The organism is Niveispirillum irakense DSM 11586, assembly GCF_000429645.1.
GTDB lineage: Bacteria > Pseudomonadota > Alphaproteobacteria > Azospirillales > Azospirillaceae > Niveispirillum > Niveispirillum irakense.
Genome location: NZ_AUCG01000023.1, coordinates 1 through 389,736, shown reverse-complemented (window position 1 = coordinate 389,736; position 389,736 = coordinate 1). Strand labels below are relative to the sequence as shown.

The following is a 389,736-nucleotide window of genomic DNA, read 5'->3' as shown; positions in this document are numbered from 1 at the left end:
GCCGTGCCGCCGCTGGCGGTGACGGCATAGGTGCCGACGCCGCTCGCCTGCGTGGCGCTGGTATTGAAGGTGACACCGGAGACGACACTGGCACTGTCGCCATTGACGAGGCCTGAAACCTCATAGGCGAGGGCAGGATTGTCCTGCCCGTAGGTGCGGCGGCTGTTGTTGACCTGGAGGGTCAAAGCCGCCGGATCGATGGTCAGGATGCCTGCCTGATACTGGATGGTGTAGTTGGCCGCGGTGCCACCGCTGGCGGTGACGGCATAGGTGCCGACGCCGCTGGCTTGTGTGGCGCTGGTATTGAAGGCGACACCGGAAACGACGCTGGCACTGTCACCATTGACGAGGCCTGAGAGGTCATAGGCGAAAGCGGGGTTGGCCTGCCCATAGGTTCGGCGAGTGTTGTTGACCTGGAGGGTCAGGCTTGCCGGATCGATGGAGAGGCTGCCGGCCTGATACTGGATGGTATAGTTGGCCGCCGTGCCGCCGCTGGCGGTGACGGCATAGGTGCCGACGCCGCTGGCCTGTGTGGCGCTGGTATTGAAGGCGACACCGGAGACGACACTGGCACTGTCACCATTGACCAGTCCAGAAACGTCATAGGCGAAAGCGGGGTTAGCCTGCCCATAGGTGCGACGGCTGTTGTTGACCTGGAGGGTCAGGCTTGCCGGATCGATGGTCAGGGTGCCGGCCTGATACTGGATGGTGTAGTTGGCCGCGGTGCCACCGCTGGCGGTGACGGCATAGGTGCCGATGCCGCTGGCTTGTGTAGCGCTGGTATTGAAGGCGACACCGGAGACGACGCTGGCACTGTCGCCATTGACCAGCCCTGAAACCTCATAGGCGAAGGCTGGGTTCGCTTGTCCGTAGGTACGGTTTGCGTTGTTAATCTGGAGGGTCAAGGCCGCCGGATCGATGGAGAGGCTGCCGGCCTGATATTGGATGGTGTAGTTGGCCGCGGTGCCACCGCTGGCGGTGACGGCATAGATACCGACGCCGCTGGCCTGTGTGGCGCCGGTGTTGAAGGCGACACCGGAGACGACACTGGCACTATCACCATTCACCAGCCCGGCAACGTCATAGGTGAAGGTGGGGTTGGCCTGCCCATAGGTTCGGCGAGTGTTGTTGACCTGGATGGTCAAGGCCGCGGGATCGATGGTGAGGCTGCCGGCCTGATATTGGATGGTATAATTAGCCGCGGTGCCGCCGCTGGCGGTAACGGCATAGGTACCGACGCCGCTGGCCTGCGTGGCGTCGGTATTGAAGGTGACACCGGAGACGACGCTGGCGCTGTCACCATTCACCAACCCTGAAATGTCATAGGTGAAGGCTGGGTTCGCTTGTCCATAGGTACGGTTTGCGTTGTTGACCTGGACGGTCAGGGTCGCGGGATCGATGGTCAGACTGCCTGCCTGATACTGGATGGCGTAGTTGGCCGCGGTGCCGCCGCTAGCGGTGATGGCATAGGTGCCGACGCCGCTCGCCTGCGTGGCGCTGGTGAAAGTGACACCGGAAACGACACTGGCACTGTCACCATTCACCAAGCCTGAAATGTCATAGGTGAAAGCGGGATTGGCCTGCCCATAGGTGCGGTTGGTGCTATTGACAATCAGCGTCAGGGTCGCGGGATCTATCGTCAGCGTACCGGCAACAAATTCAAAATCATAACTTTTCGTGGTTGCCAGGCTGCCGGCACTTGTCGTGATGGTGTAGGTGCCGACACCGGGATTTGCGCCGGCACTGCTGGACAGGCTGGCGGTACCCGTGAGGGTGTTTCCTGCTGTATCGCTGCCGACGAAGCCAGTGACGCTGTAAGTATAGCTTGGCGTGGCGCCATATGTGATGCGGATATCGTCCGCTTTCACGGTCAATGTTCCGACAACATTGTAAATAACGATATTGCCCGGTTCCGTAATGCTGGATGGCGGGGTACTGGTGAAATTATAACCGGTCAGGGTGTCATCGACGGTTATTGGTCCCAGATCGCTGCCCCCCTGGGAGCGGGCATAGATCAGGAAGCGGTTATCCGCTAATAGTTCCACATCTCCAGCGATGGAGACATTGCCGCTGCTGGCGAGAACGATGTCGTGCCCGCTGGTAATCAACAGGCCTTCCGCCAGAGACAGGTTGCCGTTTCCAACAATAATCGTCAGGTCGTCGCCGGCCGAAATATTGCTGAAGTCTCCCTCTGTTTTCCCGAGGACGACATCGCCAGCGGAAATCCGGATATCGGCATTTGTGTCGGCATAAAGGCTTGAAATACGCCGGATACTATTGCCTGTCTCTGTTAACAGCACCTCCCCATAGGCGCTGATGCTGAGGTCGCCTGCCGTCAACAGGGCCCCGGTTTCCTGCGCGATATTGTTGCCGCTCAGGGTCAGCTTTCCTGTGGTGCTGACGGTGTGGCGGATGTTGAGATCATCCTGCACTTCCAGGGAAATATTGCCGGTGCTGGTAATGGTCCCGGTTGTTTCCAATCCTGCGCCGCTGCGGACCATGATATTGCCGCTGGCGCCATTGATCGTGAAATCACCCACGATCTCTCCCGGCGCGCTGAGATCCAGGCCACCGGTACCGGAAAGATTGATCGTGGTCGGGGAGGAGAAGACAATCTGCTGGGGGCCGTAGCCTTCCACCCCGTCGCCGGCATATAGGCGAAGGGTGACGTCAGGCTGCATATCGATGCTGCCATCGGCAATATCGCCGATATAAATATTACCTTCAAAAGCGAAATATTCGGCCCGGCCTGCCGTTATGCTCTCAATCGTCTCAACAGATACGCCTTCATCATCGCCGGTCAGAACCGGCAGATCTGCTTCATCATCGATATAAATATTCTGCGGGTCGAGGATGAACAGGCCATTGGTGCCTTTTGGCGCTTCCAGCCAGATGCGGCCGGTCAGATAAAGCCCGCCTTTGGAGGAAACCTCCACCATTCCACCATCGCCGCCCATGGCACCGCCCCGTGCTGTCAGCGTGCCGGTGACGGCGGTATGGGTCTCCGACCAGACGACGACCTTGCCGCCATCACCATTGCCGGTGGCATCGGCGCTGATCAGGCTGGTCTTGTCGATAGCGACCCGGTCGGCATGGGGCATGTCACCGCTGCCGCGTTCATCCCCGCCAAGGCGGATGACACCGCCACCGGCATCGCCATCGGCATTGACGCGCGCGTCGGCCAAGGTGACCTTGCGGCCGGTTACATCAATGGAGCCACCCTTCTGGCCGGTCGCTTGGCCGCTTGCATCCAGGGTGCCGGACAGGCTGATATCGGTCTGTGCATCGCCGGTGATGATGATGCGACCGTCACGCTCTACCGCTGTCTGCGCCTCCACCACACCAGTGCTGTTGATCACACCGGCCATGGCATCGCGCCCGGCGCGGGCGGTCAACAGCACGGTGCCGCCCGCAGCGCGAACGACGCCCCCATTCAGCACCTTGCCGGTGGCTTCACTGTCCAGGGCGAAACGGATAAGCCCGTCGCCAGCCATGTCGATTTCGAAACGATCGCTGCCAGCCAAGGTCACCCGGCCCAGACGGGCCTCAATCAACCCCTCATTGCGCACCACGGCCCCGGCCAGGGCAGCATAGCCCCCATCGGCAACACGGATCACGCCGGCATTGGCGACGATGGCATCGGTCAGGCCCGGTGCCGTGAAGCGGATATTGCTGCCATTCAGTGATGTTTCATCAATGCCACTGGTGGTGGCGAGGAAGCCGGCAGCATTGATGCGGGCATTGGCACCGATGAAGATGCCGGCTTCATTCAGCAGGAATACCTGCCCATTAGCATTCAGATCGCCGTCGAAACGGGTGGCGGCGCCATTCCCCTTGACCCGGTTGACCAGCAGGGACTGCCGATCCGGCTGGATCACATCCACGCGATGGCCGGCATCGGTATCAAAGCTGCGCCAATCCACCAGCGCGCGGTTGCTGGTCTGGTTGATGATGGTGTTGGTGGCACCGGAGGTCACGGAAACGGTGCCTTGGACCACGCTGGCCCCTTCCGGACCGGCGGCGAAAGCCGTCGCGGCCATGGCCAGATGGCTGACACCGCACAGGAGTGCCAGCATGGCAATGGGCCGGCATTGACCGGTTCTGGAATGCGACACCTTCCGCTCCCTCCTGATGGTACAGCCAAGCCTTGCCGGACCGGAACTCTTGTATCCCTATCGGACCTCTTTTTGCGAGCATTTGCGAACTGTTTCCAGTTGGCGGCGCTATGCGGAATGGCGGTCCTGTAACGATTCACTATGGTTGCATGGCAAGGGGCAGGCAAAGTGCAAATCGGGCGTGCAAATGCGCCAAAAGACGTTAAGTTGCGGCCAGGTTGCGGTGCCGTCCCAGGCCCGTGTCCGCTGCTATGCCTTGATCATTACGGATGGTTTTCCCGCCCGTGTCCCGGTCCCGCCCCCTTCTTGCAAGTGCAAGCCGTCGCGCCCTGGCCAGCGCCCCGCTCTGGGTGGCGCTGGTGGCATTGACATCACTGCCGGCCCTGGCGCAAGGCCTGCCACCTGGGGGCCGTTTGCCCGGCGCCGCGGAGCCCGGCCGCGCCCCTTTGCCCCCGCCCTTGGAGGAGAGCCGCCAGCCCCCCACGGCAAAGCTGCAATTTTCCATCCCCACGCAACGGCGCACGGAAACGGCAAAGCCCGGCGGGGAATTGCGCTTCACGCTGCAAAAGATCGTGGTTGAAGGGGCAACGATCGTAGGGCCGGATTTCTATGATCCGCTGATCACCCCCTTGCTGGCGCGTCCGGTCACCTTGTCGGAGGTGGCGGCTTTGGCCGATGCCATCCAGGCCCGCTATGTTGAGTTGGGATATGTGTTGAGCCGCGTCTATGTCCCGGCGCAGGAGATTGCGGATGCCACGATGCGCATCCGTGTGATCGAGGGGCATGTCGACCGTCTCGTGGTGGAAGGGGCAACGAAGGGCGAGCAGGAACGACTGGCCGCCATTACCGCCCCGGCGCTTGCCAGTCGCCCCGCCCATATCGGCACGCTGGAACGGTCCTTGTTGCTGGCATCGGACCTGCCGGGTCTGGATGTGTCCGGTCTGCTGCGTCCGGGTGCCGGGTTCGGGGCGGCCGAACTGGTGGTGACGACGCTGCCCGACCCCTGGGGCGGCAGTGTCGGACTGGGCAACCGAGGCTCGGACTTTGCTGGCCCGTGGAGCGCCTATGCCGATCTTTATGTCAACAACCTGCTGGACCAGCAGGAGCAACTTGGACTGACCCTCTCCGGCACGCCGACAGATGATGAACAGCGCGCGGCCAACCTGCGCTGGCTGCAGCCCTTATTCGCCAACGGGCTGCTACTGTCGACCACCGGCTCATACGCCAAAGGCAAGCCTGGCGCATCGCTGGCGCTTTTTGCCGTACGTACGGAAAGCTGGGCTGTCGGTCAGTCTCTCTCATATCCCCTGGTCCGTTCCCGCGCCGTGAATGTGGCGGTGGAGGGGGGATGGAAAGCCCAGCGATCGGATGTGGAACTGCTTTCCACGCCCTTTACCCGCGATGACTGGCGTACCGTCGATCTGCGCTTGTCGGCATCCCATGCCAATCTGGGCGGGGTTGCGGTACAGGGGGCGCTCGGCGTGGTGCAGGGGCTGGATATTTTCGCTGCCTCCCCCAGGGCCGGGCGCGCCACGTCGCGAACCGACATTGATAGCGCTTTCACCAAACTCACGGCTGATCTGGCGGCCAGTGCGCGGCTGGCGGAAGGGTTGGGCCTGACCGTCAGCGCTGCCGGCCAATATACCAATGACCGGCTGGTTTCCGGCGAGGAATTTGTCCTGGGGGGCACCCGCTTCGGGCGCGGCTATGACAGTGGCGATCTCGCCGGCCCGCGTGGCGTCGGCGCATCGGCTGAGTTGCGCTATACCCGGCCGATCAACAACCCCTATCTCCAGTCCGCCAGCCTCTATGGCTTTACGGATTGGGGGCGGGTCTGGGGCTCGGTGGCGCTGGATGCTGATCTGACAACGATTGGTGCCGGTCTGCGCCTGGGCCTGTTGCGCGGCATCAGTGTGAATGCGGAGCTTGCCGCCCCCCAGGGCGGGCTGGACCTTCCAGGCCTGGAAAATCCCGGTTCCCGCTTCTTCTTCGAACTTTCCGTCCCCTTTTAAACCCGTGGGGTTGTGACCATGCGTATCATCCGTTCCGCCGCCAGCCTTGTTGCCGTTCTGCTGATGGGCACCGCCGCCGTCCAGGCAGCGGAGCTGGTGATTGTCGAATCCTCCAACGCCACGCACCAGCCGGGGCAGGTACTGGACGCCGATGCCGCCCTGACCCTGCCGGCCGGTACCCGGCTGGTGCTGGTCAGTGCTGACGGCAATACCATCACCCTGCAAGGCCCGTTCAATGGCAAGCCGGGTGCTGCGGCGGCTGAAGGTGCTGCGGGCGGTGCGGTGGTGAAATCCCTGGCCTCTCTGGTCACGGCCCGCGATGCCGACACCGCTTCGCTCGGTGCTGTCCGCGCTGCCGGTACGGTCAAGGCGCTGCCGTCGCCCTGGTTGATCGATGTTGCCAATTCCGGCCATGCCTGTCTGGAACCCGGTGTAGCGCCGGTCCTGTGGCGACCGGAAACCGCAGGTGCGGGGGAACTGGCCCTGTCGCCGGCTGACCGTAGCTGGACCGCCAATACCGGCTGGCCGGCTGGCAGTGCCGATCTTGCCCTGCCGGCTGATGTACCCTTCAATGACGGGGAGGCCTATCTGTTTGAAATGGATGGGCAGGCGGCATCGGTTACCCTGCATATGAAGCCGCAGGCCGTGCAGGGCGACCGGATGGTGGCCGCCTGGATGGCAGCTAAAGGGTGCGACCGGCAGGCCCAGGCGCTTTTGGCCAAGAAATAAGCGACGGGCGGAACAGGGGCAATGCGGGACGTTTGGCGCAGATGGGGTGTCATTGCCGGGATCGTGCTGATTGCCACGGTTCTGCCCGTGGCGATGGGGCGCTTCCTGCCTTTTCTGGCCTCGCTGGAAACATGGCTGTCGGATTTCCGCATCGCCACCCTGCTGCCGGGGGATCCGCAGCAGCCGGATATCGTCTTCGTCGCCATTAATGAGGAGACGATCGCCCGCTTCCCCTACCGTTCCCCGGTGGATCGGGCTTTCCTGGCGACCCTGCTGCAATCGCTCCAGGCCAAAGGCGCCAAAGCCATCTTCCTGGACGTGCTGCTGGATACGCCGACGGAGCCGGAGAAGGATGAGGCCCTGCGCACCGTCCTGGCCAGCCTGTCTGTCCCTGTCGTGGTCAGCCATGGTGGGGTGGAGGAGGGGTTGACCCCGGCGCAGGCAGATTTTCTGAATGCGTTCATCCCGCCGGCCCTGCGTGCTGCCGCCAATCTGGACAAGGATCCGTATGACGGCGTCGTGCGTCGCATCTTCACGGCCAAGATCGGGGCGCAGGGCGTGGCATTGCCGGCGATTGCGCCATCGCTGCTGGGAAAGATCGGCCAGCCTTACCAGTTGGAAGAAGGGGTGCCCATCGCCTGGCGGGGGCGGCCGGATGAGGCGACGCCGGCCTTCAGGACCTACGCTGCCCATGTTGTACCCCTGCTGCCGGCCCCCTGGTTCAAGGACAAGATTGTCATTGTCGGTGCCGACCTGTCGGATGTGGATCGCCATGCCACGCCATTCCGCGCCGGCATCGATCCGCGTCAGGCCACCATGCCGGGGGCGCTGATCCACGCCCATATCCTGGCCCAGTTGCTGGAGGGGCGCGCCCCGCCGGCCCAGGGGCTGCCGATCGGGCTGGCCGTGACAGCGCTTGCCGCCCTTGTCGGTGTGGCATTGGGCCGGTGGGAAGTGTCCTTGTGGCTGCGTACCGGCCTGTCGGTGCTGCTGCTGGCGGCTTTGTGGGTGGGGGGGCTGCTGCTGTTCCGCCATGGCGATGTGATGATGCCGCTGATTGCCCCCTCACTGGGGTTGGGGTTGGCATTATGGATGGCCGATCTCTATGCCGGCCGGCAGGAGCGGGAGCAGAAGAAGTTTATCCAGACCGCCTTCACCAAATATCTGTCGCCGGCTCTGCTGGACGATATTTTGAAAGATCCGTCCAAGCTGCAGCTTGATCCCAAGCGCCGCGACCTGTCCTACATCTTCACCGACGTGGCCGGTTTTACGACTATCTCAGAGACGATGGACGCGGTGACCCTGTCCAATGTCATGAACCGGTATCTGGATGGGATGGTGAATATCGTGTTCCGCCATGGTGGCACGGTGGATAAATTTATTGGCGATGCCGTGTTTGCCCTCTTCAACGCGCCGCGCGACCAGCAGGACCATACGCTGCGGGCGGTAAGCTGCGCCCTGGAACTGGATGCCTTCGCCCAATCCTTCCTGAAGGCGGAGGAAGAGGCGGGCAGGCCCTTTGGCATGACCCGCATCGGCGTTCACGCCGGCCCTGCCAGCGTCGGTAATTTTGGTTCTGAAGCACGGTTTGAATATACCGCCCTTGGCGATGCCGTGAACACGGCTGCCCGGCTGGAGGGGCTGAACAAATATTTCGGCACCCGTATCGCCATGAGCGGGGCAGCGGCGATGGCCAGCCCCTCCATCCCGCGTCGCGCGATCGGACGGATCGTGCTGAAGGGGAAGACAGAGCCTATCCCCGTTTTCCAGCCCTTATCAGCAGAACAGGCGGCCAGCCCCTTCATGTCCCGCTATCAGGCGGCTTACGAGGCGATGCGGGCCGGTGATGTGGGTGCGTTGCCCGCGTTCGAGGCGTTGGCCGCCGAGGATAGCGAGGATGGCCCCACCCGTCTGCACCTTTCCCGCCTGCAACGGGGAGAGACAGGCGATATCGTGGTGATGGGCGATAAGTAGCGGGTCAGGGCAGCAGGCCCAGACCGGCCCATTCGGCAGCCGCGCGCCGCAACTCGTCCCGGTTTCCGCCTTTCGCGCACAGCAGGGTCAGCAGCAGGCGGGCCTTGCGGCCCTGCAGGCTGCCGCCATCAATCAAGCCCTTTTCCAGCAGATCGACAGCCGTGCCCTCGCCACGATAAATGCCGGCGGCATCGGTATCACCCTGGCCGCAGCGGCTGACCAGCATCACCGGCTTGATCGCGGCCAGTTCTGCCAGGGGTGTGGCCAGCGCCTGGGGCACATGGCCGGACCCGACCCCTTCCACCACCAGCCCTGCCCAGCGCGGATCAGCAAAAGGCGCAAGCAGCAGCGGATCGGCATCCATGGTCACGGTGACCAGCGCCACTTTCGGCAGGGCATCACCCCCGGTCCAGCCGACCGGCGGGGGCGGCGGCAGGGGACGTTGCAAAAGCCGGACGCGACCGGTGACAACGGTGCCCAGTGGCCCCTGTCCGGCGGAAGCGAAGGCACCAATCCGACCGGCATCGACCTTCCGCACGGCCCGCGCCGCATGCAATTCCCCATTCATGCAGATGACGGGACCAAGGTTCTGACCGGCCAGGGCCCGCACGGCCAATAGCGCATCCCGCAGATTGCCGGGCCCATCGGCACCGGCGGCATCCGCCGTCCGCATGGCCCCGGTCAGCACCAGCGGCAGAGAGGCGGGCAGCAGCAAAGACAGCAGGAAGGCCACTTCCTCCATCGTGTCGGTGCCCTGGACGACAACGAAGCCGGCCATGCCGTCTTCTGCCCGGCGGGTGATTTCCGCGGCCAGGGACAGGATGTCGGGGATGGTCAGGTTCTGGCTGCCAACGGCCCGCCAGGGGACGATGTCCACGGCGCCCGCCCCTTTGATGCCGGCGGCTTCCAGCAGTGCTGTACTTTCAGCCGGCCCATCCTGGCCCGCGATGGACAGGATGGTGCCCCCCAACAGGAAAAGGCCGATCATGTCCCGCTGTGCCACCATTACCCTTATCTCCAGACCCGGAAAGATGATGGGCTATGTGGCTTGGTTTTTTGTCATACACCAGTGCGCATTGAACCCAGGTGATCCGCTTGCCACGCAGTTGACGCCTGTCCTTTCGGATAGGTCGCCCTCTCTATCTGACCGCGAAGCCTGCCTATAGTTTCTCTACTGTCTTATGGACAGGTGTGCGGAGGGACGGGAATGTCGAAGAGGCCCGTGGCCGGGCGATTATTGCTTTTCGCATTCCTTATGACGTTCATATTTCATGCACAGGTGATGGAAAGTTTAGCGGCGGAGCAGGTTTACCGGATCGAGCGGCATAGTTCGCCGGCGGGACTGGTCGTTCGCAACTATTACCTTGATTTGCTGGACATGATCATGCGGGAAACGGAGGCGGAATTTGGCCCCGCCCGTATCGTCCAGCTTCCCTATGAAGTATCGCAGATCCAGCTTCTGACCGACGTGGAGGGGGGGCGCCTGGATATGGCCTGGACCGCCACCAGCATCCGGCGGGAACGGATCGCCAGACCTATCCGCATTCCTCTTGATATGGGCCTGACAGGCCAACGTGCCTTGGTGATTGCCCGTAAGCGGGAGCATGAATTCGCAGCGATACGGTCACTGGCGGACCTGCGCCGCTACACCGCTTGCCAGGGGGAATATTGGCCGGACAATGACATTTTGCGCGCCGCTGGCCTGACGGTCCGGGAGGGGCGCACCATCGACGAGATGTATCCCCTGCTCCGCACGGGCGAATGTGATTACCTGCCCCGCGCGCTGACGGAAATAGACGGGGAAGTGGCACGTCTGGGCGGGGACGATCTGATGGTGTTCGATCAGCTTCTGCTGGTCTACCCCTTGCCCATGTATCTTTTCGTTTCCAATAGCAATGTCTTATTGGCCAAACGGTTGACCTATGGACTTGAGAAACTGGTTGAAAAGGGAGCCATCCGCGCCCTGCTGGAGGAGCATCCCTCCACCCGCGTGATTTTTCCGCTGTCCCGTTATCAGGGCGCAGTGGCTCTCCGTCTCGATAATCCCGATCTGCCGCCCCTGACCCCGGTGGGGGACCGGCGGCTCTGGCTGGATATTGTCCCCTACAAGCCGGATTGAATGATTGAGGTGCGCCTGCCCGGGCCGGGCAGGCGCACCGTACCTGTCAGATGGTTTGCAGGGCGTGGTGGACCTGCTCTTTGCTGCCCTGGCCCAGAAGCTGGTAGGCGCGGATTAGGGCCGCGCGGAACACATCATTGTCGCGCAATGCGGGCGGGAAGACCTGTTCGAACGCCAGGAACAAAGCCACATCGCGTGTGGCATCACTGGACAGATGCCCAGCGGCGGTCAGCAGGGCATCGGCCAGCGGGTCGGTCAGCTTGGTGCCGTCTTGGGCCTTGCGGCGGATGAAATGCATCCAGGCCGCAACCGGCAAGGCCAGCCGGTCTACCGGCGCTCCGGCTGCAAGACGGTCGGTAACCGTGCCGAATAGCCGGAAAGGCAGCTTGGCCGACCCGTCCCAGGCGATCTGCGACAGCAGATGACGGATACCGGGATTGCCGAACCGGGCCAGGATATCCTCGGCATAGCGGTTGAGATCGAAGCCTGCCGCCCCCTTCACCGTGGGCAGGATATCTTCCATGATCAGACGGCGCAGGAAACCGGCCAGCACGGCATCGCCCATGGCATCAGCCACCGTCTCATGCCCGATCAGGGAGCCAAGATAGGCCAGGGTTGAGTGGGGGCCGTTCAGGATCCGCAGCTTGGCCCGGTCAAAGGCGCCGACATCCTGGGTCAGGGTCACGCCAATGGCAGCAAAGTCGGGCCGTTCATTGCAGAACTTGTCCTCGATCACCCATTGGGTGAAGCGTTCACGCTGGATCGGCCAGGCATCCTCCAGCCCGGTTTCCGCTGCCACGCGCTGGCGCAGCGCGTCGTCGGTGGCCGGCGTGATACTGTCCACCATGGTGCAGGGGAAGGCCACTTCCTGTTCGATCCAGCGGGCCAGTGCCGCATCCTGGCGGGCCGCCAGGGCAGCGACGGCGCGACCCAGCTTCACGCCATTATCCACCAGATTATCGCAGGCGATGGGGGTAAAGGGCAGGGTGCCGGCGGCAAAACGACGGCGCAGCCCTTCCACCAGATGGCCGATCAGGCTGACCGGGTTCTGCGGGGCGGCCACATCGCGGACGATATCCGGATGGTCGAAATCCAGCGTGCCATCACCCTTCAGGCAATAGCCCTTTTCTGTCACCGTCATGGTCACAATGCGGGTGGCGGGATCGGCCAGCCGGTTCAGCAGGGCCGGGCGGTCGCCAGCACCGGCCAGCGTCTGCTTGATGGCGCCAATGGTGCGATACCGGGTGGTGCGCTCCAGTTCTGCCAGGATGTAGAGATTATCCTGTGGCGTCAGGGCATCGCGCACGTCAGTGCTGCGCAGGGCGGCGGCACAGATGGCCCAATCGCCACCCAGGGCCAGCGCCTCGTCCATGTAAAACGCCTGATGGGCACGGTGGAAGGCGCCGGGACCGAAATGAACCACGCCAATACCCGCTTTTTCACGGTCATAGCGCAGCCGTTCCAGCGCGGGCGTGGCAAGGTCCAGGGTGGCGGTGGACAGGCGGGGCATTAGAGCGTCACTCCATTTTTCCAGATCGCGATTTCGCGTTGGCCATTTTTCTCGGCGCGGGTGAGGCGTCCCGATGCCGTGTCGATAATCAGATCCCAAAGCGCGTCCGCCGCACCGTCCAGCCCGGCCTCTGTCAAAGCCATTCCGGCATCGAAATCAATCCAGTTTGGCTTTTGGGCTGCCAGCACGCTGTTGGAGGCGATTTTCAGAGTTGGCGCGGGGAAGCCCAGCGGCGTGCCGCGCCCGGTGGTGAACAGGATGATGGTGGCGCCGGCGGCCGTCAGTGCGGTGGAGGATACACCGTCATTGCCGGGCGCTTCCAGCAGGGTCAGCCCCTTGCGTCGGGCCAGCCCACCATAGGGAATCACATCGCAGACAGGTGCCCGCCCGCCCTTCTGCACGGCGCCAAGGGATTTTTCTTCCAGCGTCGTGATACCGCCCGCGATATTGCCGGGTGACGGATTCTCATAAACCGGCTGTTTGTGATCCAGGAAATATTGCTTGAAGCCGTTGACGACATTGACGATGCCATCGAACACCGTCTCATCCATGGCGCGGCGCATCAGCAGTTCTTCCGCGCCAAAAATCTCTGGAATCTCCGTCAGCACGGCGGTGCCGCCGGCCACCGTCACCCGATCCGCCATACGCCCGACCAGGGGATTTGCTGTCAGCCCGCTGAACCCGTCCGACCCGCCGCATTTCAACCCTATGGCCAGATCGGACAGGGGGCAGGGCTCCCGCTGATCCTTCTCGGCGATGGCGACAAGTTCCTCCACCGCTGCCAGCCCGTCCTCCACCTCGTCCGGGGAAGTTTGGGCCGTGAAGGCACGCAGGCGGGACCGGTCGATACCAGGTGTCGTCTCCAGCAGCTTGGAAAGCTGGTTTGATTCGCAGCCCAAGCCCAGGATCAGCACGCCGCCGGCATTGGGATGCTGCGCCAGGGCAGCGATGATGGCGCGGGTGTGCTGAAGATCATCCCCAAGCTGGGAACATCCGAACGGGTGTGGCAGGGCCAGGATACCATCAACCCGGCCCTGGAAACGGCCCTGCGCCAGGGTGGCGATCCGTTCCGCCGTGCGGCTGACGCAGCCGACGGTGCAGAGAATCCAGACCTCATTCCGGGTGCCGACCTTGCCGTTGGCGCGGCGATATCCCAGGAAATGCCGCTGGTCGGCGGGCAGGGCGGCGTGGGCGGGATCAATCCCGGTGGGGCTGTAGCGATAATCCAGCGTGCCGGACAGGCCGGTTGCAACATTGTGGCTGTGGACATGATGTCCTGTGCCAATATCGGCAGTCGCACGGCCGATGGGCCAGCCATATTTCAGCACCGGTTCACCTGCTGCGATGTCGCGCAGGGCCAGCTTATGGCCACGGGGGATCGGTTCCAGCAGGGTAATTTCCCGGCCGCCAATGGCGACCATTTCTCCTGCTTCCAGGGCGCGGACGGCGACGGCCACATCATCGCTGTCATCCACCCGGAAGGCGGGGGGAAGGGAAAGGGCCTGCGGGTCCGGGGGCGACACGCAACTCATCGCTCAATTTTCCTCGTTCCAGGCCGCCGACGCGAAAAAAGACCGTCGACCGGCACGTGCGGGATTGAAACTGACACCGGTTACCAGATAAAAGCAAGAGGAGGCAGCGGCAAGACTGCCATACGATCAGGCGCAGCAAAGCGCCAGCGTCGGTTGAAGCGCATATAAGTGGGAGGATTACGGATGGCCAGGGGCGAAGTGCAACTGCGCGGCATCACGAAAAGCTTCGGTGCGGTCGATGTCATCAAAGGTGTAGACCTGAACATCGCGCCGGGTGAGCTGGTCGTATTTGTCGGCCCGTCCGGTTGTGGGAAATCCACCCTGCTGCGGCTGATTTCCGGGCTGGAGATGCCGACCGGCGGTTCGCTGCATATTGGCGGGCGCGATGTGACGCTGACCCATCCTGCCAAGCGCGGCATCGCCATGGTCTTCCAATCCTATGCCCTTTATCCGCACATGAGTGTGGCGGAGAATATGGGTTTCGGCCTGAAGATTGCCGGGGTGCCCAAGGCTGAAATCCAGGCCAAGGTGGCGGCAGCGGCGGAAATCCTCCAGCTTACCCATCTGCTGGACCGTAAGCCCCGCGCCCTGTCCGGCGGCCAGCGCCAGCGCGTCGCCATTGGCCGCTGTATCGTGCGGCAGCCGGAAGTTTTCCTGTTTGATGAACCGTTGTCCAACTTGGATGCCGCCCTGCGCGGCCAGATGCGGGTGGAGATTGCCCGCCTCCACGCCAAGCTCGACGCCACCATGGTCTATGTCACCCATGATCAGGTGGAGGCGATGACCCTGGCCAGCAAGATCGTGGTCTTGAATGCAGGGAAGATTGAGCAGATCGGCGCACCCATCGAGCTTTACCGCAATCCCGCCAACCTGTTCGTGGCCGGCTTCATCGGTTCGCCATCGATGAATTTCATGAAGGGCAAGGTGGTCGCGACGGATGAGGCGCATGTCGCCGTGCGCCTGGCCGCCGGCACCCTGCGTCTGCCCCGCCGCAATGCCGCCACCGCGCCCGGCAGCAGCGTCACGGTCGGTATCCGGCCAGAACATTTCTCCATCGGGGAGCCGGATAGCGACGATATCGCCTTCTTTGAAGGCGAGGTTGAGCTGGTGGAACGGCTGGGGGGCGAAACCCTGGCCCATCTGCGTGTGCCGGCGCTGGCCGAGGAAGGCCTGACCATCGTGAAGCTGACGGGGGATGCGCCGTTGCGGATTGGCAGCCGCCTGCGGATCGGTGTAAGGCTGTCCCACGCCCATCTGTTCGACGCCGATGGCCGTGCCGTTGGCACGCCGTCGGCCAAGATCGCCGTTGCAGCCTGAAGCGGGGCGATTGCCATGTATGAGAACAAGACCACAGGCTATCTCTATATCGCGCCCTTCCTGCTGGGGTTGGCGACCTTCACCCTGTTTCCGTTCCTGTCCTCTTTCCTGCTCAGTTTTTCCGATTATCAGCTTCAGGACCCGGTAGCGCAGGCCAATTTCACGGGCCTGACCAATTACCGGGAGATGGCAGCCGATGCGACCTTCCATAATTCCTTATGGGTGACGTTCCTTTACGTCTTCGTCACCGTGCCGCTGAAGCTGGCTTTCGCGCTGTTCATCGCCTTTGTGCTGAATTTCAAGCTGCGGGGCATCGGCTTTTTCCGCACCGCCTATTATGTGCCATCCATCCTGGGTGGTTCTGTCGCCATTGCGGTGCTGTGGCGCTATGTCTTTGCCGGTGACGGGCTGATCAATCAGGTTTCCATCTGGCTGGGCGGGGAACCACTGAATTGGCTGGGGGAGCCGGGCTATGCCCTGTTCACCATTGTGCTGCTGCGCTTGTGGCAGTTCGGTTCCGCCATGGTCGTGTTTCTGGCCGGGCTGCAGAACATCCCCACCGATCTTTATGAAGCGGCGACCATCGATGGCGCGTCGAAATGGCGGATCTTCTTCACCATCACCCTGCCGCTGCTGACGCCGGTGATCTTCTTCAACTTCATCATGCAGATCGTCCAGGCATTCCAGGAATTCAACGGTCCTTACATCATCACCGGTGGTGGGCCGCTGAAATCCACCTACCTGCTGCCCCTGATGATCTATGAGGAAGCGTTCAAATATTTCAATGTCGGTTACGCCAGCGCCCTGTCCTGGGCCCTGTTCGTGATCATCGCCATCTTCACTGTCATCGCCTTCACAAGCGCCAAATATTGGGTGTTCTACGGCTCCGAGCGGGGAGATAAGAAATGAGCGCGACCGATTTCTCCGCCACCCCCGCCACCCCCGCCACGCCCCGGCGCGATGTTGCCTGGATGGGCCGGTTCAATGCCAGCCTGCGCTATGGCGTGCTGCTGCTGGTCGGGCTGATCATGCTGTATCCGCTGCTCTGGATGGTGGCGGCCTCCTTCAAGCCCAATCATGAAATTTTCGGCTCCATTGGCCTCTGGCCGCAGGAACCGACGCTGGATGGTGTGATCAGCGGCTGGCGCACAGGCACCGAGTACAGTTTCGCGACATATCTGTTCAACACCTTCGCCTTCATCATCCCCAAGGTGGTGCTGACGGTGATTTCCTCCGTGCTGGTCGCCTATGGCTTTGCCCGGTTCAATATGCCGGGCAAGCGCATCTGGTTCGCTGCCATGATTGGCACCATCCTGCTGCCCAAAAGCGTGCTGCTGATCCCGCAATATCTGATGTTCCGGGAACTGGGCTGGCTGGATACCTATCTGCCACTCTATGTGCCCTGCGCTTTTGCCACGGAAGGCTTCTTCGTCTTCATGATCGTGCAGTTCCTGCGCGGCTTCCCACCGGATATGGAAGAGGCGGCGGTGATCGATGGCTGCAATTCCTTACAGGTGCTGTGGCATGTGGTGGTGCCGGTGATCATGCCGGCAGTAATCTCCGTTGCCCTGTTCCAGTTCATGTGGAGCATGAACGATTTCCTCTATCCCCTTATTTATCTTTCAAGTGTGGAGAAATATCCCGTCGCCCTGGCGTTGAAGATGGCCATTGATGTGACAGAGGCGACGGCCTGGAACCAGGTGCTGGCTATGTCCACCATCGCGCTGGTGCCCTCGCTGGTCGTCTTCTTCCTGGCGCAGCGCTATTTCGTGGACGGCATCACGTCTGGTTCGGTCAAGGGATAAGGGGCAGATCCATGCAACGCCGATCACTGCTGCTGGGCGGGCTGTCGCTGGCTGCCACCGCCATTGCCGCCCCCGCCATCCGGGCCGCCAGCCCGGTCAATCTGCGCATGTCCTGGTGGGGGGGCAATGATGTCCACCGTGCCCAGCTTCAGGCGCTGGAGGCTTTCCAGCGTCGCCACCCCCATATTCGGATCAAGGCGGAATATACCGGCTGGGCCGGGCATCTGGAGCGTTTGACGACGCAGATCGCCGGGGGTACGGCCCCGGATGTCATGCAGATCAACTGGAACTGGCTGCGCCTGTTCTCCCGCCATGGGGATGGCTTCTACGATCTGAACCGGTTGCCGGGTCTGATTGATCTGACCCAGTTTCCCGAAGATGCCATCGCCATGTCGACGGTGGAGGGGCATCTCAACGGGCTGCCCCCGTCCATGACGGCGCGGCTGTTTTATTTCAATGAGACCACTTTTTCCAAGGCCGGGCTGTCCGTGCCGGACAGTTGGGATGCGCTGCTGGCGGCCGGGCCTATCTTCCGTGACCGCTTGGGGCCGGATTATTTCCCGCTGGATGTGAATTTCCAGGATCTGACTGCCATGCTTTATAGCTGGCAGATTCAGCGCCGGCCCGCGCCTTTCATCGACGAAGTGACGCGCGAATTGGGCCCGGACCTGTCCGATCTGACCGCGATGGCTGAATTTTATCAGCAACTGGTGGCCCAGCATGTCATCCCCAGCGCGCGGGAGCGGGCGTCCTACGGCAATGTCCAGCCACAGGAATTGCGGCCCTGGATCAGTGGCCGCTATGCCGGCACCTATCAATGGACCAGCTCGGTCGGCAAGTTCGCCGACACGCTTGAACCGGGGCAGCGCTTGACCCTGGCCCCATATCCTATGCTGCCGGGGGCCAGCGTGGCGGGCCTGCTGTACAAGCCATCCATGATGTTTGCCATCAACCGCGACACGCCGGAGGCGGAGGCGGCGGCCCTGCTGGTCAATTTCATGCTGAATGACCCGGAAGGTGTCGCCATCCTGGGTGCGCGGCGCGGGGTGCCGGCCAGCCGCGCGGCGGAACAGGTGCTGGCGGCCAATGGTGGGCTGGACCCGCTGGCGCTTGCCGGGAAGCGTCAGGTTGAGAGCTTGCCGCGTGCCATTCATCTTTCCGGCTATTTTGAACATGCCCGCGTGCGGGATGGCTTTAATGACATCCTGGAAAAGCAGGGTTATGGGCGCCTGACGCCGGAACAGGCCGGCAAAGCCTTCAACCGGGAAATCAACGCCATCCTGCACCGGGTTATCCGCTGATGATGCCCGAACTGGCCCTGATCGCGGTTGGGCCGCGCAGTGCGACGCTGGAAATGGCCTGTGGCCATCCCTGGCAAGCGCCATGGGACCATCAGGTCATGCTGGACGATGTGCCCATCCTGACCACACGTACCAATGTCTTCACCCTGTCCGGGCTGGAACCGGGGCGTGACTATAAGGTGGCAGTGGAGAGCAATGGCCATCGCCTGTCCCTAAGCATCCGCACCAGGGAGGAGGCAGCGCTGCTGGATGTGCGTGCCTGCGGGGCGGTGGGCGATGGGCGGCACGATGACACCGTGTTCCTTCAGGCGGCCATTCAGGCTTGCCCTGCCGGGGGGACACTGCTGGTGCCGCCGGGCGACTGGTTGACCGGGCCGCTTTTCCTGAAATCGGGTGTCTGTCTTTGGCTGCAGGATGGGGCGCGGCTGCTGGGACATCCGGATATTGCCCGTTGGCCGGTATTGCCAGGCATCCTGACCGATGCTGCGGGTCGGGAGAGCTATCTCGGCAGTTGGGAGGGCACGCCGGCTGATTGCCATGCCGGGCTGATCACCGGCATCGGCGTGCAGGATGTTCATATTTTCGGGTCCGGCATTATCGACGGCAACGCCCGTTTCGACACATGGTGGTCGCGGCCGAAGGCCCCATTCCAGGGATGGCGGCCACGGGCCTTGTTCCTGGTGGACAGCGCCGATATCCAGGTCACCGGTGTGACGGTCTGCAACAGCCCTTCCTGGACGGTGCATCCTTTGTTCAGCCGCCGGTTGACCTTTGCCGACATGAAGGTGGCGGCCCCGGCCGACAGCCCGAATACGGACGGTATCAACCCGGAAAGCTGCCAGGATGTGCGGATTGCCGGGGTGCGGTTTGATACCGGGGATGATTGCATCGCCATCAAGTCAGGGAAAATCTGGATCGCCCAGCGCCGCCCGGTGGCGACGGAACGGCTGACCATTTCCAACTGCCTGATGGAGCAGGGCCATGGCGGCGTGGTCATCGGGTCGGAAATGGCGTCGGGCGTGAAGGCGGTGGAAATCCGCGATTGCCTGTTCCGCGGCACCGACCGGGGCCTGCGCATCAAGACGCGGCGCGGGCGAGGCCGTCTGGCCGTCGTCGATGGTATCCATATGCGCAACATCCGCATGGAAGGGGTGGGCAGCCCCTTTGTCATTAACAGCTTTTATTGGTGCGATCCTGACGGGCGCACCCCCTATGTCGCATCCCGCCAGCCGCTGCCGGTGGATGAAGGTACGCCCACCATCGCCAACATTACGCTGCGTGATATCGAGGCGGTGGAAACCCGCCATTGCGCCGGCCATGTGCTGGGTTTGCCCGAACGGCCGGTGGATGGCCTGACCCTTGCCAATTACCGTGTCCGCTATGCCGCCGACGCCATGCCGGGCTATCCCGACATGGCGGAGGGGATAGAACCGCTCGTGCGGGCCGGATTCCATTTTTCCCATGTGCGCGGCCTGGATCTGGAGGGCGTGGATATCGCCGGCCAGACGGGGGACGCGCTCAGCTTCGACCAGGTGGACCTGATCCCATGAGTGATTTCGATCGTTTCGGCCCGCAGCTTCTGCCCTTCATTCGCCATTACCTGGCGAACTGGCATAATTACAAGCCGGCCTGGAATTACGAGGATGGCTGTATCTGGAAAGGCTGCCTGGATCTGGCAGACAGCACCGGCCGATCCGAATTTTTCGATTTCGTCTATCGCCATGTCTCTCCCCGCGTGGCGGAGGATGGGACGATCAGCGGGTTTGAGATTGTCGAGTATAATATCGACAATGTGAAGTCCGGGAAAATCTTCTTCCCGCTTTATGACCGCACAGGCGAGGAACGCTTCCGCCGGGCCGCTGCGGTACAAATTTCCCAACTCGCCACCCATCCCCGTACCAAGTCCGGCAATTACTGGCACAAGCAGATCTATCCCTGGCAGGTCTGGCTGGACGGGCTTTACATGGCCCAGCCGCTGGTGGTGGCCGATGCGGTGGCGCGCGGCGACCGGGACGCTTTCGCCGATGTCGTGCGCCAGTTCACCACCGTGCGGGAAAAGCTGCGCGATGCCCGCACCGGCCTTTATTACCATGGTTGGGATGAAAGCCGGCAGGAGCGCTGGGCAAACCCTGAAACCGGCTGCTCGCCCAATTTCTGGGGCCGGGCCATGGGCTGGTTCATCATGGCACTGGCGGATTGTGTTGAACAATCGGCCCCCTTTGCCGGCGAGGGCCGTGATGCGCTGATCACCCAGTTCCAGGAAGTGGCCGATGCCTTGATGAAGGTGCGCAGCCCTGGCGGCCTGTGGTGGCAGGTGCTGGATCGCGGTGGCGACGCCGGCAACTATGAGGAAGCCTCTGCCAGCCTGATGATCGCCTACGGGCTGATGCTGGGCGCGCGGCTGGGTGTGTTGACCCCGGAACAGGGCGCTGCGGGTGAGCAGGCGCTGCGGGCCGTGATCGACCGCTTTCTCACGCCCACGGAACTGGGCAGCATCTGTGGTATCGCCGGGCTTGGCAACACGCCCTATCGCGACGGGTCTTATGAATATTACCTGTCGGAAAAGATCACCCCCAACGACCCTAAGGGTGTTGGCGCCCTGATGATGGCGGTGGCGGAGGCGATGCGGCGCTAATCTATATAGAAGACAGGGCAGGGGAGCGGCACGCCCGCTCCCCCTTTTCTTGTTCAGCGCTTCACATCCAGGGCTTCGTCATTCACCAGGCTGACCACATCGGCGACAGAAACCATATTGGCGTCGCCGGGGATGGAATGTTTCAGCACAGAGGCGGCGGTTGCGAAGGTGATGGCGCCATCAGCCGTCATGCCCCGCTCAATCGCGTGGATCAGGCCGGCGGCGAAAGCGTCGCCGCCACCGATCCGGTCCACGATCCCGTTCATCTTGAAGGTGCGGGACAGATGGACCCGATGGTCCCGGGTCACCAGACGCCCAGTCAGTTCCTGGTTGTCCACATCGTGATGGGTGCGGACAGTGCTGGCCATGCGCTGAAGTTTCGGCCAGGTCTTGAAAGCCAGTTCGGCTGCCGCCAGGAACCGTTCCTCTGCTGGGACGGCATGGAAATCCGCACCCAGAATCAGCGCAATGTCCCGTTCATTGCCGAACAACAGATCGGCACAGGCGGCAAGGCGGGAGAAGACGGCGGGTGCATCGCCCCCCCGTTCCTGCCACAGTTTGGCGCGGTAATTACAGTCGAAGGAGACTTTGACGCCGGCCTTGGCGGCGGCCTCCGCCGCGGCAAGAACGGCATCCTCGGCATGTTGGCTGACGGCGGGCGTGATGCCGCCGACATGCAGCCAGTCCGCCCCTTCCAGCAGGGCTGGCCAATCATAGGCATCGGCCGGGGTGGTCGCGAAGGCCGAACCTGCCCGGTCATAGATGATTTCCGCCGGGCGCTGCATTGCGCCGGGGGTCAGGAAATAAAGGCCCATGCGACCGGGACGCATCACAACATGGCGCGCATCGATGCCCTGGTAGCGCAATTGAGCGCGACAGGCCTGGCCCAACGCCTGATCCGGCAGGGTGGTGACCATGGCCGCATCCCAGCCAAAGCGTGCCAGCGACACGGCCACATTGGCTTCAGCCCCGCCAATGGTCACATCCAGCCGGGGGGATTGAAGCAGCATCTCCCGGCCTGGTGCTGTCAGGCGCACCAGCATTTCACCAAAACAGACGATCCGCGTCGTGCTCATTATCAAACCTCCCTGGCCAGCGCCCCCAGGGTCGAACAGGCGCCAGCAAACCCATCCTTGTCCGCATTGGATGGTACCTTGGCAACAGTTTGATACAAAGTTGGATGCAGGGATGCAAAAGACTATTGTCACCGGTGTCAGGCTGGAGCATGATCGCCCCTGTCACCGGTGTCATAAACCGGAGGCGTGCAATGAAGTAAAAATCAAAAACGTCAGGGTGCCGGTCGTCACGGGAAATGGCGGCGTCACACAAACGGGCCAGGGCGTTCTGAAGGGGAAGGAAATATCATGACGTTCGCCGTGGGCAAGTCCCGCAACGCTACCATTGCGTCCAGTGTCTCCGCTATTGGCTTGATGTGCCTCGCGTTGGGGCCTGTTCAGGCCCAGGCGCAGGAAGCGCCGGCAGAATCGCTGGAAGAAATTGTCGTCACCGGCTTCCGCGGCTCCCTGGCCAGCGCCATCAGCCAGAAGCGGAATGAAAACGACATTGTCGATGTTATCAACGCCGAGGATATCGCCGATTTCCCGGATATGAATCTGGCTGAATCGCTGCAACGTATCCCTGGCGTCTCCATTGACCGCGATGGTGGTGAGGGCCGGTCGATCACGGTGCGTGGTTTGTCTTCCCAGTTTACCCGTGTCCGTTTGAACGGGCTGGAGGCGTTGGCGACGACGGGCGGCAAGGATGGGTCGGGCGGCGCCAACCGCGGTCGCGGTTTTGACTTCCAGATTTTTGCTTCCGAACTGTTCAATAGCCTGACGGTGCGCAAGTCGCAGTCGGCCCAGACAGAAGAAGGCTCGCTCGGCGCCACGGTCGATCTCCAGACCGCCCGTCCCTTCGATTACAATAAGTTCGTCCTCGCGGCCTCGGGCTAGGTTGGCTATAACGATCTCTCAAAATCCAAGGATCCACGCGGCACTTTCCTGATTGGCGATACGTTCGCAGATGGCAAGGTCGGCGCTCTCGTCTCGGTCGCTTATGCCAAGACCAACCGGCTGGAGGAAGGGTCCAGCACCGGTCGTTGGGAACGGGGTATCGATACGGTTGGCACCATCAACCAGACGACCGGTCTGGGCAGCGCCACCAGCAACTTCCTGTTCGGCGGTGGCGGTGTCAGCAATTCCCCCGGTAACCGCGCTCTGCCAGTGCAGAATTACTGGCATCCCCGTATTCCGCGCTATGGCCGTCTGGATTATGAGCAGGAGCGGCTGGGCGTCACTTCGGCCGTCCAGTTCCAGCCGTTTGAGACGACCCGCATCGACCTGGATCTGCTTTATGCCAACCTGAAAGGGACGCGTAAGGAAGAATATCTGGAGGCGATTTCCTTCAGCCGTAACACCGGTGCTGGCGGCATGGGCGGCACGACGGTGATCAACCCGGTTTTTGACGATAAGCAGAACCTGATCGCCGGTACGTTCAACGGCGTGGATATCCGCACCGAACAACGCCTGGATGAGCTGGAAACCGAGTTCCTGCAATATTCCGTGGGCCTGAGCCAGGAATTCAGTGACACGTTCCGCTTCAAGGGGGTTGCTGGCTGGTCCTCATCCACCCAGGACAATCCGGTCCAGACGACCCTGTCGTTGGAACGGTACAATGTGAATGGTTATTCCTACGATTTCCGCGACAATAAGAACCTGCCTTCCTTTAATTACGGGTTCGATGTCACCAATCCGGCCAATTATGTGTTCAGCCCCTCCACCCGTCTGGCGCGCAATGGCGCCATTGTGGGGGATCAGTCGCTGATCCGTATGCGACCGAACAAGACGAAGAATGAGTTCCAGACCTATCGTGGTGATTTTGAGTGGGATACCAATGATTGGCTGACGATGAAGGCCGGCGGTATCTACAAGGATTATGATTTCAACACGCAGGAACAGCGCCGCTATGCCACTATCGACCCGTTTGGCAATGGCACGGCGACCCTGACGGAAGCGGCTGTTGCCTTGCCGCCAGGTGTGACCGTGGCGGACATTTCCGAGCTTCTGACCGGGTTCGGTCGCAATCTGGGCATGCCTGCGGGGACACCGACCTCCTGGGTGGTGCCGTCGATCGACAAGCTGGCCAGCGCGCTCGATATTTACTGCAACTGCGTCAATCAGTATGGCGATTTCCGCCTGGATGCGTCCAACCAGCTTGGGCAAAATCGCAGCGCCGGCGAAAAGAGCTATAGCGGCTATGTCCAGGCCGATTTCTCCACCGAGCTGTTCGGCCTGCCGTTCCGTGGCAATGTCGGTGTCCGTCAGGTCAAGACCGAGCTGACCTCCGTTGGTTATGTCGGGACCCGGCAGGTAACGATTGAGCGGGAATATAACAACACGCTGCCGGCCATGAACCTGACCCTGGAACCGGTGGACGATGTGCTTGTCCGCTTTGGTGCCGCCAAGGTGATGTCGCGTCCTGACCTGCCGGTTCTGACGCCGGGTGGTTCGATCAACAATACGGCCCGTACATTGTCCGTCGGCAACCCGTATCTGCAGCCGATCAAGGCGAATACGGTTGATCTCAGCTTTGAATGGTATCCGGAGAAGGAGACGCTGTTCACGGTCGGCCTGTTCTATAAGGACATCAAGACCTACATCCAGCAGATATCCGAAACGGTTTCTTTCGCCAGCACCGGTCTGCCGGATGTGCTGCTGGCCAATGGCAATACGCCCGACACCGTCTTCACGGTCACCCGGGCGGAAAATACCCAGGGCGGTCCGTTGAAGGGCTTTGAAGTCAGCCTGCAGAAACCGTTCACTTTCCTGCCGGCTCCGTTCGACAGTTTCGGCGGTATCGTCAACTTCACCTATGTGACGTCGGATATCGACTATATTGTCGCCAGCCGTCTGGTGACCGAGCCGCTGGTCGGCCTGTCGCCGAAATCCTTCAATGCCACGCTTTATTACGAGGATGACAAGTTCTCGGCCCGCGTATCCGGCTCCTTCCGGGATGCCTACCTGACGCAGATCGCGCCCGGTAACGCGAATGATATCCGCGGCAAGGCCTCGACCTTCAACCTGGACTTCTCCGCCAGCTATGAACTGACGGATCAGATCACCGTATCGTTCGAGGCGATCAACCTGACCGACCAGTTCGATGAGCGCTGGGTTGGTACCAGCGACCGTAAGAATCTGGAAACCTATGAGCATACCGGCCGCCAGTTTTTCCTGGGCGCGCGCTACAAGTATTGATCCGGCGGGGAGGGGGCTTCAGGGCCCCCTCTATTCCCCTTCCGGATATGCTCTCTTAAGGCACTTCTTCTGGATTTTGATGAAGCGGGGGCGATATGCCCTGAGAAGGAGAGGCTCTGAAGGGGAGATTGGTATTTCCTCTGGGAATGCCATGCCCTGTTAAGGGCGGACACTTTCCATACAGCCTTGCGCCTGCTTGTTTTAAAGGGGTCTGATACCGGTTTCCATAAAATTCCAACCGGCGACCCTATCGGGCTGGTACTGTTTTGCATCGATTCTGGCCCTGTGCCGTTGGTCCGATACCTCTCCCCCTTATTTCAATATTGCGCCAAGCCCGCCCACAGTGCAGTTTCCGCAGAGCAAAAGCAGGCTTGCGGCGGGCCGGCATGACGTCGCATCGGATGAAGGAATACGCTTGATGTCGGGAGCAGCCCAGGACAAGACAATCGTGACCGGTGGCATTGCCACGGTGGAGACAGCCGATGGCAAGCAGTATGTCTGGGATCTGAAGCGGCGCCCCACCATCAACGATGTCGCGCGTCTGGCAGAAGTGTCCAAAAAGACCGTGTCCCGTGTCATCAACCAATCCCCCCTGGTGAATGACGAGACGCGGCAGAAAATTGCCAAGGTCATTGCGGATATCGGATACGAACCGGACCCCCAGGCGCGGGGCCTGGCATCCCAGCGCTCTTTCCTGCTCGGGCTGATTTACGATAATCCCAATGCTCAATATATTGTGAATATTCAAAGCGGTGTGCTGGAAGCGTGCCGCAAATCGGGCTTTGAGCTGGTTGTCCATCCCTGTGACCGGGACAGTCCGCATCTGTTGAAGGAAGTCCGACAGTTTGTAGAGCGGCAGAAGCTTGATGGTGTTGTCCTTCTGCCCCCCGTTTCAGAGAATGACGCCCTGGCGGCGATGTTGACCGAAGTGGGATGCCGCTTCATCCGTCTGGCCTGTGTCCCCCTGGACATTGCGGCCAATCTGATTGTCTATGAGGATCATAAGGGCGCGGCTGAGGTTGCCGACCATCTCGCGGAGTTGGGCCATCGGCGCATCGGGTTCATTGCGGGCCCGTCGCAGTACCGCTCCGCGCATGAGCGCCATCGCGGCTTCGCCAATGGCTTGGCCCGCCATGGGCTTTCCCTGTCGCCCGAAATGATGGCGGAAGGGGCCTATACGTTTGAATCCGGTGATGTGTGTGCGGAAAAGCTGTTGAGGCAGGTGCCCCGGCCGACCGCCATTTTCGCCTGTAATGACGAGATGGCTGCTGGCGCTTACAAAGCCGCCTATCGGATGCGGATCGCCATCCCGGAGGAACTGTCCGTTGTCGGGTATGATGATTCCCCGCTGGCATCCCGACTTTCGCCTTCCCTCACCACAGTGCGTTCGCCGATCAGGGATATGGGGCGCATGGCCGGTGAAAGATTGATCCAGCGGATCAGCCAGCCGGATGCCCGGATGCGGGAAGTGGTGATTCAGCCGCACCTGGCGCTGCGCGACAGTACGGCAAAGCCGAAATCCTGACTGTGCGGAAGGTGGAATAGTCATCTCCCTTCTTGTGTGGAAACCGGTGTCACCTTAAGGTCTGGCACTCAATTAAGAGAGATGCAGGGAGATCAAGCCCATGTCGGATGCAGCGAACAGCGCGCACCAAATTGCCAAGACCTTTGTTGATGCCCGCCGCGCGGCACAGAGCCTGCCGGATTATCCGGGTGTCATTCCGGCGCGATTGGCCGATTCGTACGACATCCAGGATATTGCCCGTAGCCTGTGGCCCACGCCGGTGGTGGGCTGGAAGATCGGTATGGTGCCACCGGCTTGGCGGGAGAAACTGGGTGCCATGCGTCTGGCTGGTCCCATTTTCGAAGGCAATGTCTGGTCCTATCAGGGCGAAGCCATTCAACTGCCCGAAATTCCTGACGGTTTCGCTGCTGTTGAGGGTGAGTTTATCGTTCGCTTGGGCGCCGACATGCCGGCGGAAGGGCCGGGGGATGAGGCGGAAGCGCGGTCCCTGATTGGTGCCATCCATGCCGGGATTGAATTGGCGGGCAGTCCGCTTGCCACCATCAATGATCTTGGGCCCACGGTGGTCGTCAGCGATTATGGCAATAATGCCGGGTTGATTGTCGGGCCGGAATTGACCGGTTGGCAGGATGCCGATCCTACTGCATTGGCGGTCGAAACCCTGATTGACGGTATCTCTGTCGGCACGGGTAATTTTGCGTCCATTCCCAGCACCCCCGTGGCGGCACTGGCCTTTTTGGTGAATCATTGTCGCCAGCGGGGCATCGCATTGCCGGCCGGCACGCTGGTGACCACGGGGGCCGTGACCGGCATCCACCGTATCCATGCCGGATCGCGCTCCACCGTCCGCTTTGCCGGTGGTGGGGATATTGATGTTGAAATGGTGGTTGCCCAGCCGGCGGCATAAATGACGGTTCCCTGCCCCGTTCCAGGCCAGGAATGGGGCAGGGGGGATCAGTCGCAGTCACCATTCAGCCAACAATTGATCAATTGGCGCGAAATGCTGTCCGCCGGCGGCAGCCGAAAATCATCGCTCCCTGGGCCGACAGAGCTCAGGTAATCCCGGCTGAACCAGCGCACATCCTCCAATTCATCCATATCCGGGCGAAGATCCTGCGTTGCCGCACGGGCATGGAAACCCAGCATCAGCGAGGAGGGGAAGGGCCAGGGCTGGCTGGAATGGTAGCGGATATCGGTCACCCTGATGCCCGCCTCTTCATAACATTCCCGCGCCACCGTCTCTTCCAGGCTTTCGCCCGGTTCGACAAAGCCGGCCAGGGTGGAATACATGCCCGTTGGGAAGCGGGATTGCCGGCCCAATACGCACCTGTCCCCATCATGCACCAGCATGATGACGGCGGGATCATGCCGGGGAAAATGGCTGATCCCGCAAGTGGGGTTGGTGCAGCGGCGGCTGTGCCCGGCTTCGGCAATGTCGGTGGGTGATCCACAGGAACCACAAAACCGGTGTTTCTCATGCCACAGCATCAGGGCGCGGATATAGGCGTAAAGCCCGCCGATGGACCTTTCCATCAAGCGGGCGACAGCGCGCATCTCCTGGAACCGCCCCAGGGCGGTAATTGCAGGATGGGTCTCCACCGTCTCTATGCTGGAGAAATCCACGGCGAAATAGCTGATCTCACCTTCCACGCCCAGGAAGACGGGGGGCAAAAGGGCCAGATCCCGCCACCAGTCAGCGCCCGGTGACAGGAAGACGGGGACAGGTGCTTCGTCCGGGCCGGCGACCAGATGCTTGCCCCGCCAATAAGGCACCAATCGCGTCGTTCCCCCCGCTGGGGAAAGCCGTTCAGCCAGCCAGTCCGGATTTTTGCGATAATGGGCGGCGCGGTCCAGTCCGCTGCCGGCATAGAAATTCAGCTTCGCCATGATGTGGCGGCCTTATCAGTGGGTATTGGCTGCTGACATACGCCGACCTTGGACAAAGGAAAAGGGGCGCCCACTGGACGCCCCTTCCCGAAAATCACATGACGCTGTCGGACAGGATCAGAAGGTCATGCGGGCCGTGACGCCATAGGTGCGAGGTTCGATCACAAAACCGGTCAGGTTGTTGAAATCGATGGCGCCTTCCAGGCCCTGCTCGTTGGTGATATTGCGCACGAAGGCCGACACGTCGAAGCGGCCACCATCATAGGAATAGCCGACGCGCAGGCCACCCTGCCAACGGGCGTCGGAGCGGAATTCCGCCGACTCGTACAGGAAGAAGTTGGCCGTGCTCTTGAACGACCAGTCGGTGAAGGCATAGACCTCGTCATTCTCGCCCACGGGGATGCCGTAACGGGCGGTGGTGTTGAAGATCCAGCGCGGGGCCTGCGGGAACGGGTTGCCGTTGATGCTGGCCTGACGCGACGTGCCCACAACGCGGATCGGATCCGTCACGCTGCACCCGCCGGAGCAGGCCGGCACGAACAGGTTGGCGTCCTTGATCTCGGTGCGGTTATAGCTGGTGCCGACGGTCAGCAGCAGGTTCTCGACCGGCAGGAATTCCAGATCGGCCTCAAAGCCCTTACCGATGCCCTTGTCGGCATTCAGCAGGGTGTTGTTGTTGCTGACGCCGCCAACGGCGGTGAACTGCTGATCCTTCACTTCATAATAGAAGCCGGTCAGGTTGATACGAGCGCGCTTGCCGAACAGGTCGGACTTCACGCCGGCTTCATAGGACATCACCTTTTCCGAATCGGCGGTGGTGATGTTCACGCTGCGCGGCTGGATCGTGGGGGCGCGGAAGCCGCTGGCAACACGCACAAAACCACGCACTTCTTCGGTGAAGGCATAGTCGGCGGCCAGATCCCAGCTCACCCGCTCGTCGCTGGTCTTGGCACGGGAGACGGAGCCGTTCACCGGCGTACCGCTGGTGTAGGTCACTTCGCGACGGACCAGGGTCTTGTTGTCCTCGGTGTAGCGCAGGCCACCGGTCAGGGTGAGCTGTTCGGTCAGCTCGTAGCTGAGCTGGCCAAACACGGCCCAGGTGTCATTGTCCTGAACGGAATTGGCAACCGTGGTGCGCTTCAGCGAGTCGGTAGAGGCAGCGCCGTAGGACAGATTGGCGAAATCAGCCTTCTCATCAAAATAATAAAGACCGGTCTGCCACTTCAGCGGGCCCTCGTCGCTGGAAGCCAGACGCAGTTCCTGCGTGAACTGGTCGATACCGTTGATCTTGCTGGCCGATTCGACGGAGAAGGGCACGGTGCCGGGGCCACGGCCTGCCACGCCGCCATCCACATCGCCGCGCGAGAAGGCGTCGACATATTCATAGGCGGTGATGGAGGTCAGGGTGAAATTGTCGAATTCGTACTGGGCGTTCAGGTTGGCGCCACGGGAATTCACTTCCTGGTCGTTCTGACCATCGGTGAAAGCGTGGTAGGGCGAGAAGCCGTCCACCAGATCATTGCTGCCCTTCTCGATGATGTTGGCGCGGAAGACGCGGGCCGTACCATCCAGGGAGCGGAAGTGACCGTTCAGGTTGGCGGTGAAGCGCTCGGTCGGGGTGTAGAGGAGCTGCAGGCGAGCCGCCGTATCCTCATACCCTTCCATGGCGTTCTTTTCGCCGGTGAAGTCGTTATCGACATAGCCGTCGCGGCGCTGATGCAGGAAGCTGATGCGCGCGGCCAGCTTGTTGTCGATCAGCGCACCACCGATGGCGCCTTCCGCCTCAATCGCGTTCCAGCGACCATAGGAGACTTGGCCGTAGCCTTCGGTTTCAAAGGTCGGCTTGCGCGAGGTGACGGAGATGATGCCGGCCGGGGTGTTACGGCCAAACAGCGTGCCCTGGGGCCCGCGCAGCACCTCGATCTGCTCCACGTCAAACACCGGGAAACCCTTCATGATCGGGTTTTCCAGCACCACCTCGTCATAGACCAGGCTGACCGGCTGCGAGGCGTTCAGGTCGAAATCGGTATTGCCCAGACCGCGGATATAGAAGCGCGGGAAGGTGCGACCGAAGGAGGATTCGGCGTTCAGCGACGGCACGCGGGCAGACAGGAAGCGGATATCGCCGCCGCCAGCGCCGAAATTGGCGAGCTGGTCGGCGCTGATCGCGGCCACCGACACCGGCACTTCCTGCAAATTCTGAGAGCGCTTCTGCGCCGTGACGATGATTTCGTCCAGCGTGGCGGGCTCGGCCAGGGCGGGGGCGGCCAGCGTCAGAACGGCGGCGGCCGCGCTGGACAGCAGCGTGGCGGTGCGGATGGAACGGTTGGTCATATCGAGTGCTCGGTCCCTGCGGGGGTTCAGGCCCGGCGATACCGGCCGGGATCGGCGCGGAGGCATAGTCCTTTGCACTGCAACATGAAACAATAGTTTCACTCGCCATTGCAGCAAAGTCGTGGGGTGTGATTTACCGGCAACGGTCCAATTTTCCCCTTGCCTTGGGGCCGGCAGACGCCGATATAGGGGGCGGGAGGTTGGCAACGGGCGGGTCCCTCGCCAACCCGGTCAGGTCCGGAAGGAAGCAGCCGTAACGAGTTTCGGCTCGGGTCGTTCGTCCAGCCTCCCACCTCAATCCAAATATAGTCAAAATGTTACGCGGCGTTCTTGCGGTCGTGCTTTTGCGATGGGCATTGCCAATCCGCTATGACATTCGTCTTTCCATCCTGCCTGTAATTGCCCATGGCGTCGGATGGTGGGGGGCACTACATTGTGGCCAGACGCTCTAAGCCCGTTGCCCGAAGATCAGGCCTGTGACCGACGAGACAACATCGACCAGCCCCGCCGCCGGTGCCGCCTATCGTGTGCTGGCGCGCAAATACCGGCCGCAGAACTTTGACGAGCTGGTGGGCCAGGATGCGCTGGTCCGCACGCTGCGCAATGCCATCCAGTCCGGTCGCATCCATCAAGCCTATATGCTCACCGGTGTGCGCGGTGTGGGCAAGACGACGACGGCCCGAATCATCGCCCGTGCGCTGAACTGCATCGGGCCGGACGGGCAGGGCGGGCCGACGATCAGCCCTTGCGGCGTTTGTGAGATGTGCGTTTCCATCGCCGCCGACCGCAATGTCGATGTGATCGAGATGGACGCCGCCAGCAATACCGGCGTCGATAATGTACGCGAGATCATTGAGGGGGTGCGCTATGCCCCCTCGGCTGCACGCTACAAGCTCTACATCATCGACGAAGTGCACATGCTGTCCAAAAGCGCCTTCAACGCCCTGTTGAAGACGTTGGAAGAGCCGCCGCCGCATGTGAAATTCGTCTTCGCCACCACAGAAATCCGCAAGGTTCCGGTTACGGTCCTGTCGCGCTGCCAGCGCTTCGACCTGCGGCGGGTGGATCATGGCACGCTGATCGGCCATTTCACCCGTATCGCCGAGAAAGAACAGGTGCCGGTGGAGGCGGAGGCCATCGCACAGATCGCGCGGGCGGCTGATGGGTCGGTGCGTGACGGGCTGTCGCTGCTGGACCAGGCCATCGCACTGGGCGGCGGGAATGTGACGGTGGCGCAGGTCCGCGACATGCTGGGCCTGGCTGACCGGACCCGCATCGTCGATCTGTTCGAGGCGACATTGTGCGGCAAGCCGGCCGATGCGCTGGAGATATTGGACGATCTGCACAAGCGGGGCGCCGATCCCATCGTCATCATCCAGGATTTGCTGGATTTCACTCATTTCCTGACCCGCGCGCGCGTGGTGTCCGGTACTGCCGACGATCCGTCGATCCCGGAGGAGGAGCGCACGCGCGGGGTGGCCCTGGCCGGCAAGCTGGGCATGCCCGCCCTGGCGCGGGCATGGCAGATTTTGTTGAAGGGGCTGGGAGAGGTGAGCCATGCGCCGGTGCCGATGCAGGCGCTGGAGATGGTCCTGATCCGGCTGTCCTATGCGGCCGACCTGCCCACGCCGGGTGATTTGATCAAGAAAATCAATGAAGCTGGTGGCGTGGAGGCAGCAGCCCGCGCCCTGCACGGCACCGGGCCGGGTGGTGGCAGTGGCGGTTCAGCCATGGCAATGGGCGGCGGGATGGTTCAGGCCGGCCCGAGCAATGGCGCGCCTATGGCGGTGATGAATGGCGGTCGGGCCACCTCTGCCGCGGTGGCGGCGGCACCCGCCCCGATGGCGGTTGCCCAGCCGGTGGCCGCTGTTCTGGAGGATCCCCGCAGCTTCCGTGACGTGGCCGATCTGTTTCTGACCAAGCGGGAAGGGGTGCTGGCCAGCATGTTGCGGTCTGCGGTTCATCTCGTCCGGTTTGAGCCGGGGCAGATTGAACTGCGTCTCTTGTCTTCCGCACCCCAGAATCTGCCCGGCCGCGTCGGCCAGTTGCTGACGGAATGGACGGGCCGCCGCTGGGTGGTGTCTGTATCCGGCGCGCAAGGGGAATCGACACTGGCGGAACAGGACCGGGCAGAGGAACAACGGCTGCTCGCCGAAGCCGCCGCTCACCCCCTGGTACGGGCCATTCTGGAAGCCTTCCCCGGTGCACGTATTGACAATGTGCGCGACCTTTCCGCTGTTCCCATGGCCCCACCGCCCCAGGCCTTGCCCGACATTCCCGAGGCGATGGACGCTTTTGGGGGTGACGAGATGCCCGACAACCCTTATTTCGATGCCCCACCGCCCATGGACGAGGGCGATTATGAAGGAGACTTCTGAGCCATGAAGAATATCGGCCAGATGATGAAGCAGGCCCAGCAGATGCAGGCCAAGATGCAGGAAATGCAGTCCAAGCTGACGGAGCATGAGGCGACCGGTGTGTCCGGTGCCGGCATGGTTCAGGTGACGCTGAACGGCAAAGGCGACCTGCGCGGCATCAAGATCGATAAATCCGTTGTCGATCCGGAGGATGTCGAGGTCCTGGAAGACCTGATCACTGCCGCCTTCAACGACGCCAAGGCCAAGGTCGAGGCTTACATGGCCGAACAGACCAATGCCATGATGGGCGGGATGAAGCTGCCGCCGGGGATGAAGTTCCCGTTCTGACCCTGGCGCCCGTATAGAATATTGATCTGGCCGTCCCGGTTCGCCGGGGCGGCCTTTTCATTGCCGAGCTCATTGTCAAAGACCGTGCGACGGGGCTTTCTTCCCGCTGGAACAATTGCCGAACATCGGCTAGTCTCCGCCCATGATTGGACCTGAAATTGACCGCCTGATCCAGTTGCTGGCCAAGCTGCCCGGTTTGGGGCCGCGTTCGGCGCGCCGCGTGGCCCTGCATCTGATTAAGAGGCGGGATAGTCTGATGGCGCCGCTGGGGGCTGCCCTGGCGGAAGCGGCGGCCGGTATCCGCACCTGTTCGGTCTGTGGCAACCTGGATAGCGCTGACCCCTGCCATATCTGCACCGATGACCGCCGTGACCCGTCCCTGCTGTGCGTGGTGGAAGAGGTGGGCGATCTTTGGGCGCTGGAACGGACCGGCGCGTTCAAAGGTCGCTATCATGTGCTGGGCGGCACCCTGTCAGCGCTGGAAGGGGTGGGGCCGGATGATCTGGCAATCCCCGGTCTTCTGGAGCGGGCAGCGCGGCCAGAGGTTCGGGAAGTGATCCTGGCGCTGAATGCGACGGTTGGTGGCCAGACCACGGCCCATTACATCTCCGACCGGTTGGCTCACTGTGACGTGATCCTGACACGGCTGGCCCATGGGGTGCCTGTGGGCGGCGAACTGGATTATCTGGATGATGGTACGCTGACGGCGGCCTTACGCGCCCGTCGCAACGTCTGATCCGGTGGCATCAATCAAGCAGCAGGCGGCAATCATCTTCCTGCAGCAGGCAATGTTGAAGCATTCCATCCGGGTCGTTTCCATCCAGCCTTAACCCTGGGGGTGGTGGGATGATCCTCAGTGCCCCCATTATCTGGGTTGGGCTCGCCCCCGGCTGGGTCGCGACGGGCAGAAGCAGCCTGTTGAAATGCCGCCATTCCACCCCAGGCGCGACCAGAAAGCCGCGATAGAAGAGGGGGCGGCCACTCTCCAGCGGCTTTCGGAACAGGCTGTTGCGCTTTTCCCGGGCGTCCGGTTTCACCATTTCGTCCAGATAGCGGCCGGTACTGTCCTCGCCGAAAAAATCCCGTAATTTCGATCCGTAGAGACGGCAACGGAAGCGATCACCTTCCTGCGCGTATATGAACATGTACGGCAACAGGATGCGGGGAAGGTCATACGGTTCCAAATCCGCCCGGCAGGGCGTTTCTCCCCTCGTCGCCTGGGCAAGGCACCAGCGCCGCAGCAAGGCGGCCAAAGGGGGATGTCCCATGATCGTGGCAATCGCCACTTTGCCATCCAATCCCGCCAAGCGCTCAGGTCTCCCGTTCCAATAATCGTTGTCAGGGGTACCCGACGATGCAACCGAATTGTTATAACAAGCTGGCTGGACACTGTCCCCGCCGGATCGAATATCCATTGGTGCAGGATAGCGCACCCGCTGCGCAGCCGGTTCCTTTAAGCCATAAAGAAAAAGGAGAAGGGTTTGTCTGATCAGTCAACCGCGATTGCCCTGGACCGGTCTGCGGTCATGCCCTTGCTGGTCATGGCTGGGGCTTCCGGTGTCGGATTACTTGCCCTTTGGGCACTTGGCGGATCGGCAGAGGGGGCATGGCTGCGGATGTGGCGTGATGCTGCCGATCCGGCAAATTACTGGATGCCTCACTTGCTGTTGCGCTCGGTACAGGATCTGACAGCCCTGGGCGGTATCCCCGTCATGCTGTTTTTCTGCCTGCTAGCGGCCGGTCTGCTGGTGGTCATGCACCGATTGGCGCTGGCGGGCTTCCTGTTCGCCTCCGTGTTGGGCGGCATCGCGTTGAACAGTTTTTTAAAGGCGATGATTGACCGGGGGCGCCCGGATGTCGTGCCGCATGCTGTGGAGGTGTTGACCCCCAGTTTCCCCAGCAGCCATGCCATGATGTCCACCATCACTTATCTGACATTGGGATTGATCTGCGCCCGCAATCTGCCGGGTTTGAATGTGCGCCGCTATATCATGACGGTCGCGATGATGGTGCCGCTGATCATTGGCTGCACGCGGGTGGTTTTAGGCGTGCATTGGCCCACAGATATTTTGGCCGGCTGGTGCCTGGGCGCCTTATGGGTCTTATTCTGCTGGGCGGTTGCCGCCCGGATCACGGGTGGGCAGGCCGCTTCTGGCGCCTGATTATTCTGCCGCGATGGCGGGGGCGAGGCTGTCATTGCAGGCCGTGCGATGCACCTCGCCCACCATATCCTTGATAGTGGTGAAGCAGCGACCGCACTGGGGCATCTTCCCGCACGCCTTGAATACGCTGGCGACGCTGGCCGCACCGTTTTCCACGCTGTGGCGGACGGATTTGCAGTTGATCGCGTTGCAGACGCAGACGTACATGACGACCCCGTTTGAGACCCAACCGCCGATCTTCCCGGCGTGGCCCCATAGATACTGCAACTCACTCTCATCCGTAAAGAGTTTTATTCCGATCCGCTATAGGGGCAGGCCGGGGGATGCCCGGCCTGCCCAACTTGGTATCGTACCAGCGGCATGAAATCTTGACCTTTGGTCAATCTTTCCTGCCCCTCATGCGCCGGGCGCTGCCATCCGGCAGCTTGGCTTGCGCCGGACGTGCGGCGCGGCGGCGGTCGCCGCCGTACCAACGGTCAAGAATTTTGACCGTTGATATCAAAGCGTCAGCAATTGCTGGCGGGTGATCCAGAAAACCTCGCCAAAGCTCAGTTCGGTTTCCAGCCACAGGAAGTCCGCGTCCGGATAGGCTTCTTCCAGGGCGGCGCGGCCGGTGCCGACTTCAACCAGCAGTCCGCCATCGTTGGTCAGGTATTTCGGGGCTTCCTTCAGGATACGGTGAACAATATCCATCCCGTCGGCACCGCCGCCGACCAGGGCCATGGTCGGTTCCGCCTGATATTCCGGCGGCAGGTTCTCCATCGCCTCGGCATCGACATAGGGCGGGTTGGAGATGATCAGGTCGTATTTCTTGCCCTTCAGCGGCTTGAACAGGTCGCCATGATACAGCTTCACCCGATCTTCCAGACCGTGGTCGGCGACATTGATCTTCGCCACTTCCAGCGCATCGGGCGACAGGTCAACGGCATCGACTGTGGCCAGCGGGAAGATACTGGCGGCCAGAATGGCCAGACAGCCGGACCCGGTGCAGAGATCCAGCACGGATTCCACGTCCGTTACATCATCCACCAGGGTGAAGTCCTGTTCACCGCCGAACAGCTCGCCAAACAGCAGCTCTCCGATGAAGGAGCGCGGCACGATCACCCTTTCATCAATATAGAAGGGCACGCCCTGGATATAGGTGCGCTTGGTCAGATAGGCGGCCGGCTTGCGGCTGGTGACGCGCAGATTGATGATCTCGGCCAGGGCATGCCGCTCGCCGGGCATCAGGCGGGCGTCGAGATAGGGCTCCAACTGGTCCACCGGCAGCTTCAGCGTTTCCAGGACCAGGAACACGGCCTCGTCATAGGCGGTGACGGCCCCGTGACCATGGACCAGACCGGCCCGGTTGAAGCGACTGACGGCATAGCGGACGAAATCGCGCACGGTTAACAGTTCCACCGCCACGCGGTCGGCGGGGGGCAGGGCCATGTCGCTCATCTGATAACTACTCCCGGTTCTGGGTTCTGTTAGGCACGGATCAAAGGGAAAGGGACTGGTTCAGCCCTGCTGCGGGCCGGCCGGCTGCTGCTGGGTGATGCAATGGATGCCGCCGCCACCGCGCACAATATCCAGGGCCGGCACGGGCACCACTTTACGCTCGGGGAACAGCTTGCGGAAGGTGCGCAAGGCTTCCTCATCCATCGGGTCTTCAAAGAACGGCATTACGATGCCGCCATTGGCCATGTAGAAATTGGTGTAGGAAAGGGTGAGGCGCACGCCATCCTGCTCCTGACGGGCGGGCGTGCGCAGGGTCACCACCTCCAGCGCGTGGCCCGCCGCGTCACGGGCGGCCGCCAGACGGGCGAGATTGTCCTGAAAGACGGGATAGTTCGGGTCGGATTTATCATCCGTCACCATGGTCAGCACCACGCCCGGCTTTACGAAGCAGGCGATCTCGTCAATATGGCCGTCGGTTTCATCCTGCTCATAGCCCTGGCCCAGCCAGATGATTTCCCGAACGCCCAGGTAATCTCGCAGATGGCCTTCAATCTCCGTCCGTGTCAGATGGGGGTTGCGGTTGGGGTTCAGCAGGCATTCCTCCGTCGTCAGCAGCGTGCCTTCACCATCGACATGGAAGGAGCCGCCCTCCATCACCAGGGGCGCGCCATAGCGCTTCAGCCCTTGCTGTTCCAGGATCAGGCGCCCGACTTCGGTATCAAGCTGGAAATCATCGTAATTGCGGCCCCAGGCGTTGAACCCCCAATGCACGCCCGCCACGTCACCGGCATCGTTCACGACGAAGCTGGGGCCATTGTCGCGCACCCAACTGTCGCTCGTGGGCATGGGGACGACATTGACGCCCTTGCCGCAGGCCAGGCTGACCTCCGCCAGCCCGCCATCGGGGCAGAGCATGGTCACCGGCTCGAACTGGGCAATAGCCTTCGCAACCTCGGCATAGGCGGCGCGGGCGGCATCCAGCCCGTTGGGAAAGGTCTCGGCGCGGACCGGCCACGCCATCCAGCAGCGCGCGTGCGGCGCCCATTCCGCGGGCATGCGGAAACCATCGGCAAAGGGTGTGGTCATCGGCCCAGATCCTGTCATGTGACGGCGCACAAAAAACGCCCCGGCGAAGGTAATCGCCGGGGCGTGTTCCTGACAACCATGCCGATGCTAAAACCGCAATCGGCTTATAGGATCTGGGTCAGACTGAAAAATGGAGACTGCTAAAAGAAGCAGGCCCTGTCGCCTCAATCACGGCGATTGGCCGGGGACTTCACAACTGGAGCGGCGAACGGAGAAAAAGCACCGAGCCGCAGCATGGGAAGCAGGAAAAAGAAACGCATGATGGATCCCCATCGTTGTTGCAGATGGGTGTAATATAATTGCTCAGGTGATTTTCCGCCAGCCGGGGGCACTGCCGGGGCAAGCCTGCGCGGCGTGCATGGCTTGTCTTATTACTTTAACGTTTACTCTGTTTTGCGTTTTCAGGGCTCAAGCACCCGGTCGCCGCATGTGGAATCGTTGTGCATCACTGATGGTGAAATAGTCGGTAGGGCCGCCCCCGCGCAGAATCGGATCGGCTTTTACCGTGTCATAAACACCATCCGTCAGCAGCCGCCGGTCGATCCGGACAAACACCACTTCCCCCAGAACCAGCCATGTATCCAGTTCACTGCCATTGGCATTCTGCAGCCGGATCAGTTGGGTGAGACGGCATTCAAAGCTGACCGGGCTTTCGGCCACGCGCGGCGGGGCCACGCGCTGCGATGGGGCTGGCGTTAAGCCGGCAAGGGCGAATTCGTCCACCTCTGACGCGACGACAGCCGCACTTTCATTCATCGCCTCTGCCAGGGAACGGGTCGCCAGATTCCAGACGAACTCCCCAGTCTCCTGGATATTGGCGACGCTGTCCTTCCAGCCCGTACTGGCAAAGCCGATGATGGGGGGGCGGTAGTTGAAGGCGTTGAAAAAGCTGTAAGGGGCCAGATTGCGGATACCGGCCTTGCTCTGGCTGGAAATCCAGCCGATCGGACGCGGGGCGATAATGGCATTCAACGGATCATGGGGCAGCCCATGGCCGGCGGACGGTTCATAGATGTGATCATCGCTCAATTCCCGTCTCCATCCGCGTCGGCCATCAGGCCGGTTCCTACTGTCAGGGCTGCCTGTTCAAGCCGTTTCAGCATCGCCATTAAGGCATCCATCTCCGCAGGCCCGATCCCGGACAGCAACTCTTTTTCCAGGGACAGGGCAACGGGGGCCACTTCTTCATAAAGACGGATGCCTGCTTCTGTCAGCACCAAAAGATGGGACCGTTTGTCCTGGGGATTGTCACGCCGCTCCAGCAGGGCACGGTCACAGAGGGCGATGGCGGCGCGGCTGACCGTTACCTTGTCCATCCGGGTCCGCTGGCCGATGGATTGCTGGGTCTGTGGGCCGTCCTCCGCCAGCACGGCGACCAGCCGCCATTCCGCCACCTTCAGCCCGAAACGCGCTTCATAGGCCGATGCGATCACATCGCTGACCAGATTGGCGGTGACGGACAGCCGGTAGGGGACGAAATCCTCCAGCCGGAGCAGGGGCGGCGGTGATGGCGGCGGTGTCGTCATAAGGCGGGCGCCGGCAGGATTACGGCATGGCAAGGCCCGAAGCCGATGGGGACACGCCCCGGCGCTTCTGCCCGCGCGCTGAGGAACAGCTCGTCCCCATCCTCCAGAAAGCGGCGTTCCTCCCCTGTTGGCAGGGTAATGGCCAGTTTACCGCCTTCGGTAATCTCCAGCAGGCTGCCATATCCCGTGCGCTCAGGCGCTGAAATGGTGCCTGTCCCCAACAGGTCACCCGGATGAAGATCGCAGCCATTGCTGGCATGGTGGGTCAGAAGCTGCGCCACCGTCCAATAAAGGTTGCTTGCCGGCCCCTGGCTGAGCGTGAAGGGGGCCATCCCGGCCTCTCGCATGGCTGCCGACCGGATGGAGACTGTCAGGCCCAGTGCCAGCGCGCCTTTGGCCTGATCCGCCTTGTCCCACAGATAGGGCAGCGGCTGCGGGTCGTCCTGCGGGCGTGGGGTTTGGGCCAGCCGGAACGGGGCCATCGCTTCTGCCGTCACCACCCAGGGGGAAATGGTGGTATGGAAATTCTTGGCCAGGAAGGGCCCCAGCGGCTGATATTCCCATGCTTGCAGGTCGCGGGCCGACCAGTCATTCAACAGACAATAGCCGGCAATATGGTTGGCGGCCTCATGGATGGGGATGGGCTGCCCCAGATCATTGCCGGGGCCGACCCAGATGCCCAGTTCAAGCTCGTAATCCAGGCGGCGGCAGGGGCCGAAATCCGGCACCTCTGCCTGTGGGGGCTTGCGCTGCCCGTTGGGCCGTACCACCGGCACGCCCGATGCGCGGATGGAGGAAGCGCGGCCGTGATAGCCGATGGGCACATGCTTGTAGTTCGGCAACAGCGGATTATCCGGCCGGAACAGGGCGCCAACATTGGTGGCGTGATGGATGCCGGCATAAAAATCGGTGTAATCGCCGATGCGCGCCGGGACATGCAGGGTGCATTCGGTTGCGGCATGCAGGCAGGGGGATACTTCGTCGCGATGGGCCGGATCGGACAGCAGGTCCGACAGCCGGCGGCGCAGCGCCTGACGGTCGGATGCGGGCAGGCCCAGCAGGTCATTCAGCGCCGGCTGGGAAAGCGCAGCGGTGGCCGATTGCGGCAGCAGACCGGCCTCAGCCAGTTGCGCCAGATCCAGGATGAAATCGCCAATCGCCACACCGGGGCGGGGGCCGGAACCGGTTGGGCTGAACAGGCCGAAAGGCAGGTTCTGGATCGGGAATTCGGCATGACCATCAGCCCCCTGCACCCAGCTTCGCCGCGCTGGATCGTGGGTCTCGTCGATGGTGAAGGCGGTCACAGTCGGTTCATTCATGGTCATGCTCATTTCGGCAGCTCCGCCTTGCGGAAATCGGCCCAGCATTCATCATAGTCAAGCTGGACCAGTTCGGTTTCAGTGGCAAAGCGGGTAGGTCGCAGCACGTAACGGCTTTCAAACATGAAGGCCATCGTCTCCGCGATCCGGTGGGGTTTCAGGTCCGCCGCGATGGCCGCATCGTAAGAGGCGCGATCCGGCCCGTGCCCCGCCATGCAATTATGCAGGGAGGCGCCACCGGGGGCAAAGCCGCCAGCCTTGGCATCATAGGCGCCATGGATCAGGCCCATGAACTCGCTCATTACATTGCGATGGAACCAGGGGGGACGGAATGTCTCCTCCGCCACCATCCAGCGCGACGGGAAAATCACGAAATCGCAATTAGCCGTGCCCGGCACCTCGCTGGGGGCGGTCAGCACGGTGAAGATGGAGGGATCGGGATGGTCATAGCTGACCGTATTGATCGTGTTGAACCGGCGCAGATCATAGCGACAGGGTGCCAGATTGCCATGCCAGGCGACGACATCGAACGGTGAATGCGCCAGCGCCATTGACCAGAGTCGGCCCTGGAATTTCTGCACGATCTCAAAGCCCGTATCCTGATCCTCGAACCAGGCGATCGGGGTTTCAAAATCGCGGGGGTTGGCCAAGCCATTGGCGCCGATTGGTCCCAGATCGGGCAGGCGGAAGGGGCTGCCATAATTCTCGCACACATAACCCCGGGCGGCACCGTCCACCAATGCCACGGCAAAGCGCACGCCACGCGGGATCAATGCCACCTGCAAAGGCTCCAGCGGGATAACCCCCATCTCCGTTACAATCCGCAGCCGGCCCTGCTGCGGCACGATCAGCATTTCACCATCCGCACTGTAGAAGGCGCGGTTCTGCATGGACCGTGTGGCGGCATAAAGATGGATGGCGATGCCGCCCATGGTGCCGACATCGCCATTGCCGGCATAGGTCACCAGCCCATCGATGAAATCCACGGGCGTTTCGGGCAGGGGCAGCGGGTCCCATCGCAGCCGGTTGGGCGAAGGAGGCACCTCATCAAACGGGGCCGCCCGGAGCAAGCTGTCCTTGCCATAGGGGGCATAGGGCATATGGCTGGCTGTGGGGCGCATCCGATAGAGCCAGCTTCGGCGATTTTCTGCCCTGGGCGCCGTGAAGGCACTGCCGGAAAGCTGTTCCGCATAAAGGCCGAAAGGCACCTGCTGGGGGGAGTTGCGGCCCACCGGCAGGGCGCCTTTTACCGCCTCTGTCGCGAAATGATTGCCGAAGCCCGGCATCATGCCGGTTGAAGAATCCGTCATGGCGCTTCTCCCATATTACCGCCTCTAGGCTTATTGGTAACAAATGTAACTACCTGGCAAACTGGTGTCAAATGTTACTATCTCGCCGCCATAGGGCGGGGGAAACATGTCATAGCGGTGCCGGATTGCCCCCGATCCGGTGAGCGGTCATGGTCGTGTATCGGTTCCGGTCATGGTCAGCAGTACGATGCGCATCCACATCATCAATCCCGCCAATGACGCGCCCAGCTATCATTCGGCGGAAATTTATGCCGCTGTGGGCGCGCCGGGCCGTACACCGGTGGCTGATCTGGCCATTGCCACCATCGCCGCTTTTGTCCCCCAGGATTGGGAAATCAGCCTGAGCGATGAAGCCATCCTGCCGGTCGATCTGGATAGGGTGGGGGTGGGTGTCGATATCGTCGCTATCACGGGGAAGGTATCGCAACGCAACCGGATGATCGCGCTGGCCGAAGCCGCGCGCCGTCATGGGGCGACGGTGCTGATCGGGGGGCCTTATGCGTCCTTGAATCCGGAGCAGATGCGCCCACACGCCGATATCCTGGTCTGTGGTGAGGTGGAGGAGATTGCCCACGGCCTGTTCACCGATATTGCCGCTGGACAATGGCGCGACAGGTATGAGGGTACGCGCCCCGACCTGCGAACCTCCCCGATCCCGCGCTGGGATCTGTACCCGAACCATGGGGCGACCATGGGCACCCTGCAGACTTCGCGCGGGTGCCCCTTCCAGTGTGATTTCTGCGATGTGATCCAGTATCTGGGCCGCAAACAGCGGCACAAGGATGTTTCACAAGTCATCGCTGAACTGGACGTCCTTTATCACCACGGCTATCGCCAGATATTCCTGGCGGATGATAATTTCACCGTCTACCGTCAGCAGGCCCGCGCCTTGCTGGCAGCCCTTGCGGAATGGCAGCAGGCCCGGCGAAGCGACCCTGTCTACTTCATGACGCAAGTATCCATTGATATCGCCCGCGACAGTGATCTGATGCGCGCCTGTGTGGCCGCCGGATTGAACACGGTTTTCATCGGGGTGGAGACCGTGAACACGGACAGCCTGCGCGAAGCGGGCAAGAAACAGAACCTGCATCAGGATATCCATGCCGCACTCGCCACCATTCTGGGTCATGGCATCGCCGTGCATGCCGGGATCGTGGTGGGGTTCGATGCGGATCAGGCCGATATTTTCGACCGGTTGCGTGGCTTCATTCAGGACTCGCCCATTCCCCTGCTGGCGATTGGCAGTCTGGTTGCCCCGCCGGGCACACCGCTTTACGACCGGTTGCGGGCGGAAGGGCGGCTGGACGGACCGGACTGGAAGAATGCCAACGGCCACACCACCAATATCATCCCCCGGCATATGTCGCGGGTGGAACTGGAGCAGGGGGTGGCCCAGCTCTGTGCCGATGTCTATGCCCCGCGCGCGCTGGAGCAGCGGATCGACAATTTCCTGGCTGCCTATGGCGGGGGCGTGGCGCCGACAGCAGAGCCACAGCCCATGGGCCTGCCGGAAAGCGAAAAGCCGTTGCTGAAATGGCTTTCCGGCCAGGGAATGGCGGAAAAGGCCATGATCATGCGGGTGCTGCGCAAAGCGACGTTCCGTCCCGATGCGCAGGGCCATATCCTGACCTTCCTCAGCCGCTATGCCCAGATCCGCTATATGCTGAAAGCCAACGAAGCCGGGAGCGAAGCGGACTCCGCTGCTGCAGCCTGATCAGGCGGAGCGGCGGACCTGGGACACAAAGGCACCCACGGCCTTCGTCAGGCGATCGGTGCGCTGGCGTAACGTCTCCGACAGGCCGGTCATCCGGTCGGCAGCCTGACCGGTGGAGGTGCCAACCCGCACCACATCGTCGCCCAATTGGGCTGAAACGCGGGTGGCGGCAGCGGCGTTGGAGGCGTGGGAAGCCATTTCCCGGGTGGCGGCATCCTGCTCCGTCATGGCGCTGGCGATGGCGGCATTCACCTGATCCAGATCGGTGATGATCTGGGCGATTTCCTCAATCGCGGCTACGGCTTCATCCGTGCTTTGCCGGATCGCGGCGATCTTATCGCCCACATCCTGGGCTGACCGCGCACTTTGGGCCGCAAGGTTCTTCACCTCATTGGCGACGACGTTGAAGCCCTTGCCAGCCTCCCCGGCGCGGGATGCCTCAATGGTCGCGTTCAGCGCCAGAAGCTGGGTCTGGGAAGCCAGATCGGTGATCGCGCCCAGCACGCTATCAATGCTGCGGGTGGTTTCAGACAGGCTGGCGACAATCCGCTGACTATCCCGTGCCTTCTCTGTCGCGCGGTGGGAGACGGCGGTGGACCGCTCCAATTGCTCACCAATCTCAGAGATGGCGGCGGCAAGCTGCTCTGTGCCTTCCGCCAGCGTATCCACGCTTTCAGACGCGCCCTGGCTTGATTTGCTCACCCCGTCAGCAATTTCGATGCCCTTCTGGGCAAAGCCGCGCAGGGCCTCGGCATCTTCGGATGCCTGCCGCGCGGCGGCGGAAACTTCCACGGCCAACTGGCCGACATCCTGCTCAAGCTGATCGGCGACCTGATTGAGTGCCGTTATCCGCTCTTCACGGGCCTGGACAGCCAGCGCCTCACGCTCCGCCGTTGCCTTTTCAATCGCTTCCCGGGCCTCATGCGCCTCGGCCAGTGCTGCCTCTGCACTATGGAAGGCACGGGACATGGTGGTGGCCAGCGCCAGCAGCAGCCCCGTCTGGAACAGGATCAACCAGCAATGCAGCAGCACGCGCAGCACGTCCACATTGCCGGGAAACAGATAATCGGGGGCGAGGAACGCGGTTGCCAGATGGTGGATTTCCAGCACCACAGCCCCGGCAATCAATGCCCAACGGTCGCAATAGCCGGCAACCACCGCCATCAGCACGTAGAAATAGATATGGATGTCGGAATGCCAGGCCGTGCCCTGGACCGCCACCATCGCAGCCGCCGCGGCCATGGGCAGCAATCCGCCCAGCACGATCCGCTCCAGCGCCTGTCCACGCAGCAGCCAATGTGCCGCCACCCCAGCAAGGAACAATAAGGCCGAAAGTAATGTCGCCGTTCCCTTGAAGTGCCCTGTCAGAACCAGTTCACCCACAGCGATGGCCGGCACCTGGAGCAAGAGCAGCCCCAGGATCAGCAGGGAGGTCATCCGGCGGATATTCGCAAGTTGCATCATCGTGCCACGGTCCTTGAAAGGTCAGTCCGGAAGGGAAACGAAGGCGGAAACGGTGCTGACGCGGGGGTGAAAGGACGAAAAAGGGAAATGCGGGCTGCAATCATGCCGGTTGGAGGGCGCCGGACGATACCACCTTCGTGGTGGCGCCCCTATATCCTATAGAAGGGTTTCGTCCGGGATGATCCATGTCAAGCCAACGCATAATTTTCGCATCTGTTTCGGCTGAAAAAGATGAAGCGGCAATATCAGTATTCCCCCCGCCGGGGTGATGGTGCGGCGACACATCCGGTCATTGGGGGGCGCCATTGGCCAAGGGGCCTGCGCGATAGGCACGGATCTTGGGGTGAGCGGCCAGATGCGCTTCCAGATCTTCACGCCCGGCAAATGGTTCATACCCATAAAGACGGTCCAACCTTTCCACGACGTCGCGGAAGCCGGGGGCGGGCTTGCAATGGTCTGGATGACCTCGCTGGCCTGATACCGTTCAAGCTGGGTCAAGGCGATTTCCCAGAACAGCGGTCGCCACCAGGGATAGGCAAAATCGCATCGCTTCACCACGTCGGCGCTACAATGTTGCACTGACAGAAGGCTGAAGAAATTCATCAATTCATCCAGCTTGTAGCGCTGCAGCCGTTCTTTGGAGAGGTTGCCATCCGTATCGGTCGCTGAGGCGGCGCCATAGGTACGGCTCAACCAGTCTTTAAGACCCTCATCCAAATCCAACTGATCGACCACGAACAGGCGGCTGACGACAAAATCGCGGTACCGCCGGCTGACCATGCAATGGATCAATATCTGGTGGGACGCGCTTTTGACTTCCTGGAAGTAGGGGCTGCAGAATGTCTGGAACATGTCCAGAACCGCCTTGTCGGTGGCGGCCTGCATGGTCCGCTGGTTGGCCTCCGCTGTTTCCCGCAGCTTGTCGGTAGATTCTGCCTGATCGACAAGCTGGAAGATGATCGTTGTCAGCACGCCAACAAAGGCAAGGCCAGCGAACAGCGCGTTCAAGCTGTTGAACGCATCGCCGACAGGTTGCTGCGAAACGGATTTAAGCGGACCGCCCACCGATACGATCCAGGCGACAAACCACAATACCAGCACCACAAAGCATGCTGGCAAAGCGGATTTCACCAGACGCTTCCATTCAACCCGTCGCGACATGCTTTTCTCCATCCTCGAATGGATGACATATATAAATAATAACAATTAGTTATTGAGTTTTCTTTATCTAATTTAAGAGAAATTTATAGTGATGTTCACAAATATGAGCGCCTGATTTCCATATAAGACGACAGAACGATAAGGGAAAATTATCCTATAGATTTTTATTCCTAATCCTGTTCAGCGCATAATGGCATTGAAAAAATAATTGCTTTTTTATCAAAATATTAACCAGAAATTTTACCCCTATTATCAAGGATGTTATTCCGATTTCCAAGCGCTGGCACCGCCTTTGCGGCTCGACCGCATGTGGTATTTGAACCGGTCGGGCCGGTAATGGGCGTGGATCAGTTGGATGGCGCGGCCTGTCTTGTCACGCATTACACGCTCTACCCGCAGCAAGGGCGCGCCGGGGCTCATGCCCAGGGCGGCAGCAATATGGGGCTCCGCCGCGACGGCGGTGATCCATTGCTCTGCTTCATAGGGGGTGGCGCCGGCCTGCTCCAGCAGAAGCAGAATCGGCACGGTTTTCATCGCATCGCGGGGGATCATTGCGGCAATGTCCGTGGGCATATACTGCACCAGATAGCTGAAGGGCTCCCCCGTCAGTTTGCGCAGGCGGACAGCGCGCTGGACCTTGGTACCCGGTTCGATATCCAGCAGGGCGGCAACATTTGACGCTGCTGGCTGATCGGTCATCTCCAGTATCTCGACCTGGGTTTCCAGGCCCATGGTCTTCAGGCTTTCGATCAGATTGTCGAAGCTGCCATGGACCTGCGGCAGTGCCGCTGAGGCGGTAACGACCGTGCCGCGCCCGCGATGGCGCGTCACCAGATCATGGGCTGCCAGCTCATTCAGCGCCCGTTTGACAGTGATGCGGGAAACATCGAACAGTTTCGCCAACTCCTGCTCACCCGGCATGATGGAGTTGGCGGGAAACGCGCCGCTGCGTATTTTTTCTCGCAATACCAGATAGATCTGGTGATAAAGCGGCGTCGGCGCGGAGTGATCCAGTTGGTCCGAGCTTAGTCCCGTTTCGATGGTCGGATGGTCCATGAAACTCCCGTCCCGATTTTGCGGATGTTGCCCTATACCCTTTTTATCAGCGTCTTCGCCCTTTTGTACAAGCGGCCCGTTGTGAGAATTTACGCCAGCTTCGTCTTGGCGAGTGGCAATGACCGGATACGGATGCCCGTTGCCGCGAAGATGGCGTTGGTAACGGCAGGGGCGACGGTGGGCAGGCCCGGCTCTCCCATTCCCCCTATGGGTGCCCCTTCTGTTTCCAGGATATGAACGTCGATCGGCGGGGTTTCCGCCATTGTCAGGGTCGGTTGATCGATGAAGGAGCTTTGATCGACCTTGCCGTCGGTCACGGTGATTTCACCGTGGTAAAGCGCCGAGAGGGCGAAGATCGCGGCACCCTGGACCTGGGCCTCAATCGTTCCCGGATCGACAGCTAAACCCGGATCAACCACCGCGACCAGTTTTTCGATTTTCGCCTTGCCATCTGTTACGCTGACCAGGGCGCTATGGGCCACAAGCGTGCCATAGGATTCCATGAAGGCGATGCCCAGGCCCTGGCCCGGCGGCAGCGCACGGCCCCAGCCGATGGCTTCCGCTGCTTTGTCCAATACCCTGACCGACCGCGGATGATCGGTCAGCAGATCGCGGCGGAAATGATAGGGGTCGTGCCCGCCCGCATAGGCCAGCTCGTCAATGATGCTTTCGACGAAAAAACCGTTCTGCGAATGGCCGACGCCACGCCACATGCCGATGGGGATCGGCGTTGGCTGGTCCACCCAATCCACCGTCAGCGCCGGCAGCTTGTATTGAATATCGTTCAATCCGCCCACGGCCGCAAAATCGGCACGCGGCGGCCCGCTTGGGGCCCGCTGCCACGCCATCAGGGAGGGACCGACGGCGGTCAGGTGCAAGCCTGTTAGCTTCCTTGTCGCGTCCAGGCTGATCCGGGCACGCAACCCCATGCCCGGGCGGTAAAAATCGTGCTGGGTATCTTCCTCGCGTGTCCAGATCAGCTTGACCGGGCGCCCGACGGCTTTGGCGATTTCTGCGGCCTGCACGGCGAAGTCACGGGGCCAGCGCCGGCCGAACCCGCCGCCCAGGAAGGTGCGATGCACGGTCACCTGTTCCGGATTAATGCCCAGCAACTGCCCCACCACGCGCGCCACCATTTGGGGGCCCTGGGTTGGTGCCCATAAGGTGGCGCGGTCCCCGTCCACTTGGGCGACGCAGGTCATCGGCTCCATCGTCATATGGGCCAGAAAGGGGACATCGTAGAAATAGTCCAGCCGATGGGCGGCATCCGCCCAGGCGGTGGCCGTATCGCCCTGTGCCAGCGCCTGGATGGCCGGCCCCTTCACCGCCAGCCCCGGTCGCGTAGCGGCGAGTGCAGCGGTGGAACAGGCGGGATCACGCCCCCCATCAAATTCCACCTCCAGCGCGTCATATCCCTTGCGGGCCGCCCAGAAATTCTCCGCCACGATGGCAAGGCCGGCTTCATAGGGGAAAGGTGTGTCCAGCACCTGTCCGCCGAAGGGCACCACAGCGACCACGCCTGGAATGGCCAGGGCAGGGGCCGGATCGTAATGACGCACGCTGCCGCCGAAAACCGGGCTCATCTTCACGATGGCGGTCAACAGGCCGGGCAGTTTGATATCGCCTGCATAGATGGCGCGACCGCTGACCTTCTCCGCACAATCCTTGGCCGGGGTCGCCTGACCCACCAGTTTTAATTGGTCGCGGGGCTTCAGCGGTGGGTTTTCCGGCAGGGGCAGGGCGGATGCCGCTTTGACCAGCTTTCCAATATTGATCCGTCGGCTGGACTGGGCGTCGACCGCAAACCCATTTTCAATTCGCACCCGGTCCAAAGGGATTTGCCAGTGTGCGGCGGCGGCCTGACGCAGCATTTCCCGCGCCTGGGCCCCCAGCTTGCGCAGCAGCGGGTAATAGCCCCGCACACTGATGGACTGGCCCGTCGTCTGGCCCTTGGTGGCCGGGTTTGCCAGCGCCTGATTCCCGTCGGAATTCACGACCGTGACCTGTGACCAGTCACCGCCTAACTCGTCAATCAGGATCTTAGGCAGAGAGGTGAAGATACCTTGGCCCATTTCTGCCGCTGGTGTGGCAACGGTGATGGCGCCATCTTCGGCGATATCCATCCAGGCAGCGAAAGGCGTGTCTGCATCCGTTGCCTGGCCGGCGGCGCTGGCCAATCCTGCATGGCCTGCAACCAAACCCAGCAGCAGGCTGCCACCGCCGGCAAGGATGGCACGACGGGAAGGGGCGGGGGCGGACCATGTGGCTGCCGATTTGTCTCTTGTCACGAAACCTCCTTCACCCGATACGCCAATCTTGATTGTAAAGGACGACAAAGCACCTTAACCTTCAACCAGCAACCACCTGTCGGGCACGGCCATAACAGGTGTGGAAAGCCTTTATTTCCATCACTTGGGCATCGTCAGCCTGTCATCCATCTCCACCGGGACACCCTTTTCTAAAGGTATCATGTATAATACAACGCGGGCAAACCGGTTGATGCCCTCCCGGATTTCGGGGAACAGTTTATGCGTAGCGCCGGCCGATTGAAGCGATTGGGGATATGAATTGGCTTTGACCACAAAGCAGAAAAAGGGACGTCCGGCCAGCGGTGGCGGGCGGGGGGCCTTGTCCAAGGATGGCAGCAGCCTGCCGGTTTATCACCAGCTTTATGTCGTGCTGCGCCAGCAGATCACCGATGGGGCCTATGGTCCCACCACGCCATTGCCCACGGAAATGGCCCTGTCTGCCCAGTTCAACCTTTCTCGCGTTACGGTGCGCCGGGCGCTGGAGATGCTGGAACGGGAAGGGCTGGTCGTGCGCCGCCAGGGGGTGGGCACCTTCCCGGCCCCCCAGGAAGGGGGAGGTGCCGGCCCCCAGCGCCTGTCTGGCTTGATCGAGAACCTGATCACCATCGGGGTGGAAACGACGGCACAGACCCTGGCCTTCAACCCTGATACGCTGCTGCCTCCCCATGCTGTGGCAGCGTTGAAGCTGCCAGCCGGCAGCCGGGGGGTATGGCTGGAGCGTCTGCGCTCCCACAAGGACAAGCCGGTATCCCTGACAGGGGTCTATCTGGCGCCATCCTATGGCCCGCTTCTGGACGGGCAGATGGCGGATGACAGGCCGGTGGTGCGCATTCTGGAACAGGCCGGCATCATTGCCGTCAGCGCTGAACAGACCATCAGTGCCATCGCCGCCAACGACCATGCGGCGGAAAAGCTGGGTGTGGCGATCGGCTCGCCGGTAATCCGCCTGCGGCGGACCGTGTTTGACCGGGAAGGCAAACCCATCCTGCATCAGCAGAGCCTCTATAATCCCGACCGGTACGAATATTACATGCTGCTGACCCGCGACAACAGCACCGCCCGGCCGCAATGGCGCCATATCGGCTGAAGCCGGGGACGGCTGGGGGGAAAGGCAACCTTTTCCTTTACCCCCCAACATCCTGCACTTGCCTATGCTGTTCCCATCCGCCGCAGGGCCAGCGGGTGGCGGGCCAGGGTGATTGTCTTCTGCCGTGTATAGAAGGCTTCGCAATCCAGGCCGCCTTCCGCACCGACGCCGGATTCCTTCCAGCCGCCGAAGGGGGCCCGCAATTCCCGCATCATCGGTGTGTTGATCCAGACGACGCCGGATTGCAGTTCTTCCTGCGCGCGCAGGGCCAGATAAATATCCTGGGTCCAGACATAGGATACCAGCCCGAAGCGGGTGGCATTGGCGATGCGGAAGGCATCGTCCGGCGTGTCGAACAGCAGAATGGTGGCGAAGGGGCCGAAAATTTCTTCCCGGCAGACGGTGGCGCCGGGATCGTCGGTCAGGGCGACGGTCGGTTCCAGATAGAAGCCCTTGTCGAACCCTGAATGTGCCCTGCCGCCGGCCAGGATCTGCATCCCCTCTCGCCGGGCGGTATCGGCATAAGACAGGATGCGGTCACGATGCGCGCTGGACGCGACCGGCCCCAGTTCCGTCCCGGCATCCAGCGGGCTGCCAATGCGCAGTCGGGCAACGCGTTCCAGGAAGGCCGTGATAAAGCGGTCTGCGATGGAACGCTGCACCAGAATGCGCGACCCGGCCAGACATTGCTGGCCATTATTGGTGAAGATACCCAGCAGGGCGCCATCCACCGCCTGATCGAAATCGGCGCTGTCGAAAATGATATTGGCGGATTTGCCGCCCAATTCCATGGTCGAGGGCTTCAGCATCTGCCCCGCTGCCGACATGATGGCGCGGCCCGTTGTCGTGCCACCGGTGAAGGAGACAAGGTCCACCTCCGGGTGGCGGACCAGGGCATCGCCGGTCACAGCCCCCCGACCGCTGACCAGATTGACAACCCCTTCCGGCAGCCCCGCCCGATGGATCAGTTCCACCAGTTTGTGTACGCCCAGGGGGGCCTGTTCGGATGGTTTGATGATGCAGCTATTGCCGAAGGCGATGGCGCCGGCGATCTTCATCGCCCCCAGGGCGACCGGTGCGTTCCAGGGCGCGATCAGACCGGCCACGCCGACAGGCTGGCGGCGCACCAGGGTCATATGATCGGGGGCCTGATCATAGATCCGGCCAGCGGCCTGCCCGATATAATCAGCAAAGAAGCGGAAATTATGCCCGGCGCGGGCAATATGCCGGGCCTTGGCCTGGCTCAGCGGAATGCCGGTATTCGCCGTCTCGATCGCGGACAGTTCGTCGGATGCGGCATCAATCACATCGGCAATGCGGCGCAGCATGGCTTGCCGCTCTTCCACAGACTTGCCATGCCACCGGCCATCCTCAAAAGCAATGCGGGCGGCCTGGGCGGCGCGATCTACCAGATCGACGCCGGCCTCCGGGATGGCGGCCAGGGTTTCTTCCGTAGCCGGATTGATGACGGGTTGGGCGGGGCCATTGCCAGTTACGGGCTGGCCGGCAATGAAGGCGCTGAAATCGATCGACATGGCGGCTCCGCTTCCCTTACTGGATCTGCGCCGACTTGCGCAGGGCCTCGATCATGGAGGAGCGCAGCAGATAGGCCCGCGCGCTTTCCGGATTGGCGATGATACGCAGCAGATCGTCCAGGATCACGCGCCGCTTGGCGGGATCGCGTTCCTGCATGCGCGACCGGTTGCGGTCGGCCTGGGCCAGCACCTCTGCCTCCGCGATGGGGCGGCGCTGGCGGGTATAGCGGTCCAGCAGGTCCAGCGACGCACCGCGCCAGATTTCCGTAAGGGTGCTGGACAGGTTGAAGGCATCATGCAGCCCGCCATTCATCCCCATGCCGCCGCTGGGGCTGTTGATATGCGCGGCATCGCCGGCCAGCACGACGCGGCCATTGCGGTAATCGCGGGTGATGCGCATATGGACGCGGTAGGCACGGGCCTCCCCGATCTCATATTCCGCATCACGCGGCACGATCTCCTGCATCTTCCGGTCGATATTTTCCGGCAGCAGCGCTTCCTCGATCGGCATGCCGGGATCGGGGTAGAGGCTGCAGCGCCAGCGGTCGGGCAGGCGCAGCAGGCTGAATGTGCCGTCCTTTTTCCAGACATAGTTGACGTTGGACAGGCCCGGCAAGTGGTCTTCAAACCGGAAGCTTGTGGTCGCCAGGATGGTTGTCTCCGGGTAGGTGACACCATCGAATTCCAGGCCGATCAGGCCGCGCACAACGCTGCGCGCGCCATCGGCGCCGACCAGGAACAGGCCGCGCAGCTTCTCTATGCCCGACGGCCCTTCAACCGTCGCGGTGACACCGTCGCCATCCTGCGCCAGATCGGTCAGCCGGGTGGAAAAGCGGATATCGACCAGCGCCTCGCCCTGCAGCCGTTCCAGCAGCAGCACGCACAGGCGCCATTGCTCACATTGCAGGCGATAGGGATGGGCGGTGTCGTCCTTCAGCACAGACAGGTCAAATTCCGCCCGCTCGTGCGTGTCGTGCATACGAATTTGCCACGAAGGGCAGATCCGGCCTTGCGCAATCAGGGGGCTTGCGAAACCATGCTCATCCAGCATGTCCAGCGTGGGCGGATGGAAAGTGGAGGCGCGAAGGTCGCGGGGCAGCTCGGCTTCCTGCTCCATCACAAGGGAAGGGATCCCCTGACGGGACAGGAGATAGGCCGTCATCAGGCCGACCGGCCCGGCACCGACGATAAGGACACGCCGTTCGGATGCTTGCATGGTGAGGGTCGCCGCTTGTTTATGCGCTAATTTGTATCCACTATAAGACAATGCGACGCCCTGACAACCCCTGAATCGACTTTGTTGTATTTATTTTAGTACATTCCAGGCTAGGCTTGTCTGAGGTGTATTAATATTCAATTAAATCAATATGTTGGCGCAAATTTTCGGTAGAATATATTGCTTTTCCGACAAAAGCGCTTGTCTCTGCATTGTCTGGTGATGTACTCATTAAGAGACAATATCGTGCCGTTCCGGCATTGATGCTTCTGCCGCGGGAGAGTCCCCATGTTGCGGCTTCTGATCTGGGCCCGCGACTTCGCGTTCCTGCTGGTCGCCACCATGACGGTGCTGTTCTTTCTGGTCCGGCTTGCCGGTGACCCGGCAATCATGCTGGCGGGGCCGGACGCCACGCCGGCCCAGTTGGATGCGGTGCGCCAAGCCTATGGTTTCGACCGCAGCCTGATCGAGCAATATCTGATCTTCGCCTCGCATATGGTGCGGCTGGATTTTGGCACCTCGCTGGCAGATGGCATGCCGGCGCTGGACAAGGTGCTGGATACGTATCCGGCCAGCCTGTTCCTGGCCGTGATGGCCATGGCGTTGAACCTTGCTGTCTCTATCCCCGTTGGCGCGTGGTTGGGGCAGGAACGGGGCGGGGCCGGGCGTCGGCTGGCACGCGGCTTCATATCGGTGATGCAGGGCTTTCCCGGCTTCGTGCTGGCACTGCTGCTGGTCAACCTCTTCGCCGTGGGGCTGGAATGGTTGCCCTCCGTCGGTTATGCGGGGCCGGCAAGCTGGGTTCTGCCGGTGGTTTCCGTCGCATCTTTCCTGGCGCCCAAGCTGATCCGCGTGGTGGAGGCGAATACTGCCGCGGCCTATCGGTCGCATTATGTACGCACCGCTGTTGCCATCGGGACAGGGCCGCGCACCATCCTTTGGCGGCATGTGATGCCGAACGCACTGCTCGGCGCCACGGCTGTCGTGGGGGCGGAATTTGCCTTCATGGTCACGGGGCTGGTGGTGATCGAGACGATCTTCGCCTGGCCCGGTATCGGCTGGCTGCTGGTGCGCTCCACCCTCAATCTGGATTTTCCCGTCGTGCAGGCGATTGTCTTCATCATCGTCATCGCCGTTTTCCTGACCAATCTGGCGACGGAGGCGGTGCAGATGCGCCTTGACCCCCGCTTGCGTGGCCCCGGTGCGGCGGGGGGTGCCAATGGCTGAGCGTCTTTTCGCCTCCGGCCGGTCCTGGCTGTTCCTGGGTGTGCTGGGCCTGTGCCTTCTGGCGCTGGTGGCCGGGCCGGTGCTGGTGGCCCATGATCCCGCCCTGATCGACCTGTCCAAACGCTTTGCCGCCCCCTTCACGGACGGGCATTGGCTGGGCTGCGACCAGTTGGGGCGGGACATCGCGGCCCGGTTGCTGGCGGGGCTTTACCGGTCGCTGGGAACCGCCCTGGTGGCCACGGCCATCGCCTTTTGCATCGGTACCGCACTGGGCCTGCTGGCGGCGCGCAGCACCTCCCTGCTGGGTGCCTTCATGCGGCAATTGACCAGCTTCACCCAGTCCTTTCCCGTCTTTGTCCTGGCGGTCAGCGTGATCGCCATTGTCGGGTCCAACGGTTTCTGGGCCGTGGTGCTGACGCTGGGGCTGGCCACCTGGCCCGTCTTCGCCCGCGTCGCCTATGCGGAGGGCAGCAGCCTGTTGAAGCGCGAATATGTCCTGGCGGCAGAGATGATGCAGATGGGCACGGCACGGCTGCTGCTGCGCCATGTGCTGCCGGGGCTGATCCCCAGCCTGTCGGTGCTGGTCGTGTTCCATTTCGCCGACATGATCATTGCGGAAAGTGCCTTGTCCTTCCTGGGCATCGGTGCGCCCCTGGGCGCCCCAAGCTGGGGCGGCATGCTGAATGAGAGCCGGGCCTATATGCTGGTCGCCCCCTGGATGTTGCTGGCCCCCGCCGGCGCCATCATCCTTCTGGTGGTCAGCGCCCATCTGTTCGGCCAGAAATTGCGGGATGCCACGGCATGAACGGGCCTGTGAACGACACCCCCATCCTGGCCATCCGGGATTTGCAGATCGATGCCGTACCAGCCGGCGGCGCGCCGCGCCGGTTGGTGGATGGCGTGTCCCTGTCCGTAGCGGCGGGAGAGGTGCTGGGCATTGTCGGCCAGTCCGGGTCGGGCAAATCGCTCTCCGCTTTCGCCGTGGCGCGGTTGCTGCCGGATGGGGTGCGGCTGGCCGGTGGATCGGTGCATCTGGGCGGCCAGCGCATTGACGATCTGGATGAAGGGCGGATGCGGGCCTTGCGCGGCGGGCGCATCGGCTTCGTGTTCCAGGACCCGCTTTCCTCCTTCAACCCGGTGCGGACCATCGGGTCCATCCTGATTGAATCCATCCGCCGGCATCAGCGCCTGGATGCGAAATCCGCCCGCACCCTGGCGGTGGAGATGCTGGCCCGGATGCGGCTGCCGGGGAAGGATGCCTGCGTGGATGCCTATCCGCACCAGCTTTCCGGCGGGCAGCGGCAACGGGCCATGATCGCCCTGGCGCTGGCCAACGGTCCCGACCTTTTGATCGCGGATGAGCCGACAACGGCACTGGACCCGACTATCCAGTTGCAGATCCTGGCCCTGCTGAAGCAGCAGACGGCCGGCCGCGCCAGCATCCTGATCACCCATGATCTCAGTGTGGCAGCGGCCATCTGCAACCGGATCGCCGTGATGCATCAGGGCCGGCTGGTGGAAAGCGGGCCGGCGGCACAGGTGCTGACCGATCCACAGCATGATTATACACGCAGCCTGCTGCGCCATGCCCGGTTGGCACCGGCCGCGACGGGAGAGGCATGATGACGGCACCCCTGCTGACCATCGAAGGGCTGGGCGTGCGCTATGGCACGGGCGCCCAGGCCAAACAGGCTTTGTCCGATTGCAGCCTGGACCTGCATGCCGGTGAAATCCTGGCCGTGGTCGGGGAGTCCGGTTCGGGTAAATCGACCCTGGCCCGCGCCGTGGCCGGGATCGCCCCCGTCAGCCAGGGCCGCATCTGCCTGGATGGGCAGGATCTGGCCAGCCTGAAGGGGGAGGTGCGGCGCCGGGCGCGCCGGTCGATCCAGATGGTGTTCCAGGATCCCGACGCCAGCCTGAACCCGCGCCACACCATCCGCGCCATCCTGTCCGAACCGCTGGAGGTGATCGGCTATGGCGACCGTGCGGCCCGCGCCGCCCGGATCGAGGCGCTGATGGCGCTGGCGCATCTGGACAGCGCCTTGCTGGACCGGCGGCCCTCCGGCCTTTCGGGCGGGCAGAAGCAGCGGATTGCGATTGCCCGCGCCCTGGCAATGGAACCCCGCCTGCTGATCGCGGACGAGGCGCTGTCGGCGCTGGATGTCACCACCCAGGCGGCTGTGGCGTCCCTGTTCATCGAACTGCGCGACCGGCTGGGCTTGGCCATCCTGTTCATTTCCCATGACATGGCCATGGTCCGGCACCTGGCGGATCATGTCTGCGTCATCCGGTCGGGCCGCATCGTGGAAGCAGGTGCTGTCGACATTGTCATGGCACGGCCGACCCACCCCTGTACCAACCTGCTGCTGGCGGCATCGCTGGACCCCAAGGGGGCGCTGGCCGATCCGGACCTGATGACGGCGCTGACCGCGGCGGGGGAAATTGACGAGGACCATCTGGGCCGCCTGCTGGCCGCGCACCGCGCCGGACAGCAGGCCAGCCGCCAAGGAGAGTGACATGATCACCGCACCGCACGCGATGTTGCCCGACCTGACCGCCGAGGATCGCAGCCGGCAGAGCGCCATCGTGGCGCTGCGCCGCTTCCTGAACGCCCAGGTGCGTCCCCGCAATATCAGCCATTATGAAAAGCAGGGCGTGCCGGCTTTCAGCGCCGCCCATGGTCACGCCCCGCAATCGCATGAAGAGGTGGCGGATGCCTTCCGCCTCAGTTCCGGTTACCGGACCTGGAGCGCGATGAACCGGGCAGCACAGGAACTGCTGTGGCAGACGGCAGGGGAACCGATCCTGCGCCATGATGAGACCCTGCGCGAGACATATCGGCGGCTGACGGCGGAGCGGCTGGAGACGGTCGGCGGCGGCCTGTCGCTGGACCCCGGCCTGTCCGGCATCGGTCTGGTGGCCGATATCGACATTCATCTCCAGCCCGGCGGTTATACGCTGGACCGGGGGGAGGCGGATGTGGTGGCCGGCGCGCTGTATGAGATGGGCGGGCGCGTCTTTTCCGTCGGGCAGGGGATCGGGGCCGGGGACAGCAAGGCTGGCGCCGTCATCGCCTTTCTGGCGGAACGGTTCCCCGACCTGAAGCCGCGCCGCATCCTGGATATCGGCTGTTCCGCCGGGGCGGCGGCCTGTGAATATGCGCTGCATTTCCCCGAAGCGGACGTGCATGCCGTGGATATCGGCGCCGGCATGCTGCGCTATGCCCATGCCCGCGCCCTGGCGCTGGGGGCGCGTGTCTTCTTCCATCAGATGGATACGGCGCGGCTGGGCTTTGCCGATGGGGAATTCGATCTCGTCGTGTCCCACAATGTCATGCATGAGATCGATAATGATGTCCGCCGCGCCATGATGCGGGAAAGCCGCCGGCTGCTGGCGGCCGGGGGCGTCGCCCTGCACCAGGATGTGCCCTATCGCTTCCAGGATCTGGACGTGCCGCATCAGGTGGAAAAATCCTGGGATGTGGAATTCAACAACGAACCATTCTGGGTGAAATACGCCACGGCTGACGTGACGGGCGATATGGTGGCAGCCGGCTTCGATGCCGCCACCGTGCGGGAGGAGCGCATCCCCAAACTGCGCGGACCCGGCGCCTGGTATGTCGCTTACGGACAGCAGACCGGCGGGACGCGGGGATGAGGATGCGGCGAACCCTTCTGGCGCTTCCCCTGCTGTTGCTGGCGGCTATTTGCCCGCCGGCCCCCGTGCTGGCGACAGCGATGGCGGCGGAGCCGGCACCGCTGGAACTGCGCATGGCGGTTAATTCCCTTCCGGCCAGCCTGGGCAACCCGTTCCGAGGCAATGGACGGCCGGGGTCGCAGGTCTGGGCCGCCATCTTTGATGCACTGACGGAACTGGATGAACAGGGCCGGTTGCAGCCGGCCCTGGCGACGGCTTGGGAGCCGGTGGGCCCAACCGTCTGGCGCTTTCACCTGCGCGACGATGTCCGCTTCGGTAATGGCCGGGTGTTTGATGGCGATGCCGTCACCGCCGTCATGGAATGGCTGATGTCGCCGGAAGGGCGGCGTTCCGTCATCGGCAATGAGTTGCGCGGCGTGAAGGCCGTGCGCACCATCGATCCGCTGGTGGTGGAGATGGAAACGGCTGAGCCCGACCCCATCCTGCCCAAGCGGATGGCCGCTGTGATGATGGTGGAGCCGGACCTGTGGCGCCAGTTGGGGCCGGACGGTTTCGCCCAACAGCCGGTCGGGACCGGCAGCTTCCTGCTGAAAGGCTGGGATCAGCGGCGGCGGCAGGCCCAGGCCGTGGCCAACCCCTATCGCTGGCGCCCCAGCGCCGTGACGGGCCTGACCTTCATGGAATTGCCCAATGCGGCAGTACGGGCCCAGGCCCTGCTGTCCGGTGATGTCGATATTGCGGGGGTGGAGATCGACGAGTTGGAGCGGTTGAAGCGTAATCGCTTCCCGATCCTGATTTCCCCCTCCATGCAGGTGATGTCCATCGCCTTCCGGGTGGAAGGAGCGGCACCGAACGCGCCGCTACGGGATGTGCGGGTGCGGCAGGCGCTGAATTATGCCATCGACAAGCAGGCTCTGGCTGATGTGCTGCTGGAAGGCCATGCCGCACCGGCAGGACAGCCGGCCCCATCCTTCAGTTTCGGGTATGATCCGGCGCTGGCGCCTTATCCCTATGACCCGGAAAAGGCGCGTGATCTGCTGCGGCAGGCCGGTTTTACCAACGGCTTTCCCCTGAATGCCGAAGTGGTGGTGGATAGTGTGCCGGCCGATACCCTGATCTATCAGGCGGTCGCCCAATATTGGCGGGCGGTGGGGGTTGATCTGACCCTGCAGATCGTCACCTTCCCGCAATATCTCAGGAAATTCCTGACCAATAGCTGGACAGCGGATGCGTTTGGCGCCTCCTGGAACAGCTCCCCTTATAATGATGCGCTGCGGCCGATGGAGGTGTTCTCCTGCCGCCGTCCCAAACCCTTCTTCTGCGACCGCGCGCTGGCCGACCGGCTGGGGCAGGTGGCACAGATCATGGATGACGGGGAACGCCTTGCCGGGATGCAGGCACTGGCGCGCGACTATCAGCAGGCAGCGCCCGCCGCCTTCCTGGTCGATCAGATCGACCTGTTCTCCCATTCCCCCCGTCTTTCCAACATCACCATCCGCAACCGGGTGCCGGATTACCGGACCATCACCCGGGCTGGCGGGACGGACCAGCCGACGGAGTAATCGTTCATGAAACCGGCCGATGCCATTGTGGAACTGTCCAGCCTGGCCCGTGGCACCCGCCCGGCCAGCCTGGATAACAGCGAAACGGAAACGGTGCTGCGCATCGCCATGGCGATGCTGCTGGAATTGTCGGTCGCCAATGACCGGATTGACCGGCTGGAACGGGAAGTGGCCAGCCTGCGCGGCGTGGCTGTCGATACGCTGAAATCCGCCTCCCTTGATGGTGCTGCCATGGCAGAGCGGCAGGCGGCAACCGACGGGCTGATGGCCCGGGTTCTGGCCGGGCTGACGCGCCAGGATGGCCCCCGCGATGAATAAGACCGCAGGGCAGGGACTGGAATATGGTGATGGCGGTGTGCTGGGGGTGCTGACCCCTTCCGGCAACCCGACGGTGGAACCGGAGATGCAGCGCCTGTTAGGCACAAGCGTCACCATGCTGACCACCCGCATGCACAGCACGGACCCATCCCTATTACGCCGGCTGGAAATCTATGCGGAGACCCTCGATCAGAGCCTGGACAGTTTCGGCGGGATCGCCCTGGACGCGGCCTTGTTCGCCTGTACCGGGACATCTTATCTGTTGGGGGCGAAGGCCGAGGCGGATCTGATAAGCGCTTTCAGTCAGCGTGGCGTGCGCCTGCTGACGGCGGCCCATGCGATCCAGGCGGCGGCGGCTGAGGTGGGCGCCCGCCATGTGGTGCTGGTCAACCCCTATCCCGGCATGTTGCGGGAGCGGGCGCTCACCTATTGGCAGGCCGCGGGATTCACGGTTGCCGATGTGGTGGATATCGAAAATCCAACACCCGGCTATCACGCCATCTACACGCTGCGCAGCCGGATCATCGCCGATGCCTTGGCCCGCGCTGCGCAGATACAAGCGGACATGATCTTGATGATGGGGACGGGTATGCCCAGTCTTCCGGCGCTGGCGGAAACGGCGAAGTCGTCTGCATCAAAGAACAAATTGCTTCTCTCATCCAATCTGGCCCTGGCCTGGGCCGGTCTGCGCGCATTACGTACAGATTCGCCTTCTCCCGCCCAATTACTGGAAAGAGCGCTAAAGGATACAAATCAATAAATTGAAAGGAATTTTCCTAAATTTCTCTCTATCCGCGCTTTTCCAGTGTTTGTGCGGGGGAGGCGACGTGCCGAATATATTGTTATATCAATCGAGCATATTTTGTGCTCGAAAGCGCCATAAAGCGGTTGACAAAACTTCCCGCCTCCGCCCATCCTGACCCTCATAATGTATTTAAAAAAATACAAATAGACGCAGGAGGCGGTGACGCCGGTTGCGCCTTTTGGACTGAAGGCTGCACAGCAGGAGGGTTCAAGGATGAACAAGAAAATCATGGCGCGACTGGTATGTTGCGCCCCGCTGGTCGCGCTGCTGGCGCCGGCCGCCCAGGCCCAGGATGACGGCACGTTCCAGCTTGAGGAAATCGTCGTCACGGCCCGTAAAATCACCGAGCGTCTCCAGGATGTGCCGGTGTCGGTTACGGCCATGAACCGTGACGCGCTGGACCGTTTAGGCGTCAAGGATATCGGCCAGCTCAGCAATCTGGTGCCCGGCCTCTCCTATGATCAGGATTTTGGCCGGCGCCTGGATCGCCCGGCCATTCGTGGCCAGTCCTCCATCCTGGGCACACCGAACGCGGCGTCGTTCCTGGATGGCGTGTTCATTCCGGACAGCCTGTTCGGCCCGGAAATGGCCTTTGTGGAGCAGGTGGAAGTCATCAAGGGGCCGCAATCGGCGCTGTATGGCCGTCAGACCTTCTCCGGCGCCATTTCCTACGTCTCGCGCAAGCCGTCGGATGTGATGGAAGGCGAGGTTAAGCTGACCGCCGCCCAGCATGATGAATATAACGCGCTGGCAATGCTGAGCGGTCCGCTGGTGCAGGACAAGCTCGCCTTCCAGCTTGCCGGCAATTACTACACCTATGGCGGTGAGTACCGGAACAATAACCGTGCCGATAGCCGCTATGGCAAGAAGATCGGTGACGAAGAAACCAAGGCGATGACGGGCGCCTTGCTGTTCACGCCCAGCGATAATCTCGACATCACGCTGCGTTATTCCTATGGCAAGAATAATGATGGCCATGATGCCACCGTGCTGCAACGCGCGGCGAAGAATAACTGCTTCCCCAACGCTGCCGGCACCGCGTTTCAATATTATTGCGGCGTCGTCCAGGCCTCGCCTGAGGAAATCAGCCTCAATCTTGATGCCGTTGATGGCGGCGGGCTGATCCGCGAGACCTCCCGTGCCGCCGCGATCATCAACTATCAGGCTGGTGACTATCAGCTTACCTCGATCACCGGCTATACGCATTCGGACGAGGATCGTAAGGCTGATCTGGACTTCCAGCCGATCACCGGTGCCGGTGGTACGCTCCACGCCCGCGACGGCACTTATGTGGAAAGCTACTCGCAGGAATTCCGTGTCAGCGCCGACACGGTTGACGGGTTCCGCTGGCTGGCTGGCGTCTACATGTATGACGAGGATCGGGCGACCGAGCGTTTCATGTATCCGCTGAACCGGCTGCAGGATAATGGCACCAACACGGTGCGTAACTATGCCGGTTACGCCCTGGTTAATTACCAGTTTACCGATGCGCTGCGCGCTGGTGCGGAACTGCGCTACGCCGTGGACAAGCTGGGCCTGAAGGGCGGGGACAATAAGTACGGCCTGTCCAAGACCTTCAAAAGCTGGAATCCCCGCTTCACGGTCGATTATCGCTTCAACCCGGATGTCATGGCCTATGGTGTCGTTGCCCGTGGCAACAAGCCGGGCGGCTTTAATTCCGATGTCCGCTTGACCGGCGATCAGGTTTTCTATGATGAGGAATCCGCCTGGAACTATGAAGTTGGTCTGAAAACCGATTTGCTGGATCGCCGTCTGCGCTTGAACCTGGCGGCTTACTACATTGATTGGAGCAGCCAGCAGCTTACCCAGTCGGCCGTGTTCGGCACCGGTTCCATCTCCTACATCGCCAATGCCGGCTCGCTGGAGGTCAAGGGGATTGAGGTTGAAGCCCAGGCCGCTTTGACGGAATGGTGGAAGATCTCGACCGGCATTTCGGTCAATGATCCGAAATATACCAAGGGTGTCGATGCCGAAGTGGGCCGCCTGACCGGCAATAGCTCGATCAAGGGCAAGATCGCGCCGAATACGCCGAAATACCAGTTCTCCGCCGTGTCGGACTTTAATACGGCCCTGACGGAAGATGTGGATGGCTTCTTCAACGTCACCTACACCTATCGGTCAAAGAAGTATGATCAGGTGGGTAATTTCGCGTCCACCGGCAGCCGTGACCAGTTGGATGCCCGTACCGGCATCAGCTATGGCGACTACCGGGCGACGCTGTTCGTCAAGAACCTGTTCGACAATCTGGACCCGATGGGTGTCATCCGTTACGTCGATTTCGGCGTAGCTGGCAGCCCGCGCGGCTATCAGGTTTCGCTGCCGCGGGGCCGCCAGTTTGGCCTGACGCTGGAAGCGAAGTTCTGATCCTTCTTCAGGGGGCCGCTTGCCACGGCCCCCATCCTTTAGCAGTCATGTTCGCCGCCGGTCCGCCGGCGGCTTTTTTTATGCCGATGCCCGGGGGCTGGTTGGCCGGGCGTCTTCATTCCCCACATCGCGTCCCATCACCTTTTCCAACGTGTTGGGTCGGCCGAAATAATAGCCCTGGAACTGGTTACAGCCCTCCTGGGTCAGCACCACCATCTGACTTTCGGTTTCTACCCCTTCCGCCAGGATCGGGATTTCAAGGCTTTTACCGAGTGCCAGGATGGCCCGCACAAAGGCACGTGCCTGCCGGCTGCGGTCCAGGTCGAAAATGAAACTGCGATCCAGTTTGATCTTGTCGAACGGAAAAGCCCGCAAAGTCTCCAGGGAGGAGAAGCCGGTACCAAAATCATCAATGGCAATCGTGACGCCCAGGTTCTTGATCTGTCGCAGGATGTGGAGAGCCCTTGTCTTATCGCTGATGAAAGCGGATTCCGTGACCTCAAGTTCAAGACGTTCCGGCGACAGGCCGCTTTCCGTCAGGATTTCCTGCACACGGTCGGGGAGGCGACTATTGCTGAGCTGAAGCGGTGATAGATTGACGGCGATCTTCTCTTTCACCGGCCAGTTGGCGGCATCGTTGCAGGCCCGTTCCAACACCCATTCCCCCAACGCGGAAATGGCTCCGCACTCCTCCGCCAGGGGGATGAAAATGTTGGGAGGGATCATGCCCTGCTCCGGATGGTTCCAGCGCAGCAGAACCTCGTACCCCGTAATGGTGCCGGTGATTGCGGCCTGCTGCACCTGGTAATGCAGGAAAAACTGGTTCTCCCGGATACCGGTCCAGATATCTTTGGCCAGCGCACGGCGACCGCGGGCCACCTCATCCATTGAGGCGTCATAGAAGCAGATTTTTTCTTCCAGGTTCTCCTTGGCGCGATACATGGCCATATCGGCGTTGCTCAACAGCTTTTCTGCTTCCGTCGCATCTGTCGGATATATGGCGGCGCCTAAGCTGGCACCCGGCTGCACTTCGACATGATCGAGCTGGACAGTCCCGGTCAGGGCCGTCAGCAGACGCGTGAGAAACTCATCAAGCTCTTCCTTCCGGCGGAAAGGCTTCAGCGCGACGAATTCGTCGCCCCCGAAGCGGCCGATCATCTCGCCCTTCTGCATCCCCGCCCGCATGCGGGACGATAGGGCGCACAGCGCCTCGTCCCCCACGGAATGGCCATGGGTGTCATTGATCTCCTTGAACCGGTCGAGATCAATATTGATGACCGCCACCTTTGTATCCGTGGCATCCGCGGTGCGCATCGCCGCCTCAATTCCTTCCATGAACTGGCGGCGGTTGGGCAGGCCGGTCAGGGCGTCATGTCGCGCCATATGGCTGATACGCTGCTCGGACTGAACGCGGGCCGTTACATCCTCCAGCGTCATCACCCAAGCCCTGCTGTTGGTGGGTGAATAGGTTGTGCGGATGATGCGCCCGGACGGGAGCTGGGTTGTCACCTCGCCAGTGCCGTTGCCGATCAGTGATTTATAGCGTGCGATCCGATCATGCGCGTTGGCGGGGTTGAAAAGACACAGATCTTCCAGCGTTTTGCCATGGAGGTCGATAGTCGGGGCGATGTCCAGCAATTCGCTCAACCGGCGGTTATACATGATAAGTCGGCCATCCTCGCCAAACAGGCACAGGGCATTGGCCATATGTTCCAGGGCAAGCGCCAGATTGTCTGACGTTTTTTTCAACCGTGCTGCGGCGAGCATCTGTTCGGTACAGTCGCGGGTGATCTTGGCAAACCCGATCAGTTGCCCATGTTCATCCTTGATGGCGTCGATGACGACATGCGCCCACATCCGGCTGCCATCTTTGCGCAGCCGCCAGCCTTCCGCCTCGAATTTACCTGTCTCTGTTGCAATGCGTAAATTTTTCTCTGGTATGCTGGCAGCCCGGTCAGCCGGGGTGTAGAAGCAGGAATAATGCTTGCCGATAATTTCCGCAGCACCATACCCTTTGGCCCGCTGGGCACCGGTATTCCAGTTGGTCACATACCCGTCCGGATCCAGCATATAAAGGGCGTAATCGGTAACCCCTTGGACAAGAAGACGGAATTTCTCTTCCCCTGCCGCCGCCGTCGCCTCTGCCTGCATGGCGAAGACGGCTGCCGTCAAGCCGGACAGCAGCAGAGAAAAAGCAACGGCAGCAATGGTGACAACCAGCACCACCGGCGACAAGATGTTCTCTGACATCTCCTCCGTGGGGTCCGGTATGGCGGTTACAGCCCCCATGGCCGTGAAATGCAGGCTGACAATCGATAAGGCGAGCATCAGGCTGGCCACAAAGATGGTAGAGGACCGGCGGTTGGAAATGCTCAGCAGATAAAATGCCGGAAGAGCAAAAAGAATAGAGAAGATGAGCGAGGCGGCAACCAGACCGGTATCCCAGGAAATGCGGCCCGAAAACTCAATCGCATTCATTCCCATGAAATGCATGGATGAAACGCCGGCGCCAAAAATGATCGCCCCGGCCATAGCCCCCAAACGGCCCTGGATATAGGCCGCAAGCGCCAGGGCAGCAGAGGTGGAAAGCATTGCCACGCCCAGCGACCCCAATGTCAGCGGAAGCTGATAGCCAACCGGAATGCCGGGGTCATAGGCAAGCATCGCGACAAAATGAGTGGCCCATATCCCGAAACCGCCAACCCCCCCGCCTGTGACCAGCCAGATCAGCCGTGCCTTTCCTTTCACATCCTGTGCCCGATGCAGCAATTTCAGCGCCACATAGCTGGAAAGGATGCAGAGAATGACGGCCACGCCGACAATCCGCAGGTCATGTTCATAAGCGAGGCATGTCAGTACACGATACATCAGACACCACGGCAGGAGGCTTGGTCGAGGACAGGGTAATATTACAATGGATGTTATCTAGGTATTGTGGGTTATGGCTTTTAGCGTATGTAATTGCTCTGCCGCATAGAGCTTGATGCGGCAATCCCGGTAAATGACGCAAATCTACATGGGTCTTTATAATAGAGTTCCAGCCATGCTGGAAATAGGGTGTGGCGGTCCGATCGTATATGTCTCCCCGGGATCTTCTACCTTGCCAGCGCTGCCCTTGCTGTCGCGAAAATGATGGAAGGCATTTAATCTCCGGAAGGTAAGGCGATAGCGCGCGGAGATTTCTGGCATAATAAATGACAAACCAATTTTATATTATAAGTTACATCGTTATGGGGATTTTCCCTTGTTTCCAAAAATACATAAAGTGTTGCAATTTAATTTCTTGGCAATTCAGGCAATTATAGAAGTCGTTAATTTTTGATTCATTGACATCGTTTAAATCAACCGTTCTCAAGCGGTGGAGAAGAGTGATGCGTGTCAAGAGCCTGTTTGTCCTTTGCCTGTCGGCTGCAGGGGCGATTGCCGTTGGGTTGGCACTAATGCTGGTGGTGCAGCAATTCCACCGCCATGCCGATGCAGCCGATGCCCGGGACCAGGTCTCTGCTTTGACAGCCGTTGCGCGCGTGGTGGAAACGCTGGCCCTGGAACGGGGCACCCTCAATAGCTCCCTTCAGGCGGAAGCATCCCCTGCTGATAAGGTACGGCAGCAAATCAACGCCAATATCGTTGCCACCGATGAGGCGCTGGTACGTACCGCTGAGGCCATGCAATTGGCGGGTACAGACGAAGCGCTGAAACTTTACGTTTCTCTGCGGCAGCGGATAGAGACTGCCAGGGCCCAGGCCCTGCGCCAGTTGGATGTACCGAAAACTGATCGTGATTCCGCCGTCTTGAAGGAATATGCAGGACAGGTGGCAAAGCAGATTGCTGATCTAACCCCCATCCTGGATGGGCTGGAAACGAATGTCTCTCGCCTGAATCCCAATGCTGGTGACTATGTTTCCACGGCTCGTTTGGTCATGGATCTGCGTGCGACGGCTGGTAATCGCGGCGTGGCCATGACCCAGCTTGTCACCAGCGCCAAGCCCGCCGATGCAGCGATGCTGGAAAAGCTGGCCGATCTTTCGGCCCGTGTGGATGAGTTGTGGCGCCGTGTACAGGTACAGGCCCTTCAGGCCGATGACCGCGCCGCCATGGAACAGGCTATCGCACAGGTACGCCAAAGCTATTTCACCAAGGGCGAGGGCCTGTATCGTCAATTGGATCAGGCTGCCCGCGCAGATGGCCAATATGGCGTCGAACTGGGCGCTTTCCGGAGTGAACAAACGGCGTTCCTGCAATCCATCCTGTCAATCCGTGATGCCGCCCTGACCGCCGGGGATCGCTATCTGGTTGGGGAAATGGCGGCGGCGCGCCTGAACCTGATCCTGGAACTGGTTCTGACTTTGGCAATCGCGTTGGCGATATTTGCCCTGGGGGCATTGTTCAATCGCCGGGTCGTTGCCCCGCTGGTGGCGATGACGGCGGTGATCGGCCGGATGGCAGCAGATGACCTGGAGGTCGTGATCGTCGGGGCTGACCGCCCGGATGAGGTGGGCGACATTGCCAGGGGGCTGGATGTCTTCAAAAAAGGTGCGCTTGAACGCCGCCGCCTGGAAGCGGCGGCGGCGGCGGAACGGGTTGTCCAGGAAAAGCGCGTTGCCCGTGTGGATGACCTGATTGCCGGCTTTGAACGTCAGGTGGCGGAAATGCTGACCATCGTGTCCGCGGCTGCAACGGAGCTTGATGGCACGGCCCGGTCCATGTCCGGCGTGGCGGTGGAAACCAGCCGGCAGGTTTCCGCCTCTGCCGCCGCATCGGGGCAGACATCCGCCAATGTGCAGACCGTGGCCGCCGCTGCGGAAGAACTGGCCGCGTCCAGCCAGGATATTGGCCGGCAGGTCAGCGAAAGCGCCCGGATCGCTTCAGAGGCGGTCGGGGAGGTTGGGGGCGCCAGCACGGCTGTGCAGGGGCTGGCCGATGCGGCGCAGCGCATCGGGGAAGTTGTCGGCCTGATCCAGCAGATCGCGGCCCAGACCAACCTGCTGGCATTGAACGCCACCATTGAGGCGGCGCGCGCCGGGGAGGCCGGCAAGGGCTTTGCCGTGGTGGCGTCGGAAGTGAAAAGTCTGGCCAATCAGACGGCCCGTGCGACGGAAGATATCTCCGGTCAGGTTGCGCAAATCCAGTCCGCTACCGGCGGGGTCGTCGGGGCCATGGGCGGCATCGCCCGCACCATTGAGCGGGTCAGCGAGATCGCGACCTCCATCGCCTCCGCTGTGGAAGAGCAAGGCGCCGCAACAGGTGAAATCGCCCGCAACGTGCAGCAGGCGGCCAGCGGTTCGCAGCTTGTTTCCCAAGGGTTGGTGGAAGTCACCAACGCGGCGGAACAGACGGGCGGTGCTGCGGAACAGGTGTTGGGGGCGGCTGCCGAATTGTCCCGTAATGCCGCCTTGCTGCGGCAGGAGATTGAAACCTTCCTGGCCGGCATCCGCGCCGCCTGATCGGGACAGGATTGACGGCGGGAACAGATTTCTGTCTCCCGCCGTCAATCCTGCTCACTTAAGGCGTGGATACGGTCCATCGCGACCCAGGTTTCCCCCGCCGCAGCGCCAGGGGGCGGTTTCTGGAAGGTCCGCATCAACCGGTCCCAATCCTGTACATCCGGATTGTCCGCGTCCCGGACAGCCTTGGCCACGGGATCAAAGCCTGGCCCGACATCCATGATCAGGAACATGCGGGTACCATGCAGCCAGATCTCCAGGGCCCGGATATCGTCCGCCCGCATGGCCTTTACCACGGGTTTGGGCACAGCGCCCGGCCCATGCCAGGCCCGGTAATGGGCGATCAGGCCGGGATCGTCATGCAGATCGACCGTGAAGCACATGCGGCGGAGTTCGGTCATGAAAATCCCCATCTGAGGTTTCTAATTTAATATCTGAGATATCACATTGCGTTTCTGATTTGACAAGACGGGATTTTGCCGTCTTAATCCCTCCCAAAAGCACCAACAAACGGGAGGGTACGCATGGTCGTCCTCTATGGACAGGCCCGGTCCCGCCGCGATATCGCGGCCCATACGGGATCACTCTCGCAATTCGCGGGCGTGCGGCTGATGACATTGGGCGATGGCGTGGAACGCGGCGTGCGCCTGCTGGAATTCCGTACCGGGTCCGGCCTGCGCTTCACTGTGCTGGTGGACCGCGCCATGGATATTGCCGATTGTGAGCATGATGGCCGTAGCGTCGGCTGGCATTCCCCATCCGGTTTCCGCCATCCGGGCTTGCATGATTATGAAGGGGAAGGGGGCCTGGGCTGGTTCCGCTCCTTCTCCGGATTGCTGGTCACCTGCGGGTTGGACCATATCCTGTTCATGGATGAGGATGCGGCCGACCATTATGTCTATGCTCCGCGCCAATCGGTGAAATCCTCCCTGCATGGCCGTATCGGCACCATTCCCGCCCGGCTGACCGGCTATGGTGAGCGCTGGGACGGGGATGAATGCTGGCTGTGGGCTGAAGGAACGGTGCAGCAATCCACCGTGTTCGGGGAAGATCTGCACCTGATCCGCCGGATCGAGGCCAAGGTCGGCAGTGATGAAATCCACCTGCATGACCGGGTGGTCAATCACGGCTTCTACCGCACGCCGCACATGTATTGTTACCACATCAATGTCGGCCATCCCGTCCTGGCGGAAGGGTCGCGTTATGTGGCACCGATCCGCGATGTGGTCTGGGCCTCCCATGCGGGGGACGACTATCGCCGGCAGGGTGTGGGCTATCGCACAATGCCGGCCCCGCAGCGCAATTTTCATGAACAGGTCTGGCAGCATGAGATGGGCGCCGATGATGCCCATCATGTGCCCGTCGCCCTGGTGAATGAGGCCATCGGCTTCGGGTTCGAGGTTGAGACGGACAAGCGCCAGTTCCCCGCGATGTATGAATGGCAGAATTTGCAGCAGGGCCATTACGCGCTGGGGATAGAGCCCTCCACCAATCATGTCTTTGGCAAGCCCTTTGCCAAGCAGCGCGACGAGTTGATCTGGCTGGAGCATGGGGAGGAGCGCCGATATGACAGCATCTTCCGCATCCTGCCCGATGCGGCCGCTGTCGCCGCTTCCATCGCGCGGATCGAGGGTATCTGCCGCCAGCCGGATAGTGATTATCCCAACCCGTCGGGCACCTTCCGACCCATTGTCCGGGAGTGAGCGGCCATGTCGATCCAAGGCAAGAACATTCTTTATACAGGGGCCGCCGGCGGGCTGGGCCTGCCCGCCACGCTGCATTTCCTGCGGGCCGGGGCCACGGTGCTGGCCGTCGATCATGACGCGGGCAAGCTGGCGGCGTTGAGCGCGGCTGCCGACGGTATCAGGGGCGGACGGTTGGTGACGCTTCAGGCCGATCTGTCGGACCTGGAAGGGTTCCGGATGGGTTTGGCCGAACAGGCGGAAGCCTTGGGCGGGTTGGATGTGGTGATCAACAATGCCGCCATCTATCCGTCCAAACCATTCCAGGAATACAGCATCGCCGACCATCAGGCCGTGCAGCGGGTGAATGTGGATGCCGGCATTGTGGCAGTGCAGGTGGCGCTTCCCACCATGCGGGCCCAGGGCTGGGGCCGGATCATCAATATTGCCAGCATCACCTTTTATGGCGGCTGGGCCAACCTGTCGCCCTATGTCGCCTCCAAAGGTGCGCTGGTTGGCCTGACACGGGCCTGGGCGCGGGAATTTGGCGCCCATGGCATCACCGTCAATGCCCTTTCCCCCGGTGCCTTTCCCACCGATGCGGAAAAGATCCATCCCGATCCCGAAGGCTATACCCGCTTCGTGCTGGACCACCAGTCGGTGAAGCGACGCGGCGATCCAGCGGATATCGCAGCCGCTTTGGCTTTCCTGGCATCCGATGCCGCCGGCTTCATCAGCGGTCAGGTGCTGAATGTCGATGGCGGCTGGGTGATGCAGTGAGGAAAGCAATGCTGGGCAGCCACCTTTCCGTCATCCCGGCGAAAGCCGGGACCCAGGATTAAAACACCACGCCTGGATTTCCCCCCATCCATGTAGCTGAAAGGCTGGACCTCTGGCCCCTGGGTCCCGGCTTTCGCCGGGATGACGGGAAAAGCAGAGCCTGCGCCTTACCCCCCAACTCCCCTTGTCCCAGGACCAAACCATCATGGGCATCCTTTCCGGATACCGCGTTCTTGATTGTTCCATCGCCATGGCCGGGCCGTTCGCGGCGCAGCGGTTAGGTGACCTTGGTGCCGATGTCATCAAGGTGGAGCCGACCAGCGGCGAATGGCAGCGCCACGCCTCGGCTGGCGGTGCGCGTGGCAACAAGATCAATGTTTCCTTCCTGTCGTTGAACCGGAATAAACGGTCCCTGGCCGTTGACCTGAAAGCGGCAGAAGGCAAGCAGATCCTGCTGGATCTGGTGAAGACGGCTGATGTCTTTTTGCAGAATTACCGCCCCGGTGTGGCCAAGCGTCTGGGGGTGGATTACGAGACATTATCTGCCATCAACCCGCGCCTGATCTATATCTCCATGTCCGGCTATGGGGAGGATGGGCCTTATGTGAATTATCCGGGCCAGGATCTGCTGTTGCAGGCCATGTCCGGCGCCATGCTGTCGGCCGGCAGCGCCGATCAGCCGCCGCAGCCGGCCGGGCAATATCTGGTGGATGCCATCACCGCCTATACGGCGTTCGAAGGGGTGCTGGCGGCCCTGCTGCACCGGGAGCGCACGGGCGAAGGGCAGTTAGTCCAGGTCAATATGCTGGACGCCATCGCCACCATCCAGATGCAGGAATTGTCTGTCTTCACGGTGGGCAACAAGCCGCAAACCCGATCGGTGGAAGCGCATGCCCATTGCTATATCCGCGCACCCTATGGTGTGTTCAAGACGGCGGACAGTTACATTGTTGTCGCCATGGCCAGCCTGGATAAGCTGGGCCGGCTGATCGAGGAACCGTTCCTGCAGGGGCTGAATGACGAGGCCGATAGCTGGAAATTCCGCGACGAGATTTTCGCCTGCATTCGTATCAAACTGTTATCCCGCAAAAGTGCGGAATGGCTGGAGTTGTTCCGCGCGCAGGATATCTGGTGCGGCCCGGTCTATGGCTATGCCGATCTGGTGGCCGATCCGCAGATCGCCCATAACGGCACCTTCATCACCTACGATCACCCGACCGAAGGTCGTGTGAAGACGCCGGGCTTCCCCATCCGCTTTTCCAAGACGCCGGCCTCCCTGGAACGCGGTGCCCCGCTGGTGGGTGAGCATACGCGCGAGGTGCTGGAAGGGCTGGCGCTGAGCCAGACGGATATCGACCGGCTGCTGGCCGCCGGGGTGGTGGGGGCACCGTGAGCGACATACCCCATTATCAGGGCCTGACCTGGGACCATCCGCGCGGGTATGACGCGCTGGCGGCAGCCGCGGCCTCCCTGGACCCGGCCCGCGACGGGTTGGCCCTGTCCTGGGACAAACATTCCCTGGAAGGGTTCGAGGCCCACCCCGTCGCCGACCTGTGCCGCCGCTATGACCTGATCGTGCTGGACCATCCCCATGTGGGGGAGGCGGTGGCCGGTGACGGGCTGGTGCCGCTGGAGGAACTGTTCGAGGCGGAGGAGATTGCGGCCTGGGGGCAGGATGTCATCGGGCCTTGTCTGGCCAGCTATCGCTATGCCGGTCGCCATTGGGCCTTGCCGCTGGATGCGGCGACCCAGGTGATGGCGTACCGGCCCGACCTGATAGACGGGCCGCCACCGCAAACCTGGGAACAGGTGCTGGAACTGGCCAAAAACCATCCCGTTGCCCTGTCGCTGGCCTGTCCGCATGCCGCCTTGACCTTTCAATCCATCTGTACCGCCCTGGGGGAGCCGCCGGCGGTAGCCAATCCCGATCTGTTCATCGGGCAGGGGGTGGGGAAGGCGGCCCTGGACCTGATGGCCGGGCTGGCAGCGACCAGCCCGGCCCCGGTCGCCGGGCTGAACCCGATCGGCATCCTGGGGTATATGGCCACATATGATGATGTGGCGCTCTGCCCCCTGATCTATGGCTATGTGAACTATACGCGCCCGCTGCCCGGATGCCGGCCTTTACGCTTTGCCGATGCGCCGCGACAGGGGCAGGGCGGGCGGCCAGGATCGACCCTGGGCGGCACCGGCATCGGCATTTCCCGGCGTGCGCCGATCACCCCCGCCTTGCTGGGTCATCTGCGCTGGCTGATGTCGCCACCAGCGCAGGCCGGTTTCATCCCCGATCATGCCGGCCAACCCAGCCTGCGCAGCGCCTGGGCGGATGAAGGTGTGAATGCCGATTGGGGCGATTTCTACTGTGCTACGGCGGCCACGCTGGAAGCGGCCTATATCCGCCCCCGCCATCCCGGTGCCATCGCCTTCCAGACGGCGGCATCTTCCCTGATCCGCGCCGCCCTGGCCGACGGCAGGCCCCATGGCGGGGTGATTGATGACTTGCAGACCCTCTACACCGCGTCCCGCATGCCGGGCATGGAGAGATAGGATGAGCGACGAATTGTTGTTCAGCGTGGACGGCCCCGTTGCCACCATCACGCTGAACCGTCCGCAAAAGCTGAATTCGGTCACCCCGGACATGGCCAAGGCGCTGACGGCGGCGATCAAGGAATGCAATGACAGCAACATTATCCGCGCCGTCATCATCACCGGGGCGGGGGAGCGCGCGTTCTGTTGCGGGTCCGACATCAAGGAGTTGGACAGCTATGCCACGCCCTGGGACTTCCGCAACCGGGCGGATTATTGCGATGCCATTCACCATTGCCTGAAGCCCACCATTGCCGCAATCAATGGCTATGCCTTTGGCGGCGGGCTGGAAACGGCCTTGTCCTGCGATATCCGCATCGCGTCCGCCAATGCACAGTTCGCGGCACCGGAGATCAAGCTGGGCTGGATCGGCGGGGGCGGCATGGCGGCCTTCCTGGCCCATTCCATCGGTATGTCCAATGCTGCCCTGATGATCATGACCGGCGATCCCATCGACGCTGCCAAGGCCCTGAACTGGGGGCTGATCAGCGAGGTGGTGGAGCAGGATGCCCTGCTGGACCGGGCCAGGACCCTGGCCGGCACCATCGCCGCCCGCGCGCCCATCGCGGCGGAAACCGCGAAGCTGAACCTGCGCGCGGCTGTGTCCATGCCGCTGGATAAGGCGATGGAATATGAACGGGATTTGCAGACCATCTGCTTTGCCACCGCAGACGCGGCGGAAGGGCGCGCGGCCTTCAAGGAGAAGCGGGCCCCGGTTTTTCGGCGGGGATAGAGACGTTCATTCTCCACCCGCTCCTGCCGTCACCCCCGCCTGCACTGGGTGACATGGTTGAGGAGCAGCAGAAACACCCCCGAAAGGCCCCCAATGACCCATCTTCTCCCCACCGATCCCGGCGCTCTGCTGTTTGGCCGTATCTTCCGCCCGGATGTCGGCGGCCCGTCACTGGTGGCCGTGCGCGGTGGTCGGCTGGTCGATATCAGCCGCACCTTTCCCACCGCCCGCGACCTGTGCGAACAGGCGGACCCGGCGACCTCCCTGCGCGATGCTGCAGGTGAGGATATCGGTGATCTCGCTGCCATCCATGCCAATAGCGACCCCGCCACCCGGGACATCTCCAAACCCTGGCTGCTTTCCCCCATCGACCTGCAGGCGGTGAAGGCAGCCGGCGTGACCTTCGCCACCTCCCTGCTGGAACGGGTCATTGAGGAGAAGGCGCGCGGCGATGCCGGGGCGGCGGCATCCATCCGGGTCCAGGTGGAAAACCTGGTCGGCAATGATCTGCGTGCCCTGCGTCCCGGCTCCCCCCAGGCGATGGAACTGAAACAGGCGCTGATCAAGGCCGGCGCCTGGAGCCAATATCTGGAGGTCGGCATCGGCCCGGATGCGGAGATTTTCACCAAGGGCCAGCCGCTTTCCACTGTGGGCACAGGCGTGGAGATTGGCGTGCATCCGGCATCGACCTGGAACAATCCGGAGCCGGAACTGGTGCTGGTCATCGCATCCTCCGGTCGTATCATCGGTGCCACGCTGGGTAACGATGTGAATTTGCGCGACGTGGAAGGACGGTCTGCCCTGCTGCTGGGCAAGGCCAAGGATAATAACGCCGCAGCGGCGGTCGGCCCCTTTGTCCGCCTGTTCGATGGCGGTTATGGGCTGGAGGATGTGCGCCGGGCAGAGATCACGCTGCGGGTAGAGGGGGCCGATGGCTATGTGCTGGACGGTCGCTCCTCCCTGTCCCAGATCAGCCGCGACCCGACCGATCTGGCAGCCCAGGCCATCAATGACCACCATGCCTATCCGGATGGGCTGGTGCTGTATCTGGGCACCCTGTTCGCCCCCATCCAGGACCGCGACGAAGTGGGACGCGGCTTCACCCACAAGCCGGGCGACGTGGTGCGCATCGCCTGCCCGGAGCTGGGCACGCTGTCCAACCGCGTGGTGCCGACCGACAAGGTGGAGAAATGGACCATGGGGACAGGCGCGTTGATGCGTAATCTGGCGGCCCGAGGGTTGCTGCGCCCCTGACCATCATTCCCGCGCCGGGGGAATGACGGTAGGAAGGTTTCGTCTGATCACGCAATGGAGGCCCCATGCCGCCGAAAATCCTGCTCACCCGCCGTTGGCCCGTAGCCGTGGAAACTTATCTGCGGCAGCGTTATGACGTCACCGTCGACCCCGCCGACCGGCCGCTGACGGAGGCGGAACTGGTCCAGGCCATGGGCCAATATGATGCCATCTGCCCCACTGTCACCGACCGGATCGGGGCCGCCATCCTGTCCGCTGCTAACCCACGCGTGCGCATATTGGGTAATTATGGCGCGGGGTTTGAGCATATCGACCTGGAAGCGGCAAAAGCCGCCGGCATCATCGTCACCAACACCCCCGATGTGCTGACCGATGCGACCGCCGATCTGGCGATCCTGCTGATGCTGATGGCCAGCCGCCGGGCGGGCGAGGGGGAGCGGGAGTTGCGTGCCGGCCACTGGACCGGCTGGCGGCCAACCCATCTGCTGGGCCAGGGCCTGGCGGGCAAGCGGCTGGGGCTGGTCGGCTTCGGCCGTATCGCCCAGGCCACGGCCGCACGGGCCCGCGCCTTTGGCCTGTCCATCGCCTATTACAGCCGCCGCCGCGCCGATCCGGCCGTGGAAGCGACCCTTGATGCCGTTTATGTCGGCAGCCTGGAGGAACTGGCGGCCACATCGGATGTGCTGTCGCTGCATTGTCCCGGCGGTGCGGCAACGCGGTATCTGGTCAATGCCGGCCTGCTGGCCCGCATGAAACCGACCTCCATCCTGGTGAACACGGCGCGCGGATCGGTGGTGAAGGATGATGATCTGGCCGCCGCGTTGAAGGATGGCATCATCGCCGCCGCCGGGCTGGACGTGTTCGATGGGGAACCCGCCGTGAATCCGGCTCTGATCGGCTTGCCCAACGCCGTGCTGCTGCCGCATCTGGGCAGCGCCACGCTGGAAACCCGTACCGCCATGGGCATGCGCGTGGCCGCCAATCTGGAGCGGTTCTTCGCTGGGGAGGCACCGCATGACCGCGTCGCTTGACCGGGTGGAAGCCCTGTTGCAAGCGGCGATGGCTGCAACATCCAAGCGGCCCTTCGTGCTGGGCATCTGCGGCGCGCAGGGCAGCGGCAAATCCACCCTGTCCGACGGGCTGGCGGCAAGGCTGGTGGCGGCGGGCCTGCGCGTGGCTGTGCTGTCCCTGGATGATCTCTACCTGACAAAGGCGGAGCGGCAGGATCTGGCCCGCACTGTCCATCCGCTGCTGGCGACCCGCGGCGTGCCCGGCACGCATGATGTGGCGCTGGGGCTGGCCGTGCTGGATGGGCTGGCGCAACCGGGGCCGGTATCGCTGCCGCGCTTCGACAAGGCGGTGGATACCAGGGCGACCGAGCCGGCTGTCGTTGAAGGGCCGGTGGATGTGGTTCTGTTTGAGGGCTGGTGCGTGGGGGCCGTGCCGCAGGAGGCGGCGGCCTTGGCCGATCCCGTGAACGATTTGGAACGGACCCGCGATGGGGATGGGCGCTGGCGTTATTATGTCAATGCGGCGCTGGCTGGTGATTACCAGCGTCTGTTCAGCCGGATAGACGCGCTGGTCCTGCTGGCGGCCCCCAATTTCACCATCGTCCGCGACTGGCGGATTGAACAGGAAGAAGGCCTGCGCCGCACGCTGCGGGCGGCAGGCCGGCCCACCGACACGACCATGACCGACGAACAGGTGAGTGGTTTCATCCAGTTCTATGAACGGCTGACCCGCCACATCCTGGCTGAAATGCCTGGCCGGGCAGAATTAACCTTAAATCTTAATGAAAAGCGGCAAGTGCATTGAAAATTTGGGTTTTTATAACCCTGAAAGCACCCAGCCCGCCCCATAATAAACAGGGAGGACGCCCCATGAAACCCACACCCCGGACCCGACCCCCATGGTCGTGCCTGCTATTGGCGGCAAGTCTGCTGCTGACGCCGGTCGGCACAGCGATGGCAGCCGATGCCGTCACTTTCCATGTGGCGCCCGGCGGCGATGATGCCGACCCGGGAACGGCGGCAAAACCCTTCCGCACCCTGGAACGCGCACAGGCCGCTGTACGTAGCGCCAATGGCGACCGGGACGTGACGGTTGAACTGGCCCATGGTACCTATGGGCTGGAAAAGCCGCTGATCTTTGGTGCCGCCGATGGCGGGCAGGATGCGCATAAGGTGGTGTGGAAAGCGGCTGATCGGGCCGCGCCCATGCTGTCTGGCGGCATCCAGGTGACGGGCTGGACCCTGTTCGATGCGGAGAACGGCATCTATGTCGCCGACGTGCCCAAGGGCCTGGACAGCCGCCAGCTCTGGATCGACGGCGTGGCCGCCGACCGGCCGGCGATTGAGATTTATCATCACGATATCGCCTTCAACTCCAAGGGCTTCACCCTGAAGAACCCAAAACTGGCCTGGGTTGCTGATATCAGGCAACCGGGCCGGATGGAGATTGAGGCGACGGGCATCTTCACCGACCGCTATTCCCCGGTGGAGCGGATCGAGGGCCGGGATATCATCCTGAAGCAGCCGGCCTGGGATAATAACAGTTGGGGCTATGACACGCTGAACCGCCCCTTCATGCCGGAACATTCCCGCCTGTTTCTGGTGAATGCGCCGGAATTTTTCGGCAAACGCAGCGAGTGGCATCGCAACCAGAACCAATGGTATATCGACCCGACCGCCGGCAAACTCTATGTGAAGCCTTGGCAGGATGGCGATATCAACCAGATGAGCGTTGTTCTGCCCCGGCTGGAGGTTCTGGTCGCCATTGGCGGCACGCTGGACCAGCCGGTGCGGAACCTGGAATTTCAGGGATTGGGCTTTTCCCATACAAGCTGGATGGGGCCGTCGTTGCCCACCGGCTATGCCAACCAGCAGAGCGGTTCCTACCTGAAAGAGGTCTCGCCCCTCCGCCCGGCGGATGCCTATGAACATTGCGGCTGGGGCTGCCCGGAATTTGAGAGCATGCGCCAGAAATGGCACCAGATCCCTGGTGCGGTGCAGGTCTCGGCCGCGCAGAATATCGTCTTCCGCGGCAATGTCTTCAGCCAGTTGGGCCAGATCGGGCTGGGTATCGGCAATGATGACAATGCCCATCTGACGGGTGTGGGGCTGGCGACTGACGGGGTGCAGGTGCTGCGCAACCGCTTCGCCGTCATTGCCGGCGGGGCGATCATGGCCGGCGGTGTGCGGCTGGATGCCCATCACCCGACCGATGCAAGGCTGGTGAACCGCAATCTCACCATTGCCGACAATATCGTGACCGATGTGGCCCGCGATTATAAGGACAATGCCGCCATCCTGGCGACATACATCGACACGGCTTCCATCCTGCATAACGACATTTCCGACGCCAATTATGATGGCATCGCCATCGGGTGGGGCTGGGGCTACAATGATGCTGGCGGCAATCGCAACTATCGCGAAAATCAGAAAGGCTATCTGCACAATCCGGTGTTCGACGGGCCGACCACGCTGCGCAACATGATGGTTGCGGGCAACCGCATCCATGGCGTGAAGAAATGGTTCTTCGATGGCGGCGCCATCTACAACCTGTCGGCCAATCCCGGCACGGTGATCCGCAACAATCATATTTTCGACATTGCCGACCGTATCGCCATCTATCTGGATGAGGGCAGCAAGCACATTAAGATCGAAGGCAATGTCGTTGAAACAGATGGCTATTGGCTGAACGCCAATACCGTGGGCAAGAATTTCGCCTGGGGGATCACGGCGGATAATGTCGCCACAGGTAATTGGCACAATTCCAACCGTATCGGCGGACGCTGGCGACCGGAAATCGCCATGCGGATTGAGGATACGCATCTGATTGCCGACCGCGACTGGCCAGCAGCAGCACAACGCATCATCGACCAGGCCGGCCCGCGCGCATCGTCACCCTGAGGCTGTTGCCGGAACCATCCAGGCCGGGGGCGGGTTTCTGGCAGGAGTCGCTCACCTGGACTGGGAGATCACGATGCGCCTGACAGGTTCCTGCTATTGCAAGGCGGTGCGCTTCACCGTCACCGCCTATGCACCCGCCCCCTATTTGCGCTGTTACTGTTCAATTTGCCGGAAGACGGCTGGCGGTGGCGGCTTCGCCATCAATCTGGGCGCTAAGGCCGACACGCTGGAGGTGGAGGGGGTGGAACATATCACGATGTTCCATGCCCGGATCGATGGTCAGGAAAGCAGTGGCGAGCGGCGCTTCTGCGCCCGCTGTGGTTCGGCGCTGTGGGTTTTTGACCCGGCATGGCCCGATTATGTCCACCCCTTTGCCAGCGCCATCGACACAGCCCTGCCGGAACCACCTGAAGCAGTCCATATGATGCTGGGATCGAAGGCACCCTGGGTGCGTGTGGACGCCCGTCCGGGGGAGGCATGTCACGACACCTATCCGCCCCAATCCCTGGAGGATTGGCATCGTGCTCATAATTTGTTGGATACTGAATGAAGCGGCTGCGATCCCCGCCGCCGCAGCCCCCGCGCATGCGCAGCACCCGTGCTTGACACAGTTTGATACCAGTTCGCCTTTGTCAGACAGGCTGGCCCGTGCGATTTTGACCGTTAGATGTCAATGCCTGCCAAAGCCATGCAACTGTCCGAAACACCGCATATCTTCCTTGTCGATGATCACCGGGATATCCGGGAGACGTTGAGCCGTTTTCTGGAAAAACATGGAATGCGGGTCACCGCAGCCGAGGACGCGATTGCCGCGCGGCGCCGGCTGCGTGCCTGTGCGGCGGACCTGATCGTGCTGGATGTGATGATGCCGGGGGAGGATGGCCTGTCCCTCTTCCGCCATATCAGGGAGACGATGGACACGCCGGTCATTTTCCTGACTGCCATCGGGGAGCCGACCGATCGGATCGTCGGGCTGGAAATGGGGGCGGATGATTATGTCACCAAGCCTTTCGAGCCGCGTGAATTGCTGGCCCGCATCCGCGCTGTGCTGCGCCGCAGCCACAGCCTGCCGGTCGGCGGCGGCAAACGTCGGGGGGAGGAAAGCCGGCTGGCGTTCGACCGCTGGATACTGGACCTCGCCCGGCGCGAACTGACGGGGGAAGACGGGATCGTTGTCTCCCTTTCCACAGCAGAATTCTCCCTGCTGGAAGCCTTTGTCCGCCACCCCAACATGGTGCTGTCGCGTGAACAGCTTCTGGATCTGACCAAGGGACGGGAGGCGGATGTCTTCGACCGGTCAATTGACAATCAAGTCAGTCGTTTACGTCGCAAAATTGAACCAGATTCTCGCAATCCGAACCTGATCAAGACCGTATGGGGTGGGGGCTATTGCCTGGCTGCCGAGGTCAGGTCGGCATCATGAGTGCCGCGCGGCTTCTTCCCCGGCTGAAAGCAGCCGTCCGGCGCCCCCGCAGCCTGTTCACCCAGATGGTGTTCCTGCTGATTGCCGCGGTGCTGGTGGCGAAATTCGCCAGTTGGACGGCCTCGCTGGATGAAAAGGCCATGGCCGTCCGCCGCACCCATGTGGAGGAGATCATTGCCCGGGTGGCTGCCACCACCCGGGTCCTGTCCAGCCTGCCGGCAGAGAATCGCACCAGTGTACTGGAGGTTATTGGCGGTCGCGATACCCGCTATGTGATCGAGGACAAGCCGTTGGTCCGCATCGGCTACATGCCGACGGACCCGACCGCGCTGGCTGGCCGGGAAAGGCTTGTCAGCCTGCTGAAGCTGCCGGACGAGGCGGTTTTGTTCAAAATGTGGAACAAGTCGGAAAATGCCGAACCCGGCTTGATCCATAACCCATGGGGCGCGCTGAACCCGGTGGAAATCGGGCTGAAATTCTCCATACAACTGCCTGATGGACAATGGTTGAATGTCCTCAACCGACGCATGGTGAAACCCAATGTGTGGAGCGATACGGCCACCTGGTCGGTCATCGCGTCACTGGTTACGGTGGCGCTGGTCGCCTTTTATATTTCGCGTCGCATATCGCGCCCTTTGCGGGCCTTGGCGGACAGCGCCGACCGGTTGGGTCGGGGGGAGGCGGTGCCGCCCCTGCCGTTGAAAAGCGCACCCGAGGAGGTGCAGCGCGCCACCCAGGCCTTCAACGCGATGGGTGAGCGCATCCGCCGTTTTGTCGATGACCGGACCCGGATGCTGGCGGCTGTGTCCCATGACCTGCGCACCCCTATCACCAATCTCCGCCTGCGCGTTGAGTTGCTGGAGGATGGGGAACCCAAGAGCCGGATGCTGGAAACGTTGGATGAGTTGCGCATCACGGTGGAGGCAACGCTGGCCTTCACACGGGAGGAAGGCGGGGAGGAATCGGTAAGGGCCGATCTGTCCACGCTGGTGGAAAGTGTATGCGATGATTTTTCCGATGTAGGCCAGCCCGTTATCTTTTCTCCCGCTCCTCGGCTGCCATTTGTTTGCCGTACCAATAGTTTGCGTCGGGCTGTTCGTAATTTGGTTGAGAATGCGGTGGCTTATGGCGGCGTGGCGCGGGTGCGGTTGAACTGCCTGCCGCAAGAGGTGGAAATCATCGTGTCCGATGATGGGCCGGGTATCCCGGTGCCCGAAATGGAACGGGTGTTTGAGCCATTCGTTCGTCTTGAAGGCTCACGCAACCGCCGGACCGGGGGCGTGGGCCTTGGCCTGTGCATTGCCCGATCCGTGATCCGGGGCCATGGTGGCGATATTCATCTACATAACCGTCCGGGGGGCGGGCTGGACGCCGTGATCAGTCTGCCGGTCCTGTCGGAACCGGGGCGCGATATCCATCCATCGGTCCGCCGCGCCGCATAAAGCCGGCCAGGGCGGGCGAATGGTTTCCAGCCCTGCACAAACGGGTGGCTGGTATCGGGCGGGCAGGGGGCGGCGGTCCTTGCATTGGATGGAAAGCGGAAGTAGGTTCCGCCGCGCATCGGGGGCGCCGTCCCGCTGACGGTTCTCCGCCCTTCCCTCCACCTCCAGGAACGGGTCCCGCGGGATGAAGTCCGCCGTCATCGTCTTTCCCGGCTCCAACTGCGATCGTGATATCGCGGTGGCGCTTGAGCAGGCCTCTGGCCGTAAACCCCACATGGCTTTCCACAAGGACACCGATCTGCCGGATGTCGATGTGATCGCCGTACCGGGCGGCTTCTCCTATGGCGACTATCTGCGCTGTGGCGCCATGGCCGCCCATTCACCCATCATGAAGCTGGTGAAGGAACGCGCCGCCAAGGGCGTGCGCGTTGTCGGCATCTGCAACGGCTTCCAGATCATCACCGAGGCAGGTTTGCTGCCCGGCGCGCTGATCCGCAACAAGTCGCTGAAATATGTCTGCCGCACGGTGGGCCTGACGGTGGAAAGCACCGACAGCGACTTCACGAAGAAGTACGCCAAGGGCCAGGTGATCGGCATTCCGGTCGGTCATGGTGAAGGCAATTACGTCGCCGATGAGGAGACGTTGAAGCGCCTGGAAGGTGAAGGGCTGGTGGCGTTCCGCTATACAGCATTGCCGGGTCAGGCTGCCGATCAGGCCAACCCCAACGGCGCCACCAACAACATTGCCGGCATTTTCAATGCAGAGCGCAATGTGCTGGGCATGATGCCGCATCCCGAACGCGCCTTTGATCCGCTGCATGGCAATACCGATGGCCGTGCCTTCTTCGATAGCCTGGTGGAGAGCCTGTCGTGAGCGCCACGTCCTGGAAAGAACCCGAGGTCACTGAGGCGCTGGCCGCCGAGCATGGCATCAAGGCGGACGAATATGCCCGCCTGCTGGAGATTGTCGGTCGCAAGCCGACTTTCACCGAGCTGGGCATCTATTCGGTGATGTGGTCGGAGCATTGCTCCTACAAGTCGTCCCGCGTCTGGCTGAAGAAGTTCCCGACCACGGCCCCCTGGGTGATCTGCGGTCCGGGCGAAAATGCCGGCGTCATCGATATTGGTGACAATCAGGCTGCCATCTTCAAGATGGAAAGCCATAACCACCCCAGCTACATTGAACCGTTCCAGGGTGCGGCGACGGGGGTGGGCGGCATTCTGCGCGACGTCTTCACCATGGGGGCGCGTCCCATCGCCAACCTGAACGCCCTGCGTTTTGGTGAGCCGTCCCACCCCAAGACCCGCCAGCTGGTCGCCGGCGTGGTGTCGGGTATCGGCCATTATGGCAATTGCGTCGGCGTGCCCACCGTGGGTGGCGAGACCAATTTCCACAAGGCCTATAATGGCAATTGCCTGGTCAATGCCATGACCGTGGGCATCGCCGATCAGGACAAGATTTTCTATTCCAAGGCCGCCGGCATTGGTAACCCCGTCGTCTATGTCGGTTCGAAGACCGGCCGCGACGGTATCCACGGCGCCACCATGTCCTCGGCGGAATTCACCGAGGATAGCGAGGCCAAGCGCCCGACGGTGCAGGTGGGCGACCCGTTCACCGAAAAGCTGCTGATCGAAGCTTGCCTGGAACTGATGAACACCGACGCCATCCAGTCCATTCAGGACATGGGTGCCGCCGGTCTGACGTCTTCGTCGGTCGAAATGGCCGGCAAGGGCGGTCTGGGCATCGAGCTGCATCTGGAAAAGGTGCCGCAGCGCGAAGTGGGCATGACCCCTTACGAGATCATGCTGTCGGAAAGCCAGGAGCGTATGCTCATGGTGCTGAAGCCCGGCAGCGAGGACAAGGCCCGCGCCATTTTCGAAAAGTGGGAGCTGGATTTCGCCGTCATCGGCCATCTGACCGATACCGGCCATTTCGTGCTGAAGATGCACGGCCAGACTTACTGCGATCTGGAACTGGCCCCGCTGTTCGATGCGGCCCCGCTCTATCATCGCCCGACGGAGCCGACGCCGGCGCAGCCGGCCCTGGACCTGGACGAATCTGCCCTGTGGCCGTCCGACCTGTCGTTGGCCGACATCCTGGCCAAGCTGGTTGCTTGCCCCGATCTGGCCTCCAAGCGCTGGATCTGGCAGCAATATGACAGCCAGGTGGGTGCTGATACCCGCTTCCTGTCCGGCCAGTCCGATGCCGCCGTGGTCCGTGTGCATGGCACCAACAAGGCGCTGGCCATGTCGTCTGACGTGACGCCGCGTTACTGCTTCGCCGATCCGGTGCAGGGTGGTCGTCAGGCGGTGGCGGAAAGCTATCGCAACGTGTCCGCCGTGGGCGCGCTGCCGCTGGCCATCACCGACAACATGAATTTCGGCAACCCGGAAAAGCCCCGCATCATGGGCCAGTTCGCCGGCTGCGTGGAAGGTATGGCGGAAGCCTGCCGGGTGCTGGATTATCCCGTCGTTTCCGGCAATGTCTCGCTCTACAACGAGACGAATGGCGAAGGCATTCTGCCGACCCCGACCGTGGGCGGCGTCGGCCTGCTGGCCGATGGCCACAAGGCGGTCGGTCTGGGCTTCAAGAATGATGGTGACGTCATTCTGCTGGTCGGTGAGACCGAGGGCCATCTGGGCCAGAGCCTCTATTTGCGCGAAATCCTGGGCCTGGAAGCCGGCCCCGCCCCGGCGGTGGACCTGGAAGCCGAAAAGCGCCACGGCACCTTCGTGCGTGAGGCCATTCAGGCCGGCCTGATCACCGCGTCGCATGACGTGTCGGATGGCGGCCTGCAGGTGGCGCTCGCCGAAATGGCCATGGCTTCGGGCAAGGGCGCCGATCTGGCCGGGCTGGATGGCTGGCACATTGCCGAGCTGTTTGGCGAGGATCAGGGCCGGTATGTGCTGACGGTGAAGCCGTCGGATGTAGAGGCTGTGGAAACCAAGGCAGCCGAGGCCGGCGTCACCCTGACCCGTATCGGCACCGTGGGTGGCGACAGCTTGACCGCCCCCGGCGGGCACGCCATCTCTGTGGCGGCCCTGGTGGAAGCCAATGAGAGCTGGCTGCCAGCCTATATGGACGGCAAGCTGGGGTAAGTCTATTGCCGGTGGGAAGCGTCTGCCCGATGCGTCCCACCGGTAAATCCCCGTTTTGAGAGAGGAAAAGCCCATGGCGATGCAGGCATCCGAGATCGAGTCCCTGATCCGCGAGGCGTTCCCCGATGCCGTGGTGCGTATCGATGATCTGCGCGGCGATGGCGACCATTACGCCGCCTATGTCGAAACCCCCGCCTTCAAGGGCAAGACCCGTGTTGCCCAGCACCAGATGGTCTACGCAGCCTTGAAAGGCCGGATGGGTGGCGAATTGCACGCGCTGATGCTGACCACATCGGTGCCCAAGGACGCCTGATCAGCACTCCACGATGATCCCCTGTTCCAGAGCGGGGATCGGCGCTATATGTAGCGGGATGTGTCGCACGCCCGGTGGGCGAGACGGCTTTTAGGAAAGTGTGAAAGATGGACCAGACGGTTGCCGAGCGCATCAAGCGCGACCTCGCCGACAATGACGTCGTGCTGTATATGAAGGGGACCCCGGTGTTCCCGCAGTGCGGCTTCTCTGCCGCTGTTGTGCAGGTGTTGAGCCAGTTGGGTGTCAAGTTCAAGGGCATCGACATCCTGGTCGATCCAGCCCTGCGCCAGGGCATCAAGGAATTCACCAACTGGCCGACCATCCCCCAGCTTTATGTGAAGGGTGAGTTCGTCGGCGGTTGCGATATCGTACGCGAAATGTACGAGGCTGGCGAGCTGCAGGATCTCCTGCGCGACAAGGGCGTCGCCTTCCAGGACGCTGCCTGATCCGCTTCAGGTATTGCTCAAGTGAAAAGGCCGTCCCGGATCGGGGCGGCCTTTTTCATTCATGCTTGCCGGCCTTGTCGATCAGGCCGCGACGCGGTGGTCGACCTCGGCGGGTTCACTATTGTCCAGGGCAAACGGGCCGGCGCCGAATGCCACCACCTGCAAGAAGCCGCCAGCCATGGCGATATTTTTCCAGAACATGATCTGCTGGATATAGGCGGCCTGCGCATCGGCCAACGCCCAGTAATTATGGAACAGCACACCGGTCACGACGCTGAACAGAGCCAGGGCCAATGCGGCCAGACGGGCCTGGAACCCCAACAGAACCATCGCTCCGCCGACGACCTCTGTCAGCACCGCGGCACCGAGCAGCAGACCAGAGGGCAGGGCGATGCCGGCGCTGGCGACATAGCCGAGGCTGGCATCCCAGGCTACGATCTTGCCCAGCCCGCTGGTCAGGAAAATGGCTGACAGCATGACCCGGCCGATAACGGGTACGAAGTCGATATATTTGCTGAAGCCGATCATGATTACTCTCCTTTCAGAAAGGGCGGCGCTGTTGGCCGGCCCGTTGTTCGTCTCTGAAAGAAAAATTACTCCCGGCCCCTTCCTGCAACAATCTGCATAAATTAGGACTATTTGTCCCATTTTTCAGGACAATATGAGAGGGGCACAAAAAAGGCCGCATCCCGGAGGATGCGGCCCGATTTGCCAAGCCCGAAGGCCCGATCCTTAGCGGGAGTAGAACTCGACCACCAGGTTCGGTTCCATCTGGGTCGGGTACGGAACGTCCGACAGGCCCGGAGCGCGCAGGAACGTGCCCTTGAAAGCGCCGGTATCGACGGTCACGTAATCCGGGAAGTCACGCTCGCCGGACTGGATGGCTTCCATGATGATGGCGAAGTTCTTGGCCTTGGCCCGCACTTCCACCACGTCATTGTCCTTGACCTGGTAGGAGGGGATGTTCAGGCGCTTGCCATTCACCAGGATGTGACCATGGTTGATGATCTGGCGAGAGGCGAACGGGGTCGGCGCAAACTTCATGCGGTAGACGACGGCGTCCAGACGACGCTCCAGCAACTGGATCAGGTTCTCGCCCGAATCGCCCTTACGACGAACGGCTTCCTGGTACAGCTTGCGGAACTGCTTCTCGCCGATATTGCCGTAATAGCCCTTCAGCTTCTGCTTTGCCATCAGCTGCAGGCCGTAATCGGACGGCTTCTTGCGGCGCTGACCGTGCTGGCCGGGGCCATATTCACGCTTGTTGACCGGGGACTTGGCGCGGCCCCACAGGTTCACGCCCAAGCGGCGATCAATCTTATACTTGGCTTCTTGACGCTTGCTCATAACAAACTCCACAGCACCGCCATGATCGGCGGCTTGTTGTCCCGGTAGTTCCCCGCCCTTTGTCCCACCCGGTTGGAAAAGACAAAAACGGAGACGGGGCGCCGAACAGTCGGCACCCGCCTTCCCAGGAATGGGCGGGGTATAGGGGATAAGGGTGCGCCTGTCAAATAGGCTTCTGTGGGGGCACCGATGCGCCGGGAGGAGGGCGGATTGATAAGGGTCATTGCGGGCAATGATGAAGTGACGCACGCTTCATCATCCAGTCCATTGCCCTGATCGCGACCGCCATGCCTGCACCCCGCCGTTCCGGCCTTGTCATTACCAGCCTTCTAGGCGTCGTCACCACCATCCTTCTTCTTGTCTTTGTCGCCCATGCAGGTGGCGATGCCCGCTTCTTCTATAATCAGGAGGGCTTGATCATCGTCGTGGGCGGCGTGATCTGCGTGGCCTTGTTGGCCTTCAGTTGGGCGGAGATCACGGCTGCCCTCTCCGCCGTCGCCTCCATCTTCCGCCATAATAATGGGGTGGAAGCGGATGTGGCGCATTTGGTGGAAGTGTCCAAACTACTTTATGCCCGGCAGGTCCAGGCAGCGGATGAGAAGGCGCGCAAGGTTTCCAGCCCCTTTTTGCGGCTGGGGCTGCAGATGGTGGTGGATGGCGCGACCCTGGACGATCTGATGAATGTGATGAACTGGCGCATCCAGAAGCTGGTGGAACTGGAGCAGGGGCAATCCCGCTTCTTCCGTGTGCTGGCCTCCTTTGCGCCGGCCTTCGGGCTGCTGGGCACACTGGCCGGGATGGTGGGCATGTTGAAGCAGTTAGGTGCCGGTGATATCGGCCTGATCGGGTCAAGCATGGCGGTGGCCATGCTGGCCACGCTCTACGGCCTGATCCTGGCCAACCTGATGTTCAAGCCCCTGGCGATCAAGCTGGAACAGCGAACGACGGAACGGGTGGCGAACCTGAACCTGCTGCTGGAAGGGATCGTGCTGGCCCATCTTGGCCGCTCCCCATCTGTCATCCAGGATACATTGCAGAGCTATCTTCTGGATGCGCGCGATGAGGTGAGCGGTGAACGGTGATCGCGAACGTCTGACGCCAGACGGCTCCCCCTATCCGCGCCGCCCGCCGCCCAATTGGCGCAACAGCGTACGCCCGTCCGAACATCAGGAAGAATCGGAGGAATGGGTTATCAGTTACATGGATATGGTCACCTTGTTGATGACCGTGTTCCTCGGCATGCTGGCCATTCTTGGTATGGAAGGCCGCTTGTCGGTGGTGGATGACAAGGAACGGGCCGCAACCACGGCGGCCCAGCAGGCGCTGGCCCAGGCGCCGGCCTCGCTGGTCGCGATTCCCGCTACCATACCATCGCTGCTGTCCGCTGGCGCGGATACGTCACCGCCACCGGGTGGAGATGATCAGCCCGATGATAGAGGAAGGGAGAAAACGCTGTCGCCAACAGCGCAGGCGTGGCTGGAAAAGCTTGAAGCGGCGGGCCTGCCCCGCGACGTGGATATCAATGTCTCGGATCAGAAAATTGCCATCGTTGTCCGGGACCGTATCCTGTTCCCCTCCGCATCCGCCACGCTACAGCCGGAAGCGGTTGACCTGCTGCGGCGTCTGGCCCCCAGCCTGCAGGGCCTGCCCGGCTCCATCACGGTGGAAGGGCATAGTGACGATCAGGCCATCAATACCGTGCGCTTCCCATCCAATTGGGAATTGTCTGCCGCACGGGCGGCAGCGGTGGTTCGCGTGCTGCAGGCCCTGGGCCTGCCGGCGCAGCGCATGGCGGCGGCCGGTTATGCCGACAGCCGTCCATTGACGGATGATCCGCTGCACCGGGCGGAAAATCGCCGGGTTGAAATTGTGATTGATACCGATGCAACGACAGCCGGCCGGGCCACCCGCTGAGGGGTGGTCCCGGCCAGGCTGTTCCTTACTGTCCCAGCGCCCGGTCCAGCTCCGCGATGGCGCAGACAATATGATAGAAGCTGCTGGCGGGTGACGGTTCCTCCACCAAGGCCCCGTCGGCCTGCATCCGGTCGAACCAGAGGCCGGGAACCGTCGTATCCAGATACCGAAGCAGGCCGGCCGCACCATCGGCGGCGATGCGCCAATAGTCAGCCTCGCCCGTGATTTCCGCTGCCAGGGCACCGGCCTTGATGCGTTCCGTCTGGGGCCAGAGGCGGGCGCTGTTGTCATGGATGCTGAAATCATCCAGCAGACTGTTGCAGGCGACATTGCGGGCCGGATCAACACCGTGCCGCTCCCCGATCTCCACCAACCGCAGGGCGGCTTTGATCGCACCGGAATGGTTGCGCCGCTGTCCCCAGCGCATCAGCAGCCAAGCCCATTCGAACTGGTGGCCGGGCTCCACGATCCGGCCATCTGTGCCGGCTGCCGGCTGCCATTGCGCATCGAAGAACTCCCGCAGGCCCCCCGATACCGGGTCGATGAAGCGGGTCAATGCCATATCGGCAATCTCATCGACCAGGGCGGCCCAGGCGGGGGCGGTGCCCACCTGTTCCCACGCTTGGGCGGCTTCGAACAGGTGCATGTGCGGGTTGGATTGCTGGCGGTGATCGCCGCCCGGCTCCAGGAAGCCGGCGACCGGGTGGCGCAGCTCTGTATGCAACGCGGCCAGCAATGCCAGGGCCTGCTGCTCGTGCTGTTCCACCACGCCCAGCGCTTCACCCGCCGTCGCCAGTGCCAGCAGCGCAAAGGCCTGATCATAAAGCGTGACATTGTTATCCAGAACCTCGCCACCCGCACTGACCAGGGCGCGGAACAGGCCGTCAGGCCGGCGATAACGGGTCTGATAGAGGTCAAGCCCCAGACGAATGATCTTTTCAGCCGGGCCGTCCCAGCCCATGGAGGCTGCCACTGTGTAGCAATAAATCTGGCGCGGCTGAACGCGGGCACGCCGGGGAGCAGAGACCGGGTTTCCATCCAGTGCCAGCTTCTCGTGGAAGCCACCCTGTTCATGGTCGTAACCCCGATCCCACCAGAGCGGGAAGGCGCTGTTCAGTGCCCAATCCTTCAGGCTGTCGCGAAGGGTGGCGGCGTTCATCTTGGCATCATGCATGGTTTTTCTCCTGCCGCCTGTCATTGCCACAGGCATGCGGCACCGCGCACGCCGGAACTGTCACCCCAGCGTGCAGGAACGATGCGCGCTTCCCACATATCTGAGAAAACATAGGGGCGGATGGCATCGGGCAGACGCTGATACAGTTCCTCCACATTGGAGAGGCCACCGCCCAGCACGAAGACATCCGGATCGAGGATATTACAGATCAGCGCCATGGCACGGCCCAGCCGGTCAATATAGCGGTCCAGTGCTGCGGCTGCGGCGGGCTCACCAGCCCGGGCGCCGGTAATGATGGCACCGCCATCCAGGCTGGCGCCATTGACGGCTGCAAAATCGCGCTGCAGGCCGGTGCCGGAAACCCAGGTTTCCAGGCAGTTGCGCTGGCCACACCAGCATTCCGTTCCGGGTAATTCATCCGGGTTGGGCCAGGGCAGGGGGATATGGCCCCATTCCCCGCCAATGCCGTTCGCCCCTTCCACCAGCTTGCCATCCACGACCAGACCACCACCGCAACCCGTGCCGATGATGATGGCAAAGGCAACCTTGGCGCCGGCAGCGGCGCCATCAACAACTTCGGACAGGGCAAGGCAATTGGCATCATTGGCCATGCGCACATCCCGGCCCAGGGCAGCGGACAGATCCTCGCGGAAAGTGCGGCCATTCAGGTAGGTGGAATTGGCGTTGCGCATCAATCCGCTGCGTGGGGAAATAGACCCCGGAACGCCGATGCCGATCGAGCCCTTTCCGCCCACTTCCTGCTCTACCCGTCCGATCAGGTCGCGCACGCACTCAATGGCGGCATCATAGCTGCCCGGATTGGCCGTTCGGATGCGGGCGAGGAAGTTACCGGCGCTGTCCAGGGCCGCCGCCTCAATCTTGGTTCCACCGAAATCAACACCGATCCTGATCGTCATACCCGCACGCTGAAACCTGAAAGGGAGGACTGCCAGCCAAAGCCGGATTGCGAGCCCACATTACCAACCAGAATGAAATAAGAAAATTGAAATATTTAATCGCACCCCGCGTCGCTTATTCCTCCGCCGTTTTCCTCAATACGCTTTGGGAGGGCAGCAAACGGTGGTTGAAGGGCAGAATGGCGGCCCCCACGGCTGGGGCATCGGCGGCCATGGCTGCCCGCTGTACCGGCGCCATCGTTGGCACCATGCCGGCGAAACCATCCAGCCGCCGGTTCAGCGCGTTGCACAGGGCATCGACAATATCGACCGGCAGCCGTCCCCCCAGGAACACCGCCTCGGGGTTGATCAGGCAACTGATGGCCAGCATGGGATCGATCAGATGATCGGCGGCCTGGTCGATCCATTCCCGGACGATGGCGCGGCCGTCCGCATCTAAACCCGCCAGTTGGTCCGGCCGATCCAGCGGGCAGCCCCGCGCCTGCAGGAAGGCGAACAGGGCAGAGAGGGAGACAGCATCCTGCAAGGTACGGATCGGCCTGTCCGGCGTGGTTGGGCGAATGGGCATAAAGCCGATTTCACCGCTGCGGCCATCGGCGCCGCGGTAATAATGACCATCAATCACCAGCCCCCCGCCAAGCCCCCGGCTGATCAGGATATAAACAAAGCTGGGATGATGCAGCCCATGCCCGAACTGTAATTCCCCCAGCGCTGCGGCTGACGCGTCATTCTCCAGATATACGGGGACAGGCAGCAGCCCCCCAACCAGATCGGCAATATCGGTATTGTTCCAGGCCTCATATCCCGCTGGTTGATTGGGCAGGGAAATCCGGCCCAGATCGTCGGGCAGGGCGACGCCGATGCCGATGACCCGGTCAGCCTTGATATCGCCTTCCGCCAGAATGGCCTCTAGCTCTTTCTGGAAAAATGCCGTGACGGTGCCCGGCAGGGCGAATTGCACCTCATGGGAAGCGCGGGCGCGCACCTGTCCCATGAGATCCAGCACCACCAGGGTAACGTGGTCGCGGTCAATATTCAGCCCGACAGAAAAGCAGCCATCCGGGTTGATCGCCAGCTTCATGGCTGGTTGCCCGCGTTGCCCCGTCAACCGGCCGGCTTCCAGGATCAGCCCGTCTTTCAGCAGCCGTTTGGTGATATTGGCGATGGCCGGTGCCGTCAGCCCCGTGATTTCCGCCAGATCGGCGCGGGTGACGGGGCCGCTGACCCGGATGGCCTGCAAGGTCACCCGCTGATTATGATCCCCCGCCCGTTCCAGATTGGTGCCCGACAGGCTGGCCCCCAGGGAAGGGTGCATGTCGGCAAGACGCGGTGGATTATAGGATTGCATCGCGAAGGTCGATCCTGGACACCGGAGAGTAATTCTTCGATTACAGTGGTAAAGCAATCGGCACAATCATTGTTTTGGTTATTGTTTTCCGCTCTGGCCGCACGGCATCCAGGCTGTGTCCGGCCAGCAGCCACGCCTCTGTGCGCAAAGCTGTATCCGATTGGAAATAATAGTTTAACCCGCCCATCATGACGCTGTAACGCCGTCCCATATCCTGCCGCCCATGGGTGGTGGACGGGAAACATGTCCCCGCCGGTTAAGCAAAAGGGGAATGTTATGGATCGTATCGGGCTGCGCGGATGGCTGCTGGCCGGCATTGCCGGGATCACCGCTATTTTGCAGGCACCCGCCATCCAGGCGCAGGTGGTGCTGGAAGAGATTGTGGTGACGGCCCAGAAGCGGGCCCAGAGCGCACAGGATGTCCCGATCTCCCTCACCGCTTTCAGCGGCGACAAGCTGGTTGATCTGGGTTTGACGGAATTGAGCACCCTGTCGGACTTCGTGCCCGGTCTTCAAATCCAGCTCCAAAGCCCTAATAATCCTGGATATGTGATCCGGGGCATCACCTCGGATAATGGTTCTGCCCAGCAGGAAGCCCGCGTCTCCGTCTTTGTCGATGGCGTTCCCGCCAGCCGGGCGCGCGGCGCCGTGGTGGAGCTTTTCGATATCGAACGGGTGGAAGTGCTGAAGGGGCCGCAGGGCACGCTGTTCGGTCGCGGTGCCCAGATCGGCGCCGTCCATATCATCTCCGCCAAGCCGGAACTGGACCGCATGGGCGGTTCCGGCCGCGTTGCGATCGGTGATTACGGCCAGCAGACCTATGAAGCGGTGGTGAATGCACCGCTGTCCGAAAAGGCCGCCATCCGCCTTGCCGGCATCAGCCGGCAGCGTGATGGATATGTGGAAAATCTGGCACCGGGCACCAAGGAAGACCTGAACGGGATCGGTGTTCAGGCGCTGCGCGGTTCGGTGCTGCTCGAAGGGTCAGAGGATTTCACCCTCACCGGCATCGTCAATTACCAGAAGGATGATTATACCGGCACCTCCTTCAAGAATAACCGTTTTGCCCCTGCCGGCGGGTCGATCAGCCCGTTTGAACCGGCCCAGCTCAACCGTGGCGACGAGCTGGGGGTGGATCGTGAGCTGTTCAACGTCAACCTCACGGCTGAATACCGGCTGTCAGACAGCCTGAACCTGACCGCCATCACCGGTTATCGCAAGTTTGACACCAACGAAGAGTTCGACGCGGACGGCACCCAGGCCTATCTGCTGGAATTCGGGGAACAGGCCCATTCCAAGCAATGGAGCCAGGAACTGCGCCTGAATTATGATGATGGTGACCGGTTCCAGGGCTTTGTCGGTGCCAGCTATTTCCGTGAAAAGGGCTATCAGCTTGTTCCACTGCGCACCAATGAGCGGTCGCTGGCGCTGTTGACCGTTCCGGCGCTGGCGGCCATTGCCGGTCCGCCGATCCTGCCCAATGGTGCGGTCAATCCCGGCGTGGCGGCGCTGCCCAATCCCGCTTTCCCCGGTGGGCTGATGCCGCTGCGCACTTTCGCGGAGGCAGAATTCACCAATTACGGGACCAATACGGCCTACGATGTTTTTGCCGACGGTACCTATAATATCACGCCGGAATTCTCGCTCACCGCCGGCCTGCGCTACACCCATGAAAAGCAGGAATCGGCTTTTGAGCAATGGGTTGATCGTGCCGCGAGCCTTTTGGGCAGCCAGTTTGGCAATGTCGCCCGCAAGGAGCGGGAAGGGGATTTCGACAGTGTGGTCGGTCGCTTCGTCGCCAGCTACAAGCCGGCGGAGAATGCGCTGCTTTATGCCAGCGTGTCGCGTGGTCGTCGCCCGGCCGTGGTACAGGTCACGGCATCGGCGTCCAATACGCTGAAGAACGAGATTGTCTGGAGCTATGAGGCCGGTGGCAAGACCAGCCTGCTGGACGACCGGGTGCAGCTTGAAGGTTCTGCCTTCTATTACGATTACAGCAATTTCCAGACCTCCACCCGGCCCGATGGCTCGCCCATTGCCGTGGTGGTGGATAGTGGCACGGCGACCGCCTATGGCATGGAAGCTGCCGTCAATGTCCAGGCGGCGGACTGGCTCTCCTTCTTCGCTAATTACGGTTACATCCATGCCGAGTTCGATGACACGGACTCCAACGGCAACCCGCAGAACCTGGCCGGCAATACCTTCCGCCTGACGCCCAAGCACAGTGTTTCGCTGGGCGCGCAGTTTGTCCAGCCGCTGGGCGGATCAGGCGTCGACATGTTCCTGACCCCCACCTTCTCCTGGAAATCACGGGTCTATTTTGAGGAAACGAACCTTCCCGCCATCAGCCAGGGCGCCTATGGCACGGCCAATCTCCGCGCCGGCCTGCGCGCGGCGGATGGAAGCTGGACCGTTACCGCCTATGCCCAGAACCTGTTTGATCGGGAATATCTGATCGACGCCGGTAACACTGGCGGCGCTTTCGGCCTGCCCACCTTCATTGCCGGACCGCCGCGCTTCTATGGCGTGGAAGTGTCGGTGCGGTTCTGATCGGGAGAGGCCATCATGTTCGATAATCTGAAAACCAGCACCGATCTGAACCGTCGTTCCTTCCTGGAACGGATGCTTGCGGCGGGCGCCATTGTGGCCACCACGGCCACCACCGGCTTCATCCCCGCCACTGCCATCGCCGCCGCCGGTCGGGGTCGGTTTCATTTCCCGCAAGGGTTGGCGTCTGCTGATCCCCAGCCCGGCGGCATCATGCTTTGGACGCGGGTGGAAGCCCGCGAAAGACAAACACCCGATCAGGTGCGTTTGACCCTGCAAATGGCCGAAACACCGGATTTCACCCGCGTGGTGGTGGAACGCAGCCTGTCCGCCAATGCCGACCGTGACCATACGGTGCGCGTGCTGGTCGATGGGCTGAAGCCGGACTGGACCTATCATTACCGCTTCATCGCGGAGGATGGCAGCGTTGGCACCCTGACGGGTCGCACCCGCACGGCCCCGCTGCCCAATGCCGACCGGCGGGTGAAGCTGGCCTTTGTGTCCTGCCAGAATTTTGAAGATGGGTTCTATGGCGCCTACCGCACGCTGATCCGGCAGGATGAGAAGGCGGCCCCCGGCGACAGGATCGATTTCGTCCTGCATCTGGGGGATCAGATTTACGAGACTGTCGGCTATGGCAATGCAAAGCGCGCTTTGCCCGCCCTGCCGTCCGGTGGTGGTGACACGAAATGGGGGGCCGCCCGCCATGCCTTGAATCTCGCTGATTTCCGGCAGCTTTACCGGGCCTATCTGTCCGATCCGGATTATCGGGAAGCGCGCGCCCGCTTCCCCTTCGTCTCCATCTGGGACGATCACGAATTCGTGAATGATTACTGGCAGACCATCGTCACCTTCACGCCTGAAGGCCGGTCCCTGCCGTCGGGCAAGCTGGCGGCCAATCAGGCATGGTTTGAATATATCCCGGCCCTGTTGACCGGTACGCCGGGCATGGAAGGGGTCGCCCCGGCGGCGAAGGATTTTGCCCCGGCGGAAATCATTGATATCGATGCCCGCAACGCCCCCGTTGATGATGCGTCGTTGTTGCAGGAGCCGAATAATCTGGCGGCCATTGGCTCCATGACGATCTACCGCTCCCTGCGGTTTGGCCGGCATGTTGATCTGGTGCTGACCGATACCCGCTCCTATCGCTCTGACCATGCCATCCCGGATGAGTTGGCCATGGCCATGACGGGGCAGGCGACCTATATGCTGCCCCAATCGCTGGTGGCCCTGATGGATGCCGGACGCACGGCCAATGGTGGCAATCCGCCCGCCATGATCCCGCTGGGTGACAAGCAGATCCCCAACCCGCGCAAAGACCATCCCGCCGGTACCCTGCTGGGCCCGACGCAGAAGGAGTGGCTGAAGCAGACGCTGACCGTCAGCAACGCCACCTGGAAGCTGCTGGCGACATCGGTCCCGTTCCTGCCCATGCGCCTGGATATGGGGGCGATTGACCCGAAAGCGACCACGCTGGTGCTGACGGCCGACGCCTGGGACGGTTTCCCGGCCGAGCGGCGGGAGTTGATGACCTATCTGCGAGACCGGGGTGTGGGCAATGTCGTCAGCCTGTCCGGCGACCATCACCAGAGCTTCGCCGGGTTGATCAATGATGATTATGACGCCCCGTCCCCCACGCCGGTGGCCGTGGAATTCAGCGTCACGGGCATCAGTTCCACGCCGGTTTTCCGTTCCTTCGCGGGGTATCTGAAGCCGGATAGCCCGTTACGGCCGCTGGTGGCCGCCGATGGCGACCGGTTTGGCAAGCCGGGGGAGATGCTGCCCGCTTTCAACCTGACCCTGCGGCACGGCACGCGCGCCGCCATGGCCCTGGCGAAAAGCGGCGATATCGCCACCGCCCTTGCCGCTGACAACCCGCAGCAGAACCGCCATCTGCGTTATGTCGATACGGACAGCAACGGTTATGGCCTGCTGACGGCAGATGGTAATGGTTTGGTTGCCGAACTGGTGACGGTGGAAACAGCCAAGCACCAATATGGCAAGGACGGCGCGCCGATCCGCCGCACCGCGCGCTTCACCGTGGCGCCCTGGGGCCGTCATGCCAAACCGGCCATGGCAGAGCCTGAAATCACGGGTGAAAAGCCTTTCCCGCTCGTCTGATACGCGGGGCAGGGGACTTGACGGCATCGGGCCCTGGCGGCGACCCTTGATGGGTTTCCTCCAGGGCCTGTTTCCCATAGGCGTCCTTCATGTCCGCACCCATTACACCATCATCCCCCACGGTCACGCCGTTGTGGCGGGAATTGCTGCCGAAACTCGTTACCTGTCTGCGGGAAGGTTATGGCCTGTCCGCCCTGCGCCATGATGCGCTGGCGGGTCTGACGGTGGCCATCGTGGCCCTGCCGCTGGCCATGGCCCTGGCGATTGCCAGTGGTACGACGCCGGATAAGGGCCTGATCACGGCGGTGGTGGCCGGCTTTATCATCTCCGCCCTAGGCGGCAGCCGGGTGCAGATTGGCGGACCGACCGGGGCCTTCGTCGTTGTCGTTTTTGATGTCATTGCCCGCCATGGCTATGACGGGTTGCTGCTGGCCACGCTGATGGCAGGTATTATCCTGGTCATTGCCGCCGTCACCCGCATGGGGCAATGGATCAAATATATCCCGGAACCGGTGGTGACCGGTTTCACCGCTGGCATTGCTGTCATTATTTTTTCCAGCCAGATCAAGGATCTGTTGGGCCTATCTATGGCTGATGTGCCTGCGGATTTCTTAGGAAAATGGCCTGCCTTCTGGCAGGCACGGGATACGGTGGGACCGGCGGCCCTGATCGGGCTGGGCGGGCTGGCGCTGATCCTGGCAATCCGGCGTTGGGCGCCCAAGATACCGGCCTTCCTGGTCGCTGTCGTCCTGGCATCGGTGCTGGTACCGCTGACGGGATTGGGGGTGGAAACCATCGGGTCCCGGTTCGGTGGTATCCCGGATCATCTCCCCATGCCGGCCTTTCCCGATGTGTCATTGGAAAAGTTGCGGGTGCTGCTGCCCAGCGCCCTGACCATCGCCTTCCTGGCTGGGGTTGAATCGCTGCTTTCCGCCGTGGTGGCCGATGGCATGACCGGGCGGCGCCACCGCCCCAATGCGGAATTGTTGGCCCAGGGTGTTGCCAATATCGCGTCGCCGCTGTTTGGCGGGCTGCCGGCCACTGGCGCCATTGCTCGCACGGTCACCAATATCCGTTCCGGCGCCCGCAGCCCTGTTTCGGGCATGCTGCATGCGGTTTTCCTGCTGCTGTTCATGCTGGCCTTCAGCGGGCTGGCAGCCTATGTGCCGCTGGCGGTGCTGGCCTCGGTTCTGGTGGTGGTAGCCTGGAACATGAGCGATGCCGGCCGCTTCGCCCATCAGCTTCGCGTCGCGCCGATGGGGGACCGGCTGGTGCTGGTCACCACCTTCCTGCTGACCATCCTGATCGACCTGACCGTGGCGATTGAGGTGGGCGTGGTGCTGGCAGCTCTGCTGTTCATGCACCGCATGTCGGAAACGGTGAGTGTCACGGACGAGGAACCCGATGCCGCTGCCGGCCTGCCGCCGGACACGGTTTTATATCGTATCGACGGACCGATGTTTTTTGGGGCCGCCCGTAAACTTGCCGATGTGCTGGAACGGGCCGGGGGGGCGCCGAAGGTATTGATCCTGGACATGGCGGCGGTGCCCCTGCTGGATGCCACGGGGGCGGAAGCGGTGATGACCGCGATCAACCGTGCCCGCCGGCGCGGCGCCCATATCGTTTTGTCCGGTGTGCAGCGCCAGCCCATGGGCGTGCTGCATGGGCTGGGTATCCGCCATCGGCGGGACCAGGTAACCCTGGCGGCCGATCTGATCCGCGCAAAGAAGACCGCACATGACATTCACCATGGATAGCGACTGTTACGGCCTGCCATATTGACAGGCCGTGCCGCTTCCCGGTCAATGCCGGCTCGCTTTACCGGCCAACAGGTTCAAATGCCCCGTCTTGTGTATCTGTGTGATTGGTTGCCGCCCGATTTTGGCGCCGTTGGCCAATATGCCCTGCTTTCCTGCCGGGAGCGGGCGGCGCAGGGCTATGAGGTGACGTTGGTCGGCCTTACCTCCGGCGACACCCGGCTGGAGGAGGAAAAAATCGGGCAGGGTCTGCTTCGTGTCCTGCGGCTGGCGGCCCCGCCGCTGGACCGGGCCAATCTGGCGCGTCGCCTCATCTGGACTGCGCGGACCAATATGGCGTTGATCCGTGCGGCCTGGTCCTATCTGAAAGCGTCGGACCAGATATTGTTCACCGGGTCGCCGCCCTTCCTTCTGCATTATCTCGTGCCGCTGAACCTTATATTGCAGAAGGAACTGATCTACCGGATCGCGGATTTTCATCCGGAATGTATGATCGCTTCGCGCCGCCAGCCTTCTGCGGCTTTAAATGCCTTCCTGAAACTGACCCTGTGGCTGCGCCGTCGGGTCCAGCGGTTCGAAGCATCGGGGGAGGATCAACGCCGGCTGCTTCAATCTTATGGCATTCCGCCTGAAAATATCGTTCTGAAACGGGATCCGCCGCCGGTCGAACTGACGGGGGCAGAACAGCCTTTGCCGATCCCGGCTGAACTGGCCGGCAAGGTCGTGTTGCTTTATTCCGGTAATTGGGGTGTGGCACATGAAACGGATACGTTCATCAACGCCTATATTCGCCATCACCGCCAGGGCAGCGGGCGGGTTGGCCTATGGCTGAATGCCATCGGTGTCGGCGCCACCCATGTGGAAGAGCGGTTGAAAGCCGAAGGCTTGCCCGTTGTGCGCGGGCAGCCGGTACCGTTTGGCGATCTGGGCCGGTTGCTGGTCACACCCGATGCTCACCTGATCACATTGCGCAACGGTTTCGTCGGCTATGTCATTCCGTCCAAGACCTATGGCTGCATCGCGTCGGGCAAGGCTGTGCTGTATATCGGGTCTGACCAGTCCGATGTCGACCTGATCTGCCGCGACGGCGCAAAGCCGGGCCAGACCTATATCCGCGTACCCGTTGGCGATGTGGACGGGGTTGCGGAAGCTCTGGAAATGCTGGCCGATACCACGCAGGGCACTAACCGGGCTCTATAAGCAGAAAATCTGCCACGCCGATGTTAAAGACCCTTGGCTAAGTCAGTATTGCTGACCTATTATCCCGATAAATATAAGGGGTGCCAGCAGGCGTCCCACAAGGGAGGAAGCAATGGCGGATATCCGTATTGTCGAGGTTGGCCCCCGCGACGGCCTGCAAAATGAACCCGTCATTGTTCCCCTGGCCACCAAGGTGGACCTGGTGGACCGGCTGGCCCGTACTGGCTTGAAGACGGTGGAGGCGGGGGCTTTCGTTTCCCCCAAATGGGTGCCGCAGATGGCCGGCAGTGCAGAATTGCTGACTGAAATTTCACCCGTATCCGGCGTCAGCTATCCGGTACTGGTGCCGAATGAGAAGGGCTTAGATGCCGCCATGGCCGCGGGCGCGCGGGAAATCGCCGTGTTTGGGGCGGCGTCAGAATCTTTCAGTCAGCGCAATATCAATTGCACCATCGCTGAAAGCCTGGACCGGTTCCGCCCGGTTGCGGCGCGGGCCTTGGCAGCGGGCATAAAAGTGCGGGGCTATGTCTCCTGCGTGTTGGGCTGTCCCTATGAGGGGGCGGTGGATGCTGGAAAAGTGGCTGAAATGGCAGCAGCGCTGGTTGAGATCGGGTGTTACGAGATCAGCCTGGGCGATACGATCGGTGTCGGTACGCCGGCCAAAGCGGCGGCCATGCTGCGGCGGGTGGCATTGGATGTGCCAGTTGCCAAACTGGCCCTGCATTTCCACGACACCTATGGTCAGGCCGTCGCCAACATCCTGGCCTGTCTGGACCAGGGCGTAACGGTGATGGACAGCGCCGTCGCTGGACTGGGTGGATGCCCTTATGCCAAGGGCGCCAGCGGCAATGTCGCGACGGAAGAACTGCTTTATCTGTTCGACGGGCTGGGCCTGTCCACCGGCGCGGACCTGGATGAAGTGGCACGGATCGGCGGCTGGATCAGCCAACAACTGGGCCGCGCCAATGGCAGTAAGGCTGGCCGGGCGCGGTTGGCGGTCGTTGGGTGATACTTATAGTTTCCATAAGATAACTTCTCAATCTAAAATCTGTGGGGCGGTGGATTCTATTTTGAAGTGCGACTCTCTTTTATAATCAGATGGTTAGCAATGGAAGCTGCCATGGGAGAGAACTATTCGCACCTAAGTTTGGCGGAACAGCGCGTGATTGACGAGACGTTCCAGGCGTTGATCCCGGTTCGGGAGATCGCAGCGCGGCTTGGCCGGCATCGCGGGACGATCCATCGTCAGATCAACCGCAACTTTTACCATACGCGTTTCCGGGATCGGTTCGGCAACGATTACCAGGGCTATTACTGCATGATGGCCAAAGCGATGGCCGGTCGCTGGCGGCGACGGGGCCGGTTGCGGGCTGGCTGGTCTCCCCAGTAGTAGTCTGGTCGAGGATCAATCCTCCAGGAGACTCTCCCCCATTGCCATCAGGACGGGCGGTCGCCCGTAAGCACTTGGGATAGCAGATACCAATAGATTTTTGACAACAAGCTGACGACCAGCGCGCGATCCTATAATTATAGATTAAAAAATGTTTACTTCGATATAAAAATACCCATTATCAGATGCAACATATTATTTTTAATATTAAATTACAGTTCTTTACATAACTTTACTTTCGCTATGGTCGCTGATATCGCCCATTTTATATGACATTACAGGAATTTTGACCGTGTGTCGGACAACGGCTTAGATGCGCTTGAGTGATTTTCTGTCAAAACCCATCATCCACCCAACTAAACGATCCTAGAAGCTCCAGTGCAGACTGAGGGATCACTACACCTGGATGACAATCCAGGAAGTGCGGAGCTATGGCGGAAACGCAGGACAAGGGCTGCGTTTAAATACAAACGTCAATTTTGGACCGGGAGACAATAATGAATCATGTAAAGCTCAACGGTAAAATGTCTGTTTCCTCACTCGCGCTCATGATCGCGCTTGGGGCAACGATGAGCGGCGCACCGGCCTTCGCCCAGGAGGGTGAAGCCGAGAAAGGTGATACGCTCCAACTGGAGGAAATCATCGTTACGGCGCGTAAGCGCGCTGAGAATATTATGAAGACGCCGGTTTCCGTTACCGCCGTCTCAGCGCAGGAGGTGGAGCAGCGGGGGATTACTTCTGTTCAGAACCTGTCGGAACAAACCCCTGGCTTTAACATCAACAATAATTCCAGTGGTCGTGGCGACCGCTCCTTCCAGCAGTTGATCCTGCGCGGCTTCACGCCGGCCACAACCGACAGCACGCCGGTTGCTACCTTCATCGACGGCGTTCCCGTCTCCTCCCCCACGGCGGTGATGAGCGTGTCCAGCCCGGAACGCATTGAGTTGCTGCGTGGCCCGCAATCGGCGTATTTTGGTCGCAATACTTTCGCCGGCGCTCTCAATGTTGTGAACAAGGAGCCGAGCGGCGAATTCGGCGGCAGCCTCACCACCATGATCGGCACCCGCAACGCCCGTCGCGTTCAAGCCGATCTGGAAGGCCCGATCATTGAGGACAAGCTGTCCTTCCGTATCGCCGGTGACTATAATGCCAAGGACGGCACCTATAAGAACCAGGCCAACCCGTCCATGACCCTGGGTGACCAGTCGTCACGCAACGCCAACCTTCTGTTGGTGGCGACGCCGACGGAAAACCTGACCATCAAGGCCTTCGGCCTCATCTCCCACGACAAGGACGGCCCTGCCGCCTTGGGGCTGATCAGCGCCATTCCTGTCACCGACAGCACGGGTCGCGTCGTTGTGCCCGGACAGTCGAACTGCACCCTTGGCGGTTTCAATCCGTTCATGTGCGGGACGGTCCCGTCCCTGCCCGCCACGACGCCCGCCGGCAACTATAATGTCGACAGCTTCGTGCGCAATGCGCTGGCGGTCACCACCAACCGCCTGATCGACCCGGATGACGGCGTTGACAGCTATGGTCTTGTCCGTGATTACCGCCATGCCCATCTGGTCGTGGATTACGATATTCCGGACACGAACTTCACCATCAGCTCCCTGACCGGTATCAACCACGAGGAATGGGGTTCGCTGTCCGACATTGGCAATTACGACAGCTCCGGCATTGCCAACCCGAATTATACCCCCACCAACGGCCTGCGCTCCTATTTCAGCTCGGCCTATCTGGTGGAGAACATTTCCAAGGATTTTTCCCAGGAACTCCGCACCAGCTACAATGACGGTGAGGCGCTCAGCTTCGTCGCCGGCATGTCCTATCTCAGCGCCAATGGCAAGCGGACCGTTGATACGCTGGACAATATCATCCTGAATGATGAGGTCACCCCGTCCGGCAAAACGGAATCCAAGACCTATGGCGCGTTCTTTGGTGTCACTTACAACATCACGGATAAGCTGACCGCCAGCGTCGAAGGCCGCTACCAGATCGATAAGCTCTACGCTTACATCTCGCCGCTGACCGATATCGTGGTGACCGACAGCACCTTCGTGCCCGCCGGCACCTATGAAGCCGGATCGAAACTGGCAGAGCAGACCTATAAGAACTTCCTGCCCCGTCTGATCGTTCAGTACGATTGGTCGGATAATGTCATGACCTATGCCTCCGTGGCCAAGGGCGTTAACCCGGCGTCGCTGAATTCTGGCGTTGTCACCTATACCGGTCAGACCGCGACCGTCGCCAAGAGCCTGGGGATTGACCTGTTTGTCAGCCCGGAAAAGGTTACGACCTACGAACTGGGTCTGAAAGGCACCGGCATCAATAACCGCCTGCGCTACACTTTTGCGGCCTATTATTCGCAGTGGCGTGATCAGTTGAACCAGGTCATCCAGACTTTCGTGACGGATACCGGTGGTTTCGGCAGCGTGTTCGGTACCATCAATAGCGGCAATTCCGACATGAAGGGCCTGGAGTTCGATGGCTCCTTCCGCTTGACCAACATGGTCACCCTGACGGCTGCCGGTGCGTACAACGACAGCAAGATCAAGGATTATGATGCGCCGCTGGTTACCTTCCTGGTCGGCAGCAGCGACTTCTCTGGTAACGAGTTGCCGTCAACGTCGAAATATTCGGCTGCCGGTGGCATTCTGCTGAACGGCGATCTTGATGTCGGGGGCGATGCTACCTGGTTCGCGCGCCTTGATTATAACTACAAGTCCGGCGTCTGGTCGGATGTGGCCAATGTGGTCAAGACCAAGGAAAGCCATATCTTCAATACCCGCGCCGGTGTCACAGTTGGCGCCGTGTCCGTGGATGTGTTTGCCAACAATCTGTTCGACAGCCGTCGCTACACGTCGGTCAACAATAACATCCTGTTCACAGCGGCCCCCTCCTTCACCTATTCGACGTTGAATGTCGGTCTGCGTGACGGGCGTACCCTGGGTGTCCAGGCCAAGTACAAGTTCTGAGGTTAATTGCATGCCCACAGGGACAAGGCTGTCCCCGTGGGCATGTTCGTTTCCGGCCACGTCACCGCCCTTCAGGAGCGTTCATGCGTCAGCTTTTTTTGCCCGCCCTTCTTGCGGCCATGCCGCTGGTTCTGGCGACCCTGCCCGCACAGGCCGCACAAGCAAAATGCGAGGAACGGACCTTCTTCCAGCCGCCGCTGGAATATCAGTCTGTGGAACATCTGGCCGACGGTCGCGTCACCTTCCGTCTCTGCGCGAAAGATGCCAAGGACGTTATCGTCCTGCCGCAGGAAATGAACAGCGTGCCAACCGGGATGGATGGCAAGCCGCCCGGCCTGCCGATGACCAAGGATGCTGATGATTACTGGTCGGTGACCACCAGCGGTGCGGTTGATCCCGGCGTCTATACCTATGTGTTCAAGGTTGACGGCCTGCGTATCGCGGATCCGCGCGGCACCCGCTTTGCCGAAGCCTTGGGTGGGGTGCAGTCCATCGTGCAATTACCGGGCGATGGCAAATCCAACCAGTTCTATAAGGCTGATGTCCCGCATGGTGTTGTTTCCATGGTGGAATATCCTTCTGCCAGCCTGGGCATCCTGCGCCGCGCCCATGTCTATACCCCACCGGGCTATGAGGCCGGGGGCAAGGATCGTTTCCCGGTCCTTTATCTGGTCCATGGCTATAGCGACAGCGACGATTCCTGGACCATGAAAGGCAATGCCAATTACATCCTGGATAACCTGATCGCGGCGGGTAAGGTCAAGCCGATGATCATCGTCATGCCCTATGGCCACACGCCGGCGCGTGAAGGCGTGCAGGGCATGGAAAATACCGATTTCGGTAATGATCTGCACAAGGATCTGATCCCCTTCATCGACAAGCATTTCCGTACCCAGGCGGCGGCCAAGACCCGGGCCATGGTCGGCCTGTCGATGGGCGGCGCACATACGATCCAGTTCGGCCTGCCCCGGCCGGATGTGTTCGGCTCCATCGGCGTCTTCTCCATCGGCATGTTGTCGGCGGAACAGACGGCGAATTACCGCAAGGTCAATGATGCCAACCTGAAGGCCCGCGCCAAGGCTGGCGGTCTGGTCTTCTACGCCATTGGCAAGGAGGATTTCGTCATGCAGATGGCGCCGCCTTTCCGGCAGCTCCTGTCCGATTACGGGATCCAGTACACCTATGTTGAAAGCGAAGGCGGCCACACCTGGATCAACTGGCGTGCCTATCTGGAACAGATAGCGCCGCTGCTGTTCAACTGACGGTCAGCGCACATCAAGATTAAAGGCACGACCTTCCCCGTAGGCTATCGGGGAAGGTCGTTTTGTTTTCGACTGCTGTAAGGATCACGCGATATGGCCACCGATCTGAATGCCGATTATGCACAAGCCGGTTTCGGCAATCGTCTGGGCTGGGGCAAGCGCCCTGCCCTGCTGATCATCGATTTCGTGAAGGCCTATCTGGAAAAGGATTGCCCGCTCTATGCCGGGGTGGAGCAAGCCCGCGACGATGCGGCCACCCTGCTGCGGGCCGCCCGCGCTGCCGGCATTCCGGTGATCCACACCAATGTCGTCTATACGCCGGGCGGGGTTGATGGCGGCGTCTTCTTTCGCAAGGTCAAGGCGTTGACCTGTTTTGAACGGGACAAATATCCGCAATGGGCTGCCTTTGCCGATGGGCTGGAACCGCAGGAAGGCGAACCCGTCATCTCCAAACAATATGCCAGCGCGTTTTTTGGCACCTCGCTCGCTTCCACCCTGGCCTCCAGCGGCATCGACACACTGTTGATCGCGGGTCTGTCCACGTCCGGCTGTGTCCGCGCCTCGGCGCTGGATGCCTGCCAGCATGGCTTCGTGCCGCTGGTGGTGCGCGAGGCGGTAGGCGACCGGGATGCCCGCGTGCATGAGGCGAACCTGTTCGACCTCAACGCCAAATATGCCGACGTGATTTCGCTGGCAGAGGCGACGACACAGTTGGCCGCCTTGCAAAGCTGACTTTGATCAGCACAGCAGAACAGCAAAAAAGGGCCGGCGGATCGCTCCCCCGGCCCTTTCGTTTGCCCCCCTGCCCGGTCTTTGCCGGACCGGACAGGGGCATCACTTTTACGGCTTGATTGTCTGACGCCCGACACGGGCCTTACCGGTCAACGCCGCGGTCGCGGCGTCGGGGCCGACCGTGACCTCATAACTGCCGCCGCCAATACGCCATTGCCGGGCGCTGGCATCAAAATCCGCCAACAGGCGGCGATCGGCCTTGATGGTCACCGTCTTGCGCTCACCCGGTGCCAGATCCACCTTCTCGAACCCGATCAGGCGTTGCAGCTTCTTGCCATCGGCGCCGGAGAGATAGACCTGCGGCACGTCCTTGCCGGCGACCTTGCCCGTATTCACCACCTCGAAGCTGACGGTCAGCGTGTCGCCACCTTTCACCCGCAGCTTGTCATAGGAAAAGCTGGTGTAGGACAGGCCGTAACCGAAGGGGAACAGGGGCTCCATCCCCAGGGCGGCGTAACGGCGGTAGCCAACATCCGCCCCTTCATCATAGACCACATCGAATTGCTGCTTCTTGGGCAGGCCCCAGCCCGGCAGATCACGGCGCGGATATTGGTCCAGGCTGGTCGGGAAGGTGACCGGCAAATGGCCTGACGGGTTGACCTTGCCGGTCAGCACGTCAGCAATGGACTCACCGCCCTTCTGCCCGCTGTACCAGGCGGAAACGACTGCCCCCACCTTGTCCTTCCACGGCATCAGCACCGGGCCGCCGGTTTGCAGCACGACGATGGCATTGGGGTTCGCTGCCGCCACCGCTTCGATCAGCGCATCCTGGCCCTGGGGCAAGGACAGGTCATAGGCATCCAGCGCTTCCGCCATCCATTGGGTGGCGAAGACGATGGCGATATCGGCATTCTTGGCCGCCGCCGCTGCTTCGGCCGGGTAACGCCCATCCTGGAAGGTGATGGTGGCCTCCGGCAAGGCCGCGCGCAGGGCCTTCAGCGGTGAGGAATTGTGGAAGGTCTGACGGCCCCACATGGCCATCGGGCCATCGCCGCCCACCGGCACCATGCGGGGGTTGCCGCCATGGCTTGTGACCTGGGAGGAACCGGCCCCGGACAGCACGCCAGCATCGGCCTGCCCGCCAATCACCACGATCTTCCGCGCCCCCGCCGCCAGGGGCAGGATGCCCTTGTTGGTCAGCAGCACGATCCCTTCATCCGCCACCTGCTTGGCAATGGCAGCATGGGCATCATTATCAATGGCTGGCTTCACCGGCTTGCCATCGAACAGGCCCGCCGCGAACATCGACCGGAGGATGCGCTGTGACATGTCTGACAAGCGTGCCGCCGGGACGGTACCGGCCAGGGCAGCCTGCTTCAGCGGCTCCCCGAACCAGACCTGTTGATCCAACTGTTCGCCCGACTGCTGGTCCAGACCCTTGACGGCATAATCCATGGCATGGACCGCGCCCCAGTCGGACATGACCCAGCCCTTATAGCCCCAATCGCCCTTCAGCACGCCATTCAGCAAATGGTCATTGCCGCAGGAATAATCGCCATTCACCAGATTATAGGCGCACATGACGGAGCCGGGATTGCCCCGTTCGATCGCGATCTGGAAGGCGAGCAGGTCGCTCTCCCGGTGGGCCGCCTCCTCGATAACGGAATTGGCGTAGAAGCGCCCGGTCTCCTGCCCGTTCAGGCTGAAATGCTTGACGGTGGAGATGATGTTCTGGCCCTGGATGCCGCGGATGCTTTCCCCGCCCAGCACACCCGCCAGCAGCGGATCTTCACCCAGATATTCGAAATTGCGGCCATTGCGCGGATCGCGCGCCAGATTGACGCCACCGGCCAGCAAGACGTTGAAGCCCTTGGCCGCCGCCTCCTTGGCGATCATCGCCCCGCCATCATAAGCCAGCTTGGCGTTAAAGCTGGCCGCCAGGGCCAGGCTGGCCGGCAATGCTGTGGCAGTGTCGCCGGGGCGCACCTCTCCCGGATTGGTCACGCCCAGGCTGGCGTCGGTTTCCTTCAGCGCCGGGATGCCCAGACGCGGCACGCCGGGGATAAAGCCGGCACCACCGACCGACCCTTCCGGGATCGGGGGGCCGCCGGGGAAGGTCAGCGCCATCGGGCCATGCAGCAGGCCGATCCGCTCATCCAGCGTCAGTTCGGCATCCAGCAGGCGGGCGCGCTCATCCGGCGACAAGGCCGGGTTTCGCCACCCTTCCGCCGCCTGGATGGCAAGGGTGGAACAGGCGAGGCTTCCCGCGTAAAGACCAGCGGCAAGCACGGGCTTCAGAACCCGGTTCTTTGTCATGACCAATCCCCTTGAATAATTCGATAGGGCAACTGCGCGTTGGTTGAAGTTTTCAACCTGACAGTCGTAAGAAACCGGCTCCAACGCACAGGGATGACCTGTCCGGCTGGTGGTCAAGTATCAAAGGGCAGTCGGCTATTAATGATCATACAAATCAACGGGAAGCGGGCGTCCATCGCCACACAGCGGATAAACAGTGAAAGGTTTCTGCCATCACGCGTTTCCTTACCCACAATTAGCCCCCAGAACCGCCGGCAAAGGCGATGTCCAGAACATGGGAGCGTTGGGAAATGAAGATTGATAATCTGGCACCCGCACAGCCAGCCACACGCGAATGGTTGAAGCGTACCCGCCATCGTCTGCTGATCAATGGCGAGTGGGTGGCACCGGCCGCCGGCACCTATCTGCCGACCCTCAACCCCGCCACCGGGGAAACCATCGCAGAAATCGCGGCGGCTGATGCCGGCGATGTGGACCGCGCCGTTGCCGCTGCCCGCAAGGCGTTTGACGATGGTGAATGGCGTTCCATGACGCCGGCCCTGCGTGCCCGCCTGCTCTGGCGGATTGCGGACCTGATCGACGCCCATATTGATGAGTTGTCGGAACTGGAAACCCTGGATCAGGGCAAGGCGCTTTATGTTGGCCGTTGGGCGGAAATCCCCATGGCGGCGGAGCAATTCCGTTTCTTCGCGGGGCTTTGCACGAAGGTGGCGGGCGACACGATCCCCTCTTCCATCAATTATCAACCGGCGGGCAAGCGTATCCAGGCCTTCACGACGAAGGAGCCGGTGGGCGTGGTGGCGGCGATCACGCCGTGGAACTCCCCCCTCATCATGCACGCCATGAAGCTGGCCCCGGCGCTGGCCGCTGGCTGCACGGTCGTGCTGAAGCCGGCGGAGGAGACTTCCCTGACGGCTTTGCGTCTGGCGGAACTGATTGTGGAAGCCGGCGTGCCGGCTGGTGTCGTCAATGTCATCACCGGCCTGGGTTCGGTCGCGGGTGCGGCCCTGTCCGCCCATCCGGATGTGGACAAGGTTGCCTTCACCGGCTCCACCGTCACCGGTCGCGCCATCCTGGACGGTGCCAAGGGCAATCTGAAAAAAGTGACGCTGGAACTGGGCGGCAAATCGCCCGTCATCATCATGCCGGATGCTGATCTGGATGCCGCCATCGCCGGTGCCGCCAACGCCATCTTCTTCAATGGTGGGCAGGTCTGTGTCGCGGGTTCCCGCCTTTATGTCCATCGCTCCATCTTCGACAAGGTGGTGCAGGGCGTGGCGGATATTGCCCGCAATATCCGCATGGGCCACGGGCTGGACACGGAAACCCAGATGGGGCCGCTGGTCAGCCGTCGGCAGGCGGATCGGGTAAAAGCCTATATTGACGGGGCCGTGGCTGATGGCGCGACGCTGGTTGCCGGTGGTGGCCAGAAGGGCCCTGCCGGCACCTTTATCGAACCGACGGTCATCACCGGTGCCGATCCGAAATCCCGTATCGTATGCGAGGAAGTGTTCGGTCCCGTCGTTGTCGTCGCCCCGTTTGACGATGTGGCCGAGGTTGTGGCCGCCGCCAATGATACCGAGTTTGGTCTGGCTGCCAGTGTCTGGACCAATGACCTGTCCGCCGCCCATCGTCTGTCCTCGGATATCCGGGCGGGGACTGTGTGGGTCAATTGCCATTCCTTCTGGGATGTCGCCCTGCCGATCGGGGGCTTCAAGGCGTCCGGCTGGGGCCGCGAAAGCGGCGTCGGCGCCATCGAGAATTATCTCGAACTGAAAACCGTCTGCATGGTCGTTTGACCGGCCGGTATTGTACCCTGATCGACAAGGACTGCATTTCCATGGTTCGCACCTACAATACCTGCCGCTCCCTGCTGGTGGCCACCCTGCTGGCCGGCACGGCAACCTCTGCCCTGGCACAAAGCGACAATAGCCTGATGCTGGACGAGATCATCGTCACCGCCCAGCGTCGGGAGCAATCGCTGCAGACAACCGCTGTCGCGGTAACGGCACTGACGCCGGAAGCGTTGGGTGACCTGCAGATCACCACCGCTGAAGACCTTTCCGCCATTGTGCCGGGCCTCACCCTGATGCCCGTAACTGCCAGCCGCTCCACCCTGCAGGTCGGTTTGCGGGGCGGGTCGGAGCAATCCGGCGGCCTCGTCACGTCTGAATCCGCCGTCGCCTTTTATGTGGATGATGTCTATCGCGGTCGCCTTGCCGGTTCCAACCTGGAACTGGCGGATATTGAGCGGATCGAGGTGCTGCGCGGACCGCAGGGCACGCTCTACGGCCGTAATTCCTTCTCTGGTGCGGTGAAGGTTGTCACCCGCACGCCAGGGGAGGATGAATGGGCCGAAGTTTCCGCCGGTATCGGTTCCTATAACCAGTATCAGGCCTCCGCCTCCTTCGGTGGCGACCTGATCGACGACGCGCTGGGTATCTCCCTGTCGGCAATGTTCCGCGACCAGGATGGTTATGTTTATAACGAGGCGCTGGACAAGGATGTGTTCGGCCAGCGCAGCATGGCTTTGCGCGGCAAGCTGCATTTCTACGGTCGCGAAGGGCTGAAGGCGACGCTGACTGTCACCCGCACCACAGATGATAATGACGGCCCCGCCAACCTGATCCCGGTCACCTGGGCCGGCACCTATCCCACCCAGGCCGCAAATGCCGTCTCCACCAAGGACGCCATTCCGCGTGCCGGTTCACGCTATGTCAGCCTGTCCACGACGGACCCGGATGGCTATACCAACCAGACCGCCGTATCCCTGGATATCACGGCAGAATGGGGTGATGTGACGGTCCGGTCCATCTCCGCTTTTGTCGGCACCGATGACGGGTTCACCTTCGACCTGTCGGGGGGTATCCGCGATCCCGGCGGCAGTTACCGGCCCAACGGCCTGGTGCGCGAAGGCGACAGCCAGACCGACCAGTACAGCCAGGAAATCCAGTTCCAGGGTGATGGGCTCGATGGCAAGTTCAACTGGATCACCGGACTGTATTATTTCCGGGAAGAGAATTTCCAGGTGCTGAATGATGTTCTGGTGCTGGGCCCCGGTTTCTCCCTGCCGGTCCTGCCGCAGACCATCGATAGCACCACGGACAGTTACGCAGCCTTCGTCCAGGGCACCTACGCGATTGATGATCGCCTGTCCCTGACCGGTGGCCTGCGCTACACGAAGGACAAGAAGAAGCTGGATGGCACCATCCAGGATTATCTGCCTTTCGCCCCCGGCCCCACCCCGCAACTGGTGCCCGTGGTGCGCCGGCCCAGCTTCAGTTCATGGTCACCGAAAATCGGTGTCGATTATAAGCTGAATGACGATCTGTTTGCTTATGCCACCGTGTCCCGCGGGTTCAAGGCCGGCGGCTTCAACGGTCTGGCCGTGGCCAGCCCGGTGGTGTTTGGCACCGTCTATGATCCGCAGACCGTGTGGGCCTATGAAGGTGGTTTGAAGGCGACGATGCTGCAAGGCCGGTTGCGCGCCAACCTGTCCGTCTTCCGCAATGATCTGTACGATCTGCAGCAGACGGAGCAGGTGGCCGCCGGCTCTTACGCCATCCGCAATATCGGCAATGCACGGGTTGACGGGGCTGAACTGGAATTGACGCTGAAAGCGGCGGAAGGGCTGGATCTTTTCGCCAATCTCAGCGTGATGGACAACACGTACAAATCCAAGAACCCGCTGTCTGACAGTGCGACATCGGGGGCCAAGCACCTGCCGCTGGTGTCCCCCTGGAGCCTGCAGACCGGCTTCACCTATGAAACACCACGTTTCTGGCAGGATCAGGCCCGTCTGCGCCTGTCCGCCAGCTATCAGTACCAGGATGATTATTATTCCACGGTCGCTAATCTGATCAAAACCGACATGGTTGGATTGGTGAACGGCTCCGTGGCCCTGGTCTCCGACAATGATAGCTGGAGCCTGACATTGGCGGGCAAGAACCTGACCAATGAATCCTATTTCACCACTGCCCCCAGCAACAGCGCTATCGCCGTGGCCGAACCCCGGACCTGGACGCTGACCGCCGGCTACAGGTTCTGACCTTCCTTTCCGTGTTCCAAAAACACGTTCGCCGCACCCCATCCCGCTATTGCGGGGTGGGGTTTTTTATGCGCGCTTAAGGGTAAGCCTTTTCCCTACAAGCATATTTACCGTCTTTTACATTGACCCTCCATCTGGTGGACAGACTATTTTATCCTGGACGCTACCCTGCTATCCGCGATCATCATGGGTTGGTAAGGAAATAGTTTGCACGTCAGGAGGCTGGGTATGGAGAAAGTCAAGCCTGTGCGCGCGATGCTTCGCGTCCTGGATGTTCTTCAGGTGCTGAGCAGCCGTTATGGCGGTACCATCTCCGATGTTTCAAATGCCATCGATTTGCCGCGAACCACCACCTATCGGGTGTTGGAAACGCTGTGTTCGGCGGGTTATGTCACCCGTGATGGTGCTGGCGAACGTTACCGGTTGACGGTGCTGGTGCGGAGCCTGTCAGATGGATATGACGACGAGGCCTGGATTGGCGAGGTCGCACAGCCCATCCTTGCCGACCTGGGTCGGAAGATGATCTGGCCGGTTTCCATCAGTACCAACCGCAGCCACATGATGCTGGTTCGCTGCAATACCGATAAGCAAAGCCCCCTTGCGCTGGAGCGCTATAATGCCGGCGTGCAGGTGTCGATCCTGCGCAGCGCCTCCGGTCGCGCCTTTCTGGCCTTCAGCCCACCGCCGCAGCGTTCCGCCTTGTTGGATATTGCGCTGGGGCTGGGTGCCGACATGGAAGGAGCGGGCCGGCAGCGTGACTTGATCGAAAAGACGCTGGAAGGTGTGCGGGCTGGCGGCTATGCCATTGCGCTCCGCCAATATCGCGGCGAGTCAGCGGCAGCGGTGCCGATTTTCAGCGGCACTCATCTGCTGGGGTGTCTGGGCATGCGCTTCATGGACAAAGCCGTCAATGAAAGCACCTTCGTCGTGCAAAGCCTGCCGATCATGCGGGAGGCCGCCCATGCCATCGGTGAAGCGCACAAGGAATGGAAACAGTCCAACGCCCTGGAATTGCCGGTGGATCGTTGGGACTGGACGCTGGAACGGCGCGTGGAGCATTGAGCACCCGATTGCGACTGGAAAGACCGGCATGCGCTGTTCACCATGTTTTTCCGTCGGACCCTCCACTCTGTGGATTTCCCTAAAATCCTCGCCGGGACGGGCCAGGGGATGGGCGTTAATCCCGTCCGGAAAATCAGAGTTTCCCGGAGGTTTGCATGACGGCACAACGTCTTCCCCGCACCCCCAAACGGCTGGATGCTATTCCTGGCCGCAGCGCCCATGATGAGCAAAATCTGGCGATGATCGTCTCTCTGGCGTCGGAGGTGACCATCCTGCGTGCTCGCCTGGATGCCTGCGAGCGGCTGCTGATCGCCGCCAATATCTTCTCCCCCCACGCGGTCGATACCTTCTCCCCCGACCCGGCGGCACAGCAGGCGCGCGAACATATGCGTCTGCACAGCATGAACAAAATCTTCCGCCCCCTGCAGGAGGCGGCCCTGGCCGATCTGGCGGTCCTGTCTCAACCGGCCGATCCGGAGACACAATTATGAGCGGCATTGTCGAAGCCCGCGCGGCCCAAGCCCATTCCATGATCGCCCTGCCGACGCATGATGAGTTGGTGGAACAGCTTTTTGTCCGTGATCTCAAGCTGTTTGTGGCCCAGACGCTGGAGCCGGTGCAGCAGCAGATCGCCACCCGGCTGGAAGCGACCATCCCACCTCAGTCCACGAATGATCCTGTCGCCGCCCTGCGGGGGCAGATGGAGGAAGTGGAAAGCTTCAAGACCTGGCTCAGCTTGAAGCGGGAAACCCAACGCCAGCTTTGGGCGGCGGTTGAGGATTGTGTGGAGCGGCAGGCGGATGAACTGGAGGCTCTGGCCAGGATTGAAAATCCCAAAGGGTCCCTGACCATTGATCCGGATTTCAAGGCGCCCGCCTATATCACCCATGGCGATATCCATCTGATGCCCGGTGGCAATGCCTATGATGATGGCTCCCTTTTACAGGGTGCGGTCATGGATCGGGGCGGTGCCGTTTATATGTTGGGCCGCAATGGCGGGATGCTGAACGATCTGCGTGGCCAGACCGCGATGGCGCATCTGCTGACCATCGCGCCCGACCTGGAACCCGCGCGCATCCTGGATATGGGCTGTGGCATCGGCACCAGCACGGTGCCAGCCGCCCAATGTTTCCCGCAGGCGGAGGTACATGGCATCGATGTCGGCGGTTCCATGCTGCGCTATGCCCATGCCCGGGCTGAGCATCTGGGAGCCGCCATCCATTTTTCCCGCCAGAATGCGGAGAAGACCAGCTTCGCCGACGCTTCGTTCGATGTCGTCTATAGCTGCGCCACGCTGCATGAAACCTCTCCCGAGGCGCTGGTAAACATCCTGGCGGAAAGCCGGCGTTTGCTGCGGCCAGGGGGGATGGCGATCCATCTGGAAGTGCCGCTGCTGCACACGTTCGGGGATCTTTGGCAGGAATTGTCGGCCGAACTGGAGGCCCAGTACAATAATGAACCGAACTGGCGCGGTGCCCTGTCCGTCGATTACGGGCAATTGATGCGAGCCGCCGGTTTCACGGATGTCCGTACCGGCTATCAGGCCACCGCCTTTAACGCCCGCACTGCACCGAAGAAATTTGGTGACACGTCCGACGGCGTCTTCCGCTCCTGGTTCGTCACTTCCGGCAAGGTTTGATCTGATGAAAACGAATCCTATGTCCCGCCGGGGGGCGTCCTTGCTGTTGGCCGGCGCCCTGCTGGCAGCAAGTGCCAGCCTGCCGCTAACAAGCCCGGCCCTGGCGCAGGAAGCCGCGCCGGTAGAGATCAACCTGGCCGAACTGCGGCAGCGTTATGGCGCCGCAGACGACCATTACGCCACCATTCATGGGGTTGAAATCCGCTATCGCGACGAGGGCAAGGGGCCGGTGCTGGTGCTGCTGCACGGGTCCAGCAGCACTTTGAATTCCTGGGACGGGGTGGTCGCACGGCTGAAGGATCATTACCGTATCATCCGCTATGATCACCCCCCTACCGGCCTGTCCGGACCTGTCAGCGATGCGGTGGCGAAAAGCGGCACACCGCCGGAAGCCTTCGTCGCCGGATTGCTGGACAAGCTGGGTGTTGAAAAGGCAGCACTGTTCGGCACCAGCAGCGGCGGCACCCTGGCTTATTATTTTGCCGCGACATATCCGCAGCGCGTTACCAGCCTGATCCTGGCCAATGCACCGGCAAATTCCGTGGCGGAAGCCAAGATACCGACGACGGCGGCCTTAGATGCAGAGGTGGCACGGGCGCAGAAGATCGGCTATCGCGACCGCCGCTATTGGGAAGTCTATCTTCCCTATCTGTATGGTGACGTGAAACGGCTGACCCCGGAAATTATTGATTATTATCATAAAATAAACCTGCGCCCACCAGAGCCGAACCCCCGGGCGCTTTATGCGTTGAGCGCCAATAAAGAGACGACGATGGCGCGGCTGAAGGCGGTGAGGGCACCGGTCCTGATCTTATGGGGCCAGCGTGATGTGGTTCTGCCCCCCGCAGCCGGCACCGCCCTTTTTGATTATCTGGAAAATGCGGAAAGCCGCTCCATCATCCGCATGGACAGTGTTGGGCATTTCCCGGCGCTGGAATCGCCTGAACAAGTGGCCGATCTGGTCCATGCTTATCTGAACCGGGATCACTGATCCCCTTCTCCCCACCGGGAACCGGTATCCATCCGTTATGTCCCCCGGCGCGCAATAGCGTGCCGGAAAGGCAGCGCTTTGTCCGATGCCTCCAGCCCCGGGTGGGAAATGGAAACAATGACCATGCGCAAGACCGCGATGGGGCTATGTGCCCTTCTCCTCCTGCTGGCTGTATCCTTCCTGGCCTGGTTCATACCGGCAAAATTGGGTTGGCTTGCCACTGACCGCGACGCGATGATCGCCCGCTATGCCCAGCCCCCCTCCCGCTTCATTGAAGTGGATGGCGTGCCCATGCATGTACGGGTGGAGGGCCAGGGACCGGCCCTGCTGATGCTGCACGGCACCGGGGTCAATCTGCATGAATGGGACCCGACGGCCGAACGGCTGAAAACGGATTATACCGTGATCCGGGTCGATTGGCCGCCCTATGGGCTGAGTGGCCCGAACCCCAAGGGCTACACGACGGCTGAAGCCGCCCGGTTGGTGGGGCGGGTTCTGGATGAGCTGGCAGTCGATCATGTGGTGGTGATTGCCACGTCCAACGGCTGCAATGTCGGCCTACAGCTCAATATCGACAATCCGGCCCGCATCCGGGCCATGGCCTTTTCCGTATTGCCGCTGATCCGGCCCAGCCAGACCCGAAAGGTCGATTGGCGACTGCGCCAGTTGATCCCGCTCCACAACAAATGGCTGCCGGATTACCATGCACGCTATTTTTATCAATTGGTTCTACAGGATACGGGTCATCATGGCTGGGAGGTGCCCTCTTACATGGTGCAGATGATGTACGACATGGCCAATCTGCCGGGCGCCATCACCAACCAGCAGGCCTATCTGAAATCCAATGTTGATCTTTTCCAGACGATGGATGTCGGCGCCATGGCTGAACATGTGCGCGTGCCTGTGCTGTTGCAGTGGCCGGAAGAGGATACGGTGATCGCACAAGGTGCTGATGCTTCCGTCCAGCGCTTCACCCAGGCCACCAGCATGACATTGATCCGCTATCCCAATGTCGGCCACTGGCCGATGTGGGAAATTCCGGACCAGTTTGCGGCCGATATCCGGACCTTTCTGAAAGGCCTGCCTGAAGAAACGGTCCCCTGAAGCCACTTCCACGCCACCCTCCAGCAGGTGGACAAGGCAAAGCGGAACGGGCAAGCCCGCACCCGCCAAAGATAAGATTTCGCCACAAAACAAATCACCAAGGCGAAAAACAGGGTCAAGGCACAACACCTTAAAAAGGACGGGTATCTCATGAACAGGATAGACTCTGTGGGTGTCATGGCAAATCGTGCGACACCAGATGCATCCGTGGGTATGTGATGGTTGCCAGCATCACAAGTGACACGGCGTCCGGCCCCTCCCCCGCCACCACCGGGTATCCCACTGCCAGGTCAGCATGGTGGACGGTTGCCATCCTGTTCCTGGCGGCGATTGTCTCCATTATTGATCGCGCGATCATCAATATCGTTGTCGATCCGATGCGCCATGATCTGGGGCTGGTTGATCTTCAGATCAGCCTGCTGCAGGGTCTGGCCTTCGGGCTGTTTTATGCAACGGTCGGCATTCCGCTGGGGCTGGTGGCTGACCGTGTTTCCCGCCGGATGCTGGTCACTGTCGGTATCACGGTCTGGAGCCTGGCCACGGTCGGCGGTGGCTTCGCTTCCTCTTTCGGCGAGATGTTCCTGTCGCGGCTGCTGGTCGGGTTGGGCGAAGCTGCATTGGGCCCGGCAGCAGTATCCCTGATCGCGGATCTTTTCCCCCCGCATAAACGGGGCAAACCGCTCAGCCTGTTCCTGACTGGACAGGCGGTCGCAAACGGGCTCGCCATTTCCCTGACCAGTTTTATCATGGCCGCCGCAGCAGAGGGCCGGTTCCAGGGCATTCCTTATCTGGAAAGTGCAGCGCCCTGGCGTGTCGCGTTCATCGGCTGCGGCCTGCTGGGTCTGTTCGTTTCCGTCTTGATGCTGTCGACCCGGGAACCGCCCCGTGGCGGCCAGAATGGTCAGACGGAAACCATTACGCTCGCGGAAAAGATAGGGTTTCTGCGCCGCAATATTGGTGTCTTCGCCCCGCTCTATCTCGGTTTCGCTTTCTGCTTCCTGGCAGCCTATGGCGCTGCTGGCTGGGCGCCGGCCATGCTGACCCGCGCCTTTGAGGCAACGCCGGCCATGATCGGCACCTGGCTTGGTCCCTTCTCCATGGGCTTTTCCATCATGGGGCCGATGATCGGAGGCATCATGATTGATTATTTCGCCCGGCGTTCCGTGACGATGGCGAAGTTCAACATCCTGATCATGGCCCCCTTCATCGCCATCCCTTCCGCCCTGGCGGTACTGGCGGGAGGTCCGGTCTTCGCCATGTTCCTGGTGGCTTCCAGCAGCGCTGTCTTCGCCGTGCTGGGCACCACGACCTTCGCCACGATCCAATCGATCGTACCAGCGGGCATGCGGGGCAGTGCCGTGGCGCTCAGCGGGTTGGTGAACACATTGATCGGCGCCACGCTGGGGCCGATGTTGATCGCGCTTGCCACCGACCACCTGTTCGGCGAACCGGCCATGGTTGGCTATTCGATCATGCTGGTGGTGATCCCCTCGCTGCTTTGCGGTGTCGCCCTGTTCGCCCTGTCCCGCCGGGCCATGCTGCGCCAGCGGCGTGAACAGGGGGAGGCCGCCAGCCTGATGATGGCGACTGAAGGGGCGCGTGTCGGCCCCTACCGATGAGGCATCGCCCCAACCCCGTCCGGACCCTTTCCAGACCAGAGGTTTCAAACCATGGACAACGATAAGACGGTAGTTGCCATTCTTGATCTGCCGGTGGAGCCGGCCACACCGGAGGCCCTGGCCCCCTTCGGTCATATCCTGGGCCGTGCCGCCGGTGCCAAGGCGGTGCCTGTGGATTTCTACAAGGGGCGCGTCACCATGCGTTACCCGGTCGCGTTCACCTGTGAACATCCCGTGGCCGTGCCATTGGCAACTGTGGATCCGCGCCCCATGGAAGTCCGCTATATGGAGCGGCATTTCCAACATACGCAAACTTTCATTCCGCTGGGTGGCAAGCCCTTCATCGCTGTGATGGCGCCGCCGTCGGAAGGCGAGATGCCGGATCTGACGCAGGTGCGTGCTTTCCTGTTCGATGGCAGTGCCGGCTTCGCCCTGCATCTGGGAACATGGCACGAATTTCCTTTTGCGCTGGAGGAAGGTACCGACCTGATCGTGCTGCTCTCCACCCAGACCGGGTACGACCTGCACCAGCGTGATGCGCTGACGGAAGAAGCCAACGGACCGGACCTGGATAAGAAGGATATCCAGCGACGCACCGGAACCTTGATCCGTTTCAGCGTGCCTGACAGCGCCGCAACGAAATAGCTGACGGGATCGCTGGTTCGATGTGGCTCACCAGGGATCTGAAGGGAAAGAGAGATGCAGGCAAGAAAAAATCTGGACCGGGTCAGCCGTTCGGTCGGCAGTCAGCCGGTCATCTTCAAGGACGCGACCACTGATGCATTGACCGGCATGGTGCTGGCGCTGCTGGGCGAGGTGGCGGTATTGCGCGACCGGCTTGATGCCAATGAAAGGCTGTTGGCTGCCCGCGGCCTCCATGGCCCGGCGGACGTGGATGATTACCGTCCCGATGCCGGCGCCAAGAAGTACCGCACGGTCTATCGACACCTGATGTACGACCGGGTGCTGGGGGTTGGGCGCGACAAGCTGCTGCCGGCGGCCCTGAAGGAACAGCGCGATTATGATGGCGTGCTGTCCGACGTGACAACCGACTGATCCTGAAAGCGGAAGGAGCTTGAGAAAATGGCAGAACATTTCGGGCATGCCGTCATGCCCCAGGCCACCCATGATGAACAGGCGATGGAAGATCACTTCCTGGCCATGCGGCTCTGGACGATCCAGAATATCGACCCGCTGGATAAGCGTTTGGTCAATGAGGTGATCGTGCCGGAGATCGAGGCCAGGACCGGCACCAAGCCGAAATCCAGCGCCCAGATGCGGGACGCCCTGGAGGAGGAGCCTTTTCACCAATATTGGCTCTCGCTCAGCTTTTTCTATCAGGATCAGATCTGGCGCAGCCTGGGTGCCAGCATAGACCGGCAATATGCCGATCTGGCCGCCGCGATCGACAGCCAGGCGCAGACGCCACGTGGTTCGCTGACACTGGACCCTACCCTGCCCATCCCGCGCTATATCGAAGCGTTCGACCATCATCGTATGCCCGGCAGCTACCATGTCGATACGGCCGACACGGATTTCCGGGCCGGGGCGTTGTATGATCGGTTTGCTTCCACCTATCTGCGCAACCTGAATGGCGGTTGGCGCAATGATGGGCGGGGCCAGACCCTGGTGGCGCATATCAAGGACTTCCACCCCGATTTCGCGCCAAAACGTATCCTGGATTTGGGCTGTTCGGTGGGGCACAGTACCTGCGCCATTGCCGCAGCCTTCCCCAACGCCGAAATCCACGCCATTGATGTCGGCGCACCGATGCTCCGCTATGGGCATGCGCGGGCGGAAGCGATGGGCCAGACTATCCATTTCAGCCAGCAGAATGCCGAGCGCACCAATTTTGCCGATGGCAGTTTCGACCTGATCACCTCATCCGCGCTGCTGCACGAAACATCGGCCAAGGCCATGCGCAACATCTTCGCCGAATGCCACCGGTTGTTGCGGCCTGGCGGGATCATGGTGCATGTCGAGGTGCCGCCCCGGCAGGAGCATCTGGGCCTGTGGGAGCAGATGCGCTGCGATTTTGAGGCCCATTACAATAACGAGCCCTTCATGGCCGCCCTCAGCCGGGTGGATTATGTGAAAGTCTCCGTCGATGCCGGCTTCAATGCCGGTGATGTGCTGGTCGGCTATCGCAAGGGTGTGGCGCAGGCCCACGCCAATCGCGATGACTTCTTCACCGAGGGTGACCCGGAAGGCCGTACCCTGCTGGGAAGCTGGTACGTGTGTTCCGCTGTGAAACATCCCAGCACCCATTGATTAGGCATCAAGCGGGTGCCGGCGGGCTTCCGTCACCCGCTTGACGCAATCATCCCTGCGATACGGAGATTAAGCAGCCTGTCTTCACGACCAGGCTACAGAGGATTTTTGCGTCGCAACAAAAATATGTCCGGACAAAACTTTTATTATTGGCGATGATTGATGCCTGGGCATCCTTAAGAAAGGGATGCCTCCACCTGACGGACAAGCCTCACCAGATTATTGCGACGCACACCGAAACAGTTAATCGTCAACAAGGTTTCGGCAGCAGTAGAGCGCCAGAAAAACCAAAAGCGATCCGGGTACAGGCATCGCTTACGGCGCGTGCCAGAGACTTTCCAAAAAATAAAATATCTATGCTGAACAGGAGGTTCTTATGAGGACTGGGGCAGTTCACCCTGTTACGGGTTTGGGTATGCGCTTCGGTGCGGTTTCCCTTATTGCCATGACGACTGCACTCTGCCTTGTCGGGGGTGCATCGGGCCAGACAGCCGGCGGGTCGGCTGATGGCGGTGACAGTTTTGTGCTGGAGGAAATCATCGTCACCGCGCGTAAGCGTGCGGAAGACATGCTGAAGACCCCGGTGGCTGTCAGCGTTCTGACCAGCGAGGCGATCGAACAGCGCGGCATCGTATCCGTCGCCGATATCGGCACCTTCTCCCCCGGCGTGAATGTCTCCAACAATCAGGCCGGCCGCAACGACCGTTCCTTCCAGCAGATCATCATTCGCGGCTTCAGCCCGTCTGCCCCTGATGTGGCCACGGTCGCCACTTTTATTGATGGCGTGCCTGTCGCGTCGGCCACGGCGGTCAACAATATCTCTGATCCGGCGCGGATCGAGGTTTTGAAAGGGCCTCAGAGCGCCTATTTCGGCCGCAATACCTTCGCCGGTGCCGTCAATGTGGTGAACAAGGAACCGGGTGACGAGTTTGGCGGCAATGTTACCGGCATGATCGGCACCCGCGATAATTACCGCATCCGTGCCGATGTTGAAGGCCCGATCCTGGGGGATAAGCTGACCTTCCGCGCCAGTGGCAACCGCTTCTCCAAGGATGGTTCTTATAAGAACGGCTTCAATAACAGCGAAACCCTGGGCGACCAGGAAACCACCAGCGGCACCTTGCTGCTGGTCGCCAAGCCCATCGAAGGGTTGACCATCAAGGCCTTCGGCCTGTTGTCGGAAGATGAGGATGGCCCGTCCGCGCAGGGTTTCATCCCCGCCTATACGGTGACGAACGCCAATGGGCAGGTCGTTCTGCAAAGTCAGTCAAACTGCACCCTGACCGGCTCCACCTCCGCTGTGCAGGGGGCGGGACAGGTGCGGATGAATCCGTTCTTCTGCGGTACGGCACCGAAGCTTATCCCCGGCCAAAGCCCGTCGATGACCTCCATTAACGACAGCTATATCAAGAACTTCCTGGCTCAGTCGCGGAACCGCTTCATCTCCCCCTCTGATGGTGTGCAGGGATATGGTCTGGTGCGCCGCTATACCCATGGCCATATCACGGCTGATTACGAAATTCCGGATACCGATTTCACCGTCTCCTATCTGGGTGGCACCAACCATGAGCGCTACAGCGCCCTGGTCGATCTGGATAATTATGGCGATATCTCCATTGCCAATAATGGCTTTGGCTCCGTTCCCGCCGGTGCCCGCAGTTACTTCGATTATCCGTTCCTGGTCGAGCGCAAGAGCAAGGATTATTCCCACGAACTGCGCTTGGGCTATGATGGCGGTGGTGCGCTCCGCTTTATCACCGGCGCCAATTATATGAATGCTGAGACCATCAGCGGCAATGGCGGTGGTAACGGCGCCCTTGGAACGACGGTATTCTTCAACGCCAATGGCAAGACGCGGTCCCGGACGATCAGTGCCTTTTATGGCATTACCTATCAGGTGCTGGACGATCTCAGCTTCAGCGCCGAAGGCCGCTACCAGGTTGACAAGCTTTACGCCTATGCCCAGCCGACCGGCTACACGGCCACGACCAGCGTCTTCCTGCCAGCCGGCTTTTATCCCGGTGGCTCCCTGCTGCTGAGCGAGGATTTCAAGAATTTCATGCCGCGTTTCATCGCGCAGTATGACTTGAACGATGATGTGATGGTCTACGCATCCTATGCCAAGGGTGTGAATCCGGCCCGGTTCAACACCAGCTTCCTGACCGCCACCGCTGCCGCACAGCGCGCTGCCGCGGCCGGTGGCCTGCAGATCGGCATTGAACCGGAAAAGGTGACCAATTACGAAATCGGCATGAAAGGCCGGTTGTTCAACGGCCGTATGCAGTTCGCCCTTGATGGCTATTTCGCCCAGTGGCGCAACCAGATCAACCAAAGCTCTTTCCCGCTGGTCGATCCCGATACCAATGCCGCGCAGATCGTGACCGGCTATATCAATAGCGGCAGCGTCGATATCAAAGGTCTGGAACTGGATGGCAACTACCAGTTACTGGGCAATGTGCGGATGAACTTTGCCGGTGCCATCACCGACACCAAGATCAAGGATTACCGCGCCGCCCAGGTCAGCCAGTTGACCGGTATCTTCGATTTCAGCGGCAAGGAGATGCCGAATACGTCGAAATATTCCGCCAGCGCCGGCCTGCAATATAGCGGCGATTTCGGGGAATCCTTCGATGGGGCATGGTTTGCCCGCGCTGATTACAGCTTCAAATCCGGCGTCTGGTCGAATGCGGCCAATGTGGTGAAAACGCCCGATCTGCATATGGTGAATGTGCGGATGGGCGCCAGCCAGGGGCCGGTATCGATCGATCTGTTCGTCAACAATCTGTTCGATACCCAGCGCTACACCTCGATTAACGACCAGTTCGTCTTCACCAACAATTTTGCTTACACGACCTATCTGTCTGCCCTGGTTGTCGGTCTTCCCGAACGGCGCACCATGGGTTTGCAGATGAAATACAGCTTCTAACGCTCCCGGTCGGGAGGCGGGCGGCTCCCCGTGTTTCAGGGCCGCCCTTCCCTCTCACCTTCTGGCGGGTGGCTTTCCCCTCGGTGGCCATCCGCCCTTTTTCCCTTACCCCGCCTTGTGGCGTGTCAATCCCTGAAGGCAAACCGTCCATGACCGTGCCCATTTTCCGCGCTTATATCGGGGGGCCCGGCCGGCAGATCCATTATCGCCGGGCGGGCCCGGCTGATGGAATCGGGGCAAAACGGCCCCTGGTCCTGTTCCACCAGAACCCCGCCTCCTCCCTTGAATATGAAGGGTTGATGCGGGTGATGGGATACGACCGTCTGGTGATCGCGTTGGACATGCCGGGTTACGGGCAGTCCGACCCGCCCCAGGCGCCGCTTGGCATCAAAGGTTACGCGGAACAACTTGTGCGCACCTTGCCCGACCTGGGCGTGAACGAGGCGATGGGCTGCGATGTCTATGGTTTCCACACCGGCGCTTTGGTGGCGGTTGAAGCGGCCTTGCTGCGCCCCGGCCTGATCCGGCACCTCGCTTTGACCGGGCTGCCCATGCGCGATCCGCAGGAACGGGCGGAACGGTTGCGACAAGCCCAGGAAACTCCCGGCCTTGATGAGGATGGCACGCATATTCTCGCCACAGCCAAGGCCCTTTGGGATTATGTGGTCAAGGTGCGGACAGCCGGGGTTGGCCTTTCCCATGCGGCGCGGGCCTGGTACGACAAGCTGGCAGCGCTTGACCATATGCACTGGGCCTATCTCGGTGTCTGGGGTTTCGAATATGAAAACCGCCTGCCGCTTCTGAACCAGCCAACATTGCTGTTGCAGCCGCACGAGGATATCTGGCGCCAATCCGTCGCAGCGGCGCACCTGATCCCGAACCATCGCATTGTCGAAATGCCGGATTTCAACCGGGACATTTTCGACCTTCCTGATGCCGTTGCAGGCATCGCTGCCCATCTGCGCGACTTTTTTGATCTGCCCGTTTCCAGGAGCCTATGATGAACGCCCCCGCCCACATCACGCCTTCCAGTGATATCCTGCCCATGGCCAGGATATCGCATTCGGTCATGGAACCGGCCTTCCTGGCGTCGGAGGTGGCAAAGCGCTATCCCATCGTGGGGCCGGTCACCGCCTTCCTGCTCTATCGCGGGATGAACGATGTCTATCTGGTTCAGGGATCACAGGAACGGTTTGCCCTGCGCGTCTGGCGGAAGACCTATCGCGGCGTGGACGAGGTCGCTACCGAACTGAATTTCCTGGATTATCTGCGCAGCCAGGGTTTCCCCGCCTCTGCTGGTGTCCGCACCAGGGATGGGGCGCTTTACTTCAAGCTGGATTCCCCGGAAGGGCCGCGCGCCCTGGCCCTTTACGAATGGGCGCCAGGCAAGAAATTCACCGACCAGATGGACATCCCGATGGCGGAGAAGATCGGCGCCCAGTTTGCGCGGATGCATCTGCACGGGCTCGATTATCAGGGTGACCGCCCCTTCGCCATGGATAATGTCGTTCGTTTCAAGGTGACGGTGCCAGCCCTGCTGGACTTCGTATATGACCGGCCGGACGACTTGCGTGACTATGCCATCATCTGTGAAAGGCTGGCGCAGCGCCTGATGGATATAAGGGCAGAGAATGTGCCGATGGGCATCTGCCATTGCGATTTCCATTCCAGCAATGTCCATGTCGACGAAACCGGTCGCATCACCCTGCTGGATTTTGATGGCACGGGTGAAGATTACCTGATGCAAGACGTGAAGAATTTCGTCTGGGGCAACCTGTTCTATGGCTTCTCCCCGGATTACGGCACGGCGTTTGAGCGTGGCTATGAAAGCGTGCGCCCCTTCACCGACGATGAAAAGCGTCATGGCGAATTATTCTTGATGACCAAGGCCTTCCGCCTTCTTGCCGGCATGGCGGAATCCTCTGCCGCCGTCGGGCGTGGCACGCTGCGCTTCCGTAACCTGGATTGGCTGGGCGATTATATCAAGTCGCGCGCCCGTCCACTGGGGCTGCTGTAACGCCCCCGATGCGCCGGAGCTTAGCCTATGGATGACCATGCCGCACTGAAGGCGCATGACGAGGAACTGTTCACCGGGTTGCGGGCGGGCGGGCCGATCAACCTGCCCCGCGCCTATGAAGTCATGGACCGGTTCGGGGTGAATGGTCTGGTACTGGGTGATCCGCTGAACGTGTTCCATCTGTTGGGCTATTGGCCACAGATCGGCATCACCCGGCAGGGGCAGCCACCGACCAGCTTCGCCATCCTGTCCCGCAACCCGGATCTGGCGCCGGCCATCGTCACTTCGCATTTTATCTATTACTACACCTTCGCCGATGGCGGACCCCGGGAGTGGTTGGCCAGTTACCTGTTCCAGGATGCCGGTGATGGGGGGGAGGTCCGGCAGGTTCCCGCCTTTACCGGCTTCTTTGCGGATAAGGGTGCAGCCCCGCTGTCGGGGGTGGAAGTGCGGCGGCAGATTCTAACCGATACCGCCATCGCACAGCGCGCCATTTTCGCCGATGCTGGGGGCGCCCTGGTCCGGGCCTTGCGTGACATGGGCCTGTGGCAAGGCTGTATCGCTTATGATCACGAGATCACGCGGCTGGTCTGCGATCATCATCAACGGCCCGGCCGCCTGACCCCAGCGGACAATCTGCTGCGCTGGATACGGGTGGTGAAATCACCGCTGGAACTGGCATTGATGCGCCGGGGGGCCGAAGCCAATGCCGCGGCCGTCAATGCCGTCATCGGCAAGGTGCGAGCCGGTGCCAGCTACCGCGACCTGCGATCGCTGTTCGCCCAGGAAAGTGCGATACGCGGCAACCGCGCTGTGTTCATGACCATCGACCGCGTCTCCTCCGACTTGCCCGGCGACGACCGGGTACGCGACGGACAATCCCTGTTCTTCGATGGGGTCGGGCATTTTCAGCATTACCATGGTGATTATGCCCGTACCGTCTTTGTCGGAGAGCCGAATCCCGCCGCCCGTCGTGCTGCCCAGGCGGCGGAGGCGGGATGGAAGGCGATCCGCGATCAGTTGCGCCCCGGCCTGCGCTTCTCTGACGTCACCCGCATCGGGATGGAGACATTGCGCAAAACCGGTGCCGCCGGCCTTGTCACGTTCGGCCCTCACAGTGTGGGGCTGATGCACACGGACGAGCCGGGGGAAATGCGGGGCGGGTTCTACGGCAAGAACGATCTGCTGCTGGAGGAGAACATGATCCTCAGCGTCGATTGCCCCTCCTTGGATACCGGTATCGGCGGCTCCGTCCATATCGAGGATCTGGTGGTGATTACCCGCGACGGCGCAGCGCCGATCCACCCCTTGGGCAAACATGTCATCACGATTTGAGGCATCCCCATGTATCTGTCGATCAGCATTGATGTCCCGGATGGGGACAAGAATGGGTTTGCCGGTTTGGTCCGGCAGACCGACCGGATCGAGAAGGCCAAGGCCGATTTCGTCATCCTGGCACGGGAGTTGTCCAAAGGACGACTGGCACCGGGGCGGGTGGAAGCGGTGGTGACACTGCCCTGGATTACCGGCCGGCTGGTCACGCCGGTGGTCGCCGCTGCCATCCCGGCATTGCATTCCGTGCCCTTCCATATCGCGCGCGCCTTATCGGCAGCGGATTTCCTTTCTTCCGGGCGGGCCGCCTGGATGCCACTGCTGGCAGGGGGAGAGCGTTTTGATAACGCCTATGGTGCCGGCTACCGCTTGGCGTCCGCAGAACAGCCGGCGAAGTACGCGGATTTCATCCGCGCCACCCGCGCCCTGTGGGACAGTTGGGACCAGGATGCCCTGATCATCAATCCGGGAAGCGGTGCCTATCTGGATAGTGCCAAGGTGCGCCGTGTCGATTATCGCGGCCCCTATTTCACCACGATGGGACCACTGAACGCGGCCCGTCCCCCGCAGGGTTATCCCCTGCTGCTGCGCGATCTGGATGACCTGCTGCACAGCGGCGTGGCGGCGGATGTGGTGCTGGCCAGCCCCGACCGGCTGGCACAGGCCGACAAGGGTGCAGTGCGGCTGGTCAAGGTGACGGTGGAAACACTGGATGCCAGCCTGGGGCTGGTGCGTGACGGTAAGGCCGACGGACTGCACCTGATGGGGGCGAATGCGCTGGATATGCTGGAATCGCTCCGCAGTTGGGTCGTTCCCCCGCCTTATCTCGGTGCCACCGCGCGTGAGCGTCTGGGCTTGCGCCGTCCTATCAACCCCCATTCGCAGAAGGGTGCCGCCTGATGTCACGCGAGAATGGTAGATTGCATCTCTGGGCTTTTCTGCAGGGTATCGGCTTTTTCCCCGGCGGCTGGCGCGCGCCCGATGCCTCGCCGCGCGCCGTGTTCCAGCGTGAATATTACGAGCATGTCGCGCGGCTGGTCGATGATGCCTGTTTCGATGCCATTGTCTTTGGTGACCAGTTGCAGGGGCGCGATGCCGCTGGCCGTACACCAAGCCGGCTGGCTATCCCGACCCTTGACCCGTTCACCCTGCTGTCGGTGATGGCGGGGGTAACCCGGCATGTCGGGTTGGTTGCCACCGTTTCCACCACCTATAATGAGCCGGCGGAGGTGGCGGCAAAGTTTGCAGCCCTGAACATGGTCAGCCAGGGCCGTGCCGGCTGGAACATCGTCACCACGGTCCATCCCAATTCGCCCTGGAATTTCGGTGCTCCGGACCTGCTGGAAAAATCCCTGCGCTATGACCGGGCCAAGGCTTTCGTAGATGCAGCGGAAGTGTTCTGGCGCGATGCGGCGGGCATGGATGATCCACATCGTCAGGCCGGTCTGCATAACCGCTGGTTCGATATTGACGGCACACTGGATTTCCCCACCGCGCCGCAATACCGGCCCGTACTGGTGCAGGCAGGCCAGTCGCCCGATGGGCGCAATTTCGCCGCGCAAACGGCGGAAGCCATTTTCTGCCCGGCCCCGACGATAGAGGCCGGTCGCGATTATCGTGACGATATCCGTGAACGGGCACGCGGTTTTGGGCGTGATCCGGATGGCATCCTGATCATGCCCGGTCTCGCCTTCATCCTGGGCAGCACGGAGGAGGAGGCACAGCGCAAGCATGCGCTGATGCTGGAACTGGCCGATGACGGGCTGTGTATTGAGTATCTGAGTGAATCCATCGGCTATGATCTGACCCGGCATCCGGCCGAAGGCCCCTTCCCCCTGGAACAGATCTGCGCTGAATGTGAATTCCCGGCCGGCGATGTGCGCCGCATGCTGGCACCAGCAGCCGAGAGCGGGCAGAGCATTGCCGATTTCTGCCGTGCCTATGCCCGCAAACCGCGTGGGCATGCCATCTTCGTCGGCACGCCGGACCAGTTAGCTGACCGGATGGAGACCTGGATTGATGCCGGGGCCTGTGATGGCTTCACCCTGCAGCCCGGATATATGCCGACGGAACTGGAACTGTTCTGCGCCCATGTGGTGCCGCTGCTGCAGGCGCGCGGCCTGCTGCGCCGGCAGTATCAGGGCACGACATTGCGCGATCATCTGGCAGTGGGGGCCGGGGCATGACAAACATGACCATCGACCGCGCCTTTGTGCGCATCGCCGAGGGGCAGGTGCATCTGCGCCAGATCATGGTGGAGAATGCGGCCAAGCCGCCGCTTTTCCTGCTCCATGCCTCGCCCACCTCCTCGCGCTGGATGGAACCGCTGATGCGGGGCATCGCGCCGTCCGGGCGCAACGTGATCGCGCCCGACACGCTGGGCAACGGGGATTCCCCCGTTCCAGCCGTCGCGGACCCGGACATTCCCTATTTTGCCGACAGCATCCTGCGTCTGGCCGATGCCATGGGGATCGGGGAGTTCGATGTCTATGGCAGCCATACCGGCGCCCGCACGGCCTGTGAACTGGCAGCCATGGCACCGGGCCGGGTACGTCATGCGGTTCTGGACGGGATCAAGGAATATGACGAGGAGACGCGCCAGTCGATCCTGGCCCATTACGCGCCCACCAAAGAGCCGGACGATTACGGCGCGCAGTTCCTTTGGGCCTTCCATTTCATCCGTGATCAGGCGCTGTATTTCCCGCATTTCATGCGCGATCCGGAACATCGCCTGCCCGGCCACATGCCGCCGGCCCGCGTGCTGCACGATGCCGCCCTGGATGTGCTGAAGGCATTGGACAGCTACGCCCTGCCCTACCTGGCCGCTTTCCGTTACCGGCCGCTGGAGCGGATGGCGCAGATCACCTGCCCGGTTCTGTTGCTGAAGGCGGAACGCGAACTGGCGGTGCTGAACGCCGCCGTGGATGACGCGGCCGCCCGGCTGAAACAAGGCCATGTCGCCGCCGTCGGGCCGGACCCGGACAGCAAGGCCAAGGCCATCATCGCCTTCCTGGAAGGAACCGGCGCATGAGCAGCAGTGACGCGGGTCATGATCGCCTGCCCTTGAAGGTCTGTCTGGGCTTCGGTGTCGGCACCATCGGCGTGTCGATCATGCTGAATGCCGTCACCGCCTATTTCCCGGCCTATATGTCGACAGTGCTGGGTAAAAGCACGGAACTGGCCGGCTATCTGCTGATGGCCTCCAAGCTCTATGACGCCTTTGCCGATATCGTCATCGGCATGATGAGCGACCGGACCCGCAGCCGCTGGGGCCGCCGCCGGCCTTTCCTGCTGGCGGGTGGATTGGTTTCCGCCCTCTCCTTCCTGATGATCTTCACAGCACCGGAGATGGGGGACACGGCGCTGATGATCTATATGCTGCTGGCATTGATCATCTATTCCACCGGCTATTCCCTGTTCAACGTGCCCTATATGGCGATGCCATCGGAAATGACGGCCTCGCCCTATGAACGGTCGCGCCTGTTGTCCTTCCGGACAATCTTTGTCTCACTAGGGCAGATCCTGGCCATGGCGGGCACGGCGGCACTGATCTCCCGCAGCGGGGGCGGGGCGGAAGGCTATATGGTGATGGGCTGGGTGATCGCGCTGGTGATCGGCACCACCATGATCTTGTCCTTCTTCGGCACGGCCAGGGCGCCGGTGGTGGGCGTGGACCCTGCCCATGTCGCACCGTTGCAGGGCGGTGACTGGAAGACCGTGCTGAAAAACCGGCCCTTCTGCCTGCTGATGGCGGCCAAGGTCTGCCAGTTTCTGGCCTTTGCAAGCCTTGCCACCACCAGCCTGCTTTTCATGCTGAATGTGCTTAATCTCGGCTATGCCGGGCAGGTTCAGCTTGCTCTGGCCCAGAATATTGCCTGTGGTCTGTCCATGCCGGGCTGGCTGTGGATGGAACGGCGGATGGGCAAGCGCAACGCTTATCTGATCGGCATCGCCCTGATGTCCCTGGCAGCGTTGAGCTGGCTGCTGGTCGGCCCTGGCGGCGTCAGTGTGACGGGCCTGATCCTGCGTGGGATCGGTGCCGGCATCGGCGCTGGCGGTATGATCCTGCTATCCATATCCATGCTGGCCGACGCCCTGGCCCATGACCGCCACCTGACAGGCCTGCGTCGCGAAGGGCTGCTGTCCAGCATCATGGCAGTGATCGAGAAGGCGGCCTTCGCTATCGGCGTTGCCCTGGTCGGCATTCTGCTGAACATGGCGCAATATGTACCCACCCGCAACGGGGCGCTGGTTCAACAGCCTGATAGTGCCATCACCGCTCTTTATGCGGGTTATGTATTGATCCCGACACTGCTGTTCCTGTGCAATGCCGGTTTCATCTGGTTCTATACCTTAGGCGGGCGGAGCCCGGCTTTTGCCAAACCGGCGGGGGTGGCGCCTTGATCCCGGCCCTCATTTAGGGACCCTTGGGCGCCATACCTTCACACCCCTAATTCTCCTGCCGCAATGGCGCACAAGGCGGAAGGTTTAACGACTGTCACCTTATCCTTGATCAGATCATAGACTGCCTGCACCATTTCCAGCGGTCGGCAATCATTCCCCCAGGCGTTCACATGGATCAGGTACTGGGCGGGCCCTGGCCCTGTGCCCAGTATCTGGTGCACCACCTGTGTGACATTGCCGCTGAGATTGATGCTAGCCGGAATGATTGCCTTGCCATTGCAAGATAAAGGCGATGTCGTCAGCGGCACCACCCAGGGCGAATAGGATGTGTAAAGGACACCCTTTACCGAAGGTTGCTTCGTATAACCCTGTAGATAAGGTTTGTCGGGGAATTTATTGCCGAAGACCTCAACCAGGTCGATGCCGGCCTCCGCCATGAACTCGTCGGTCTGGGACAGGAACTCCTTGAAGCCTTCGTTGAACGCAATATCCTCAAAGCAATAGCCGATGCCGGACGCGCCACAGATGATTTCATCCTGCGCTGTCATGGTATCGATATAATAATTCCAGACCGTGGGCGCCAGCCGGTACAAGGCGGGGGAAAATGTCCAGCCTAAGGGAATTGCCCCGCGTGACGGGCTGCCCCACCAGGCATCATGGTCGCCCCGGTTCAACAGCCATTGCAGATCATCGCCATCCGACAGGACAAAGGCGACATGGATATCCGTCCTGGCATCTGCGCCTGATGTCGGTTCAGAGGGCGGGCCAGGGATCACCGGCACGGGTATGGGATCAACATCCAGCCCTCCCAGGGTGGACAGGTTGAAGGCCGTTTCGGACGGGATGTGATAGGCCCCATGGGTGGCGATCGACTGAACAAAATTCTTCTTGTCCAGGCAGTTCATCGGGCTACCGCCATAGATGGCGGCCGGCGCATTCAGCAAGGGCAGCAGCATGTTCCGCTGATCGGCGCCATGCATCACCACAGCCCCGTTGGCCACCGCGAAATCGCGGATACCCCAGAGCTGGGAGGGGCTTAATTCAACGGCCATTTCCGGGTTGATGGCGGACCAATATTGCCCCAGGAAATCGCAGAACTGCCAGCCCCGGACATCGGCCACCTGCTCATATCCCAGCCGGTTCATCGGTCCCTGCAACGAAATATCGACGGGTAATGCCTGCAGGATGCCAGCCAGGGAGGTAGCGATATTGACCGATTCAGGATGATTGGCGATGTCGCACAGGATATAGCCCTGGATTTCGGGATAGCGCTCCAGCAGCAGCCAGGGCTCGGGCAGATAATCCCGCGGCAGATCGATATCCTGCAACCACTGATGCGAGGCCATGGGGTAAAAAGGGATATTCTTGAAATTGTCGGCGATGCAGTAAATCGGGTTTGCGCCCAGGCTGGCCAGCCCCTGCAGGCCGGCAAACATCAACCGCTCGGCCGGCGACAAATCAGAGAAAACGGCGTGCGGAATCACATTCAGGGAAGAAAAGGGGATGGTCTTCTCCTGCGTCCCGCTATCGGACGCACCGGACATCAGGGAGCGGGGCCGTAGATTGATAGCCGGGTTCCCCGCCCAGGGGGCGGCCCAGAACTGGCGGCTTTCAATCCGGCGCTTTTGTGCCCTAATCATGGGACCAGAACCGACGGCTTAGCTTCATCATCATCCCCGCTCTCACGCACCGGACAGAAGGGGCGTGGGGCCTGCATGACCCCGTGGGCACAGAACAGACGCCTGTGTGCAGTGCCACTGCCAAGTCTCCCTTCAGCAGGTTTTGTGCCAACCGGGATTTCCTTGGATTTAAAGGAATTGATGTGTCCGCCGGGCCTGGTCATGGGGTGTCCGGACACAGCGGACATGTCGGACACTGTGTCCGGTGTCCACGGCGGACAATTTGTCGAACGCGGCTTGTTTGCGAAAAAGAAAAAGCCGGGCGCTTCCCCCGCGCCCGGCTTTCCATTCCCCCAGTTTTACCGGCGGCTTACGCCGGTATATGGCCTTCACTGTTGGCCAGATACCAGCGGGCCAATTCCTCACGCGTTGGCCACCAGACATCGTCCAGGCTCTTCGCATATTCCAGGAACTCGCGCAGGCCGCGGATACGGTAGGCGCGCCCGGTGACATGGGGGTGCAGGCCCACATTCATCAGCTTGGCGGTTTTCGCCCCTTCCTGGCGCAACACCGACAATTCCTCGATCAAGGTATCGCGGAAAGCATCGGTGGTCAGGTTACGGCGGGTCAGCAGCGTGAAATCATTGATCTCGTTGGAATAGGGCACCGAGAGCAAAGGCCCGTTTTCCGTCTGCAAAGGATAGGGCTGATCATCATTCATGATGTCGCAATAGAACAGGAAGCCCTGTTCAGCCAGGATGCCCGCCGTGTTCAACGTGCCCCGGAGCGATGAAGACAGCCAGCCCACCGGGCGGCGGCCGACATGTCGCTCATACATTTCAATGGAACGCAGGATGACATCGCGTTCCTTCACCGGGTCCTTGGCGAAATTGGTCAGCAGCTCGCCCTGTTCGTAATTATGGGCCAGCAACTCCCAGCCGCGCTCCAGGCAGGCATCGACCATCGCCTTGCGGCGTTCAAACGTGACGGCGTTGGTGGTGCAGCTTGCCTTCACGCCCATTTCATCGAACAGGTCATACAGCCGCCAGATGCCGACGCGCTGGCCATATTCACGCCAGGTGAAATTGGGGAAGTCGGGCGTGTCGCCGGGCAGCACATCGGGCAGGATGGCCGGACCGCCGGCATAGTATGGCTTGTCCGTGTCCTTGGTCAGGTCCCAGGTTTCCAGGTTGAAGGTCAGGATCAGCGCGACCTTCTTGCCATCGGGCCAGCGCAGCGGGCCGCGCTTGGGCATCGGCACATAATCATAGCTCAGCATGGATCAGAATTCCTCCAGCAGGCGGCCGAAGCCGTAGACCTTGTCCTGGATACCGTTGGCGCGCAGGGCGTGCCAATAGGTGGCAGTGTTGATGGCGATGACGGGCTTGCCCAACCACATCTCCGCCGCTGCCGCCAGTTTCACCATCGACAGGTTGGTGCCGACCTGCAGGATGGCATCCACATCGTCGCCATCCAACTGCTTCAGCACCTCGCGCAGCCGGTCGGTACCGACCTGGGCGATGGAAGTCCAGGACGGGCATTGCAGCGGCACGTCGCGCACCGTCTCATACCCATAATCGGACAGGAAATTCCGGACATGCTCGTTCGCCACCGGGTAATAGGGCGACACGAACGCCACCTTCTTCACGCCGCCATAAGCGGCGATGGCAGCAGCCAGCGATTCCGAGCCGGTGGAAAGATAAACCCCGCTGATTTCCCGGATCTGGCGGCGGAACTTGGCCGCCCCTTCCGCACCACCATAGAAAGTGATGGCGGACATGCCCATGACCAGATAATCGGGATTGCAGGTCATGACCGATTTAACGGCATCAACCGTATTGTTGGCGATTTCCTGCGTGCCGGCCAGGAAGCTCTCATTGCTGATCGCCTGGGCGTTGGACACAATGATGCGGCTGTAATGGTTGGTCACGCCCGCCGGACGCATATCGTCGAAATCAGGCTGCACCGTCGTGTTGGTGCTGGGCCCCAGCACGCCGAACAGCTTGCGCCAACCGCGACTGTCCTTGGCTTCGCTCTGCATGGTCTATCCTTCCACGGATGGGAATGGGTCAGTCGATGGCGGCGGCGTCGGCAAGGCTCTGGAACATGGCCTGACGCAGCAGGAACTGGCGGCGCTTTTCCGGATCATTACGGGTGGCCATCAGCTCGTCGCGCCGCTTCTCCTGCGCGCTGGCATGGCCTTCCTTCATCATCTCCATGGTCTGGATCGTCTGCGCCTGCACAAAACTGCGGGCCGCCCCGCTGCGCTGACGGCTGAACTGGTCCAGCGTGCCGTGATCCTCACCCTGCTTGATCACCCGGGTCAGGCGCTGGCAGAGATTATAGGCATCATGGATGCCGCTATTCATGCCGAAGCCGCCCAGCGGGTTGTTCAGATGCGCGCTGTCGCCAACCAACAAGGCACGACCCTCGCGGAAGCGTTGTGCCACCCGCTGGTGCATACGGTAGATGGTGCGATGGTGGGTCTTGATGCCGGTCTTGCCGATCAGACGCTGGAACACCCGGTCGCGATTTTCGTCGGACACAAGCTGCGCATCGGAGGATTCCGGATCGGCCGGCAGCAGGATGCGCCAGACCGACGGCACGCGCAGCAGAACAAGCCACTCCTCCGGATCGGCCACATAATTCACATGGGCCAGATTGGGGAAGTAATCTTCCAGCGGTTCCTCTGTCGACAGGCAGAGGAACTTCTCCGGATAGGTGAAGCCTTCAAACCCGATGCCCGACCATTTGCGCACGGCGGAGTTGGCGCCATCGGCGCCGATCAACCAGTCGGCGCGGACTTTCTCGATCGCATAAGGCGTCTCGAACGCCAGATCGACACCGGTATCATCTTGGTTTACATAAACCAGACGACTGTTGAAGCGTACTTCTGCCTTGGGATGGGCTTCCAGCTTTTCCGCCAGGGCGCGGGCCAGATGATACTGCTCGCACTGCAGGCGATAGGGATAGCGGGTGATATCTGCCAGTTCACCCAGATCAAAATCCACCACCTGCCCCGTGCGGCGGTCGCGATAATGATAGATCGGCGCCTTCAACCCCTTGTCCAGCAGGAAGGGGGTGATTTCCAGTTCGTCCAGCATTTCCAGCGTGGGCGGATGGAACGTGGACGCCCGCAGATCCTGCGCGCAGTCAGCCCCCGCCTCCAGCACCAGCACGTCGATGCCCTGGCGGGCCAGATAATATGCGGCGACCGTGCCAACGGGGCCGGCGCCGGCGATCACCACCTGCGTTCGGATCATGGGTTGAACCTTTCTATTTATATCGGGGATGTCAGTTGGTGACCCGGCGCAGATACGCGATCAGCGCGTCACGGTCGGCCTTGTCGGGGATGCCGACAAAAGCCATGGTCGTGCCGCTGATCAACGATGTCGGGCGCGTCAGCCAGGCATCCATTGTCTCTTCGTTCCACACGACGCTGCTTTCACGCATGGCGTCGGAATATTTGAACTGCTCAACATGCCCGGCCTTCTGCCCCCAGAAGCCGTGCAGGTTTGGACCGACCTTATTGGGCTTGCCGGCTGCCACCTCATGGCAGGTGCGGCATCGCAGGAACAACCGCTCCCCCTTATCGGGTACCGCCTGGGCCATGGCCGCCTGGAAACTACCTGCCAATAGGGTAACCAGCAGGGCCGGAGTGAGGCTGCGGATGGCAAGCTTGGCGAATTTCGTCCCGACGGAAGCCATGGTTGAACTGCTCCAATAAAACCGAACATCTGGGTCGGACCCTTTGGGGCCGGACACGATGCTATTTGGCGGCAGGGGGACATCATGGTCGATACAGGCCACCCGATCTGGCCACACAGTGGATATCAAAGGCTGGGCACCTGTCAGTCGTCCGGACATATTCGTATGGTGATCAGGCGACGAGGGGCATCCAAGTCGTAGGCATTTATGGTTCCCGAAAACTGGCCGCGGATTTGCTCTGTCATTTCCGCGGCCTTTTTACTTCCGAAATAAAACAGGGATGGAGAATTGGGGATGCGGCGCGTTTCGATCTTGTTGACCAGTTTCATCGCACTGACCGGTGCCGCCTGGGCGGGACCGGAAGCGGATAAGACCTATCAGGAACGCCTTTCCATCCTGACCGGTGCCTTGGCCGGCGGATCGCTGGATGCCCTTTATCAGCCACGCGAGAAAGTAGCCGGCGCTGGCGCCAGTGCCCTTCCTGTCGCGACCCCTGCCCAGCGCAGCATCAAACAGGAAGCCCTGGACGCCGCCCGGGCCTATGCCGAGGCAAGCAAGGCGGAAGCCTTCATCGTCTGGCATGATGGCCGTATCCAGGATGAAGCCTATTTCAACGGCGCTGCCGCTGATACGCCGCTGGCCTCCAAATCCCTGTCCAAGCCCATGACGGCCATGGTCATCGGTCGCGCCATCCAGATGGGCCATATCAAATCCCTGGATCAGAGCGTTGCTGATTACATCACCGAGTGGCAGGGCACGCCCAAGGCGGCGATGAAGCTTCGCCATCTGCTGGATATGCGTACCGGTTTCCTGGAGCAGGGTTTCAGTCCCGACCCGGCAAGCCCCTGGAACCTGGCCTATCTCTCCAGCGATCACGGTACCTATATCATCCAGGATTATCCGCTGACCCACGAGCCGGGGACGCGCTACGGCTATTCCAACGCGACATCGGAGCTGATCGCCGTGGTGATCGAACGGGCGACCGGCCGACGCTATGCAGAGTTTGTCGGCACTGAATTGCTGTCCCCGGTCGGGGCACCGGGTGGAGAAGTCTGGATCAACCGGCCCGAGGGGCTGGCCCATTCCGGCTGCTGCATGATGCTGCCGGCCCGGTCCTGGCTGCATATGGCCCGGCTGCTGCTGGATGATGGCGTAGTCAACGGCAAGCGCCTGCTGCCGGAGGGTTATGTTCAGGAAATGGCCACGGCAACGGCGCAGAATCCGCATTACGGTCTTGGCCTGTGGGTCGCCGGCCCCTATCAGGACCGGCGCGGTTTCGGGGCGCCGGGGGCTCCCGGACCGCAGGTGCTGCACAGCCAGCCTTATCTGGACAAAGACCTGTTCATGTTCGATGGCAATGGTAACCAGACGGTGCAGATTTCCCGCGCCGCCGGCCTGATCGTGCTGCGCATGGGCCCCAACCCGCCCAAGGATGTGGATTGGGACAATAGCCGGCTGCCTAACCTGCTGCTGGGCGGGTTGAAACAGCCGGTGAAACTGACAGCGCAAGCCCGGTAACGGGACCGGTTGGTTCAGGTGGTTGGCCGCTGCGCCGCCACCTGGGTCAACTCCGCACTGATCGTTTCTGCCGTTCCTTTCAGGTCGTCAAGATAACGATCCAATGCCGCTTCTACATTCATGGCGGAGGCGAAGAAGATCATCGTCATTGCCGCCTTGAAATGGCCGCTCAGGAAAATGGGCACAGCAACGGATGCCGTCTTCCCCGGCGTCAGGTTATGGTGATTGCGCCCCTGGACCGCATAGCCTTGCGATCGGATACGCTCCACGTTCAATCCAGCGCGGGCAGCCTTCAGATATTCCGGGTCCACTTCCTGTGACACTTTCATCCAGCGCAGCAGGGTCTCCCGCTCCTCGTCCGCCGTGTAGGCCATGGAGAGCTTGCCCGATGCGCTATCCAGCACCGGCAGGGTGAAGCCCGGATAGTAACGCTCGAAGGTCAGGGCCGTATTGGCATGGGTACTGTCGCGCAACATCATGTTGCGCCCCACCCGTGATGCGATGGAGATGGGCCAGCCGATGCGCCGCGTCAGGGAGATGATATGCGGTCGCGCCACCTCCACCAGCCGGTCATCATCCTGGAACCCATAGGCCAGGGACTGCACCAGAGCCGTCGGGCGATAGCGTTTGCGATCCGGCTCCTGCTCCACCAGCCCTTCATAGACCAGGGTCTGGACCAGACGACAGGCAGTGGGGTATGGCACCTCCGCCGCCCGCGCAATTTCCATCATGGTCAGGGAGCCTTGGCGGTTGATCGCTTTCAACGCCGCAATCGCCCGACTGATGGCCCGGATCGGCACCCCTTTTTCCATTTACAGCCCCTTCCCCGACAGTCGGATATGACAAAGGGATGGTGCCAAGATGGGGGATGCCGGTCGCAGAAACGATGTTGCCCTATCCGCCTGCTGGACAGACGGTCAGGAAAGATCAGCGGGCCCACTTCTTATCGAAGGCCCAGACATCCTCGAACCCGATCAGGGAGCAGAATTCCTTGAAGTCGAACATCGGGATGTCGGCCGTCTGGCTCTCCCCCGTATTTTTCAGATGCGTCAAGGACTTCTCCATGGCCGCAGCGGCCACGAGGCTGGTCATGGACGGGAAAATGGCCAGTGAGTAGCCCAGCCCTTCCAGGGTCTTGGCATCACGGATCGGGGTCAGGCCGCCATCAGCCATATTGGCCATGAAGGGCTTGTCGAGAGAGGCGGTGACGATGCGCGCCTCTTCGTCAGAGGTCAGCGCTTCGGGGAACAGGATATCGGCACCGGCTTCGGCATAAAGCTTCATCCGGTGCAGCACACCCTCCAGCCCTTCGGTCTGGCGGGCGTCGGTACGGGCGATGATCAGCATGTTCTCATCCTGGCGGGCCGCCACGGCCACCCGGATCTTCTCCGCCATATCCTCTGCCGGGATCACGCGCTTGCCGGGCGTGTGGCCGCACTTCTTGGGGAATTCCTGATCTTCGATCTGGATGGCGGTGACACCGGCCTGTTCATAGGCGCGCACGGTGTGATGCACATTCAGCAACCCGCCGAAACCGGTGTCGGCATCGGCCATCACAGCGGCGTTGGAGGTGCGGACCAGGGTGGACATGCGGTCCACCATCTGCGTTACGGAGGCGAGGCCGGCATCCGGCAAGCCCAGGGAGGAGGCAACCATCCAATAGCCCGTGCCATAGACGATATCGAAACCGACCTTGTTGGCGATGGCGGCGGTGATCATGTCCTGGATGCCGGGGGCGATCACGAACTGACGGGCGGCCAGTTTCTGGCGCAGGATGGGGTTGGCCATGGTATCTCTCTGCCTGATGGTGGTGGTTTGATGAAGGTTCTGGCGAGCGGCTGCGTTTAGCGGGCCAACCAGGGGAAGCGCTGACGGCGCTCGGTTTCATAGCGGTTGATGGCATCGCCCTGGCGGTTCAGGATGGTCATCACCTCGTCCCAGCCATTCAATAGCGCATCGCGTTTCTGCGGGTCGATGATAATAGCAATCTTGCTGCCATCCGGGCGGGTGATGGTCCCGGCTTCCAGATCGACATCCAGCACAGCCCCGGCTGCTGCATCCGCCAGCAAGGTGGCATGTGTCGCCTCATCCACCGTCACCGGCAGCATGCCGTTGCGATAGCAATTTCCCCGGAAGATTTCACCGAAGCTGGGGGCGATGATGCAGCGGATGCCCAGATCCAGCATGGACCAGGGGGCTTGCTCCCGCGAGGAGCCACAGCCGAAATTCGGCCCCGCCACCAGGATGCCGGCCTGCCGCCAGGGGGCACGGTTAAGGATGAAATCCTCGAACTCCCTGCCCTCACCATCAAACCGGCGGTCATGGAAAGCGTAACGCCCCAACCCTTTCTTTTCCGTGATGGTCAGGAAGCGGGCCGGATAGATGATATCCGTATCAATATCGGCCTCGTTCCAAGGGGCCGCAATGGATGACAGGCGGATAAAGGGCTCCATGGCTCACGCCTCCCCCAGATAATCGCGCGGATCGGCGATATGCCCGGCAACGGCCGATGCCGCCGCCATGGCCGGCCCCATCAGATGGGTGCGCGCGCCCTGACCCTGACGGCCTTCGAAATTACGGTTGGAGGTGCTGGCACAACGCGCGCCCGGCGGCAAACGGTCGTCATTCATGGCCACACAGAGGGAGCAGCCCGGCTCCCGCCATTCAAAACCGGCTTGCTGGAAGATCACGTCCAGCCCCTCGGCTTCCGCCTGCTTCTTCACAGCCTGGGAGCCGGGCACGGCCAGGGCAGAAACGCCATCGGCGATGCGCCGTCCCTTCAGCACACGGGCGGCGACACGTAAATCCTCGATCCGGCCATTGGTGCAAGAGCCGATAAAGACATGGCCGACAATGATCTCTTGGATCGGTAGACCCGGTGTCAGCCCCATATAGGCCAGGGCCTTGGTCATCTTGGCGGCGGCTTCCGGATCGGTGGCACCGGCGGGGTCAGGCACGCGACCGGTAACCGGCACCACCTGATCCGGGCTGGTCCCCCAACTGACCTGCGGCGCCAGCCTGGTGGCGTCGATCTCGATTTCCCGGTCGAAACTCGCTCCCGCTTCCGTGGGCAGGGTGCGCCAATAACGCACGGACTCATCCCAATCCGCCCCTTGCGGTGCCAGCGGTCGCCCTTTCAGCCAGGCGAAGGTCACCTCGTCGGGGGCGACCAGTCCGGTACGCGATCCGGCTTCGATGCTCATATTGCACAGGGTCATCCGCCCTTCCATGGACAGGGCACGGATAGCGGGGCCGGCATATTCAATGGCGTGACCGATGGCGCCATTGCTGCCCAGCTTGGCGACAACAGCCAGGATGATATCCTTAGGCCCCGTGCCGGGCGGCAGGTCGCCCAGCACATTGACGCGTAACGTCTTGGCCTTGGTCATCCGCAGGGTCTGGGTCGCCAGCACGCTCTCGCACTCGCCCGACCCAATGCCGAAAGCCAGCGCGCCGAAGGCACCATGGGTGGCGGTGTGGCTGTCGCCACAAACCAGCGTCAACCCCGGCAGGGTAAAGCCCTGTTCCGGCCCCGTGACATGGACGATGCCCTGGCGCGGATCGTCCAGCCCGATCATGTCGAGGCCGAATTCCCGCGCATTGCGGGCGAGCAGTTCCACCTGGGCGCGGGCCTGCGGATCAGCAATCGGCTTGTCGCGGTTGCGGGTGGGTACGGAATGGTCGGCAACAGCCAGATGGGCGCCGGGATTGCGGACCCGCAGCCCCTTTTCCCGCAAGCCGGCAAAGGCTTGCGGACTGGAAACCTCATGCAGCATCTGCCGGTCGATATAAAGCAGGCTGATGCCGCCTTCCTCTTCCGCCACCACATGGTTGTTCCAAAGCTTCTCATAAAGGGTTGCTGGCATTACCCGGTCCCTGGCCACCTGTCTGTTCGGCTGCCGAACAGACCATGCCGGGCACCATTCCCGCCATGGGGCACCGGCGTTTTGACCGTCTTGTGGACACATCCCCGCCCGCCCCGCGCCGATCGCGGTGCGGGCGGTTAGGTTGTCCCCCATCAGTTCGCATCATATGGGGACGGCAATGGCCGATCAGGGCGTTTCACAACAGGATGGGAGCCAGGGGCTGAAGCAGGCGCTGGCAGCTATTGTCGGGCCCGCCAATGTCCGCGACGATGACACCACGCGTCGCCTGCATAGCGGCGATATCTGGAGCGAGAGCGCCGAGCCGGTGGCCCTGGTCGTCACGCCCGCCGATCTGGATCAGCTTTCCCAGGTGATGGCCGCGCTGCATCAGGCCGGCGCTACCGTGGCGCCACGCGGCGCGGGGATGAGCTATACCAGCGGCTATATCCCGGCGGTCGGTGGCACCGTGTCGCTGGACATGAAGCGGATGAACCGGATCATCGACCTGCGGCCCGACGACATGGTGGTGACGGTGGAAGCCGGCTGCACCTGGATCGACCTGAACAAAGCCCTGGCATCCCACGGCTTGCGCACCCCTTTCTGGGGTCCGATGTCGGGCCTGACCTCCACCATTGGCGGGGGCGTGTCGCAGTTGAACGCCATGCTGGGCGCCGGCCATTACGGCACCACCAGCGAAAGCGTCGTCGCATTGACCATGGTGCTGGCGGATGGGCAGGTATTGCGCACCGGTGCGCGCGGGGCGGATGGCGATACGCCTTTCTATCGTCATTTCGGCCCCGATCTGACCGGTATTTTCTGTGGTGATTGTGGCAGCTTCGGCGTGAAGGCCCATATCACGCTGCGGCTGATCCAGGCCCCCCAGCACGAGGATTATGCATCATTCGCCTTCCGCACCGGGGGCGACCTGTTGCGTGCCATGGCCGCCATGGCACGGGCGGGTATCGCTGCGGAAATGTGCGCCTTCGATCCCGGTCTGACCAAGGTTCGCATGCAGCGCGCTTCCTTGACCGGCGACGTCAAGGCACTTGGCGCTGTCATTACGAAACAGAAATCACTGTTGAAGGGTTTGAAGGAAGGCTTCCGCATCGCCAAGGCTGGCCGTGATTTTGTCGATCTGGACAGCTATCCGCTGCATATGATCGCAGAAGGCCGCACCGCTGAAGGGGTCGCCCATGACATGGCGACGGCCCGACGCATCGCGACGGAAAATGGCGGGCAGGAGATCGAGAACACGATCGCCAAGGTCATCCGCGCCATGCCGTTCCCGCCGCTGAACAGCGCCTTGGGGCCGCGCGCGCAGCGCTGGATTCCCATCCATGGTGTAACGTCGCTTTCCAAGGCGCCGGCGTTGTTCGACGCGCTGGAGGCCATCTTCGCCCAGTTCGCGGAGGATATGGCCCGCCTCGATATCAGCACCGGTTATCTGTTCACGTCGCTTTCCACCAACGGCCTGATCCTGGAGCCGGTGATTTACTGGCCGGAACAGACACTACCCGTACATCACGAAGCCTTGGAGCCCAGCCACATGGCCCGGTTGCCGGAGCTGCCCGCCAATCCCGAAGCAACAGCCATTGTTACAAGCATTAGGAAACTATTGGTTGCAAAATTCCGTGAATTTGGATGCGGTCACTTGCAAATTGGCCGGACATATTCGTATCGTGACAGCCGTGACCCCGCCAGTCGCGACCTTCTTGATGCCATCAAGGATGCCGTTGATCCAACCCGGTCATTGAATCCGGGCGTGCTGGGCTTTGCCATGAACGGAAAGAACAGGGAATGACCGCAACCTATCGGGCCATACGGCTCAACCGCTTTGCCGAGAGTTTCCGCGCCGGGGCGGACATCATGACCGAACCGCTGCGCGACCCCGGTCCTGGTGAAATCCGGGTCCGAAACCAATGGTGCGGGGTGAACGGGATCTTTGATACCCAGATTGCCCGCAACGCCGTGGATTATATCCGCATCCCGCTGCCCACCTATACCGGCGTGGAAGCCATCGGCGTGGTAGAAGCAGTTGGTGAGGGTGTGACCGGCTTCCAGGTCGGCGATGCCGCCGCCACGATCCGCTTCACCGGCGGGTATCGGGAAGCCAATATCGGGCCGGCCGGACAATTCATCCGCGTGCCGTCCTGCAGCCGTGACATCCTGGCCCTGGCTTCTACAGGTGTTTCGGCATTGCTGGCGATTGAACATGTGGGTGGAATCAGGCAGGGGGAAACGGTCGCCATTTCCGCCGCAGCCGGGGGCTTGGGCCATTTCCTGGTGCAGATTGCCAAGCTGCACGGGGCCCATGTCATCGCGGTGTGCGGCGGTGACCGCAAGGCTGCCTTCGTCCACAGCCTGGGGGCGGACCGGGTGATCGATTATAAGCGCGAAGATGTGGCCGCCATCCTGGCAGCAGAATATCCGAACAAGCTCAACCTTGCCATCGACACGGTCAGCGGCGGCATTTTCGATGCGTTCCTGGACAATGTCGCCCCGTTGGGCCGGGTGGTCGTGGCCGGTGCAGCACAGGATCTGGATGGGCGGCCGGAAGTCGTTACCGGTCCGCGCATCGCCCATAAGCTCTATTACAAGGGCGCGTCTGTGCGCGGCTTCATGAACGGGCTTTTGACCGACCTGTGGCCAGAAGCGCGGGAAAAACTGTTCGCCCTGCACGCGGCTGGCAAAATCGCCGTGACGTTCGACGATGGTGTGTTTTCCGGTCTGGATCAGGTGCCGGACGCGGTCGAACATCTGCTTTCTGGCCGGTCGATGGGCAAGGTCATCGTCGATCTGCGGTCATAATCTTCCAAGAAAGGGATATCGGAAATGAGCAACAATCTCGCCGATCTGCGTCGCGACATGCCGCTGCTGGCCCGCAACGAGGGCGTCTGGGAAGGCTGGTATCGTTATTACAGCGCCGAGACCGGCAAGCTGATCGACCAGCACCGCTCCCGCCTGATCTGCCGCTTCCGGGAAGAGGGGGAGTTCCCCTATCACCAGACCAATCACTATTTCTGGGAAGATGGCCGGACCGAGGAGCGTGACTTCCCGGCCTCTTACGCCGACGGCCGTATCTGGTGGGACAATGACCTGATCACCGGCTGGGCTGCCGCCATGAAGCCGGATGATTTCAACCGCTCCACCTGCCTGAACTGGACCCGTAAGGGGGAGCCGGATCTGTATCTCTATGAGATGATCCAGATCTCCGACTGCGGCAAGTTCCGGTCCCGTACCTGGCATTGGTACAAGGCCGGCCGCTGCTTCCAGCGCACCCTGATTGACGAGAAGTTCGTCACCAAGGACTGGCAGAATTTCAGCGACAATTCCGCCCCCAACAACTGACCGGAAGCTGTGCCGTGACGTTTGATTATTCTATTCCGGTTGTCATCGCGGGTGGCGGGGCGGCGGGTGCCGTAGCCGCCCTGGCCGCCCGCGATGCCGGGGCCGATGTGCTGCTGCTGGAACAGGATGCAACGCCTTACGGCACGACCTCCATGTCTCAGGGCCTGCTCTGTGCCGCCGGTACGGCGGCGCAGCAGCAGGCGGGGATCGATGATGATGGCGAGCGTCTGTTCGCTGACATCATGGAAAAGACCAGGGGCCAGACCGATCCGGTCCTGGCCCGCGCCCTGGCCTATGGCTCCGGCCCGGCACTGGACTGGCTGGTGAGCGCACACGGCCTGCCCTACACGCTGGACCAGCGCTTCAAGGCCGCCTTCGGGCATAGCCGCCTGCGGGTCCATGGCTGGCCGGGCCATTCTGGCGCGGATACGCTTCAGTTCCTGCATCGGCGCATGGCCGAGAGGGGCGTGGATATTCTCTACCAGGCCCGTCTGGTCGATCTGCTGAAGGACGAAACCGGTCGGGTGCGCGGCATCACCATTGAACGGCCGGGCGGGGAACGGGAAAGTCTGGGCTGTGACAGCCTGGTGCTGGCGACCGGCGGTTTTGCCGGCAATCATGATATGGTCCGCACCCATATCCCCGATGCGGCCGATGCCCATTATCACGGGCATGAGGGCAGCGATGGGCTGGGCATCCGGCTGGGGGCTGGTGTCGGCGGTGCCCTGGCCGATATGGGGGCCTATCAGGGCTACGGCATGCTGACTAACCCGCAAGGGGTCACCCTGCCGCCGGGCTTTATCCTGGAAGGGGGATTCCTGGTTAATGCCCATGGCGCCCGCTTCGACAATGAAACTGCGGACATTTCCGCCATTGTGCATCCCGTGCTGGCACAGCCGGGGGGAAAAGCCTGGATCATCTTCGATGAGCGGATTGAAGCGGCTTGCGCCCATATCCATGAAAGTGCCCAGCTTCGCGAGTTGAACGCCGCCCGCCGCGCTGCGGACAGTGCTGAACTGGCTGCCGCCATCGGCGCCGATCCCGCCACACTCGACAATGCTTTGGCCGATGCCTGGGCCGCCCATCGCAGTGGAAAGCCAGACAGCCAGGGGCGCCTGTGGGCGGAAACGCCACCGCAGGGGAACTTGCGGGCCTTGCGCGTGCGCGGTGCGCTCTATCATACCCAGGGCGGGCTGGCGATTGACGCTACGGGCCAGGTCTTGCGCGCCGATGGCAGCACCCTGCCCAACCTGTTTGCCTGCGGCGGCGCGGCGCGGTCGGTTTCCGGGCCATCCTGCTGGGGTTATCTGCCCGCCATGGGCATCTGCACTGCGTTCACGCTGGGCCGGCTGGCGGGCATGGCCGCGGCCCGGTCGGACCTGGCATCATCATCGGATTGACCATTCCCCGCGCTGTTGCCGGGCAATCGCAAAAAGGCCTTGAGAGGACACGCCATGCGTATCACCGCTGCCATTCTGGACCAGATCGGCCTGCCCGGCCCCTATGCCGAAAGCCGCCCCCTGCGGCTGGCAGAGGTGGAACTGGCCCCTCCCCGGCCGGGTGAATTGCTGGTGCGGATCGACGCGGCCGGCCTTTGCCATTCCGACCTGTCGGTGATCAATGGCGACCGGCCCCGGCCCATGCCGATGGCTTTGGGCCATGAAGCAGCGGCAACGGTGATTGAGACAGGCGATCCCGCCAGCGAGTTCAAGCCCGGTGACCGTGTCGTGCTGGCCTTCCTGCCCGCCTGTGGCCAATGCGCCTGCTGTGGCGCGGGGGAGGGCTATCTCTGCCAGCCGGGCGCCACCGCCAATGGTGAGGGGCGTTTGCTGCGCGGCGGCCGCCGGCTGATGGAATTGCCGGGCCAGGAAATCCATCATCATCTGGGTGTGTCCGCCTTTGCCACCCATGCGGTGGTGGACCAGCGCTCCGCCGTGAAAATCCCGTCCGACATCGCACCGGAAATCGCCGCCCTGTTCGGCTGCGCCGTCCTGACCGGCGTGGGAGCGGTGATGAATACGGCCACTGTCCGGCCGGGGGAAAGCGTGGTTGTTTACGGGCTGGGCGGTGTCGGCCTGTCCTCCCTGCTGGGTGCGGTGGCCGCGGGGGCCAATCCCGTCATCGCCGTGGACCCGCTGGAGGAAAAGCGCAAGCTGGCGCTGGAACTGGGGGCCGCCGCCGCCGTCGCCCCGGCCGATGCCGCCCAGGCCATTGCCGACCTGACGGGCGGTGGTGCCGATGTCGCCATTGAAACAGCGGGCAAGGCAGCCGTGCTGGCCGCCGCCTACAAATCCACCCGGCGCGGTGGGCGCACCATCACCGTGGGCCTGCCCAACCCGGCGGAGATGTTGAGCTTCCCGGCTGTCTCCCTGGTGGCGGAAGGCAAGACGCTGATGGGCAGCTATATGGGCTCTTCCATCCCTGCCCGTGACGTGCCGCGCTATATCGGGCTGTGGCGGGCGGGCCGCCTGCCCGTTCACCGGCTGCTGTCGGGCACTGCCCCCCTGTCGGAGATTAACCGCCTGATGGATGATCTGGCCGCCGGCCGGGTGATCCGGCAGGTGGTCTTGCCGGGCTGATCCGTCACCTTGATGCCCCGCTATAGCTACGTGCCGCAATAGCGGGGCATTGCCCGCTCAATCCGTGACCGGCAGCGGGGCCGCCGGATCAACCAGTTTGGCGGCCCGGATTTCCCGCCAGAAGTCCGCGGGGATCACTTCTCTCAACGCCGCGCCATCCTCAGCAATGCGGGAGGGGCGGCTGGCTCCCGGTATAACCGTTGCCACCGCGGGGTTCGCCAGGGAGAATTGCAGCCCGGCAGCCTTCATGCTGACGCCATAGCGGTCAGCAATGGCCTTGATCCGCGCCACTTTTTCCAGGATGGCGGGCGTCGCTGGCGCATATTCAAAATTTGGCCCGCCAACCAGCGCCCCGGAACTGTAAGGGCCACCAACGACAATCCCCAGGCCCCGCGCCGCCACCATCGGCATCACGCGCTGTAAAGCGCGGTCATGGTCCAGAAGGGTGTAACGGCCCGCCAGCAGGAACCCGTCCGGCTTGTAACCTTCCATCTGCAGCAGCAGTTCAATCGGCTCCACCCGGTTAACGCCCAGGCCCCAGGCCTTGATCACGCCTTCGTCCCGCAACCGGTCCAGTACCTTGAAGGCGCCCTTGCGTGCGCTTTCAAACATGCCCAGCCATTCATCGCCATAGAAATCCTGGGCCACATCATGGACCCAGACGATTTCGATATGGTCTGTCTGCAGGCGTTTCAGGCTGTCCTCGATGGAGCGCAGCGTCGCATCAGCGGAATAATCATTCACGACCTTGTTGGGTAGCCCGTGCTGGAAGACACCACTCTTCTCCCCCTGGTCCCGGCTGGCGGTATCTTCCGTTTCGTCCAGGATCAGACGACCGACCTTGGTGCTGATGACGTAGTCGGCCCGGTTGCGCCCGGCCAGCGCCTTGCCCATGCGGATTTCCGCCAGCCCAGCCCCATAGAAGGGCGCATTGTCGAAATAGCGGATACCGTCATCCCAGGCGGCGTTCACTGTCGCCTGGGCCTCCTCCTCCGGAATGTCGCGGAACATGTTGCCAAGCGGTGCGGCGCCAAAGCCAAGCCGGCTGGGCAGGATATCCTTGATGGCCATGATCTCAATCCTTGTGTGAAGAGGACAGCAGGTGGTTACCCTTTCAAGGTCAACCACCTGTTCTCATAGGAAGTTCCAGGCGTTTTGCCGTGACGTCAGAGCAGACGCAGAACCAGCTCTGCCACTGCGGCGGAGGATTGCGGGTTCTGCCCTGTCACCAGCCGGCCATCCTGGATGGCATTGGGCGACCAGTCAGCCGCGCCATGGTGAATGGCACCCAGTTCCTTCAGCCGGCTTTCCAGCAGGAAAGGCACCTTCTCCACCCCATCCACCGCGCGTTCTTCTGCATCGGTAAAGGCGGCAATAGTGCGACCGGCGATGAAGGGGGTGCCGTCCGTCCGGCGCATCCCGGCAAAGACTGCGGGCGCATGACAGACGCTGGCGATCACCCGGCCGGTAGCATCAAAGTGAAACAGCAGGTCATGCAGTTTCTTATTATAGGGCATATCGAAAACCGTGCCATGGCCGCCCGGCATATAGACGGCATCGAACCCATCCGTGGCCAGCGTGTCAAAGGCGGGCGTATCGGCCAGGACGGCAATCGCATCAGCCCATTTCTCCGCCTCTTCGGCCGATGGCGTGCTTTTCGGATCAACCGGCACCTTGCCACCGGCGACAGAAGTGACCACCACTTCATGCCCGGCCTTGGTGAAGGCATTATAGGGAACGGCATGCTCCTCCACCCATAAGCCTGTGGGCTCGCCATTCAGCATGCGGTCATGGCTGGTGAGGATGAACAGGATCTTGGACATGTGACAGCTCCTTGGTCTGGATGGCGCAAGCCTATATCCGCGAGATGTATTTAAAAAATTTATCTTTCCAATTTCAGATATCATATGAAACTATAACTGTATGAAATACGACCTGAACCTGCTGCGGACCTTCATGGCGCTGATGGAGGAGCGCAATGTCACCCGTGCTGCGGAAAAGCTGGGCATCACCCAGCCGGCCTTGTCCAATGCGCTGGCGCGCCTGCGCATCCTGCTGCGCGATCCGCTTTTCATCCGGGAGCGGTATGGCATGCAGCCAACGGACAAGGCGCAGGAACTGGCACCGCTGATCGCCGATACCCTGGCGATCCTGGATGACATGATCCTGGGCCAGCAGGAATTCGACCCCAAACGGGCTGAACGGCTTTTCACCATCGCCCCAAACAGCTTTGTCGAATTTGTTCTGATGCCGGCGGTAGTGGCCCGGCTGCGGGTGGAAGCGCCGGGTATCAAGCTGCGCCTGACGCCCTATGGCACCGATCTGGCGGAAACGGGTGTCATTTCCGGCACCACGGCGCTGGTCATGGGCCGCATCCCCGATCCGCCCGATAATCTGGTGGTGCAGCATCTGATGGATGATGGGCTTGCCTGCATCGTCCGCGCCGACCATCCGGAGATCGGAAACTCCATCTCCCGCGAACAATATGAACGGCTGAAACATGTCAACATGCTGCCGCCCGGCCGGCTGCGGGTGGGGCTGTTTCAGGCCTTGGAACGGCAGGCGCTCCGGCGGGAAGTTGCCGTCTCCGTCACCCATTTCCTGGCCATTCCGGAACTGATCGCGGTAACGGATTACTGCTCCACCCTGCCGACGCTGATCTGCCGCCGGCTGGCGCATGACCCCCGTCTGAAGATCGTGCCCTCCCCTGTCGATCTGGGCACCTTCCCGGTGGATATGGCATGGCATGTCCGATACCGCCACGATCCGGCCCATCGCTGGCTGCGGGAGTTGATCGGGGATGTGGCCCGGCAGATCGCCACCCCCTGACATCATCAGGGGGTGGCCCTTTGGTCAGACCGCCACGGCCAGGACAGGCTGGGTTGCGACAGAGCGGAGATCGTCGATCAAGGCCGTCACGCGCGCCGGATCAGCATCCCAGGCGAACATGAAGCGCGCGGCACCGCCGATGAAGGTGTAAAAACGCCAACCCTTCGCCCGCAGACCGTCCAGGATGGCCGGCGAAGCGGTCAGGAACACAGCATTGGCCTGTACCGGATAGGCCAGTTCCACCCCTTCAAGTCCCACCACGGCGGCACCAAGCCGGGCTGCGCATTCATTGGCGTGGGTGGCGTTGGCAAGCCACGCGCCGCTTTCCAGCAAGCCGACCCAGGGGGCGGCCAGGAAGCGCATTTTGGAGGCAAGCTGCCCCGCCTGCTTGCAGCGCCATTCAAAATCTTCGGCCTGGGAATGGTTGAAGAACAGGATGGCCTCTCCCACCGCCATGCCATTCTTGGTGCCGCCAAAGCACAGCACATCCACGCCGGCCTTCCAGGTGATATCGGCAGGGGAACAACCCAGCGCCGCACAGGCATTGGCGAAGCGGGCGCCATCCATATGCAGATGCAGGCCCAACTCCCGGCAGACCGCTGACAGGGCCTTGATCTCCGCCACCGTATAAACCAATCCCGTTTCGGTCGGCTGGGTGATGGTGACAGCGCGCGGCTTGGGAAAATGGATGTCCGACCGGCCGGTTGCCAGGGCGCGCACGGCGTCGGGCGTCAGCTTGCCATCCGGCGTGGGGGCCACCAGCAGCTTCGATCCGTTGGAGAAGAACTCCGGCGCGCCGCATTCATCCGTCTCCACATGGGCGAAGGAGGAGCAGATGACGCTGTGATAGGACTGGCACAAGGCCGCCAGCGCCAGGGAATTGGCTGCCGTGCCGTTGAAGGCGAAAAACACCTCGCAATCGGTGCCGAACAGGGTGCGGAACGCATCTGCCGCCCGGCTGGTCCAGGCATCATCGCCATAGGCCGGGACATGGCCCTGGTTGGCCTGCTCCATCGCAGCCCAGGCTTCCGGACAGATACCGGCGTAATTGTCACTGGCGAATTGTTGGATGAATTGCTGCATGTCCGACAGTCCATTGCTGAATTTTCAGTTGGAGAGTCGGTACGACGCGCGTGGGCTTCCCGTTTTTGCCGGTACGGCCACATCCTCCCCTTTGACGGGGAGCACCACCTTGCCCGGGAGCAGGTTGGTGTCGAGCGTCGGCCCGACTCTTGATGCTTTGAACCAGTGATTAACCGTGGCCCGTCCCCGTGGCAAGCGGAGAATTTTTCTGGTCAGGAATGCGGCGGAGGCAGGTCCGCCTCTTCATGTTGCCCGACCTTCCCCTTTGCTTGCCTGTTTTTCCTGACCGTCTGTCCACGCCCCATATCATTGATTATCAATGATTTTCAGTAAATGCCGACGATGGATGGAGATTATGATGAACGCTTGCCGTCTCTTTCTGGCGATCCTGCTTGCCGCTTTGCCAATGGCGGCCGATGCCCAGACAATGGCCGAACGGCTGCGACAGGGGGATGAAACCGTCCGCAGCCTGAACCAGGGACGCCCCCAGCCCGTATTAGAGGCCATGCGCCAGGAGTTCCCCTTCCTCGCGGACGCGACCCAAGCCTATGCGCTGGGCGATGTATGGTCACGCCCCGGCCTGGATGCCCGCACCCGGCAACTGGCAGCGGTGGCGGCCTTCGCCGCCATTGGTGAAACCGGCTTCATGAAAACCCATGCCGGCTACGCCCTGAATGTCGGCGCGACGGAGGATGAACTGAAGGAGATCATCTATATGGTCACCGTCCCCGCAGGCTTTCCCAAGGCGATTTCCGCATCCCAGGCGCTGGCGGACCTGTTTGCGCAAAGGCGCGCAGACGCCAAGGCGCCGTGAACGGGTCCGGTCAGGGTGGGCAGATTTCAGCCCAGATGAAGCTCGGTGATGTAGGTCATCAGGGCGTGGCTGGCATTCAGCATATGGGCGCGCATGCAGCGGGCGCTTTCATCCCCGTCGCCACGCGCCATGGCGTGCAGAATTTCCCCATGTTCGGCATGGGACTGCACCAGCCGGTCGCCACGCCTTAGCTGGGTGCGGCGGAACGCGGCCAGCTTGCCCCGTACCGCTGCCGTCTGAGTGGCCATGAACTGGTTGCGTGTCGCCTTGTAGATGGTTTCATGGAAGGAACGGTTGAAGGCGTCATAGGCATCCACATCATGGTTCTTCACCAGCAGGGTGGAAGCATGGTGCATGTCATACAGCGTGCTGCGTTCCGCTGCCGTAACGCGATAGGTGGCAAGGCGCACGCACATTGCCTCCAGTTCGGCCATCGTCTCGAACATATCCATGATCTGTTCGCGCGTCACGGTGGCGACGAACACCCCGCGCCGCGGGCGGATTTCTACCATCCCATGGACGGAAAGCTGGCGCAGTGCCTCCCGCACCGGGGTGCGCGAGGTGCCGAACCGGTCAGCCAGTTGCTGTTCATCCAGGGACAGGCCGGGACGCAGGCGACCGGTGGCGATTTCATCCGACAGGGTTTGCCGGATCATGTCGGACAGCAGCGCCCGCTCCTCGTTCGGCGTGTCGGTTGAAATCTCGGGTTCCACGTCGATGCTGGTCATGATCCATTCCTGGCGCCAAGGGAGGGGAAGGATAGCCGGTGCGGTCCGATCATTCCAGATAACGCCGCACCCAAGCGGCAACACCGGGCAGGCTCTGGAATTCCGCCACCGACCGCACCGGCAGATCGGGGTATCTCTCCCGCGCGATGCGGGACAGGGCGTCCCCGGGCCCCAGTTCCAGCAGCAGGGTGCAGCCCCGTTCCAACAGCCCGTCAAGACAGGCTGCCCATTCCACCGTGCGGGTCAGTTGCGCCGCCAGCACCTCCCGCCCCCGGTCCGGTCGCCAGACCGGGCTGCCATCAATGCCAGCCATGACAGGGAAGGCCGGCGCGGCCATGGGCACCTGCTGCAAGGCCGCCAGAAACGGGGCGACCGCCGGCAGCATCAGATCGGTATGGGAGGCGACATCGACGGCAATATCGGTGAGGGAGGCACCAGCCGTCAGCAGCCCCTCCCGCAAAGCATCAATCTCCGCCACTCGCCCGCCAATGACGAAGCGATCCGGCCCATTGGCGATGGCGATCCGGGCGCCGGTCTGGGCAAGCCGCTGCCGGCTCACCCCCCGTACCCCCAGCATGGCACCGAGAGCGCCTGCCGCCGCCATGGCCGCATCCATCAGGCTTGCCCGCCGGCCCGCCAATTCCAGCAAGGTGGAAATGTCCAGGCTGCCGGCGACATGATAGGCGGAAAGCTCCCCGATACTATAGCCGGCAACGGCCTGGGGGCGGGGGAGAAGCGGCTGCAAACCCGCCCAGATGGCAGCCTGTGTGGCGCATAACAAAGGTTGCGCCACGGCATTGCGGGTGATCCGGGCGGGGTCACCCGCCAGCAGGTCGCGCGGATGCTGGCCCAGCAAGGGCGTGGCTTGGTCCAGAGCGTTTTCCGCCGCCGCGATGCCGGCGACAATCTCCAGCATGCAAGCATGCTGCCCGCCCTGACCGGGGCAGAGAATGCCCAATCCCATGCCCTATCCTTCACCCTGCGACCAGAGGAACCAGACGGCGGCCAGCATATCGGCGCTGCCCCCCGGTGACAGCCAGCGTGCCACGCTGTCCCGGTGCAGGGCCAGCGCTTCCTCCCGCCATCCTGCCCGCAAGGCACCGCCCCCGGCCAGGAAAGCGCCAGCCCTTTCCCGGATGAAGTCCAGTCCCGGCTTGCCGCCACGATGCAGCAGATTGGTATCGGCCAGATGGGCCATGCTGGCGAAAAGCGCCTGGATGCCCGCCCTTTCCCGGCACCCCGTGACCGCCAGTGCTTGATGCAGTGCCGGCAGAACGATCCGGTAGAGGGTGGGGAAACCTTCTGCCGCTTCCTGCCGCGCGCCGCGCACACCATGGCCTCGCACGGCAAGGCTGCCATGGCTGGGGCTGGCTTTAGTGCCGGCGGCCATGATCTCCGGTCCCCAGCGGTCGGACACGATACGGCCTAGCGGCACATCAAGCCCCATTACCCGCCGCAGACCGGCAGCAGCGGCCAGCAGGCCGATGCAGAACACGGCCCCGCGATGGGTATTGATACCGCCGGTGGCGGCCAGCATCCGTCGTTCCGCCGCCTGACCCAGCCGTGCCAGGGTGGCAAAGGGTGCATCCGCGGCACCGGCCGCCGCAATCTCCCGGTAATAGGGCCGCAGGGCCGACAGGCTGCGCATGAAGGTGCCCATATCCATGTCGACGTGGCTGCCATTGTCCAGCGGGCTGACCAGCCCCGGTTTGGGCGCCAGGGACAGTTCCGTATAAAGCGCCCAGATGGCCGACCGGCCAATTTCCGCCGACAAGGCATCATGCGACCGGTCGGGGCGAAGCTGGATCGGGTGGATCATGCCGCCATCCCCCACATTTCCCGTTCCAAAGCGGCACTTTCGGCCAGATAGACCTGATCCGCCGCCTTGACCAGCACCTGCCCGCCGCCCAGCCATTCCCGCCACGCCACCGCGCGCCCGCCGGGCAGCAGGATTTCCCCATCCAGGCGGGGCTGTGCCCGCACAGCCAGGGGCCGCAGCCCCGCCAGCAGCCCCTGCAGCGCGGCGGCGTCCGCCGGGGTGAAAAGCAGGTCCAGGTCTGACCGGTCTGGTCGCACATAATCCAGCCCTGTCATTCCCGCCCAGGCCAGGGAGCCATAGACCCGTGCCGGATGGCCAAGGGCCGACACCCCCCCCACCGTTGGCCGCCAGGAAGGCGGCACCGGCAGATCGGCCAGCAAGGGCGGGGGGGCATGGCGGACAATGGCGTCACGCTCGATATAGAGGGCGATACGGCGCTTATCCGGCGTCGCCAGTCCCAGGCGCAGGGCACCCGGCGCGTCGCCCGGCTGGGATCGGGCCACGATCAGCGGGTGACCATCCCCGACCCAGCGCGCGACCAGCGCCTCCTCCCTCAAGCCAGCCAGCAGACCCTCCCGCCAGGACGGCCCCAGCCAGACGAAATCATGCCGGGTCGGGGCGTCAGACGGGATCATGGCGCACCCGTTCCGCCACCTTATAGGCCATCAGGCGCCCTTCCCGTTCCAGGCCATGCGCCCGGCGGCGATCCGGTCCTGTCGGGCTGTCCAGCGCCGTGGCAAGGCAGGCGGCAAGGTCGCCCTGCCAGAAATCCCGGATTGCGCCCATGCGGCGATAATTCTCCACCCCCGGCGCGAAAACGGGATTATCCAGGCTAAGGGCCTCCAGCCGTTCCAGCGGGATTTTGGTGACCCGCGACATGGCCGGCAGGTTCATCACCCGTACCTCCGCATCCGGCAGGGCATAGCATTCATCCGCCAGCAGGCTGGAGGCCAGGAAACCACCGCTGACTGCCTGTGACCAGACCAGACCGATGGTGCGATGGCCCTGGCGACGGGCCAGATCCAGGCATTTCGCCAGATGTGCCATATAGCCGTTGATGCCCAGCAGTTCATCCCGCCGGCTGGGCCGCTGGCCCTTGGTATCGACCAGCAGCAGGATGGGGCGGCCAGGATGGTTGCGCACCGTATCCAGCACGATCCCGGCCATCCGGTGCGCCAATTCCACCCCAATATAAACGCCGCCCTGTGTCCCGAGGACAGCGACAATCTTGTCCCCGACCTGACCGGTGCCGGTGAAAAACTCACCGTCAAAATCTATCTCGGCCCCCTGGGGAAACAGGGTGTTGATCAGGTGATTGGCATCCATGCTCATGCCCTCCTGTCCTGGGTGCGGGCGACGAATTCCGGGATTTCCAGCAGCGGCAGGCCGGCTGGCTCCTCAATCCCCAGCGAACGCCAGATATCGATTGCGTCCCGGCATTGCCCAAACCGTTCCAGCCTGTTTGCCAGCCGCCTATGTTCGGCCTGCATTGCCGCCAGCGACAGGTCGGGCGCCTGGGCCTGACGCAGCAAGCCGATGGCCGCATCGCGGAAAGCGGCGATAGCATCGGGCACGATGCCTGCCGCCTCCCCCAGCAGATAGCGATGCTTGCCGCCCAGCGTGCGCCAGACCAGGGCACGATCACGGCTATCGAACTCCTCCACCCCCATGGTGGTTTCAATCACTTCAGGCCCGGAAAGGCCCAGCCGGCCCTCCTCGCTCATCACCACGGCGTCACACAGGCGGCTGGCAATGCCCATGCCGCCGAAACAGCCGAACTGCCCGCCATCCAGGACAAAGACAGGAATTCCCGCCGCACGCACGGCCAGGATGGCGCGCATGATCTCCGATACCGCGATCAGCCCGGCATTGGCTTCATGCAGCCGCACGCCACCGCTTTCCACCAGCAGCAGTACGGCAGCCGGCTTTTCATCCAGCGCGCGTTCCAGCAGGCCGGTCAGCTTGGCGCCATGCACCTCCCCCACCGCACCGCCCATGAAGCCGCCTTCCTGGGCGGCAGCCAGCACCGGCTTGCCATCCAGCAGGCCCTTGCCCACGATGATCCCGTCATCGAACGCGGCGGGTGTGTCCAACTGGCGCAGATGCGGGCTGGAAATGCGGGCCGATGGCGGCAGGATTTCCTGGAAACTGCCTTCATCCAGCAGGCCCAGCAGCCGCTCGCGGGCGCTCGCCTCGTAATAGCTGCTCATGCTGCCCCTCCCGCCTTGAAGGCTTCCATTGCCTGATCCAGCCGCAGGCTAACCACAGCCGGCGTGGCCCCCACATCATTGATGGAAATCAGAATGTTGGACGGGGCATGGCGATTAAAAAAATCGTCCAGCACAGCCTGCCAGATGGGCCGGAAGCCGGTGGCGGCGGTTACCACCTCCACCCGCGCGGCCCCGGACAGGTCATGCGCTTCCACCAGCACTTCCAGATTGCCGGAGCCGACAACGCCCACCAGGGCCGGCGGGCGGTTGCTGGCGGGAACGGGCTTGCCGTCGCGATAATCGAAAACCAGGGTTTCCATGGGCGTGCCCTCCCCTTACCAGTTGCGGAAGCGTTTGGGCGGGTCGTAGAGACCGCCCGACGCGCGCACCAGATCCTTCACGGTGCGGGCGGCCAGCAGGTCGCGCGTCGCCTCCCGCTTGTCGATACCCAGATCCTCGGGCCGGCGGATGATGCCCCGGTCGCGCAGATTTTCCACCGCCCGCCGGTCGCGGGCCAGCCCCACCGGCGTATAGCCGGCAACGCCGCGGATCGCCTGTTCGCGCTCTTCCTCACCCCGGCAGAGCAGCAGGTTGGCGATGCCCTCCTCCGTCACGATATGGCTGACATCCTCGCCATAGATCATGACCGGCGGCAGGTCCATGCCGGCATTCTCTGCCAGTTCCCAGGCGTCCAGCTTTTCAACAAAGGCCGGCTGCATATGCTCGCGGAAGGTTTCCACCATCTGCACCACCAGCTTCTGGCCCCGTGGCGTCAGGCCCGACCCATCGCGCGCCTCCCGCCCCGCCTTCAGCCAGGTTGGGCTGGCATGGCGGCGACCCCGCGCATCGGCCCCCATATTGGGGGCACCGCCAAAGCCGGCAATGCGGCCCAGCGTGGCGGTGGAGCTGTTGCCGGTAAGGTCGATCTGCAAGGTGGAGCCGATGAACAGGTCGCAGGCATAATGTCCTGCCGCCTGACACAATGCCCGGTTGGACCGCATCGACCCGTCCGGCCCGGTGAAGAAAACATCCGGTCGGGCACGGATATAATCCTCCATGCCCAGTTCCGATCCAAAGGAATGGACGGATTGGACAAAGCCCGCCTCAATCGCCGGGATCAAGGCCGGGTGCGGGTTCAGCGCCCAGTGGCGACAGATTTTCCCCCTCAACCCCAACCGCTCGGCATAGGTCGGCAAAAGCAGCTCAATGGCGGCGGTATCAAAGCCGATGCCATGGTTCAGCCGATTCACCTCATATTCGGCATAGATGCCCTTGATGACCATCATGGCCATCAGCACCTGGATTTCGGATATCTGGGCCGGGTCGCGGGTGAAAAGCGGCTCGATATAATGCGGCTTCGGGCTTTGTATAACGAAATCGACCCAGCCGCCCGGAATGTCGACACGCGGCACCTGATCGACCAGTTCGTTCACCTGGGCGATCACGATACCGCGCTTGAAGCAGGTCGCCTCCACGATCACGGGCGTGTCTTCGGTATTGGGACCGGTATAGAGGTTGCCGGCGGCATCCGCCGCTTGTGCCGCGACCAGGGCGATGCGCGGCGTCAGGTCAGTGAAATAGCGGCCGAACAGTTCCAGGTAGGTGTGGATGGCGCCGATGGAAAGCTGTCCACCCGCCAGCAGCTTGGCCAGCCGCCCCGCCTGGGGACCGGAAAAGGAGAAATCCAGCTTACTGGCAATGCCCTTCTCAAAAACATCCAGATGTTCCGGCAGGGCCAATACGGACTGAACCATGTGCAGATCATGCACCTGGGCCGGATCCAGACCGGCCAGCACCTTGGCCAGGAAATCGGCCTGCTTCTGGTTATTGCCTTCCAGGCAAACCCGGTCGCCCGGCTCCAGCACAGCCTCCAGCAGGGCCGTGGCATCATCGGCCTGGACGACCTTTCCCCTGGTTAAAGGGGCGGCACGGGCAAGCCGCTGGTCGCGGTTGCGGGTGGTCGTATCCCAGTCGCGCATCCATCACCTTCCTGCCCGGTTGGGCTGATTTTCGGGCGGCGCCTGCGTCGTCAGATCGCTTCGCCGCCACCCTCCCATCTTTATCGCTGCCGACAGCAAGGCCGACATCGCGCTTTCTTGTCCACAGTATTTCGGCAAATTTACGATTTGCAAATACAAAAATGCGGTATATCGTCACATTGCGTATGCATGAAGCGACCGGGGGCAACCTGGCGCATACGACGTTGAACCAACGTCGCGGACGGAGGATTCCCTGATGAGAGTGCGTGAAAAGGCGCATCTGCGCGCCCTGCATCCCATTTCTTTCATCGCGCTTCCCGGCGGCTGACATTCGTCACTGCCGATCCCCGTGGGATCGGTGGTCTGGTCATGCCCATCTTCCGACCCGCCCGGCGACATGCCGGCCAAGGAGGTGCGATGTCTCCCGAAATGATTTCGATCTATGGTCTGGCCGCCATGTTCCTGGTGGCCACCATTCTGCCCATCAATATGGGCATCCTGGCCTTTGTCGGCGCCTTCCTGGTCGGCACGCTGGTCGCGGACCAGACAACAAAACAGATCATCGCCGGCTTTCCCGGCAGCCTGTTCCTGACCCTGGTCGGTATTACCTATCTGTTTGCGATTGCACAGAATAACGGCACGATCGACTGGCTGGTCCGGCTGGCCGTGCGGGCTGTGCGTGGACGGATTGTTGCCATTCCCTGGATCATTTTTGGCATCTCCGCACTGCTGACCTCGGTTGGTGCCGTCAGCCCGGGTGCAGTCGCGATCATCGCGCCCATCGCCCTGGGTTTTGCCGCCAAATATAATATCAGCCCATTGATGATGGGCCTTATGGTCGTCCACGGCGCCCAGGCGGGCGGTTTCTCCCCCATCTCCATCTATGGCGGCATCACCAACCGGGTCGTGGAAAATGCAGGATTACCATTAAACGAGCTGGCAACTTTCGGTGCCAGTCTGGGCGTCAACTTCGCCGTGGCCCTGCTGCTGTTCTTCGTGTTGGGGGGAACCAAGCTGTTTGGCCGGCGGGCCACCGCGAACGGTGTCGTCGGGGGCCCATCCGCCGCCTACGCCGATGCGCACCAATATGGGGACAGCGAGGCTGAATCCTTTATGGAGGAGCGGCGCACCGCCAGCGGTGGCGGCAAAGTGATGGGCAATGGCGGCAGTGCTGTGGCCCCCGATCTGCCCGATGTGCCGCTGGAACGCTGGCTGACCGTGCTTGGGATCCTGTTGCTGGCCGTGCTGACCCTGGCCTTCAACATGGACATCGGCTTTATCGCGCTGACCATTGGTCTTGGCCTGTCGCTGCTGTCACCCAACCGTCAGAAGCGCGCCGTCGGACAGATCACCTGGCCGGAAATTCTTCTGATCACCGGTGTTTCCACCTATGTGGCAGTGCTGGAAAAGATGGGCACCATCGATTGGGTGGGCCTTGGCGTGGCGGACCTCACCTCGCCCCTGATGGCGGCCCTGCTGCTTTGCTTCATCGGGGCCGTCGTGTCAGCGTTTGCCTCCTCCACGGCTGTGCTGGGATCGCTGATCCCGCTGGCCGTGCCCTTCCTGCAAAGCGGGACGGGTGTGGATGCGGTCGGCTTCATCGCCGCCATGGCCGTGGCATCCACCATTGTGGATGTCAGCCCCTTCTCCACCAATGGCGCGCTGGTGCTGGCCAACGCGCAGGGCGTAGACAAGGACAAGTTCTTCAAACTGCTGCTGAAGTACGGCGCCCTTGTCACCATTGTGGCGCCAGTCGTGCTGTGGGTGATCTTTGTACTGATCTGATTACCAGAGACTGGGCGATGGCATCTCACCCCTGGTGGGTGCCATCGCTCAGCCAGTTGATGCCGCCGCCAACCGGGTTGCGGTTCAGATAGCGGTCGGTCATCGCCGCGGCACTGGCAGCCGCATTGCGGGTCAGCAGCGCCGACAAACGGTGCATCAGGCCTGGGCCTTCTGCCCCATGGGAAGGTTGATCAAAGGTGGCGTGATTGAAAGCGACGCCGGACATGGCTTACCACTCCAAGGATTGTGCAACGCACTATATATGGAGCGATCAACCCCGGCTCACATCCTGATATATTGCATTGCAGCATGGCGCTGTGTGGACATTGAAACGAAAAAGGCCGCCTCCCGTATGGAAGGCGGCCTTTTTGCCGTATCTTTGTTCAAGCCCCGGCCGAGCTAGCCAGGGTTTGAAACATCAGCCATCAGCGCTTGGCGACCCGGTCAATCAGACCGGCCCAGTTGCTGACGGAAATGAAGTGGCAATAAACCAGATGCAGCCACCCGCGCTCACGCCAGCGCAGGAACTCCTCCGCCGGCAGGGCGTTGAAGCGGGCTTCGTCAATCACCTTGAAGCCGTTCAGGCTCAACTTGTCGCCATTCAGCAAGGTGATGTCGGCGCGATTTTCCACCAGCAGGTCATTATCCACCAGCGCCTGGACGAACTCTGCCGTGGCGGCATGGTGGGCCTGGAACTGACGGCAGAATTCCAGGGCACGGTCGGCCAACTCGGTCGGCTTGCCATCCTTGAACAGCAGATTGCTGTCATCTTCCACCAGGGCCGGGCTGGCCTCGTCCACGCACAGGACGAACTCACCACGTTCCTTGTCCTCCAGGAAGATGAAGGGATAACGGCGGACATAGCTGGGAACATAGATATCCTGTTCCCACTGCTTGTCGGCACCGACAAACAGGTTCTCTTCGTCCCGCAGGCCCAGCAGCGCCACCGGCTGCGGGAAAGCCGCATCAGCGAACAGGATGGGGAAAAACTTGCAGACCAGCGTGAATTCCGTCGCGATCACCGGCACGGAATTGGTCTTGGCGGCGAAACTGAAATCATTGCTGGCCACAAGCGACAGGTTCTTGTCGCGGTCAGCCAGAACAGGACGCGGGCGCACATACAGGACGGGCAGTTCAGAATTGCTCATTGATTTACGCTCTCAGGAGAAGGGAGGACGGGGTGGATGAGTTTGCATCATCCGCCCCGTCATCGTCATAAATAAGGGTAAGGGCTAATCAGGACGTCGAGGTTCAGTTACCCGGCTGCGGCTCTTCTTCTGGCTGGGTCGTGCCGCCTGTGCTGGAAGGGACCACAGATCCATTCCCCCCGGCGGCACCGCTGCCAGCTGCATTACCCGATACACTGTTATTGGACGGGGCCGTCAACACCGACGGCGACCCATCGGCGCCCAGTGCGCCGACACTCGTCGTCAGAACCTGCGGCGACTGATAGGCCGACAGAGCGTCGGGGGTAACAGCGTTGCTGGACACGGTGCCGGTGAACAGGGATGTCACCGTCGGCGTGCTCGGCACCGCCGTGCGGGGCACAACAGAGGAGACAACCTGCGTCACCTGATCCAGCGGGCCCCAGGCCGTATCGTTGATGAAGTACGGCTCACCAACAAACTGGCTGTTGACACGCATAGCCGTCCGGACACCACCGATCCCGCCAATGGAACCATACATGGTTGCGCGGGTGGCCCTCGGTACGGTCAGCGTCAGCACCTGAAGGCTCTGATCTGCCGAACCACCACTGATGCCGATCAACAGGGCGCCAGTATCAGACGAAAGGGTGAGATTGGTGTTGAGACCAACCAGGCCCGGCATCGTGATATCGCCACCGGCGGTGATGGACACCGTACCAGCCACCAGTTCCGCCGGTGCGGCGAACGTGATGTCACCAACCGTCACCGCCACTGTTGCCGGCAACAGGACACGGGCACCGCCGGTCTGGGTAAAGCCGGTCCCCGCCTGCACATTGGCGTTCTCAGCAAAGCTGATCACGCCCGTGGTGCTGTTGCTTGCCAGGTTGATCGCGCCCGCAGTCGTAACCGCACCATTGAAGGTGAGGTTGCTGCCGGCAACCCGCAGGCCATTCGTGCCGGTCAGGTTCAGGGCGCCCTGGAACAAGGCCGCCCCGCTGCCGGTCACCGCCAGATTGGCGGCATTAACGACACCATTGAAGGTGACGGAAGCACCGGTGACAGACAGATCACCAAGACGGCGGCTGACGCCGAAGGCACCCTGGGCTGTGATGGCCCCATTGAGTGCCGACAAGGTCAGGTTAGCGCCGCCCGTGGCGTCAACCGTACTGCCAAAGGTCAGTGTCCCCCCTGTGCTGGTCATGCTGGTGGCACCCGTCAGCAAGACCGGGCCCAGGTAAGACTGGGCACCCTGGGTAACCATCGCACCATTAACAAAGCCACTGCCGGAGATGCTCAGCGACCGCAGGGCCGTATTCCCCCCAAGGCCACCGGCAATCGCCGTATTATCCCCAATAATGGTCAGTGACTGACCGCCGGCCACCTGACCATCCGCCCCCTGCGACAAGGTGATAGATGTTCCGGTCAGGACCGTGTCTGCACCTAGCACGACGCGCTCGCCGTAGGTCTGCGCGCCGGTGGTGGTGATAGAGCCGCCATTCAGGTGCAAGCTACCGGCCGCGTCGGTCGTGAGGCTGGAAACAGTGACATTCCCCCCAAACCGGGTCAGCCCGGCGCTGTTAACCCTCAAGGAACCCGCACTGGTTACGGCGCCTTGCAGATCGACAGAACCGCCGGTCAGCAGGGTACCCGCGCCCAGGGTGGACTCCCTAAGGGTGACTGCACCACCATAGACCTGTGCGCCGCGGGTGGTGATGGCACCACCATTTAGCGCGGTGGACCCATTCACCTTCAGGCTGGTCAGTGCCGCGACGGTACCCACCGCTCCGCCGAAAGTGGCAGAACCGTTGATCGTCAGGGCATGCGCCCCTTCAACCGCACCCGTGATGTTCACAGTGGTACCGGTCAGCACGACATCTTTGGCCAGCGTCACAGCGCCTTCATAGATCTGCCTTCCGGTGGTGGTGATGTCCGTATTCAGCGTGAAATCATCATCCCGGATATACAGGCTGGACAGAGTGGAATTGACACCAACTGGTCCATTAATCTGCACGTCGCCAAGCAGCCCAAGCCCGAACGCACCATCCACGCCCTGCGACAGGGTGAGAGCGGCCCCATTCGTGGACAAAGACACATCGCCAGCCAGTATCAGACGCTCCCCATAGGTCTGGGAACCTCTGGTCGAGATGGACCCACTGATGATCAGGCTGCCGGCGGCGTCAGTCACCAGCGAAGTCAAACCGACCGAGCCGTCAAACCGGGTCAGCCCAGCGCTGTTCACCGTCAGGGCACGGCTTCCCTGTATGTCACCGTTGAACAGGGCGTCACCACCTGCCGTCAACACCACATCCTTGGTCAGGAGGATACTTCCGTAGGACTGGCTGCCCGTGGTGACAACATCACTATTCAACTCGGTTGCGCGGCTAACCGTGAAGTCCTTCACTGCAACCGTGCCGTTCAACCGCGCCCCGCCGGCAATCGTCAGGACATGCGCCCCTTCCGCACCACCATTCAGCACGACTAGACGGCTGGTCAGGACTGTGTCCGCCCCCAGGATTACCCGATCGCGATAGTTCTGGAACTCGCTGGCAGTAATGGTACCACCATCGAGTTTCAGGCTGCCGGCCGCATCGGTCGTGATGCTGGTAACATTCACGTTACCGCCAAACCGCGTCTGCCCGGCGCTGTTCACTGTCAGGGCCACAGGGCCCGTAACGGCACCTTGCAGATCAACTGAACCTCCACTCAGCAGCGTGGTCCTTCCCAAGGTCACGGCACCTGCATAGGTTTGTGCGCCCGTGGTGACGATCGTCCCACCATTCACCGTGCTGGCACCAACCACCGTCAAACCGGTCAATGCCGTACCGTTGCCCACGGTGCCATTGAAGGTGACTGGGCCCGTGATCGAAAGAGTGTGTGCCCCATCGACCGCGTTGTTAAAGCTGATGCCGCCTCCAGCCAACGCCACATCCTTGATCAGGGACACGGCACCACCGTAAGTCTGCGTGCCGCTGGTGGTGACATTCGCGGTCAGGACAGATCTGGCCTTGGCGTCCAGGCTGATCAGCGCCGTGGTGGCGCCAACCGCGCCAGAGATCGCCGCAACGCCCTGGATCGTCAGGTTGGAGGCACCATCGGCACCGCCACCCAACGTCACGGTAGAGCCGGTCAGCGTCAGCGCCTTGCCCTCCAGCGTCACATGGTCGCCATAGGTCTGCACGCCCGTGGTCGTGACCGAACCGGCCAGCGTTACCTTGCCAACAGCATCCGTTACCAGCGAGGCCACAGTTACAGCGCCGCCAAAGCGGGTCAGACCGGCGCTGTTCACCGTCAGGGCATGGGCACCCGACACGGCACCATTGACCAGCACATCACCGCCCGCCGTCAAAGCCAGTGCCTTGTTCAGGCTGACAGAACCATAGGATTGGCCATTGGTGGTGACAACATCCCCGTTCAGCCCGGCATTTCCGCTGACCGTGAAGCTCTTCGCTGCGACCGTGCCGCCCAATGCCGCGTTGCCGGTGATCGTCAGGGTCTGTGCCCCTTCCGCACCGCCAGACAGGGTGACCAGCGTACCGGTCAGGACCGTATCGGCCCCCACCATTGCACGCTCACCATAGGTCTGCGCGCCGCTGGTGGTGATGGCACCGCCAGTCAGGTTCAGGCTGCCGGCAGCATCAGTGGTGAGGCTGGCAACATTGACGCTACCGCCCAAGCGGGTCAGGCCGGCACTGTTAACCGTCAAAGCCACGGGGCCTGTAACCGTGCCCTGCAGATCGACCGCCCCGCCGCTCAGCAGCGTGGCCGCCCCAAGGGTCACGGCACCGGCATAGGTCTGGTTACCCGTTGTAGTGACGGTACCGCCGTTCAGCGTGCTGGCTCCGATAGCATGCAGGCCGGCCAGGGCCGTATTGGCACCGACCGCCGCACCGAAGCTGACCGGACCCGTGATCGACAGGGTACGTGCCCCATCAACCGCACCCGTGAACCGCACCGCACCGCCAGCCAGGCCGATGCTGTTGCCCAGGGTCACAGCACCACCATAGGTCTGGGTGCCGCTGGTCGTGATGCCTGCATTCAGCGTGGATTTGCCGTTGATATCCAGGCTGGTCAGCGCGGTATTGGCGCCGACCGCGCCATTGATCAGCGTGCCACCGGTGATCGCCAGCTTGAAGGCACCATCCGCACCCTGCGACAGGGTGACGGCTGAACCGGTCAGGGCCACATCGGCGGCCAGGATCGCCCGCTCCCCGAAGGTCTGCGCGCCGCTGGTCGTGACATTGCCGCCAAGGGTCAGGCTGCCGGCGGCATCCGTCACCAGAGAAGCAAGCTGCACCGCGCCACCAAAGCGGGTGACATCGCTGCTGTTCACGGTCAGATCGCCCGTACCGCTCACCGTGGAGCCGAAATCAACCCGGCCGCCGGAGGTCAGCACAACTGTGCCGGTCACCGTGGAGGCACCCTGGTAGTTCTGCGCACCCGTCGTGGTCACATTACCGTTCAGGGCGCTGGTCCCCGACACGCTGAGGCTTGTCAAGCTGCTGGCACCCGTGGCCGACCCGATCGACAGGTCACCCTTGACGGACAGGCCATATGCCCCTTGCGCGCCCTGCGCCAGGGTGATGCTGGTGCCCGTCAAGGTCGTATCCGCGGTCAGCGTCACGGCCTCGCCATAGGACTGCGTACCCGTGGTTGTGACCTTGCCGCTGCCAATGGACAGCGTGCCCGCCGCGTCCGTCGTCACGGAGGCCACGCTGATCTCACCACCGAAGCTGGTTACACCTGCGCTGTTCACCGTCAAGGCCATCGGACCGGCAATACCGGCCTTAAAGGCGACGGAACCACCATTCAGAACCGTATTGGCACCCAGAGTGACAGTCCCGCCGAAGGTTTGCGCGCCGCTGCTGGTGACGCCGCCGCCATTCAGCGCCGTTGTGCCGCTGACATTGACACTCTTCAGCGCCGTGGTGCTACCGACCGCGCCACCAAACACGGCATTACCCTGAACATCAAGGGAGGCATTGCCATCCGTTGCACCAGCCACAGAAACCAGCGAACCGGTCAGAACCGCCTCGCTGCCCAGCAGGGTCAGTGAACCACCAAAGTTCTGCGTCCCTGTGGTGGTTACCGTCTGGCTGCGCAGCGCCGTGCTGCCGCTGACAGACAGCGAGGACAGGCTGATAATGCCGGAAAGATCGGCATTGCCATTGATGGTCAACGCCCAGGCGCCGCTGGCACCCTGACCCAGGGTGACGAGCGAGCCGGTCAGAATGCTGTCCGCCGTCAGGTCGATACGCTCGCCATAGGTCTGCGCACCGCTGGTGGTGATGGAACCACCATTCAGGTTCAGGCTGCCATCTGCGTCCGTCGTGATGGACGCCGCATTCATGCCCGCTGCCGCCAGATTGGTCAGGCCGCTGCTATTGACAACCAGGGCACCCAGGCCCGTCGTCCCGCCAACAGCACCGCCAAAGATCACATCAGCAGCTCCAGCATTGATGGTCAGATCCGAAGCACCATCAAGGGTGCTGCCGAAGGAGATCTGGTTGTTCGCCGCGCGCAGCAACATCAACTGCACGCCGCTGATGGACAGCGTCTGTGCGCCATTCAGCGTCACGGCACCGCTATAGGTTTGGGCCCCGCTGGTGGTGATGGTCCCGCCATTCAGCGCCGTCGTACCGCTGACAGCCAAGCTGGTCAAGCTGGAGGTGCTGTTTGCCCCCACTACGACGTTGCCGGTGACGGTGAGGCCCGCCCCATTGGCACCGCTGGTAAGGGTGACACTCGTCCCTTCAACGCTGGCGCTGTTCAGCAGCGTGAGCGCCCCACCATAGGTCTGCGTGCCCGTGGTGCGGATATTGCCACCGCTGAAGCTGGTGGTGCCGTTGATATCCAGACCGGTCAGGGCTGTAGTGGCTCCGACATTACCTGTGATCGCGGCATTGCCCAGGATAGTCAGGCTGGCGGCGCCATCGGCACCGGCACCCAGGGTGATGGTGGTGCCGGTCAGGGTCAGCGCCTTGCCTTCCAGCGTCACATGCTCGCCATAGGTCTGCACGCCCTTGGTGGAAACGGAGCCGGCCAGCGACACGGTGCCGGCGGCATCCGTGACCAGCGAGCCAAGCTGCACCGCGCCGCCAAAGCGGGTGACATCGCCGCTGTTCACGGTCAGGTCACCCGTACCACTCACCGTGGAGCCGAAATCAACCCGGCCACCGGAGGTCAGCACAACCGTGCCGGTCACCGTGGAGGCACCCTGGTAGTTCTGCGCACCCGTCGTCGTCACATTGCCGTTCAGGGCGCTGGTCCCTGACACGCTGAGGCTTGTCAGGCTGCCGGCACCCGTGGCCGACCCGATCGTCAGGTCACCCTTGACGGACAGGCTGTAGGCCCCTTGCGCGCCCTGCGCCAGGGTGACGCTTGTGCCGGTCAAGGTCGTATCCGCCGTCAGCGTCGCGGCATCACCATAAGACTGCGCGCCCGTGGTCGTGACCTTGCCACCGGCGATGGACAGCGTGCCCGCCGCGTCCGTCGTAATCGACGCCACGCTGATCTCACCACCAAAGCTGGTCACACCCGCGCTGTTCACCGTCAAGGCCATCGGACCCGTGATGGTGGACGCGAAGGTCACATTACCCTTGCCGCTGTCGATGATCGTGTCGGCCGTCAGAACAACGGCATCATTGTAGGTCTGCGTGCCGGTGGTTTTAACGCCGACGATGCTGGTGCTGCCACCGGCATCGGTGGTCAGGCTTGTCAGCGCTGTGGTCCCGCCCACAGCGCCAGCCAGTTTGGTGGTGCCGCTGCTGTTCAGCGTCAATGCATAGGCACCGTTGATGGTACCCGCGACCGAAATATCGGCCTTGCCCGTGCTGATCGTGCTGTCACCGTCCAGAACAATCAGATTGCCGAAGGTGATGCCACTGTTCGTCGTGCTCAACGTGCCATTCAGCGTCACCGCACCGCCGTAAGACTGTGCGCCGGTCGTGGTTACCGACCGCAGGCTGGTTGCGCCTGTCCCTGTGGTCAGGCTGGCCAGCGCCGTCGTGCCACCAACGGCACCGGAGAAACTGGTCTTGCCACTATTATTAAGGGTCAGGGCCTGGGCACCATCGACGGTGCCGGCGAAGCTGATATCGCCCTTGCCGGCATTGATGGTCGTGGCGCCGGTCAGGGTTGTGGCCCCACCGAAGGACACATTGCCATTGCCGGACGTGTAGGTGCCGCCGATGGTTGCCGCCTCGCCATAGGATTGGGCGCCCGTGGTGGTGACATTGCCGACGGTGACCGTGCCACCGGCGTCGGTCGTCAGGCTGGCCAGGGCCGTAACCCCACCCACAGCGGCAGCAAAGCTGGTCGCGCCGCTGCTATTGACGACCAGTGCAAAGCCACCATTGACGGTGTCCTTGAAGCCGACCGCCCCCTTATTGGCATCAATCGTCGTGTCGCCAGCCAGCGTCACGGCCTTTTCAGTCGTAAAGGCGCCGCTATTGGTCTTGTAGCTGCCATTCAGCGACACAGTGTCGTTGAAGGTCTGCGCACCGTTCGTGGTGATGGAGCGGAAGCTGCTGGACCCGCCGGCATCAGTGGTCACGCTGGCCAAAGCCGTGGTGCCACCGATGGCACCGCCAACGGACGTGCTGCCGCTGCTGTTCAACGACAGGGAATGGGCACCATCAACGGTGCTGCTCAGGCTGATATCGCCCGTACCGACGCTGATCGTCGTGTCGCCGGCCAGGGTCACCGCATCGGTAACGATGAAGTTGCCATTGCCGCTAGAAGTATACTTGCCATTCAGGGTGGCGGCACCGGTATAGCCTTGAGAGCCCGTGGTGCTGACACTGGCCACAGCAATCTTGCTGCCGGTGACGTTAAGGCTGCTCAAGCCAGAAGCGACACCGCCAAGGGTGACGGTGCTTGTCCCGGCATTCAGCGTCAGCGCATTGCCGTTGCCGGTAAGCGTGCCGGTAACACCGATATCACCACTGATCGCCTTGATATTGATATTACCCGACAGGGAGAGCGTGCCATCGATGCTGACCGACTTGCCGGTCAGGTTGCCGGCAAGCGTGGTGGCACCCTTGAAGCTCTGCGCCCCTGCCGTGCTGACCGACTGGACGCTGATATTCTTACCTTCGACCGTGAAATTGCCGCTGGTCCCCGTTGAGCTGTAGCTCTTGCCCAGGGTGACATTGCCGCCGGTGGAGGTGAGTGTCAGATCGCGGCCACTGCCGGCGCTGAAGCTCTTGGTGGCATTGCCGTCGGTGATATTGCCCGTGGCCGTAACCACGATATCACCATCGTTGGTCACCAAGTCACCCAGGATAAAGCTGGTGCCGGACAGATAGATGCCGCCCGTCCCGGTGACCGTGACACCGACCTTGGTGAAATTGGTCTGGAACGCTTCCGTTGCCGTTCCCAGACCGGACGCCGTGGTCATGTTCAGCGTTTCACCGGTCAGCGTCGATCCGCCCGTGGCCGAAAGGATCTTGCCCGCGCTTGCCGACAGGTTGAGCGTGCCGGTGCCACCAGCATTGACGGTGTTCAGCGTCATATCGCCCGTGGTTGCCGTCAGAGTGACGATGCGGCTGGCGCCGGTCGCGACCACGCTGTCAGCCGTGAAACCGACGCTATTGGTGAAGGTGATATTGCCGGTTGCCGCCAGGGTCAGGCCCGTCAAAGCGCCGGTATTGGAAACCGTCAGGTTCTTGCCCGTGCCCGTCAGGCTGGCATTCAGCTTGCCGGTCGTGGTGGTCAGCGTGGTGTTGCCACCGGCCGAGCCGCTGATGAAGGTGAGTTCAGAGGCAGTGATGGTCAGGGTGCGGCCACCGCCGCTAGTGACGATATCCGTCGTGCCCTTCAGCGTGATAGCGCCAGTGGTGCTGAAGCTGCCGGAAGACGGAAGGGTCAGGGTGCCGCCGCTTTCCAGCAGCAGATTGCCGCTGGTGAGGGACAAGCCAGCGATGGAAAGGTCACCTGCCGTCTTGATATAGGCCGACGAGCCGTTGCCCAGGGTCAGCGCACCATTGCCGAGCGTGGAGGCGCCTGTACCGCTGTTGGAAACGGAAACGACAGAACCATCCTTCGAAGCCGACAAGCCGCTGATCGTGGACACCTTGACGAGCACCGGGGTGCCAGCACCTGTCGCCAGATTGGTGACGGCGCCGATATTACCGTTACCCGCCGTCAGTGACAATTTGCCGGCGACAATGTGGGTATCCGTGCCGCTGACCAGGATCGAACCGGCGGCGCTGACATTGGCAAGGCTTTGCGACGGTGACCCGGTGCCTGAATCGGTGCCCGCATAGAGCTTGGTGATGGTGATGTCGCCGGTGGTGGTGGAAATCACCACGTCATTGCCGGCCCCATCGGTTTTCTGGAAGACATTGACGACGGCGACAGGGCCGGCGGCCTTCACATTCAGGGAACCATTATTGGCAGAAAGCGCGGTATTGACATCACCCAGGCTGACACCGGCGCTGTTGCTGTCATTGATGTAGATGGAACCGTTGCCGCTATTGTTCCCCATCAGGACGTTGGCGTTGGTGGCAATGGCATTGCTGCTGCTGCCGATGCCGTTGAAGGCACTGAAGACGACCGTATTGCCGGTCACAACCGTGCTGGTCAGCCCGTCATCCAGGATGCTGCCGATGCTGGACGTCAGGGTTACATTGCCCCGGCCTGACAGGCCGGCAGCGTTGATCTCCCCGACCCGCAGGTTGGAGGTGCCACCGGTATCGACGGAGATATTGCCGCCACCGGAAATCAGCTTGCCCAGGACCAGAGTGGTATTATCGCCGTTGATCACAATGTCACCGCCATTGGTGGTGACATTGCTCAGCCCCAACTCGTTGCCCGTTGCCTTGAAATAGGCACCAATACCGCTGGCGGTGGTGATTGCCGTCAGGTTGCGGCTATGGACCCCCAGCACAGCAAGCGATGCACCATAGCTCGTGCCGCTCAGCGTGACGGTGCCGCCGGTGATGCTGCTGGCACTGTTGCCTTGCCGGATCGCCCCGGTGGTTGTCAGCACCACGGCACCATTATTGATGCCGGCGCTGACGGTGCCGGCCGTGCCGGTTTTACCGATATTGATGTCGCCGCTGGCCGTGACCCGGATGTCATTGCCAAACGCATCCTGGGTCACGGTCATGCTGGTGATGGTCAGCGCACCGCCCACCGTTACGTTGGTGCTGCCATTCTGGACCGCAGTAGTCAAACCACCGGCCATGGCACCGGTGATGCCAAGATAGAGCGAGCCATTGCCCGTTACCGTGGCCGAAATGGCCGTACCCGTCGTCAAGTTGGTATCATTGGAAGCGGTGACGCGGAAAATATTGTCCACGCTGCCGATACCGGTGCCCGCCTTCAACGTGATGCTGCCGGTATTGCCACCGCTGACCAGGGTGATGCCGTTGCTGGCCAGCTTGCCGGCGGCATCCAGAGTCAAGGCGGCGGTGTTGCCCCAGGTCGTGGCGCCATTCAGGGTCAGGTCACCCGCCGTTGTGGTGACAGACAAGGCGGCGCCGCTCGTCAAAACGCCCGTGCTGAGCGTGCCCGCGTTGGAAATATAGGCACCGCCGGCACCGGTGGTCAGCGTCAGGCTGCCCACATTCGTCTTCAATGCCTGGCTGCTGCTGCCAATCGCGGCAGCGGCCAGGGTATTGGATGCCAGGGACAGGCTGCCAGCCGTGATCAGGCTGCTGCCATTGATCGCGGTGATGCTGGTTGCCGTGGTGGTTGACGTGACAGCCGCCGTGTTGAGATTGACGCTGCCCGACCCTACCGAGATTGTGCCGACGGCAATGCTGCCCTTGGCCGAGATGGTCAGGTTCAGCCCCGTCGTATCGCTGATATTGGTCAGCGTTGTGGTGTTGCCATTATCCGATGCCGTGAAGGTCAGATTGGTGCCGGTGACTGACAAGGTGCCCGTGGAAGCGGTATTGCTGACCGCCGTTGCACGGTTAATGGTCAGATCGGTCAGATCCCCGGCACCGACATAAATGTCGCCACCCGTATTGATGGTCAGCTTCGTGGCGGTGGTCTTCACCCGGGTATTGGCGTTCGTGCCGGCGCCGATGCCGCCGGCACCTGCACTGTTGCCACCGGTTGCTGTCAGCACCAGTTCCGCCGCATCAATGCTGGACGCGGTGTTGGACTTGATCGTCGCGTTGGTGGCGGTCAGCGTAACCTTGTTGCCCGTCGCCGTGATGGCGCCGGCAATGGTCATGTCTTTCTGACCAGAGCCATTACCGTTGGAAACCACGACATCGCCAGCAGCCGTCAGGCCGTTGATTGTCAGGGCGTTGGTTTCCTGAAGATAGATGCCGCCGCCGGACGCCGTTGCGGTCAGCGTCGTGGTGCCACTGTTGTTCGCAGTGGTCGTGAGGGCATTGCCCGCAGTGCCAATGGAGCCGGAGGCCGTCAGGGTCAAGGCCCCCGCACCCGTGATCTTGCCACCGCCCAGGATGGAACCGTTCGTGACCGTAATGGTTGCCGCCGCACCGTTCAGGGACGGGCCCTCGCCACTGAGGTTCAAATCCCCATTGGCCTGAATGGTGCTGGTCCCCCCAACGATGAAAGTATCGACCCACGTATTCTGCTTCAGATCGACATGGGCACCATTATTGGCGACAACCTGCAGATAACCCGTGGTGATGTCCAGCAGCCCGCCGCCGGTGCCCGCCGTCTGGCCAACCATCCCGCTAGAGGAGCTCAACTGGACAGTACCGGCCTTGATGTAGGACGTGCCGTCAAGTTCACGGATGCCGTCACCGGCCACCAGCTTCAGGCTGTTGGAGGCGCCGATCTCAACCTTATCCACGATGATGAGGCGGTCGTTGGTGAAAGTGAAGTCCATCCCTGACTTATCAAGGATCTGGCTGAAGGTGGTGCCGCCGGCGTCCGTATGGGTTGCCTTGATTTGAACAGCACCCGCCGTACCATCCAACCCCGCACTCACAATGTCGAAGGTGCGGTTGCCCGTGTTGCCTGTGCTGGAATTGGTCAGCGACAGCGTGTCGATATGGGTGCTGGAGGTGACATATACATCGCCTTGCCCCTGCAACGTTACCAAGGGCGCGTCAAGATAGAGACGGTTGCCACTGCTGCCAAGATTTATGGCCTGGATGTTAACGGACGCCGCCGTGATCCGGGAAAGGCTGCTGTTGGCACCACCAAAAATCGACGCCTCGGTCTTGAGCGTCAGCGCCCCAGACTTGGTCAGGTCAATAATGCCGGCAATCTGCGAGATCTTGGTATCAAAGATAAAATCAAGACCCGTCGTGTCGCTGAGGCTCACTGCATAGGAACTGCTACCCGTGATGCTGATCGTCGCATTCTTGGACGTCAGGCCATAGGTCGCCGCACCATCACTCGACGTTCTGGTGTTCTTGATGGAAAGGGTCTGCAGGTCGGCAGCGCTATTATTGATATAAACATCGTTCAGGGTTTCGATGAACAGCGCTTCCGTATCGGTTTCGATCGATTGGTTGTTGCCGTTCCGAAGGATGGCACCGGTCGCCTTCAGGGTGATCTTGCCCGCCGTCAACATATTCGTGCCGCTGGCCACGCGGCTGATATTGGTCACCGTGCCCGTTGTGGACAGGCTGAGGGTGCGGCCCTTCTGTACGTTGATAAGCCCCAGTTCCAGGAAATTGTCCGTCGTCAGGTCAAAGTCCAACCCGGTCGTATCGACAAGCTTGGTAATCTGGGTCGTGGAGCCATTGGTCAGGATCGAGAGATCGAGATTTTGACCGGAGATGCTGTATGTACGGGTGGCCGCGTTTTTCGCCGTCCAGGTGAACTTGGACAGATCAGCCTGATTGGCAATATAGGCGCTGGCCCCCGTGGTCAGGGTCAGGGATTCCGTTTCAATCTGCAGCGAATTGCCGGATGTGCCAATATCCCCGCCTTCGACAGTCAATGTCAGGTCATTGGTCGATATGCCCTTGCCGCCATTAAGCTGGGTCAGCGCCCCGCTGGTAACCTTCAAGGTTGTCGAATTGGTGGTAACGGGTGACGTGCTGCGGTTGCTGATTTCATCAACCGCCAAATTGCCGGCATTCTGGTAATTAACTGTGCTGTTGGCATTGATCTTCAACTGGCCAACGGTGCCATAGAAGGTTGATTGCCCGGTTACCGAATTACCCACGCCGGAAGCATCAATTTCCAGCCGGCCCGCCGTGATGACGCTGCTGGTCTTGGTGCCCACGACACTTTGCTTTGAGCCGCTGGCAGCCGCTGTCAGCTTGACCGTGCCTGTCCCGACACTGACATTTTCCACCTGAATGCTCTTGGTGGAGGTGACCGACAGGTTGAGGCCGGATTGGGAAATATTGGTCAGCTTGAAGGCGGTGACTGACGTGGTCGGCACGACTTCATCTGCCGTGAAGGTCAGGCCGGTGGAGGAGAGGGAATGCGTGTAGCTGGTAGTGTTTTTCCGGAAATCCACATCCAGCGTCAGATCGGTCAGTGTCGCGCTATTGCTGACGCTCATGTCACCACTGGTGGCAACGGTGAGTTTCTGCGTCGTCGTTGAGAGTGTGGCAGAGTTGCCGACACCGCCATTTGAAGCTTTGGCGGAGAGAATCAATTCCCCAGCGGTGATTGAACCGCTGGCCCTGTTGATGGTGCCGGATACACCGGTTGCGCCGCCTGTCGAGGTCAGGCTGACCTTCCCCGTGCTGCTGGTGCCCGCATCAATCGTGCCCGTAAGAATGGCGCGGTCAACGCTATAGCTGAAATCCATGGTGCCGGAGCCGCTGGCCATGCCCACGGTCTGCACACCACTGCTGGTGGAAATCGTTACAGAGCGGCCAGAGCCGACATTGGTGAAGCTGTATGTGTTCGCAGTGGTCGTGGCCGATGTCTTATGCGTGCTGGTGATCGCCAGCTTGGTCAGGGCGGTATTGCTGTTATCGATATAAATATCGCCGTTATTCTCGATGGTCAGGGAGGCCGTCGTGGTCCTCATGGCTTGGGTAGACGTGCCGATGGAACCTGCGCCGGTGACGGAGCCCTTGGCAATCAGCGTGACGCTGCTGCCCGCAATAGAACCGCCACCACTGCCGCCAAGGGTGATGTTGGAGTTGGCGCCGCCACCCTCCGTCACCAGCCTGACCGCACCGGAGGCAACGATCTCGTTGATGGTGATATTCTTCTTACCGGTGAAGCTGAAATCGACGATGCTGTTCGTGGCACCGCTGACATCAATAGGGCCAACCGTCGTACCGTCGTCAGTGATCGAGATGGCCGATCCACTGGCACCTTTAATCCCAAAAAGAGACGCGGTGTTGCTGGCGGTCGTGCTGTTGGTGCTGGTAATCGCCAGATGGGTCAGCGCGACATCGCTGCTGACATAAATATTACGGCCAGACTGAAGGGTCAGCCTGCCGCTATTCACCTTAACATTGGTGGCGTCGGTGCCGATGGAATAGAGATCACCCGCCGTCAGGTTGACCGTCCATGCAGTCATGGAGCCGGTGCCGGTGGAGGTGATGGCGCCCGTGCTGACAATTTTCAGATTGCCACCCTGGATATCGCCCTTGCCGATGCTGATCGTCCCGGCGCTGCCCGTTGCAGATAGCGAGACATCCATATCGCTGTCACTGGTCAGCGTATTGACCGTGTGATTGCCGCTGCTGCTGCTGATGCCGATGGTTTGCCCTGTAGCCGCAATGGAAACGGTACCGCTGGCATTGCTGGTGCGGACGATATTCAAGGACCGGATATTTGAGCTGTTGCTCAGATAAACGCTGGAATTATTTTCAACAGACAGCGTAACCGTATCGACATCCAAGCTCTTGCTGCTGCTGCCAATCGCGCCACCAGCCTTGAAGGTGATTTCACTGCCGTAAATCCGGTTGGTGTCATCTTCATCATTCAGAATGGTGGTGCCGGAGGTCACGGTCACGGCTGAGGCGCCTTTATTGGCGTCGATGGCACCCAGCACCAGGCTGTTGCTGCCGCTCAGCGTGATCGTGTCGCCAGCCCGGGCACTAGTGATCGTGGTGCTGTTGCTGGAATTAGTGGCAATATTGATCAGGCCGCTGCTGGCTTGTACAACAACAGAGGGGGCCCGGAAGTTGAAACCAGCAGTGCTGGAACCGATATTCTGCGAGGCTTTCAGCGTCAGTACATCGGTGGCGTTAATGTAGACACTACTATCCGTGGTAAGGGAGCCAGCCGTTGCCTCGATGCTGACTTTACCGTCTTGTGTGCCACTGGTGTATTTCACATTGAGATCACCGGCCCCCAGCTTCACCACGACATCGCCGGTCGACGTGGCAACGCCCGTGCCATAGCGATCCCCCTCACCAAGCAGGAATGTGTTGGTGGTGTCGGACGGGTTTACCGCTCTATCGACCGAGAGATAAATGCCGGCCGAACCGCTGGTCAGGTTGCTGCCGGTGCCGGCGGTAACACTGACGCCCCGCGCCGTGATATCCATATCCTGACCGGTGGCCGAACCGCCGACACCGCCAGCGGCCTTGAAAGCGATAAAGGAGGCCAGCACCCGAGTACTGTCGTCGCCATCATCCTTGATGGCGCCCTTGGTGCTGTTGAACAGCAGGGAGTTGCCGGTGGACGTGGCGGACCCGCCGCCGGAAGGTGTATAGGTATATACAAAACTGCCGGTATTCACCTGCCCCAACGTAATGTCGCGGTCACCGGTGAAGCTGAACGTGTTCAGGCCCCCAAGCCCAATACCGTAACCGCTATCAATCAGCCGTTCGAAATTATAACCAGCCCCGCTGTCCGTCAGCTTGAGGTCAAGATGGCGACCGGTGATGCTGAATTGATAATCAGCCGTGCTGTCCTTGTGCGTGCTGGTAATTACCAATGTGTTGAAATGAGACTGGTTCGCAATCATCAGATTGCCCGTCGTCGTGACGGTTAGATCGGCTGTATTGATACCAAGGGAAACGCCGTTTTTGGCCTCAATCCCTTCCGTTCCTGTCAGCTTGATGGCCTTGGCGGTCAGGAAGGTGTTGGCGTTGCCATCATCCTGGATAAAGCCATTGGTGGTGGTGACATTGGCGCTAGTCACATTCGCTATGTCCATCCGGCCCAGCACCAGATTGACATCACTGGTGAAGCTGAAGCTGGTCAGGAAGGAACTGGACAGATCACTGATCGTTACTGTGGTGCCATTATCCGTGATGTCAAACGTCTGGCTCATCGAGTTCAACAAGAAGCCGTTCGGCGTTGTGCCCGAATGCTTGTTGTTGATGGTCAGGCTGGTCAGGTGCCGACTGTTATCAATAAAGAACCCGCCCGTATTGGTAATGGAAAGGGTGCTGGTCTCTGTTTTCAGATGGCTGGTGCTGCTGCCGACATCGCCACCGGCATTAATGGTGAGGACGCCAGTCGTCACCTTGTTGCCGCTGGCCCCGGTGATCTTGCCGGAGGTGGTCAGATTGATCGCCCCAGCCGTGCTGCTCGTCAGGTTGTTGACGGTGGTTTCGGCCCCCGTCCCGGAAACTGTGACGGCAATGGTATTGGCAATCAACCGATCCAGTGTCACGGAACCCGTCTGGGTGACCGTGATGGAACCGCCATTTGCCACGGCCTCCAGCGTATTGACCTTGGTGATCAAGGTCATGATGGTGGCGTCCCCGTTGGAAACGGCCGTCAGCTTATTGGCCGTGACCCCCTCGCCGGCGGTATTCAGCCTGCCGCTGCCCAGGGTCAGGGATACATTGCCGCTGGGAGTGGAAATTTTACCGACACCCATGCCTATGACGGAGGAGATGGTGATATTGCCGCTACCCTCCAGGATGGAGACATCACTCACCAAGGCGGTGCCGCGCGTCACATTCAGAACAATGTCACCATTGCGGCCATAAACCTGCGTGAACGTCGTATCAGAATTATCCGCCACCCCGGCATTGGTGATGTAAGTGCCACCATTGTTGGTGGAGGTCACGAAGCTGCGGGAGCCGACGGACGAAATCGGATTGACGCTGGTGCCGATGGCGTTGGCAGCCTCAAGAACCAGACCGCCGCTGGTACGGATCAGGGTGGCGGCATTGCCATCATCCAGGATGGACCCGCCGGTGCTGCTCAGCTTGAAATTGCCAGTGGAACCGCTGAGCGCCTGAATGGACATGGAGCCGACGGTGATGTCACCGGCCGCCTGGATCGTGGACAGAACAGTGGCGCCGCTGGCGACGTTGGTCAGCACCAGGGCCTTATTGTTCCCGATATTGACGATACCGGAACCGGACGTGCTGTTGAGGCTGTTGACATTGGTGTTCAAGGCGGTGCCGGAGGCACCGATCGCGCCGTTGATTCCGGTCGTGCCCTTGGCAACCAAGGTCAGCGCATTGCCGGTAATAAGCTGATTATTACCGGTACCGGTGATATCGCCGCCATTGGCTGTCAGGCTGACATTGCCACCCTTGGCATCGACGATACCGACGGCCAGCCCCCGGTCGGACGTGTAATCAAAGGCCAAGTCGCTGGCAGACTCCACCGTCGTCAGCGTCGTGGCGGACGCGCCATCCGTGGCAGCGAAAGTCAACCCGTCTGCGGTGAGGCTATATTGATTGGTGCTGTTCTCAACCCCGTGGATGGTGGAGATGGTCAGGCTGTTCAGATTATTCTGATTGCTGATGTAGAAATTGCCGCCTGCACGGATCGTCAGCGCGGCGGTATTGGCGCTCAGAGCCGCGCCAGTGGCACCGATATGGCCACCCAACGCCGACACGATAAGGGTGGGCGCGGTCAGCAGCGGCGTGGCGCCCGTGACATTGGCGATATTGCCCGTCGCCGTCTCCAGGCGGATGGTCCCGCCGCCGGTGTTGATATCACCGGCCAGGGTAATGCCTTCACCGGCCAACAGCGTAACATTGCCGCCATTGCTGGTCAGCTTGCCGATATTCGTCAGCGAGGACCCAGCCAGCGACGCGTCCAGCGTGATGTTGCCGCCCTGGGTCGAAATCTCATAAGCGGCATCGCTGAAGGTGATGCCGCCATTGGCACCCGTGGAACGCAGGGTGAAGGAGTTGCCCATACCCGTTTGCAGCGCCACGCTGGTATCGACAGTGATGAGGCCCGTGGCCTCCAGCACGATATTGGCTGTGGAGTTCAGAAGCGACAGAACGGCGACGCTGACCGTGTTAGCGCCAGCGTCAGCCGTGGAGGCTGGCAGGTTGCCGCCGACGGCATTATTGTTCAGGGAGCCACCAGCACCCGCCACGATTTTCAGGGTCGAGGGGTCGAGCAGGAAGGTACCGGTCTTGCCCTTGGCCGCCGACATGTCTACATCACCGGTCAAGGTGATCACGTCGCGGCTGGAAACCTCGGCAAAGCCGCCATCACCACCCTGCGCGCCGCCCTTGGCGCTGATCGAACCGGCAAAGTCGGTCCGCTTTTCCGACAGGACCGTGATGGTGCCGCCATTGCCCTGCGTCAGGGCATCAGCCGCCATGGTTGCGCCGTCGGCGACATGGACCCGGCCAGCAGCCCAGGCGCCATCCCGGCTGCCCGCACTGCCGACGGCGATGACACCGCCGCCCTGGTCACCCGACGCATCGATCCGGGTGCCGGCCGCGACATCGATATTGGCGGCATCAACAATGACCGTGCCGCCGGTCTGGCCAGCCTGGGTGCCGCTGGCGTCCACCGTGCCTGCCACCTGGACCTTGCCATCACCGCCAGACAGCACGATCTTGCCGTTGGAACCGGAAATGCTGGTGGCGCTGATCACGCCATCGGTGTTGATCACATTGTCGATCACACCCTTGACCGCACGGGCGGACAAAACGACCGTGCCGCCTTCCGCCGAGATCTGTCCGGAATTGACCACCAGGGCCTGAGCCTTGCCATCCGCCCCTTCAGGCAGGGACGCCACCAGCGAACCGGCATCAAAGCTCAACAGCCCGTCACCCTGGAAATCCAGGGTAAAGCTGCGCGCGCCACCCAGGGCAACCTTACCCAGCTTGGCCTGGATAAGGCCAGAATTCTGCACGGAGGGCGCCACCAGGGCGGCCAGGCCGCTATCCTTGATGGAAATCAGCCCTTCATTGACAATACCGGCATTCAGATTGGGCGATGCTTGGTTAAAGGCATAGTTGCCGGCCAGGAAATCCTTGTCGGCAATATTGGCCGTGGTCGCAACCAGACCGCCCACATCAACCCGGGAGCCCTTCCCGAAGAAAACCCCATTCGGGTTGACCAGCATCACCGTGCCATTGGCGGTGATGGAACCGAAAATAGCCGAGGGATCGTTACCGACGACCCGGTTCAGCGTTACCGACTGGGCGTTGGGCTGCAGGAAATTCACCGTTTCGCCAGCGGCGATGGAGAAGCCCTGCCAGTTGATGATCGCCTTGTCGCTGCCCTGGACGATATTCAGCGTCTGGGGCGTAGCGGCAATGATGCTGGCCTGTCCGGCCACGACCGTGCCGCCGGTCGGGTTTGCCCAAGCGGCCTGGGCGAACAGCGAGGAAATAGCATAGACGAAACCGCCCATGGCGGCGACAAGCCCGGCCCGGCGCTGGCGGCGGTTACCGCGCGGCCCCTTGCGCCCGCCCGTCCCTATTATCGCCGAAGCCGAGGCGAGCAGGTTTTCACGCAGATTGTGCCGCTGGCGCTGGAAGCCTGGCAGGTTATTGGCGAACGGGGTCTGGATGTCGCGGCGGTTCGTCATGATTTTATCCATTCGCTCAATAATGTGCGGTCAGGCTGAAGAAGACGCGGGTCGGCTTGCCTTCCTCGGTCGCGACATTCAGGTTCAGCGGCTTATTGACTTCAAAAGTACCGAAGAGATTTTTGTGCAGATTGACCCGGACGCCACCACCGGCCGAGGCCAGTGTGACGTTGCCCTGCGGACGGGTGTTTGACAGGCTCGAAACCTGCCCGCCATCGTAATAGACGTAGAATTGCGACCCCTCCGGGAAGGCTTCCCACACGGGGGAATAGCGCAGCTCGATCGAGCCGGCCCAGCCATTGTCGCCAGAGATTTCGCCATCATTATAGGCACGGCCGAAATTCGGCCCGCCCAGGGCGATTTCCTCTGACGCCAACAGCGGCGTCCGGGTGAACTGGCTGGTCAGCGTGGCGAGAATGCTGAAATTTGCTGGCAATTGCTGAACGCGGGTCAGGTCGGTGGTGACCTTGAAGAATTCCGAATGCCCGGCAATGCGCGACGCCAGACGACGCCCGTGATCACTGGCCCCCAGCACATCCAGCCCCTGATGCACCATGATGCGGGCGGCGGTGATGCCTTGCCAGCTATCGCTCAGATCATAGGAGAAACCGGCCCGCAGGATGCGCAGCTTATCCTCGGTGAAGGCCGAAGACGCCAGATCGGTCTTGACGTTGCGATATTCGAACTCGCCCACCAGACGCATATTCTCCAGACGCGACCGGATCAGCGGATAACTGACGGTGGCAACCTCGGCCACCACCTCGCTGGCAATATCCAGCACGCTCAGATCCCGCCCCGGTGCGGAATTGGCGTAGGAGGAGGCAAGCCCCAGGGTCAGCCCGTCACTGCCCACCACCGCCTGATAATTACCGGCCACCAGCCAGGACCGCTTGGCCGGCGTCGACATTTTCGCCGTCAGGCCGATGCGGTCGGCATTGGACCCGACCGAATTCATCACCAGGGACGCCGTGAGTTGGGAACTGCCCAGATAAGGCGAATTACGGTTGTCATAGGTCAGGAAGGCATCGACCGGCTTACGGTCGGCTTTGACCACGATAACCGAACCGCCCAGCACATCCGGGGACGGCTCCAGGCTGCCCCTTACGGTCAGGCCGGAAAGATCATTCGCCAGCAAAAGCCGGCGCTCAATCGTTGCGATATTGATCGGCTTCACGCCACGCAGCGGCTCCAGCAGCCGTTCAACCGCCGCTTTTGCCGGGCCGATATCGGCATCATAGATAATGTCGGAAACGCTGCCTTCCACAATGGTGATGCGGAAGACGCCACCATCAATCGTCTGCTCGGGCACGATCACGCGGCTAGTGACATAGCCGGCGCTGCGGTAGCGCAGCTCAATCTCGTTGGCGACCACGAACAGATCGCGGACCGTTACTTCCTTGCCAATCAGCCCGGCATAGAGGGGGGACAATGCCTGGCTGTCGAAGGCGGTGTTTCCTTCGATTCGCACTTCGGTAAGGGTAAATTTGAAAGTCTCCGCTCCCTGCGGCGCCTCAGCGGCGGAACCGCGCGGCACGGAAATGGCCTGCCCAGGTGCGGAAGGGGTGGGCATGACCGGGCGCGGCAGCTCGCGCCCAGGCTCAACCCCCGGCGGCAATGTCGGCTGAACCTGCTGGGCCTGCGCAAGGGGGGCCGATGCAAGCGTCATCACCACGGCAGCCGCCTCAAGGGCGAGCAAGGCTTTTCCCTGCTTTCCACGCCGCGAGTTTCCACGACGCAGCCGTGCCTGCCGATCGAAATTGCTCATCTCTTCCCCACCCTTCACTTTGGCGCCAACCAATTACTATTAATGCGTTTACATTCAGTAATAGTTCATTCGGCTGCATAATGCCTGTGAGGCCGCTCCAGCGCAAGCAAAACGCTCAACTAAAAGCTCATTTTCCGGGCATTTTGCGACCCGTCCTCACGAGGAACAGTCACAAAAACATGTTAACAATAAATAAATAACGAGCATACGGAGGCCAAAACTTGAAAATGCTTCGTATATTATGATTTGTTTTAACATTGAATTCGAATGATATTTGATAGTACGGGGTGTATTTTTATAAAAAATCCACAAATAATCAAAATAATTCCCTAAAGAAAAATTTCAAAAGCCTGCCCTGGATCCAGCGGAGTTGCCTATTTAAGCACCCAAGAAGGCAACCCATGGTTTATAGCGTGAATAATAGCCGTCCTGCTCCTCCGCCCATTATCGGAAGGCGTGTGATCTGGCAGAGGGCATCGGGGTGGTGCTTGAGGAAACGATGCCCCTACCCCATCTGGATCAGGGATAATCCATTCGACAAGAAAGCCTATATCGCTTCTGTGGTCACAACAGGATCAGAAGGAAACATCGGATGACGGCAGACGATGACATGAAAGCTCCGTTCCCAGTGACACGCACTGACGAGGAATGGCGACGTCTTCTTACGCCCGCGCAATATCAGATCATGCGCCGCCACGGCACGGAAGCGCCAGGAAGCTGCGGCCTTTTGCGTGAGAAACGGTCTGGCCGTTTCTGCTGTGTCGGATGCGGCCAGGCGCTTTTCCAGTCGAATGGAAAGTTTGAAAGCGGCACCGGCTGGCCCAGCTTCAACGATCCCCTGCCCGGTGCGGTTGGCACCAGCATTGACCGCAAATTCGGTATGGTACGGGTTGAGGTTCATTGCGCGACCTGTGGCAGCCATCTGGGCCATGTATTTGAGGACGGGCCCCCGCCAACCTATCTGCGCTACTGCATCAACGGCATCGCCCTGGATTTTGTACCGGACTGACCCTGTCTCCGACAAAATTATCCAAGGCACATAACCGCCAGCCTGAACCGTCCCACTGACATTGCTTGATAAATGTTACGTTATAACATATGTGTGACAGGTCTTAGTTTTTGCCGTGTCAGGATTGACTCATGTCCCACCCCCTGCTTCCCGTCACCGTTCTTTCCGGCTTTCTGGGCGCCGGAAAAACCACGCTGCTGAACCATATCCTCAATAACCGGGAAGGGCGCCGGGTCGCTGTCATCGTCAATGACATGAGTGAGGTGAATATCGACGCCGATCTGGTGCGCGCGGGCGGTGGCGACCTGTCCCGCACGGATGAAAAACTAGTGGAGATGAGCAATGGCTGCATCTGCTGCACGCTGCGCGATGATCTGTTGCTGGAGGTACGCCGACTGGCGGCGACAGGCCGCTTCGATTACCTGCTGATTGAAAGCACCGGCATCGCAGAGCCGCTGCCCATCGCCGCCACTTTCGATTTCCGCGACGAGAACGGGGACAGCCTGTCCGATATCGCGCGGCTGGATACGATGGTCACGGTGGTGGATGCCGTGAACCTGCTGCGTGACTACGCCTCCACCGATTTCCTCAGCGACCGGGGGCAATCGTTGGGGGAGGACGATAACCGGACCCTGGTGGATCTGCTGGTTGAGCAGATTGAGTTTGCCGATGTCATCATTCTGAACAAGCTGGATACGGCCACGCCGGAACAGGCTGACCTTGCCCGCAAGATCATCCGGTCCCTGAACCCAGGTGCCGATCTGATCGAAACCGCGCAAAGCCGGGTCGATCTGGGGCGCGTGCTGGATACCGGTCGTTTCGATTATGAAAAGGCGCAGGAGCATCCGCTCTGGTTCCAAGAACTGCATGGCTTCAAGGACCACAAGCCGGAAACGGAGGAATATGGCGTTTCCTCCTTCGTCTATCGTGCGCGTCGGCCGTTCCATCCGGAAAAGCTGTTCCAGTTTTTTCAGGAGGAATGGCGCGGTGTCGTCCGCGCCAAGGGCCATTTCTGGCTGGCCACACGGCCGGAATGGGTGGGGGAACTGAGCCAGGCGGGCGCTCTTGTCCGGCATGAAGCCATAGGCTTCTGGTGGGCCAATGTCCCCCGCGAACGCTGGCCCGACGCGCCGGACTATCAGCAGGCGATAAAGAGCAAATGGCACCCCGTCTATGGCGACCGTCGGCAGGAACTGGTCTTCATCGGCATCGACATGGATGAAGCGGCGATCCGGCACCGGCTGGATGATGCCCTGGTTGGCGATCCTGAGGCCCATGATATGCCGCTCGCCAAATGGAAAAACCTGCCTGATCCGTTCCCCCGCTGGAAGCGGCAGGGAGAAGCGTGAGGTGACAGCCCTCATGGATCATCCTGGTCTGGCGCGATCAAGGGATAAGGCGGTGCTGTCCCGGGTACTTGAGCCGACTACAACGCTCGCCATCTGGGAGCGTCAGCCCCCGCGTGCCCTGCTGGACGGAATGGCGCGGCTTTGCCCCGCTCACCTGCCGCAGGGCCGCGCCCTTGTCTGGCTGCCAGACGTTCCCGCCGCCCTGACGGCAATGCTATCGGGAACGCCCATCGGCCTCACGCCGCTTGGGGTAGCTTTGCATGCGGATATCTTGGCGCTTGTGAGCGAATTTGCAGTCATCGCTGGCACGGATGTGGTGGATATCCGCCTGGACCGGCTGGCCCATGATGCGTGCTGGAAGTTCCACCGCGACCATGTGCATCTGCGCCTGCTGGCGACATATCGGGGCCCGGCCACCCAGATTGTACCGGACGAGCAGGCCGAGACCGCCTTGCGGGAGCAACGCGCCTATCGCGGCCCGCTGGAAGATGTGCCGGAAGGGGCCGTCGCCCTGTTCAAGGGCGCCAGAGGCAGCCCCGGCCAGGGCGCCGTACACCGGTCCCCACCCATCAAGGGCACCGGCATGGTGCGGTCCGTGCTGTGCCTCAACCTGCCATCGGAAGCGTCGCCCCGGCTATGGCAGCCATAATGAGGTGGCCGGATTAGTGACACCAGAGCGTGCCATCGGCCCCCGGATGGCAACATTGCATCGTGTTGGCCATGGCGGCCGCCCGGGCGCGGTACAGTTCTATCGCGCGCTGCCGCATGTCGTTGGACGCGGGCGCCGTCTCACCCGCCGGATTGTCCGCTGGCGGGGGCAATGCCTTTGCCGCTTCAGCTGCCGCTGCCTGCTGCTGGTCCAGGATCGCCTGATAATCAGCGATGCCGCAATCCTGGTTCTGGTAAATCTTGCCGCAGCCATAATCCTCGCCGGCTTGCACCGGCAGGGTGGGCATCAGCACCAGCAAGGCCGCAAGCGCTGCTTCAGGAATTCGGCACGACACGCGCGTCCTCCAGGTGGAAATAAATGCCGTTTTCATCCTCAGCCGACAGGCGCAGGGTGCCTTGCAACCGGACCTGATCCAGCGTCGCCGTTACCGGTTCTGCTGCACTGACCTGGATCAGGTCGGCTGGCCCCGGCGGTGGGCAGAAAGGACAGGTCGGCGCCAGGGAGGAGAGCAGAAAGCTGCGGCTCCGCTCCCCCGTATCCAGTGGCAGGAAGAAGCCGGCGACAAGAAAGGTTTTACCATCCAGGGCCTGGATATCCGGCGTGAAGACGGCAACCGGTCGCTCCACATCACGGATGCGCTTTTCCGTCTCCGTCGTGCCGGCCAGCTTGTCCCATCCTAAGGTGGCACGCGGCACGGCACGCGGATCATCATGGATCTGCGCAGCCTTCGCGGGGTCCTTGACCTCTTTGAACGCCAATGCCGGCGTGGTCATGTACAGCAGCAGCAGCACCGGAACAAGCAGCGCTTTTAGCGGCGCCATAACCCTACCCCTTGGCCAGAAGACGGCTGACATCAGCACGGTACACCTGGATAGAGGGTAAAAGTGCCGCCGCCAAGGCCACAAGCAAAGCAAAAACCAGCAGCCAGAGTTCCGAAACCACAAAGATACCGGCGGACAGGCCAAGATCGCGGGCACGGGCGGAGAACGCCGCCATGCCCGCGATGCCGGCATGGGCCAAGCCTACGCCCAACAAGGTGCCGCCCAAACCCACCAGCAATGATTCCGTCAAGATCTGGCCGGTCACCCGCATCCGGCCTGCCCCCAATGCCTGCATCACCGCCAGATCATAGCGTCTCTCTTGCAGGGAATTGGCCAATGCCACGAAGGTGGAAAGACCGGCTGCCAGGATCAGGACCAGCCCCAGCAACCGCATGGCATCCAGCCCGATCCCCATCAGGGATCGCAGGCGCAGCATCTCCGCTGCCGGGCTGGCCGCCTGCATGTCCGTGTCGCTGTTGATCTGACGCGGCAGGCGGGCGGCGGCCAGCGGCGTGGCATAGCGGACCAGGATGGCCGTTACCTCGCGAGAGGCGCCATGGTCCTCGCCCTCTCCCACATGGTCATGATCGTGGTGATCATGATCGTCATGGGCGGGGCGGGCGGCATCCTGCGGCAACGCGGCGGCTCCATGGTCATCATGACCATCTGCCTCCTCTGCTCCCTCTCCCCCATGCTCATGGTCATGATGGTGGTGGTCATGAACGGCCCAGACACTTTCCACCGGCGTCAGCACCAGCCGGTCCAGCACCGTGCCGGTTCGGGTCAGGATGCCGGTGACGGTATAGGGCATATCGGCATGCGCCTCGCCATTGCCGGTCAAGCCATGGCTGCCGATGATTTTCGCCCCTACTGTGACGCCGGAGCGTGCGGCAACTTCAGCCCCGAGCACTGCCTCCATCGGCGCGTTGAACAGACGGCCCGAGGCCATGTGCCCACCATAGTGGCTGATATAAGCGACTTCGGTACCCAGAATGCGGAAACCGCTGAAACTATCGCCCGTGGCAACGGGAATGGCCTGGCGCACCATACGGTTGGCCCGCAGTTCAGCCACGGCGGAAAGGGGCACATTGCCGGTGGGCACATCCACCTGCATCACCGCGGAAAGCACCAGTTGCAGCGGACTGCCCTTGGCGCCCACCACCATGTCGATGCCGGCAACATCACGGTCCAACCGGTTTTCCATCCCGCGCTCCAGCAGCAGCAGGAAGGCAATCACCGCAACGCCCAGGGCCAGCAGCAACAGGTTCAGTGCCGTCGTCAAAGGGCGACGTCGCAGATAGGCAAGGCTCAAGCCCAGCATGGTCATGCTGCCTGCTCCATCGGTTTGGCAAGGTTCAGCAGCACCGGCAGGCGCGAGGTCAGCCGCTGATCATGGGTGGCGACCAGCAAGGTGGCCCCGCTCAACCCCGCCTGTTCCAGCAGCAGCATGATAACCGCCTCGCAATTGGCATCATCCAGCGCGCTGGTAGGTTCATCAGCCAAAAGCAGGGCGGGCTGGTTGACCAGCGCCCGCGCCACGGCCACCCGCTGGCGCTCCCCCTGGGAAAGTTCATCGGGCAGCGCGCGGGCCCGGTCGGCCAGCCCGACACGGGACAGCAATTGCGCAATCGCCTCCTCATCCGGGACATTACCGGCCAGCCGGGCCGCCAGCCGCAGATTGTCCGCGACACTCACCGCTGCGATCAGATGCAGTTGCTGGAAGATAATGCCGATATGCCGGGCCCGCAGCCTGTCACGCCCAGCCCGCCCAAGGGCTGTGAGATTCTGGCCCAGCAGCGCGATGCGCCCCTGGTCCGGCATCATCAGCCCGGCGATCGCATGCAGCAATGTTGTTTTGCCACTGCCGCTGGGGCCCAGCAGCAATCCGTGCTGACAGGAAGATAATATCAACCGTGGCACGGACAGGATTACCCGTCCGCCGGCGGTATGCCGGACATCGCTCACGTCTAACAGGGGGGCTTGCATCATACCGGACCGGTTGCTGTTTCCCATTTCACGCACGATATAACATTACATTCATCGGCGACACCATGCGCCGAAGGATGAATTCTCTGTAATCCGCCCGACTGGTGCAGAAGGTTAGGCCCACTTGCAGTCTTTTATAAAATTGATAAACCCTATCCCAGGATTTTTCTTCAGATCAGGGATAAAATGGTTTCCACGACAAATAATGAAAGCCGTCATGTGCTGGCAACCACTGGCAGGGATATGATGTCGCTTTGGAAACCTTGCGCAATTGCCTTAATATTGCTGCACTTGATATCTCTACCTTGCGCGCGCTGATAGAAGGTAGCCTGCCATCCGGGAAAAAAGCCGCTATAGTGGCGGCATATCAGGCCTCTGGCCATTCCCCGGCTGTTGCCGCAGCAGCCTTTGCCAATTTGCAAGCTGATATATCAGCAAGCCTGATTTCCACGTTCCGCTGGCGACCGGGGGCGGCGGCAAAAGCAGTCGCAGTCTTGGGGCACCTTGTGGGCGACGCCCTATCCACCCTGCTTACCCCGGCGACAGCCGACAATACGGGCGAGCCGACAGGCACCCCCGTTCAGCCCAGCTTCATGGCGGGATTGATGGACCGGACGGTCGATGTCGCCAGCGCCATCAACGATGCTTCTATCGCCAATGCAGAGATGGTCGGCCAGCTTCGGGCGGTGGACAGCCAGGCCCAGGCCATTGCCGCCGCGACCGAGGAAACGGTGGCCGGCGTGCATGAGATTTCCGCCCGTAGCCAGGATGTCGCCCGACTGGCGGCGGAGGCCCATGATGTGGCCAGCGGCGGTCGCGACGCCGTGATCAACGCTGTGCGCGGCATGGACGATATTGCCCGTGCCGTGACGCAAAGCGCGTCGCGGGTGGCTGAGCTATCGGAGGCGTCCGACCGTATCCAGGATATCCTGGGCAGTATTGAGGCGATTGCCGCCCAGACCAACCTGCTGGCCCTCAATGCCACGATTGAGGCGGCCCGTGCGGGGGAAGCTGGCAAGGGCTTTGCCGTTGTCGCGTCGGAGGTGAAAAGCCTCGCCAATCAGACCGCCCAGGCCACGGAAGATATCCGCGCCCGGCTTGCCCACCTGCAAAGCGAGATGCGTACCATTGTCGGCTCAATGGAAGCAGGTACCCGTGCGGTGACCGAAGGTCAGGACCGGATGCGGGACGTCTCCACACGCATTGCCGATGTCACCACGCGGGTGGACACCACAACCGAGCGGATGGCGGAAATTGCCGCCATCTTGCAGCAACAGACGGCGGCAGCCCAGGAAGTGGCGCATGGTGTAACCGATATCGCCAGCCGTGCCGCAAGCAACAGCCAGGCCATCATGCGCAATGTGGAAGCGACACGCGGGGTTGAAGCGCTGCTGGGCAAGCAATTGGCCGACCTGATGGATCAGGATATTCCCAACAAGATCGTCAAGATCGCCAAGGTTGACCATATTATGTGGAAGAAGCGGCTGGCCGATATGGTTGTCGGCCTGCAGACATTGCAGGCGGACGAGTTGGCACGCCACGATGCCTGCCGCCTGGGCAAATGGTATTATGGTCCTGCATCCCTGCCGCTGCGCAGCCACCCCGCCTATGCCGCCCTGGAAGCGCCGCACCGGTCCGTGCATGAACATGGCATCCAGGCAGTCAAACTGTTCAACGCCGGCGATCTGGATGGTGCGATGGCAGAAATCGCCCTGGTGGAAGCCGCGTCGGAACGGGTCGTTGCCCAATTGGACCGACTGCAGGGTGAACCCACCCCCGCCCAGCAGTCGGGCGCGGGTTTCTGACCCGGCCAGACCTCAGCCGATCCCGTCAGATTGGCTGGAACAGGGCCGCCAGATCCTCTTCCGTAAAGGTCAGGGGACCAGCGGCATCCGGGTCGAAAAGGGCTGTCGCAACTGATCGCTTACGCTCCTGCAATTCCAGCATCCGCTCTTCCACCGTGCCGGTGGCGATCAGCTTATAGACGAAAACCGGCTTATCCTGGCCAATGCGGTGGGCGCGGTCGGTGGCTTGATCTTCCACCGCCGGGTTCCACCAGGGATCATAATGGATCACCGTGTCAGCGGCGGTCAGGGTCAGGCCCACGCCACCGGCCTTCAGGCTGATCAGGAACAACGGCACCTCGCCGGCCTGGAAGGCGCGGACCGGGCCTTCGCGGTCCACCGTATCCCCGCGTAACTCTACAAAAGGAATGTCGGCGCGCTTCAGTTCCGGCTTGATCAAGTCCAGCATGCTGGTGAATTGGGAGAAAAGCAGGATACGGCGCCCCTCCTCCACCAGGGCTGGCAGAAACTCCATCAGATGATCCAGCTTGGCCGATGCCGGGCTGGTCTTGGCAGCCCCTTTAAGGCGCACCAGTCTTGGATCGCAGCAGGCTTGCCGCAATTTAAGCAACGCATCCAGGATGATGATGGAACTGCGGGCCAGCCCTTTGGTGGCGATGGCTTCGCGCACCTTGCTATCCATGGCCAGCCGCAGCGTCTCGTAAAGGTCACGCTGCCCACCGGCAAGGTCAACCCACCGGATCATCTCCGTCTTGGGGGGCAGTTCCGCTGCGACTTCCGCCTTTGTCCGGCGCAGCAGGAAGGGTTTGAGACGACGGGACAGGAGTTGGCGCCGCTCCCCATCATTTTTCTTTTCAATCGGGGTGCGGAAAAGTTTGGCGAAATTCTTGCTATCCCCCAGCAGGCCCGGCATCAGGAAGGCGAACAGCGACCATGCCTCCCCCAGATGGTTTTCCACCGGCGTGCCGGTCAGGCAAATCCGGTGGTTCGCCTTGAGCTGACAAGCAACCTGGGTCCAGCGCGACGCCGGATTCTTGATCGCCTGCGCCTCGTCCAACACCACACCGTGCCAGTCCACGCCGGTCAGCAGGTCATCATCCCGGATCAGAAGTGGATAGGTGCTGATCACCACATCCATTCCCTGAAAAGCGTCGGCATCGCGCGCACGTCCCTGTCCGTGCATCACCAGCACCGCCAGGTCGGGGGCGAAGCGCGCCGCCTCGTCCCGCCAGGTGGCGACCAGGCTGGTCGGGCAGACAACCAGGAAGGGTCCCTGCATCCGCCCCGACATCTTCTCCGCCAGCATATGGGCCAGGGTCTGCACCGTCTTGCCCAGCCCCATATCATCGGCCAGCACGCCCCCGAGCCCCTGTTCCGCCAGGAATTGCATCCAGCCAAAGCCGACCTGCTGATAGTCGCGCAACTGGGCGCGGAACTGCGCCGGGACGGAACGGTCGGTCATGCCGATACCGGTTTGCCGCAACTGATCCACCAGATCGCGCAGCCGGGGGGCACCCACCCAGCGCAGGCGCGTCGCCTCGGCAATCGCCTCCAGCCCCACGGCCTGGGCCAATGACAGGTCGATGGATGTGCCGTCGCCCGGTGGGCGGTCACCGAACAATTCCACCAGAACTTCGACAAGGCGGCGGACACGATCAAAGGGCAGGGCCAGGGTGCGGCCGTCCGGCAAGGGGCTGTACAACATACCGCCATGGGACAGGCTTTCCAGCGACGCGCCCGGTTTCAGGCCGGCCAGTGCCGCGATCAGCACCGGCAGCAGCGGCACGCGCTCCCCCTCCACCTCGATCCCGATATCCAGGGAGAACCACCAGCCGCCCCGATCTTCGATCTCCGCCTGCCAGTCGCCATCGGCATGGATGGTGCGGTGGCGGAACCCTTCAGCAATTTCCACCCGCCAGATATCCGCGATAAGCTTGGGCACCACATCCATCATGAAGGCAGGCCAGGCAAAGGGGTTGGCGGGCAGAAACCGGCCATAATTCTTGGGATCGCGAACCGTGGGGAAGGTCATCCCCCCATCCTTCAGGGCCTGGACCACGCGGCGGTCATAAGGGTCGGGCGATGCCAATCCTGCCGCCAGCAGGCGGGCCATGGCCGCCTTTTCCACATCAGGACGGCGTTTGCGGACCCGGACATGCGGCCCGTCCACCTCCCGGAACTCCGTCGCCGGGTTGGTCGGTGTCAGGTTGGTCCCGATACCGTAATCAAAGGACAGCCAGGCACCATCCACCCAGTCCCCCGCCCCGGCGCTATTGTGCCCCCAATAGGGATCGGCTGGCACATGCTGGCTGGTCAGGCGCAGGACAGGCGTGGGCGGACTATCATCCGCGACCAGCATGATATCGGAACGGGGCGATGCGATGGGCAAAGCGGGAAAGCGTTGCCGCAGCGCTGCCGCCAAGGGGGCCGCCGCCTCCGGTGGAATGGCTGGCGCTGTCAGCAGCGCACCCAGCATTTCCGCCGGGACCGGCAGAACCAGCCTGCCACACGCCCCCGTCTCGGGATCGACAACCCAGGGACAGGGACCGGGCAAGACCATGCCGTTTCCCTCTTCCGGTTCCAGCACCAAGATCTGGTTGGCCCGCGCGTTAAGCCGCCAGCCCAGACGACCCGCGCGGTCCGGCCCCCGGAACATGCCCACCCCATCCTTGGATTGCCAATGGGCACGGCCGGACGCCAATATCCGTTCCATCACCCATTCCAGGATTTCCGGGTTGCCGCTCACGGGCCAGTTATTGTCCCGGCGATGATCGCCAGTCAGAATACGGGCAATGGCGCGATCAGCATCGGAGACATGGCGGGCGGTGGAGCTGGCCACTGTGTCCAGGCCCACAGGACGCCCGGCCCCCCAGCCGCCATTTTTTAACGGTCTGGTGGCGATCAGGGACAGGACGGTGCTGTCCGACCCGTTGGGGTAGGATTTCACGTCGAAACAATAAAGCAGCACTTCCGCTGCCGGGGCTTTCTTTACCGGTTGGCCTTGTGCTGGCGGCGGCACATTGCCCGCGCTCATCTCCAGGTGATCAAGCCATGCCCGTAACGGCCCCGCCAGCGGATCAACTGCCTTCGCCTTGGTGGGGGTGAGTGCTCCAGACAAACCCTTACCAGGCCGGACCGTTGTTATGCCCGCCGGGTTGAACCAACCCTGCCTGATAGCATGGAGCAGAGTGGCGGCGGCATGTTTGCAGCCCACCTCCACCGGGCAGGAACAGAAGCAGGTGAAATCGGCCCCACCCCCGACCGGCGTCAGTTCAATGGCGACTTCATAGACATTACCGCCGCTGCCTGCCACGGCTGACAGCAGTTCCGGCCCGTCTTCGGCCTCTTCCAGCACCATTTCCAGCACCTTGCCGCGGCGCTGGTAATTATCACCGCGCTGGAATGTTGCCGGATCGAAACCGTCGCGGACATCCGGCTCAAAAAGCCGGACGTCCGAAAGCGGGCGACCACGGTGCCGGGGGCCGGGCGGCATCAAGGAACCTCGTTCAAGGTGACCATACAGAAAGGTAATGGCACCCAAACCGTTCGTGCCTTCCCCGTCAAGCCCTTATCACCCCGGCCCCATCCTGCCATGTATCAGGCCGGAGCCCTCACACGCCCCAAGCGCCATTGAACCCTTTGGGCAGGCCGGCATCGGGGGTGAAGCCGTACATTTCCGTATCCGGCAAGGCCTGCTTCACCACATCGCGCACCGCCAGCAGCTTTTCCAGGTCGATCCCGGTGTCATAGCCCATGGCGGCCAGCATGAAGGCCAGATCTTCCGTCACGATATTGCCCGACGCACCCGGCGCGAACGGGCAGCCGCCAATGCCGCCCAGGGAGGCGTCCAGCGTCGTGATCCCTTCATCCAGGGCGGCCAGCGCATTGGCAAGCCCCAGGCCGCGCGTATTATGCAGATGCACGCCGGAACAGGCATGATCGCCCACCACGCCGCGCACGGCGCGGATCATGCGCTTTACCTGCGCCGGGTTGGCATAGCCGGTGGTGTCGGACAGGCCGACCTCGTCACAGCCAGCCTTCATCAGCGCCTCGGCGATTTCCAGCACCTTCGCCTCCGGCACCACCCCTTCCAGGGTGCAGCCGAAAGCCGTGGACAGGCCGCCTTCGAACTTCGCGCGGTTCTCCGGCGGCTGGGCCTTGATCAGCGCCGCGATGGCGGCGGTTTCCTCCAGCATCTGCGCGTGCGTGCGCCGCACATTGCGCAGGCTGTGGGTTTCCGACACCGACAGCGGGATGGTGATCTTGTGGGCGCCAGCCGCGACGGCAGCTTCCGCGCCGCGCAGGTTGGGCACCAGCACCGCCACGGTCAGGCCGGGGATGGTGCGGGCATAGGCCACGATCTCCGCCGTGTCGGCAAGCTGCGGCAGGATCTTGGCCGGCACGAAGGAACCAACCTCGATCTCCCGCACTCCGGCAGCCGCTTCCGCCGCGATCCAGGCCTTCTTGGCTTCGGTCGGCATGATGGGGCTGATGCTCTGCAGTCCGTCGCGGGGACCGACCTCGGAAATCTCGATGAATGTGCCCGCCATGATCAAGCCTCCGCCTGCACGATGATGCCGCGCGCCGTCAGGTCGGCGATACGGTCGCTGCCATAACCAAGCTCAGCCAGGACTTCGGCTGAATGTTCACCCGGCTTGGCCAGATCGCGCACCAGGGCCGGACGCTGGCCATCCAGTTCCACCGGCAGGGCCGGCAGGCGGATCGGGCGGTCATCGCCCGGCAGGTGCATATCCAGCAGGCCGCCGGATGCCGCCAGATGCGGGTCTTCGAACAGATCTTCCGGCCGGTTGATGGGGGCGAACGGCAGTCCGATCTCCTCCAGCCTGGCCAGCAGCTCTTCCTTGGTGAAGGTCTTGAACAGTTCCTGCACGCGCGGAATGATGCGGTCGCGGGCCTGCACGCGGCCATTATTCCGGGCCAGCGTCTCGTCAGCGGCGAAATCATCCAGGCCGAACGCCTTGCAGAAACCAACCCACTGACCGTCGGTGACGACACCGGCAAAGACGGTCTGCTCGTCCTTGGTCTGGAACTGGTCATAGATGGCCCAGGCGGAGATGCGCACCGGCATGGGGCGGGCCGCCGTGCCCGTCACCACATACTGGGCCATATGCTGGCCGACCAGGAACACGCAATTCTCGAACAAAGCCGACTTGACCGTCTGGCCACGGCCCAGCGTGCCGCGCTGGATCAGGGCAGCCAGCACGCCGATCACACCGAACAGGCCGCCGATCACGTCGATCACCGACGCGCCGGCACGCAAGGGGCGGCCCGGCGGGCCGGTCATATAGGCAAGCCCGCCCATCATCTGCGCCACCTCGTCCAAGGCCGCGCGATGTTCATAGGGGCCGGACAGGAAACCCTTGGCCGAGCAATAGACCAGGCCGGGATTACGCGCCTTCAGCGCTTCCTCGCCAAAGCCCAGGGCCTCCATGGCGCCGGGGCGGAAATTCTCGATCAGCACATCTGCCTCATCGATCAGTTCCAGGGCGATGGCCTTGCCTTCCGGCGACTTCAGGTCAATCGACAGGCTGCGCTTGTTGCGGCCATACATGGGGAAATAGCCGGCGCCCGATCCCAGCAGGCGGCGGGTATTGTCGCCGCCGATCGGTTCCACCTTGATGACATCGGCACCCAGGTCACCCAGCACCATGCCGACCGTGGGGCCCATCACCATATGGGTGAATTCAATGACTTTCAGCCCGGCCAGCGGCAGGGGGGCGGCATTATCATTCTGCGACATGGCGCAACCTCGGCAATCGGATGTTTCAGAAAAAAAGCCACGGATGGCGCGCGCGATAGGCGCCTTCGAATGACTGGATGGTGGGCAGGCGCTTCAGGGTGACGCCGATGGCGTCCAGCCCTTCCAGCAGCATTTCCTTGTCGGCCGGCGGGATGGTGAAGGGCAGTTCCGTCCCGTCCGGCGTGCGCACGGTCTGCGCAGCCAGATCAATGGTCAGGATCTGCGGGTCTGCTTGTTCCACCAATGCGACGATCGACGGTTCCGGCAGGACCAGCGGCAGGATGCCGTTGCGCACACAATTACCCTGGAAGATGGCGCCGAAGCTGGGGGCGATGACGCAGCGCACGCCATAATCCTGCAGAGCCCAGACCGCATGTTCACGCGAGGAGCCGCAGCCGAAATTGGGCCCGCCCATCAGGATGGGTGCCTTGCGGTAGGGCTGGCGGTTCAGCACGAAATCCGGATTTTCCACACGGGCGGCCACATCGCTGTAGCGCCAGTCGGCAAACATGCCCTCCCCCAGCCCTTCCTTCGACACGCGCTTCATCTCCCGCGAGGGGATGATGGCGTCGGTGTCGATATTGGCGCGGAACAGGGGGGCGGCAACGCCGGTCAGTCGGGTGAATTTTTCCATGGCTCAAGCCTCCCCCAGGCGACGCGGATCAGCGATATGGCCAGCAATGGCGGATGCCGCCACCGTCACGGGGCTGGCCAGATGCGACCGGGTCCCCGGCCCCTGCCGGTTTTCGAAATTGCGGTTGGTGGATGTGACCACCCGTTCGCCCTTGCCGAAATGCTCCCCACCAGCAAAGAAGCACATGGAACAGCCGCTCTCCCGCCATTCAAACCCGGCTTCCTGGAACAGCAGGTGCAGGCCCTCGGCCTCTGCCGCCGCCTTCACCTGCATGGAACCGGGCACGCAGATGGCGCGCACGCCCTTGGCCACCTTGCGACCCTTCAGGATCGCGGCGGCGGCGCGCAGATCGGACAGGCGGCTGTTGGTGCAGCTTCCGATAAAGGCGCCATCGATGGGCAGGCCGATCAGACTGTCACCGGGGGCAAGGCCCATATAATCCAGCGCCCGGCGCTGGGCCTGGGCGGCCACGGGATCGGCGATGCCTGCCGGGTCCGGCACCTGGCCCGTCACAGGCACGGCATGTTGCGGGCTGGTGCCCCAGGTGACGGTGGGCGCGATATCAGCGCAATCGACCCGGATTTCCTTGTCGAAAACGGCATCCGCGTCACTGGTAAGGCTCTGCCAGTCGGCTACCGCCTGTTCCCACAAATCGCCCGCAGGTGCGAAGGGCCGGCCCTTCACCCAGTCGATGGTCTTGGCATCCGGCGCCACCAGCCCGGTCCAGGCGGCAAATTCCACCGCCATGTTGCACAGGGTCATGCGCGCTTCCACCGACAGGGCTTCCACCGCCGGACCGGCAAATTCAATGGCATAGCCGGAACCACCACCGGCCCCATGGCTGGCGATCAGGTGCAGGATCATGTCCTTCGCCCCCACGCCCGCCGGCAGCGCGCCGTCAAACCACACCCGCATGGTGCGGGGCCGCTTCACCACCAGCGTCTGGGTGGCCAGCGCGTGCGCCGCCTCGGTAGAGCCGATGCCCCAGGCCAGCGCGCCCAACCCGCCCTGGGTGCAGGTATGGCTGTCCGGGCAGACCAGCGTGGCACCCGGCAGGGCGATGCCCTGTTCCGGCGACACGACATGCACAATGCCCTGGCGATTATCGCCAATATCAAAGATGCGGATACCGGCTTCCGTCGCCGCCTCCCGCGTTTCCCGAATGAAGGCGGTGCCACCGGGCATTGTCGTCTCATCCCCCCGGCCGGGGAACGTATCGACAATATGGTCCATGCAGACGAACGCCCGGTCGGGATGGCGCACGGCGCGCCCCTGCTCCTTCAACCCTTTCAAGGCCATGGAGCCCGTGCGCTCATGCAGTAGCACACGATCGATATAAAGCAGGTCCGTCCCGTCACCCAGATCGGCGACGCGATGCCGTTCCCACAATTTTTCGATCAGTGATCGCCCCATACCTCGTCCCCCCAACACCCATGGCCGCCCCATCGCGACCATCTAAAATGATCTATTGTTAGATCATTAGTACAACATGGACGCTTTGTCACGCCGCTTCAAGCATCCTCGGCGAAAGCAGCCAAAGGCAGAGGATGCCCGGTCTGGGCGATCAGCGCCTGACGGCGGAAGAAACGGGTATAGCCATCCAGCCCCATCCGCGACGGTCCCAGACCACTGTCACGGAAGCTCTGCTTCGGTGCCTCATGGAAAAGGGCGGTCAAGGCAGCGTCATTCAGGCTGACGGCACCGGCCACCAGACGCCGCCCCACCGCCGCCGCCTGATCCGTATCGGCGGCAAAAACCGCGGCGGACAGGCCATATTGGCTGTCATTGGCCAGGATGATGGCCTGTTCCACATCATCAAAAACCATGACCGGCAGCAGGGGGCCGAATGTTTCCTCCCGCATCACCGCCATCTCATGGGTGACATCAACCAGTACAGTCGGGCGCAGCCAAAGCCCGCCATGATCCTCAACCACACCCCCCGTCACGATGCGGGCGCCCCGCGCCACCGCATCCTCAATCTGGTGTCGTAATATCTCCGCCTGCCGATCAAAGATGATCGGCCCGATTTCGCCCTGGGATATGTCCGGTGTGTTCAAACGGGCCTTTTCCGCCGCCGCCGCCAGCCGACTCACAAAATCCGCGTAAAGGCGGCGGGCGACATAAATACGCTCGATGGATTGGCAGGCTTGGCCCGTCGCCAGCACCGATCCGCGCAGGGCCGCCGTTACAGCCGCGTCCAGATCAGCCCCTTCCAGGACGATCAGCGGGTCTTTGCCCCCCAATTCCAGGAAAGCCGGGATCAGCCTTTGCGCTGCTGCGACAGCCACTTTGCGGCCGGTCGCCACCGATCCGGTGAAACAGACACAATCAACTGCGTCCACCAGCGCCTGACCGGTTTTGCCATCGCCCTGAACTATGGCCAGCACATCCGACAGGCCGGCCGCCGCCACCGCATCGGCCAACGGGCGGGCAAAACGCGGGGTCACCTCCGATGGTTTGATCATCACGGCGCAACCAGCCAGCAAGGCCGGAATGGCATCAATCAGGGAAAGGGTCAGGGGGAAGTTCCAGGGACTGATCACACCCACCAGATGATAGGGCACCCAGTGGGGCGCATGATTGATGGCAGGGTTACCGCGCCCGGCCACCCACCCTTCCGGCAGCAGGCCCGGCGTGGCGGCAATCCAGCCGGCAATGGCACCGCGCACCCCGTCCAGTTCCAGCCCCGCGATGCGCTGGCGGCCTGTATCGGTGGCAAGCGCGTTCGTAATCTCCCCGGCCCGAGCGGCAAGGGCCTGGCTGAAAGCCTCCAGCGCTGCCGCCCTTCCCGCCAGCCCCATCGCCCGCCACCCGGCCAGCCCGCGACGCAGGTGCTGCGCGGTTGCCGCCACCGCCGCGCTGTCAGCTGCATGGATATGATGATCAATCAAGCCGGTGCGGGGATTGCGGACGGGGATTTCCATGACGCCTTCCTCTTTATTGATATAAAGTTATATCAATAACAGTAACGTCACGATAGAAATATCATCAAACCTCTGCGCGCCATTTGGAAGGAAGATGCTGATGACATCTGTCACCCCTTACATGGCCCTGGCCCTTCAGGTCACCTGTCATTCCGTGAACCGCTGCCTGGACCGGGCTACAGCACGCCAGCGTATGGCGGACAGCATCGCCCGCATCCGCGAACAGGTGATTGCTTCCAAACGGTTTATCGGACCGGATGTGCGGCTTGTTGTGCTGCCGGAATATTTCCTGACCGGCTTCCCCATGGGGGAAGGCCCCGCCGTTTGGGCGGACAAGGCAGCGCTGGATCTGGACGGGCCGGAATATAAGGCGCTGGGGGAGATGGCGCGGGCGGCGGATTGTTTCATCGCCGGCAATGCCTATGAACGCGACCCGCATTTCCCCGGCCTGTATTTCCAGGCCAGTTTCGTGCTGGCGCCGGATGGGGCGGTTGTGCTGCGCTATCGCCGGCTGATTTCCATGTTCGCGCCCAGCCCCTATGATGTCTGGGACCGGTATGTCGGCATCTATGGGACGGATGCCATTTTCCCGGTGGCGGAAACGGAAATCGGCCGGCTGGCGGCCATCGCGTCAGAGGAAATTCTTTATCCGGAGATCGCCCGCGCGCATGCCCTGCGGGGGGTGGAAATCTTTGTCCATTCCTCTTCCGAGGTGGCAAGCACCCTGCCCACGCCGAAAAATATCGCCAAGCAAGCCCGCGCGATTGAAAATCTGGCTTATATCGTCTCAGCCAATTCCGCCGGGATCGCCGATATCGCCATTCCCGCAGCATCTACCGATGCCGGCTCAAAAATCATCGATTATCGCGGGCAGATATTGGCGGAAACCGGCTATGGGGAGAGCATGACCGCCAATGCCAGCATTGATCTGGCCGCCCTGCGAGCCTGGCGGCGGCGGCCCGGCATGGGCAACATGCCCTCCCGCCTGCCTTTGGGCCTGTTCGCCGATGCCTATGCCGCCGGAGAGGCCCAACTGCGCAATGGCATGGTCGCCCCGGACGGAACCGTTACCCCGCCGGACGGCCCGGCCTTTTACCGGGAACGGCAGATGCGGGTGATCGACGCGCTGGACAAGGCGGGCATTCTTTGACGCCCGCCTTGGGCCCTCAGCCCACCCATTCCCCTTCCACCGCCAGGACGCGGACATCGGCCAGATCCTGGCGCAAGGCCTTCAAGGCCACATAGTCGGGGCTTTCCCAAAAGCCGCGGAGCGTCGCCATGTCCGGCCAGCGGCTGACCAGCACCACGGCCCCATCATCGGCATCCCCCTCCAGCGCGATGCCGGGCCCCTGGCCGCGGAACACATATTCACCGCCATGCTTGGCCACCAGCCCGGCCGCCGCCTTGGCATAGGTAGCAACAAAGCCTTCCCGGTCGCGGATATGCGCGGTGATGATCATATAGGCGGGCATTATTTACTCTCCGCTGAAGGGGCCTGCAGGCTGTCCGGATTGGGATAGCGGCCAAGGGTTAAAAGCAGCGTGGCACCAAACACAAAGCCGACACCGCCCCAGATCAGACCCGCATCATAGGTGCCGGTTTCCACGAAAATGCGCCCGAAAGCCCAAGGCCCGAAGCCGGCCCCGAGCGCAAAAAACCCATACATCAGGCCATAAATGGCACCATAGGCCTTCATGCCGTAATAGCGGCTGACCAGGAAGGCCATGATGTCATATTCCACACCCGCCGCGAAACCGATCAACAGAACGGAGAAGATGGCGGCACCGCTGCTCACCTCCCCATGGGTCAGCAGCCAGCAGGCCAGCGCCGGCATTGCCAGCAGGATAAAGGCCACCCCCGGCGCCCAGAACCGGTCAATCAGCCAGCCCCCCAGCACGCGGCCAGCAATCACCGCCGGCCCCATCAGGCTGGCGACCTGTACCGCCTGCTGCACATCCATGCCCTTGGTGCCCAGGATCTTTTCCAGGTTCGGGATGGGGCCGCCCACCGCAAAGGAAATGGGTACGAAGGCCAGCGCCAGCACCCAGAAGCGATAACCCCGGATCGCCTGCCCGACGCTCAGCCCCCCGGCTGGCCGCAGCAGCGGCGCCCCCTTGGCCTTGGCATCGCCCGCATCGTGGAAGAACAGCAGCCCGATGGGCAGGGCAATGATCAGCGGCAGCAGCGCCAGCCCGACATAGGCCATGCGCCAGCCCACCTCCCCGATCAGGAAATTGGCATAGAGCTTGGCCCCGGCCCCGAACAGACCTGTGCCCAGCAGCGACAGGCCCAAAGCCAAGCCGCGATTGGCGTTAAACCAGTTATTTACCGCCCGCGTCCAGGTGATGGGCAAGGTGCCGGCACCGAGCGCCGCCATCAAAACCCAGTTCGCATAAAACATGACCAGGGAGCCATTGGACAGGGCGAAGCCCGCCAGCGTCAGCCCGAACAGGGCAACCGAGGAGAGTGCCACCAGTCGCACGCCAAACCGGTCGGCCAGCATGCCCGCCAGCGGCCCCGCCACCAGGGCACCCAGGGTCATGAACATCATGGCGACCATGATCTGGTCAACGCCCCAGCCGAATTCCTGGGACAAGGGGCCAACAAAGACCCCCAGCGTATAAATCGGGATCGGCGACAGGCCGGTGCCGATCCCCAATGCCGAGGCCAGAACCACTTTCCAGCCCTGCCTGAACTCCGACCGATCGACCGACATATGTGCCTCGGCAATAATGGTATATTGATCGATCATTATTGTAGGCATAATCACCATCAGCAATCGGAAAGCAGGGTGTGGGGCAAAGGGTTCATCCCCCTGTCCACACCGTGGTTAACGATGCCTCCCACCGGGCCGCCAATCCCGGTGCAGATAAGAACAAAGTAGCCGCCAGTTTTGCGTAAATCGGACAAAGACCCTATGGACCAGCCGCTATCCACCGCAGGACTGCACGCCGATCAACTGGATCATGGTGCGCCGACCCCGCTCTATCACCAGATCTATCTGGTCCTGCGGGAGAAAATCCGCACCGGTGAGTTTCCGGCCAATGCGATCATGCCGGGTGAACAGGAACTGGCGAAACTGTTTGATGTCTCCCGCATCACCGTCAAACGGGCGCTGAACGAACTGGCGGCCCATGATCTGGTCACGCGCCATCGTGGGCGTGGTACCGTTGTCACCGCATCGGCTGCCCTGCCCCAGGTCCATGGCAGCTTTGACAATCTGATCGAAAGCCTGAAGACGTTGGGCCTGGAAACAGAGGTGCAGGTGCTGGAAGTGGCGGAACAGCCGGCCCCCGCCCCTATCGCAGCGCTGCTGGATATGGAACCGGGCACTCCGGTGCAGCGGGCCGTGCGCCTGCGACAGCTATCGGGGGAACCGTTCAGCTACCTGATCCAGTTCATGCCGACCGACATTGCGGCCCACATTACCCGGACGGAGATGGAAACCATCCCCACCCTGGTGCTGCTGGAGCAGAAGGGCGTGATCGTCTATGAGGCGGAGCAATGGATCACGACCGTCGCCGCCGACCCTGTCATGGCCACCGCCCTGGACCTTGCGGCGGGCGCACCGGTGTTGAAGATTGAGCGGGTGATGCGCGACAAGGCCGGTCGACCCGTTCAGGTGATCCATGGTCATTACCGGCCCGACCGTTTCAAATATCATGTGCATTATAAGCGCAAAGGGCGCGACCGGTCCTGGAATCTGGACGGCTGATCCGCCACCTTCATTCAACGAAGTCCCCCGTGCCCGCAATCAGTAAGGAACAGATACGGATGCAATCCAAGGCCGGCCCGGCCCCCGCAGCGGCGGGGGATGACCGCGACAAACTGTGGCCCCGGGTAGACCCCACCTTGCCGACGCCGCTTTATCATCAGGTCTTCATGACCCTGCTGGAGAAGATCCGGCGTGGGGATTTCGGCGCCAGCGGCGCGCTGCCCAGCGACCAGGAGATCGCGGAACGGATGGATGTGTCGCGCATCACGGTCAAGCGCGCGCTGCAGGAGCTGGTCACCCGCAAGATGGTGATCCGCGGACGCGGGCGCGGCACCGTGGTGGCGGAGAACAACACGATTCCCATCGTGCGCGGCACGTTCGACGGGTTGACCGGATCGGTGGTGGAATCCGGCCACGAAACCAAGATCGACCTGCTGGAAGCGCTCACCGCCCCGGCCCCCGGCGCCGTTGCCCGTCGCCTGGAAGTGGCCGCCGACACCCCGCTTTACCGCAGCAAATGGCGCCGGCGGGTGGATGGGCAGCCCTTCTCCTTCTTCACCTCTTATGTGCCCCAGGCCGTGGCCGACCAATATGGCCTGGGCCCGCATGAGACGACACCGTTCGCCCTGCTGCTCCAGAACCAGGGGCATGACAGGCTGATCAGCGGGCAATGGGTCTCGGCAGTTGCCGCTGAACCGGAAGTGGCAACGGTGCTGGCCGTGGATATCGGCTTTCCCGTATTGCGGATTGAACGGCTGCTGCATGACACACAGGGCGATCCCGTGGAATATCTGATGGCCTATTACCGGTCGGACCGGTTTGACTGGCACATCCGCAGCGAAGGCCCCTTCGTCGGCACTGTGGTGGATAAGCTGCCGGATATCGGGTGACAGGGGGCAGGTGACAAGCTTACAAGGTCATGATAAAAATATATCAATAGACCTTTTTGGCTTGAGGATAGCGCGACGCCAATGGCGGCAAGACGGCTATCACTTCGCCCCCACATCCGAAGGAAATACATGTCGGAGAACGGCAGGCCGGGCGGGGATATCCCTGGCGCACCGGTCGGAATGCCCAACCGTCGGGAACTGGCCGGGTTCGCAGCCATGGGCATCGGCATGTTCATGGCCGTGCTGGATATCCAGATCGTCGCCGCCTCCCTGGGGGCCATCCGCGACGGGCTGGGCGCCACAGCCGATGCCGTCAGTTGGGTCCAGACCAGCTATCTGATCGGCGAGGCACTGATGATCCCGCTGACCGGGATGCTGATGCGCCTGATGTCCAGCCGCTATCTCTTCATGCTGTCGGCTGCCGGCTTCACCGCTGCCAGCCTGGGCTGTGCGCAGGCGGAAAGCATGGAGGCGATGATCGCTTGGCGGGCGGTCCAGGGCTTCATTGGCGGGGCTATGGTGCCCATGCTGTTCGTCGCCGTTTTCCGGCTGTTTCCCGATGGGCGGCGGGGTGTCGCGATTGCCGCGCTGACCGTTCTGGGCACCCTGGCGCCAACCCTGGGACCGACATTGGGCGGCTGGCTGACGGCGCAATTTTCCTGGCACTGGCTGTTCCTGATCAATCTGGTGCCGGGCATTGCCATTACAATCGTCGGCTGGCGCGCCATCGGCTGGGACCGGCCAGACTGGGCCCAGGCCCGCCATCTGGACATTGCCGGGATCATCCTGCTGATGGTCACGCTTGGCGCCGGCATTTATGTGCTGGAGGAAGGGGCGCGCAAAGAGTGGCTGGCTGATCCGACCATTCTTTCTGGCACGATACTGGCTGTTATCGGTGCCATCCTGCTGGCCTTGCGGCTGCGCATGGCCCGTCATCCGGTGATTTTGCTGACGCCTTTTTACCAGCCCCTGTTCGCCATGGGCAGCGCCTATTCCGCCCTGATCGGGGTCGGTGTCTTCGGCATGATGTTCCTGCTGGTCATGTTCATGGACATGGTGCAGGGGCTGGATCCGGTGCGGATCGGCATGGTGCTGGGCATTTCCGGCATCACGCAACTGATGCTGACCCCCGCCATGGGCTGGCTGAACGACAAGATGGACCCGCGTTACATGCTGGGACTGGCGCTGGTCTGTTTCATTGCCGCCACCTGGATGAATAGCGGGGTGACCGCCGGATGGACCGCCGCCGACCATACTGTGCCCATGATCCTGCGCGCGCTGGGCATCAATTTCATCTTCCCGCCGGTCAGCCTGATTGCGCTAAGCCGTATGCCGCCAAACCTGCTGCCCGATGCCAGCGGTATCTTCAACCTGATGCGCATGCTGGGTGGCGCCGTCGGCATTGCGGGGCTGAACACATTGCTGCTGCATCGCCGCGATGTGCATCTGGCCGCCGGCACCACAGAGATGGCCGATGCCATGGCAATGGCCTTTGGCGATGCCTTTTTCTGTCTTCTGCTGCTGTTCGCCCTGGCCCTGCTTTTCTGCCTGCGCCTGCCGCCGTTGAAAGGGCAAAAGGCCGGCAGCGCCCACTGAACCAGAACGTCAATAAAAACCCCGCCGGCAAATTTGCCGGCGGGGCTCTCTGTCAATATCCAGCGGAGGAAACTGATCAGAACTTGCGGGTCAGCGTCGCACGGACACGGCGCGGCTCGCCATAGTAATAGCCGTTAAAGACAGAGGTCAGATACAGCTTGTCGGAGCAGTTCTTGCACTCCACAGCCAGCCGCCATGCCTCATCTTCCGACAGGTAAGAGGCGGAGAGGTTATAGAGCGTGTAGGACCGGGCGAAGGTGTCGAGCGCCGTTGGCGTCCGGGTCGAAGGCGTGGTGTTGGACGCCGTCGTCCAGAAGCCACCGGTATAATTGGCCTCGCCACTGAAGATCAGTGAGCCCTTCAAGGCTTCGACCGGCACCGTATAAGTGGCGCCCATCGCCAGCGACTTTTTCGGCAGACGGGACAGCTCGTCCGTCGGGTCGATGGCGTTGACAAAGGCGCCGCTGGCGTTGGTGAAGGACTGGGCCGCCGGATTGACCCAGGTATATTTGCCTTCCTGCAGGCCCAGGGTCGCAAAGACATCCAGACCAGCCGTCGGGCGAACACTCAACTCAAACTCCAGACCCTTCACCCGGATATCACCCGCATTGTCCTGTGTGGACAGGGTGGTCCCAGCGATGGGGCCGGGTGTGGTGTAGGAGAGCTGGAGATTGTCGGTATTGGTGATGAAGCCGGTGACATTGAAGCGGACCCGACGGTTGAACAGGTCGCTGCGCAAGCCGGCCTCATAAGACCAGGCCGTCTCCGGCTCCATGTCCTGGAAGCTCTGCGGGACATAGGCGGTACGGCTGTTCCAGCCACCGGACTTGTAGCCGTTGGTCGCGGAAACGAACAGCATCACATCGGGATCGACCTTGTAGTTCAGGCCGAACTTCGGGGTGAATTTGTTGGTCTCCAGCCGGGTCTTCATGCCGGCGGCAATGATGTCTTCCGTGGTGATGCCACCGTAGGAAGTCGGCCGCAGATCCAGCTTCTTGACCTCGTTGGTGTAACGCAGGCCCGCAATGGCCGTCAGTTCATCGGTCAGCTTGTAATCGAACTGGGCATAGGCGGCATATGAGCTGGTCTTGTTCCGGATGTCGCGGACGCTGGAATAGCCGGGACGGCCACCACAGGTCATGTTGCCATCACCGAACAGGCCCGCCGAGCAGGAAACAGAGGAGCCAAAGACCTGCCCCGCCAGCGTGGCATTGTTCTCATAGAAGTAATAGAGACCGGCAACATAGCTCAGCCGGTCGCCGAAATTGCCGGCGGCCTTGAACTCCTGGCTGAACATGTCGTACCCGCCATCATTGGTCAGGTAGAACGGGGTCGGCACAACGGTGCGCGATGCCGGCAGGGAGAAGTCCAGCACGAAGCTCTGGTTGATGGTGCGGTAACCGGTGATGGATTCCACCGACACATCATCGAAGCGCCACTCGATATTGGCCGTCACCGCTGTGGTATCGTACTGGGCGCGCAGACCACGATTGGCCAGCGCATCAGCGACTTCATCCGAGGTGCCGCCCTTGGTGCTGCCCGGCAGGATGGTTTCGCGATTGTCACCCGCAAATGTGCGCAGGTAGAGACCATCACCATCCATATGTTCCAGCGCCAGATCGACGGTTATATCGTCATTGGGCAGGATGCGGACGGCGCCACGGCCACCCCAGTTCTTCAGCGCGTTGATCTTCTCGCCATTGGCGACGTTCTTGGCCCAACCCTCATCTTCGGTATAGAAGCCGGTGAACTTGGTCAGCACCTTTTCGCTGACGGGGATGTTCACGTCGCCACGCACCAGCATCTGGTCATAGGAACCATAGGCTGCCTGCAGGAAGCCACCGAACTGATCGCTGGGCTTCTTCAGCTTGACGGAGATTGCACCACCGGTGGAATTACGGCCGAACGTGGTCCCCTGCGGGCCCCGCAGCACTTCCATCTGCTCCAGATCGAAATAGCCGTAATTATTGGCGTTCTGGCGCGGCACGACCACATCGTCGACATAGGTCGAAACGGCGGGGTCGATGGTGGCGATCTGCTCGGTCGAGCCGAGGCCACGGATATAATAGGTATTGGCGCTGGGAACGCCGGTATTGTTGGAGCCGTAAAGGTTCGGCACCGACCGGACCAGATCCAGGGTCGAAGTGATCTGCCGGTTTTCCAGCTCGGCCGCCGTAAAGGCCGAAACGGCCAGCGGCACATCCTGCAGGCTGGCGGCACGGCGGGTTGCCGTCACCACGATTTCTTCAAGCTGCAGGCCGTCGCTCTGCGCCTGGGCCGCCATCGGAATGGCGGCAACAAGCAGGGCCAAGGATGCCCCCAGCTTCAATGCCGGCTTCACGCGCACACAATTAGAGTGTTTAGCAGTCATTTGAACCAGCCTCCTGTCCTTCTATTGAGCCTCCAGGCCACCAGGTGGTTTTGCCCGTCCACCCGCTTTTTTGAACATATTGGTATAGCAATATACCAAACGGAAGCTCTTTTTGATTAAGTCCGGACATATTTTTTTGTTGTCCGGATTTTCACTTAAAATCAGTAAGTTGGCCGATCACTATGAGGAGCAGACCAGGATGTGGGCGCCCCTTCCGGCAGCACAGGCTGAAAAGAAGGGCGATAATGGATGGGGTGGCGCTGCTCGCTCCAATGCGTGCTGATGCGGTTGGCACCCGGGCTGCGCATGAACATCAGGAAGCCGAACTCCGACACATGCAGCCCATGCCAGATACCGGGCGGGCGGTAAAAATAAGCGCCGTCGCGCATGACACCCTGGGGTGATTTCATCTCCCCGTGAATCATGAACATTTCTTCCGCATGGGGGTGTTTTTCCAGCGGCAGGTCGGGCGCTTCAGGAAAGCCGTGCGGCAATCCTGCCAGCAGGAAAGTCCGCCCGCTATCACCCGACCCCAGACGCAGCACTTTGCGGGCATTGTGCATATGGCGAAGCTGCGGATCGTAGGTGGAAACGTCCCACGGCATGGCGAGACTATTGATCAGGATGGCGGGGTCCGGCTCACCGGTTGGTACCGGCCGTTCCTCCCGGATTTCCAGGAGAAGCGCGCCTTTATCGCTGCGCCACGCCAAGGAGGGCGTACCGGCAGGGCGATAGCCATAGGCGTGAGGCGCCAGTTCGTGCCCATCAATATTGATCGCCCCATCCAGGACATAGAATTCCATGGAGGTGCCGGGCCGCGGCGCCGGAGCCTGGCCCACCCCCGCCGGATAGCGTCGCAGCACCGTTCCATCGCCAGTATCGGGGTCGATATTCAGCGGCTTAACCGCTGTTCCCGTCCCCTCTTCCTGCCAGTCCACCTGTTGCGACTGCACGAATTCCACGTGCGGCCGTGCCATTACAACACCACCGGCTGGGTACGGTTCTGTTCTGCCGGATCGCGTTCCACCAGATTGATCAGCACCCCGTCCGGATCCCGCAGGCAGGATTCCATCTGCTGACGATGGGGCATGTTGAACAGGATGGCATCAGGTGCCCAGGTGGCACCAGCCGCACGGCAGGCGATGATCGCTTCCGTGATCGGCTTGGCATAGATGACCAATGCCACTTCACCGATGCGGGGTGGACCGGCTGACAGAGGCAGCGCCTCGGGAACCGGTTCCGTCACCTCGAACAGGCCGACCATGCCGAAATTGGGGCCGTCGGCCCGCTTCAGGATGCAGCAGCGCACCTTGGATGTCGGTGGAACCGCCAGGACCGTGGCCGCAGACGGACCGTCCAGCATCCCTTCAAAATAGACCGCGTCGAACCCTAAAGCCTTGTAGAACCGAATCGACCGATCCAGGTCGCGCACAAACAGCGCGGCGCGGATCAAGGCGGATAATTCATGGGCCATCAAATCCCTCCGATATGCGATGAGCGGATGGATGGAACCGCATAAACATACCATGGCATGCGGCTCTGAAACATATCTTAACGCGTAACATCCAAACCGATGGGCGACTGGCAGGGGTATTTTCCTGCTTATAGATATGTGTTTATATCATTTCAGACAGCGCGATCCCGTGCAACACGCAATATTCTGATCGCCGCTTCTTCCTCTCCTTTTTTGATCGGAGCGTCCGCCGTGACCCATCCCATCGTGCAAACCCGCCATTTCGTGGAAGTTGACGGGCGGACTGTCCATTACCGGCGCTGGGGCCATGGGCCAGCCATCCTGGCATTGCACGGCTCGCCGCAATCCTCGCGCACCATGGCAGCGATGGGGGAAATGCTGGCGGCGCGCGGGTTCTGCGTTATTGCGCCTGACACGCCGGGTAATGGCCTGTCCCCTCCCCTTACCGCCACGCTGCCGGACAGTGATGCCTATGCCATGGCATTGGGCCGTTTCGCGGAGGTATTGGGGCTGAAGCGGGTGGGGCTTTATGGCTTCCATACTGGTGCCACCATCGCCTGCGCCTTTGCTGCGCTCTATCCTGACCGGGTGACGGGGGCCCTGTTCGATGGCCTGCCTTGTTGGTCGGAGGAGGAAAGGGCCGATTGTCTGGCCCACTACCTGCCGCCCTTGCTGCCATCCTGGGATGGCAGCCATATGTGTTGGGTCTGGTCACGAATCGAAGAACAGATGATGTTCTTCCCCTGGCACCGGGCCTTGCCATCGGCCCGGATGGACTATGATCTCTCCACCCCCTCCTATCTGCATGGCAATGCCATGGATCTGCTGGAAGCGGGCGATAATTACCGCAACACCTATCGTGCCGCCTTCACCTTTCGCCCCGACCATTGGCTGCCGGCCCTGAAATCTGACTATCTGATCATCGTGACGCAAGCCGATGTGCTGCGCGGTCACCTGTCGCGGCCTGGGCTGGCGGGTGCCGCTGCGCGCATCGTGCCGGATGCCCCCAGCTTGCGCGCGGCTGCCACCGACTGGCTGGCGGCACATCCGGGGGATGAAGCGCCGGCCGTCGTAGAGTCGGACAGGCGTGGCTTTTTACCCACCAGCAAGGGACCAATCGCCTGGCGTGGAAGGTTAACGGGCCATGGTCAGCCGCTGGTGCTGCTGCACCGGGCTGGTGGCACTGGAGGGGACTTTGACGGGGTGACCGCGCGGACAAACCGGCCCGTCCTGGCCTTCGACCTGCCGGGTCATGGCGAAAGCCAGACTATTCCGTTGGCCGCCAGTCTGCCGACGCTGGCGACCGTGATCCGTGAAGCGATCAGTGCCGCTGGCTTCACCCAGCCGCTGGTTGCCGGTCGGGGGCTGGGGGGGTTGATTGCAACGCAACTGGCGGCGGATGGCGTTGCAGCAAAATCCGTCCATCTGGGCGATGATCTGGTGCTGGACCCGGCAGATGGCGCCCCCTCCCTGGCGCCGGAATGGGATGGCGCGCATCTGGTTCGGGCTTTCCGCATCGCCCGGCGGGAACGGCTGTTCCGGCCCTGGCATAAGGGCGACCAAGCCGCTGCCCTGCATCCGCCCGGCGATCTGGAGCCCGGCGACATCCAGAAACGGGCCTTGTCCCTGTTGAAAGCCGGGGCGCAGTGGCAGGAAGCCGTGGCGCTGGAAACGCGCATCGACGCGGCGTCCTTACGCACCCAAGCCGGTAACCGCCACCAGCATCTGGCCGATGCGGTACTGGATGGCGGCGGCACGCTGGGCGGATGGTTGCCCCGTCTTCTTGCCCTGACCTGAGATTTCGGGTTCCCTGACTTGTCATAATGATATATCTCTAGGACAATAATAAGGGGGCTTCGAATGGGCGAGTTGCTGTTCACCCTGCTGCACCTGCTGATCTTCGTTTATTGGCTGGGCGGCGATCTGGGGGCGTTTTATGCCTCCACCATCCTGACCGACGCGAAAGCCACCCCGCCGCAACGGGCCACGGCTTTGCGCATTCTGATGGCCGTGGACATGGCGCCGCGTACAGCGCTGATCCTGGCTTTGCCCACCGGCCTGACCCTGGCCTCCATCAAAGGCTGGCTGGCGGAACTGCCGCCCGCCTTCCTGGCCGCGGTCTGGGTGGTCATGCTGGTCTGGCTGGCCCTGGCCTGGGCTGTCCATATCACCCATGGCAAGCAACCCTGGCTGCGCACGGTGGATCTGGTGATCCGCTGGGCCGTGCTGCTTGGCTGTGCCGGATTGGGCATTGCCGGTATTGCCGGCCTGATCCATCTGCCGCATTTCATTGCCGCCAAGCTGTTGATCCTGGCCATTGCGATTTCGCTGGGCCTGTTGATCCGGCTGCTGCTGCGGCCCCTGATGGCACCCTTCGGCCAGATGATGGCCACGGGCGCCACACCGGAAACCGATGCCGCCATCAAAGGCGTGCTGGCCCGCGCCCGTCCCGTCGTGATGCTGCTCTGGTTGTTGCTGCTGATGGCGGCAACGCTGGGGCTTGGCACCCCGACCTGACGCACCCCATCCCCAATGGCCCACGATAGAGGCCAAGACCGACAGGAGAACCAAGGCATGCAGCATCGCACGATCCGCGGCACCATCCGCTACACGTCACGCAAGCCGGAACGGGTGGGCCAGGAACGCGGCCGCGAACATTTCACCATGACCCGCCATACCGATGGCAAGCTGACCATCCGCGCCCAATGTGAGATTGAAGAGCCGGCGCCCACCGTGCTGCGCGACATCATCTATTCACTGGATGAAAATGACCGGCCGATGGATTGCCATGTCCGCCTGACCGTGGGCGACAAATTCATGGGCACCGGCTGGTTCCGGATGAGCCCGGGCCTGATTGAATGCGAAAGTTATGGTCCTTCCATTGGCCGCGTCTCGCAGCAGATGCCGGTGGAAGGCCATTATGACGGGTTCGGTACCCATCCCATCATCGGGGATGCCTATCTGACGCGCTGCCTGGACCTGTCGCGCGGGCCGCATAAGCGGGAAATCCGCGCCTTCCTGCCATCGGTCGACCATCGCGGCGCCACGCCGCCGCTGATCGCGGAAAGCCGGCTTTATATGGAATATGTCGGGGAGGAGACGGTCACCGTCACCGCCGGCACCTTTGAATGCCGCCATTACCGCTTCTCCGATGAAGATGGTGGCATGGTCAACGCCAATGGTGCCCACCCCGTCTATGATGTGTGGGTCACCAAAGACGAGGACAGCATCTTCGTCCAGGGTGGTGTCGGCGGTTACATGATGACCTGGTACGAACTGGTCAGCCTGGAGCGCTGACCCTTTCCCACCCGATGAGAAAGGGGCTGCACACACGGCCCCTTTCTCTGGCGCCTGCGCGTATCATTGGGGGGGAAGAATGATCATTGAGTGGCTATTGCCCCTGCACATTGCCATTCTCGGCTATTGGCTGGGGTCGGAACTGGTCATTAACAGCACGTTTCGCTATGTCTGTGCCCAGCCGGGCATCCCGATCGGGGAACGCAACCGGCTGATGGGCCATGTGATGACGGTTGACCAGCATGTGCGCTACGCCCTGGTCCTGCAGGCCAGTTTAGGCCCGGCTATCGCCATCCATTACGGCTATATTCCCGGCGGACCGGCGGTCGCAAACGGATTCCTCGCTTTCGGGGTGCTGTGGCTGGGTTTTGTGGAACTGGTCCACCGGCTGCGCCATGGCAGCCAGGGCCATATCCTTGCCGCCATCGACCGTGCATCGCGCTATGTGTTGATCGCCCTGCTGCTGGCGACTGCCATCGGCCTGATCGGTGCCGACTGGCCCATGCCGGGCTGGCTGCGCTTGAAATTGGGTCTATTCGCTGCCGTCGTGGCTTGCGGCGTGGGTATTCGCTTCGCCCTGATCGGGCTTTTCCGCACCTGGCGGGTGATCCAGGCAGAGGGCAGCAACACGGACAGGGAGCAAAGCCTGCGTCAGGGCGCGCGTCACGGCACGGCCATTGTCTGCCTGCTCTGGCTCTTCATCGCCGCCATCACCGTGATCAGCGTCTGGAAGCCTTTCTGAAAATGAGGAATGTTCTGGCGCGGGCCTGAATGCTATATAATGGACATTATAATTTGGCTGGAGGCCCGGAGATGCTCGCATTCAAGGTAACGACGGTTGGGGCTTCCGCCGGTATCATTTTAACCAAGGAAGCGCTGGCGCACCTTAAAGTCCAGAAGGGCGACACGCTGTATTTGACCGAAGCGCCGGATGGCAGCTATCGGCTGACCCCCTATGACCCCACATTTGAACGCCAGATGTCCTTGGCGGAGGAAATCATGCATGAGGATCGGGATATCCTGCGTGCCCTGGCGAAATGAAGGAGTGGCGCTGGCTCGGTTCCCGGATCATCTATGCTGTGCATGATCGGCAACTTGCCGAACATGGCGGCAGAGATGGAATACGCGATCAGGGCTCCGTAGAATCAGCACTAACCAGGCCGCAAAACCTTACCCTCTATGGCACGCCCGATGTGGCTGATCTGGCGGCAGCCTATGTCTATGGGCTGACGAAAAATCACGGATTTATTGATGGCAACAAACAGACGGCCTGGATTGCCGCCCGTTTGTTCCTGGCCGATAACGGCTACCGCATACGCATAGATAAGGTTGATGCGGTTCGTACTGTGGAGGCCGTTGCCGCCAGCAGGATGAGTGAGGCGGAACTTGCATCATGGTTTCGCGACCGGATCATCAAGTGATGGGGCCGCGAAACCATGAATGATACCTTCTACTCCCGCCTTACAGTCCCAACACACCCGGATTGACGCGCCTTTCCGGGTCCAGCACCTGCTTGATCCCTTGCAGCAGGTCCACGCTGGCCGCGTCCCGGCTTTCCAGATAGGGATATGTGCGGCCAACCTGCAAATGGCCCAGCCCTTCCCGCTTGAACAAAGCCAGCAGGCGCTGGCGGGCCTTTTCCACGACAGCCGCCGCCGCCGGATTGGCCGGATATGCGGGCAGCTTCGCCATATGGGATTTTTCCACATAGGCGTCATGGATCGGCATCATCGCATCCGGCCAGTAGAAGGTCGGCTCGATCACCAGGGCATTGGTGGACAGGGAGCTGAACAGGAAAGCGTTTTCGATCCCATGTTCATCCAGTTCCGCCCGCATGCCATCAAACTCCGCCTCAATCGCGGTGAAAATGGCATGGGCACGGGACAGCGGTGCCAGACAATGGATCGGCACCCAGCGTTCCCCATTTGGGCCGACCATGGAATTCAACGCCACAAAGGGCTGGGCGCGCATCACCTTGGGGATCGTGTTCTCCACCTCCACCCCGTTGAAGCGGGCGGCAATGCGCTTGGCTTCAGCCACATCGTCGGCAACACCGGCGGCTGAGCGCCCCTCGCACACGATATGCAGAGCGAAATCACCATCATCAATAAAGCTGCGCCCGGCCAGCGCCACCTTCGCCGCCTCTTTCATCCCTTTGAGGAAGGAGCCCTGCTTGCCGACCACGTTCTTCAGCGCCCCCAGATCGGAGGCCAGGGAGGCACGCTTCAGGCGGATGCGGGTAAGGCGCGGGTCGAAACCGCATAGTTCACAGGCGATGCCGGCACGCGTCATCTCCGTCATCGCCGCGAGCATGTCCGGGCTGGTCTTGAAGGAGAAGGAAACATAACCTTCATGCTTGGGCGCACGGATCAGCCGCAACGTCACTTCCGCCTTGATGGCAAAAGCCCCGCAATCCCCGGCAAACAGGCCCGTCACATCCGGGCCATAGAAACGGTAGAAGGGGCTGTTGCCATCCGCCCCACGGGCGCCGGTGCGCAGTACACGGCCATCGGCCAGCACCAGCGAGAGGGCGACCACGCTTTCCCCCGTGGTGCCATGATGGCCGGCGCCGAAGAAGGCATTGCCCTGCGACAGACCGCCGCCGATGGTGGACACCAACCCAGAGAGGGCGCCCCAGAACGGGGTGCGCAGCCCCAGCGGGGCCAGCGTCTCATACAGGGTTTTCCAGGTGCAGCCGGCCTGTACCGTCACCACCATGTCATCGGCACGGATATCCAGCACCTTGTCCATGCGCGACAGGTCCAGCATGACGCTGCGTGGAGAAGATGGAATATAGCCCTTTGTGTAGCTCATCCCCCCGCCACGCGGGGCACAGGAGAAGCCAGCCGCATGAGCTGCCGATACCACTGCCGACAATTCATCTGTCGTCGCAGGGGCAACGACAAGCGCAGCCGGGGCAGCGGCAGCGATATAGATATCTTGGGAAAACAGGCCCCGATGCGGCGCATCACGATGGATGTGACCCTTACCGACAATGGCGGCCAGCCGCCCGGCCAGGGCCGTAACATCCTGGTCCGAAGGGATATCAGCCGGACCCGTACCGGCGGTCGATGCCGGAGCGGCACCGGTTTGGATGGAAAGATTCTGCATGAACCCTGTCCTTTGCCGAGGCAGTTTGTTCGCTAGCGCGTTTTATATTGATCTATTCGTATATCAATATACCATCGACCGGCAAGAACATGATGCAGCGGAAAACGCGGCACATTGACAGGATGGCTGAACGGACTGGGGAGAGCAGAGTGTGACGGACCCGCACATATGTAAAGCCTATGTCGTTGTGGATGGCGGTGTCGTCCATTATCGACGCGCCGGTTCCGGTCCCCCCATCGTGCTGCTGCATGACAGCCCGCGTTCCTCGGTGCTGCATCTGGACCTGATCGCGGCCCTGGCCGATCAATACACGGTCTATGCGCTGGACACGCCCGGTTATGGCCTGTCCACACCCTTGGCGGTGGATGGGCGCGGGCTGGAAATTGCCGATTTTGCCGATGCGCTGGCCCGGACAGTGACGGCGCTGGGACTGGAGAAAGCCGGGTTCTACGGCTTCCATACCAGTTCCAAGATTCTGCTGGATTTTGCCGTGCGCCACCCGTCGCGCGTGGCGGTGGCGCTGCTGGACGGGTTGTCCATCGCCCCCGGCGGCAAGCCCGACGGTGCCTTTATCGACACCTATATGCGCCCGTTCGATATTGATGCTGATGGCGCGTGGCTGGCGCGGGAATGGACGCGCGTGCGGGATACGATGCGCTGGTTCCCGTGGTTCGCGCCCCAGGCACGCTGCCGCATGCCCATCGCCCAGCCGGAAATCGGCGATATCCATGCCTATTTCATGGATTACGCCATGGCCGGCCCGCACTATAGCGGCGCCTACCGCGCCGCCATGTGGCACCAGCCCTTGGCGAATGTGTCGAAAGTGGCGGTGCCGGCCCAGGTGATGGCACGGGCCGATGATGTGCTGTTCCGCTGTCTGGACCTGCTGCCCGATCCTTTGCCGCCCACCCTGTCCGTTGCGCGCCTGTCAGCCGACCGCGTCGCCTGGATGGCGCATATCCGCCGCATGTTTGATGATCACCGCGAGGATATGATCGCCGGGCCGATGCCCGTCGTGGAAGCGCAGCCGGGACCGCGTTATGTTGATCTGCCGCATGGGCAGATGCATGTGCGCTTCCATCCCGGCCAGGGCCGTCCCATCCTCTGCCTGCATGACCTGCCGGGCGGCAGCGGGGCGGAGGACGCTCTCCATCAGGCGCTGGCCGCCGGCGGTCGCCCCGTCATCGCCCCGGACCTGCCGGGCTGTGGTGCCTCAGTGCCGCTGCCCGACCCGACGGCGGATGCCTATGTCCGCGCCCTGGCGCAAAGCGTGGCCGCCCTCGGGTTCAAGGAATTCGATCTGGTCGCCAATGGCCTGTCCGTGCCGCTGGCGCTTTGTCTGCTGACAGCAGGATTGCCGGTGCGCCGGGCCGTGCTGGATGGGTTGCCGGTGCTGGAAGGCGCGGCCAGGGAGGGCATGCTGGCCTATCTGGCAGCCCCCCTGTCCCCGGACATGGCCGGCAGCCATTTGCTGCGCGCCTTCCACGCATTGCGTGATGCCGCAGCCGCCTTCCCTGCCCAGGATTTGTCCATCCCGGCCGTGCGCAGTGATAGTGCAGTGTTGCAGCCCGCCCTGCTCTATCGCCGGGTGCTGGACATGCTGCAACAGCCCCAGCATCAGGGTGATGCCCTGCGCGCTGCGTTCAGCACTGATACCAGGACGCTGCTGGGCGCCGTTCCGGTGCCGCTGCTGCTGGCGGATGTGGCGGGTGACCCGCTTTACAAGGCGGTGGCCGACGTGACGCCCGCCACCCGCTTAGCGCGTGATCCCGATCCGGTGGCCCGTGGGGCTGCCTTCCTTGATTTCCTGAACGGATGACAAGATGACGAGCACAGGTTTCGACCGGCACGGCCGGATCAAGTGCGGTACCGTGGCCACCCCCGCTTTTGATGCGACGCTGGCCGATTATCGCGACCTGCTGGGGCTGGAGCTGGTGGAACAGGGGACGGTTCCTGTCGATCTGGCCGCAAGCTGGGATGCCCCCGCCGTGGCCGGTGCCCGTACCGCCCTGCTGCGCCCGGCGGGCGGCAATGGCTGCTATTACCGTCTGGTGGAGGTGGAAGCCACGCCGGATTATCGCCCCGCCCGGTCCTATGGCTGGGTGGCGTATGAGATCACCGTGGAGGATGTCTTCGCCTTGCATGAAAAGGTGGCAGAGGCCTTCAAGGTCATCGGCCCGCCCAAGCATGTGGAAGGCTTCACCAATTTCATCCCCATGCAGGTGGTGGGGCGCAGCGGTGAGATTCTCTATCTCAACCAGGTTCTGAAATCGATGAGCGACGTGGATCTGCCAATGGCAGACTCCATGGTGGATATCATCTTCATCGCCATCCTGGCCGCATCCGACCGGCAGGCGTCGATTGATTTCCAGGTGCGTCATCTGGGTTTCGCTGAAGGCGGCACCTACAACATCCCTTATAGCGTCATCAACAACGCCTTTGCCCTGCCCGCCGACAACCGCACCACGATCAGCATGACCAAGGTGGACCGGCTGCCGGTGGCGGAGATTGATCAATATCCGCAAGCCACCATCACCCGGCCGCAGCCGCCGGATGGTCTGCCGCCGGGCAATGCGCTGATCAGTTTCAATATCGACAATCTGGACAAAATCGACCTTCCTTTCCTGACCCCGCCTCAGGCGCGGCCCGGCCCGCTCTATGACGGACGCCGGGTTGCTACCCTGCGTGGCCCGGACGGGGAATTGTACGAACTGATCGAAACCGGAAAGGGCCTGTGATGAGCGTATCCGCCAAGGACAATACCGCCGCCATTCCGCCTTCCGGGCCGGCGCAGGGTGAATTTGCCAGGGGCTGGACCATCCTGCTGGCGGCCTTGCTGGGCACGATGTGCGGTGCCTCGCCCGTGCCGTACAACACGATCGGTTCCTTCCTGAAGCCGCTGACGGAAGAGTTCGGCTGGAATGTCGGTGATATCCAGATCGGTATCCTGATGTATGGCCTGACCGGCTGTATCATGGCCCCCATCGTGGGCGGGCTGGCCGACAAGTACGGCACCCGCCGCGTCGGGTTGCTGGCGCTGGCCGGGTTCGGGCTGGCCTTTGCCGCCACCGGCCTGACCAGTTCGCTCTTCATGTTCTACACCATGTATTTCCTCATGGGGCTGCTGGGGATCGGATCCACCCCGGTCACCTGGTCACGCGCCGTCAACTTGTGGTTCGTGCGCCATCGCGGGCTCGCACTGGGCATCATGCTGGTGGGCACCGGCATCGCAGCCTTCATCCTGCCGTCACTGACCGTCTTCCTGATTGAACGGTACGGCTGGCGGGTTGCCTATGCCGTGGTGGCCTTGCTGCCATTGCTGGTGGCCTTTCCCGTTGTTTACGCTTTTCTGCGCGATCCCGGCCCCGGCGATGTATCTGGCAATGGGCAGGACGGCCTCAGCGCCAACGTGCGAACCGGCGTTCCGCTGAATCAGGTTCTGCGCGACCGCCGCTTCTGGATCATGATCCTGTCCTTCCTGATGGTCTCGTTGGCCTATGGCGGGTTCCACACCAACCTGCAGAACATGATCCGGCTGAAAGGCTTCAGTGATGAGGCCGGCGCCTTGATCGCTGGTTGCGTCGGCCTGTCCATCATTGTCGGCCGTATCGGCACCGGTTATCTGGTTGATCGATTCTGGGCGCCGATGGTGGCCCTGCCGCTGCTGTCCATGCCGGCCTTTGCCTGCATGATCTTCATTGGCGATGCCGCGCCCCTGCCCCTGATCATCCTGGCCGCCGTCATGCTGGGCTTCGCCGCGGGTGCGGAAACCGACCTGATCGCCTATCTGTCCGGCCGCTATTTCGGCATGGCCTATTATGGTCGCATCTACGGAATGCTCTATGCCGCCTTTGCCGCCGGTTCCTCCTTCTCCCCCCCGCTTTACGGGTATGTCTATGCCAGCAGCGGCACCTATGCCCCGGTGCTGATCGCGGCGGCGCTGATGTTTGTCGGCGGTGGCATTCTGCTGCTGGGCCTGGGCCGTTACCCAACCAGCTTCCCCGTTGCCGCAAAGCGCTGACGCGACATAGCGGCGCACAAGCAAATGGGGGCGGGCATGGATTTCGCTGTTGCCGCCCGCCCCTGCTTCCCATAATAATGATATAAACTTATACCAATTACAGAACAGCGAGGCGGTCTGATGCGGTTCGAACCGACCATGGTGCGCGAGGAGAAAACGGCGCGCGAAATCTATGAACGGGTGAAGTCCAACCCCACCCGGGCCAAGTTCGGCTTTGGCCAGCGGCTGGCCATTGTGAATGTGGATTTCCAGCAGGCCTATACCCGCCCCGACCTGTTTCCCGTCTCGGCCTATGTCACCGACCCGGATCAGATCGCGCATACGAACCGGATCAGTGCGGCTGCCCGCGCCCTGGGCATGCCGGTGATCTGGACCCGCGTCTGCTACAAGGAAGATGGCGGCGATGCCGGCGTCTGGGGTACGCGCACCAACACGCCAGACAGTTTGCAGAACATCCGCAAGGACAGCGAGCGCCACGCCTTCGACCCGCGGGTGGAGATCGATGCGGCGGTGGATCTTGTCTATGACAAGCGCATGCCCTCGGCTTTCCACGAGACGCCGCTGCAATCCTATCTGATCTGGCACAAGATCGACACGGTGGTGATCACCGGCGGCAGCACGTCGGGCTGCATCCGCGCCACGGCGGTGGACAGCCTGTCACGCGGCTACCGCACCATTGTGCCGGAGGAATGCGTGGCCGATAAGCATGAGAGCTACCATTACGCCAACCTGACCGACCTGCTGCTGAAATATGCCGACGTGGTCGGCGTAGCAGAGGTTGAAGCCCATCTGGCCAGCCTGGTGGGGAAGTAACGGCGTTTGGGGTGCCGGATGGCGTCACATCGGCACCCCCTTTCGACATCGCATCATTCCGGGAAACCAAGCCCATGCATCGCGATCCCAATCTTTATGATTTCTGGCCCTATAAGGACCGGCCCAAGATCGTCTGGCCGGGGCAAAAGAAGCTGGCCTTCTGGGTCGCCCCCAATATCGAGTTTTACGAGCTGGACCCGCCCATCAACCCGTCGCGCAAGCCCTGGGGCCGGACGCACCCGGATGTGGTGCCCTATTCCGCGCGTGACTGGGGCAATCGGGTCGGCCATTGGCGCTTGATGGAAGTGATGGATGAATGCGGCGTGCGCGGCAGCATCAGCCTGTCCTGCGCCATGCTGGACCATCATCCGGAAATCATCCAGGCCTGTGTGGACCGCGACTGGGAGTTCTTCAGTCACGGCATCTACAATACCCGCTATTCCTACAATATGACCGAAGCGCAGGAGCGCGCGGTTATCGAGGACAGCATCAAATCGGTCATGGATGCCACCGGCCAGCGCATCCGCGGCTACCTGGCCCCGGCGCTGACCCATACCGAACGCACCATGGACCTGCTGGCGGAATATGAGTTCTGGTACAGTTGCGACCTGTTCCAGGATGACCAGCCCCAGCCCATGAAGGTAAAGGGCAATAACCGGCTGGTTTCCATGCCCTACAGCCTGGAAGTCAACGACGTCATCACCTATGGCGTCTACCATCAAAGCCCACGCGCCTATGCCGACGCGCTGATGCGCCATTTCGACCAGTTGCTGGAAGAAGGGGAAGAGAGCGGCACGGTGATGTGCATCCCGCTGCACGCCTATCTGGTGGGCCACCCGCACCGGATGGGACCGTTCCGCGAGGCGTTGCGCTATATCACCAGCCATCGTGACGATGTGTGGGTGACGACAGCGAAGGAAATCGCCGAATTCTACCTCGCCAACCATTACGACCAGTCGCTGGCCGATATAAAGGCGCGGGGCTGCGCCCGACCGGGCACCGGCTTTAATCCTGAAGGAGATGCGGCATGAGCACCCTTCCCGACAGCTATCTGACCTATGCCCAGCGCAAGGCCGGCCCGGACCATGATTATTATCCGGCCTCCCCGGTGCGTGACCGCGCGCCTGTAACCCTGCCGGACCAGGCCGCCCTGGGTCTCTGGGTGGTGGTGCCGCTGGAATTTTTCCCGCTCAACCCCTCCGGCCAACCTTTCAAGGCGCCGGGTGCCATGCAGACCCCCTATCCGGACCTGCGCCATTACACCACCCGCGATTATGGCAACCGTGTCGGCGCTTACCGGCTGTTGAAACTGTTCAACAAGCTGGGCCTGCGCGCCACCTTCGCCGTGCAGGGCGCGGTGGCGGAGCGTTATCCGGTGCTGGTGCGCGATCTGGTGGCCGATGGCCATGATATCTGTGCCCATGGCTGGGACACGGACAGCCTGCACCATTCCGGCCTGACGGAAGAGGTGGAAACCGGCTATATCACCCGCACGCTGGACGCGATCGAAACCGCCGGTGCCGCCCGCCCGGATGGGTGGTTGAGCCCGGCCCGCGCCGAGGGTTTCGCCACCCCGGCCCGGCTGGCCGGCGCTGGCATCCGCTGGTTTGCCGATTGGGCGCATGATGAATTGCCCACCCGTTTCAGCACGCCGGCCGGTGATCTGGCGGCACTGCCCCTGTCCAACGAGTTGGATGATTGGCAAATCCTGATCGCCTACACAAGGCCGGAGCATGAATGGCATGCCCAGGTCTCGGATGCGGCTGACTGGCTGGCGGCGGAAGCCAAGCAACTGGCCAGCCCGCGCATCCTGACCCTGACCATCCGCCCCTATGTCAGCGGCCTGCCCTATCGCATCCGCCCGCTGGCCGATAGCCTGAAGGGCGTGCTGGACAGGACGGACACCCGCGTCGTCAGCCCCCGCGATCTGCTGGCGGCTTTGGGCTGATCCCCCCCTTTTCCTTGCATCCCATCCCCTTGTTGCGGGGATGGGATGAAGGATGGTTTCATTGCCCTCCCATCTCACATTCCATCGCCAGTCCTGGGCCGAACCCATGTCCGATAAAGTCATCCTGCAGCGCGATGCCGACGGCATCGGCCGGCTGATCCTGAACCAGCCGGCCAAGCGCAATGCCTTGTCGCAGGAAATGTGGCGGCTGGTGCCGGAACGTCTGGCGGAAGCGGCAGCCGATCCGACTATCCGCGTGCTGATCGTGCAAGGGGCTGGCGGCACGTTCGCCGCCGGGGCCGATATTTCGGAATTTGAAGCGGCCTATGCCACGCGGGAAAGCACGGCTGCCTATGCCGGCGATATTGGTGGCGCCATGGAAGGGCTGGCCAGCTTCATCAAGCCGACCATCGCACTGATCCAGGGGGCCTGTGTCGGCGGCGGATTGGGGTTGGCGCTCGCCTGTGACATGCGCTTTGCCGCCAGCGATGCCCGCATGGGCATCACCCCTAGCAAGCTGGGGCTGGTCTATCCGCTGGGCGACACCAAACGGCTGGTGCAGGCAGTCGGCCCCAGCCATGCCAAGGATCTGCTGTTCACGGGCCGGCTGCTGGGCGCGGCAGAGGCCCTGTCCATGGGACTGGTCAACCGGGTGGAAGCGCCAGAAGCGCTGGAAGCGGCGACGCTGGATTACGCGGCCCAGATCACCGCCGCCAGCCAATATTCCACCCGCGCCATCAAGCGGATGATCAATCGCGTGCTGGCTGGCCAGACGGAAGAGTCGCCAGACACGGTGGCGGAATTTCTGGATGCTATCGAGGGGGTCGATTTCATCGAAGGGCGCGACGCCTTCCGCCAGAAGCGCAAGCCCGCCTTCACCTTCAACTGACACCTCACCCGTTCGCATATCACGAAGCCGGGCGCTGCCAGCTTACCACCTGGGCCGACAGGCCAGTGCGGGTGGCGGCATCCGTCGCCAGATCGCGGGCTGTCCGTTCATCCGGCACCACGCCCAGCGTGACGACATGCCACACAGGCATGCCGGGATAGGAGGCGGCGATCACTTCTGTGGCGAATCCCAGTTGGGCTAATGCCGCCGCCCGTTCCGCCGCATTTTCCACCAGCAGGAACCGCCCAACCTCCACCGAGATGATCCGATCAGACGGTGCCACCGGGTCAGGTGTTTGCCCCGCCAGGGTCCGCGCCTGACGTTCCAGCACCCCGGATTGCCCCACCGCCGCGTCGCTGCGCAGCCCCTTGACCACGGGCCCGGACGGGGCAGCAGGGGCCGCCGGCAAAGGGGGGGCCGTCGGTTCAGGCAGGGCCGCTGGCGGGGGCGAAACACCGCCAGCTGGCACGCCCGTGCCCGCGGGCATCGTGGCTTGTGGCGGTGCCGGTAGAGAGGGTGGGATTGCTGCGGGTGTGTGGGGGGGCTCGCTCTGCCCGGCTTCCACCTTGGGCACCATTTTCTCCGGCTGCGCCTCTTGCAGGCCCAGCCCCAGGGTCAACCCGGCAGCAAAGGTCAACAGACCGAACAGGACCACGCCCAACAGCAGAAAGGCAGGATGGATGCGCTTCACCGCGCCCTCGTCCCCGGCCAGAAGGGGGGCGGCGGGGGCATGATCACGCGCTTGGCCTGGGCTGTGGCCGTTGCCGCCTTGACCGGGACCGGCGGGGTGGAAGGCACCGGTCTGGCCCGGCTTGCCCCCTTTACCTCTATCGGTTCGGGCTTTTTCGGTGCAGGGGCCGTGCTGTGCTGCGGCACCGGCTCAGCGGCGGCTTTGGCGGTATCCGGCTGGGACCGCTGCGGCTGTTTCGGCTTTTCCGGGTCCAGCACTTTGCGCTGGTCGCGGAACGTGTTGCGCTGCATGCCGATGCCGCCCATTTGCAGCCGCTGCCAGGGCATGAACCTGTCTTCCGGCAGGCTGGCCTGCGCACGGAAAGCCGCAATCGGCTGATAGGTGCCGGAATAATTGCTCCACCAGTCCAACGCACCATTATCAAAGCGCACGGTGCCAGCATAAAGCACCGGGCGTCCCCCGGCGATGGCGGCGTGCCCTGCCTTGGACGAGATCAGCGTTTGCGCTCGCGCCTGCGTTTCCCCCGCCACGCGAACAAAATTATAGGTGCCATTGGGGCGCACCATCACCCCCCGATCCGCCTGCCGAACCTGGAAAACATCCTGACCCGATGGCACCAGTTCTTCCCCCGCGCTTCCGCGGCGCCCGCCAGCATTGGCGGTGCGGATGGCATCAAAGGTTTTCATCGGTTGGGCAACACCAGCCCTGAAAGCCCGCGACGCAGGCGCCGGGGCATGGGGTGGGGCAGGTTGTTTGCGGGCGGGAAAGGTCATGATCGTCCCTGTGGATGCCCGCAATGATACCTGCGTGCGCCACCGGCTTCAACCTTGCCGGACAATGGGCAAGCGCCAGCCGTCACGGCACCTGAACCGTCGCCTGACCGGCGAAATTGATGCTGATGGCCCCACCCCAGGCACACATGCATTTGGAACTGTTGTTCAACGCCGGCATATTGCCGATCAGGACTGTAGGCGCGCCGACAATCCAGGGCGCCACCGTCATCGGGATGCAGGGCATCGGTGTCAAGGCGCCCAAGGCCGCCGCGGTTGCAGCCGCCACCATCGGGTTGGCGATGCTGTTGCAGATGGCAAAGGGCGGGATATTCAGCATCGGGGCGAAATCCATGATATTGGCCGCCGGCGGTCCCGCAGCCATGGTCCGGTTCAGCGGCAGCACGGACAAGGCCGCCGGGGCCGCCCCGAAGCTGCATTGCATAAGCGCACCCGCCACCACCTGCTGCCCCATCTCATCCCCCTTTGCCGAACAGACGTTCCTTCAGTCCCGGTTTGCGGGCGGGCGGTGCCATTGCCGCCGCCGGGGCGGCTGGCGATTGCTGCACCCCATCCTCATAGCGCAACCGTTCCACTTCCGCGCCGGCCGGATCATAGATCACCAGTTCACCTTGCAGCAGCCCGCCGCTGTAAATAGCTTCCTGCCGCACAATGCCACCAGGATGGTAGTCCACCACCGGCCCTTGCAGCAGATCCTCCTCATAGGTTTCCAGGCGCAGGGGCGCGCCATCGGGATAATAGATCATGGCCGTGCCGTTTTTCCGCCCTGCCTGGAAAGGCACGATGGCGGTCAGGCGGCCGGCAGGATCATAACTCCGCACCTCCCCTTCCAGCACACCATCCTGATAAGTCATCTCCAGCACCGGTCGCCCGGCCAGGAACGTGACCGCCGGGCCATTCAGCACTCCGGCGACGAAACTCAACCGCGCTTCTGCCCGGCCAAGCGCATCGAAACTTTCCATTACCCCGTCCAGCGCGCCGGCGCGCATGGGCAGGCGACGGCGCAGGGTGCCGGCTTCGTCGAATTCTTCCGTCAGGGTCGGTTCATCACCAGCAACGGGGTTTTCATCAGCCACAAGCACATCCTCAATTAATCTTCACCAGGCCACCTTTAAGGGTCAGCATGCCGCCACCATCAACCGTACCGCTGGCGCTGCCTTTCACCTCAGCCGAGACACCGCCGGAAACGCTGGCCGTCATGTCGGCCTTGGCCGTCACATTCATCCCCTTCACCGTGGCGTCGGTGCCGGCCTGTACTGTTGCTGCCGTGCCGGCCTGCATCGTGGCCGTGGTACCGGATTTCACCAGCACGGCGCCACCAGCCTGCAATGTGATATCACCATCCACCTTCAAGGTGAAATTGCCGCTGACCTTCCACGTGACATCGGCCTTGTTGGTGCGGGTTTCCGCGCCTTCCACGGTCAGGTCACGGGTGCCCTTCACCGATCGGGTTTCCTTGCCCTTGGCCACCGTGGTGGACAAGTCACCTTCGGAAATGGTCAGCGTATCATTGCCCTTGGTGATGGTGGTGGTGCGGTTGCCCTTGTCGATGGTCAGCAGGTCATCGGCCTCGTTAATCGTGGCCTTGCGCTGGTTCTTCACCAGCACGGTCAGATCCTTCTCTGCCTGGAGATAAACCTCCTCCTCCCCCTTCTTGTCCTCGAAGCGGAATTCGTTGTAGCCGCCGCCACCCTTGCTGGAATTGGATTTGATCGTGCTTTTGGTCTGGTCGTCGGGCAGCGTATAAGGCACAGGCTGTTCGCCATTATAGACCGATCCGGTCACCAGCGGACGGTCGGGATCACCATCCAGGAAACTGACCACCACTTCCTGACCGATGCGCGGCAGGAAGAAGCTGCCCCAATTCTTGCCCGCCCATCCCTGGGCCACGCGCACCCAGCAGGATGAATTTTCATCCTGCTTGCCTTCCTGGTCCCAATGGAACTGGACCTTGATGCGGCCATGGCTGTCAGTCCAGATTTCCTCCCCCGACTTGCCGACGACAATGGCCGTCTGCGTGCCGGCAATGCGTGGGCGCAGGGCGGCACGGGCCGGGCGGAAGGTGGCGCTGGCCGGCAAAACCGTGAAACTGTTGGCATAGGCACCGATATTGGCGTGATGCTCCACCTCATGCAGCACGTAGCTGGCGTTGGCGTCGCTGCGCGCATGGCCGGACAGGGTGAATTTCAGCCCCGCCGCCATCCCCCGGACGGTGCTGGTGCCGCTGGCCCGGCTGGCCGGCACTTCCAGTTCCGCCAACCTTATCTTGGCCAGTGCATCGCCCCGGTCTTTCTTGGCGTAAAGGCCGGGATATTCGTAAATCTGCAGGCTGCCGGTACCAGCCACAGCAGCCTTCAACTCCGTACTCGGCGTTTCGAAGGCGAAATCATCGGCCTGATACTTGCCACTCACCATCATTGTTTCGATAACGAAACTCTCTATCCGGTCACTGCCGATCCAATCCTTCTCCATTGGCAGCGGGATATAGGGCAGGGTTGCGGTGCCGGGAATATCCTCATGTGCCGAGGCATCATCGGCCAGCACCATCGTGTGCAGCCCATCAGCATGGGTGAAGAACCAGAAAATACCTTCATCTTCCATCAGCCGGCAGACGAAGTTCAGCGCCGTCTCGTTATATTGCACACAATACTCGCGCGCCGAGTAGGTGCCGGTCAGACTGTCCTTGAAATCGGTGAATCCCAGATCGCCGAACACGGCCTTGATGATATCCGGCACCGATTTATTCTGGAAAATGCGGCAATCGCTGGTCAGCGATAATTGCCATAGCCAGGGGCGAAGCTGAAGCTGGCAGGTCCGGTCAATCTGCACCGCCCGCACACAGACGCCATTGATATAGCGTGTGGCCCCATCCGGCCCGGTCAGCGTCACAGTCGGCGATTGCCCGATCAGGGATGCCAGATCAACATCGTCGCTATCGGCTGTGGCGGTCAGGTCAAAGCTGAACAGGGAACAGACACCCTCCCGCCCCGTCAATTCCCGCAGGATCAGCTTATCCTTGCCCAGCGATGTCGTCAGCGACAGCGACTGCGCACCCTGCGTCCAGGCATCACTCATGCGCCGCCATTCCCAAAGCCGATCACCAGCCCGGCCCCTGCCGGGTCCAGGGCAACATGCACCAGATCAATGGGTTCGCCAATGGCCAGCCTTTCCAGCACTTCTGCGGACAGTTGCGGCAGCAGGCCGTTGGTCAATATCTGGTCAATGGCGCGGGCACCGGCATCGGCCGCGCGGCAGCGGGCGACGATATAATCCACCAAAGCCTCGGCATAGGTCAGCTCTGCCTGATAGGCATCGGCCATGCGCTGCTGGATGCGCGACAATTTCAGCCGCGCGATTTCCCCCAGCCGGGCGGGGGGCAGCGGGCGATAAGGCACCACCACCATGCGGCCCAGCAAGGCCGGCTTGAAATGGCGGATCAGGGTGGGGCGGATCGCCTCCACCAGTGCATCCGCCCCACCCTGGCTGGACGCCCGGTCATGGATGATCTCCGCGCCCAGATTGCTGGTCAGCAGGATGACAGTATTCTTGAAATCAACGGCAACCCCCTCCCCATCCTCCAGCATGCCCTTGTCGAACACCTGATAGAACAGTTCCAGCACGTCGGGATGGGCCTTCTCCACCTCATCCAGCAGCACCACGCTATAAGGGTTGCGGCGCACCGCCTCCGTCAGCACGCCACCGCGACCATAGCCGACATAGCCGGGCGGTGCCCCTTTCAGGCCGGCGACGCTGTGCGCCTCCTGATATTCCGACATGTTGATGGTGACCATGGCCCGCTCCCCGCCGAACAGTAGCTCGGCCAAGGCCAGTGCCGTTTCCGTCTTGCCCACACCGGACGGGCCGACCAGCAGGAAGACGCCAGTCGGTTTGCCCGGTTCAGCCAGGGACGCGTAATAGGTCTGGATACGGCGGGCGATGGCATCCAGCGCTTCCTCCTGCCCCACCACCCGTTCGGCCATCCGCTGCCGCAGCGACCGCACGGCAGCGATATTGTCGGTCAGCATCCGGCCGACCGGGATGCCCGTCCAGCCGGACACGACCGACGCCACCGCGCGATGATCCACGGACAGGGGCACCATCGGCGCCTCGCCCTGGATCTGTTCCAGTTCCAGCCGCAACCCGTCCAGATCATCCATGGCGCGGCTGAAATCCGCGCCCCGCAGGCCCGCACTGGCCAGCTTATCCTCCAGGTCGCGCACGCGGGCGGCCAATGCCGTCTCCTGGTCCCAGCGCTGACCCAGCCGGTCCCGCTCTTCCTGCTCCCGCTCCCGGGCAGATTCCAGATCTTCGATCCGGTCGCCATGGTCGCGGCCCCGCGCCTTTTCCCGACCCAGCAGCGCGATTTCGTCGGTCAGTTGCTGCACCCGGCGGCGGGCTGCTTCCAGCGCCGGAGGCTCCCCGGACCGGGCAATGGCCACGCGGGCACAGGCCGTGTCCAGCACGCCAATCGCCTTATCAGGCAATTGGCGGCCCGAAATATAGCGGTGGGACAGGCGCACTGCATCAGCCACCGCCTCGTCCAGGACCCGTACGCCGTGATGGGCTTCCAGCTTCGGTACCAGCCCGCGCAGCATGGCAATGGCCGTCGGCTCGTCCGGCTCCGCCACCTTGACCACCTGGAAGCGGCGGGTCAGGGCGGGGTCTTTTTCAAAATATTTCTTATATTCAGCCCAAGTGGTGGCGGCGATGGTCCGCAATTCCCCCCGCGCCAAAGCCGGTTTCAACAGGTTGGCGGCATCCCCCTGCCCCGCCGCGCCCCCTGCCCCGATCAGGCTATGCGCCTCGTCAATGAACAGGATGATGGGCGCAGGCGCCACCGCCACTTCCTGGATCACCTGTTTCAAGCGCTGCTGAAATTCCCCCTGCAGGGAGGCACCGGCTTGCAGCAATCCAAGATCAAGCGAGAGCAATCGCACTGGTTTCAAAGGCGGTGGGACGCCCCCTTCCACAATACGCTGGGCCAGCCCTTCCACCACCGCCGTCTTGCCGACACCGGGGTCACCGGTCAGGATCGGGTTGTTCTGCCGCCGCCGCATCAGCACGTCGATCAACTGGCGGATTTCGCCATCCCGCCCGACAACGGGGTCAGATTTCCCGGCCCGCGCCTGTGCCGTCAGGTCGATGGTGTAGGCATCCAGGGCCGGGCTGCTTAGGCCGTTTTTCGACGCGGATGCCATTCCTCCCGATGTCATGGGTGCTGCCATCGTTGCTTTCGCTTGCCCGGTCAGGCCCGGCATATCCTCTGCCGATCCCCGGATCAGTTCAGGCAAATCCTCCGCCAACCGCCCCTGCCGGATTTTCAGCAGCAGGGGCACGGGCTCCAGCAACAACCCCCGCAGGGCCTCATCCTCCAGCAGAGCCTTCAGGATGGCGCCGGACCGCACCAGCGGCGCGGATAGTTCCAGGCTGGAAACCAACCATGCTGATTGCAGCAGGCGCACGATATGCTCGGAGAAGGCCGGGGTCCGGCTATTGCCGCGCTTCAACCGGTCCAGCGCATCGGTCAGTTGCGTCTGCAAGGCGCCGGGATCAATCTCGTAATAGCGCAGCACACGCGGCAGATCGCCATCGGCTTGCTCCACCAGTTTCAGCAACAGATGCTCCACCTCCACGGCAAAATGCGTCAGCGTGAGGCACAACTGCGCCGCCCCCTCCAACGCCCGCTTGGTGGAAGGGTTCAGGCGGGTAATGAGGGTGGCGATGGTGGACATGAGAGCACTCACAGGAAGGAGTATGATTTGTCAAATACTGTGCGGAAACAGCGCATCTATAAATATGTCAAAAGCCCCATATGTATAATAAAGTTCTAGCTAATCATCTTTATCTGATTCGCTGTCGCTATCATGATCTAAAACTACCGTTCGATTAAATCTATCGAGTGCCGCATAAGAGATCACTCCATTTTCATACGCATGCTTCATCAGTTTTTCTGGATCGTACCCAAATGAACCTGGCTTCGATGGCCATAAAGGGCCTGGCCTACTATTTATAAGATTGAGGGCGTAAAAACACGCCATGCACGGTCGCTTAACCCCCGCAAGGAATTGCGGATCAAGGACTTTACCCTGCTCCTTCAGCATCGCCGCAATTCTTCGTTCGGCATGCAGATCCACACTATGATCATCCAGAGGAACAACTATATCGCCATTTTTAAGAGCATCCATAATATCTGTTTGCTCTTTATAAACACCCCTAATTAAAAGCTTTCTAAAATGCCTCGACGTTCTTCCAGCATCTTCTTCGCTTAAAGACCCGTGTATTTCACCAATAATTTTAAACAAACCCGAAGAGCAACTTGAGATTTTTTTATTTATTGACGTCACATTTGATGAGATATATATTTTTCCTGAAGATATATCAAAATAACATTGAATCTCCACTGAATTCGGGAATATTTTAAAAACCGCCGTTGATAACCATCGCAATATTTGCCGCGGCCTCTCTCCGGCGTATGACCGCGCAACACTAAGCTGGCTACTGCCGGTTGGATACATTTTATCAATCTTATTTTTCTCTTTCGATTTTTTCCAATCACTATTCACAATATGAACGGTTAAAGACTGATTGGCACCGTATGAGACAATTTCTTTGCCAGACGTTGGCAATGAAGATCTTTGAATGATATTTGTTGACCTTTGTGCATGCTGCGGCTGACCGGCATGGGACGATAAAGCACGATGGCAACCATTTTTATTTATCGCCTTTTGCAGTGCGGTGCTGGAAGACGATGGGGACTTCGACAGATATTTTGTCGGCGGCACAAGCGTGGAAGAGCGCAGCGTTGATGTCTCCGCATGCTTTGCCTGCAAAACTGGAAAATGTATGGGTGGCGGCAAGTAGCGCTTAGCCATTGTTCTCCTCTATTTACAGGGTAAAGCCATTAAATATCCTCTCAAATCTTCCGGTACCATTCCCGTGGGTTGGCCACCTTGGCACCGCTGAAATCCCCTACCCCCGCCGCTCGCGCCACATCCATGGCAAAGCTGCTGCATTGTTTACGGGCAAGGCTGAACTGGACGCTGCCGCCACGATATTCCGCCACCTTGCCCATGGCCTGCTGCGCCTGTTCCGCACTGATGGCAAACGCGCGGGTGCGCACACCGGGCTTGCTGAATGCGTCCGCATCGCTATGCACCCGGCCCGGCACACCGGCGGTCAGCCGCCCCAGATCGCGGTTAGGGTCCATGCCGGAAAAACCGGCGGGGGAAAAGCCGAATGCCTCCCGCTTGCCGCCCGGCTTCTCGATCGCCACGAAACCATGGCCGGCCATCCCGTCGGGCAAACCCTTTTCCTGATGCAGATAGCCGCCGACAATCAGGCGATAACCACTGCCCTGGGCATCTGCCTTGCGCTGCACCGGCGCTGCTGCCCCTGCCCCCGGGCGCATGCCCGGGGCCGGCTTGGCCTGCACCGCTTCCGGCAGGCGATGGTTGGCGGCGCGCGCGCCCATCCGGTCGGCCTCCGCCTCCAGATGATGGTCCTGCACCACGGCAACACCAGTACCAAACGGGTTGCGCACCCGCCCCTGACGCTGCTGGATCACATGGGTCAATTCATGCCCCAGCAGGGCCTGACCCTGCGGGCTGTCCGGATTGTACTGGCCGGGGGCGAAATAAAGGCTGCTGCCCATGGTGAAGGCCAATGCACCGATGCTCGGCGCCTCCGGCCCCACATGCACGCGCACATCGGAAAAGTCAGCGCCAAAGAAGTTTTCCATCTTCGTGCGCACCATATCCGGCAAGGGGCGTCCGCCGCCGGACGGGCGCACCAGGCCCGGTGGTAATTGCTGGGCATCATTGCCCCCACCACCCCGGCGCTGCAGGACAGGGCCGCTTGCCGTCGCCACGCCGGGACGCGCCGCAACCGGCAGACGCGGTCCAGTCCCATGGAAACGCCCCTGGATCACATGACCCGCCATGACCCACCTGCTGGCAATATCATCAACGCTTCATTCCGCCACAGTGCCCCCCACACGTCAAGCGCGTAAGGGTTAACAGCATCGCTACCTTCACCTTGCCGCTGCCGGTTCATTGCCGTTCCCTGCCCGGCCGCACAGTGACAACCATCTCCGTTTCCGGCTTGCGCCCGCCCAGCAGCGTGGTGCGCCCCAGTGCCCGGCCGGAAGCATGTTTCAGATGCAGCTTGGGGACCTGATCGCCCCGCAACCGCAGCCGCAAGGTGACTTCCAGGTCCGGTCCGGCATGGAAGGCGACCAGCGCCATCAATTCCCGTAGCCCGCGCTTGCCCGGCTGGAAAGACAGATACTGGCGCAAATTCAACGGCCCCAGTTCCACCAGGATACCCGCCCCCTGGTCCCAGGCCCGTGTCCCCAGCACGGCGCCCCGGCCCAGCCGCGTACTATCGGCCTGCCGGCCCAGCCTTGTATGATCCTCCGGCTCCAGCGCCATCCAATTGCCCTGCAACGGGTGGATGCGGACCGGCAGGTTGAAATGGCATTCCAGTAACCGCTCTACCCCATGCTGGCTGGCGGGCCGGCGGTTCAGCAGGCCGGCAAAGCGATAGAGCGCCCGATCCGGCACATCCAGCCGGCTTTTCAGCGCTGGCGTACCGATGCCGCACAGGGCGGCCGCAAAGGCAGACAGGTTGGTGTCCCAGGGCGCGGCCCCCGCCAGTTCCGGCCGATGCGCCCGGCGGGACCGCATCAGGATGGAAACCAGCCGGTGATTGAACAGGTCCAGGAAATCGCGCATGGCGAAATCCCCCGCCCGCGCCCGTTCCGATACCAACTCGGCGATGGGTTGCGGCAGTGGCCCGAACGATCCCGCCAGCCCCAGCAAGCTTTGCCGCACAGTATAACGCACCCGCCCCGACGGGGCCGCCTGCTCCCGTATTTCCTGTACCTGCCCACCGGGCAGCACCACCCCCAGGCTGGACCGAAAGCGCACCGCCTCCAGCCCCGCATCATTACCCCAGGCCGGGGGCTGGAAAGGCCGGGTGCCCGTGCGCGCGGCCTTGCGCGCGGCATCCAGTTCCAGCAACCGGACCGCCTGCAGCGCCTCGAACCGGCCGGGATCGGCCAGCAACTGGCGGATCAAAGAACGTTTCGCGCGCCAACCCGGGCCGGCCATGTCTTCCATACTCCGTCACGCTGGCGGCTTTTCACCACCAACTGGGTAAAGCTGTTGACCCCGGCATAAAGCGCCAGGAAACGGTCCAGCACGGTGGCCAGCAGAAAGGCACTGCTGCCGATGAACTGGGTTTCATCCAGGGTCAGGGTCACTTCCGTGCCACGGACAAAGCCGCGCCACGCCTCCGTCCCGATCCGGCGCACAACCGGCCGCGCAGTCAGGCTGTAAAGCCCGGCAGCCTGCTGCTGCACCTCCGCCCCACACCCATGGCCATAGAGGATAAGGATTTCCCGTAACGCCTTCAGCGCTGTTTCCGGCGCGTCCGCATCGGCCAGGGACAGATGGTTCAAGGCCAAGGCCGAGACAAGCTGCCACAGGGTTTCCCCCTGCTGCGGTGCGGCGATCTGTTTGGTCGGCCGCCCCAGGCAGGTAATGCGCCGCACGGGGGCATCCACCTCCATATGCAGCAGCGTGCCGGGCGCCAGTTGTTCTGCCACCCCCCGGCTGGTGCAGAGCGTGTGGGCAAACAGGGTTTGGGAAGGCGGCACGCCCGGATCCAGTTTAAGATCGACCAGCGACAGCCATATGTCGCTGCCTGGCATATCCGCGCGTACCGCCGGGCGGCGGCGCGCAATCCAGAAACAATCGGCCCCGCCCCGCAAGGCATTATGATCGTAGGAGAAGAAGGGCCGCACCAGCCGGCTGTCATCGGCCGGATTGGTCACGGCCGACATTTTCACGATGCTGTGAATTTCCGTTGACCGTTCCCATCGGCTGTCGGGGGACAGTTTATATTCCACCTGTGTCTGGTCCAAGCGCACCGGCTCGCTGGTTTTGGAGAACAGGTTGATGATGGGCGCACAGTTCGTCCGCACGGTGATGCGGTCCAGCCGATCCAGGCGATCGGGCACACGGTCCAGCAGGAAAAGAAGCTCCGCTTCCTGCGTTGCCGGCCAACCAGATAACCCGGCCACATCGAAGAACTGGAATTTCTGTGGGAAGGTGAAATATTCCCGGATCAGCCGATAGGCCTGATGGGCATGGCCAGGGAAAGGCAGCACATCCTCCCCATCACCAAAGCCCACGGGCTGGATGGCATCCGCCGGCAAGCGGATTGCCGAGGCATCGTCCCCCGGCGCCTTCAACACCACGCTATGGCAATTATTCATCAACAGTTCGTACAGGCTGCCGGCCAGCATGGGATCGGCATCCAGATAAAAGCGCAGACGGTCTGGCGCCATATCGGCCAGGGTCAGCGTGCCCATGGCGCGCAGCCGCAGGCGCAGCACCCCCGCCACCGTGCCCAACCGGGCCAGGGCGGGGAACCGTTCCGGCATCTGCATATCCATGCCGGCTACATCCACAGGCCAAAGCTTGATCGGGTAGCAGGACCGGAAACGGCAGGTCAGCCCATCCGCCCCACTCTGCGCGAACAGGGCGATATTGTCGGGTAGATGAAAGCCTAGTGCGGCACGTGCTTGCCCAGCATCCACATCGAAACGGGCAATCGCCATGCTCGGCGTGGGGGAAACAAGCTGCGGATATGTCGCCTCCAGCAAGGAGGCCGGGATCAGGGGAAAATCGGCATCCAGGGTGCGCTGGATGCGGGCGGTCAGAAAGGCGAAGCTTTCCAACAGCCTTTCGGTATGGGGGTCGCGGCTTTCATGACCGTTGAAATCCAGCCGCCCGGCGACCTTGGGATAGGCTGCCGCAAACTCCGCCCCTTCGTTGCGCAGATAGAGCAGTTCCCGCTCATAGGCCTCGAACAGGGCGTCCGCTTCTTCACGCGGCATCATATCCTCCTGCCCCGTCACGGATGATAACGGGGAAACTCACCGGCTCCACCTGCCCATCCAGCCGGATCTGGCCGGATAGTTCCACCAGCAGCGATAGACGGTCATGGCTTTCCGGCAGCACGGTGAACCAACCACCCAGGCGGCGTAACTGCTGGTTCGGCCCCAACCGGCCCGCCCGTTCCGACCATTCCCGCAGGAAAGCGGCACGACGGTCACCATCCAGCCGGTACAGCCGGATCTTGGGCGCGATCAGGCGCGGCTCAAAGGTCTGGATGGCCGCCGTCAGTTCCGCCACCAGCGCTTCCTCCTGCACATTATTGAAGGGCTGGAAGGTGGCGAGATCCGCAATGCCATAATCCAGCACCGTCCGCGTCCGCTTGGCCAGATCGTCGCGGGCGCGCGGCAGCCGCGTGTTCAGCAATGCCGACACTTCCGCCGCGATGGACAGGATCAAGCCGTCCCGGTCCAGGGGCGGCAAAGGGCCAGCCTGACCGGGCTGTGCATCTACCAGCCGCTCAAACAGCGGGACAGGCGCACCGGGAAGAAGGCGGGGGCCATTCATGGATTATCAATCGTCGCAGAACGAAGGCCGGTTCGGATCGACATGTCATCCAAACCGGCCCCACGTCTTACGACACTTCCTGCTTCATCAGGTCATGCTTGACGGGCTGGGCACCTTCACCCGTGCCGTCATCTTCCTTCTGCGGGATGTATTTATACTCGACGATGGCATAGCTCAGCGTCACCGTCTCCGTCGGCACGTCACCGGTGCCGCCGCCAACGGACACGTTGGAGACGATGATCTTCTCCAACGTGATTTCCAGATATTTCACCGGCTTGTTGTCGCCATTGGCGCGATAGGCGCAGAAAACGCCTTTCTCGATATGCTTGCCGCTCCAGCACATCTTCAACAGATCGTCGGTGGAGGCGTCAGTATATTTGGTGAAACTGAAGTCGGAATGGTTGGCCTGTTCCACCGTGCCGCCGCCGGCGCTGCTGCGCGTGGGTGAGGTGGGCTGGTTGAAGGAATGGCTCCAGGACAGGACCTGGATTTCACCGGTATGGCTGCTGTCGGTGCTTTCACCCGTGATAGCGGGCCCCGTCAGCTTCAGGAACATATTGCCGGCCATGGCAATTCTCCGTTTCGCGATGTGGTTCTTGGATTAGGGCGCAAGGGGCCGACCCGGCCGCCGCGTGGCAACCGGGCGAGAACCGTGGATCAGGCTGCCGGGGCCGGCAGTTCCGCCACCAGCCGGATGGAAGCGGTCAGCTCCTCCAACTGGAAATGCGGCCGCAGGAAGACCGTGGCGCGATAGCAGCCGGGCTTGCCCGGCACGTCGAACACATCGACGCGGGCTTCGCGCAGCGGGTATTTCGCCTTCAGTTCCTGACCGGCATCATCCTTGCCCAGCACGTAATCCATGATCCAGGTGTTCAGGAAGCCCTGCACATCTTCCTTGGTCATGAAGCTGCCGATCTTGTCGCGCATGATGACCTTGATATAATGCGCGAAACGCGATGCGTTCAGCACATAGGGCAGCATCGCGGAGATACGGCTGTTGGCATTGGCGCTGTCGGTATTGTAAAGGCGCGGCTTGTTGGTGGTCTGGCCGCCGAAGAAGGCGGCATAGTCCGTGCCCTTGCAATGGACCAGGGAGACGAAGCCCAGGTCATTCAGCTCCTTCTCGCGCCGGTCGGTGATGGCGATCTCCGTCGGGCATTTCAGCGCGATATCGCCTTCGTCGGTGCGGAACGTATGGGTCGGCAGGCCCTCGACCTTGCCGCCGCCTTCCACCCCGCGAATGGCCGCCGTCCAGCCATATTTGGAGAAGGCGTTGGTGATGCGCTGGGCCAGGACATAGGCGGCATTGCCCCACAGATATTTCTTGTGGTCGCGACCGTCCGTATCCTCAACGAAATCAACACCTTCCACCGGCACCGTGTTGGGGCCATAGGGCAGGCGCAGCAGCACATGCGGCAGTGCCAGCGTGACATAGCGGCTGTCTTCGCTGTTGCGGAAGGACCGCCACTTCACCAGCTCCATGCTCTCGAAGATCTTGGACAGATCGCGCGGCACGCCCAGTTCGGTGAAGCTGTCCATATCGAACAGGCGCGGGCTGGCCGCAGCGATGAACGGGGCATGGGCAGCGGCGGCCACGTTGGATACCAGTTCCAGCAACTTGGTATCCTGCGGATGGCGACCAAATTCGTAATCGCCAACCAGCATGGAATAGGGGTTGCCGCCGAAGGTGCCGTACTCTTCCTCGTACACCTTCTTGAACAGGGCCGACTGGTCGAACTCGACCGCCTTCTCCAGATCCTTCAACAATTCCGCCTTGGTAATATTCAGCAGGCGGAGCTTCAGCTTGGTGCCGGTCTCCGAATTGAAGACCAGGTAGGAGAGGCCGCGCCAGGAGGCTTCCAGCTTCTGGAATTCCTCGTTGTGCAGGATTTCGTTCAACTGATCGGACAGAAGATCGTCGATCTGGGCGATCTTGTCATTGATCATGGCGACAACGTCATTGCCGACCGTGCCACCTTCGGCCAGGACGGAATTGACGAATTCAGCCACCAGATCGCGGGCGAAACCGCGCTGGCTGTCATCGCGGGCCAGCTTGCCCTCGACAATGATCTTATCCAGAAGCGTCGCGGGCGCGGTGTCGGCGCCGGCCGCGCTTTCCTCTTTCTCAGCCATAAGAGCCTCCCGTGGGGGATCCGCGCCTCCAGGGCGCAGGATACAGCGTTGATGGATGGGCCTTTGCGGCCGGCTTATTCAGGACTGCCAAGCTGCTTCTTCAGCTCGGCCTGGTCTTCGGTGTTCCGCACCACCTGGCTCAGCAGGCTGTCCAGCTCGTCATTGCCGTCCAGCTTGGTCAGCAGGTCGCGCAGGCGCTTGCGCGCATCCATCAGCGCTTTCAGCGCCGGCACCTGTTCCATCACCTCTACGGGGCTGAAATCATCCATATGGGTGAAGTTCAGCTCGATGCCCAACTGCTCGTCACTGTCCTTGACCAGCCGGTTGGGCACGCGCAGGGCCAGCCGCGGCGCAGCGGACGCCAGCACATCATTGAAATTGTCGCGGTCGATCTCCACGAACTTGCGATCCTTGACCGGGGCCAGGGCTTCCGCCGGCTTGCCGGACAGATCGGCCATGATGCCGACGATGAAGGGAAGTTCCTTCTTCTCGATCGCACCACCGGTTTCAACATCATAGGTGATCTGGACACGCGGCGGACGCACCCGGCCCAGCTTTTGCTGTGTACTGTCGGCCATTGCACTTTCTCCTTCCGTTCAAGGCGCCGGGGATAGGACCGCGCCCACGACTTTCGAGGGATGAACAGACTTATACGCAAATCAACTCAAAGATGCTAAATATTAAGACATGCTCAACCACATGTCATCCCGCCCGGCGCTACCCTTCCTCCGGCAAGCCGAGAAGTTCGAAGATGGCGGCGACATCGCGCCGGCCACGGCTCAATTCCAGCAGCAGTGCCGGCAGGGGCAGATCCCGCCATTGCACGATGCGGTTCAACAGATAGGGGGCGGGGCTGTGCGGCTCTGTCTTGGCCAGATAGTCCGCAATCTCCGCCAATTGCCGATAGGCATCGCGCCGGCTGGCGATGGCACCCGCCGTGGGCAGCGGGACAGGCGCCGCTGCCTCTCCCTCCTCCATCGCCGCGTCATCCGCCGGCTCTGAAGATGCGGACGGGGCGGCTTCTTCCTCCTCATGCACCATGTGCGGTTCCTCCCCCCTCTCGCGCAGGGTGACCAGCACCCATTGCCCCATATCATGCAGCCGTTGCGACAGATCGTGCAGGGACGGCGCCTGCCGGCCTAAATCCCCGTCCAGCGCCGCGTTCAACCGTTCCAAAGCCTGGGCAGAGGCCCATAGCGCTTGGAAAAGGCTGCGATAGAACGGGGTTGGCGTGGCCCTTGCCGTGGCGTTGAACATCTGCAGCGTCACCGGGGCCGGGCCGCCACGCGGGGACGGCCTGCTTTCCCGGCCCGCCATGGCCTGCAGACGCTGGCTGTTCAGATAATCGCCGAAAGTCAGCCCATTTTCCCGGTCGGCCGGGGGCACCGTAACCGGCAGGGTCAGCAGCAGCACGACCAGCCGCTCATTCAACCATTCAAAGATCAGGGCCCGGCGGGACAGGTCGCCATCTTCGTCCGCGCGGGGATGGGCTTCCGTCCCGAACTGTTCCAGCAAACCGGCCAGCAGTTCCAGACCGGCAGCAAGGCCCGCTGCACCATGACGGGGCAGCAGCGCCTCGCATAGCCAGGCGGCGACCTGCAAATCCTTCGCCCGGTTGGTCAAAGTGGCCACGGCCAGCCGGATCACCTCACCCCATTCGGCGCGCTTGCGGTCGGCCTTCCAGACGCCTTGCGGCAGGTCGACCTCCTCCCGCCGCGCTTCCTTGATCAGATCATATTCCCCGCCATAGCGGATATCCTCACCGGCGGGATCCCCCCCCGGGATGGGGGCCAGCAAGGTCTTGATATCCAACAGCAGGGCGGGATCGGCTGGCCGGTTCATCACATCTCTCCCCCGCTGGGTCCGGAAAGGCCCGGTGCCTTGGCCGGGAATGTGGGCAGCACATGGCGCCGCTTCTGGCCCGGCGCCCCATCTGTTCCTGGTGCATCGGACGCCAGGACGACGCGGATAAAGACCCGGGTTTCCCCCGTCGGCTGTGTGGATGCGGGCATCAAGGGCGTCACCGGGGCGGCCGGCGCGGTCGGAATATCAAACCGCAGCGTATGCGGCTGACGATCACCGCCCTGGCCAAAATCCTGGAAACTGGACCGGTGCGCCTGCAACAGGCGCAGCAAGGACCAGCGGCCCTTATAGGCAAAGGATGCTGTCAGCCCATCAATATAGGGTTGGTCGGCCAACGCCTGGGGCACGGTGGAACCATCCTTTGCCCAGCGCAGATGAAGGGATATCGGGTCACCCGGACGCCAGGGGATGGACTTGCTTTCGTCGCCGACCCGCAGTTCCTGCGCCCCGGACTGCAAGACCCATTCGATGATCTGGTTGCCTTCCATCTCCCGCTGGCGGTTGACGCGGAATTCTGCCGCCACCTGATAAGCGGCCGGCCCGTCAACCGGCGTATCCAGCGGTGCGGCAAAGGGCGCCATGAAGGCCTGGACCTGATCCATCTGATCCAGGAAATTCAAGGCTGCTTGCTGTGTCCGGTCCCGCTTGGCGCGGATTTCAATTGCTTTGCGCAACCGATCGGCATTGCCTGCATATTCGCGCAGGAAGCGGGCCACAGCGTCAGGATCGGCTTCCGGCAGATCGCCATCCACATCCTCGCCCGTTCCCACGAAGGGGTAATGGCCGGCCAGTGTGCGGTTGAAACCATCGGCCAGCCGGGCATAATCGGTATCGATTGCCGCCCCCATCAGGGTCCGGCATCGCTCCAGCAAACGGGTGCGGATGCTGTCGCGCTGCTGGATGAAGAAATCGCCCGATACCACGGCGCCAGGGTCAGCCAGCTTGGCTTCGCAATTATCCAGGTTGATCTGAGCAATGTCCGTGCGCAGGAAATTTTCCAGCACCATCAGCCCATTGCCGGGGGCCTTGGCCTGATAGCGCTGCAATCCCTGACCAATGGACTGCCAGAAAAACAGGGAGTTGGAGCCCTGCCAGCCGCTGCCCAACTCATTACGGCCCATCAAATCCACCAGCGGGGCGGCCATATGGTTCCAGAGATGCTCCAGGCGGCCCCGCGTATTATCCAGATACTGGGCCATCGCGACATCATCGGGCGTATAAAATGCCGCCTCCAACAGGGAGCCCCGCCCATCCCAGCCCGTGAAATCATCCACCGGCTCATAAAAGGATTCCATGCCGGTCAGTTCATCCACCTCGGTCAGCAGCCCGTCGACATGGGTACGCACCACCCGGCGCAACTCGTCATGCAGCCCATCCAGCCGGTTCTGGGCCAGGACGGAAATGACGGAAACCAATAGTTCCGACACTTGCCGAAGATCATTGATCTCGGCCGTCAGCGCCGCCTCGCCAAAATCGTGGAACCGGTCAGCACTGCGCTGGATACGCTGGGCCGCCGCCAGTTCCGTGCGCAGGGCCGCTTCCAGCCGCTGACGGCCCATCCGCTCCACCGCACTCTGGAAATCAGCCGGGATACGGGACAGATCGACGGCGCGGAATTCCTCATAGGAACGATAGGTGTGCAGCACCTGCTGCAGACCCAGCGGGTCCCAGCTCATCACCTGACCAGAGCCGGCGACGGGCGGGTTGGAGAGTGACACATGCGGATATTGGCGCATGAAAGGCCGGTTCAGCGCCGGCTGGAAATGATCGGACAGGGCGTGCAGCCGGTCGTTCAACCGCAGGCCGACGCCGGTGCCCGACCGGACGAGGATGGTGCCCCCCTCCCCATCCGGGATTTCCATCAGCCGTTTGACCAACGCATGATGCGCGGCGCGGATATCCAGCAAAAACTGGTTTCGCTGCTCCGGTCCGATGGATGGCGTATTCATCAAAGCCATCAGATCGGAGATGGCGGGGCTGGTGGCGATATCATCGCTGGCCAGCCACAGCATGCCAGGATCGTCCAGCATCTGGCGCACATCCATCAGGCCGGCGGCCAGATCCTGCATACGTTGCCCCAGATCCTGCCCCTGGCGCGGCTGGCGTACATCGGCCACCGCTTCTGCCAGACGGCGCACGCGGGTTGATATCTCCCCCTCCGGACCAATGCGCCGGAGCAACCCTGCCGCCATCACACCAACAACAGACCGGATCTGCCTTGCATGGTCATGGGGCAGCGGATCAATCCGGACCTGATGCAGCCCCCGCAGGTAAAGCCCTGAATTATGGGCAAAATTCCCATCCAGACGGGTGCCGTAAAGGTTGTTCGAAAGATCGGCCAGCTTCTCCACCGACCCTTTGTTGGCACCGGCATATTCCGCAGCCAGCCGGTCCAGTCCCTGCACCTTGCGCAGATAGGCTTCCATCGTTTCCACATCAGCAGCGCCGGAAAGGTGATGGCTGGTGGCGGGCAGGATCGTATCAACCGGCGGCACATCACGAAGCTGGATATAGCGCCGCTCCAGTTCTGTGCGAAGCTGCGCCAGGACCAGATGATCCAGCCCGTCGCCGAACATGCGGGACACATTGGCATCCAGGGTCCCGGCCCAGGACGAGGGAATGAAGCCATACACAAGGGAGCCGCGGCTGATTGCCTCGAAATAGGTTAGCAGGCGATGGGCGGCGGCGCTCCGGAACTGTTGGTCATCGGCCAGGGCTGCGTTGCTCATTTCCTCGCGCACCAGGGCCAGCGGCGGTTCCAATTGCGCTGTCAGTTGCCGCAGGGAAAGATCGGACAGGAACAGCCCCGTCGCCAGGACCAGGGTCGTCACCACCAGGGCCGCCTGTGCGGTCAAGCTGGTCCGGGTGCGGGCCACCAGCCCGGTGCGGGCAGCTTGCGCCAAGCCGGTTTCGGCAAACACCTTATCAGCCAGAAGGTCGGTGACGAACAGAAGCCGCGGCAAGCGTTGCGGTGGCGGGGACGGGCTTGGGCTTGCCGCAGCCGGCCCCGCACGCAAGGTGGCCAGGGCGGTCGAAAGGCTGGTGCCTCCGGAAGCGGGGGCCACCAGCATATCCGCCGTTTCCGTTGCATCCGCATCGGCGGCACCGGTAAACCAGACCCCGCGCAGGAAATGGGTTTCCTGGAAAGCGGCAGCCCGCAGCGCGCGGGCAAGAAAAATCTTCAACGGCCCGGCAAGGGCCGGAAATTCACCCGGCAGGCGGAACATCCCGTCCGGGTCCAGCGGCTTGTCCAGCATCGCCGCCGCATCGACATAATGCGCCCAAAGCGATGCCGTCACTTCCGCCATCGCCTGGTCGATATCGGCGGGATCGAAGGATTTATCGATCGCGCGCGGTGCGGACCAGCCCAGCATGGTCCCTGCCCCGCCTTCGGGCACCGATTGCCAGAAAGCGGAAAAGCCTGGCACATGGTCGCATTGCGTGACCACGACATAGACCGGCAGCCGCAACCCCACCCGGCGCTGCAAATCCCAGAACTGGGCCTGGAACGCATCGCCCTTGATGGCCAGCATCTCCGTGCCCAGTGCATGGGGCCCGATCAGATCGGTAGCAGAAATGGCCAGGATGACCCCGTCCAGACCCCGCTGCGGGCGGTACCATTGCACCGCCCGCATCAGGCGCCGCCAGGCGTCATTGGCACTGGGGCGCCCATCGGGGGTGAAGGCGGCGCGGGCAGCGCTGTCGATCAGCACGCCATTTTCAAAACAATGGAGCGTCGCATCCTCACCCGCCGGCGTGTCCAGATCAGCCAGCAGGCGCGGCAAACCGGCGGAACGGGCGAAACTGGTCTTGCCCGTACCGGCATCCCCCAGCAAAAGCACCCAGGGCAGGGTATAGGGAGACCGGATGCCGGATCGCTCTGTCAGGCGTTTCAGGACTGTGCGGAAGGCCAGCATGGTCGGCAGGGAACCAGAAGCGCTGGCCGCCTTCCCCTCATCAGGCGCCAGAACCATGCCCTGCCTCGCCGCCTGGGCAGCTTTGGCCGCCTCCGCCTTCTGATTGCGGCGCAAGGCAATGTAGAGAGCCAGCAGCACCAGCAGCGCCAGGGCCAGAAGACCGGCAACAACCCAGGCCGCATTCTCAATCAGCCATCCCGCCATCATGGCGCCCCCCCTGTGGGAGGGGGAGCCGGGATTGCGGCGGTCGGCTGGATTGGTGCCGTCAACGCGTCCAATCTTTCCGTCCGCTGGAACCAGACGCCATGCGCGACCAGGGAATAGAGAAAGAACAGCACCACGAAGCCCAGTGCATAAGGGCGAAGGTGCGGAAGCCGCACCTTATGGCTGCGCGACAAGGTGGCAGCATAGGCCGCAGGACAGAGGCGGGGCGGTGGCGGCGTCTCACCGGGTCGCACCTCTTCCCGCCGCCGCTCCTTCAACCGTTCCGCCAGGGTCTGGCGATAGCGCCGAAGCTGGGGATTATCCTGCTGCCGCCAGTAGCGGCCCCGGAAGCCCAGAGACAGCACAGCCAGATAAAGCGCGATCAATTCCGGGTCTGGCGTCCGGCTGGCCAGCAGGGCGTCGAGGTTCTGGAACACCTTTTCCCCCGCGATGCGGGTACCGAACAGGGACAGTTCCAGAAGATTATCCAACCATTCTTCCCGACCGTTCCACCCCTCGCCATGCAGCAACGTCTCATCCGCCAGGGCAACCATCAGATATTGCGCCTCGCGATATTGCTGGGCGGCATAGCCGCCGCCCGCCCGCAGCGCCTGGGCCGCCTGACCATCCAGTAACCGGTGAAGCCGGCGGTTGATGCGCGCTGCCAGTTCCGCCGGGTCGGGACGGGCCTGCCCCTCTCCCACCAGCCGGTCGCCCAAGGCCAGGGCATCGCGGATGCCCAGCAGTTCGGCATGGAACAGACGAAATTGCCCCATCATGGACGGTGCCCCTGGCGCCGTCCCTCCCTCCCCTTCGGTCCGGTCCAGCACCATCGCGCTCATTTTTCCGCCGTATCGGTGGGAATGAACAGCAGGATATCCGCCGGGCGGCGGGCACCCGTGCGGTCCAGCGGATTGACGATGAACAGCGGCACGTCCGGCATCACATATTCATCGCAGGTAATGGCATAAAGCAGCACATCGCGGCTGGCAGCGAAGGCAGCCGCCTCTTCCGCCGACAGGGCCCGCCGCCCGGCGCCGCGCAGACGATAGGAGCCCAACTCGTCCAACCGGTCTTCCGCCGCGATCAAGGCGGCCTCCATCCAGTCCATCGCGTCGTCGGATTTCTGCCCCGGCTTCAGCCGCAGGCCGACAATCAGTTCATCCCCCAGCCAATCCTCGTTGATCCGCTGGCGGAACCCGTGTTGCGCCGGCTCAAACGTCAAGGCGGCAAAAGCCTGGGTCACCTGATCCAGGATCAGGTCCAGCGCCGACAAAAGCCGCCCGATCGACCCGCGCGGGTCCAGATGGTCATAAGGCTCCGTCAGGGGCGGCACCAGGCTGGCGCGCAGGATGGAGACATGGCCCATCACACTCTGCAGCGCCATGTACAGGTCGAACGGGTGGAGAGCCGGCAGGGAGAGCAGCGCCTCCAGCGGTGGCAGCCCGGCGACAAGACAGAGGACAGTCTGCCGCGCCTCCGACCGATCCAGATCCCCGCCCTTGCTTTCAGCAACATAGCTGGCCTTTTCCCGCAGCTTTGCCACCAGGGCGCGGCTTTCGCGGAACAGGGCGCTGGTAGGGGACAGGATGGCGGTCGGCGGCTCGTAATCGGTAAGCTGGAAGCCCTGGTTCTTGAACTCCACCGCCAGCAGCGGCAGCGTCACCATGCCCGGCGGCAGGTCATCCTCCAGCCGCAACCGCAAACTGGGGCGCAGTCGGGGCATGGGTTCGGGATGGGTGCCGGTATTCTCATCAACCGCACTGTCACCCGGATGGGACCGCCACCGCGCCAGATCATCATCCGGGCGGGCCGATCCGGGCTGGTAGCGCGGCACCACCAGATGCACCCGCAGCGGCCGGCCCAGCCGATCCTTCAAGGGCGGCAAATCCAGTTCCAGCCGTTCGCCCCCCGCCTCATACCGGACCAGCATCCCGTCCGGCATCACCGCTTCCAGCGCCAGGAATCGCAGGCGGCTGGCAGCCAGGGCGCCGCGATCCAGCTCCAGCCGCACCACCCCATGGGCAAAAGGGGCGATACGGGACAGATGGAACTGCATCAGCCCATCCTGACGCAGCCAGAATTGTTGAAAATGATGCGGTTGCAGCAGCATCCCCTCGTGCCATTGCACGGGATCGGGAACCGGCGGAGCCACGAGTATTTTGCCGTTATCGGCAGCCATAGGCGTCAAGGTCCCGCTTCAATGGTGAAGGCATTGCGCCCCAGGCGCAGATTGACGGATTTCAGCCGGTCCACACGGGCCCGATGGGTACCGGGGGTGGCGTAATTGGCGAAGATCAGCGCCGCCACGCCGTCCTCATCTTTTGAGGTGAGATCGTAGGTGATGGTTCGGCGAGGCACCAATTCGAACGATTTCACCCGCACGCCCGTGGGATAGGCGAGCGTCAGTTGCCCCTTGTCCCGGAACCACTGACCCGCTGAGAGATTGACGATACCGGCCAGCGCTTCCCCATCCATGATGAAGACAAGGTCGACGGCGACGGGGGAATCCATATTCGCTTCCGGCGCCGCGGCCATCTGCACCCGCACCGTGTCGATACGGGGCAGATCAGACCCACAGCCCGGCAAGAACAACAACGCCGCCGCAACAACAAGTCGCGCCCAGGCGTGATGATCGCCAGTAACCAGCCGCACAGTTCCCCACAAGCAAGTTTTAAGACTTGCACCGCCTCAGGACGAACGCGGAGGGATAGTAACCCGTTAGCCGAGCAAAATACTACCTTAAATGCCTATGCAGGGTGGCAACGGCCGGCAGGCCATAGCCCAACCGCCATAGAAGATTGCGCAGATATGCGCCTCAAGACGGTTTAGACCCTTTGGAGAGGGCTTTAAGGGCATCCAGGATGCGTTTGCCCATGCTTTTGGCTTCAGCCTTCACCGTCTCTACCAGGCGTTTCTCCATTCCCGCCAGGCGGTCAGCCTGCGCCTGCTGTTCGGCAACAATCCCATCCAACCGGCGGAACAATTCCGCCTCCACCGCCGAATCGGGGACAACAGGAGAAGATATCGGAGCGCTGAAATTGGCCGGTGCGCGAAGGGCGGGGCGTACCATTGCAGGCGGAGGTGCATAGGGGGCAGAGACCAGATCGGCCTCCATCTCCATCCAGTCCATGACGGTGGAATAAGAAACGCCCAACGCATCGGAAATACGACGATAACTCCAGCCCTGCTTGCGCAGGCGGAAGGCGAGGGTTTGCTTGCGCGACATGGATAAGCGCGCGTCAAGATGCGGCGCCGGCGCGTCCGGCAGGCCGGCAACGATGGTAATGTTGCCATTCGTCCTTTCTGCCATCAGCCTTTCCCCTGCCGCCGTGCGTTTATCCTATCAGACTATCATTGCGTGTATGAGCCCTATTGCAAAATCGGCACGGAATCTTTCCCAGCCGCCTGTTGCGGCGGCGGCGGGTTTGAATTAAAAGCAATTGAGAATACATCGCAACTACCATCCGTCGCCAGGGACCATGTCATGATGCCGGCTGGGTGTGAAAGCCTGCCTCCCCGTGCCGCCTGAACTGAAATCAATCCTGCTTTATAAAGATCATCGCGCCGCTCTTGTGGATTATGCCAATGGCATTGTCCGCAACCGGGCCCGCGCCGAAGATGTGGTGCAGGATGCCTGGGAGCGGCTGCAGGCCGTTGAACGGGGCCAGCCCCTGACAGAACCGCTGCGCTATTTCTATCGCATTGTGCGCAATCTCGCATTGGATGGCCAGCGCGCCTGGAAGCGCGAAATCCTGCGGAGCGGTGGGGAAATCGGCGATCTGGCGGAAATGGTCGCCGATGACAATCCCACGGCAGAAGCCGGCATGGCAGCACGGGAGGAACTGCACATCGTGCTTTCCAGCCTTGAAGAACTGCCCGAGCGCAGCCGGCTTGCCTTGCACCTGCACACGATCGAAGGGCTGAAGCTGCGTGAAGTCGCCGAGCGGTTGGGCCTTTCCGTCTCCTTCACGCATCAACTGATCGCAGAAGCCAAACTTCATTGCATCAAGCGGCTGTCAGGGCGGCCGTGAAACCTGTGCGTCGAAAAAATACCGAAAAATACAACCACCGTATCGTCAAATGGATGGGACGGCCTTCATCCTGTCCATTTTCCGTCCAACCGGTCACGGAGGCCCTATGACCAGATCACCGGGAGAAGACGACGACCAGCCCGTCCAGGCCGGGGGCGATGACGAGGCGGCAACATGGGACAAAGCCCTGTGCGCAGCGGTTGATTGGGGCATTCTGCTGGATGATGCCCCGGAAGACATGGCCTTGCGGGACCAGTTCCAGATATGGCTGGCTGCCGATCCCCAGCATCGCGCAGCCTGGGCAGAAGCGTCGCGGGTATCCAGCCTGATTGTCCAGACCAAAGGGATAAGGCCGCTCCCCCCCGCACGGGCCGCAAACAAAATCGGGCTGCGGCCCGGTCGCCGTACCGTGGCCGCCCTGGCAGCCGCTATCGCGCTGGCATGGCTGGCAGGGCCGGCAGTAATGGTAAGGGCAACATCCGATCATCGCACGGGGGATGGCGAACAGCGGCTTGTCACGCTGGATGATGGCAGCCAGATCCGGCTTGCTCCCGCCAGTGCCATCAAGGTGGATTATGCGGATGACCAGCGCATGGTCGCCCTGCTGACCGGGGAAGCATATTTTGATGTCGCCCGTGATCCCGCCCGCCCCTTCCAGGTGGCGGCCGGCACGGCGACTGTAACCGTGCTGGGTACCGGGTTCGATATCCGCCTTGGCAGTAAGGAGCGGGCGGAGATTGCCGTGCATCATGGCATTGTGCAGGTGAAAGCCATTGGAGAACCGGCGGGAGTGGTTCTAACGGCGGGCCAGTGGACCCGGATAATGCCGGATGGTGCAGCCGAACAGGGCGAAATATCGCCTGACATGGTTGGCAGTTGGACCGACCGGCGCCTCACCGCTGTTGACCGCCCCTTGTCAGAAGTAGTCGGGGACCTTCGCCGCTATTATGGCGGGCAGGTCCTTCTTACCGATGCCACGTTGGGTGCACGCACTGTTACAGGCATCTTTGACATGACAGATCCCCTGGCGGCGGCGCGCCTGATCGTACAGCCCCATGGTGGCGTCGTTCGCCAGATCACGCCATGGCTTATGGTGATATCGAAATCATAATTATCTGAATTATCTACGTTTTTAATTTTTATCAACCCGCCCAACTTTTTTACCGAAAAGGGGGCTGGCCCGTTCGTCTAACCCAAGAGCGCTTTTAATGCGAGGCATTAGCAAGCGCAATTGCGATTGGATGATGGGAGAGAATGGTGATCATGGCGCGCAAGTGGAGTGCAGGCAGCGCACAAAGACGGGTGATGGGGGCGGTCCTTCTGGCTACCGTGGCCACAGGCCCGATCATGGTGGCAGCAACCGTTCCCGCTTTGGCACAGTCAGAAGCAGGCCGCACCTTCACCATCCCGGCCCAGCCTCTGGCTGATGCGCTTGTGCTGTTCGGCGCGCAATCGGGTTATCAGGTCACGGTGGACGGTGCGACGATCCGGGGGGTGCGTACCTCTGGCGTCAGCGGCACGCTTTCCCCGGCCCAAGCCTTGAGCCAGTTGCTGACCGGGACCGGTTTCACTTCCCGCATCACCGGCAATGTGGTCACGATTGTGCCCGCCCCCCAATCCGTAGATGGCGCTATCCTGACGGGCCCGTTGCGGGTGGAGGAGACGATACCCACCATGCCGGCCCAGGTGGAGATCGGCAATCTGTCCCCTGCTTATGCTGGTGGGCAGGTGGCACGCGGCGGCAAGGTTGGGTTGCTGGGCAGCCGCGACAATCTGGATACGCCCTTCAACGTCACCCAATATACGTCGCAATTCATTGAGGATCAGCAGGCCCAGAATCTGGGTGATGTCCTGTCCAGCGATCCGTCGATCCGCAATACCTACTCCCGCGGATCGGGCCGGGACGAGTTCAATGTCCGTGGCTTCACCCTGTTCAACTATGATGTCTCCTTCAACGGGCTTTATGGCCTGTCACCCCGCAATTCCAGCGCCATGATCGGGGTAGAACGGGTGGAGGTGCTGCGGGGGCCCAATGCGCTGCTGAACGGGATGGCGCCATCCGGCTCCATCGGGGGGGCCATCAATCTGGTGCCCAAGCGGGCGGAAGCCGAGCCGATCAACCGGTTGACTGCCTCTTATGTCAGTGACAGCCAGTTTGGCCTGCATGCCGATGTTGGCCGTCGTTTCGGGGAAGCGCAGCAGGTGGGCGTGCGCCTGAACGCGCTCTATCGCGATGGTGACACCGCCCCCAAGAACAGCCGTGAGGATCTGAAAGCCACAGCCTTGGGACTGGATTATCAAGGTGAACGGTTCCGCCTGGAAGCGGATGCCAATTACCAATATCGCGACACCAATGCCCGCAGCGGCTTGCTGTTCCCGCCTGGTGCCGGCACCGCCATTCCGCGCGCACCCGACACCAATGGCAATTTCTTCCCCGACTGGACCTATTGGCAGACGGATGAATTGTCCGGCATGGTGCGAGGGGAGTTCGATTTTTCGCCCAACTGGACCGGCTTTGCCGCCGTCGGCGCCCGCTCCTATGATTTTGAAAGCGTACAGACAAGCTGGCTGATGATCGACGGGGCCGGCACGATCGGCGCGATACCGGCCCGGCTGAACGAATATATGGACAGCCTGACCGCCGAAGCCGGCATACGTGGCCAGTTCGCCACCGGTATGTTGTTCCATCGCCCTGTGCTGAGCACCAGCGTGCTGGATCAGGATTCCGGCCAGATGCGGGTGCGTGGCAGCACCATCTTCTCCAACCTGTATAAGCCGGTGCGGATCGCCCAGCCCTCCCTGGTCGCCATCACCCATATTCCCAAGGTGGGAACGACCGACATATCCAGCATCGCCCTGGCTGATACCATCGCCACGGCGAATGACGAGGTGCAACTGACCATCGGCCTGCGGCACCAGAAGGTGGAAACCGCGACTTTCGATGGGGTGTCGGGCGCACGCACGGCGCATTACGATAAATCCGCCACCACCCCCAGCGTAGCGCTGACCGTCCGCCCGATGGAATATCTGGCGGTTTACGGTAATTATATCGAGGGGTTGAGCCAGGGACCAACGGCGCCATCCACGGCCACCAATGCCGGGCAGGTCTTCGCCCCCTTCACCACCAAGCAATATGAGATCGGCGCCAAGATTGACCTGGATGGTTTCGGCGCCACGCTGGCCCTGTTCCAGATCGACCGGCCCAGTTCCTTCGTCGACCCCTCGACCCTGATTTTCGATGTCGATGGCAACCAGCGCAACCGGGGCATCGAACTCAGTGTCCATGGCGAGGTGACGGAAGGCGTGCGCCTGCTGGGCGGCATCGCCCTGACAAATGGCGAGTTGACCGAAACGGCCGGCGGCACCAATGACGGCAACACGGCCCCGGCCGTACCGAAGCGTCAGTTCAACCTGACGGGGGAATGGGATACGCCCTTCATCCCCGGCCTGACGCTGAACAGCAGCCTCATCCATACCAGTTCCCAATTCGTAGATGTCGGCAATACACAGAAGATCGGCAACTGGACGCGCTGGGATCTGGGCGTGCGCTATGCCTTCCTGGCCGGCGATCACCCACTGACCCTGCGCGGCACGGTGGAGAACGTGCTGAACAAGGATTATTGGCTATCCGCCGCGCGTGAGGGGCTGACAGTCGGGGCGCCCCGCACCGTGCTGGTCTCCATCACCGCCGATTTCTAAGGCCCGGTCTATGGCCTGTCGAAGCATCTGCAAGCGGGGCTGCCCATGAAGGGCAGCTTGCGCCAATCCATGGCCTGGCTGCACGGTTGGGCGGGGCTGGTCTTCGGCTGGCTGATGTTCATCGTGTTCCTGTTCGGGACCGCTTCTTTCTTCAATCCGGAGATTTCCGGCTGGATGCGGCCCGAACTGCGGCCCGGACCAGTATCGGATACCGCCCTGGTCCGGACCTTTGAACATCTGGCGACCCACGCCCCGGCCAGCGGCCCCTGGACCCTGACCCTGCCAGCAGCGCGGGGTGGGGAACCCGTGTCTGTCGGCTGGAAGGGGGGTGAGGTGCATTTCCAGCCGGCGGACGGCGCCCCTGTCATGCCACGGCAGACGCGGGGCGGCGCCTTCCTCTTCAGCTTCCATTATAATCTCTATTATATACCCTGGTTGCTGGCCCGTTATCTGGTCGGGCTTGCTTCACTTGGCATGCTGGCGGCCCTGGTATCAGGCCTGATCATCCATAAACGGATCTTTGCGGATTTCTTCACCTTGCGGCTGGGCAAGGGGCCGCGTTCCTGGCTGGACGGTCATAATGTCTCCTCCGTCCTGGCGCTGCCCTTCCATGTGATGATCACCTATACCGGGCTGGTAACGCTGATGTTTACCCTGATGCCCTGGGGGATCAGTGCCAATTTCCCCGACCGCGCCAGCTTCACCGCCGCCATCCGCCCGGCACCCGTGCGGGGGGAGATCATAGCAACCCCGTCGCCGATGCTGCCCCTGCCCGCCCTGCTGCAACAGGCGAAAACCGCGTCCGGCGGGCTGACACCGACATACCTCATTCTGCATGATCCCGGCACAGTCTCGGCCATGGCCGAAGTACATTTCCATGTCGACCGACTGGGTGGCCGATACAACCCACTCTATTTCAGCGCTGTCACGGGGCAGCCCCTGCTCGCCCCTTTTTCGCCGGGGCCGGCACTCGCCACCTATGGGGTGATGACCGACCTGCATACCGGCCGCTTCGCCGCACCGCTGCTGCGCTGGCTTTATTTCCTGTCCGGCGTGGCCGGAACCGCCATGGTGGCGACGGGCCTGATCCTCTGGATCGCCAAAAGGCAGCGTCATTCGGCAACCCCCAGGGCGCACCATCTGGTGGAAAGACTGAATATCGGCATCATCGTCGGGGGGCTCGGCGCCCTTGCCGTGTATTTCCTGGCCAACAGGCTGTTGCCACTGGGCATGGCGCACCGGGCGGAATGGGAGATCAACAGCCTGTTCATCGCCTGGGGCGCCCTGCTGGCCTGGGCCGGCGCGCGGCCCCCGCGCAAAGCCTGGGTAGAACTGCTGGCCGGAACCGCCCTGCTCTACACCCTCGTGCCGGTGATAAACCTGCTGACAACATCGCGCGGACTGCATCGCAGCCTGATGGAAGGTGACTGGGTTTTTGCGGGGTTTGATCTGATGATGCTGGCGCTGGCGGCGATTTTTGCAGCCAGCGCCAGAAGGCTGATCAAGCGAAGAGAGAGCTGACCTGCATGTCCTGATATATGTGGAAGCTGATCCCTGCTTCCGGCAACCGCCCTCAGGTTCTGCAGGACCGCTATCGTCCTCAGCTTTTTAAAAAGTCATAAAGCATCGAAAGGAAACTAGGTTATCCCGTCGCTCCGACATGGGTCTTAAGAGGTTAAAAATCCAATTATTTGAAGAGCTTGATAATATGGGATTATGCTGGCGGGTAATTGGCGGGCAGCTTAAAAAGGCCTTGCTGTATTGATATAAGCTATGCAATAGCTGTGTTCTGCCCATTGGATGGTCTGCTGACATTCAGGCTCACTGCATTCCTTATGTAAAGCCGCAAAGTCAAGTGGGTTGAATTTCCCAATCGGCATTATGAATGTATTGGCGGTGTATAAACCGTCTTTCTCCGAGTTAGGTGAATGCACTTTGGTAGTTATTTTATCGGATTTTAATTTTTACAACCTGCTAAAATTGAGAATAGAATATGCATTACACAAATATTTTAAAAAATGCTCTTATGATGATTTTTTTAGCAATGGGTATGCTTATTGTTTCTTATTATACCGGCCTCTATAATTGGATAGATATAAACCTCTTTAATGAAAGAGGAAAAGATATGACTGGCGATTATCTATTTCATGAAGATTGGTCAAGTATATCTTTAATAAAAGATCAATTTGATTATTCCTGGCTAGCAGAAAATAGCACCCCAACTTTGATTGCACATGCCTTAGGAGCATCTGATTCTAAACGCCAGAACACCTTGCCAGAGATGAGGGAATCTTTGTCTAAAGGGTTGAGGCTAATGGAAGTCGATTTGTGGCTCGACCATGACAAAATCATTCGCTGCCATCATGGGCCCGATCTTCCCCGCCCCCTTCAAGATAGCGACTGCACCTTCGAAAAGGCGCTTAAATTTGCGTCTGAGAATCAATCATGGCTTATTTTGGACATAAAAACAGATTTTTCAATTACAAGCCGAGAAATATTGCAAAAAATCAGCAACGAAGATTCTAGTCGTATTATTTTCCAGCTATACAAGCCAAACCACATTCAATTATTTAAAGAATGGCTTAAGGAGAAAAAATTAGCAGGACCAATCATCACTGTTTATATGGCTAAACGTTCTGTAAGCCATATTCAACGAAGCCTGATTGGATCTGGATTTAAGGCCCTAACGGTCCCTTCGTATAGATTACCTGCAATCGATCACAATGAAGGAAATGGAATAAAAATATTTACTCACCCCACTATTGGATGTAAATATTTTCTTGAGCAGATAGCTTACGGTGCGACTGGCTTTTATGTTTCAAGTGAAGTAACGCCAAAAATACAATCTGGGTGTATCCAATGATTTTGTTACGTGATTACTGGAAACGTCTTTCGATGAATTTTTTGGCAGTTTGCTTTGCAAACGCCCCATTTTGGATTATTGGCGGAGTGGTTTTTATAAACAGACCGCTTTTTAGTTATGAAACAATCATTGCATTGATAGTATCAATTTTCAACAAGCCTATTGGCTTTTTTCTAATTTTAGCGGCATGGATTGTTGATGGCCTAGTATCACAATCACTGACTTATCAGTTTCTGACGCCCAACGAATTTCTACAAAGCGCTCGCTTTTCTGGCAATATAGATTGGCAGAGTTTTATCACTTACTGGCACGTCATAGGGATGATGGTTTTCTTAATATTCTTATGTTTTTTGTATACCACTTCCAGACGTATATCGAATTCGGCAAAATCAGTCGCTGATCTGATTATTATTGGTATATTTCTTTTCGTGTTTGATGCTACCAATGGCGCTTCAGATATATGGCGCAGAGATAAGATGATTATGCCGGTGAACATCGCTGGCAGTCCTGCATTTAATTTAGCCAGGAGTTCATTAAGATCGCCGGAAAAACACATGCTGCGACAGATTGTGAGCGACCAATCCATATCAAAGAAATTTGATATTGTTGCCTGGGCTTCTGCTCATCCAGATCGTTCAATTCTCTTCGTAGTGGTCGAGTCTCTTGGCGTCCCGAAATCAGATGATGCACTACAATTCCTTCAGCAGTACGTTCATATAAATAACTACAATACAAATTTCTATCAAATTGAATTTCGAGGGGCTACTACAAACGGTGAGCTGAGGTCATTATGCGGCCTAGAAGGGTCGTACAAAGCAATGACTGATTCTACTGGCAAAAACTGCCTGCCTGCGCAGCTTGCGAGATTGGGGTGGCATACCAGCGGATTTCATGGCTTCTCAAAACAAATGTTTGATCGTCAATCGTGGTGGCCCAAAATTGGAGTCGATCAGCTTTTCTTTATAGAAAATCAAGAAGTAGCAAGCTTGAATCGGTGTGGAAATGTTTTCCGCGGCGCTTGTGACAAGGACCTGCTGGATGTGGCGGTTTCCCATATTTCGTCACCCAAATCTTTTGCGTATGTCCTGACTTTAAACACTCATCTGCCTGTTGTACCTGTTGAGTTGCCAAACACGCTCTCAGAAAGCTGTCATATCCAGGGTCTGCCTGACGGTGCGTGTATGCACATTGCCGCGCTGAAAAATGTGCTGGAGGGAATCGTTACGAGCGCATCGTCGTTGCCCTATCATCCACTTATCGTGATCGTCGGCGATCATGCTCCCCCCTTCTCCGCCATCAGTGAAAGGGACGTTTTTCGGCAGGATGTCGTCCCAGGTTTCGTCCTGGTACCTGAGTTATGACCGGCCCCACGGCGATGAGATCGCGGTCGTCCGTTCTCGTTGCCATCAAGCCCAAAAGGCATCTAAGAGGCTGATTTAAAATAATCTCCAAGCCGAGAACCGCAACACTCCTTTCAGGCGACAAGACAATTTATTTATATTATATATCTTTGAAATGTAGAAAATTTGGAGAGACGCAGGTGGCGTGGCATGTCAGCAGACGGGAATTGCTCAGTACAGGGGCCGGGGCCGCGGCAGGAATGTTTTTGCCTGTCACCGCTGCTGCCGCATCTTCGCAGAACCCGCTTGGCCCCATCCCCTGTGAGCATCTGCTCTGGTACAGCCGCCCCGCCGATATTCCCCTGAACAGTCTGGTGATCGGCAATGGCCGGCTGGGGGCGATGGTGCCCGGGCACCCCCTGCTGGAAACCATCATCCTGAACGAAGATACGCTATGGGCTGGCCAGCCACACGAATGGCGCAAGGAAGGTGGGGTGGAGGCTCTGGCCGCTGTGCGCGCCGCCGCATTTGCCGGCGATTATGCAGAAGCGGACAGGAAGTGCGCCGCGCTGCAGGGGCCTTTCACCCATTCCTACGCCCCCTTGGCCAACCTGCATCTGGAGATGGACCATCAGGGTGAGATCACCGATTACCGGCGGGCCCTGGACCTGGATGAAGCCGTTACCAGTGTCAGCTATAAGATCGACGGTGTGGGCTTCACACGCGAGCTTTTCGCATCCCATCCCGACCAGTTGATTATTCTGCGGCTGACGGCGGATCAGGCGGGCGCCCTGTCAATCAGGCTGCGGCTGGACAGCCTGTTGCGCTTCACTGTGGCCCCGGACAATGCCGGCATCACGCTGACCGGCAAGGCACCGACACGCTGTGCGCCCTCCTACCGTCGTCAGGTGTTGAACCCGGTCGTCTATTCGGACGAGGAGGGTAAAGGCATGCGCTTTGCCACGCGGCTGGAAATCCTGTCCACCGATGGCAAAATCGATATAGACGGGCAGTCATTACGGGTGTCGGGAGCAGGTGAACTGGTGATGGCCATTGCCGCCAGCACTGGCTTCCGGGGCTATGACAAGGCACCCGACACGCCGCTGGCGCAAATATTGTCAGACACCCTGAAACCACTGGCAACCGCAAGGGGGCGCCCCTTTGCCGATCTGCGCCAGACCCACATCCAGGACCATCAAAGCCTTTACCGGCGCCTCTCCCTGCAACTTGCCGCCTCCGGAACCGGCGTCGAACGCCCTACCGACCAACGGCTGACCGGCAACCGGACCAATCCCGATCCGGGTCTTGCGGTGCTGTATCTGAATTTCAGCCGCTATCTGTTGATCGCCAGTTCCCGGCCCGGCACCCAGGCCGCCAATTTGCAGGGGATCTGGAACTGGGAGGTCCGCCCGCCCTGGAGCTGTAATTACACCACCAACATCAATGTGCAGGAAAATTACTGGGGAGCGGAAAGCGGCAATCTGGCCGAGTTGCACAGCCCCCTGATCGACATGATCGAGGGGCTGGCGGAGACGGGCGCCCAAACCGCGCGCATGCTGTATGGGCTGGATGGTTGGTGCGTGCATCACAATAGCGATATCTGGCGCCTCTCCTCCCCCGTCGGGGAGGGGGAGGGTAATCCTAACTGGGCCAATTTCGCCCTGGCCGGCCCCTGGCTTGTGCGCCATGTCTGGGAACATTACCTTTATAGCCAGGATCGCGGCTTCCTGGCCAAACGCGGTTACCGGCTGTTGAAGGGCTGCGCGGAATTCTGTGCCGGCTGGCTGGTCCGTGACCCGCGCACCGGGCTTTTGACGACGGCGCCATCGGTTTCCACGGAAAACCTGTTCACAGGTCCGGACGGGAAAGCCCATGCCGTCAGCCCCGGTTGCACCATGGATCTGGCCATGATCCGGGAAGTCTTCTCCTTCACCATCCAGGCCGCCGCCATTCTGGGCATCGATCAGGATTTCGCAGCCCGCCTGAAGGGGCTGGCCGATCAGATGCCGCCCTATCGCATCGGCCGCCATGGCCAGTTGCAGGAATGGGAACAGGATTTTGTGGAGCATGAGCCGGGCCATCGCCACATCTCCCACCTCTACCCTTTGACCCCTGGCAACGAGATCACCTTGCGCGGCACGCCCGAGCTGGCGAAGGCCGCGCGCATTTCCATGGAGCGACGGCTGGCCGCCGATGGCGGTGCCACCGGATGGGCACGCGCCTGGATCATCCATGTCTTCGCCCGGCTGGAGGATGGCGACAAGGCGCTGGAGAATTTCAACGCGCTTTTGACGATGGGCACATCCCCCGCAATGCTGGACACCCACCCCAGCGGAGCCGGCCCGCTGTTCCAGATCGACGGCAATTTCGCCGGCGGTGCCGGCCTGCTGGAAATGCTGCTGCAAAGTCATGCCGGGGAAATCAACCTGCTGCCTGCCCTGCCAAAAGCATGGGCCGCCGGGGGCCGGATCAATGGCATCCGGGCGCGCGGTGGGCTGATGCTGGACTTCACCTGGACCGATGGCAGGCTGACCACGGCAACCTTGACAGCCACGGCTGATGGTACGCATCTGCTGCGCCTGCCGCCGGGGCAATCGGTCCGCCGCATCACCAAAGGCCGGCGGGCAACGGAGTTCAGCCGGCAAAAAGACCTGTGGCGGGTCAAGCTGGACCAGGGTGGCCGATACGATATCCAGTTCACCTGATGGCGGATAGGGGGCGGGGCACTTCCCCCGCCCCGATATCAAACCCGGTTGTCTGATACCAGCAGGGAACCGGAAATCTCTGCCGCTGCCGCTGACAGATGTTGCAATGCCTGATCCATGGTGCAGACGGGCTGCATCGTCTGCACGAAGGGGATGGTCAGGGCGGCAACGGCGGCTTCGCCCCGCAGGATCGGCGCGGACAGATCCGTCACCCCCTGCACGAAATCGCTGGCCGCTTTGTCGAAACCCCGTTCCCGCACCAGGGTCGCGTGTTTCTGGAATTCGTTGAGTTGCTGGGCGGAAGCGGTGGGCGCCATCTCCGCCAGCCATCGCTCCTGCACCAGCTTTTGCTGGAAGGCGAACAGAACCGCGCCCGACCGGGTCAGCGCCATGGACCGGCGATGGCCGATGCGCACGCTGAAGCCGATCTGCTCGGCGGATTCCATGCGCGCCACCACCACGATATCGCTGCCCGACCGCACCGCCAGATGGCAGGACTGACCGATGGCGGTGGAAAGGTCGCGCATCACCGGCAGGGCGATTTCCAGCATGTTGCGCGTCGGCGCACGCTCCACCCCCAGCGAGAACAGCCGGTCGGTAGGGACATAGCCTTCCCCGCCGGCTGATTGCTGGATGAAGCCGCGATATTCCAGCACCTGCACCATCCGGAACAGCTCACTCATCGACCGGCCCAGCTTCTGGGTCATCATGGAGATGGTGAGGGGCCGGCGTTCCCGCGCCAGCAGTTCCAGAATATCGAGCCCCTTTTCCAACGCGGGTGCGCGGTAACGGCGTTCTTCTTCCGTCGCCCCATCGCCTTGCGCATCCATCAGGGCTGTCTCCTTCGCTTGTTGAATGGTTAGGCTGTAACCTTTCTATCAGTCAGATTGCACAGCTTGTCCAGTTTCATATGTGAAACTAAATGTTCTGGAGGCCCACCTCTATTTTCTCATTTGAAAGCATTTTTATAAATGATATCCAGAAATCATAAAGCGCCACGGCTGGACCGTGGCGGATGCCGTGCCAAGCGGCCGCCACCAAAGCGGTGGACGTAACAATGTCAGGGATAAGGAAACTGCCATGGTCGCCGATACCAGCAGCGCCACCAGACCCGTTGCCGCCCGTCCGCCGCTTGTGGACCGGCGCCATCTGGTCGCCTTCATCTTGGTCACCAGCCTGTTCTTCTCCTGGGCGCTGGCAGCGTCGCTGAATGATGTGCTGATCCGCCAGTTCCAGAAGGCGCTGGATCTCAGCCGGGGCCAGTCCGGGCTGATCCAGTTCGCGTTTTATGTCGGGTATTTCTGCGCCGCCATCCCGGCCGGTCTGCTGATCCGGCGTATCGGCTATAAGAAGGCAATCCTGGCCGGGCTGGGGCTTTATGCTGTTGGTGCCTTCCTGTTTTATCCGGCAGCCTCTATCCAGGCTTACGGGCTGTTCCTGATCGCGCTTTACACCATCGCTTTCGGGCTGGCCTTTCTGGAAACCGCCGCCAACCCCTATGTCATTGTGCTGGGCCGGCCGGAAACCGGGTCGGCGCGGCTGAATCTGGCCCAATCCTTCTATGGGGTTGGGGCCATCCTGGGGCCGGTGATCGGCGGCCTGTTCATCTTCTCCGGTGTAGACCATAGCGCCGACACGCTGGCCGGCATGGATGCGACGGCCCAGGCGGCGTGGCGGGCGTCGGAGGCGGCGGCCGTACAAGGGCCTTATCTGATCATCGGCATCGCGGTCGTGCTGCTGGCCCTGCTGATCGCCCGCACCCCTTTTCCCGCCATGACGGCGCCGGGGGCGACAGACACCGCGCCAGCCGTCGGCAAACGCCCGGCCTTTGCCGCCCTGCGCCATGCCGGCTTGCGGCGGGCGGTGATCGCGCAGTTCTTCTATGTCGGCGCGCAGGTCGGAATCTGGAGCTTCTTTATCGATTTCACCAAGGATGTGATGCCCGGCATGGATGAAAGGACCGTGGCCTTTTTGCTGTCGGGCAGCTTCGCCCTGTTGATGATCGGTCGTTTCAGCGGCGCGATCATCCAGCGGCGGGTGCCACCGGCCAGCCTGCTGGCGCTCTATGCCGGGGCCAACATCCTGCTGTGCCTTGCCGCCACCTTCATGACCGGTGTGCCCGCGGTCGGCGCCCTGTGGCTGACCAGCTTCTTCATGTCCATCATGTTCCCCACCATTTTCGCGCTGGGCCTGCGCGACCTGGGGCCGGACACGGAAATGGGATCGTCCTTCCTGATCATGTCCATCATCGGGGGCGCGCTGGTGCCGCCATTGATGGGCTTGGTTTCTGATCTGGCAGGCGGCATCCATTATGCGATGCCGATCCCGGCGGCCTGCTTTGCCATCTGCCTTGCCTTCGCGCTGCACGCCCGCCGTCAGGGGGATGTGGCATGACAAGGCGGCTCTGTCTCAGCCTCGATCTGGTCGAAGACCGGGATCTGATCACGGAATATGAAAAGCTGCATCAGCCGGGCGGGGTATGGCCGGAAGTGCTGGCCCATATAAGGGCCAGCGGCGTGAAATCCATGCAAATCTGGCGCACCGGCAACCGGATGGTGATGGTCAGCGAGGTGGAGGCCGATTATCCGCGCCCGACCGGTCCGGCCCTGTCCGATGCCGCTGCCCGCTGGGAATCCTTGATGGACAGGTTCCAGCGCCGGCTGCCGGAGGCGGCATCGGGTGAGAAATGGCACCCGATGGACTGCATCTTCGACCTGGGCCAGCATGGCTCTTCCCGATCCACAGGTGTGCAGTGACGCAGATTGCCACGCGCCCCTTGGGGCAAACCGGTCTGTGGGTCAGCGAAATCGGCTTTGGCGGGGCGGCTTTGGGCAATCTCTACCGCCCCCTGTCTGATGAAGATGCCGCCGCAACGCTGGCCACCGCCCTGGATGCCGGGATCGGCTTTGTCGACACGGCGCCCTATTACGGGTTTGGCCTGTCTGAACGTCGGGTTGGTGACGGGATACGGGGGCGGGCCGGGGTGGTGCTGTCCACCAAGGTCGGTCGCCTGCTGACACCAGATCCCACCATCCGCAATGACGGGGAGCGACACGGCTTCCGGTCCCCCCTGCCCTTCACGCCGGTCTATGATTACAGCCATGATGGCATTTTGCGGTCGTGGGAGGCCTCGCTGCACCGGCTGGGGCTGTCCCGGATTGACCTGTTGTTGGTCCATGATATCGGCCGGGTGACCCATGGCGATGCCCATGCCGAACGGTTCGCGCAACTGACGCGCGGCGGCGGCTTCCGCGCGCTGGAACGGTTGAAGAAGGAAGGCGCTATTGCCGGCTATGGCATTGGCGTCAACGAGGTGGAGGCCTGCCTGGAATGCCTGGAGGTGGCACCACTGGACGCCATCTTGCTGGCCGGGCGCTATACATTGCTGGAACAGGGCGCGCTGGACCGGTTGCTGCCGGAATGCAGCCGCCAGGGCACATCGGTGATCATCGGGGGGGCGTTTAATTCCGGCATCCTGGCCAGCGGCACGCATGGCGATACGGTCCCCTATTATAATTATGCGCCGGCCCCGCCGGAGATCATCACGCGGGTCCGCCGGATTGAGCAGGTATGCGCGCGGTATGAGGTGCCGCTGGCCGCCGCTGCCCTGCGCTTCCCCCTGGCGCATCCTTGCGTTGCCAGTGTCATCCCCGGCCTGGACAGCCCGGACCGGGTGCGGGCAATGCTGGCCCTGCACCATCAGACCATTCCGCCCGACTTTTGGGCGGCATTGCGGGAGGGCGGGCTGCTGCATCCCGATGCCCCCGTACCGGCGGTGTCCCCATGAACAGCGACGGCAACCTTTTTCCTGGGCTGGAGGTTGGGTGATGGCACCCGCGATTATTCTTCTGCATGCAGATGACAATGTTGTTGTCTGCTGCCGCACGGTGATGGCCGGTGAAGCGATCAGCGCGGACGGCGTTGATATCATCGCCGCCGAACAGGTGGCGCTGGGCCACAAGCTGGCGCGGATCGACCTGCCGGCAGGCACCAAGGTCATCAAATATGGCGCGCCCATCGGTTCCATGACCCATCCGGTCAAAGCCGGCGGTTGGGTCCATATGCACAATATGAAAAGCGATTATATCAGCGCGCATCTGCGCGATGCCGCGAAGGGGTAATATCCATGCAGGCTCTGGGTTATCTGCGCGCCGATGGCCGCAAGGGCATCCGCGACATCGTGATCGTGGCCTATCTGGTGGAATGCGCCCATCACACCGCCCGGCGTATCGTCGATCTGGCGGATGATCCACATGTGCATCTGGTGGGCTTTCCCGGCTGCTACCCCAATGATTATGCCAAGCGCATGATGAAGGCGCTGGTCGCCCACCCCAATGTCGGCGGCGTGGTGCTGTTGTCGCTGGGCTGTGAGAGTTTCGACCGCGAAGGGCTGGCCGCCCATGCCGCCGCATCGGGCCGGCCGGTGGAAACCATCGTCATCCAGCAGGCCGGCGGCACCAAAGCCGCGATTGCAAAAGGGCTGGAAGCCGTCACCCGCGTCCGGGCGCAGATGGCAGACAAGGAAGTGCGCGTTCCCCTGGCATTGAGCGATCTGGTAATCGGCACGATCTGCGGCGGGTCGGACGGGACCAGCGGCATCACCGCCAACCCGGCGGTGGGCCGTGCCTTCGACCGGCTTGTGGATGCCGGCGCCACCTGCATCTTTGAAGAGACGGGGGAGATGATTGGCTGCGAAGGGCCAATGGCGGTGCGGGCATCCACCCCCGCCGTGGCCGACGCCATCACCGCCTCCATCGCCAAGGCGGAGACCTATTATCGCGCCATGGGCTATGGCAGCTTCGCTCCCGGCAATGCCGAAGGCGGCCTGTCCTCACAGGAGGAGAAATCCGCTGGCGCCTATGTGAAATCCGGCAGCCGGCCCATTGTCGGCGTCATCAAACCGGCAGAACAGCCGACCGCGCCGGGGCTTTACCTGCTGGATGTGGTGCCGGACGGGCCGCCCAAATTCGGCTTCCCCAATATTTCCGACAATGCGGAAATTGTGGAGATGATGGCCTGTGGCGCGCATCTGACCCTGTTCACCACCGGTCGCGGCTCCGTCGTCGGCTCCGCCATTGCGCCCGTCATCAAGGTCACCGGCAATCCGGAGACCTGGCGGCGGATGGGGGAGGATATGGACGTGAATGCCGGTGCCATCCTGGAAGGAAGCGCCACGCTGGACAGTGTGGGCGCCGAGATCGTGGCCCTGGTGGAAGCCGTGGCCGGCGGGGCGGAAACCAAGTCCGAAGCGCTGGGCCACCGTGAATTCATCCTGACCTATAAGAGTTTTGAGCCTTCCGGCCCCGGCTGCATGCCGCGTGTCGCCTGACGGGCAAGGGGATATCGATCATGGAAAAAGCCGGAAGACTGGCGGGAAAGACCGCCCTGATCACCGCCGCCGGCCAAGGCATTGGCCGCGCCACGGCGGAACTGTTCGCAGCCGAAGGGGCCCTTGTCTGGGCGACCGACATTAATGACGCGGCCCTGGCCGGGCTGGAAGGCTGCCAGACGCGGCGCCTGGACGTGCGCGACCCGGACGATATCAAGGCGACCGTCGCGGCCATCGGGCAGGTGGACATCCTGTTCAACTGCGCCGGCATCGTCCATGGCGGCACCATTCTGGACTGTAGCGAGGATGATTGGGCACTGGCCTTTGATCTGAATGTGACGGCGCAATATCGCCTGATCCGCGCCGTGCTGCCGGGCATGCTGGCCGCCAAGGGAGGGTCCATCATCAACATGTCCTCGGTCGCCAGTTCCATCAAAGGGGTGGCCAACCGCTTCGCCTATGGTGCATCCAAGGCGGCGGTGCTGGGGCTGACGCGGGCGGTCGCTGCGGATTTTGTCGCCGCCGGCATCCGCTGTAACGCCATCTGCCCCGGCACTGTGGACACCCCTTCCCTCCATGACAGGTTGCGCGCCACCGGCGATTATGATGCTGCCTGGGCCGCCTTCACCGCCCGCCAGCCCATGGGCCGGATCGGCAACCCGAAGGAAATCGCGGCCCTGGCGCTCTATCTGGCGTCGGATGAAAGCGCCTTCACCTCCGGTCAGGCCCATGTGATTGACGGCGGCTGGACGATCTGAGGGGGCGGCCTGCGGGGAGGGACGGCAGAAGCTCACCCTCCCCTTTTTCATTCAGGGCCGTTCCAGCGTTGCCGCCATCAGGCCAACCACCACCTCATTGGCAAGGGCGTGGATTGTCAGGGAGTGAAGCTCCCGTTCCGGGTCCAGTTCCAGGGCAAGCGCCGTCGCCGCCCCGCCAGCAACCGACCCGCCACGCCCCTTAAAAGCTTGCTCGTCCAGCAAGCGCACCACCCCCGTCTTCAGGTCGATGCGCGGCGGCAGCGGGCCAGGGCGGCGGAACTGGTAATCATCAATGAAATAATCCTGTTCAATCGGCCACCAATTATCCGGATTGCGCAAAGGCAGGCGTGCCGTGCCGCCGTCCTTGTAGGTAACAAGCACGGCGCCATTGTCGATCCGGCTTTGCATATGGTTGGTGGAGCCGGCCATCAGCAGATAAAGCACCTTTGCCTTGCCTTTCAGCGGCAGGGTTGCGGTGCGGGGATAATTGTCCCACTGGCTGGTGAACAGGATATTGTCCGCCGCGGCCTGGGACGGGGTGCGGAACGGCACGCCATTGGGCATTGCCAAGCGTCCGCCAGCCGTACCGGCGCGCTTGCGCAGACCACTATCATCAATGTCCGCCATGGCATGGACATGCCCAGCCCAGGCGCCAATCCCCTGCGACGGGATGGCCAGCGTGACATGGGGGGCGCGTGGGCTTTGATATTTACCCGCCTGGAAAATGGCGGTGACCTTGTCATTAAACTGCCCAGACAGGTCCAGCGTGTCGAAACGGGCATGATCACGGGGTGCCCGCCAATCAAAACCGGGCAAGGCCGGATCATTCGTCTCAACCGGTGCCGGGGGCACAAACCAGCCCATCTGCCCCTGCTGATGCCAGACGAAATCAGCCCCGGGCGCCGGTTTCTCCAGTTCCTGACCGTCCCAGGTGATGACCAGATCAACCGCCTTTCCGCTTGCGACCGTGATTTCCACCAGGGGGCGGCCAACGGCATCGACCACGGGCTGCCACGCCACCGGGCTGCCATTGGCCGTCACGCCGGCAATACGGTCACGGTGGGCGGGCAGGCGCAAGGTCACAGTATGGAAACGGTCACCCGGCTGGTCCAGCCGCCAGCGCTCCACCATGCCATCCCTCTGGAACGACAGGCCGATCTGTGGATGTTTCAGGCTGGCATGGTCCCACTCCGCCGGCAATCCCGGCTCCACCCGCAACAGCCCCGCCAGCGCATCGGGGCGGATGCCGAACAGGCCTTCCACCAGCGTGCGGGCCATCACGCCGCTGCCATCAGCGAAATCGCGCTGGGATTCCCGGCGATAGACATCCAGATAATTCAGCGTGCCGATATTGCCGGGCGTGATGCCCATATAAAGGCTGGCCAGGATGGCACTGCGGCTGAGCGCGAATGCCTCCTCCGCGCGCCCGGCCTGCCACAAAGCCAGGGCCGTGTGGAGGTTCTCCCCCATCACGACATTATTGACCGACCAGACATAGGGCATCCAGTTGGTGGTGGCGAAGACGCGGTGGTCGCCGTCCGGCACCCCTGGTCCCGTCACGGGCAGCGACGGATGCCCGGTCAGCACCGCATCGGCCATCCGCCATGCCTCCTGCCGCGATGGCAGGCCCGCATCCATCGTGTGGTAGAAGCTCCACAAGCCTGCGCTGGGATGCACCATCTGATGGCCCAGCAGATCCTTGAACTCAGCAAAGGCGCCCAAGGAAGGCTGCCAGAGATGGCGGCGCATGCCGGCGGCAATCGCCGCTGCTTCCGCCTCATAAGGGGCAGGATCATGGCCCAGCAAACGGGCCAGACGGGCCGCCATGCGGTTATGGTCGTAATTATAGGCGGAGCTATAGGCCACCCCACCGCCATGATACTGCAAATCGTCGCTGGCCCAGATGGCGGCATAGGCATCGTAAAGCGGCTTTCCATCCGGGCCGAAGGTGCGGCGGAACAGACGCCGTTCCCAAGCCAGATGCCGCTCAATGGTCGGCCACAGACGCCGCGCCATGTCGAGATCGCCGGTCCAGAGCAGATGCCGCATCAGGGCATCGATATAGACCAGATTCATATCATAATGGGCATTGGCGATATCGCCGTTGGAATGCAGCCCCGCCTCACTGCGGGCAAGGTTGCTGTCGGCATCGGCCGGGGGGATATGCGCCGGGATCGGATCGGTATTCTGCCGGCCCGCCCAATAATCCAGATGCGCCCGCGCGCGCTCGTGCCAACCCAGCGCATCCAGCGCATAGGCACCGCGCCAGCCCAGCAGCTTGGCCCGCCAGGCGATGGCCCCATGCATCACCGCCTGCTCGGCCTCGTCCCACACGGCATCGGCGGCAATGTTCAAAGCACCGGCGGCCGCATTGATCCAGGGATCGGGCGTGTCGATCACCAACTGCCGGCGCAGGGCCTGGAAGTGTCTCACCGCCGCCTCATACCGCGCCGGCACGGCATCCGGGGTAAAGCGCGGCGGCAAGGATACGGGCTTCACGCTTCGATCCAGCCCCTTGCGGTCGGCCGTGACGGCAACATAATCCGACAATTCCTGTGCGCCGCCGCGATCCAGCCTTTGCCATGACAGATGGACCGGCTGCTTGTTACCCAAGGGCACCTGCCCGACAACCAGGGGCCGGGCCGGCATCTGGCCCTGTTCCCCGGCCGTCTTCTGCAACAGGCGGTCCAGATCATTCCAGTCAGACGCATCGGCCAGATGCTGGCGGGCCGCAGCCGGGACGGTCCCGGCAATGCGGCCGGCGGGAGAGGTCAGGATAAAGCCTTGATCATCCAGATCAATCTGGTTGCCCTGGGCAAAATCAGGCTGAAGCTGGAACCATTGGCTGATAGGTACCGTCTCCGTACCGATATCGCCATCGCGCTTGCCCCGCTGACCATTGACCCCGCCATAGGCCCATATCAGCGCCGTGCCTGTCGGCAATCCACTACCTTCCAGCTTCAGCGCCAGCCCTTCCGTCTCCGCATAGGCAAGGACGGACAGGCGCAATTCCGCGCCCGGCCCCAATAGCGGATCAGCAATGGTGTAATGCAGTTCCCCCGGTCGGTAACGGGCGGTGATCCGGGATGCGGCATGCAGCCATCGGGTGCCCGCCGGGGTGGCGATGGCAAGGCGCAGATTGCCGCCACGCCCCGGCAGATACAGCACAAATTCCGGCCGGTCGCCGCCATCGACACGGAACGCCGTGTTGCCGCCATAGAGCGGACGGTTGAAAAATTCCGTCCCATTTTCGATCACAAAATCGCCGCCATCCGGACGGTAGCGCAATGGCCGTTCCATCGCGCCTTCCAGGTTAGCCCGGGTACCACCGGTAGCGGACAGGCCGGAGGGCGGCGCCGCGAAACCGGATGTAACGACAAGGGCAGTGATGGCGCTGGCAGTCAGCAGCAGGGACGGCAGGCGATGGCGATACATGGGATCTCCGCTCCGGCATGGATCACGGGGGCGTGCACCGGCAGGCCGGACGACACCCGCTTTTAAAAAGACAAAGGACCCCGGATACCCTTGTCATTGCGGCAAGAGCGTCCGGGGCCAGTGTCACCGCCCCCGTTCCACCTGATGGGAACGGGGGTATGCAAGGGAGGGGCCCTTACATCTTGCAAGACAGGCCTTGGGCAGCATGTGGCGATAACGGACATGCACAGCGCAGCGCCAGGGGAACCTGTCAATGAGAAGGCTGTTAGTCGAGCGATCCGGGCCGGCGTGGGCGATCAGCAGCCGGTATTCCGCCAGATTGCGCGCGGGCATGGCGCTTACACATCCCGAACCTCTCCCTAAATCGATTATTTTATTTCTGCAATGGACTGAAACGTTCCCATTATATGGAATAACGTTTCATTTGATACAGCGTACCTGCAAGGAGCCTAAAAATCCACGGCTGATTTTCATTTCATATATAAAAATATTCATCCGATGCCCTGTTACACTGAACAACTGTGGTCGCAACAGGAACCCCGGTTTCCCACCAAATTTGAATTCAGTTGTCATTTATTTGGATGCAATTATTATAACACCAACATCCCCTTCCGGAATTGGTGAGCCCTGCCCCATGTCCTTGCCGTCCAATCGCAAGATCGTCGTCACCCAACGCTTTTTCGATGACCGGTCGCTGGCCTATCTCCGCGCCCATGGCTTTGCGGTGGAACTGGCCCCGCCGCCGCCCGGCAAGGGCGATGGGGATCTGGATATGGATATGCTGCGCCGGATGCTGGAAGGGGCCTCCGGCTGGATCGTCGGCCATGCCCGCGTGACGCGGCCATTGCTGGAAGCACTGCCCGACCTGAAGGTGATCGCCCGACGCGGCGTGGGATATGACCGCGTGGATATCGCAGCGGCGCGGGATCTGGGCCGCGTTGTCACCATTGCCGCCGGCGGCAATGATGCGTCGGTGGCCGATCACACGGTCGGCCTGATGATCGCGGTCGGTCGCCGCTTTCGGGAATCCCAGGCAAACATGCTTCAGGGTGATTGGTCGATCCTCAGCGGCAATGACCTGTGCGAAAAGACGGTGGGTCTGGTCGGACTGGGCCGGATCGGCAAAAATGTGGTGCGGCGCCTGTCGGGTTTCGACACCAAAATCCTGGTCCATACCCGCAACCCCAATCCGGCGGATGCCGACCTGCAGGGCGTGGAGTTCATCGACCTGCCGGAACTGCTGCGTCGCAGCGACTATGTCAGCCTGCACGCCCCCCTGACACCGCAAACACGCTTCCTGATCAATGCGGCGGCGCTGGGTGCGATGAAGAAAGGCGCCATCCTGATCAACACGGCGCGCGGCGGGCTGGTCGATGATGCGGCACTGCTGGAAGCCCTGCGCACTGGCCATCTGGGGGGTGCTGGCCTGGATGTCTTCGTCAGTGAAGATGACCCGGCCTATAAACCCGTCACCGACGCGCTGCTGGCCTTGCCCAACGTCGTTGCCACCCCGCATGCCGCCGCATCGTCCCATGAAGGGTTGGCGCGGACCAATCTGGTCGCCGCCCGTTCCATCGTCGCCGTGTTGAACGGGGAGACACCGCCACCGGGCACCATTGTCGCAGACGGTCGCTAATCCGGGGCTGGGGGGCCTTTCAGGTTGCGCGATCCCGACACGATTGCTTTAAAAGAAGAAAGGTGCGGCCCGCAGCAAACGGGCGCAGAGGGGGATGTGGCAAACGTGACGAACATGGCGACGATGGACGAGCCGGAGCAGGAAGATACCCTGGCCGATCCGCAGCAGACCGAACCGGCCACCCATTCCGTCCTGATGCGCCTGCGCGAAATGATCGTGACCGGCAAGATTGCGCCGGACAGCAAGCTGCGCGCCGAGGCGCTGGCCACCTTGCTGGATGTATCGCGCACCCCGATCCGCAGCGCCCTGGCCGTGCTGTCCGCCGAAGGGCTTGTGAAATACAGCGTCAATCGCGGCTATACGGTGCGGGCCGTGACCATTGGTGATGTGTTCGACAGTATCGAGGTGCGCGCCACCCTGGAAGGCATGGCCGCCCGCGCCGCCGTGGAACTGGGGTGGGAGCCCGATGCGCTACGGCGTTCTACCGATTTGGTGGCGCAGGCCCGCGCTATTCTTGACCGTGGCGAATGGTCAGAACAGATCGAATATGAATGGTACGAATTGAACCGGCAGTTCCATCGTTCGATCATGGTCGCCTCGCGCAACGAAGTCCTGCGCAATGCCGTCCGCATGACGCTGATCTATCCCATCCTCGGCGATGCGGCGCGCCTGTGTCCCAGCCTGGCGGCCTGCATCTCCCCGCGCAACCGGCAGCTTGGTGCGGCACCACCGTCACATATCCTGGAATCCCAGGCAGAACACGAGGCGCTGCTCGACGCTTTCCGCCGAGAGGATGGCGAGGCGGCGCGGCGTCTGATGGCGGACCATGTCCTGGCCACCAAGCGCCGCCTGCATGCCATCGTCATCCCCCGCTGAGGCACCGCAAAGGGCAGCATCACCGCCGGCAGGAACCGGCGGTGGTGCCCATGTTACGGATGTTAGATGGTTTGCCCCATCAGAACCGGTAGCCGATGGCGACAGCGCCGGAGAACTGGCTGGCGCTGCCCTCCAGATCCACGACCGGGCTATCCTTGAAATTCCCCATTAATTGTTTGTAATTGCCCAATAGCTGCACGCTCCAGTTCTCGCTCAGGTCATAGCCCAGTTTGGCGCTGATACCGACATCGCGCACCCCACCGCCAAGACTGTAGGCGGGCAGACCGCTGGCGGTCGCAGCAGAAGGGCTGATGCCGAAATAGGTTTGCGCATATTTATCATCAACATAGGTCAGGCGCACACTGGTCCCCACCGACCAGCGGTCCCCCAGCTTGCGCCCATAGGTCAGGCCGACGGAGCCGATGGAGCCATCATGGGTGTTGGACGTGTCCATCAGATAGGTGGCATCCAGGGTCAATGCGTCCCGCCCACTGAAGATCCCCTGCCAGCCGTAGCTGATAAAGCCACCGGCTTCGAAAGCATCATCAATTTCCGGCAACAGGGCCACACGGTCGCTTTTGACCTTGTGGTCGCGGGCATTGGAAAAATCCATCATCGGTCCCAGTGCCAGTTGGGGGGTCAGTTCCACGCCAAGCCTGACCTCCAAGCCCTGGGCTTCCAGGAAATAGCGGTCATAGGCAAGATGTCCGGCGACATAGGGGGTCAGTTCCATATCGTCGGAGCCGAGATAATCGGGCCGGGCGCCGACACCGGCAACCAGTTCACCCGACCATTGGCGCGCCGGTGCTTCGTCGGCGAGCACCGGGGTGCCGACCGCGCATGCGGCCAGCAGGAAAGGGAGGCGGAAGCCTCGCATGATCAATTCTCCTCGTGAAAGAAGGACGCTGTCCCTCCCGGGGACGGGTGACGCTGGCGATCTTGTCGTCGCGCTCAAGCCACCCTTATTGATTGCTCACCTATTCGGGCCGAACGGCCCCGAGGCTCCCTTTAACGGGTGGGCGGCTGAAAGAGGCTGCTGGTCCCCCCGCCGACCCGGAACTTGAAAAACTTATGTCAGCTCCACATCCAGCAACCGCACGAATTGCTGGCCGCAATGCATGTCGCGTTCAACGACGCCGCCTTGCGGGCTGATGCGGGCATGGGAGATTTTCACCATATTCAGGCTGGGCACCGGGTAATGGCGCACCAGGGCCGGATCGGCGCCATAAAGGCGCTGGAACGTGTCCGGTCCCAGGGCAGGATGGTCATGGTAATCGCGGAACTTTTCCGGCCCGTCGAAAAACAGATCAAAGGTGACCCAGTAGGGGCCGGCATTCTTCGACCGGACATGACGGCAGACATCCTTGAGCTTGACCATCACGCCACCTCCCCTTGGGCCATGTCGATCCAGACGGTACGCACCAGTTCCATCGGGTCTTCCAGTTCCACCACATGGTTCAGCAGGAACTCGTAGACCGGGCCCCGATCAATGTCGGCCGGGCTGAAGGCGAAGCCATAGCTGGGCAGTTCCTCGTCCATCAGCACGGGGAAATGGAAGAAATAGGGGTTGCAGGCCTTGGCGATCTGCGACGCCATCTCCTGGCTGTCGGCAGTGGCGACGAACAGCACCCCGATCTCCCGCGGGGCCGGCGTGCCAGGCGGAGGGCGGTCACCGGAAACGGCGTTCCAGCCATACATGCGCAGCGAGATATGGAAATCACCAGCCGCGGGACCGATGGTCTTATGGACCCGGTCATAAAGCGCCGCCAGCATCCGGTCGTGGAACGCATCCACATCGCCCAGGACATGCGGGTCCTGGATGCCGATCAGCATGATGGTCTGGAACCGGCGGCTGCCCGCCCCTTCCAGCTTCATCGTATAAGACTGATGCTTCCAGACGGAACCGGCGACCGCCACCCGGCGGGCATCAAGCTGGGTATAGACCGCATCGGTCACATCCAGCACGCCGCCCGGCTCTGTCAGCAGAAAGGGATTGCTGTTCTCATACAGCATATGGGCGGAGACACTCTCCGGGCTGCAGCGGTTTTCGATGGATAGGGGTTCCACCTCAAACCCATCCGCGCCGATGCTGATCAGAACGCCAGCGCTGGCCGCGGGGGAGACGGTGCATTGCCCGCCGCATTCCGCGATCTTCGCCGCATGCCAGGAGGCACCAACCGACGCCCCTTTCAGCAGGGCAAAGCTGGCCAGCACCGCCGTGTCAGTGGTACGCCCGCCCAGGATGATATCTGCACCCGAGGCCAGGGCCGCAATATAGGGTTCCGGCCCCATCACGGCAACGATATGGTCGCAGGCATCGATGGTCGCATCGTCAAGCGCGCCCAGCGGCGGCAGCGGGCGGACCTTTCCGGCCCCGTTATACCGCTTCAACGTCTCCTTCTCCTGCTCACAATAGAGCAGGGCGATTTTCGGCCGCAGGCCCAGTTCCTTGGCAACCTCCACCGCGATATCCCGGGTCCAGTCGACATTACGGTCACCACCGGCCTGACCGCTGGTGCCGACAATCAGCGGGATACCCGCATCTGCCGCCGCCCGCATCAGGATGGTCAGGTCGCGCTTCACGGAACCGCGATTATTCTTGGAGATGCCCAGCGCCAGATAGGCCGCGCCACTATCGGTGGACCCGGCATCGGTGGCGATGGCATGCGCGCCCCGGGCGATGCCGTAGCGCACCTCGTCTTCACGCGCACCAGCGCCCAGCGACCCGGTGGGGACCAGGATTTTGATCGGACCGTCCATCATGCTCAATCCAGGTGATTGGGGGGCCTTCATCAAGGCCGTGGAAGGGAGAGTGATTTATTGAATTCATTGAGTCAAGGTTTTGGATGCAAAATTTGACTCAGGCCGCAATTTCCCCGACCGACAGCCAAAAGGCAGAGCGGCGGGAGGATCAGGTGAGGGAGGAAAGCCCCTCCAGATTCAGGATTTCGATCCGTCCATGAATGGTGCGGATCAGGCCCGTCTGTTCTGCACTCTCCAGCAGCCGGCTGAGGCTGCGGCGCGGCATGCCGATCCGGCAGGCAAGATCTTCGCGGTTGATCCGCACAAACCGCCGGCAGGGGGCCTCCCCCGCCATGGTCAGCAGGATATGGGCCAGCCGTGCCGGCGGGCTGCGCAGCAACATCAGCCCGATATGATCAATCGTGGCGCGATGCTGCTGGCAGGCCAGCAGCGCGATATGCCGGTAAAGCGCCGGGTTTGCCTGCGCCATGGCGTGGATATCAGCCAGGGGAATATGCAGCACCAGGGACCGGCCGGCGGCAATGGCATCATGCGGGCGGGGGCCGCCATCCAGGATGGACAATTCACCAAACCACCGGCCCGCCCGCGCAACGAGATTGACCAGTTGCCGACCGGTTTCAGGGTATGACACCAGACGAACCTCACCGGACAGAACCCGATAAAGCCCGCCGGGCGGATCGCCGATCCGGTAGGCATGCTCACCATCCGCCAGTTTCTGCTGGCGGGCGGCAGCGGCCAGCCATCCCCGGCAGGCCGGCGGCAAGCCGGCAAACCAGGGGTCGGCTTCCAGAAGGGGGACCACACCCAGCATCGGCCGCGCGGCCATCAGCACCGGAAGCCCGGATTGATACGGTCCAGCCGCCGCAGCAGCGCGGGCCAGGCCAGCCTTTCCGCCGCCATATCGGCCATGGGGCCGGACGATTGCTGGCGGACCTTGTCGGCAACGCCGGGAGACGGCGGATGCAGATTGTCGCGTCCGGCGGCCAGCATATGCACCTGCGCCTCACACGCCCGTTCCATGAAATAGATGCGCAGGAAAGCGATGGCGATGGAGGAACCGACAGCCAGCGTCCCGTGATTGCGCAGCAGCATCAGGTTCCGGTTGCCCAGATCAGCGACCAGCCGCTCGCGCTCCTCCAGATCGGTGGCGATGCCTTCATATTCATGGAAGGCGATATCATGATGGGCAATCATCGCCGTCTGGGTATAGGGCAGCAGCCCGTCGCGCATCGCCGACACCGCCTGACCATGGGGCGTGTGCAGATGGATCACTGCCTGCGCATCGTCGCGCGCCATATGGATGGCGGAATGGATGGTGAAGCCGGCCGGGTTCACCATATGCGGCGTGGGATCGACCGCCCTGCCCTCCACATCAATCTTCACCAGGGAAGAGGCGGTGATCTCCTCAAACATCAGGTTATAGGGGTTGATCAGAAAATGATGTTCCGGGCCGGGAATGCGCACCGACAGATGGGTGAAAATCAGATCATCCCAGCCGTAAAGGGCCACTAGGCGGAAAGCCGCCGCCAGATCGACCCGCAGCCGCCATTCCTCAGCGGACATTCCGTCCGGTATTTTTTCAACATTGGACATGGTCTTCCTCCCTCTTTTTGATGGTCACGTGACCTGACGGGCGACATAGGTCGCCAGCGCCGGCCCGCACAGCAGCACCAGCAGAACACGCAGCACCTGGGCCGACAGGATGAAGGGCAGATCAACCGGCACCGTGGCGCCGATGATCAGGATGGCATCAATACCGCCCGGCGTCGTCGCCAGATAACCGGTCAACCAATCGACATCGCAAAGCAGACTGACCAGCGCCCCCAGCCCGGCACACAGGCCGATCAGAAGCAGACAGGCCGCCAGGATGCGCGGCAAGGCGCGGGCACAGTCGGCCAGGGTCGACCGCGTGAAGCTGAGCCCGATATTCCAACCGATGAAGCCATAGGCCGCCGCCGCCAGCAGGGGCGGCACCGATGGCCGTGTCAGCCCGGCCGCGATCAGGGCGGCACCGGCCAGACCCGGCACCAGAAAGGCACCAGCCGGAAAGCGGAACAGACGGGCCACCACCACGCCCAACGCCGCCAGCCCCATGGTTTCCAGCAGCCCCGGCATCTGCAGGGGCGGAAACCAACTTGCCATCGGGGGTGTGGGGACGGGACCCGTCAACATATGGGCAAGCGCGATGGCCGAGCCGGTCACCATTAATATCCGCAGATACTGGATGACGGCGACCATACGTCCATCCCCGCCCTGCTCCTGCGCGAGTGCCACCATGCCAGCCGCACCGCCAGGGGACAGGCCCCAGATGGCGGTCGCGCCGGAGAACCAGCCCAGCCGGGCCAGAACCCAGCCCAGGCCGGCACTGGCCAGCAATGTGGCGCCGCCAATCGCCAGCAATACCGGCAATTGGGCCAGCATGGCCGGTCCCACCGCACTGCCCAGCGCCACGGCCACCAGACAGCCGACCATGGTGTAGCTGCAAAGCAGGGCGATCTTCGGCGGTCGGATGGCAAATCCGGCCAGCCCGCAGGCGATCCCCACCAGCAGAGGCCCCAGCAGCAGCGCCGCCGGCACGCCCACCAATTTCAAGCCGGGAACCATGACAGCAGTGGCAAGCACCAGGATCAGCCACTGCCCCCCTTTCACCAGCGCCGACAAGGCTCACCCCGCCTGCAGGGGGAAGGCGCCGGTCGCCAAGGCCATCACCAGCACCACCAGGGAGATCAGCACCGCCCATTTCAGGGCGAAGCGCTGCGCATCGGCAACATCGACACCCAGCAGGCCGCAAGCGAGGTAAATCGGTGCCAGCAGCGGGCTTAATGTATGAACCGGCTGGCCGATGAGGGAGGCGCGGGCGATGGCCTCCGCATCGATGCCATAGCCAGCAGCCGCACTGGCAATGACCGGAACGACACCGAAATAATAAGCATCATTCGACATCACGAAGGTCAGCGGCATGCTGGCAAGGGCCGTGATCGGCGCCATATAGCTGCCGATGGCGGGCGGAATGACCGACAAGGCGGCATTGGCCATGGCATCGACCATACCGGTGCCATTCAGGATACCGGTGAAGGCGCCAGCCGCGAAGATCAGCACAACAATATTGACCACATTGTCGGCATGCGCGGAAATCCGTGCCTTCTGGTCCCGCAGTTTCGGGTAATTGACGGTGGCGGCGATGGCGAAGGCCCCCATCATCATCACCGGCAGCGGCGCCAGCCCGAACACCATCCCCAGCACCAGCCCCAGGGTCAGTGCCAGGTTGAACCAGAACAGGCGGGGCCGGCGGATAGCAGGGTCAGCGCCCGGCAGGAAGGGCGTCGCCGGTTCCCCACTGACGCCTGTCACCATCGTACCGGTTGCCGCCAACCGTCGTTTTTCCGACCGGCCAAGGAAGTAGGCGAGCAGGAAGGTTGCGAGAAGCCCCGCCAGCATAGCCGGGACCAATGGTCCGAACACCTGCCCCACATCCACACCAATCGCCGCAGCGGCACGCGCAGACGGGCCGCCCCACGGAACGTAATTCATCAGCGAATTGCACAGGCCCAGCAATGTCGCCAGGATCAGCGGGTTCATCCCGACGCGGCGATAAACCGGCAGGAAGGCGGTGATGATGATCAGCGCCGTCGTCGTGCCATCCCCATCCAGGGAAACGATGGTGGTCAGGATGGCCGTGCCCAGCGCAATGCGGACAGGATCATTGCCAACAGCCTTCAGCACCGTTCGCACCAGCGGATCAAAAAGACCCGCATCCATCATGATGGCGAAATAGAGCACGGCAAAGGTCAGCATCAGGGCTGTGGGGGCCACCTGAATGACACCCTCCAGGATCATCTGACCAAGACCGGTGCCAGCCCCGGCCAGCAGACCGAACAGGATGGGAACCGCCAGCAGGGCGGTGATCGCCGACATCCGCTTGGTCATGATCAGCACCATGAAGGTGACGATCATCAAGGTTCCCAGCAGCGCCGGCGAAAGCAATGTATCGATCAACTTGTCGTCTCCCCCGCAGCCACGGTGATCCGGGCAGGTATATTGTCCGATACCGGAAGGCATCGCCGCCACAGAACCGTTCGCATGTGTGAAAGCCTTGCCCGCGATCCGCAGGCGCCGAACGATGGCCATACCGGCAGGAGGGGCAGCCGGGGAGCCCTCAAGCAACCCTGCCAACCCGCCCCTCCACCGCTGAATGGCACCGTCAATGCGGCTCATCCTGTGGCGATGGGTTCATTTCGTCAAATAAAAACATCCACTGTCATAAATTTTTGCATCCAATTTGTTGACCAACCGCATTCATTGCACATAGGCTCTCTCCACACCCGGCGATGACCGGGATCAAAAAGGGAGGAATGGAATGAAGCTGATGCGCCGCCAGGCCATGACCTGCGGGACTTTCGCCATGATGATATTGTCCTCAGGCGCCGCCTTGGCCCAGGTACCCAACACGGGGGCCGGTGACCAGTTGGATGAAATCATCGTCACAGCGCAGCGCCGCAGCGAGCGTCTGCAAGATGTGCCGGTCACCGTCACCGCCTTCGGGGCGGCGGAAATCGAACAGGCGCGTCTGCGCCAGATCGACGATATTGCCGGGCGCACACCCGGGTTGAATTTCGACGCCTTCCCCGCCTCCCAGCCGCGCATCACCATTCGCGGCATCGGCTCCAGCGATCGGGGCGCTGCTGGAGATCCCAGTTCAGCCGTTTTCCTGGACGAAATCTATCTGGGCCGGCCGGCAGCCGTCGCCTTTGATGCGTTCGACGTATCACGGATTGAGGTGTTGAAGGGCCCCCAGGGCACACTTTACGGCCGCAATGTCGTGGGGGGCGCCATCAATGTGGTGACCGGACGGCCATCGCTTGATGAGGTCGACGCTGCCGTGGAGGCGACGGTTGGCAATTATGAACGGCTGGAAGCGGCTGGTTTCGTCAATGTACCGCTGGTGCAGGGAAAATGGGCGGCCCGCGCCAGCGGTGCCGTGCGCACGCATGATGGCTACAGCCGCAATAGCTTCACAGGCAACCGGGTGGATGACCAGGATACGCGCAGCGGCCGCCTGCATCTGGCGGGTGAACCATCGGAGACGGTACGCGTGCTGCTGACGGTAGACGGCACGCGCGACCGGGCGACGGGGCCGGCCCAGCATGTGCTGGACCTGGATACGGACGATCCCACCTCCGCGCTCTGGACGGTTGACCGCGACCGCAAGCATATCGCCAGTTCCACCGACGGATATCAGAATAAGGATACCTGGGGGGTGCGGGGACAGTTGGAATGGGATCTGCCCTTTGCCAGCCTCACCTATCTCGGCTCATATCGCGATCTGGATTATAATGTCTTTTATGATCTGGATGGCGGCAATTCGACGACCAATGCCATCAATATCAGTGGTGGCAATGACGAGACCAGCGACTTTTCCAGCCACGAACTGCGCCTGACCGCCCTGCCCGACAGCCGTATCCAATGGGTAGCCGGCCTTTACAATTTCAACAGTGACACTGACCGCACGGACACGCTGGTCATTGATATGGGTCGCCCAGCGACCGAGATTTATACCCAGGCGGCCAAACTGAACAGTTACGCCGCCTATGGCGACGCGACGGTCCCACTGGGGGACCAATTCTCCCTGATCGGCGGCCTGCGCTATTCCCGGGACGAGAAGGATTACCGGGTCTCCAACACGGCTGGTACCGCGGTGCTGCGCGGGTCCGAACGGTTCGACGTCACCACGTCGGACAGTTACGAGGCCTGGACCTGGCGTGGTGGCGCGCAATATAAGCTGGACCGCGACCATCAGCTTTACGCCATGGTTTCCCGTGGCTTCAAAAGTGGCGGTTTCCAGGACACACCCGGCTCCGCTGAAGAAGCCGCCGATAGCTTCGATCCCGAATATGCCACCCAGTATGAGGTGGGCCAGAAAAGCAGCTTCCTGGATGGGCGCCTGATCTGGAACAACACCCTTTATGTAATGAAATATACCGACCTGCAGACACGGCGGACCCTGCCCAATCTTTCCATCGTCACGGAAAATGCTGGCAAGGCCACCATCCAGGGCTATGAGACCTATCTGCAATGGCGCCCGTTCAAAGGGGCAAATCTGACCGCCACCTATGGCTACACGGATGCCACCTTCGACGAGTTCGCCCCCGAACCGGGCGAAGATTATGCCGGCAACCGCCTGTCCCGCACGCCCAAGCACAAGCTGGTCATCTCCCCCTCCTACGAGACGTTCCTGGAAAGCGGCCACAGCCTGCTGTTCGCCGCCGACTATCGGTATGAAAGCATGATCTTCGACGATAATTCCAATGAAGGGCCGGAGCGGCGCGCGCCCACGCATTTCGTCGACGGGCGCATCGTTTTCAACAGCGTGTCCGGTAACTGGTCACTGTCCCTGTGGGGCAAAAACCTGACCAACGAAGTGACGCGCACCCACCAACTGGTGTTCCTGGGCGCCAATTTCGGCGCTTACAACCCACCGCGCACCTTCGGCGCGACGCTGGGCTGGCGGATGTGAGCCTGGAAGGCCCGGCACCTGACCGCCGGGCCAATCCCAATTGCCGACAAGGTATTAAGATGAATATTGCAGAACAGATCGCACATTACGCCACATCATTGGATGGCCGTAACCTCCCCCCGCTTGTGGTGGAGCGGGTGAAACAGCGGATCGTTGACAGCTTGGCCTGTATTCTGGGCGCCTATGGGTCAAGGCCCGCGAAAGCCGCCATCGCACACGCGGCAACCCTGCCTTTCCAGGCATCCAGCGTGTTTGGCACGAACCTGCGCACCAGCCCGGATATCGCGGCCTTCGCAAACGGGACGATGGTTCGCTATCTCGATTACAATGACGGCTACATGAGCCGGGAACCCGGCCATCCCAGCGACAATATCCCTGCATGTCTGGCCGTGGCGGAAGCCGAGGGTGCCTCGGGAAGCGACCTGATTACGGCCATCGTGTTGGCCTATGAGGTGCAGATGCGCCTGCAGGACGCCGCCGGCCTCAACCGCCGGGGCTGGGATCATGTGAACTACATCCTCGTTTCCGTTGCCGCTGCGGCATCCCGATTGATGCGGTTGACGGAGCGGCAGACGGTGCAGGCCATCAACATGGCCCTGAACGGTCATATCGCCATGCGTCAGGTCCGGTCGGGGGAATTGTCGGACTGGAAGGGAAGTTCCGCTGCGAATGCTGCGCGCAACGCCATTTTCTGTGCCCAGCTTGCCCGCCATGGCATGGACGGACCATCACCCATTTTTGAAGGAAGGATGGGCTTCATCGCCCAGGTGTCGGGCGACCTGGATTTCGACATCAACCGTTTCGGCACGCCCGAAAATGGTGATTTCCGTATCCTGAAATCCCTGACCAAGACCTTCCCCACCAATGGCGAATTGCACACTGCCGTCTGGGCCGCGATTGAGTTGAAGGCCATGGTCCCAGACCTGGAGGAAATCGCGGCGATCCATATCGACACAACGGATATCGGTTTCCGCATCCTGGCCAGCGATCCCGAGAAATGGCGGCCAGCCACCCGGGAAACTGCCGATCACAGCCTGCCCTATAATGTGGCGCGCGGGTTGATGGATGGGGATATCACGCTCGCCTCTTACGCCCCGGCGCAGATTGCCGACCCGCGTGCGGTTGCCCTCATGTCCATGACGACGGTGACGGAAGATCCTGGCCTGACAGCCCTGTTCCCGCAGCATCTGGCGAACCGCGTAACGGTCACTCTGAAATCCGGGGAGATTCTCACGCGGGAGGTGATCTCCGGCCCCGGTTCAGTGGAAACGCCAATGAATGATGCGGATTTCGCAGCGAAGTTCCGCCGCATGGCCGCCGATCATATCGGCCCTGACAAGCAGGATGCAGCCCTCGCCTTCGTTAGGCTTCTGGAACAGCAGCAGGATTACCGTCCCCTGTTTGCGGCGATGCGCTCAACGGACGCGCCATGACCGACCCTTCGCCCTTATCCCGTTTGCAAATGCTGTTCGAAGCGGCCTTGGCCGCCGCCTCCCCAGCAACGTGCTTGCCGCCGCACCTGCCACCCCCACCCAAAGGGCGCACCCTGGTGATCGGGGCCGGCAAGGCCGCCGCCGCCATGGCAGCGACGGTTGAACAGCATTGGCCAGGCCCCCTGTCGGGGATGGTCATCACACGCTATGGCCATGGTATGCCATGTCGGGCCATCCGCGTGGTGGAAGCGGCCCACCCCGTTCCGGATGCCGCCGGCATCCGCGCCACGCAGGACATGGTAGGGCTGTTATCCGGGCTGACGGCGGATGATCTGGTGCTGTGCCTGCTGTCCGGCGGCGGGTCGGCGCTGCTGGCGGCACCTGCCCCCGGCCTGACCCTGGCCGACAAACAGGCGGTGACCCGCGCCCTGCTGAAAAGCGGGGCGACCATCGCGGAGATGAATTGTCTGCGCAAACATCTCTCCTCTGTTAAGGGAGGCCGGCTGGCGCAGATGGCGGCCCCGGCCCGTGTCGTCACCCTGATGATCTCCGACGTGCCGGGGGATGATCCCGGCACCATCGCTTCCGGCCCCACCCTGCCCGATCACACTACAAGACAGCAGGCGCTGGCGATCCTGGAACGGTACAAGATCACCGCTCCCCCCGCAGTGCTGGCGTGGCTGGCCGACCCGGCCAGTGAAACACCCAAGGCACCGGATGCGCTGCCCACCGGCCATCACCGCATCATTGCCACCCCGACCGCCGCTCTGGAAGCCGCAGCGATGCGAGCACATGAGTTGGGCCTGACACCGATCATCCTGGGCAGCGATATTGAGGGGGAAGCGGGCCTTGTGGCGCAGCAGCATGCGGCAAAGGTCCGGGACATCCTGCACGGTGGCGGCAGGATACCCCGCCCTTGCGTCCTGCTGTCGGGTGGGGAAACCAGCGTCACCGTGCGTGGACAGGGGCAAGGCGGGCGCAATGCGGAATTTCTGCTGGCGCTTGCCATGGAATTGGCGGGAGAGCCGGGCATCCATGCCCTGGCCGCTGATACCGATGGCATTGACGGGTCGGAGGATAATGCCGGCGCCTGGATCGGCCCGGACATCCTGCACCGGGCCGAACAAGCCGGCATCTCCGCGCCGGCCCTGCTGGCAAACAATGATGCCTACAGTTTCTTCCAAGCCCTGGGCTGCCTGCTGATGACCGGCCCCACCCGCACCAATGTCAATGATTTCAGAGCCATCCTGATCAGTTGAGGATTGAAGAATGACGATGAACCGTCCCTACCGCATCGCCGTCATCCCCGGCGACGGGATCGGCAAGGAAGTGGTGCCGGAGGGCCTGCGCGTGCTGGAGGCCGTTGCGGTACGCTATGGCTGCCAGTTCGCCTTCGACCATTTCGACTTCGCAAGCTGCGACTATTACCAGCAGCATGGCAAGATGATGCCGGATGACTGGAAGCAGCAGATCGGCAGCCATGATGCCATCTTCTTCGGCGCCGTCGGCTGGCCGGCCACCGTGCCCGACCATGTTTCGCTCTGGGGATCGCTGATCCAGTTCCGGCGCGAATTTGACCAATATGTCAATCTGCGCCCCGTTCGCCTGATGCCGGGCGTGCCCAGCCCGCTGGCCGGCCGCACGCCGGGGGAGATTGATTTCTACGTCGTGCGGGAAAATACCGAAGGCGAATATTCCTCCATCGGCGGCCGCATCTTTCCCGGTACGGAGCGCGAAGTGGTGATGCAGGAAACGGTGATGACCCGCATCGGCACCGACCGTATCTTGAAATATGCCTTCGATCTGGCGCAGCGGCGGGAGAAGAAGCACCTGACATCGGCGACCAAATCCAACGGCATCGCCATCACCATGCCCTATTGGGATGAGCGGGTAGAGGCGATGGCGGCGCATTATCCCGATGTGCGCTGGGACAAATACCATATCGACATCCTGGCCGCCCATTTCGTGCAGCATCCGGACTGGTTCGATGTGGTGGTCGCCTCCAACCTGTTCGGCGATATCCTGTCTGATCTCGGCCCCGCCTGCACCGGCACCATCGGTATCGCCCCCGCCGGCAACATCAACCCGGATGGCAAATTCCCCTCCCTGTTCGAGCCGGTCCATGGCTCCGCCCCCGATATTGCCGGTAAGGGCATTGCCAACCCGGTGGGACAGATCTGGTCGGCGTCCCTGATGCTGGATCATCTGGGCGAACATGCGGCAGCATCCGCCATCCTGCGCGCCATTGAGACGGTGCTGGCCCAACCCGCCCTGCGCACCCGCGACCTGGGCGGCCCCGCCGATACCGTCACCTGCGGCAAAGCCATCGCCGACGCCTTGGCGTGAACAGCGGATATCCTTCTGGTCGCGGAGAATTTATCGCCTTAGATCGCAGAACGGATGGACCAGGACACCATTTCACGGATCGAGCAGCAGTTCCGGCCCGGCCTGCTGGATGGTGCTGATCCTGGTTGGAAACGCGGTAGCAGCGGCACACGGCTAGGCAGCGATCAATATGGCGGACCGCGCCGCGCCGTGTCCGCCCCCTTTATGAACGGCGTTATGATAAGGGTACGGTTGTTACTCGCCCACCGGCGCGGTCCATACCCGGAACCCTGCCAGATTATTCGCCCCGAAAGTGTGGGTCAGCGGCACGTCGGCAGCATCGCGCCCGGTTGCAATCAGAATGCGGCCGATACGGGGCTGGTTGTTGCGCGGGTCGAATACATGCCAGCGTCCCCCGAGATAGACTTCCATCCAGGCCGCGAAATCCATCTCCGCATAGGGCGGCGGCTGGCCGATATCGCTGATATAGCCGGTGCAATAGCGGGCGGGAATATTCATGGCGCGGCAGAAGGCGACAGCCAGATGGGCATAATCGCGGCAGACGCCCCGTCCCTCGGCATAGGCTTCCGCAGCCGTGCGGGTAGGCCTGGAATGTTCATAGCCGAACTTGATGTGCCCATGCACGAAATCGCAGATTGCCTGCACCCGCCCCCATCCGGTAGGGGCCTTTCCAAACAGGCGCCAGGCTTCAGCGGACAGAGTGTCGGTTTCGCAATAGCGGCTGGGTAGCAGGAACAGCAAGGTGTCAGGGGGTAGATCCTGCACTGCATGCTGCACCGCGTCCAAGGCCACCGGATCGGGCAGGCCATCGTCACGGATAACGCTGTCGGTGCCCAGAACAAAGCGCCCGGCCGGCGCCACCAGCCGGCAGCACCAATTCCCGAAACCGTCACGGTAACTTTCAATGGGGACGGGCGGATTGGTGATCAGGTGGTCCGGCCGCTCTAATTGCGCCACGCGCGAATAATGCACGTTCAGCATGACAATCATAGCCGTGTTCTGCGGAAAATCGTAAGTAAGCTGACAGCCCAGATGAATGCGGACCATACCGTCTCCCACACTGGAAGGTTGGCGCCGGACAGGGGATGCCCCCTGCATGTAACGAAGGCACCCGCGCAAACGCGACCACCTTCACACCCAACCCGACCAGGGGCGCCCGTCATGCTACTTGTCGAACCCGGCAGGGGCCAGAACTGGTTTGAAGGATGCTGCAATCGCGAAGGGATAAGTCATCTCTGAACGGATGACCCCGATGGCGAGACCTCAAACATGTGGATCATGCCAGCCCGCTCCCCGCTCTCTCGCGGTACCCACGAGATCATGGGCCCATGCTCCAACCGATGATATTGCCGCCCCTGACAGGCCGACTGATGGCTCACCTGGCCAATCATCGCTCGGATTTGACAAATCTGTATCCATTGAACAAAATTTTTCTTATAAGAAAATTATTAGTCATTCTGGAGGGGTGCCATGGGTGTCGCCGCAGATCTCCCACCGGGCAGGACCGAAGCCGGGGTCAGCCCCCAGGCATGGTACGCCATCGGCGTTTTCGCCCTTGCCGCGATGCTGTCTTATACGGATCGCCTGATCCTGAACCTGCTGGTCAGCCCGATCCGGGCGGAGATGGCCATCACCGATACACAGGTCAGTTTTCTGCAAGGGGCGGCATTCGCCGTCATCTATTCCATTGCCGGACTGCCCATGGGCCGCCATGCGGATCGGCACGGGCGGCGTAACCTGATCCTGGCCGGCGTGCTGGTCTGGAGTTTCGCCACCTTGTTATGCGGTCTGGCGCAGAGTTATGGTCAACTCTTCGCTGCCCGGATCCTGGTAGGAGTCGGGGAAGCTGCACTGGCACCCGCCGCCCTGTCGATGATCCCCGACCTGTTTCCCGCTCACCGGCGTGGCACGGCAGTGGGCATCTTCCTGGCTGGCATGGTGATGGGCGGCGGCACCGCCACCCTGACCGGCGGCGTTCTGATCGAACTCTACGCCAGCGGCGCGCTCAGCGGTTTGCCGCTGGTGGGCGAGTTGCCCCCCTGGCGCGCCGTACTGGTGACACTGGGTCTGGTCGGCGGCGTGATGGCGCTGCTTGTTCTGCCGATCCGGGAACCGCAGCGGCGCGAAAGCCTGGGCGGAAAAGACAATACCGGCCTGGGGCCGCTGCTGCGCTATATGGGCAAGCACCGCGCCGCCTTCGTGCTGCTTCTGGGCGGGCTGACCCTGACCCAGCTTGTCGATTACGGCACCAACAGTTGGACGCCGTCGCTGCTGATGCGTGTCCATGGCTTTAGCGCTGCGGAAACGGGCGCGGCCCTGGGCGGCATCCTGATCGGCGTTGCCGGGTTGGGAACCGTGTCCGGCGGCATCCTGGCGGATTTTCTGGAACAGCGCGGCGTCACCGGGGGCAAGCTGATCATCGCCGCCCTGGCCACGAGCCTGGCCGTGCCCTGCATGTTCTTCTCGGTCAGTGGCTCCACCACCCTGCTGCTGACGCTGTTTGGGCTTTTCGCCTTCCTCCTGGCCGTGGGGGCCAGCACGGGCATTGCCGCCGTGCTGGATCTGGTGCCGTCGGAACTGCGGGGTATGACGACGGCCATCCAGGCCTTTCTCTTTACCGCCATCGGGCTGGGCATGGGACCGACGGTGGTGGCACTGACGACCGACCATGTTTTCGGTGATCCGAACGCGGTGGGCTGGTCGATCCTGGTGACCTGCATGCCGCTGATGGCGCTGGCCGCCCTCGCTCTATGGCGGGCCAAGCCGCATTACCGCCGCACGCGCCAAGCCTTGGCAGACCGCACAAGCCACTGAATAAAAATAAAATAAACCACATAATCCACGAACAGGGACCAAGAGATGAAACACTATAAACCATGCTGGAGACTTCTGGCCCTCAGTCTGGCGCTTGCCTTGCAGGTGGGCCCCGCCCTGGGTCAGGTTCCCGATACGACCCCCGTCATCACCAGCCCGGCGGAAAACACCGCCGTTACCACCCACCCGCTGACCGCAGCGGATGTAGAAACGCTGGTGGACGGATTGCTGCCCTATGCCCTGAAACGGGGTGACATTGCCGGGGCCGTTGTCACCATCGTCAAAGACGGGCAAATCCTGTTCAATAAAGGCTATGGTGTTTCTGACCGGGAAACGGGCAAGCCCGTCGATCCGGAAACCACCATGTTCCGGCCGGGCTCCGTTTCCAAACTGTTCACCTGGATCGCGGTGATGCAGCAGGTGGAGGCCGGGCGCCTGGACCTGGATGCCGACGTCAACCAGTACCTGGATTTCAAGATCCCGGCGACCTTCGACGAACCCATCACCATGCGCCATATCATGACGCATACGGCCGGGTTCGAAGAGACGGTAAAGCATCTGATCGTGCTGGGCGGGGACGCGCCCGCCGACCTGGGCAAGCTGCTGGCCGGCAACATCCCGGCCCGCATCTTCAAGCCGGGCGTCACAGCCGCCTATTCCAACTATGCCACGGCGCTGGCCGGCTATATCGTGCAGCGGTTGAGCGGCGAACCTTATGCCGACTATATCACCCGCCACATCCTGACCCCCGCCGGCATGCCCCATTCCACCATGGTGCAGCCGCTGCCGCCGGCCCTGGCGCCCTTCATGTCAAAGGGGTACGAATCCTCCCGCGATCCGGCCCGTCCGTTTGAGATCACCAACCCGGCCCCCGCTGGCGCGCTCGCCGCCAGTGGTGCCGATATGGGCCGGTTCATGATCGCCGTGCTGAATGGCGGCCAGGGCCAGAATGGCCGCATCCTGAAGCCGGAAACTTTTGCGGAGATGCACAAGCCGCAGCACCGGCCGCTGCCGGGCCAGAAACTGGCCATGGGCCTTGGCTTCTATGAGCAGAACCGCAATGGCTACCGCATCATGGGCCATGGCGGCGACACCGTGCTGTTCCATAGCGATCTGGCGCTCTGGCTGGATGAGGGTGTGGGCCTCTTCATCTCCATGAACAGCACCGGCGACGGTACCTCCCCCGGTCCGATCCGCGACCAGTTGCGTGCCCTGATCGCCGACCGCTATTTCCCGGCCCGGGAACCAGCGCCCGAGCCGCCGACGGAAACGGTGAAGCGCGCGGTGCCGGTGAGCGGCACCTTCTACACGTCGCGCCGCGTCGACAGCACGCTGGTCAGCTTGACCAACCTGTTCGGCCAGGGCGATCTGGTGACGAACAGCGACGGCACCGTCTCCTTCACCCTGTTCCGCGATTATGCCCGCCTGCCCAAGCGCTGGCGCGAAGTGGCACCGGATCGCTGGCAGGAGGTAGGTACCGACAGCCTGATGCATACGCGCACCGATGCGTCCGGCCGTGTCACCGCCATCACCACCGACGATTACCCTGCCATCTTCGTGTTTGAGCGGGTGCCCGCCTCCATCAATAAGGCCTGGAGCCTGCCCGCGCTGGGCGTCACACTGTTTCTCGCCCTGTTCACGGTATTGTGGTGGCCCGTGGCAGCGCTGGTTCGCCGCCATTATCGCCAGCCGCACCCCTTGTCCGGCCGTCCCCTGCTGGCCGACCGGCTGGTGCGTGTGGCCAGCCTAATGGCCCTGGTGTCGCTGGGCGGCATGATCGGCGTCATGGCGCTGGCTATCACCCCCCTGATGGAAGGCACCATCCTGTGGCTGCTGCGCCTGCTGCAACTGGCAGGGGTCTTGGCAGTCCTGGGGCTGGTGCCTGCCGTCTGGCAGGCCTGGCACCTGTGGCGGCAGCCCGCCGGCTTGTGGGCCCGGATCCGGGCCAGCCTGGTGGTGGTGATGTTCCTGGCGGTGCTGTGGTTCATCGCCACCTTCCATCTGGTCAGCTTCAGCCTGAACTACTGATCCAGTTTGCCTTTTGTTCCAACCCCGGCCTTCACAGGGCCGGGGTTTTCTTGGTCTTTAAGGATGTGAACCATGGCCATCGCCCCTGCTTTATCCCCCGCCGTCCCAGCCGGTGATCTCCTGTTCCTGTCCGGTCAGCTCGCTTTCGGGGCGGATGGCGCCATCGTTGCACCCGACGATATCGCCGCCCAGACCCGGCAGGTGCTGGCCAATATCGCCAGTGTGCTGAAGGGCCATGGGCTCGGCCTGTCAAACGTGGTGAAGACAACCGTCTGGCTGACCGATACGGCCGATTTCGCAGCGTTCAATGAGGCTTATGCCGCCAGCTTCGGCAGCCACCGCCCCGCCCGCTCCACCGTGCGGTCGGACCTGATGCTGCCGGGCGCCAGGATCGAGATCGAAGCCATTGCGCGCCGTATACAAGGCTGACGCATAAAGCAGAAATCACAAAAGGACCGCTGTTTCCCGCTTGGAACAGGACAACAAAAAAAGCCCCGGTGGATGGACCGCCGGGGCTTTTTCCTTGTCACATCATTTTACTGGCCCTGACATCGATCAGGCGCAAGGGAGGCAATATCCACCCCCAACCCTGCCAGAGCGGGCGGAACCTCCCCGGTAACCAGCAGGGAAGCACCGACCTGGGCCAGAGCCGGCGCCATCTGGATGCCATAGCCGCCCTGACCCGCAAACCAGAAGAAATTAGGATGCGCTGCCGGGCGCCCCACAACAGGACTGCGGTCGGCGACAAAGCTGCGCAGACCGGCCCAACTGCGCGTTACACGGCGGATCGGCAACTCGGTCGCCCCCTGCACGCGGTCAATACAAACGGCAATGTCCCATTCGTCCGCCTGCGCGTCGCAAGGGGGCGATGGGGTTTCATCGGCGGGCGAGGCCAAAAGCATGCCGGCATCCGGCTTGAAATAGAAGCTGCCGCCAGCATCAATCACCGCCGGCCAGCGATGACTGTCGACGCCACCCGGCGGGTCCAGCATGATGGCGGTGCGGCGCAACGGCATCAGCCCAACCAGCGGCACGCCCGCGATCTCCGCAACCGTATCCGCCCAGGCACCCGCGGCATTGACCAGCATGGAAGCCCGGACCTTCTCGGTCCCGAAGGTGAGAACCCAACCCTGCCCATCTGGGGTCGCGGCGCACAATTCAGCGCCGACGGAAAGGACAACACCAGCCGCGCGCGCCCGGCGCAGATAACCCTGGTGCAAGCCATGGACATCAATATCCATGGCCTCTTCCTCCCACAAGGCAGCAGCCAGAAGCTCCTGGCGCAGGACGGGCACCATCTGGCGCGCCTCCTCTGGCCCCATCCTGACGGTGCGCGCGCCCACCCGCTGCGCTGTGGCCTGGAGTTCGTCCAAATGCCCCAGCGCCGCTTCATCGGCAATGTAGAGACAGCCGCGCGGTGTCAGCAATGGATGATCGGTAAAGCCGGAAGGAGGCGCCAGATAAAAGGCGCGGCTGGCAGCCGTCAGGGCACAGACGATGTTATTGCCATAAAGAACACTGTAAAGTGCCGCGGAGCGGCCCGTCGTATGGTAGCCGGGAAACTCCTCCCGCTCGGCCAGCAGAATCCGCCGCCCCTCGACACCGGCATCAACCAGCGCCGCCGCGATGGAAGCGCCAGCCATGCCGGCCCCCACAATCACGATATCAAATGCCTGCATTGAGGTCACCTCCCACTGCCGGCATCGTGAGAATTGATGTCCTATATGTCAAATATTTTTCTTATAATAAGAAAAATACACAAAATGCCATCCGCAAACCTGTTTGGATAATGGCGTGATCCAGCGGGGCCACCCCCGCTGAACGACGAAAAATGGCCTGCATGACAGGCAATTTCCAACAGCCTTGCAGCGATACAGGGGCTTTCCCTGCCCATGCTTTGCGCCCATGACGCGGGCAATCACAGGGAAAAGCTTTCCACAGACCCTTGCCCTATGGCATTTTTTATTTTCCGAAGCACCAACTCACCCCGCTTCGGGGAAATGTCTTTTCTGGAGGTCCATAGTTCACCATGACGCGGAAAGCACCGATCGGAAAGGCCCTGCGGCGCCTGCGTCTACGGAATGAATGGACTCTGGCCGATGTGGCGGAGCGCACCGGCCTTGCCGTCTCCACCTTGTCGAAAGTCGAAAATGACCGCATGTCGCTGACCTTCGACAAGATCGTCAGCCTGTGCGAAGGGCTGGGCGTTGATATCGGCACCTTGTTCACACCGGACAGCCAACCCGCCGATACGCCTTCCCCCGTCATGACCCGGCGCAGTATCGACCGCCTTGGCGACGATGCCGAAATCGATACCAAGAATTACCGTCATCGCTATCTGAACACGGATATCACCCACAAAAAGATGATCCCGATCATGGTGGAGCATCGTGCCCGCACCATGGAGGAATTTGGCACCCTCGTCCGCCATCCGGGTGAGGAATTCATTTATGTGATGGAAGGGGCCATCGAGGTCCATACCGAGTTTTATGCCCCGACCCTGGTGCGCGCGGGCGAAAGCATCTATCTCGACAGCACGATGGGCCATGCCTATCTCGCTGCCGACGATGGACCGTGCCGTACCCTGTCCGTCTGCACCAGCCCGGAAACCGCCATTGCCGACGCACTGCGCCTGAATGAACCCTCTGCCTTCGACGAACCTGCCGCCAAGCCGAAGAGAAAACGCAACCCAACGGGGCGGTGAGCTGGCGTAGAGCGGCATCCTCCTTATCAGAAAAATTCTCTGTTTAGAGAAAAGCGGTCCAATCGAAGAATCGTTTACTCAGCGGCGTCGATCCGTCCGTCCGGCGCCTCCATCCCGTGAAATCCGGCCTGATCATGACCGATCAAGTCGGACTGACTTTACAGGGCCGGCTTCTCGTCATGCAGCGACAGAAGCGATTGCATCAATTCCTCATCGGCACTCGACATGACGCCGAGCACCTCGGCCTCTTCACACCCTTCCGCCACGAGATAGGCATGCCCCATCGTGCTGTCGATATAGATGGACTGTCCGGCCTCCAGGACCACAGGATCGTAAAACTCCGTATTCACGACGACCCGTCCCTTAAGAATAAAAATAAACTCTTCCCCGGAATGATGAACAAGCTGGCCAAACTGCTTGGATGTTTTGGCCCTGATCTTGGTGAGCACCGGGATCATACGCTTCCGGCGTAGCTCCGTGCATAAATAATAATAGTCGTAATTATCGGTTTCTACCCGAACCGCACGGTCCAGGTCACCAAAACTGCGCCGCGCCGTCACCGCCGCTGGTGAGGGGTCCGCTTCCGGTTCCGCGAAAAGCTCCGACATCCGTACCCCCAGCCGCCGGCTTAACTGCTGCAGCTTGTCATAGGTCAGGGTCAGCCGGTCATGCTCCACCTTCGACAAGGTGGAAACCGGTATGCCGGTTTTCTCGCTCATCTCCTTAAGCGTCCAGCCTTTGCGGGAGCGGAGGCCGCGTAACAGCGATCCAAGGGTCGGCAGTGCGGTGGACACGTGCAGTTACTCCATTGACGCATTTTCTAATCAGGATAATATTATCCCGATCAGGATTGTTTTGGCTATTCGACAGGCCAATTCTATTGGTAAGTAGCCAGCAGGGCAATCAGGAACAAGCCAGGCCCACCGCGACCTTTTCCGCCACAAGGGTGATCAATCAATGACAAGACTGACCATGACGGTCGCGACCGAACGGTTGCGGCTGGCGCAACCGTTCCACATTTCCGGCTATGTCTTTGAACATTCAGACGTCGTCGTCGTAACTCTGTCAGATGGCACGTATCAGGGGCGTGGCGAAGGCGGCGGTGTTTACTTCCTGGGTGATGATGTCGCCCATATGACAAGCCAGCTTGCCAGCGCCCGCAGCGCCATCGAAGCCAGCCCGACGCGGGAGGAATTGCGCCAAATTCTGCCGCCCGGCGGTGCCCGCAATGCCGTAGATGGCGCCCTGTGGGAACTGGAAGCGGCACGCAGCGATCGCCCGGTCTGGCAGTTGGCCGGGCTTTCGGCGGAACCCACGCCTCTGCGCACCACTTACACGCTGGGTGCCGACACGCCGGAAGCGATGGCACAAGGGGCCGTTAACTATGCCGACGCCAGAGCCATCAAGATCAAGCTGACCGGTGATCTGCCGCTGGATATGGCGCGTGTGGAAGCCATCCATGCCGCGCGGCCGGATGCCTGGCTCAGCGTCGATGGCAATCAGGGCTTTACAATTGATCAACTGGACCCGCTGGTTACCACGCTGCGTGCCGCTGGCGTGGCCTTGCTGGAACAGCCGCTGGCCCGCACCCGTGATGCCGATCTGGAGGGCTATAAATGCCCCATCCCCGTCGCTGGCGACGAAAGCATCGTGTCGCTGGCTGATGTCGCCGGTGCCGTCGGTCGCTTCAATGTCATCAATATCAAGCTGGACAAGTGCGGCGGCCTGACCGAGGGGCTGCTGATGGCAGCCGAAGCACGGCGCCTGGGTCTGGGTGTCATGGTCGGCAACATGGTTGGCAGCAGTCTGGCCATGGCACCGGCCTTCGTACTGGGCCAGTTCTGCGACATTGTCGATCTCGACTCACCCATTTTCCTGGCGCAGGACCGGACACCCGGAGCGGTCTATCGGGATGGCGACATCCATGTCGGCAGCGACGTCTGGGGCACGCGTGCGGCTGCAATGGCTGCCGGTTGATCCGATTGGACGGAGAATCGGAAAAATCTTTGACATATAGTAAAATTAGAAAATAATGTTCTAAACGGGATGCAGTTGGCCCAAACAAGCCAAAAGGCACGGGTCAAGGATCTGAACAGGAGAGCTTGATGGGGACATTTCGTAACACGCTGCTGCTGGCCACCGGAATGATGGCTGTCACGGCAACCGCGCCGGTCATGGCACAGGGCCAGACCTCGTCATCCGGCATCGTGCTGGAAGAGATCATCGTCACGGCGCAGAAGCGCCGCCAGACACTGATTGATGTGCCGCAATCCGTGTCGGTGGTCAGTGGCGCCACGCTGGAGAAGCAGCAGGCGAACACCATCCAGGATTATCTGAAGCTGGTTCCCGGCCTGCAACTGGCCCAGGATACGCCCGGCCAGGGCCGCCTGGTGATGCGCGGCGTCAATACCGGCGGCGTGGCATCCACCGTGTCGGTCTATATGGACGAGACGCCGTTCGGCTCCAGCACCGCCCTGGCCAATGGCGCCATCCTGGCCGGCGATTTCGACACGTTCGACATCAGTCGGGTGGAGGTTCTGCGCGGGCCGCAGGGCACACTTTATGGTGCCAGTTCGCTGGGCGGCGTCTTGAAATATATCACCAATGAACCCAACCCGCAGGGGGTGGAAAGCCGTTCTCGCGTGGGTGTGGAGACGGTGAAGGGCGGCGACCTGTCCTATTCCGGCAATACGATGATCAATATGCCGATGTCGCCGGATTTCGCCGTGCGTGCGTCTGGCTATTACCGCAAGACGGGCGGCTTCATCGATAGCATCGGCACCGCCGGGTCGGATCAGGCCAGCAATATCAATGACAGCCAGAGCTATGGCGGCCGCATCTCTGCCCTTTATGCGCCGGACAGCGGCTTCTCGCTGCGGCTGAGCGCCCTGCTGCAGGATATCAAGGCCGACGCGCCCAGCACGGTGGAAAGCGACCAGGAGAGCATCGCCATGCTCTATGGCCGCCCCACCTTCTCCCAGTTCGTGCCTTCTTTCCGCGATATCCGTTACCGCGTCTATAATGCCACGGCTCAGTATGAAGCGGGTTTCGCCGACATCCTGTCCTCCACCAGCTTCAGCTCCCAGAAGCAGGCCAGCCGCATAGACCTTACCTATAACCTTTCCAGCCTGATCCAAGGCGCCTTCGGCACGCCGAACGAGCTTTACATGGGCCAGGACACCAATGTCGAAAAGTTCACCCAGGAACTGCGTCTGACCTCGTCCGAACCCGGCCCGTTTGAATGGCTGATCGGCGGCTATTACGTGCATGAAAAGGCCGAACTGCTGCAGGGCTATACCGCCGTAACCCCCGGCACGCTGACACCGATCGCCGCCCTGCCGCTGCTGGCCGATGTGCGCCTGCCCTCCAAATATGAGGAATTTGCCGGCTTCGCCAATGCCACGGTGCATCTGGACGAACAGTTCGATGTCGATTTCGGTGCCCGCTACAGCCATAACCGGCAGAAGGCCAGCCAGACCACCGACGGTGCCCTGGCCGGCGGCACGTCCGTCTATCCCGACATCCGGTCATCGGAAAGCGTCTTCACCTTCTCCGCGGCCCCGAAATATAAACTGTCGGAGAATGCGTCAATTTATGTCCGCGTCGCCAAGGGCTATCGCCCCGGCGGGCCCAACCCGCTGCCGCCGACGGCGCCGGCCGATACGCTGCGCCAGTTCGACAGCGACACGCTGATCAGCTACGAGGCCGGGGCCAAGGTGCAGTCCGCCGATGGCATGTTCAGCGCCGACCTGTCGGTCTTCCATCTCGACTGGCGTGACATCCAGCTTATTGCCGTCGTCAACGACTATGGCATCAACGTCAATGGCGGCAAGGCCAAGAGCGACGGCGCCGAAGGCACCCTGACCTTCCGCCCCATGCGCGGCCTGGAACTGTCAGCCAATGCCGCCTATACCAACGCCAAGCTGCTGGACGATACCACACCGGTCATCGGCGGGTACGATGGCGACCGCCTGCCCTTCACGCCGAAATTCAGCGCCGCACTGAACGGCGATTATAGCTGGGATCTGACGGGCGACATCATTGCATCGGTCGGCGGTTCGGTCCGGTTCCTCTCCAAGCAGCAGGCCAGTTACGACGCCACCTATCGCGCCGCTACCGGCCATCAGCGGCAATTGCCGTCTTACCAGGTTATTGATCTGCGGGCAGGGCTGGATTTCGGCAATTTCGCCCTGGATGCCTATGCCAAGAATGTCGGCAACAGCAAGGGCCGCACCTCCACCGCGTCACGCCTGTCCAGTGGTATGCCCGTTTTCCCGGGCGGCGCCCTGGCTACCGGCATCATCCGCCCGCAAAGCTTCGGGTTGAGTCTCTCCACAAACTATTGACGCCGGTGCGGCGGATGCCGGTCCCTCTTGTCGGCAATGATCAGGACCGGCATCCTTGCCGCAGGAGACACTATGCCCCACACCACCGACCTTCACCGCCGCCTGCTGACGCTGGATGCCCATCTCGACACGCCGGTCCATTTTTCCCGCGAAGGCTGGCATTTCAATGAGCGGCACGGGTTGGAAACGGATGTCGCCCAACTCGACATGCCACGCATGGCGGGCAACCTGTCGGGCGGTTTCTTCGTCATCTATACGCCCCAGGGACCGCTGACGGACGACGCCTATGCCGCAGCATTGGCATCGGCCCGTCAGCGGTCGCGGGAAATCGACGAGACGCTTGCCCTTTTCCCCGATCATATCGGCGCCGCGACCGCAGCCGCCGATGCCGTGCGCCTGCATGGACAGGGAAAACTGGTCGCGTTCAAAAGCATCGAGAACAGTTACCCGATCGGCGAGGATTTGGGCCTGCTGGCCGAATTCCATGCGCAGGGCGTGCGAATGGCGGGGCCGGTGCATATCCGCGCCAATCAATTGGCCGACAGTTCCACCGACGCGCCCCGCTGGAACGGGCTCAGCCCGCTGGGCGAAGGCTGGGTGGCGGAGATGAACCGTCTGGGCATGGTGATTGATGCCAGCCACGCCTCTGACGAAGCGTTTGACCAGATGCTGGAAGCATCAAGGGCACCGTTGATCCTGTCCCATTCCGGCACGCGCGGCTATTTCAATCATCCGCGTAATCTGGATGATGGCCGCATTCGTGCGCTGGCAGCCAAAGGCGGGGTGATTGGCTTCACCACCATCTACCTTTCGGCCATGCATATGGTGCCGGAAAGGGCCAGCCTGTTCCACACCATGGGGCATATTGGTGACCTCCCCATCGCCGAACAGACTGATCTTGCCCGGCGCTGGAACGCACTGGACGATACGGCCCCCATGTGGAGTGCCGATTTTGAGGATTACATCCGGGCGCTGTTACATACGATCAACGTGGCCGGCGTAGAGCATGTATGCTTTGGCGCGGATTGGGATGGCGGCGGCGGTGTCGCCGGCCTCCGGGACGTGACCGGCCTGCCCCGCGTCACCGAGCGGCTGTTGGCCGCCGGCTTTTCCCCGGATGATCTGGAAAAAATGTGGAGCGGCAACCTGTTGCGCGTCCTGTCCGACGCGGCTGGACGAGAGTTATAAAGCACCCTTAGTTCGGGCCCCGATGGGCTTGGGCTTTTTCAGGGCAGGAAATAGGCGCCCAGCGGATCAACCCCGAACAGCAGCGGATGGAGTAGCAGCACCAACCCCATCAAGGTGATAGCCAGGATGCTGCGCAGAAAGGTTGGCCCCAGCGGCAACAAGGTGGCGGATAAGGGGACTGTCGCCACCGCATCGGCCAGCCCCTGCCAAGACGGCCCCATCCGTTCCCGGCAGCGTCGGTCCAGCACCCGGCGACCAGCGATGGAAAACAGCAGGAAGCTGCCAAACAGCAGCACATGCACCCCATCGCCATTGGCCAGCAGATGCGCGCCCGACCAGAGCGCCAGCGCCGCGAGCAATGGATGCCGGGTCAGTCGCACGATGCCCGGTCGGGCTGGGTCGAAGCGATCATTATGCGCGCCCCCGAAGGAAAAGGGATTGGGCCGCCCCACCGACAGGCAGGCCAGCAGGAACGCTGCCGCCATGCCCAGCAGGGCCAGATGCGCCAGCACCGGGCCTGTTTCCCAGAGGGGAATATAGGGCGCCTGCCCAGCGGCAGCAAAAACCCAGCCCAGCAGCAGGATGGACAGGGCCGAATAGGCCAGCAGGAAGCCCCGCGTCCCAAGACGATCCGTCAGCACGCGCCGCACATGCGGATGCGCCGGCAGCCGGTGGGAAACTAGGAACGCCGTGAAAGCGAGGATGAACTCCCCTACCGGCCACATACTGTCCATCTGCCATCTCCTGCCGCCGCCCGGTGATCGCGGCACCTTAATACAGCCCCAGGCCGGGAAGGTTGCGGCACGTCAAGTACGGCCCCCGCTGGTCCGCCCATGGTCAGGCCCAATCCACAATTTCTGGAGATCCGCCTGAGCATCTACGGGGGAGATGCTGGGGTTTCCTTGCACCTGCCCGCATAGAGGCATCCGGTAAACAGACGGGGCAAACGCGCGGATGTTTGCGCCGTGGCAAAGTCCCCCGCTTGTAAACGCCGTAGCTGTGACCTCGACCGCGACACCTGCCTTCAATGGACCTGCAACGGGAGAGCACAGCATGTCGTCAACCCATGAACCGCATCGGCCACCGGTCGAGCGATTCAGTAAATCAGCCGCCCGTAACATATTTTACGGCGGCTCCGTCTTTTTCTTCGTCATTTTTGTCGGCCTCACGGCGCAGAGCCATTGGCACATCCTCACCAAATCCACCGACGAGGCGACGCTGAGTGAAAGCGTGCTGCGCGGCAAGCATGTCTGGGAAAAGAATGCCTGCGTCAATTGCCATTCGATCTTGGGTGAAGGGGCCTATTTCGCGCCGGAACTGGGCAATGTCTGGGTCCGCTTCGGTGGGCGCACCGATCCGCAATCCGCCCGCGAAGGGCTGATCGCCTGGATGCAGTCGCAGCCTTCGGGCATCGAGGGCCGTCGCCAGATGCCGCAATTCAATCTCAGTGACCAGGAACTCAACGATCTTGTCGATTTCCTGGAATGGACCAGCCGCATCAACACCCAGGGCTGGCCGCCCAATGATGCGGGCTGAGGAGAAACGACCATGAAATACGCATCACAAAAAGTGGCCTATTGGTATTTCGCCTGCGCCATGATCCTGTTCGGCGTGCAGATCGCAGCGGGAGGGCTGGCCGGCACTGTCTATGTGCTGCCCAACACGCTGTCAGAACTGCTGCCCTTCAACATCATCCGCATGATCCACACCAACGCCCTGATCGTCTGGCTGTTGATGGGCTTTTTCGGCTGCACCTATTATCTGATCCCGGAGGAGGCCGAGCGGGACATTGAAAGTCCAATGCTGGCCTATGTCCAGTTGGGCCTGCTGATGTTCGGGGCGCTGGCCGCCGTCGCCGGCTATACGCAGGGCGTGCATGAGGGGCGGGAATTCCTGGAACAGCCGCTCTGGATCAAGGCGGCCATCGTCGTGGTGGCGCTGATCTTCCTCTATAATGTCTCCATGACCGTGCTGAAGGGCCGACGCACGGCGGTGACCAATGTGCTGCTGCTGGGCCTGTGGGGCATCGCCGTTTTCTGGCTGTTCGCCTTCTATACGCCGGACAATCTGGCCGTCGACAAGGTCTATTGGTGGTACGTGGTCCATCTGTGGGTGGAAGGCGTGTGGGAACTGGTGATGGCCTCAGTTCTCGCCTTCCTGATGATCAAAATGACCGGCGTAGACCGTGAAATCATTGAGAAATGGCTTTATTCCATCGTCGGCCTGGCCCTGTTCTCCGGCCTGCTGGGCACCGGTCACCATTATTACTGGATCGGCGCGCCAGGATATTGGCAGTGGATCGGCTCGATCTTCTCTGCGCTGGAAATCGCCCCCTTCTTCGCCATGGTGATTTTCGCCTTCAGGATGGTGTTCAAGGGTCGTAAGGACCATCCCAACCGTGCCGCCATGCTGTGGTCACTGGGCTGCACCGTCGGCGCCTTCTTCGGCGCCGGGATCTGGGGCTTTCTGCACACGCTGTCTTTCGTCAATTACTATACCCATGGCACGCAGGTGACGGCGGCGCACGGACATCTGGCCTTCTTCGGGGCCTATGTCATGCTCAACCTCGCCATGATCAGCTATGCCATGCCTTATCTGCGCGGCAAGGCCCCCTATCATCAGACGCTGAACGTGGTCGCCTTCTGGATCATGGCCGGCGGCATGACGGTAATGACCTTTGCCCTGACCTTCGCCGGTGCCATCCAGGTGCATCTGCAGCGGGTGATGGGCATGTCCTATATGGAGGTGCAGGACCATATCGCACCTTTCTACTGGGTGCGTCTGGGCTCCGGCGTGCTGGTTGTCGTGGCGGCACTGATGTTCCTGTGGGCCGTGTTCGGTCCTGTCCGCGATGCCCGCAAGGCGGTGCGGCGGCACGCCGGTGCTGCCCCCGTCGCTGCCGAGTGAGCCGGTGCCGGGTGTGGAAATCACACCGCGCCCGGCCCTGTCCACCTTTTCCGGAGACAAGCCATGCCCACAGCCGTCACCCTGCAGGCCGTTGATACGGCGCCCTTCTATGCGCCCGCCGGCCATGAATGCCTGTTGTTCGAACAGGCCTATCGCAACCGTCTGCCGGTGCTGCTGAAAGGCCCGACCGGCTGCGGCAAGACCCGTTTCGTCGCCCATATGGCGGCCCGGCTGGGTCGTCCGCTTTATACTGTTGCCTGCCATGATGACCTGACCGCCGCCGACCTGACTGGCCGTTACCTGCTGAAAGGCGGGGAAACCGTGTGGGCCGACGGCCCCTTGACCCGGGCGATGCGCGAAGGCGCCATCCTTTACCTGGATGAGGTGGTGGAGGCGCGCAAAGACGTGACCGTGGTGCTGCACCCCGTCACCGATGACCGGCGCGTGCTGCCGCTGGAACGGACGGGGGAGCTGCTGAGCGCCCCGCCGGAATTCATGCTGGTGATCTCCTACAACCCTGGTTACCAGAATGTGCTGAAGGCGCTGAAGCCCTCCACCCGGCAGCGCTTCATCGCCCTGGAATTCGGCTATCCCGATCCGGAGACGGAGGCCGCCATCGTTGCCGCCGAAAGCGGCTTGCCCAAGGACCGCTGCCTGCCGCTGGTGCGGGTGGCCAATGCACTGCGTGACCTGAAGGGCCAGGATGTGGAAGAAGGAGCATCGACCCGGCTGCTGGTCTATGCCGCCACCCTGATCCGGTCCGGGATCAAGCCGGCCGCAGCACTGGAGGCCGCCTTGCTGCAACCGCTCAGCGATGATCCGGATGTGCAGGCCGCCCTGGCCCGGGTGGCCGAACTGGCCTGGGGGTAAGCGCCCATGTCCCTTTTCGAACCGGAAGAATTTATCGGCACCCGCTGGCATCGGCTGGTGGGCGGCCTGACCACCCTGCCGCACCATCCGCAGGCCGCCATCCGGCTGGCGGATATCCGGGGGCGGCTGGGCGTGCTGTTCCGCGCCCTGGGCGGGGATGGCGCCATCCGCCTGGCCGAAGCGGCTGCCGCCCCTTCCCCCCACCGGCTGGGCTTCATGCAGCGCATCGGGCTGGGGCAGGAGAAGCTGGAACGCGCCGTGCTGGACAATAGCAGCCTGCGCCTGCCCGCGATCATCGATTATTTCCCCAATGCAGCCGATAATGCCGCCCTTTATGAATGGCTGGTGGCCTGGTTTGCCCATGCCCGGCCAGTGGCCAGCGCTGACGATGCGCTGGCCCGCGACATTCTGGCCCTGCGCGCCGCCGTCGCCGGCACGCGCGCCGCGCTGCAGGCATGGCCCGGCCTGCGCCCGCTGTTCCACCGGCTGCGCGCCGCCACGCTGGCGGCCCGGCCGGAACGCCGCCTGCCGGGGGTGGAAGCGCAACTCGAAACCGCGATCCGCGCCATCCTGGGCGGACGCCGCCCGACAGATAATGGCTTTCTGGCCCTGATTGAGGAGCCGGGGGCGGATATCAGCACCCTCTCCGCCCCGCGCGGCTACCGCCCTTTCCTGCCCATCCCGCTGTTCGGGGAGCTGCGGCAGATGCCGGGGGCGGCCCCGCCAGACGAGCGGGAGGAGGAAGCGGGCAGCGCCGTCACCGCCGATCAGCGCCGCCGACAGGCGGAACGGCGGGAAACCGACCAGAGCGACCGGGGCGATCCGCTCTGTTTCCACCGGTTTGAAACCATCTTCTCCCTGGCCGAAATGGTCAATGTGAACCGCCGGGTGGATGAGGATGATGAGGAAGGCGCCCGTCAGGCCGCCGACGATCTGACCGACCTGACCATTGGCAGCAACCGGCAGCGCACTGCCGCCCGGCTGAAACTGGATCTGGACCTCGCCCCCTCGGCTGTGGAAGAGACGGCCCTGACCCAGGGCCTGACCTATCCGGAATGGGACTGGAAGAAACAGGCCCACCGGCCCAACCATTGCCGCATCATCGCCGCCCGCGCGCGGGAGGATGGCGAGGTGTGGCACCCCTCACCAGAAATGCAGCGCCAGATCCGCGCCGTGCGCCGTCAGTTCGAGGCGCTGCGCCCCCGCCGGGTGGTGCTGCAGGGTCAGCCCGATGGCGAGGAGCTGGACCTCTCGGCCCTGGTGCGCGCCGCCGCCGACCGCAAAGCCGGCGGGCCCGGATCGGAGAACCTGTTCATTGCCGGGCGCGCCATCGAACGGGATTTATCCATGGCCGTGCTGATGGATGTCTCGCTGTCCACCGATGCTGCCATTGGCGATCTGCGGGTGATCGATGTGGAAAAGGCGGCCCTGCTGGCGCTGAGCCAGGGGCTGGATGCCTGCGGCGATGAACATGCGATCTTCACCTTCACCTCCCGCCGCCGGCGGGACGTCCGGGTGGATCTGGTGAAGGATTTCACCGACCCCATGGATGCGCGGGTGGTTCGGCGGATTGAGGGACTGAAGCCGGGGCAATATACCCGCATGGGTGCAGCGGTGCGCCATGTCACGGCACAGTTGGCCCAGCGCCCGCAACGGCACCGGCTGCTGCTGCTGCTGACCGACGGCAAGCCCAACGATATCGATTATTACGAAGGCCGCTACGGCATTGAGGATACGCGCGCCGCCATCCGGGAAGCGCGCAAACAAGGACTGAAAGTCTTCGGCGTCACGGTGGATGAAGCGGCGCAGGATTATTTCCCCTATCTTTTTGGCCGCGGCGCCTATGCGATCATCACCCATCCTGAACGACTGCCCGCCGCACTGCCGGCCATTTACCGGCAGTTGGTGGGCTGACAATCACCTGCACTGGCATCGGCGGGACAACGGTGCATCTCCGGCGAAGTTTGCGAAACCACAACGACATGGTCCCCGGTCAAGCCTAGCCTATCCCCATCATCCGGGGAGGTTGCACCATGGCCGCAGCGCTGACCACGCCGATTGGAGCGGAAACGATCCTTGACGATCTGATGGCCACCCACAAGGTGACGATCCCCCTCTTCATCCAGCGCAAGATGATGTGCATCGGCTGCCCCATCGCGCATATCCATGATGTGCGGCAAGCCTGTGTCGAACATGGCGTCCCGCTATCGCCATTCCTGGCCGATCTCAACCGGGTGATTGAAAGGGACGGGCAGAAGTAAGTGCCCGCCGTTTAATCCCCGCTGCGCTCGGCCAGCATATAAAGCCGGTGCGCGTCCACCACCACGACGCGCTTGCGGCTGGAGGTGATCAGCCCTTTGGCCTCCCAGGCCGCCATGACGCGGCTGACCGTATGCAGGGTGGTTCCCGTCATCTCCGCGATGTCCTGCCGGGTAACCGGAAAGTCGATCAGAAGCCCCTCGTCCGTCTTGCGCCCGGCCTGACGGGTCAGGCGCAGCACAGCATGGGCAACCCGGCGCTCCACCTCCTCGGTCGATAATTCCAGTATCCTTGTATGGGCGTCCTGCAGGCGCTGGCCGACCGTCTGCAGGGCATTGGCGGCCAGGGTCGGGCAACGGGCAATGAAGCTCTCCCACTGGCTGGATGACCAGGCCAGCACCAGGCTTTCAACAATAGCAACCGCCGTGGCCGGATAATCAGGACGGCGCATCGCCATGGCAATGCCGAAAATATCGCCGGGATTGACGTGGCGGACCACCACCTGCTGCCCATCCAGCGTCGTCTGGGTCACTTTCAGGCAGCCATTCAACAAACAGAAGAACTCGGTCGCTTCATGCCCCTGGGTAAAGGCGGCAGTCCCTTCGACCAGCCGGCGAACCGACGCCATGGCAAGAACAGCATCAAGGTCCGCATCATTCATTGCCTGAAAGATGCTGAGACCACGAATAAGTGACTGGTCAAAACGTTGGGCCGCCATTCACGCCTCCAGTATTTTCAACATTTTATCAAAATACCCGCGGACACACCTGCGACCGAATGACCGGCTGTAATCCACTTAAGCCCATCATTGCCTTTTCGCAAATATCGTAATGGAGACTTCGCATCTACTTCCATCAACAGCAACGGCAATAACCAAGAAAGGACATGCCATGTTGTCCCTGCGTAAAGCCCTTTGCGGCGCCGCTTCCGTCGCCCTGCTGATGGCAGCCCCGATCCACGCTGATGAAAGCCACAATCCTACCGTCCACGCCAAGGCGCAGGCGGATATGACCATCGGGCTGCCCCGGGTGAAGGCGAAGTTGGTGGCCCCGCCCAATGTGATGGACCATGACCAAATTGCCAAAGGCGGGCCCAAAGTCGTCCAGTTCACGATGAAGATCGAGGAAAAGGAGATCGTCATTGATGGGGCGGGCACGACCTTCCAGGCCATGACCTTCGACGGGTCGATGCCCGGCCCCACCATGGTGGTGCATGAAGGGGATTATGTTGAGTTGACGCTGATCAACCCCGACACCAACTCCATGCCGCATAATATCGACTTCCACGCCGCCACCGGTGCCCTGGGCGGCGCGCAACTGACCCTGATCAATCCCGGCGAACAGGCGACCCTGCGCTTCAAGGCCACCAAAATCGGGGCCTTCGTCTATCACTGCGCCCCACCGGGCATGATCCCCTGGCACGTGGTCAGCGGCATGTCCGGCACAATCATGGTCCTGCCGCGTGATGGGCTGAAGGATGAGAAGGGCAAGCCCATCCATTATGACCGCGCCTACACGATCGGTGAATTCGACCTTTATGTGCCCAAGGACGCCAATGGCAAGTACAAGGATTATGAAAGTGCCGGCGATTCCTATGCCGACACGGTGGAGGTGATGAAAGGCTTGGTCCCCACCCATGTGGTGTTTAACGGTGCCGTCGGCGCGCTGACCGGTGCCAAGGCCATGACGGCCAAGGTGGGGGAAACAGTGCTGTTCATCCACAGCACGGCCAATCGCGACACCCGCCCGCACCTGATCGGCGGCCATGGCGATTATGTCTGGGAACGCGGCAAGTTCGTCAATGCGCCAGAGAAAGGGCTGGAAACATGGTTTGTCGCAGGCGGTAGCGCAGGCGTGGCCACCTATACGTTCCACCAGCCCGGCATCTATGCCTATGTGAACCATAACCTGATCGAAGCGGCGGAACTGGGTGCCACCGCCCATGTCAAGGTGGAGGGGGACTGGAACAACGACCTGATGCAGCAGGTAACGCCGCCGGGCCCCATCACCATCAACTGATCATGCGCAAGCGACCTGGGGGCAGTCCACAGGTCGCCTGTCGCTTCCATCATGCGGTCGGGAGATGTCCCATGTTGGCATCCAGCAGCATCAAAGCGGCCCTGATCGGGCTTTCCGCACTCACCGCCGCCCATGTCCTCACCCCTGCCCCGGACGAAAGCGGCACGGTGCGTATCCGTGCGGCGTCCATCGCCTATCGGGAAGCCGGGGAGTTCCTCCACCATGGCACGCCGGTCAACGGCCCCCTGCGCGACATCACGCTTGACGCCCCCCTGACCATCATGCGGAACCAGGTCACCAGGGGGGAGTATGATCAATGCGTCGCGGCCGGTGCCTGCCCCGTTCTGGACAAGGCCGGGGACGCTGATCGCCCGGTGACGGGGGTCAATTACGACGATGCCGTGGCCTATGCAGACTGGCTGTCCGCAAAGACCGGCGAAAGATGGCGGCTGCCAACCGACCGGGAATGGGCATTGGCCGCCGGCTCCCGTTATAAAGACGATGCCTATACGGAAATCAGCGACCCCGACAACCCGTCAAAGCGCTGGATCGCGACCTACACGGCAGAGTCACGCGGGCAGGAGAAGGTTGATTCCAGGCCGATGCCGACCGGTCATTTCGGGATCAACGAACATGGCCTTGCTGATCTGTCGGGCAATGTCTGGGAATGGACTTCAACCTGCTATATCCGCCACCATGTCAAACCGGACGGGCAGACACAGGTGTCGGAAAATTGCGGCGTCCGTGTTGCCGAAGGGAGCCACCGCGCCCTGATGGTCGGCTTCATCCGCGATCCGAAGGCCGGTGCCTGCTCCGTTGGTATCCCACCGGCAAACCTGGGCATTCGGCTGGTCCGGGATGAAGGCGGCCTGCGGCGTTGGTTGGGGCTGTAAGGCGCCCCGCGACATCCTGTCCCGATAGCCGCCTGCCGTCAGGCTATTCACGTCCTGTTTGCCCTGGCGCAAAGGCGCCCTTCTCCATCCGCGATATCGATGCCCGTGACGAATGTCGATATTCCCTGATGGAGCCCATGATGAACACCAAAAGCCTTCTCCTCGCCGCTGCCCTTGTCATTGGCCTGCCCACAATGGCGACAGCCGCCAATCATGAGGTGAAGATGCTGAACAAGGGTACCGCCGGTGCCATGGTGTTTGAGCCGGAACTGATCCGGATCGCGCCCGGTGACAGCATTACCTTCAAAGCCACCGATCCCGGCCATAATGCCGAGACGATCCAGGGCATGTTGCCCGCAGGTGCAGAGGCCTTTACCGGCAAAATGGGCCAGGACGTTACCGTCACCTTCACCGCCGAAGGGGTCTATGGTGTGAAATGCAAACCCCATTTTGCCATGGGCATGGTGGGGGCGGTCATCGTTGGCAAACCCTCCAATCTGGAAGCCGTCAAGGCGGTGAAGAACCCAGGGCGCGCAGGCAAGAAGTTCGAGACCTTGCTGGGCGGGCTTTGAAACAACCAGGGCCGCACGCCACCGGCATTGGGGAAACCGAGGGGAAACCCGCCATGATCCTGTATGGGCTTCCCCTCTGCCTGCTCTATCTTGGCACCGGCCTGCTGCGCACCTTATGGCTTGATGCACGGGTCGGTGCCCCGATTGGGGCCCTGGTTGAACTGGCTGGCTTTCTTGCGGCGGGCGTGGTGGGGTTGGGGCTGACCCAACGCTGGCGGATGGTTGCGTCCCGTATCGGGGATCAGCCGCTTCAGGCCGGTCTGGTGGCGCTGCTGCTGTTCTTCAGCCTTGATGCCAGCATCGCCGCCGGCCTGTGCGGCGTTCCCCTCACCGCGCATTTTTCCCGTTTCACAACAATGGCTGGTGCCATTCAACTGCTGGGCCTGGCCGCTTACGCGGTGCTGCCGCGCCTATGGTACGGGCCGGCCTGACCCATCCGTTCCCGCGCGGCAGTGCCGGAGATCCCTCATGTCTTCACCCCTTTCCGCACCGGCCCCCTTTCCAGCAAACGGGGGGCAGAATGCTGCTGAAATCACCCTTGCCGATCAGGGGGATATCCCCGGCAATGTCATGATGTGGATCTTCATCATCGGCGATCTGCTGGTTTTTTCAGGCTTGCTGATCGGCTTTGGCGTGATGAAGCTGCTGAACAGGGAAGCTTTTGTTGAAGGCCAGTCGATGCTGGCGGTCGCGCCCGCCATCCTGGAAACGTTTGCCCTGATCATCAGCGGCTGGCTTGCCGCCACCGCCGTGGAGCGCCAGCAGGAAGGCCGCCGCTCCGCGCCGGCACTGATCGGCGCCATGGCTTGCGGCCTTCTGTTCCTGGTCTTTAAAATCCAGGAATATACCATCAGCATTGAAAGGTTCGATTATGAGGCCGCATTCGCCCAAATCTACTACCTGATCACAGGTTTCCACGCACTGCATGTGGCTTTGGGGTTGGCGCTGTTCGGCTTGTCCTTCCTGAAATCGCAAAAGCACTCTCTGGCGGACTATGCCCGGTATTGGCATTTCACCGATCTGATCTGGCTGATGATCTTCCCCACCCTCTATATCATCCGGTGACCTGATGCGTGCCATCCATATCGCCGCCATCACATTGCTCGGCCTGACCGGCCTGTCCATGATCGCCAGTGCCCTTCCCGCCAGTGCCGCCGCCCTGGTTTTCGGCCTCACCTTCGCCAAGGTGATGATCGTCCTGCTGGTTTTCGCCGAGATGCGTCACGCAGGACGTCCCTGGCAAATCGCTTTCGGTTCCTTTTTTACGGCACTCATCGGTTGCCTGTTCCTGCTGCACAGGCTGACAGGGATCGGCGGATAAGCCTTTACGGCAGGGCTGCAAAATCACCCACCAACCAAAACCTCAATGCCGGTTGTTTGTGCCGGCACAACGCCAGCGCCTTTTGACGGCGGTAAAAAGGGTGGACGCAGTAAAAGGTATCGCCGCCATGACCCAGCCCTTTGAAGAGACATTTCGTCCCCGTCCCGCGCGCCTCGCTTTGTTCGCCTACGGGTTCCGCCCGTTCTTTCTGGCCGCGGGGCTGCATGCCATTATCCTGCTTACGCTCTGGCTACATGTTCTGCACAGCGGCCATTGGCCCGACAGTCTGGGCCTGCCTGCCAACTGGCATGGCCATGAGATGCTGTTCGGCTTTGCCGGGGCCGCCATTGCCGGCTTCCTGTTGACGGCGGTGCCAAACTGGACCGGGGAACGGGGATTTGCCGGCGGCAAACTGGTAGCACTCACGCTTCTGTGGCTGGCCGGGCGGCTGGCCCTTAACCCGATCGCGCCACTGGCACCATTGCCGGGGGCGCTTATCGACCTTGCCTTCTTCCCGGCCCTCGGGGCCATGGTGCTGCCCTCCATCATCCGCGCACGGAACCGGCGTAACTATGTGATGCTGCTGTTGCTGCTGATGCTAACGACCGCCAGCGCCCTCTATCATCTGGATCGTCTGGGCTGGATGCCAGGGATCTGGGCGACGGGACGGGTCTTGGCCATCGACATGGTCCTGATCATGGTGGCGTTGATCGGCGGACGGATCGTTCCCTCCTTTACCAGCAGTGCGTTGAAGCGGCTGGGCAGACCCGCCGCCATACCCGCCTTTGGCGGGGTGGATCGGCTGGCCCTGGGCACTTTGCTGGGACTGACGCTGGCCGATATCCTGCAGCCGGAAGGCTGGGTGCCGGGGGCACTTGCCCTTATCGCCGGCTTGGCGAATGGGCTGCGACTGGCGCGGTGGCGGGGATGGAAAGGGGCGGATCAACCCATTCTGTTCATCCTTCATGTGGCTTATGGCTGGATCCCCGTCGGCCTGTTTCTGAAAGCTGCATGGCTTCTGACAGGATTGACTGTCGGTCAAAGCTGGATACATGCGTTGACCGCCGGCGCCTTCGCCACCATGATCCTGGCTGTGATGAGCCGTGCAGCATTGGGCCATACCGGGCGGGAGATTGTCGCCGCCAAGGCAACGGTCGCGGCGTACCTGCTGCTGACCCTGGGCGTACTGGTCCGGGTGCTGGCCCCGTTGCTGCCGGATATGATGATTGCCTACCGGATTGCCGGGACCGCCTGGATGGGCGCCTTCATCCTGTTTCTCATCATCTATGCACCCATTCTGGTTTCCCGCCGCGCCGATGGCCGACCAGGGTGAGCAGGGCGATCTTCCCGGGGGCACGGGCATCGCCGCCGTGCCCCTCTTTTTTCCAGGCTCAGCCCTTACAGTTCGCCCGCACCCATCACACAATAAGGGGACACGCGGAGGGATGGTGCCGCTCCGCGTGTCCCCAGGCTCAACAACTCAGATCGGCATATTGAAGCGCGGAAACAGGACGTCGTTCTCCCACTGCACATGCTCTTCCGCCTCCTGCACAAAATGGTGCAGGCTGCTATAGAGTGCCCGCCATGTGGCACAGGCGCGGGCCGGGGGTGTGAAGTTGTGCGTCAGCGCCGCCATCTGGCGCAACTGAGCGCCGAACAGATCATGTTCTTCCGCCATGCAGGCGATGGGCCCGGCCAGGAACAGGGAGCCACCGGACAGCATGGCCGGGAACAATATTTGCTCCTCCTTCTGCATATGCTCCTCCAGCTCTGCTGCCACTTGGGTCAACAGGGCGTGAAGGCCCTTGGGACAGTCCGGGTGCTGGCCATGGACGCTCTCCACCTTCTGTGACAGGTAGAGCAATTCTTCCCATTGCCGCCGGTGACCTTCATGGAAACGGCTCTGGATCAGACCGACCAGAGCCGAAGTGGATAGGAATACGGATTCCGCCAGGGATGTCATGTTGTTCCTCTGGCTCCTTCAGCCACCGCACCGGCCGCCGCAGCAGCCACCGTCGCGTTCGGGCAGGTCGGTAAAACTGATGCGCGTAGTGCCCGGTGTCGGGAACAGGCCCTGCAGCCGTTGCAGCAGCCGCTCGGAGGGCAGCGCCTCGGGGCAATCCTCAATGGCACAGATAACCGAGCCATCGGCCTGTGCGCCAAGCATGGCATTGTGCTGCAACAGCAGAAGATGGGCCGCATCACGACGGAACTGGATGAATTGCGTCTTCATCTGGAAAAGCCTCATTATGGGGATGCGGCTTATCCAAACAGGCTTGATCGTCACCGTCCTTGCGCTTTGGCAAACTCCGCGGCTGTATCCCGCCTTACATCGTCACATAGCCCGCCCGCCCAGTGAGAGTAAAACCGCCAATAATATTTTTTGATAAATAGCAAATGGATACAGAGATTTTATCAATTTTCAGAAAATAGTCCCCTGTATTCGGGTGAAATATTTGATGTGGATCAAATTTATTTGAAACAGCCCCCATATCATTCACCCAATAAACATGAATGAGATATCAAAGATGCACTGCACCGCCCCATGATCGGATAAGCAAACCGGGATCGCCGAAAAGGGCACCCGCTTGTGGAGAACAAGGAAGCAATGGACAAGCTGAAACCCGACCCCTCCCTGCTGAAACCGATGCGCATGTTCGCCGGGCTGGATGCGGCCGCATTACAGGCTGTGATGGAGCATGGTCAGGCACGCCACGTCCCAAAAGGGGGGACGGTATTCAAGCAGGGCGACCAGGCAACCACCTGCCATGCCTTGATTGATGGCCGCATCAAGATCCAGCACACGACATTGGATGGTCAGCAGATGCTGGTTCAGTTCGTTGGACCGGGAGAGATGTATGGGACGCTGGCCATGTTTCTGGCCGGTTATCCTGGGGATGCGGTCGCCGTCACCGATAGCGTGGAATTGCTCTGGTCAGTTGATACGATGAAAAATCTGATGCTGACTTATCCGCAGATCGCCATGAACACCATGGCAATGTTGGGTGACCGGCTGGAAGACCTGCAGACGCGCGTGCGGCAGCTTTCCACCCAGCGGGTCGAACGGAGAGTGGCCTATGCCTTGTTGCGTCTGGCCCAACAGGCGGGCCGCGCAGTGTCCGACGGGGTGGAGATCAGTTTTCCTCTCTCCCGCCAGGATCTGGCGGAGATGACAGGCACGACCTTGCATACGGTCAGCCGCATCCTTTCAGCATGGGAAAGTGATGGTTTGACCGCGGGCGGGCGCCAGCAAATCGTCGTCGTGAAGCCCGACGCCCTTCTGGCCATTGCTGAGGATTTGCCGCGCCCCAAGCCCTGTTGACAAAGGCTGTTCCCAAAAGCTCTGGCAAAACGCCCTATCCGGTGGATCCACCAGCATAGGCTGCCCCGTTGACCAGCCCGGCGCCAGCGCCACTGCCTTGCCGACCAGGATCAAGGAGGGTGCCTTATTATCGTCCGTTGCGGTGAGGGCGGGCAACCCGGCCAGCGCCCCATACCAGACCTTCATGGCCGGGCGGGTCGCGTCAGCGACCAGGGCCGCGGGGGTGTCGGGCGGCAATCCCGCCGCCATCAGATCAGCGACGATCATAGGCAACCGGTCCCGGCCCATGTAAAGCGTCAGGGTCGTGTTGGCATCGGCAAGGCTGTGCCAGTCGATCAGGTCGGTTTCCTCATCCGTCCGGCAATGGGCGGTGACGATGCGCAGCGACCGGGCGACACCGCGATGGGTAAGGGGGATGCCCAACTGGGCCGCGGCCCCCATGGCTGCGGTGATGCCGGGAATGATCTCCACGCTCACGCCCTGCTCACGCAGGAACGCGGCTTCTTCTCCCGCCCGACCGAAGATGAAAGGGTCCCCCCCTTTCAGCCGCACGACGCGCAGGCCCCGCTTAGCCTCGCTCGCCATCAGCCGGTTGGTGAATTCCTGCGGCACGGAGCGGCAACCGGCGCGCTTGCCGACGGAGATCAGCCGCGTTTCCCGGCGGGCCAGTGCCAGGATGGCATCGGGCACCAGCGCATCATGCAGGATCACATCGGCGGTGGCGATGGCCTGCACGGCCTTTACGGTCAGCAGGCCGGGATCGCCGGGACCGGCACCGACCAGGGTGACCGATCCGGCGGGGGGCTCATTTTCCGGCTTTGTCAGGGCCGCTTCAATGGCCTCGATGGCGGCAGCTTCCGGCAAGCCCATAAGCCGGTCATCGGTAAAAAGCGCGTCCCAAAAACGCTGCCGGTCCCGGAACCCGTCCAGGGCAGAACGGACCCGCTTACGGCAGTGGGCGGCGGCACGGGCGATCCCGGCGTAAGAGGCGGGAATGGCCAGTTCCAGCCGCTGCCGGATATTCCGCGCCAATGCCGGCGCGCCGCCCCCGGTGGAAATAGCGACGATGATCGGTGACCGGTCCAGAATGGCCGGCACGGTGAAATCGCACTGGTCCGGCACGTCGATGACATTCACCGGCACATTGCGGGAAAAGGCGGCAGCGCGGAGGCGATCCGTCAGTTCAGCATCACCAGCCCCGTCGAAGGCAAGCGTGGCACCATCCAGCAGGCCGGGCCGAAACCGCTGTTCAATCCGGGAAATGGCACCCTGCTCCACCAGTTCCGCCATTTCAGGCGATAAATTCTCAGCGACAAGAAAGATATCGGCGCCAGCACGGATCAGCAGCCGCGCCTTGCTGGCGGCGGCCTCCCCACCGCCGACCAGCAGCACGACCCGTCCGCGCAGGTCCAGGAAGATGGGGAAATAGGGCATGGGGTCGGCCCGGTCAGGCAGCGGCGACAGGTGCGACATGGCGCAAAATCTCCTTGATCTCGGGCAGGCAGGAACCGCAGCCGGTGCCGGCCCCGGTCAGACGGCTGACCTCGGCGGTCGTGCAGGCGTTCCCGCTGCGGATGGCGGCGTCGATGGCATTGCGGCCAACATTGTTGCAGGCGCAGATCAGCGCACCTTTCGTGGCACAGGCATCGGCCTCCGGCGGCCGCCCGGCCAGCAGCCGGGCGCGATCCGTCGGTGACAGGCTGGGCTGGGTGAACAGGCCGGTCAGCCAGTCGGTGGCCAGGCTGGGCAGATCGGGGGCGGCGAACAGGCAGGCCACGAGCCGGCCCTTTTCCAGCCAGGCATGGCGGGTGAGCGCGCGGGCAGGATCGGTGAATTCCAGATGTTCACAATCTTCCAGCCCTGCCAGGGCAGGCGGGGCATCTCCCGCCAGCCGGTAATGCTGGCAGGGGCCGGCATCCCGGCGGACCCAATAGGAGACGTTGGACAGGTCCAGCGGGCGGCTGGTCATCAGCAGGGCCTGCCATTGGGTGACCAGCCGTTCCACCCGTACCGGCACATGCTTGCTTTCCGGCTGGCCGGAAATGGGATCGACATGGCCGGCGAACAGCCGTCCGATCCCGCCATGGCTGGCGTAAAGGTCGTTCCAATGCATGGGCAGGAATATCTGCCCCTGGGCTTGTGCCTCCGTCACCGCCACCCGCATCAGCACGGCGCCCTGCAGGCTGGTGACACGGGCGATGTCGCCCTCCATCAGGTCAGCGGCCAGCGCATCCTGCGGATTGATCTCCAGCAGCGGTTCAGGCCGGTGGGCCGACAGGCGGGGGGCCAGCCCGGTGCGGGTCATGGTGTGCCACTGGTCGCGGTAACGCCCGGTATTGGCAATCAGCGGAAAGCGCAGGGAGGCGCGTTCCACCGGGGCCTGCTGGCGCACAGCGATCATGCGGGCCTTGCCATTGGTGTGGCTGAACCGCCCGTCGCCATAAAGCCGGTCGGTCCCCCGCTTGGCCCCCGCCGGCAGCGGCCATTGGAAGGGGGCCATCTGCTGGTAATCGCCGTCCCGTACCCGCGCCATGGCGCCGATATCAAAGGCGCGCAAGCCATCATTCTCAAAATCCGACAGGGCGGCATGTTCGCGGAAAATCTCCACCGCCGTGCGATAGGGGAAGGCCGTCCCAAAGCCCATGGCCCTGGCCACCTGGGTCATGATCCACCAATCGGGTTTTGCCTCCCCCGGTCCGACGCGGAAGGGGCGCTGGCGGGAAATACGGCGTTCAGAATTGGTAACGGTGCCGTCCTTCTCCCCCCAGCCCAGCGCCGGCAGGCGGATATGGGCATGGTGCAGGCTGTCTGTATCATCAACGATATCGGAGACGATTACCGTGGGGCACAAGGCCAGCGCCTCGCGTACCAGATCGGATTCCGGCAGGCTGACGGCGGGGTTGGTCGCCATGATCCACAGCGCCTTGATCCGCCCGTCGCGGATGGCGCGAAACATGTCCACCGCCTTCAAGCCCTGGCCGCCCTTCAAAGCCGGTGCCTTCCAGAACCGGCGCAGCCGTTCCACATCCAGCGGATAATCGGGGTTCATATGGGCCGCCAACTGGTTGGCCAGCCCCCCCACCTCCCGCCCGCCCATGGCGTTGGGCTGGCCGGTGACGGAAAAGGGGCTGGAACCCGGCTTGCCCACCCGACCCGTGGCCAGATGCACATTCAGGATGGCATTCACCTTGTCCGTCCCGCGCGACGACTGGTTCACGCCTTGGCTGAACACGGTGACGGTGCGCGGCGTAGTGGTGAACCAGTCGTAGAAGGTGGCAAGGTCGGCGGGGTCCAGGTTGCAGCTTTCCGCCACATCGGCGGCATCCGCGTATGCTGCGTCCAGCGCTGCTTCCAGCCCCTGGACATGGCGCAGGGCATAGTCGCGGTCGATGGCACCGGCCTGTTCCAGATGGGCCAGCAGGCCGTTGAACAAAGCGACATCGCTGCCGGGTTTGAGCGCCAGATGCAGGTCGGCCAGGTCAGAACTGGCGGTGCCGCGCGGGTCGATCAACACCACGCGGGTGCCGCGCTGTTGACGCGCCGCGCGCAGCCGCTGGGCCAGCACCGGATGGCACCAGGCAAGGTTGGAGCCAACCAAGATCACCAGATCGGCCAGTTCCAGATCCTCATAACAGCCGGGCACCACATCGGCCCCGAAGGCGCGTTTATGCCCGGCGACGGTGGAGGCCATGCAGAGCCGGGAGTTGGTGTCGATATGCGGGCTGCCGATGAAGCCTTTGATCAGCTTGTTGGCGACATAATAATCCTCCGTCAGCAACTGGCCGGAGACGTAGAAGGCAACGGCATCGGGGCCATGGTCGGCCAGGGTGGCGGACAACCGGTCGGCCACGGTGCGGATGGCCCTGTCCCAGGGGACGGGGTTTCCATCGACCATCGGCTGGGTGAGGCGCACATCGCCTTTGGCCTCCGCCGCAACAGTATCGATCAGGGCCGCCCCCTTGGAGCAGAGACGTCCCTGGTTGGCGGGATGGTCGGGATCACCACCCACAGCCCAGCCATCGCGCGTGGCACTGACGATCACGCCACAGCCAACGCCGCAATAAGGACAGGTGGTGCGGATTTCGGGGGTGGGCATGGGTGCTCCGGGTTTGGGGGAGGAAGCGCGAGGGTCGAGACAGACAGAGCCGCTTGCTCTTTCCTGCTTTCCCCGCGGAAGCGGGGATCCAGGGCCATCAGAACAACGCTTTGGCGCCCTTGGCCCCTGGACCCCCGCTTTCGCGGGGGAGGCAAATAAAAAATTGAAGACGGAAGACGACCCCCCCTACCCCACCAACCCCAACAGCACCCGGCCGCCTTCCACCCGCACCGGGATATGGCCGGTGCAGCCTTCATCCGGGCCGGTCGCCTCCCCGGTGGCAAGGTCGATCACCCAATTATGCAATGGGCAGGTCACGGCATGGCCATGCACAATGCCTTCCGACAAAGGCCCCTTCTTGTGCGGGCATTCATCGCGCAGGGCGAAAACCTGATCGTCGATGGTGCGGAATACGGCGATGCGGCCAGCCGGGTGTTCCACCCGCCGCGCGCCCTGCACCGGAATGTCGGTGAGCTGGCCGATATCTTTCCAATCAAGCGGACGGTGCATGATGGTCACTCCACAGTAGCAAGCGTGCGGAAATCACGGGCGGCGGCGGCCGTACCGGGGGCGCGTTCGGCCCAGGGGTCGACCTGGGCATGGCGCTGGCTGGCCAGGAACCGTTCATGCAGGGCACGGCGGTTCTCTGCGTCATCCACGACGCGGGCCTTGACGAAATCCAGCCCCACCCGCTCAATCCAGGGGGCGGTACGTTCCAGATAATGCGCCTCTTCGCGGTAGAGCTGCATGAAGGCAGCGCAATATTCCTGCACCTCCTCTTCCGTCGTCACCTTGGCCAGCAGGTCGGTGCCGCGCAGCTTGATGCCACCATTGCCGCCGACCAGCAGGTCAAAACCGCCATCGGTGGCGATGACGCCGAAATCCTTGATGGTGGCTTCGGCACAGTTTCGCGGGCAGCCGGAAACGGCCATCTTGAACTTGTGCGGCGTCCAGGAACCCCAGGTCATGCGTTCCAGATTGACGCCGACCTCCAGCGATTTCTGCGTACCAAAGCGGCACCAGTCGGACCCGACGCAGGTCTTCACCGTGCGCAGCGACTTGCCATAGGCGTGGCCGGAGACCATACCCGCCGCGTTCAGGTCTGCCCAAACGGCGGGCAGATCATCCTTTTTCACCCCCAGCAGGTCGATGCGCTGGCCGCCTGTCACCTTCACGGTGGGGATATCGAACTTCTCCACCACATCGGCGATGGCGCGCAACTCGCTGGCATTGGTCAGGCCGCCCCACATGCGCGGCACGACGGAATAGGTGCCGTCCTTCTGGATATTGGCGTGGACCCGTTCATTCACGAAGCGGCTGGCGGCGTGGTCGACATATTCACCGGGCCAGGAGGCCAGCAGATAGTAATTCAACGCCGGGCGGCAGGAATGGCAGCCATCGGGTGTCTTCCATTCCAGAGCCTGCATCACATCGGGGATGGATTTCAAGCCCTGCACGCGGATCAGGCGGCGCACGCTGTCATGGTCATGGTCGGTGCATTTGCACATCGGCTTGACGCCGGCGGCCTGATAATCCCCGCCCAGCGTATGGGCCAACAGCCCTTCCACCAGACCGGTGCAGGAACCACAGGATGCCGACGCCTTGGTGCAGGCCTTCACTGCATCCAGCGTGGTCAGGCCCTTCTCATTGATCGCTTTGACGATGGTGCCCTTGCAGACGCCGTTGCAGCCGCAGATTTCCGCCGTATCAGGCAGCGCCGCAACGGCGGCGGTAGGGTTTGCCGCACCGCCTTCCGACGGGGCGAAACCCTGGCCGAAGATCAGCGTATCACGCAGGGGCGACACATCCTCCCCCGCCTTCAACAGTTGGAAATACCAGCCGCCATCCCCGGTATCGCCATACAGCACGGCCCCTTTGATGCGGCCTTCTTCCAGCACGATCCGCTTATAGATGCCGCGCCCGGCATCGCGGAACACGATATCTTCGGTCCCCGGCCCGCCGCTGAAATCCCCGGCGGAGAACACATCCACGCCGGTGACCTTCAGCTTGGTGGAGGTGACGGAACCGGCATAGCCAGCGCCCTTGCGCCCGGCCAGATGGTCGGCCAGCACCTTGGCCATCTCAAACAGCGGCTGCACCAACCCATAGCAGGAACCGCGATGCTGCACGCATTCACCCACGGCCATGATGGCGGGGTCGTTCGTCACCATATGGTCGTCGACCAGGATGCCGCGCCCGACCTCCAGCCCGGCAGCCGCCGCCAGCCTTGTATCCGGGCGGATGCCGACAGCCATCACCACCAGATCGGCAGGCAGTTCCCTGCCATCCTTCAACGCCACGCCGGTCACATGGCTTTCGCCCAAAATGGCGGCAGTGTCGGCCGCGGTCAGCACACTCAGCCCGCGCCGTTCCAGTTCCTTGGCCAGCAGATGGCCGGCAGAGGCATCCAACTGGCGTTCCATCAGATGGCCAGCCAGATGCAGCACCGTCACATCCATGCCGCGCGCCTTCAGCCCGACGGCGGCTTCCAGCCCCAGCAAGCCACCACCAATCACTACAGCATGGCCACCCTTGGCGCTGGCGGCCAGCATGGCATCCACATCATCCACATCGCGGAAGGTGACAACGCCGGGCAGGCGGGCACCGGGAATGGGAATGACAATGGGCATGGAGCCGGTGGCGATCAGCAGCCGGTCATAGGGGCATTCCAGCCCGGATGTGGCGATGACGACCTGCCGCTGGCGGTCGATCATCTCCACCGCATCGCCAGCATACAAGGTAATGCCGTTGTCGCTGTACCAGTCCCGATCATTGATGACGATCTGGTCGAAGGTCTTTTCCCCCGACAGCAGCGGCGACAGCATGATGCGGTTGTAATTGACCCGTGGTTCAGCGCCAAAGACGCTGATGTCATAAAGGCCGGGGGCCCGGTCCAGCAATTCTTCCACGGCGCGGATACCGGCCATACCGTTGCCGATCACGACAAGGCGGGGCTTGGGGGCGCCGTCGGGGGGAGAAGAATGGTTGGTCGTCATGTCGGTCCATCCTCGCTCGCGCAAAAAATGCGCAATAAAAAAGGCGTCCGACCATGCAGCCGACCCGTTGGGGTCAATCACATGTTCGGACGCCATTATCCGGTGGGGCCCGGCCTTGGGCACCCTATGTCGCCACCCCTTCCAGGGCAGCAGGGGCCAGCAGCGTTGCCGGCCTGCCCTGATCTTAGCGAAAGCCGTGCCAACCGGGGGGCCGGACACTAAGCATTTGATAAGGCTTGATCCTTAGAATGGGAGGTTTGCAGCAGGGCCATGAACACGGGTGATTATTGCGCAAAATCAAGGCACCTGCTGATGGAAGCCTTTAATTTGTGCAACAGCGAACAGGCCCCCCTTGCACCGATCTGGAACCGAAGGCGTGATTATCCTTATCTATCAACCCCCTACTGCATTGCACCGGAATTGGCATGACCGTTGCTGAATACCCAGCACTCCCGACGCAGGGAGAGACACGACATCGTCCAATGGCGGACGACCAGGCAATGGCGCCTGAAACCGATCACACGGCCCCCCGGCCGGATCGGCGACAGGTGCCTTATCGCATGGCCGCCCGCAGCGTGGATGATATCGTGTTGGATATCGTGACGGTGCGGATGGCCCGACGGGTGAACTCAAGCGGCCGCGCGCAGACAATCAAGCGCCAGCGGCCCGGGACGTAGGGGCTCGCACGATGGAAATCCGGCATAAAGCAACGCGCATCGATCTGTTCTCCTTGAAGACAGTGCAGATGCGCGCCTTTCACCTGACGTGGTTCGCGTTTTTTCTCTGCTTTTTCGGCTGGTTCGGCATCGCCCCCCTGATGGCGGTGGTGCGCGACGATCTGGGCCTGACCAAGGCCCAGATCGGCAATACCATCATTGCCTCGGTCGCCATCACCGTGCTGGTGCGGTTGTTGATCGGGCCGCTTTGCGACCGGTTGGGGCCGCGTAAAACCTATACGGGGCTGCTGGTTCTCGGCTCCATCCCGGTCATGTGTATCGGGCTGGCCCATTCCTATGAAACCTTCCTGCTGGCCCGGCTGGCCATCGGGGCCATCGGTGCCTCTTTCGTCATCACCCAGTACCATACCTCGGTGATGTTCGCGCCCAATGTGGTGGGCACGGCCAATGCCACCACGGCGGGTTGGGGCAATCTGGGCGGCGGGATCACCCAGATGGTGATGCCACTGATCATGGCCGCCATCGTGTCGCTGGGCGTGGAACAGACCATGGGCTGGCGGCTGGCCATGGTGGTGCCGGGGCTGGTGCTGCTGGTCGCTGCCTGGCTCTACTGGAACTTCACCCAGGATTGCCCGGAGGGCAATTTCGCTGAACTGCGGTCCAGCGGTGCGCTGGCTGCAGGGCGCGACGGGTTGGGCGGGATGCAGAGCTTCGCCGTGGCCGCCCGCGATATCCGCGTCTGGGCCCTGTTCATCGCCTATGGTGCCTGCTTTGGCGTGGAACTGACGTTGCACAATATTGCGGCGATCTATTTCTTCGACAAGTTCAAGCTGGATCTGGCCACCGCCGGCATGATCGCCGGTCTGTTCGGTGCCATGTGCCTGTTTGCCCGCACGCTGGGCGGCTATGTCTCTGACCGGCTGGCGACGAAATCCGGCCTGCGGGGCCGGGTGCTGCTGCTGTTCGCCGTGCTGTTCCTGGAAGGGCTGGCGCTGATCCTGTTCTCCCAGATGGGGGTTCTGGTCGCCGCCGTGGTGGCGATGATGCTGTTCTCCATCTTCGTGCAGATGGGCTGCGGTGCCACCTTCGGCATCGTCCCCTTCATCAACCGCAAGGCACTGGGGGCCGTGGCCGGCATTGTCGGGGCTGGCGGGAATATGGGTGCAGTGGCGGCCGGATTCCTGTTCAAATCAGAAAGCCTGACCTATCAGCAGGGGCTGTTTTACCTGGGCATCGGCGTCACGGTGGCCTCTTTCGCGGCACTCGCCATCCGCTTCTCGCCTGAAGTGGCGGCGGAGGAGAAGCGCCGGCTGGAAGCGGCATTGGCCGAACGGGATGCGGCGACGCGGCAGACGGGGGCTGTGGTTGTAGCGGCGGAATAAGGGGGATGGGGTAGCGTCGGTGGGTGCCACCCCGTACACAGATAGCCCATCATCACCGTCACCCATGCTGCGGCCGGGGTCCAGATTGCCAAGCACTTCGCTCTACGAACTGGACCCCGGCCTTCGCCGGGGTGACGGTAGAAAAAGGCAAAATACTTCCCCTCAAGTCATCCTTATCTTACTGCACCCGGAAACCTTTACGATCTCCGCAAACACCCAAATAAACAGGCGCCAAAAAACCAACCATGGGCAATGCCGATCTTTCCATCCTGATCATTGATGGCAGCCCCGACCGGGCGGCGGTGGTGGAGCGTGGGCTGGTGGAAGCCGGCTGGGTGCGCGTTTCCACCATCGGCCCTTCGGTCAATCTGCTGGCCCGCATCCAGGCGCTGGCCCCGGATGTCATTATCATCGATCTGGAAAACCCGGACCGCGACACGCTGGAACAGATGTTCCAGGTCAGCCGGCTGGTGCAGCGACCCATCGCCATGTTTGTGGACCAGAGCGACAGCCAGATGATCCATGCCGCCATTGAGGCCGGCGTCAGCGCCTATGTGGTGGATGGCTTGCGGCAGGACCGGATCAAGCCGATTGTGGAAACGGCGGTCAGCCGCTTCAACGCCTTTGACCGGCTGCGCCGGGAACGGGACGAGGCGCAGGCCAAATTGCAGGACCGCAAGCTGGTGGAACGCGCCAAGGGCCTGTTGATGAAAAACCGCGGCCTGTCGGAAGAGGATGCCTATACGCTGATGCGACGCACAGCCATGAAGCAGAACCGCAAGCTGGCCGACATTGCCCAGAGCGTCATTACCGCGTTCGAGATGGAGTTGTGAGGATGGCGGAGATCGTCAAGCTGGGCTTTGCGCCCCTGGTGGATTGCGCCATTCCCGTTGTCGCGGCGGAACGTGGCTTTGCCACCGCTGAAGGGATCGACCTGGTGTTGGAACGCTCAAATTCCTGGGCGGCCCTTCGTGACAAGCTGGCCTTCGGATTGGTGGATGGTGCCCATCTGCTGGCACCCCTGGCCCTGGCCATGCACCGTGGGATCGCCGGGGTACCCGCGGTGCCGCTGGTGGTGCCGGTGACCCTGGGCCTGGGGAATAATGCCATCACCTTGTCGGCATCCCTGTATGCTGCCATGGTGGCCACAGCGCCGGAGATCATGGCCGGGCCGCCCGCCCAGACGGCAAAGGCACTGCGACCGATCATTGATGCCGGTCGCCGGGCAGGCCGCCCGCCCTTGTCATTCGCCATCGTCTTCCCGTTCTCCTCCCATCATTACGAGTTGCTGACCTGGCTCAGCAATGGCGGGATCGACGCGGCCAGGGAAGTGAATATCGGCATTGTCGCACCGCCACGCATGGTGGAAAGCCTGACCCAGGGCTGGATCAATGGCTATTGCGTGGGGGAACCCTGGAACAGTCTGGCGGAAGAACGGCGGATCGGCACCATCGTCGCCTCCAAGGCCGATCTTCAACCCGGTGGTGTAGAGAAGGTGTTGGCGCTCCGCGCCGACTGGGCCCGGCAGAGCCGAGACCGCATAAGGGCGCTGATACGCGCCATGATCCGGGCGACGGACTGGTGCCTTGACCCCGAAAACCATATGGAATTGGCGCGGCTGCTGGCCGAACCTTTCTATGTCGGCCTTCCGGCAGAACTGATCGCGTCAACCTTGGCAAAGACCGGCACCACCAGCTACCAGTGCCGGCCAGACCAGGGACAGGCTGTAAGCCTATTGGCAGACATGGTTAAAGCCGGTCAACTGGATCAGCAGGATATGGAAGATTCAGCTTGGCTCGCCTCTGTGTGGGATGCCCACTATTACGATCTCTCGTTGGAAGATTGACGGCTGTTGCCAGAACCGGGCCGGTCCCGTCGCATAATCAGGCCAATAAAGACCCCCGCCGGGTGGAAAGCCAACCCAGGGCCCCAAACGCCAGCAATAGCACCCCCTGGGCCAACACGAATGGCGGCTCGCTGCCCCTGGGAGCAAGATCGCTCAAGGGGCCGACTTTCTGGAAGGCCTGCACCACGGCGACAAAGCAATTAAGGTATAGCGCGATAACTGCCGTCACAATGTAGGTCAGGGACCAATGGCGACGGTGAGCGACAAGAGCCACGATCAGAACCACCAGAGACACACCACCGACGCCCAGCGCCGGGGTGAAGGCCGTGATCGGGAACATGAAACCCGTGACGGTAGTAACAATGGTGGTGACAAGGAACACCGCGTTCATCCGGCCCAACCACCGGCCCCCAACGGCGGCCAGCAGCCAGACTAGCCCCGTGGCGATCCCGATCAGGGAGATGATGACATGCAGAAGCGTAAAAGCCTCGATCGACAATCCAAGCAGCATTTTCCCCTCCACGGATAAGCCCGCCGGTCAAAATCTCTGGCAGCCGTTACCAAGTGACCGCCAGCGCCACTCAGGCCGGACGCGGATTGTTCTTTACGAAGCTGGCAATCAAATCGGCGCTCAGTTCCGGATATTGGTGCTGGGGGCCGTGGCCGCTGTCGGGCCAGGTGGCCACGAACAGGGTGGGCCAGAGGTCGTTCATGGCGTACCAGTTTTCCACTGGGAACATGATGTCATGGTCTCCCGACAGGGCCAGCACGGGAATGTCTGTGGCGCGGTAGAAGGCCTGATACCTGCCATCGGGATCGGGAAAGGGCGTGGTCGGGTCAGAGCTTTCGATCACCGACTGGATCATCACGGCAGGCGGGGTGACGGCGTCCACCACCATGGACCGCGATGCGATGCGCACCACGGAGGCGTCGCCCGCCGCACGGGATCGAGCGCTGTCCGGTTCAAAGAACAGGATATATTCCTCCTCCATTCCGTATTCCGGCTTGAAGGCGGTTTGCAGGAACAGCGGCTCCTGCGCCTTGACCATCAGGCCGGGCGGCATGGTACCGATGGCAAGCACATGGCTGACCTTGGCCGGATGAAGGGCGGCGAAGACCTGGGCCGCGAACCCACCCAGCGACCAGCCGGCAATGACCACGCGACCGAGGCCCAGCGAGGTGACCAGATCGTCCACATCGCGGGCCATGTCCGTCTTGGCATAGCTGGGTTTGCCGGTGGAGAGGCCAAGGCCGGAATAATCGAAGATTGTAACAGTGAAATTCCGGGCCAGCAGGTCCAGGAACAGCGGGTCCCAGCTATCCATCGTGCCCCGGAACCGGATACAGAGGATAAGGTCGGGTCCATGCCCGAAGCGGCGATAGGCCAGGTGGCGCCCGCCCACCTCCACAGTGCGGTTGGGCGCGGTCAGGGCGGTGTGGTCGAAGGACAAACTATCCATTTCCAGCTCTCCTCAGATGGTCGGGATGGCCAGGGCGGCCAGCAATTCGGCGGCGGTCACGATGGCGTGGGCATAGGTGGGGCCGTTGATTTCGTGCGCTGCGCGCATGGCCTCAGGACTTGCCGCGGCGGTGGCGTCACGGACCAGGGTGACGTGGTAGCCAAGCTCCACGGCATAGCGGCCCGTGCTTTCGATGCAGGTATTTGCGATCAGCCCGATCAGGATGACGCGGCTGATGCCCTTCTGCTTCAGCAGAAAATCCAGGTTGGTGTTGGCGAAACCGCTGGAACCCCAATGTTCGGTGGCCACCAGATCGCCCGGCTGCGGCGCGAAATCAGGAAACCATTCCCCTCCCCAGCTACCTGTTTCAAATACCTTGCGTTGATATCCCCCCAGCAGATAGGGGTTGGGATGGTCCCAGCCGTCTAGATCGCCGTCTTTCCAGCGGTGGTGCGGAACGATGATGACGGGCAGGCCGGCGCCACGGGAGACGGCGACAACCTTGCGCAGATTGTTCAGCAGGCCCAGTTCCGTGGCCACGGACGCGACCATGGGCCAGAGCTTGCCTTCCGGCGCCAGGAAATCATTGTACGGATCAACGAACAGCAGCGCGGTGCGCGCCCTGTCGATTGGCTGGGTCGCCGACATCGGGATGTCTCCGGTGATCGCTTGGTCCCGTGGATCGGGGTGCCGTTACGATGCGCCGGTTGATGGCGTTAACCAATTGTCCTTGGATGTGCCCCGCTCATACCTGCGTATAGGGGGTGTTGCCCGTGGGGCTGACCAGCTTCAGTGACTCTGCCATACGCACCAGATCGGCCAGAGTCCGGGCGCCCATCTTGCGCATGGCGGCACCGCGATGGATCTTCACCGTGATCTCTGACAGGCCCAGATCGCCTGCCACCTGCTTGTTCAGCCGGCCAGCGGTGACCAGGGCCATCACCTGACGTTCCCTTGGCGACAATGTTTCGTAAAGGGAACGCAGATGGTCAGCCGCGTCCCGTGCCACCCGGCTGCTGCGGTTCTGTTCGATGGCGGCGGAAACGGCATCCAGCAGGTCCTGTTCTCGGCAGGGTTTGGGCAGGAAATCCACGGCACCGGCCTTCATGGCCCGCACGGACATGGGAATATCGCCATGCCCCGTCATGATGATGACGGGCAGGCAGATCCCCAGTCCCTGAAGCTGCGCCTGGAATTCCAGACCGCCGATACCGGGCATGCGCACATCCAGCAACAGACAGCCGGGTGCATCCGGGCGGGGCGTATCAAGGAAACACCGCACGCTTTCATGGGCCATGGCTTCCAGCCCGACGGAGCGGAACAGGCTGCAGAGCGACAGACGCAGCGAGGCGTCGTCGTCGATGATATGGACGATGGGATTAGCCGTCATCGGCGCCGCTCCGGAGAATGACAATGAGAAGTTAAGCCATTGAAACAACGAGAGCAAGAGGCGTGGAGAGAAGCACCGGGCCTTAGGCGTCCGCCGTGATTTCCGCCACCGATGGCAGGGTGAAACTGAACCGGGCCCCCTGGCCGTCCGCGCGGTTTCCCGCCTCGATATTGCCGCCATGCGCCTCGATGATCGACCGGCAGACCGCCAGCCCGATACCCAGCCCCTCACGCTTCGTCGTGAAGAAGCTCTCGAACAGGCGGGGGGCCGTGATAGAATCCAGCCCCGGACCATTATCCTCTACAGTTACACACAGTCCGGTGACGCCAACCGGTGCCACACTGATCGACAGGCGCGGCGCCGGTGCCTTGGCCTCCGCCATGGCCTGCAAGGCGTTGACCGCCAGATTGACCACGACCTGCTGGATCTGGATACGGTCGGCCGATACCAGTGCCGACCCCGGCGCCGCGCTGAACCACAGTTCCACCTGCCTGGCCTGGAATTCGTGCCGCAGGAAATGCGTCGCCTCCTCCACCAGTTCATTCAGGTTGAGGGGGGCATGGTCCGCGCGGCGGTTGGCGGCCATGTCGCGCACCCGTGCGATGATGCCGGCCGCGCGCTGCGCATCGGACACGACACGACCGGCCAGATCGCGCACCTCGTCCAGGTCGGGCTGCGCCCGGTTCAGCCAGCGCAGGCACGCCGCACCGCTGGTGGCGATGGCGGCCAGCGGCTGGTTGACCTCATGCGCGATGGAGGCCGCCATTTCACCCAACATGGCGACGCGTCCGGCATGGGCCAGTTCCGATTGCATCTGCTCCACCTTCGCCAGCGCGGCGATGCGGTCGCTGATATCGATGAAGGCAACGATATTGGTGCCCCGTTCCCAGGTGCTTGGCGGAAAGGCCACCGTGTAGAGCACGTCGATCTGTGTGCCATCCAGGGCGTCGACCTTGGTTTCCTCTGAATAGCCCGCCTCCCCGTTGAGGCGGGCCAGAACGGTCCGGCGCACCGTCTCCGGCCGGGTGCGCCAGAAACCTTCGATGGGGATCAGCATGTCCTCGCGTCTTTGCGCACGGAACAGGCGCTGCGCCTCGGGATTCACCTCGATCGCCCTGGTCTCGCGCAGGATGTCCTGGATAAAATCGAGATCGACATCCATCTCGCTGCGGGGCGGTGGCTGGTTGGCGTAGCGGGCGGACAGCCGGTCATTCATATAGCGCATGTCGAGCTGACCCAGCGCCACGGGCATATGATTGAACAACTCGCGATAGCGCCGCTCGCTGCGGCGTGTTTCTTCTTCCGCCTGCTTGCGCTCGGTAATGTCGATCACGCCGACCAGAACATGGCCCCTGCCCTTATGTTCTTCCGGCCAGCAGACGGTGAACAGCACGTCGATGGGTTGGCCATCCAGCCGGGTGAGGGTGGTTTCCGTTGCGTAGCGATCCTGACGCCGCACGGCGGCGATCAGGCTTTCCGCGAAGACGTGGCGGCTTTGTGGGGGAAAGCACCAGGCGACATGGCCGCCGACAATCTCCTCCCGACGGGTGGCGCCGAACAGGGAGATGACCTTGTCATTGACGTCAATCACCAGAACGGCGCGCATGGCCTCGACCACCCAGTCCGGGTTTTCCGCCATATAGCGGGGCAGGTCGGTGACACCCGACGCCATCAGGCTGCCGATCATCATGCGCACGCGGCTGAAATCCATCTCCCAGAAAGCCGCGGCCATGGCCTGAAACAGGTTCCGGTAGCGATGCGCCGCCAGCCGCGTTTCCTGTTCCAGGGCGTTCAGCGCCGAGATATCGCGCCCGGTTTCCACGATATCGACCGGCAGCCCGCCCGCATCACGGCGCAGGGTCCAGCGCACCTCCACCGACAGGTCGCGCCCACCAGCGGTATGGCGCCCCACCTCGCCCTCCCAGGTGCCAACCGCCAGCAGCCGTGCTTCGATATCGGCCATCGGGAACAGATGGCGCGTCCCCAGCAGATCATGAACGTGTTGCCCCACGGCCGTGGTGGCCGGCACACCGTAGAGCCGTTCGGACGCCCGGTTCCAGGCCGTGATGTGCCCCCGCATGTCGCGCACGATCAGGCTTTCGGAAATCAGATCTGCGATATCGTCTGTCATACGGCCCCCATGGCGGCCGCCAGACTTTCCGCAAGTTCCTGCGCATCAAACGGCTTCTGAAGAACGCGGGACGGGTTTGCGGCCGCGGCGCGATCCAGCAGGATACGTTCGGTGCGCGCCGTCATCAGGATGACGGGTAAATCCGGCCGCAAACCCGCCAGTGACAGCCGCAAGTCGATACCGGACATCCCGGACATCTGGATATCGCTGATTACACAATCAGCCCCGGCTAAATCCGCGCCGGCGAGGAATTCTTCAGCGGAACCATAGGCCATGGCGCGATAGCCGTATGAACGCAGGAGATTTTCCAGGGCAGCGCAAAGCGATGGATCATCGTCGATGACACAGACGAGCAAGGGGCTGGACACTGGGCGTCCTTCCATGAGCTTAAACGGACATGATGCTGGCATGGGCCCGACGCCAGCGAAATCATATTTAGGTGTTAGCGAATGGTATTCGCGGCCGCCCCAACCCCAAAGTCGCTGGCCATATACCGCGCCCCTGATCGGGTTGGGATATGCGTGCCGGTTCAGGCCAACGCCACATGTCGATAGGCGCTGCCGTGCCTCTCGGCGATGGCGAAGCCGGGGCTGGTCCAGTGATAGCCCAGCATGCGCAGTTTCTCCGCCCACGCGGCCCGGTTCGGCACGGGCCACATAGCGCCCGACCTCGCCGCCGCCGGTGGAATGGCCGACATGGATGGCGCCCTTCAGGTCCAGCGCGGCGGCCAGCGCCTTCACATCCTCGGCATAGGTGTCCATCTCATTGCCGGTATCGGTTTGGTTGGAACGCCCGTGGCCGCGCCGGTCATGGGCGATAACCCGAAAGCCATGGACCAGGAAAAACAGCATCTGCGCATCCCAGTCGTCGGCCGATAGCGGCCAGCCATGATGGAATACGATAGATTGGTCTCAACAGGTGCCAAGCCTGCCGAGGCTGCCCTCGGCACCCCGAACAGGCCGTAGCACCGATGCCGGTGGAGACGCAGGCATCCAGCCCGTGCCCGCCAGCAATTCCTGCCACGCGTGGGCCCCCATCTCGGGCTTCTTCACCGGCTTCCAGGATGCGCGCTGGTGACGCGGCCATCCTTGGTGAAAAATTTCAGGCTAAGGAACGGATACGCAGCGCGAAGGTGCCGCGTACCAACAGGGGGGCGATGCCGCCATCCAGGCGACCAAGCCGGATCAGTCCGCTTGACCAACGATACCCCGCGTGAAAGAAGGCGAGATTGCCCCAGGGCGCGTAATAGCAAAGGTCGCCCGGCGCCTCGCCGCCAAACCGGGCGGCACCAGCCTCTGTCAGCTTGCGCGGCAAATAGGCGATCTTCTCGTTCGTGGCATAATCCGTAATCGACAGATCGTTCAGCGGCAGAAGTGACAGCAGATCACGGGCCGAAGGATTGTCGGCCAACGTGACCGTGAAGACCTGATCATGGAAGCTGCATTCAATCTTCATGGCATTTTCCTTGGCCAAAGCAAGCCGTGGCGTCATGACGGTCGTCAGCATGCTGCCCACGATGGTGCGGCGATAGATCAACTTCATCAGGGTGTCCGTGTGTCAGCCCAGGCCAGCAGCCCGATCAGGGCCGCGCCCAGCAACAGCAGGGCAGCAAAGGCAAAGGAACTCCACCAGCCGGCATGGTCGAACAGCATACCGCCAATCGCGGCACCCAGGGTGATGGCTAACTGGATGATGGCAACCTGCAGACCACCACCCGCCTCCGCCTCTTCCCTCAAGGTTCGCGCCAACCAGATGCCCCAACCGACAGGGGCCGCCGTACCGACGAAGCCCCAGACCACCAGCAGCAATGTGACCGGCATTGTCTGGCGTCCAAAGAGGATCAGCAGCCCGGCCACGCCAGCCATGATCAGCGGAATGCCGATCAGGGTTGAATAGAGACGATGGCTCCGCATGCGGCTGATGCACCAGGTTCCCGCCACACCCGCCAGCCCCATCGACAGCAGCACCAGCGACAAGCCATTGATGGAAAAGCCGGACACCATCTCCAAGAATGGCCGCAGATAGGTGAACAGCGCGAACTGGCCCATGAACAACAACAGGGTCGCTGTCATAGCCAGCACCACCTGCCGACGGCGCAGTAAATGGAACACATGGCCCGCCCGCGCCACCCGCTGTGGCGGCAGCGACGGCAAACTTAGCCATTGCCAGCCCAGGGCCAGGATCGCCAGCGGGACCACGCAAAAGAAGGCCCCGCGCCAACCAATCATGTCGCCCAGAAAACTGCCCATTGGCGCCGAGATGGTGGCAGCGATGGCATTGCCGGCATTCAGCAGGGCAAGCCCGCGTGGCACTGCCTGTTCCGGCAGGAGGCGCATCACAATGGCCGTCGACATGGACCAGAAGCCACCAATAGCGATACCCAGCAGAGCCCGGCCCATCATCAGAACCCCATGGGACGGGGCCAGGGTGACAATGGTGCCGGATAGAACCAGCAAGAGCGAGAGCCCCGTCAGCACCAGCTTTCGATCCAGCCGCCGCGTCCAGCCTGCGATGAACAGGCTGGTCCCCACGGCAAACAGTCCTGAGATGGATATGGCCTGCCCCGCCTGTCCCTCCGTCATGGCAAGGTCAGTGGCGATAGGGGTTAACAGGCTGACCGGCATGAATTCCGATGCAATCAGCACGGAGACGCACAGCGCCATGGACAAGACCGCCCCCCAGGCGGGGGGTGGGGCGGTTAGTGCGTCGTCATAAGTCGGGTCCATGCATCACCAGTCATTCACGTCAGAGTGATGAAGGTACGCCACCTTCTTTTCATGAATTAGATCGCTAAATTCGTATGAATTTATAGGCTTGATCGATTAATGGCGATGATCACCCGGAACGCGCTGGGGGATGGGGGCGTTCCGGGCGATCACCGCCAGACCGGCAGACCTGCTTGGGTTCAGGTCAAACCGGCCTTTGACAGGGGCAGGCTGCGAATACGCCGGCCTGCCAGGACGGAAACAGCATTGGTCACGGCTGGCGGTACGGCAGGCAGACCCGGCTCCCCAATGCCCCCCATCGCAGCCCCGCTTTCGATGATCCGTACATGGACACGTGGCATGCGGTCGGGCGGCAGAATGGGATAGCCGTCGAAGTTACGCGCCTGGGGCTCGCCATTGGCATAGACCACTTCCTCCAGCAGCGTCGTGGAAAGGCCCAGAGCCACGGCGGAGTTTATCTGTGCCTCTACAATGGCGGGGTTGACGATGCGGCCGGGATCAATGGCCACCCAGATATCATGCACCACCACCTCACCTGACCGCAGAGAGACCTCGGCAATGGCGGCCGCTTCACTGCCGAACGGAGAGGCCATGGCGACGCCGCGTGCCCGCCGGCTGCCATCGGCCGCCTTAAACGGGCCACGCCGCCACCCGCCGGACAAATCCACCACCGCGTCCAGCAATGTCAGATGTCTAGGGCTGCGCGCCAGCAGGCGCCGGCGCAGGGCCAGCGGGTCCTGTCCACCAGCATCGGCCATCTCGTCAAAGAAGGTCTCATAGAAGAAATCATTCATGGAATGGCCGACAGAGCGCCAGAAGCCGATCACCGCCGGATCATCGACATGGATTTGCCCGATGCGCCGGTGGGAGATCGCATAGGGCTTTCCGGCAATACCCTCCACGGCAGAGCTATCCACCTTGTCCGGCTGCCGCCCGTACCAGCGGCCTATTGCCCCCTCGCCGACCGCCACGGCGGATAAAGCGACTGGCAGGCCCGCGTCGTCCAGCCCGGCGCGGAAGCGGGCGATGCCTGTGGGTCGCAACGCATCCCGCAGAAACTCCTCCTCCCGGCTCCAGATCAGCTTGACCGGGCGGCCCACCGCCTTTGACAGAAGGATCGCTTGCGGGAACGGGTTGGCCGACGCATACAGGAAGTGCCGTCCGAAGAAGCCGCCCAGCATTGGCGAATGGATGAACACCTTTTCGGGTGCCAGACCCGCCACTTTGGCCGCCGCCGTCTGGAACATTTCCGGTGCCTGATTGGGCAACCACAGATCCAGCGTTCCGTCCTTGTTGAAGCGCGCCAGGGCCGACGGCGGCTCCAGTTGCCCATGGGCCAGATGCGGTGCCTCATAGGTGGCTTCCACCACCCGTGCGGCACCACGCAACCCGGCAGCCACATCGCCCTCCGTCTCAAAGGCGACGCCATCGCCTACCATGGACGTCAGTTTTGACCGGTGCGCCTGGCTGGAGAAGTCGGCAGGCATCACGACCGCGCCGGCCGGCTCTGCCCAGGTCACGGCCAGGGTCTCCACCGCCCGCCGGGCCCGCCACCAGCTATTGGCCAGGACGGCCACGGCGCCAGGCAACCGGTGGACTGAATGCACGCCCGGCATGGCGCGCACGTCCGCTTCGTTCGTCAGGCTGGCAGGTTCAAGTCCAAGACGGGGCGCATGCTGAACAGCGGCATGCAACATGCCCTTCACCGACAGGTCGATGGAATAACGGGCCTGTCCCGTTGATTTCTCCAGGACATCCAACCTGGCGATTGGCTTGCCGATCCAGCGGAAATCAGCGTTGGATCGCAAAGGGGCATCGGATGGGACCGGCAGCTTCGCCGCTGCCGCCGCAATGGCACCATAGTCCAGGGTACGGCCGCTGCTGGCATGTATCACCTGCCCCGGCTTGGTCGACAAAGACGCGGCGGGCACACCCAGACGCTGGGCAGCCGCCTGTATCAGCATCAGCCTTGCAGCCGCCCCCAAACGCCGCAACGTATCGTAGCTCATCCGTACTGACATGCTGCCGCCCGTGAAGCGGGCACCCATGGTCAGCAGATAATCCGGACCCGGCGGGGCGCATTCCACGATGAATTGGGCGGGATCGACATCCAGCTCCTCGCCAACGATCTGGGCCATGGCGGTGAAGATGCCCTGGCCACCCTCGATGAAGGGGCTGCGGAACAGCACTTTATTATCGGGCCTGATTTCCAGGAAGGCGCTGACCCTGGTGCCGGGCACGATCTTTCCTGCTTGGGCCCGTGTATTGCCCATCGGCAGAGCGACGCTGAGAACCAGGGCGCCCGCACCAGCGCCCAGAAATCCCCGCCGTGACAGTTTTGCTGGCTGATCCGGCCCAGGTCCCCCCTTAGGCGCGAAGCGACGCATCATCATGATTTCACCCCGGCCACGTCACGGACGGCCGCGGCGATGGCATTGTAGGTGCCGCAACGACACAGATTGACCATCGCCGCCGCGATTTCCTCCTCGCTGGGCTTTTCGGATTGCTTGAGAAGGGCAGTTGCCGTCATCACCTGACCGGACTGGCAGTAGCCACATTGCGGAACCTGATGTTTGACCCAGGCTTCCACCACCCTGCGGCCAACGGGATCATCACTGACGGCTTCGATTGTCGTTACGGCTGCTCCAACCACAGCCTCGACGGGCGTCACACAGGACCGCGTCACCTGCCCGTCAACCAGCACGGTGCAGGCACCGCATTGCGCCAGACCACAGCCATATTTGGTGCCCGTCATGCCCAGTTCGTCGCGCAGCACCCACAATAATGGTGTATCGGGCTCGATCTCGACCTGTTTTCTGTGGCCGTTGATGATCAGTTCCATGGTCACTCCCAGGGGACGGCACAGAGACAGTGCCTTTTCAGCTTCCTGAGGATAGCCCGGTGCCGTTATGCCGATTAGCTGGCCATGCCCTCTTGCATTTATCGAACTGGCCCATAAATCTAAGCGCCTTACCAAAGGGACAGGGCCGTGGCGAAAGAGGATTTCAACAATCTGCTCTGGTTCCTCGCGGTGGCAGAGGAACGCAACTTCACCCGCGCGGCGGCAAAGCTTGGTGTCTCCCAATCGACGCTGAGCCATACGATCAAGCAACTGGAAAGCCGTATGGGCATCCGTTTGCTGACCCGGACCACGCGCAGCGTGGCCACGACGCAGGCAGGCGAACGCCTGCGCCTGTCACTGGCGCCACGTATATCGGAGATTGAGGCTGAGATTGCCGCCCTGATGGAGTTTCGCGACAAACCCGCCGGCCGGGTTCGCATCACCCTATCCGATCATGCGCTGAACAGCGTGGTCTGGCCAAAGCTGAAACCTGTTCTTGCCCAATACCCGGATATCGCACTGGAACTTTCCGTCGATAACGCTTTACGAAACATCGTAGAAGACGGGTTCGATGCGGGTATCCGTTTGGGAGAGCATGTCGAGAAGGACATGATTGCCGTGCGCGTGGGATTAGATTGGCGGTTGGTGGCCGTAGCTTCACCACGTTACTTACTGTCCCGCACGCCGCCGCTACATCCCCATGATCTTATCCATCATGACTGCATAAACATGCGGCAATCGACCATGGGTGGTCTTTATGCATGGGAATTTGAGAAGGATGGGCAGGAACTGCGTGTCCGGGTGGATGGGCAACTGACGTTCAACACCAGCTACGCCATGATTGATGCAGTGCTGAATGGTTTTGGCATTGCCTATGTACCGGAAGATATGGTGGCGCAGCATATCGCCACGGGTGACCTGAGCCTTATTCTGGATGACTGGTCACCCCATTTTCCAGGATATTTTCTCTACTATCCAAGCCGTTATCAGAACCTGCCCGCCTTTCGCGTAATTGTAGACGCCTTAAAGCTGGCTGTATCTTAGTGCCCAACCCGCCAACATCATCGTCTATGAGCAGAGACCACCGGTTTGTCCTTGGGGTTGACCAGGGTTCAAGAGCTATTCATGCCCAATATCGTATGCGTGGACCGCAACCGCATTCATCCCAGGGGGCGAAAAGGCTAGATCGAGAAGGACCAGATCAACGGCAATCGCATTGCGAATAATTCTCAAATACGTTAGAAGTTTGATGCAGACGGTGCCAAGTGGCACCTTTCGCTCGGGTGCGGTCTTTCGCGCCTGCGGCGCAATTGGCGTTCAGGGAATGGGATAGGTCTATGGGGCGCCAGGATGCGTCGGGTCTGATTGCTGCGTTCCAGCAGCATTATCGCGATCTTCTGCGTTTCCTTGCGCGTCGTACCGGCGACGCTGAGCGGGCCGCCGACATCGCTCAGGAAACGTACATCCGCCTTAATGCCATCGCACCGGAAATGGCGGGGGTGGAGAATCGCAAAGCCTATATTTACCGGATCGCAGGCAACCTTGCGATTGACGCCGTGCGTCGGGAAAGCCGGGAAACCGCATGGCTTGTGGATGAGACCCCCGACGATATGATCGCTGATCCTGCGCCCTCGCCCGAGCGTGTCGCCATTGACCGGGATCGGCTCCGGCTCTTTGAGGAAGCGCTGGATGCCTTGCCGCCTAAGCCCCGTCTGGCCTTGCTGATGTTCCGCGTGGATGGGCTCAGCCATCGGGAAATCGCCGAACGTCTTGGTGTATCGGAAAGCATGGTCGCTAAATATATCGGACAGGCGCTTCGCCATTGTCGGGATCGCCTTTGGATGAGCGACTGAAAATAATCGCCTTCCAAACGCTGCAAATTTGCGGTAGCGGAATCGTCTCTGTTTATGAGGGAAGCTGATTTTCCTGAATCGGAGATATCATTGGCGCCTTTTCACCTTTCCAGGCCCCCACGATGAGCAAAAACCGGCGCAGCGGCGACCGGCTCTCCCCGCGCAATGTCGCACTAAGCGATGAGGCAATCGACTGGATCGTGCGCCTGGGCTCTGGGTCGGCCACCGCAGCCGATCACGCTGCCTTCCAGGAATGGCACAGCCGCTCCCCGGCCCATGCCGAAGCCGCGATTGAAGCCGCAGCCATGATGGAAGGCATTGGCGCGACGCGGCAAGCCGAGATCTACCGCGAGATTGGTACGGCGTTGCGGCCGCCAGCGCGTCCGTTGCCCCGCCGTTATCTGCTGGCCGGCGCCGCCGCAAGCGTGGCCATAGCAGGACTGGTCGGCAGCGGTACGTTTGGACCAGCCGTCGGCTTCTTTTCCGATTACGCGACCGGTGTCGGCGAACGCAAGCGCGTGGTGCTGACAGACGGATCCATTGTCTGGCTTAACAGTTCCACCGCACTATCAACCGATTTTACAATTACCGAGCGCCGGCTAACCCTCCATGCCGGTGAGGCATTGTTCGAGGTGGCGAAGGATAAGGCCCGCCCTTTCACCGTAATGTCCGGTACGGGAGAGGCCCGTGCGGTCGGAACGGTCTATGCGGTGCATCGTCGGGGCGGGATCAGTGAGGTCATCGTGACCGAAGGCATTGTAGAAGTTGGCAACGGTTCGAACGTCACGCGTCTGACCGCCGGACAGCAGGTCGCCTATGGCGAAGGATTTGTGAGCAGGGTGGGTTTGGTCGATGGCGAAGCCCTGACGGCCTGGTCACGCGGCAAGCTCGTTTTCAACCGCCGTCCGCTTGCCGATGTCGCGGCGGAGTTGGAACGCTATCAGCATGGCGCCATCATCATCCGCGATGACAGGCTAAAACGCCTGGAGGTGACAGGCGTGTTCGATCTTGATGATCCCGCGGCGTTACTGCGGGCCATTTCCGCCACCATCAACGTCCCCGTTACGCGATTGCCTTTGCTGACAATTATCGGCTGACCCCCAAGCCTGTTCTTTTTTTCATTTTTCTGCATTTTTGCGCTGCAAGTCGGTGCATCGAGTTTCAAGACGTGACGCTGGCTTATGGGACACGCCCTGTGCTGCAGGGGCTAAGCTTGGCCGTGCCCGCAGGGAGCATCACAGCGCTGCTCGGCGGCAATGGCGCAGGGAAATCCACGACGCTCGCCGCCCTTCTCGGCTTTGTGCGCGTTCAACGCGGGACCATCGGCGTATGCGGCACTGATCCGGGCGCCGAGCCAGACACGGCCCGGCGGCGCATCGCCTATCTGCCGGAGAATGTTGCGCTTTATGAACATCTGAGCGCGGTGGAAAACGCTGAGTATCTGCTGGCGCTGTCGGGTGAACGGCATCATCGCGCTGCCATCACTGATGCGTTTAGTGCTGCCGGCCTTCAAAAGCAGGCCTGGGATCAAAGGCTCAGCGGCTTTTCAAAGGGGATGCGCCAGAAGGTGGCGATCTCCGTCGCCCTGCTGCGGCAAGTGCCGGTTCTGCTGCTGGATGAACCGACCTCCGGTCTCGATCCCCGCGCGACCGCCGATTTCAATGCGCTGGTTACCCAGGTCCGCGAGCGCGGAACCGCGGTGCTGATGGTGACCCACGACCTGCTCTCGGCCGCAGATGTCGCCGACCGGATCGCCTTTCTTGAAGCCGGGCGCGTCACGGATGATGTGGCGGCGAGCGGGCCGGAACGATTTGATGTGCGCGCCCTCCACGCCCGGTTCCAGAGTGGCGCGCAGGGGTCGACAACATGAAGGCGACAACCCTCATTGCCCGTGACGAGCTGCGGCTGATGGCGCGCAACCGCGTCGCGGTGATTGCCTTCACATTGCTGGTGCTGCTGACCTTCGTGGCGGTGCTGAGCAGCTGGTCACATCAGCGCGAAATTGCCGAGCTTCGCCAGCGCCACGCAGCGATAGCCGAGGCTGCGTTCAAGGCCCAGCCTGATCGCCATCCGCATCGGGTGGTGCATTATGGCACCTTCATCTTCCGACCGCTGGGACCGCTGGCTGCCTTTGATCCCGGTGTCGATGCCTTCACCGGCAACAGCATGTTCCTGGAAGGGCACCGGCAGAATACCGCCAATTTCGGCGATGTGCGGCAAAGCTCCTTGCTGATCCGCTTCGGTCAACTCACACCCGCTTTTGTGCTGCAAGTAGTGGCGCCGCTGCTCCTGATTTTTCTGGGCTACGGTGTCCTTGCCCGCGAGACCGAGCGGGGCACGCTGCGTGTGCTGATGCTGCAGGGGGCGAGCCGAGGCCAAATTGTGCGCGGCAAGCTTGCAGCACTCGGCCTTGTGGCGCTGCTCGCCGGATTGCCGGCGATGGTCGGCTTCGGCCTCATCGCCGGGCAGCCGGGCGCGCTCGTACTGCCCATGCTGATGATTGCGCTCGACTATCTTGCCTATCTTGCGCTGTGGGTTGTCGCCATCCTGCTCGTATCCGCTTTGGTCCGGCATAGCCGCGACGCGCTGCTGGCCCTGGTCGCGGTTTGGGCGGTGGTCGCAATATTGCTGCCACGTGTGGCACCGGATGTGGCGAACGCAGCGGTGCCGCTTCAGAACCGCCTGCAGACCGATGTGGCCATTGCCCGCGACCTGCGCCAGATGGGCGACAGCCACAATCCCGATGATCCGCACTTTGCCAAATACAGGCAATCGGTGCTCGATCAATATGGGGTGAAGACCGTCGGGGAGCTGCCGATCAACTATAAGGGATTGCTGAGCATAGAGGGGGAGCGGCTGACCTCCTCCCTGTTCGACCGCTATGCTGGCGAGAGTTACGAAGCACAGGTGCTGCAGAACCGTCTGGTCGAGGCAACGGGTGTGCTCAGCCCCACCATTGCGATCCGCGCCTTGTCGATGGCGGCGGCGGGCACCGACTTTGCCGGCCACCGACGCTTTCTTGAACAGGCGGAGGCCTACCGCTACGCGCTGGTCCAGCGGCTCAAAAAGCTGCAGGCCGACGATGTCAGTTACGCCGACGACACTGCAAGGGATATGGAAGCGCGGCAGCGCACCCGCGTATCGTCACGCAACTGGCAGGAAATGCCCGACTTCACATTCGTCGCGCCGAACGGGACAACATTAGCCAGAGCCGCCCTGCCGGACCTAGCCATTGTTATCGGCTGGCTGGTGTTGGCCACGCTGCTGCTGGCTTTGGCCACCCGCCATCTGGGAGAGCGCCGATGAGTGTCGTTGCGCATGAACTTCGTTTGCTGTTGCGCCAGCGGCTGACCATCGTCGCCCTCGCACTTCTCGCCCTGCTCACCATCGCTGCCCTTGCCGCCGGCATGGTGGAGGTCGCGCGCCAACGCGCCGCCATCGCCGCGATCCCCACGGCACAAGCCCACGATATCGGTGCCATTGCCACCTGGGTTGATGCGTCCAAGGATGCCGGCAGTGCCGCCTATTACAGCTTCCACCCAACCTGGGATGCGCCGTCGCCGCTTGCCTTTGCGGCACTGGGGATGCGCGACGTGTCGCCCTATATCCTGCGGGTCCGCGCCCTGGGGCTCGAGGCGCAGATCTACGATGGTGACACGTTCAATCCCGAGTTGGCATTGCCCGGCCGGTTCGATTTCGCGTTCGTCCTGATCTTTCTGGCACCGCTATTCGTCATTGCCCTGTTCCACGATCTCATCTCGGGCGAACGTGAGGCCGGGCGACAACGTACGCTCGACGCGCTTCCACTTGGCGGCAAGGTCTTATGGCGCCGGCGCACACTTCTACGTCTCGCCCTTCTGTGGGTGATCCTCGGCGTGCCCTTTGCCAGCGCCGCCACGTTGGCAGGGGCGAGTTCGGGCGCGGTTCTGGCGGTGTTGGCGCTGATTGGTGCTTACCTGCTGTTCTGGGTGGGCGTGGCCGCGCTGATCAGCCGGCTATGCTGGAGCTCGGTTGCCAATGCAGCCACGCTGGCTGCCATCTGGCTGGTATTGGTGCTTATCATCCCGACGCTGGCGAATGTGGTCATTAATCAGGCCATTCCTGTCAACCAGGGGGCGGAGATCGCACTGGCGCAGCGCGAGGCGGTGAACCGGGCCTGGGACATCCCCCGCGAAGAAACGATGCAGCGCTTCTATGCCAACCACCCGGAATGGGCGGATTCACCCCCGCTCGGCCCCCAGTTTCATTACAAATGGTATCTCGCCTTCCATCAGAATGGCGATGAAAGCGTTGGTGATCAGGTGCGGGCTTATCGCTCCGGGTTGGAACGGCGCGACGCCGCCGGACGCGCCCTGGGCTGGGTCCTCCCGTCGGTCGGTGTGCAGGTGCTGCTGACGCGGCTGGCCGGTACCGACCTTGCCGCACAGCTTGCCTATCAGGATCGCATCCGCGCCTTCCACACCCGCCTGCGCAATTTCTACTATGGTTATCTCTTCTACGATCGTCCGTTCGGGAAGGAGGATTTCGACCAGGCACCCAAGTTTGAGGACACGCCTGGTGGGTAATGGCGGCCAGATGACCTTGAGAATGTGGCCCGGCTGCAAGCGCAGCTCCCCTCGTGCCGAGGGCCGAAGCCCTCCGCACGAGGCCAACCCAAAGGGTGGGAAGCAACCAGCAGTTCCTCTTCAGCCCGAATCTGGCTGAAGAAATCATCCGACTGCATGCAGCACATTATTATATTTACGATAGGTTATAACGTAACATATGGTGCGCGCCGCTTTTGATATCCGTCATGGAAACGGCTGACCTGCCATGAATATGCACCGCTTCGCCATCCCGACCCGCCTCGGCGCCCCGCTGCTGGGGCTGCTCTTGTCCACAACCTGTCTGGCTGCCGCCGCGGATCCGGCACTGTCGCCAGAGATTGTGGTAACCGCCACGACCACGCCACACACCACGGTCACCAGCCCGGCCACCGTCAGCGTCATCGGCAAGGAGGAACTGGCGAAGCGACCGGTGCAAGATCTGGCCGATGCCGTACGTCGCACGCCGGGCGTGACCCTGACGGGTGTCGGCATGACACGGCGCGGCATCGCTCTGCGCGGCCTGTCGGAGGAACATACGCTGACGCTGGTGGATGGCCGCCGCGTGAACGTCGCGTCAGCCGCCATGGCCCATGCCGATTTCGACCTGAACTGGGTACCGGTGGAGGCGATCGAGCGGATTGAGCTTGTGCGCGGACCACTCTCCTCCCTCTACGGCTCGGAAGCCCTGGGCGGGGTGGTCAATGTCATCACCCGCAGCCCGACCGACCAATGGCAGGGCGTGTTCCAGGCCAATGGCGGCTTGCGGGAGGATGGCAAGGGCGGCGCCACCCATCAGGTGGGCGCCTGGATGGCCGGCCCCCTGGTCCAGGATATCCTGGGCATCAGCCTGTCCGGCCGCCTGAACCGCCGCCAGAACACCCCCGACGCCACCGAACCACGCCTCACCGCCCTGGAAGGTCGTGACAGCCTGTCAGGCAGTGCCGCGCTGAGCTTCACACCCGACGCGGCCCAGCGCATCGACCTGACCTATGACCGGGGGGACGAGGAACGCTGGCGCAATGCCCAGCAGGCTGGTTCCCAGCCCTATTTCTACGAATATGTCGATAACATCGACCGGGAACAGGTGTCGCTCAGCCATAAGGGCGACTGGGACTGGGGTAAGACGCAGCTTCGCGCCTACCGCTCCCGCCTGGATCGGGAGAATAGCCGCTCGCGGGGTGCCGCTACCCAGCCCAGTCGCCTGACCGATGATATCGTCGATGGCCATGTCAGCGTACCGCTGTTCGGCAACCATCTGCTGACCGCCGGCGGCGAATGGCGGCGAGAGGAGTTGCGCGACAGCACAGTCAATGCCAGTGCCGAAGCGGAGACCGAGCATGCCGCCCTGTTCCTGCAGGATGAAATCGGTCTGGCCGATGGCGTGTCACTGGTGCTGGGCAATCGCGCCGACCATCATGAGGAATATGGCTGGCAGCACAGCCCGCGCGCCTATCTCACCTATGCCGTCACCGAAAATCTGACGGTCAAGGGCGGTGCCGGGCGCGGTTTCAAGGCGCCAAGCCTGAAAGAACTGTCACCGGGCTATTCGGCCGTGGGCGGCGGCGGGCAGTTCACCATCGTCGGCAATCCCGACCTAGATCCCGAGATCAACACCAGCTACGAGATTGGCGCCGAATATCGGCCCGGTATCTGGGCCCTGCGCGGCACCTTGTTCCAGAACGACCTGAAGGATCTGGTCCAGACGCTGTGCATCAGCGCCTGCGGTCGGCGCGGGCAGGAGCGGCGCACCTATCAGAATATCGACCGCGCCCGCATCCGGGGCGCGGAACTGGGCGGTGAGGTGACGCCGGTGGAGACGCTGACCTTGTCCGCCAATTATACCTGGATGGTGACGGAGAACCGGGTCACCGGCCTGTCGCTGGCCGAACGGCCGCGCCATGCCGGCAATGTCTCGGCCGAATGGACGCCGGTGGCGGCGGTGACAGCGCGGGTGCGCGGCGAATATGTTGGGCGGCAGACGGTCTATAGCAGCAATGTCGCCAATATCCTGCCCGACTATACGCTCTGGTCGCTGGATGTCTCATGGCGCCTGACCGACCGCGTCACCCTGCGCGCCAATGTGGAGAATATCGGCGACGAGGAACTGGCCGCGCAATCCGCCCTCTATTCCTATGCCGAGCCGGGGCGCAGCTATAATCTTGGCCTGTCGGTGAACTTCTGATGCGCCGGGCCGTCCGGTTCTGGCTTGCGCTGCTGATGCTGGCTGTTGCGGCACCGGCGGGCCTATGTGCCGACCAGCCCCTGGTTCGCATCATCACCAGCGATTTCGTGCTGCCCGGCAAGATCAACCGGCTGGCCGACATTGGCGCGGCGCATGGCGTGAAGGTGGAGGGGCTGTGGGTGGAAAACGCCACCGGCAACCCCGCAGACTGGCTGGCCGGGGCTGATCTGGTCATCATTGATGCCCCGCGGGGCAATGACATGGCCAAGGTCCGTGACCGGCTGGGGCCCGTGCTGGAGAGCACGCCCACCCCCTGGCTGCGCGTGGGCGGCGGCCCGCCGGGCGCCGGCAACCTGCCGCCGGACCAGGCGCCGACCCTGATCGCCTATTACGCCAATGGCGGGCCGGTGAATATCGGCCATCTGTTCGCCTTTGTCGCGGCAAGGGCGAAGGGGCTGTCCGGCCCGCCCCTGCCAGAACCGGAACGGCTGCCCAAAGCGGGTTTCTATCACGCCGCCGCGCCCGCACCTTTCCCTGACGCGGCAAGCTATCTCGCCTGGGGTCAAGCGCGTTGGCCCCGGCAAGCCCCCCGCGTGGCCATCGCCATCAATACCGGCATGCTGTCGGGCATGCAGACGGCGATGGTCGACGGGCTGGTCGCGAAGATGGAGAAAGCCGGTCTCGCCCCCCTGCCCTTCTGGTTCGAGGCCGGCAAGGAGGATGGCTTGACCAGTCTGCTGGCCCCGGCCGGGATCGACGCCCTGGTCAACCTGACCCATATGCAGAATGGCAGCGCGCGGGCGGCGGAATTGCTGACGCTGGACGTCCCCGCCCTTCCCGCTTTCACCTGGCAGGAAGGGGACGAGGCGAGCTTCCAGGCGGCCACCAGCGGCATCCAGGCCGGCACCATGGCTGCCTTGCTGACCGTGCCGGAGTCCTGGGGCATGGCCGACCCCCTGGTCATCGGCGCGTTGCGCAATGGCGAGCCGGTGCTGATGGAGGCACAAGCCGACACCCTGATCGCCAAACTGGTCCGGCTGGCGATCCTGCGCGGCAAACCGGCAGCCGACAAGCATCTGGCCCTGATGTTCTGGAACCACCCGGAGGGGGAAAAGAATATCAGCGCCTCGAACCTGAACATTCCGCGCAGCCTGGAACATCTGACGACCGCCCTGAAACAGGCAGGATATCGGGTGGAAACGCCTGACGAGGCCACCCTGACCGAAAAGGCGCAGGCCATGCTGGGTGGGCTTTACCGGCCCGAGGCGGAGTTGTCGGGCCTGCTGGACAAGGGATTGGCGCAGGCCCTGCCGCTGTCCGTGTATCAATCCTGGTTCAATAACATTCCGATATCGCAACAGCAGGAGATCACCCGTACCTGGGGTGCCGCCAGCCAGCATTGGGCGCTGCGCAATATCAAGGGCGAGCTTGCCTTCATCATTCCGGTAGCGAAACTGGGCAACCTGACGCTGATGCCGCAGCCGCCGCGCGCTGGCAGGCCCGGCGCCTCCTATCATGATACCAAGGTGCCGCCCGACCATTTCTATCTGGCGGCATATCTATGGCTGCGGCAGTCCGGGGCTGATGCGCTGATCCATTTCGGCACGCACGGGACCCAGGAATGGACGCCCGGCAAGGACCGGGGCCTGTCGGTCAGTGATTATCCGTTCCTGACTGTGGGCGACCTGCCCGTCTTCTACCCCTATATCCAGGATAATGTGGGTGAGGCGATGCAGGCCCGCCGCCGTGGCCGCGCCGTCACCATCAGCCACCAGACCCCGCCCTTCGCCCCGGCAGGGCTCTATGATGAACTGCGCGACCTGCACGCGCTGGTGCATGAATATCAGCAGTTGGAGGAAGGGGCAGTCCACGACGCCACCGCCGCCCGCATCCGTGACGCCGTGACGGCGGCCCACATGGACAAGGATCTTGGCTGGGATGCCGCGCGCATGCAGGCCGATTTCCCCGGGTTCATGAATGTCCTGCATGACCATTTGCATGTCCTGGCCCAGGATGCGCTGCCCCTGGGCCTGCATGTCTTCGGCAAGCCGGCCAATCCCGACCACCGCCTGTCGACGGTGATGCAGCAATTGGGACCGGATTTCTACCGCCTAGCCAGCGGAGAGCCGGACGAACTGTTTGCTGGCGATTACAGCCAGTTGCAGCAGGTGGCGCCCTATCGGCTGCTGAAGGCCCATCTGCGCGACGGCGTGGCGGTAGACACGATCCCGGATGCCGGCCTTCGCACGCAGGTGGAACGGGCCATCGCGCTGGACCGCAACCTTGCCCAGACCGGCGAGGTGGAAGCCCTGCTGGCCGGGCTGGCTGGTCGGCTGATGCCGCCGGGGCCGGGTGGCGACCCGATCCGCAATCCTGACGTGCCCAGCGGCCGCAACCTCTATGCGTTCGAACCCAACAAGCTGCCGACCCGCAGCGCCTATGCGGCGGGGGAGAAGGCGCTTGCCGACCTGATCGCGGCCTATCAGGCCGAGCATCAGGGGGAAATCCCCACCAAACTGGCCTTCACCCTGTGGTCGTCGGAGGCGATGCGGCATCTGGGCGTGGTGGAAAGCCAGATCCTGTGGGCCATGGGCCTGCGCCCCGTCTGGGACCAGGGCGGGCGTGTAACAGCGATCGAGATTATTCCCTCCGCTGAGCTGGGCCGCCGGCGCATCGACACCGTGTTGCAGATCACCAGCGTCTATCGTGACCAGTTCGATGGCTTCATGCGCCTGTTGGCCGACGCTATCGACCGGCTGGCGGCGCTGGAGGAGCCCGGCAATGTGATTGCCGCCAACAGCAGCGCGCTGGCCGCCGATCTGATGAAGGGCGGCATGGCGGAAGCCCGAGCCCGCCAACTGGCCGCCCTGCGGCTGTTCAGCAATGAACCGGGAGATTACGGTTCCGGCCTGCCCGATGCGGTTCTGGATTCCACCAATTGGGAACAGGAATCAGCCCTGGCGGAAACCTTCCTGAACCGCCTGCAATATGCCTATGGCGCCGATGAGTGGGGCGTGAAGCTGGAGGGTACCAACCTGTTCGCCCGGCAATTGACGGGGGTGCAGGCGGCCGTGCTGTCACGTTCATCCAAGCTGCACGGCATCCTGTCCACTGACCACCCGTTCGAATATCTGGGCGGCCTGTCCTTGGCCGTGCGGCATCTGGATGGGCAAAGCCCGTCGCTCTATATCGCCGACCTGCGCAACCCTACCGCCCGCATAACCGGTACCGCCAGCTTCCTGGCGGATGAGTTGCGAACCCGCTACCAGAATCCGCACTGGATCAAGGCGATGCAGGCCGAAGGCTATGCCGGCGCGCTGGAGATGCTGAATGTCGCCAACAATCTGTTCGGCTGGCAGGTCACCGATCCTGACAGCGTGCGGGCCGATCAGTGGCAGGCCTTCCACGACACCTATGTCATGGACCGGCGTGAACTGGGCCTGAACGAATGGTTCGCCGCCAATAACCCGACCGCCCAGATGCAGCTTGTCGAGCGGATGGCGGAGGCGATCCGCAAGGGCTATTGGGATGCTTCCGCGCAGACCCGCGCCGAACTGGCGCAGCGCTGGCAGGAACTGGCCGCCACCGCCGGCACCCAGGCGACGGCGGACCGGACCCGTGAATTCATCGAAAGCATTGCCGCCGGCTTCGGCCTGGATGCCGGCCAGACGGGCGGCGCCACGACCAGCGGGGACCTGGAGAGCGTCCAGGGCCAGGTGATGCGGCAGGTGCAACCCGACGAGCCGGGCGGCGAGCCCCCGCCCTGGCAACGCTGGGCCGGCTTTGCCCTGCTGGCGGGGCTGATCCTGGCCGGCGCCATGCGTCAGCGACACATCAATGCGTTGCGTGTTTGAGGAGTGATCATCAATGAATGTGTTGGAAGCCGGGCTTTACGATCTGGCGGGTCTGTTCATGGTCCCGGTCATGCTGCTGATCCTGGCGGCGCTGGCCTATGCCTTCCTGGCGCTGGGCGGCTTTGGCATGGAGGCGTGGCAGCGCCTGCGCGGCCGCCACCATTCCGCCCTGTCGGCCTATCAGGCCAAGACCGGGGCGGCTTCGGACGATCTGGAACTTTGGATCCAGAAGCGGCTGGAATGGGTGCGCATCGTGTCGCGCACGGCACCGATGCTGGGGCTTGTCGCCACCATGATCCCCATGGGCCCGGCCCTGCTGGCGCTGACCCGCAATGAGGGGGCGACTATGGGCGAAAATCTGGCCGTCGCCTTTGCTGCCGTGATCCTGTCGCTGGTGGCGGCCAGCATCTGCTTCTTCATCCTGACCATCCGCCGCCGCTGGCTGCTGGAGGAACTGCGCCAGATCGAACGGGCGGGGGGCAAGTGATGCGCTTTCTGGAAGGGGATGAGGCGGACGATCCGCTGCTGTCAGTCGTGAACCTGATCGACCTGTTCCTGGTGGTCATCGCCGTGCTGATGATCGTGATCGTGCGCAACCCGCTGAACCCGTTCAGCCAGGATAAGGTGACGGTGGTCGAAAATCCCGGCACGCCGGAAATGCGCATCACCATAAAGGATGGCCAGGAATTGATCCGCTATGACAGCACAGGCCAGATCGGCGAGGGCAAGGGCGTCAAGGCCGGCATCACCTATCGCCTGCCCGATGGACGCATGATCTATGTGCCGGAGGGAGAACAAGAAACGGAAAAATAATTCCTGACTGGCCATTTCAGCCGTTTAGTCAGCGGACATTTGTATCAGTGACGCCTCCATATCAGCTTTGCTGACACATCATCTTCGCAAGGGAACGGAGCAGCGCTGATTGGACACGAGAAAGCCGGATCATCGAGACGGATGCGGAGAAAAGAAAGGCTTGCATCGTTATCGGTTCCGGCCTCCCAGGCGTCCCCAATGTGATGGTGGCCCAGTAGAAGGCGGTAGGCCGGTGCAGAAGGATTGTCGCGGCCGTCGTTCGGGACCAGCCGTACTTTGGCATTGATGGTCAGGGTCCGGATGGTTCCGGTCCAACCGCCATCTTTGGACTGCGTGAACTTGCCAATGGTTGCAATGGCTTAGTCCTCCGGCTCTTTAGGGTTCAGACTCAATCAGGTCCAGTACGCCACGATGGTTGCAATTGCGAGGGTGGAAAGGAAGTTTCTGGCGAGCTTGTCGTATCGGGTGGCGACGCGGCGGAAATCCTTGAGGCGGCAGGAGACGGCCTCGACCCTCCATCGGAACTTGTACCGGACCCTGTCGAAGCGGATGGGCTTCTTGCGTGACTTTCTTCCAGGAATGACAGGCTTTGCGCCCTTCTCCTTGATCTTGGCCAGCAGTTTGTCGCTGTCATATCCCTTGTCAGCCAGGACATAGCGGCAATCCTTGACCTCGGTCAGCAGGGTCTCGGCCATGGTAATGTGGGAAACGTTGCCCGCGGCACATGCAAGGCCACCGGGCGGCCGAGCGTATCCGTCAAGGCATGGACTTTTTGTGGTCTGGCCACCTCTGGAAATGCCAATGGCTTGCGCCTTGGCTCCCCTTTTCCGCCGTGAGCATACAGATGCGCCTTCACATAGCTGCGGTGATCCACTGCCTGGCGGCAAGCGCCTGCAATATCCGGTGCCAGTGCTTGCGACCAGACCAGCGGTTGAAGCGATTGTAAACCGTGGTCGGCGGGTCATATTCCGACGCGCAGTCCTTCCAGCGGCAGCCGCTCTTGAGTACATGAATAATCGCGCTGATAATCCGACGGTCATCAACACGCGGCGCCCTAACGGTATGGCGGGGAAGGTGTGGCTCAATCGCCGCCCACGCTTCATCCGAAAGCCAGAAAATCTCCCGCACTCAATCCATCCAACGCGTTAAACACACCTTGGAATCACATTCTAACAGCAATTTCAATGCTCTGTTCTGGTTCTGACCCTAGGACTTTTGAATGTCATCCGCCGTTGTCCGCGCGAGAGAAGGTGGAACGGTATTGTCGATAAGCCTGCGCCGCAGCAGCTTAAACCAACCCAAAAAGACAGCTTTCAGGAATTTTCTGATTCTATACAAACCCATTAAATAGAATATAATAGTGATATATTTTCAACTAAAAATGTATGATATAGGATCAATGCTGAACTGAGACCGGAAATGCGTCATTTGGCATCGGGGGACGCCGTTGCGGCGTTACGATCTTGAGAAGTGGAACGTCGTCTGCGCACCCGGTGCGTGTTCTCCTGACGCTGGCAGACGCCCCCATTCGGAGCGAAATCACCGCGGCGGTCAAAAACATCGCCCATATTGACCTTGTTGGCGTCGCTGGTTCGTTAAGGCAGGCTCGCTCCTATTGTCTCCTGCATGATCCTGACGTGCTTGTTATCGATCTGGATATGCCCGACGGCAGCGGTCTTGACCTGATACGCGAATGCCGAAGACTCTCTGCGACAATGGAAATAATGGTCATTTCACCGGTTGCGGATGATTTAACAGTCCTTGCCGCGATTGAGGCCGGGGCGACAAGCTATCTTGACCAGACCTTCCGGGCCGTCGACCTGATCGCTGCCATTGATAATCTCAGCCATGGTCATTCGCCAGTGACGTCTGCGGTTGCCCGTATCATGATCCGACGCATTCAGCAGATGGCTCCGCCGGCCACGGAGAAACGCGCGATATCTGCCATCACTGACCGGGAACGTGACGTCCTATGGGGGTTGGCAAAGGGATATCGGTACTCGGAAATTGCAACCATACTGAGCATCACGAAGCATACGGTCATTTCACATGTGAAAAGCATATGTCGAAAACTACAGGTTAACTCTAGAAGCGAGGCTGTATTCGTGGCGATAAGTCAAAATATAATATATATCAAAAACTAAATTTGAATAAACATTTAATTTACCATCGAATTTTTCAAATATCATTTTATTTTATTTGGAAAATTAATTATTTTTCAAAATATATTTGTATTTACATACATATATGAATCTAAAAATCTATAACTAGAATATTTAAAATAGTGATTTTACGGTTAATTATAAGTCAATCCCTCTAACATGGGATGCGCGTGCGGGTCTCCGGAGAGATATTTCCAAAGGATTGTACAGTCCGATTCCGTTCAGAAAATGCCTGCCACTTCCGCAAACTTCCCTGTCATGAGGATTCCGCAATGGGCTCGAACGTCACCGCGACCAATTATCAAGGCCCCACCAGTTGGATTGTCGTTATCCAGCCGGGCCCCAACAACAACTATGCCGGCAACGCGACGCTGAGCGTCTATATGACCAGCAGCAGCACGGCGTTGACGAGCTTCACTTTTTCCGATGGCAACAACACCTGGACGTCTGGTCGCCAGGAATATGTGTCCGGCGATTACACGATGACGTTTGATCACGCAACCTGGTCGCCGCCCTATACGACCGCCTCGGGCAATGTCTCTGGCACCATCGTCATTTCCGACCTGGTCGTTAAGCAGAACCGAACCACCGTTCTGACTTTTTCCGGCACCTTGTTCCAATGGGACGTGACGGGCGCATTCAGTATTCCGGGGAACGCCGCCTAAGGTTGCCACGCCCCGGAAGCCGTACTTTGTCGCTATTGCGGCGGGGCGGGGCGTCAACTGCTCAGCTGGCCCGGGCATCTCGCTGAGGCGCAAAGCCAGCCCGACGGGCGGATTAACCGATGGTGGTCGGGTGGGGGGGGGCCGACGAACAGGTCGCCCCCCACTAAGCCGACGTTACCGATCTTGAAGCCATCCGCAGGGGAACGGCTACATGTCAATCCAGCTTGCGGTCAGCCGTGCCTGCCCCTTCCTGTATGAGCCGAGCGGGATTGCAAGCAAGGGAGATGGCTGGTTCGCATTTCTGCTCCCCCTTTCCACATCGACTCCCACCCCGTCGCTGCTGCTCAGTGACTGGACCTGGCCCGTCGGCGGCAGTTCCAACTATCCGCACTATTCGGGGATCTGGGTCTTTGCCCCTGCCCCGCCGACGAACCTGAACGCGTTCACCCGGTCATTATGGGCAAGCGACGCAGGGAAAGCCTTCATCACTGCTTCCAGCAAGACCAGCTATCTTGCCTGGTACGATCAGGCGACCCTCGAAGAGCTGGGCGAGCCCAACTATGTCTCCACGTCTATCGCAACACGGTTGCAGACGACGGGCAATACCGACCTGCCATTTGGCGGCAACTTCTCCTTCTATATCCCGCCGGGAAGCGAGATCGTGTTTGATGCGACGACCGACCTGCTGACGGTGACGGCCGCCAACCGGTACGGCTTCAATGCCGGCGCATCCACCGTCTATGGCTTTTCATCCACGCTCACCATCGGACTCGGTGCCGTCGGTGCCGGGATTATCAGGCTGAGCGGCAACCTGTCGTTCCTCGCCTCGCCGGAATATGCTAATATTGGTATCCATTTTCAGTATGGAAAATCTGACGGGTCAGTCGCCTTCCTTGACTATCCGGTCTTCGACATTCCACGCTCGCTCACCATCGCCTATGCGGTCAGCCTGGACCCTTGCGCACCGTTTGATCGAACCCGCACGCGTTTTGCCTTTGCTTCTGAAGCCGGGTCAAGTGGCGATGTGCATACCGGCCCGCTCAACAGCGGGTTTGCAACACCAACGGGACAGACGCTGCTGCTGACACCCCTGACTGGTTCAGCCCTGGTCATCCAGTCCCTTTACGGAAGCAACGGCAATAGCGCCTTCACTCCTGACGGTCCCTTCCAAGCCAGCCTGTCATCGCCGGCGTCAGACGGGTCGATTCCGTTGCTATGTGGTGCTGGCGGGCTGGAAAGCGTGCTCGGTTACGACGACATGGTCTGCGACTTCGTGGCCGGCGCCGCCTATTGCCCCTTCGATCCGACCTCCACCGGACGGATCAGTATTCTGCATCCCCTGGATGATTTGGGCGGGAGCGCCATCACGGCCTGGGTTCGGGTGATGTCGGGGGATCAAGCCGTCGCCGCCAGCTACCGCACACAATCAACCCAGTCGGCACTGTTCGAAGCCAGCGTGACAGAGGGAGATTATCTGTTCAGCAGCGTGAACCGGTCGCTTCTCAGCGCCCCGGCGCTGCCAGCCTTGCCGATCGCGCCCTATGGCTGCGCTGATACCCTGCTGACGACCGTCCCTTACACAGCGTTCCGCGCCTTTGAGACGCGGGTTCTGGCGCCATCGCGTTTAAATCATGTGCGGATGGCCGCCACCGCATCGGAAGATCGAGAACCAGCTTTGACGTCCGCGGCCACGACGGTACAGAACTGGGTGACCAATGCCGGGCTCGTGGCGGCGGCGACCGATACCGAACTGACCACGATACAGATCACCAGCACGGTGGACGCCGCCAGCGTCACCCAAATCTGGTCGATCTCGGACATTTCGACAACTTTGCAGACGGCCTTAGCCGCCAGCGAATGTTTCGTCGTTGCGACCCGCACCACGGATGATGATGGCGCGTGCCTGTTTACCACAAATGGAAGCGTTGCCTTCTATGACTGGACATTCGCGCCAATTGTCGGCACCACGCAGTTCCTGATCTTCAAATTCGCCACGGACGACATCCAGAGCCTCGCCAGTTGCCTGTCGAGTTGGACGGACGCTACCGCCTTCAACGCCGACCCGGTCGAAACGCAGAAGCGGCTTTTGACGGTGATCGACAGCATCCAAGCAGCGGCGAGTTCCGCGGACAACCAGATCGCTACCCTTTATACGACGCTGTGGAGCGCGATCAGCGATCCGGGCTGGAATGGGATCATGACCTTTTCCGTGCCGGCCGTGGCGTTGCCCGACACTGTGTCGAGCATGCTGGCTGGGCAAAGCCTGTCAGCCGTGGCGCTGGCCGTTCAAACCAACGATCTCGGCACCGATGTCGGTGGCACGGCCAGTATCACCGGTAGCGCGCCCTTCGCCGTCGTCGATACCGAAACGGATGATGCCGGCTCCTCATCGGCCAACGGGGGCGACTATGGCTACTGTCTGGATCAGTTGCTGGCCCGGTTTGACAATGACACCCTGACCAGCTTCAACGCCACCGGACGGCTGGAGATTAACAGCTTGTTTGGTGTTCCCTCCGCCCTGCAGGATGCGGGGGGAGGTGATGCGGCGACCAACATCATATCGCTTATGGGCACCTATCAGCAGCCTACGGCGGACGGATCACCTGGCTACTACGCCTTTACAGCGACCGGGACCGCAACCTTCCGCGCCGCCTACGAATATGCCACCGTAACCACCGCAGCGAAGATCCTGAACCAAGTGGAGATCGACAGCGTGCAGTTCGTGCCGGTGGACGACACGACCTCGCGCTTTTCCCTCAGCGGCTCGTTGAGCTTCTATCCACCGGATACCGGAGACAATGGGGTCGGTGAAGATTTTCCCTCCCTCTATCTGGGACCGTCGCCCACAATCGATCTTTTCAATTTCGACGCACTTGACTACAGCGATCTGGGTATCGTCATGGTCACGGTCACGGGTGGCGCTGCCAGCTATACGTTCGATGTCAGTGCAGTGCGATTCCCCACCCCGAGCGTCGGTCTGCGAACCGGTCTCGCCACCGATCTGCCCTTGACCGCAAGCGGCATCAAGGCGGCCGGAAGCATTTCAGGGCTCAACGCAATTTCGGTCAACGTCCCGACAAGTTGGACCGTCCCTGGCGATGATTTTGATTTCGCCATCGCATTCAACGTGAATCTCGGTTCACCGGGCCTGCAGGCCTCGCAGACGAGCAGCCTGACCGGAAGCTTCTATCTTGGGTGGACGGCCGATGGCAGTTACAGCCTGGGCCTCCTGATTGATGGAATTGGACAAAATTCGAGTGTCACGCTGCAAGGGGTTGCCACCCTGTCCATCGGGGCCATCGCCATTGAGGGGCTTCTGCTGACCGGCGGGGCGTCAGTCCGCACCATTCTTACCTTGCAGCAATGCTCACTGCGGTTCATGGGCGCGAATATCCCGGGCTCTGCCCAACCATTCACCATCCCGATGTTCGGAATTCCCTTCGATGGCACGCCTGGCCTCCAGGCTACCACCTTGCTGTGGTACGGTGCCGCGACGACCGCCGCCGACATCGCAATCGGCGGAGGTATCTGACGATGTATGTTCTCTACTGGAACATTCAGAATATTACGTCACAACGCTATCTGGAGCCGGGCATCCAGCACGTCATCCAGTCCTGCCTGAATTCCGGTGCCGGGCTGCCGGATATCATTGTCATCGTCGAAGTCTATTGCCGATCCGCCAACAACATCAACGGACGGATCTTCACGACCGAGGGCACCGCCGGCCTGCAATTGATCTTCGGCTGGCTGCTGGCTCAGAATCCGAACTATGCCTGTATCCCGCCGGTGACGGTCGGCTGCTTCGGCCGCTGCGAGGCGGTCGGCGTCATCTATCGCAGCGATCTCTTCCAGTTCCTGGGGCCCCATAGCTGGAGCAATCTCGGCCCGGTTCCAGCTGCGATCATGAACCTGCCTGCCGCGAATGTGCCATGGCCCTGGTACGGCATCCTGTGGGCCTATCAGCAGCGGAAAATCGCCAACCCGGCCTATCCGGTCAATCTGAACGTGGCCAATCCCATGTTCGTCCCGGAACCCTATCCCGACCCGTGGGATTTGTACGCGCCGTTCAACGTTGCCGCTCCCCTTGCGCCGACGGTCTTCTATCCCAATCCGACGGTTCCCGCGATTCCCTGGGCCGCTCTAGACTGGGGGAATTTCTATTCCGGCTTCAGGCGTTTCCCGTGGGAAGTCAGCCGATCTCCCCTGCGCTGCACCTTCGGCGACGTCGTGAACCAGCAGGTCCTCGACCTGTTCGCGCTCCACACCTCGCCTGACACGGCTGTCGAAGCCCTCGAGGAAGTTGCCCGATTGCCCGAGGTTGCCATAGACGACGGATTTTCAAAACTGATCGTCGGTGATTTCAATGTGCCGGCAACCGGCATCGGTGACGACTATGACGATTTCCGCGCGTTGAACTACACCCTGGCGCAGGAGAATAATTCCACCTTTTTCAACACGCATAACCCGCTTCCTTATCAGAATCCGGCGAGTTATCGAGGCGCCGGCCTTTATATCGACAATATGATCTACCGGCGGCTGGTGCTCGCGCCGGCCAATTTTTATGTCGTCGATCAGGTGCAGGGTACGCTGCCTTTCTGGCCAAGCCAGCTTGAGACGCCGCTCTACAACCTTGCGGGGGGTGCAAACTACACTGGGAATGGCGCTCTCGGCGCGTTCCAGTCCTGGGCCAATATCGGCCACATCGCTGTCCGTCCCGCGGTCGGCAACGCCCACATGCATTACGGCGCCTCCGATCATCTGCCGCTCGCCGCCGCCTTCGCCTACGTCTGATCCACCTCCGTCTGATCGGGGTCCCCCATGTCGATCGATACGATCTACGCCACGCTACAGGCGCAGGGTAATCCCGTCTCCCTGGACGATGCTTCCCTGGGCACAGCGGGACTGGACGCGGTGCTCGGCAGCAGCGGTTTGCCCGTGGCAATCATCGTCACCTTGCCAGGCGCACTACCGGCACCGGTCGGGGACACGCTGAGCTTCACCGGCACCTCCACATTCCTGGCAGGAACGGAGCAGGCATGGGGCGGCACCAACGGCTTTCTCGACGGCGATCCCTTTGATGTCGCCGTCACCATCACGGACGATGGCGCAGGAACCGTCACCCTGTCGGTGACCGTGGATCTGCCGGACGGCTGGGTCCTTGGCGACAGCTTCTACGCCTTTACGGGCGGTTCCTTTACAGCGGACGTCTTGCTATCGCCGTCACTCGCCTTCAACTATGGCGTAGCATCGGTCTCGGACGGCCTCACCCTGTCGGCAGAGATCAATCCGGTCGGCCCCCTGGTACCGTTGGACAGCCTGGCGGAAATACCGGATGGCACGCGGGCAAGCGGCCTGATGGTATTGAATACGGGCGGTCCCGCCTTCATCCTTAATGCCGCTCTGGGCAGGGTGAAACTGACGCTCTACACGCTGGACGACCTGAGCAACGCCAGCTACCAGCTTTCCTTGAGCTATTTGGTTGCCGAAACGGTTGAGGCGGACAGCCCGAACGTCGTGCCCGATACAGCCAACCTCTTTCAGGCGTACAGCAATACGGTCAGTTCGTCATCGGGTGCCCCCTACCGGATGCAGCTCACGCTGGGACAGGCGGACAGCGTCACTCTTACCTATGTCGGCGATGCGTCCAGCAATGGCGGCATGACGGACAGCGTCTATGACAGTCTGTTTCCTGACGCAGCAGCCTATCCGGGCGAACTGAACTCGGCGATGGTCGCCAGCGCTGCCGGGCTCACCGCCTTCGGCGTCACATCTTTCGGCATGCGGGGTAATCCGCAGACCGGCAACGTCGATATCGTCTTCGCAACGCTCGGCATGACGAGCGAATGGCAGCCGGTCGCTTCGCTGCCCGAATTCGTCGTGAAGAAGTTCGACATGAACTGGTCCTATCTCTTCGACCAGTCTGGCAGCCTGTTCGGTTCCATTGCGGCGGCTCTTGATCTGGGTGGTGTCGTCTTCTCGCTCGACATTGAATATCCGTCGATGTCCTTTTCCGGCAATGTGGTCGCATCCGTCTCGTTCACGCTGTCCCAACTCAACGGCACGGTTTTCGACGTCTTTCCGAACCAAGCCCCGGCCAATCCGGACCTGGCCAGCATCACCTTCAGCGATTTCGGCGTTTCGCTGGATTATTACACCAGCGACGTCGTGTTTTCATGCACGGCCGACGCCGCGATCACCCTGTCGGGGGTGGATGTCATCCTCAACTCTGCATCGCTTGAGATGGCCTACAGCACGGCCTCCGGCTCATCCTACGCACTGTCCGGCATCTTCTCGGTCGAGAACTGGCGGTTCGGGATCTCGGCGCGGATAACCGAAACAGCCATGCTCTTCAGCGGCAACCTGTTGAATGCGCAGGTCGTCATCGTTTCCGATGTCGTCAACCAGCTTCTGGGCGATGTCGCGACCCCGAATGAATTCTCGCTTGCCCTGACCGTGGAATCCTTCGCCCTGTCGATCAGCAGCGGCACCGGGGTCGAGGCGACCGGGGCGGTCGCCGTGTCGGGATCGGTTGCCTGGGATCTGCTGGCCTGCGGCGTCAATCTTGGCGGCGATTTCGGCTTCGACATCCAGTCGATAGATTCTTGCGCCACATGGACTGGCAGCATTGTCGGGGATGTCGCCATCGCCGGCCTCACTTTTGATGTCAGCTATGTCTGGGGACCGACAGTAACGCTGCTGACCGGGACGTTTGCGAGCGGTGCCGCCTATGACTGGAACGCCTTCGTCGCGACCTTCGGCAATACGCAGGAAAACTATCCCGGCAACACCACGATCCAGCCGAACCTGGAGACCGGCGCCTCACTGACCGTATCCTATGATTTCACCCACAAAATCTTCACCATTATCGGCAGTGCCGCGACGAGTGACGTGGGCATGGCCGGCTTTTACCAGCAGCTCCCGGCGGTGGTGAACAATGGTGCAGGGTTTGGCTTCGCGGCCGGCGTGCAATTCACACTGACGCCTGGATTCTTCGCCGGCATCGCCGAAGACCTGAGCCTGTTCGACACGGATGAAGTCTACAGTTTCGGCTTGTCGACGACGATGACGATTACCTACGCCAATTTCCGCAGCACGACCTACCAGCCACCGGTCGGGTCATCGGGGTTTCCAGGAATTTATCCCGGCATCACGTTCACTGGCACCTTCTCCTGGACCGCCTGCGACGACAGCACGACCTACGGCGCCATGTCCCTGATGACAACGGATACGGCGACGCTCGATATCGTCATCGGCTTTTATTACGACGATTTCGGGAACTGGTTGTTCGAATTTGCTGGCGCCATTGAGAATATCGCGTGGACCCTCGGTGAATCGACCACCCTGAACGGCGCCTCCGTCGCCTTCACCATGACGGAACTCGGCTATTACGAGGTGCTGGTCAGTGTTGATCTGTCGCTTTATCCAGGCACAGGGCGCGTGATCCCGTCCACCGATGCCGGACACGACACGCTGAATTTCCTGGGCGAGATCGCCTTCATCGAAAATCTCGGCGCGGTGACGGGGTTCGCCGCCATCTTCATGAATTCCACTTGGTATGAGCCCTTCGACATCGAAGGGTTGGTGGTCGGTCAGATGGGCCTGCTGCTGGGCATTGGGGAAATCGCCGGGGAGCCGGTCCCGTCCTTCGGGCTGACCGGCTTTCTGTCCTACACTCCCCTCGACATGCAGGCCTACCTCTCCATCTATTTCAATGGGGTAAGCCCCCAGGACAGCCTGTTTATCGGCAGTTTCAGCGAGATCGACTTCATGTCCTTCTCGAAGATGCTGGCCTGGGCAACCAACACGACAATTCCGTCCCTGCTGCAGGAGACGCTGGATGTCTACGGGGTTGAACCGATCCCGCTGGACGTAGCCAGCGCGACGACAACCCTGACCCAGGCGGATTTCGACGCCCTCAACGAGTATCAGATTCCGGATGCCTTCCGGTCGCTGGTGACCGAGCTGGGCTACCCGATGGGGCCGGAAACCTCCAGTTCCACCTGTGTGACCCAGGTGGTGGTCCGACAGAATATCGACGATCCCAACAATGAGTGGTTTATCGCCGACTATACGACCGGCGACATTTTCCACCTGATTGAGGAGACGACCAACCCGGTTTCCTACAGCCTGTCCATTGATCCGTGGATCTATGTGGTTCCTGCCACAACGACGTTGGGAAACATGACCTTCTATGAGGGCTATGGTTTCGGCGCCCGTCTGCTGCTGGTGGGCATGACATTCGACATCTACGCCAAATTGAAGCCGCTTAGCAGCGGCAATTGGGCTGGCTATTGGGGGCTCCAGTTCAACGCCACCGCCAGCGACCCTGTTTCCTATCCGGTGATCCCCGGCGGCAGCGCCTGGAGCCTGCTCACCATCACCGCCTGCAGCGACCCGGACAAGGGTCCGTCGGTGGCGCTCTGCACCTATCAGGATGGCGACACCGAACCTTATTTCCGGCTGGATGCCGATGTGACGCTGCTGGGCATCCTGTCCGCAGGCGCCCTGGTCGAAATCCTGACAAGCGGACTGAGCTTCTATCTGGACCTGTCGTTGACCCTGCCGGATTTCAGCGGCGATGGGACATCCTGCGCCGCGCTCAGCGCCTCCATGACCTGCCTGATCAACGAGCAGGAGGGCTTCACCGCCAGTTTCCCATTGTCCTTCGCCATCACTGCGACGACGGATTCTTATTCGATCGGCGGCGTCATGGTGCTTCCGGCCATTAAACTCGACACCAGCATGGGCGTCCAATTTACCGTCAGCTTCCCCTATGCGGCAAGCGAGGCTCTAAACGCCAGTTTCGTCGGCAATATTGTCTTCACCTGGGGCGACCAGACATTCACGGCGTCGATTGCTTTCACTCTCGGCGATCTCGACGCGCTGATGGAGACGATCACCCAGTGGGTCATTCAGAATGCGGAAACCCTGCTGAAAGATCTGCTGGAAGATACCGCGGACTGGGCGCGGGCCGTCGCCAATGATCTGTTCCGCATGGAGGCCGATGCGACCGCCGCAGCGCTGAAGGCGCTTGGCGCCGGTTATGAGGACGCGGTCAAGCTGATGACACAGATCGCCTACACGGCGGACGAGGTCTATTATGCCGTGCTGGACGCCTATGCGATGGTCGATGATGTCGACGCCCTGATACAGGCAGTGACGGATTCATTCCGGCTTCAACTGAACTACGGCGCCATCACTCAGAATGTGGCGCCCGCCACCACCGATACCGACCCGACGGCCTTGATCGCCTGGCTGGCCGACACGGCAGCCGTGGACTATCAGACTTTCCAGTGGACGGCGATGAACCAGTCCTCGGCCGGCGCCATCGTGGCCGTCACGGCATCCTTGTTGGACGAGATCACGCTGGATGTGACGCTTGCCGATCCGGGGCCCTATGCCGCCCATTTCAAGGGACTGGGAATCGACGAAATCCTTCCCTATCAGCGGCTCAGCGATACGCGAGGCGTCTTCTCGGCATCCTTCAAGTCCAAGACGGAACGGGTGATGTCCTTCGGACCGTTTCAGTTTCAGTTTCCGGACATGGAACTCTCCTTTTACACCGATGGGGCCTGGGAACTGAATTTCGGCTATTCGGATGATTTGAGCACACCCGGCTCCATTGCCCTGTCCACTCCCGCCTATCTCAGCCTCACCGGTCAGGGCGGGTTCAAGCTGTATAGCCTGTCAACCGGTACGACCCTGCCCTCGAACTGGAAGCCTGTGAACTATGCCTGTGGCGTCTCGGCTTCCATGTCGATGTCGGCCACCGGCAGCGTCGATGACGGCATGCTGAAGGGCAACTGGTCGCTGACCTATACGGGCGGCTTCACTGCCATCGCCGGCTATGGCACGGGATACGACCCGAACAGCACTTCTGACGATCCCGTCACCGATCAGGGCGACCGGACGCCCTCCCAGTTCAACGCTACCATTACCCTTGGCTTCTCCGGCGCGCTCTATGGAACAGTGGATTTCGGGCTTGTTTCTGCCTCGGTACATGTGTCGATCAGCCTGTCACGGGCCATCAGCTTCGACTATGGCGAGCCCGTGTCGCTGTCGACAACCGTGCATGTGAAGGTCGGGGCTTCCATCCGGATCAAGCTCGGCTTTTTCACCATCAAGATCAGCTTCACTTACTCCTCAGACGTGGCGGTCGGCACGGTCCTGCCCTGGTCGTTTGAGACGAGCCCGCAATCGGCGGCCCTGGCCTCCACCGCCTATGAGCCGATCGCTTGGCGGCAGCGGCGGACATTGCCGCAGGTGTCGCAGTCGGCAGCTACCTCCACGGTCCCACTGACCCTCTGGTTCCTGCCCGAACTGACCCTCACCTACGAGGCCGGGAAATCCGGCACGCCGCAGGTGCTGTTCAATCTCGCCATCGACTATGCACAGTCGAACCCGAACTGCACCTTCAACCTGCTGATGCGCACCCTGCTGCAATGGGCCCTGGAACAGGCGGGGGAAACGGGCACGGACGGAACCCTCACTGTCTCCGCATTGCGGAACCTGCATGGCCGGCTGCGCGCTAAGCCGCGTCTCAGCCGGCTCTATGACGGTGACGAGCCGACGACCCAGCTCACCTACGCCACCCTCGTCTCCTTCTTCGAGGAGAGCTTCACGTCTGTGACCATCGCTGCCGTTCCGGCCAGTGACGGCGAGCAGTCGGCAATCACCTTCGCCATGATTCCCGACCTGATTTCCTATGGGGCCAAAACCGACGGCACAATGCAGCCGATTACCGACTTCGCCGCCTGGAACATGCAGCCGGTGACCTATGAGGATGCGGTCGTCGCCTATAACGCGTTGTTCCAGGTTTCTGGGGAAGACGACAACACGGCATCTCTTTCCCCGGACAGCGCACCCGCCTCGCTCGCAACATACGTCTTCCTCGCCTATTTCGAATATCTGCTGCAGAGCGGCAGCAGCGAGGCCTTGTCCCAGACCGGTGCCGTCACCCTGGACATGATCACCCAGGAGCAATGGGACGCGTTGACCTTCGACCAGACCGCGTCCGGCGTCACCATCAGCTTCCGCGGGGGCGTTCAGGTGCCGGTGACGGTGGCGGATGGTTCCGACCGGGAAGCGCTCTATCTAGCCTCGGGCCAGCAGACGGCACTCTCCGCCATCACGCCGGACTCCGGGTCGGGCACCTGGTCCACCGGCGTCGATCTTACGGTGCAACCTGGGGCTGGCGGCGGCTGGCTCAGCGTCGATGCCGGCGTGCTGGGCGCCTTCTCCGCCGATAACATCAACGAGATACTCGACCTCAGCGTTGATGCGCCCCTGGCCTTGCAGCCGTCCTCGACGCTGACCGCCAGCGCCACATCCTATGTCTTCTCCACCTTCACCGGCTATCAGCCGACGGGCGCCGTCGCCAGCACCCTGGCCGACATTCCGGCGAGCCTGCTTGCCGCGCCCGGCACGGTGATGCTCTATGAAGGCACGACGGGCGGTTCCGGGACAGCGGTTGCCGCTGATATCCAATGGGGGGCGCTGCTCACCGTCACCCTGCGAAAGGTCACTTATTCCGACGGGTCGCAGGATGAGACCACCTATGCCCTGGCGGGCATCGCGACCGGTGACGTGGATACACTCTATGAACTACAGAGTGCTGTCCAGGACGGCATGACCTATAGTCTGACGCTGCTGCTGCCGACCGCCGGAGGCTATGTCGATGGCAGCAACATAGCAGCCGACACCGTTCTGCTCTGTACGAATTTTTCCACTCAAGGAACGCCGTCGACGGAAGCGGTCTACTCCTCCGCCCTGGCAGACGATACAGGACAAGGAGATTCGGTTGCAGATGCCGCCTTCACAGATGTGGTAGATGCGCTTCAGATCCTGATCAACTTCAGCCAGACCAACGCCGCCGGCTATTACCTGACGCTGCTTACCGAGGATCAGGGCCTGACAGCCCTGTTCTCCGGCAGCGTGACGGCTGATGTAGCGATCCTGGCACGGCGTGGGACGGCGGTCAGCGGATCGATGGCGACGGCTTCCATGGCCGGGGATACAGTCCTTCTGGTGGCGCAATCAGCCGACACGCTGGACGGATCGGGCATGTATGCGGTTTCGACGACGGCGTTGAGCTACCAGCCTTCCTACGATCCCGGGATCCTGCCGATTTCAGTCACCCGGCCTAATCCCGATCCGAGCGGCGACAGCGACGAGCGCCAGACCTGGCTCGACCAGCTCTACAGCATCTTCAGCGTTGCTATCACCGGCACCGGTTATGCCGATCTCGGCTTCGCTCCACCCGCCAGCCCTTCCGACGACGGCGATACATGGACTTATTTCATGTCGGTGCCGCTGACCAATCTGCTGGCGACGGGGCCAAGCGACGATCCCTATGCCGCAGTCGGCACCATACCAACCGTGACCGCCCAGATCCGCGATTCTTTCGGCAATGCCACCACCACGGATCTGGCGCCGTTCACCGTCGCGCAGACATATACTGACCTGCTGATCGGACCAACTTCCTGGATCGGCAGCCAGCTTCTATGGGAGCCCGGCGAAACGGTCGCGACACTGGTCCTCACGCTCAGCATCGACCAGACCATCCTGGACACCAATGCCGACACGGCGCGGCCGCTCTATGAGCAGGCGCTCTGGCAACTCAGCCGGGCGGCGGATGTGGCATTCCAGATCACCAGTTCACTGGCGCCGAACACCGTCACCATTATCGATGCGGCTGGGCAGCAGGCGATCACCGCCTATGTGGCGGGCGTGTCCCTTTATCTCGACGGGGAAACGGACCAACTGCCGGACCCTGTCACCCTGACCTGCACCGTTGCGCAAGCGACGACCGGGATGCCTCCTGTTGCCATCACGGTGGATTTGACCCTGATGCGTGTGGCCAATGTGGACGCCACCGATGCGGCCCTGCTGCCTGGCATCGCCGCTGTAACGGCACCTGCTACCGCGGACATGACGGAAGGGCTGCAGGCCTTCGCAGCCCGGTTCCAGGCTGATTTCCCGGAACTGGTGCTGGCCAGCGGCGTTTCCGACGGCAGCCAGCTTTGGGCCATCGCCGCATCCTTGTTGGCTCCGGAAATCGCCGGCAACGCCACTTATTTCGCGCCAGCACCCGCCTATACCAGCCTGCAATCGGGAACGGTCGCCATTCCGTTATACAGTTTCGCCGGTGGCACCGGTGGCAGCGCAGAGACGGCTTACTCCTCCGTCGACTGCGACAGCCTGCTGCAATCCAGCTTCTCCTTCATTGACCAGATCCTCGGCGGCAGCTATGCCGCAGCCTCCTATAAGGCCGATCCCGACGATTATCGCCGCCTCGTCTCTGGCCGGGCGGCGCTGGGGCAGCTCTACAGTGAGAAACAGCTTCGTTATCTGTTCGAGGATCAGGCGGACAGCGACGCGGATGCCGAGAGTCTGGCCCAGGAGACCTATGCCGACCGCCTGCAGAACGCCCTGTCCGACGCTTATGCGATCGACGGCGTCTTCACCTTCCCGGCAACCTGGGATAAGACGCTGCCGGAGGGCTGGCAAGGGCTCGGCCTGACGCTGTGGGGGCAGGTAGCACCGTCGGACGGGTCGAGCGGCGCCCTTTCGACGACATCGCAGCTAACCCTGTCCGATGACGGGTTGGAAACTGCGGCGGCCCTGCTTCCCTTCGTCTTCCAGCCGAGCGACCTGACCGCAGATGCCACGCTGGAAACCCCGCTGACCTTCAGCGTCAGCCATGTCGGGATGGCGGGAAGTGATGGTGAAACCTGGCTCGCCCTGGCGATCCCCGTATCCCTGGCGATCGGAAGCGGGGATGTGGCGCTGCCCGTGGTGGATCGTTTTTTCCCGGAAACGCCCACCCTCGACAGCCAGACGGCCACGGCGGCCGGAACGGCGGCATCCTTCGATGCCCTATTCGACTGGACCTATGGCGCCACCCTATCCGTCGAGCCGGTAGCGCAGGATGTTGCCACCCTGACCATCAAATATAATCTGGACAGTCAAAGCACGGCGCAGGCGGCCAGGGTCACACTGGCGGCGGCAACGCCGGCCCTGACCCTGGCGCAGGCTTCCGTCCGGTTTCAGGCGGGGGCTGCCCAGATTCAGCCGGTGCTGACCGAACTTCTCGATGACGGCGAGAACGCGGCGGAAATCGTCGAAGCGCTTGCCGATCTGGTTGACGGGCTGCGCTACAATACGACCTGGAGCGACGCTTCGACCAGCATGGCAATGCTGTCGGCCGTGGAAACCATGCCGCCGACGGTACTTTCCATCCAGATGCAGGAGACGGACCCGGATACGGGGCAGTGGACCCTGTCCATTTCCGCCACGGACCTGCCGGCAGGCGCCACCCTGTCGGCCACCGTGACCAATGCGGCAACTGGCACAGCGACCGCCTCGACCTCCGGGTCTTCGCTGTCGGTCACCTTCACGCCCGTCGCGACCAACACTCCAGTCGATCTGCAGATTTCCATCGCCGGTCTGGATGTGCGGCTGTTCCACAATGCGCAGACTTCCGTCTATGTGACCCGCAATGCCGACCTGGCGGGCCCCAGCGGGGGCATTATCGCGCTCGATTTCATCCTGACTACGGCTGAAGTGGAGTTTCCGCAGCCGGTAGCGCCGGTCATTTCCGGCCCGTCCACCGGCTACGACATCGCTTCCATCGTGGCCCCCGCGGATAAAAGCCTTGGCGGTTGGTTGGATGCCCTGCTGACGGAGATTGCGGGTACCGCCGCAGATCCGCGTATAGCGGTCGTGCTGGGATACCGCTTTGCCCTTTACAAGGGAAAGGACGCGACCGGTGTGACCCAGACCGCCTATGCAACGCAACCGGTGACGGTCAGCACCACCGTCCAATTGACAGATGTGGCGGACAGTGGCCTCACCATTGCTGATTATGCCGACAATTTGGCCGACGCCTTCACCCAATGGGCAGCCGCCCAGCCCAGCCCGTCAGAGAGTGCCGAGATTCTGGTGACGGTCTATCTGTTCGCCGCTGCGACATCGGCCAGCACCACCTTGATCAGGCTACCGAATCTTTATCTGTCTATGGCAAACGTCGAATAATGCCACCGGTCAGAGGCCGTTTGACAAGGCTTGAAGCTGTGTTGTTGGCGTCATTCAAGCTTGGGATGTGGACGCGAGCGGGCCGTGGCCGGATGGCCGAGATCGAGAAGAAGACGAAGCGCTACCCGACGGACCTGACAGATGAGGAATGGTCACGGATCGCAGCGTTTTTGCCGCCGCCCGGCCTGACGGACCGGAAGCGGGATGTTGACCTTCGGGAGATTTTGAGCGCGATCCGCTATATGGCCAGATCCGACAGGGCACGGGGCAAAGCCGCCGTCTGTTCCGCCAAGGCCATCAGCCGGATCAACTCTGGAAGGACAGGGGGGCCGCGGCACCATCGACCACGGCCCCCCAGCCGGTCAGATGGCATCTGCCATCAGCCGGGCGAGGTCGGTTTCCGTCCCCCCACCCTTGGCCGTCAGGGCGCAGATCACGCGCATCCGGTCACCGACCGGGTGTTTCTGCCCCAGCTTGGTTGCGCCCTCAATCGCCTCCACATGGATGCGGAAGGATCGGATCATGGGCAGCAGGAAGTCCACGCGCCCTTCCGGGGCCTTTTCCAGCCGCCACGGATCACGCGCACCCTGTTCCGCCACCGCTGCCGTGCGGCGCAGCACGGCCAACTGCCCTTCCCCATCATCAATGGGGGTCAGCCGGCCCCGAACCTGGGCGGTGACATAGTTCCAGGTCGGCACCTCCGGCTTTTCCCGGTACCAGGCGGGGGAGATATAGGCATGGGGTCCGGCGAAGATGGCCAGGATCGGCATCCCCTCTTCCAGCGTCGCTGCCTGCGGGTTACCGCGTGACAGATGGCCAACCAGTCGGGTCTCGTCGCCATCACGTTCAAAGCAGATGGGCGTAGATGTCGCCATCAGGGGCGCATCGCCGCCCCCGGTGATGAACTGGGCGAACGGATAGCGATGGATGATGGCAGCCGGGTCCATAGCCCGGTATTGCGGCGGCACATACATTCAGGCCCCCGGTGCCAGCGGCGGCACGTCGATGCAGATCGATTTGATGTCCAGATAATCATCCAGCCCGTAAAAGCCGCCTTCCCGGCCCACGCCGCTTTCCTTAACCCCGCCAAAGGGCGCACCCTCGCTGGTCAACAGGGCCGTATTGACGCCGATCATGCCATATTCCAGCGCTTCCGACAGGCGGTGGGCGCGGGCCAGATCGCGTGTGTAGAAATAAGCGGCAAGGCCAGCGCGCGTGTCATTGGCGATGGACAGCGCCTCCGTCTCCGTGTGGAAGCGACGCAGGGCGGCCAGCGGGCCGAACGTCTCTTCCCGCGTCATATCAGCCGTGGGCGGCAAATCCACCAGCACGGTCGGCTCATAAAAGCGCCCTTCCGCATCGGGCGTGGCCCCACCGGTCAGGATGCGGGCACCGCGGCGCACGGCATCATCGGCATGGCGGGCCACCTTCTGGATGGCGGCACTGTTGATCAGCGGCCCCATCTGGGTTGCCGCCAGCAGCCCGTCGCCCAGCTTCAGGGCCGCCGCCCGCTCCGCCAGCCGCGCGGCGAACCGGTCATAAATGCCATCCTGCACCAGGAACCGGTTGGCAGAGATGCAGGTCTGGCCGGCATTGCGGAACTTGGCCAGCATCGCGCCTTCGATGGCCGCATCCAGATCGGCATCATCAAACACGATGAAGGGCGCATTGCCGCCCAGCTCCATGGAAATGCGCTTCATCGTCTCCATGCAGCGACCGGCCAGATATTTGCCGACCTTGGTAGATCCGGTGAAAGACAGTTTGGCGATGCGCGTATCTTCCACCATCACATCACCAATGGCCTGCGGGCGGCCGGTGACGATGGAGAACACACCCGCGGGCACGCCCGCCTGTTCGGCCAGCACGGCCAGCGCCAGGGCGGAATAGGGCGTCAGTTCCGACGGTTTCAGCACCATGGTGCAGCCCACGGCCAGGGCCGGGCCCACCTTGCGGGCAATCATGGACGAGGGGAAATTCCAGGGCGTGATGGCCGCCACCACCCCCACCGGGGTACGGGTGACGATCATCCGCTTGTCCGCCCGGTGGCCGGGCAGGGTCTCGCCATAAACCCGCCGCGCCTCGTCGCCATACCATTCCAGGAAAGCCGCCGTGGACCGCACCTCGGCCAGGGCCTCAGCCTGGGGCTTGCCCTGCTCCCAGGTCAGGATACGGGCCAGATCGCCTTCATTTTCCTGCACCAGGGCAGCCCAGCGGCGCAGCACCAGCCCACGTTCCTTGGCAGACAGCGCCCGCCATGCCGGCTGGGCGGCGTGGGCGGCAGTCACCGCCGCCTCGGTCGCCGCCGTGCCCAGGTCGGGCACGGTGCCAATCGCGATGCCGGTCGCCGGATTGGTGACGGTCAAAAGCGCGCTGCCGCCAACCCATTCCCCATTGATGAAGGCGGACTGGCGGAACAGGTCGTTCCGGCGGATCGGGGGCGGTTGGAAATGCGGCATCTGTTTTGGCTTTCCGGCACTGTTCGGTTGCCTTCACCTTAGGCAAGGGACCGTGCCGGACGGGAGATGCCAAAACCGCCCCCGGCGGTGACCCCATGTCACCAGTGCCGGGGACGGCAAACAGAGGGATCAGCCCCGCACAGGCGTGAAATGATCTTCCCGCAGTGAGCGCCCCGCCGTTTCCGGCATGAAGCGCAGCGCCACCAACCCGACAAGGCAAGCCAGCATCATGTAGAAGGCCGGCATCAGTTCATTACCGGTCAGGTCGATCAGGCCGCTACCGATAACGGGTGCCGTGCCGCCAAAGAGGGAGGTGGAGATATTATAGGCGATGGCGAAACCGGCAAACCGTACCTGGGTGGGGAACAGGGCCGGAAAGGTGGCCGAAATGGTCGCCAGTTGCGGGACGTAGAGCAGCCCCAGCAACACAAACCCCACAATCGCCCCCATCAGCCCCTGCGACATCAGCATGTAAAGCGGTACCACCAGCACCAACAGCCCGATCAGGGAGAATTTCCACAAGGGCCGCCTTCCCACCTTATCGGACAAGCGCCCGGCAAAGGGCAGAAACACCATCATGAATAGCATGCCGATGATCGGCACGATCAGCGCCTGATCATGGGTCAGGCCGATGCGCCGTTGCAGATATGTCGGCATATAGCTGAGCAGCGTGTAATTCACGACATTCAGCGCCACGACCAGCCCCCCCACCACCAGCAGCGGGCGCCAGTGACGGCGTGCCAGTTCGCCCAGGCCGGGGGCCCGGCGCTCCGCCGCCTCGGCCGCCGCTTCGGCTTCCCGGAAGACGGGCGTATCCTCGATCCGGGATCGCAGATACATGCCGATCAGGCCCATAGGCGCCGCGATCAGGAAGGGGACGCGCCAGCCCCATTCATACATCGCCTGTTCCCCCAGCAGCAGGGAAAAGCCCAGCATCAACCCAGCCCCCAGCGAAAAGCCCGCCAACGTGCCAAATTCCAGGAAACTGCCGAAAAAGCCCCGGCGGTCATCGGGGGAATATTCCGCCATGAAGGTCGCGGCACCGCCATATTCCCCGCCGGTGGAAAAGCCCTGGATCATCCGCAACAGCACCAGCAGGGTGGGCGCCCAATAGCCGATACTGTCGTAAGACGGGATCAAGCCGACGCAGAGCGTGGCGCCGGACATTAAAAGGATGGTCAGCGCCAGCACCGATTTACGGCCCATCCGGTCGCCCAGCGGTCCCCAGAACAGGCCCCCCAAAGGCCGCACCAGGAAAGAGATAGCGAAGGTCGCCAACGCAAACAGCACCGCCTGTTCCAGATCACCCGGAAACAAGGCGGCGGAGATATAGGTGACGCCATAGGCGTAGATGCCGTAATCGAACCATTCCGTGGCATTGCCCATGGCGGATGCACCAATGGCGCGGTGCAATGTGGCACTGTCCGGCGGGGCCGGGCTCTTATCCGTTTCCTCCACCATCATTGGCCGATCACCGGCAAAAGCGGGGAGGATTTTGAAAAACGGGTCATTTATTCTGTCTCCTGCGGTTGGTGCATGGAGCGTGCGGCAGCCGGCAGTTGCGGCGTGCCTTGGATCAGTGGTCTGTGGAATGCGCCGGGAAGAAGAAGAGTTCCCCCATAAAGACCGGCGGGGGACAGGCGGCATCGTCAGGCGATACCCCCTTACCAATGCATCCCGGGGCGGCATCCAGGGCTGGAGCGGGCGTGAAAACGCAAATCAGGGAATGTCCAGCCGCCGCCCGGGTCTGGTGACCACGAGGAAAATCAGGCGGGGATAAATCGTGTGTCGATGGCGGGTCCGTCGTTGCCTTTGCGGGTCAGCGAACGGCAGCCGCGAAGGCGACCACCAGGGCGCAAAGTAAACCCGCAGGCGATGAAGGTCCACCTCCTTGGCTGGATCCGGCCTGAATGGCCGCCTCCCGCGCCTGTCAGGTGCTGCGTCCGCCAGCGACCAGGGCCTTGGGCATTTCCTTTGCCACCGCTGCCAGCAGCCATTGCCGGAAGCGCGCAATGGGGGGCGCGCGCCAGCGGTCCGCCCTGGCAACGAACAGGTAGGAACCCAGCGGCATCAGGTGAAAATCCGGCAGGTCGGCCCCCACCTCCACCAGACGGCCCGCCGCCAGATCGTCAGCCGCGATCAGATGGTTGCCCAGCGCGATGCCCCGGCCACGACGGGCGGCATCCAAAGTCAGATGGGCGTGCCACAGGCGCGGACCGGTCAGGTCCGCGTGCCCGATCACGCCATGGCCGGACAGCCAGCAGCCCCAGACATCAAAACTCTCCTCATGCAGCAACTGATGGCGCAGCAGGTCGCGGCAGGTGGCAATGGGCGGGAATGCTGCCAGATAATCCGGGCTGGCCAGCGGGATGGTCGGCGGTTCCGCCACCTGGACCGACTGCACGCCCGCCGGCAGGACCAGGGGCGGGCCATAAATGGGGGAAAAGCGGATATCCACATCCGCCTCATGCCGTGCAAAATCAGGCGACGTGTCGGTGGGCCGCAACTCGATATCCAGGCCGGGATTGGCCGCCTCGAACGTGCCCAGCCGCTCCATCAGCCAATGGAAAGCGAAACCCGGCATACACCAGATCAGCAGGCGGCGGTTATCGCTGCTTTTCATCAGGTCCATCGTGGCGCTGGCGATGGAATCCATGGCCTCAGCAATGCGGCGATGATAGCGCGCACCGTCTTCCGTCAGCACGGCACCGGTCCGGCTACGCTCAATCAATGCGGTGCCGGTCCAGGTTTCCAGCGTGCGCAGATGCCGGCTGACAACCGCATGGTCCAGGTCCAGCACTTCGGCCGCCTTGCGCACCCCACCCAGCCGCGCCACGGCATCGAAAGCACGCAAGGCAGCAAAGGGCGGCAGCGCCTTCTTGCCCGGCAGGCTGGACGGGTTGGCGGTGCCCACGGGCTCCGGGGCGGTCTTTATGTCGGACATGCTTGTTCCGATAACGGGCTGATGGCGCAGCTTGCTACGAAAGGGCCGGTGCTTACAAGGCGGGCCGATGGCACCTTTGGTCAGGCCGGCAGACGTTTCACGCAATCTGGCTAAGCATCCAAGCCCACAAACGTATGATTTCCGCCCTTTTCCGGCGATGCCTCGCGCCGGGATGGTGCCCCAACCTCACCAACGGCGACCCATTAGGCACTGCACCCCGCCGCAGCAGGGGGGCGATACCGGTAGTGGTTATTTCCCCTTGCCTGCCGGATCGCCGACCATGACCAGCAATGAAAGCCTTCTGAACCGCCGCAACGCCGCCGTGCCGCGCGGGGTTGCCACCGCCTTCCCGATCTATGCCGACCGCGCTGAAAATAGCGAGTTATGGGATGTGGAAGGCCGACGCTATGTCGATTTCGCCGGTGGGATCGCGGTGCTGAATACCGGCCATCGCCATCCCAAGGTGATGGCGGCTGTGGCCGCGCAGGCGGCCCGCTTCACCCATACCGCTTTCCAGGTGGCTTCTTACGAGAGCTATATCGCGCTGGCGGAAAAGCTGAATGCCCGCGCCCCTTTCCAAGGACCGGCCAAGACCATCTTCTTCACCACAGGTGCGGAAGCGCTGGAAAACGCGATCAAGATCGCCCGCGTCGCCACCGGACGGCCCGGCATCATCACCTTCACCGGTGCTTTCCATGGCCGGTCGCTGCTGACCATGGCCATGACCGGCAAGGTGGTGCCCTACAAGCGCCAGTTCGGCCCGATGCCGGGGGAGGTGTTCCATGTTCCCTTCCCCGCGCCACAGAACGATGTCACCGTCGCTGACAGCCTGAAGGCGCTGGAGTTCCTGTTCGCGGCCGATATCGGTCCCGACCGGGTGGCCGCCATTGTGATTGAACCCGTGCAGGGCGAAGGCGGGTTCCACCCCGCCCCGGTGGAATTGTTGCAGGCGCTGCGCGGCATTTGCGACCGCCACGGCATCCTGCTGGTGGCGGACGAAGTGCAGGCCGGCTTCGCCCGCACGGGCAAGCTGTTCGGCATCCAGCATTCCGGCGTAGAGCCCGATCTGGTGACGGTTGCCAAATCCATTGCCGGCGGCTTCCCCCTGTCCGGCATCATCGGCAAAGCCGCCATCATGGATAGTGTGGAGCCAGGCGGCCTGGGCGGCACCTATGCCGGCAGCCCGCTGGCCTGCGCCGCTGCCTTGGCTGTGCTGGACGTGATCGAGGAAGAGGGGCTGTGCGCCCGCGCCGATGCCATCGGCAACCGCATCAAGACCCGTCTGGCCGCCCTGTCCGGCCGTGCCGGCATTGTGCCCATCGCCCATATCCGCGGGCCAGGCGCCATGATCGGCTTCGATATCACCACCGCAGATGGCAAGCCCGACCGCGATGCCACCGCGCGGGTCACCCGCAAGGCACTGGAAGAAGGGTTGATCCTTCTTTCCTGCGGCACCCATGGCAATGTCATCCGCATCCTGGTGCCGCTGACGGTGACAGATGCGATACTGGCGGAAGGGCTGGATAAGCTGGAGCGGGCTTTGGCCGTCTGAACAGCACGCCCCGCCTAACAGAAAGGTCCGCCAGATCATTCCGGCGGACCTTTTTCATGACCGGAAGCGGGATTACCGCACCGACCGGATGGGCAGGACGAAGAAGGAAGACGCGAAGACGAAGATGATGGCAGCGATGAAAAGCGTGCTGTAATTACCGCCCGACATGCTCAGCAACCAGGCTGACAGAACCGGGCTGATGGCCTGCGGGATGTTGATGGCAATGGTCAGGATGCCCAGATCCTTGCCGGTGGAACCCGTATCCTGCGGCAATACCTGCGTCATCAGCGCCATATCCACCGCCGTGAAGGCGCCATAGCCCAGCCCGACAATCGCGGCATAGACATACATCCCCTGCACCGTCGGCCAGAACAGGGGCACGGTACAGGCAATCGCCATGATGACGGAGGAGAAGAAGACGAAAGGCTTGCGCCGTCCCACCTTGTCCGACAGGAAGCCGGAGCAAAGGCCAGAGAACAGCAGCGTGACAAAGGTGATGGCGGAAATATTGCCAATGACCTTGTTCGCTTCATCCACCGACAGGTTGATGTAATCCTGCAGGATGTAGAGCTGATAGGTCACCACCCCCTGATAGCCCAGATAGATCGTGAAACGGCCCAGAAAGGCCCAGCCGAAATCTGGATATTTGCGCGGGTTGATCCAGAAACTGCGCAGGAAGGCGGGCAGGCTGAAGGGCGCCACCCGTACATGGGTGGACGGCACTTCCCGGTTGATCAGCACGAAAGCGACACAGCAGGCAGCAATGGCAAGGGCAAAGACCAGATAGCCCAGCACCAGGGTTGAGGCCAGATGCCCGGCCACGATGATGCCGACCGTGCCGCCCGCCGTCATCCCCGCCCCGATAAAGCCGGAAGCCACGCCCCGGCTGGCAGCGGGAAACCGGTCCGCCACCACGGTAGAAAGCGGGCCTTGCATCGCATTATAGGCAATCGCCGCCATCACCCACAGCACGGTGATGGACCAGAGTGTGGTCACCAGCGACACGCCAAACAGACAGGCCGACCCGATCAGGGAGCCCAGCGCGATCCAGGGCGACCGCCGCCCCCAGACCGACCGGGTGCGGTCGGACAGCGCCCCGGCAATGGGGGTGGCGAGCGTGGTGAAGATGGAGGTGATCGACATGACGATGGCGAGGTTGGCCGCCTTCGACGCCGGGTCCATCGCTGCGATCTGGTTGGGCAGCAGGACGGAGATCACCCCGTTATAAAGCGCCAGCAGCACAAAGAAATTGATCAGCAGCGACCAGAGCAGCACCCACCGCCGCTTGCCGGCGACATGTTCGCTCATATCCTCGTCTTCCACGGGTAAAGCAGCCGCAGCCAAAGGCATGTCGGTCATGGTGGGCCTGTTCCTCCACATGCGTTACCGGTTCTTTGGCGACCGGCTTGCGATGAAAATCTTAAATATCCAGGCGATAGACCCGCTGCGCCGTGCGCCAGCGGATGGCCTCCTGCGCTGGTGCCGTCAGGCTGGCGGTGATGGTGGTGAAAGCATCCAGCCACGCCTGATAGCCGCCGGACAGGTCCACCACAGGCCAGTCACCGCCAAACAGGCAGCGTTCCGGGCCGAAACAATCCAGCGCATGGTCGATATAGGGCCTCAATTCTTCCAGACGCCAGCCGGTCCAGTCCGCCTGCGTCGTCAGGCCGGACAGCTTGCAGTGCAGGCCGGGAAAGGCCGCCAGCCGGCGCAGATTATCCGCCCAGCCATCGCCCTGGATATCGGCGCCATGGCGGGCAATGTCCGGCTTGCCCAGATGGTCCAGCACCGTCACCGCCTCCGGCACGCGGGCATAGAGCCTTTCCAGCGACTGGATGATGGATGGCAACTGCACCGCGCGGGGGCAGATATCAAGGGAAAGCCCCATGGATGCGGCCAGGGCCAGCCCGTCAATATGGGCGGGATCGGTAATCAGGTCCGTCGGCTCATTCTGCACCGACCGGCGGATGCCGCGTACCAGTGGCCGGGTGCGCAATGCCTCCAGCGCCGGGGCGGCAGCCTCCCCCTTTTCCAGCGGGGCAAAGGCGACAATGCCGCCGATGGGCACCTGACCGGCAAGGGAGGTGACCCAATCCACTTCCGCCAGGGCCTGATCGGGCGCACAATCGGCCTGCACGAAGACGGCCTGCGTCAGCGCCACCCCCACGCCTTGCCATTCAGCATGGCCATGGGCATGGGCGATGGCCGGCACATGGGACAGCCAGTCATACTGTAGCCGCGACGGGTCCCAGAGATGCAGATGGGCGTCGATCAGCATGCGCTCACCTCCCGCCCGACAGGCGCACCTGCGGCGGGGCGGCACCCAGTTCCGACCTTTCCAGCAAGGTCGGGCGATGCCAGTCGCGGCGGGCTGCCTCGCTCAACACCAGCCCATGGCCGGGCACGTCACGCCCATGGATATAGCCATTTTCCATGTGATAGCTCTCCTCCACCAGATGGTCAAAATTCTGATAGCTGTATTCCAGCCATTCGACCTCTGGCAGAGCCAACGCCATGTTGACGCCAATTTCCAGGAAGGAATTGCCCAGCGTCACCGGCACGGATTTTTCCGCTGCCAGCCAGCCAATGCGCATCACATCGGTGACATGGCCATGGACATTCAACATGTCGGCGCCGCCCGCCTCAATCAGCGCGCGCTTGCCGGATACGTCCAGATATTCGCCGCTATTGATCAGGGTGGGGCCCGCCGTCTGGCGCAGCAGGCGCAAGCCTTCAAAATCATTGCGCTGGATCGGGTCTTCCATCCAGAAGATGTCGTGCCCGGCCTGGCGCATCAGGTCCAGGTTGCGCACCGTCTGTTTAGGCGACCAGGCCTCATTGGCATCAATCATCACCGTGGCACCGGCACCCACCGCCTGTTTCAGCAGGTCCAGCCGGTGGATATCGCGCTCAATCTCCGGATGGCCGACCTTGATCTTGAAGGCGGTAAAACCTTCATCAGCAGCACGGGCGAACAGGTTCTGGAATTCATCATCCGGCAGGTGGAAATCCAGGCCGGACGCATAGGCCCGCACCTTGTCCTTGCGCGCACCCAGCAGCTTCCATAGCGGTTGGCCCAGCGATTTGGCGAACAGATCCCAGACCGCCTGTTGCAAAGCCTCGTCAAACGGCAGGGTCAGGCGCCGGGCATTGCCGCCGCGCGGTCGTGTCACCCGATGGGCCAGGGCGCCGGATTGCTGCCCCTCCAGCCAGGGCCACACTTCCGACCGGAACAGGCGGACCATCTCCGCTTCGTCCGGCTGCGGGAAAAACAGCGCCTGGACGAAACCCAGGCCCGTGGTCCCATCCGGGCCGATCAGTTCCAGCGCCGCGACATGCACGTCATCAGCGCGCACCTGGCTATCCCCGATGACCCTGTCGCGGGCGAATTGAAATCGCGTGATGCGGAAGTCGACGATCTGCATTTTCACCGCTACAATCTATTCAGAAACCGATATCTGAAATATCAGGATTGAGATTAGATATGACAGCAACGCGGAGAAGGCAAGCGGCAAACGTAAGCCCGAATGAGGAAACCGCGCCGGCGGAGGGCAAGCGCCTCAGCGAAATTGCCTATAGCGCCATCCTGGAGGGGCTTTTTGCCCGCAAGGTGCCGGCGGGTGCTTTTGTATCCCAGAATGATCTGGTCAAGCTGCTGGGCATTCCGGTGCAGCCGTTGCGTGATGCGCTGCGGGTGCTGGAGGCGGAAGGGGTACTGACCATCCATCCCCGTTCCGGCATCCAGTTCCTGAAGCCGGATTTCGAATTTGCCCGCTCCACCTACCAGTTCCGCTCCATCATTGAGCGTGCGGCCGCCCGCACCTATGCGGAGACCGGCAGTGCGGAGGAAATCAACGCCCTGATGGATGAGCATCGGGGATTGATCGCCGATATTGAAAAGGAAGGGCTGACCCCGGGCATGGTGGAACGGCTGGAAGGGCTGGAACAGCGCTTCCACGGCGCCATGATCGCCTGCCTGCGCAACCCGCTGATTGAGACGACGGCCCGGCGGCTGAAGAATTATGTGACGCTGATCCGCCTGGAACGGCTGGTGACCCAGCCCTTGGCCTTACGGACGCTGAACGAGCATATCGAGGTGCTGACCGCCTGCGTGGACCGCGACGGCGACCGGGCCGAAGCCGCCCTGACCGCCCATTTCCAGGCGGCGCTGCAACGGATTTTGGGGATGTTCTAAGGGTCTTTTGGAAGAGAGTCAGGTGTACCTGGGACCGGACATAATTCTCAGGTCCGTCATCACGGCGAAGGCCGGGGTCCAGAATCACGGGCTGCTTGCTTTACGAAACTGGACCCCGGCCTTCGCCGGGGTGACGGGAATAGGGCGATTTGATCTAAACCTAACCAACGCCACCCCGAACCACCTGTTGACATATAAGAAAGCGTATCTAATATATCAGTTGCGAATTCCCCTTCCCAACTGAATGGTTAGAGTGATGAGACTGGCCCGCTATGGGGTGCCCGGACAGGAGCGCCCGGCCATCCTGGATTCCAACGGCATCCCCCGCGACCTCTCCGGCATCGTTGACGATATTGCCGGCCCGGCGCTGACCAATGCCGGGCGGGCAAAGCTCGCCGCCATCGACCCTGCCAGCCTGCCCGCCATCCCGGACGGCACCCGCATCGGGCCCGCCGTGGGGGCGGTGGGCAAGTTCATCTGTGTGGGGCTGAATTTCCGTGACCATGCGGCGGAATCGAACCTGCCCCTGCCGACCCAGCCCATCCTGTTCATGAAGGCGACCACCGCCATCACCGGCCCTAATGATGATGTCATCATCCCCAAAGGATCGGTGAAGACCGATTGGGAGGTGGAACTGGGCGTGGTGATCGGTGATGTCGCCCGCCATGTGCCGGTGGAAAAGGCGCTGGACCATGTTGCCGGCTATGTGCTGGTCAACGACCTGTCGGAGCGGGAATTCCAGATCGAACATGGCGGCCAATGGGTGAAGGGCAAAAGCTGCGACACGTTCGGCCCCATCGGCCCGTTCCTGGCAACGCGGGATGAAATCCCCGATCCCCAGGCGCTGGGCATGTGGCTGAAGGTCAATGGTCATCAATATCAGAACGGCACCTCGGCAGAGATGGTGTTCGGCGTGGCCCATCTCGTCTCCTATATCAGCCGCTACATGACGCTGATACCGGGCGACATCATCTCCACCGGCACGCCGGCCGGCGTCGGTCTGGGCCAGACACCGCCGACATATCTGAAGCCTGGCGATGTTATCGAACTCGGCATCGACGGGCTGGGCACACAGCGCCAGCGCACCATCGCCTGGACGGAGTGAGCGGCATGGCCATCGATCCCGGTGCCTTGGGCTCATTGGGCTTCGGTGCCGCCTCCATCGGCAATCTCTACCGCGCCATGAGCGAGGAGAATGCCGCCGACACGGTGCGAAGCGCGCTGAGCGCCGGTATCCGCTATCTCGACACGGCGCCCCATTACGGGTTCGGCCTGTCGGAAAAGCGCCTGGGCGCCACGCTGGCCGATCTGGACCCGGATGAGGATCTGATCCTATCCACCAAGGTCGGGCGACGGCTGGACCCGGTGGTGGGCAGCGACCTGACGCGGCAGCGCCAGGGCTTCGTCTCTCCCGAGCCGGTGGAGAGCAGCTTCGATTATTCCTATGACAGCGTGATGCGCTCTTACGAGGCCAGCCGCGCCCGGCTGCGCCGCGACCGGATTGATATCCTCTACGTCCATGATATTGGCCGTTTCGCCCATGGTGACCGGCATCCCGACATTTTCCGCCAGTTCATGGAAGGCGGGTACCGGGCGCTGCGGGAATTGCGCGATGGCGGCGCCGTCGGCGCCATCGGCCTGGGCGTGAATGAATGGGAAATCTGTGTCGAAGCGCTGGAATATGGCGATTACGACATCATGCTGCTGGCCGGCTGTTACACGCTGCTGGACCAGTCGCCGTTGGATATTTTCCTGCCGCTCTGCGCCCGACGCAATGTCAGCATCGTGGTCGGTGGCCCCTATAATTCCGGCATTCTGGCCACAGGCGTGAAGGGACAAGGCCCCTTCAATTACCAGTATCAGCCGGCCCCACCCGCCATCATCGACCGGGTGGCCGCGATTGAAGCCATCTGCGACCGGCACGGCGTACCGATTGCGGCAGCGGCCCTGCAATTCCCCCTGGCCCATCCACAGGTGATTTCCGTCATTCCGGGCATGAATTCCCCTGCCCAGGTGGAACGGGCGGTCACCTTGATGCGTCAGGACATTCCGCCCGCCTTATGGGCAGAGTTGAAGCAGCAGGGATTGATCCGGATCGACGCCCCCGTGCCGGGGTAATTGATTAGGGTTTGTCAGGGTTAAGCTGAAGCCATTTTTCACGTCATTCCCGCGAAGGCGGGAATCCATAATCCGTTGCGTTGCTTGGATTCCCGCCTTCGCGGGAATGACGGTGGGAAAGCACCATATGACCCAACCTAAACCCGACAAATTCTAGTGCTGTTTCGACGGTGACCGCCGCCGCGCCGCACATGCGGCTTAGCCAAGCTGCCGGAGGCAGTGCCGGCGATTGAGGAAAACGAAAGATAAGGGCGTGTTTCCGGGCAACGGGAAATGCGCCCTAAACCCCTCCCCAGACATCAAAGAACAACGAGGAAACGCATCATGGGCCGTCTTTCCGGCAAGAAAGCCATCGTCACCGCCGCTGGCCAGGGCATTGGCCGGGCCAGCGCAGAATTGTTCGCCCAAGAAGGGGCCGAGGTTATCGCCGTCGATATCAATGCCGATGCCCTGGCCAGCCTGTCCGGCATGCAGACCAGGACACTGAACCTGCTGGATGGCGATGCCATCAAAGCCCTGGCTGAAGAGGCCGGGCCGGTGGATGTGCTGTTCAACTGCGCCGGCTTCGTCCATGCCGGCACGCTGTTGACGACGGAGGAGAAAGATTTCGACTTCTCCTTCGATCTCAACGTCAAAGCCACCTATCGCATGATCCGCGCCTTCCTGCCGGGCATGATTGCACGCGGCGGCGGTTCCATCGTCAATATGTCGTCGGTGGCGGGCTGCACGCTGGGCGTGGCCAACCGCTTCGTCTATGGCGCTTCCAAGGCCGCCGTGATCGGGCTGACCAAATCGGTGGCGGTCGATTATGTCGGCCAGGGTGTGCGCTGCAACGCCATCTGCCCCGGCACCGTACAATCCCCCTCTCTGGACCAGCGCATGGAAGCGACCGGGAATGCCGATGCCGCCCGCGCCGCCTTCATCGCCCGCCAGCCCATGGGCCGCATCGGCCGGCCGGAAGAAATCGCGGAACTGGCACTGTACCTCGCTTCCGATCTATCTTCCTTCACAACCGGCTCGATCAATATCATTGATGGCGGCTGGTCCAACGCCTGACCCCGTGCGGGAACCGCATCCATGATCATTTCCTCCACCCTTGATTTCCGCGAGGCGGCCCGCCGCCGCCTGCCGCGTTTCCTGTTCGATTATGCCGATGGCGGCGCCTATGCGGAGGAGACGCTGCGTCGTAACGTCTCCGACCTGGCCGGCATCGCACTACGTCAGCGGGTTTTGAAGAACGTCGCGGATATCGACCTGTCCACCACCCTGTTCGGCCAGAAGATGGCCATGCCGGTGGGGCTGGGGCCGGTTGGCATTTCCGGCATGTATCACCGCCGGGGGGAGGTGCAGGCCGCCCGCGCCGCCAATGGCGCCGGCCTGCCCTTCTGCCTGTCCACCGTCTCCATCTGCTCTTTGGCAGAGGTGGCGGCGGCCACCGACGGGCCGCTCTGGTTCCAGCTTTATGTCATCCGGGACCGCGCCTTCATGCGCGACCTGCTGGCCACGGCCAAGCAGCAGGGTGCCAAGGCGCTGGTCTTCACTGTGGATATGCCGGTGCCGGGTGCGCGGTATCGCGATGCCCATTCCGGCATGTCTGGCGCCTATGGGCCGCTGCGCCGGGTGTTGCAGGCAATGGGCAAGCCCTCCTGGGCCTGGAATGTCGGCCTTCGCGGCCGTCCCCACCGGCTGGGCAATCTGGAGCCTGTGCTGGGCAAGGACAGTGGGATGAATGATTATATGGGCTGGCTGGGGTCCAATTTCGATCCTTCCATCGCCTGGTCCGATCTGGACTGGATTCGCCAGAGCTGGGATGGACCTTTGATCATCAAGGGCATCCTGGACCCTGATGATGCAAGGTCGGCGGCCGATATTGGTGCCGATGGCATTGTCGTATCCAACCATGGCGGTCGGCAGTTGGATGGCGTTCTGTCCTCGGCCCGCGCCCTGCCCGCCATTGCCGATGCGGTGGGCGACCGGTTGACCGTGCTGGCCGACAGCGGCGTGCGATCGGGCCTGGATGTGGTGCGGATGCTGGCGCTGGGGGCGCAGGGCGTGCTGCTGGGCCGCGCCTGGGTCTATGCCCTGGCGGCGCGCGGCGGCATCGGCGTATCGCAATTGCTGGAGCTGTTCGCCAAGGAGATGAAGGTCGCCATGGCATTGACCGGTGTACGCAGCATCGCGGAGATCGACCGGTCGATCCTGGCCTGACCGATCCAAGGCCAGCACGAAGAAAAAGGGCGCGAACCCCGCCGGGTCCGCGCCCTTTGTCCTTAAGACCCTATCCGTCTCAGCCCCGGATATTGCGCACGAACCGTTCCACTTCCTGGCGAAGCTGGGCTGCCTGCTGGGACAGGCTGTCCGATGCCGCACGGGACTGGGCTGCCATGGCACCCGTTTCTCCCGCTGCGCGCGTCACTTCCTGGATGGTGGCCGTGACTTCGCGGGTACCGGTCGCCGCTTCCTGCACATTGCGGCTGATCTCCTGCGTCGCAGCACCCTGTTCTTCTGCTGCGGCGGCAATGGTGGTCACCGTCTCGCTGATGGAAACGATGGTGCGGCCAATGGATTGGATGGCACTGACCGCGTTGCCGCTGACCGCCTGCATGCTGCTGATCTGGGCGGAAATCTCCTCCGTTGCCCGCGCCGTCTGGCTGGCAAGGTTCTTCACTTCCGACGCCACGACCGCGAAGCCCTTGCCGGCTTCCCCGGCGCGGGCAGCCTCGATCGTCGCATTCAAGGCCAGCAGGTTGGTCTGGGCCGCGATTTCCTGGATCAGATTGACCACGTCGCCGATTTTCTGGGCCGCATCGGCCAGACTGGCAACGGTTTCGTTGGTCTTCTCCACCTCGTCCACGGCGTCACCGGCCTTGCGGCTGGAATCGGCCAGACGCTCGTTGATCTCGGTGATCGACCGGGCCAGTTCCTCAGCCGCCGCCGCCACCGTCTGCACATTGGCGCTGGCGATATCGGCAGCGTTTGCCACGGCATTGGCCTGGGCGTTGGTCTGGGTGGCAATGGCGGACAGGGCCTCCGAATCGCCACGGATACGGTCAGACTGTTCGGCCACGACGCTGACGACGCCGCCGACGCTGCCTTCAAACTCGTCCGCCAACCGGTTCAGATCCTGCACGCGGCGACGGGCGGCCTCTTCCTCGTCACGGCGGCGCTGTTCTTCCATCTCCGCTACACGGCCCGCATTATCCTTGAATAATTGCAGGGCCTTGTTGATGGCGCCGATCTCATCGGCGCGGTCCTGCTCACCCACATGGATAGTATGGTTGCCACTGGTCAGCGCCTGGACGGTGGTGATAATCCGGCGCAGCGGCTGACCGATGATCTGACGCGTCGCCAGCCACAATGCCGCCAGCAACAGCACCGTCAGCAGCGCCGCCCCCACCAGGATCAGGTTGCGCAACTCGATCTTCGGCTTTTCCACCTGATTGACCGGCAGGTTGATCAGCACCGACCAGGGCGTGCCCGTGTTGCCGATCACGACCGGCATGAAAAGCTGTTTCACACTCGTGTTGAGGCTCTTGGAAACAGAGAATTGCTCAAAATTCTTGCCCTCGCGGATCGCGGGCAGCGGGTTCTTCAGCCGCTCATTGGTTTCGACAATAGATTTGCCCAGATGGTCCTTGTTGGCATAGCCGACCCATTTTCCCCCATTGGAAATCAGTGAAACCGACCCGGTTTCAAAGGGCTTTGCGGCTTTCAACAGTTCCCAGATGCCATCGGTCGCGAGATCAACGCCAGCATTACCAATGAATTTGCCATTTTCAATGATCGGCACCACAAGCGTCATCATCAAAACGGTCTTGCCGGCCACGGTATATTGATAAGGCTCGGTTGCCACTTCCTTCATCATGCGTTTGGGCAACTGGTAATACTCGCCGTCCGACCCCGTATCGTCATAGCCAACCAGGGTTTCCAATACCGGTTGCCCGGACCCACGGTTCCAATATGGAACAAAGCGGCCCGCACCATCACTGCCGGGCGTGTTTACCGCCTCACTATCCTTGCCGATAATGTCGGGCTCCAACCCCACCCACACAGCCAACATAGTGGGATTGGCCTCCAGCAGGGCTTTCAGCCAAGCATTCACTTCCTGCCGCCCCATGCCGCCAGCCTTCAGGCTGGTCAACGATGCGGCCATGAAACGGCTGATATCCATGGCATCATTCAGTTGGCGTTCCACCTGGGCGGTATGATAGCGCCCAACCCGTTCGCCCACCTCGAATGACAGCTTATCCGTATGCTCACCACTGCTGTCGGTAATGGCAACGATGGCTATACCCAAACCGGCGATCAGCACGGCGGCGATGGCCAACACCAGTTTGGTGACCAGAGGAAACCGTTTCAGCATCGTACCCCCCAACTACACATCTCATACGAGAAAGACTAATTTGGGGAGGTGAAGCAGAATTAAAAAAAATAGGTCCAAAGGAATATAATACGGTTGGTCGGATGCCAGCCAGGGACAGGATGAGGCTTCGTCGACCAGCGACAGCTTTCAGGCGCAAGCATATCCGGACGAACAGGCAATACATACCCCGGCAATCCGTTTATGGATGCATTATCAGCACCAGGCCCGGGGGCGGCCCGCGGTCATTTATCCTCCTCCGATCGGACAGCACCGGGGAACCGGTCCACCGTGCGCAGGGCTGGAAACAGGAAACACCAGATCGCCACCACAGCCAGGGTGCCCACACCGCCCAGGACGACAGCCGCACTGGCGCCAAACCAGGCGGCGGTGACCCCGGATTCGAACTCGCCCAACTGGTTGGACGCCCCGATGAACAGAGAGGAGACAGCGCTGACCCGGCCCCGCATCTCATCCGGGGTTTCAAGCTGGACCAGCGACTGGCGGATGAAAACGCTGACCATATCCACCGCGCCCATCACGATCAGCGCGATGCCTGCCACCACGGCCGATGTCGTCAGCCCGAAAATGATGGTACCGACACCGAATATCCCGACACAAACAAACAGAACCCGGCCGACATGACGGCGCACGGGACGGACAGCAAGGATCAACCCTGTTACAAGCGCCCCCACAGCCGGCCCCGCACGCAGGATGCCAGCCATCACCGGCCCGGCATCGAACTGGTCCTTGGCCAGCACGGGCAGCAGGGCGGTGGCGCCGCCCAGCAGCACGGCAAACAGATCCAGCGAGATGGCGCCCAGGACAATCGGCTTGGCACGGATGAAGCGGAAGCCAGCGAACAGCGTATCCATGCTGATCTTTTTCGCCGCTTCCAGCTTGGCTTTCGGCTCCAGCTTGATGAAGCAGACCAGGGTGAAGGCACAGGCAAACAGGGCGGCGCTGACCGCAAAGACCGAATGGCCGATCAGCCCATAAAGCACCCCGCCCAGGGCCGGCCCGACAATGCTGGCCCCCTGCCAGGCTGAGGAATTGAGCGCGACCGCACGCGGGAAAATCGACCGGGGAACCAGATTGGGGACCAAGGCGGAAGCGGCCGGCATCTCAAACGCGCGGGCCGTGCCCAGAATCACCACGGCGATGAAAGCGGGCCAGATCGGCGCGGTTTCGTCCCACAAGGCGAACCACAGCACGCCCATGGCCAGCACTTCCAGCCCCTGGCAGAAATTGATGATGCGCCGCCGGTCGAAGCGGTCGGCGACATGCCCCGTGATCAGCACCAGCAGGATGGAGGGCAGGAATTCCGCCAGACCGACAAAGCCCAGCGCCATGGCCGAGCCGGACACATCATAGATTCGCCAGCCGGTGGCCACGATCTGGATCTGCAATGCCAGGATGGAGCAGATGCGGGCGAACCAATAAAGGCGAAAGGCGGGATAGGCGAAGGGACTGGTCGATTGTTGTGTTGGGTCGTCGGTCATTTAGGGCGGATCATGTGACGGGCAGGTGGTTGGAACTATGCGCCCGGCCCGTTCCAGGCGATAAGGGCACATCCTGCAGGGCTGGCGCGCGGTCTGGGCGGGTCAATGGGATGGGGGAATGGTTATGTCAGTGAAGGATGATGTCGTTGTCCGGGTGGCGCAGCGTCGTGATGTGCCCGACATGGTGGCGCTGGTGCGCGAAGGGTCGCTGACACCGGAAGCCTATGCCGATACCAGCCTGGACCCGGTTTATGATGCCTGGGATGAGCTGATGCTGGACCCGAATGCGGAAACCCTGGTGCTGGACCTGGATGGCCGCGTGGTGGGCATGGCCCAGCTCAACTATATGCGCCACCTTTCCCGGGGTGGCATGCGCCGCTGTCATATTGAGAATGTTTTCATCGCCAGCGCCTTCCGCTCGCAAGGGCTGGGCGCGATTCTGATTGAGAATTGCCTGGATATGGCCAGGGCACGCGGCTGCGGTCTGGTCCAGCTTTTGAGCGACAGCCGGCGGACCGATGCGCACAGGTTCTACCAGCGCCTTGGCTTTCAGGCTTCGCATCAGGGCATGAAACTGTATTTGTAACCAAGTGGTGCGAAGGTGCCTGACCTTCGCACCACCCCTAGATCGTTGGAGCCCTGGAGCATCATGACCGCAATCGACCCCACCGCCCCCGTCCGCATCGCCATTCTGGGCGCTTCCGGCTATACCGGGGCGGAGCTGATCCGATTGCTGCTGCGCCATCCCCGCGCGCGCATCGTGGCCCTGACGGGGGAGCGCGCCGCCGGCAAGCCGGTGGCCGAGGTTTTCCCGCATCTGGCGCCTTATGACCTGCCGGCGTTGACCAAGATCGCCGATGTCGATTGGTCGGGCGTGGATTTCGTCTTCTGCGGCCTGCCCCATGGCACGACGCAAGAGGTGATCGCCGCCCTGCCCGATCATGTGCGCATCTGCGACCTGTCGGCGGATTTCCGGCTGTTCAATGTCGATACCTACGCCGAATGGTATGGCCATGCCCACAAGGCCCCGGCCCTGCAGGAAAGCGCCGTCTACGGCCTGTGCGAGGTGATGCGTGAAGGCATCGCCGGTGCGCGTCTGGTCGCCAATCCGGGTTGCTATCCCACCGCCTCACAGCTTCCGCTGATCCCGCTTTTGCAGGCCGGGCTGATTGAGCTGGAAGACATCATCATCGATGCCAAGTCCGGCGTGTCCGGCGCCGGACGCGATGCCAAGCAGGGCAGCCTGTTCGGTGAGGTGGCGGAGGGCATCCACCCCTATGGCATCGCCAGCCACCGCCACGCGCCGGAGATTGAACAGGGCCTGTCACAGGCCGCCGGCAAGGATATGCTGGTCGCCTTCACCCCGCATCTGATGCCGATGAGCCGGGGCATCCTGGCCACCACCTATGTGCGGATGAAGCCCGGCGCCACAGCCGACGATCTGCGGGATTGCCTGCGCAATGCCTATGGCAAGGAGCCTTTTGTGAAGGTGCTGCCCGATGGCGTGGCACCGCAGACCCGCCATATCCGTGGGTCCAATTTCTGCCTGATCAATGTCTTCGCTGATCGTCTGCCGGGCCGGGCCATCATCATCTCGGCCATCGACAATCTGGTGAAGGGCGCGTCCGGTCAGGCCGTGCAGAATTTCAACATCATGTATGGGTTCGACGAGACGTTGGGCCTGGACGTGGTGCCGCAGTTCCCCTGACCGCTTAAAGTCTGTCAGGTCTATAATTCTCACCACCGTCACCCCGGCGAAGGCCGGGGTCCAGAGTCACAAGCGCCTTGCTCTACGAAACTGGACCCCGGCTTTCGCCGGGGTGACGGTTGAGGTTGGTCCCTTGCGCAGGCGAGTCCCGAGCGAGTGTTCAAACCCCCTGCTTGCCAATCCGCGCCTTCAGATAATCCACCAGCAGCGCCACCTTCGGTGACAAGTGGCGGCGGTGGGGATAAACCGCCCAGATCCCTTCATCGGGCGGGCGGTTGGCTTCCAGCAAGCTGACCAGCGTGCCGGCAGCCAGATGCGGCTCGACATAAAAATCCGGCAACTGGCACAGGCCCAAGCCCTGGCGGGCCGCATCCAGCACAGCAAAGCCGCTATTGCAGCGCCACTGGCTGCGGGGGCGGAATTCCACCGCTCGTTCCCCATCGCTGAAGTACCAGATATCCGCCGTGCCGATCAGGCAATCATGCGAAGGCAGGTCGGCCAGCGCCATCGGCATGCCATGCCGTTCGAGATAGGCGGGGGCGGCGCACAGATGGCGGGTGCGCGATGCCAGACGCACGGCAACCAGCCTCGTGTCGCCCAGGCTGGTGCCGGTCCGCACCGCCAGATCAAACCCCTCCCCCACCAGATCGACCAGCCGGTTGGTCAGATCGATGGTCACCGATAATTGTGGATGGGCGGCCATGAACTGATTGACCAAGGGCACAATGAACCGTTCCCCATAGGCGATGGAGCAGGTCAGCCGCAGATGGCCGCGTGGAGCACCATCACGTTCGCTGACGGCGGCGAACATTTCCTCCCGCTCCTCCACCAGCCGGCGGCACCGTTCCAGAAAGGCCCGACCGGCATCGGTCATGCTGACCTGCCTTGTCGTGCGGTACAGCAGCCGCACCTGCAACCGGTCCTCCAACCGGGCAATCTCCCGGCTGACATGGGAGGTGGAGACACCCAGCCGGGCAGCGGCGCTGGAAAACCCCTCCGTCTCGCACACCGCGATGAAAATCTCGATTCCGTCCCAACCGCCCATGATG

302 protein-coding genes, 1 other RNA gene, 3 pseudogenes and 1 riboswitch are annotated in these 389,736 nt (G+C 62.0%); of the genes and pseudogenes, 173 read left to right on the top strand and 133 right to left on the bottom strand.

Annotated elements, in window-relative coordinates:
* On the bottom strand, positions 1-4,115 hold a 4,115-nt coding region (locus G473_RS0113890), incomplete at its 3' end, for a beta strand repeat-containing protein (RefSeq protein ID WP_154667407.1).
* 284 nt (positions 4,116-4,399) lie between these two features.
* Here G473_RS0113890 and G473_RS0113885 point away from each other — a divergent pair.
* The 3 genes from G473_RS0113885 to G473_RS0113875 are packed head-to-tail and all read left to right on the top strand — an operon-like array spanning position 4,400 to position 8,830.
* Complete coding sequence (locus tag G473_RS0113885) at positions 4,400-6,127, top strand: ShlB/FhaC/HecB family hemolysin secretion/activation protein (protein ID WP_161630994.1); 1,728 nt, start codon at positions 4,400-4,402, stop codon at positions 6,125-6,127.
* An 18-nt stretch (positions 6,128-6,145) separates the two neighbouring features.
* Positions 6,146-6,856 (top strand): hypothetical protein, encoded by a 711-nt coding sequence (locus G473_RS0113880; protein WP_029013592.1) that lies wholly within the window; start codon positions 6,146-6,148, stop codon positions 6,854-6,856.
* Between the two features lie 21 nt (positions 6,857-6,877).
* Positions 6,878-8,830, top strand: a complete 1,953-nt coding sequence (locus G473_RS0113875) for a CHASE2 domain-containing protein (protein WP_029013591.1) — start codon at positions 6,878-6,880, stop codon at positions 8,828-8,830.
* 4 nt (positions 8,831-8,834) lie between these two features.
* Here the strand turns inward: G473_RS0113875 and G473_RS0113870 are convergent, their stop codons facing one another.
* On the bottom strand, positions 8,835-9,836 hold the full coding sequence (locus G473_RS0113870) for an asparaginase (protein ID WP_051330288.1): 1,002 nt from the start codon (positions 9,834-9,836) through the stop codon (positions 8,835-8,837).
* 276 nt (positions 9,837-10,112) lie between these two features.
* On the opposite strand from G473_RS0113870, the gene G473_RS26970 reads away from it, so the two are divergent.
* A complete protein-coding gene (locus G473_RS26970; RefSeq protein ID WP_161630993.1) occupies positions 10,113-10,949 on the top strand; it encodes a substrate-binding periplasmic protein in 837 nt (278 codons plus the stop codon).
* 46 nt (positions 10,950-10,995) lie between these two features.
* Here G473_RS26970 and G473_RS26965 read toward each other — a convergent pair whose 3' ends face one another.
* Both G473_RS26965 and G473_RS0113855 read right to left on the bottom strand, forming a co-directional pair.
* On the bottom strand, positions 10,996-12,459 hold the full coding sequence (locus tag G473_RS26965; protein WP_035707160.1) for a mannitol dehydrogenase family protein: 1,464 nt from the start codon (positions 12,457-12,459) through the stop codon (positions 10,996-10,998).
* Positions 12,459-13,991, bottom strand: coding sequence for a UxaA family hydrolase (locus G473_RS0113855; RefSeq protein WP_029013589.1), 1,533 nt, complete (start codon positions 13,989-13,991; stop codon positions 12,459-12,461). Before G473_RS0113855 ends, G473_RS26965 begins: the two co-directional genes overlap by 1 nt.
* A 183-nt stretch (positions 13,992-14,174) precedes the next feature.
* On the opposite strand from G473_RS0113855, the gene G473_RS0113850 reads away from it, so the two are divergent.
* From G473_RS0113850 to G473_RS0113825, 6 genes are read left to right on the top strand one after another with little or no spacing between them, the layout of a single operon-like run.
* Complete coding sequence (locus G473_RS0113850) at positions 14,175-15,308, top strand: ABC transporter ATP-binding protein (protein WP_029013588.1); 1,134 nt, start codon at positions 14,175-14,177, stop codon at positions 15,306-15,308.
* A 15-nt stretch (positions 15,309-15,323) separates the two neighbouring features.
* Complete coding sequence (locus G473_RS0113845) at positions 15,324-16,217, top strand: carbohydrate ABC transporter permease (protein ID WP_029013587.1); 894 nt, start codon at positions 15,324-15,326, stop codon at positions 16,215-16,217.
* Positions 16,214-17,113, top strand: a complete 900-nt coding sequence (locus tag G473_RS0113840; protein WP_035707157.1) for a carbohydrate ABC transporter permease — start codon at positions 16,214-16,216, stop codon at positions 17,111-17,113. The genes G473_RS0113845 and G473_RS0113840 overlap by 4 nt, the downstream gene beginning before the upstream one ends.
* Before the next feature lie 11 nt (positions 17,114-17,124).
* The gene (locus G473_RS0113835; protein WP_035707155.1) at positions 17,125-18,414 is read left to right on the top strand and encodes an ABC transporter substrate-binding protein; all 1,290 of its coding nucleotides are present in this window, start codon (positions 17,125-17,127) and stop codon (positions 18,412-18,414) included.
* Positions 18,414-19,964 (top strand): glycoside hydrolase family 28 protein, encoded by a 1,551-nt coding sequence (locus tag G473_RS0113830; protein ID WP_051330286.1) that lies wholly within the window; start codon positions 18,414-18,416, stop codon positions 19,962-19,964. The genes G473_RS0113835 and G473_RS0113830 overlap by 1 nt, the downstream gene beginning before the upstream one ends.
* The gene (locus G473_RS0113825) at positions 19,961-21,049 is read left to right on the top strand and encodes a glycoside hydrolase family 88/105 protein (protein WP_051330285.1); all 1,089 of its coding nucleotides are present in this window, start codon (positions 19,961-19,963) and stop codon (positions 21,047-21,049) included. Before G473_RS0113830 ends, G473_RS0113825 begins: the two co-directional genes overlap by 4 nt.
* A gap of 53 nt (positions 21,050-21,102) precedes the next feature.
* Here G473_RS0113825 and G473_RS0113820 read toward each other — a convergent pair whose 3' ends face one another.
* Positions 21,103-22,125 (bottom strand): sugar kinase, encoded by a 1,023-nt coding sequence (locus G473_RS0113820; RefSeq protein ID WP_029013582.1) that lies wholly within the window; start codon positions 22,123-22,125, stop codon positions 21,103-21,105.
* A gap of 288 nt (positions 22,126-22,413) precedes the next feature.
* On the opposite strand from G473_RS0113820, the gene G473_RS30880 reads away from it, so the two are divergent.
* The 4 genes from G473_RS30880 (at position 22,414) to G473_RS0113805 (ending at position 27,734) form a co-directional block, all read left to right on the top strand.
* Positions 22,414-23,001: a TonB-dependent receptor plug domain-containing protein gene (locus tag G473_RS30880; RefSeq protein WP_051330284.1), complete on the top strand. Its 588-nt coding sequence runs from the start codon at positions 22,414-22,416 to the stop codon at positions 22,999-23,001.
* Positions 23,002-23,049: 48 nt separating this feature from the next.
* Complete coding sequence (locus G473_RS26960; RefSeq protein ID WP_210163326.1) at positions 23,050-25,302, top strand: TonB-dependent receptor; 2,253 nt, start codon at positions 23,050-23,052, stop codon at positions 25,300-25,302.
* Positions 25,303-25,720: 418 nt separating this feature from the next.
* The gene (locus G473_RS26955) at positions 25,721-26,827 is read left to right on the top strand and encodes a LacI family DNA-binding transcriptional regulator (RefSeq protein WP_084438124.1); all 1,107 of its coding nucleotides are present in this window, start codon (positions 25,721-25,723) and stop codon (positions 26,825-26,827) included.
* Between the two features lie 100 nt (positions 26,828-26,927).
* A complete protein-coding gene (locus G473_RS0113805) occupies positions 26,928-27,734 on the top strand; it encodes a 2-keto-4-pentenoate hydratase (protein WP_029013581.1) in 807 nt (268 codons plus the stop codon).
* Positions 27,735-27,781: 47 nt separating this feature from the next.
* Here G473_RS0113805 and nudC read toward each other — a convergent pair whose 3' ends face one another.
* Both nudC and G473_RS0113795 read right to left on the bottom strand, forming a co-directional pair.
* A complete protein-coding gene (nudC, locus tag G473_RS0113800; protein WP_029013580.1) occupies positions 27,782-28,714 on the bottom strand; it encodes an NAD(+) diphosphatase in 933 nt (310 codons plus the stop codon).
* Between the two features lie 117 nt (positions 28,715-28,831).
* Positions 28,832-31,048 carry a TonB-dependent receptor gene (locus tag G473_RS0113795; protein WP_029013579.1) on the bottom strand — a complete coding sequence of 739 codons (2,217 nt, stop codon included), beginning with the start codon at positions 31,046-31,048 and terminating at the stop codon, positions 28,832-28,834.
* Positions 31,049-31,243: 195 nt separating this feature from the next.
* Here G473_RS0113795 and ffs point away from each other — a divergent pair.
* The 4 genes from ffs to recR all read left to right on the top strand — a co-directional run bounded on the left by ffs (position 31,244) and on the right by recR (position 34,489).
* Positions 31,244-31,341: signal recognition particle sRNA small type (gene ffs, locus G473_RS29955), an RNA gene on the top strand.
* Between the two features lie 183 nt (positions 31,342-31,524).
* Positions 31,525-33,426, top strand: coding sequence for a DNA polymerase III subunit gamma/tau (locus G473_RS0113790; protein WP_029013578.1), 1,902 nt, complete (start codon positions 31,525-31,527; stop codon positions 33,424-33,426).
* A 3-nt stretch (positions 33,427-33,429) separates the two neighbouring features.
* Positions 33,430-33,753 (top strand): YbaB/EbfC family nucleoid-associated protein, encoded by a 324-nt coding sequence (locus G473_RS0113785; protein WP_029013577.1) that lies wholly within the window; start codon positions 33,430-33,432, stop codon positions 33,751-33,753.
* A 142-nt stretch (positions 33,754-33,895) separates the two neighbouring features.
* The gene (gene recR, locus G473_RS0113780; RefSeq protein ID WP_029013576.1) at positions 33,896-34,489 is read left to right on the top strand and encodes a recombination mediator RecR; all 594 of its coding nucleotides are present in this window, start codon (positions 33,896-33,898) and stop codon (positions 34,487-34,489) included.
* 10 nt (positions 34,490-34,499) lie between these two features.
* On the opposite strand, the gene G473_RS0113775 is transcribed toward recR, so the two are convergent.
* Positions 34,500-35,186, bottom strand: coding sequence for a PAS domain-containing protein (locus tag G473_RS0113775; protein WP_154667406.1), 687 nt, complete (start codon positions 35,184-35,186; stop codon positions 34,500-34,502).
* Between the two features lie 48 nt (positions 35,187-35,234).
* On the opposite strand from G473_RS0113775, the gene G473_RS26950 reads away from it, so the two are divergent.
* Positions 35,235-35,915, top strand: a complete 681-nt coding sequence (locus G473_RS26950) for a phosphatase PAP2 family protein (protein WP_051330280.1) — start codon at positions 35,235-35,237, stop codon at positions 35,913-35,915.
* On the opposite strand, the gene G473_RS0113765 is transcribed toward G473_RS26950, so the two are convergent.
* The 7 genes from G473_RS0113765 to hmgA all read right to left on the bottom strand — a co-directional run bounded on the left by G473_RS0113765 (position 35,916) and on the right by hmgA (position 42,596).
* Complete coding sequence (locus G473_RS0113765; protein ID WP_029013574.1) at positions 35,916-36,122, bottom strand: (2Fe-2S)-binding protein; 207 nt, start codon at positions 36,120-36,122, stop codon at positions 35,916-35,918. It abuts the gene before it with no gap.
* Between the two features lie 291 nt (positions 36,123-36,413).
* On the bottom strand, positions 36,414-37,355 hold the full coding sequence (prmB, locus tag G473_RS0113760) for a 50S ribosomal protein L3 N(5)-glutamine methyltransferase (protein WP_084438120.1): 942 nt from the start codon (positions 37,353-37,355) through the stop codon (positions 36,414-36,416).
* A gap of 60 nt (positions 37,356-37,415) precedes the next feature.
* Entirely contained in the window at positions 37,416-38,441 is a 1,026-nt protein-coding gene (aguA, locus tag G473_RS0113755) for an agmatine deiminase (RefSeq protein ID WP_029013572.1), read from the bottom strand.
* A gap of 408 nt (positions 38,442-38,849) precedes the next feature.
* Positions 38,850-39,470, bottom strand: a complete 621-nt coding sequence (locus G473_RS0113750; RefSeq protein WP_029013571.1) for a flavin reductase family protein — start codon at positions 39,468-39,470, stop codon at positions 38,850-38,852.
* Complete coding sequence (locus tag G473_RS26945; RefSeq protein WP_210163324.1) at positions 39,467-39,967, bottom strand: MarR family winged helix-turn-helix transcriptional regulator; 501 nt, start codon at positions 39,965-39,967, stop codon at positions 39,467-39,469. The genes G473_RS0113750 and G473_RS26945 overlap by 4 nt, the downstream gene beginning before the upstream one ends.
* Complete coding sequence (gene fahA / locus G473_RS0113740; RefSeq protein ID WP_210163323.1) at positions 39,964-41,286, bottom strand: fumarylacetoacetase; 1,323 nt, start codon at positions 41,284-41,286, stop codon at positions 39,964-39,966. The genes G473_RS26945 and fahA overlap by 4 nt, the downstream gene beginning before the upstream one ends.
* An 8-nt stretch (positions 41,287-41,294) precedes the next feature.
* Positions 41,295-42,596 (bottom strand): homogentisate 1,2-dioxygenase, encoded by a 1,302-nt coding sequence (gene hmgA / locus G473_RS0113735; protein WP_029013569.1) that lies wholly within the window; start codon positions 42,594-42,596, stop codon positions 41,295-41,297.
* Positions 42,597-42,768: 172 nt separating this feature from the next.
* Here hmgA and G473_RS26940 point away from each other — a divergent pair, with 172 nt between their 5' ends.
* Positions 42,769-44,310, top strand: coding sequence for a B12-binding domain-containing radical SAM protein (locus G473_RS26940; protein WP_210163322.1), 1,542 nt, complete (start codon positions 42,769-42,771; stop codon positions 44,308-44,310).
* On the opposite strand, the gene G473_RS0113725 is transcribed toward G473_RS26940, so the two are convergent.
* From G473_RS0113725 to G473_RS26935, 4 genes are all read right to left on the bottom strand, one after another.
* On the bottom strand, positions 44,311-45,774 hold the full coding sequence (locus tag G473_RS0113725) for a methyl-accepting chemotaxis protein (RefSeq protein WP_029013568.1): 1,464 nt from the start codon (positions 45,772-45,774) through the stop codon (positions 44,311-44,313).
* Between the two features lie 156 nt (positions 45,775-45,930).
* Positions 45,931-46,935, bottom strand: a complete 1,005-nt coding sequence (locus tag G473_RS0113720; protein ID WP_029013567.1) for a hypothetical protein — start codon at positions 46,933-46,935, stop codon at positions 45,931-45,933.
* A 261-nt stretch (positions 46,936-47,196) separates the two neighbouring features.
* Complete coding sequence (locus G473_RS0113715; RefSeq protein ID WP_051330279.1) at positions 47,197-47,991, bottom strand: GntR family transcriptional regulator; 795 nt, start codon at positions 47,989-47,991, stop codon at positions 47,197-47,199.
* An 89-nt stretch (positions 47,992-48,080) separates the two neighbouring features.
* Complete coding sequence (locus G473_RS26935) at positions 48,081-50,279, bottom strand: xanthine dehydrogenase family protein molybdopterin-binding subunit (RefSeq protein ID WP_051330278.1); 2,199 nt, start codon at positions 50,277-50,279, stop codon at positions 48,081-48,083.
* Positions 50,280-50,559: 280 nt separating this feature from the next.
* Here G473_RS26935 and G473_RS0113705 point away from each other — a divergent pair, with 280 nt between their 5' ends.
* Positions 50,560-51,387 carry a GntR family transcriptional regulator gene (locus tag G473_RS0113705; RefSeq protein WP_029013565.1) on the top strand — a complete coding sequence of 276 codons (828 nt, stop codon included), beginning with the start codon at positions 50,560-50,562 and terminating at the stop codon, positions 51,385-51,387.
* A 62-nt stretch (positions 51,388-51,449) separates the two neighbouring features.
* On the opposite strand, the gene G473_RS26930 is transcribed toward G473_RS0113705, so the two are convergent.
* Complete coding sequence (locus G473_RS26930; protein ID WP_051330277.1) at positions 51,450-52,922, bottom strand: aldehyde dehydrogenase; 1,473 nt, start codon at positions 52,920-52,922, stop codon at positions 51,450-51,452.
* 16 nt (positions 52,923-52,938) lie between these two features.
* Complete coding sequence (locus G473_RS0113695; protein ID WP_029013564.1) at positions 52,939-54,138, bottom strand: FAD-dependent oxidoreductase; 1,200 nt, start codon at positions 54,136-54,138, stop codon at positions 52,939-52,941.
* A 288-nt stretch (positions 54,139-54,426) separates the two neighbouring features.
* On the opposite strand from G473_RS0113695, the gene G473_RS26925 reads away from it, so the two are divergent.
* The 9 genes from G473_RS26925 to G473_RS0113650 all read left to right on the top strand — a co-directional run bounded on the left by G473_RS26925 (position 54,427) and on the right by G473_RS0113650 (position 64,092).
* Entirely contained in the window at positions 54,427-55,365 is a 939-nt protein-coding gene (locus tag G473_RS26925; RefSeq protein WP_051330276.1) for an ABC transporter permease, read from the top strand.
* Positions 55,358-56,170: an ABC transporter permease gene (locus G473_RS0113685; RefSeq protein ID WP_154667405.1), complete on the top strand. Its 813-nt coding sequence runs from the start codon at positions 55,358-55,360 to the stop codon at positions 56,168-56,170. The genes G473_RS26925 and G473_RS0113685 overlap by 8 nt, the downstream gene beginning before the upstream one ends.
* Complete coding sequence (locus tag G473_RS26920; protein ID WP_051330274.1) at positions 56,167-56,988, top strand: ATP-binding cassette domain-containing protein; 822 nt, start codon at positions 56,167-56,169, stop codon at positions 56,986-56,988. The genes G473_RS0113685 and G473_RS26920 overlap by 4 nt, the downstream gene beginning before the upstream one ends.
* Positions 56,985-57,881: an ABC transporter ATP-binding protein gene (locus G473_RS26915; protein WP_084438116.1), complete on the top strand. Its 897-nt coding sequence runs from the start codon at positions 56,985-56,987 to the stop codon at positions 57,879-57,881. Before G473_RS26920 ends, G473_RS26915 begins: the two co-directional genes overlap by 4 nt.
* Before the next feature lies 1 nt (position 57,882).
* Positions 57,883-59,022, top strand: coding sequence for a class I SAM-dependent methyltransferase (locus tag G473_RS26910; RefSeq protein WP_051330272.1), 1,140 nt, complete (start codon positions 57,883-57,885; stop codon positions 59,020-59,022).
* 2 nt (positions 59,023-59,024) lie between these two features.
* Positions 59,025-60,584, top strand: coding sequence for an ABC transporter substrate-binding protein (locus G473_RS0113665; RefSeq protein ID WP_029013562.1), 1,560 nt, complete (start codon positions 59,025-59,027; stop codon positions 60,582-60,584).
* A gap of 6 nt (positions 60,585-60,590) precedes the next feature.
* Complete coding sequence (locus tag G473_RS0113660; protein ID WP_029013561.1) at positions 60,591-60,902, top strand: hypothetical protein; 312 nt, start codon at positions 60,591-60,593, stop codon at positions 60,900-60,902.
* Complete coding sequence (locus G473_RS0113655; protein WP_029013560.1) at positions 60,895-61,662, top strand: aspartate racemase/maleate isomerase family protein; 768 nt, start codon at positions 60,895-60,897, stop codon at positions 61,660-61,662. The genes G473_RS0113660 and G473_RS0113655 overlap by 8 nt, the downstream gene beginning before the upstream one ends.
* Before the next feature lie 258 nt (positions 61,663-61,920).
* Entirely contained in the window at positions 61,921-64,092 is a 2,172-nt protein-coding gene (locus G473_RS0113650; protein WP_029013559.1) for a TonB-dependent receptor, read from the top strand.
* Between the two features lie 78 nt (positions 64,093-64,170).
* On the opposite strand, the gene G473_RS26905 is transcribed toward G473_RS0113650, so the two are convergent.
* Positions 64,171-66,960: a bifunctional diguanylate cyclase/phosphodiesterase gene (locus G473_RS26905; protein WP_051330271.1), complete on the bottom strand. Its 2,790-nt coding sequence runs from the start codon at positions 66,958-66,960 to the stop codon at positions 64,171-64,173.
* A 503-nt stretch (positions 66,961-67,463) separates the two neighbouring features.
* Here G473_RS26905 and G473_RS30875 point away from each other — a divergent pair.
* Entirely contained in the window at positions 67,464-69,536 is a 2,073-nt protein-coding gene (locus G473_RS30875; protein ID WP_051330270.1) for a methyl-accepting chemotaxis protein, read from the top strand.
* Positions 69,537-69,580: 44 nt separating this feature from the next.
* On the opposite strand, the gene G473_RS0113635 is transcribed toward G473_RS30875, so the two are convergent.
* Positions 69,581-69,937, bottom strand: coding sequence for an L-rhamnose mutarotase (locus tag G473_RS0113635; protein ID WP_029013558.1), 357 nt, complete (start codon positions 69,935-69,937; stop codon positions 69,581-69,583).
* Between the two features lie 123 nt (positions 69,938-70,060).
* On the opposite strand from G473_RS0113635, the gene G473_RS0113630 reads away from it, so the two are divergent.
* The 16 genes from G473_RS0113630 to grxD all read left to right on the top strand — a co-directional run bounded on the left by G473_RS0113630 (position 70,061) and on the right by grxD (position 87,205).
* Positions 70,061-71,239: an aldose 1-epimerase family protein gene (locus G473_RS0113630; RefSeq protein WP_029013557.1), complete on the top strand. Its 1,179-nt coding sequence runs from the start codon at positions 70,061-70,063 to the stop codon at positions 71,237-71,239.
* A 6-nt stretch (positions 71,240-71,245) separates the two neighbouring features.
* Positions 71,246-71,998: an SDR family NAD(P)-dependent oxidoreductase gene (locus tag G473_RS0113625; protein ID WP_029013556.1), complete on the top strand. Its 753-nt coding sequence runs from the start codon at positions 71,246-71,248 to the stop codon at positions 71,996-71,998.
* A gap of 205 nt (positions 71,999-72,203) precedes the next feature.
* Positions 72,204-73,391 carry a CaiB/BaiF CoA transferase family protein gene (locus tag G473_RS0113620; RefSeq protein WP_029013555.1) on the top strand — a complete coding sequence of 396 codons (1,188 nt, stop codon included), beginning with the start codon at positions 72,204-72,206 and terminating at the stop codon, positions 73,389-73,391.
* Entirely contained in the window at positions 73,388-74,545 is a 1,158-nt protein-coding gene (locus tag G473_RS0113615) for an ABC transporter substrate-binding protein (protein WP_029013554.1), read from the top strand. The genes G473_RS0113620 and G473_RS0113615 overlap by 4 nt, the downstream gene beginning before the upstream one ends.
* A 1-nt stretch (position 74,546) precedes the next feature.
* Positions 74,547-75,317, top strand: coding sequence for an enoyl-CoA hydratase/isomerase family protein (locus G473_RS0113610; protein WP_029013553.1), 771 nt, complete (start codon positions 74,547-74,549; stop codon positions 75,315-75,317).
* A 93-nt stretch (positions 75,318-75,410) separates the two neighbouring features.
* Positions 75,411-76,571 (top strand): fumarylacetoacetate hydrolase family protein, encoded by a 1,161-nt coding sequence (locus G473_RS0113605; protein WP_029013552.1) that lies wholly within the window; start codon positions 75,411-75,413, stop codon positions 76,569-76,571.
* A 65-nt stretch (positions 76,572-76,636) separates the two neighbouring features.
* Positions 76,637-77,602, top strand: coding sequence for a 2-hydroxyacid dehydrogenase (locus tag G473_RS0113600; protein ID WP_029013551.1), 966 nt, complete (start codon positions 76,637-76,639; stop codon positions 77,600-77,602).
* Entirely contained in the window at positions 77,586-78,386 is an 801-nt protein-coding gene (locus G473_RS0113595; RefSeq protein WP_029013550.1) for a kinase, read from the top strand. The genes G473_RS0113600 and G473_RS0113595 overlap by 17 nt, the downstream gene beginning before the upstream one ends.
* A 65-nt stretch (positions 78,387-78,451) precedes the next feature.
* On the top strand, positions 78,452-80,482 hold the full coding sequence (locus tag G473_RS26895; RefSeq protein WP_051330269.1) for a right-handed parallel beta-helix repeat-containing protein: 2,031 nt from the start codon (positions 78,452-78,454) through the stop codon (positions 80,480-80,482).
* A 73-nt stretch (positions 80,483-80,555) separates the two neighbouring features.
* A complete protein-coding gene (locus tag G473_RS0113585) occupies positions 80,556-81,032 on the top strand; it encodes a GFA family protein (protein WP_029013549.1) in 477 nt (158 codons plus the stop codon).
* 144 nt (positions 81,033-81,176) lie between these two features.
* Positions 81,177-81,905 carry a response regulator gene (locus G473_RS0113580; RefSeq protein WP_029013548.1) on the top strand — a complete coding sequence of 243 codons (729 nt, stop codon included), beginning with the start codon at positions 81,177-81,179 and terminating at the stop codon, positions 81,903-81,905.
* Positions 81,902-83,347 carry an ATP-binding protein gene (locus tag G473_RS26890; protein WP_051330268.1) on the top strand — a complete coding sequence of 482 codons (1,446 nt, stop codon included), beginning with the start codon at positions 81,902-81,904 and terminating at the stop codon, positions 83,345-83,347. The genes G473_RS0113580 and G473_RS26890 overlap by 4 nt, the downstream gene beginning before the upstream one ends.
* Positions 83,348-83,531: 184 nt before the next feature.
* Positions 83,532-84,221, top strand: coding sequence for a phosphoribosylformylglycinamidine synthase subunit PurQ (gene purQ / locus G473_RS0113570; protein WP_029013547.1), 690 nt, complete (start codon positions 83,532-83,534; stop codon positions 84,219-84,221).
* A complete protein-coding gene (gene purL / locus G473_RS0113565) occupies positions 84,218-86,446 on the top strand; it encodes a phosphoribosylformylglycinamidine synthase subunit PurL (RefSeq protein WP_029013546.1) in 2,229 nt (742 codons plus the stop codon). Before purQ ends, purL begins: the two co-directional genes overlap by 4 nt.
* A 73-nt stretch (positions 86,447-86,519) precedes the next feature.
* Entirely contained in the window at positions 86,520-86,759 is a 240-nt protein-coding gene (locus tag G473_RS0113560) for a BolA/IbaG family iron-sulfur metabolism protein (protein WP_029013545.1), read from the top strand.
* 107 nt (positions 86,760-86,866) lie between these two features.
* Entirely contained in the window at positions 86,867-87,205 is a 339-nt protein-coding gene (gene grxD, locus G473_RS0113555; protein ID WP_029013544.1) for a Grx4 family monothiol glutaredoxin, read from the top strand.
* 81 nt (positions 87,206-87,286) lie between these two features.
* On the opposite strand, the gene G473_RS26885 is transcribed toward grxD, so the two are convergent.
* Entirely contained in the window at positions 87,287-87,733 is a 447-nt protein-coding gene (locus tag G473_RS26885) for a DoxX family protein (protein WP_051330267.1), read from the bottom strand.
* A gap of 204 nt (positions 87,734-87,937) precedes the next feature.
* Positions 87,938-88,552 (bottom strand): 30S ribosomal protein S4, encoded by a 615-nt coding sequence (gene rpsD, locus G473_RS0113545; protein WP_029013543.1) that lies wholly within the window; start codon positions 88,550-88,552, stop codon positions 87,938-87,940.
* Positions 88,553-88,839: 287 nt separating this feature from the next.
* Here rpsD and G473_RS0113540 point away from each other — a divergent pair, with 287 nt between their 5' ends.
* Both G473_RS0113540 and G473_RS26880 read left to right on the top strand, forming a co-directional pair.
* Positions 88,840-89,634, top strand: a complete 795-nt coding sequence (locus G473_RS0113540; RefSeq protein WP_035707154.1) for a motility protein A — start codon at positions 88,840-88,842, stop codon at positions 89,632-89,634.
* The gene (locus G473_RS26880) at positions 89,624-90,466 is read left to right on the top strand and encodes an OmpA/MotB family protein (protein WP_051330266.1); all 843 of its coding nucleotides are present in this window, start codon (positions 89,624-89,626) and stop codon (positions 90,464-90,466) included. The genes G473_RS0113540 and G473_RS26880 overlap by 11 nt, the downstream gene beginning before the upstream one ends.
* A gap of 25 nt (positions 90,467-90,491) precedes the next feature.
* Here the strand turns inward: G473_RS26880 and G473_RS0113530 are convergent, their stop codons facing one another.
* From G473_RS0113530 to G473_RS0113520, 3 genes are all read right to left on the bottom strand, one after another.
* Entirely contained in the window at positions 90,492-91,640 is a 1,149-nt protein-coding gene (locus G473_RS0113530) for an AGE family epimerase/isomerase (RefSeq protein WP_029013541.1), read from the bottom strand.
* Between the two features lie 20 nt (positions 91,641-91,660).
* Positions 91,661-92,557, bottom strand: coding sequence for an ROK family protein (locus G473_RS0113525; RefSeq protein ID WP_035707153.1), 897 nt, complete (start codon positions 92,555-92,557; stop codon positions 91,661-91,663).
* Between the two features lie 115 nt (positions 92,558-92,672).
* Positions 92,673-93,905: an ROK family transcriptional regulator gene (locus G473_RS0113520; RefSeq protein WP_035707150.1), complete on the bottom strand. Its 1,233-nt coding sequence runs from the start codon at positions 93,903-93,905 to the stop codon at positions 92,673-92,675.
* A 276-nt stretch (positions 93,906-94,181) separates the two neighbouring features.
* Between G473_RS0113520 and G473_RS0113515 the strand changes: the two genes are divergently transcribed.
* The 9 genes from G473_RS0113515 to G473_RS0113475 all read left to right on the top strand — a co-directional run bounded on the left by G473_RS0113515 (position 94,182) and on the right by G473_RS0113475 (position 107,892).
* On the top strand, positions 94,182-96,455 hold the full coding sequence (locus tag G473_RS0113515) for a TonB-dependent receptor (RefSeq protein WP_029013538.1): 2,274 nt from the start codon (positions 94,182-94,184) through the stop codon (positions 96,453-96,455).
* A gap of 15 nt (positions 96,456-96,470) precedes the next feature.
* Complete coding sequence (locus G473_RS26875) at positions 96,471-98,573, top strand: alkaline phosphatase D family protein (protein ID WP_051330265.1); 2,103 nt, start codon at positions 96,471-96,473, stop codon at positions 98,571-98,573.
* 89 nt (positions 98,574-98,662) lie between these two features.
* The gene (locus tag G473_RS0113505) at positions 98,663-100,330 is read left to right on the top strand and encodes a SulP family inorganic anion transporter (RefSeq protein WP_051330264.1); all 1,668 of its coding nucleotides are present in this window, start codon (positions 98,663-98,665) and stop codon (positions 100,328-100,330) included.
* Positions 100,331-100,411: 81 nt separating this feature from the next.
* Positions 100,412-101,530 carry a glycosyltransferase family protein gene (locus G473_RS0113500; RefSeq protein ID WP_029013536.1) on the top strand — a complete coding sequence of 373 codons (1,119 nt, stop codon included), beginning with the start codon at positions 100,412-100,414 and terminating at the stop codon, positions 101,528-101,530.
* A gap of 112 nt (positions 101,531-101,642) precedes the next feature.
* A complete protein-coding gene (locus G473_RS0113495; RefSeq protein ID WP_029013535.1) occupies positions 101,643-102,539 on the top strand; it encodes a hydroxymethylglutaryl-CoA lyase in 897 nt (298 codons plus the stop codon).
* 111 nt (positions 102,540-102,650) lie between these two features.
* Positions 102,651-102,920 (top strand): helix-turn-helix domain-containing protein, encoded by a 270-nt coding sequence (locus tag G473_RS26870; RefSeq protein ID WP_161630992.1) that lies wholly within the window; start codon positions 102,651-102,653, stop codon positions 102,918-102,920.
* A gap of 569 nt (positions 102,921-103,489) precedes the next feature.
* Complete coding sequence (locus G473_RS0113485) at positions 103,490-105,898, top strand: TonB-dependent receptor (protein WP_051330262.1); 2,409 nt, start codon at positions 103,490-103,492, stop codon at positions 105,896-105,898.
* An 83-nt stretch (positions 105,899-105,981) separates the two neighbouring features.
* Complete coding sequence (locus G473_RS0113480) at positions 105,982-107,160, top strand: alpha/beta hydrolase (protein WP_210163321.1); 1,179 nt, start codon at positions 105,982-105,984, stop codon at positions 107,158-107,160.
* A 93-nt stretch (positions 107,161-107,253) separates the two neighbouring features.
* Complete coding sequence (locus tag G473_RS0113475; RefSeq protein WP_029013532.1) at positions 107,254-107,892, top strand: isochorismatase family protein; 639 nt, start codon at positions 107,254-107,256, stop codon at positions 107,890-107,892.
* Positions 107,893-108,000: 108 nt separating this feature from the next.
* On the opposite strand, the gene G473_RS0113470 is transcribed toward G473_RS0113475, so the two are convergent.
* Positions 108,001-110,208, bottom strand: a complete 2,208-nt coding sequence (locus tag G473_RS0113470) for a beta-glucosidase (protein ID WP_035707142.1) — start codon at positions 110,206-110,208, stop codon at positions 108,001-108,003.
* A gap of 290 nt (positions 110,209-110,498) precedes the next feature.
* Between G473_RS0113470 and G473_RS0113465 the strand changes: the two genes are divergently transcribed.
* The 19 genes from G473_RS0113465 to G473_RS26850 all read left to right on the top strand — a co-directional run bounded on the left by G473_RS0113465 (position 110,499) and on the right by G473_RS26850 (position 133,621).
* Complete coding sequence (locus G473_RS0113465; RefSeq protein WP_029013530.1) at positions 110,499-112,007, top strand: aldehyde dehydrogenase family protein; 1,509 nt, start codon at positions 110,499-110,501, stop codon at positions 112,005-112,007.
* Between the two features lie 41 nt (positions 112,008-112,048).
* Complete coding sequence (locus G473_RS0113460; protein WP_154667404.1) at positions 112,049-114,256, top strand: TonB-dependent receptor; 2,208 nt, start codon at positions 112,049-112,051, stop codon at positions 114,254-114,256.
* A gap of 228 nt (positions 114,257-114,484) precedes the next feature.
* Complete coding sequence (locus tag G473_RS0113455) at positions 114,485-115,318, top strand: helix-turn-helix domain-containing protein (protein ID WP_029013528.1); 834 nt, start codon at positions 114,485-114,487, stop codon at positions 115,316-115,318.
* Between the two features lie 155 nt (positions 115,319-115,473).
* The gene (locus G473_RS0113450) at positions 115,474-115,809 is read left to right on the top strand and encodes a hypothetical protein (RefSeq protein ID WP_029013527.1); all 336 of its coding nucleotides are present in this window, start codon (positions 115,474-115,476) and stop codon (positions 115,807-115,809) included.
* Positions 115,806-116,957, top strand: coding sequence for a class I SAM-dependent methyltransferase (locus tag G473_RS26865; RefSeq protein ID WP_051330261.1), 1,152 nt, complete (start codon positions 115,806-115,808; stop codon positions 116,955-116,957). Before G473_RS0113450 ends, G473_RS26865 begins: the two co-directional genes overlap by 4 nt.
* A gap of 4 nt (positions 116,958-116,961) precedes the next feature.
* On the top strand, positions 116,962-117,948 hold the full coding sequence (locus G473_RS0113440) for an alpha/beta fold hydrolase (RefSeq protein ID WP_161630991.1): 987 nt from the start codon (positions 116,962-116,964) through the stop codon (positions 117,946-117,948).
* 117 nt (positions 117,949-118,065) lie between these two features.
* The gene (locus G473_RS0113435; protein ID WP_035707140.1) at positions 118,066-119,052 is read left to right on the top strand and encodes an alpha/beta fold hydrolase; all 987 of its coding nucleotides are present in this window, start codon (positions 118,066-118,068) and stop codon (positions 119,050-119,052) included.
* Between the two features lie 218 nt (positions 119,053-119,270).
* Positions 119,271-120,671, top strand: a complete 1,401-nt coding sequence (locus tag G473_RS26860) for an MFS transporter (RefSeq protein ID WP_035707137.1) — start codon at positions 119,271-119,273, stop codon at positions 120,669-120,671.
* Between the two features lie 51 nt (positions 120,672-120,722).
* Entirely contained in the window at positions 120,723-121,316 is a 594-nt protein-coding gene (locus G473_RS0113425) for an ureidoglycolate lyase (protein ID WP_029013524.1), read from the top strand.
* Between the two features lie 54 nt (positions 121,317-121,370).
* Entirely contained in the window at positions 121,371-121,727 is a 357-nt protein-coding gene (locus G473_RS0113420; RefSeq protein WP_029013523.1) for a hypothetical protein, read from the top strand.
* Between the two features lie 27 nt (positions 121,728-121,754).
* Complete coding sequence (locus G473_RS0113415) at positions 121,755-122,942, top strand: class I SAM-dependent methyltransferase (protein WP_029013522.1); 1,188 nt, start codon at positions 121,755-121,757, stop codon at positions 122,940-122,942.
* Between the two features lie 415 nt (positions 122,943-123,357).
* On the top strand, positions 123,358-125,868 hold the full coding sequence (locus G473_RS0113410; RefSeq protein WP_035707134.1) for a TonB-dependent receptor: 2,511 nt from the start codon (positions 123,358-123,360) through the stop codon (positions 125,866-125,868).
* Positions 125,869-126,017: 149 nt separating this feature from the next.
* Entirely contained in the window at positions 126,018-126,869 is an 852-nt protein-coding gene (locus G473_RS0113405; protein WP_029013520.1) for an alpha/beta fold hydrolase, read from the top strand.
* Entirely contained in the window at positions 126,866-127,885 is a 1,020-nt protein-coding gene (locus tag G473_RS0113400; protein ID WP_210163320.1) for a phosphotransferase enzyme family protein, read from the top strand. The genes G473_RS0113405 and G473_RS0113400 overlap by 4 nt, the downstream gene beginning before the upstream one ends.
* 27 nt (positions 127,886-127,912) lie before the next feature.
* Positions 127,913-129,220, top strand: coding sequence for a M24 family metallopeptidase (locus tag G473_RS0113395; RefSeq protein ID WP_084438101.1), 1,308 nt, complete (start codon positions 127,913-127,915; stop codon positions 129,218-129,220).
* 9 nt (positions 129,221-129,229) lie between these two features.
* Positions 129,230-130,117: an LLM class flavin-dependent oxidoreductase gene (locus tag G473_RS29345; RefSeq protein ID WP_051330260.1), complete on the top strand. Its 888-nt coding sequence runs from the start codon at positions 129,230-129,232 to the stop codon at positions 130,115-130,117.
* On the top strand, positions 130,117-131,403 hold the full coding sequence (locus tag G473_RS0113385; RefSeq protein ID WP_084438099.1) for an NtaA/DmoA family FMN-dependent monooxygenase: 1,287 nt from the start codon (positions 130,117-130,119) through the stop codon (positions 131,401-131,403). Before G473_RS29345 ends, G473_RS0113385 begins: the two co-directional genes overlap by 1 nt.
* The gene (locus tag G473_RS0113380; RefSeq protein WP_029013516.1) at positions 131,400-132,248 is read left to right on the top strand and encodes an alpha/beta fold hydrolase; all 849 of its coding nucleotides are present in this window, start codon (positions 131,400-131,402) and stop codon (positions 132,246-132,248) included. The genes G473_RS0113385 and G473_RS0113380 overlap by 4 nt, the downstream gene beginning before the upstream one ends.
* Positions 132,245-133,621 carry an MFS transporter gene (locus G473_RS26850; RefSeq protein WP_051330259.1) on the top strand — a complete coding sequence of 459 codons (1,377 nt, stop codon included), beginning with the start codon at positions 132,245-132,247 and terminating at the stop codon, positions 133,619-133,621. The genes G473_RS0113380 and G473_RS26850 overlap by 4 nt, the downstream gene beginning before the upstream one ends.
* Before the next feature lie 38 nt (positions 133,622-133,659).
* On the opposite strand, the gene G473_RS0113370 is transcribed toward G473_RS26850, so the two are convergent.
* The 5 genes from G473_RS0113370 to G473_RS0113350 all read right to left on the bottom strand — a co-directional run bounded on the left by G473_RS0113370 (position 133,660) and on the right by G473_RS0113350 (position 138,948).
* Positions 133,660-135,261, bottom strand: a complete 1,602-nt coding sequence (locus G473_RS0113370; protein WP_029013515.1) for a GxGYxYP domain-containing protein — start codon at positions 135,259-135,261, stop codon at positions 133,660-133,662.
* Positions 135,262-135,610: 349 nt separating this feature from the next.
* Positions 135,611-136,519, bottom strand: coding sequence for a polysaccharide deacetylase family protein (locus G473_RS0113365; protein WP_210163319.1), 909 nt, complete (start codon positions 136,517-136,519; stop codon positions 135,611-135,613).
* Between the two features lie 3 nt (positions 136,520-136,522).
* On the bottom strand, positions 136,523-137,281 hold the full coding sequence (locus G473_RS0113360; RefSeq protein ID WP_029013513.1) for a maleate cis-trans isomerase family protein: 759 nt from the start codon (positions 137,279-137,281) through the stop codon (positions 136,523-136,525).
* Positions 137,282-137,309: 28 nt separating this feature from the next.
* Positions 137,310-138,503: an FAD-dependent oxidoreductase gene (locus G473_RS0113355; RefSeq protein WP_029013512.1), complete on the bottom strand. Its 1,194-nt coding sequence runs from the start codon at positions 138,501-138,503 to the stop codon at positions 137,310-137,312.
* Positions 138,504-138,534: 31 nt separating this feature from the next.
* Positions 138,535-138,948, bottom strand: a complete 414-nt coding sequence (locus G473_RS0113350; protein WP_084438142.1) for a c-type cytochrome — start codon at positions 138,946-138,948, stop codon at positions 138,535-138,537.
* Positions 138,949-139,242: 294 nt separating this feature from the next.
* Here G473_RS0113350 and G473_RS0113345 point away from each other — a divergent pair, with 294 nt between their 5' ends.
* Positions 139,243-140,466 carry a serine hydrolase domain-containing protein gene (locus G473_RS0113345; protein WP_029013510.1) on the top strand — a complete coding sequence of 408 codons (1,224 nt, stop codon included), beginning with the start codon at positions 139,243-139,245 and terminating at the stop codon, positions 140,464-140,466.
* Between the two features lie 14 nt (positions 140,467-140,480).
* On the opposite strand, the gene G473_RS0113340 is transcribed toward G473_RS0113345, so the two are convergent.
* The 4 genes from G473_RS0113340 to leuC (G473_RS0113325) form a co-directional block, all read right to left on the bottom strand.
* Positions 140,481-141,278 (bottom strand): helix-turn-helix domain-containing protein, encoded by a 798-nt coding sequence (locus G473_RS0113340; RefSeq protein ID WP_029013509.1) that lies wholly within the window; start codon positions 141,276-141,278, stop codon positions 140,481-140,483.
* A 115-nt stretch (positions 141,279-141,393) separates the two neighbouring features.
* The gene (locus tag G473_RS0113335) at positions 141,394-142,254 is read right to left on the bottom strand and encodes an isocitrate lyase/PEP mutase family protein (RefSeq protein ID WP_029013508.1); all 861 of its coding nucleotides are present in this window, start codon (positions 142,252-142,254) and stop codon (positions 141,394-141,396) included.
* A 56-nt stretch (positions 142,255-142,310) separates the two neighbouring features.
* Entirely contained in the window at positions 142,311-142,919 is a 609-nt protein-coding gene (gene leuD, locus G473_RS0113330; RefSeq protein ID WP_029013507.1) for a 3-isopropylmalate dehydratase small subunit, read from the bottom strand.
* Positions 142,920-142,922: 3 nt separating this feature from the next.
* On the bottom strand, positions 142,923-144,332 hold the full coding sequence (leuC, locus tag G473_RS0113325) for a 3-isopropylmalate dehydratase large subunit (protein ID WP_029013506.1): 1,410 nt from the start codon (positions 144,330-144,332) through the stop codon (positions 142,923-142,925).
* Positions 144,333-144,510: 178 nt separating this feature from the next.
* On the opposite strand from leuC (G473_RS0113325), the gene G473_RS0113320 reads away from it, so the two are divergent.
* From G473_RS0113320 to G473_RS0113300, 5 genes are read left to right on the top strand one after another with little or no spacing between them, the layout of a single operon-like run.
* Complete coding sequence (locus tag G473_RS0113320; RefSeq protein ID WP_029013505.1) at positions 144,511-146,133, top strand: FAD-binding oxidoreductase; 1,623 nt, start codon at positions 144,511-144,513, stop codon at positions 146,131-146,133.
* Complete coding sequence (locus G473_RS0113315) at positions 146,130-147,140, top strand: zinc-binding dehydrogenase (RefSeq protein WP_029013504.1); 1,011 nt, start codon at positions 146,130-146,132, stop codon at positions 147,138-147,140. The genes G473_RS0113320 and G473_RS0113315 overlap by 4 nt, the downstream gene beginning before the upstream one ends.
* 24 nt (positions 147,141-147,164) lie before the next feature.
* A complete protein-coding gene (locus G473_RS0113310) occupies positions 147,165-147,680 on the top strand; it encodes a hypothetical protein (RefSeq protein ID WP_035707131.1) in 516 nt (171 codons plus the stop codon).
* Between the two features lie 14 nt (positions 147,681-147,694).
* A complete protein-coding gene (locus tag G473_RS0113305; protein WP_051330258.1) occupies positions 147,695-149,080 on the top strand; it encodes an FAD-dependent oxidoreductase in 1,386 nt (461 codons plus the stop codon).
* 54 nt (positions 149,081-149,134) lie between these two features.
* Complete coding sequence (locus G473_RS0113300) at positions 149,135-150,259, top strand: zinc-binding dehydrogenase (protein WP_029013501.1); 1,125 nt, start codon at positions 149,135-149,137, stop codon at positions 150,257-150,259.
* Positions 150,260-150,316: 57 nt separating this feature from the next.
* Here G473_RS0113300 and G473_RS0113295 read toward each other — a convergent pair whose 3' ends face one another.
* Both G473_RS0113295 and G473_RS0113290 read right to left on the bottom strand, forming a co-directional pair.
* Complete coding sequence (locus tag G473_RS0113295; RefSeq protein ID WP_029013500.1) at positions 150,317-151,330, bottom strand: aldo/keto reductase; 1,014 nt, start codon at positions 151,328-151,330, stop codon at positions 150,317-150,319.
* A gap of 95 nt (positions 151,331-151,425) precedes the next feature.
* Positions 151,426-152,082, bottom strand: coding sequence for a type 1 glutamine amidotransferase domain-containing protein (locus tag G473_RS0113290; protein ID WP_029013499.1), 657 nt, complete (start codon positions 152,080-152,082; stop codon positions 151,426-151,428).
* A gap of 100 nt (positions 152,083-152,182) precedes the next feature.
* On the opposite strand from G473_RS0113290, the gene G473_RS0113285 reads away from it, so the two are divergent.
* Positions 152,183-153,088 (top strand): LysR family transcriptional regulator, encoded by a 906-nt coding sequence (locus tag G473_RS0113285; RefSeq protein ID WP_029013498.1) that lies wholly within the window; start codon positions 152,183-152,185, stop codon positions 153,086-153,088.
* A 24-nt stretch (positions 153,089-153,112) separates the two neighbouring features.
* Here G473_RS0113285 and G473_RS0113280 read toward each other — a convergent pair whose 3' ends face one another.
* Complete coding sequence (locus G473_RS0113280) at positions 153,113-154,171, bottom strand: threonine aldolase family protein (protein ID WP_029013497.1); 1,059 nt, start codon at positions 154,169-154,171, stop codon at positions 153,113-153,115.
* Between the two features lie 51 nt (positions 154,172-154,222).
* Positions 154,223-154,332, bottom strand: a riboswitch (SAM-I-IV-variant riboswitch).
* Between the two features lie 194 nt (positions 154,333-154,526).
* On the opposite strand from G473_RS0113280, the gene G473_RS0113275 reads away from it, so the two are divergent.
* Positions 154,527-154,985 (top strand): carboxymuconolactone decarboxylase family protein, encoded by a 459-nt coding sequence (locus G473_RS0113275; RefSeq protein WP_154667402.1) that lies wholly within the window; start codon positions 154,527-154,529, stop codon positions 154,983-154,985.
* A 26-nt stretch (positions 154,986-155,011) separates the two neighbouring features.
* Here the strand turns inward: G473_RS0113275 and G473_RS0113270 are convergent, their stop codons facing one another.
* The 8 genes from G473_RS0113270 to mdcA are packed head-to-tail and all read right to left on the bottom strand — an operon-like array spanning position 155,012 to position 161,721.
* A complete protein-coding gene (locus G473_RS0113270) occupies positions 155,012-155,713 on the bottom strand; it encodes a GntR family transcriptional regulator (protein WP_029013495.1) in 702 nt (233 codons plus the stop codon).
* A gap of 49 nt (positions 155,714-155,762) precedes the next feature.
* The gene (locus G473_RS0113265) at positions 155,763-156,677 is read right to left on the bottom strand and encodes an ACP S-malonyltransferase (protein ID WP_029013494.1); all 915 of its coding nucleotides are present in this window, start codon (positions 156,675-156,677) and stop codon (positions 155,763-155,765) included.
* Between the two features lie 3 nt (positions 156,678-156,680).
* Entirely contained in the window at positions 156,681-157,532 is an 852-nt protein-coding gene (mdcB, locus tag G473_RS0113260) for a triphosphoribosyl-dephospho-CoA synthase MdcB (protein ID WP_029013493.1), read from the bottom strand.
* Positions 157,529-158,167, bottom strand: a complete 639-nt coding sequence (gene mdcG, locus G473_RS0113255; protein ID WP_029013492.1) for a malonate decarboxylase holo-[acyl-carrier-protein] synthase — start codon at positions 158,165-158,167, stop codon at positions 157,529-157,531. The genes mdcB and mdcG overlap by 4 nt, the downstream gene beginning before the upstream one ends.
* Positions 158,154-158,864 (bottom strand): biotin-independent malonate decarboxylase subunit gamma, encoded by a 711-nt coding sequence (gene mdcE / locus G473_RS0113250; RefSeq protein ID WP_245580063.1) that lies wholly within the window; start codon positions 158,862-158,864, stop codon positions 158,154-158,156. The genes mdcG and mdcE overlap by 14 nt, the downstream gene beginning before the upstream one ends.
* Positions 158,861-159,742, bottom strand: coding sequence for a biotin-independent malonate decarboxylase subunit beta (locus tag G473_RS0113245; RefSeq protein ID WP_029013490.1), 882 nt, complete (start codon positions 159,740-159,742; stop codon positions 158,861-158,863). The genes mdcE and G473_RS0113245 overlap by 4 nt, the downstream gene beginning before the upstream one ends.
* A complete protein-coding gene (mdcC, locus tag G473_RS0113240) occupies positions 159,739-160,062 on the bottom strand; it encodes a malonate decarboxylase acyl carrier protein (protein ID WP_029013489.1) in 324 nt (107 codons plus the stop codon). The genes G473_RS0113245 and mdcC overlap by 4 nt, the downstream gene beginning before the upstream one ends.
* Before the next feature lie 15 nt (positions 160,063-160,077).
* Positions 160,078-161,721, bottom strand: a complete 1,644-nt coding sequence (gene mdcA, locus G473_RS0113235; protein ID WP_029013488.1) for a malonate decarboxylase subunit alpha — start codon at positions 161,719-161,721, stop codon at positions 160,078-160,080.
* A gap of 417 nt (positions 161,722-162,138) precedes the next feature.
* On the opposite strand from mdcA, the gene G473_RS0113230 reads away from it, so the two are divergent.
* Positions 162,139-163,506 (top strand): SLC13 family permease, encoded by a 1,368-nt coding sequence (locus G473_RS0113230; protein WP_029013487.1) that lies wholly within the window; start codon positions 162,139-162,141, stop codon positions 163,504-163,506.
* A 25-nt stretch (positions 163,507-163,531) separates the two neighbouring features.
* On the opposite strand, the gene G473_RS31090 is transcribed toward G473_RS0113230, so the two are convergent.
* The 4 genes from G473_RS31090 to G473_RS0113210 form a co-directional block, all read right to left on the bottom strand.
* Positions 163,532-163,663, bottom strand: a complete 132-nt coding sequence (locus G473_RS31090; RefSeq protein WP_281169920.1) for a hypothetical protein — start codon at positions 163,661-163,663, stop codon at positions 163,532-163,534.
* Positions 163,664-163,931: 268 nt separating this feature from the next.
* A complete protein-coding gene (locus tag G473_RS0113220) occupies positions 163,932-164,654 on the bottom strand; it encodes a SapC family protein (RefSeq protein WP_029013485.1) in 723 nt (240 codons plus the stop codon).
* A gap of 103 nt (positions 164,655-164,757) precedes the next feature.
* Positions 164,758-184,266 (bottom strand): filamentous hemagglutinin N-terminal domain-containing protein, encoded by a 19,509-nt coding sequence (locus G473_RS26845; RefSeq protein ID WP_035707127.1) that lies wholly within the window; start codon positions 184,264-184,266, stop codon positions 164,758-164,760.
* 16 nt (positions 184,267-184,282) lie between these two features.
* Complete coding sequence (locus G473_RS0113210) at positions 184,283-186,031, bottom strand: ShlB/FhaC/HecB family hemolysin secretion/activation protein (RefSeq protein WP_245580062.1); 1,749 nt, start codon at positions 186,029-186,031, stop codon at positions 184,283-184,285.
* 592 nt (positions 186,032-186,623) lie between these two features.
* Here G473_RS0113210 and msrB point away from each other — a divergent pair.
* From msrB to G473_RS29950, 3 genes are all read left to right on the top strand, one after another.
* Positions 186,624-187,040, top strand: a complete 417-nt coding sequence (gene msrB / locus G473_RS0113205) for a peptide-methionine (R)-S-oxide reductase MsrB (RefSeq protein WP_245580061.1) — start codon at positions 186,624-186,626, stop codon at positions 187,038-187,040.
* Positions 187,041-187,171: 131 nt separating this feature from the next.
* A complete protein-coding gene (gene zigA / locus G473_RS0113200) occupies positions 187,172-188,389 on the top strand; it encodes a zinc metallochaperone GTPase ZigA (protein ID WP_029013482.1) in 1,218 nt (405 codons plus the stop codon).
* Between the two features lie 52 nt (positions 188,390-188,441).
* Positions 188,442-189,038, top strand: a complete 597-nt coding sequence (locus tag G473_RS29950; protein WP_161630989.1) for a DUF1826 domain-containing protein — start codon at positions 188,442-188,444, stop codon at positions 189,036-189,038.
* Positions 189,039-189,051: 13 nt separating this feature from the next.
* Here G473_RS29950 and G473_RS0113190 read toward each other — a convergent pair whose 3' ends face one another.
* The 4 genes from G473_RS0113190 to G473_RS0113175 are packed head-to-tail and all read right to left on the bottom strand — an operon-like array spanning position 189,052 to position 191,869.
* Positions 189,052-189,393, bottom strand: a complete 342-nt coding sequence (locus G473_RS0113190) for a hypothetical protein (protein WP_154667401.1) — start codon at positions 189,391-189,393, stop codon at positions 189,052-189,054.
* A complete protein-coding gene (locus G473_RS29340; protein WP_051330256.1) occupies positions 189,374-189,880 on the bottom strand; it encodes a DUF3299 domain-containing protein in 507 nt (168 codons plus the stop codon). Before G473_RS29340 ends, G473_RS0113190 begins: the two co-directional genes overlap by 20 nt.
* A 4-nt stretch (positions 189,881-189,884) precedes the next feature.
* On the bottom strand, positions 189,885-191,207 hold the full coding sequence (locus G473_RS0113180) for an FtsX-like permease family protein (RefSeq protein WP_029013480.1): 1,323 nt from the start codon (positions 191,205-191,207) through the stop codon (positions 189,885-189,887).
* Positions 191,204-191,869 (bottom strand): ABC transporter ATP-binding protein, encoded by a 666-nt coding sequence (locus G473_RS0113175; protein WP_210163318.1) that lies wholly within the window; start codon positions 191,867-191,869, stop codon positions 191,204-191,206. Before G473_RS0113175 ends, G473_RS0113180 begins: the two co-directional genes overlap by 4 nt.
* A 503-nt stretch (positions 191,870-192,372) precedes the next feature.
* Between G473_RS0113175 and G473_RS26830 the strand changes: the two genes are divergently transcribed.
* A complete protein-coding gene (locus G473_RS26830) occupies positions 192,373-193,671 on the top strand; it encodes a methyl-accepting chemotaxis protein (RefSeq protein ID WP_245580060.1) in 1,299 nt (432 codons plus the stop codon).
* Between the two features lie 25 nt (positions 193,672-193,696).
* Here G473_RS26830 and G473_RS26825 read toward each other — a convergent pair whose 3' ends face one another.
* The 6 genes from G473_RS26825 to G473_RS0113140 form a co-directional block, all read right to left on the bottom strand.
* Positions 193,697-197,164 (bottom strand): DEAD/DEAH box helicase, encoded by a 3,468-nt coding sequence (locus G473_RS26825; protein ID WP_051330254.1) that lies wholly within the window; start codon positions 197,162-197,164, stop codon positions 193,697-193,699.
* Between the two features lie 118 nt (positions 197,165-197,282).
* Positions 197,283-198,221, bottom strand: a complete 939-nt coding sequence (locus G473_RS0113160; RefSeq protein ID WP_029013478.1) for a hydroxymethylglutaryl-CoA lyase — start codon at positions 198,219-198,221, stop codon at positions 197,283-197,285.
* 2 nt (positions 198,222-198,223) lie between these two features.
* Positions 198,224-199,432, bottom strand: a complete 1,209-nt coding sequence (locus tag G473_RS0113155) for a CaiB/BaiF CoA transferase family protein (protein ID WP_029013477.1) — start codon at positions 199,430-199,432, stop codon at positions 198,224-198,226.
* 25 nt (positions 199,433-199,457) lie between these two features.
* Entirely contained in the window at positions 199,458-200,066 is a 609-nt protein-coding gene (gene leuD, locus G473_RS0113150; RefSeq protein ID WP_029013476.1) for a 3-isopropylmalate dehydratase small subunit, read from the bottom strand.
* A 3-nt stretch (positions 200,067-200,069) separates the two neighbouring features.
* The gene (gene leuC, locus G473_RS0113145) at positions 200,070-201,479 is read right to left on the bottom strand and encodes a 3-isopropylmalate dehydratase large subunit (protein ID WP_029013475.1); all 1,410 of its coding nucleotides are present in this window, start codon (positions 201,477-201,479) and stop codon (positions 200,070-200,072) included.
* A gap of 98 nt (positions 201,480-201,577) precedes the next feature.
* Positions 201,578-202,990 (bottom strand): aldehyde dehydrogenase family protein, encoded by a 1,413-nt coding sequence (locus G473_RS0113140; protein WP_029013474.1) that lies wholly within the window; start codon positions 202,988-202,990, stop codon positions 201,578-201,580.
* A 100-nt stretch (positions 202,991-203,090) separates the two neighbouring features.
* Between G473_RS0113140 and G473_RS0113135 the strand changes: the two genes are divergently transcribed.
* Positions 203,091-204,140: a nitrilase-related carbon-nitrogen hydrolase gene (locus tag G473_RS0113135; RefSeq protein WP_051330291.1), complete on the top strand. Its 1,050-nt coding sequence runs from the start codon at positions 203,091-203,093 to the stop codon at positions 204,138-204,140.
* Positions 204,141-204,156: 16 nt separating this feature from the next.
* On the opposite strand, the gene G473_RS0113130 is transcribed toward G473_RS0113135, so the two are convergent.
* Positions 204,157-204,462 carry a DUF1330 domain-containing protein gene (locus G473_RS0113130; protein WP_029013472.1) on the bottom strand — a complete coding sequence of 102 codons (306 nt, stop codon included), beginning with the start codon at positions 204,460-204,462 and terminating at the stop codon, positions 204,157-204,159.
* Positions 204,462-205,706 (bottom strand): MFS transporter, encoded by a 1,245-nt coding sequence (locus G473_RS26820; protein ID WP_161630988.1) that lies wholly within the window; start codon positions 205,704-205,706, stop codon positions 204,462-204,464. The genes G473_RS0113130 and G473_RS26820 overlap by 1 nt, the downstream gene beginning before the upstream one ends.
* 201 nt (positions 205,707-205,907) lie before the next feature.
* Here G473_RS26820 and G473_RS0113120 point away from each other — a divergent pair, with 201 nt between their 5' ends.
* From G473_RS0113120 to G473_RS26800, 3 genes are all read left to right on the top strand, one after another.
* Complete coding sequence (locus G473_RS0113120; RefSeq protein WP_051330252.1) at positions 205,908-206,705, top strand: GntR family transcriptional regulator; 798 nt, start codon at positions 205,908-205,910, stop codon at positions 206,703-206,705.
* Between the two features lie 59 nt (positions 206,706-206,764).
* A complete protein-coding gene (locus G473_RS29335) occupies positions 206,765-207,595 on the top strand; it encodes a GntR family transcriptional regulator (RefSeq protein ID WP_029013470.1) in 831 nt (276 codons plus the stop codon).
* A 129-nt stretch (positions 207,596-207,724) separates the two neighbouring features.
* Positions 207,725-209,191 carry a DHA2 family efflux MFS transporter permease subunit gene (locus tag G473_RS26800; RefSeq protein ID WP_051330251.1) on the top strand — a complete coding sequence of 489 codons (1,467 nt, stop codon included), beginning with the start codon at positions 207,725-207,727 and terminating at the stop codon, positions 209,189-209,191.
* Positions 209,192-209,267: 76 nt separating this feature from the next.
* Here the strand turns inward: G473_RS26800 and G473_RS0113105 are convergent, their stop codons facing one another.
* From G473_RS0113105 to G473_RS0113095, 3 genes are all read right to left on the bottom strand, one after another.
* On the bottom strand, positions 209,268-211,562 hold the full coding sequence (locus G473_RS0113105) for a TonB-dependent receptor (protein WP_084438087.1): 2,295 nt from the start codon (positions 211,560-211,562) through the stop codon (positions 209,268-209,270).
* Positions 211,563-211,723: 161 nt separating this feature from the next.
* On the bottom strand, positions 211,724-212,539 hold the full coding sequence (locus tag G473_RS0113100; protein WP_029013468.1) for a cupin domain-containing protein: 816 nt from the start codon (positions 212,537-212,539) through the stop codon (positions 211,724-211,726).
* A complete protein-coding gene (locus G473_RS0113095) occupies positions 212,539-213,036 on the bottom strand; it encodes a VOC family protein (protein ID WP_029013467.1) in 498 nt (165 codons plus the stop codon). Before G473_RS0113095 ends, G473_RS0113100 begins: the two co-directional genes overlap by 1 nt.
* Positions 213,037-213,267: 231 nt before the next feature.
* Between G473_RS0113095 and G473_RS29330 the strand changes: the two genes are divergently transcribed.
* From G473_RS29330 to G473_RS0113065, 6 genes are all read left to right on the top strand, one after another.
* Positions 213,268-214,833 (top strand): alpha/beta hydrolase, encoded by a 1,566-nt coding sequence (locus G473_RS29330; protein ID WP_051330250.1) that lies wholly within the window; start codon positions 213,268-213,270, stop codon positions 214,831-214,833.
* 63 nt (positions 214,834-214,896) lie between these two features.
* Positions 214,897-215,553, top strand: coding sequence for a hypothetical protein (locus tag G473_RS0113085; RefSeq protein WP_029013466.1), 657 nt, complete (start codon positions 214,897-214,899; stop codon positions 215,551-215,553).
* A 57-nt stretch (positions 215,554-215,610) separates the two neighbouring features.
* Positions 215,611-216,333: a DUF3108 domain-containing protein gene (locus G473_RS0113080; RefSeq protein ID WP_029013465.1), complete on the top strand. Its 723-nt coding sequence runs from the start codon at positions 215,611-215,613 to the stop codon at positions 216,331-216,333.
* Between the two features lie 79 nt (positions 216,334-216,412).
* Complete coding sequence (locus tag G473_RS0113075; RefSeq protein ID WP_029013464.1) at positions 216,413-217,075, top strand: hypothetical protein; 663 nt, start codon at positions 216,413-216,415, stop codon at positions 217,073-217,075.
* Positions 217,076-217,146: 71 nt separating this feature from the next.
* Positions 217,147-217,374 carry an AbrB/MazE/SpoVT family DNA-binding domain-containing protein gene (locus G473_RS0113070; RefSeq protein WP_029013463.1) on the top strand — a complete coding sequence of 76 codons (228 nt, stop codon included), beginning with the start codon at positions 217,147-217,149 and terminating at the stop codon, positions 217,372-217,374.
* Complete coding sequence (locus G473_RS0113065; RefSeq protein ID WP_029013462.1) at positions 217,371-217,754, top strand: type II toxin-antitoxin system death-on-curing family toxin; 384 nt, start codon at positions 217,371-217,373, stop codon at positions 217,752-217,754. Before G473_RS0113070 ends, G473_RS0113065 begins: the two co-directional genes overlap by 4 nt.
* Before the next feature lie 40 nt (positions 217,755-217,794).
* Here the strand turns inward: G473_RS0113065 and G473_RS0113060 are convergent, their stop codons facing one another.
* Positions 217,795-219,444, bottom strand: a complete 1,650-nt coding sequence (locus G473_RS0113060; protein ID WP_084438083.1) for an FAD-binding oxidoreductase — start codon at positions 219,442-219,444, stop codon at positions 217,795-217,797.
* 151 nt (positions 219,445-219,595) lie between these two features.
* Here G473_RS0113060 and G473_RS0113055 point away from each other — a divergent pair, with 151 nt between their 5' ends.
* The 7 genes from G473_RS0113055 to G473_RS0113025 all read left to right on the top strand — a co-directional run bounded on the left by G473_RS0113055 (position 219,596) and on the right by G473_RS0113025 (position 227,115).
* Complete coding sequence (locus G473_RS0113055; RefSeq protein ID WP_029013460.1) at positions 219,596-221,263, top strand: alpha/beta fold hydrolase; 1,668 nt, start codon at positions 219,596-219,598, stop codon at positions 221,261-221,263.
* Positions 221,264-221,267: 4 nt separating this feature from the next.
* Positions 221,268-222,182 carry a VOC family protein gene (locus G473_RS0113050; protein WP_029013459.1) on the top strand — a complete coding sequence of 305 codons (915 nt, stop codon included), beginning with the start codon at positions 221,268-221,270 and terminating at the stop codon, positions 222,180-222,182.
* On the top strand, positions 222,182-223,465 hold the full coding sequence (locus G473_RS0113045; RefSeq protein ID WP_051330249.1) for an MFS transporter: 1,284 nt from the start codon (positions 222,182-222,184) through the stop codon (positions 223,463-223,465). Before G473_RS0113050 ends, G473_RS0113045 begins: the two co-directional genes overlap by 1 nt.
* Positions 223,466-223,585: 120 nt before the next feature.
* The gene (locus G473_RS0113040; RefSeq protein WP_035707116.1) at positions 223,586-224,278 is read left to right on the top strand and encodes an isochorismatase family protein; all 693 of its coding nucleotides are present in this window, start codon (positions 223,586-223,588) and stop codon (positions 224,276-224,278) included.
* Between the two features lie 74 nt (positions 224,279-224,352).
* Positions 224,353-225,309, top strand: coding sequence for a polysaccharide deacetylase family protein (locus G473_RS0113035; protein ID WP_029013456.1), 957 nt, complete (start codon positions 224,353-224,355; stop codon positions 225,307-225,309).
* Complete coding sequence (locus G473_RS0113030; RefSeq protein ID WP_029013455.1) at positions 225,306-226,226, top strand: polysaccharide deacetylase family protein; 921 nt, start codon at positions 225,306-225,308, stop codon at positions 226,224-226,226. The genes G473_RS0113035 and G473_RS0113030 overlap by 4 nt, the downstream gene beginning before the upstream one ends.
* Before the next feature lie 106 nt (positions 226,227-226,332).
* Entirely contained in the window at positions 226,333-227,115 is a 783-nt protein-coding gene (locus G473_RS0113025) for an enoyl-CoA hydratase-related protein (RefSeq protein WP_029013454.1), read from the top strand.
* A gap of 19 nt (positions 227,116-227,134) precedes the next feature.
* Here the strand turns inward: G473_RS0113025 and G473_RS0113020 are convergent, their stop codons facing one another.
* The 20 genes from G473_RS0113020 to G473_RS0112925 form a co-directional block, all read right to left on the bottom strand.
* Positions 227,135-227,806 carry an SPOR domain-containing protein gene (locus G473_RS0113020; RefSeq protein ID WP_029013453.1) on the bottom strand — a complete coding sequence of 224 codons (672 nt, stop codon included), beginning with the start codon at positions 227,804-227,806 and terminating at the stop codon, positions 227,135-227,137.
* Positions 227,803-228,492 carry a hypothetical protein gene (locus G473_RS0113015; RefSeq protein WP_029013452.1) on the bottom strand — a complete coding sequence of 230 codons (690 nt, stop codon included), beginning with the start codon at positions 228,490-228,492 and terminating at the stop codon, positions 227,803-227,805. The genes G473_RS0113020 and G473_RS0113015 overlap by 4 nt, the downstream gene beginning before the upstream one ends.
* Before the next feature lie 169 nt (positions 228,493-228,661).
* Positions 228,662-229,051: a DUF4280 domain-containing protein gene (locus tag G473_RS0113010; protein ID WP_029013451.1), complete on the bottom strand. Its 390-nt coding sequence runs from the start codon at positions 229,049-229,051 to the stop codon at positions 228,662-228,664.
* Between the two features lies 1 nt (position 229,052).
* The gene (locus tag G473_RS0113005) at positions 229,053-229,673 is read right to left on the bottom strand and encodes a toxin-antitoxin system YwqK family antitoxin (RefSeq protein ID WP_035707114.1); all 621 of its coding nucleotides are present in this window, start codon (positions 229,671-229,673) and stop codon (positions 229,053-229,055) included.
* A 10-nt stretch (positions 229,674-229,683) separates the two neighbouring features.
* Positions 229,684-231,672: a type VI secretion system Vgr family protein gene (locus G473_RS0113000; RefSeq protein ID WP_029013449.1), complete on the bottom strand. Its 1,989-nt coding sequence runs from the start codon at positions 231,670-231,672 to the stop codon at positions 229,684-229,686.
* A complete protein-coding gene (gene tssH / locus G473_RS26790; RefSeq protein WP_035707112.1) occupies positions 231,669-234,329 on the bottom strand; it encodes a type VI secretion system ATPase TssH in 2,661 nt (886 codons plus the stop codon). Before tssH ends, G473_RS0113000 begins: the two co-directional genes overlap by 4 nt.
* Positions 234,330-234,428: 99 nt before the next feature.
* The gene (locus tag G473_RS30370) at positions 234,429-235,469 is read right to left on the bottom strand and encodes a hypothetical protein (RefSeq protein WP_154667399.1); all 1,041 of its coding nucleotides are present in this window, start codon (positions 235,467-235,469) and stop codon (positions 234,429-234,431) included.
* A 41-nt stretch (positions 235,470-235,510) separates the two neighbouring features.
* The gene (locus G473_RS30870; protein WP_051330248.1) at positions 235,511-236,536 is read right to left on the bottom strand and encodes an eCIS core domain-containing protein; all 1,026 of its coding nucleotides are present in this window, start codon (positions 236,534-236,536) and stop codon (positions 235,511-235,513) included.
* Between the two features lie 109 nt (positions 236,537-236,645).
* Complete coding sequence (gene tssG / locus G473_RS29320) at positions 236,646-237,707, bottom strand: type VI secretion system baseplate subunit TssG (protein ID WP_161630987.1); 1,062 nt, start codon at positions 237,705-237,707, stop codon at positions 236,646-236,648.
* Positions 237,671-239,503 (bottom strand): type VI secretion system baseplate subunit TssF, encoded by a 1,833-nt coding sequence (tssF, locus tag G473_RS0112975; protein WP_084438081.1) that lies wholly within the window; start codon positions 239,501-239,503, stop codon positions 237,671-237,673. Before tssF ends, tssG begins: the two co-directional genes overlap by 37 nt.
* Positions 239,490-240,065: a type VI secretion system baseplate subunit TssE gene (locus G473_RS29315; protein ID WP_051330246.1), complete on the bottom strand. Its 576-nt coding sequence runs from the start codon at positions 240,063-240,065 to the stop codon at positions 239,490-239,492. Before G473_RS29315 ends, tssF begins: the two co-directional genes overlap by 14 nt.
* 67 nt (positions 240,066-240,132) lie before the next feature.
* Complete coding sequence (locus G473_RS0112965; protein WP_029013447.1) at positions 240,133-240,633, bottom strand: Hcp family type VI secretion system effector; 501 nt, start codon at positions 240,631-240,633, stop codon at positions 240,133-240,135.
* An 89-nt stretch (positions 240,634-240,722) separates the two neighbouring features.
* Positions 240,723-242,198, bottom strand: a complete 1,476-nt coding sequence (gene tssC / locus G473_RS0112960) for a type VI secretion system contractile sheath large subunit (RefSeq protein ID WP_029013446.1) — start codon at positions 242,196-242,198, stop codon at positions 240,723-240,725.
* Positions 242,199-242,272: 74 nt separating this feature from the next.
* On the bottom strand, positions 242,273-242,776 hold the full coding sequence (gene tssB / locus G473_RS26770) for a type VI secretion system contractile sheath small subunit (RefSeq protein WP_051330245.1): 504 nt from the start codon (positions 242,774-242,776) through the stop codon (positions 242,273-242,275).
* Positions 242,777-242,915: 139 nt separating this feature from the next.
* On the bottom strand, positions 242,916-244,040 hold the full coding sequence (gene tssA / locus G473_RS0112950; RefSeq protein ID WP_035707110.1) for a type VI secretion system protein TssA: 1,125 nt from the start codon (positions 244,038-244,040) through the stop codon (positions 242,916-242,918).
* Positions 244,040-248,185, bottom strand: coding sequence for a type VI secretion system protein (locus tag G473_RS0112945; protein ID WP_029013444.1), 4,146 nt, complete (start codon positions 248,183-248,185; stop codon positions 244,040-244,042). Before G473_RS0112945 ends, tssA begins: the two co-directional genes overlap by 1 nt.
* Positions 248,182-249,024, bottom strand: a complete 843-nt coding sequence (locus G473_RS29310) for a DotU family type IV/VI secretion system protein (protein WP_084438079.1) — start codon at positions 249,022-249,024, stop codon at positions 248,182-248,184. Before G473_RS29310 ends, G473_RS0112945 begins: the two co-directional genes overlap by 4 nt.
* Positions 249,021-250,364 carry a type VI secretion system baseplate subunit TssK gene (gene tssK, locus G473_RS0112935; RefSeq protein ID WP_084438077.1) on the bottom strand — a complete coding sequence of 448 codons (1,344 nt, stop codon included), beginning with the start codon at positions 250,362-250,364 and terminating at the stop codon, positions 249,021-249,023. The genes G473_RS29310 and tssK overlap by 4 nt, the downstream gene beginning before the upstream one ends.
* Before the next feature lie 5 nt (positions 250,365-250,369).
* Positions 250,370-250,696 (bottom strand): hypothetical protein, encoded by a 327-nt coding sequence (locus G473_RS26760; RefSeq protein WP_154667398.1) that lies wholly within the window; start codon positions 250,694-250,696, stop codon positions 250,370-250,372.
* A 304-nt stretch (positions 250,697-251,000) separates the two neighbouring features.
* Positions 251,001-251,495 carry a helix-turn-helix domain-containing protein gene (locus G473_RS0112925; protein WP_029013442.1) on the bottom strand — a complete coding sequence of 165 codons (495 nt, stop codon included), beginning with the start codon at positions 251,493-251,495 and terminating at the stop codon, positions 251,001-251,003.
* A gap of 190 nt (positions 251,496-251,685) precedes the next feature.
* Between G473_RS0112925 and G473_RS0112920 the strand changes: the two genes are divergently transcribed.
* From G473_RS0112920 to G473_RS26745, 7 genes are all read left to right on the top strand, one after another.
* Positions 251,686-252,216, top strand: coding sequence for a sigma-70 family RNA polymerase sigma factor (locus G473_RS0112920; protein WP_161630986.1), 531 nt, complete (start codon positions 251,686-251,688; stop codon positions 252,214-252,216).
* Positions 252,217-252,322: 106 nt separating this feature from the next.
* Positions 252,323-253,327: a FecR family protein gene (locus G473_RS26755; RefSeq protein ID WP_051330241.1), complete on the top strand. Its 1,005-nt coding sequence runs from the start codon at positions 252,323-252,325 to the stop codon at positions 253,325-253,327.
* Between the two features lie 152 nt (positions 253,328-253,479).
* Positions 253,480-255,915, top strand: coding sequence for a TonB-dependent receptor (locus G473_RS0112910; protein ID WP_161630985.1), 2,436 nt, complete (start codon positions 253,480-253,482; stop codon positions 255,913-255,915).
* Between the two features lie 45 nt (positions 255,916-255,960).
* Entirely contained in the window at positions 255,961-257,436 is a 1,476-nt protein-coding gene (locus G473_RS26750) for a PepSY-associated TM helix domain-containing protein (RefSeq protein ID WP_051330239.1), read from the top strand.
* A 472-nt stretch (positions 257,437-257,908) separates the two neighbouring features.
* The gene (locus G473_RS30365; protein WP_154667397.1) at positions 257,909-258,778 is read left to right on the top strand and encodes a PI-PLC domain-containing protein; all 870 of its coding nucleotides are present in this window, start codon (positions 257,909-257,911) and stop codon (positions 258,776-258,778) included.
* Positions 258,775-260,139 (top strand): sulfatase-like hydrolase/transferase, encoded by a 1,365-nt coding sequence (locus tag G473_RS30360; RefSeq protein ID WP_154667396.1) that lies wholly within the window; start codon positions 258,775-258,777, stop codon positions 260,137-260,139. The genes G473_RS30365 and G473_RS30360 overlap by 4 nt, the downstream gene beginning before the upstream one ends.
* 245 nt (positions 260,140-260,384) lie before the next feature.
* Positions 260,385-262,823 carry a glycoside hydrolase family 95 protein gene (locus G473_RS26745; protein WP_210163317.1) on the top strand — a complete coding sequence of 813 codons (2,439 nt, stop codon included), beginning with the start codon at positions 260,385-260,387 and terminating at the stop codon, positions 262,821-262,823.
* Between the two features lie 38 nt (positions 262,824-262,861).
* Here G473_RS26745 and G473_RS0112880 read toward each other — a convergent pair whose 3' ends face one another.
* Entirely contained in the window at positions 262,862-263,653 is a 792-nt protein-coding gene (locus tag G473_RS0112880; protein WP_029013439.1) for an IclR family transcriptional regulator, read from the bottom strand.
* A gap of 250 nt (positions 263,654-263,903) precedes the next feature.
* Here G473_RS0112880 and fucP point away from each other — a divergent pair, with 250 nt between their 5' ends.
* From fucP to G473_RS0112850, 6 genes are read left to right on the top strand one after another with little or no spacing between them, the layout of a single operon-like run.
* Positions 263,904-265,217 (top strand): L-fucose:H+ symporter permease, encoded by a 1,314-nt coding sequence (gene fucP, locus G473_RS0112875; RefSeq protein WP_029013438.1) that lies wholly within the window; start codon positions 263,904-263,906, stop codon positions 265,215-265,217.
* Positions 265,214-265,579, top strand: coding sequence for an L-rhamnose mutarotase (locus tag G473_RS0112870; RefSeq protein ID WP_029013437.1), 366 nt, complete (start codon positions 265,214-265,216; stop codon positions 265,577-265,579). The genes fucP and G473_RS0112870 overlap by 4 nt, the downstream gene beginning before the upstream one ends.
* On the top strand, positions 265,576-266,610 hold the full coding sequence (locus tag G473_RS0112865) for an aldo/keto reductase (RefSeq protein WP_029013436.1): 1,035 nt from the start codon (positions 265,576-265,578) through the stop codon (positions 266,608-266,610). Before G473_RS0112870 ends, G473_RS0112865 begins: the two co-directional genes overlap by 4 nt.
* Before the next feature lie 40 nt (positions 266,611-266,650).
* Positions 266,651-266,944: a UxaA family hydrolase gene (locus G473_RS0112860; protein WP_035707108.1), complete on the top strand. Its 294-nt coding sequence runs from the start codon at positions 266,651-266,653 to the stop codon at positions 266,942-266,944.
* 5 nt (positions 266,945-266,949) lie between these two features.
* Positions 266,950-268,152 carry a UxaA family hydrolase gene (locus G473_RS0112855; protein ID WP_029013434.1) on the top strand — a complete coding sequence of 401 codons (1,203 nt, stop codon included), beginning with the start codon at positions 266,950-266,952 and terminating at the stop codon, positions 268,150-268,152.
* Positions 268,153-268,172: 20 nt separating this feature from the next.
* A complete protein-coding gene (locus G473_RS0112850; RefSeq protein ID WP_029013433.1) occupies positions 268,173-268,910 on the top strand; it encodes an SDR family oxidoreductase in 738 nt (245 codons plus the stop codon).
* A gap of 51 nt (positions 268,911-268,961) precedes the next feature.
* Here the strand turns inward: G473_RS0112850 and G473_RS30865 are convergent, their stop codons facing one another.
* On the bottom strand, positions 268,962-272,345 hold the full coding sequence (locus tag G473_RS30865) for a DUF4450 domain-containing protein (RefSeq protein WP_035707106.1): 3,384 nt from the start codon (positions 272,343-272,345) through the stop codon (positions 268,962-268,964).
* Between the two features lie 634 nt (positions 272,346-272,979).
* Between G473_RS30865 and G473_RS0112840 the strand changes: the two genes are divergently transcribed.
* On the top strand, positions 272,980-273,981 hold the full coding sequence (locus tag G473_RS0112840) for a phosphoglycerate dehydrogenase (protein ID WP_035707104.1): 1,002 nt from the start codon (positions 272,980-272,982) through the stop codon (positions 273,979-273,981).
* A 114-nt stretch (positions 273,982-274,095) separates the two neighbouring features.
* Complete coding sequence (locus G473_RS0112835; protein WP_051330237.1) at positions 274,096-274,857, top strand: GntR family transcriptional regulator; 762 nt, start codon at positions 274,096-274,098, stop codon at positions 274,855-274,857.
* A gap of 79 nt (positions 274,858-274,936) precedes the next feature.
* Here G473_RS0112835 and G473_RS29305 read toward each other — a convergent pair whose 3' ends face one another.
* The 7 genes from G473_RS29305 to G473_RS0112800 form a co-directional block, all read right to left on the bottom strand.
* Positions 274,937-275,734 (bottom strand): MipA/OmpV family protein, encoded by a 798-nt coding sequence (locus G473_RS29305; RefSeq protein WP_051330236.1) that lies wholly within the window; start codon positions 275,732-275,734, stop codon positions 274,937-274,939.
* Positions 275,735-275,926: 192 nt separating this feature from the next.
* Complete coding sequence (locus tag G473_RS0112825; protein ID WP_029013429.1) at positions 275,927-276,235, bottom strand: DUF4387 domain-containing protein; 309 nt, start codon at positions 276,233-276,235, stop codon at positions 275,927-275,929.
* Positions 276,235-277,620, bottom strand: a complete 1,386-nt coding sequence (locus tag G473_RS0112820; protein WP_035707102.1) for an acyclic terpene utilization AtuA family protein — start codon at positions 277,618-277,620, stop codon at positions 276,235-276,237. The genes G473_RS0112825 and G473_RS0112820 overlap by 1 nt, the downstream gene beginning before the upstream one ends.
* Before the next feature lie 148 nt (positions 277,621-277,768).
* Complete coding sequence (locus G473_RS0112815; RefSeq protein WP_154667395.1) at positions 277,769-278,446, bottom strand: Crp/Fnr family transcriptional regulator; 678 nt, start codon at positions 278,444-278,446, stop codon at positions 277,769-277,771.
* The gene (locus G473_RS0112810; RefSeq protein WP_029013426.1) at positions 278,446-279,213 is read right to left on the bottom strand and encodes a class II aldolase/adducin family protein; all 768 of its coding nucleotides are present in this window, start codon (positions 279,211-279,213) and stop codon (positions 278,446-278,448) included. The genes G473_RS0112815 and G473_RS0112810 overlap by 1 nt, the downstream gene beginning before the upstream one ends.
* Positions 279,214-279,237: 24 nt before the next feature.
* Positions 279,238-280,281, bottom strand: a complete 1,044-nt coding sequence (locus tag G473_RS0112805) for an AbrB family transcriptional regulator (protein WP_029013425.1) — start codon at positions 280,279-280,281, stop codon at positions 279,238-279,240.
* Positions 280,282-280,284: 3 nt separating this feature from the next.
* Positions 280,285-281,616, bottom strand: a complete 1,332-nt coding sequence (locus G473_RS0112800; protein WP_029013424.1) for a CitMHS family transporter — start codon at positions 281,614-281,616, stop codon at positions 280,285-280,287.
* A gap of 361 nt (positions 281,617-281,977) precedes the next feature.
* Between G473_RS0112800 and G473_RS0112795 the strand changes: the two genes are divergently transcribed.
* From G473_RS0112795 to G473_RS0112780, 4 genes are read left to right on the top strand one after another with little or no spacing between them, the layout of a single operon-like run.
* Positions 281,978-284,134: a TonB-dependent receptor gene (locus tag G473_RS0112795; protein ID WP_029013423.1), complete on the top strand. Its 2,157-nt coding sequence runs from the start codon at positions 281,978-281,980 to the stop codon at positions 284,132-284,134.
* A 59-nt stretch (positions 284,135-284,193) separates the two neighbouring features.
* Positions 284,194-285,567 carry an MmgE/PrpD family protein gene (locus tag G473_RS0112790; protein WP_035707098.1) on the top strand — a complete coding sequence of 458 codons (1,374 nt, stop codon included), beginning with the start codon at positions 284,194-284,196 and terminating at the stop codon, positions 285,565-285,567.
* Positions 285,564-286,826 (top strand): glycerate kinase type-2 family protein, encoded by a 1,263-nt coding sequence (locus G473_RS0112785; protein ID WP_029013421.1) that lies wholly within the window; start codon positions 285,564-285,566, stop codon positions 286,824-286,826. Before G473_RS0112790 ends, G473_RS0112785 begins: the two co-directional genes overlap by 4 nt.
* A gap of 10 nt (positions 286,827-286,836) precedes the next feature.
* Positions 286,837-287,913, top strand: a complete 1,077-nt coding sequence (locus G473_RS0112780) for a tartrate dehydrogenase (RefSeq protein ID WP_029013420.1) — start codon at positions 286,837-286,839, stop codon at positions 287,911-287,913.
* Between the two features lie 234 nt (positions 287,914-288,147).
* Here G473_RS0112780 and G473_RS0112775 read toward each other — a convergent pair whose 3' ends face one another.
* Entirely contained in the window at positions 288,148-288,960 is an 813-nt protein-coding gene (locus G473_RS0112775) for a transglutaminase-like domain-containing protein (protein ID WP_029013419.1), read from the bottom strand.
* A 423-nt stretch (positions 288,961-289,383) separates the two neighbouring features.
* Here G473_RS0112775 and G473_RS0112770 point away from each other — a divergent pair, with 423 nt between their 5' ends.
* The 3 genes from G473_RS0112770 to G473_RS0112760 all read left to right on the top strand — a co-directional run bounded on the left by G473_RS0112770 (position 289,384) and on the right by G473_RS0112760 (position 293,184).
* Complete coding sequence (locus G473_RS0112770; protein WP_029013418.1) at positions 289,384-290,727, top strand: MFS transporter; 1,344 nt, start codon at positions 289,384-289,386, stop codon at positions 290,725-290,727.
* Between the two features lie 45 nt (positions 290,728-290,772).
* Positions 290,773-292,755 carry a serine hydrolase domain-containing protein gene (locus tag G473_RS0112765; protein WP_029013417.1) on the top strand — a complete coding sequence of 661 codons (1,983 nt, stop codon included), beginning with the start codon at positions 290,773-290,775 and terminating at the stop codon, positions 292,753-292,755.
* Between the two features lie 72 nt (positions 292,756-292,827).
* Positions 292,828-293,184, top strand: coding sequence for a RidA family protein (locus tag G473_RS0112760; protein WP_029013416.1), 357 nt, complete (start codon positions 292,828-292,830; stop codon positions 293,182-293,184).
* A 107-nt stretch (positions 293,185-293,291) separates the two neighbouring features.
* Here the strand turns inward: G473_RS0112760 and G473_RS0112755 are convergent, their stop codons facing one another.
* Positions 293,292-294,434, bottom strand: a complete 1,143-nt coding sequence (locus G473_RS0112755; protein ID WP_035707096.1) for an NAD(P)/FAD-dependent oxidoreductase — start codon at positions 294,432-294,434, stop codon at positions 293,292-293,294.
* Positions 294,435-294,784: 350 nt separating this feature from the next.
* Here G473_RS0112755 and G473_RS26735 point away from each other — a divergent pair, with 350 nt between their 5' ends.
* The gene (locus G473_RS26735; RefSeq protein ID WP_084438069.1) at positions 294,785-295,459 is read left to right on the top strand and encodes a helix-turn-helix domain-containing protein; all 675 of its coding nucleotides are present in this window, start codon (positions 294,785-294,787) and stop codon (positions 295,457-295,459) included.
* Between the two features lie 158 nt (positions 295,460-295,617).
* On the opposite strand, the gene G473_RS0112745 is transcribed toward G473_RS26735, so the two are convergent.
* On the bottom strand, positions 295,618-296,253 hold the full coding sequence (locus G473_RS0112745; protein ID WP_029013414.1) for a helix-turn-helix domain-containing protein: 636 nt from the start codon (positions 296,251-296,253) through the stop codon (positions 295,618-295,620).
* Positions 296,254-296,416: 163 nt separating this feature from the next.
* Here G473_RS0112745 and G473_RS0112740 point away from each other — a divergent pair, with 163 nt between their 5' ends.
* From G473_RS0112740 to G473_RS0112730, 3 genes are all read left to right on the top strand, one after another.
* Positions 296,417-297,436 (top strand): dipeptide epimerase, encoded by a 1,020-nt coding sequence (locus G473_RS0112740; protein WP_029013413.1) that lies wholly within the window; start codon positions 296,417-296,419, stop codon positions 297,434-297,436.
* Positions 297,437-297,564: 128 nt separating this feature from the next.
* Positions 297,565-299,805, top strand: a complete 2,241-nt coding sequence (locus G473_RS0112735; protein ID WP_029013412.1) for a TonB-dependent receptor — start codon at positions 297,565-297,567, stop codon at positions 299,803-299,805.
* A 72-nt stretch (positions 299,806-299,877) separates the two neighbouring features.
* The gene (locus G473_RS0112730) at positions 299,878-300,993 is read left to right on the top strand and encodes a dipeptidase (protein ID WP_210163315.1); all 1,116 of its coding nucleotides are present in this window, start codon (positions 299,878-299,880) and stop codon (positions 300,991-300,993) included.
* A gap of 38 nt (positions 300,994-301,031) precedes the next feature.
* On the opposite strand, the gene G473_RS0112725 is transcribed toward G473_RS0112730, so the two are convergent.
* Complete coding sequence (locus G473_RS0112725) at positions 301,032-301,727, bottom strand: NnrU family protein (protein WP_051330234.1); 696 nt, start codon at positions 301,725-301,727, stop codon at positions 301,032-301,034.
* Positions 301,728-302,046: 319 nt separating this feature from the next.
* On the opposite strand from G473_RS0112725, the gene G473_RS0112720 reads away from it, so the two are divergent.
* From G473_RS0112720 to G473_RS0112700, 5 genes are all read left to right on the top strand, one after another.
* Positions 302,047-302,529 carry a c-type cytochrome gene (locus tag G473_RS0112720; RefSeq protein WP_029013409.1) on the top strand — a complete coding sequence of 161 codons (483 nt, stop codon included), beginning with the start codon at positions 302,047-302,049 and terminating at the stop codon, positions 302,527-302,529.
* Between the two features lie 12 nt (positions 302,530-302,541).
* Positions 302,542-303,900, top strand: a complete 1,359-nt coding sequence (locus G473_RS0112715) for a cbb3-type cytochrome c oxidase subunit I (protein ID WP_035707092.1) — start codon at positions 302,542-302,544, stop codon at positions 303,898-303,900.
* A gap of 63 nt (positions 303,901-303,963) precedes the next feature.
* Entirely contained in the window at positions 303,964-304,770 is an 807-nt protein-coding gene (locus tag G473_RS0112710; RefSeq protein WP_029013407.1) for a CbbQ/NirQ/NorQ/GpvN family protein, read from the top strand.
* Between the two features lie 6 nt (positions 304,771-304,776).
* Entirely contained in the window at positions 304,777-306,684 is a 1,908-nt protein-coding gene (locus G473_RS0112705; RefSeq protein ID WP_029013406.1) for a nitric oxide reductase activation protein NorD, read from the top strand.
* 119 nt (positions 306,685-306,803) lie between these two features.
* A complete protein-coding gene (locus G473_RS0112700; protein WP_029013405.1) occupies positions 306,804-307,031 on the top strand; it encodes a DUF1858 domain-containing protein in 228 nt (75 codons plus the stop codon).
* Between the two features lie 11 nt (positions 307,032-307,042).
* Here G473_RS0112700 and G473_RS0112695 read toward each other — a convergent pair whose 3' ends face one another.
* The gene (locus G473_RS0112695) at positions 307,043-307,747 is read right to left on the bottom strand and encodes a Crp/Fnr family transcriptional regulator (RefSeq protein ID WP_035707090.1); all 705 of its coding nucleotides are present in this window, start codon (positions 307,745-307,747) and stop codon (positions 307,043-307,045) included.
* Positions 307,748-307,919: 172 nt separating this feature from the next.
* On the opposite strand from G473_RS0112695, the gene nirK reads away from it, so the two are divergent.
* The 7 genes from nirK to G473_RS0112660 all read left to right on the top strand — a co-directional run bounded on the left by nirK (position 307,920) and on the right by G473_RS0112660 (position 313,166).
* A complete protein-coding gene (nirK, locus tag G473_RS0112690; protein ID WP_029013403.1) occupies positions 307,920-309,047 on the top strand; it encodes a copper-containing nitrite reductase in 1,128 nt (375 codons plus the stop codon).
* 71 nt (positions 309,048-309,118) lie between these two features.
* Positions 309,119-309,940, top strand: coding sequence for an SUMF1/EgtB/PvdO family nonheme iron enzyme (locus G473_RS0112685; RefSeq protein WP_029013402.1), 822 nt, complete (start codon positions 309,119-309,121; stop codon positions 309,938-309,940).
* Between the two features lie 137 nt (positions 309,941-310,077).
* Positions 310,078-310,512: a pseudoazurin gene (locus G473_RS0112680; protein WP_245580058.1), complete on the top strand. Its 435-nt coding sequence runs from the start codon at positions 310,078-310,080 to the stop codon at positions 310,510-310,512.
* A 53-nt stretch (positions 310,513-310,565) separates the two neighbouring features.
* Positions 310,566-310,943, top strand: coding sequence for a hypothetical protein (locus G473_RS30655; RefSeq protein WP_029013400.1), 378 nt, complete (start codon positions 310,566-310,568; stop codon positions 310,941-310,943).
* 37 nt (positions 310,944-310,980) lie between these two features.
* Complete coding sequence (locus G473_RS0112670; protein ID WP_051330233.1) at positions 310,981-311,577, top strand: cytochrome c oxidase subunit 3; 597 nt, start codon at positions 310,981-310,983, stop codon at positions 311,575-311,577.
* Between the two features lie 4 nt (positions 311,578-311,581).
* Positions 311,582-311,833 (top strand): cytochrome C oxidase subunit IV family protein, encoded by a 252-nt coding sequence (locus G473_RS0112665; protein ID WP_029013398.1) that lies wholly within the window; start codon positions 311,582-311,584, stop codon positions 311,831-311,833.
* A gap of 127 nt (positions 311,834-311,960) precedes the next feature.
* Positions 311,961-313,166 (top strand): NnrS family protein, encoded by a 1,206-nt coding sequence (locus G473_RS0112660; RefSeq protein WP_029013397.1) that lies wholly within the window; start codon positions 311,961-311,963, stop codon positions 313,164-313,166.
* A 147-nt stretch (positions 313,167-313,313) separates the two neighbouring features.
* Here the strand turns inward: G473_RS0112660 and G473_RS26730 are convergent, their stop codons facing one another.
* Positions 313,314-313,796, bottom strand: coding sequence for a hemerythrin domain-containing protein (locus tag G473_RS26730; protein WP_051330232.1), 483 nt, complete (start codon positions 313,794-313,796; stop codon positions 313,314-313,316).
* Between the two features lie 18 nt (positions 313,797-313,814).
* On the bottom strand, positions 313,815-314,066 hold the full coding sequence (locus G473_RS0112650; protein ID WP_154667394.1) for a hypothetical protein: 252 nt from the start codon (positions 314,064-314,066) through the stop codon (positions 313,815-313,817).
* A gap of 375 nt (positions 314,067-314,441) precedes the next feature.
* Here G473_RS0112650 and G473_RS29940 point away from each other — a divergent pair, with 375 nt between their 5' ends.
* Complete coding sequence (locus G473_RS29940; protein WP_084438065.1) at positions 314,442-315,155, top strand: Crp/Fnr family transcriptional regulator; 714 nt, start codon at positions 314,442-314,444, stop codon at positions 315,153-315,155.
* Here G473_RS29940 and cysG read toward each other — a convergent pair.
* From cysG to nirB, 4 genes are all read right to left on the bottom strand, one after another.
* Positions 315,042-316,628: a siroheme synthase CysG gene (cysG, locus tag G473_RS26725; RefSeq protein ID WP_051330231.1), complete on the bottom strand. Its 1,587-nt coding sequence runs from the start codon at positions 316,626-316,628 to the stop codon at positions 315,042-315,044. The two genes, G473_RS29940 and cysG, sit on opposite strands and share 114 nt — an antisense overlap.
* On the bottom strand, positions 316,603-319,251 hold the full coding sequence (locus G473_RS0112635; protein ID WP_029013395.1) for a nitrate reductase: 2,649 nt from the start codon (positions 319,249-319,251) through the stop codon (positions 316,603-316,605). The genes cysG and G473_RS0112635 overlap by 26 nt, the downstream gene beginning before the upstream one ends.
* A 186-nt stretch (positions 319,252-319,437) precedes the next feature.
* A complete protein-coding gene (gene nirD / locus G473_RS0112630; RefSeq protein WP_035707087.1) occupies positions 319,438-319,761 on the bottom strand; it encodes a nitrite reductase small subunit NirD in 324 nt (107 codons plus the stop codon).
* A 5-nt stretch (positions 319,762-319,766) separates the two neighbouring features.
* On the bottom strand, positions 319,767-322,247 hold the full coding sequence (nirB, locus tag G473_RS0112625) for a nitrite reductase large subunit NirB (protein ID WP_029013393.1): 2,481 nt from the start codon (positions 322,245-322,247) through the stop codon (positions 319,767-319,769).
* Positions 322,248-322,935: 688 nt separating this feature from the next.
* On the opposite strand from nirB, the gene G473_RS0112615 reads away from it, so the two are divergent.
* The 3 genes from G473_RS0112615 to G473_RS26720 all read left to right on the top strand — a co-directional run bounded on the left by G473_RS0112615 (position 322,936) and on the right by G473_RS26720 (position 326,152).
* Positions 322,936-324,306 carry a NarK family nitrate/nitrite MFS transporter gene (locus G473_RS0112615; RefSeq protein WP_029013391.1) on the top strand — a complete coding sequence of 457 codons (1,371 nt, stop codon included), beginning with the start codon at positions 322,936-322,938 and terminating at the stop codon, positions 324,304-324,306.
* A 245-nt stretch (positions 324,307-324,551) separates the two neighbouring features.
* Positions 324,552-325,139 (top strand): ANTAR domain-containing response regulator, encoded by a 588-nt coding sequence (locus G473_RS0112610; protein WP_029013390.1) that lies wholly within the window; start codon positions 324,552-324,554, stop codon positions 325,137-325,139.
* Positions 325,140-325,141: 2 nt separating this feature from the next.
* Positions 325,142-326,152: a CmpA/NrtA family ABC transporter substrate-binding protein gene (locus G473_RS26720; protein ID WP_051330230.1), complete on the top strand. Its 1,011-nt coding sequence runs from the start codon at positions 325,142-325,144 to the stop codon at positions 326,150-326,152.
* A gap of 37 nt (positions 326,153-326,189) precedes the next feature.
* On the opposite strand, the gene G473_RS0112600 is transcribed toward G473_RS26720, so the two are convergent.
* The 11 genes and pseudogenes from G473_RS0112600 to G473_RS0112555 all read right to left on the bottom strand — a co-directional run bounded on the left by G473_RS0112600 (position 326,190) and on the right by G473_RS0112555 (position 336,701).
* Positions 326,190-326,663, bottom strand: coding sequence for a hypothetical protein (locus G473_RS0112600; protein WP_029013389.1), 474 nt, complete (start codon positions 326,661-326,663; stop codon positions 326,190-326,192).
* Between the two features lie 70 nt (positions 326,664-326,733).
* A complete protein-coding gene (locus G473_RS0112595) occupies positions 326,734-327,612 on the bottom strand; it encodes an alpha/beta fold hydrolase (RefSeq protein WP_051330229.1) in 879 nt (292 codons plus the stop codon).
* Between the two features lie 12 nt (positions 327,613-327,624).
* A complete protein-coding gene (locus G473_RS0112590) occupies positions 327,625-328,260 on the bottom strand; it encodes a cysteine hydrolase family protein (protein WP_029013387.1) in 636 nt (211 codons plus the stop codon).
* Between the two features lie 97 nt (positions 328,261-328,357).
* Positions 328,358-329,002 (bottom strand): response regulator transcription factor, encoded by a 645-nt coding sequence (locus G473_RS0112585; protein WP_029013386.1) that lies wholly within the window; start codon positions 329,000-329,002, stop codon positions 328,358-328,360.
* A gap of 82 nt (positions 329,003-329,084) precedes the next feature.
* Positions 329,085-331,133 (bottom strand): PAS domain-containing sensor histidine kinase, encoded by a 2,049-nt coding sequence (locus G473_RS29300; RefSeq protein WP_051330228.1) that lies wholly within the window; start codon positions 331,131-331,133, stop codon positions 329,085-329,087.
* Positions 331,130-331,471: pseudogene (locus tag G473_RS31225) on the bottom strand (response regulator transcription factor); the annotation flags it as partial. The pseudogene G473_RS31225 and the gene G473_RS29300, both read right to left, overlap by 4 nt.
* A 9-nt stretch (positions 331,472-331,480) precedes the next feature.
* Positions 331,481-331,984: pseudogene (locus tag G473_RS31220) on the bottom strand (alpha/beta fold hydrolase); the annotation flags it as partial.
* Between the two features lie 250 nt (positions 331,985-332,234).
* On the bottom strand, positions 332,235-332,675 hold the full coding sequence (locus G473_RS0112570) for a cyclophilin-like fold protein (RefSeq protein WP_245580056.1): 441 nt from the start codon (positions 332,673-332,675) through the stop codon (positions 332,235-332,237).
* Positions 332,675-333,859, bottom strand: coding sequence for an MFS transporter (locus G473_RS0112565; protein ID WP_029013383.1), 1,185 nt, complete (start codon positions 333,857-333,859; stop codon positions 332,675-332,677). The genes G473_RS0112570 and G473_RS0112565 overlap by 1 nt, the downstream gene beginning before the upstream one ends.
* 179 nt (positions 333,860-334,038) lie before the next feature.
* Positions 334,039-336,099, bottom strand: coding sequence for a xanthine dehydrogenase family protein molybdopterin-binding subunit (locus G473_RS26710; RefSeq protein ID WP_245580055.1), 2,061 nt, complete (start codon positions 336,097-336,099; stop codon positions 334,039-334,041).
* 149 nt (positions 336,100-336,248) lie between these two features.
* Positions 336,249-336,701, bottom strand: a complete 453-nt coding sequence (locus G473_RS0112555) for a (2Fe-2S)-binding protein (protein WP_029013382.1) — start codon at positions 336,699-336,701, stop codon at positions 336,249-336,251.
* A gap of 147 nt (positions 336,702-336,848) precedes the next feature.
* Between G473_RS0112555 and G473_RS0112550 the strand changes: the two genes are divergently transcribed.
* From G473_RS0112550 to G473_RS0112505, 10 genes are all read left to right on the top strand, one after another.
* The gene (locus G473_RS0112550; RefSeq protein WP_029013381.1) at positions 336,849-337,745 is read left to right on the top strand and encodes a LysR family transcriptional regulator; all 897 of its coding nucleotides are present in this window, start codon (positions 336,849-336,851) and stop codon (positions 337,743-337,745) included.
* A 293-nt stretch (positions 337,746-338,038) separates the two neighbouring features.
* Positions 338,039-338,554 carry an RNA polymerase sigma factor gene (locus G473_RS0112545; RefSeq protein ID WP_029013380.1) on the top strand — a complete coding sequence of 172 codons (516 nt, stop codon included), beginning with the start codon at positions 338,039-338,041 and terminating at the stop codon, positions 338,552-338,554.
* Positions 338,555-338,676: 122 nt separating this feature from the next.
* Positions 338,677-339,651, top strand: coding sequence for a FecR family protein (locus tag G473_RS0112540; protein ID WP_029013379.1), 975 nt, complete (start codon positions 338,677-338,679; stop codon positions 339,649-339,651).
* Positions 339,652-339,722: 71 nt separating this feature from the next.
* Positions 339,723-340,424, top strand: coding sequence for an ABC transporter ATP-binding protein (locus G473_RS0112535; RefSeq protein ID WP_342665660.1), 702 nt, complete (start codon positions 339,723-339,725; stop codon positions 340,422-340,424).
* Positions 340,421-341,860 carry an ABC transporter permease gene (locus G473_RS0112530; protein ID WP_029013377.1) on the top strand — a complete coding sequence of 480 codons (1,440 nt, stop codon included), beginning with the start codon at positions 340,421-340,423 and terminating at the stop codon, positions 341,858-341,860. Before G473_RS0112535 ends, G473_RS0112530 begins: the two co-directional genes overlap by 4 nt.
* The gene (locus tag G473_RS0112525; RefSeq protein WP_029013376.1) at positions 341,857-343,119 is read left to right on the top strand and encodes an ABC transporter permease; all 1,263 of its coding nucleotides are present in this window, start codon (positions 341,857-341,859) and stop codon (positions 343,117-343,119) included. Before G473_RS0112530 ends, G473_RS0112525 begins: the two co-directional genes overlap by 4 nt.
* Before the next feature lie 247 nt (positions 343,120-343,366).
* Positions 343,367-345,322, top strand: coding sequence for a TonB-dependent receptor domain-containing protein (locus tag G473_RS0112520; protein ID WP_210163313.1), 1,956 nt, complete (start codon positions 343,367-343,369; stop codon positions 345,320-345,322).
* The gene (cobN, locus tag G473_RS0112515; protein ID WP_029013374.1) at positions 345,322-349,176 is read left to right on the top strand and encodes a cobaltochelatase subunit CobN; all 3,855 of its coding nucleotides are present in this window, start codon (positions 345,322-345,324) and stop codon (positions 349,174-349,176) included. The genes G473_RS0112520 and cobN overlap by 1 nt, the downstream gene beginning before the upstream one ends.
* A gap of 13 nt (positions 349,177-349,189) precedes the next feature.
* A complete protein-coding gene (locus tag G473_RS0112510) occupies positions 349,190-349,663 on the top strand; it encodes a MotA/TolQ/ExbB proton channel family protein (RefSeq protein ID WP_029013373.1) in 474 nt (157 codons plus the stop codon).
* Positions 349,663-349,989, top strand: a complete 327-nt coding sequence (locus tag G473_RS0112505; protein ID WP_029013372.1) for a DUF2149 domain-containing protein — start codon at positions 349,663-349,665, stop codon at positions 349,987-349,989. Before G473_RS0112510 ends, G473_RS0112505 begins: the two co-directional genes overlap by 1 nt.
* A 44-nt stretch (positions 349,990-350,033) precedes the next feature.
* On the opposite strand, the gene G473_RS29935 is transcribed toward G473_RS0112505, so the two are convergent.
* Genes G473_RS29935 through G473_RS31215 form a run of 3 tightly spaced genes read right to left on the bottom strand, consistent with a single transcriptional unit; the run spans position 350,034 to position 351,117 of the window.
* Positions 350,034-350,336: a DUF736 domain-containing protein gene (locus G473_RS29935; protein WP_281169923.1), complete on the bottom strand. Its 303-nt coding sequence runs from the start codon at positions 350,334-350,336 to the stop codon at positions 350,034-350,036.
* A gap of 45 nt (positions 350,337-350,381) precedes the next feature.
* Entirely contained in the window at positions 350,382-350,954 is a 573-nt protein-coding gene (locus G473_RS26705; protein ID WP_425411578.1) for an IS5 family transposase, read from the bottom strand.
* The gene (locus G473_RS31215; RefSeq protein WP_425411577.1) at positions 350,842-351,117 is read right to left on the bottom strand and encodes a transposase; all 276 of its coding nucleotides are present in this window, start codon (positions 351,115-351,117) and stop codon (positions 350,842-350,844) included. The genes G473_RS26705 and G473_RS31215 overlap by 113 nt, the downstream gene beginning before the upstream one ends.
* Positions 351,118-351,482: 365 nt before the next feature.
* Between G473_RS31215 and G473_RS0112490 the strand changes: the two genes are divergently transcribed.
* The 6 genes and pseudogenes from G473_RS0112490 to G473_RS31005 form a co-directional block, all read left to right on the top strand.
* The gene (locus G473_RS0112490) at positions 351,483-352,133 is read left to right on the top strand and encodes a response regulator (RefSeq protein WP_051330226.1); all 651 of its coding nucleotides are present in this window, start codon (positions 351,483-351,485) and stop codon (positions 352,131-352,133) included.
* A 290-nt stretch (positions 352,134-352,423) separates the two neighbouring features.
* Complete coding sequence (locus G473_RS0112485; RefSeq protein ID WP_029013368.1) at positions 352,424-352,816, top strand: hypothetical protein; 393 nt, start codon at positions 352,424-352,426, stop codon at positions 352,814-352,816.
* Between the two features lie 211 nt (positions 352,817-353,027).
* Positions 353,028-356,348 (top strand): hypothetical protein, encoded by a 3,321-nt coding sequence (locus G473_RS0112480; RefSeq protein ID WP_029013367.1) that lies wholly within the window; start codon positions 353,028-353,030, stop codon positions 356,346-356,348.
* A 2-nt stretch (positions 356,349-356,350) separates the two neighbouring features.
* Entirely contained in the window at positions 356,351-357,607 is a 1,257-nt protein-coding gene (locus tag G473_RS0112475) for a hypothetical protein (protein ID WP_029013366.1), read from the top strand.
* Positions 357,608-357,634: 27 nt separating this feature from the next.
* Positions 357,635-367,852: a hypothetical protein gene (locus tag G473_RS0112470; protein WP_029013365.1), complete on the top strand. Its 10,218-nt coding sequence runs from the start codon at positions 357,635-357,637 to the stop codon at positions 367,850-367,852.
* A 65-nt stretch (positions 367,853-367,917) separates the two neighbouring features.
* Positions 367,918-368,106, top strand: a pseudogene (locus G473_RS31005) (transposase); the annotation flags it as partial.
* Between the two features lie 108 nt (positions 368,107-368,214).
* Here G473_RS31005 and G473_RS29295 read toward each other — a convergent pair.
* The 4 genes from G473_RS29295 to G473_RS26695 form a co-directional block, all read right to left on the bottom strand.
* Entirely contained in the window at positions 368,215-368,826 is a 612-nt protein-coding gene (locus G473_RS29295) for an FMN-binding negative transcriptional regulator (protein WP_051330225.1), read from the bottom strand.
* The gene (locus G473_RS0112460; RefSeq protein ID WP_029013364.1) at positions 368,827-370,308 is read right to left on the bottom strand and encodes an NAD-dependent succinate-semialdehyde dehydrogenase; all 1,482 of its coding nucleotides are present in this window, start codon (positions 370,306-370,308) and stop codon (positions 368,827-368,829) included.
* A 129-nt stretch (positions 370,309-370,437) separates the two neighbouring features.
* Positions 370,438-371,772 (bottom strand): MFS transporter, encoded by a 1,335-nt coding sequence (locus G473_RS0112455; RefSeq protein ID WP_051330224.1) that lies wholly within the window; start codon positions 371,770-371,772, stop codon positions 370,438-370,440.
* 466 nt (positions 371,773-372,238) lie between these two features.
* Positions 372,239-373,252 carry a LysR substrate-binding domain-containing protein gene (locus tag G473_RS26695; protein WP_051330223.1) on the bottom strand — a complete coding sequence of 338 codons (1,014 nt, stop codon included), beginning with the start codon at positions 373,250-373,252 and terminating at the stop codon, positions 372,239-372,241.
* 280 nt (positions 373,253-373,532) lie between these two features.
* Between G473_RS26695 and gabT the strand changes: the two genes are divergently transcribed.
* Positions 373,533-374,804 (top strand): 4-aminobutyrate--2-oxoglutarate transaminase, encoded by a 1,272-nt coding sequence (gene gabT, locus G473_RS0112445; RefSeq protein ID WP_029013362.1) that lies wholly within the window; start codon positions 373,533-373,535, stop codon positions 374,802-374,804.
* Between the two features lie 72 nt (positions 374,805-374,876).
* Here the strand turns inward: gabT and G473_RS0112440 are convergent, their stop codons facing one another.
* The 3 genes from G473_RS0112440 to G473_RS0112430 all read right to left on the bottom strand — a co-directional run bounded on the left by G473_RS0112440 (position 374,877) and on the right by G473_RS0112430 (position 378,160).
* The gene (locus G473_RS0112440; protein ID WP_029013361.1) at positions 374,877-376,163 is read right to left on the bottom strand and encodes an MFS transporter; all 1,287 of its coding nucleotides are present in this window, start codon (positions 376,161-376,163) and stop codon (positions 374,877-374,879) included.
* Between the two features lie 61 nt (positions 376,164-376,224).
* Complete coding sequence (locus G473_RS0112435) at positions 376,225-377,082, bottom strand: amidohydrolase family protein (RefSeq protein ID WP_035707081.1); 858 nt, start codon at positions 377,080-377,082, stop codon at positions 376,225-376,227.
* A gap of 4 nt (positions 377,083-377,086) precedes the next feature.
* Positions 377,087-378,160, bottom strand: coding sequence for a mandelate racemase/muconate lactonizing enzyme family protein (locus tag G473_RS0112430; RefSeq protein WP_210163312.1), 1,074 nt, complete (start codon positions 378,158-378,160; stop codon positions 377,087-377,089).
* A 128-nt stretch (positions 378,161-378,288) separates the two neighbouring features.
* Here G473_RS0112430 and G473_RS0112425 point away from each other — a divergent pair, with 128 nt between their 5' ends.
* The 5 genes from G473_RS0112425 (at position 378,289) to lldD (ending at position 383,325) form a co-directional block, all read left to right on the top strand.
* The gene (locus G473_RS0112425; RefSeq protein WP_029013358.1) at positions 378,289-378,999 is read left to right on the top strand and encodes a GntR family transcriptional regulator; all 711 of its coding nucleotides are present in this window, start codon (positions 378,289-378,291) and stop codon (positions 378,997-378,999) included.
* A 256-nt stretch (positions 379,000-379,255) separates the two neighbouring features.
* Positions 379,256-380,104 carry a fumarylacetoacetate hydrolase family protein gene (locus tag G473_RS0112415; RefSeq protein ID WP_029013356.1) on the top strand — a complete coding sequence of 283 codons (849 nt, stop codon included), beginning with the start codon at positions 379,256-379,258 and terminating at the stop codon, positions 380,102-380,104.
* Between the two features lie 5 nt (positions 380,105-380,109).
* A complete protein-coding gene (locus G473_RS0112410; protein ID WP_029013355.1) occupies positions 380,110-381,117 on the top strand; it encodes an aldo/keto reductase in 1,008 nt (335 codons plus the stop codon).
* 324 nt (positions 381,118-381,441) lie between these two features.
* The gene (locus tag G473_RS0112405) at positions 381,442-382,173 is read left to right on the top strand and encodes an SDR family oxidoreductase (RefSeq protein ID WP_210163311.1); all 732 of its coding nucleotides are present in this window, start codon (positions 381,442-381,444) and stop codon (positions 382,171-382,173) included.
* Between the two features lie 21 nt (positions 382,174-382,194).
* A complete protein-coding gene (gene lldD / locus G473_RS0112400; RefSeq protein WP_029013353.1) occupies positions 382,195-383,325 on the top strand; it encodes an FMN-dependent L-lactate dehydrogenase LldD in 1,131 nt (376 codons plus the stop codon).
* A gap of 79 nt (positions 383,326-383,404) precedes the next feature.
* Here lldD and G473_RS0112395 read toward each other — a convergent pair whose 3' ends face one another.
* Positions 383,405-385,480 (bottom strand): methyl-accepting chemotaxis protein, encoded by a 2,076-nt coding sequence (locus G473_RS0112395; RefSeq protein WP_029013352.1) that lies wholly within the window; start codon positions 385,478-385,480, stop codon positions 383,405-383,407.
* Between the two features lie 242 nt (positions 385,481-385,722).
* Positions 385,723-386,979 (bottom strand): MFS transporter, encoded by a 1,257-nt coding sequence (locus tag G473_RS0112390; RefSeq protein WP_029013351.1) that lies wholly within the window; start codon positions 386,977-386,979, stop codon positions 385,723-385,725.
* 118 nt (positions 386,980-387,097) lie between these two features.
* Between G473_RS0112390 and G473_RS0112385 the strand changes: the two genes are divergently transcribed.
* Together G473_RS0112385 and argC are read left to right on the top strand one after the other, a co-directional pair.
* Positions 387,098-387,565: a GNAT family N-acetyltransferase gene (locus G473_RS0112385; RefSeq protein ID WP_029013350.1), complete on the top strand. Its 468-nt coding sequence runs from the start codon at positions 387,098-387,100 to the stop codon at positions 387,563-387,565.
* 63 nt (positions 387,566-387,628) lie between these two features.
* On the top strand, positions 387,629-388,687 hold the full coding sequence (gene argC, locus G473_RS0112380; protein ID WP_029013349.1) for an N-acetyl-gamma-glutamyl-phosphate reductase: 1,059 nt from the start codon (positions 387,629-387,631) through the stop codon (positions 388,685-388,687).
* A gap of 160 nt (positions 388,688-388,847) precedes the next feature.
* Here the strand turns inward: argC and G473_RS0112375 are convergent.
* The coding region (locus tag G473_RS0112375; protein ID WP_342665659.1) for a LysR family transcriptional regulator at positions 388,848-389,736 on the bottom strand (889 nt) is incomplete at its 5' end.

Bases quoted from the DNA above. Each gene is read 5' to 3' on its own strand.
- G473_RS0113880 (WP_029013592.1), top strand. From the start codon at position 6,146: ATGCGTATCATCCGTTCCGCCGCCAGCCTTGTTGCCGTTCTGCTGATG.
- G473_RS0113875 (WP_029013591.1), top strand. From the start codon at position 6,878: ATGCGGGACGTTTGGCGCAGATGGGGTGTCATTGCCGGGATCGTGCTG.
- G473_RS0113870 (WP_051330288.1), bottom strand. From the start codon at position 9,836: ATGGTGGCACAGCGGGACATGATCGGCCTTTTCCTGTTGGGGGGCACC.
- G473_RS26970 (WP_161630993.1), top strand. From the start codon at position 10,113: ATGGAAAGTTTAGCGGCGGAGCAGGTTTACCGGATCGAGCGGCATAGT.
- G473_RS26965 (WP_035707160.1), bottom strand. From the start codon at position 12,459: ATGCCCCGCCTGTCCACCGCCACCCTGGACCTTGCCACGCCCGCGCTG.
- G473_RS0113855 (WP_029013589.1), bottom strand. From the start codon at position 13,991: ATGAGTTGCGTGTCGCCCCCGGACCCGCAGGCCCTTTCCCTTCCCCCC.
- G473_RS0113850 (WP_029013588.1), top strand. From the start codon at position 14,175: ATGGCCAGGGGCGAAGTGCAACTGCGCGGCATCACGAAAAGCTTCGGT.
- G473_RS0113845 (WP_029013587.1), top strand. From the start codon at position 15,324: ATGTATGAGAACAAGACCACAGGCTATCTCTATATCGCGCCCTTCCTG.
- G473_RS0113840 (WP_035707157.1), top strand. From the start codon at position 16,214: ATGAGCGCGACCGATTTCTCCGCCACCCCCGCCACCCCCGCCACGCCC.
- G473_RS0113835 (WP_035707155.1), top strand. From the start codon at position 17,125: ATGCAACGCCGATCACTGCTGCTGGGCGGGCTGTCGCTGGCTGCCACC.
- G473_RS0113830 (WP_051330286.1), top strand. From the start codon at position 18,414: ATGATGCCCGAACTGGCCCTGATCGCGGTTGGGCCGCGCAGTGCGACG.
- G473_RS0113825 (WP_051330285.1), top strand. From the start codon at position 19,961: ATGAGTGATTTCGATCGTTTCGGCCCGCAGCTTCTGCCCTTCATTCGC.
- G473_RS0113820 (WP_029013582.1), bottom strand. From the start codon at position 22,125: ATGAGCACGACGCGGATCGTCTGTTTTGGTGAAATGCTGGTGCGCCTG.
- G473_RS30880 (WP_051330284.1), top strand. From the start codon at position 22,414: ATGACGTTCGCCGTGGGCAAGTCCCGCAACGCTACCATTGCGTCCAGT.
- G473_RS26955 (WP_084438124.1), top strand. From the start codon at position 25,721: ATGTCGGGAGCAGCCCAGGACAAGACAATCGTGACCGGTGGCATTGCC.
- G473_RS0113805 (WP_029013581.1), top strand. From the start codon at position 26,928: ATGTCGGATGCAGCGAACAGCGCGCACCAAATTGCCAAGACCTTTGTT.
- nudC (WP_029013580.1), bottom strand. From the start codon at position 28,714: ATGGCGAAGCTGAATTTCTATGCCGGCAGCGGACTGGACCGCGCCGCC.
- G473_RS0113795 (WP_029013579.1), bottom strand. From the start codon at position 31,048: ATGACCAACCGTTCCATCCGCACCGCCACGCTGCTGTCCAGCGCGGCC.
- G473_RS0113785 (WP_029013577.1), top strand. From the start codon at position 33,430: ATGAAGAATATCGGCCAGATGATGAAGCAGGCCCAGCAGATGCAGGCC.
- recR (WP_029013576.1), top strand. From the start codon at position 33,896: ATGATTGGACCTGAAATTGACCGCCTGATCCAGTTGCTGGCCAAGCTG.
- G473_RS0113765 (WP_029013574.1), bottom strand. From the start codon at position 36,122: ATGTACGTCTGCGTCTGCAACGCGATCAACTGCAAATCCGTCCGCCAC.
- prmB (WP_084438120.1), bottom strand. From the start codon at position 37,355: ATGAGCGACATGGCCCTGCCCCCCGCCGACCGCGTGGCGGTGGAACTG.
- aguA (WP_029013572.1), bottom strand. From the start codon at position 38,441: ATGACCACACCCTTTGCCGATGGTTTCCGCATGCCCGCGGAATGGGCG.
- G473_RS26945 (WP_210163324.1), bottom strand. From the start codon at position 39,967: ATGACGACACCGCCGCCATCACCGCCGCCCCTGCTCCGGCTGGAGGAT.
- fahA (WP_210163323.1), bottom strand. From the start codon at position 41,286: ATGAATGAACCGACTGTGACCGCCTTCACCATCGACGAGACCCACGAT.
- hmgA (WP_029013569.1), bottom strand. From the start codon at position 42,596: ATGACGGATTCTTCAACCGGCATGATGCCGGGCTTCGGCAATCATTTC.
- G473_RS26940 (WP_210163322.1), top strand. From the start codon at position 42,769: ATGGTCAGCAGTACGATGCGCATCCACATCATCAATCCCGCCAATGAC.
- G473_RS0113725 (WP_029013568.1), bottom strand. From the start codon at position 45,774: ATGATGCAACTTGCGAATATCCGCCGGATGACCTCCCTGCTGATCCTG.
- G473_RS0113720 (WP_029013567.1), bottom strand. From the start codon at position 46,935: ATGTCGCGACGGGTTGAATGGAAGCGTCTGGTGAAATCCGCTTTGCCA.
- G473_RS0113715 (WP_051330279.1), bottom strand. From the start codon at position 47,991: ATGGACCATCCGACCATCGAAACGGGACTAAGCTCGGACCAACTGGAT.
- G473_RS26930 (WP_051330277.1), bottom strand. From the start codon at position 52,922: ATGTCGATCGATTTCAGCGCCTTCATTGCCGGCCAGCCCGTAACTGGC.
- G473_RS0113695 (WP_029013564.1), bottom strand. From the start codon at position 54,138: ATGCAAGCATCCGAACGGCGTGTCCTTATCGTCGGTGCCGGGCCGGTC.
- G473_RS26925 (WP_051330276.1), top strand. From the start codon at position 54,427: ATGTTGCGGCTTCTGATCTGGGCCCGCGACTTCGCGTTCCTGCTGGTC.
- G473_RS0113685 (WP_154667405.1), top strand. From the start codon at position 55,358: ATGGCTGAGCGTCTTTTCGCCTCCGGCCGGTCCTGGCTGTTCCTGGGT.
- G473_RS26920 (WP_051330274.1), top strand. From the start codon at position 56,167: ATGAACGGGCCTGTGAACGACACCCCCATCCTGGCCATCCGGGATTTG.
- G473_RS26915 (WP_084438116.1), top strand. From the start codon at position 56,985: ATGATGACGGCACCCCTGCTGACCATCGAAGGGCTGGGCGTGCGCTAT.
- G473_RS26910 (WP_051330272.1), top strand. From the start codon at position 57,883: ATGATCACCGCACCGCACGCGATGTTGCCCGACCTGACCGCCGAGGAT.
- G473_RS0113665 (WP_029013562.1), top strand. From the start codon at position 59,025: ATGCGGCGAACCCTTCTGGCGCTTCCCCTGCTGTTGCTGGCGGCTATT.
- G473_RS0113660 (WP_029013561.1), top strand. From the start codon at position 60,591: ATGAAACCGGCCGATGCCATTGTGGAACTGTCCAGCCTGGCCCGTGGC.
- G473_RS0113655 (WP_029013560.1), top strand. From the start codon at position 60,895: ATGAATAAGACCGCAGGGCAGGGACTGGAATATGGTGATGGCGGTGTG.
- G473_RS0113650 (WP_029013559.1), top strand. From the start codon at position 61,921: ATGAACAAGAAAATCATGGCGCGACTGGTATGTTGCGCCCCGCTGGTC.
- G473_RS26905 (WP_051330271.1), bottom strand. From the start codon at position 66,960: ATGTATCGTGTACTGACATGCCTCGCTTATGAACATGACCTGCGGATT.
- G473_RS30875 (WP_051330270.1), top strand. From the start codon at position 67,464: ATGCGTGTCAAGAGCCTGTTTGTCCTTTGCCTGTCGGCTGCAGGGGCG.
- G473_RS0113635 (WP_029013558.1), bottom strand. From the start codon at position 69,937: ATGACCGAACTCCGCCGCATGTGCTTCACGGTCGATCTGCATGACGAT.
- G473_RS0113630 (WP_029013557.1), top strand. From the start codon at position 70,061: ATGGTCGTCCTCTATGGACAGGCCCGGTCCCGCCGCGATATCGCGGCC.
- G473_RS0113625 (WP_029013556.1), top strand. From the start codon at position 71,246: ATGTCGATCCAAGGCAAGAACATTCTTTATACAGGGGCCGCCGGCGGG.
- G473_RS0113620 (WP_029013555.1), top strand. From the start codon at position 72,204: ATGGGCATCCTTTCCGGATACCGCGTTCTTGATTGTTCCATCGCCATG.
- G473_RS0113610 (WP_029013553.1), top strand. From the start codon at position 74,547: ATGAGCGACGAATTGTTGTTCAGCGTGGACGGCCCCGTTGCCACCATC.
- G473_RS0113605 (WP_029013552.1), top strand. From the start codon at position 75,411: ATGACCCATCTTCTCCCCACCGATCCCGGCGCTCTGCTGTTTGGCCGT.
- G473_RS0113600 (WP_029013551.1), top strand. From the start codon at position 76,637: ATGCCGCCGAAAATCCTGCTCACCCGCCGTTGGCCCGTAGCCGTGGAA.
- G473_RS0113595 (WP_029013550.1), top strand. From the start codon at position 77,586: ATGACCGCGTCGCTTGACCGGGTGGAAGCCCTGTTGCAAGCGGCGATG.
- G473_RS26895 (WP_051330269.1), top strand. From the start codon at position 78,452: ATGAAACCCACACCCCGGACCCGACCCCCATGGTCGTGCCTGCTATTG.
- G473_RS0113585 (WP_029013549.1), top strand. From the start codon at position 80,556: ATGCGCCTGACAGGTTCCTGCTATTGCAAGGCGGTGCGCTTCACCGTC.
- G473_RS26890 (WP_051330268.1), top strand. From the start codon at position 81,902: ATGAGTGCCGCGCGGCTTCTTCCCCGGCTGAAAGCAGCCGTCCGGCGC.
- purQ (WP_029013547.1), top strand. From the start codon at position 83,532: ATGAAGTCCGCCGTCATCGTCTTTCCCGGCTCCAACTGCGATCGTGAT.
- G473_RS0113560 (WP_029013545.1), top strand. From the start codon at position 86,520: ATGGCGATGCAGGCATCCGAGATCGAGTCCCTGATCCGCGAGGCGTTC.
- grxD (WP_029013544.1), top strand. From the start codon at position 86,867: ATGGACCAGACGGTTGCCGAGCGCATCAAGCGCGACCTCGCCGACAAT.
- G473_RS26885 (WP_051330267.1), bottom strand. From the start codon at position 87,733: ATGATCGGCTTCAGCAAATATATCGACTTCGTACCCGTTATCGGCCGG.
- rpsD (WP_029013543.1), bottom strand. From the start codon at position 88,552: ATGAGCAAGCGTCAAGAAGCCAAGTATAAGATTGATCGCCGCTTGGGC.
- G473_RS0113540 (WP_035707154.1), top strand. From the start codon at position 88,840: ATGCCTGCACCCCGCCGTTCCGGCCTTGTCATTACCAGCCTTCTAGGC.
- G473_RS0113530 (WP_029013541.1), bottom strand. From the start codon at position 91,640: ATGCATGATGCCAAGATGAACGCCGCCACCCTTCGCGACAGCCTGAAG.
- G473_RS0113525 (WP_035707153.1), bottom strand. From the start codon at position 92,557: ATGACGATCAGGATCGGTGTTGATTTCGGTGGAACCAAGATTGAGGCG.
- G473_RS0113520 (WP_035707150.1), bottom strand. From the start codon at position 93,905: ATGCAATCCTATAATCCACCGCGTCTTGCCGACATGCACCCTTCCCTG.
- G473_RS0113515 (WP_029013538.1), top strand. From the start codon at position 94,182: ATGGATCGTATCGGGCTGCGCGGATGGCTGCTGGCCGGCATTGCCGGG.
- G473_RS26875 (WP_051330265.1), top strand. From the start codon at position 96,471: ATGTTCGATAATCTGAAAACCAGCACCGATCTGAACCGTCGTTCCTTC.
- G473_RS0113505 (WP_051330264.1), top strand. From the start codon at position 98,663: ATGTCCGCACCCATTACACCATCATCCCCCACGGTCACGCCGTTGTGG.
- G473_RS0113500 (WP_029013536.1), top strand. From the start codon at position 100,412: ATGCCCCGTCTTGTGTATCTGTGTGATTGGTTGCCGCCCGATTTTGGC.
- G473_RS0113495 (WP_029013535.1), top strand. From the start codon at position 101,643: ATGGCGGATATCCGTATTGTCGAGGTTGGCCCCCGCGACGGCCTGCAA.
- G473_RS26870 (WP_161630992.1), top strand. From the start codon at position 102,651: ATGGGAGAGAACTATTCGCACCTAAGTTTGGCGGAACAGCGCGTGATT.
- G473_RS0113485 (WP_051330262.1), top strand. From the start codon at position 103,490: ATGAGCGGCGCACCGGCCTTCGCCCAGGAGGGTGAAGCCGAGAAAGGT.
- G473_RS0113480 (WP_210163321.1), top strand. From the start codon at position 105,982: ATGCGTCAGCTTTTTTTGCCCGCCCTTCTTGCGGCCATGCCGCTGGTT.
- G473_RS0113475 (WP_029013532.1), top strand. From the start codon at position 107,254: ATGGCCACCGATCTGAATGCCGATTATGCACAAGCCGGTTTCGGCAAT.
- G473_RS0113470 (WP_035707142.1), bottom strand. From the start codon at position 110,208: ATGACAAAGAACCGGGTTCTGAAGCCCGTGCTTGCCGCTGGTCTTTAC.
- G473_RS0113465 (WP_029013530.1), top strand. From the start codon at position 110,499: ATGAAGATTGATAATCTGGCACCCGCACAGCCAGCCACACGCGAATGG.
- G473_RS0113460 (WP_154667404.1), top strand. From the start codon at position 112,049: ATGGTTCGCACCTACAATACCTGCCGCTCCCTGCTGGTGGCCACCCTG.
- G473_RS0113455 (WP_029013528.1), top strand. From the start codon at position 114,485: ATGGAGAAAGTCAAGCCTGTGCGCGCGATGCTTCGCGTCCTGGATGTT.
- G473_RS0113450 (WP_029013527.1), top strand. From the start codon at position 115,474: ATGACGGCACAACGTCTTCCCCGCACCCCCAAACGGCTGGATGCTATT.
- G473_RS26865 (WP_051330261.1), top strand. From the start codon at position 115,806: ATGAGCGGCATTGTCGAAGCCCGCGCGGCCCAAGCCCATTCCATGATC.
- G473_RS0113440 (WP_161630991.1), top strand. From the start codon at position 116,962: ATGAAAACGAATCCTATGTCCCGCCGGGGGGCGTCCTTGCTGTTGGCC.
- G473_RS0113435 (WP_035707140.1), top strand. From the start codon at position 118,066: ATGACCATGCGCAAGACCGCGATGGGGCTATGTGCCCTTCTCCTCCTG.
- G473_RS26860 (WP_035707137.1), top strand. From the start codon at position 119,271: ATGGTTGCCAGCATCACAAGTGACACGGCGTCCGGCCCCTCCCCCGCC.
- G473_RS0113425 (WP_029013524.1), top strand. From the start codon at position 120,723: ATGGACAACGATAAGACGGTAGTTGCCATTCTTGATCTGCCGGTGGAG.
- G473_RS0113420 (WP_029013523.1), top strand. From the start codon at position 121,371: ATGCAGGCAAGAAAAAATCTGGACCGGGTCAGCCGTTCGGTCGGCAGT.
- G473_RS0113415 (WP_029013522.1), top strand. From the start codon at position 121,755: ATGGCAGAACATTTCGGGCATGCCGTCATGCCCCAGGCCACCCATGAT.
- G473_RS0113410 (WP_035707134.1), top strand. From the start codon at position 123,358: ATGCGCTTCGGTGCGGTTTCCCTTATTGCCATGACGACTGCACTCTGC.
- G473_RS0113405 (WP_029013520.1), top strand. From the start codon at position 126,018: ATGACCGTGCCCATTTTCCGCGCTTATATCGGGGGGCCCGGCCGGCAG.
- G473_RS0113400 (WP_210163320.1), top strand. From the start codon at position 126,866: ATGATGAACGCCCCCGCCCACATCACGCCTTCCAGTGATATCCTGCCC.
- G473_RS0113395 (WP_084438101.1), top strand. From the start codon at position 127,913: ATGGATGACCATGCCGCACTGAAGGCGCATGACGAGGAACTGTTCACC.
- G473_RS29345 (WP_051330260.1), top strand. From the start codon at position 129,230: ATGTATCTGTCGATCAGCATTGATGTCCCGGATGGGGACAAGAATGGG.
- G473_RS0113385 (WP_084438099.1), top strand. From the start codon at position 130,117: ATGTCACGCGAGAATGGTAGATTGCATCTCTGGGCTTTTCTGCAGGGT.
- G473_RS0113380 (WP_029013516.1), top strand. From the start codon at position 131,400: ATGACAAACATGACCATCGACCGCGCCTTTGTGCGCATCGCCGAGGGG.
- G473_RS26850 (WP_051330259.1), top strand. From the start codon at position 132,245: ATGAGCAGCAGTGACGCGGGTCATGATCGCCTGCCCTTGAAGGTCTGT.
- G473_RS0113370 (WP_029013515.1), bottom strand. From the start codon at position 135,261: ATGATTAGGGCACAAAAGCGCCGGATTGAAAGCCGCCAGTTCTGGGCC.
- G473_RS0113365 (WP_210163319.1), bottom strand. From the start codon at position 136,519: ATGCTGAGCTATGATTATGTGCCGATGCCCAAGCGCGGCCCGCTGCGC.
- G473_RS0113360 (WP_029013513.1), bottom strand. From the start codon at position 137,281: ATGCAGAGCGAAGCCAAGGACAGTCGCGGTTGGCGCAAGCTGTTCGGC.
- G473_RS0113355 (WP_029013512.1), bottom strand. From the start codon at position 138,503: ATGATCCGAACGCAGGTGGTGATCGCCGGCGCCGGCCCCGTTGGCACG.
- G473_RS0113350 (WP_084438142.1), bottom strand. From the start codon at position 138,948: ATGGCTTCCGTCGGGACGAAATTCGCCAAGCTTGCCATCCGCAGCCTC.
- G473_RS0113345 (WP_029013510.1), top strand. From the start codon at position 139,243: ATGCGGCGCGTTTCGATCTTGTTGACCAGTTTCATCGCACTGACCGGT.
- G473_RS0113340 (WP_029013509.1), bottom strand. From the start codon at position 141,278: ATGGAAAAAGGGGTGCCGATCCGGGCCATCAGTCGGGCGATTGCGGCG.
- G473_RS0113335 (WP_029013508.1), bottom strand. From the start codon at position 142,254: ATGGCCAACCCCATCCTGCGCCAGAAACTGGCCGCCCGTCAGTTCGTG.
- leuD (WP_029013507.1), bottom strand. From the start codon at position 142,919: ATGGAGCCCTTTATCCGCCTGTCATCCATTGCGGCCCCTTGGAACGAG.
- leuC (WP_029013506.1), bottom strand. From the start codon at position 144,332: ATGCCAGCAACCCTTTATGAGAAGCTTTGGAACAACCATGTGGTGGCG.
- G473_RS0113320 (WP_029013505.1), top strand. From the start codon at position 144,511: ATGGCCGATCAGGGCGTTTCACAACAGGATGGGAGCCAGGGGCTGAAG.
- G473_RS0113315 (WP_029013504.1), top strand. From the start codon at position 146,130: ATGACCGCAACCTATCGGGCCATACGGCTCAACCGCTTTGCCGAGAGT.
- G473_RS0113310 (WP_035707131.1), top strand. From the start codon at position 147,165: ATGAGCAACAATCTCGCCGATCTGCGTCGCGACATGCCGCTGCTGGCC.
- G473_RS0113300 (WP_029013501.1), top strand. From the start codon at position 149,135: ATGCGTATCACCGCTGCCATTCTGGACCAGATCGGCCTGCCCGGCCCC.
- G473_RS0113295 (WP_029013500.1), bottom strand. From the start codon at position 151,330: ATGGCCATCAAGGATATCCTGCCCAGCCGGCTTGGCTTTGGCGCCGCA.
- G473_RS0113290 (WP_029013499.1), bottom strand. From the start codon at position 152,082: ATGTCCAAGATCCTGTTCATCCTCACCAGCCATGACCGCATGCTGAAT.
- G473_RS0113285 (WP_029013498.1), top strand. From the start codon at position 152,183: ATGAAATACGACCTGAACCTGCTGCGGACCTTCATGGCGCTGATGGAG.
- G473_RS0113280 (WP_029013497.1), bottom strand. From the start codon at position 154,171: ATGCAGCAATTCATCCAACAATTCGCCAGTGACAATTACGCCGGTATC.
- G473_RS0113275 (WP_154667402.1), top strand. From the start codon at position 154,527: ATGATGAACGCTTGCCGTCTCTTTCTGGCGATCCTGCTTGCCGCTTTG.
- G473_RS0113270 (WP_029013495.1), bottom strand. From the start codon at position 155,713: ATGACCAGCATCGACGTGGAACCCGAGATTTCAACCGACACGCCGAAC.
- G473_RS0113265 (WP_029013494.1), bottom strand. From the start codon at position 156,677: ATGGGATTGGGCATTCTCTGCCCCGGTCAGGGCGGGCAGCATGCTTGC.
- mdcB (WP_029013493.1), bottom strand. From the start codon at position 157,532: ATGATCCACCCGATCCAGCTTCGCCCCGACCGGTCGCATGATGCCTTG.
- mdcG (WP_029013492.1), bottom strand. From the start codon at position 158,167: ATGATCCCGTCTGACGCCCCGACCCGGCATGATTTCGTCTGGCTGGGG.
- mdcE (WP_245580063.1), bottom strand. From the start codon at position 158,864: ATGAGCATGGATGCCAATCACCTGATCAACACCCTGTTTCCCCAGGGG.
- G473_RS0113245 (WP_029013490.1), bottom strand. From the start codon at position 159,742: ATGAGCAGCTATTACGAGGCGAGCGCCCGCGAGCGGCTGCTGGGCCTG.
- mdcC (WP_029013489.1), bottom strand. From the start codon at position 160,062: ATGGAAACCCTGGTTTTCGATTATCGCGACGGCAAGCCCGTTCCCGCC.
- mdcA (WP_029013488.1), bottom strand. From the start codon at position 161,721: ATGCGCGACTGGGATACGACCACCCGCAACCGCGACCAGCGGCTTGCC.
- G473_RS0113230 (WP_029013487.1), top strand. From the start codon at position 162,139: ATGTCTCCCGAAATGATTTCGATCTATGGTCTGGCCGCCATGTTCCTG.
- G473_RS31090 (WP_281169920.1), bottom strand. From the start codon at position 163,663: ATGCACCGTTTGTCGGCGCTGCTGACCCGCAATGCGGCTGCCAGTGCC.
- G473_RS0113220 (WP_029013485.1), bottom strand. From the start codon at position 164,654: ATGAGCAATTCTGAACTGCCCGTCCTGTATGTGCGCCCGCGTCCTGTT.
- G473_RS26845 (WP_035707127.1), bottom strand. From the start codon at position 184,266: ATGACGAACCGCCGCGACATCCAGACCCCGTTCGCCAATAACCTGCCA.
- G473_RS0113210 (WP_245580062.1), bottom strand. From the start codon at position 186,031: ATGAGCAATTTCGATCGGCAGGCACGGCTGCGTCGTGGAAACTCGCGG.
- msrB (WP_245580061.1), top strand. From the start codon at position 186,624: ATGACGGCAGACGATGACATGAAAGCTCCGTTCCCAGTGACACGCACT.
- zigA (WP_029013482.1), top strand. From the start codon at position 187,172: ATGTCCCACCCCCTGCTTCCCGTCACCGTTCTTTCCGGCTTTCTGGGC.
- G473_RS29340 (WP_051330256.1), bottom strand. From the start codon at position 189,880: ATGGCGCCGCTAAAAGCGCTGCTTGTTCCGGTGCTGCTGCTGCTGTAC.
- G473_RS0113180 (WP_029013480.1), bottom strand. From the start codon at position 191,207: ATGACCATGCTGGGCTTGAGCCTTGCCTATCTGCGACGTCGCCCTTTG.
- G473_RS0113175 (WP_210163318.1), bottom strand. From the start codon at position 191,869: ATGATGCAAGCCCCCCTGTTAGACGTGAGCGATGTCCGGCATACCGCC.
- G473_RS26825 (WP_051330254.1), bottom strand. From the start codon at position 197,164: ATGCCGCCCGGCCCCCGGCACCGTGGTCGCCCGCTTTCGGACGTCCGG.
- G473_RS0113160 (WP_029013478.1), bottom strand. From the start codon at position 198,221: ATGGCGGGCACATTCATCGAGATTTCCGAGGTCGGTCCCCGCGACGGA.
- G473_RS0113155 (WP_029013477.1), bottom strand. From the start codon at position 199,432: ATGTCGCAGAATGATAATGCCGCCCCCCTGCCGCTGGCCGGGCTGAAA.
- leuD (WP_029013476.1), bottom strand. From the start codon at position 200,066: ATGGAAAAATTCACCCGACTGACCGGCGTTGCCGCCCCCCTGTTCCGC.
- leuC (WP_029013475.1), bottom strand. From the start codon at position 201,479: ATGGGGCGATCACTGATCGAAAAATTGTGGGAACGGCATCGCGTCGCC.
- G473_RS0113140 (WP_029013474.1), bottom strand. From the start codon at position 202,990: ATGGAAATCCCCGTCCGCAATCCCCGCACCGGCTTGATTGATCATCAT.
- G473_RS0113135 (WP_051330291.1), top strand. From the start codon at position 203,091: ATGACATCTGTCACCCCTTACATGGCCCTGGCCCTTCAGGTCACCTGT.
- G473_RS0113130 (WP_029013472.1), bottom strand. From the start codon at position 204,462: ATGCCCGCCTATATGATCATCACCGCGCATATCCGCGACCGGGAAGGC.
- G473_RS26820 (WP_161630988.1), bottom strand. From the start codon at position 205,706: ATGTCGGTCGATCGGTCGGAGTTCAGGCAGGGCTGGAAAGTGGTTCTG.
- G473_RS0113120 (WP_051330252.1), top strand. From the start codon at position 205,908: ATGGACCAGCCGCTATCCACCGCAGGACTGCACGCCGATCAACTGGAT.
- G473_RS29335 (WP_029013470.1), top strand. From the start codon at position 206,765: ATGCAATCCAAGGCCGGCCCGGCCCCCGCAGCGGCGGGGGATGACCGC.
- G473_RS26800 (WP_051330251.1), top strand. From the start codon at position 207,725: ATGTCGGAGAACGGCAGGCCGGGCGGGGATATCCCTGGCGCACCGGTC.
- G473_RS0113105 (WP_084438087.1), bottom strand. From the start codon at position 211,562: ATGACTGCTAAACACTCTAATTGTGTGCGCGTGAAGCCGGCATTGAAG.
- G473_RS0113100 (WP_029013468.1), bottom strand. From the start codon at position 212,539: ATGGCACGGCCGCACGTGGAATTCGTGCAGTCGCAACAGGTGGACTGG.
- G473_RS0113095 (WP_029013467.1), bottom strand. From the start codon at position 213,036: ATGGCCCATGAATTATCCGCCTTGATCCGCGCCGCGCTGTTTGTGCGC.
- G473_RS0113085 (WP_029013466.1), top strand. From the start codon at position 214,897: ATGGGCGAGTTGCTGTTCACCCTGCTGCACCTGCTGATCTTCGTTTAT.
- G473_RS0113080 (WP_029013465.1), top strand. From the start codon at position 215,611: ATGCAGCATCGCACGATCCGCGGCACCATCCGCTACACGTCACGCAAG.
- G473_RS0113075 (WP_029013464.1), top strand. From the start codon at position 216,413: ATGATCATTGAGTGGCTATTGCCCCTGCACATTGCCATTCTCGGCTAT.
- G473_RS0113070 (WP_029013463.1), top strand. From the start codon at position 217,147: ATGCTCGCATTCAAGGTAACGACGGTTGGGGCTTCCGCCGGTATCATT.
- G473_RS0113065 (WP_029013462.1), top strand. From the start codon at position 217,371: ATGAAGGAGTGGCGCTGGCTCGGTTCCCGGATCATCTATGCTGTGCAT.
- G473_RS0113060 (WP_084438083.1), bottom strand. From the start codon at position 219,444: ATGCAGAATCTTTCCATCCAAACCGGTGCCGCTCCGGCATCGACCGCC.
- G473_RS0113050 (WP_029013459.1), top strand. From the start codon at position 221,268: ATGACGAGCACAGGTTTCGACCGGCACGGCCGGATCAAGTGCGGTACC.
- G473_RS0113045 (WP_051330249.1), top strand. From the start codon at position 222,182: ATGAGCGTATCCGCCAAGGACAATACCGCCGCCATTCCGCCTTCCGGG.
- G473_RS0113040 (WP_035707116.1), top strand. From the start codon at position 223,586: ATGCGGTTCGAACCGACCATGGTGCGCGAGGAGAAAACGGCGCGCGAA.
- G473_RS0113035 (WP_029013456.1), top strand. From the start codon at position 224,353: ATGCATCGCGATCCCAATCTTTATGATTTCTGGCCCTATAAGGACCGG.
- G473_RS0113030 (WP_029013455.1), top strand. From the start codon at position 225,306: ATGAGCACCCTTCCCGACAGCTATCTGACCTATGCCCAGCGCAAGGCC.
- G473_RS0113025 (WP_029013454.1), top strand. From the start codon at position 226,333: ATGTCCGATAAAGTCATCCTGCAGCGCGATGCCGACGGCATCGGCCGG.
- G473_RS0113015 (WP_029013452.1), bottom strand. From the start codon at position 228,492: ATGAAAACCTTTGATGCCATCCGCACCGCCAATGCTGGCGGGCGCCGC.
- G473_RS0113010 (WP_029013451.1), bottom strand. From the start codon at position 229,051: ATGGGGCAGCAGGTGGTGGCGGGTGCGCTTATGCAATGCAGCTTCGGG.
- G473_RS0113000 (WP_029013449.1), bottom strand. From the start codon at position 231,672: ATGAGTGATGCCTGGACGCAGGGTGCGCAGTCGCTGTCGCTGACGACA.
- tssH (WP_035707112.1), bottom strand. From the start codon at position 234,329: ATGTCCACCATCGCCACCCTCATTACCCGCCTGAACCCTTCCACCAAG.
- G473_RS30370 (WP_154667399.1), bottom strand. From the start codon at position 235,469: ATGGCTAAGCGCTACTTGCCGCCACCCATACATTTTCCAGTTTTGCAG.
- G473_RS30870 (WP_051330248.1), bottom strand. From the start codon at position 236,536: ATGGCGGGTCATGTGATCCAGGGGCGTTTCCATGGGACTGGACCGCGT.
- tssG (WP_161630987.1), bottom strand. From the start codon at position 237,707: ATGGCCGGCCCGGGTTGGCGCGCGAAACGTTCTTTGATCCGCCAGTTG.
- tssF (WP_084438081.1), bottom strand. From the start codon at position 239,503: ATGATGCCGCGTGAAGAAGCGGACGCCCTGTTCGAGGCCTATGAGCGG.
- G473_RS29315 (WP_051330246.1), bottom strand. From the start codon at position 240,065: ATGAATGGCCCCCGCCTTCTTCCCGGTGCGCCTGTCCCGCTGTTTGAG.
- G473_RS0112965 (WP_029013447.1), bottom strand. From the start codon at position 240,633: ATGGCCGGCAATATGTTCCTGAAGCTGACGGGGCCCGCTATCACGGGT.
- tssC (WP_029013446.1), bottom strand. From the start codon at position 242,198: ATGGCTGAGAAAGAGGAAAGCGCGGCCGGCGCCGACACCGCGCCCGCG.
- tssB (WP_051330245.1), bottom strand. From the start codon at position 242,776: ATGGCCGACAGTACACAGCAAAAGCTGGGCCGGGTGCGTCCGCCGCGT.
- tssA (WP_035707110.1), bottom strand. From the start codon at position 244,040: ATGAACCGGCCAGCCGATCCCGCCCTGCTGTTGGATATCAAGACCTTG.
- G473_RS0112945 (WP_029013444.1), bottom strand. From the start codon at position 248,185: ATGATGGCGGGATGGCTGATTGAGAATGCGGCCTGGGTTGTTGCCGGT.
- G473_RS29310 (WP_084438079.1), bottom strand. From the start codon at position 249,024: ATGAGCGCGATGGTGCTGGACCGGACCGAAGGGGAGGGAGGGACGGCG.
- tssK (WP_084438077.1), bottom strand. From the start codon at position 250,364: ATGGCTGCCGATAACGGCAAAATACTCGTGGCTCCGCCGGTTCCCGAT.
- G473_RS26760 (WP_154667398.1), bottom strand. From the start codon at position 250,696: ATGGATTCCCCCGTCGCCGTCGACCTTGTCTTCATCATGGATGGGGAA.
- G473_RS0112925 (WP_029013442.1), bottom strand. From the start codon at position 251,495: ATGGCAGAAAGGACGAATGGCAACATTACCATCGTTGCCGGCCTGCCG.
- G473_RS26755 (WP_051330241.1), top strand. From the start codon at position 252,323: ATGACCAGATCACCGGGAGAAGACGACGACCAGCCCGTCCAGGCCGGG.
- G473_RS0112910 (WP_161630985.1), top strand. From the start codon at position 253,480: ATGGCGCGCAAGTGGAGTGCAGGCAGCGCACAAAGACGGGTGATGGGG.
- G473_RS26750 (WP_051330239.1), top strand. From the start codon at position 255,961: ATGAAGGGCAGCTTGCGCCAATCCATGGCCTGGCTGCACGGTTGGGCG.
- G473_RS30365 (WP_154667397.1), top strand. From the start codon at position 257,909: ATGCATTACACAAATATTTTAAAAAATGCTCTTATGATGATTTTTTTA.
- G473_RS30360 (WP_154667396.1), top strand. From the start codon at position 258,775: ATGATTTTGTTACGTGATTACTGGAAACGTCTTTCGATGAATTTTTTG.
- G473_RS0112880 (WP_029013439.1), bottom strand. From the start codon at position 263,653: ATGGATGCGCAAGGCGATGGGGCGACGGAAGAAGAACGCCGTTACCGC.
- fucP (WP_029013438.1), top strand. From the start codon at position 263,904: ATGGTCGCCGATACCAGCAGCGCCACCAGACCCGTTGCCGCCCGTCCG.
- G473_RS0112870 (WP_029013437.1), top strand. From the start codon at position 265,214: ATGACAAGGCGGCTCTGTCTCAGCCTCGATCTGGTCGAAGACCGGGAT.
- G473_RS0112860 (WP_035707108.1), top strand. From the start codon at position 266,651: ATGGCACCCGCGATTATTCTTCTGCATGCAGATGACAATGTTGTTGTC.
- G473_RS0112855 (WP_029013434.1), top strand. From the start codon at position 266,950: ATGCAGGCTCTGGGTTATCTGCGCGCCGATGGCCGCAAGGGCATCCGC.
- G473_RS0112850 (WP_029013433.1), top strand. From the start codon at position 268,173: ATGGAAAAAGCCGGAAGACTGGCGGGAAAGACCGCCCTGATCACCGCC.
- G473_RS30865 (WP_035707106.1), bottom strand. From the start codon at position 272,345: ATGTATCGCCATCGCCTGCCGTCCCTGCTGCTGACTGCCAGCGCCATC.
- G473_RS0112840 (WP_035707104.1), top strand. From the start codon at position 272,980: ATGTCCTTGCCGTCCAATCGCAAGATCGTCGTCACCCAACGCTTTTTC.
- G473_RS0112835 (WP_051330237.1), top strand. From the start codon at position 274,096: ATGGCGACGATGGACGAGCCGGAGCAGGAAGATACCCTGGCCGATCCG.
- G473_RS29305 (WP_051330236.1), bottom strand. From the start codon at position 275,734: ATGCGAGGCTTCCGCCTCCCTTTCCTGCTGGCCGCATGCGCGGTCGGC.
- G473_RS0112825 (WP_029013429.1), bottom strand. From the start codon at position 276,235: ATGGTCAAGCTCAAGGATGTCTGCCGTCATGTCCGGTCGAAGAATGCC.
- G473_RS0112820 (WP_035707102.1), bottom strand. From the start codon at position 277,620: ATGATGGACGGTCCGATCAAAATCCTGGTCCCCACCGGGTCGCTGGGC.
- G473_RS0112815 (WP_154667395.1), bottom strand. From the start codon at position 278,446: ATGGCCGCGCGGCCGATGCTGGGTGTGGTCCCCCTTCTGGAAGCCGAC.
- G473_RS0112810 (WP_029013426.1), bottom strand. From the start codon at position 279,213: ATGTCCAATGTTGAAAAAATACCGGACGGAATGTCCGCTGAGGAATGG.
- G473_RS0112795 (WP_029013423.1), top strand. From the start codon at position 281,978: ATGAAGCTGATGCGCCGCCAGGCCATGACCTGCGGGACTTTCGCCATG.
- G473_RS0112790 (WP_035707098.1), top strand. From the start codon at position 284,194: ATGAATATTGCAGAACAGATCGCACATTACGCCACATCATTGGATGGC.
- G473_RS0112785 (WP_029013421.1), top strand. From the start codon at position 285,564: ATGACCGACCCTTCGCCCTTATCCCGTTTGCAAATGCTGTTCGAAGCG.
- G473_RS0112780 (WP_029013420.1), top strand. From the start codon at position 286,837: ATGACGATGAACCGTCCCTACCGCATCGCCGTCATCCCCGGCGACGGG.
- G473_RS0112775 (WP_029013419.1), bottom strand. From the start codon at position 288,960: ATGGTCCGCATTCATCTGGGCTGTCAGCTTACTTACGATTTTCCGCAG.
- G473_RS0112770 (WP_029013418.1), top strand. From the start codon at position 289,384: ATGGGTGTCGCCGCAGATCTCCCACCGGGCAGGACCGAAGCCGGGGTC.
- G473_RS0112765 (WP_029013417.1), top strand. From the start codon at position 290,773: ATGAAACACTATAAACCATGCTGGAGACTTCTGGCCCTCAGTCTGGCG.
- G473_RS0112760 (WP_029013416.1), top strand. From the start codon at position 292,828: ATGGCCATCGCCCCTGCTTTATCCCCCGCCGTCCCAGCCGGTGATCTC.
- G473_RS0112755 (WP_035707096.1), bottom strand. From the start codon at position 294,434: ATGCAGGCATTTGATATCGTGATTGTGGGGGCCGGCATGGCTGGCGCT.
- G473_RS26735 (WP_084438069.1), top strand. From the start codon at position 294,785: ATGACGCGGAAAGCACCGATCGGAAAGGCCCTGCGGCGCCTGCGTCTA.
- G473_RS0112740 (WP_029013413.1), top strand. From the start codon at position 296,417: ATGACAAGACTGACCATGACGGTCGCGACCGAACGGTTGCGGCTGGCG.
- G473_RS0112735 (WP_029013412.1), top strand. From the start codon at position 297,565: ATGGGGACATTTCGTAACACGCTGCTGCTGGCCACCGGAATGATGGCT.
- G473_RS0112730 (WP_210163315.1), top strand. From the start codon at position 299,878: ATGCCCCACACCACCGACCTTCACCGCCGCCTGCTGACGCTGGATGCC.
- G473_RS0112725 (WP_051330234.1), bottom strand. From the start codon at position 301,727: ATGGACAGTATGTGGCCGGTAGGGGAGTTCATCCTCGCTTTCACGGCG.
- G473_RS0112720 (WP_029013409.1), top strand. From the start codon at position 302,047: ATGTCGTCAACCCATGAACCGCATCGGCCACCGGTCGAGCGATTCAGT.
- G473_RS0112715 (WP_035707092.1), top strand. From the start codon at position 302,542: ATGAAATACGCATCACAAAAAGTGGCCTATTGGTATTTCGCCTGCGCC.
- G473_RS0112710 (WP_029013407.1), top strand. From the start codon at position 303,964: ATGCCCACAGCCGTCACCCTGCAGGCCGTTGATACGGCGCCCTTCTAT.
- G473_RS0112705 (WP_029013406.1), top strand. From the start codon at position 304,777: ATGTCCCTTTTCGAACCGGAAGAATTTATCGGCACCCGCTGGCATCGG.
- G473_RS0112700 (WP_029013405.1), top strand. From the start codon at position 306,804: ATGGCCGCAGCGCTGACCACGCCGATTGGAGCGGAAACGATCCTTGAC.
- G473_RS0112695 (WP_035707090.1), bottom strand. From the start codon at position 307,747: ATGGCGGCCCAACGTTTTGACCAGTCACTTATTCGTGGTCTCAGCATC.
- nirK (WP_029013403.1), top strand. From the start codon at position 307,920: ATGTTGTCCCTGCGTAAAGCCCTTTGCGGCGCCGCTTCCGTCGCCCTG.
- G473_RS0112685 (WP_029013402.1), top strand. From the start codon at position 309,119: ATGTTGGCATCCAGCAGCATCAAAGCGGCCCTGATCGGGCTTTCCGCA.
- G473_RS0112680 (WP_245580058.1), top strand. From the start codon at position 310,078: ATGATGAACACCAAAAGCCTTCTCCTCGCCGCTGCCCTTGTCATTGGC.
- G473_RS30655 (WP_029013400.1), top strand. From the start codon at position 310,566: ATGATCCTGTATGGGCTTCCCCTCTGCCTGCTCTATCTTGGCACCGGC.
- G473_RS0112670 (WP_051330233.1), top strand. From the start codon at position 310,981: ATGTCTTCACCCCTTTCCGCACCGGCCCCCTTTCCAGCAAACGGGGGG.
- G473_RS0112665 (WP_029013398.1), top strand. From the start codon at position 311,582: ATGCGTGCCATCCATATCGCCGCCATCACATTGCTCGGCCTGACCGGC.
- G473_RS0112660 (WP_029013397.1), top strand. From the start codon at position 311,961: ATGACCCAGCCCTTTGAAGAGACATTTCGTCCCCGTCCCGCGCGCCTC.
- G473_RS26730 (WP_051330232.1), bottom strand. From the start codon at position 313,796: ATGACATCCCTGGCGGAATCCGTATTCCTATCCACTTCGGCTCTGGTC.
- G473_RS0112650 (WP_154667394.1), bottom strand. From the start codon at position 314,066: ATGAAGACGCAATTCATCCAGTTCCGTCGTGATGCGGCCCATCTTCTG.
- G473_RS29940 (WP_084438065.1), top strand. From the start codon at position 314,442: ATGGACAAGCTGAAACCCGACCCCTCCCTGCTGAAACCGATGCGCATG.
- cysG (WP_051330231.1), bottom strand. From the start codon at position 316,628: ATGTCGCACCTGTCGCCGCTGCCTGACCGGGCCGACCCCATGCCCTAT.
- G473_RS0112635 (WP_029013395.1), bottom strand. From the start codon at position 319,251: ATGCCCACCCCCGAAATCCGCACCACCTGTCCTTATTGCGGCGTTGGC.
- nirD (WP_035707087.1), bottom strand. From the start codon at position 319,761: ATGCACCGTCCGCTTGATTGGAAAGATATCGGCCAGCTCACCGACATT.
- nirB (WP_029013393.1), bottom strand. From the start codon at position 322,247: ATGACGACCAACCATTCTTCTCCCCCCGACGGCGCCCCCAAGCCCCGC.
- G473_RS0112615 (WP_029013391.1), top strand. From the start codon at position 322,936: ATGGAAATCCGGCATAAAGCAACGCGCATCGATCTGTTCTCCTTGAAG.
- G473_RS0112610 (WP_029013390.1), top strand. From the start codon at position 324,552: ATGGGCAATGCCGATCTTTCCATCCTGATCATTGATGGCAGCCCCGAC.
- G473_RS26720 (WP_051330230.1), top strand. From the start codon at position 325,142: ATGGCGGAGATCGTCAAGCTGGGCTTTGCGCCCCTGGTGGATTGCGCC.
- G473_RS0112600 (WP_029013389.1), bottom strand. From the start codon at position 326,663: ATGCTGCTTGGATTGTCGATCGAGGCTTTTACGCTTCTGCATGTCATC.
- G473_RS0112595 (WP_051330229.1), bottom strand. From the start codon at position 327,612: ATGGATAGTTTGTCCTTCGACCACACCGCCCTGACCGCGCCCAACCGC.
- G473_RS0112590 (WP_029013387.1), bottom strand. From the start codon at position 328,260: ATGTCGGCGACCCAGCCAATCGACAGGGCGCGCACCGCGCTGCTGTTC.
- G473_RS0112585 (WP_029013386.1), bottom strand. From the start codon at position 329,002: ATGACGGCTAATCCCATCGTCCATATCATCGACGACGACGCCTCGCTG.
- G473_RS29300 (WP_051330228.1), bottom strand. From the start codon at position 331,133: ATGACAGACGATATCGCAGATCTGATTTCCGAAAGCCTGATCGTGCGC.
- G473_RS0112570 (WP_245580056.1), bottom strand. From the start codon at position 332,675: ATGAAGTTGATCTATCGCCGCACCATCGTGGGCAGCATGCTGACGACC.
- G473_RS0112565 (WP_029013383.1), bottom strand. From the start codon at position 333,859: ATGGACCCGACTTATGACGACGCACTAACCGCCCCACCCCCCGCCTGG.
- G473_RS0112555 (WP_029013382.1), bottom strand. From the start codon at position 336,701: ATGGAACTGATCATCAACGGCCACAGAAAACAGGTCGAGATCGAGCCC.
- G473_RS0112545 (WP_029013380.1), top strand. From the start codon at position 338,039: ATGGGGCGCCAGGATGCGTCGGGTCTGATTGCTGCGTTCCAGCAGCAT.
- G473_RS0112540 (WP_029013379.1), top strand. From the start codon at position 338,677: ATGAGCAAAAACCGGCGCAGCGGCGACCGGCTCTCCCCGCGCAATGTC.
- G473_RS0112530 (WP_029013377.1), top strand. From the start codon at position 340,421: ATGAAGGCGACAACCCTCATTGCCCGTGACGAGCTGCGGCTGATGGCG.
- G473_RS0112525 (WP_029013376.1), top strand. From the start codon at position 341,857: ATGAGTGTCGTTGCGCATGAACTTCGTTTGCTGTTGCGCCAGCGGCTG.
- G473_RS0112520 (WP_210163313.1), top strand. From the start codon at position 343,367: ATGAATATGCACCGCTTCGCCATCCCGACCCGCCTCGGCGCCCCGCTG.
- cobN (WP_029013374.1), top strand. From the start codon at position 345,322: ATGCGCCGGGCCGTCCGGTTCTGGCTTGCGCTGCTGATGCTGGCTGTT.
- G473_RS0112510 (WP_029013373.1), top strand. From the start codon at position 349,190: ATGAATGTGTTGGAAGCCGGGCTTTACGATCTGGCGGGTCTGTTCATG.
- G473_RS0112505 (WP_029013372.1), top strand. From the start codon at position 349,663: ATGCGCTTTCTGGAAGGGGATGAGGCGGACGATCCGCTGCTGTCAGTC.
- G473_RS26705 (WP_425411578.1), bottom strand. From the start codon at position 350,954: ATGACCCGCCGACCACGGTTTACAATCGCTTCAACCGCTGGTCTGGTC.
- G473_RS0112485 (WP_029013368.1), top strand. From the start codon at position 352,424: ATGGGCTCGAACGTCACCGCGACCAATTATCAAGGCCCCACCAGTTGG.
- G473_RS0112480 (WP_029013367.1), top strand. From the start codon at position 353,028: ATGTCAATCCAGCTTGCGGTCAGCCGTGCCTGCCCCTTCCTGTATGAG.
- G473_RS0112475 (WP_029013366.1), top strand. From the start codon at position 356,351: ATGTATGTTCTCTACTGGAACATTCAGAATATTACGTCACAACGCTAT.
- G473_RS0112470 (WP_029013365.1), top strand. From the start codon at position 357,635: ATGTCGATCGATACGATCTACGCCACGCTACAGGCGCAGGGTAATCCC.
- G473_RS29295 (WP_051330225.1), bottom strand. From the start codon at position 368,826: ATGTATGTGCCGCCGCAATACCGGGCTATGGACCCGGCTGCCATCATC.
- G473_RS0112460 (WP_029013364.1), bottom strand. From the start codon at position 370,308: ATGCCGCATTTCCAACCGCCCCCGATCCGCCGGAACGACCTGTTCCGC.
- G473_RS0112455 (WP_051330224.1), bottom strand. From the start codon at position 371,772: ATGATGGTGGAGGAAACGGATAAGAGCCCGGCCCCGCCGGACAGTGCC.
- G473_RS26695 (WP_051330223.1), bottom strand. From the start codon at position 373,252: ATGTCCGACATAAAGACCGCCCCGGAGCCCGTGGGCACCGCCAACCCG.
- gabT (WP_029013362.1), top strand. From the start codon at position 373,533: ATGACCAGCAATGAAAGCCTTCTGAACCGCCGCAACGCCGCCGTGCCG.
- G473_RS0112440 (WP_029013361.1), bottom strand. From the start codon at position 376,163: ATGACCGACATGCCTTTGGCTGCGGCTGCTTTACCCGTGGAAGACGAG.
- G473_RS0112435 (WP_035707081.1), bottom strand. From the start codon at position 377,082: ATGCTGATCGACGCCCATCTGCATCTCTGGGACCCGTCGCGGCTACAG.
- G473_RS0112425 (WP_029013358.1), top strand. From the start codon at position 378,289: ATGACAGCAACGCGGAGAAGGCAAGCGGCAAACGTAAGCCCGAATGAG.
- G473_RS0112415 (WP_029013356.1), top strand. From the start codon at position 379,256: ATGAGACTGGCCCGCTATGGGGTGCCCGGACAGGAGCGCCCGGCCATC.
- G473_RS0112410 (WP_029013355.1), top strand. From the start codon at position 380,110: ATGGCCATCGATCCCGGTGCCTTGGGCTCATTGGGCTTCGGTGCCGCC.
- G473_RS0112405 (WP_210163311.1), top strand. From the start codon at position 381,442: ATGGGCCGTCTTTCCGGCAAGAAAGCCATCGTCACCGCCGCTGGCCAG.
- lldD (WP_029013353.1), top strand. From the start codon at position 382,195: ATGATCATTTCCTCCACCCTTGATTTCCGCGAGGCGGCCCGCCGCCGC.
- G473_RS0112395 (WP_029013352.1), bottom strand. From the start codon at position 385,480: ATGCTGAAACGGTTTCCTCTGGTCACCAAACTGGTGTTGGCCATCGCC.
- G473_RS0112390 (WP_029013351.1), bottom strand. From the start codon at position 386,979: ATGACCGACGACCCAACACAACAATCGACCAGTCCCTTCGCCTATCCC.
- G473_RS0112385 (WP_029013350.1), top strand. From the start codon at position 387,098: ATGGTTATGTCAGTGAAGGATGATGTCGTTGTCCGGGTGGCGCAGCGT.
- argC (WP_029013349.1), top strand. From the start codon at position 387,629: ATGACCGCAATCGACCCCACCGCCCCCGTCCGCATCGCCATTCTGGGC.